General features: G+C 34.3%; 430 protein-coding genes, 8 tRNA genes, 2 riboswitches and 2 other annotated features (1 of these 442 cut by a window edge). Of the genes, 65 read left to right on the forward strand and 373 right to left on the reverse strand.

The features are described from left to right. The 10 genes from BN2390_RS16240 to BN2390_RS16285 form a co-directional block, all read right to left on the reverse strand. Positions 1 to 1086: the 5' portion of an NADH-dependent [FeFe] hydrogenase, group A6 gene (locus tag BN2390_RS16240; RefSeq protein WP_053985357.1), read on the reverse strand. Its footprint begins 669 nt before the window's first position; 1086 of the gene's 1755 nt are visible here — the first part of the coding sequence; the start codon lies at positions 1084 to 1086; its stop codon lies off the left edge, out of view. A gap of 13 nt (positions 1087 to 1099) precedes the next feature. Further along, positions 1100 to 2887, reverse strand: a complete 1788-nt coding sequence (gene nuoF, locus BN2390_RS16245; protein WP_053985358.1) for an NADH-quinone oxidoreductase subunit NuoF — start codon at positions 2885 to 2887, stop codon at positions 1100 to 1102. Between the two features lie 18 nt (positions 2888 to 2905). Further along, on the reverse strand, positions 2906 to 3304 hold the full coding sequence (locus BN2390_RS16250; protein ID WP_053985359.1) for a (2Fe-2S) ferredoxin domain-containing protein: 399 nt from the start codon (positions 3302 to 3304) through the stop codon (positions 2906 to 2908). A gap of 29 nt (positions 3305 to 3333) precedes the next feature. Then, positions 3334 to 3828 (reverse strand): NADH-quinone oxidoreductase subunit NuoE family protein, encoded by a 495-nt coding sequence (locus tag BN2390_RS16255; RefSeq protein WP_053985360.1) that lies wholly within the window; start codon positions 3826 to 3828, stop codon positions 3334 to 3336. A 182-nt stretch (positions 3829 to 4010) separates the two neighbouring features. Beyond that, positions 4011 to 4715, reverse strand: a complete 705-nt coding sequence (locus BN2390_RS16260) for a PHP domain-containing protein (RefSeq protein WP_053985361.1) — start codon at positions 4713 to 4715, stop codon at positions 4011 to 4013. Beyond that, on the reverse strand, positions 4712 to 5056 hold the full coding sequence (locus BN2390_RS16265) for a DRTGG domain-containing protein (protein WP_053985362.1): 345 nt from the start codon (positions 5054 to 5056) through the stop codon (positions 4712 to 4714). Before BN2390_RS16265 ends, BN2390_RS16260 begins: the two co-directional genes overlap by 4 nt. Before the next feature lie 10 nt (positions 5057 to 5066). Next, positions 5067 to 6368 carry a [Fe-Fe] hydrogenase large subunit C-terminal domain-containing protein gene (locus BN2390_RS16270; RefSeq protein ID WP_198524974.1) on the reverse strand — a complete coding sequence of 434 codons (1302 nt, stop codon included), beginning with the start codon at positions 6366 to 6368 and terminating at the stop codon, positions 5067 to 5069. Between the two features lie 19 nt (positions 6369 to 6387). Next, entirely contained in the window at positions 6388 to 6801 is a 414-nt protein-coding gene (locus BN2390_RS16275) for an ATP-binding protein (protein ID WP_053985364.1), read from the reverse strand. A 1-nt stretch (position 6802) separates the two neighbouring features. Beyond that, a complete protein-coding gene (locus tag BN2390_RS16280; protein ID WP_053985365.1) occupies positions 6803 to 7153 on the reverse strand; it encodes a DRTGG domain-containing protein in 351 nt (116 codons plus the stop codon). A 28-nt stretch (positions 7154 to 7181) separates the two neighbouring features. Then, on the reverse strand, positions 7182 to 8300 hold the full coding sequence (locus tag BN2390_RS16285) for an AlbA family DNA-binding domain-containing protein (protein WP_053985366.1): 1119 nt from the start codon (positions 8298 to 8300) through the stop codon (positions 7182 to 7184). A 237-nt stretch (positions 8301 to 8537) separates the two neighbouring features. Here BN2390_RS16285 and BN2390_RS16290 point away from each other — a divergent pair, with 237 nt between their 5' ends. Further along, positions 8538 to 9215 (forward strand): DUF4397 domain-containing protein, encoded by a 678-nt coding sequence (locus tag BN2390_RS16290; protein WP_053985367.1) that lies wholly within the window; start codon positions 8538 to 8540, stop codon positions 9213 to 9215. A gap of 3 nt (positions 9216 to 9218) precedes the next feature. On the opposite strand, the gene BN2390_RS16295 is transcribed toward BN2390_RS16290, so the two are convergent. The 5 genes from BN2390_RS16295 to BN2390_RS16315 form a co-directional block, all read right to left on the reverse strand. Continuing rightward, entirely contained in the window at positions 9219 to 9959 is a 741-nt protein-coding gene (locus tag BN2390_RS16295) for a flavin reductase family protein (RefSeq protein ID WP_082238830.1), read from the reverse strand. A gap of 172 nt (positions 9960 to 10131) precedes the next feature. Further along, on the reverse strand, positions 10132 to 10653 hold the full coding sequence (locus tag BN2390_RS16300; protein ID WP_053985368.1) for a GNAT family N-acetyltransferase: 522 nt from the start codon (positions 10651 to 10653) through the stop codon (positions 10132 to 10134). Between the two features lie 51 nt (positions 10654 to 10704). Next, positions 10705 to 11175 carry a hypothetical protein gene (locus tag BN2390_RS16305; protein ID WP_053985369.1) on the reverse strand — a complete coding sequence of 157 codons (471 nt, stop codon included), beginning with the start codon at positions 11173 to 11175 and terminating at the stop codon, positions 10705 to 10707. Next, positions 11175 to 11924, reverse strand: coding sequence for a Type 1 glutamine amidotransferase-like domain-containing protein (locus BN2390_RS16310; protein WP_053985370.1), 750 nt, complete (start codon positions 11922 to 11924; stop codon positions 11175 to 11177). The genes BN2390_RS16305 and BN2390_RS16310 overlap by 1 nt, the downstream gene beginning before the upstream one ends. An 11-nt stretch (positions 11925 to 11935) precedes the next feature. After that, a complete protein-coding gene (locus BN2390_RS16315; protein ID WP_053985371.1) occupies positions 11936 to 12457 on the reverse strand; it encodes a GNAT family N-acetyltransferase in 522 nt (173 codons plus the stop codon). Between the two features lie 123 nt (positions 12458 to 12580). On the opposite strand from BN2390_RS16315, the gene BN2390_RS21795 reads away from it, so the two are divergent. Then, complete coding sequence (locus BN2390_RS21795; protein ID WP_154668843.1) at positions 12581 to 12724, forward strand: hypothetical protein; 144 nt, start codon at positions 12581 to 12583, stop codon at positions 12722 to 12724. Between the two features lie 36 nt (positions 12725 to 12760). Here BN2390_RS21795 and glsA read toward each other — a convergent pair whose 3' ends face one another. The 3 genes from glsA to BN2390_RS16330 form a co-directional block, all read right to left on the reverse strand. Continuing rightward, complete coding sequence (gene glsA / locus BN2390_RS16320) at positions 12761 to 13678, reverse strand: glutaminase A (protein ID WP_053985372.1); 918 nt, start codon at positions 13676 to 13678, stop codon at positions 12761 to 12763. Positions 13679 to 13815: 137 nt separating this feature from the next. After that, positions 13816 to 14433, reverse strand: a complete 618-nt coding sequence (locus BN2390_RS16325; protein ID WP_053985373.1) for an NUDIX hydrolase N-terminal domain-containing protein — start codon at positions 14431 to 14433, stop codon at positions 13816 to 13818. Between the two features lie 103 nt (positions 14434 to 14536). Continuing rightward, positions 14537 to 15088: a GNAT family N-acetyltransferase gene (locus tag BN2390_RS16330; protein ID WP_053985374.1), complete on the reverse strand. Its 552-nt coding sequence runs from the start codon at positions 15086 to 15088 to the stop codon at positions 14537 to 14539. A 159-nt stretch (positions 15089 to 15247) separates the two neighbouring features. On the opposite strand from BN2390_RS16330, the gene BN2390_RS16335 reads away from it, so the two are divergent. Further along, positions 15248 to 15532, forward strand: a complete 285-nt coding sequence (locus tag BN2390_RS16335; RefSeq protein WP_053985375.1) for a hypothetical protein — start codon at positions 15248 to 15250, stop codon at positions 15530 to 15532. A gap of 144 nt (positions 15533 to 15676) precedes the next feature. Here BN2390_RS16335 and BN2390_RS16340 read toward each other — a convergent pair whose 3' ends face one another. Both BN2390_RS16340 and BN2390_RS16345 read right to left on the reverse strand, forming a co-directional pair. After that, complete coding sequence (locus tag BN2390_RS16340) at positions 15677 to 17005, reverse strand: FtsW/RodA/SpoVE family cell cycle protein (RefSeq protein ID WP_207642820.1); 1329 nt, start codon at positions 17003 to 17005, stop codon at positions 15677 to 15679. Next, positions 16986 to 17339, reverse strand: a complete 354-nt coding sequence (locus BN2390_RS16345) for a PadR family transcriptional regulator (RefSeq protein ID WP_053985377.1) — start codon at positions 17337 to 17339, stop codon at positions 16986 to 16988. Before BN2390_RS16345 ends, BN2390_RS16340 begins: the two co-directional genes overlap by 20 nt. Before the next feature lie 193 nt (positions 17340 to 17532). Here BN2390_RS16345 and BN2390_RS16350 point away from each other — a divergent pair, with 193 nt between their 5' ends. Then, positions 17533 to 18276: a lysophospholipid acyltransferase family protein gene (locus BN2390_RS16350; protein WP_053985378.1), complete on the forward strand. Its 744-nt coding sequence runs from the start codon at positions 17533 to 17535 to the stop codon at positions 18274 to 18276. A 76-nt stretch (positions 18277 to 18352) separates the two neighbouring features. On the opposite strand, the gene BN2390_RS16355 is transcribed toward BN2390_RS16350, so the two are convergent. Beyond that, the gene (locus tag BN2390_RS16355; protein ID WP_053985379.1) at positions 18353 to 20071 is read right to left on the reverse strand and encodes an ABC transporter ATP-binding protein; all 1719 of its coding nucleotides are present in this window, start codon (positions 20069 to 20071) and stop codon (positions 18353 to 18355) included. 186 nt (positions 20072 to 20257) lie between these two features. Here BN2390_RS16355 and BN2390_RS16360 point away from each other — a divergent pair, with 186 nt between their 5' ends. Further along, positions 20258 to 21154: a stalk domain-containing protein gene (locus BN2390_RS16360; RefSeq protein ID WP_053985380.1), complete on the forward strand. Its 897-nt coding sequence runs from the start codon at positions 20258 to 20260 to the stop codon at positions 21152 to 21154. Between the two features lie 69 nt (positions 21155 to 21223). On the opposite strand, the gene BN2390_RS16365 is transcribed toward BN2390_RS16360, so the two are convergent. The 12 genes from BN2390_RS16365 to BN2390_RS16420 form a co-directional block, all read right to left on the reverse strand. Next, on the reverse strand, positions 21224 to 22435 hold the full coding sequence (locus BN2390_RS16365; RefSeq protein ID WP_053985381.1) for a GNAT family N-acetyltransferase: 1212 nt from the start codon (positions 22433 to 22435) through the stop codon (positions 21224 to 21226). A 143-nt stretch (positions 22436 to 22578) separates the two neighbouring features. After that, positions 22579 to 23094 (reverse strand): CarD family transcriptional regulator, encoded by a 516-nt coding sequence (locus BN2390_RS16370; protein WP_082238831.1) that lies wholly within the window; start codon positions 23092 to 23094, stop codon positions 22579 to 22581. A gap of 54 nt (positions 23095 to 23148) precedes the next feature. Further along, on the reverse strand, positions 23149 to 23346 hold the full coding sequence (locus tag BN2390_RS16375; RefSeq protein WP_053985383.1) for a cold-shock protein: 198 nt from the start codon (positions 23344 to 23346) through the stop codon (positions 23149 to 23151). Between the two features lie 255 nt (positions 23347 to 23601). After that, on the reverse strand, positions 23602 to 25161 hold the full coding sequence (locus BN2390_RS16380) for a DEAD/DEAH box helicase (protein WP_242847687.1): 1560 nt from the start codon (positions 25159 to 25161) through the stop codon (positions 23602 to 23604). A gap of 449 nt (positions 25162 to 25610) precedes the next feature. Then, positions 25611 to 25832, reverse strand: coding sequence for a hypothetical protein (locus BN2390_RS16385; protein ID WP_154668844.1), 222 nt, complete (start codon positions 25830 to 25832; stop codon positions 25611 to 25613). A gap of 1149 nt (positions 25833 to 26981) precedes the next feature. Further along, positions 26982 to 27653, reverse strand: a complete 672-nt coding sequence (gene pyrE, locus BN2390_RS16390) for an orotate phosphoribosyltransferase (RefSeq protein WP_053985386.1) — start codon at positions 27651 to 27653, stop codon at positions 26982 to 26984. A gap of 78 nt (positions 27654 to 27731) precedes the next feature. Further along, positions 27732 to 28274: a hypothetical protein gene (locus BN2390_RS16395; RefSeq protein WP_053985387.1), complete on the reverse strand. Its 543-nt coding sequence runs from the start codon at positions 28272 to 28274 to the stop codon at positions 27732 to 27734. A 78-nt stretch (positions 28275 to 28352) separates the two neighbouring features. After that, on the reverse strand, positions 28353 to 29204 hold the full coding sequence (locus BN2390_RS16400) for an amidohydrolase family protein (RefSeq protein ID WP_053985388.1): 852 nt from the start codon (positions 29202 to 29204) through the stop codon (positions 28353 to 28355). Between the two features lie 11 nt (positions 29205 to 29215). Further along, a complete protein-coding gene (locus tag BN2390_RS16405) occupies positions 29216 to 30394 on the reverse strand; it encodes a hypothetical protein (RefSeq protein WP_053985389.1) in 1179 nt (392 codons plus the stop codon). A 13-nt stretch (positions 30395 to 30407) separates the two neighbouring features. Continuing rightward, complete coding sequence (locus tag BN2390_RS16410) at positions 30408 to 31181, reverse strand: hypothetical protein (RefSeq protein WP_053985390.1); 774 nt, start codon at positions 31179 to 31181, stop codon at positions 30408 to 30410. Further along, complete coding sequence (locus BN2390_RS16415; protein ID WP_053985391.1) at positions 31169 to 31879, reverse strand: hypothetical protein; 711 nt, start codon at positions 31877 to 31879, stop codon at positions 31169 to 31171. Before BN2390_RS16415 ends, BN2390_RS16410 begins: the two co-directional genes overlap by 13 nt. Continuing rightward, the gene (locus tag BN2390_RS16420) at positions 31876 to 32547 is read right to left on the reverse strand and encodes an ATP-binding cassette domain-containing protein (protein ID WP_053985392.1); all 672 of its coding nucleotides are present in this window, start codon (positions 32545 to 32547) and stop codon (positions 31876 to 31878) included. The genes BN2390_RS16415 and BN2390_RS16420 overlap by 4 nt, the downstream gene beginning before the upstream one ends. A gap of 282 nt (positions 32548 to 32829) precedes the next feature. On the opposite strand from BN2390_RS16420, the gene BN2390_RS16425 reads away from it, so the two are divergent. After that, positions 32830 to 32902 (forward strand) — tRNA-Pro (locus tag BN2390_RS16425). 102 nt (positions 32903 to 33004) lie between these two features. Here BN2390_RS16425 and BN2390_RS16430 read toward each other — a convergent pair. The 8 genes from BN2390_RS16430 to BN2390_RS16465 form a co-directional block, all read right to left on the reverse strand. Next, positions 33005 to 34339 carry a DUF4340 domain-containing protein gene (locus BN2390_RS16430; RefSeq protein ID WP_053985393.1) on the reverse strand — a complete coding sequence of 445 codons (1335 nt, stop codon included), beginning with the start codon at positions 34337 to 34339 and terminating at the stop codon, positions 33005 to 33007. A 1-nt stretch (position 34340) separates the two neighbouring features. Continuing rightward, positions 34341 to 35765, reverse strand: coding sequence for a GldG family protein (locus BN2390_RS16435; protein ID WP_053985394.1), 1425 nt, complete (start codon positions 35763 to 35765; stop codon positions 34341 to 34343). An 11-nt stretch (positions 35766 to 35776) separates the two neighbouring features. Next, a complete protein-coding gene (locus BN2390_RS16440; RefSeq protein ID WP_053985395.1) occupies positions 35777 to 36481 on the reverse strand; it encodes an ABC transporter permease in 705 nt (234 codons plus the stop codon). Continuing rightward, positions 36465 to 37478 (reverse strand): ABC transporter ATP-binding protein, encoded by a 1014-nt coding sequence (locus BN2390_RS16445; RefSeq protein ID WP_053985396.1) that lies wholly within the window; start codon positions 37476 to 37478, stop codon positions 36465 to 36467. The genes BN2390_RS16440 and BN2390_RS16445 overlap by 17 nt, the downstream gene beginning before the upstream one ends. 180 nt (positions 37479 to 37658) lie before the next feature. Beyond that, positions 37659 to 38351: a response regulator transcription factor gene (locus BN2390_RS16450; RefSeq protein WP_053985397.1), complete on the reverse strand. Its 693-nt coding sequence runs from the start codon at positions 38349 to 38351 to the stop codon at positions 37659 to 37661. Between the two features lie 92 nt (positions 38352 to 38443). Then, positions 38444 to 39793, reverse strand: coding sequence for a [Fe-Fe] hydrogenase large subunit C-terminal domain-containing protein (locus BN2390_RS16455; RefSeq protein WP_053985398.1), 1350 nt, complete (start codon positions 39791 to 39793; stop codon positions 38444 to 38446). An 89-nt stretch (positions 39794 to 39882) separates the two neighbouring features. Further along, a complete protein-coding gene (gene sfsA, locus BN2390_RS16460; RefSeq protein ID WP_330373809.1) occupies positions 39883 to 40584 on the reverse strand; it encodes a DNA/RNA nuclease SfsA in 702 nt (233 codons plus the stop codon). A gap of 178 nt (positions 40585 to 40762) precedes the next feature. Beyond that, positions 40763 to 42127, reverse strand: a complete 1365-nt coding sequence (locus BN2390_RS16465; protein WP_053985400.1) for an MATE family efflux transporter — start codon at positions 42125 to 42127, stop codon at positions 40763 to 40765. A gap of 216 nt (positions 42128 to 42343) precedes the next feature. Between BN2390_RS16465 and BN2390_RS16470 the strand changes: the two genes are divergently transcribed. After that, on the forward strand, positions 42344 to 43519 hold the full coding sequence (locus tag BN2390_RS16470; protein ID WP_053985401.1) for a class I SAM-dependent methyltransferase: 1176 nt from the start codon (positions 42344 to 42346) through the stop codon (positions 43517 to 43519). 93 nt (positions 43520 to 43612) lie between these two features. Here the strand turns inward: BN2390_RS16470 and BN2390_RS16475 are convergent, their stop codons facing one another. From BN2390_RS16475 to BN2390_RS16770, 60 genes are all read right to left on the reverse strand, one after another. Then, complete coding sequence (locus BN2390_RS16475; RefSeq protein WP_198524933.1) at positions 43613 to 44185, reverse strand: TIGR03943 family putative permease subunit; 573 nt, start codon at positions 44183 to 44185, stop codon at positions 43613 to 43615. Continuing rightward, positions 44166 to 44318, reverse strand: a complete 153-nt coding sequence (locus BN2390_RS21800) for a hypothetical protein (RefSeq protein WP_154668845.1) — start codon at positions 44316 to 44318, stop codon at positions 44166 to 44168. Before BN2390_RS21800 ends, BN2390_RS16475 begins: the two co-directional genes overlap by 20 nt. A 202-nt stretch (positions 44319 to 44520) precedes the next feature. After that, complete coding sequence (locus tag BN2390_RS16480) at positions 44521 to 45903, reverse strand: radical SAM/SPASM domain-containing protein (RefSeq protein WP_053985403.1); 1383 nt, start codon at positions 45901 to 45903, stop codon at positions 44521 to 44523. A gap of 24 nt (positions 45904 to 45927) precedes the next feature. After that, positions 45928 to 46500: a manganese efflux pump gene (locus BN2390_RS16485; RefSeq protein ID WP_053985404.1), complete on the reverse strand. Its 573-nt coding sequence runs from the start codon at positions 46498 to 46500 to the stop codon at positions 45928 to 45930. A 184-nt stretch (positions 46501 to 46684) separates the two neighbouring features. Beyond that, positions 46685 to 47248 carry a TetR/AcrR family transcriptional regulator C-terminal domain-containing protein gene (locus BN2390_RS16490; protein ID WP_053985405.1) on the reverse strand — a complete coding sequence of 188 codons (564 nt, stop codon included), beginning with the start codon at positions 47246 to 47248 and terminating at the stop codon, positions 46685 to 46687. 52 nt (positions 47249 to 47300) lie between these two features. Further along, positions 47301 to 48146 (reverse strand): sensor histidine kinase, encoded by an 846-nt coding sequence (locus BN2390_RS16495; RefSeq protein ID WP_053985406.1) that lies wholly within the window; start codon positions 48144 to 48146, stop codon positions 47301 to 47303. Between the two features lie 214 nt (positions 48147 to 48360). Continuing rightward, a complete protein-coding gene (locus tag BN2390_RS16500) occupies positions 48361 to 49266 on the reverse strand; it encodes a hypothetical protein (protein ID WP_053985407.1) in 906 nt (301 codons plus the stop codon). 163 nt (positions 49267 to 49429) lie between these two features. Continuing rightward, positions 49430 to 51028 carry an amidohydrolase gene (locus tag BN2390_RS16505; protein WP_082238833.1) on the reverse strand — a complete coding sequence of 533 codons (1599 nt, stop codon included), beginning with the start codon at positions 51026 to 51028 and terminating at the stop codon, positions 49430 to 49432. 204 nt (positions 51029 to 51232) lie between these two features. After that, positions 51233 to 52099: a sporulation transcription factor Spo0A gene (spo0A, locus tag BN2390_RS16510; protein WP_053985408.1), complete on the reverse strand. Its 867-nt coding sequence runs from the start codon at positions 52097 to 52099 to the stop codon at positions 51233 to 51235. Positions 52100 to 52220: 121 nt separating this feature from the next. Beyond that, on the reverse strand, positions 52221 to 53405 hold the full coding sequence (gene spoIVB / locus BN2390_RS16515) for a SpoIVB peptidase (protein WP_053985409.1): 1185 nt from the start codon (positions 53403 to 53405) through the stop codon (positions 52221 to 52223). Between the two features lie 111 nt (positions 53406 to 53516). Further along, on the reverse strand, positions 53517 to 55211 hold the full coding sequence (gene recN / locus BN2390_RS16520; RefSeq protein WP_053985410.1) for a DNA repair protein RecN: 1695 nt from the start codon (positions 55209 to 55211) through the stop codon (positions 53517 to 53519). A gap of 14 nt (positions 55212 to 55225) precedes the next feature. Next, positions 55226 to 55678, reverse strand: coding sequence for an arginine repressor (gene argR, locus BN2390_RS16525; RefSeq protein ID WP_053986354.1), 453 nt, complete (start codon positions 55676 to 55678; stop codon positions 55226 to 55228). A gap of 9 nt (positions 55679 to 55687) precedes the next feature. Continuing rightward, on the reverse strand, positions 55688 to 56548 hold the full coding sequence (locus tag BN2390_RS16530; protein WP_053985411.1) for an NAD(+)/NADH kinase: 861 nt from the start codon (positions 56546 to 56548) through the stop codon (positions 55688 to 55690). Between the two features lie 13 nt (positions 56549 to 56561). Continuing rightward, positions 56562 to 57368, reverse strand: coding sequence for a TlyA family RNA methyltransferase (locus BN2390_RS16535; RefSeq protein ID WP_053985412.1), 807 nt, complete (start codon positions 57366 to 57368; stop codon positions 56562 to 56564). Then, positions 57368 to 59323 carry a 1-deoxy-D-xylulose-5-phosphate synthase gene (gene dxs, locus BN2390_RS16540; RefSeq protein ID WP_242847688.1) on the reverse strand — a complete coding sequence of 652 codons (1956 nt, stop codon included), beginning with the start codon at positions 59321 to 59323 and terminating at the stop codon, positions 57368 to 57370. Before dxs ends, BN2390_RS16535 begins: the two co-directional genes overlap by 1 nt. After that, entirely contained in the window at positions 59324 to 59770 is a 447-nt protein-coding gene (locus tag BN2390_RS16545; RefSeq protein ID WP_053985413.1) for a divergent PAP2 family protein, read from the reverse strand. A gap of 11 nt (positions 59771 to 59781) precedes the next feature. Next, positions 59782 to 60657 carry a polyprenyl synthetase family protein gene (locus BN2390_RS16550; RefSeq protein WP_082238835.1) on the reverse strand — a complete coding sequence of 292 codons (876 nt, stop codon included), beginning with the start codon at positions 60655 to 60657 and terminating at the stop codon, positions 59782 to 59784. Further along, complete coding sequence (gene xseB / locus BN2390_RS16555) at positions 60647 to 60880, reverse strand: exodeoxyribonuclease VII small subunit (protein WP_053985414.1); 234 nt, start codon at positions 60878 to 60880, stop codon at positions 60647 to 60649. The genes BN2390_RS16550 and xseB overlap by 11 nt, the downstream gene beginning before the upstream one ends. Positions 60881 to 60884: 4 nt before the next feature. After that, on the reverse strand, positions 60885 to 62084 hold the full coding sequence (gene xseA, locus BN2390_RS16560) for an exodeoxyribonuclease VII large subunit (protein ID WP_053985415.1): 1200 nt from the start codon (positions 62082 to 62084) through the stop codon (positions 60885 to 60887). A gap of 2 nt (positions 62085 to 62086) precedes the next feature. Further along, positions 62087 to 62488 (reverse strand): transcription antitermination factor NusB, encoded by a 402-nt coding sequence (nusB, locus tag BN2390_RS16565; protein WP_053985416.1) that lies wholly within the window; start codon positions 62486 to 62488, stop codon positions 62087 to 62089. Positions 62489 to 62539: 51 nt separating this feature from the next. Then, a complete protein-coding gene (locus tag BN2390_RS16570) occupies positions 62540 to 62950 on the reverse strand; it encodes an Asp23/Gls24 family envelope stress response protein (protein WP_053985417.1) in 411 nt (136 codons plus the stop codon). Between the two features lie 183 nt (positions 62951 to 63133). Further along, complete coding sequence (locus tag BN2390_RS16575; protein WP_053985418.1) at positions 63134 to 63844, reverse strand: SpoIIIAH-like family protein; 711 nt, start codon at positions 63842 to 63844, stop codon at positions 63134 to 63136. Between the two features lie 16 nt (positions 63845 to 63860). Further along, entirely contained in the window at positions 63861 to 64574 is a 714-nt protein-coding gene (locus BN2390_RS16580; protein WP_053985419.1) for a hypothetical protein, read from the reverse strand. 18 nt (positions 64575 to 64592) lie between these two features. Beyond that, positions 64593 to 65165, reverse strand: coding sequence for a stage III sporulation protein AF (locus tag BN2390_RS16585; protein ID WP_053985420.1), 573 nt, complete (start codon positions 65163 to 65165; stop codon positions 64593 to 64595). Positions 65166 to 65176: 11 nt separating this feature from the next. Beyond that, complete coding sequence (locus tag BN2390_RS16590; protein WP_053985421.1) at positions 65177 to 66493, reverse strand: stage III sporulation protein AE; 1317 nt, start codon at positions 66491 to 66493, stop codon at positions 65177 to 65179. A gap of 15 nt (positions 66494 to 66508) precedes the next feature. Beyond that, positions 66509 to 66892 carry a stage III sporulation protein AD gene (gene spoIIIAD / locus BN2390_RS16595; protein WP_053985422.1) on the reverse strand — a complete coding sequence of 128 codons (384 nt, stop codon included), beginning with the start codon at positions 66890 to 66892 and terminating at the stop codon, positions 66509 to 66511. A gap of 9 nt (positions 66893 to 66901) precedes the next feature. Continuing rightward, on the reverse strand, positions 66902 to 67099 hold the full coding sequence (locus BN2390_RS16600) for a stage III sporulation AC/AD family protein (RefSeq protein ID WP_053985423.1): 198 nt from the start codon (positions 67097 to 67099) through the stop codon (positions 66902 to 66904). A 13-nt stretch (positions 67100 to 67112) separates the two neighbouring features. Further along, on the reverse strand, positions 67113 to 67631 hold the full coding sequence (locus BN2390_RS16605; RefSeq protein ID WP_082238836.1) for a stage III sporulation protein AB: 519 nt from the start codon (positions 67629 to 67631) through the stop codon (positions 67113 to 67115). After that, positions 67625 to 68569 (reverse strand): stage III sporulation protein AA, encoded by a 945-nt coding sequence (gene spoIIIAA, locus BN2390_RS16610; RefSeq protein WP_053985425.1) that lies wholly within the window; start codon positions 68567 to 68569, stop codon positions 67625 to 67627. Before spoIIIAA ends, BN2390_RS16605 begins: the two co-directional genes overlap by 7 nt. Before the next feature lie 133 nt (positions 68570 to 68702). Continuing rightward, positions 68703 to 69263 carry an elongation factor P gene (gene efp / locus BN2390_RS16615; protein WP_053985426.1) on the reverse strand — a complete coding sequence of 187 codons (561 nt, stop codon included), beginning with the start codon at positions 69261 to 69263 and terminating at the stop codon, positions 68703 to 68705. Positions 69264 to 69336: 73 nt separating this feature from the next. Next, positions 69337 to 70419 (reverse strand): M24 family metallopeptidase, encoded by a 1083-nt coding sequence (locus BN2390_RS16620; protein ID WP_053985427.1) that lies wholly within the window; start codon positions 70417 to 70419, stop codon positions 69337 to 69339. An 86-nt stretch (positions 70420 to 70505) separates the two neighbouring features. Continuing rightward, complete coding sequence (gene aroQ / locus BN2390_RS16625) at positions 70506 to 70946, reverse strand: type II 3-dehydroquinate dehydratase (protein WP_053985428.1); 441 nt, start codon at positions 70944 to 70946, stop codon at positions 70506 to 70508. Between the two features lie 27 nt (positions 70947 to 70973). Beyond that, positions 70974 to 71471 carry a shikimate kinase gene (locus BN2390_RS16630; RefSeq protein WP_053985429.1) on the reverse strand — a complete coding sequence of 166 codons (498 nt, stop codon included), beginning with the start codon at positions 71469 to 71471 and terminating at the stop codon, positions 70974 to 70976. Continuing rightward, positions 71468 to 71950: a prepilin-type N-terminal cleavage/methylation domain-containing protein gene (locus tag BN2390_RS16635; protein ID WP_053985430.1), complete on the reverse strand. Its 483-nt coding sequence runs from the start codon at positions 71948 to 71950 to the stop codon at positions 71468 to 71470. The genes BN2390_RS16630 and BN2390_RS16635 overlap by 4 nt, the downstream gene beginning before the upstream one ends. Before the next feature lie 6 nt (positions 71951 to 71956). Further along, on the reverse strand, positions 71957 to 72811 hold the full coding sequence (gene aroE / locus BN2390_RS16640; protein ID WP_053985431.1) for a shikimate dehydrogenase: 855 nt from the start codon (positions 72809 to 72811) through the stop codon (positions 71957 to 71959). Then, positions 72792 to 73292 (reverse strand): YqeG family HAD IIIA-type phosphatase, encoded by a 501-nt coding sequence (locus BN2390_RS16645; RefSeq protein WP_053985432.1) that lies wholly within the window; start codon positions 73290 to 73292, stop codon positions 72792 to 72794. Before BN2390_RS16645 ends, aroE begins: the two co-directional genes overlap by 20 nt. 105 nt (positions 73293 to 73397) lie before the next feature. Next, positions 73398 to 74195, reverse strand: coding sequence for a hypothetical protein (locus BN2390_RS16650; protein ID WP_053985433.1), 798 nt, complete (start codon positions 74193 to 74195; stop codon positions 73398 to 73400). Further along, positions 74182 to 74742: a PilW family protein gene (locus BN2390_RS16655; protein ID WP_053985434.1), complete on the reverse strand. Its 561-nt coding sequence runs from the start codon at positions 74740 to 74742 to the stop codon at positions 74182 to 74184. The genes BN2390_RS16650 and BN2390_RS16655 overlap by 14 nt, the downstream gene beginning before the upstream one ends. Positions 74743 to 74745: 3 nt before the next feature. Further along, a complete protein-coding gene (locus tag BN2390_RS16660) occupies positions 74746 to 75312 on the reverse strand; it encodes a hypothetical protein (protein ID WP_053985435.1) in 567 nt (188 codons plus the stop codon). Further along, positions 75296 to 75844 carry a hypothetical protein gene (locus tag BN2390_RS16665; RefSeq protein ID WP_053985436.1) on the reverse strand — a complete coding sequence of 183 codons (549 nt, stop codon included), beginning with the start codon at positions 75842 to 75844 and terminating at the stop codon, positions 75296 to 75298. Before BN2390_RS16665 ends, BN2390_RS16660 begins: the two co-directional genes overlap by 17 nt. After that, complete coding sequence (locus tag BN2390_RS16670) at positions 75841 to 76731, reverse strand: hypothetical protein (RefSeq protein ID WP_053985437.1); 891 nt, start codon at positions 76729 to 76731, stop codon at positions 75841 to 75843. Before BN2390_RS16670 ends, BN2390_RS16665 begins: the two co-directional genes overlap by 4 nt. 101 nt (positions 76732 to 76832) lie before the next feature. Further along, complete coding sequence (locus BN2390_RS16675) at positions 76833 to 77381, reverse strand: PulJ/GspJ family protein (RefSeq protein WP_053985438.1); 549 nt, start codon at positions 77379 to 77381, stop codon at positions 76833 to 76835. Next, complete coding sequence (locus BN2390_RS16680) at positions 77357 to 78127, reverse strand: prepilin peptidase (RefSeq protein ID WP_053985439.1); 771 nt, start codon at positions 78125 to 78127, stop codon at positions 77357 to 77359. Before BN2390_RS16680 ends, BN2390_RS16675 begins: the two co-directional genes overlap by 25 nt. Positions 78128 to 78348: 221 nt before the next feature. Continuing rightward, the gene (locus BN2390_RS16685) at positions 78349 to 78822 is read right to left on the reverse strand and encodes a type II secretion system protein (protein WP_053985440.1); all 474 of its coding nucleotides are present in this window, start codon (positions 78820 to 78822) and stop codon (positions 78349 to 78351) included. 103 nt (positions 78823 to 78925) lie between these two features. Continuing rightward, positions 78926 to 79987 carry a type IV pilus twitching motility protein PilT gene (locus BN2390_RS16690; RefSeq protein WP_053985441.1) on the reverse strand — a complete coding sequence of 354 codons (1062 nt, stop codon included), beginning with the start codon at positions 79985 to 79987 and terminating at the stop codon, positions 78926 to 78928. A gap of 10 nt (positions 79988 to 79997) precedes the next feature. Beyond that, positions 79998 to 81689 carry a GspE/PulE family protein gene (locus BN2390_RS16695; protein WP_053985442.1) on the reverse strand — a complete coding sequence of 564 codons (1692 nt, stop codon included), beginning with the start codon at positions 81687 to 81689 and terminating at the stop codon, positions 79998 to 80000. 20 nt (positions 81690 to 81709) lie between these two features. After that, complete coding sequence (locus tag BN2390_RS16700; RefSeq protein WP_053985443.1) at positions 81710 to 82270, reverse strand: prepilin-type N-terminal cleavage/methylation domain-containing protein; 561 nt, start codon at positions 82268 to 82270, stop codon at positions 81710 to 81712. A gap of 18 nt (positions 82271 to 82288) precedes the next feature. Further along, complete coding sequence (locus BN2390_RS16705; RefSeq protein WP_053985444.1) at positions 82289 to 83461, reverse strand: hypothetical protein; 1173 nt, start codon at positions 83459 to 83461, stop codon at positions 82289 to 82291. A 14-nt stretch (positions 83462 to 83475) separates the two neighbouring features. Further along, complete coding sequence (locus tag BN2390_RS16710; RefSeq protein WP_053985445.1) at positions 83476 to 83808, reverse strand: type IV pilus modification PilV family protein; 333 nt, start codon at positions 83806 to 83808, stop codon at positions 83476 to 83478. Between the two features lie 15 nt (positions 83809 to 83823). After that, the gene (gene pilO / locus BN2390_RS16715) at positions 83824 to 84522 is read right to left on the reverse strand and encodes a type 4a pilus biogenesis protein PilO (protein WP_053985446.1); all 699 of its coding nucleotides are present in this window, start codon (positions 84520 to 84522) and stop codon (positions 83824 to 83826) included. Further along, entirely contained in the window at positions 84506 to 85090 is a 585-nt protein-coding gene (locus BN2390_RS16720; RefSeq protein WP_053985447.1) for a PilN domain-containing protein, read from the reverse strand. The genes pilO and BN2390_RS16720 overlap by 17 nt, the downstream gene beginning before the upstream one ends. Before the next feature lie 11 nt (positions 85091 to 85101). Continuing rightward, entirely contained in the window at positions 85102 to 86106 is a 1005-nt protein-coding gene (gene pilM, locus BN2390_RS16725; RefSeq protein ID WP_053985448.1) for a pilus assembly protein PilM, read from the reverse strand. A 27-nt stretch (positions 86107 to 86133) separates the two neighbouring features. Continuing rightward, the gene (locus BN2390_RS16730; protein WP_053985449.1) at positions 86134 to 87327 is read right to left on the reverse strand and encodes a type II secretion system F family protein; all 1194 of its coding nucleotides are present in this window, start codon (positions 87325 to 87327) and stop codon (positions 86134 to 86136) included. 181 nt (positions 87328 to 87508) lie between these two features. Then, positions 87509 to 89518 (reverse strand): methyl-accepting chemotaxis protein, encoded by a 2010-nt coding sequence (locus BN2390_RS16735; protein ID WP_053985450.1) that lies wholly within the window; start codon positions 89516 to 89518, stop codon positions 87509 to 87511. Between the two features lie 1328 nt (positions 89519 to 90846). Continuing rightward, on the reverse strand, positions 90847 to 91848 hold the full coding sequence (locus tag BN2390_RS16745) for a GGGtGRT protein (protein WP_053985452.1): 1002 nt from the start codon (positions 91846 to 91848) through the stop codon (positions 90847 to 90849). A 17-nt stretch (positions 91849 to 91865) separates the two neighbouring features. Beyond that, entirely contained in the window at positions 91866 to 92558 is a 693-nt protein-coding gene (locus tag BN2390_RS16750) for an iron-sulfur cluster assembly scaffold protein (RefSeq protein ID WP_053985453.1), read from the reverse strand. Between the two features lie 94 nt (positions 92559 to 92652). Next, positions 92653 to 93492 (reverse strand): metal ABC transporter permease, encoded by an 840-nt coding sequence (locus tag BN2390_RS16755; protein WP_053985454.1) that lies wholly within the window; start codon positions 93490 to 93492, stop codon positions 92653 to 92655. Continuing rightward, the gene (locus BN2390_RS16760) at positions 93476 to 94225 is read right to left on the reverse strand and encodes a metal ABC transporter ATP-binding protein (protein WP_053985455.1); all 750 of its coding nucleotides are present in this window, start codon (positions 94223 to 94225) and stop codon (positions 93476 to 93478) included. The genes BN2390_RS16755 and BN2390_RS16760 overlap by 17 nt, the downstream gene beginning before the upstream one ends. Then, positions 94218 to 95288, reverse strand: coding sequence for a metal ABC transporter substrate-binding protein (locus tag BN2390_RS16765; RefSeq protein WP_053985456.1), 1071 nt, complete (start codon positions 95286 to 95288; stop codon positions 94218 to 94220). The genes BN2390_RS16760 and BN2390_RS16765 overlap by 8 nt, the downstream gene beginning before the upstream one ends. A 125-nt stretch (positions 95289 to 95413) precedes the next feature. Beyond that, the gene (locus BN2390_RS16770) at positions 95414 to 98200 is read right to left on the reverse strand and encodes an insulinase family protein (protein WP_053985457.1); all 2787 of its coding nucleotides are present in this window, start codon (positions 98198 to 98200) and stop codon (positions 95414 to 95416) included. A 131-nt stretch (positions 98201 to 98331) separates the two neighbouring features. Between BN2390_RS16770 and BN2390_RS16775 the strand changes: the two genes are divergently transcribed. The 4 genes from BN2390_RS16775 to BN2390_RS16790 all read left to right on the forward strand — a co-directional run bounded on the left by BN2390_RS16775 (position 98332) and on the right by BN2390_RS16790 (position 103707). Further along, positions 98332 to 99198 carry an aldose 1-epimerase family protein gene (locus tag BN2390_RS16775; protein ID WP_053985458.1) on the forward strand — a complete coding sequence of 289 codons (867 nt, stop codon included), beginning with the start codon at positions 98332 to 98334 and terminating at the stop codon, positions 99196 to 99198. A gap of 108 nt (positions 99199 to 99306) precedes the next feature. Continuing rightward, positions 99307 to 100623 carry a peptidoglycan-binding domain-containing protein gene (locus BN2390_RS16780; protein WP_053985459.1) on the forward strand — a complete coding sequence of 439 codons (1317 nt, stop codon included), beginning with the start codon at positions 99307 to 99309 and terminating at the stop codon, positions 100621 to 100623. A 111-nt stretch (positions 100624 to 100734) separates the two neighbouring features. Beyond that, the gene (locus BN2390_RS16785; protein WP_053985460.1) at positions 100735 to 102633 is read left to right on the forward strand and encodes an O-antigen ligase family protein; all 1899 of its coding nucleotides are present in this window, start codon (positions 100735 to 100737) and stop codon (positions 102631 to 102633) included. A gap of 96 nt (positions 102634 to 102729) precedes the next feature. After that, positions 102730 to 103707 carry a nucleoid-associated protein gene (locus tag BN2390_RS16790; protein WP_053985461.1) on the forward strand — a complete coding sequence of 326 codons (978 nt, stop codon included), beginning with the start codon at positions 102730 to 102732 and terminating at the stop codon, positions 103705 to 103707. 112 nt (positions 103708 to 103819) lie between these two features. Here the strand turns inward: BN2390_RS16790 and BN2390_RS16795 are convergent, their stop codons facing one another. The 8 genes from BN2390_RS16795 to BN2390_RS16830 all read right to left on the reverse strand — a co-directional run bounded on the left by BN2390_RS16795 (position 103820) and on the right by BN2390_RS16830 (position 115270). Then, positions 103820 to 105151 (reverse strand): ABC transporter permease, encoded by a 1332-nt coding sequence (locus tag BN2390_RS16795; RefSeq protein ID WP_198524937.1) that lies wholly within the window; start codon positions 105149 to 105151, stop codon positions 103820 to 103822. Between the two features lie 10 nt (positions 105152 to 105161). Continuing rightward, positions 105162 to 107516 (reverse strand): COG1361 S-layer family protein, encoded by a 2355-nt coding sequence (locus tag BN2390_RS16800; RefSeq protein ID WP_053985463.1) that lies wholly within the window; start codon positions 107514 to 107516, stop codon positions 105162 to 105164. Continuing rightward, positions 107500 to 108180, reverse strand: a complete 681-nt coding sequence (locus tag BN2390_RS16805) for an ABC transporter ATP-binding protein (protein WP_053986357.1) — start codon at positions 108178 to 108180, stop codon at positions 107500 to 107502. Before BN2390_RS16805 ends, BN2390_RS16800 begins: the two co-directional genes overlap by 17 nt. Positions 108181 to 108395: 215 nt before the next feature. Continuing rightward, positions 108396 to 110132, reverse strand: coding sequence for a S8 family peptidase (locus BN2390_RS22305; RefSeq protein WP_053985464.1), 1737 nt, complete (start codon positions 110130 to 110132; stop codon positions 108396 to 108398). Positions 110133 to 110147: 15 nt separating this feature from the next. Beyond that, positions 110148 to 111929, reverse strand: coding sequence for a S8 family serine peptidase (locus BN2390_RS16815; RefSeq protein ID WP_053985465.1), 1782 nt, complete (start codon positions 111927 to 111929; stop codon positions 110148 to 110150). An 11-nt stretch (positions 111930 to 111940) separates the two neighbouring features. Continuing rightward, a complete protein-coding gene (locus tag BN2390_RS16820; RefSeq protein ID WP_053985466.1) occupies positions 111941 to 113605 on the reverse strand; it encodes a S8 family peptidase in 1665 nt (554 codons plus the stop codon). Between the two features lie 97 nt (positions 113606 to 113702). Next, entirely contained in the window at positions 113703 to 114545 is an 843-nt protein-coding gene (locus BN2390_RS16825) for an alpha/beta hydrolase (RefSeq protein ID WP_198524938.1), read from the reverse strand. A 20-nt stretch (positions 114546 to 114565) separates the two neighbouring features. Continuing rightward, positions 114566 to 115270 carry a 3'-5' exonuclease gene (locus tag BN2390_RS16830; protein ID WP_053985468.1) on the reverse strand — a complete coding sequence of 235 codons (705 nt, stop codon included), beginning with the start codon at positions 115268 to 115270 and terminating at the stop codon, positions 114566 to 114568. A gap of 238 nt (positions 115271 to 115508) precedes the next feature. Here BN2390_RS16830 and nrdD point away from each other — a divergent pair, with 238 nt between their 5' ends. Together nrdD and nrdG are read left to right on the forward strand one after the other, a co-directional pair. Continuing rightward, complete coding sequence (gene nrdD / locus BN2390_RS16835) at positions 115509 to 117626, forward strand: anaerobic ribonucleoside-triphosphate reductase (RefSeq protein ID WP_053985469.1); 2118 nt, start codon at positions 115509 to 115511, stop codon at positions 117624 to 117626. Further along, complete coding sequence (gene nrdG, locus BN2390_RS16840) at positions 117620 to 118132, forward strand: anaerobic ribonucleoside-triphosphate reductase activating protein (RefSeq protein ID WP_053985470.1); 513 nt, start codon at positions 117620 to 117622, stop codon at positions 118130 to 118132. Before nrdD ends, nrdG begins: the two co-directional genes overlap by 7 nt. An 849-nt stretch (positions 118133 to 118981) precedes the next feature. Here the strand turns inward: nrdG and BN2390_RS16845 are convergent. From BN2390_RS16845 to BN2390_RS16855, 3 genes are all read right to left on the reverse strand, one after another. Next, on the reverse strand, positions 118982 to 119410 hold the full coding sequence (locus tag BN2390_RS16845; RefSeq protein WP_278308276.1) for a DMT family transporter: 429 nt from the start codon (positions 119408 to 119410) through the stop codon (positions 118982 to 118984). Between the two features lie 95 nt (positions 119411 to 119505). After that, positions 119506 to 120513: an aspartate--ammonia ligase gene (gene asnA, locus BN2390_RS16850; RefSeq protein ID WP_053985471.1), complete on the reverse strand. Its 1008-nt coding sequence runs from the start codon at positions 120511 to 120513 to the stop codon at positions 119506 to 119508. A gap of 54 nt (positions 120514 to 120567) precedes the next feature. Beyond that, positions 120568 to 120793: a binding site (T-box leader), on the reverse strand. 57 nt (positions 120794 to 120850) lie between these two features. Beyond that, positions 120851 to 121576, reverse strand: coding sequence for a GntR family transcriptional regulator (locus BN2390_RS16855; RefSeq protein WP_053985472.1), 726 nt, complete (start codon positions 121574 to 121576; stop codon positions 120851 to 120853). A gap of 238 nt (positions 121577 to 121814) precedes the next feature. Here BN2390_RS16855 and BN2390_RS16860 point away from each other — a divergent pair, with 238 nt between their 5' ends. Next, the gene (locus BN2390_RS16860; RefSeq protein ID WP_053985473.1) at positions 121815 to 122426 is read left to right on the forward strand and encodes a TetR/AcrR family transcriptional regulator; all 612 of its coding nucleotides are present in this window, start codon (positions 121815 to 121817) and stop codon (positions 122424 to 122426) included. Positions 122427 to 123184: 758 nt separating this feature from the next. On the opposite strand, the gene BN2390_RS16865 is transcribed toward BN2390_RS16860, so the two are convergent. The 3 genes from BN2390_RS16865 to BN2390_RS16875 are packed head-to-tail and all read right to left on the reverse strand — an operon-like array spanning position 123185 to position 124991. Continuing rightward, positions 123185 to 123862, reverse strand: coding sequence for a uracil-DNA glycosylase (locus tag BN2390_RS16865; RefSeq protein WP_053985474.1), 678 nt, complete (start codon positions 123860 to 123862; stop codon positions 123185 to 123187). Positions 123863 to 123874: 12 nt separating this feature from the next. Beyond that, positions 123875 to 124732: a YitT family protein gene (locus tag BN2390_RS16870; RefSeq protein ID WP_053985475.1), complete on the reverse strand. Its 858-nt coding sequence runs from the start codon at positions 124730 to 124732 to the stop codon at positions 123875 to 123877. 10 nt (positions 124733 to 124742) lie between these two features. Next, entirely contained in the window at positions 124743 to 124991 is a 249-nt protein-coding gene (locus BN2390_RS16875; protein WP_053985476.1) for a GIY-YIG nuclease family protein, read from the reverse strand. 73 nt (positions 124992 to 125064) lie between these two features. Between BN2390_RS16875 and BN2390_RS16880 the strand changes: the two genes are divergently transcribed. Continuing rightward, the gene (locus tag BN2390_RS16880; RefSeq protein ID WP_053985477.1) at positions 125065 to 126162 is read left to right on the forward strand and encodes a hypothetical protein; all 1098 of its coding nucleotides are present in this window, start codon (positions 125065 to 125067) and stop codon (positions 126160 to 126162) included. Positions 126163 to 126259: 97 nt separating this feature from the next. On the opposite strand, the gene BN2390_RS16885 is transcribed toward BN2390_RS16880, so the two are convergent. After that, entirely contained in the window at positions 126260 to 127591 is a 1332-nt protein-coding gene (locus BN2390_RS16885; protein ID WP_053985478.1) for a DUF4340 domain-containing protein, read from the reverse strand. Between the two features lie 228 nt (positions 127592 to 127819). Here BN2390_RS16885 and BN2390_RS16890 point away from each other — a divergent pair, with 228 nt between their 5' ends. Next, entirely contained in the window at positions 127820 to 128380 is a 561-nt protein-coding gene (locus tag BN2390_RS16890) for a hypothetical protein (protein WP_053985479.1), read from the forward strand. Positions 128381 to 128446: 66 nt separating this feature from the next. On the opposite strand, the gene BN2390_RS16895 is transcribed toward BN2390_RS16890, so the two are convergent. After that, positions 128447 to 128767: a hypothetical protein gene (locus BN2390_RS16895; protein WP_053985480.1), complete on the reverse strand. Its 321-nt coding sequence runs from the start codon at positions 128765 to 128767 to the stop codon at positions 128447 to 128449. Positions 128768 to 128898: 131 nt separating this feature from the next. On the opposite strand from BN2390_RS16895, the gene BN2390_RS16900 reads away from it, so the two are divergent. Then, the gene (locus BN2390_RS16900) at positions 128899 to 129318 is read left to right on the forward strand and encodes a transcriptional regulator PerR (protein ID WP_053985481.1); all 420 of its coding nucleotides are present in this window, start codon (positions 128899 to 128901) and stop codon (positions 129316 to 129318) included. 59 nt (positions 129319 to 129377) lie between these two features. Here BN2390_RS16900 and BN2390_RS16905 read toward each other — a convergent pair whose 3' ends face one another. Further along, on the reverse strand, positions 129378 to 130544 hold the full coding sequence (locus BN2390_RS16905) for a pyridoxal phosphate-dependent aminotransferase (RefSeq protein ID WP_053985482.1): 1167 nt from the start codon (positions 130542 to 130544) through the stop codon (positions 129378 to 129380). Next, positions 130541 to 131026, reverse strand: coding sequence for an Lrp/AsnC family transcriptional regulator (locus BN2390_RS16910; RefSeq protein WP_053985483.1), 486 nt, complete (start codon positions 131024 to 131026; stop codon positions 130541 to 130543). Before BN2390_RS16910 ends, BN2390_RS16905 begins: the two co-directional genes overlap by 4 nt. 338 nt (positions 131027 to 131364) lie before the next feature. Here BN2390_RS16910 and BN2390_RS16915 point away from each other — a divergent pair, with 338 nt between their 5' ends. After that, a complete protein-coding gene (locus tag BN2390_RS16915) occupies positions 131365 to 132186 on the forward strand; it encodes a pentapeptide repeat-containing protein (RefSeq protein WP_053985484.1) in 822 nt (273 codons plus the stop codon). Positions 132187 to 132384: 198 nt separating this feature from the next. Here the strand turns inward: BN2390_RS16915 and spoVAE are convergent, their stop codons facing one another. The 17 genes from spoVAE to BN2390_RS21965 form a co-directional block, all read right to left on the reverse strand. Next, a complete protein-coding gene (gene spoVAE, locus BN2390_RS16920) occupies positions 132385 to 132750 on the reverse strand; it encodes a stage V sporulation protein AE (protein WP_053985485.1) in 366 nt (121 codons plus the stop codon). A 13-nt stretch (positions 132751 to 132763) separates the two neighbouring features. Beyond that, positions 132764 to 133771 carry a stage V sporulation protein AD gene (gene spoVAD / locus BN2390_RS16925; protein WP_053985486.1) on the reverse strand — a complete coding sequence of 336 codons (1008 nt, stop codon included), beginning with the start codon at positions 133769 to 133771 and terminating at the stop codon, positions 132764 to 132766. A 10-nt stretch (positions 133772 to 133781) separates the two neighbouring features. Beyond that, the gene (spoVAC, locus tag BN2390_RS16930) at positions 133782 to 134225 is read right to left on the reverse strand and encodes a stage V sporulation protein AC (RefSeq protein WP_053985487.1); all 444 of its coding nucleotides are present in this window, start codon (positions 134223 to 134225) and stop codon (positions 133782 to 133784) included. Between the two features lie 18 nt (positions 134226 to 134243). Beyond that, positions 134244 to 134675, reverse strand: coding sequence for a stage V sporulation protein AB (locus BN2390_RS16935; protein WP_053985488.1), 432 nt, complete (start codon positions 134673 to 134675; stop codon positions 134244 to 134246). Continuing rightward, a complete protein-coding gene (locus tag BN2390_RS16940; protein WP_053985489.1) occupies positions 134672 to 135298 on the reverse strand; it encodes a stage V sporulation protein AA in 627 nt (208 codons plus the stop codon). The genes BN2390_RS16935 and BN2390_RS16940 overlap by 4 nt, the downstream gene beginning before the upstream one ends. A 114-nt stretch (positions 135299 to 135412) precedes the next feature. Further along, the gene (gene purD / locus BN2390_RS16945; RefSeq protein ID WP_053985490.1) at positions 135413 to 136669 is read right to left on the reverse strand and encodes a phosphoribosylamine--glycine ligase; all 1257 of its coding nucleotides are present in this window, start codon (positions 136667 to 136669) and stop codon (positions 135413 to 135415) included. 1 nt (position 136670) lies between these two features. Next, positions 136671 to 137249 carry a phosphoribosylglycinamide formyltransferase gene (gene purN, locus BN2390_RS16950; RefSeq protein WP_053985491.1) on the reverse strand — a complete coding sequence of 193 codons (579 nt, stop codon included), beginning with the start codon at positions 137247 to 137249 and terminating at the stop codon, positions 136671 to 136673. Beyond that, positions 137237 to 138265, reverse strand: coding sequence for a phosphoribosylformylglycinamidine cyclo-ligase (purM, locus tag BN2390_RS16955; protein ID WP_334291896.1), 1029 nt, complete (start codon positions 138263 to 138265; stop codon positions 137237 to 137239). The genes purN and purM overlap by 13 nt, the downstream gene beginning before the upstream one ends. Before the next feature lie 23 nt (positions 138266 to 138288). Continuing rightward, positions 138289 to 139689 carry an amidophosphoribosyltransferase gene (purF, locus tag BN2390_RS16960; RefSeq protein ID WP_053985493.1) on the reverse strand — a complete coding sequence of 467 codons (1401 nt, stop codon included), beginning with the start codon at positions 139687 to 139689 and terminating at the stop codon, positions 138289 to 138291. 23 nt (positions 139690 to 139712) lie between these two features. Beyond that, positions 139713 to 140417, reverse strand: a complete 705-nt coding sequence (purC, locus tag BN2390_RS16965) for a phosphoribosylaminoimidazolesuccinocarboxamide synthase (RefSeq protein ID WP_053985494.1) — start codon at positions 140415 to 140417, stop codon at positions 139713 to 139715. 13 nt (positions 140418 to 140430) lie between these two features. Beyond that, positions 140431 to 140919, reverse strand: coding sequence for a 5-(carboxyamino)imidazole ribonucleotide mutase (gene purE / locus BN2390_RS16970; RefSeq protein ID WP_053985495.1), 489 nt, complete (start codon positions 140917 to 140919; stop codon positions 140431 to 140433). 14 nt (positions 140920 to 140933) lie between these two features. Beyond that, positions 140934 to 144659 (reverse strand): phosphoribosylformylglycinamidine synthase, encoded by a 3726-nt coding sequence (locus tag BN2390_RS16975; protein ID WP_053985496.1) that lies wholly within the window; start codon positions 144657 to 144659, stop codon positions 140934 to 140936. Between the two features lie 299 nt (positions 144660 to 144958). Beyond that, complete coding sequence (gene sigF, locus BN2390_RS16980; RefSeq protein WP_053985497.1) at positions 144959 to 145681, reverse strand: RNA polymerase sporulation sigma factor SigF; 723 nt, start codon at positions 145679 to 145681, stop codon at positions 144959 to 144961. A 33-nt stretch (positions 145682 to 145714) separates the two neighbouring features. Beyond that, positions 145715 to 146140: an anti-sigma F factor gene (gene spoIIAB / locus BN2390_RS16985; protein WP_053985498.1), complete on the reverse strand. Its 426-nt coding sequence runs from the start codon at positions 146138 to 146140 to the stop codon at positions 145715 to 145717. 21 nt (positions 146141 to 146161) lie between these two features. Further along, the gene (locus BN2390_RS16990) at positions 146162 to 146500 is read right to left on the reverse strand and encodes an STAS domain-containing protein (RefSeq protein ID WP_242847689.1); all 339 of its coding nucleotides are present in this window, start codon (positions 146498 to 146500) and stop codon (positions 146162 to 146164) included. A 111-nt stretch (positions 146501 to 146611) separates the two neighbouring features. Beyond that, positions 146612 to 148006, reverse strand: coding sequence for a tetratricopeptide repeat protein (locus tag BN2390_RS16995; RefSeq protein WP_053985499.1), 1395 nt, complete (start codon positions 148004 to 148006; stop codon positions 146612 to 146614). Between the two features lie 3 nt (positions 148007 to 148009). Then, positions 148010 to 148153, reverse strand: a complete 144-nt coding sequence (locus tag BN2390_RS21965) for a hypothetical protein (RefSeq protein WP_198524939.1) — start codon at positions 148151 to 148153, stop codon at positions 148010 to 148012. A gap of 179 nt (positions 148154 to 148332) precedes the next feature. Here BN2390_RS21965 and BN2390_RS17000 point away from each other — a divergent pair, with 179 nt between their 5' ends. Beyond that, entirely contained in the window at positions 148333 to 148689 is a 357-nt protein-coding gene (locus tag BN2390_RS17000) for an ArsR/SmtB family transcription factor (RefSeq protein ID WP_053985500.1), read from the forward strand. Positions 148690 to 148716: 27 nt separating this feature from the next. Here BN2390_RS17000 and BN2390_RS17005 read toward each other — a convergent pair whose 3' ends face one another. The 8 genes from BN2390_RS17005 to BN2390_RS17040 form a co-directional block, all read right to left on the reverse strand. Then, positions 148717 to 149580 carry an ATP-grasp domain-containing protein gene (locus BN2390_RS17005; RefSeq protein WP_053985501.1) on the reverse strand — a complete coding sequence of 288 codons (864 nt, stop codon included), beginning with the start codon at positions 149578 to 149580 and terminating at the stop codon, positions 148717 to 148719. After that, a complete protein-coding gene (locus BN2390_RS17010; RefSeq protein ID WP_053985502.1) occupies positions 149558 to 150475 on the reverse strand; it encodes an ATP-grasp domain-containing protein in 918 nt (305 codons plus the stop codon). The genes BN2390_RS17005 and BN2390_RS17010 overlap by 23 nt, the downstream gene beginning before the upstream one ends. Before the next feature lie 67 nt (positions 150476 to 150542). Next, positions 150543 to 150848 carry a hypothetical protein gene (locus tag BN2390_RS17015; RefSeq protein WP_053985503.1) on the reverse strand — a complete coding sequence of 102 codons (306 nt, stop codon included), beginning with the start codon at positions 150846 to 150848 and terminating at the stop codon, positions 150543 to 150545. An 81-nt stretch (positions 150849 to 150929) separates the two neighbouring features. Further along, positions 150930 to 151883 (reverse strand): D-2-hydroxyacid dehydrogenase, encoded by a 954-nt coding sequence (locus tag BN2390_RS17020; protein WP_053985504.1) that lies wholly within the window; start codon positions 151881 to 151883, stop codon positions 150930 to 150932. An 806-nt stretch (positions 151884 to 152689) separates the two neighbouring features. Next, positions 152690 to 153616 (reverse strand): Tim44 domain-containing protein, encoded by a 927-nt coding sequence (locus BN2390_RS17025; protein ID WP_053985505.1) that lies wholly within the window; start codon positions 153614 to 153616, stop codon positions 152690 to 152692. A gap of 18 nt (positions 153617 to 153634) precedes the next feature. Next, positions 153635 to 154759 carry an SPFH domain-containing protein gene (locus BN2390_RS17030; RefSeq protein WP_053985506.1) on the reverse strand — a complete coding sequence of 375 codons (1125 nt, stop codon included), beginning with the start codon at positions 154757 to 154759 and terminating at the stop codon, positions 153635 to 153637. 144 nt (positions 154760 to 154903) lie between these two features. Then, positions 154904 to 156139, reverse strand: coding sequence for an aminopeptidase (locus BN2390_RS17035; protein WP_053985507.1), 1236 nt, complete (start codon positions 156137 to 156139; stop codon positions 154904 to 154906). An 18-nt stretch (positions 156140 to 156157) separates the two neighbouring features. Then, positions 156158 to 156343: a DUF4250 domain-containing protein gene (locus BN2390_RS17040; RefSeq protein ID WP_053985508.1), complete on the reverse strand. Its 186-nt coding sequence runs from the start codon at positions 156341 to 156343 to the stop codon at positions 156158 to 156160. 161 nt (positions 156344 to 156504) lie between these two features. Then, positions 156505 to 156602: riboswitch (THF riboswitch) on the forward strand. Positions 156603 to 156641: 39 nt separating this feature from the next. Between BN2390_RS17040 and BN2390_RS17045 the strand changes: the two genes are divergently transcribed. Continuing rightward, entirely contained in the window at positions 156642 to 157160 is a 519-nt protein-coding gene (locus BN2390_RS17045; protein WP_053985509.1) for a folate family ECF transporter S component, read from the forward strand. A 107-nt stretch (positions 157161 to 157267) separates the two neighbouring features. Here the strand turns inward: BN2390_RS17045 and BN2390_RS17050 are convergent, their stop codons facing one another. Together BN2390_RS17050 and BN2390_RS17055 are read right to left on the reverse strand one after the other, a co-directional pair. Continuing rightward, positions 157268 to 158701 carry a sensor histidine kinase gene (locus tag BN2390_RS17050; protein WP_053985510.1) on the reverse strand — a complete coding sequence of 478 codons (1434 nt, stop codon included), beginning with the start codon at positions 158699 to 158701 and terminating at the stop codon, positions 157268 to 157270. Beyond that, positions 158698 to 159384 carry a response regulator transcription factor gene (locus tag BN2390_RS17055; RefSeq protein ID WP_053985511.1) on the reverse strand — a complete coding sequence of 229 codons (687 nt, stop codon included), beginning with the start codon at positions 159382 to 159384 and terminating at the stop codon, positions 158698 to 158700. The genes BN2390_RS17050 and BN2390_RS17055 overlap by 4 nt, the downstream gene beginning before the upstream one ends. Positions 159385 to 159592: 208 nt before the next feature. Here BN2390_RS17055 and BN2390_RS17060 point away from each other — a divergent pair, with 208 nt between their 5' ends. After that, positions 159593 to 159805: a helix-turn-helix transcriptional regulator gene (locus BN2390_RS17060; RefSeq protein WP_053985512.1), complete on the forward strand. Its 213-nt coding sequence runs from the start codon at positions 159593 to 159595 to the stop codon at positions 159803 to 159805. A gap of 62 nt (positions 159806 to 159867) precedes the next feature. Here BN2390_RS17060 and BN2390_RS17065 read toward each other — a convergent pair whose 3' ends face one another. From BN2390_RS17065 to BN2390_RS17120, 12 genes are all read right to left on the reverse strand, one after another. Continuing rightward, positions 159868 to 161625, reverse strand: a complete 1758-nt coding sequence (locus BN2390_RS17065) for an ATP-dependent metallopeptidase FtsH/Yme1/Tma family protein (RefSeq protein ID WP_053985513.1) — start codon at positions 161623 to 161625, stop codon at positions 159868 to 159870. A 489-nt stretch (positions 161626 to 162114) separates the two neighbouring features. Continuing rightward, a complete protein-coding gene (locus BN2390_RS17070; protein ID WP_242847690.1) occupies positions 162115 to 163356 on the reverse strand; it encodes a 2-hydroxyacyl-CoA dehydratase in 1242 nt (413 codons plus the stop codon). Next, positions 163349 to 166300, reverse strand: coding sequence for an acyl-CoA dehydratase activase-related protein (locus BN2390_RS17075; protein WP_053985515.1), 2952 nt, complete (start codon positions 166298 to 166300; stop codon positions 163349 to 163351). The genes BN2390_RS17070 and BN2390_RS17075 overlap by 8 nt, the downstream gene beginning before the upstream one ends. Positions 166301 to 166457: 157 nt before the next feature. After that, positions 166458 to 166748 (reverse strand): hypothetical protein, encoded by a 291-nt coding sequence (locus tag BN2390_RS17080; RefSeq protein ID WP_053985516.1) that lies wholly within the window; start codon positions 166746 to 166748, stop codon positions 166458 to 166460. Between the two features lie 216 nt (positions 166749 to 166964). After that, entirely contained in the window at positions 166965 to 168968 is a 2004-nt protein-coding gene (locus BN2390_RS17085; RefSeq protein WP_053985517.1) for a CotH kinase family protein, read from the reverse strand. Between the two features lie 15 nt (positions 168969 to 168983). After that, positions 168984 to 169655: a DUF4956 domain-containing protein gene (locus BN2390_RS17090; protein WP_053985518.1), complete on the reverse strand. Its 672-nt coding sequence runs from the start codon at positions 169653 to 169655 to the stop codon at positions 168984 to 168986. Positions 169656 to 169721: 66 nt separating this feature from the next. After that, positions 169722 to 170414 (reverse strand): polyphosphate polymerase domain-containing protein, encoded by a 693-nt coding sequence (locus BN2390_RS17095; protein WP_053985519.1) that lies wholly within the window; start codon positions 170412 to 170414, stop codon positions 169722 to 169724. Positions 170415 to 170593: 179 nt separating this feature from the next. Next, complete coding sequence (locus BN2390_RS17100) at positions 170594 to 172066, reverse strand: sensor histidine kinase (protein ID WP_053985520.1); 1473 nt, start codon at positions 172064 to 172066, stop codon at positions 170594 to 170596. Continuing rightward, complete coding sequence (locus tag BN2390_RS17105; RefSeq protein ID WP_053985521.1) at positions 172056 to 172730, reverse strand: response regulator transcription factor; 675 nt, start codon at positions 172728 to 172730, stop codon at positions 172056 to 172058. Before BN2390_RS17105 ends, BN2390_RS17100 begins: the two co-directional genes overlap by 11 nt. A gap of 229 nt (positions 172731 to 172959) precedes the next feature. After that, on the reverse strand, positions 172960 to 173166 hold the full coding sequence (locus BN2390_RS17110; RefSeq protein WP_053985522.1) for a hypothetical protein: 207 nt from the start codon (positions 173164 to 173166) through the stop codon (positions 172960 to 172962). 48 nt (positions 173167 to 173214) lie between these two features. Continuing rightward, the gene (locus tag BN2390_RS17115) at positions 173215 to 173526 is read right to left on the reverse strand and encodes a hypothetical protein (RefSeq protein WP_053985523.1); all 312 of its coding nucleotides are present in this window, start codon (positions 173524 to 173526) and stop codon (positions 173215 to 173217) included. A 15-nt stretch (positions 173527 to 173541) separates the two neighbouring features. After that, positions 173542 to 174201, reverse strand: coding sequence for a biosynthetic peptidoglycan transglycosylase (locus BN2390_RS17120; RefSeq protein WP_154668847.1), 660 nt, complete (start codon positions 174199 to 174201; stop codon positions 173542 to 173544). Positions 174202 to 174376: 175 nt separating this feature from the next. Here BN2390_RS17120 and hflK point away from each other — a divergent pair, with 175 nt between their 5' ends. The 3 genes from hflK (at position 174377) to BN2390_RS17135 (ending at position 177640) form a co-directional block, all read left to right on the forward strand. Further along, entirely contained in the window at positions 174377 to 175390 is a 1014-nt protein-coding gene (hflK, locus tag BN2390_RS17125; RefSeq protein WP_053985524.1) for an FtsH protease activity modulator HflK, read from the forward strand. Then, a complete protein-coding gene (locus BN2390_RS17130; RefSeq protein WP_053985525.1) occupies positions 175387 to 176322 on the forward strand; it encodes an SPFH domain-containing protein in 936 nt (311 codons plus the stop codon). The genes hflK and BN2390_RS17130 overlap by 4 nt, the downstream gene beginning before the upstream one ends. Positions 176323 to 176461: 139 nt before the next feature. Then, positions 176462 to 177640 (forward strand): glycosyl hydrolase family 8, encoded by a 1179-nt coding sequence (locus tag BN2390_RS17135; protein ID WP_053985526.1) that lies wholly within the window; start codon positions 176462 to 176464, stop codon positions 177638 to 177640. Positions 177641 to 177647: 7 nt separating this feature from the next. Here BN2390_RS17135 and BN2390_RS17140 read toward each other — a convergent pair whose 3' ends face one another. The 23 genes from BN2390_RS17140 to thrC all read right to left on the reverse strand — a co-directional run bounded on the left by BN2390_RS17140 (position 177648) and on the right by thrC (position 202422). Continuing rightward, entirely contained in the window at positions 177648 to 178220 is a 573-nt protein-coding gene (locus tag BN2390_RS17140; RefSeq protein WP_053985527.1) for a hypothetical protein, read from the reverse strand. A gap of 70 nt (positions 178221 to 178290) precedes the next feature. Continuing rightward, positions 178291 to 179190 (reverse strand): PHP domain-containing protein, encoded by a 900-nt coding sequence (locus BN2390_RS17145; RefSeq protein ID WP_053985528.1) that lies wholly within the window; start codon positions 179188 to 179190, stop codon positions 178291 to 178293. Positions 179191 to 179347: 157 nt separating this feature from the next. Then, positions 179348 to 180130 (reverse strand): CshA/CshB family fibrillar adhesin-related protein, encoded by a 783-nt coding sequence (locus tag BN2390_RS17150; RefSeq protein WP_053985529.1) that lies wholly within the window; start codon positions 180128 to 180130, stop codon positions 179348 to 179350. Between the two features lie 91 nt (positions 180131 to 180221). After that, the gene (locus BN2390_RS17155; RefSeq protein ID WP_053985530.1) at positions 180222 to 180419 is read right to left on the reverse strand and encodes a DUF4177 domain-containing protein; all 198 of its coding nucleotides are present in this window, start codon (positions 180417 to 180419) and stop codon (positions 180222 to 180224) included. Between the two features lie 128 nt (positions 180420 to 180547). Next, entirely contained in the window at positions 180548 to 181207 is a 660-nt protein-coding gene (locus BN2390_RS17160; RefSeq protein ID WP_053985531.1) for a response regulator transcription factor, read from the reverse strand. 12 nt (positions 181208 to 181219) lie between these two features. After that, a complete protein-coding gene (locus BN2390_RS17165) occupies positions 181220 to 182503 on the reverse strand; it encodes an urease accessory protein UreH domain-containing protein (RefSeq protein ID WP_053985532.1) in 1284 nt (427 codons plus the stop codon). 83 nt (positions 182504 to 182586) lie between these two features. Next, positions 182587 to 183903 carry a sensor histidine kinase gene (locus BN2390_RS17170; protein ID WP_053985533.1) on the reverse strand — a complete coding sequence of 439 codons (1317 nt, stop codon included), beginning with the start codon at positions 183901 to 183903 and terminating at the stop codon, positions 182587 to 182589. 135 nt (positions 183904 to 184038) lie between these two features. Next, positions 184039 to 184365 carry a hypothetical protein gene (locus tag BN2390_RS17175; RefSeq protein ID WP_053985534.1) on the reverse strand — a complete coding sequence of 109 codons (327 nt, stop codon included), beginning with the start codon at positions 184363 to 184365 and terminating at the stop codon, positions 184039 to 184041. Positions 184366 to 185184: 819 nt separating this feature from the next. Further along, complete coding sequence (locus BN2390_RS17180) at positions 185185 to 187710, reverse strand: SpoIID/LytB domain-containing protein (RefSeq protein ID WP_053985535.1); 2526 nt, start codon at positions 187708 to 187710, stop codon at positions 185185 to 185187. Between the two features lie 129 nt (positions 187711 to 187839). Beyond that, on the reverse strand, positions 187840 to 190014 hold the full coding sequence (locus tag BN2390_RS17185) for a protein translocase subunit SecDF (protein ID WP_053985536.1): 2175 nt from the start codon (positions 190012 to 190014) through the stop codon (positions 187840 to 187842). 34 nt (positions 190015 to 190048) lie between these two features. Next, on the reverse strand, positions 190049 to 190435 hold the full coding sequence (locus BN2390_RS17190; RefSeq protein WP_053985537.1) for a hypothetical protein: 387 nt from the start codon (positions 190433 to 190435) through the stop codon (positions 190049 to 190051). Positions 190436 to 190861: 426 nt separating this feature from the next. Further along, complete coding sequence (locus tag BN2390_RS17195) at positions 190862 to 191467, reverse strand: V-type ATP synthase subunit D (protein ID WP_053985538.1); 606 nt, start codon at positions 191465 to 191467, stop codon at positions 190862 to 190864. Between the two features lie 5 nt (positions 191468 to 191472). Beyond that, positions 191473 to 192858 (reverse strand): V-type ATP synthase subunit B, encoded by a 1386-nt coding sequence (locus BN2390_RS17200; protein ID WP_053985539.1) that lies wholly within the window; start codon positions 192856 to 192858, stop codon positions 191473 to 191475. Positions 192859 to 192875: 17 nt separating this feature from the next. Continuing rightward, positions 192876 to 194645: a V-type ATP synthase subunit A gene (locus BN2390_RS17205; protein WP_053985540.1), complete on the reverse strand. Its 1770-nt coding sequence runs from the start codon at positions 194643 to 194645 to the stop codon at positions 192876 to 192878. Then, entirely contained in the window at positions 194638 to 195279 is a 642-nt protein-coding gene (locus tag BN2390_RS17210) for a V-type ATP synthase subunit E (RefSeq protein ID WP_053985541.1), read from the reverse strand. Before BN2390_RS17210 ends, BN2390_RS17205 begins: the two co-directional genes overlap by 8 nt. A 10-nt stretch (positions 195280 to 195289) precedes the next feature. Further along, positions 195290 to 195598: a V-type ATP synthase subunit F gene (locus BN2390_RS17215; protein ID WP_053985542.1), complete on the reverse strand. Its 309-nt coding sequence runs from the start codon at positions 195596 to 195598 to the stop codon at positions 195290 to 195292. A 27-nt stretch (positions 195599 to 195625) separates the two neighbouring features. Continuing rightward, a complete protein-coding gene (locus BN2390_RS17220) occupies positions 195626 to 196060 on the reverse strand; it encodes an ATP synthase subunit C (RefSeq protein WP_053985543.1) in 435 nt (144 codons plus the stop codon). A 39-nt stretch (positions 196061 to 196099) separates the two neighbouring features. Next, entirely contained in the window at positions 196100 to 198076 is a 1977-nt protein-coding gene (locus BN2390_RS17225) for a V-type ATP synthase subunit I (RefSeq protein WP_053985544.1), read from the reverse strand. Positions 198077 to 198094: 18 nt separating this feature from the next. Further along, on the reverse strand, positions 198095 to 199126 hold the full coding sequence (locus BN2390_RS17230) for a V-type ATPase subunit (protein ID WP_053985545.1): 1032 nt from the start codon (positions 199124 to 199126) through the stop codon (positions 198095 to 198097). A 1-nt stretch (position 199127) separates the two neighbouring features. Further along, positions 199128 to 199445 carry a hypothetical protein gene (locus BN2390_RS17235; RefSeq protein WP_053985546.1) on the reverse strand — a complete coding sequence of 106 codons (318 nt, stop codon included), beginning with the start codon at positions 199443 to 199445 and terminating at the stop codon, positions 199128 to 199130. A gap of 252 nt (positions 199446 to 199697) precedes the next feature. Next, positions 199698 to 200192 carry a hypothetical protein gene (locus BN2390_RS17240; protein ID WP_053985547.1) on the reverse strand — a complete coding sequence of 165 codons (495 nt, stop codon included), beginning with the start codon at positions 200190 to 200192 and terminating at the stop codon, positions 199698 to 199700. Between the two features lie 57 nt (positions 200193 to 200249). Further along, positions 200250 to 200759, reverse strand: a complete 510-nt coding sequence (locus tag BN2390_RS17245; protein ID WP_053985548.1) for an SEC-C metal-binding domain-containing protein — start codon at positions 200757 to 200759, stop codon at positions 200250 to 200252. A gap of 181 nt (positions 200760 to 200940) precedes the next feature. Further along, positions 200941 to 202422, reverse strand: a complete 1482-nt coding sequence (gene thrC / locus BN2390_RS17250) for a threonine synthase (RefSeq protein ID WP_330373811.1) — start codon at positions 202420 to 202422, stop codon at positions 200941 to 200943. A 235-nt stretch (positions 202423 to 202657) separates the two neighbouring features. On the opposite strand from thrC, the gene BN2390_RS17255 reads away from it, so the two are divergent. Both BN2390_RS17255 and BN2390_RS17260 read left to right on the forward strand, forming a co-directional pair. Then, the gene (locus tag BN2390_RS17255) at positions 202658 to 202852 is read left to right on the forward strand and encodes a hypothetical protein (protein WP_053985550.1); all 195 of its coding nucleotides are present in this window, start codon (positions 202658 to 202660) and stop codon (positions 202850 to 202852) included. A gap of 11 nt (positions 202853 to 202863) precedes the next feature. Next, a complete protein-coding gene (locus BN2390_RS17260; RefSeq protein ID WP_053985551.1) occupies positions 202864 to 203640 on the forward strand; it encodes a hypothetical protein in 777 nt (258 codons plus the stop codon). A 237-nt stretch (positions 203641 to 203877) separates the two neighbouring features. Here BN2390_RS17260 and BN2390_RS17265 read toward each other — a convergent pair whose 3' ends face one another. The 8 genes from BN2390_RS17265 to BN2390_RS17300 form a co-directional block, all read right to left on the reverse strand. Beyond that, positions 203878 to 205215 carry an FAD-dependent oxidoreductase gene (locus BN2390_RS17265; RefSeq protein WP_053985552.1) on the reverse strand — a complete coding sequence of 446 codons (1338 nt, stop codon included), beginning with the start codon at positions 205213 to 205215 and terminating at the stop codon, positions 203878 to 203880. A gap of 197 nt (positions 205216 to 205412) precedes the next feature. Continuing rightward, on the reverse strand, positions 205413 to 205955 hold the full coding sequence (gene hpt / locus BN2390_RS17270) for a hypoxanthine phosphoribosyltransferase (protein WP_053985553.1): 543 nt from the start codon (positions 205953 to 205955) through the stop codon (positions 205413 to 205415). Between the two features lie 114 nt (positions 205956 to 206069). Then, positions 206070 to 206873 carry a histidinol-phosphatase HisJ family protein gene (locus tag BN2390_RS17275; RefSeq protein WP_053985554.1) on the reverse strand — a complete coding sequence of 268 codons (804 nt, stop codon included), beginning with the start codon at positions 206871 to 206873 and terminating at the stop codon, positions 206070 to 206072. 66 nt (positions 206874 to 206939) lie between these two features. Continuing rightward, a complete protein-coding gene (locus BN2390_RS17280; RefSeq protein WP_053985555.1) occupies positions 206940 to 208535 on the reverse strand; it encodes an NAD(P)/FAD-dependent oxidoreductase in 1596 nt (531 codons plus the stop codon). Between the two features lie 31 nt (positions 208536 to 208566). Next, positions 208567 to 209793 carry a BaiN/RdsA family NAD(P)/FAD-dependent oxidoreductase gene (locus BN2390_RS17285; protein ID WP_053985556.1) on the reverse strand — a complete coding sequence of 409 codons (1227 nt, stop codon included), beginning with the start codon at positions 209791 to 209793 and terminating at the stop codon, positions 208567 to 208569. A gap of 239 nt (positions 209794 to 210032) precedes the next feature. Beyond that, on the reverse strand, positions 210033 to 210641 hold the full coding sequence (locus tag BN2390_RS17290) for a hypothetical protein (protein WP_053985557.1): 609 nt from the start codon (positions 210639 to 210641) through the stop codon (positions 210033 to 210035). An 86-nt stretch (positions 210642 to 210727) separates the two neighbouring features. Next, the gene (locus BN2390_RS17295; RefSeq protein WP_053985558.1) at positions 210728 to 212395 is read right to left on the reverse strand and encodes a putative polysaccharide biosynthesis protein; all 1668 of its coding nucleotides are present in this window, start codon (positions 212393 to 212395) and stop codon (positions 210728 to 210730) included. Between the two features lie 228 nt (positions 212396 to 212623). Beyond that, positions 212624 to 213073: a metal-dependent transcriptional regulator gene (locus tag BN2390_RS17300; RefSeq protein WP_053985559.1), complete on the reverse strand. Its 450-nt coding sequence runs from the start codon at positions 213071 to 213073 to the stop codon at positions 212624 to 212626. A 147-nt stretch (positions 213074 to 213220) separates the two neighbouring features. On the opposite strand from BN2390_RS17300, the gene BN2390_RS17305 reads away from it, so the two are divergent. Further along, positions 213221 to 214102 carry a DegV family protein gene (locus tag BN2390_RS17305; RefSeq protein WP_053985560.1) on the forward strand — a complete coding sequence of 294 codons (882 nt, stop codon included), beginning with the start codon at positions 213221 to 213223 and terminating at the stop codon, positions 214100 to 214102. Positions 214103 to 214157: 55 nt separating this feature from the next. Here the strand turns inward: BN2390_RS17305 and BN2390_RS17310 are convergent, their stop codons facing one another. From BN2390_RS17310 to BN2390_RS17335, 6 genes are all read right to left on the reverse strand, one after another. Beyond that, positions 214158 to 214835: a hypothetical protein gene (locus BN2390_RS17310; protein WP_053985561.1), complete on the reverse strand. Its 678-nt coding sequence runs from the start codon at positions 214833 to 214835 to the stop codon at positions 214158 to 214160. A gap of 119 nt (positions 214836 to 214954) precedes the next feature. After that, the gene (locus tag BN2390_RS17315; RefSeq protein ID WP_053985562.1) at positions 214955 to 215818 is read right to left on the reverse strand and encodes an NAD(P)/FAD-dependent oxidoreductase; all 864 of its coding nucleotides are present in this window, start codon (positions 215816 to 215818) and stop codon (positions 214955 to 214957) included. 83 nt (positions 215819 to 215901) lie between these two features. Continuing rightward, positions 215902 to 216765 carry an L-serine ammonia-lyase, iron-sulfur-dependent, subunit alpha gene (gene sdaAA / locus BN2390_RS17320; RefSeq protein ID WP_053985563.1) on the reverse strand — a complete coding sequence of 288 codons (864 nt, stop codon included), beginning with the start codon at positions 216763 to 216765 and terminating at the stop codon, positions 215902 to 215904. Positions 216766 to 216801: 36 nt separating this feature from the next. Beyond that, on the reverse strand, positions 216802 to 217464 hold the full coding sequence (sdaAB, locus tag BN2390_RS17325; RefSeq protein ID WP_053985564.1) for an L-serine ammonia-lyase, iron-sulfur-dependent subunit beta: 663 nt from the start codon (positions 217462 to 217464) through the stop codon (positions 216802 to 216804). Positions 217465 to 217560: 96 nt separating this feature from the next. Further along, positions 217561 to 219684, reverse strand: a complete 2124-nt coding sequence (locus tag BN2390_RS17330) for a YhgE/Pip domain-containing protein (protein WP_082238846.1) — start codon at positions 219682 to 219684, stop codon at positions 217561 to 217563. Between the two features lie 148 nt (positions 219685 to 219832). Continuing rightward, positions 219833 to 221083 (reverse strand): hypothetical protein, encoded by a 1251-nt coding sequence (locus BN2390_RS17335; RefSeq protein WP_154668848.1) that lies wholly within the window; start codon positions 221081 to 221083, stop codon positions 219833 to 219835. A 173-nt stretch (positions 221084 to 221256) separates the two neighbouring features. On the opposite strand from BN2390_RS17335, the gene BN2390_RS17340 reads away from it, so the two are divergent. Further along, positions 221257 to 221892, forward strand: a complete 636-nt coding sequence (locus tag BN2390_RS17340) for a lactate utilization protein (protein WP_053985567.1) — start codon at positions 221257 to 221259, stop codon at positions 221890 to 221892. A gap of 99 nt (positions 221893 to 221991) precedes the next feature. Next, positions 221992 to 222064 (forward strand) — tRNA-Thr (locus tag BN2390_RS17345). A gap of 107 nt (positions 222065 to 222171) precedes the next feature. Here the strand turns inward: BN2390_RS17345 and BN2390_RS17350 are convergent. The 12 genes from BN2390_RS17350 to BN2390_RS17405 form a co-directional block, all read right to left on the reverse strand. Beyond that, entirely contained in the window at positions 222172 to 223548 is a 1377-nt protein-coding gene (locus tag BN2390_RS17350) for a sulfatase (RefSeq protein ID WP_053985568.1), read from the reverse strand. Between the two features lie 161 nt (positions 223549 to 223709). Next, positions 223710 to 225182, reverse strand: coding sequence for a methyl-accepting chemotaxis protein (locus BN2390_RS17355; RefSeq protein WP_053985569.1), 1473 nt, complete (start codon positions 225180 to 225182; stop codon positions 223710 to 223712). Positions 225183 to 225382: 200 nt separating this feature from the next. Next, entirely contained in the window at positions 225383 to 226720 is a 1338-nt protein-coding gene (locus BN2390_RS17360; RefSeq protein WP_053985570.1) for a methyl-accepting chemotaxis protein, read from the reverse strand. A 3-nt stretch (positions 226721 to 226723) separates the two neighbouring features. After that, on the reverse strand, positions 226724 to 227620 hold the full coding sequence (locus tag BN2390_RS17365) for a chemotaxis protein (protein ID WP_053985571.1): 897 nt from the start codon (positions 227618 to 227620) through the stop codon (positions 226724 to 226726). A 16-nt stretch (positions 227621 to 227636) separates the two neighbouring features. Beyond that, positions 227637 to 228047, reverse strand: coding sequence for a bacteriohemerythrin (locus BN2390_RS17370; RefSeq protein ID WP_053985572.1), 411 nt, complete (start codon positions 228045 to 228047; stop codon positions 227637 to 227639). Positions 228048 to 228134: 87 nt separating this feature from the next. Then, on the reverse strand, positions 228135 to 230456 hold the full coding sequence (locus BN2390_RS17375) for a PTS transporter subunit EIIC (protein ID WP_053985573.1): 2322 nt from the start codon (positions 230454 to 230456) through the stop codon (positions 228135 to 228137). Between the two features lie 51 nt (positions 230457 to 230507). Continuing rightward, the gene (locus BN2390_RS17380; RefSeq protein WP_053985574.1) at positions 230508 to 231329 is read right to left on the reverse strand and encodes an HD-GYP domain-containing protein; all 822 of its coding nucleotides are present in this window, start codon (positions 231327 to 231329) and stop codon (positions 230508 to 230510) included. A 14-nt stretch (positions 231330 to 231343) separates the two neighbouring features. Further along, the gene (locus BN2390_RS17385) at positions 231344 to 232105 is read right to left on the reverse strand and encodes an EAL domain-containing protein (RefSeq protein ID WP_053985575.1); all 762 of its coding nucleotides are present in this window, start codon (positions 232103 to 232105) and stop codon (positions 231344 to 231346) included. A 225-nt stretch (positions 232106 to 232330) separates the two neighbouring features. Then, the gene (locus BN2390_RS17390; protein ID WP_053985576.1) at positions 232331 to 233662 is read right to left on the reverse strand and encodes a sensor histidine kinase; all 1332 of its coding nucleotides are present in this window, start codon (positions 233660 to 233662) and stop codon (positions 232331 to 232333) included. A 15-nt stretch (positions 233663 to 233677) separates the two neighbouring features. Beyond that, positions 233678 to 234391, reverse strand: coding sequence for a LytR/AlgR family response regulator transcription factor (locus tag BN2390_RS17395; RefSeq protein WP_053985577.1), 714 nt, complete (start codon positions 234389 to 234391; stop codon positions 233678 to 233680). Positions 234392 to 234674: 283 nt separating this feature from the next. Next, on the reverse strand, positions 234675 to 235163 hold the full coding sequence (locus BN2390_RS17400; protein WP_053985578.1) for a hypothetical protein: 489 nt from the start codon (positions 235161 to 235163) through the stop codon (positions 234675 to 234677). Between the two features lie 74 nt (positions 235164 to 235237). Continuing rightward, complete coding sequence (locus BN2390_RS17405; protein WP_053985579.1) at positions 235238 to 236050, reverse strand: MerR family transcriptional regulator; 813 nt, start codon at positions 236048 to 236050, stop codon at positions 235238 to 235240. Between the two features lie 88 nt (positions 236051 to 236138). Between BN2390_RS17405 and BN2390_RS17410 the strand changes: the two genes are divergently transcribed. Further along, complete coding sequence (locus BN2390_RS17410; RefSeq protein ID WP_082238848.1) at positions 236139 to 236900, forward strand: YitT family protein; 762 nt, start codon at positions 236139 to 236141, stop codon at positions 236898 to 236900. 36 nt (positions 236901 to 236936) lie between these two features. On the opposite strand, the gene BN2390_RS17415 is transcribed toward BN2390_RS17410, so the two are convergent. Together BN2390_RS17415 and BN2390_RS17420 are read right to left on the reverse strand one after the other, a co-directional pair. Then, positions 236937 to 238205, reverse strand: a complete 1269-nt coding sequence (locus BN2390_RS17415; RefSeq protein WP_053985580.1) for a DNA polymerase Y family protein — start codon at positions 238203 to 238205, stop codon at positions 236937 to 236939. A gap of 9 nt (positions 238206 to 238214) precedes the next feature. Then, positions 238215 to 238484: a hypothetical protein gene (locus BN2390_RS17420; protein ID WP_053985581.1), complete on the reverse strand. Its 270-nt coding sequence runs from the start codon at positions 238482 to 238484 to the stop codon at positions 238215 to 238217. Positions 238485 to 238714: 230 nt separating this feature from the next. Between BN2390_RS17420 and BN2390_RS17425 the strand changes: the two genes are divergently transcribed. From BN2390_RS17425 to BN2390_RS21805, 3 genes are all read left to right on the forward strand, one after another. Then, positions 238715 to 239065, forward strand: a complete 351-nt coding sequence (locus BN2390_RS17425) for a hypothetical protein (RefSeq protein ID WP_053985582.1) — start codon at positions 238715 to 238717, stop codon at positions 239063 to 239065. 265 nt (positions 239066 to 239330) lie between these two features. Continuing rightward, positions 239331 to 239672: a hypothetical protein gene (locus BN2390_RS17430; RefSeq protein ID WP_053985583.1), complete on the forward strand. Its 342-nt coding sequence runs from the start codon at positions 239331 to 239333 to the stop codon at positions 239670 to 239672. Between the two features lie 52 nt (positions 239673 to 239724). Further along, positions 239725 to 240219, forward strand: coding sequence for a hypothetical protein (locus BN2390_RS21805; protein WP_154668849.1), 495 nt, complete (start codon positions 239725 to 239727; stop codon positions 240217 to 240219). Between the two features lie 97 nt (positions 240220 to 240316). Here BN2390_RS21805 and BN2390_RS17435 read toward each other — a convergent pair whose 3' ends face one another. The 11 genes from BN2390_RS17435 to BN2390_RS17485 all read right to left on the reverse strand — a co-directional run bounded on the left by BN2390_RS17435 (position 240317) and on the right by BN2390_RS17485 (position 246663). Next, a complete protein-coding gene (locus tag BN2390_RS17435; RefSeq protein WP_053985584.1) occupies positions 240317 to 240652 on the reverse strand; it encodes a hypothetical protein in 336 nt (111 codons plus the stop codon). A gap of 34 nt (positions 240653 to 240686) precedes the next feature. Further along, complete coding sequence (locus BN2390_RS17440) at positions 240687 to 241022, reverse strand: hypothetical protein (protein ID WP_053985585.1); 336 nt, start codon at positions 241020 to 241022, stop codon at positions 240687 to 240689. A gap of 11 nt (positions 241023 to 241033) precedes the next feature. Continuing rightward, positions 241034 to 241387 (reverse strand): hypothetical protein, encoded by a 354-nt coding sequence (locus tag BN2390_RS17445; RefSeq protein ID WP_053985586.1) that lies wholly within the window; start codon positions 241385 to 241387, stop codon positions 241034 to 241036. Positions 241388 to 241406: 19 nt separating this feature from the next. Further along, the gene (locus BN2390_RS17450) at positions 241407 to 241976 is read right to left on the reverse strand and encodes a DNRLRE domain-containing protein (protein ID WP_053985587.1); all 570 of its coding nucleotides are present in this window, start codon (positions 241974 to 241976) and stop codon (positions 241407 to 241409) included. Next, positions 241963 to 242301: a hypothetical protein gene (locus BN2390_RS17455; protein ID WP_053985588.1), complete on the reverse strand. Its 339-nt coding sequence runs from the start codon at positions 242299 to 242301 to the stop codon at positions 241963 to 241965. Before BN2390_RS17455 ends, BN2390_RS17450 begins: the two co-directional genes overlap by 14 nt. Before the next feature lie 20 nt (positions 242302 to 242321). Continuing rightward, on the reverse strand, positions 242322 to 242639 hold the full coding sequence (locus BN2390_RS17460) for a hypothetical protein (protein ID WP_053985589.1): 318 nt from the start codon (positions 242637 to 242639) through the stop codon (positions 242322 to 242324). A gap of 15 nt (positions 242640 to 242654) precedes the next feature. Further along, the gene (locus BN2390_RS17465) at positions 242655 to 242969 is read right to left on the reverse strand and encodes a hypothetical protein (RefSeq protein ID WP_053985590.1); all 315 of its coding nucleotides are present in this window, start codon (positions 242967 to 242969) and stop codon (positions 242655 to 242657) included. Positions 242970 to 242983: 14 nt separating this feature from the next. Beyond that, the gene (locus BN2390_RS17470; protein ID WP_053985591.1) at positions 242984 to 243355 is read right to left on the reverse strand and encodes a hypothetical protein; all 372 of its coding nucleotides are present in this window, start codon (positions 243353 to 243355) and stop codon (positions 242984 to 242986) included. 71 nt (positions 243356 to 243426) lie between these two features. Continuing rightward, positions 243427 to 243756: a hypothetical protein gene (locus BN2390_RS17475; RefSeq protein WP_053985592.1), complete on the reverse strand. Its 330-nt coding sequence runs from the start codon at positions 243754 to 243756 to the stop codon at positions 243427 to 243429. A gap of 163 nt (positions 243757 to 243919) precedes the next feature. Next, a complete protein-coding gene (locus BN2390_RS17480) occupies positions 243920 to 245416 on the reverse strand; it encodes a methyltransferase (RefSeq protein WP_053985593.1) in 1497 nt (498 codons plus the stop codon). A 77-nt stretch (positions 245417 to 245493) separates the two neighbouring features. Next, positions 245494 to 246663 (reverse strand): AI-2E family transporter, encoded by a 1170-nt coding sequence (locus BN2390_RS17485; RefSeq protein ID WP_053985594.1) that lies wholly within the window; start codon positions 246661 to 246663, stop codon positions 245494 to 245496. A gap of 278 nt (positions 246664 to 246941) precedes the next feature. On the opposite strand from BN2390_RS17485, the gene BN2390_RS17490 reads away from it, so the two are divergent. After that, complete coding sequence (locus BN2390_RS17490; RefSeq protein ID WP_053985595.1) at positions 246942 to 247511, forward strand: hypothetical protein; 570 nt, start codon at positions 246942 to 246944, stop codon at positions 247509 to 247511. A 204-nt stretch (positions 247512 to 247715) separates the two neighbouring features. Further along, the gene (locus BN2390_RS17495) at positions 247716 to 248324 is read left to right on the forward strand and encodes a glycosyltransferase family 2 protein (RefSeq protein ID WP_053985596.1); all 609 of its coding nucleotides are present in this window, start codon (positions 247716 to 247718) and stop codon (positions 248322 to 248324) included. 163 nt (positions 248325 to 248487) lie between these two features. Here BN2390_RS17495 and BN2390_RS17500 read toward each other — a convergent pair whose 3' ends face one another. The 3 genes from BN2390_RS17500 to BN2390_RS17510 all read right to left on the reverse strand — a co-directional run bounded on the left by BN2390_RS17500 (position 248488) and on the right by BN2390_RS17510 (position 252282). After that, the gene (locus tag BN2390_RS17500) at positions 248488 to 249507 is read right to left on the reverse strand and encodes a hypothetical protein (protein WP_053985597.1); all 1020 of its coding nucleotides are present in this window, start codon (positions 249505 to 249507) and stop codon (positions 248488 to 248490) included. A gap of 2 nt (positions 249508 to 249509) precedes the next feature. Next, on the reverse strand, positions 249510 to 251147 hold the full coding sequence (locus tag BN2390_RS17505; protein ID WP_053985598.1) for a glycosyltransferase: 1638 nt from the start codon (positions 251145 to 251147) through the stop codon (positions 249510 to 249512). Positions 251148 to 251229: 82 nt separating this feature from the next. Further along, positions 251230 to 252282 carry a glycosyltransferase gene (locus BN2390_RS17510; RefSeq protein WP_053985599.1) on the reverse strand — a complete coding sequence of 351 codons (1053 nt, stop codon included), beginning with the start codon at positions 252280 to 252282 and terminating at the stop codon, positions 251230 to 251232. Positions 252283 to 252402: 120 nt separating this feature from the next. Here BN2390_RS17510 and BN2390_RS17515 point away from each other — a divergent pair, with 120 nt between their 5' ends. Next, positions 252403 to 253104, forward strand: a complete 702-nt coding sequence (locus BN2390_RS17515; protein WP_053985600.1) for a hypothetical protein — start codon at positions 252403 to 252405, stop codon at positions 253102 to 253104. Between the two features lie 69 nt (positions 253105 to 253173). On the opposite strand, the gene BN2390_RS17520 is transcribed toward BN2390_RS17515, so the two are convergent. Both BN2390_RS17520 and BN2390_RS17525 read right to left on the reverse strand, forming a co-directional pair. After that, the gene (locus BN2390_RS17520; protein ID WP_053985601.1) at positions 253174 to 254340 is read right to left on the reverse strand and encodes an MFS transporter; all 1167 of its coding nucleotides are present in this window, start codon (positions 254338 to 254340) and stop codon (positions 253174 to 253176) included. Positions 254341 to 254553: 213 nt separating this feature from the next. Further along, positions 254554 to 257241, reverse strand: coding sequence for an alpha-mannosidase (locus BN2390_RS17525; protein ID WP_053985602.1), 2688 nt, complete (start codon positions 257239 to 257241; stop codon positions 254554 to 254556). Between the two features lie 138 nt (positions 257242 to 257379). Between BN2390_RS17525 and BN2390_RS17530 the strand changes: the two genes are divergently transcribed. After that, the gene (locus BN2390_RS17530) at positions 257380 to 258447 is read left to right on the forward strand and encodes a GntR family transcriptional regulator (RefSeq protein WP_053985603.1); all 1068 of its coding nucleotides are present in this window, start codon (positions 257380 to 257382) and stop codon (positions 258445 to 258447) included. 237 nt (positions 258448 to 258684) lie between these two features. On the opposite strand, the gene BN2390_RS17535 is transcribed toward BN2390_RS17530, so the two are convergent. From BN2390_RS17535 to BN2390_RS17555, 5 genes are all read right to left on the reverse strand, one after another. Further along, positions 258685 to 259374, reverse strand: coding sequence for a hypothetical protein (locus BN2390_RS17535; protein ID WP_053985604.1), 690 nt, complete (start codon positions 259372 to 259374; stop codon positions 258685 to 258687). A gap of 114 nt (positions 259375 to 259488) precedes the next feature. Then, on the reverse strand, positions 259489 to 259977 hold the full coding sequence (locus BN2390_RS17540; protein ID WP_053985605.1) for a hypothetical protein: 489 nt from the start codon (positions 259975 to 259977) through the stop codon (positions 259489 to 259491). Positions 259978 to 260110: 133 nt separating this feature from the next. Beyond that, positions 260111 to 260377, reverse strand: coding sequence for a hypothetical protein (locus tag BN2390_RS17545; protein WP_053985606.1), 267 nt, complete (start codon positions 260375 to 260377; stop codon positions 260111 to 260113). 114 nt (positions 260378 to 260491) lie between these two features. After that, on the reverse strand, positions 260492 to 260818 hold the full coding sequence (locus BN2390_RS17550) for a DUF1540 domain-containing protein (protein WP_053985607.1): 327 nt from the start codon (positions 260816 to 260818) through the stop codon (positions 260492 to 260494). Between the two features lie 63 nt (positions 260819 to 260881). Next, complete coding sequence (locus BN2390_RS17555; protein WP_053985608.1) at positions 260882 to 261376, reverse strand: hypothetical protein; 495 nt, start codon at positions 261374 to 261376, stop codon at positions 260882 to 260884. A 231-nt stretch (positions 261377 to 261607) separates the two neighbouring features. Here BN2390_RS17555 and BN2390_RS17560 point away from each other — a divergent pair, with 231 nt between their 5' ends. Further along, a complete protein-coding gene (locus BN2390_RS17560) occupies positions 261608 to 263581 on the forward strand; it encodes a methyl-accepting chemotaxis protein (RefSeq protein WP_053985609.1) in 1974 nt (657 codons plus the stop codon). Positions 263582 to 263901: 320 nt separating this feature from the next. Here the strand turns inward: BN2390_RS17560 and BN2390_RS17565 are convergent, their stop codons facing one another. The 6 genes from BN2390_RS17565 to BN2390_RS17590 form a co-directional block, all read right to left on the reverse strand. Beyond that, the gene (locus tag BN2390_RS17565) at positions 263902 to 265587 is read right to left on the reverse strand and encodes a cache domain-containing protein (RefSeq protein WP_053985610.1); all 1686 of its coding nucleotides are present in this window, start codon (positions 265585 to 265587) and stop codon (positions 263902 to 263904) included. Positions 265588 to 265599: 12 nt separating this feature from the next. Beyond that, complete coding sequence (locus BN2390_RS17570; RefSeq protein ID WP_053985611.1) at positions 265600 to 266307, reverse strand: LytR/AlgR family response regulator transcription factor; 708 nt, start codon at positions 266305 to 266307, stop codon at positions 265600 to 265602. 87 nt (positions 266308 to 266394) lie between these two features. Continuing rightward, entirely contained in the window at positions 266395 to 266787 is a 393-nt protein-coding gene (locus BN2390_RS17575; RefSeq protein ID WP_053985612.1) for a gamma-glutamylcyclotransferase family protein, read from the reverse strand. Positions 266788 to 266952: 165 nt separating this feature from the next. After that, positions 266953 to 267594 (reverse strand): pyroglutamyl-peptidase I, encoded by a 642-nt coding sequence (pcp, locus tag BN2390_RS17580; protein ID WP_053985613.1) that lies wholly within the window; start codon positions 267592 to 267594, stop codon positions 266953 to 266955. A 109-nt stretch (positions 267595 to 267703) separates the two neighbouring features. After that, positions 267704 to 268618: a DUF979 domain-containing protein gene (locus BN2390_RS17585; protein WP_053985614.1), complete on the reverse strand. Its 915-nt coding sequence runs from the start codon at positions 268616 to 268618 to the stop codon at positions 267704 to 267706. Next, positions 268618 to 269295 (reverse strand): DUF969 domain-containing protein, encoded by a 678-nt coding sequence (locus tag BN2390_RS17590; RefSeq protein WP_053985615.1) that lies wholly within the window; start codon positions 269293 to 269295, stop codon positions 268618 to 268620. Before BN2390_RS17590 ends, BN2390_RS17585 begins: the two co-directional genes overlap by 1 nt. A gap of 252 nt (positions 269296 to 269547) precedes the next feature. Here BN2390_RS17590 and BN2390_RS17595 point away from each other — a divergent pair, with 252 nt between their 5' ends. After that, entirely contained in the window at positions 269548 to 270729 is a 1182-nt protein-coding gene (locus tag BN2390_RS17595) for a hypothetical protein (RefSeq protein ID WP_053985616.1), read from the forward strand. Here BN2390_RS17595 and BN2390_RS17600 read toward each other — a convergent pair. Continuing rightward, positions 270726 to 271967 carry an NAD(P)-dependent oxidoreductase gene (locus tag BN2390_RS17600; RefSeq protein ID WP_053985617.1) on the reverse strand — a complete coding sequence of 414 codons (1242 nt, stop codon included), beginning with the start codon at positions 271965 to 271967 and terminating at the stop codon, positions 270726 to 270728. The two genes, BN2390_RS17595 and BN2390_RS17600, sit on opposite strands and share 4 nt — an antisense overlap. A gap of 73 nt (positions 271968 to 272040) precedes the next feature. Then, positions 272041 to 273213 carry a thioredoxin-disulfide reductase gene (gene trxB / locus BN2390_RS17605; protein ID WP_082238852.1) on the reverse strand — a complete coding sequence of 391 codons (1173 nt, stop codon included), beginning with the start codon at positions 273211 to 273213 and terminating at the stop codon, positions 272041 to 272043. Positions 273214 to 273401: 188 nt separating this feature from the next. On the opposite strand from trxB, the gene BN2390_RS17610 reads away from it, so the two are divergent. Next, a complete protein-coding gene (locus BN2390_RS17610; RefSeq protein ID WP_053985618.1) occupies positions 273402 to 273827 on the forward strand; it encodes a hypothetical protein in 426 nt (141 codons plus the stop codon). A gap of 43 nt (positions 273828 to 273870) precedes the next feature. Here the strand turns inward: BN2390_RS17610 and BN2390_RS17615 are convergent, their stop codons facing one another. The 4 genes from BN2390_RS17615 to BN2390_RS17630 form a co-directional block, all read right to left on the reverse strand. Next, positions 273871 to 274224, reverse strand: coding sequence for a zinc ribbon domain-containing protein (locus tag BN2390_RS17615; RefSeq protein ID WP_053985619.1), 354 nt, complete (start codon positions 274222 to 274224; stop codon positions 273871 to 273873). 149 nt (positions 274225 to 274373) lie between these two features. Further along, positions 274374 to 275498 carry a glycerate kinase family protein gene (locus BN2390_RS17620; protein WP_053985620.1) on the reverse strand — a complete coding sequence of 375 codons (1125 nt, stop codon included), beginning with the start codon at positions 275496 to 275498 and terminating at the stop codon, positions 274374 to 274376. Positions 275499 to 275668: 170 nt separating this feature from the next. After that, complete coding sequence (locus tag BN2390_RS17625) at positions 275669 to 277048, reverse strand: GntP family permease (RefSeq protein ID WP_053985621.1); 1380 nt, start codon at positions 277046 to 277048, stop codon at positions 275669 to 275671. Positions 277049 to 277180: 132 nt separating this feature from the next. Further along, positions 277181 to 278332: a CdaR family transcriptional regulator gene (locus BN2390_RS17630; RefSeq protein WP_053985622.1), complete on the reverse strand. Its 1152-nt coding sequence runs from the start codon at positions 278330 to 278332 to the stop codon at positions 277181 to 277183. Between the two features lie 216 nt (positions 278333 to 278548). On the opposite strand from BN2390_RS17630, the gene BN2390_RS17635 reads away from it, so the two are divergent. Continuing rightward, positions 278549 to 280039: a hypothetical protein gene (locus BN2390_RS17635; RefSeq protein WP_154668850.1), complete on the forward strand. Its 1491-nt coding sequence runs from the start codon at positions 278549 to 278551 to the stop codon at positions 280037 to 280039. A gap of 134 nt (positions 280040 to 280173) precedes the next feature. On the opposite strand, the gene BN2390_RS17640 is transcribed toward BN2390_RS17635, so the two are convergent. The 27 genes from BN2390_RS17640 to BN2390_RS17770 form a co-directional block, all read right to left on the reverse strand. Further along, positions 280174 to 281010 (reverse strand): MerR family transcriptional regulator, encoded by an 837-nt coding sequence (locus BN2390_RS17640; protein WP_242847691.1) that lies wholly within the window; start codon positions 281008 to 281010, stop codon positions 280174 to 280176. Between the two features lie 60 nt (positions 281011 to 281070). Then, positions 281071 to 281565, reverse strand: coding sequence for a CarD family transcriptional regulator (locus tag BN2390_RS17645; RefSeq protein WP_053985625.1), 495 nt, complete (start codon positions 281563 to 281565; stop codon positions 281071 to 281073). Between the two features lie 241 nt (positions 281566 to 281806). Continuing rightward, a complete protein-coding gene (locus BN2390_RS17650; RefSeq protein WP_053985626.1) occupies positions 281807 to 282424 on the reverse strand; it encodes a PH domain-containing protein in 618 nt (205 codons plus the stop codon). A 180-nt stretch (positions 282425 to 282604) separates the two neighbouring features. After that, the gene (locus tag BN2390_RS17655; protein WP_053985627.1) at positions 282605 to 283216 is read right to left on the reverse strand and encodes a GH25 family lysozyme; all 612 of its coding nucleotides are present in this window, start codon (positions 283214 to 283216) and stop codon (positions 282605 to 282607) included. Positions 283217 to 283365: 149 nt separating this feature from the next. Continuing rightward, positions 283366 to 284547 (reverse strand): YibE/F family protein, encoded by a 1182-nt coding sequence (locus tag BN2390_RS17660; RefSeq protein WP_053985628.1) that lies wholly within the window; start codon positions 284545 to 284547, stop codon positions 283366 to 283368. Positions 284548 to 284643: 96 nt separating this feature from the next. Further along, positions 284644 to 290628, reverse strand: a complete 5985-nt coding sequence (locus BN2390_RS17665; RefSeq protein WP_053985629.1) for a CehA/McbA family metallohydrolase — start codon at positions 290626 to 290628, stop codon at positions 284644 to 284646. A 341-nt stretch (positions 290629 to 290969) separates the two neighbouring features. Next, the gene (locus BN2390_RS17670) at positions 290970 to 291650 is read right to left on the reverse strand and encodes a D-lyxose/D-mannose family sugar isomerase (protein WP_053985630.1); all 681 of its coding nucleotides are present in this window, start codon (positions 291648 to 291650) and stop codon (positions 290970 to 290972) included. A 41-nt stretch (positions 291651 to 291691) separates the two neighbouring features. Next, on the reverse strand, positions 291692 to 292699 hold the full coding sequence (locus BN2390_RS17675; RefSeq protein WP_053985631.1) for a LacI family DNA-binding transcriptional regulator: 1008 nt from the start codon (positions 292697 to 292699) through the stop codon (positions 291692 to 291694). A 34-nt stretch (positions 292700 to 292733) separates the two neighbouring features. Then, positions 292734 to 293966, reverse strand: coding sequence for a 6-phosphofructokinase (locus tag BN2390_RS17680; protein WP_053985632.1), 1233 nt, complete (start codon positions 293964 to 293966; stop codon positions 292734 to 292736). A gap of 77 nt (positions 293967 to 294043) precedes the next feature. Further along, on the reverse strand, positions 294044 to 294664 hold the full coding sequence (dhaL, locus tag BN2390_RS17685) for a dihydroxyacetone kinase subunit DhaL (RefSeq protein WP_053985633.1): 621 nt from the start codon (positions 294662 to 294664) through the stop codon (positions 294044 to 294046). Between the two features lie 26 nt (positions 294665 to 294690). Then, positions 294691 to 295701 carry a dihydroxyacetone kinase subunit DhaK gene (locus BN2390_RS17690; protein WP_053985634.1) on the reverse strand — a complete coding sequence of 337 codons (1011 nt, stop codon included), beginning with the start codon at positions 295699 to 295701 and terminating at the stop codon, positions 294691 to 294693. 31 nt (positions 295702 to 295732) lie between these two features. Next, complete coding sequence (locus BN2390_RS17695; protein WP_053985635.1) at positions 295733 to 296218, reverse strand: ureidoglycolate lyase; 486 nt, start codon at positions 296216 to 296218, stop codon at positions 295733 to 295735. Positions 296219 to 296229: 11 nt separating this feature from the next. Further along, the gene (locus tag BN2390_RS17700) at positions 296230 to 297204 is read right to left on the reverse strand and encodes an ABC transporter permease (protein WP_053985636.1); all 975 of its coding nucleotides are present in this window, start codon (positions 297202 to 297204) and stop codon (positions 296230 to 296232) included. A gap of 38 nt (positions 297205 to 297242) precedes the next feature. Further along, positions 297243 to 298241, reverse strand: a complete 999-nt coding sequence (locus tag BN2390_RS17705) for an ABC transporter permease (RefSeq protein WP_053985637.1) — start codon at positions 298239 to 298241, stop codon at positions 297243 to 297245. Position 298242: 1 nt separating this feature from the next. After that, the gene (locus BN2390_RS17710; protein ID WP_053985638.1) at positions 298243 to 299748 is read right to left on the reverse strand and encodes a sugar ABC transporter ATP-binding protein; all 1506 of its coding nucleotides are present in this window, start codon (positions 299746 to 299748) and stop codon (positions 298243 to 298245) included. A 124-nt stretch (positions 299749 to 299872) separates the two neighbouring features. Next, entirely contained in the window at positions 299873 to 300958 is a 1086-nt protein-coding gene (locus BN2390_RS17715; RefSeq protein WP_242847692.1) for an autoinducer 2 ABC transporter substrate-binding protein, read from the reverse strand. Between the two features lie 367 nt (positions 300959 to 301325). After that, complete coding sequence (locus tag BN2390_RS17720) at positions 301326 to 302069, reverse strand: alpha/beta hydrolase (RefSeq protein WP_053985639.1); 744 nt, start codon at positions 302067 to 302069, stop codon at positions 301326 to 301328. A 187-nt stretch (positions 302070 to 302256) separates the two neighbouring features. Continuing rightward, a complete protein-coding gene (locus BN2390_RS17725) occupies positions 302257 to 304026 on the reverse strand; it encodes an ABC transporter ATP-binding protein (protein WP_053985640.1) in 1770 nt (589 codons plus the stop codon). Further along, a complete protein-coding gene (locus BN2390_RS17730) occupies positions 304019 to 305839 on the reverse strand; it encodes an ABC transporter ATP-binding protein (RefSeq protein WP_053985641.1) in 1821 nt (606 codons plus the stop codon). The genes BN2390_RS17725 and BN2390_RS17730 overlap by 8 nt, the downstream gene beginning before the upstream one ends. Positions 305840 to 305954: 115 nt before the next feature. Beyond that, complete coding sequence (locus tag BN2390_RS17735; RefSeq protein ID WP_053985642.1) at positions 305955 to 307574, reverse strand: sigma-70 family RNA polymerase sigma factor; 1620 nt, start codon at positions 307572 to 307574, stop codon at positions 305955 to 305957. 147 nt (positions 307575 to 307721) lie between these two features. Continuing rightward, the gene (locus BN2390_RS17740) at positions 307722 to 308684 is read right to left on the reverse strand and encodes an acetylxylan esterase (RefSeq protein ID WP_053985643.1); all 963 of its coding nucleotides are present in this window, start codon (positions 308682 to 308684) and stop codon (positions 307722 to 307724) included. Positions 308685 to 308709: 25 nt separating this feature from the next. Further along, positions 308710 to 310857, reverse strand: a complete 2148-nt coding sequence (locus BN2390_RS17745) for a glycoside hydrolase family 3 N-terminal domain-containing protein (RefSeq protein WP_053985644.1) — start codon at positions 310855 to 310857, stop codon at positions 308710 to 308712. A 100-nt stretch (positions 310858 to 310957) separates the two neighbouring features. After that, positions 310958 to 313108, reverse strand: coding sequence for a glycoside hydrolase family 3 N-terminal domain-containing protein (locus BN2390_RS17750; protein WP_053985645.1), 2151 nt, complete (start codon positions 313106 to 313108; stop codon positions 310958 to 310960). 53 nt (positions 313109 to 313161) lie between these two features. Beyond that, positions 313162 to 314184 carry a LacI family DNA-binding transcriptional regulator gene (locus BN2390_RS17755; RefSeq protein ID WP_053985646.1) on the reverse strand — a complete coding sequence of 341 codons (1023 nt, stop codon included), beginning with the start codon at positions 314182 to 314184 and terminating at the stop codon, positions 313162 to 313164. 83 nt (positions 314185 to 314267) lie between these two features. Further along, a complete protein-coding gene (locus BN2390_RS17760; protein WP_053985647.1) occupies positions 314268 to 315851 on the reverse strand; it encodes an extracellular solute-binding protein in 1584 nt (527 codons plus the stop codon). A 48-nt stretch (positions 315852 to 315899) separates the two neighbouring features. Continuing rightward, positions 315900 to 316796 (reverse strand): carbohydrate ABC transporter permease, encoded by an 897-nt coding sequence (locus tag BN2390_RS17765; RefSeq protein WP_242847693.1) that lies wholly within the window; start codon positions 316794 to 316796, stop codon positions 315900 to 315902. An 18-nt stretch (positions 316797 to 316814) separates the two neighbouring features. Then, the gene (locus BN2390_RS17770) at positions 316815 to 317750 is read right to left on the reverse strand and encodes an ABC transporter permease (RefSeq protein ID WP_053985648.1); all 936 of its coding nucleotides are present in this window, start codon (positions 317748 to 317750) and stop codon (positions 316815 to 316817) included. A 313-nt stretch (positions 317751 to 318063) separates the two neighbouring features. Between BN2390_RS17770 and BN2390_RS17775 the strand changes: the two genes are divergently transcribed. After that, positions 318064 to 320424 (forward strand): beta-galactosidase, encoded by a 2361-nt coding sequence (locus BN2390_RS17775; RefSeq protein ID WP_053985649.1) that lies wholly within the window; start codon positions 318064 to 318066, stop codon positions 320422 to 320424. A 15-nt stretch (positions 320425 to 320439) separates the two neighbouring features. Next, on the forward strand, positions 320440 to 323739 hold the full coding sequence (locus BN2390_RS17780; protein ID WP_053985650.1) for a GH36-type glycosyl hydrolase domain-containing protein: 3300 nt from the start codon (positions 320440 to 320442) through the stop codon (positions 323737 to 323739). A gap of 54 nt (positions 323740 to 323793) precedes the next feature. Here BN2390_RS17780 and BN2390_RS17785 read toward each other — a convergent pair whose 3' ends face one another. The 3 genes from BN2390_RS17785 to kduI form a co-directional block, all read right to left on the reverse strand. Next, on the reverse strand, positions 323794 to 324582 hold the full coding sequence (locus BN2390_RS17785) for a DUF7402 domain-containing protein (protein ID WP_053985651.1): 789 nt from the start codon (positions 324580 to 324582) through the stop codon (positions 323794 to 323796). 188 nt (positions 324583 to 324770) lie between these two features. Then, positions 324771 to 325571, reverse strand: a complete 801-nt coding sequence (locus tag BN2390_RS17790; RefSeq protein ID WP_053985652.1) for a gluconate 5-dehydrogenase — start codon at positions 325569 to 325571, stop codon at positions 324771 to 324773. Between the two features lie 100 nt (positions 325572 to 325671). Next, the gene (gene kduI, locus BN2390_RS17795; RefSeq protein ID WP_053985653.1) at positions 325672 to 326535 is read right to left on the reverse strand and encodes a 5-dehydro-4-deoxy-D-glucuronate isomerase; all 864 of its coding nucleotides are present in this window, start codon (positions 326533 to 326535) and stop codon (positions 325672 to 325674) included. 149 nt (positions 326536 to 326684) lie between these two features. On the opposite strand from kduI, the gene BN2390_RS17800 reads away from it, so the two are divergent. After that, positions 326685 to 327548 (forward strand): AraC family transcriptional regulator, encoded by an 864-nt coding sequence (locus tag BN2390_RS17800; RefSeq protein ID WP_053985654.1) that lies wholly within the window; start codon positions 326685 to 326687, stop codon positions 327546 to 327548. 15 nt (positions 327549 to 327563) lie between these two features. On the opposite strand, the gene BN2390_RS17805 is transcribed toward BN2390_RS17800, so the two are convergent. The 19 genes from BN2390_RS17805 to BN2390_RS17895 form a co-directional block, all read right to left on the reverse strand. Then, positions 327564 to 329579 carry a DUF2264 domain-containing protein gene (locus BN2390_RS17805; protein ID WP_053985655.1) on the reverse strand — a complete coding sequence of 672 codons (2016 nt, stop codon included), beginning with the start codon at positions 329577 to 329579 and terminating at the stop codon, positions 327564 to 327566. 177 nt (positions 329580 to 329756) lie between these two features. Further along, entirely contained in the window at positions 329757 to 331529 is a 1773-nt protein-coding gene (locus BN2390_RS17810) for a heparinase II/III domain-containing protein (protein ID WP_053985656.1), read from the reverse strand. A gap of 8 nt (positions 331530 to 331537) precedes the next feature. Beyond that, positions 331538 to 333154: a response regulator gene (locus tag BN2390_RS17815; protein ID WP_053985657.1), complete on the reverse strand. Its 1617-nt coding sequence runs from the start codon at positions 333152 to 333154 to the stop codon at positions 331538 to 331540. After that, positions 333136 to 334935, reverse strand: a complete 1800-nt coding sequence (locus BN2390_RS17820) for a sensor histidine kinase (protein WP_053985658.1) — start codon at positions 334933 to 334935, stop codon at positions 333136 to 333138. The genes BN2390_RS17815 and BN2390_RS17820 overlap by 19 nt, the downstream gene beginning before the upstream one ends. A gap of 39 nt (positions 334936 to 334974) precedes the next feature. Beyond that, a complete protein-coding gene (locus BN2390_RS17825; protein ID WP_053985659.1) occupies positions 334975 to 336126 on the reverse strand; it encodes a glycoside hydrolase family 88 protein in 1152 nt (383 codons plus the stop codon). 13 nt (positions 336127 to 336139) lie between these two features. Next, entirely contained in the window at positions 336140 to 336970 is an 831-nt protein-coding gene (locus tag BN2390_RS17830) for a carbohydrate ABC transporter permease (protein ID WP_053985660.1), read from the reverse strand. Between the two features lie 11 nt (positions 336971 to 336981). Further along, the gene (locus tag BN2390_RS17835) at positions 336982 to 337887 is read right to left on the reverse strand and encodes a carbohydrate ABC transporter permease (RefSeq protein WP_053985661.1); all 906 of its coding nucleotides are present in this window, start codon (positions 337885 to 337887) and stop codon (positions 336982 to 336984) included. 87 nt (positions 337888 to 337974) lie between these two features. After that, a complete protein-coding gene (locus BN2390_RS17840) occupies positions 337975 to 339315 on the reverse strand; it encodes an ABC transporter substrate-binding protein (RefSeq protein ID WP_053985662.1) in 1341 nt (446 codons plus the stop codon). A gap of 189 nt (positions 339316 to 339504) precedes the next feature. Then, a complete protein-coding gene (locus BN2390_RS17845; RefSeq protein WP_053985663.1) occupies positions 339505 to 340527 on the reverse strand; it encodes a sugar kinase in 1023 nt (340 codons plus the stop codon). Between the two features lie 67 nt (positions 340528 to 340594). Beyond that, positions 340595 to 341254: a bifunctional 4-hydroxy-2-oxoglutarate aldolase/2-dehydro-3-deoxy-phosphogluconate aldolase gene (locus BN2390_RS17850; protein ID WP_242847694.1), complete on the reverse strand. Its 660-nt coding sequence runs from the start codon at positions 341252 to 341254 to the stop codon at positions 340595 to 340597. Positions 341255 to 342015: 761 nt separating this feature from the next. Continuing rightward, the gene (locus BN2390_RS17855; protein ID WP_053985665.1) at positions 342016 to 342402 is read right to left on the reverse strand and encodes a HEPN domain-containing protein; all 387 of its coding nucleotides are present in this window, start codon (positions 342400 to 342402) and stop codon (positions 342016 to 342018) included. Beyond that, complete coding sequence (locus BN2390_RS17860) at positions 342389 to 342748, reverse strand: nucleotidyltransferase family protein (protein ID WP_198524941.1); 360 nt, start codon at positions 342746 to 342748, stop codon at positions 342389 to 342391. The genes BN2390_RS17855 and BN2390_RS17860 overlap by 14 nt, the downstream gene beginning before the upstream one ends. 265 nt (positions 342749 to 343013) lie before the next feature. Further along, positions 343014 to 343676: a hypothetical protein gene (locus BN2390_RS17865; RefSeq protein WP_053985667.1), complete on the reverse strand. Its 663-nt coding sequence runs from the start codon at positions 343674 to 343676 to the stop codon at positions 343014 to 343016. Between the two features lie 809 nt (positions 343677 to 344485). Continuing rightward, positions 344486 to 345355, reverse strand: a complete 870-nt coding sequence (locus BN2390_RS17870; RefSeq protein ID WP_053985668.1) for a copper amine oxidase N-terminal domain-containing protein — start codon at positions 345353 to 345355, stop codon at positions 344486 to 344488. A 108-nt stretch (positions 345356 to 345463) separates the two neighbouring features. Beyond that, a complete protein-coding gene (locus BN2390_RS17875; RefSeq protein WP_053985669.1) occupies positions 345464 to 346063 on the reverse strand; it encodes a class I SAM-dependent methyltransferase in 600 nt (199 codons plus the stop codon). After that, on the reverse strand, positions 346060 to 348570 hold the full coding sequence (locus tag BN2390_RS17880) for a DEAD/DEAH box helicase family protein (protein ID WP_053985670.1): 2511 nt from the start codon (positions 348568 to 348570) through the stop codon (positions 346060 to 346062). Before BN2390_RS17880 ends, BN2390_RS17875 begins: the two co-directional genes overlap by 4 nt. Positions 348571 to 349090: 520 nt before the next feature. After that, complete coding sequence (locus tag BN2390_RS17885) at positions 349091 to 351550, reverse strand: hypothetical protein (protein WP_053985671.1); 2460 nt, start codon at positions 351548 to 351550, stop codon at positions 349091 to 349093. 143 nt (positions 351551 to 351693) lie between these two features. Next, a complete protein-coding gene (locus BN2390_RS17890) occupies positions 351694 to 354114 on the reverse strand; it encodes a S24 family peptidase (protein ID WP_053985672.1) in 2421 nt (806 codons plus the stop codon). A gap of 1508 nt (positions 354115 to 355622) precedes the next feature. Next, the gene (locus tag BN2390_RS17895) at positions 355623 to 356330 is read right to left on the reverse strand and encodes a hypothetical protein (protein ID WP_053985673.1); all 708 of its coding nucleotides are present in this window, start codon (positions 356328 to 356330) and stop codon (positions 355623 to 355625) included. 177 nt (positions 356331 to 356507) lie between these two features. Between BN2390_RS17895 and BN2390_RS17900 the strand changes: the two genes are divergently transcribed. Next, positions 356508 to 357920 (forward strand): MATE family efflux transporter, encoded by a 1413-nt coding sequence (locus BN2390_RS17900; RefSeq protein ID WP_053985674.1) that lies wholly within the window; start codon positions 356508 to 356510, stop codon positions 357918 to 357920. A 147-nt stretch (positions 357921 to 358067) separates the two neighbouring features. Here BN2390_RS17900 and BN2390_RS17905 read toward each other — a convergent pair whose 3' ends face one another. Beyond that, entirely contained in the window at positions 358068 to 359828 is a 1761-nt protein-coding gene (locus BN2390_RS17905) for a methyl-accepting chemotaxis protein (RefSeq protein WP_053985675.1), read from the reverse strand. 518 nt (positions 359829 to 360346) lie between these two features. Here BN2390_RS17905 and BN2390_RS17910 point away from each other — a divergent pair. Beyond that, positions 360347 to 361039, forward strand: coding sequence for a Crp/Fnr family transcriptional regulator (locus BN2390_RS17910; protein ID WP_053985676.1), 693 nt, complete (start codon positions 360347 to 360349; stop codon positions 361037 to 361039). A gap of 100 nt (positions 361040 to 361139) precedes the next feature. Here the strand turns inward: BN2390_RS17910 and BN2390_RS17915 are convergent, their stop codons facing one another. The 17 genes from BN2390_RS17915 to BN2390_RS17995 all read right to left on the reverse strand — a co-directional run bounded on the left by BN2390_RS17915 (position 361140) and on the right by BN2390_RS17995 (position 378754). Continuing rightward, positions 361140 to 362867, reverse strand: a complete 1728-nt coding sequence (locus tag BN2390_RS17915) for an ABC transporter ATP-binding protein (protein WP_053985677.1) — start codon at positions 362865 to 362867, stop codon at positions 361140 to 361142. A 14-nt stretch (positions 362868 to 362881) separates the two neighbouring features. Next, the gene (locus BN2390_RS17920) at positions 362882 to 364651 is read right to left on the reverse strand and encodes an ABC transporter ATP-binding protein (RefSeq protein WP_330373814.1); all 1770 of its coding nucleotides are present in this window, start codon (positions 364649 to 364651) and stop codon (positions 362882 to 362884) included. A 39-nt stretch (positions 364652 to 364690) separates the two neighbouring features. Then, positions 364691 to 366322 (reverse strand): nickel ABC transporter substrate-binding protein, encoded by a 1632-nt coding sequence (locus tag BN2390_RS17925; protein WP_053985679.1) that lies wholly within the window; start codon positions 366320 to 366322, stop codon positions 364691 to 364693. A 3-nt stretch (positions 366323 to 366325) separates the two neighbouring features. After that, complete coding sequence (locus tag BN2390_RS17930; protein WP_242847695.1) at positions 366326 to 367042, reverse strand: ATP-binding cassette domain-containing protein; 717 nt, start codon at positions 367040 to 367042, stop codon at positions 366326 to 366328. Continuing rightward, entirely contained in the window at positions 367030 to 367818 is a 789-nt protein-coding gene (locus tag BN2390_RS17935) for an ATP-binding cassette domain-containing protein (protein ID WP_053985681.1), read from the reverse strand. The genes BN2390_RS17930 and BN2390_RS17935 overlap by 13 nt, the downstream gene beginning before the upstream one ends. After that, complete coding sequence (locus tag BN2390_RS17940; RefSeq protein WP_053985682.1) at positions 367818 to 368618, reverse strand: ABC transporter permease; 801 nt, start codon at positions 368616 to 368618, stop codon at positions 367818 to 367820. The genes BN2390_RS17935 and BN2390_RS17940 overlap by 1 nt, the downstream gene beginning before the upstream one ends. Beyond that, a complete protein-coding gene (locus tag BN2390_RS17945) occupies positions 368615 to 369568 on the reverse strand; it encodes an ABC transporter permease (RefSeq protein WP_053985683.1) in 954 nt (317 codons plus the stop codon). The genes BN2390_RS17940 and BN2390_RS17945 overlap by 4 nt, the downstream gene beginning before the upstream one ends. Before the next feature lie 136 nt (positions 369569 to 369704). Continuing rightward, positions 369705 to 370724 (reverse strand): helix-turn-helix domain-containing protein, encoded by a 1020-nt coding sequence (locus tag BN2390_RS17950; RefSeq protein WP_053985684.1) that lies wholly within the window; start codon positions 370722 to 370724, stop codon positions 369705 to 369707. A 306-nt stretch (positions 370725 to 371030) separates the two neighbouring features. Next, positions 371031 to 371393 (reverse strand): NifB/NifX family molybdenum-iron cluster-binding protein, encoded by a 363-nt coding sequence (locus BN2390_RS21810; protein ID WP_053985685.1) that lies wholly within the window; start codon positions 371391 to 371393, stop codon positions 371031 to 371033. A gap of 9 nt (positions 371394 to 371402) precedes the next feature. Further along, positions 371403 to 372266: an ATP-binding protein gene (locus BN2390_RS17960; RefSeq protein ID WP_053986363.1), complete on the reverse strand. Its 864-nt coding sequence runs from the start codon at positions 372264 to 372266 to the stop codon at positions 371403 to 371405. Beyond that, entirely contained in the window at positions 372263 to 373099 is an 837-nt protein-coding gene (locus BN2390_RS17965; protein WP_053985686.1) for a nucleotide-binding protein, read from the reverse strand. Before BN2390_RS17965 ends, BN2390_RS17960 begins: the two co-directional genes overlap by 4 nt. A 30-nt stretch (positions 373100 to 373129) precedes the next feature. Next, on the reverse strand, positions 373130 to 373495 hold the full coding sequence (locus tag BN2390_RS17970) for a NifB/NifX family molybdenum-iron cluster-binding protein (protein WP_053985687.1): 366 nt from the start codon (positions 373493 to 373495) through the stop codon (positions 373130 to 373132). A 166-nt stretch (positions 373496 to 373661) separates the two neighbouring features. Continuing rightward, positions 373662 to 374126: a DUF134 domain-containing protein gene (locus tag BN2390_RS17975; protein ID WP_053985688.1), complete on the reverse strand. Its 465-nt coding sequence runs from the start codon at positions 374124 to 374126 to the stop codon at positions 373662 to 373664. A gap of 54 nt (positions 374127 to 374180) precedes the next feature. Next, positions 374181 to 374567, reverse strand: coding sequence for an iron-sulfur cluster assembly scaffold protein (locus tag BN2390_RS17980; RefSeq protein WP_053985689.1), 387 nt, complete (start codon positions 374565 to 374567; stop codon positions 374181 to 374183). A 164-nt stretch (positions 374568 to 374731) separates the two neighbouring features. Next, positions 374732 to 375892: an iron-containing alcohol dehydrogenase gene (locus BN2390_RS17985; RefSeq protein WP_053985690.1), complete on the reverse strand. Its 1161-nt coding sequence runs from the start codon at positions 375890 to 375892 to the stop codon at positions 374732 to 374734. 263 nt (positions 375893 to 376155) lie between these two features. After that, positions 376156 to 377178, reverse strand: a complete 1023-nt coding sequence (locus tag BN2390_RS17990; protein ID WP_053985691.1) for a PocR ligand-binding domain-containing protein — start codon at positions 377176 to 377178, stop codon at positions 376156 to 376158. Positions 377179 to 377317: 139 nt separating this feature from the next. Next, complete coding sequence (locus tag BN2390_RS17995) at positions 377318 to 378754, reverse strand: MFS transporter (RefSeq protein ID WP_053985692.1); 1437 nt, start codon at positions 378752 to 378754, stop codon at positions 377318 to 377320. 313 nt (positions 378755 to 379067) lie between these two features. Here BN2390_RS17995 and BN2390_RS18000 point away from each other — a divergent pair, with 313 nt between their 5' ends. Beyond that, on the forward strand, positions 379068 to 380516 hold the full coding sequence (locus tag BN2390_RS18000) for a sulfatase family protein (RefSeq protein ID WP_053985693.1): 1449 nt from the start codon (positions 379068 to 379070) through the stop codon (positions 380514 to 380516). A gap of 78 nt (positions 380517 to 380594) precedes the next feature. On the opposite strand, the gene BN2390_RS18005 is transcribed toward BN2390_RS18000, so the two are convergent. Then, on the reverse strand, positions 380595 to 381782 hold the full coding sequence (locus BN2390_RS18005; protein WP_053985694.1) for an ROK family protein: 1188 nt from the start codon (positions 381780 to 381782) through the stop codon (positions 380595 to 380597). 395 nt (positions 381783 to 382177) lie between these two features. Between BN2390_RS18005 and BN2390_RS18010 the strand changes: the two genes are divergently transcribed. Further along, entirely contained in the window at positions 382178 to 384073 is a 1896-nt protein-coding gene (locus BN2390_RS18010) for a DUF4838 domain-containing protein (RefSeq protein WP_053985695.1), read from the forward strand. Positions 384074 to 384139: 66 nt separating this feature from the next. Here BN2390_RS18010 and BN2390_RS18015 read toward each other — a convergent pair whose 3' ends face one another. Together BN2390_RS18015 and BN2390_RS18020 are read right to left on the reverse strand one after the other, a co-directional pair. Next, a complete protein-coding gene (locus tag BN2390_RS18015) occupies positions 384140 to 385879 on the reverse strand; it encodes a sensor histidine kinase (protein WP_082238856.1) in 1740 nt (579 codons plus the stop codon). Continuing rightward, positions 385879 to 387393: a response regulator transcription factor gene (locus BN2390_RS18020; RefSeq protein ID WP_053985697.1), complete on the reverse strand. Its 1515-nt coding sequence runs from the start codon at positions 387391 to 387393 to the stop codon at positions 385879 to 385881. The genes BN2390_RS18015 and BN2390_RS18020 overlap by 1 nt, the downstream gene beginning before the upstream one ends. A 388-nt stretch (positions 387394 to 387781) precedes the next feature. On the opposite strand from BN2390_RS18020, the gene BN2390_RS18025 reads away from it, so the two are divergent. Genes BN2390_RS18025 through BN2390_RS18035 form a run of 3 tightly spaced genes read left to right on the forward strand, consistent with a single transcriptional unit; the run spans position 387782 to position 390853 of the window. Beyond that, positions 387782 to 389131, forward strand: a complete 1350-nt coding sequence (locus tag BN2390_RS18025) for an ABC transporter substrate-binding protein (protein ID WP_053985698.1) — start codon at positions 387782 to 387784, stop codon at positions 389129 to 389131. 23 nt (positions 389132 to 389154) lie between these two features. Further along, positions 389155 to 390054 carry a carbohydrate ABC transporter permease gene (locus tag BN2390_RS18030; protein WP_053985699.1) on the forward strand — a complete coding sequence of 300 codons (900 nt, stop codon included), beginning with the start codon at positions 389155 to 389157 and terminating at the stop codon, positions 390052 to 390054. After that, a complete protein-coding gene (locus BN2390_RS18035; protein WP_053985700.1) occupies positions 390047 to 390853 on the forward strand; it encodes a carbohydrate ABC transporter permease in 807 nt (268 codons plus the stop codon). The genes BN2390_RS18030 and BN2390_RS18035 overlap by 8 nt, the downstream gene beginning before the upstream one ends. Positions 390854 to 391114: 261 nt before the next feature. Here BN2390_RS18035 and BN2390_RS18040 read toward each other — a convergent pair whose 3' ends face one another. Further along, complete coding sequence (locus BN2390_RS18040; protein ID WP_053985701.1) at positions 391115 to 391849, reverse strand: glycerophosphodiester phosphodiesterase; 735 nt, start codon at positions 391847 to 391849, stop codon at positions 391115 to 391117. A gap of 171 nt (positions 391850 to 392020) precedes the next feature. Further along, on the reverse strand, positions 392021 to 393343 hold the full coding sequence (gene melA, locus BN2390_RS18045; protein WP_053985702.1) for an alpha-glucosidase/alpha-galactosidase: 1323 nt from the start codon (positions 393341 to 393343) through the stop codon (positions 392021 to 392023). Between the two features lie 115 nt (positions 393344 to 393458). On the opposite strand from melA, the gene BN2390_RS18050 reads away from it, so the two are divergent. Continuing rightward, complete coding sequence (locus BN2390_RS18050; RefSeq protein ID WP_053985703.1) at positions 393459 to 394256, forward strand: AraC family transcriptional regulator; 798 nt, start codon at positions 393459 to 393461, stop codon at positions 394254 to 394256. Positions 394257 to 394273: 17 nt separating this feature from the next. Here the strand turns inward: BN2390_RS18050 and BN2390_RS18055 are convergent, their stop codons facing one another. From BN2390_RS18055 to BN2390_RS18135, 18 genes are all read right to left on the reverse strand, one after another. Then, positions 394274 to 395599 (reverse strand): sulfatase family protein, encoded by a 1326-nt coding sequence (locus BN2390_RS18055; protein ID WP_053985704.1) that lies wholly within the window; start codon positions 395597 to 395599, stop codon positions 394274 to 394276. Between the two features lie 202 nt (positions 395600 to 395801). Then, entirely contained in the window at positions 395802 to 397016 is a 1215-nt protein-coding gene (locus BN2390_RS18060; protein ID WP_082238857.1) for an EAL and HDOD domain-containing protein, read from the reverse strand. Positions 397017 to 397474: 458 nt separating this feature from the next. Next, a complete protein-coding gene (locus tag BN2390_RS18065) occupies positions 397475 to 398200 on the reverse strand; it encodes a LytR/AlgR family response regulator transcription factor (protein WP_053985706.1) in 726 nt (241 codons plus the stop codon). Between the two features lie 491 nt (positions 398201 to 398691). Beyond that, positions 398692 to 399453: a PHP domain-containing protein gene (locus tag BN2390_RS18070; protein WP_053985707.1), complete on the reverse strand. Its 762-nt coding sequence runs from the start codon at positions 399451 to 399453 to the stop codon at positions 398692 to 398694. Positions 399454 to 399607: 154 nt separating this feature from the next. After that, complete coding sequence (locus BN2390_RS21815; RefSeq protein ID WP_154668852.1) at positions 399608 to 399772, reverse strand: zinc finger protein; 165 nt, start codon at positions 399770 to 399772, stop codon at positions 399608 to 399610. A gap of 97 nt (positions 399773 to 399869) precedes the next feature. Beyond that, positions 399870 to 401018, reverse strand: coding sequence for a TolB family protein (locus tag BN2390_RS18075; protein ID WP_053985708.1), 1149 nt, complete (start codon positions 401016 to 401018; stop codon positions 399870 to 399872). Between the two features lie 72 nt (positions 401019 to 401090). After that, positions 401091 to 402551 (reverse strand): sensor histidine kinase, encoded by a 1461-nt coding sequence (locus BN2390_RS18080; protein WP_053985709.1) that lies wholly within the window; start codon positions 402549 to 402551, stop codon positions 401091 to 401093. Further along, positions 402541 to 403230: a response regulator transcription factor gene (locus tag BN2390_RS18085; protein WP_053985710.1), complete on the reverse strand. Its 690-nt coding sequence runs from the start codon at positions 403228 to 403230 to the stop codon at positions 402541 to 402543. Before BN2390_RS18085 ends, BN2390_RS18080 begins: the two co-directional genes overlap by 11 nt. A gap of 109 nt (positions 403231 to 403339) precedes the next feature. Further along, positions 403340 to 404692 (reverse strand): ABC transporter permease, encoded by a 1353-nt coding sequence (locus BN2390_RS18090; RefSeq protein ID WP_053985711.1) that lies wholly within the window; start codon positions 404690 to 404692, stop codon positions 403340 to 403342. Then, positions 404682 to 407045, reverse strand: a complete 2364-nt coding sequence (locus BN2390_RS18095) for a COG1361 S-layer family protein (protein ID WP_053985712.1) — start codon at positions 407043 to 407045, stop codon at positions 404682 to 404684. Before BN2390_RS18095 ends, BN2390_RS18090 begins: the two co-directional genes overlap by 11 nt. Further along, complete coding sequence (locus tag BN2390_RS18100; protein ID WP_053985713.1) at positions 407029 to 407751, reverse strand: ABC transporter ATP-binding protein; 723 nt, start codon at positions 407749 to 407751, stop codon at positions 407029 to 407031. Before BN2390_RS18100 ends, BN2390_RS18095 begins: the two co-directional genes overlap by 17 nt. Positions 407752 to 407861: 110 nt before the next feature. Continuing rightward, entirely contained in the window at positions 407862 to 408797 is a 936-nt protein-coding gene (locus BN2390_RS18105; protein ID WP_053985714.1) for a polysaccharide deacetylase family protein, read from the reverse strand. Positions 408798 to 408825: 28 nt separating this feature from the next. Then, a complete protein-coding gene (locus tag BN2390_RS18110) occupies positions 408826 to 409125 on the reverse strand; it encodes a hypothetical protein (protein WP_053985715.1) in 300 nt (99 codons plus the stop codon). Positions 409126 to 409193: 68 nt separating this feature from the next. Further along, a complete protein-coding gene (locus BN2390_RS18115; RefSeq protein WP_053985716.1) occupies positions 409194 to 410780 on the reverse strand; it encodes a HAMP domain-containing sensor histidine kinase in 1587 nt (528 codons plus the stop codon). After that, on the reverse strand, positions 410767 to 411468 hold the full coding sequence (locus BN2390_RS18120) for a response regulator transcription factor (RefSeq protein ID WP_053985717.1): 702 nt from the start codon (positions 411466 to 411468) through the stop codon (positions 410767 to 410769). The genes BN2390_RS18115 and BN2390_RS18120 overlap by 14 nt, the downstream gene beginning before the upstream one ends. Before the next feature lie 118 nt (positions 411469 to 411586). Next, entirely contained in the window at positions 411587 to 412306 is a 720-nt protein-coding gene (locus BN2390_RS18125) for a hypothetical protein (RefSeq protein ID WP_053985718.1), read from the reverse strand. Beyond that, on the reverse strand, positions 412307 to 414814 hold the full coding sequence (locus BN2390_RS18130; protein ID WP_053985719.1) for a UvrD-helicase domain-containing protein: 2508 nt from the start codon (positions 414812 to 414814) through the stop codon (positions 412307 to 412309). A gap of 123 nt (positions 414815 to 414937) precedes the next feature. Then, a complete protein-coding gene (locus tag BN2390_RS18135; protein WP_053985720.1) occupies positions 414938 to 415891 on the reverse strand; it encodes an FHA domain-containing protein in 954 nt (317 codons plus the stop codon). 130 nt (positions 415892 to 416021) lie between these two features. Between BN2390_RS18135 and BN2390_RS18140 the strand changes: the two genes are divergently transcribed. From BN2390_RS18140 to BN2390_RS18155, 4 genes are all read left to right on the forward strand, one after another. Continuing rightward, positions 416022 to 416840, forward strand: a complete 819-nt coding sequence (locus BN2390_RS18140) for an energy-coupling factor transporter transmembrane component T (protein WP_053985721.1) — start codon at positions 416022 to 416024, stop codon at positions 416838 to 416840. Then, positions 416813 to 418450, forward strand: coding sequence for an ABC transporter ATP-binding protein (locus BN2390_RS18145; protein ID WP_053985722.1), 1638 nt, complete (start codon positions 416813 to 416815; stop codon positions 418448 to 418450). Before BN2390_RS18140 ends, BN2390_RS18145 begins: the two co-directional genes overlap by 28 nt. Further along, positions 418437 to 419123 carry an ECF transporter S component gene (locus BN2390_RS18150; protein ID WP_053985723.1) on the forward strand — a complete coding sequence of 229 codons (687 nt, stop codon included), beginning with the start codon at positions 418437 to 418439 and terminating at the stop codon, positions 419121 to 419123. Before BN2390_RS18145 ends, BN2390_RS18150 begins: the two co-directional genes overlap by 14 nt. 71 nt (positions 419124 to 419194) lie before the next feature. Further along, on the forward strand, positions 419195 to 419704 hold the full coding sequence (locus BN2390_RS18155; RefSeq protein WP_053985724.1) for a DUF4430 domain-containing protein: 510 nt from the start codon (positions 419195 to 419197) through the stop codon (positions 419702 to 419704). Between the two features lie 74 nt (positions 419705 to 419778). Here the strand turns inward: BN2390_RS18155 and BN2390_RS18160 are convergent, their stop codons facing one another. From BN2390_RS18160 to BN2390_RS18240, 18 genes are all read right to left on the reverse strand, one after another. Beyond that, on the reverse strand, positions 419779 to 421041 hold the full coding sequence (locus tag BN2390_RS18160; protein WP_053985725.1) for a cytochrome c biogenesis protein/redoxin: 1263 nt from the start codon (positions 421039 to 421041) through the stop codon (positions 419779 to 419781). A gap of 175 nt (positions 421042 to 421216) precedes the next feature. Further along, positions 421217 to 421651 carry a flavodoxin gene (locus tag BN2390_RS18165; protein ID WP_053985726.1) on the reverse strand — a complete coding sequence of 145 codons (435 nt, stop codon included), beginning with the start codon at positions 421649 to 421651 and terminating at the stop codon, positions 421217 to 421219. 25 nt (positions 421652 to 421676) lie between these two features. Then, entirely contained in the window at positions 421677 to 422228 is a 552-nt protein-coding gene (locus BN2390_RS18170) for a DUF3793 family protein (RefSeq protein WP_053985727.1), read from the reverse strand. A gap of 364 nt (positions 422229 to 422592) precedes the next feature. Further along, positions 422593 to 424263, reverse strand: a complete 1671-nt coding sequence (locus BN2390_RS18175; RefSeq protein WP_053985728.1) for an FAD-dependent oxidoreductase — start codon at positions 424261 to 424263, stop codon at positions 422593 to 422595. 121 nt (positions 424264 to 424384) lie between these two features. Next, positions 424385 to 424948, reverse strand: coding sequence for an alkyl hydroperoxide reductase subunit C (ahpC, locus tag BN2390_RS18180; RefSeq protein ID WP_053985729.1), 564 nt, complete (start codon positions 424946 to 424948; stop codon positions 424385 to 424387). Positions 424949 to 425300: 352 nt separating this feature from the next. Continuing rightward, the gene (locus BN2390_RS18185) at positions 425301 to 425660 is read right to left on the reverse strand and encodes a metal-dependent transcriptional regulator (RefSeq protein WP_198524945.1); all 360 of its coding nucleotides are present in this window, start codon (positions 425658 to 425660) and stop codon (positions 425301 to 425303) included. A 13-nt stretch (positions 425661 to 425673) separates the two neighbouring features. Then, positions 425674 to 425832: a FeoB-associated Cys-rich membrane protein gene (locus tag BN2390_RS21820; RefSeq protein WP_207642821.1), complete on the reverse strand. Its 159-nt coding sequence runs from the start codon at positions 425830 to 425832 to the stop codon at positions 425674 to 425676. A gap of 7 nt (positions 425833 to 425839) precedes the next feature. Beyond that, positions 425840 to 426256: a Fur family transcriptional regulator gene (locus BN2390_RS18190; protein ID WP_053985731.1), complete on the reverse strand. Its 417-nt coding sequence runs from the start codon at positions 426254 to 426256 to the stop codon at positions 425840 to 425842. After that, on the reverse strand, positions 426256 to 428457 hold the full coding sequence (gene feoB / locus BN2390_RS18195) for a ferrous iron transport protein B (protein WP_053985732.1): 2202 nt from the start codon (positions 428455 to 428457) through the stop codon (positions 426256 to 426258). Before feoB ends, BN2390_RS18190 begins: the two co-directional genes overlap by 1 nt. 12 nt (positions 428458 to 428469) lie before the next feature. After that, on the reverse strand, positions 428470 to 428688 hold the full coding sequence (locus tag BN2390_RS18200) for a FeoA family protein (protein WP_053985733.1): 219 nt from the start codon (positions 428686 to 428688) through the stop codon (positions 428470 to 428472). Positions 428689 to 428699: 11 nt separating this feature from the next. Further along, positions 428700 to 428912 (reverse strand): FeoA family protein, encoded by a 213-nt coding sequence (locus BN2390_RS18205; RefSeq protein WP_053985734.1) that lies wholly within the window; start codon positions 428910 to 428912, stop codon positions 428700 to 428702. A gap of 231 nt (positions 428913 to 429143) precedes the next feature. After that, positions 429144 to 429662, reverse strand: a complete 519-nt coding sequence (locus BN2390_RS18210) for a rubrerythrin family protein (protein WP_053985735.1) — start codon at positions 429660 to 429662, stop codon at positions 429144 to 429146. A gap of 420 nt (positions 429663 to 430082) precedes the next feature. After that, on the reverse strand, positions 430083 to 430424 hold the full coding sequence (locus tag BN2390_RS18215; protein WP_053985736.1) for a DUF6508 domain-containing protein: 342 nt from the start codon (positions 430422 to 430424) through the stop codon (positions 430083 to 430085). Between the two features lie 214 nt (positions 430425 to 430638). Then, on the reverse strand, positions 430639 to 433116 hold the full coding sequence (locus BN2390_RS18220; RefSeq protein WP_053985737.1) for a hypothetical protein: 2478 nt from the start codon (positions 433114 to 433116) through the stop codon (positions 430639 to 430641). 166 nt (positions 433117 to 433282) lie between these two features. Beyond that, complete coding sequence (locus BN2390_RS18225) at positions 433283 to 434104, reverse strand: MBL fold metallo-hydrolase (protein WP_053985738.1); 822 nt, start codon at positions 434102 to 434104, stop codon at positions 433283 to 433285. Between the two features lie 11 nt (positions 434105 to 434115). After that, positions 434116 to 434319, reverse strand: coding sequence for a helix-turn-helix transcriptional regulator (locus BN2390_RS18230; RefSeq protein ID WP_053985739.1), 204 nt, complete (start codon positions 434317 to 434319; stop codon positions 434116 to 434118). Next, entirely contained in the window at positions 434312 to 434776 is a 465-nt protein-coding gene (locus BN2390_RS18235; protein ID WP_053985740.1) for a DUF3796 domain-containing protein, read from the reverse strand. The genes BN2390_RS18230 and BN2390_RS18235 overlap by 8 nt, the downstream gene beginning before the upstream one ends. 98 nt (positions 434777 to 434874) lie before the next feature. Beyond that, complete coding sequence (locus BN2390_RS18240) at positions 434875 to 435672, reverse strand: MerR family transcriptional regulator (RefSeq protein ID WP_053985741.1); 798 nt, start codon at positions 435670 to 435672, stop codon at positions 434875 to 434877. 100 nt (positions 435673 to 435772) lie between these two features. On the opposite strand from BN2390_RS18240, the gene BN2390_RS18245 reads away from it, so the two are divergent. Continuing rightward, on the forward strand, positions 435773 to 436405 hold the full coding sequence (locus BN2390_RS18245; RefSeq protein WP_053986364.1) for a GNAT family N-acetyltransferase: 633 nt from the start codon (positions 435773 to 435775) through the stop codon (positions 436403 to 436405). Here the strand turns inward: BN2390_RS18245 and BN2390_RS18250 are convergent. Then, positions 436397 to 437392: a Gfo/Idh/MocA family protein gene (locus tag BN2390_RS18250; RefSeq protein ID WP_053985742.1), complete on the reverse strand. Its 996-nt coding sequence runs from the start codon at positions 437390 to 437392 to the stop codon at positions 436397 to 436399. The two genes, BN2390_RS18245 and BN2390_RS18250, sit on opposite strands and share 9 nt — an antisense overlap. 162 nt (positions 437393 to 437554) lie before the next feature. On the opposite strand from BN2390_RS18250, the gene BN2390_RS18255 reads away from it, so the two are divergent. The 6 genes from BN2390_RS18255 to thiD all read left to right on the forward strand — a co-directional run bounded on the left by BN2390_RS18255 (position 437555) and on the right by thiD (position 442128). Then, positions 437555 to 437818 carry a hypothetical protein gene (locus BN2390_RS18255; RefSeq protein WP_053985743.1) on the forward strand — a complete coding sequence of 88 codons (264 nt, stop codon included), beginning with the start codon at positions 437555 to 437557 and terminating at the stop codon, positions 437816 to 437818. A 49-nt stretch (positions 437819 to 437867) separates the two neighbouring features. After that, a riboswitch (TPP riboswitch) is annotated at positions 437868 to 437973 on the forward strand. 79 nt (positions 437974 to 438052) lie between these two features. Then, a complete protein-coding gene (gene thiC, locus BN2390_RS18260; protein ID WP_053985744.1) occupies positions 438053 to 439357 on the forward strand; it encodes a phosphomethylpyrimidine synthase ThiC in 1305 nt (434 codons plus the stop codon). Between the two features lie 51 nt (positions 439358 to 439408). After that, entirely contained in the window at positions 439409 to 439912 is a 504-nt protein-coding gene (gene thiW, locus BN2390_RS18265) for an energy coupling factor transporter S component ThiW (protein ID WP_053985745.1), read from the forward strand. Further along, positions 439894 to 440721, forward strand: coding sequence for a hydroxyethylthiazole kinase (thiM, locus tag BN2390_RS18270; protein ID WP_053985746.1), 828 nt, complete (start codon positions 439894 to 439896; stop codon positions 440719 to 440721). The genes thiW and thiM overlap by 19 nt, the downstream gene beginning before the upstream one ends. Continuing rightward, positions 440705 to 441346, forward strand: coding sequence for a thiamine phosphate synthase (gene thiE / locus BN2390_RS18275; protein ID WP_053985747.1), 642 nt, complete (start codon positions 440705 to 440707; stop codon positions 441344 to 441346). Before thiM ends, thiE begins: the two co-directional genes overlap by 17 nt. Then, on the forward strand, positions 441343 to 442128 hold the full coding sequence (thiD, locus tag BN2390_RS18280; RefSeq protein ID WP_053985748.1) for a bifunctional hydroxymethylpyrimidine kinase/phosphomethylpyrimidine kinase: 786 nt from the start codon (positions 441343 to 441345) through the stop codon (positions 442126 to 442128). The genes thiE and thiD overlap by 4 nt, the downstream gene beginning before the upstream one ends. Before the next feature lie 703 nt (positions 442129 to 442831). On the opposite strand, the gene rbr is transcribed toward thiD, so the two are convergent. The 13 genes from rbr to ispF all read right to left on the reverse strand — a co-directional run bounded on the left by rbr (position 442832) and on the right by ispF (position 456116). Further along, the gene (rbr, locus tag BN2390_RS18285) at positions 442832 to 443434 is read right to left on the reverse strand and encodes a rubrerythrin (RefSeq protein WP_330373817.1); all 603 of its coding nucleotides are present in this window, start codon (positions 443432 to 443434) and stop codon (positions 442832 to 442834) included. A 76-nt stretch (positions 443435 to 443510) separates the two neighbouring features. Continuing rightward, positions 443511 to 444098, reverse strand: coding sequence for a helix-turn-helix domain-containing protein (locus BN2390_RS18290; RefSeq protein ID WP_053985750.1), 588 nt, complete (start codon positions 444096 to 444098; stop codon positions 443511 to 443513). 237 nt (positions 444099 to 444335) lie between these two features. After that, entirely contained in the window at positions 444336 to 444818 is a 483-nt protein-coding gene (locus tag BN2390_RS18295) for a hypothetical protein (RefSeq protein WP_053985751.1), read from the reverse strand. 19 nt (positions 444819 to 444837) lie between these two features. Beyond that, a complete protein-coding gene (locus tag BN2390_RS18300; RefSeq protein WP_330373818.1) occupies positions 444838 to 446166 on the reverse strand; it encodes an ArsB/NhaD family transporter in 1329 nt (442 codons plus the stop codon). A 202-nt stretch (positions 446167 to 446368) separates the two neighbouring features. Beyond that, entirely contained in the window at positions 446369 to 447826 is a 1458-nt protein-coding gene (locus BN2390_RS18305) for a flotillin family protein (protein WP_053985752.1), read from the reverse strand. Between the two features lie 133 nt (positions 447827 to 447959). Continuing rightward, a complete protein-coding gene (gene sigH / locus BN2390_RS18310) occupies positions 447960 to 448568 on the reverse strand; it encodes an RNA polymerase sporulation sigma factor SigH (RefSeq protein ID WP_053985753.1) in 609 nt (202 codons plus the stop codon). Positions 448569 to 448694: 126 nt separating this feature from the next. After that, the gene (rlmB, locus tag BN2390_RS18315) at positions 448695 to 449462 is read right to left on the reverse strand and encodes a 23S rRNA (guanosine(2251)-2'-O)-methyltransferase RlmB (protein WP_053986366.1); all 768 of its coding nucleotides are present in this window, start codon (positions 449460 to 449462) and stop codon (positions 448695 to 448697) included. 407 nt (positions 449463 to 449869) lie between these two features. Then, on the reverse strand, positions 449870 to 451447 hold the full coding sequence (locus BN2390_RS18320) for a putative polysaccharide biosynthesis protein (RefSeq protein WP_053985754.1): 1578 nt from the start codon (positions 451445 to 451447) through the stop codon (positions 449870 to 449872). 20 nt (positions 451448 to 451467) lie between these two features. Then, entirely contained in the window at positions 451468 to 451890 is a 423-nt protein-coding gene (locus tag BN2390_RS18325) for a Mini-ribonuclease 3 (protein ID WP_053985755.1), read from the reverse strand. Positions 451891 to 451901: 11 nt separating this feature from the next. Beyond that, positions 451902 to 453317, reverse strand: a complete 1416-nt coding sequence (gene cysS / locus BN2390_RS18330; protein WP_053986367.1) for a cysteine--tRNA ligase — start codon at positions 453315 to 453317, stop codon at positions 451902 to 451904. Positions 453318 to 453341: 24 nt separating this feature from the next. After that, positions 453342 to 454094 (reverse strand): serine O-acetyltransferase EpsC, encoded by a 753-nt coding sequence (gene epsC / locus BN2390_RS18335; RefSeq protein WP_082238859.1) that lies wholly within the window; start codon positions 454092 to 454094, stop codon positions 453342 to 453344. Between the two features lie 43 nt (positions 454095 to 454137). Continuing rightward, positions 454138 to 454360: a binding site (T-box leader), on the reverse strand. A gap of 269 nt (positions 454361 to 454629) precedes the next feature. Continuing rightward, positions 454630 to 455478, reverse strand: coding sequence for a DUF4300 family protein (locus BN2390_RS18340; protein WP_053985756.1), 849 nt, complete (start codon positions 455476 to 455478; stop codon positions 454630 to 454632). Positions 455479 to 455642: 164 nt separating this feature from the next. Beyond that, positions 455643 to 456116: a 2-C-methyl-D-erythritol 2,4-cyclodiphosphate synthase gene (gene ispF / locus BN2390_RS18345; RefSeq protein ID WP_053985757.1), complete on the reverse strand. Its 474-nt coding sequence runs from the start codon at positions 456114 to 456116 to the stop codon at positions 455643 to 455645. A 173-nt stretch (positions 456117 to 456289) separates the two neighbouring features. On the opposite strand from ispF, the gene BN2390_RS18350 reads away from it, so the two are divergent. Together BN2390_RS18350 and BN2390_RS18355 are read left to right on the forward strand one after the other, a co-directional pair. Beyond that, positions 456290 to 456763 (forward strand): sigma-70 family RNA polymerase sigma factor, encoded by a 474-nt coding sequence (locus BN2390_RS18350; protein WP_053985758.1) that lies wholly within the window; start codon positions 456290 to 456292, stop codon positions 456761 to 456763. Positions 456764 to 456778: 15 nt separating this feature from the next. After that, complete coding sequence (locus BN2390_RS18355; protein WP_330373821.1) at positions 456779 to 457669, forward strand: anti-sigma-V factor RsiV; 891 nt, start codon at positions 456779 to 456781, stop codon at positions 457667 to 457669. Positions 457670 to 457744: 75 nt separating this feature from the next. On the opposite strand, the gene BN2390_RS18360 is transcribed toward BN2390_RS18355, so the two are convergent. The 9 genes from BN2390_RS18360 to BN2390_RS18400 all read right to left on the reverse strand — a co-directional run bounded on the left by BN2390_RS18360 (position 457745) and on the right by BN2390_RS18400 (position 461259). Then, complete coding sequence (locus BN2390_RS18360) at positions 457745 to 458602, reverse strand: DegV family protein (protein ID WP_053985759.1); 858 nt, start codon at positions 458600 to 458602, stop codon at positions 457745 to 457747. Between the two features lie 98 nt (positions 458603 to 458700). Beyond that, a complete protein-coding gene (locus BN2390_RS18365) occupies positions 458701 to 459582 on the reverse strand; it encodes a GNAT family N-acetyltransferase (RefSeq protein ID WP_053985760.1) in 882 nt (293 codons plus the stop codon). Positions 459583 to 459726: 144 nt separating this feature from the next. Further along, positions 459727 to 459800 (reverse strand) — tRNA-Met (locus BN2390_RS18370). A 21-nt stretch (positions 459801 to 459821) separates the two neighbouring features. Further along, positions 459822 to 459894 (reverse strand) — tRNA-Val (locus BN2390_RS18375). Positions 459895 to 459902: 8 nt separating this feature from the next. After that, a tRNA-Asp gene (locus BN2390_RS18380) sits at positions 459903 to 459976 on the reverse strand. Positions 459977 to 460003: 27 nt separating this feature from the next. After that, positions 460004 to 460076: transfer RNA gene (locus BN2390_RS18385), tRNA-Ala, on the reverse strand. A gap of 25 nt (positions 460077 to 460101) precedes the next feature. Continuing rightward, positions 460102 to 460172: transfer RNA gene (locus BN2390_RS18390), tRNA-Trp, on the reverse strand. A gap of 7 nt (positions 460173 to 460179) precedes the next feature. After that, positions 460180 to 460251, reverse strand: a tRNA-Asn gene (locus BN2390_RS18395). 117 nt (positions 460252 to 460368) lie between these two features. Then, on the reverse strand, positions 460369 to 461259 hold the full coding sequence (locus BN2390_RS18400) for a CPBP family intramembrane glutamic endopeptidase (RefSeq protein ID WP_053985761.1): 891 nt from the start codon (positions 461257 to 461259) through the stop codon (positions 460369 to 460371). Positions 461260 to 461373 lie beyond the last annotated feature (114 nt).

Consider the following 461373-nt stretch of genomic DNA (forward strand, 5'->3'; position numbering starts at 1 on the left):
AACCGTCATTTTTTCACGTGGAACTTCAATTTTTTCTGCAAAATAAGATTTTGCAATAGCACCAAATATTTGTTGTGGTGATTTTGCTGTTGAAGGATAATCTAGCATATCACCAAATTGTGTTTCATAGAAGTTTACCCATGCTGGACAACAACTTGTAAGAAGTGGTAACTTCACAGATTCGTCTCCACTCATTACTTTTGTAATACGGTCAATAAGTTCTGAACCTTCTTCCATAATGGTGACATCAGCAGCAAAGTCTGTATCAAATACATAATTAAACCCTAATCTTCTAAGGGCTGCAGCCATTTTACCTGTCACCAAAGTACCTGGCTCCATACCAAACGCTTCACCAAGTGCTGCACGTACTGCTGGTGCTACTTGAACAATCACTGTTTTATTTGGATTTGCAAGCTGTGCTAAAACTTCATTAATTTGCTCATTTTCTACTAATGCACCTGTTGGACAAACAGCTACACATTGACCACATTGTGTACAAACGGTTTCTTCAAGTGGTGCACCAAATGCAGTTCCCACGAATGAAGGAAATCCACGATGTACACCAGAAAGTGCTCCTACAGTTTGAACTTTAGAGCACATCGTTTCACATCTACGGCACATGATACATTTATCCATATCACGGATAATGGATACACCTGCTTGCTTTGGATAAGTAGATTGTGCATAATTGACATCAAATCTAGCTTCTCTTATTCCAAACTTAACAGCCATATCTTGAAGCCCACAATGCCCTGCTTTTTCACAACTTAAGCAATCTTTTGGATGATCTGAAAGTAAAAGTTCAAGTACCATACGACGTGATTGCATAACACGTGGTGTACTTGTTCTTACAACCATTCCATTTGTAACAGGTGTGGCACAAGCTGGTGCTAAATTTTTTCGTCCATCTACTTCCACTACACATACACGACAAGAAGCTGTTTTATTTTCCATATCTGTACCATGAAGGTTTAGGTAGCAAAGTGTAGGAATATCTATCCCTACTTGTCTGGCTGCATCTAAGATTGTTGCGCCTTGGTTTACAACGGTTTCTTTTCCATCTATCGTAATTTTAAGTTCTGACATCTTCAATATCCCCCTACTCTTTTACAATAGCGCCAAAACGACATTTAGTCATACATGCACCACATTTAATACACTTAGCATGATCAATTTCATGTTTTTGTTTTGGACTACCTGAAATAGCGCTTACTGGACAAATTCTAGAACATGCAGTACATCCAATACATTTATCTGTAATGTTGTATTCGAGTAAGGCACTGCATTTACCTGCTGGACATTTATGGTCACGAACATGAGCAAGATACTCATCTTCAAACGCTTCTAATGTAGATAATACTGGATTAGGTGCTGTTTGACCTAATCCACAAAGTGCTGTATCTTTAATTGCTGCACTAAGTTCTTTTAAGGTATCTAAATCTTCCATAGTACCTTTGCCCTCTACAATCTTTGTAAGGATTTCGCAAAGACGTTTTGTTCCCACACGGCAAGGTGTGCATTTACCACAAGATTCTTCTTCGGTAAATTCAAGATAGAATTTTGCTACAGCAGGCATACAGTCTGTTTCATCCATAACAATCATACCACCTGAACCCATCATAGAACCTTTTGCAATTAAGTTATCAAAATCAATAGGTGTATCAAGATCTTTTTCTGTTAAGCATCCACCAGATGGACCACCAGTTTGAACGGCTTTAAATTTCTTACCATCTTTAATACCACCACCAATATCATAGATTACCTCTCTTAATGTAATCCCCATTGGTACTTCTATAAGACCAACATTATTGATTTTACCTGCAAGAGCAAATACTTTTGTTCCTTTTGATTTTTCTGTACCAATCTTACTGAACCAATCTGCACCTTTTAAAAAGATAACTGGAACGTTCGCAAAGGTTTCAACGTTATTTACGTTTGTTGGTTTATTCCAATAACCACTTTCAGCTGGAAATGGAGGTTTTGTTGTAGGTTCACCACGCATACCTTCCATTGAGTGAATAAGTGCTGTCTCTTCACCACATACAAAAGCACCCGCTCCAAACTTAATTTCAATATCAAAACTAAACGCTGTTCCTAAGATATTTTCACCTAATAATCCATAATTACGTGCCTGATCAATAGCAATCTCAAGACGTTTAACAGCTAAAGGATACTCTGCACGAATATATACAAGCCCTTTATTTGCACCAATTGCATAACCACAAATAGCCATCGCTTCTACAATTGAGTTTGGATCCCCTTCAAGAATTGAACGATCCATAAAGGCACCTGGATCCCCTTCGTCTGCATTACATACAACGTATTTTTGATCACTTTGATTTTTGTAAGCAAACTCCCACTTTAGACCTGTAGGGAAACCACCACCCCCACGTCCACGAAGTCCTGCTTTTTTCACTTCATCAATCACTTCTTGTTGTGTCATTGTAAGCACTGTACCAAGTGCTGCATAACCATCTCTCGCTATGTATTCATCAATATTTTCTGGATCAATAAATCCACAGTTACGAAGTGCTACACGCATTTGTTTTTTATAGAATTCCATATGTTTTGAGTCTGATACACAATCTGTTGTCGCTGGATCTACATAAAGTAGTCTTTCAACTTTTCGCCCTTTAACTACATGCTCTGCAACAATTTCTTTTGCATCTTCTGGTTTTACTTGAACATAAAACGTATTGTCTGGAAGAATTTTTACGATTGGCCCTTTCTCACAGAAACCGAAACATCCTGTTGTAAGAACTTGAACAGTATCGCTCATCCCAGCTTCCTTGATATGTAACTTAAGATTTTCTACGATTTCATGAGATCTAGATGAAATACACCCTGTACCTCCACAAACTAAAATATGCATTGTATATTGAGACATTTTAGCACCTTCTTTCCATTACTCATCAAGGGATTTATGGATAGTTGGTATAATGCCATCTACCATTTCGCCACCAAGAATATGTTTTTCTAATATTTCCTTAGCTTTTGCTTTGTCAACGTTTCCATACACAACAGGTTCTTTACCTGGTAATGTGAGTTCAATAGTAGGTTCTGCATAACAGTATCCCATACAGCCACTTTGTGTAATGACAACATTATCTACTTTTTCATCTCTTACAAGCTCTGCAAAGTAATTCATCACTTCTCTTGCCCCAGAAGCTATCCCACAGGTTGCCATTGCTACACGAACTACTACCATATTATCTACATTTTCACCTTTTACACGAAGATCTACTTTATTTTTCACATTATCTCTTAATGTTTTAAGTTGATCGAGTGACATGATTTTCGTCATAGCTTTTACCCTCCTTATTTATCAGAAATCTATTCTTGGTACTCTGCAATAATTTCTTTAACTTGCTCAGCTGTATTAATACGTCCGTATACTTTATCCCCAATCATTACAACAGGAGCAAGCCCACACGCTCCAACACATCTTAATGCATCTAATGAAAACTTACCATCAGATGTTGTTTGACCTACTTCAATGCCTAACTCATTTTTGAAAGCATCTAAAACCCTATCTGCTCCCCTTACATAACAAGCTGTTCCTAAACATACTGAAATAGGATATTTCCCTTTAGGTTCCATTGTAAAAAATGAATAGAAACTTACAACACCATAAACTTGAGCAGTTGGTATATTAAGTTTTTGACCTACGTATTCTTGTACTTCTTTTGGTAAATATCCAAAAATAGCTTGCGCTCTATGAAGCACTGAAATTAATGCACCTCGTTTTTCTGGTAATGCATCGATAAAAGCTCCTAATTCTGCATACATTTCTGTTGCAAGTGGATTGTTACATTTCTCACATGACATCGCTCTTCCTCCTTACGCTTTTGTTACATTTAGCAATAGATGTTTTATTATTTCAAGGTTTCGTTAAAAACTTCACAAGTAGTCTGAAATTTTTTAATTATATTTATGAAAATACCACAATTTTTTAGTATTGTCAACTTATTATGATTTTTATCAACTATTTATTTAATTTTATACAATTTTTATACAATTTTTAACCATTCAAACACACTTTTTTTATCTATTTTTTCCACTTCTAAAAAACTTTCTCCTTCACACAATTGTTCTAAGTAATGCGCATCCGAACTCTTCACACACCTCATACCTGGATATATTCCTTTGTAAAGTTCGTCTTTAGCATTCTTTGAAACTTCAAAAGCATCAAAATATAAATCATCTGGAATAGCACCCAAATTTGATAAGATACTATAAGCATTACGATCTATGTGTGCAGGATAAATACATCCACTCAATCCTTTGACTAATGGCACCAGCTCATAGACGGATAGCTGTGTTGCTGTTAAAAGCATACGTTCTATCTCACCTATGACTTCATCTTCTGTATTCATAATCCACTGATTTCCAAAAATAGAAGCTCTATTTTTGATTTTAGGCATACAGGCTTGTATTTGTTTCTCAGCCTCATAAGCATTTTCAAGATTTGGAAATAGAGCAATGAGATGAAATTCCTCCATACACTCTATTTCCATTCCGGGTATTACTAAAATATCTTTTTCTTTTCCTAACGCCATAATAGGTGCACAGTTACAGCAAGTATTGTGATCTGTAATAGCAATAATCTTTTTCTCCAAAAGCTCACAAAGATTAATAATATTATTAGGAGTCATCAGCTCATCTCCACAAGGCGATGCTGCTGTATGAATATGAAAGTCATAACTGACAATCATCCAACCCCTCCTAACACACCATCTTGACCTAACCTATAAGCTAATTGAAAGCTTGTAAGCGGTGTATTTAGTACTGGGATACCATTTTCTTTTGCTTTTTCTAACATTTCTTCCGTTGGCATGCTCTTTTCTGTTAGAATAATGGCCGATAGACCAATAAGACTTGCTACAGCTACTGTATTAATATGTCCTTGTATGGTTAGCCAAATCATTTCTTCCTTGGCATGAGCCATCACAAAGCTAAGTAGGTCACCTACATAACCTCCTTTGATGTTTTGCTCTATACCTTCATCACATAATACATTTAAATTGTACTGATTTGCCAGCTCTTTGACCGTCATCAAATCCCCCCTAGTCTTTTGTTGTTGGCAATATTTTTTGTGTGAGCTCAAACATGGCTTCAGATAACTCTTTAATACGCTTTCTCAACATAAAGATGCAATCCTCCACATGTGCATGCCCCTTGACTACGTCCTCAGCAAAACATCTACAAGTAGGTGCACCACATGAACCACAGTCTATTTGCGGCAACTTACTATATAGCTGTTCTATTTCTTCCATCATTTCCAAAGCTGTTCCAATATCTTCATCTAGCGAAAAAACAGGTTTAGGTACAATAGATACATTATATTTATATGGAAGAGCTTCTAATAAATGGTTGGCTTTAGTAACCTTTTCTCTCTTTGCTTCTTGTTCTTCATGTTCTATTAATTTTTTGAGTGTATGACGGCTCACAAAAGGATTTTCTATAGTAAGTGCACCACCTAAGCACCCACCTGTACAAGCTAATGCTTCTATATAATGAATTTTTGATAATGTACCATCCTCTACTTTTTCCAAAATATCAATAACACGTTCAATACCATCTACTGCAATATGGTTATCGATACCTATATTACTAATACCTCCATTCCTAGTTGCCCAACTCATCCCCCCCGGGGTTGGTTTACGCTTAATAGGGTGTGGGTGATTTTTAATTTCATGAATTACTTTTAGGTAAATCTCTTGCATTGAAAATGCCCCATCTACATAAGACTTTTCAAGTCCCTTTGGCTTATGGATATCCGTAGCTTTAGCTGGACATGGTGATATAAAGAAAACACCTACCTCTTCTTGTTTAATACCATGGCTCATATAGGCTGACTTAACATATCTAGCTGCAAGTTCCATAGGAGACATAATAGGCAAAATATGATCTATAAGAGCTGGAAAACGTCGCTGGATTAAGCGTACGATGACAGGGCAAGCCGATGAAATAACAGGAAATACCTTAACTTCTTTCATATACTGATTTGTGTACTCTGCAATATATTCTGCAGCTTCACTGACTTCGAAAACATCAGTAAATCCTATGGCATACAAGCTTCCAAGAATCTCCTCTACACTTTCACCTTTTGCAAATTGTGCATAAAAACTAGGTGCAGGCAATGCAACACGATAAGAATAACTATAAATCATATTAAAATTATCCATTACAGCACGCTTAGCACCATTTCTACAAACTGCAATACAGTTTCCACAGTCAATGCATCTCTCAGTAATAATCTTTGCTTTAGAATCTCTTACTCGAATAGCTTCTGTCGGACATCTTTTAATACAATCCGTACATCCTATACACTTCTCGCTCTCTAGTGTTACAGAATGGCTGTACATAATAGGCTTCACCTACTTCCTATTTTAAAAATACGGTTAGCTGTACTTTTGTTCCTTCTCCTACAATCGATGTAATTTTAAGTTCATCACTATACTTTTTCATATTGGGTAGCCCCATACCTGCTCCAAACCCTAACTCTCGAATTTCATGTGTCGCAGTTGAGTACCCTTCCTGCATTGCTAAATCTATATCTGGAATACCTGGTCCCTTATCTTCTAATATAACTTCTATTTTTTCCGGTAAAACATCTACCTGTATAGTACCACCATGAGCATGAATAACCATGTTCATTTCTGCTTCATACATAGCAACCGCAATTTTTCTAATTTTTGTACTATCTATGCCTAACTTTTTAAGAATATTCTTGACTTTCCCAGAAGCTTCACCTGCTAGCAAAAAATCATCTCCGTCAACTTTATAGAATAGATTCATGCTATACTTCGCCTCCACCACCTAGTCCTTTTTCATAAAGCTTCCCACAAGCCGTATAAAGGGGATAATGAGTAGATAAAAGCACAATATTTTTTTCTTTTGCAAGTTCTATCATATCTTCTGTTGGAGATTTACCTCTTACAAATACAATAGCTTTAATATCTAACATTTCAGCTGTACGAATGACTTGTGGATTAATAAGCCCAGTTAAAAGTAGTACTTTTTCTTTGGCAAAAGCTAGAACATCACTCATTAAATCACAACCGCAAGCTGCATATACATTTGAATTTAATTGTTCTTCCCCTACACATACCTTTGCTTCTAGTATTCCCTTAACTTCTTTAATCTCCATTGAGGATCCTCCCTATAAATACATATAATTATTGGTAATAGGCTGTTCCTGGTAATTGTACTTGGAATAGGCCTTCTTCTAAATTCATTTCAAAGTTTTTCACATGCTGTCCACAAAATGCCTCTTGTACCTTTCCTAATCCAATTCCTACATGCAATGCTTCTTTAGGCTGCATGAGTAAAAGTCTAGAGTAGAGCCAAGGATTTGTAGGTACTTTCATATTTTCATCAAAAGCATATTGATACTGCCTAGGATTTACAACACGAATTTGTTCTTCTCCTATTTCTACTCTTGTATATAAATAGACATTCCAATAATCTCTATGAATAATCGCATTTGCTAATACTTCACGTAATGCTTCAAAAGGATAATGAACTGGTAATAAAGGGCGTATTTTATCTTCAAAAAGCTTAAGCATATCTGATATATTCCCTGTAATGCCTATTGTCCCCTCCTTGCAACTTACTTCAAGCAACGCCTGTGGAATAAAGATTTGTGGCATCTTTCCAAATAAAAGTAAGCCTCCATATGTAGGATATAGTTGTTTTTCATCTTCTAAACTACTTATAATCCCTAATGCTTTAAGCATATGAACCTGTTGTATTGAGTGATCTTCAAAATTTTTAAGTGCATAACCAATCTGGCTAAAATCTAAATCTTCTAATGTAGCTTGACGGCATGGTACCTGTTCAAAACTAAGTATACCTTGTGCTTGAAACATTTGTGCAATCTCATGTCTCGTTGCAATATCGGTTGTTGAGCCTCTTCTTAAATAAAAAGCACCATTTTGCCTCATTTGATGTGGTGCCTGCCTACTCTTATAAATGGTTAGAATACCTACTACCTTTTGCTTATACTCTAGTGTCTCAAACTTTACCGGTACAGGTGGTACACTTCTATAAGTAATAACTTGTTGAATACGTTCCTCTATATCTTTAGGTAAATCCTGAAGACCAACAATACGTTTCGTCTTATCTTCTATTCCGAATATAATGTAACCTCTTCCACCTTCTGTATTCGCCATTGCAATAACGTCTTTTACGAATTCCTTTTTATCTGAATCTACTTCTAAGGATAGCTTATATTTAAAATCCAATTTAAAGCCTTCTTCTTCCTTCAACAAGTTTGCGAGTTTAGTCTTATTCATACTATTCACCTAAAATTCAATCTTATTTGTCTTCATTTTAGCATATCCCATTCACAAAAAACAGATAATTCAGCCATATAATATTCAATTTTATAAATTATATTATATATATTACAGAAAATTTAATCTTTTATATTTATTATCATAATCACTTCCTTTCTTTTACCCATTACAAGTTATGCTTTTATCTACTCCTTCATATACATAGTAATAAGATTTTTTACGTGAGGTACTTATATGGCAAATTCTAAAAATAACGCAGTCTGCTATTTTCGTTTATTCAATGCAAGGCCTACTAAAGATGCCTTCGACCTTTATTTAGATGATAAGCAAGTCTATAGCTATTTACTTTATGAAGACTTCACCAAATACTATCCTCTTCCTTCTGGTAAACATATTCTTAAAATTACTTATCATCACCAGATTGAGCCTTTATATGAAAAGAAAATAAATTTACAACGCCATCAAATCTATACAGGTGTTTTAGCGCACAAATACAAAGAACCTGAGAATTTTCATATTTTTTGTTTGGAAGAACCCAACAAAAAGTTAGAAGGACTTCATTTAGGAATACGTCTCTTACACTTTTCACAGCATGAAGGTACGCTGTGTTTATCTACACCTGAAGCTCCTCTTCCTATTCGTCGTATTCGCTACGGTCAGGCATCTTCATATCTTGTACGGGAAGCCAATGCCTATACTTTAAATATAGAACAAAGCCCAGAGGAGCTTACGTCAGATACAGAAACATCCGGCCCCTTGGCAATCTTAAGAAATCAAAAATTCAAACCAGGAAGGCTCTATTCTATCTTCTTTATTGGTGAGGGCACAGCTCAATTTCCCTATAAAGCAATATTAAGTATAGATGGCTATTCGTACCTTAAAATTGACTTCGAATCAAAAAGCACCTCCTAGGAATTATTTTTTCCTAGAAGGTGCTTTTTTGCGTACTGGTTTATTTGTTTTGTCTTTATGAAATTTATCTTTATAAGACTTTGGCTTATTCTCTTTTGAAGCCATTCCTTGTGATTTACTCTTTGTACGAAGCTGTAATTGATCCTCTTGCTTTGGAATTAACTTTGATACTTCCTTAGCTTTTTTAGACTTCATAACTGAATATCCAAAAGTACCCAATGTATCACCTAAAGTTAAATACGTTCCATGAGAATACGCAACTAAATCTGTATCATTTAAATGAAACTTTCCTTTTTCATCCATAAAAGCATCATCCACATAAACTTCTAATACATCTGCAATAAATAAGTCATGTGAACCTAGAGGTTTAATTTCACGGACTTTACACACAATATTGACTGGACTTTCCTCAACCATAGGTACTTTACCCTCATTATCATAATTGGGGGTAAGTTTCATTTCTTTAAACTTATCTACATCACGTCCTGACCTAACACCACAAAAGTCTGTTGCATAAGTTAAGTCACGTGTCGTCAAATTAATGACAAAATAACCACTCTCTGCAATGAGATCATAAGAATAGCGTGAAGGTCTAAGTGAAATATACGTCATCGGTGGATTAGTACAAATTGTACCTGTCCATGCTACCGTTACAATATTGGGTTTTTCTTCTGTTCCACAACTAATCATAACAACTGGTAGTGGATAAACCATATTCCCTGCTTTCCATTTTTGCTTTGCCATTCGTGCACCTCCTTGTAAGTTAGTATTGGCTATACAAATCTCATTTAATCATAAAGGCTACACTTCTAGTTTGCAAGACTTAAATGTTCCTATTTTCTGCATAAATTATAATTTCATTTTTCTAACGTCTTGCAAAATGCTCCTATTCAACCTAAGCATAGCACCTTCAATTCTAATTATTTTCACGCTTAATCGAAAATACAAGATGTGGCATATCCATTCCATAATAATGCTTAGTAAATTGGTTACATATGCTCATTCCATTACGCTTAGCAACATTTTGTGAAGCTATATTATTATCACGGATAATGGAGAATACTTCATTAGCACATAACTTTTCAAATGCATACTGCTTACATGCTCTAGCCGCCTCTGTTGCATAACCTTGATGCCAAAATGCCTTTTGAAAAAGATATCCAATTTCCATTATCTCTTTCCCATTACACATTTGTAAAGTAAGGCCACACTGACCAATCATTTCATCTGTTTCTTTTAATATAACCGCCCATAACCCAAATCCATAATCCTTATACCTCTTAATCTGTCTATCTAACCACTCCTGCACTTCCCCATCATCAAATGCATGCTCATAGGCATACATAACTTCTTTATCTTGCAAGATTTTACATAATGCTGTAAAATCTGTTTGCTGCATTTGCCTTAAATATAATCTTTCGCTTTCTAAAATTCTCATCAAGTCTTTCTCCTTAAACTTCAATCTCTGTTCTAAGTAACTATGTAGTAGTTAAACTTTCGTATTAATTATATCCAGTATTTGATTTAAAATTTTTGTTTTTTCCTCCTCTTCCTCAAAGGTATAAACTTTTCTATTACCATCTGTGTAATCTGTCAACACTCCATGCTTTGTGATACTTATACGATAAATTTCTTCTTCATCTCCTAATGTATAAGCTAAATCAATAGTATAATATTCACCTTCTGAAGTTGTATACGCTTCATTTCCATAAAATCGTACATACTCGCTTTCTGCAAGCACGCTCATTAGCTTCTTCGCTTCTTCCGATGTAAGTTTACCCTCTTTGGTGGTTACGTTATTTTTCCCCCATTGTGTAAGAATTAACTTACAATCTGTAATTGCCTCGTTCTTTGAAATCCTCAATATTTGATGTAAACTTAATGGCCTATACCAAATCGAAGCGCCTGTCAAAAAGATAATAAGTGCAAATATCGGCCAATATGGCATGTATTTCTTCATCATAACTCCCCTTCCGTTATGCCAAGTTCCTCTATACTTTTAAATTGATCAACCTGTTGTATCTCTTCTTGTATGCATTCTCCATCTTGCAAATAAATTTTATAAGCCTTTTTATTTTCTTGAGAAGTTATAATACGATACTTTCCATCTCCAATCACTATTGCACAATTATTTTCTAAAGTAATTCCTACTCTATTGCTTACTTTTATCATCTTACTAAACTCCACACTCCGTCTGCCTTCTTCAAAGTGGGGACAGTGAAAAGCATTTAGTATTCCAAGTCCTTCAAGTTCAATATATTTGTAACCATCTTCAGAGTCTTCATACTCTACTTCACTTTGTCCATAACTAAACCAACAAATAGACCCCGCACTTAATCCACAAAGCAATACGCCTCTTTTATAGGCTTCTTTAAGGAAATAATCTACATGCTTTTCCTTCCATACTTTCAACATATGGTTGGTATCTCCTCCACCTACATAGATAATATCTGCCCACTTAATTTTTTCTTCAATCTCATAAATTGATAATTGGTTATCTAAAAGATAGAGCACCTCTACTACTGCGCCTAATTGGTTTTGATAGAGCTCTTTAAAACGCTCACAATATCCTTCAGGTTCATAACTTGCCGTAGGCACAAATAAAGTTTTTGGCTTATCTTGGTTTGCAAATTCAATGATAAATTGATCTATCTTATAGGTCTCCCCTTTTGACAGTTCACCGCCACCAATTGCTACAATTTTCCCCATATTTTCACCCTTTACACTTCCCGCTGCATAGATATGAGCGTATAGATTTTCCCATCCGTTTCTCTATTTGATCTTCTTATTTCTTTAAACCCCATCTTATTCCAGAATGTAATACCCCTCTCATTACACTCATAACAAGCTAGTTCCATATATTGAAAACCTTCTACTTTGATAACACTAAGTAAATTCTCTAAGATTTTTTTACCTATTCCATGCCTATGTAATGTTTCATCTAACATAAGTAGCCCTAAATATCCTGTCTGCTTATTTGGATAGCCTTCAATAAAATCTACCAACGCTATACATTTATTCTCTTCATAAAATGCTATATAAGTTTTCTTAGAATAATCTATTCCAGGTGGTACCGCTTTGATATCTGTAATACATTCTTCCCTAGTGACATCATGTTGTTGAATTTTTGAATAGTAATAGCCATTGCTCCTCATCACTTTAAAGACATCTTCTATGATATCCTCAGTAATTTCTTTTATGTTATACTGAGGTATTTTCTTTTGTAAGTCCTCTAAAATCATTCTATAACACCTCAATTCATTTTGATAATTGTGACTTATATTAACTTTTCTGTTATAATAACATTATACTTCATTTAAGTCTATTCTTAATATTCATCATTATAAGGTGGTGTTATCTATATAATGGAGCTTCTGCCCCTTGTTGAAGACCTCATACTCATCGGCCTTCTTACAATTACACTTAAAATTATTGGTATTATTGCTGTTATACTTCTTATTCTTCTTGTGATTAGATTTATTCAAAGACATGACCATTATAAAGATTAAAGCCTAGCTAAATACCCTTTTAGCTAGGCTTTAATCTTAAAAAATACTTAAATCTAATACATCTGAAAGATAGGATAAAATTTCTATCCCACCTATGGAATTACCTTTATCATCAAGAGCTGGTCCATATACACCTATACCTATTTTATTCGGCACTGCTGCAAGAATACCACCGCCCACACCTGATTTCGCTGGAATACCTACATTGACTGCAAACTCACCAGATGCATCGTAAAGACCACAAGTCGTCATAATTGCCATAACCGTTCTACAAATAGATTTAGGAATAATCTCTTTACCTGTTTTTAAGCAAATACCATTATTACTATATAATGTACCTATTCTTGCAAGGTCTTGGCAATTCATTTCTATTGAACATTGTTTAAAATAGACTTGAATCAAACTTTCTACATCTTCTTCAATAACACCTGTACTCTTCATAAAATAAGCTAATGAGCGATTTCTATCTCCCGTTTGAACTTCTGAATGGTACACATCTTCATTAATTGAAATATGGGGATTATCTGATACAAGCTTTGCAAAATCTAAAATTCTTTCAATCTGTTCATTTCCACCCTTGCCTAATATAAGAGAAGTTGTGGCAATAGCCCCTGCATTAATCATAGGATTAAGAGGCTTTTGAAGATGTTTAAGCTCTAATCTCACAATTGAGTTAAAAGGATCACCAGTAGCCTCTACCCCTACTTTTCCAAATACTTTATCAAATCCATTATCCATAAGGGCTAATGTTAAGACAAGCACTTTTGATATACTTTGAATAGTAAATTTCTGTTGGTAGGAACCTACACCATATTCCTTTCCATCTAATGTTCTAATATAAACGCCTAAATCTGACGAATTAACTTTTTGTAATTCTGGTATATAACTCGCCGGATTCCCATTGTGGGTATACTTTTGTCCATGTAAAATAGCTTCTTGCAATATTTTTTCCATGTTTCCTCCTAGATGTCCGTTAAAATATATTATTTTTAATCTTCCCTGTATCTTATATTCTAAACTTATTTAATTCATCTTCTTCTCCAATTTATCAGTTCTTCATAAGACTTGATTTTTTAATCTTTTATCTTTCTTCAATCAAATAAAGTTTCAAAATGACAATTTAGATGAGCTTTAAAGCACATTTCCACCTGCTCTTTTGTATTACGGGTTATAGATAAATCAGGCAAATGGTTCTGTTCAAAAAATCTACTTTCTTCTGTTTCAATATTTCTTTCAAACTTACCATTTACAAATTCACACAATACAAATATGGTATAAATACTTTGCATGGAAATAGGCTTATTATAGCGATTTCGATCTAATATGGCAATGATTTTTTTCGGGATAATACTAACCCCTGCTTCCTCTTTTGCTTCTTTTATTATATTTTCAGATACAGATAGGTTAACATCTGCCCATCCACCAGGCATACTCCATAAACCATCCTGACTTTCTTTAACAAGTAAAATCCGATTGTCTTTGATGATCGCCCCTCGTACATCCACTTTAGGCGTTAAATAGCCTGTTTCTTGTGCGAGTAATTCTTCTACTTTTCTAACACCTATCTGGGTATACTCACTTATAATTTCAGCAGCTAGTTTTTCTAACTGATTAAATCTATCCAAATCATACTTATCTTTTGAATAGGTAAGTCCCGCTCTTGCAATAGATTGTATTTCTCTAGCCCATATTAACCATTTAGGTTCCATCAGATACCTCCAATAATGATTATCATGTTCTATTTTATGCATCCTTTTTTCATTTAATAAGAAAAAGCACCTTATCCTACAAGATAAAATGCTTTTTTTATCATTATAATTGTTTTACAAGAACGTATCTTCTAAGCCCGCCATATTTAAGCTTATCAACCTTAATTTCATAACCTAGTTTCAAGAAATTGTTCACACTAAACGTATTGTCAGGTGATGCTGTTGCACATATAATAGGTGTACCTTGCTCTTTCGCCACTTCTTCTAGCAATTCACACATAATATATTGAAGTTTATTCCCTCTATAATCTGCTTGAACAAGTACTGTATCTACTTGTCCAACTTTCAATAAATCATCTCCTTCTAATCCTAAATCATAGCCATAGTTATGCAAATCATAACCTCTCTTAAGGTAAATAGCTACTGCTACTAGTTCATCTTCTGGTGTCATATAACCTAAGTGTATGCCACCCATTGTCATATTACGCTCTATTTCCTCTCTATCAGATGGAACATAAAGATGTTTATCTTCTAGCATCTCTAGTACCTCATTTTGTAAAGCCAAAATTTTATCTATATCATCAAGTACTAAAGTTTTCAAAGTAAGCTCTACTGCTACTCCGTCTTTTCTTATCGCTTTTAGTGTTCTATTCATCCTATTTCTCTCCTGTTTCTTTTCTTATCACTTATTATAGAGGGTAGTTAACAAAAATAGCAAATATAAAATAAAGTACATGTAATTTCTCAACCTTGTCACACTTTTCCCAGCTCAACATAATATAGAATTATAATAATCTTTTAAGGAGGTTTTACTATGGCATGTAACTGCTGTAATAACTGCCGTCATCACTGTTGTCATCATTGTCCTTCTCGACCAACTACTCCTTCTTGTGCAACATTAGCTAAAGACGTAACCAAACTTATTAACAAAATTAATACTAAAGTTGATGAATTAGAGGATGCCTTTGATGCACTTGAAGACAATGGTTGCATTAAATCTGCCAATACAGGCTGCAATGGTTGTGGTTGTAATCACTGTGGTTGCAATAATTGTGGATGCAATAGAAATTCTGACTTTCATTACGGTATCTGTAGATAATTAATTAGTAGAATATAAAAAAGCTCCTTAGTAACATCTACCTACTAAGGAGCTTTATATATCCATGTACAAAAGCTTACTCTACCTTGGTTTATTTAATAAAACCTCTAAAATACCTATTTCATTCATTTACACCCTATAACACTACCCTACTACAGAGTTATCTAATAATACTACATCCTTCTTTCTATAAATATTTAAGAATAATCCCATTAAAACAAAGTTCATAACCATACCTGTTCCTCCATAGGAAACAAATGGAAGTGATATACCAATAAGTGGTAAGTATCCTAAGTTCATCCCTATATTATAAAAGAACTGTATCGTAAATAAGCTTACTATCCCTATACAAAGTAACTTGCCATAACTATCTTGTATTTTCCATGCTACCTTGTACATACGAATAATCATCATTGCAACCATAATAATGAGTATAGCTGCTATAAACCAGCCAAAGCACCCAATAATAACAGTAAGCATATAATCACCAAAAGGATCTGGGACATTAGCTGATACAACTTGGAATCCACTATCTCCTAATAAACTTGCCTGTTCTCTTACATTTTTAAGTTGCATAGGAATGTAACCCATACCTACAGGATCTTGTTCTGGACTCAAAAATACATCTATGCGCGCTTTTCTATAAGGTGCTTGCAAGTACCAAAAAGCTCCGAATATACCAACGCCTCCTGTTAGGCTATATAAAATTGTTAGAAATTGCTTTCTATTCCCATCAAAATCTTTACTTAAGATATGACTTGTTACTATAAGTAAAAAGATTATACCTAAAAGAAAAGCTGATCTAAACTGTTCATCCATGATCAATATAATAGGAAGAATACCTACTATACCTAATACAAAATAATCTTTTGACCTTTCTTTTGCAAAACATTTTATAAGTCCTATATAGCCAACGATCAGTGTAGGTACAACCATAGTATAAACACCTATGGAAAGGCTCCCTATTCTAATCCAACTTCTACTACCATTTACATCTATTCCAAAGAACTTATTATAAACCAATAGTAAAAGTGCTATGCCATAAATCCATACTGACCACTTTTTTAAATATCTATAATCAAAGAAGTATGCACTTATAAAACCTAAAATACCCAATCCAATAAATACAACTTGCCTACCAAAGTAGTAAGCTATCTCACCTTGTGTTGTCTGTATGTTCCAATATACAAAAGCACCAACACCTATTGTGACAATACCAATAAGAAGTGCAAGTACAGACCATTCCATATGATATGCATGTGCTTTATTTAAATCCTTGCCTACTTCAGCGGCACACCCCATTTGTTCTACTGCTTTTTTGTATGCAAGTGTTTCATCCATTCCTTCTTCTATGTAGGATTCTTTGATACATTCAATATGATCTATCAATTCTTCTTCAAGGGCACTATGAATTTTTTTACATTTTACTTTACTTAAAACATTCTTTAGATAGTTAGCAACTGCCAAGTTCACCATATGCACCTCCTCCTATAATACCTGCAACACCTTTTGAATAGGCAAGCCATTCTGTCTTCTTATCTACTAAAAGTTTCTTTCCATTTTTAGTAATACGATAGTATTTACGTTTTCTACTTTTTTCTGTTTCCTCCCAATAAGCCTCAATCATCCTCTCAGCTTCTAAATTGTGAAGAATAGGATACAAAGTCCCTTCTTTTAAAGTAAAAAGAGACTGAGAGCGGTTTTCAAGTTCCTTTACCATTTGATACCCATATTTATCTCCTTCATCCAATAATTGTAAAATCAATAATGTTGTCGTTCCTTTTAATAACTCTTTATTAATTGCCAAGTTTCTATCTCCCTTCATATACCTCGTAAATCTATGCACTTTAAATCTATGTATATTCTATAAAACTATTTTCTTTACGTCAATATCATTTTTCTATCCTTTAAAACTTCCTATATTTGTCTTATTTTCATTTCATGGTATAATAAAATTAAAAATTATACATGCTATGCATCATATGCAAACGGAGGTTTATATGTTTAGAACAATTTATTGGTATGGCTATTTTGCCATCAGCCTTCTCTTCACTTTACCTGCTCTTAGAAAAGCAAAAAAATTAGTTGCAAGCGGAGATACGGAGAATGCTGAAGCTTATATCAACCAAATCACAATGAAATGGGCAATGGCACAAGTAAAAAATAGTGGCGCTAATGTTCAAGTTCATGGACTTGATAATATTCCAAAAGATCAAGCTGTTGTCTTTATTAGCAATCACCAAAGCAACTTTGATACAGCTCTTTTTATGAGTTTTATTGACAAACCAAAAGGTTATATTGCCAAAGTTGAAACAGATAAAATTTATATTGTACGTGACTGGATGCGTCTCATTCACTGTGTCTTTATGGATCGTTCTACACTAAAAGGTGCTGCTTCTGCTATTGTAGAAGGAGTTAAACTCATTAAAGAAGGCCATTCTCTTGTTATCTTCCCTGAAGGTACACGTAGTAAAGGCGGCCCACTTGGTGAATTCAAATCAGGAAGTTTTAAACTTGCAACAAAACCAAAAGCACTTATTGTTCCCGTTACAATGGATGGAACTTATAAACTTATGGAAGCTCAAGGTGGCAAAATCAAACCTGCAACAGTAAATATGTATATTCACCCACCTGTTGAGACTGCTAACCTAACTAAAGAAGAACAAGCAGAACTTCCAGAACGTATCAAAGCAATCATTGCTTCTAAACTCCCAAACAATGGACAAGGTGAACTTAACGCATAAGTTCCTTATAATAAAAATCCCCTCTCACGTAGGTTTTATTAACCTATGTGAGAGGGGATTTTTTAACATCTAAAATTTAACTTACAAGACCTTCAAATTGTGCTTCGTATAAAGTCTTATATAAACCTTCTTTTTCAAGAAGTTTATCATGACTACCTATTTCTTCAATACCTTCCTTACCTAATACAACAATCTCATCTGCATTACGAATTGTAGATAGTCTATGAGCAACTACGATTGTTGTACGATTTTTACATACTTCATCGATTGCTTGTTTAATCATAAACTCTGTTGCATTATCAAGTGCTGAGGTTGCTTCATCCAAAATAAGGATGGATGGATCTTTAAGAAATACTCTTGCAATAGAAAGACGTTGTTTTTGTCCACCAGACAGTTTTACACCACGCTCTCCTATGTAAGTATCATAACCATTTGGTAGCCCACTTACAAATTCATGAATGTAAGCTTTCTTAGCTGCTTCTACTACTTCTTCATCTGTTGCATTTGGATTACCATAAAGAATATTTTCTTTGATTGTTCCTGTAAAGAGGAATACTTCCTGAGATACAATTCCAATATGACTTCTAAGACTCTCTAATTGAAGATCATAGATACTTGTACCATCAATAAAGATATCTCCCCCATCAATTTCATAAAATCTTGGAATCAAGTTACAGAAGGTTGTCTTACCACCACCAGATGGACCTACTAAAGCTACCATCTTTCCTTTTGGAATAATCAAATCCATTTGATTCAAGATATATTCATCTTCATATTTGAAGCTTACATTTTTAAAGCAAATTTCACCTTCTACTTTTTCAAGCGTTTTAGCATCTTGTTTATCTGTTTCTTCTAACTCATCCATTAACTCTGTAAAACGTTTATAACCTGTCATACCACTTTGGTACTGTTCCATAAAGTTTACAAGTTTCTTAATGGGTTGGGTAAACATCTTAATATAGAGAAGGTAAGCCATAAAATCACCAAATGTGATAATCCCTTTAATTGTAAAAAGCCCACCTGCTATCATACATACGTAATCTAGCATATCAATACAAAGTGTAGAACCTGAAAAATACTCAGCCATCACTTTATAAGCTTTTTCTCTAGCATTTTTGAAGTCATTATTACCTGCTTGGAATTTTTCTACTTCTTTGTCCTTGCTACAGAAACTTTTTGAAACACGCATGCCTGCAATGCTATTTTCTAAAATTGCATTAACCTTACCTGTTTCTACACGGCTTGCAGTAAAAGCTTTACTCATTTTGTCACGTTTTTTCCAAGTAAACCAGAAAATAAGTGGAATAAAAGCAAAGATAATCAATGTAAGCGGTACATTAATATTCACTAACACAAGGAAAGAACCAATAATCATAACACCAGAAATAAATAAATCTTCTGGGCCATGGTGCGCAAGTTCTGAAATATCCATCAAATCATTAATAATACGAGACATTACATCTCCCGTCTTCGTACGATCAAAAAAGCTACAAGGTAACTTTTGTAGATGCAAGAAAATGTCTCTACGCATATCTGCTTGCATGCGCACCCCTACTACGTGTCCCCAATATTGCATAAAATAGCTACATACATATTTAATCGCAAAGATTACGAGAAGGGTTACCGCGAAGACACCTATCATTCTCATCTCTTGATTCGGTATACTTTCATTAATCAGTTCTCTTGTCATCATCGGATAAACAAGATCACACATTGCAAAAATAAAGGCTACAAATAAATCTAAGAAGAATAATTTCTTGTAAGGTTTATAGTAGCTCATGAACTTTTTGAACATATCATCACCCTTTCTAGTCAAAAATTCATTCTGTTTTATTGTATCACAGAACATATGTTTCGCCCATATAAAAAAACTTATAAAACTTTTAAAAACCTGGAACCTCTTTTTGTTTATTTACGTCTAAGTTTTATGTATAATTAATAATGCTAATTATTTACTATCAACCTAAAGGAGGCTCTTCCTATGAGCAAAAAATTATTAATGTTATTAACAGCAATGGGAACATTAAGTGTAACGCTTATTGCTGCACCAATCGTAAAAGATGTTACAGCTAAACTTGATCCAACTATTACTTTCAACTTAAATGGTGAACAAGTAATGAAAGACAGCAATGCACTTATGTATAATGATACACTTTATTTACCAGTACGTGCCATTGGTACAGAATTAGGTGCTGAAATTAACTACAAAGATAAAGTCGTTTATATCGATACTGAAGAAACTACTATGAATGAAGCACGTACAAAAGGTAGCGAATCAGTTGAAGCTACAGAAACTACACCAGCTCTTGAAGCAGTACGAATTGAATCCGCTACACTTAAAGATATCGATGCAGATGGTACACAACTCACTATCCTACCAGCAGGCAAAGAAGATATAGCTGCTAATATGATTATCCTTAACTTAAGTGAAGAAACAACAATTACTGTAGATGGTAAAGAAGCTACACTTGCAGACCTTTCTCTTGGTATGGAACTTAGCGTAAGTCACTCACAAATGATGACACGTTCTCTTCCACCACAAACACCAGCCTTCACAGTTGAAGCTAAAACAACTACTGAAGGTGAAACACTTCCTGAATCTATTACTTTAGAAGATGTTCAAGTTGTAGAAGTAAACAAAACAAATTTTGGTTACCAAGTAACTGTAGGAAAAAATGAAAATCCAGAGAATCCTGAAAACCAAACTATCTTAAATGTAAATGATGATACACTTATTCATCATGAAAAAAATAAAATGATTTATAAAGCTGAAGACCTTGAAAAGGGTATGAAAGTGACTGTAAAACATTCACCAATTATGACATTATCTCTTCCAGGTCAAACAACTGCATTCGAAATTACAATCTTAGCACAATAATAAAGTAAAAGTGGATCGACTAGATATCTAGTCGATCCACTTTTTTACTTTATATTTTATTTTTATAATCTAGAAATAATCAGAAAAATAAGCTGTCTGTTGCTCAATGGCATCCTCTAACATATCTAGTGTTTCTGTACTACATAAAAGTCGCCCTATTTTATAAAGATAGTCTGGTCGCTTGTATCCAAGAAGCATGGTCGTCATTGTTTGAATATCTATTTTATCATGATTTTTGCCCGCTATACGCACAATCTTACCCTTACCATCTTTTGATATAGTTAAAGTGAAAGTTCCTTGATTGCAAGCCATAAGTGGATCATCCATTGTAAAAGTCCATTCCCTTTCAACGGTGTCTGGCTTAAATGGATACTGAGCAATAAACTGTTCTAAATCTACAATACGTGCCATAAAGTACGGCGAAATACTTTCTTTAATATCTGCATCCTCTAACAAAAAGGCCAGAGGCTCATCTGTATAAGTATTACCTATGACCTTAGTAATCATGGAAAAATGAGCACTTATAAAATTCCACAAACCACTACGTGCTTCTTCATTGACAAAAATCATATCTTTAATATGAAAAACTTCATCTCTAATCCAGTATAAGACATAACCATCTGGCTCATTGTGCTCATTATAGTAAACAGCAGCCATTAAATCATCTGAATCCCAAAGTAAATATTCATTCCATGCTAAATTATCTCGTAGCAATGCACCATGAGTTTGAATTGCGAATCGATTGTAAGCTTCTCTTACTTCATCACTTTCCACATCGACTCTCTCAACCTCTCCTGCAACTTGCTTTCTCTTTGGCAACTGATAATCATTAATTTCATAGGTAATCTTATCCGATATAATCTCCCAGCCTTTTCTACGATAATAAGGAATAGAATAAGGATATAAATAAGAAATTGTCTGATTTTTTTCTTTCATATTCTTCAAGGCTTGGTCTAGCAACTTATGCATTAGCCCTTGATTTGCATATTCTGGATAAGTCCCAACACCAGTTAGTCCTCCCATATCATAGGTTCTATTAAAGATACGTACCTTCATTGGGTATACAGCTACTTGAGAAACTAGCTTATCTCCATCGAACCAGCCCCATACATCTGCTTGTTGTAATGTAGGCGTCTTTGCCCTAATCATTTCTTTTTCTTCCCAACCAATTTGTTGCAATTCTTGATCGGTTACTTGAAAAACATATCTTAAAAGTTGATTATATTGCTCAAGATGCTCTACACCAACTCTTTTCATTTTCAATTGTTTTCTTCGTGCCATATCAATTCACTTTTATCCTTTCAAACTTACCATTATTACAATCTATCTTAATATTTAGTATAAGCATTATATATGTAGAAAGATTGTATTTTATTCTGTTTATAGGATTTGATTGAGTTTTTCTTTATCTTCTACCAAAATACTTATTCTATCTGAGATAATTCCAAAAGTTTATTTACACTATCTTCAGCTTGTTCTACAGAAATATTCTCTATAATTGATAACTCATCAAATAAAAGTTTTTTCGCTTGCCCTAGCATTGTTTTTTCCATACTATTAAGAGGTTTAATATTGTCTATACACATTAACTCTCTAACCACTTCACTACATCCTATAAAAGAACCTAAAGAAAGCTTTTCTTGATTTTCTTTACTCCTCTTCTTAATATCTGTAGAATAATTAAGTTCTATATCTTTTGTAGATAAAATAGCCTCTACTTTATCTACTTCTTTCCTATCACTTATTTTTCTAAAACGTGAGTTTTCAATTCTGTCAGTAGGAATCATCATAACCATGCTTGGATCTTTCATCTGTATGACTACATGTTCTTTTGATTCATTGAGTATAGTTTTTACTTCTATTGCTTCAATAACTCCACTACCTCTTAAAGGATAAAAAACAACTTCACCAATTTCAAACACCATTTCACCTCTATCCATTTGTCTTTATTATAAAAAAACAGATAGAACTAGCGTCCTATCTGTTTTACTAACTTATGCTCTTGTTACGTTTTCAGCTTGCTCTCCACGAGCACCTTTTACTACATCAAAGTTTACTTTTTGACCTTCTTCAAGAGTTTTGAATCCATCACCTTGAATTGCTGAGAAATGTACGAATACGTCATTTCCGTTTTCTGTTTGAATAAATCCGAAACCTTTTTCTGCGTTAAACCATTTAACTGTACCTGTCATTGTGGTACCTCCTATTATTTATGAATTTTTTGTATATGCATTAAACTAAAAAATCCACATGTAATTACAAATTATATAATTTCTATATAATCTCTAATTACATGTGAAATCTATAAATGTTTACTGTATATATTTATTATTATACATGATGTTTCTCTTATTTGCAAGAGGTATTTTAATTTTTTTACTTTTTAAAAGATATCTGGATAACTGGATATAAAAAAGAGGCTGTCTTAAACAGCCTCCCCTATATACTTATCTACCTTTTCTTGAAGAGCCACCTTTTCTTTGTGCCACTTCTACATTGATCTTACGACCTTTGTATTTTTGTTTTGTAAGTACACCAAGGATTTCATCTTCACAACCATTTGGTACTTCGAAGAATGAGAATTTCTCCATAATGTCTACTCTTCTTACACCATTACGTGGTGTTGAAGTTTCTCTTGTAATCATTTTGATAAGGTCGATATCTTTTAATTTATCTTTTTTACCTAAGTTGATAAATAATCTCACATGATCACCAACTTGACCGGTATTACGGCTAGGTTGCATATCTTCTAATTTAATACGATCATCTGCACTCATTGTTTGGTTTTTCATAACCATTTTGAAAAGTGCTTCAATCATTTGCTCTTGCTCATATCCTTCTTCTACTAAACGATCTAAGCATTCTTTGTAGCGACGTGGCATTTTTGTACCCATCTCATCTTTGATTTGATCAATAAGTTTAGTAGCTTGTTGATCTTTAATTGCTTCGATTGTTGGAATCTCAGCTTGCTCGATCTTTGATTTTGTATAGTTTTGGATAAAACGTAATTTTGAGCGATCTTTTGGTGTACAAAGTGTGTATGAAAGACCTTGTCTCATCGCACGCCCTGTACGACCGATACGGTGTACGTAGTATTCCTCATCTGTTGGAATATCATAGTTGAATACAACATCAATATCATCTACGTCAATCCCTCTAGCCGCTACGTCTGTTGCAACAAGGATGTTTACTAAACCTTTTCTAAATTTAGCCATAACGCTATCTCTTTGAAGTTGTTTCATATCTCCATGAAGTGCTTCTGCTGAGAATCCTCTATGTTGAAGTGCTTCACATACTTCATCTACGCCACGTTTTGTGTTACAGAATACCACACCAAGTTTGAATGCAGTAACTTCCATCATACGGCTAAGAATTTCAATTTTATAACGTTCATTTACATCGATATAATATTGCTTAATGGTGTCTACTGTTACTGTTTTCTTAACAACGCTAATGCGTTCTACGTCTTTTTGGTACTCAGCTGCAATCTCTTGAATTGCTTTTGGTAAAGTTGCTGAGAAAAGGATGAATTGCTTTTCTTCTGGTGCGCTTTGAAGAATTGTATCAATATCTTCTCTAAAGCCCATGTTAAGCATTTCGTCTGCTTCATCTAGTGCAAGCATACGTAAGTCATCTAATTTAAGTGTACGTCTTCTTAAGTGGTCCATCACACGACCTGGTGTACCGATGATGATTTGTGGTTTTTTCTTAAGTGCCATAATTTGTCTGTCCATTGGTTGTCCACCATAAACAGCAAGTGTACGTACATTTTGTTTGTATTTACAAAGTAAACGGAACTCATTTGCAATTTGGTTTGCAAGCTCTCTTGTTGGACATAAGATTAAAGCTTGTACTTTATCACAATTTGCATCAATATTTTCAATGACTGGAATCCCAAAAGCACATGTTTTTCCCGTTCCTGTAGGTGCTTGAGCGATAACGTCTTTACCTGCCATAATTGGATCGATAGATTTCGCCTGAATAGGTGTCATCTCTTCAAATTTCATATCGCTAATTGCACTTTTAATCTCGTCTGATATATCTAGGTCTCTAAAATATTTTGTTTCTATAATCTATACCTCTACAATCTATTAATTTTGTTTTCATATTCGTTGTCTTTTTCTTAGCAAACTTCATGTTATCACAATTCATTTTAAATAACAAGTGTGAACCCAATTAAAAAAGTAGCTTAAAAATACGCTACTTTTCACACTATTTCATAGAGAACGTTTTTCTACCTACTTTTATATGGATTTAGACTCTATTAAAAACCATGTTTTTACCAATATTTTACACGTTATTGAAGTATAATTTTTAAGCTTTTAGGTTCAATTCACTCTTCAATTTAGTATAACATAAAGCACAAACATATTTTTATATGTAGTATACCAATGCATTTTTATAAAAAAAGACATCTACTTTTAAGTAAATGTCTTCCCCCTATGTATACTTGATTTTATACTAAAGAAATATCTTTTCCATCAGCAAATTGTCTTAATGTATCAGTAACAAAATGACTAAACTCACCTTGCATTCTATTTGCTTCTTTAAAATCCTTAATATTAATTGTATTCATCACAACTCCATAACTATAGAAAACCAGTCTTACATCGTTTTCACATATAATACCTGTACAATCATATGCTCCTTTTGCATTGTGCACTTTGACCACTCTCATTCACCTCCCACTTACATAACCGTATCATATTTCAAATATGAAATAAACTATACAGCTATATATTTGGAAGTTACTTACAGATACTCACGAATTAGTAAAATAAATATTTGTTTAAGTGAGGGGGTGCTTATATTTAGTCTACTTACGTGAGTTGGCTAGGTGGATTCTCCTCCACCTGCTACACTCCGCTTTCAGAGAAATGTAACTCATTCAAAAATAATAACGGTGTGAACTCGCTACGCTCAAACAGCACACCTAAAATCATTATTTTTTTATTTCGAACATTTCTTATCTGAAAGCTACGTAGGCAGATTCCGGAGAACGCACCTAGCCAGCTCACTGAATCAAGTTTACGAATATGCCTCCCTCACTTTGTGGACTGCGCCGGCGGAGAGATTACTAAACTGCATGTAGCTTATATTCTAAGTCCATCCTCGAAAAAAGCTCCATGGAGGTCACCCACGCATCACCGCCCTCTTCTACTCAGTTAGGTAAGTTTTCACTTCTAGTGACACGCCCTGGAGAGGAAAGAAGAGAAAACATCTCTTCTTTGGAAAGAAAACTTCCAAGTATTTGATAAGGTTTCTTTCTAGTTTGTTCCTGAGCTCAACCTATCCTAAAAGGTGAGCGTTAGCAAAGCTACTGTGAAGCCTTGCATGTCTCAATATCTTTTGTTACTGAGTTAAGTAAGATACACTTTGTAGAATTAATAGTACTTTTGATCTAAACTCGGAAATGATTAGGCACTTTCACATGAAGGATGTTTAGAAAATGGATTATGTAGTTTAGCTGTCTCTCTACCGGAAGGGTCTATAATGTGATGGGCTGTAAGGTGAGTTATTGTATGGAAACTTTCTCCGCAGACTTTTTAGAGAGGCTTAGAGAATGGAATCAAACTGGTTTTAGGGAAATGTCTGAAGAAAAGTGCACTTCTTTTCTGAGTTTTGACCGTTAGTTTAATGGAATGAACTTAGCCTCTCTTAAAAGGCGAGGACTAGAAGTTGGAATACAATAAGCTTGCTTACATGCCCTCACACTTAACCAAATATTTATTTTAGTTGCTGTTTCTTCCTTACTATAGTATTTCTATAGAACAAAAAAAGACTTTTATAAAAGCTTAGCTTCTATAAAAGTCTTTCAAATCATTAATTATTTTACGCAGTATTCAGCAAGGTATGCTTCCATACGTGCACGCATCTCATCATCAATTACAACTTTTCCATCAATTTCTACGTTGTGAAGTGTTTCAATGATTTCTCTTACTGTTACAATTGGGTATGTTTTAATACCAAATTCTTCTTCAATCTCTTGAATTGCTGTACGATTAGATTGTCCTCTTTCCATACGGTCAACAGAGATGATTAATCCTGCAAGTTCTACATTTGCCGCTGCTTTTAAGATTGGGAAACATTCACGAATAGCTGTCCCTGCTGTAATAACATCTTCAATAATAAGTACTTTGTCACCATCTTGAAGTTTGTACCCTACCATTGTACCACCTTCACCATGGTCTTTTGCTTCTTTACGGTTGAAGCAGTAGTTTACGTCTTTATTATGTTCGTTATTAAGGGCAATTGCTGTTGCTACAGATAATGGAATACCTTTATAAGCTGGTCCAAAAAGTGCATTCACATCTTCTTTAATATTTTCTTGGATACATTTTGCATAAAACTCACCAAGTTTTGCAGCTTGGTAACCTGTTTTATAGTTTCCTGTGTTTACAAAGTAAGGTGTTTTACGTCCACTTTTTGTTGTAAAATCTCCAAAAGTAAGTACTCCAGAACGTACCATAAATTCAATAAATTCTTTTTTGTAACTCATCTATGTTGCCTCCGCTCTTAAATAGGTTTGTCCTACTTATCATAGCATGAAATATTAGCTTTTACTACAAAAAATTCCTTAGCCCATATGATACTGCCATATTTTTTTACAACTATAGGCAGCATAAAGTTCTTGTAAATCTGATATAAAAATTTCTTGTCCTGCTTGCAACAATGTTCCTAACTTTTCAAAAACAATATACATATTCCATTCGGTATAAGGAATTGTATTAAACAGGGTGTGGTATAAAATAGAATGCATAATTGCTTCTTCTACATCATTATAAAAAATATAAGTCAAATAGGCTACTTCATATTCATCTAAAGTCATCTCTAGGTGGGTTTCTATAAAATGAAGTAACGCTTTTAAATGAATGACTTTTTCTTCATCTTCACGCTTAAATGGCATTTTACTATTATTAGTAAAAATCAATGCCTGTCTTTCATATAAGACTTTATCTATCTCCTCTTCCATGTAACTCATTAAATAGCTACTTGCAACCTGTAAAACTTCTTCGTGTTCAAATGCAAAAGGATTATTTTGCGGTGTTGGCTCACTAAAAAATTCTGTCTTCCATTCAATAAACTGCTTTTGCCAAAATCCAAGTACTTCTTTAAGCATATTTGGACGCCCCCCTAAAAAAATATTACACATATATTACATATTAAACGCATGTATAATATTCCACAAGAACTTTTCCTATTTTTTCCATTTTAATATGCCACATTTTTCAAATAATTTTTGTGCATTTTGTCCCATCACCTGTTCTTTCTCTTCTTTTGTCAAATCAGCAAGACTAGGCTCATACCGTGAGATTGGCAAAAGTGGATAATCTGTTCCAAAAAAGACTTTTTCTAATATTCCTATTTCTCTTATGACTTTATAGATAGCTCTGTCATATAAAAATACACCTGCTGCTGTATCATAATACACATTTTTAAAGGCTTCTTTAAGTTCTTTCATGAGTTCATAAAAGATTAAACCACCTCCAAAATGCGCAAGAATAATAGGAATTTCTTGATGATGTCTAATAAAGTTCTCAATACTCTTAAGTGCTATACTTGTTTTGCCTGCATAATCATGTCCTACAAGTTCATTAGCATGTAACAAAATAGGGAGCTGATACGCTATAGCAGCTTCCTTAAGCTCTGTCTTATGGAGATTTTCAAGATCCATATGTTGGCCTTCTGGAAATAGTTCACCAATTCCTCTAAGACCACCTTTGTAACAACGCTCAATTTCCTGAATCATATCCTTATGCCCTGCTCTAAACGTCATAAACCCTATTAATTCTTCTGGATACTTTTTGACCATTTCCATTGTATAATCATTCACATACCTGCAAAGGCCCATATCTTGAAATGAGAACCCAAACACTACTCCTTTATCAAACTGATGACTTTGCAAATGTTCAACTACTTGTTCTGCTGTTGCAAACTTATTATGTGGTGTTTCTGAAAGTAATTTGAAGTAGGGTTCTTTTTCAGCTATTTTTTTCCAATCACGAATAAGTTCAGGCGGAGTAATATGAATATGGGTATCTATTTTCATTAATTTTCTCCTTAATTTTGTGGTACTACTATTTCACTTGATGTTGGACCACTTGTCTCAGATGTACTTGTACTAGGCGTACTTATTTCAGGAATTGGAACTTGTTCTGTCGTTCCATTACCTGCTCCTTCTTGTCCAGTGCCTTCATCCTTTGTTGGTGGTGTATCTGGTATAATAGTCCCACTATTTTGTTCTAATTCTGGCTTTGGAGGTAAGATGCTATAGGGATTCTCTATCACCTTCATAACTTCTTCTGGTGTAATAAGGAAACTTGCATCAATACCTTCAATATAGATTTTATTCGTCTTTTCTTTTAAGGTAAAGCCTTGATTTAAAACTTCTTTAAAACCAGGTAACAGGCTTTCATTCATTTGCTTTAACAAAATAGGCAGTATAAGCGCTTTATTTGTAGTTTCTTCAACCATAGCATATGTATCTTGACCTTTTTGTAAGGTATCAATATAGGTAGTGAAGAAGGCATTCCCGCTTTCATAAATTGCCGTAAATTCTTCTCCCTTTTCGCCTACATTTTTAAAGTTTTCACTAAAGTTTTTAGCCAGTTCTGTTGCCTTTTCACGCATGGTAACAAAGGTCTGTCTATTAAGGCTTTTCAAATCTTTGAGCAACCCAAAACCATCTTGTATACTTGCAATAATTTGATCTTCCATATCACTTGCTAACTTTTTGCGTTCATAACGCGTAGGATCTGTTTCATTTTGGTAATACTCATACCCAAAAAGGAAATAATGCTCCACTAAGTACTCACCAATTATGTTCATATCTTCTACTGTTAGCGTCGCTAATGTAGCCATATCAACTTGACTATTGGTTGCAGCATCTTCTACCTCTTCTTCAGCTACTATCGGCTCTTCTGTTTCAGCTTTAACCTCTTCTTGTACTACTTCTTTTACAGGTTCCTTTTTTTTAGGTTTTTCTTCTTTAGGTGGAAGAGGTGGTTTAATCTTCACTTCCTCTACTTTAATCTCTACTTGAGCTTCTTCTTGTGCTTTGGCAATTTCTTTTTCTGCTTCTTTAAACATTTCTTTGACTTGTTGTGCAATCAATGCATCTGCAATCGTCTTTTCTCTCTTATTGACTTCAATAACCATATCATTAATGATTTCACTTGCAGTATTTAAGGAGCAGGTTGCAACGATACACATAACAATTAATTTAATTAAATTTCTCATTTTGTCCTCCTCCTTAAATTTTACTCTCTAATTTAAAGTCTTTTTGATAAGTATGCCATAGGCCAAGTACACCAATAAATAATGCGCCTACAAACAGCATACCATTACGCCACATAAAAGCTTCAAAGCTTAACTGACTTGTAAGTTTCATACCATATACAAAGGCTACACTAATTAAAATGCCTAAAACAAGAGAAATAAAGAATGCATACGCTTCCTTATTGGTAATCATGGAGAAGAACATACTCATCATTCCTGCAACTACATATAAAAAGAATACTGATATCAATGACATCCCTATTGTTTCAATAGGCCCATAGAAAAAGTTCTTTGCACTTTGTCCAAGCATTACTTGAACATGTAGGAAATCTGAACTCCAGCTTGTACTATATGGGAATACTTGATTACATATTAAAAAGTTCATTCCAAATAAACAGATGAAAAAGACAATCGTATAGAAGAGCAAGGTTAACCATTTACACAAATACCATTTTCCACGACTTTTACACTTAATCACTTCTAACGCCCCAAAGTTATCGTCAAACATCAAGCCACACATTAAAAACAAATACAAAGGTAAGTAGATATACACCACACTCATCGTATCATTAAGAATAAGATAAGTTGTCTCTAATGATGAAAAAGTAATGGCCGTCATATCAGATAACTGAATATACTTTGCCACGCTGACAACAGCTACAAAGCTAAAAGCCACTAAAGTGAGGCACCATCTGACTACATTGAAACTTTCTGAGATATTATAGCGCAACATTTTCACTGTAACCATTTTGCCACACCCTTTCTATATAAGCTTCCAGCTAAAATCACCATACATGATACTGCAAAAGTAATCCCTAATTGCATCATAAGTAACTGTCCCTCTACAACACTTGGCATAATCCATGGAGAGAAAGCAAGTGGTGGGAAATACTTTTCTAAATTTAAATAAGGGAACGCATAAATAAAGAGTAAATATAATACTTGAGGTGTAATCAGTGGAATATAACGTTTTTGATTCACAAAAGTTAAGCTATAAGCAAGTGATCCATAAACTACCCCAAAAACAAAGTTTAATACTACAACCTCGCCAATCATTTTATATGAGTCATAACTTGAAAAACTTCTACACGCTAGCATTAGCAATAAACTTGGAATAAGTAAAGTAATCCCTGATATTAGATTGTTTACCCACCATCTTTTCAAGGTATAATCTCTTCCCTGATTACGTAGCATAAGAAGTTTCTTGTAACCACAATCCTCTTCTAACATGGTCATATTAGAATAGGGTAATGCTGCTAAAAGTGGTGCAATAAAAGGTACGATTAGTGAATGACTTGCTTTAAATGCTTCTGTAGCTGTGTAGGTCTCATTTTGTAAAATATATACCACTAAGCTTCCTAACATTCCTAAACAGCCTAATACTAGTGCAAACAAAAAACTCCGCTCAGCTAATCCTCTCTTAAAATCTGTTAGCATCCATCTCATACAACCACCTCTTCTTGAGATTGTTTGCTACGTTTAACAGTTCCTTTAGAGATTTCAAATAAATCATCACATAGAACTTGAATATCTTCTTTATTGTGGCTTGCTAAAAGAATTGTTACATTCTTTTCTTTCTTCAAATTAGTAAAAAATACTCGCATTTTCTTTACACTCTCTTCATCTAAGCCATTCATAGGCTCGTCCAATATAAGGAGCTCTGGACTATTCATAATGGCTTGAGCTATCCCTAGCTTTTGTCGCATTCCTAAAGAATAAGTGCGTACTGGCTTTTTGTTTTTTGGATCAAGCCCTACAAGTTCCATGCTTTTTTCTAAAGTTTCGATAGATGCCGGTGAGCTAGAAAGTCCATTTAAAATCTTTAAATTTTTCATACCTGAATAATGAGGAATAAAACCTGGTGTTTCAATCAGTACACCAATTGACTTTGGAAATTGCTTCGCATGTGTCATGTTTTGATTTTCTAAGAAGATTTCACCTGATGTAGGACGCATAAGTCCTGATATAAGTTTAAATATAACTGTCTTTCCAGAACCATTACGTCCCACAAATCCATAGATTTTTCCTTTTTCTAGTTCAAAACTTACGTCATTTAAAACTTGTTCTGATTTGAAAGATTTATTTACTTGGTTAAATTTAATATAGTGCGCCATAAATTGCCTCCTTTGGTATACTATGTGCCTCCTTAATTTTACTCTTTACATATGAATATATAATAGAGATTGTATTAATATTTTATAATAGTTTTAATATCATATTTCACAATATTTTTATATTTTTCTTGTTTAATTTATTGCTATTTTTTTAATTAAATCATAATTTCAAACTTCATTATTGAATTATTCTGCCAAATATGTTAATATACATTTCAAAGGGAAAGATGCCTACCCAGTATCTACTCTCATATAAAAATGCCAACCCCCGCACCACTATTCCGGAATGTGGCCCAGGTGGTAGGGCGCCCGTCTGGGGGGCGGGAGGTCGCCAGTTCAAGTCTGGTCATTCCGATTCAAAAAAAGGAAACCGTATCAATAACGGTTTCCTTTTTTATTTACACTCTTATACAAAAAAGGCATTGCTTCTTAAGCAATGCCTTTCATCTTTCTACTTTTAAGACTCTCCACTTTCATTAAGTGCACGACAAGAACTTATAAGCCCAGTCAGACTCCATTCACTGGTTGTATAACTACATTTCCCATCTAATACCATATAAAGTTCACCATCTCCTGTTGGAATAAGTTCTAATTGGCTTTGTGTTCCATCTATATAATCTATTGTGATTGTAGCAACTTTTTGGAATGCAAATGTCTCTACCACTCCAACGGATGTGGGGCTCATTCCTAATACGCTTCCTACAATGCGATCAAAGTTTTCTTGATCTAACTGTTCACCAAGTTCAATCACAAATTTTTCATCTTCTGCTTCTATTTGAAGCTTTTTAACATCTTCTACTTTTGTATCCAAAAATACACTTTGCATTAATGTCTCTGGAGTAATCTCTAACCAATTTAAAGAAGTCTGCATCACTTTATAAATAATATTCGTCTGACCATTCATCATATAGAAATCATCACCTTGTCTTGCTACTGTAAGGGTATCTGACTTTCCTTGTGTTGTTGTGTAAGAGAGCGTAGAAACCGGTCTTTCAAATCCATAACCGGCTTGTTCCTCCTCTGTGGCATCTACAACAGCAATCTCACTTGCTGTAAGCCCCCACAAGCTATCTGCCCAGCTTGTCACATTATATGTGTCTAAGCTTGCTTTAAGAGGTGTTTGCATATCATAAGCCGCTAAAACCGTGATTTCTTCATCTTTTTTTTCTTCTGGTCTATATAAAAGTTCTATCTGCTCCTGCTCTTCATTTTGTAATGTAAGTGTTTCAAACTGCTCACCTGAATCCTGCCCGGGTACAATTTGTTTATCTACAAAATCATAGCGTGTATGTTCTAGATTGTTAGCTACTGCCCTTTCCACAATATAAACCTGATTATTAAAAAGTGCGTAGTATCCTATACTAGAAGGCGCTTCATTACCAATCTTTATCTCATAGATTGTATCATCATTTGTAATCATTTGAAGTTGTAACCATGGATTAGATAATCCATATTGTTCAAGTCCTGCTCCTTCATCTAATTCTAACTTTTGCTTCGCATCTATGTTCATACACTGACTTGTAAATTGACTATATATACTTTCAAGTCGTGGTGCATCTTCTAGTCCTTTTACTTGAAGTACTTCACCACTACGTAAGAATTCAATCTCCTCACCTAAACTTGTTAACTTTATACTTTTTATCTCTTCTTCTGCTACTTCCCACACACTCTCACTTGTTGTTTCAGCTGCTACTTGTTCAGTAGGCTCTATATTCCATACCACAACGCCACCTATAACTAATGCCATAAGTGCTACAAGTGCAATCACTAAACCTTTTATTTGCTTACTCATCTTACTGCCTCCTTTTTCTTCTCACCCATACAGTAAGCCCTACAGCAAGTACTACAACTGGTATAACAATAACAAGTAATACGGTATACATTAATAGACTTCCTTGATTCAATGTAAATGACCCACCACCTAATACTTTTGGTGCAATATTAAAGACATTCTCTCTCTGTGCTAAGGTGTTAAAGCAAGAAAGCATGTATTCCATATTCATTAGTGAACTACTATTTAAGAAATCAGCATAAGTCAACATATCTGACCCAAAAACAATTAATTTAGCCTGGATATCATCTTTAGTATAAACAGACTGTGCTGCTACTGTAATAGGCCCACTTAATACGATGTCTTCTATTTTTTGTACCTTTTCATCTACCAACCCTGATGTCTCAGAATAGCTAAGTACTTCACTTGTTGTATAGCCCATATTTGTACTAAAAAGTAACTCAACCGGACGTGAGAATGGGAAAGCAATTGGTAAATCTGTACGTGCCATATGCTCGGTGTAACTTAAATCTTTAATATCTGCTACGCCATAGAATGCATTATTACTGATGAGTTTATTTGAATTTGTTTCTGCAACTAATCCATTTCCAACACCAATTCCCCATGTGGCAAGCCATTCTTCAAGAACCGGTAAATCTGATTGTTCTGAAGATGCAAAATACATGATAACAGGTGTAGATTCTGTATCTTGTCTCATGAATTGATTTAGTTTAACTATATCTTCTTCCGTATAATCCCTTAACGGTGCTACAGATACAATTATATCTGTATCTTCTGGTACATCTTCTGTTTGTAGCATGATTTGTTTCACTTCAAAGCCGTTCTTTTCAAGAATACTTTCAAAGTTACTATCTTCACTTTCTTCATGCCCTGTTAAGAAAGTAACCACTGGCTTATCCTCTGTTACTACATTCATAATAGCTCCAGTCATAGCATTTTCTGCATTAGAAGAGGTAATACTTGCACCATACCAAGATTGCTGAACGTTAAATATATCATAAACTGTAAGCTTTTCTGTATTTTCTCCACTTGAGACAACAATATCATTTACATCTACATCCAGGTTTCCATATTGAGAAGCCCATGTAGGATTTGTTACTAAGTCTACAAATTTCAAGGTAATGTTACTATTATACTTTTCGTACTGCTCAATAACCGACATTGCTTGTTCAAAATACTCTCCACCACTAGCAAAGCTATTTCGGCTATTCATCACTGTAATTTCTATTTCATTTTCTAATTTAGAGATATAATCAATAGATTCTTGACTAAGTTTAAAGGCTTTATTCGAAGTCAGATCAATTGTTATTGGATATTTTTCTGTTAATACATAGGCAACGATATTCGTTACAACTAAACATAGGATTACAACTATAGTAATCGCTGTACTTACAAGACCTGTCTTTTTTTGTGCTGTTAATTTCATCATCTTTCCCCCTAGCTCCAACGTCTTTTTTCTAATACTCTAATGGTTAAAAAGTTAAAGAAGATTATAATAGATAAGAAGAAAATAACATCTGCAATATTTAACAGACCTGTTGCAAAATCTTGATAGTGCATATAAAAAGATAAATAGTTACAAATTTCTGTAAGTAGGTTTCCACCTAACATATTTCCAACTGAATCAATCAGTAAGAAAAATATCCCAACACCAATGGTCCCAATTGCTGCAATAACTTGACTTTCTGTTAAAACAGACACAAACATGCCAGCTGCGCATAAGCTCGCACCTACTAGAAAGAGTCCAAGGCAGTGTCCTAAAAACACTCCTAGCTCTACTGCACCATTCATCATAACAATTCCTAAATAAACAAAGTTAATGGTTAATGCAAGTATAAAGACTGTTAAAGTCGCAAAATACTTTCCAAGTACTATACCTATTAAACTTACAGGTGCTGTAATTAAAGCCTGGTCTGTCCTATGCCTTTTCTCCTCACTAAACATTTTCATCGTAAGAAGTGGAGATATAAAAATAACAATTGAAAAAAGTACATTAAACAAATAACTAAAATCTGCACTTCCACTATATAATTGATAACCAAAGAAGTAATAACTTGCAATGGCATAAAATATGGCTAAGAAAACATACCCTATCGGTGTGACAAAATATGAACGTATATCCCTCTTATAAATTGCTAGCATCTTCACGACCTCCTACATATTCTTCATCATCTTCTATTATTTCAAAGTCTATTTCCTCCAGCTTTTCGTAGGTTGGTGTTGTATAATACATAAAGACATCTTCTAATGTAGGTTTATTGTGATGAAGTTCTAAAAGTGGAATATGTGCTTCTGCTAAAATGCCACTTACCTTCCTCCTTACCGCATCCTCTTCAGTTTGTATATAGTATTCATAAATATCTTCATCCTCAGTCTTTGCATAGCTTACGTGATCTACACCTTCCATAGAAGCAAGTACATCTTTTATTTTTTCTGCCTCTCCTAAAGCCTGTAGCGTTAAGCGTCTTTCATTTTGTCTCATTTGTACCAGATGACCTGGTGTATCATCTGCCACAATTTTACCTTGATTGATAATGATAATCCGATCACATACTGCTTCAATTTCTTGCAAAATATGTGAAGATAGAATAACCGTTCTTGTCTTAGCTAAATCACTAATTAGCTTTCTAATCTCTATAATTTGTTTAGGGTCCAGTCCTACTGTAGGCTCATCCAAAATAAGAATCGGTGGATTACCTATTAAAGCATTTGCTAGCCCTACACGTTGCTTATAGCCTTTAGATAAATTTTGGATTAATTTATTCTTTACTTCTTTGATTTGCACAAGTTCACAAATCTCTTCTAAATGGGCTTTTTTATTCACTTTAACTTTTTTTAAGTCATATGTAAAATTAAGACTTTCCCATACCGTTAAATCCTGATAAAGGGGTGGAATTTCTGGCAAATAGCCTATTTGCTTTTTTACTTTTTCTGGTTCATGCAGTATATCATGTCCATTAACAGTAATCTTTCCTTCTGTACAAGATAAATAACCCGTAATCATATTCATTGTTGTTGACTTTCCTGCACCATTAGTTCCTAAGAAACCTACAACCTCTCCTTGATTCACAGTAAAACTAATATGATCAACTGCAACTTTTCTTCCATACTGCTTCGTTACCTCTAACACCTCTAGCATTGTGCAAAACCTCCTTCAAATACTTGTGCTTACTCTAGGATAGCTTGTTTATCTCTTTCTTCCTAGCCAATTTAGGTGGCAACTTTGTGGCAATACTGTGGCAAATCATACATAAAAAAGGTGCCTTTACCGTGGTTCTATAGTCTAGAACTTGGCAAAAGCACCTTATCTTTCATTCATTTAATCATTCCATCCAATACGGTATCCAAACCCCCATACCGTTTCAATAGATATTTTCCCTACCTCTTTTAACTTTTTGCGTAATCGCTTTACTAAGTCATCTGCTGCCCTAGTATCTGTATCAAAATCAACTTTCCAAAGTTCTTTGAGCAGCTCTGCCTTACTTACAGCCTGATCTTGTTTACGTACAAGAAAAGCAAGGAAATCAAATTCTGTAGGTGTCAACAAAATAGGTGTATCACCTATTGTAGCTGTACGAAGCTTAGTATTTAGAACAAGTGAACGATAATATAGTGCTTCACTCTTTTGATGTCCTTGTTCAAGAATAAGCTCGTTTCTTCGAAATAATGCTTTAACACGCGCTACCAACTCAAGCGGTGAAAAGGGTTTGACAATATAGTCATCACTTCCTATTGTAATCCCTGTTACACGGTCTAATTCACTTGCCCTAGCTGAAACCATAATAATAGGTACACTACTCGTTTGACGCAAAAGTGCACAAAGACTTAATCCATCTATTCCCGGTAACATAATGTCTAAGATGATTAGGTCACATGGATTAGTCTGAAAGACTTCTAGCAAGCTTTCCCCACTTTCAAAGCATTCTACCACAAAACCTTCCTTTTCAAGGAAGCAACACATAAGCTCTGCGATATTTGGTTCATCATCTGCAATATAAATTTTCTTCTGCATACGCCACCCTCACTTACCGAAAAACTGTTAAGGATAGTGTAGCAATAATTTATTATTAAACTGTTATCAATTTTTAACAAAATTTAACTTTATCATTCAAAACTACGTTCAAATAAGCTAGATTTAGCTTTTAAATCCTCCACACTATGAATGTCTAATTGTTCAAAAAGCCTTACTAATACTTCACTATGAACAGGTATTTTTATAGCTGATTCATAAGCCACTTTATCTACAGCCTCTTTACCTATTTCTTTATTTACAATAGCTTTAGGCCCACCTACACAGCCACCAATACATCCCATACCTTCTACAAAAGTAATATCGTTATTACTTTGTTCAAATTTATTTAAAAACTGTTTACAATTAGCAGCACCATCTATTTGAATCGCTTTAAAAAGTTCTTTCTTTTTAGGGAAAATTTCTTCTACGATTTCATATACAGCTTGTGAAACACCACCTGTATGTGCATAAAGTCTCCCACCTCTTGATGCATAGTCAATGGTTGGTACACCTTCTAAAGTATGAACATCTATTTTAAAGGCGTCAAAGATTACCTCAACTTCTTGGAAAGTTAATACATAATCTACTGCATCTGCTATATCTGGTTCCTTAGCCTCTGATTTCTTTGCAATACAAGGGCCTATAAAGACAACCTTTGCATCTGGATTAAGTTTTTTAATAATTCTTCCCATCGCAACCATTGGAGAAACTGAAGGGCTTACATACTTCACTAAATCTTGATAAACCTTTCTAAGCATTGCTACCCATATTGGACAGCAACAAGAAGTAATCAGTAAATCATCTTTTGTCTTAACATGTTCACTAAATTCTAATGCTTCTTTCAAACTTAGTACATCAGCAGCTACTGCAACCTCCATCATATCCGTAAAACCTATTTTAATAAACGCCTCTCTGAGCTGATCGAGAGACACTTGTTCTCCAAACTGCCCTGCAATGGCTGGTGCTACTATTGCAATCACTTTTTCACCTGTTTTTAATAATTCATAAAGTGGCAAGAATTGTTTCAAATCCATGTAATTACCTTTGTCACAGACGGTTACACAACGTCCACAATTCATACAAAGCTCAGGATCAATCCATTTATCACCACTATCAGGATCTTTCATAATAGCGGAAAAAGGACATACACTTTGGCATTTAGATTGGCCTTCTATACATTCACAATCTTCACCACAATGATGTACCTTTTGAACAATTTTTGTATAAACTTGATTTTTAGTAATAGCATCTGCTATTTCATAAGTAAATGCATCGGGATTTAGCGTATTAATATCTATACCACACAATGCAGCCAAAACTTCTCTTCCTTGTTGATCATCTTCAAACTCTTCTTTAAGCATTTGATCAACTGTTTCCTTAAAATCACCTTCTGCGTAAGCTTCAATTAATCGTTTAAAAAGTGGATAATAATTTTCTTTCATCAGAATAACTCCCTTCCATTATGCATCTATAGCTTACTGGCATTTTGAGTTATTTATAACCTATTTATCACACTTCTATTCATTTCTAACTAAATTTTAACAGGTACAGGCTGACCGAGCACTAAGGTATCTGGCGTTACTTGACAATCGTAAGCCAAAATCTGTACTCCCTTTCTACTTACTTCGGCTACAGCATCTGCAAAAGCCGCATGAGTTATGCGATTAGGTGTAAAGTAAAGTACGCCTTCCATTTGGATCACAAAGACTACATAAGCCTTATAACCTTTTTCGGATGCATCCATCAGCTCATATAAATGCTTTTTCCCACGTTCTGTAGGTGCATCTGGAAAACGCACAATACCATCTTCTTCAAGGGTTACCCCTTTAACTTCTACAAAAGCACGCTCTACCTCCGTTTCAAGGTATACATCAAATCTAGATTCTTTATATGTCTTTTCTGGTCGTATTAAAGTGATTGTTCCCTCAAGACCCGGGAGACATAGTGAACCATTTTGTAATGCTTCATAGACTACTTTATTGGGTGCTTGTGAATCCATATTGATTAAGCGTTCTCCTTTTTGAACTGCGATAAGAGAATAAGCTGTCTTACGATTTGGATTATCACTATGCTCTAGATAAACTGTAACCCCTGGAATAAGTAATTCTTTACAACGTCCTGTATTTTTAACATGGACCTTTACTTCTTGCCCCTCTATTTCACAATAGGCAATAAAACGGTTGGGACGACTTATAAAAGTTGCCTTCATACAATTTAAATATTTCATTTTCATTCTCTAACTTTCTATTTATATTTTACTGATTTTATTTGTTCTTTGTTTGTCTATTAGGCTATTATTTCCTATTAATCTACTTTATTGCCAAAATAGTTCCTATCAACTTTTATCCTCTCTAAAAAGTTGACTTGCCTTGAATATAGCAAAAAGGGGATGTTTTTTCAACATCCCCCTTTTATTTAATTTTTTCTCTATAAAGTTTGTTACGTTTTACTAAATAAATTAAAATCCCTACGATCACAATACCTTTTAGAATACTACTAATCGTAATGCTCCACCATACCCCATCTATTCCTAAAACATCCGGTCTTGATAAAATATAAGCCATAGGAATACGTGCACCCGTTAGTATAATACCCATAATTGATGGAATATACGTTCTACCAAGTCCATTAAATAAACCTGTTGTTGTAATTTCAATGCACATAAACAACTGTGAGTAACCTAATATACGCAAGTATACTTCTCCTCCAGCAATAGCATCAGCTTCTGGAATAAAGATTTTAAATAAGCTTCCTCCAAAGCCTACAAGTAAAATCGTTGCAAAAATACCAAGCACAATAGATAAACCTATTGTAATGCGGTATCCTTTTTCAATTCGATCATACTTATCTGCACCATAATTTTGTCCCGTGAAGGTACCAAGAGCAGTAGATAGCCCACCTGCCGTCATCCAAGAGATGGCTTCAATCTGAGAACCCACTTTTTGAACTGCAATCGGCACAGGTCCAAATACTGCAACAATACGTCCAATAACCATCGCAAATACAGTAAAGAGTCCACTTTGCATTGCTGCTGGGAATCCGATTACACATAATGTTTTAATTGCTTGCCAATCAACTTTTGCAAAAAGATTAATATGTAAGTAACTTTCTTTCCTTCTTGCCAGTACAATGATAAAACCTACTGTTACCACAATTTGTGCAGCAACTGTAGCAAGTGCAGCACCTAATACACCCATTGCTGGAATAGGACCAAATCCTAAAATTAAAAGGGGGTCAAAAATCATATTAAAAACAAGCCCAATCGTATTTAAGATAAATGGTGTCTTACTATCTCCAAGTCCATTAAAAATAGATGTAAAGACTGGATTCATAAAGTAAAATACCATCCCTAATGCCATAACAATTAAATAGGTTTTAGACATTTCAATAATATGTGCATCACCTAAATTAAAGAAACTAATAAGAGGGTCCACCAATATTAATAAAGCAATACCATATAATATAGCAAGTACACAGTTGAGTTGTGTTGCACTTGTAATAAAGGATTTTGTTCCTTCTATATCTTTTTCCCCTATACTTTGAGCAACTTTAATCTCTGCTCCTACTTTTGAAATCATAATAAATGCCATTGCAAGCCAAGTAAAGAAACCTGCTGTTCCTACTGCTGCTACTGCACTACTTCCCACACGACCGATCCAAATCATATCCGTCATGTTATAAGCCATTTGAATAAATGATGTCCCCATAATAGGAAGGGCTAGCTTAATAAGCTTACCAACCATATGGCCTTCGGTTAAGTCAATTCTTCTCTCCATAATCTTCCTCTTTCTCATACTAAGAGGCTGTCGCACATTGATCCTAAATGCGGCAGCCTCTCTCTTTTATTTCATTATATATAAATATACTTCATTAGTAAACTTTTTTATTTTATTACTGCATAACATTATATCTATCTTCAATAACAAGTCTATCTATGTAAGCATGAAATCTCCTATTCTCGGTCATACTTTCTAGATGAAGGAGGAATCAACATGCAAAAAGCACCGATTAAAGAACTTATTTCTAACTTTAAAGGTATTAACTTTACACTACAATTTTGGGATGGTGAATGTGTACAAGTAGGGAATACCCCTTCAGACTTTAAAGTCATTTTAAAAGAACCTATCCATACATTAGACTTTATACGTAGTTATACATTAGCTTTTGGTGAAGCCTATATGAATGGTAACTTAGAAATAGAAGGTAACTTGTATGAGGCTTTAGATGCTATTCTAAAATTCAAAAACCATTTCCATACTCATTTTCATCTTCTACCTGAACTTTTTCATACCTCTACTTCTGCTTCCCATCAAAAGAAACAAGTAAGTAGCCACTATGATTTAGGAAATGACTTTTATAAACTTTGGCTAGATGAGACTATGAGCTATTCTTGTGCCTATTTTAAATCATCAACGGATACACTCTATGAGGCTCAAATGAATAAAATCCATCACATTCTTTCTAAATTGAATCTTCAAAAAGGGCAATCTCTTTTGGATATTGGATGTGGCTGGGGACATTTACTTATTGAAGCAGCCAAACTTTATAAAGTCCATGGTGTAGGTATTACACTCAGTCAAGAGCAATATGATGGTTTCAATGCACGTATTCAAGCAGAGAACTTACAAGATTATCTTGAAGTTAAACTTATGGACTATAGAGAACTTGCAAATTCAGATTTACGCTTTGATCGTATTGTAAGCGTAGGTATGCTAGAACATGTAGGCCGCAATCACTATAAACTTTTCCTGAGTTGTATTGATCATGTATTAAAAGATGGTGGACTTGTGTTACTCCACTACATCAGTAGCCAAATTGAATCCCCTGGTGATGCCTGGATTAAAAAATATATTTTTCCTGGTGGGGTCATTCCTAGCTTACGTGAAATTGTTAGTCTACTCCCTAATTATCACGACTATATCATTGATATAGAAAGTCTACGTCGTCACTATACACAAACGCTCCTTATGTGGGCAGATAACTTTGAAAATGCCCTCCCACAAGTGCATAAAATGTTTGGCGAAAAATTTATTCGCATGTGGCGTATGTATCTTGCCTCATGTGCAGCATGCTTCAATAACGGTGTTGTAGATTTACATCAAATTCTCTTTACTAAAGGTGTCAACAATGAACTTCCAATGACTCGTGACTATCTGTATACTAAGTAAATACGTAACAAAGTAAAAAGCTAACACACTGGGTGTTAGCTTTTTACTTTATATAATTTAAAGATTGTTTCTCCAGTCTATACTATATACGTCCTAGTTATTAACCTTAGCTTGTCCAGCAGAAATCTTAGTTACTTCTGTTACATTTAGAACTGGGAAGGCTTCTTCCTCATCTTCAGTTGGTTCTCCAACGCCAATGGTACCTACAACCCTTACCCACGTATCATCTACTGGCCATTCACCATCATAAGTGGTATCTAATCCTACATAAATTTCATGTGCATGGTCATCGTGTCCCATATCATAGAGACGAATGACCGTATAACGTCCTGGATCCATTTCTTTTACCATGCCTTCATACTGCAATGTAGTACCAACATATTGATCGAGATCCATATAAATTTTATCCATATCATTTACAAAGTTCTCATCACCTATCACATAATCTACACCTTCTGGTGCTTGATTATCATTAAGATATGGTTTTTCACTTGATGTATTTGAAGTGTCTTCATCAGTTGTGCTTTCTACTGTATCTGAAACTTGTCCTTGTTGCTGTATAGGTTTAAGATCTGCTTGATTGTTGCCACACCCTACGAAGAAAACACAGGCAGCTAATCCTATGCCCTTTAACATATGGCTCATTTTAAGCATGATCGTCCTCACTTTTGACTGCTTCTTGTTCACGCTCTTCTTTTCTAGTCTTTTGAATAAAAGCACCTAATTTTTTAAACGCCTCATCGTATGTAATCGGTTCTACTGTCTCCGGTTGAACTGTTTTTTCATTTTCTTGATTCATTTTAATAACTCCTTTCAAAAAGCTTCTCTTATACTATACCTTGTCTCATTCTTTTTGTATAGTAGAACCTCAATATGTCTTCTATTTAATAAGTGGAGAGCTACATAAGAATACTCTCAAAACTTGTTTTAGAAGGTGCGCATGAATATTCTAAAACACTGTCTAGAGAGTAGCCCCACATAGCCCTCCACATTATTCCCATCTATTTTACTTTTTGTTTTGCAGCTTCTCTCGCCGCCTTTTGTTGTATATTTTCCGCCCATAATGGCTCTGCTCGTTGTGCCCATATCTCACCATACTCTTTTGTCTTTGCTGCCAGCTCCTCTACATCTTCTGGCTGAATATACTCTGTGGATTTGGCACCAGCATTTTTAACCATTTCTGCAATTTTTGGTGAGTTATCTAATATAGGACATGGTCTAAATTGGTTACAATTAAACGGTTGATTTTTTTGATATTCCATAAAAAGTGGCTGACCTAAAGCTTCAATAAGTGATACCTCTTTAATATTTGCATTGGAATAATGACAAAATACACATGGTTCTACATCCCCATTAGCATTAATATGACAGTATCTTCTTCCACCCGCTACACAGCCTCCAACATATTCTGCATCATGCCAGAAATCCATATTGAAGATGGCTTTTTCCCCTCTCCACTCACGAATGGTACGATAAAGCTGTTCCCTTTGATCCGGTGTTGCCATTAATGATGTATCTGTACCACATCCAATAGGCATAAAAGTAAAATACCAAGAGAAATAAGCCCCTTTATCAATCATAAGGTCAATAAATGCATCTGATAGTACACTTTCGCTATTCTGATTGGTAAAGCATGTTGAGAATCCAAAAGGTACACGATGCCTCTTCATCACATCCATTGCACGCATAATGTCTTTCCAAGACCCTTCGCCACGTCTACCATCTGTGGCGTCATCAAAACCTTCTACGCTAATCGTTGGCACAATATTCCCAAGCCTACAAAAATCTTCACAAAGTGCATCATCAATTAAAGTTCCATTCGTAAACATCATAAAGACACAGTCATTATGTTTTTCAGCTAAACGTAGTATATCTTTTTTACGTACAAGAGGTTCTCCTCCTGTCATAATATAGAAATAAATACCTAAGTCTTTACCTTGTGTAAATAAATCATCTAATTCATCGTAACTTAAATTCAATGCTTTATTATAATCAGCTGCCCAACATCCAATACACTTCTTATTGCATGCTGTTGTGGGGTCAATAAGTATTGTAAATGGAATATCATGACCATATTTCTTACGATTTTTTTCTAGCTCTTCCCATCCTTTGATTGAACTATTTAATAAAAAATTAGTGAATACAGTTTCTAATATATGTGGATTCACTTCTGTTGCTAGCCTAGACATAAGCTGTATCCAATTATTATCTTCTTCACTAAGGAGTTCCTCTAGTACATCATAGATTTCTGTGTAGTAGGACTTTGTATCCACTTTACGTACAAGCTTTAAAATATTTGACAAGTTTTCTTCTGGATTCTTTCTTAAATAATGAATCATTTGCTTTAAAATTGTCTTTTCTACTTGATATTTTACATTGAGCATAAAATACGCCTCCCAAAAATAGTTTTAAAAACAATTCATCACTAATCTAAATGCAATAATTAATAAGATACATCCACTGCATCCATTCACTACAACATGATATTTCATGCCTAACCTATAGCCCATCCAAAGGCCAAGTGCCACGGATATACTTGTAATACAAAAAGTAAGTACAAGATTTTTAATAATAGCAAGCTGTAATAATGCTAGTAAAATGCCTAGTATTAATGCGTCTACTCCCAGTATGCATGCTGACTTCACTAAAGCCTTATAATTCATCGTTTCTTCTCTTTTTTCCACAAAGGAATGTTCTCTAAAGGTACGTCGAAACATCTTCATGCTTAAAAAAATTAAGATAAGTGCTGCTAAAAAAGGAATAAAAGTGAGTCCGCCTTCTATATGTAGATTTTCCATCGGTAAACTTATTGTAATCATCCCTATGCCTAGCATAATGGTTTGGATTATGGCAAACAAAAGGCTTACTAAGCACAGTGTTACCTTGTTTAAATGCCATTGATTAGCTCCCTTTTTTAAAGCTTCATTGAAAGGTTCTAATGCCAATCCAATAATTACTACAATGACTTCCCATAGTTTCAACGTCTCACTTCCTTTCTCTTGAATTAGTTTAATTATATGCCACCTTTATTACTTCTTAACATATACACTCCACCCTTATTGTCTTCTTGAAAATACAAAAAGCCACTAATGTCGTGGCTTTTAAAATATATCTTATCTATGTTCTATTTTAAGGATAAATAAACTTCTTTGTGACTCATATGTATTACATAATTTGTTCTACAATATCTACTAAGGAATGTGAAATGAGAATTCTATAGTTTTTTGCCATCTCTTCCCCACTTAAGGTTAGACCTTTATGAAACCATTCTTTAATGATAAATGTCAAACCTTGTGCATAGTATTGCGCAATCCCTGCAGCTGTAAAAATACCTGCACCACTTTTACCTTCTCCTGCATAGAGTTCAAAAGCTTCTTGCAACACTCTCTGTGTATTTTCACAGAAAATCTGTTCAAAACCATTCTGACCTTCTGTCTTAATAGCTCTTAAATAAAATTCCCTTTCTTTCTCTAGCTTTGTAAATAAAAATTGCATGGCTGCATCTGGCATTTTATTTTTAAGCAATAAATCTGCTCCATTAAAAAGTTCCTCTCTACATATCCATTCTAGTACTTCATACTTATCTGCAAAGTGATTATAGAATGTCGGACGCATAAGCCCAGCCTTATCTGTAATCATTTTAATTGTAATTTTTTCAAGTGGATACTCTAGCATCAGTGTTCTAAAACCTTCTGCTAGCTGCTCTTTTACTTGTTTTTTTTCACCCATCGGCTAGCCTCCATTCTTTATAAGGGTTCTATTTTAATGTTTTACTTAAACACTATAGATCAGATAGTTCTACCTCTAACAATTGACCTGATGTATGCTTTATTTCACATTCTTTTGTTCCCTCTAACGCCAATGGCTTAATCGGTAATCTGATTGTAAAACTTGTTCCTATCCCTTCTCTACTCTCAACAGTAATCTTACCTTCATGTAATTCAATTAACTTTTTGACAATATAAAGCCCTATTCCTGTACCCTCACCTGGCTTAGTCAATGTGTTATCTATCTGATAAAACTTTAAGAAGATAGCTTCTAGCTTGTCACTTGCAATTCCTAGACCTGAGTCTTTTATTACAATCTTTATATCACCATCTTTTATTGCCATATTAACAGTAATCAGTCCTAATGGAGGTGTAAATTTAATAGCATTCGATAATAAGTTAAGTATCACTCTTTCTATCTTCTCTCTATCAATTGCAGTGATAATCTCTTCTTCTTCTGTATCAAATATAAATTCTAATTCTCTCTGCTTCATATAATCTACTGAACCTAAGCAAATTTCTTCAACAACCTCTACCAAATTAACATTTTCTAATTTCATTTTGTTAAAGTTGTTTTCTTCTAATTTCATCATATCTATTAAATTATTAACTAACCTTAATAAACGATTGGCATTCTGCGTAATTACCGTTAACCTCTGTGAAAGATATTCAGGCTCTACATTATCCTCTAAAGAATGAATCAACTGTACGCTACTTCTAATAATATTAATAGGTGCTTTAAGATCATGACTCATACTTGTAATAAAATCTCCTCGTATTTGTGCATGAAGCTTGGCTTCATCATAAAGCCTCTTATTCTTTTTAGCCGTTTGCTTTTGTCTATAAATATAAAAAATCATGTAACATCCTATAAGTTCTAAACTTATAATGCCTATTTGTACTATAAGTTTTATGCCCTTAGGCAATAATAATTGAAATCTAGATTTATTAGTTATAATACTTTGTCTAGGAATTTTACTAATATTAATATCATTTTTATAAATTTCTTTATAATCAAATTCATACTCACTTGGTATAACCTGTATAGCAGGCGATTCCTCATCTAATAAAACCTTATTTACCAGTTCTGCTTACTATTCCATTTTTCCTTGAGTTACTTATAATACCTCCAATAGCACCTACATTTATATAAGCTTCATCGTATGTATAAATTGCAGCATCTGTGATTTGTCTAATCTGCTGTATTACCTTTTCAGCTGATACCAATCTTTTTGTATGATTACTAAAATACATATTACCTATTATTATTGCATAATTAGAATCTGTTTCTCTTGTAAGATTCTCTAAGATATCTTCTATATAATTTGTATTTATAAATTCAACGTCTGCTTGTTCTAAAAATAACTTTTCTATAAGTTCTTGACGTCCTTTACTTTTAGGTACCTTCTCTAAGTCTGTATTCAGAGATATCACTTTAATTTTATCTATTTCTGTATGAAGTTCTAGAACCAAATGTATCATTTTGGACCAGTATAAATCCTGTAAACTGCCAAAGATGTATTTCATTTCTTCTTCATCTAGCTCTATATATCTTGAATTCCCTGAAAATACTATGGGCACATGATAAAATAAACTTTGTGGATTTAATACCTCTTGCCTTATACTTTCTAATGCATTAGATCCAATTGTTAGTATTAAATCTGTATTAAAATTTTTGTATTTGCTATTTAGCATGTGTACAAAACTTAAATGATACTCTGCGGTGTTATGGTCTATGCTATTTAAATACTCTATTCTTACATTGATTGTAGTACCGCTAATTGCTTCAAGATGTTCAACAAATGCTTGAACTAAATTTTTAGACCATGGATTTGCACTTGAATAAGAATCTAGTATGACTATATTTTTTACGTTTGCTTCTTTTTCATCTATTCCATAGATCTGATTTGGTAATAAGAATATGGCTAATAACAAACATACTATTATACCTTTATAGATAACTATTTTCTTTAAACTCATTGAATCTCCTTAGTACACTTTTTACTCATATTTTACACTATTGTATAACTAAATCCAAGAAATCTTGCTAAAAATATCATTAATTATAGAATTATGTATTTTCCTTTATCCACTTTGTTTAAAATAAAAATAGACATGGCTTCTCACCATATCCATTTTTATTTTAAGCTTTCTTGTATATTGTTTTTCCCTCTTTTATGGTTTCAAGAACTTGTACATCCTTAATCTCCATAGGATCTATTTTTAATATATTTTTGTCTAGAATAACTAAGTCTGCTAGCTTGCCTTCTTTTAATGTACCTTTTATATCTTCTTCAAAATATTGATAAGCTACATTCTTTGTAACTGCCTTTAATGCATCAAGTGGACTTACTTTTTCATCTTCACCTAATAATACTCCTGTTTTAGTTTGCCTATTAACAGCACACCAAATAGTCTCTAACATATTTGGATCTATAACAGGAGAATCTTGATGAAATGTATAAATAATACCTTTTTCTTGTGCAGAATGAGCTATGCTTATTCTACTTGCTCTTTCTATACCATAATTTTTAATATGAATATCCCCCCAATGGTATACATGTGCCACAAAGAAAGATGGAATCATATGGAGTGCTTTTACTTTATCTAATTGGTCACGATCTAATAATTGTGCATGAATAATAACTGGTCTTATATCATTGGTTGCATTTGTTTTTTTTCTTGCTATGCCATATTGAGTTATATATTGTTCACATGCTGCATCACCATTACAGTGTACAATAATTTGCATATTATCTTTTATGGCACGTTCTAACTTTTCTTCTACTTCTTCATCTTTTTGTGTACCATAAGCATAATAATTTTTTGTCTCACCTTCATACGGTGTACGCATCCATGCCGTACGCCCTTGTGGAGAACCATCTAAAAAGGTTTTATATCCACCCATTTTCACATGATTATCGTATTTTTGTAAACAGTTAGCAAACCTTTCTCTTAGTTCATCTGCTTTTGCAATGTTCAAGAAACCTATTAAATCAATTTTAAGCATTTTTGACTGAATAAGGTATTGAAAAATAGGTACTAATTGCTCTACAACAAAACCTTCTTGTACCGTCGTAATGCCATAACTTGCATAAGTATTTTGTGCTTTCATTAAGCTATCCATAAACGCTTCATTAGATACCATAGGCAAACGTTGAATATAATACATATAAGCTGCTTCTTCAATGTACCCTGTAAGCACACCATCTTTCTTTTCAATAACGCCACCATCGGGATTGGGTGTATCTGCTGTTATGCCAAGCTCTTTTAAAGCCATTGTATTGAATACCCCCATATGCCCTGACTTATGTTTTACAACCAGTGGGTTGTTAGGCGCTACTTGGTCTAAAAGTTCAAGTGTAGGATGTACCTTTTCTTCTAAAAAGTTTTGATCATATCCATCTCCTTGTATCCATTTCCCTACAGGAACCTTATTTTTTTCAATAAATTTTTTGATAGCTTCAGCTATTTCTTTAAAATTAACCGTTTCAGCAAGGTCTACTTGGGTAAAAGAACTTGCATATCCAGAAAAATGACTATGGGCATCCATAAAAGAGGGCATTAAAGTCTTGCCTTGTAAATCTATTTGTTCTACATTATTACTTGTTTCTTTAATCAAATCTTCTTTTTTACCTAGTTTATAGATTTTACCATTTTTAATAAGTAAAGCTTCCACATACATCTCTTCTTCTAATGTTAAAATATCACCATTATAATATAGCTTCTCTTTCATATTCATTTTATTACTCCTACTCTAATTATCTGATATACTGCTTAAATATGATTTTTATTAATAATCTTCTAATTTATTAGTAGTTTTATATATTTTAACTTTTTATATGTCTAATATTATATAAAATAAAAATCCTTCTAATTATTGGAATATATTTTCCAACAAATTAGAGGGATTTTTAACGTTTTCAGTCATTATCAATTTAATTATTTAACCTACTTGAAGTTCAAGGCGAAGTCTATCAGCAATTAATGCGATAAATTCACTATTTGTAGGTTTGCCTTTCCCATTGTTTACTGTATAACCAAAGAGTTGATCAATAGTATCCATTTTTCCTCTACTCCATGCTACTTCAATGGCATGACGAATTGCACGTTCTACACGGCTTGGTGTTGTATTATAGTTCTTAGCGATATTTGGATAAAGTTGTTTTGTAATAGAGTTAAGAATATCCATATCGTTAATCGCCATAATAATTGCATCACGTAAGTATTGATACCCTTTGATATGGGCTGGAATTCCAATCTCGTGAATAACATTTGTTACTTCAGTTTCTAAGCTATGTGCAGTCACTACTGGACGTGATTGTTGGGCTTGAGCCTTCACATTAATTCCTGCATTTTGGAAAATAGATGAAGAATGTGCTGAAGTAGCTGTTACTGGTGTAGGTTCACTTGATTGTCTGATGCTACTTGTCATATTTTTAAGTTGTCTAATACGTGTTGTCAATGTATCCATATCAAATGGTTTTACAATATAGTAAGCAGCACCTAATGCCAAGGCACGTTCTGTAATTTTATCTTGCCCTACAGCTGAAAGCATTACTACTAAAGGCTTTTGATCTGGATCCATACTTTGAAGGTTTTCTAATACACCAATACCATCTAAATATGGCATAATTACATCTAGAATTAGTACATCTGGTGCTAAAGCCTTAATTTGTTCACATGCTTCTATTCCATTTGCTGCTACCCCAACAACTTCCATATCTTCTTGTTTGTTTAAAAATTCTTTTAAAATTTGACTAAAGTCTTTATTATCATCAGCTAAGACGATTCTTATTTTTTTCTCTTGCAAAATGACTCCCCCTACTTCGTATAAATACAATATTTTACCAAAATCTAATAATATTATATCTAATTATAAAAATTAAATCAATACCATATTCTTACATACTTGATTTTTTTTACACTAATATCTATTTTACTTCATTATTAATCATATTTTCAATGAAAATTCCATATCCTTTTGTGGGATCTTGAATAAATACATGGGTTACAGCCCCTACAAGTTTGCCATTTTGTATAATTGGGCTTCCACTCATACCTTGTATAATCCCATTAGTCATTTCGAGTAATGCAGGATCTGTAATTTGAATTACCATTCCTTTAGCTGGTTCTGATGTATATCTAGATACCTTTTTGATCATTACTTGATAGCTTCTTACTTCATTACCTAAAATATTACTTAAGATATAGGCTTCACCTTCCACAATTTCATTTTGATAAGCAATAGGAATTGATGCATTTTTAAAGACATCTTCTCCTCTTTTATTAAGGCTTCCAAATATACCAAGAGGTGTGTTATTATCAATATTCCCTAAAATATTTTTAGGTGTATATTCTATAATTCCTTTTAATTCTCCTGGTTCACCTTTTTCACCTTTATGAATTGCTGTAATGGCTGTTCTTGTAACCTCTCCTGACTTAATAGGTAATAACTTTTTAATATCAGAATCATTAATACCATGTCCTAATGCACCAAATACATTTGTCTCTGGGTCATAGTAAGTTAATGTACCAATTCCTTGAGCACTATCTTTAACCCAAATACCAAGTTTGTACACTTCTTCACTACCACAATACTCCGGAATGATGCTTACGTCAACTATTTCTTCTTTTCTGTTTACTTTCATTTGCATTTCTTTACCTTTAGATGTCTCAACCAGTTCTTTTAAATGCTCTTTAGATTCTAGCTCTATCCCATCTACCTCAAGAATCATATCTCCCTTCATAAGCTTATTCTTACAAGGAGATACTTCTATCTCTTTCCCTGTAAATGGACTTGTTCCAAGCACACAAATGCCCTTGGCATCAACTTTAACACCTATAAGTTGGCCACAGGGCACTACTGTTTTTGCTTTAACTACATTCACATTCACAGTCTTAAGTGGTATATAACCTAATAGAGAAATTTCAAGATTATCATTTGTAGCTTGCTTTGCACAAAACGGCCACTCTACTATTTTTTCATAGGAAGAACCTTGCGCAAGTTGAATATGGTTAGGTAATACATGAGAAAGCAAAAACGGGCTACTTAGCACAATACATAAGATTAGTAGTGTAAAACTTACCCATTTTTTATTTTGTCTGTCCATTTTCATTCTATGCCACATCCTGTCTTTGCAATTAAGCTGTCATATCTTTAAATTCTCCCTTTCCAAATACATTTATTCAGTTATTATAAGGTAAGATTTGCATAAAAAAAGCATCGCTTATACGATGCCTTGTTTATAAGTATTTGCAGTCTCTTTTAATTCTTTTGCACTATTTAAGGTACTTTCTGTTATTAATCCACCCATCAATCTACAAAGCTCTTTTTGAAGTACTTCCTGATCAATAGTTGTTAAATGTGTTTTAGTATAATTATCTACTACCGTTTTTTCAATAAGATAATTTTGATCACCCATAGCTGCAATTTGAGGTAAATGGGTAATACAAATAACTTGACGCATTCTTGAAATCACAGCAAGTTTCTCACCTACTTTTTGTGCTGCAAGTCCACTAATACCTGTATCAATTTCATCAAAGATTACTGTCTCAATAGTATCTCCTAACACAAGAACTGTTTTAATTGCAAGCATTACACGAGAGATTTCTCCACCTGATGCAATTTTAGCAAGCCCGTGCATATCTTCTCCTAAATTTGTACGAATCAAGAATTCCACACTATCTTGTCCATTGCGATTAAAGCTAGAAATAGGTTCTATTGCTACCTTAAATTCAGCATGAGGCATTTGAAGATCATGAAGATGCTCATTAATTTGAACTTCTATCGTTCTAGCAATATCATTTCGCTTAGTGGTGAGCTTGCTAGATAATTGGCCTAAGGCTTGCTCTAATCTATCCACTTCCTTTTCAAGTTTTTCCTTATTCTCTGTACTGCCAAGTAGTTCTTCTAACTCTTTCTGACAGCTAGCTTGATAGGATAAAATCTCAGCAATAGAACTTCCATATTTTTGCTTTAAGCGATAAATGGTATCTAATCTTGTTTGTATTTCTTGTAAAAGTTCTGGTGAGTATTCAATTTGGTCTACAAATCGTCTCATTTGATAAGTAATATCTTGCACCTCAGCTTCTGCTGCTAGAAGCCTTGTATGCAAACTGCTCAGTTCTTCATTGATGTTACTTACATCTTGAATATGTTGTGTAGCACGGCCAACAAGTTCTAATGCACCTACTTGATGCCCTTCTGAAGCTTCAAGTGCATCATAAGCTTTTTGACATTGCATTAAAATCTTTTCTGCATGAGACAAAATATCATATTGACTTTTTAAGTTTTCTTCTTCATCCACTTTTAAGTTACATGCTGCAATTTCATTAATTTGAAATTCTAACATATCTTGAAGTTGTAGTTTTTTTCTATCATCTGTGCTAATACGTTCTAACTCTGCTTTAACCTCTACAAGACGCATATATTGGATTTTATATTCTTCCTTTAATGTATGGAAGGATTCATCTCCAAAGCTATCTAACATTTCTATATGTGTAGATACATCTAACAAAGATTGTGGCTCATGCTGTCCATGTACATCAATAAGAAGTGCTGCTAGTTCTTTAACAGCTTGTCTTGTACAGGTTACACCATTAATTTTATATACTGTACGTCCTGAAATATATAGAATACGTTCTAGTTCTATTGTAGTCCCTGTATAAGGATACCCTTCACCTTCTAAATAACTTATTCCAAACCCCTTTTCATCTTCAAAAGTAAGCCTTACATAAGCGCATTGCTCACCTTTACGAATGATTTGTTTAGAGGTTCTATTTCCTATTGCAAATTGAATAGAGTCAATCAACATAGACTTTCCAGCTCCTGTCTCACCTGTAAAAATATTAAGGTGAGGATGAAACTCTAGTGTAATCTCTTCAATAAGTGCAATATTTCTTACGTGTAAACAAGTAAGCATCTTATCTCTCCTTATTAAGAGTTTAAAACTTCCTGGAATTTGTTAATCACGCTTTCCATCTCTTCAATATCACGAATTGCACAAAAGATTGTATCATCACCAGCTAATGTTCCTACAATCTCTTCATGCTTAAAGGCATCAATAGCTGCTGCTACTGCATTGCCCATTCCTGTTAAAGTTCTTATAACTAAAATGTTTTGTGCAATATCCATAGATACAAAACCTGCCTTGAAAACGCGAATCACTTTTTCAGAAATCTGGTTTTCATAGTTTGCAAGTGCTACATATTTTTGTGCATTATTCTTGCCAGCTACTTTTGTTAATCTAAGCTCTCGAATATCACGTGATACAGTCGCTTGAGTAACTTTAAAACCAGCTTTTTCTAGGTTTTCTGCTAATTCTTCTTGTGTTTCTATTTCTTGTTTTTGAATAAGACTTAAAATCTTAGATTGTCTTTGTTCTTTCATTCCCATAGATTATTTACGCCTCTCAACTATTTTTTTTCTTAATATCTCAAAAAAATGCAATTCAGAAAGTTTAATCAACTTTGTTGTGTAAGGTGCCTTTTGTATTTCTATACAATGCATAGGGGTAATGTTCATTTTCATTTGTCCATCTACTACCAGTTCTAAAGTGGTACCATCGTAATTATTCGTTTTAATTTGGATGCGATCTGTATCTGATACAATAACAGCACGTGAATAAATAGAGTGTGGACATATTGGTGTAATCATAATTTGACGTGCATTTGGTGCCACAATAGGCCCTCCTGCTGAAAGATTATAGGCTGTAGAACCTGTTGGTGTTGCAAAAATAATACCATCCGCAGGATAGATATCTAAAAATTGTTCATTCACTTGAATTTCAAATTCCGATATTCTAGAAGAGCTTCCTCGAGCCACATAAATATCATTTAAAGCCTGAAACTTATGAGTTTCTCCTGAGGGGAGTGTCACTTTTACTGTCAGCATCATACGTTCATCAATAGAGTAAGTATCTTGTATTAATTTAGGTAATAACTCTTGTACTTCTGAGATTTCTACATCTGCTAAAAAGCCTAAACGCCCTAAATTGATTCCCATTATGGGTAAATCATATAAGCACGCTTTTTGTGTTACACTTAAAATGGTACCATCACCACCTATTGCAATGATGGCTTCACTTTTTTCATAAATTTGCTCATCTTCTACAAGGTGTACACCTTTACCTAACAAACACCCAATATGATGTGCAATATAAACTTCTGCTTCATGTTCAAGCAGCCATTCTATTACACACTTAGTTGTTTCTAGATCTTTATCTTTTAGGAGATTTGGAACAATCCCTATACGTTTCATTCACCTCACCTACCTATAATGAATCATGTGATGCTTTTACAACCTGTTCTGCTAATCCTTCCATATCTAAGCTACTTTCTGCTTGTGCATCTTTTCTCAAGTAAATTAAATATTCAATATTTCCTTCAGGCCCTTTAATTGGTGAGAAATCAAGACCATGTACACTAAATCCAATACTTAAAGCATATTCCCATACTTTTATAATAACTTGCTTGTGTACTTTTGGATCTTTGACTACGCCATGCTTTTCAACTTGCTCACGACCAGCTTCAAATTGAGGCTTAATAAGTGCCCCTACTTCTCCACCGTCTTTAAGTAAATTATATACAGGAAGTAATATTTTTGTCAAAGAAATAAAAGAAACGTCGATTGAACTAAAATCAATCTCATCTGGTACTTCTTCATGTGTTACATAACGCATATTCGTTTTTTCCATACACACAACACGTGGATCTTCACGAAGCTTCCATGCAAGTTGCCCATATCCTACGTCAATAGAATATACTTTTTGGGCGCCATTTTGAAGCATACAGTCTGTAAATCCACCTGTTGATGCTCCAACGTCCATACAGATTTTATCAGTCAGTGTAATAGGAAACTGAGCCATAGCTTTTTCAAGTTTAAAGCCACCACGGCTTACGTAACGCATTTTTTCACGTACTTCTATTTGCGCAGTCACATCTACTTTTAATCCTGCTTTATCTTCTTTTTGTCCATTAACGTATACAACGCCTGCCATAATATAAGCTTTTGCACGTTCTCTTGATTCCGCAAGTCCACGGTTTGCAATAAGCACATCTAGTCTTTCTTTATCTGCCATTATGCTCTCTCTTTCTTTGTCATTTCTTTAATTTTTGTAATCATATGATGATTTGATAGTTTTTCTTTCTCAAGAAGTGAAGGAATATCACCATGTTCTACAATACCTGTCTCATACGCAAAACTATAGAATACATTATTTTTACCATGTAACATCATCCACTGTGCAATTTGTGCACCAAAGCCATCTTTAAGTACATGGTCTTCCATTGTAAAGATCGTTGGATACTGACTTGTAATACTTTCAAGTCCTTGTTCATCTACTGGAACAATACAAGGTGCTTCTATAACAGCTACATTTATGTCTTCTTCTTCTAATAACTTTTTCATTTCTAAAGCTTGTGCTACCATTTTCCCTGTAGCAAGAAGAGCGATCTTCTCTCCTTCTTCTAAGGTTACCATTTTACCATCTGTATAAGGTAATTGATATTTTTTATCAAGGGTTACTGTACCACGTGGGTAACGAATCGCTACCGGCGAGTTTAAACTAAAAGCATACTTAAGTGCTGATTCCATTTCTTCTGGCATTTTAACCGATAAAATAGTCATATTAGGAATATTACTTAAAAAAGCAATATCAAAAATTCCTTGGTGTGTGGCACCATCTTCTCCAACTAAGCCTGCACGGTCAATTCCAAAAACAACGGGTAAGTTTTGAAGGGCTACATCATGTAACACTTGGTCATAGGCACGTTGTAAAAATGAAGAATACACTGCAAATACTGGTTTATAACCACTTGATGCAAGACCTGCAGCAAACGTTACTGCATGTTGTTCCGCAATCCCTACGTCAAAGAAACGTCTTGGAAATTGTCTTTCAAAGTGACTCAACCCTGTCCCATCTGACATGGCTGCTGTAATTCCTAATATATGGTCATCCTTTTCTCCTAAGCTTACCATGGCATAGCCAAAAGCATCTGAGAAAGTATATGCATTAGATTTTTTAGGTAATTCACCTGATTTAAAGTCAAAAGGCCCTACTCCATGATAAGCACTTGGATTTTCTACTGCTGGTCTATAACCCTTTCCCTTAAGTGTTTTTACATGAATGAGTACTGGTCCTTCCATAGCTTTTGCATTATTAAGAATTTCTATAAGGTCATTCATATTATGTCCATCAATCGGTCCAAGATAAGTGAAGCCCATTTCTTCAAATAAAGTATTCTCAACAAGAACTGTTTTAACACCTTCTTTAGTTTTACGAACTACATCTACAAGTTGGCTACCTACCACTGGCACTTTATTCAGTAGACCTTCAATATCTTCTTTTGCACGCAAATAGTCTTTATTTGAACGGAGGTGATTAAGATGTCTACTCATTCCACCTACATTTTCTGAAATACTCATTTCATTATCATTAAGAATAACAATTAAGTTTGTATGCCCACGCCCTGCATTATTCATTGCTTCATAAGCCATGCCTCCTGTTAAGGCACCATCTCCAATAATAGCAATGACATGACTATCTTCCCCTTTTAAATCCCTTGCAACAGCCATCCCTAGAGCTGCTGAAATAGAAGTTGAGCTATGACCTGTTTCAAAGGCATCGTGCTCACTTTCTTTACGTTTTGGGAATCCACTCATCCCATCTATCTTTCGTAATGTTTTAAACCCTTTTCTTCTACCAGTTAAGATCTTGTGTACATAAGCCTGGTGGCCTACATCCCACACCATCTTATCTTTTGGTGAATCAAAGATGTAATGGAGCGCTAAAGTGAGTTCTACAACACCTAAATTAGAAGCTAAATGTCCTCCTGTACGAGCTAATGATTGAACAAGAAACTGTCTAATCTCTTTTGCTAAGACTTGAAGTTCATCTAGATCTAGCGCTTTCAAATCTTCTACACTTTTAATTTTATCTAATGTTTTCAACATTTTTCCATCCATCCGTTTTTCTAAATTTAATTTTAAATTTAATTTAATAGTGTAAAAGAGTGGCATACGCCACTCTTTCATTTAAGGAATCAAAATTAAGGCCACTACTATTCCCAACACTGCACCAGCTGCCACTTGAAGCGGTGTATGTCCAAGAAGTTCTTTAAGACGTACTTCCATTGTAACATTTGGGTCTTGCATGACATCAATAATACGATTTAAGAGTGCTGCTTGTTTACCTGCTTCAAGGCGTACATTGGCTGCATCATACATTACAATAAAACTGAGTACAGCAGCTATTGCAAACAAAGCACTATCATAACCATAAAGCTGACCTACTCCAATTGCCAAAGAAGTAGATATTGCACTATGTGAACTTGGCATTCCGCCTGAAGAAATCAGCTTATGAAAATCTAAGCGATGCTCATTAACTAGTGTTAAAACAACTTTTAGTACCTGTGCCACAAGCCAACTCAGGAGTGCTGCAAATAAAATTCTGTTGTCCATTATTTCAGTAAATTGTCTCATTTATACCCCCCTTAATTTTTCCTGTGCACTAAACTTGTTGCTAATTCTTCTAGCAACTGTGTATCTCCCTGTACACGTTCAAGACATTTAATTGCTTTAGCTGTTAGTTCTTCAGCAATTTTATAACAAGTCTCTACATCATAAAAAGAAAGATACGTATTTTTGTTGTTTTTCACATCACTTTTAACTGGTTTCCCAAGTTCTTCATCAGTTGATGTTTTGTCTAAAACATCATCTACTATTTGGAATACTTGACCTAGATATTTCCCATAAAACGTAAGTGCCATCACTTCCTCTGGGCTTCCACCTCCAAGGATTGCTCCCATTTTCACAGCTGCTGCAATTAATGCACCTGTCTTATGTATATGGATATTTTGAAGTTCTTCTAAAGTGATTACTTCGTTCTCACTTTGCATATCTAAAATTTGTCCGCCAATCATACCTTCGCTACCGCTTGCCTCTGCTAGTACATGAGCAGCCTGTACTCTACGCATATCATCATGTTCTAGAGCATCTTGTAGCATCCAAGTGAAGGCTTCATTAAGAAGAGCATCACCTGCTAAGATAGCTGTAGCTTCCCCAAATACTTTATGATTAGTTGGTTTGCCACGTCTTAAGTCATCATCATCCATAGCTGGTAAATCATCATGTATTAAAGAATAAGTATGGATCATCTCAATTGCACATAAGTACGGTACAATCTCTCCTTCTCCACCTACAGCTTCAAAGCTCAGTTGCATAAGAGTAGGTCTTATACGCTTTCCCCCAGCGTATAGACTATAACGCATCGCATCATAAAGCACTTGAAAGTTTGCACTTTTTTCTGGAAGTGCTGTTTTCAAATGCTTTTCGATTTGCTCTCTATAAACTTCAAAATTATTTTTCATCTTTTTCTTCCCCATTCATCTTATTCCATTTATTCTGGTCTAAAATATAAACTTCTTGTTCAGCTTGTTGTAACATTTCAGTACAAAAAGCTGCTAAATCTATCCCTTTTTTATAGCTCTTTATACTCTCATCTAATGAAAGCTTCCCTTCTTCCAACGCATAAATGAGCTGTTCAAGTTCTTCCATTGCACTTTCAAAATGCTTGGTTGTTTTTTTAGCCATGCTCTTATCCTTTCTTTTCTACCTTTGCATAAAGTACGCCATCGGTTACCTCAACATGAATAGCATTTCCTATTTCTACTTGTTCAATAGAAGTAAGAACTTTGCCATTTTCAGTTGTTGTAAAACTATAGCCTCTTTTTAAAGTTAAAAGGGGTGAAAGCTTCTCTAATTGTCCAATACGTGTATTTAATGTGGTATTGTATGTTGCTAATTTCTTTTCAAATCCTTTTGTTAATGCTTCTACCTTATAATCTAATGTAATCCTAAGGTCTGCAAAATATTTCTCTTTATTTTTATACACAGGACGAGAAAGTAAGCGTTCAAGCCTTATTTTCTCATCTTGTAAATGTTTTTCAACATGATGTTTAAGCAGCGAACGACTTCTTTCTAACTTCATCAGATAGGCTTCTTTATCTGGGATAACCAACTCTGCTGCTGCAGAGGGCGTTGGTGCCCTTAAGTCACTTACAAAGTCTGATATTGTAAAGTCAATTTCATGTCCAACAGCTGAAACAATAGGAATTTCAGAAGCAAAGATACAGCGTGCTAAACGTTCATCGTTAAAACACCACAAATCTTCTATAGAACCTCCTCCACGCCCTACTATAAGCACATCTACTAGTTTTTCCTTATTGGCTCTTTCAATGGCTGCAATAAGTTCTAAAGTTGCATACTCTCCTTGTACATGTGCTGGATAAATATAAAGTGGAATGGCATTATTTCTTCTTTTGGCAACATTTAAGATATCTTGAATAGCCGCACCTGTTGCTGATGTAATAATACCTACTTTGCTAGGATAAGTTGGAATAGCTTTTTTATAATGTGGGTCGAAAAGTCCTTCATCACTAAGTTTACCTTTGAGTCTTTCAAACTGCTCGTATAGTGTGCCTTGACCTTGCTTTTCAATTTCCCATACATAGCACTGAAACTGTCCTGTCTTCTCGTAGAGCGCAATGCGCCCTCTTACATACACTTTCAAGCCTTCTTTAAGTATAAAATCTAATGTAGCTGCATCCTTAGCGAACATGACCGCATTTAAACTTCCAAATGGATCTTTAATCGTAAAATAAATATGACCTGATTGATGATATTTGCAGTTAGAAACTTCTCCTGAAAGCCATACATCAGATAATAGATAATCTTCTTCTAATAAACGACTTACATAACGGTTAATCTCTGAAACAGCTACAATTTTTCTTTTCATATCTATGCCTCAATTTTTTTTACGATATTACCTAAGATACCATTAATAAATTGTGGTGATTTATCTGTACTATATACTTTTGCAATTTCAATTGCTTCATTGATTGCAACTTTTTCAGGGATATCTTCACCCCATTTAAGTTCATAAGTTGCCATACGAAGAAGCATATGATCTACTTTAGCCATACGATCGATTGACCAGTTTTCAAGACTATTTGTAATCATTTCGTCTAACTCTGTTTGATGTTCTAAAATGCCCTTAAATTCGTCTATGATAAAAGTTTTTATTTTGCCTTTTACATCATTTAAATAATTGTTAAGGATTGTGTCTGTATCCTTTTCTGGTTGAAAGCTCACTTCATAGAGCATTTTCATAATTAGTTCTCTAGCTTCACGTCTTGTCATTATTTATCTCCTTATTAACGAAAGCTAACCTCTTAAGGTTAGCTCACCAAATTAGTGTTCTTCTTGAGGTTTTGTTTGTGAAAAGTCTACCCCAACAACATGCACATCTACTGATTGTACGTTAAGTCCTGTCATTGTTTCAATAGAATTTTTAACTTTTTCTTGTACTTTTAAACAAGTATCTTGAATTTTAATACCATATTTTACAATAATAGCAAGGGCTGCGTGCACTTCATCAGCATTTACTTCAATTTTAATACCTTTAGATGCTTTTTTACCACGAATAGTTTGAACGATATCATTTTTTGCACCTGCAATAGCACATACGCCATCTACTTCTAATGTAGCGATTTCTGTAATAACTGCAATAACATCATCAGCGATTTGTACTTCGCCTGCCTCTTTATATTCTGTATCTCCATCTACATTAATGTCTAAATCAATCACTTTATTTTCTTCCACAGTAATTGCCTCCCATTTTTCTTTATTATAGAAATACCCAACTTACAATCATTTATACATGTTGGCTTTCTAAAAGATACTTACTTTTATCCTTATTATATCAAAATATACCAAAGTTGCAAATTAGATTCTTTAAAAAAAGAAAAACCGGTACACCATTAGTGTACCGGCTCTTTATAACTTTTATTTATTGGCTGTTTGGTTATTTACTTTAAGACAAGAAATTTTGATTTGTCCTACTGTGTAACCCGTTTTTCTTTGAACGATTTCTTCGATTTGAGCAATTTCTGCATCTGTTAAAGCTTCTTCTTTATTTACGACTACATCTACTGTATCTTCATCCATTCTTACAAATACATCTTTGAAGCCTTTTGCACGAAGAAGAGATTCAGCACCTGTTTCTTTTTCAATACGTTCTTGAATTGTTAAAAGATCATTAGCAGCTTTTGATTTTGCATCTTTGTCTAAGTTTGGATCTGCTACGTATTCATTTAAAGCTTCAATTTGTTTTGCTCTTGCTTGTTCTCTAAGCATTTTTTCTTCTGCAAAATAACTTACATCTACATTTTTGCTATCTACTGTTGTTACGTTTTGTTGTTCTGAATCTTTTTTAGCAATTACAACTTCTTTTTGACCTACTGTTGCATCTGGATTAGATACTTCAACAGCAATTAAACCATCTTCTGAATCTGGAGGTAATGTTTCCATTACACCAAATTCATCAAAGAAATCACGGTCAAATTCTGCATCTGCAATATCGATTGTTGCTTCATTTTCAGCTACTTCTGGTACGGTTAAACTGCTTGGTGCTTCTGTCAAACTTAAGTAAGCCGCAATGGCTATCATGAATACTAGAACTGTTACAATAACTTGATTTCTCTTAAACTGGAACATACAATTGACCCCCTAATTAGTTATTAACCATTTTATAAACTGCAATTTTATGTACTGGGACATCTAGAAGTGATGATACAGATTGTATAATAGCATTTTTAATATTCACATCATCAGCTCCTTCTGCTAATACTAAAACCCCTTCAACTTGTGGTTTATTTTCTTTGATGACGAAAGGTGTGTCCCCTTTTTCTTTTACGATTTTCCTTTCAACATCTTGTTTTTCACTTGTTTTTTTATTGCCTGATTGGGTAAGTTCATCTATATCTAGGCTATTTTGTGTAATTTCTTCAGCCAGTACTTTTTCTGTGGAACTAGAAGTTGTAACCATTACTTTTGTTACACCTGCTCCATCAAGACTTGTCAGGATTGTCTCCATTCTCATCTCAAGGAGCTCTTCATAAGTCATCGTACTCGTTGTATTTGCTGTTCGAGTACTTGCTTCTACCACTTCATTCCCTTCACTCATAACAGGCTGTGCATTTGGCTTTTGGGGCAAATAAGTGAGTAGAATGCCACCTACAATAAGTGCAAAAAGTATAGCGGCTACGGGAACCTTAACCTTCTTTCCCACTTGTCCTAGCAGATCCCCCAGTTTCGGATCACTTTTAGGTTCCTGCTTCTTAACTGTTTCTTTTTCTTCAAGCTTATCTCTGATTGTACCTTCGGGTCTGGTTACGTTGTTCACATTGATGGTAAATTGTCTTTTTTCATCTTCATTACCTGACACTGCACTTTCCTCCCAACATTAACTATCTTGTACTATAATATATATATTAGCGTTGTCCACATTATAGAAGTCTTTTATGCATTTTTTTATTTCATTTTCTAAATACTCTTGGTTAAGTACCACACTTTCATTCTTATTTCCAATCGTAATAAAGGATTCTGATGTGTATGGTATGACTTCTATTTTCACTTCTTGTATGCTCATATGGCTGCCTTTTAGTGTCACTTCACTACTTAGAGACTCTACTGATACAGGTAGTTGTGCTTCTAATAATGCTGTGAGTTGTTTTTCTATTTGTTCTTGATAAACTTGCTTTACAGATTCTTCTTGTTTCTTTTTCTCTTCTTGATAAGGAATATACTCTCCATCTTCAAATTGCTTTTGGTAAAAGGTAATATACTCGCTAGGAGGTGTTCCTTGAATCCACTCTTGACTAGATATCAACGTAATCAAAGGACTCGCTATCACCACAAGCACAATAAACCCTAATACCAGTTTCAAATACTTTTTAAGCTCTGATACTGGAAAGATCATCTCAACAATGACAACAAAAAGCATTGTCCAAATAATCGTTAGCAAATAATTTCTCATGGCCTCCTCCTTTAAGTCATACTCATTCCAATACTTGCACAAATAATCATAGACGCAATGGTTAACACCACAACTACGCCTACTGCACTTAGAATAAATTCACACCCTTTAGCAAGCACCCCTGCTATTTCTGTCATCTTCTTATCTCCTAATGGCTGTATTAAAGCCCCTACAACATTATACATAATGACATGTATAAATATTTTCATAAGTGGAATCGCTGCTATTAAAACGACCCAAATAATAACCCCTATAGCAAACGCATTCTTAATTAATGCACTACAAGATAAAATAAACTCTATAGCCCCTTTACTTGCATCACCAATAATGGGCAAAAAGGCTGTAGATACATTAATGGCCCCCTTCTTAAGTGCTACATCTATATAAGGCAAGGTCATTTTGTAAATACCCATAATAGCTACACTGATTACGATAATGCCTCTTAATCCCCATCTAATTCCTTTATAGAATAGATCTATAAACTTATCGACCTTAATCTCTTCACTCATTGTGCTGACTACATGTAAGACAATTACTGCTACAAGCATTGGCAAAACAAGTTTTTGAATAATAAAAGTCATAATGTTAAAGGTTCCTATAATAACAGGTGCAAGGGCACTTGAGGATGTAATATACCCTGATACAGCCATAAAGGCGAGTAAAGTTGGTAATGTGACCTGCATAATCTCATACAGCTGAGTAATGGTCTTCTGAGCCACTTGTACAAGCATCATTAAAGACTGAGATAATGTAAAAATAACTAAAATATAGCATACTAGGTAGGCTGCCTTTGCAGTATTTTGTGACTGAAAAGACTTACTTAAAATTTGTAGAATACTACATAATATAACAATTAAAATAAACCTTATAATGATTTTAAAGTATGTATTAAATTCATTGACGAAAAGTTGTCCTATTTGTGCCAGCACCTCTTGGATTGAAAAACGCTCTTCTCCAGAAATCAGCTTGAGTACTTGGCTACTCAAATCAAAATCCTCTAAATAAGGAACAGATTGTTTTAATTCTTCTTCTAGGCTCTCGATTTCTCCCCAATTTAAAATGTCAAATTGTTGCTTCAGCACACTTTGAATCTGCTCTTCACTAAAAGTTTCTACACTCTCCACGCTACCTTGTGCTGCTTTTTCTTGTCCTTTTTCTTCAACCGCCTCTACTTCCTCTTGTGTAAAAGGATCTTCTATCTTAAATGCTTCCTCTTGCTGACTGATCCAACTCTCTTCATCTACCTCATCTGAGAAAGCTTGTATCGGCATTGTGAAGCAAAAGAACAAGAGAAGTACCAATACCGGTATTCTTATTTTCTTTAGCATCTTTTACCCCACCTTTTAAATTAATTGTGTAATCAGTTCAATGAGTGCCAAAATAATAGGAGATGCAAGAACAAGTATTAATACTTTCCCAGCAAGTTGAACTTTACTTGCAATGGCTGACTCCCCTGCATCTTTACAAAGTTGATAACCAAATTCTGCAATATAGGCAATCCCTACAATTTTAAAAATAATCTTAAGATAAGTATCTTCTAAACTCATCTTAGTTGATAAATCAGTAATAATTGAAAAGATTACACTTAGCTGGGGCAATATTAAAATCAAGAGTAACGTACAAGCAAAAATACGAATCAGATTACCTGCTGTCTTATGGTTCTCCCCTACAAAAAGTGCCAGGATCACTGCCGCTAAGGCAAATCCTGTTAATTTGATAATATCCATAGCCGCCTCCTAAAACATAAACATAGTTTCTACAACTTCAAAGAGTTGTAAGATATAGGATGCTATAATCAAGAGAATAAGCGTAATCCCACCTATAGACACCATGTTCGCATAACTATCCTTACCTGCCTGCTTTAAAATAATGCTCATGAACATTACTGCCATAGAAAGTCCACCTATTTTTAAAAGCTCCATCATTTGATCCATTTCTTATCTCCCCCTAAATAATGAGTATACTGATACACGCACCAATTAAGATGCCCATACCTGTTCTAAGTTTTCCTGATTTCTCTTGCTCTTTTTGTGCCATATTCAATGTCATCTTCAGCTTCTCTTGCATCATTTCAATGTTCCCTTGTTGCATCTGTTTATCTACATGACCAAGACCTCTTCCAAACTCATAAATGAGTTCATAGTCTTCATCATTTAAATGATAACGATGTTTTTCATTTTCTAAAGCTTGTCTCCAAAGTGCACCACCATCTTCTGCATTTCTCGCTTGAAGTAACGTAGAAAAAGTAATAAAAATTTGACCAATTTCGTGTCTACAATCCTTTCCTACTCTAAAACATGCTTCATGAAGTGGTGTTAATCTATAGTTAATTTCCCCCTTCAGATACTCAAAGGCATAAATCAAATACTCCAATTCCTTAATACGTTTACGATATCTCATATCAATGCATATTCCAGTCAAACTACATCCTGTAAAAATCATTAAAATCCCCATTATTTTCAGCATACCTTCACCTGATTTCTTCTTAAGTCTTGTATGGTTTCAATAGTGCAAGGCCCATTACGGTTAGATAAAATAACCATCTTTTCAAACCATCCATTTTCAATCATTGTCTTAAGCTGAGGTTTCTTCATACAATCTTCTAAGTCTTTTCCGTGGGTTGTACAAAGAATACTTACTCCTGCGCCTAATACTTCTTCGATAGCTTCTAGGTCTTCCTTACTTCCAATCTCATCTACTGCAATAATATCTGGTGCCATAGAACGTAATAACATACGCATACCCTCTACTTTTGGGCAACCATCTAATACATCTGTTCGCATGCCCACATCATTTTGTGGAATTCCCATATAGCATCCTGCAATTTCAGATCTTTCATCTACTACACCTACAGTATAGGGCCCATATCCACTGTATCCATTGCTTAAATTTCTAATCAAATCTCTTAGCAAAGTTGTCTTACCACATTTAGGTGGTGATACAATAAGGGTATGATATACTTTGTCCCTAGAAAGCATATAGGGTAATACCTTACTCCCACATCCTAATACTTCATGTGAAAGTCTTATATTAAATCCACTAATATATTTAAGTGTTTTAACCTTCTTGTCTTCTACAACAGCTTTCCCTACAATTCCTATACGATGCCCACCTTCAACCGTCACATAGCCTTGCCTAATCTCATCTTCTAAAGCATAAAGCGAATAGCCACTTAAAAATTGCAAGATAGCTTGTACCTCTTCATAGGTAACGATATGACTTTTAGCAATCTCTTCAAGTCCTCTGTCTGTGAGTCCATACTCCTCGTTATTCATAACAATGATTAAAGGTTTAAATGTCCTTATTCTAATTTCTTGCACAATACCAGCATTAAGTGTAGTTAACCTTGCAAGTGATTCTTTGATGCCTCTTGGCATAATATCAAGAATACTTTTTGGAATCATCGTTTTCCTCCTTTGTACAGTTTGATTACTTAACTATATGCAAGTACTTGTCCCCCTAGAACTTTTTTAGGCATAAAAAAAAGACGTATAAGATTTTCATCTTATACGTCCTAAGTTCACGCTCGAATGAGGATTAGTTTGCACGACCCATGTATTCGCCAGTACGTGTATCAATACGAATAATTTCGCCTTGTTCGATGAATAAAGGTACCATAACTCTTGCACCTGTTTCAACGATAGCTGGTTTTGTAGCACCTTGTGCTGTATCGCCTTTAAGACCTGGTTCTGTTTCAGTAATTTCAAGGTCAACGTTGATTGGTGGTTCTACACCAAATACGTTACCTTCATGAGAAATAACTTTAACCATTTCGTTTTCTTTAACGAATTTTAAAGAATCTCCTACTGAAGATGCATTTACAGCAATTTGATCGTAAGTATCTAAATCCATGAAGTGGAATAACTCACCATCTGCATATAAATATTGCATATCTCTACGGTCGATATGAGCTTTTGGTACTTTTTCAGATGGACGGAATGTTCTTTCAACTACACCACCTGTTTTTATGTTTTTAATTTTACAACGTACAAACGCCGCACCTTTACCTGGTTTTACGTGTTGGAATTCAATAATTTGATATAAGTTACCTTCAAATTCAATGGTAACACCATTTCTAAAATCGCCTGCTTGAATCATGGGTTTTCCTCCTAATATGTTTTTCCTAATATAGTGTAAACTAGATTATTAGTTTTTTCAACGATTTTTTACATCATTCTATAACAATAAGTTCTTTTGGTGAGTGGGTTAAGTTCTTAATTCCTGTCTTAGTTACAACAACCATATCCTCAATACGCACGCCACCAAATCCTGGTACATAAATACCTGGTTCTACTGTAAGCACCATTCCTGGCTCAATAACTTTCTCTTCAGCACTTGAAAAACGTGGATTCTCATGGATATCAAGGCCTACGCTGTGTCCAAGTCCATGTCCAAAGTATTCGCCATAACCTGCATCTTTTATAATATTACGTGCGATTGCATCTACTTCTTTTCCTTTTAATCCTGGTTTAATCGCATCAAGTGCTGCTAGTTGAGCTTTTAGTACAGTTTGATAAATTTCTTGATGTTTTTCGTTTGGTTTGCCAATCACAATGGTTCTTGTCATATCTGAGCAATAGCCTTCATAGCGACATCCAAAGTCCATAACAACAAAATCACCTACATTTAATGTCTCACGACCTGGTACTGCATGGCAAAGAGAAGACTTGGCACCGGCAGCTACAATGGAGCTAAAAGAAGTCCCACTTGCGCCATTCATACGCATGATGCGTTCAAGTTCTAATGCAATATCAGTCTCTGTTAAACCGTTTTTGTACTCCATTGTAATGAGTGAAATAATCTTTGAAAAGGCTAGATCACCAATACGTTCTGCTTCTTCAAGCTTTTTAATTTCTTCTGCATCTTTAATTTGTCTTAAGTTTTCAACAACGTCTTTTGTGGGTACAAATGTGAAATGATTATATTTTTCATACTCTACATACGTACTATAGTTAGTATAATCACTTTCAAAACCAATATTCTTGATTCCGTCATGTTCAACAATTTCCATTGCCTTTCCAAGTGTACCTTTTTGTTCTTGGTTGACAATCTCAAAGTTTGGGCATTGTCCTGTCGCTTGTTCAATATATCTAAAATCAGTGATTAAATATTGTTTTTCGGTTGTTACAAGTAAAAGTGCATTTGACCCTGCAAATCCACTTATATAGCGGATGTTAGTCAAATTGGCTACCATCATACTTTCTAATTTTAACGCTGCCATTTGTGCACGTAACTTTTGTAAACGTTGATCCATGTTCTAGCCTCTCTCTCCGTATTAAGTAATCCTTTAATTATGCCGCCTTATAAAAATTCATAATAGCTTTTATTGACTATTTATAATTATTGCCCAATATGGTTGATTAAACCATCAAGTCCCATCTCATATCCCTTAAAACCAAATCCACCAATAATCCCAATACAGCTTGCAGCTGTTACTGAGTGACTTCTAAAACTTTCTCTTGCATGAATATTAGAGATATGTACTTCTACAACAGGTAATGAAATACTTTTGATTGCATCTGCAAGTGCATAACTATAATGCGTATAGGCACCTGGATTAAATACAATACCTGCTACTTGTTCATGATAACATTTTTGCATAAAGTCTATAAGTTCACCTTCTCCATTTGACTGAAAGAAAATAAGCTCTATATCCTTATATTTTTTTGCCACTTCTGTTAATGAAGTTTCTAAATCTTTTAAAGTGCCACTTCCGTAAATACCTGGTTCACGTATGCCTAAAAAATTTAAATTGGGCCCGTTCATTATTGCAATCTTCATCTTTCGTCCCTCCCTACGCTCTAATCTTTATTTAAGTTTAAGTACATCCACTAAATAATTCGTAAGACTATAAGGTGTATGTCCTTCACATTTTACTTGAAGCGTACAACTTGCTTCATAAAGTGGTCTACGAGCCTCATAAAGTGCCTTAAGCTGTTCATAACTCTTTACAAGAGGTCTAGAAGTGTCTCCATCAATTCTTCTATAGAGTTCTTCAAAAGGCCAATCTAAATAAATACATGTTTCTTGGTTAAGACATGTTCTATTGATTTCCTTTCCTATGATGCCTCCACCTGTCGAAACAACTTTACCCGAAAGTGTAAGTGTTTCTTGAAGTAACCGACTTTCTAACGCTCTAAAATAGACTTCACCTTTTTGTTCGAAAATATGAGGAATAGGCATTTTTTCTTCTCTTACAATCCACTCATCTAAGTCAATCCATTCTCTTTGAATACTTCTTGCTAAAGTGCTTGCAACGGTTGTCTTGCCACATCCCATAAACCCTATAAAATAAATATTTTTCATCTTATTCCCCCTTCATCCTTTTCAAAAGGATAAATTGTCACAAGCCCTGTTACTGGGCGTACTGTCATTTTTAATTTATAAGGAAAAGTTTGATGCCTAATGGTAATTGTACCAGAATTTGAAGGGGACAAATCTTGATTAAAACTTATGACCTTTCCTGATGCAAAAGGATTGCTCTCTGTACCAATATACAGTTTAATGGGACTGGGAATAACATATTCTTTTTCTATTCTGCCCTCTGCTTCTACTAGTAATACATCTTGCGACGCTCGTGCCGTTTTCATAAGTCTACATTGAATGTTACGAAGTGCTGCCTCTTGTTGCATGACCTCCACAATAAGTTGAACTTCTTTCGCTACATCCTCCATTTGCCTCTTATATAAAATCTGGCTACCACTTACAACACCTATACTCATTATCCCAATGATTGCTATCACCACAACCATTTCCATGAGTGTAAAACCTTTTCCTACTTTCACCTATAATCATCCTATCTCTTTCATCAATTCCATGTAAATGGCTTGAATGCTACTTTCATCTATAGTAACATGATGCATCAGTTCATAGGCAATAATCGCTTGATAAAATAACATATCAAATCCATTCATTCTTTTCAAGTCTCTATGCCTAGCTTCTTTTAAAAATACGGTTTCACTAGGATTATAGATCAGATCTACAGCAGCATTTGCCTGTTCTAAAAGTTCACTTGCCCCTTTTGGCATTTGCCCTTTTAAGTTTCCCATACCAACACCTGTTGTTTGAATGACTACATCTATGTTTACTTTTGGCTTTTCTTCCATTTCATAAATTATAATTGGAACTGGGCATGTCTCTTTAAAATGTGCTTGAAGCACTCTCGCATTTTCTTTAGTACGATTAAAAATATGAATACTTCTTGCCTCTTCCATTACACTTACGACCGTGGCATAACTTGCACCACCACTTCCTATGATCGCAACATTTTGCCCCTCAAATGATATCCCCTGATGCTTGAGTGCTCTTCTTAACCCCATTGCATCCGTATTATAACCTTTGTAGCCTTCTGGTGTCCAAACAAGCGTATTCACTGCATCCACTTGCTGAGCTAGTGAATCAATTTCTACACAACAAGGCATAACTGCTTTTTTATGTGGCATCGTCACATTGAGCCCCTTTATCCCTAATGCATGAGCACCTTTTAGAGCATCTTCTACTCTATTTTCTTCAACTAGAAAAGGTACATAAGCTAAATTTTCATGCGTGAATGCTGCAATGGTATGATGAATAAGAGGAGAAAGGGTGTGATCTATAGGTTTCCCTATCACACCACATACTTTCGTTTTACCTGTTATGCTTTTCATAATGTGCAATCACTTTCCTTTCAATCCCTCTTTTCACTTTTGTAATCCATTCATCTTTTTCACTTACTGGCTTTACCAAAATGGTCTTAAGGTTAGCACGATTCCCTCCAAACACATCTGTAAAGATTTGATCCCCTACAATAACTGCTTGATTAGAGGTTAAATGCATCAGTTCTAAAGCGCGTTTGAAGCTTTTTGTACTTGGCTTACCTGATTTATGAATAGCAAATACTTTTAGACCTTTGTTGAAACGTACAACACGATCTTCTGTATTATTAGACGCAAGACAAATTTGAAATCCTTCACTTTTAAGGCGTTCAAAGAAACTTATAATTTCATCTGTTGGATCTAATACATCATAAGGAACAAGTGTATTGTCTATATCAAAAATAATGCCTTTTATGCCTTCTTGTTTTAAGGCTACTGTATCAATCTCATTGATTGAATTTAAATAGAGATTTGGATAAAGTCGTTTTATCATTTGTTTCTTCCTTTCTAGTTCCTAAAATAGTCTTACGTATAGTATACCCCATTCTTCTTTCGACGCAACACTTCTTGCCACTCTTATTTTGAATTTCAAAATTCTTTAATTTACAACAGACATCATTTGATAATCCTCTAATTGCAATGCATACGCCAGCTCATCTTGTGAATTCTCCTGTTCTAAATGATTTTCTACTAACTTTAATCTTACATAAACTTGTTGTTTACTTAGGACTCCCTTGGCTTCATGCACTAATTGCGTTGTTACACCTATTTCATAAAGTGGTCGGCTTATCATTTCTGTTTTTAATGCGTCTATCTTTGTTGCTTGTACTTGAATAGAATCACCCTTTTGTAGTGTTTCTTCTATCTTTGCAATATGTTTTTTCACCTCGTCATAACGTACTAACTGATCTTTTGAAGGATTAGTGGCAAAGTGTACATTACCTGTATATTTTTTACACTTAACCTTCATAAGTGCCTCTGTTTGCATATAAGGCATATGCACTTCCAGACTTTCTTCTACCAAATGAGTACTATATAAATAACCATCACCTGAGTCTTTGTGAAAGAAGGTTTGTGTTGTTAAAAGATAAGCTTGTGCAGCACTTAATATCTTAAAAGCTTCCTTATTAACAGCTACATCTTCAGAATATAAATTGTGATATTGATTATACAATGCCCCTTGTAGTTGCTCGAACATGCGACTGACCTCCATTTGTTCTTGCATGGCCTTATTTTCTGTCATCAGCTTAACAGATGAAGTTTCTTTCCAAATAGCATGATACGCGGAGGTAAAGGTTTGACATTTAAGTAAGCCTGCAATAATCAAGAGACTTAGAGACATCATAAGTAATGTGATACTTAATACATAGCCCTTTTCTGATTTATTGGTAGGCAATGAAATACTCCTCATGTGCTTTATCCCTTTCATTATTTTTATAAGATACAATACCAACAAGCCAATGTGCTTCATCTATATAGGTTACCCCCAGTTCACTTCCCACATTTAACCCTGACTTTTGCTTAGGTGTTTTTAATACAATACTCCCATTATCTATTGCCTCACTTACTCCCCTCCAGTCAAACCGTTCCTCTGTTGAACACTTGATAGCACCTTCTAGCTCAATTTCTTCTACTGTATGTTCACTTTGTGTAAATGGAATCCATACAAAACTATAGGTGTAGTCATTCATTGCCTGTGTCCTTTGACTTAAGTATGCTGTCAATGTTGCTTGTGTAATCTCTTTCCTTTTATTTCTCTCATTCCATACATACTGTATCATCTCTTGCCCATATTTAATGGCTTCTTGTTGCCTTGTTTCACGTATTTGTATCTTTTTTGTACATATGAAAGTCCCCATTAAGATTTCTATCACAATCATCCCTATCATAAAACTGACAAGTACTTCTACAAAACTAAAGCCCTCGTTCCCCTTTTTCTTCAATTGCTATACTTCCTCCTTACACCTTGTTACCACTTCTAGCATCATCTGTATGTCCACTTGACCATTTTCTCCTGTACGCCATTCAAGTTTAGAAATCCTTGTACCTCCCCAAGACCTTATCACATCATAGATCATTTGTTTTGCTGTTGCACTACTGGTTGTATAGGTAAGATTATAGGTTGAATAATAAAAAGGTATCATTTGATCTGTTTTATTAAAGCTGACTTGCAAATTAGAAATAGGGTACGGTTCTATCTTATTTTTCAACTGCTCTAACCCAACATAATCACCTTCATAATAAGGAAAGAGTTGTTCAAATCCCTTTATTCGCTCTTCAAGATTATCTTTCTGTTCCTGCCACTGGCCTTGATCTGCTTGATAGGCTTCTAAGTCTTGCTTTTCCATCAGTAATTGACCTTTTATATCAGTAAGTTGTTTTCTTTCTCTTAAATAACTAGGAAATGTAAAACTTCCATAGATACTCATCATACCTACTAATAAAATGAGTAATACTTGTAAAGTAGATAGTCTTCTCATTTCATCTTTTATTCCTTTAAATAGCTGAATCATCTTCATTTTCTCCCTCTAATGATAATCTTAATGAGAAACACCATATTTTATCTTTAGGCTCAATTTGTAATACAATTTGATTTTCTCCATACTTTTGCTTGAGTAGCTTTTCATATTCAATAAGTACTTTAAGCTCTGAATGGTTACCTATCACATGCCAAACCTTGGTTTCACTCTCAAATGCGATTTCCACTATATTTGAAAAACTAAGTGGAGGCATTAATAAATCACCTAGAATACCTTTAAATATTTCTTTCTCACGTTGCATGTAACTATACTGTTCATCTAATACGTTGGCTTCTTTTTCTATTTGTTCCGTTTCAAATTGCAACTTGTCTCTTTCTTCCATCAATCTAAAAACTTCTGCTTTTTGAATACGCTCAATATCTTGTTCTAAAGCTAGAATTTCAAGAGGCATTAAACATGTTGCACTAATGCCTATAAATCCCATTAAAGTACAACATGCCAGACTATATCCTAGCCATTGCTTATACCTTTGATTCTTTTGATATACTGGAGGAATTAGATTCATCTATTACGCCTCCTCATTTGATGCATATACTGAAACAAACTGATTATACCGCTATAATTTGTTTCATTACTTGGATCCATTTCAAGACTTACAATCTCTATTTCTAGATATTCTTTTAACTCTTGTTCCAATGCTTCATTTGTCCCTACTAGCCCCAATAAATAAAGTTGTTCTACCTGTAATTGGTTATGATTCACGCCATAGAAACTCACTAACTTATTGAGTTCAAAGCCTAACTCTTGGTCAGGATGTTTAGGTATAACTTGTACAAATGTACAGACATTGTCTTGATAAAAACCTACATACCAACTCAGCTTCTTTTCTAAAACAATCATATAATGGTTAGGATGTCCTTTTAATAGTGTATAGGTTGGTAAAGTATCCATAATTGTTGTGACACATTGAGGTGTACAATGTAAATGCTCTAGTAACTGATAAGGCGCCAATACCTTCTCCTTTTTACATGCCATAATACAATATGGTACACTTTCTTTTGGTTCTAATCTTTTATCTTTCTTCTTATTTCTTATTAATTGAATTCCGGTAAAAGTATAAGTACTCCTGTCTTCGTGTGCCCATCCTTCTACTTGTGTTGGTAAATACGTTTCCATATGTTTTTCCATAAAAATAGGCATTTGTATTTCTCTCCTCCATACTTCTCTAGGATGAATACATATGCCTGTCTCATTAGGTCTCGCTTTTGTCTGTTTCATAAATGCTCTTAGCTTGCTCTCTAAGAATGTTCCGTCATCATTCTGTCTCTCTTCTTCAGTATCTAGTAAGTGTATGCATGTACTCGCAAGAATCTTAATGTGCTTCTTGTGCCACTTGGCATATAGAATGAGAATTTGATCCTCCTCAATTTCTAGTCCTAAATACTTAAACACTTTATTCTCCCTTCTCATACGTTCTTATTCAATGTTCTCTTTTATATCCTTCTTCAACGCTCTAATTATTCCTTACACTTTCACTTGATTATTAAGTATACTTACTTATAAACCAAACTAAGAAGTATTTCCTCCGTCAAAGAAGTCCCTATCTTTCCAACTAAAGTACAGGTTATAAAAAGCCATTGTTCCCTCTGTACAATAGCTATATTCTGAATATTCTCCATTAGAGTTTGCCCACCATACGTCATTTTAAACAGCTGTTTATTATTTTTTTGATATTTTAGCCATTTTATTTCGTGTCTCTCTAATTTTTCCTCAAAAATCATAGACTTTAAGACTTTCTCTTCATCAATTATATCGTCTCTTTCTGTAGAAAAAATTATCCTATCCTCTTGATCGTATACTGTCAACTTCTTAGCTTGGTCAAACTGCTCTTCTACAAAAAGTCTAATACGATTCATCTCACGTCTTAAGTTATTTTCCTCTTGAATCTTCTGATTCATCATTATGCCTCTACCCGTTAAATCTAAAATACAACAAAAAAAGAGGCTACTGACTGCAAGTGCCAGTATAACCTCTATTAATGTCATTCCCTTGTTGCCTCGTATTCCTTGGCTCTTCTTTACATCCATAATTCTAAATACCATCCGATCAACTGCTCTCCATAAAATAAACTAATCAGTGCACCAATACTTAAAAAAGGACCAAAGGGAAATTCTAGACTTTCCTTATGCTTCATATAAAGTACTAACCCATAAATAGATCCTACTATAGAACCAATCAGTAAGGTTAAAAAGACTAAGGAAGGCGATGTGAATAGACCGATCATTCCTAGATACCTTACATCCCCATAACCCATCCCTTCCTTCTTCATAGCCCATATAGCTATGTAGAAAACTAGAGCAACAATACCATATCCCAATGCGCCACCTGCCAAACTCTTAATAAGAATAGAGACATCATGATGCAAGAAGCTTAATGCACTTTTCCCAAGTATTGCCACAATACTTCCAAAAATAATCACTCCCGTTGGCAAAATCATATAACGCCAGTCAATTAAGGTAAGAACGATGACCACAGATATAAAAATACAAGCTAATACGGCTTCAATGGTAAAGCCAAAATGATAAAAACTATAAACCCAACCTAATCCATTGAGCAATTCAATACAAGCATATTGAGGACTAATCTTCTCTCCACAATAACGGCACTTACCTCTAAGGCATATGTAACTTAATACTGGTATCAAATCTAACGCACCTAGTCGATGCTTGCAATGTTGACAATGGGATGGTGGGTAATTAATGCTTTCGCCTAATGGGATACGGTAGATGCAGACATTTAGGAAACTGCCAATGATAAGGCCTATCACAAAAATTAACATTAAATACATTTAAGTTTACCTCCTACTTTATTATACTTTAAAAAAACTTTCTCCCCTTCCACACTATATTTCTTATATGAGCTCTTTCATATAAAAAAGCTTCAAAACATATCTCCCATACGCCTTGAAGCTCTTTCATTAATTTTATTCTAACTTTCTATACAAAATAAATTATAAATAAATGATGATATTTATAAATATTTTTTTAAACATAATATCTTAAATATTACTTATTTATTTGGATATATACCTATATCCTTGTTTGATGTACTTGCACTGGTAACAGTAGTGCCTGTCTTTGCATATGTCACTCTACTTAATTTAGGTGTAGTGTCAGGAGTGGTAATCTCTACCTTTATTGTTGCACTTTTTTCATATCCTTCTTTTCCCAACATTTTAATAACTTCTTTTGAAAATGCTGTATCTGGCGTTGCTGTTGTTGGTACTGCCCCTGTATCGGTCATTGTAATTTTAATTTCCTTATCCTCAGATGTTAATTTTGAAAACTTGGGATCTAATAGCAGTGCCTCGACGCCTCTACCGGCACCTGCTGCTGCTGCATTCATATTTGATTCATGTGCTCTGTCCACAAATCCTAATAAAGCCGGTACCATCATTGCAGCAAGTACACCAATGATTGCTATAACAACAATCATTTCAACTAATGTAAAACCCTTTTTGTTCTTCTTCAAACTTTTCTTCATTCGAATCTCCCCCTTTGATTTGATGTTATAAAACAATATGTTTTATTTATACTTATCATACAACTTTTAACGGAATATTTCAACTATTTTTTTAATTTTGTTTTTACAAATATCTTTTTAAATCTTCAAGATTAATACAGCTATTCACAGCTTCTTGTAAGACAATGACGCCTTGCTTAACCAATGAGGCTAAATGTGCATCTAGTGTTTGCATTCCTAGCTTAGCATTAGTCTGAATGGCCGAATTAATCTGGTGCACTTTCTCATCTCGAATCATGTTACGTATGGCATCATTGACGACCATAATTTCCATTGCTAAAGCACGCCCTTTGGCATCTGCACGCAATACTAAGTTCTGTGTAATAACACCTTCTAGTACATTGGATAACTGAATACGTATTTGGCGTTGTTGCTCTGGTGGAAACACATCAATCATACGATCTACTGTGCTGGCTGCCCCTTTCGTATGAAGGGTAGAAAAAACTAAATGACCTGTCTCTGCTGCTGTAATAGCCGCTTGAATGGTTTCAAGATCACGCATCTCTCCTACTAAAATAACATCTGGATCCTCACGCATAGCAGAACGAAGTGCTCTTGAGAAACTACTTGTATCATCTCCCACTTCTCTTTGATTAATAATACAATTCCCATGTTTATAAAGATACTCAATAGGGTCTTCTATTGTAATCACATGGGCATGTCTTGTTTTATTAACAAAGTCAATCATGGAGGCAAGTGTTGTAGATTTACCACTTCCTGTTGGCCCCGTTACCAAAATAAGCCCTCTTGGTTTAGCTGCTAATTCCTTTAGAACAAGTGGCAAGCCTAGTTCATCCATAGTAGGTATACGATTAACAAGTAACCTTATAGCTAAGCAATAACTATTCCTTTGTTTAAAAGCATTTACACGAAATCTTCCGATTCCTTCTAAGATAAAAGAAAAGTCTACATCCCCTTCCTTTTCTAAAGTTTTTGCCCTCTCCTCATTTACAATAGAATACACCAAACTTTTTGCTACTTCCTGGCTCACTCTAGGATAATCTCCTAAGGTTAATACACTGCCATTTACACGTATCATAGGCGGTATCCCTACGGTCAAATGTAAGTCTGAAGCACCTTTCATGGCAGCCTCTCTCAATATATCTTCAACTGTATAACTTAGCATTGTCTTCCCCCTAATCAATACTATATGTAATCTTCACATACTCTTCTGGTGTCGTAATTCCTTCTAAAACCAACTGTCTCATATTATCTTGAAGAAGCATTGTATCATGTGCTTGTGCATATTCACGTATCTCTTCTGCTTTAGCCCCTCTATTAATCATGTGTTTAATCTCTGAGTTTACAACAATAATCTCATGCACTGCTGTTCTGCCTTTATAACCAGTAAAGTTACAATACTGGCATCCCTCACCCCGATAAAAAGTAACGGATTCTCCTAGCTTTAGAAGTTTCATTTCCTCCTGCGTACTTTCATGTGGCTTCTTGCAATATGGGCATACTTTTCTCGCTAGACGCTGTGCAATAACCCCTACTAATGCTGAGGATACCATATAAGGTTCAATTCCCATATCTACGAGACGTACAATAGTACTTGCAGCATCATTGGTATGCAGTGTACTAAACACTAAATGCCCTGTAATTGCCGCACGAATCGCAATGGATGCTGTTTCAGCATCACGTATTTCTCCTAGCATAATCACATCTGGGTCTTGGCGCAAAATGGATCTTAATCCACTTGCAAAGGTTAAACCTGCTTTGTTATTAATCTGTACTTGATTAATTCCTTCAAGCTTCTTTTCCACTGGATCTTCAAGGGTAATAATATTATCTGTAGGTTTATTACGCTCACTTAATACGGCATATAAAGTTGTAGACTTACCACTTCCCGTTGGCCCTGTTACCAGAATAATTCCATTAGGACTTTTAACAATTTTATCAAACAAACTTTTATTATATGCTGTAAGACCAAGTTCTCTAACTGTTGCAACTGCGTTATCTTGAGTATTTAAAATTCTTATAACTACCTTCTCACCATATGTTGTCGGCAATACTGAAACACGCACATCTATTTGATAGCCATTATGTATTAATTCAAAACGACCATCTTGTGGAGCCCTTTTCTCAGCAATGTTCATATTGGACATAATTTTAAGCCTTGTGACAATCGCATCATGAGCTGCACGATTGATTTTCATCTGTTCTTGCAATTCCCCATCTATACGCATACGTACTCTAGTCATTTCACTCCCTGCTTCTATATGTATATCACTTGCCCCTAGCTTAACCCCTTGCTCGACAATAGAATTAACCATTTTAACAACTGGCGCATTTTCAATAACTCCATTACTATCTACAGCAGCACCTACATTAATAATTTCTCTCGTATTAAACTCCTGTTGCAACTGCTTAGCTGCTACAAAGGCTTGTCTCCCACTATAGCAACGTTCTATAACATTATTAATGTCTTCCTTTGTACAAATAACCGCATTGATTTCTAATCGTGTCGCTAAACGTATTTCTTCTATGGCATAGAGATTGAGAGGGTCATTCATACCTATTGTTAATATACTTCCATTTTTTCCAATAGGTATAGCAAGATATTTTCTTGCTATTTTCTCATCCAGTATATTCACGACCTCATTTTGAATGGGATAACTCTTTAAACTAATGAAAGGTACTCTTAGACGCTTAGAAAGAGATTGTGTTAATTGTTCTTCTGTAATATAGTTAAGATTTACTAAAAGGTCACCTATACGCTTATCTGGATAAGTCGTCTTCTGTATACGCAAGACATTTTGCAACTGTTCTTCTGTAATCAAACCTTCTTCTACAAGAATATCTCCTATTTTTAAGTTTTTTCTCATTTTTTCTCCTTATACTTACCCTATGGCATAATATAATTAATTATATTTCCTTCTGTTCCATCAATTCTATCCCCTGTTCTAATTGCAGTATTAATATTTTCAAGCTTAATTTTATTAGGTCCAAGGACATGTATTTTTTCGCCCTCTTTTTTTATTACTACTTCTACGCTTATCGTATTCACATCTACTTTTCTGTATTTTGTTTCGAGGGTCATTCTTTCCATATACTTCTTGTTAAAAATGACTTCTGCACTTCCTACTGCAGACTGATAATACTTAAGTTCCTCCCCTTCTACTATTAAAGTTAGTGCATCTTTATTTGTCGTCGCATCTCCTAATGTTGATTCTAACTTAGGAATCCGTATATCATCTATCAAGATTACATTCGCATACTTGACCTTATTCTCTATGTATTGAAATATATTGTTTGCAATCATTTTAGCATTTGCAGATTGCTCTGTTTTCGCTAGTATTTGGCTACTACTGTGGATTGTTCCAAAAACAGGCCCTATTATAATCCCTATAATCACTATCACAATAAGTACTTCTATTAATGTCATGCCTTTTCTATTTATTATCATTCTCTCCCTCCAGACTATTTAGTCCATATATTGCAAAACTTCAAATTTCTTAAATTCTCCATTTACCACATTCTCACTCGGTTCACAATCAAATATAAGCTTATGATTATTCTTAAGATGAATTTTATTAGCCGTAATGCCCCCCTTGAAAATAGTCTGATTCGGATTACCATTCCACTGCAGTATCACATTTCCTTTAGGATTATAAATCTCTAAATTTTTGGTTACACCCGAAATATTTTGTATAGTTATTGTAATATTGTCTTGATCTGTAAAAATTTTATTTGGCAAGCTACTACTGCTATCATAAATTGTGTCTGTAGTTACTTTTACTATTTCAGCTGTATCACCCCCATACGTTGTTACCCATGAAGGTGCTTCTATTCCATCAACCTGATCTATCGCTTCCGTTACCCAACCTGGCATATTCTGTTGCTTTTCAATAGTATTAGGATCACTCATTCCACTGCTTCCTACTACTTTATAGTCATAATCATCTAATGAAAACTTAATCGTTTTTATTTGACTATATCCTTGCATATGACAGTTATCAATTGTTATATCACCTTCAGAATAAACCTCTTCTACATTAAACTTACATCTAATTCCCTCAACTAAAATACCTCCTAATGAAGCTATTTTATCCATATCAATATCTTGACCCGTTGCAGTATCTTTAATTATAAGCTTATCTTTTGCAAAGATATTACCTTTGGTAAAGCCTGTAAAACTACCAACCGTTTCCACATAATTCCCACTAATCCCACTCACATTACCAGATCGAACCCCTTGAATAATTACCGATTGACTGTCTTCTATTATTTTATTTGAATCATCCAGTTTGACATATGCCGTTATCTTAAATTGATCATTCCCTATTCCTTGGAGCGTTAACTGATTTTCCCATTTCCTATCGCTATTATCCTTTAGTTGAAATTTATCGCTTGTTATAAGTGTAAATGTATCATTAGGTAATAATTCTCTTGCCTGTTTCGGCTGATTTTTAAAATAATGCAAGAGTATCTCTAGCGCCGATTTAGCCATATTACTTGCTTGTTTCTTATCTACATACCTTATAGCATCTCTATGTGTAGCTGTTGTAATCGTCAATAATCCTGTTCCTAATAAAAGGACTACTGCAAATACAGTAATTACAACAAATAAGATATTTCCTTGTTGACTCCTTTTCAAACTATCCCCTCTTTCTATGGTCTAGGCTCTACTTTAGTTGTTTTAAAGTTTTGATATAAATCCGGTACCGTATCTGTCTCTACATTAATTTTTTCATTATAACCTTCAACACTTATTACCTTACCATTGCTAAAAGCAATCAAAAAAGAGGGCACTGATGACGTTGCTGTGTTTCCTTCTAATAAGTCATTTGATATGTTAGTACTATTTTGTACAATATCTAAACTTCTACGGTTCATTAACAAATTAATTTGTAATAAACTTCCAAAAGCTATCAGTACCAACATAAATATCCCCATACTCACTAAAACTTCTACTAATGTGAAGCCTTTTTGGTCTTTATCCATTATTTTCACCTAACTTTAAAATTGATAATTTAACACCCCATCATCTTCTTTATGAATACCATACAATACCATACTCAAGGTCACATCTCGTTCTTCATCTTTGTCAAAATTCTGCAAATCTAATCCTTGTAATACTACATGTTTATCCATACTAGCCATATTGGTAGCAAACTGAATCAACTGACTTTTTGTCCCTTTAACATTAAGTTGAATAGGCATTTGTACTACTGCATCTTTTCCGTCTCCATTCATCCCTTGAACCTGTTCTATACTTGGGTCTTCTGTAGTTGTTGAGTTTACCATGTTGTGATAAAAATCACCTATAGGATAAGACTGATTATTATTTTCTATACTATACGGGCTAACAGCACTGATGTTTTTTCCTCCTATCGCCAGAGATTGTACTTGCAAATTGGCTTGTTGAGCAACTTTTACCGCCCATTTATGCAGATACTCTGTCTCTACAACTGTAAAAAATGGCTCCGTTGCAATCATTGTCTCTTCAAGTACCTTTTCTACTTCTTCATCAATGGTATTAAGCTTACTTAGACGCATTTGTACCTCATGCTGATTTTGTTCTGCTTGTTCTAACTGAACTTTCAAATCACTATTTTTTTCAAGTATCGGAAGTAGAACAAATCTTAAGCAAACAACACATACAGTCACCAATGCTAATACAAACAAAAGATTCTTCTCTTTATTGGATAGCTGCATCTTGCTCACCTCCTGGATTTAAAACGATTTGGATAGAGGTTGTATACTTACTTTCATTTTTTTGATAACCGCTATAATTGACACTAAAAACAGATTTCAAACTTCTCAGGTTATGTACATACGTTGCTAACGTACTTTCTTGATCACTTGTACATTGTAATAGAATGTTCCCCCCACTTATTGAAAAACTGATAATACTTGTCCCATTCGGTAATAGAGATGTCAGATTTGTAATTATCTCTCGATCTGGTTTGATAATTGTTGCAAGTTTTTGATTCGCAGTTTCTATTGCATTAAAGTATTCAACTGCATTATTCAAAATGGCTTCCTTAGCAGCTATCTCTGCACTTTGTCTTGCTACATCTTCCGAAGTAATATAGGTATTAATATGATCTATATTGCTTTGTAAGTCTCCATTTACTACTTGCATAATAGATGCAGTAACAATTGTCCCAATTACAATACTGGACACCGTTAAAATTTGCCCTATAGCCTTTTTTGAAATATTTTTAGCTCTTTTCTTTTCTTCCATATATCGTTCAAAAAAGTTAATATCTTTAATCAGCATGCTTTTTCCCCCTAATCCAGTCTTATTAATGCTCCAACTGCATTGAGATACTGTGGTAATCTATCCATCTTACAAACTCGTGGATCCGCAATATCATCAATTTTTTCTACCGGTATATCCATATAAGACTGAATATATTCTGTAATACCTTTCATATTTGCCATGGCCCCACTTAAATAAATATTACTTACTTGACTTACTTGCCCTTTAGTCCCCATACTCATATGAAACTGCATAACTCTTTGAAGCTGGTCTACAATGTTGGATAAATATAAAGTAATTGTATTCTCTAATACTGGATCTTCACTTAATGTCTTTGGTGATAAATCCAGTAATGAAAAATCGTGATTGAGCGCCCTTAATTTTCCTAATGATACAAGTGTCCGTTCATATTGTTCTGTATTAATCAACATACGCCTTGCAAAAACTCTTGTACGATCTCTGAACAAATAGGTATTCATATAACTATTACCTATGTCTGCAACAATAATATTTTTATAATCAATTTCATTACATGTTAAAACAAATTTATAGACTGCATTCTGATGAATATCTAATGCTTTGGGCCTTAGTTTTAATGCTTTAGCAATATGAAAATATTGTTTAATCGTTTCTTTAGAAAGCGCTACTGTTTCTATACTAAAGGTTCCTTCTTCTGTGCGCTCGACGTCTGTATAATCTACAATATGTGGTTCTGTAAAATTCATTAGCGATTCCATTTCATTTTGCAAAATAGGGATAGTCTCTGTTTTCTTCACATTAGGTATAATAAATTTACGACTCATCATATTCCCTGGATTAACTGTAAACACAACATTCTTACTACTTAATTTATTCTTTTGCAACGTATTACGTAATTTCGTAATTATTTCATTTACATTTACAATTTCACCATCTACTACAGCTCCTTCAGGTGTTAAAGTCGTAACTGTTCGCCCAATTTTAAAACGCTTTGCATGGTACTCACCTTCTACAATATGAATATTTCGGCTTCCTATATCTATTGCTAATAACATGCCTTCCCCCCTCTTTCTACCTTTCTCTTAACCAATATTCCCCATCATTTCATACATCGGTGGTAAAATAGCACCTACAATGAATGCAACCATTATTCCTAAAATAACAATCATAGCTGGTTCTAATAATGACACCATTTTCTGTACTGCAGCATCTGCTTCTTCATGATAAAAAGCTGCTGTTTTATCAAGTATTTCTTCTAAACGTCCCGATTCTTCTCCTATCAGAATCATATTTGAGAGCATTGGCGGAAAAATACCAATTTGCCTCATAGCTTCTGACAAAGCAATTCCTTTACTTACATCTTCCTTTGCTTTGATAAATCCTTCATCTATATATGTATTATGAATAACGCTCTGAGTAATCTCTAAAACATTTATTAAAGACATCCCTGATGCATAAAGGGTTGCTGTTGTCTCGGCAAACCTAGCACTTAATATAATTTTGTTTAGCTTACCCACAACAGGCATCGTGATTTTAACCTTATCAAATCCCTTTTTAAATGCTACTGTTTTAAACAGTAAATATAAGCTAAAACCAATCAGTATTCCAATAAAAATGGTTGCTAACCAATACTGTTGCAATCCCTCACTCATATCAAGCAAAAGTTGCGTTACTGCTGGTAGTTCACCATAATCTGCAAACATCTCTGCAAATGTGGGTACAACAAATAATAATAAAAGCAATACCACCCCAAACGAAACGATTCCTAAAATAATAGGGTAGATCATCGCATTCTTTACCTTATTTTGAAGTTTATTTTCACTTTCATAGTGCGTTGCCATTCTTAAAAGTGTCTGATCCAACGTACCACTCTCTTCTCCACACTCAACCATACTAATAAATAGATTAGGAAAACATTTTCCTTGTGCTTTTAAACTTGTTGACAATGCATTTCCTTTTTGAACATCTTCATATACATTTAATAAGGTATCTTTTAATTTCTTATCTTCTGCTTGCTGATATAAAATATCAATACATTTTATTAAGGAAACGCCTGATGTTAACATTGTTGCAAACTGTCTACACAAAACGACTAATTGCTTCATCGGTATCTTGGAGCCTTTGACAGCCTTTTTTTCACTAAACTCCTTAAAATCTATACAATAAAGCTGTTTTTGTTTAAGTATGCTAAAAAAATCCTCTTTATGCTCCGCTTCCATTTTACCCTTTTGAACATTTCCCTCAATATCTTTCGCGATGTATGTAAAAGTTGCCAAGAATACTCCCCCATTCTCTTTCATAACCTTTATACTTATATATAAAATTCTACTAAATTAAAATAATTATATACATATATATTTTTGGCATTTCATGTTCTTTTCTGGCATTTTGCACTTACTTTGGTGTTGTAAATAATATAAAAGGACACTTTATAATCCAAAAGTGTCCTTTTATAATTTAGCCAATTTTAAATGTCTCAATCGTTTTTTGTAGGTTATGGACATTTCCTGTAAGTGCATCTGCACATTTATTCATTTTATCAGAATCCTCATTTTGTCTTGCACTAGCCTCAAGCAACTCTTCTGTAATGGCCACCACTTCTTGCACTACCGTTTGAATACGTGTAACAGAAGCAACTACTTCATCTTTATCTTGGTCCATTTTGCCAATAGAACTATGCATGGATTCCATTTGACTATAGATCTCATTCATGGCTTTTATAATCTCTGTAAAAGCTAATGTAGTCTTTTGAACTATAGCCCTTTGATGATCAAATACTAATGATGCCTTTCTTGCACCCTCTACTGTCTGTTCTACTTGATTTTCAACATTGCTAATAATGGTTCGAATCTTCTTCGTTGCTTCTTTTGACTGAATAGCCAACTTTCTTACCTCATCTGCTACAACACTAAAACCTTTGCCATAATTTCCTGCGCGTGCGGCTTCAATAGCCGCATTTAAAGAAAGTAAGTTTGTTTGCTCACTTATTCCTTCAATTAGATGAATCACTTCTATAATCTGTTTTGCATCATCATCTAATTGTTCTATATCTTCTTCAATCCCTGTCGTAATCTTTCTTGATCTCTCTGTTTGTTCATTAAGTTCTTTAAGTGTTTCAGTTGTAAGATGACTAATATGAGCTGTTTGTTTTGTCACTTGCGTAATACTATCAATTTTAAGGACAACACCCTCAATAGATCCTGTCAAATTTTGCATGCGTTCCATGGAATATTGTACTTCATCGGCCTGACTATTTGCCCCTGCTGCAATGTCATGAACTGCGTGGGAAACTTTACTTGCACTTTCCTTTGTACTGCTCGCCATAGCCTTAACATCTAAGGCATTTGTATTCACTAGACCAACTACTTGCATTGTCTCTTTAATTAATCCACTAATATGTTGGATCATATTCTTAAAGGAACTTCCAAGATTTCTAATATCTTTATCACCTTCTAGTCTAACTTCAAAATTGAGTTCTCCCTTTTCTGCATGCCTCATATGTCGAACCATGTTATAAATAGGTTTAGCAATGCCACCTGATATAATTACAGCAATGATAATTGCTAAACAAACACTAATAATACATACTGCTACTATACTAAATTGAATAGTATGTGTACCCTTTAAAATACTCTCCACAGAGCTGGTTAAAATTACTTTCCACTTTCCACTATTACATGCTGTATACACTGTAAAGTTTTCGTTACCAAAGTTAGATATATTCGGTGTATTAAATAAGTATCCTTCTGTTGTATCAAAAAGTGTTGGATATGCTTCCTCAGCCTTAATTCCTATGTTTGCTCCATTCTTGTCCACTAATACCGTATGGGCGTTGTCAATAATAAAGATTTGTGTATCATCTCCCTCTTCTTGAATAACGCCTAAATGTTTTTGGAATTCAGCTGTATTAATTTTAAAAATTGCAATACCTAAACTTTTTCCTGTTGAAGGGTCAATAATATGCCTAAACGCAAATAAATCATTTTCACTTTTATATCCTTTTACCCACAATGTATCATTCTCTTCAAGCACTTCACCTAAAATACCTTCTTCTCTCAATGACTCCCAACTAAAGTCATTTAAGTTTTTAAAACTCCCATTTACAATATTTCCTCCCGATGTTGCAAAAATATTGTCTTTGATATAAGGATTACTTTGACATATTTTGACTAATACATTTTTAATAGTTTGTGTAGTTGTGTATTCATTTTGGAAACCAGGCACTCTCCCTGCCTGCAGTACTGTTTGATCACTCATTAACGATACTAGATCCTTCTCCACTTCACCAACCATCATATCAATATTTTTCCCCATTAAAGTAACTGTCTTATTTGAATAAAACCCTACTTCATTTTGGATAGTCTCTATGGACTTCGAAAGTGCAATACTTCCAATGACCAGAATAGGTAACATACTTATAAGCAAAAATACGCTAATAAGTTTAGCCCTCATACCTATTTTCTTCATAATTCTTCCCCCTTGAATTAAGCGAAATTATCACGATATGTAAACTATATTATGATTTTATATTATACTACAATTCACATATAATTTTCTTGTTGTTTTATGCACTTTCTTGGTCATTTCAACAAAAAAAAGAGATCTACACTAGACCTCTTTGTATAATTTTTACTATTTTTACATTACTTTAAATAATAACTACTTATTACCCATATAAATCTATCTTGTACTTTCTTGTAAACTATTGCATCAATTAATTATTTAGTTATCATTTTTTTAGTATATGTGATGTTTTATACATGAATGTATACCCTAAAATAACTTATATATGGTTATTTTCTCAACACTCTAAAGGATATCTTTAAGAAACTTCCACTACAGTAAGACTGGCATTAATAACATTACAGTCATGTGAATTTGCTCTCGCTAGAAGTTGTAAATTAGAAGTCGTTGTAATCGTTGCAATAGCCGTACCAGATACAGAAACTTCGTGTTGCCCTGTGTTAGAAACATCAGAAGCATATAAGACTTGTGTACCAATATACAGACCAGCTGATATCTCACCTATTACGGTCGCTGTAGACGTCGTATTAAATGTAACCTTAAGGCAGAAATTAATAAGATAACTATGTCCACCAGCTAATGAGAGTGTTGTAAAAGGTGTTGATGGAGTATTACTTACTGTATTTGGACCACCTGTAATATCTGTTCCTTCTGCTGAATAAAGATTTGTAAATTCAACTGGGAATTGTTTAGGTGGTGCTTCAACACTAATTTCTTGATTGGTTGTATCTGGCGCTCAACTGAACGAAATTGTTTTGTAGGAATAAGTGGTTCAGCCCCTGTAGCACCGGTCGCTCCTGTGGCTCCATTTTTTCCGGCTACTCCGGTGGCTCCTGTAGCTCCCGTGGCTCCTGTTATGCCCCCCGGACACCTACAAGGTGATTCCCAGTAAGAATAACAGTCACAGCAACAATAAGTATTACAACATGTATCAGAAGATCTATTATACCTATTTCTTATCATCATTTACTCCCCTTTTTTTTATACTGATATATTATATAAAAAAGTCGAAAAAGTGATTGCTTATACAAAATTATCTTAAAAAGTATACTTTATACTTTTCGTACATAAACTCATTTTTTAGTCATAACTCTATCAGTAATTAAACAAGGGAACTATTTTGTTATAAAAAATTAGCCACGTCATAAGCATTTTGCTTAAAATGACGTGGCTAACTCATTTTTGTAATAATTTATGAATTGATTACCTATTTTACATTTAGATTATCAGATAATATAATCTGTAATCATTTAAAATATTAGGTTCAGTTCTTATTTGTGCATTGCTTCTTGGATAGCAACAGCTACTGCTACTGTAGCACCTACCATTGGGTTGTTACCCATACCGATAAGTCCCATCATTTCAACGTGAGCTGGTACTGATGAAGAACCTGCGAATTGTGCATCTGAATGCATTCTTCCCATTGTATCTGTCATACCGTATGAAGCTGGACCTGCACCCATGTTATCTGGGTGAAGTGTACGTCCAGTACCACCGCCTGAAGCTACTGAGAAGTATTTTTTGCCTTGTTCAACACATTCTTTTTTGTATGTTCCAGCTACTGGATGTTGGAAACGTGTTGGATTTGTAGAGTTACCTGTGATAGATACGTCTACGCCTTCCATATGCATGATTGCAACACCTTCACGAACATCGTCAGCACCGTAACAACGAACTTTTGCTCTTTCGCCATTTGAATAAGCGATTTCTTTAACGATGCTTACTTTACCTGTAGCATAGTCAAATTGTGTTTGAACGTATGTAAATCCGTTAATACGAGAGATGATTTGAGCTGCATCTTTTCCAAGACCATTTAAGATAACTCTTAAATCTTCTTTACGAACTTTGTTTGCAGATCTAGCGATACCGATAGCACCTTCAGCAGCAGCGAATGATTCGTGACCTGCTAAGAATGCGAAACATTTAGTTTCTTCTCTAAGAAGCATAGCTCCTAAGTTACCGTGTCCAAGACCTACTTTACGATCGTCAGCTACTGAGCCTGGGATACAGAAAGCTTGAAGACCTTCACCGATTGCTTCAGCTGCATCAGCTGCTAAAGTACAACCTTTTTTGATTGCGATAGCTGCACCTACTGTGTAAGCCCAACATGCATTTTCAAAAGCGATTGGTTGGATTTCTTTTGTAAGGTTGTAAGCGTCTACACCTTTTTCATCACAAATAGCTTTTGCTTCATCTAAGTCTTTAATACCGTATTGATTTAATACAGCATTGATTTGGTTAATTCTTCTATCATAAGATTCAAATAATGGCATATTACTGCACCTCCTTCTTACTCGTGTCTTGGGTCGATTTGACGAGCTGCGTCATCGAATCTTCCGTATTGACCTGTAGCTTTTTGCATTGCTTCTGCTGGTTCCATACCTTTTTTGATCATATCCATCATTTTACCAAAGTGGATGAATTGGTAACCGATAATCTCGTTGTTTTCATCAACACCGATTTTTGTTACATAACCTTCAGCCATTTCAAGGTATCTTGGTCCTTTAGCTACTGTTGCGTACATTGTACCAACTTGGCTACGAAGTCCTTTTCCTAAGTCTTCAAGACCAGCACCAATTGGAAGACCACCTTCTGAGAAAGCAGTTTGAGTTCTTCCGTATACGATTTGAAGGAATAATTCTCTCATTGCTGTATTGATTGCATCACATACTAAGTCAGTATTTAATGCTTCTAAGATTGTTTTACCTGTTAAGATTTCTGCTGCCATCGCTGCAGAGTGTGTCATACCAGAACAACCGATTGTTTCTACTAATGCTTCTTCAATGATACCGTTTTTAACATTTAATGTTAATTTACAAGCACCTTGTTGTGGAGCACACCAGCCTACACCGTGTGTAAGACCGCTTATATCTGTAACTTCTTTAGACTGAACCCATCTTCCTTCTTGTGGAATTGGAGCTGGTCCGTGATTAGGTCCTTTTGCAAGAGGACACATTTGTTCTACTTCATGTGAGTACATCATCGCTATGACTCCTTTCTACTCAAACAATTTAAAGACTATCTTTAAATTAAATTTTTAACAACCATCCCTATTGTATAATTGTAGAAGAAAGATGTCAATATGTTAGTCTTTTTAGAAGAGAAGTCGCAATATAACAACAGGTCATAATTACGACAATGGTTGCACCTGCTGATGTCCCTAAGGTATAGGCAAGCCATAGCCCAAGAACGCCGCTAAAAAGTGCAAAAAATACAGAATAAAAATGATATTGCCGCATATTCCCTGCTATATTTCTACTAATAGCACCTGGCAAAATAAGAAAAGCATTGATCAACATTACCCCAATCCATGGGATACATAATACTACAACTACAGCCACTACACATGTAAAGACCATCTGTAAAAGTAATGTATGAATAGATCTACTATTTGCTAATGATATATTTAAACTTGTTACTACTAAATCATTAAAAATAAAATACCATATGCCAAGTACAATTAAACTTACAATCAGTAATACAGCTAAGTCTTCACCTCTAATACTTAATAAATCTCCTATCAAGTATCTGGTATATTGATTAAAGTTCCCATTTTTAGAAAGTAACATAGTTCCTAATGCCACTGTTCCTGCTGAGAAAATACCAATAATCGTATCGGTGGTCTCTTGATGCTTATAACTAAAGTAGGCAATCAAGAGCCCTAATATGATTGCAAAAATCAGCATGGAAGCCGTCGGACTTAAAAAACCTAAAATAACACCAATCCCAATACCTGTAAGAGCACTATGACCTATTGCATCAGAGAAAAAGGCCATTTTCTGACTTACAACCATTGTACTAAGTAGACCTAACATAGGGGCTGCAATGAGTACGCCTATAAAAGCATTTTTCATAAAAGCCATCTGTAAAAAATCAAAAGGGAATAAAAAATCTACTATACTATAAAGTACTTCCATTTAATCCACCCCCTACTTGAAATTGTTTTTGTCTAACCGCTTCTTGCCTTACTGTAAGAGGGTCCCCCATTGCTAATATCTTTTTATTAAGTAAGATAGCCTTGTCACAAATAAGTTCTAGCTGCCCAATTTCATGGGTAATAAGTACAATTGCCATATGATACTTATGTTTAAGTTCTTGCACAGTTTCATAAAATAATTTCTGTCCATTAACATCTACACCAGATATAGGTTCATCTAGTAAAAGTAAATCTGGTTTAGGTTGCAAAGCTAATGCTAAGAGTACGCGTTGAAGTTCCCCCCCAGATAACATACCAATCTTACGATCAATGGCATAATCTAACTTCACTTCTGCAAGTGCTTTTTCTACTTCTTTACGCAAAGAGGTCCTCATTCTCGTCCAAATTGGACGCTTTTGCATACAAGCTGAAAAGAGATCAAACGTTGTTATAGGCGTTGTCTTATCAAAGTTCAAATGTTGAGGAACATATCCAATAATAGGATTATGCATTCTTTTTTCATACTCATGCATATGATGTTTAATTTCACCTGTATAAGGCATCTCACCTAACAAGGTTCTAAATAATGTTGTCTTCCCCGCCCCATTAGGACCAACAATTGCTGTAATTTCATTACAATGAAAATGTACATTAATGTCTTGTAATAAACTATTACCTTCTTTACTTACTGATACACCTTTCATTTCTGTACAACAAAATTTACACTCACTCATTTTTAAACGCCTCTCTAATTGTTTCAATATTTCTTCTCATTCGTTCTACATATTCAAAGGTCCCTTGTTGTACTATCTCATCTGGTTCTGTAACTAATGCATCTAACACATAAACCCTACATGAGAGTTCACTCTGAATCGTTTTTAGAATCGCTAAATCTTGATTTCTTGCTTCTGTAAAAATAACCTCTACCTCTTCTTCTTTCATGTGGTTAATTAGCTTTTCAATTTGTCTCGCAGAAGCATTCTCATAACTGCCTTCTGGTATATTCTCAACTACTTCTATCTCAAGGTCCTTCGCTAAGTAATAAAATGCATCATGTACAGTTACTGCTTTTTTATCTTTTAGCATTTCCATCTCATGATTAGCGCCCTGACTAAGTGCCTGAATTTCTGCAATATAGTTGTTTGCATTGTTTCTATAAATTTCATTATAAGCTGGATCTAGTTCACAAAGTCTATTAGTGATCTCCTGAACCTGAGCAATAGTCCCTTCTAAACTTAACCAAATATGATCATTCTCATGGTGATGTCCATCCTCTGCTTCGCCTGTTTCATGAGTATGCCCAATTTCCTCATCATGTAAAACATCTTCTTCATGTATAGCGTTTTCATCTTCATGATCGTGGTCTTCATCCTCATGAATATGATTTTCTGCTTCATCTATATTTTCTTCATCTTCATGCAAATATTCTTCTACTAGACGACTAGAATCTATAACTTGTAAGTTTGGATTTTGCTTATAAGCTTTCTCAATAAATGTTTCACTCCCTAATCCATTAATCACAAGAATATCTGCTTCATATAACTTCTTAGTATCTTGAACAGTTAACTGATAATCATGTAAACACCCTACTGTCTGATCTGCCATATTAATCACTTTATGAGGTGTTCCTTGCATAATCGCACTTGTATGTACATACATAGGATAAAAAGAGGTCACAACTTCTAACTGTTCTTTTTCTGCCTGCTCCATTAACATACTACGTTCATTATGTTTATATAAAATAAATCCTATATAAGCAACTACTAACAATAGAATAAGCCATGTTTTCTTCTTCATTTTATCACTTCTTTCTAATTTTTACTCCCTTCTATTATAGCTAATTGAGAACAAAATTCAATATAAAAGTTCAGAATCTTTATCATTCTGAACTTTTATGTCTTGTTATTCTGTCTCTTTTATGTCTATTTCTCTCTATATATATTCATTTGTTTTTGCGCTTGAATTTGTTTATTTCCTGTACAAATCCCTAATTGTCCATTACCTAATAAATATGGTAATAAGCTTAATTTTTCATCTAAATCTTTTTGGCTTGTATCAAGAATTTCTCGTTGAATTTTTAATAAAGATTCAGGTTTTATTCCTCTTAAGATACAACTTTCTATAAAGCTGCCTTTCTCAAATGCATTTCCTACTAGATTCATTTGACGTTGGTACTCTGCTAGTGCATCCAGCTTAGCTACTTCTAAGGCTTCTTTATTTAGATTTTCACGCAAAATACCAGGAGCTGATTGAATACCTTTAATGGATTCTAAAAAATTAGGGTCTCTATAAGTATATACAATTAAGCTACTTGGATATTTCGCAAACATACTACTTCCATATGCCCCATGCTCCGCACGTAACACTGGTCGCAAATACTGATTCGTCATATAAGAAGCCATAACATAATCCGAACCTTCTATGAGGTCTTCCTCTTTATCATAACTAAATACGACATAATCTACAGGAGTATCTTTATAGTATACGTTAATAGAAGCATATTGAGTAAAATCATAAGTTACTTGTTCAGGCCTTGCTATCTTATGTTCTTTGAAATACTCTTGAACATGAGCTAAAGTTGCCTTTTGGAATGCTTGATCACCTTGGATACCTATAAGCATTCCCTCTGAAAGTGGAAGGTTTAGTTGCTTAATTTTATCAATATAAGTTATATCTTTTGAAGTTCTAATTTTTCTAGCATAGGTATACAGCGGATAATGTTGTTCAAATAAATAGCGTTTATACCCCTTTTGCCCCGATGCATTGAGCCACTTCAAAGTTCCTAACATATCTTGTGTAAAGTTATCTTTAAATTGCCCCATAAAGTTTTGTAATTGTTCATCAAACCACTCATTATCTTTTGAAAGCAACTTTTGCCTTGCTTCTTCATAAGTAACTAATGGATCAAAATTTTTATTGCTTAATATAGTAATCTTTAAATAAGGCTCTATCCCCTCATTGCCACTTGCCACAATTTCTGCATTCATAATGGTCTCAAAAGGTGTTTTTTCAGCAGATACCTTTTTTAGAAATTGTCCATATAAGAAAAGATTCGGTAAATCTTCTTGTTTAATATGTCCTGTCGGTATATAAAATGAAGTACATTTTAATGGTCCATCATTTTTAGTCATTACATATTTAATACCATCTTTTTCTTTAATTTGATAGGGTACAGTCTTATGAACCATTAAATCTTTAAAGTTTATGTCTGGAAGTGGCAAATGTTTCGTTTCTTTTTGCCAAACTGCCATTTTCTCTAGACGTTCACTCCATTTACCTTCTAATCTTCCTTGGTCTTGTTGTATAACATCAGCTTTTTTAGGTAACAGTTTGATAGTCATAGAAGGGCTGTTTAGTAGAATTTCTCTACAGCTTTCAGGTACTTGATTTATTCTATTTATATGGGCTTTATCTGTAAAATAGTAGTCTCCAGACTTGTCATGTGCCCATGCATCTAAATAACTTTGTGCAATCTCTATTCCTCTAGTTGATGATAATTCTTCACTACATGCTACAAGTTGGTTTTTAGCAATAATATTGCGTTCTGTCTCAATATCTATTGTTTGACTCTCTAGTTCTTTTAAAACACATTCCAAAATTGCTTTAGTTGATTCTATCTTACTCTTTTCAATTTCACCTACTACAATGGAGTAAGATGGATACTTAACATAACTGTCTTTAATCACTTGTACATGTGGTATACCTTGTCTTTTGAGTTCTTTCATAAAGTAAGAATTTTCATCTACTAAATAAGCACTCACCCAAAGATCCATATCCAGCATTTCATCACTGGTCAAATCTTTTTCAATTACAAAACTTTTAATAAGATAGCTTCCACCACCATTTTGATTGAAATAAAGTGTCTTTTCTTGTTGTTCAAGTATAGGTTTAACATTTACATCTATCTGTTTATCTGATAATGGAATATCTTTAAACGCTTCATCAATCAATTCTAAAACATGATTGATTGGTAAATCTCCATATAAAACAATCATCATATTACTAGGATAATAAAAACCTTTATATGTTTCTATAAATTGTTCATAAGATAAATCTGGTATAAAGCTTGGGTCACCACCACTATCATTAGCATAGTGTGTCCCTTCATAGAGGCCACCTCTTATTGCTCTAAACACTTGTCTATTTTTATCGTTATTTGCACCCTTCATTTCATTATATACTACCCCACCATACTGCTTCGTTGTAGGATTGTAGTGAAAAGATTCCTCATAGAAGCTCGAAGCATCTAATGTCATATTAGGATTTAATATACTATCTAAATAAATTGACATTAAGGTATCAAAACAAGCATTATGAGATGTCGCAAAAGGAAATACCGTCATATCTGAACTTGTCATAGCATTCATAAATAAATTAGGATATTTACTACTTGCATCAAAAAATAAGGTAGAAGATGGATACTTCTTGGACCCTGTAAAAATAGTATGTTCAATAATGTGATTAACCCCTGTATTATCTGTTGTAGGCGTCTTTACACCTAGTGTAAAACTTTTATTAGGATCTTTATTTTCTATCCATACTACACTTAATCCGCTAGATACATGTTTGTATTCATGAAGTGTCTCTTCTCCACATACGATTTCATTTGTAACAATAAATGCACTTGGTTTTGCACTTACTAAAATCGTACTAAACAGATAAATGATAAGTATTACATAGAGCATCCTTCTTGTATTTTTCTTTGGCATGTCATTCATCTCCTTCTAGTATACTTCATAGCTTATGCAACTTTTTGGCATTCATACTCCTCATTTCACACTAGCGAATCCTATAAGAATATACTATAATGCTAATAAAGACTTTTTAAGGATGTGATATCGTGAACTTTCGTATACAAAATGACTATTTAACTGCCATCATCAAAGATGCTGGTGCTGAGCTTACTGAGCTTATTGATCAAGATCATGTACAATATATTTGGACTGCTGATCCTACATATTGGGGCAGACATACCCCTATACTTTTCCCTTTAGTTGGAAAAGTAACTAATAATAAATATACTGTAGAAGGTAATGAATTTACAGTTGGACAACATGGTTTTGCACGTGACCTTGTATTTGACGTAGATCACCAAACTACTTCAGCAATTACTTTTGTTCTTCGTAGTGATGAAAAAACTAAAACACTTTTCCCATTTGATTTCACTTTAAAAGTAACTTATACGCTGGAATATAAAACATTATCTATTGGCTATGAAGTAATTAATGAAGATACTAAAGAAATGTTCTTCAAAATCGGTGCACACCCTGGCTTTAGATGTCCACTTTTTGAAGACGAAACAATGGAAGACTATACCATTACCTTTGACAAAGAAGAAGAAGTCACTTTCATGCCACTTACACCAGAAGGCTATTTCAAAAGAGATGTACAAAAATGTATGACTACACCACTTGAACTTTCTGCAGAACTTTTTGCAAAAGATGCCCTTGTTTATGGGGACTACACAAGTAAATACGTAACTTTAGCAAGTCAAAAACATAATAAACAAATAGAAGTTGGTTTTGATGGTTTCCCATTCTTAGGTATTTGGTCACCTCTTTCACCTTCACCATTTGTATGTATTGAACCATGGTATGGTCATGCAGATTTTGAAGATGAAGCAAGTGAGCTCAGTACAAAATCAGACTTAAATCATCTTATGCCTCATGAAACTTTTACATGTACCCATACAATTACTATCAAATAAGGACAGCTTTTGGCTGTCCTTATTTTTGTCTTTATTCATAGTTTTATAAAATGCTGTCATATATTATAGGTAGTAACCCTTATGCTTTTTATTGAAGGAGGTATAAAGATGAGAAACTTTCGTTACCCCCCCATCATGTCGAGACAATCTACTGGTACTTTAGTTGTAGATGTTACAACTGATCCTACTCTAACTGCTTTACGTCCTATAGCGGATGTGCCAGTTACTATTAAACAACAAACTTCAACAGGTGAGCGTGTTATTGCCCAGCTTAAAACCAATGGAAATGGTCAAACACCTCCATTATCTCTTAGCGCACCTTCTGAAGAGCTTACTCAGTCGCCTCAAACCGTTGAGACACCATTTTCATCTTTTATTGTTGAAGTAAATGCACCAGAGTACATTTCTACAGTCGTAAATGGTACTCAGATTTTCGCTAATACCCGTTCTATTCAACCTATTCAGCTCATTAGTAGTGAACAGCCTATTCTGTTTACAGCAAGCCGTTCAAAAGGTATGAGGCAACAAACTGACGAAATCACCATTGGTCCACCTACTTTATATGGTGACTATCCACCTAAGATTCCAGAATCATCTATAAAAAATGTTTCATCTCCAGGCTTTGTTGTACTCCCTGAAGTTGTTGTACCTGAATTTGTTATTGTTCATACAGGTACACCAAGTAACAATAATGCTCCTAACTACTCTGTCCTCTTTAAAGATTATATTAAAAATGTTGCTTCATCTGAGATTTATCCTACTTGGCCACTAGAAACGATTCGTGCAAATGTTGTTGCAATTATATCCTTTACACTTAATCGTGTTTATACCGAATGGTATAGAAATCAAGGGAAGAATTTTACGATTACAAACTCAACCGCTTTTGACCATGCCTTCTTCTATGGGCGAGATATTTTTGATACCATTTCACTACAAGTTGACCGTATTTTTGATACGTATGTAAAACGTCCAGGTGTAGAGCAACCTCTTCTTACTCAATATTGTGATGGTGCTAAATCCACCTGTCCAAACTGGATGACTCAATGGGGCAGTAAAGCACTTGGTGATGAAGGTAGAAGCTATGAGGAAATCTTGCGTTATTACTATGGCTCAGAGATTACCTTCCCACAAGCACCGGTTGTATCTGGTGTACCTGAATCTTACCCTGGCACACCACTCAGATTAGGCGATAGTGGCCCTGCAGTACGTACAATTCAAGAACAACTCAACCGTATTTCTAACAACTATCCACTTATTCCTAAAGTACGTACAACTGGCAATTTTGATGAAGCAACCCAAGAAGCAGTTAAGACCTTCCAACAAATCTTCCATCTCAATCCTGATGGTATTGTAGGGAAAGATACTTGGTATAAAATCTCTCAAATTTATGTGGCTGTTACAAAAATTGCAGAACTTACACCTTAAACAAAACAAACAAAAAACAACAAGTTGTCACGACTTGTTGTTTTTTGTTTAAAAAGCATACTCCCCATGCTATAATTTATTTATTCAAAATATTTAAATGGGGGTTTAAATATGTTAAAACAACTTAAAAGGGTTAAATGGTACTTAGTACCTATTTCACTATTATTTGGGGTATTACCACTTATGCTTCACTTATCCTATTTTCAGCTAGACCCAATCTATCAAACTGTACTACTTAATGATACTTATCAAGACTTTTTCTTTTTTTACAAGGGCATCTTCTTTATTTTTTTAACTATTGTTATGTTGATTACACTTCTTGTACAACGTGATAAATTTCCTCTATGCCGTAATAGATACTTTAAAATTTATGGACTAGCTGGACTTACTTTTATTATCTTCTCTATTCTTTCTACCTTTTTGTCTCCATATAAGGATTTGGCCATAGTAGGTGGACCTACTAGATATGAAGGTCTCGGTATTATGCTTTGCTACATCATGGTCATGTTCTACTGCTATGCCACAATCCAAGAATTCTCAGATTATAAATATATTCTTTATCCATTTTGCTGTACAGCTATTGTACAAGCCATCACAGGTTTTACTCAACTCATTGGTCGTGACTTTTCTAAGTGGAAATTTATTCGTGATTTATTAGCTCCTGGTGAATTTGAGGCTATGAATTACTTTTCACCTGGTACTGAGCCTTGGTTTCCCCAGACAGCTCCTATTTGGCAAGGGACGCTTGGAAACAGCAACTACTCAGGTAGCTTTATAAGCCTTGCTTTACCACTATTTCTCTTCTTTTTATGTCTTGCAAAATCTACGAAACAGCGTGTGCTTTTAATCTTATCTACGGTCTGTACACTCTTTGTTACTTTTGCTTGTAATTCACGCGCTGGCCTCCTTGGTCTTGGTCTAAGTGGTGTCTTTTTCGTTATCTGTATTAACCCTTCTGTCCCGATCTTGTTTTCAAAAGCAAAAGCATATATTCATGAACATTTTAAACGGACGTTATTGATAGTAAGTGCTATTATCTTACTTCTCATACTCTTTATAGGAACAACAAACGTTAAAACTCGTTTTTCACTTCTATTAAAAGATATGGTTAAGTTTATAAATCCTATTACAGTCGCACAAACTTTCACCCCAGTAGATACTACTAAACTACAATACATTGAAACAACCACTCATTCGATTCAATTACAAACAGTTTCTGGTTCTTTAGATATTTGTTTTTACCAAGGTAAACCACTCTTTACAAATCATCTAGGTCAAAAACTATTTCCTTTAACTGTAGAAGAAAATAGCTCAATCATTTATACACTCTATACGCCACCTTATAACGGTTATACGCTAGAAGTCATTGATACTGGTAACGCGACTTATAACATCAAACTCTACATCGATAAAAATCTATCAAATACAACTTTAGACGGGGCTATATGTGGGTTTGTGCTAGACGAACTACAAACTATGCCACTGTGTAACTACTGGAACTTTGAACCTTTAGAAATTGAGATACCTCGTACCCTTGGTTTTAAAGGAAAAGAGAGCTTAGGTTCAGGGCGTGGTTATATTTGGTCTCGTAGCTTGCCACTTCTTGCAGACACACTTCTCCTTGGTGTGGGACCTGATATGTATATGTTGGCCTTTCCTCAGCATGATTTTTGGGGTAAACTTAATTATTTTAGCGCACCCTATACATGTGTGGATAAACCCCATAATACTTATCTACAGTTCTGGATCAATCAAGGTGCTTTGGCTTGTATTGCTTTCTTGGTCATTTGTATAACTTATATTATCCACTGTTTGCTTCTCTATGCCTTTAAGAAGTACTACACGCCTCATGAATGGATTGGTCTAGGATTTATGACTTCTATCATTGCTTATTTGTGCACTAGTTTTTTCAATGATACAACCCTTTCTGTCACGCCTTTATTCTTTGCTCTTTTAGGTGCTGGCATGGCTTACAATGTTATTTACCAAAAAACTTCAAAATCTGTTTAATGTTTCGAACTCTTCCAGTACGCTGGAAGGGTTTACTTTTATCTCAAAGTTTAGCATAATAGAGTGTATGACAATTTAGAAGGGGTAGTAAAATTTATGAGTATATTATTTGATCAAACGATTATTCATCTTTTAGACCTTGGCCACGGAGTACCTATTATGTCCTCTAAACCGCTTGTACTTAAAGATGAAATTGAAGCTTATATTACAACTTACTTAACAGACTTATTTGATAGCCATAGTGTTTCTCATGCTATTTTTGAAGAAACTTCATCTTGGGCTGAAACTATTCGTGCAGGCATTCCAGACTTCTATACTTTTTCTTGTGAACTGGCAGGACAATTTTATGCCTATATGCAGACTTTAGAAAACATTCCTAATGGAGATTTGATTGTTACAAAGTTTAAACGTGATCAAATTCCTTATATTGCTTTCTTTAAGCTGAATTACAAAGAAGCCTATACTCACGTTGTGGATCAAGATGGGACAGGCCCAGTTAACCAAATTATCAAGCATAAAACCATTTTCCCTGAGACTTCAAGCAAAATCCAAGAAGCTGCTATTATTAATTTAGAAACCTGTGAAATTCTTCTGCTAGACGGACATAAAGAACACTATCTACACAACTTACTTGGTACAACCACTTCTCTTTCTACAAAACAAAAAATTAAGATTGTAGAACAAGTGATTACAGGCGCTATTGAAGAAAACTTTGATAATAAATTAGAGGCCCTTTCTTTTGCTAAGACAAACATTGCAAAAAGTATTGACCATACAAGTACCATTCGTGTTAACGACGTCTTAGATGAAACTTTTGCTGACCATGAACCTATTAAAGAAGCCTGTCGTGCTGTTTTTGAAGAACAAGGGATCACAGAAGAAGCAATTGAAATTCCTCATGCCGAAAAAGTAGGTAAGAAATATACTTCACATAAAATTAAAACTAATACTGGGATTGAACTTAAATTACCAACTGAAATGCTCAACGATCCAGATAAAATCGAATTTATCAACAATGTAGATGGTACACTTTCTATCATTCTCAAAAATATTGGTTCCGTTATTAATAAATAAAACATAAAAGGAGTAGTTACATTTTATTTTGTAACTACTCCTTTTATATATAATAACTTTATCTACCTCTACTTTAAGTCTCTTCTTTTTTAAGAATCATGACCTTAATCAATTATTCTGTACGAATAGCTGATAGTGCTGAAAGTCCCATAGCACGTCTTGCTGGGAAGTATCCTGAAATCAGTCCTATAATCGTTGAGAAGATTAAAGCTGCTAATGCTAACCATGGTGGAATAATAGATACATTCGTTCCTCCACTTCCTAGCATTGAGAACATTTCTCCCGCTATTTGCGGGCCAAACTTATTAAGTAAGTAGGATAATGCATAGGAGAAGGCTACCCCTACTGCACCTCCAATAGCTCCAATTAAAAGGGCTTCTACTAAGAACATTTTCTTAATATCGGTAAGCTTGGCACCAATAACTTTCATAACGCCAATTTCTTTTGTACGTTCATAAATAGACATCATCATTGTATTGGTAATACCAATAGCTGCTACTACTAATGAAATGGCACCAATACCGCCTAACATCACTTGAATACTATTTGAAGCTTTTTTCATCTCTTCTAAGTATTCCATTGGACTATATGCACGATAACCTGCATCATTTAAAGCTTGTTGAACGCTTAAAACATGATCTTCATCAATAACTTTCACACGTACATTACGATATTTATTTCCATCATTATAGCGTCCATTACCTTCTTCGCCATAAAGTTTTTTCTGATACTTTTCTTGTTCTTCTTTCAACTTATCAAATAGTTCTACTGGAATAATACAAGAATAGTTGTTTTCCCAATCTTCATCTGGGAACATTCCCATTACAGTAACTCTGGCTGCCTTTGGCACTTCTATTTGATTACCATCTTGATCACTTGCAGGTTCATTAGTACCCCAAGCATACTCACCAATATCTACTTTAAGTACATCTTCACCTACTTCAAACTCCATTGGAGGTGGCGGATTACGCCAGTTAATCTCTTGACCCTTTTTAACAAATTCTCTGCAAAGTTCTTTCCCAAGTAAGATTGCATTGGCATCAGTAGGTCCAAAGAGTGTACCTTCACCTACTTTATAACCTAAAATCTGCATTTCTTCTGCTGAAAGTCCACGCACTTCAACTTGCCAGCTTGTACGATATTTTCCAAACTCTAGATAGGCATTAATACTTCTAATGGGAATAGCCATTTGTACGCCTTCTATTTTTTCCATAGCTTCTAATGCTTTATCATCTAGCTTAGGAGCATTAGGATCCTCCCAGTTATTTGGAGAAACCTCTATTAAAGTTAACGATTGCATATTTTGCATTTGTTCTTTAAAGTTGCTATCCATTGCAATTCCTAGAGAAAGCATAAGGATAATGGAACTTGCACCAATAACAACACCTAATATGGTGAGGAAGGTACGAAGTTTACGCCGCCATAAACTTCGTACGCTCATCATAATTAAATCATTAATCCTCATCTAAATCCATCTCTTCTAATTTGCGTTGGCGTTTTTTCATCACAAATGCTGTGATACCTGCGGCAATTCCCATACCAAGTATCATACCAAGTATTGTTGGCCATTTTGCTGGCTTTTCATCTTCCATAGGAGGCATCATATCATCTGGCATAGGATTAAAGTCGTCTGGTGGCATCATACTCTCCATAACATCCATTTGGAAATCATGGGTATAGGTTTGAATTTGACCTGTTACATCTTCATATTCAATTTGGATTTGTCCTGTTAAGGCCCCACCTTGAAGTGGAATAATTGTTGGGTTATATGTTTTTGAATTCCCTTTATCAAGTTGTCCAATAATTAAGCTGTTATCTTGTACTTCAAAACCTTCACCAATAGTTTTAATACGTACATTACTAATACTTGTTTTACCTGTATTGTAGATGGTTGCTGTAAGCTCTGCTGGCATACCTACTTCTACTGTTTCCACTTGCACTTCTGCTACTTCAAGTTTTGTCACTTGCTCAACTGGAATACCAAAATGTTCTGTTGCTGTAATGGCTTCGCCATTGGCATCTTCATATTCCATTTCAAGTGTAATATCATAAGTCTTTGGTTTTGCACTTGGAATGGTATAAAGACGAATATTCTTCACATCCATTTGACCTGGAGTAAGTTCACTAATAAAGAATGTATTGCTTGCATTAACAGGTGTGAAAACGCTACCTGTATCATTTTCACCTTGTTCTTTAACAGTTAAGTTAGCTTTTAAATTTTTAACTGTTTTATCTTGGTGTGTATTAAGGAAACCAATTTCAAGTTCGAATTCTTCTCCAGCTTTTACAACCACTGGATTAGAGCTATAGGTTCCAACAATAACTTTTGGTTTACCTTTACCTTTTTCTTCTTCAGTTTCTTCTTGATTGTCAATAGATACTGTCGCATATTGTTTAATCGCTACTTCTTTTCCATTTAAAGTGTATTCTGCAATAATTTCAATTGGATAAGTACCTGTTGTTACACTTTGTGTGGCTACAAAATCTACAATATAGCTTTTTGTTTGACCTTTTGTAAATTTAGGTTCAATAAACATACTTTTTGATTTTGAAACAATGCCGTCTGTACTCTTAACACTGAGTTTAACATTTTTTGCTTCATCAGGTGCTGTTACCTTAAATCCAACTGTAAACACATCACCAATTTGCTTAATACCTTGTGGTTCTGCTGTTGTTGAAAGTTCTAATTCTTTTTGAGCCACACTGCCTTTGGTACTTAAATATACAACTTGACTACTTGTTTGTGTCTCACCTAAATCATCTATGTAACTTAATTTCATTTCCACTGGTAAGTTAAAACTTGTTGTATCCCCTACAATTAAACTTACTGGGATCGTTTGTGTCTTACCACTATCAATGTTTTCTACGTATTTAACGTTACTTCCATCTGCTACAAATACTTTTTCATTTGGAACGATTTCTACTTTAACATTTTTAGCTGTAACATGTCCCACGTTTTTAATAGCTACTTGAATACTCTTAGCTACATTTTGCTCAAATGCAGAAGTATTGCTTACAGATACTTCAAGTGAAGGTGGCATAAAGTTGCTATCGACTTTAAGTTTAACTGTATGCTCTTTACCATCAATATCTACGATCATCTCATGGATACCGCGTGCTACATCTTTATCAATGTCTACTGTAATATAGTAATCTTTTGTAGCACCTTTATCCATTGCTGAAAGTGTCATCTCTTTTTTCTTTAAAGTAATACCTTTAGCTGAAGTTGAGTCCTTAATTTTTAACTTCATTTTACTTTCTTTAACATTAGATTTACTATCATTTTTAACTGTTAAAATGATTTGTTGGCTTTCTCCTGCGACTACATTAATTGTACTTTGAGCTAAAGTAAGCCCATCTGCTCCGCTAATAGCTGAACTCGCATTAGTTAAAGGAATCTCTACTGTTGCGGGACCATTTTTCATTCCTTCATAACCAATCTCTACTTTAACACTCTTCCCATTACCATTGTATACTAAGTCCATGATAATGATTGTACCATCTCCGTTAATCTGAACTGTATTTTTATCTACACTTTGGCTTGTGCTACCTGATAGTTCAATATATTGAATGAATTCTCTAAGTTCTTTGTCTGTATTTCCACTTTTTGCTGTAATAAATAGATTAAACTTATCGCCTTTTTCTAATGTTTTTGTTACCTCATTTGCTGTCACTGTTAAAAATGGGCCTGTTTCTTGATCACCTGGGTTGGCTTCTGTTGCCCATACATTTCCTCCTATTGGATAGACACAGGATGAAGCGATAATCCCTGCCATCAATAAGCTTGCAAATTTACTCTTTCCTTTCATAAATAACTTCCCTCTCATTCTCTTTTTTCAATTCGATTTTATGTATATTACCATCAATTACAGTAATAATACGATGTGCATAATCTGCAATTTCAGGATCATGAGATACAATAATTAAAGTCTGATTATATTTTTTAGCCATATCTCTAATCATATCCATTACTTCAAGTGTTGTATGTGTATCTAAGTTTCCTGTTGGCTCATCGGCAAACAAAATTTTAGGATGATTCACAAAAGCTCTTGCAATACTTACCCTTTGTTGTTGCCCTCCACTCATTTCCTTTGGTTTATGGTGCAAACGTTTTTCTAGCCCAACTGCTTTGAGCATTTCTTTAGCACGCTTGTCCCTCTTAACTTTAGGCATACCTTGAAAAATAAGTGGTAATGATACATTTTCTAATGCTGTCAAAGATGGAATTAAATTATAAGACTGAAAAACAAAACCAATATGCTTTTGTCTAAACGTTGCAAGTTGGGTTTCATTCAGTAAATCTACGCGTCTATTTTTTATTTTTATAGTCCCACGCGTTGGTTTTTCAAGACCTGCTAACATATTTAGCAGTGTAGATTTTCCCGAACCGGATGTGCCAAATAAACAACATATTTCGCCTTCTTCTATTTCAAGATCTACATTATCTAAAGCGATAATTTTCTCTTTCCCCATACGATAGACTTTTCGTAGGCCTTGTACTTCTATGATTTTACTCACTATATCCCTCCTTCTTCATTTATTTCATGGCGTAATTACAGTATAGTACAAATATTACTCATTTTCTACAAAACGCCTTAAATCTTAATCTTTCATTTTCATAAGAAAAGGTCATACCCCTTTATTAGACGTATAACCTTTGCTTTTAGTTTCACTTTCCACTATTTTCTTTATACAAAAGAAGCTCTTCTTGCCATATCTAAACTACTTTTAAGACAAAGCTTTCCATATCCCCAACTAGGATCAGGAAAACTTACACCTTCTACATCCCGGTTAGCCCCTCGCAATAAGTAGGTTCGTATGCTTTCACCATATAAAAAAGGATTATTATTTTTTACAATCCCCCATTCCATCATTAAAGCTACTGCTCCTGTTACATGAGGTGTTGCCATACTCGTTCCTGATAGTGTTTGATAACCTCCTGTATAACTTGCTGCTGTTATATTAACACCTGGTGCTACCAAATCTGGTTTTACTTGAATGGGTGCTCTTGTATAACCTCTTCCTGAAAATGGAGCTATTTGATTTTTTACACTGTCATAGGCACCTACTGTTATGACATAGTTTGCTGTAGAAGGTGTAGTCAATGTACGGTCTGGTGTATTACTTAAAAAGAATGTCTCATTTCCAGAAGAAGCAATTGTTTGCCCCCAAACGCTGAATTCTCCGTCTATAACGTTATCACCAATAATTCTCAACTGCCATATACCTGGCATAATATATCCATCTTCTAATCCCCCCATAAATACTGCAAATTCTATATTACCATTAAGTGGGGATGGCCCTGCAAAGGCTGGATATACTCTACTATTTCCTAGCACATATCTTTTAACTGGTGTTGAATAAGAAATACGTGGTGTACTTTTCCCATCAGGTCCAATAAGTTGAAAAGATAATTGATCTACAGAGTTTTGCCATACAGAAAAATTATAAGTTCTTTTATTGGGACCCATTTGAAAACTAATGGTTTGAATTTCCCCTTGTTGCACTTTTCCACCTACATGATTTCGTGAAAGACCTTCATTTCCTGATCCAACTGCAATATTATTTTTCCATTCTTGTGCCGCATCATTTAAATAGATTTCTATAAGCGAAGTTCCATTATGAGGCCCTTCATTCATGCCAAGGCTTAAATTAATTGCAATAGGTTTATTTAACTGTCTAGCTTTCTCAATCACATAACGAATGCCTAACATAATATCTGCTGTACGTACTAAGTTAGTGACTGATGGATTTCCTAACTTCACAATTACAAACTCAGCTTCTGGTGCTACGCCAACAATACGTCCTCCTGAACTTCTCCCATTACCGCCAGCTATTCCAGCTACATGAGTACCATGCCCTAAACTATCTTGACTAGGAACTATACGCAACCTCTCTGCTTGTGTAGATGCTCTAAGTGCTTCATTGATACGTACTTGACTATATTCACTACCTTCTAAATACCCTATTGGAGGCTCTCCTTCTATTGTTTGATCCCATATACTTACTATTCTTGTTGTTCCATCATCATTACGAAAATCTGGATGGGCATAGTTAATACCCGAATCTACAATTCCAAGTAATACGCCATTCCCCTTTAGCTGATAAGGTAAATTGTTTTGAACTGTTGTTATGCAACTTGCTTTTAAGCTTTGTTCTAAATTATAGACAAAATCTTTTGGTGCTTCCATATATTCAATTTCTGGATAACTTAACAAAATCTTTGCTTTATCTAATGGCAATACAACGATAGCAATTTGCTCATTTATTATCTGTACCAATGCACCTACCTGTGCAGCAACACTTTCAATATCTCCGTGATATTTTACAATAAGTCGCTGGTCTCTATTTGCTAATAACTGGTTTCTATCTTCATCTGACATGGTAAAAAGTATGTTAAGTTCGGCATCGGTTTTCGGTTCCATAACTATCCTCCCTCCTTATTGGTTATAAATCGTTTTAAGTGCCTCTAGTACAGCACTCACACATAATATTCCATAGCCATAAGCTGGGTTGGGGTAGCTATCAAATTGTGTCGGTCTTTTCGCATATTTAATAACAAGTCCCTTTAAAGCCTCCCCATAAAGGTAACTTTCTGGATTAACACGTAATCCATATTGCATAAACAATGCATAGGCTCCGCACACAAATCCACTTGCTACACTACTGCCTGAATAAAAAGTATACTTATCTTCTGTTCCTGCCTCTGGCACCATCACATTTAATCCAGGTGCTGCCACATCTGGTTTAACTCTTCCATCTGCCGTGAATCCTCTACCAGAAGTATTTAAAATTTGTAGTGTCTTACCATTAATGGAGGCTACACTTGTAATAAGTTCTGCTGTTGAAGGAATTGTAAGTGTTGTAAAAGGATCTGGTTCTAAAAAGCGAGCTGTCCTTATAACAGGGTTGGTTACTGTAGACCAAATATTATAACGACCATCAATAATGTTATCTCCTATAATTTGTATCGTCCATATACCTGAATCCACTGTGGCCGTTCCAAAACCTTCTAATAAAAGAACCAACGTTTGTACTTGAGCAGTAAAGGGATCTGTAGATATATTAATAAGTACTGAAGTATTACCAAATACATAGGCTACATTTCCATTCATATCTGGTATAATATCTGTTTTTTCTCCATTTGGAGCAATAATTACAAAGGACATCCCATCTACATAATTTTTATATAAATTAGATGTGTAAAATTTTTGTCCAGCATCAATAGCTATTTGCACATTTTTTATCTCACCTTGGCTAACTCTTCCACTTGTATGTCTTTCTTTATTCGCTTCATTTCCTGTACCAACTGTCATATTACTAGGCCATACTAAACTCATCTGATTCATAAAAACTTCCAAACTACTTGATCCAACATGCCCCCCTTCATTAAGCCCTACACCTGCCACTAAACTTAGTGGCATATTGAGTCTCGTTGCCTCTGAGATAGCAAAAGCAATACCTCTCATAACATCTGCATTGGTTGGCCCTCTAAAATCTTCCAATGTAGTCCCTCTACTATTCATCTTAACAATAAGTAAATCTGCCTCCGGCGCTATACCTATGTTCTGCCCACCTGAAGCTCTCCCATTACCTGATGCTACACCTGCCACAGCTGTTCCATGTCCTAATACATCTACACTGGGCACAATTTCTAACCGCTCTATTATACTATCTTGTTGCAATGCTTCATCAATTTGCTTGTTACTATAATAGGCTCCTATAGAAAAGCCTTGTGGCGGGGTTCCCTCTATACTTTGATCCCATAATGCTAAAATACGTGTCGTTCCATCTGCATTTCTGAAATCTAGATGGCTATAGTCTATCCCCGAATCAATAACTGCAAGAAGTACACCCTTGCCTGTTACATTATAACTTTGAGGCCTATGAATACTATAAGGGGCACAAACTGCATTGGAATTTTCAATAGCAATATATTGCATCACACGTGGCAATTCAATATAAAACACACTATTCTCATTGGATAAAGCATCTATATAGTCTTTATTAATTTTGACAAAAGCAAATCGATCGCTAATTTCATTATAGCTAAAAGGTATCCTGTTATTAACTTCTGAAAGTTGTTCAAAGTACTGAACAATTACTGTCCATTCCTGTTCTAAAATATTTTGTCCTGTCACTTCCTCAAAAGCCTCTACAGAAACATATTGCTCATACAGTAAAACCAGTTGCAAAAGCGGACTAAGCTTATTAAGATTCATATGCTCCTCCTTTATACAAGTATTAAACTATTTTGAAAATCCAATTTACCATACCCCTCTATGTTATTCGGATAAACTTGATTTGGACTACGTCTCGCTCCTCTAATAAGAATGGTCTTTGCAATACGAGTATTCATCGGAAAAAAATTCTTTTTTAAAATAGCCCATTCTAGTAATAAGGCGCATGCTGACGATGTTACGGCTGTAGATACACCTGTACCACTATACCTACTATATCCTCCTGTTAAATTAGGTGCTAAAACATTTACTCCTGGTGCTATTAAAGTAGGCAGTATCACCATATTACGTGTTGGGCCTCTACTTGATCCTGCATAAATACTCTGGTCTGTTCCATTATAAGCACCTACAATCAGACTCTCATAGGCATTCCCTGGTGTTGTAATCGTCATATTGACATCTGGTTGCAAAAATCTCGTATCTTCTCCCACGAATCCTTGCCTAGGAAGCCATACATTATAATCTCCTGCTACTACACTTTCCCCATATACTGTAATAGACCAAATCCCAAGCGTAGGATTTGAGAACCTAAAGCGTATATTTTGATCTCCTGATGTAACATCTGAAACAACATACTCTACCTCTAACCTAGCATTTTCTAATGGAAAGGTATATGCTTGAACTTGAATATTATTAACTGGAATTTTGCCTGTACTTCCTCCTAAAGGCGTGCGAACTGAAACCGTTAGCTTATCTGGAGATGTAGCCCATAAGTACATAACAAATCCTTTCTCATCTGCTCCTACATTCACTTCAAATAGACTACTTCCTCCTTGTGTAACTTTGCCACTATAGTGATGTCCTTGATTGGCTTCATTCCCACCTGATATAGTAAAAATAACATTTTCAAAAGTACTTGCAGTTTGTAAATATCTTTCTGAAACCGTATCACCGTCATGCCCACCTTGATTACTTCCTATTGCAGTGCAAATAGCAATAGGCATATTAAGGTCTTTAGCCAGATTTAATAAGTAATTTACCCCTGTTAAATAATCATCATCTTGATAGGCTACTGCTCCTTCCTTAATGAGGTATATGTCTCTTAAATACTGTTTAGCAGGCTTTAACTTTACTACTGCTAATGAAGCATCTGGGGCTCCACCTACATATCCACCAGGTACACCTCTTTCATTGCCTGCTGCTATAGCTGCAAGCATGGTCCCATGTCCATTTTCATCAGTACTTGGAACAATACTTAATGGATCATTCGATTTTAAAGCTTGATTAATTTGCTCTTCTGTATAAATGGTTCCATAATCATATACGGGACCACCTGTTCCCGGTATACTTTGATCCCAAATACTTACAATACGTGTCGTATTGTCTTCATATGTAAAGAGAGGATTTGTATATTGTATCCCTGTATCTATAAATCCTATTAATACACCCGTTCCTCTTAACTCACCAAACGGATAATTATGGAAAGTTGAAATGTTACTTTGCTCTACAGCATCAATGGCATTTAAACCAAGCAATATGGGTAAATAGATTGAACCTATCTCTTGTTGTAATGCTTCAAATTCATTTTGTGCACTTTCTGGTACACTTAGAATAATAAGACTAGAACTTATGGGCGCAAAAATTAAATTAGGGTAGCGCTGTTTGAAACTTTCAATAGAAATAGGTGTTTCTATTAAATAATCTTTATATTCTTCCATTCATTCACCTCACCTACAAAAAAACTGCCTGCAAGCTTTAATATTAAAACTTTCAGGCAGTCTCAAGTGCTATCTCTTACTATTCATATGACAAGGTTTATTCTTTTATTATTTTTTTCATTAAGTTTTCTAGCCATTCTAACAAATCTTCTTGGATTTTTTTCACTTCATCATCTAAATCATGCAGTAAGTCATGCATACACCCGTCATATTCCTTGATTACTTTATCTTCAAACGGTATGGTCTGTACAATCTCCCTATTTCTACTAATAGGAATCACATGATCTTCCGTTCCTAATAAAAAGAGACAAGGGACATGATATTCCGGTGCATGTGCTTTAGCATAATCCACACCAATACGTAAAAACTGATCCATAAAACGCATCGTTGCAAAGGAGTTACTGATTTTATCATCTTTGAACAATTCTCTATAAATCTCATTTCTTGTTGCTAAGCTTTCTCCTATACGATGAACCTTTAAGTCTCCTGCTACTAACCCAAGACTTTCATAAAAAACACCAGGGAAATTTTTCATCCCAACGGGTACACCTAAGGCTGGAGATGCTAAAATCTGTCCTTCTACTTCTTTCCCATATTTAAGTCCAAAAATAAAAGTTATCAGCCCCCCCATTGAATGTCCATAAGTAATAATAGGTTTATTATAAACGCGCTTCAATGACTTGACTAAATAATGTAGATCTTCTACAAAATCAAAAAAGTCCTCTATATCTCCCTTATCTCCTTCTGAAAAGCCATTCCCTCTATGGTCAATGACACATACACCATAATTATGCTCAATCAAAAATTTCGCAAAATCTATATACCTTCCTGAGTGTTCCATAAAGCCATGTGCAATAATAATAATTGCCTTACAGCTAGAAGGAATATCCTTTCTACAAAAAATCTTTACATCATCTTTTCCATAAATATAACTTTCCATTAGGTTCATCTTTTCACCCTCTACTTACTGTACTCTCTTAATATACAATCGATCATCTTGCTTGCTTCTGATTTAGAAAAAGCTTCAATATCTTTTTCTAATGCTATTTTATGTGTTTTACACAAATTTAATAAGTAGTTTTTTTGTTTTGCTGTAATTGGAGAATGTTTAGGTACTTTCCAATCATTAACTTTCGGTATAAATAAGTGTGGTGCTTGATCTATAAATCCTTCTTGTAAATTTCTAAGAAGTTCATAAGTTGCGTAAGCATCGTCATAAGCTCTATGTGCATTGACTAAATCTATACTATAATGATTGCAAAGATCACCTAATTTTCTACTTGGTAAATCTGCTAAAACCTGTCTGGAAATAATTAATGTATCTACTGTATGATAATTAAATTTTAAGCCTAATCGCTCAGCCTTTACTTTCAACATTCTATAATCAAATAAATCTATATTATGTCCTACTAAAGGTAAATCACGACAAAAGTTAATAAATTCTGGCATGACTTCTTCTATATTTCTAGCATCTTCTACCATTTCATTTGTAATCCCCGTAATAGATGTAATATATTCTGAAATTGTTTCATTAGGTTTTACCAATGTACTAAATTTTTCTTTTGGTTGTCCATTTTCTACATATACAGCACCAATTTCGATAATATCACTTTCTAATGGTTTTGTCCCTGTTGTTTCTATATCTAAAACAATGTAGTTTTTCATCCTCGTTCTCCTTACAGTCATTTCTTAGTCTATTTTACTCTATTTTCATTAGAATGCAAATTGAAAATGACATCCAGTAAATTTGCACCAATTATTTTTGATTATTTTATTGACAAAAATCTTTAAATAGACTTAATTGCATTTTTTTAATATGCAAGATATAGTATATACTGAACATAAAAATCATATATATAGTACTAAACAGGGTATAACTGGAAATAACTTAAGGGGGATTATCATGGAGTATTACGTAATTAAAAGAGATGGAAGAAAGGCAAGTTATTGCCGCGACAAGATTCAAAATGCTATTAGACGTTCTGCATCTGACTCAAACTTAGTCCTAGATGTTGACAAAATTACTGACGAAGTCGAAAAACGTATCTACGATTCAAGTTGCTATGAAATTACTGTAGAACAAATTCAAGACCTTATCGAACAAACTTTAGATGATCTTGAACTTAGTACAGTAAAAAATACATATGCTAACTACCGTAAAGAACGTACACGTATCAGAGATCTGAAATCTGAGCTTATGGATACAGTTCATGCGATAGGAATTGAAACAGATCGCGACAATGCAAATGTAGGTAACAACTTCTCTTCTAAACTCTTACGTATTGCTAGTGAAACAAACAAATGGCATAACCTATCTACTATGCCAAAACATTTAGCAAAGCTACACGAACTGGGGGACTTATATTATCACGATTTAGATAGCTACAACTTAACCACCAACTGCCTTCACATTGATACAGGTACAATGTTTGAACAAGGCTTTAACACTGGATATGGTACTATAAAAAAACCTAAACGTATTGAAACCGCTGCTGAACTGAGTTGCATACTTTTACAGTCTTCACAAAATGACATGTTTGGTGGGCAATCCCATGTTAATTTCGATAATGATATGGCGCCTTATGTAGGCTATACACGTACTGAAATTATTGAAGAATACAAACCATTACTGGATATTATGAATGAAGATGCCTTTAAAAGCTTTGTAGAGAAAAAGCTAAATACACGTGTTCATCAAGCCATGCAAGGTATTGTTTATAACTTAAACACTATGCATTCACGTGCAGGTTCACAAGTACCTTTTAGCAGCTTAAATATTGGTATTCCTGACTCTAGTGATGCAGCACTTGTATGTGAGGCCTTTCTACTCGAATATGAAAAGGGACTAGGCAAAAATGAACAGCCTATTTTCCCAAATATTATCTTCCGTGTTAAAAAAGGTGTGAATAGAGAAGTGAATGATCCTTATTACTATCTCTTCAAGTTGGCTTGCCGCGTAGCAGCATCTCGTATGAATCCAACTTTCATGAACATTGATGCAGACTTTAATCTTCACTATTACGAGAAAGGCATCTTGCCAGCTACAATGGGATGCCGTACTTACGTATGTTCTAATGTGAATGGGCCTGAAGGTCCAAATAGACGTGGTAACAATGCACCGACAACAATCAACCTCCCACGCCTTGGTATATTAGCAAATAAAGACTTAGACCATTTCTGGCAACTCTTAGATGAACGTCTTCACCAAGCACGTGAATCTTTAATGCATCGCTATGAAATCTTAAAACACCTTAAAGTCAAAGACTTACCTTTTGTAGCTGGTCAAGGTCTTATGCTTGGTTCTGAAGGCCTTTCACCTAATGATTCTATCGATCCAATTTTAAAGAACGGTACATGGTCTATTGGCTTTATCGGTCTTGCAGAAACACTTACTGCACTTGTTGGTTCTCATCATGGTGAAAGTGAACAAGCACGTGAGCTAGGTTATCGCATTATTCAGCGTATACGTAACTTTACAGATAAAGCAACACTAGATACACATCTTAACTGGAGTTGTTATGCTACACCTGCCGAGGGGCTAAGCGGACGTTTTATTGCCCAAGACTTAGCACGCTTTGGTAGTATTGAAGGTGTAACTGATAAAGAGTACTATACCAACAGCTTCCATGTACCGGTAAACTATCCTGTATCTATTATTGATAAGATTCAAATCGAGGCACCATTCCATCAAATGTGTAATGCAGGACATATTAGTTATATTGAGGTAGATGGTTATCCAGATGGAGAAACTATTGAACGTATTATCCATTACGCATACTCTGAATCAAATATTAGTTATATCGGTATTAACTTCCACTTACGTTATTGCAAAAACTGTGGTAACACGATTAATGATGGTGTTAAAGCATGTCCGGATTGTGGCAGTACGGATATTCAAGGCATCAGCCGTGTTACGGGCTACTTAAGCTTAGATGAACGTTTTGGCACTGGTAAATCTGCTGAACGTCATGATCGTATTTCTCACGATGGTAGCCAAAGACATACTTATACCGTATGCTAAATTTACTTCAAGAAGCCGGCCCTACTTTACAAGTAGCTGGCTTCTTAGACCATTCTTTTGTTAATGGTGAAGGCTTTAGGAGTGTTGTCTTTCTCTCCGGCTGTAATCACCATTGTCCTGGCTGCCACAACTTAAGTATGCAAAGCTTTAATTATGGAGATACACTTTCCTCCAAAGACGTTTTTGAAAAAATAAAGAAGAATGCCCCACTTATCAATGGGGTAACTTTCTCAGGAGGAGATCCTTTTGAGCAAAGTGAAAGACTGGTTCCTCTTCTAGAAAACATTAAGTCACTTGGACTTACTATTTGGTTTTATACTGGTTACACTTACGACCAACTTCTTGAAAACCAATCTTTTAGTCAGCTACTTCCCTATATAGATGTGTTGGTTGATGGGCGTTTTGAAGAAGCTTATAAAACGGATACAAAAAAATACGTTGGCTCCTCTAATCAACGTATTTTAAAACTTCTAGATGGATCTATTCAAGAAGAACTCTGCTTCTAATATAAATTTTCTTTTATTCTATTAAAGTAGTAGGTTCAAGTGAAATATTAACCAATTTCACTCGAACCTACTACTTTGTTTTTATTATGCATCTTGCTCAATTATACTTTCCATTTTTATTTATCTTATACAAATTTTCTTTTATTTTTCTCATTTCTTAGAAATTCACTTTTTTTATTTCCAGAAGAAAATCGGTCGAAAAATACAGTTTTTTGGCGTACTGAATCGTTTTAATTTTGTAAACTTTTATCTCTATACATTATTTTTATCTTGTTGTATAACTATCTTATAACCAATATAAAAGTGCAGCTTGAATACCCATCCTAGGCAAGTCTTCTCGCTGTACCACTAAAAATAAGTTTTGCAACTTTTACTCCTCCCTCTGATAAAGGTGAATGAATTTATTTTTAGGTACTACCCCTTTAAGTGGTGGCAACTTCCTGGGTTAGTTCATCTATCTTGTAGATACATCATTTTTATAGCCACATTCAATTGGATTATGCCTTTATAGATATCGTCTGCTACGATATGTCTTAATGCAGTCAACCAACTTGGCAACCTGCCGTGATAACTATCTCAATAGCGCTTTCACCTATGGAACCCAATACAGGTATACTGGCCTTAAGCCTAATCTAGGCATACTACATTCTAAAGGATTGCCTTCTGAATGGGACTTTCTCCATGTATCTATACATTTGCCACAATAATGTAAGCTAGCCTAAGTCTACCTATGTTTATTCAGAGGGAAGGGAGATTTAGGCTGGCTTGCATTGCTTTTCCCGGGAAAACTAATGCTTTAAAATAAAAAGGTTATGTAATTGCTTGATTAAGCCACTACATAACCTTTTTCTATTTTTTCCATTTGAATAACACAATACCTACTATAATAATGCCTACAGCAAGTACCTTTGTCCATTGAAAGTCAGTCTTCTCTGTTCCAAACCATCCTAAAAGTTCAATAAGGTATGAACCTACTAATTGAGCTATCAGAATAAGCATGGTTGCTCCGGCTGGGCCCATCTTTGATATGGATAAAATAACGGTGTACACAATACCTGCTCCAAGTACACCCCCTAATAAGTAAAACTTATTCACACTTTTTAATCCACTTAAATCTGCATCTCTTACAAATGCAAGTACGATTAAAGAAGTTAAAAGTCCTATTGCATTTACAATAGCATTAGTAAACCATAATCCAGCCTTTTCATTCACACGTGTATTAAAAACACCTTGAATACTCATTAAAAGACCGGATATTATTGCAACTATACTCGCCACATCTTCGCCTCCACTAACCTTTTATCCGATGACTTGTATTTGTCATTCTGGGTTAGTTTGAGAAAAACATGAACTTTTTATACACTTATCTTCTTCTATAAAAGATGAATACCATGTTTTTCACATGTTTCGATCATTTCATCTGGCCAACTTGATGCCTGTACTTCGCCAACATGGATTTTATGAAGGAAGAACATACAGATACGTGACTGCCCAATACCACCACCAATTGTATAAGGTAACTTTTTATCCAGTAATAAGCTATGGAACTCTAAGGCTTTACGTTCTTTACAATTTGCAAGCTCTAATTGACGTTCTAAGGCTTCTTCATCTACACGTATACCCATTGAAGAAAGTTCGAACCCACTTTCAAGGATTGGATTCCAGAACATAATATCACCATTTAAACTCCAATCATCATAGTCTGGCGCACGTCCATCATGTCTTTCCCCATTTGAAAGGACATCACCAATTTGCATAATGAATACTGCTTTCTTTTCTTTACAAATTGCATTTTCTCTTTCTTTTGGACTTAATTCAGGATACAGTTGTAACAGTTCTTCTGAGGTAATAAAAGTAATTTCTTCAGGTAACCATCTCTCTAACATTGGATACTCATGAATAATATAGTTTTCTGTTTTAGCAAAAGCATTGTAGATTCTTCTAACTGTATCTTTTAAGTAATCTACTGTACGCATTTCTTTTGTAATAACCTTTTCCCAGTCCCATTGATCCACATAGATAGAATGTAAGTTATCTACTTCTTCATCACGTCTTATAGCATTCATATCTGTATAAAGACCTTCACCTACTTCAAAGTGATAACGTGCTAGTGCCATACGTTTCCATTTAGCAAGAGAATGTACAATCTCTACAACTGCTCCATGATCATCTAATACATCAAAGCTTACTGGTCTTTCAGTCCCATTTAAATTATCATTAAGTCCTGTCTCTGGTTTAACAAACAAAGGTGCAGATACACGTGTTAAACAAAGTTCATAAGCTAATGCTGTTTCAAAGTAATCTTTCAGTTTTTTAATTGCTACCTCAGTTTCTCTTAAATCTAGTTGAGAAGTATAACCTTCTTTTAAAAATAAATCCATATTCTTCACCCTTTCTAAAATAATAAAAAAACCTTCATCCCATTCATAAATTATGAAAGGGACGAAGGTTATAATTCGCGCCACCCTATTACATTCATACACGTACGGAATTCTCGATACGCTCTAGATATAACGGTCTACCCCGTCTAAGCCTACTCACTTACGTTTTCGGTTAGCAGCTCCAAGATGTTCTTCAACTAAAACGTGGCCGCTGGCTTTCACCTATCCCAGCTCTCTGTAGACATTGTACTTAGCTTACTCTTCTTATCATTGCTTTTCAAATAATATGTTTTGAATTATATATAACTTTATTCTTATTGTCAATACTATATATTTTTTAATCTTCAACTTTATAAAATGGCAAAAATCTATTCCAATCGAAATCTTCTCTTATGCCTTCTTTATGTAACCAATCTACAAAGGTACTTTCAATAAGGTTAATATGTTCCGTTATAAGTTGTACAAGTTTGTTCTTATCTTCAGCTTGTAAAGCCTCTACTATCTCCTCTTGGTGAGAGTGTCCTTTCATTAACTCAGGAACTAAATGATAGATATACATGAGATATCTTTCTACACGTACAAAACACTCTTCATACATTTTACTTAGTTCCTCATTATGAGCAAAATCACAAAACAATTGATAAAATAAGCGATAATGTCTGCAATAAACTTCTGGTCCTTCATTTTCTGCCATCTTCTCTACAATATATTTTAATTTATGCAAGACCTCTTCGTCTCTGGTATGCTGCATCAATCCGATACAGCCTGTTTCAAAAACCCTGCGTACTTGAAATACCTCTTGCATTTCCTTAAAACTCATATAGGTTACAATAGCACCTTTATTACGTACACATTTCACTAATCCCTTTGTCTCTACTTGAATAAGTGCCTCTCTCGTAGGAATCAAACTTACATCAAATTGTTTAGCAATTTCGTCCTGTTTAAGCTGTATCCCCCCCTTGTACTCACCATGCAATATAGCATCCTTTAAAGCTTCCGCAATAAGATCTGGCATATTTTTGAAATTTTGTATCTTACCTAACGCATATAATTTGCTACTCATAGGAACATTATACCAAATTTTCTAACTAAAATATAATATTTTTTCATATTTTTTATAAATAAATTTCTTTAATGTAATTATTCTGTACCTCTATGCAGGTTATACAAATAGCTACATAAATATTTTGTATCTACCACTATCAACCTATACAACTTATAATATTACATTTACTAATCGTTAGATAACCTTTGTTATACATCTGATATTTGCTATAATAAGAATAGAAAAGGAGGTCCATATGCCTAAAATTATACATGACTTAAATAAACGGATCGAACAAAGTGCTATCGAACTCTTTAACGCTTATGATTATAATCAAGTAGATATGAAAATGATCGCAAAGAAATGTCATATCGCTGTTGGTACACTTTATAACTACTATCCTAATAAAAAGCAACTTTTTATTCATGTTTTAGAGTGTAGTTGGAGTGAAACATCCCATACTTTAGACCGTATCTATGCTATGGATTTAACACCTGAAGAAAAGCTTTCCCAAAGCATCGAAGTGCTTTATGATGATATTGCCCACCGTAAAGGAATGGGAAAACTCATTTATAAAGTTTTAGCACGACAAATGGTGGAAGAAGCTGAAATGATTGACCTATTCCATACGATCTTCTTCCAACTAGAACGTCTATTTGAAAGCTTTGAAAAGAAAAGTTTTTCTTGCAGTACAGAAACACTAGATATTAGACTAGCTAAATCTCTCATTACTCAAATTCAAAATGCAATCGCTTCATATCCTCATGAGCGTGAAGATAACCTACACTTTATTCAAGATTTCTTTTATAACTCCATGCACGTTGATACAACTTTAAAAAAAGTCTATTTAAAAGACCATGCTATGTAGCATGGTCTTTTCTCATTAGAATAAATGTTTGGTTAGGTGTGAGGGCATGTAGGCAAGCTTATTGTCTTCCAACTTCTAGTCCTCGACTTTTAAGACAGGCTAAGCTCATTTCATCAAACTAACGGTCAAAACTCAGAAAAGAAGTGCACTTTTCTTTAAACATTTCCCTAAAACCAGTTTGATTCTACTCACTAAGCCTCTCTAAAAAGTCTGCGGAGAAAGTTTCCATACAATAACTCACCTTACAGCCCATCACATTATAGACCCTTCCGGTAGAGGACTAGCAAAACTACATGACCCATTTTCTAAACATCCTTCATGTAAAAGTGCCTAATCATTTCCGAGTTTAGATCAAAAGTACTATTAATTCTACAAAGCGTATCTTACTTAACTCAGGAACAAACTACGAAGAAGTCTTATCAAATACTTGGAAGTTTTCTTTCCAAAGAAGAGATGTTTGCTCTTCTTTCCTCTCCACGGCGTGTCACTGGAAGTGAAAACTTAACTTTCTCAGTAGAAAAGGGCGGTGATGTGTGGGTGACCTCCATGGAGCTTTTTTCGAGAATGGACTTAGAATGTGTTAACGAATAGGAAGGAATGGGTTTGTGCGAGTGTTTGAGCGATAGCGAGTTTTCGCACATTCTGACTGAGTATGAGTTTACACATTCTTAGTCCATTTGAGCAAAAGCGAAAGGGAGAGCACACACGTAGTGCCGACCGGTCTATCTCAACTACTAAGTTTTCACTCCATAAAATATTTATTTTAAATTCGGAATCTGCCAATCAATAGGTGCCCTACCTTGGCTTTCTAAAATTTCGTTTACCTTTTTGAAGTGACCACATCCAAAGAAGCCACGATATGCTGAAAGTGGACTTGGATGTACAGCTGTTAATACAACATGCTTAGGATTTGTAATTAAGCTTTGCTTTTTCTTAGCTGGTGTACCCCATAATAAAAAGATTACTGTTTCGTCTTTTTCATTGAGTAGCTGTATAATACGGTCTGTAAGCTGTTCCCAACCTTGATTTTGATGAGATTGTGGTGTACCTGCTCTTACTGTTAAAACAGTATTTAAAAGTAAAACACCTTGCTGTGCCCAGTGCATTAAATACCCATTATCTGGTATAAAGCATCCTAAAGACTCTTGTAGTTCTTTGTAGATGTTTTGAAGAGATGGTGGTGTCTGAATACCTGGGTTAACTGAAAACGCCATTCCATGGGCTTGATTTGGCCCATGATAAGGGTCTTGTCCTAAGATAACCACTTTTGTGTCTGTAAATGAAGTCACACGTAGTGCATTAAATAAATCTTCTTTAGGTGGATAAACAGTATAATTATTATATTCTTGTATTAAAAATTGTCTTAATGCTTGATAATAAGGTTTTTCAAATTCTTCCTTTAGTTTTGCATCCCAATCGTTATTTAAGTTTACCATGATGTTTTCTCCTTAACTTTTTACTTTAAAGCCTTCTCCCATTACTTCGTGTAAATTTTGAACTGTAACAAAGGCATTTTCATCAACCTCACTCACATATTCTTTGAGCATGACAAATTGTCTTCGATCTACTACTGTAGTAATGACAGTCTTGCGGTTATTACTATAAGCACCTTCTGCATCGTACTTGGTGGCTCCTCTTTCTAGCTTATCTAGAATATAAGCTGTTATAGGCTGAATAAGCTTTTCTTCACTTGGGATAATCACTACATATTTTTCTACACTGAAACCAGAAATAAAGTAATCAATGAGCGTTGTTGTAATGAGCACCCCTAGTGCAGCATAGAGTCCCTTTTCAATACCAAATTGGCTAATAGCAAGAAGTACTACCACCATATCCGCAATGAGTAAGCTTGTTGCTATATTGATATGTGTATACTTTGAAATAATTTTAGCAATAATATCTGTTCCTCCAGATGAGGCTTCTTGGTTAAAAATAATTGCCTGTCCAAAAGCAATAAATAATGCACCAAAAATAAGGATCACAAGATGATCTTGACTCAGCATAGCTACTTCTGGCACCACATATTCAAATATTCTCATAGTAAGCGCTATAGACAAACTTGAAGTAATACTCTTTACGCCAAACCCTGCTCCTAGCACAACAAACCCAATAATAAACATTAAAATATCTAAACAGAACACTAAAACACTAATAGGCACTTGAGTCAAGATGGATTGAAGTACAATCGCCAAACCACTTATACCACCTGCTGCAAACTGTGCTGGTGCCCAAAAAAAGTAAATTCCCACTGCAACTGCAATAGACCCTAAAATAATTTTCATATAGGATTTAACTTGATGGTTCATCTTAATCACCTCATTTATCTTTTGTTTTAATAAGTATTTCTTTACCCTTCCTCGTCAATTGCTTAATGGCATATTCTCTTTTTAATGCTTCTCTTTTATCTTCATACTCTTCTTGATAAACCAGTGTTACAGGTAACCTTGCACGTGTATATTTTGCACCTTTTCCTTCATTATGTGCTTTTAATCGTTTTTCTATGTTATTGGTATAGCCTGTATAGTAAGTTTCATCACAACATTTTACAATATATACAAAATGCACGTTTGTCCCCTCTCATATTTTTAAATTTGACACATAGAATAAAGAAGTAATTGTTACTAAAGGAGGTCATTCCATGACTCAAACTGGTACTATTAAACATGTTTTCCCTGCAAGTAATACTCCTCATGGTTTTCACTCATTCTTTAACTATATTTTACCACAAACAGAAGCTAAGCAACTATATATTATTAAAGGCGGACCTGGTACTGGTAAATCTTCTTTTATGAAACGTGTTGGTAATTATGCAACCGAACAAGGCTTGGATGTAGAATTCTTCCATTGTTCTTCTGACCCAGGGTCTTTAGATGCCCTTGTTATCCCAAGTCTCAAAATTGCTTTTCTAGATGGTACAGCACCTCATGTTGTAGATCCTATTACTCCAGGTGTAACCGATCAAATTTTAAACTTCGGTAACAACTGGGATCCTGACAAATTAATTCCTTATAAAGAAGATATTATGTCTATCAATTCACGTATTAAAGATCAATTTGCTAAAGCTTATATGTATCTTGCTGCAGCTAAAAACCTTTATGATGCTTATGTGTTTACAGAAAGTAAAGCTATTAATACTTCTCAAAAATTTAAGTTAGAAAAGCAAATCCTGTTTCAACTTTTTGCTAATGTTAAAGATAAAGAAGAGCCTGGTTCCATACGCCACCTATTTAGCACAGCTATCACTGGCGAAGGTATTTTAGATTACATCCATACTATTGTAGGTACAACCAAAAACATTTATTTCTTTAAAGAAACCTTAGGTTGTAATAGTAAAGAATTGATGATAAAGATTGCAGACACTGCTGTTGCAAAAGGTTATCATATAGAATGTTATCATTCTCCTGTAGATACAGATAAAATCGAAGATATTATGATTCCAGAACTGGATCTTGCCATTACAACAAGTCATCTCTTACACAAACCTCGCATTTTCCCAACTTCTATTTTCGATTTTACTGCTCTACTTGACTACTCTATCTTAAAACCTATAGAAATTGATCTTGAGCGTGACAAACGTCGCTTTACAGATTTATTAGATAAAGGATGTAACACTATTGCAACTGCCAAGAAGATTCATGATGAGCTTGAAAAATACTATGTTGGCTCTATTGATTTTAACCGTATAGATACCTTATTTGATACAATGATAGAAACCTTATTTCCACCACAAGAATAAGTAAGAATAATTAATATACCCCTAAATAGGTATTAATTAAAACAAAAAAGCTATTAGACTAAATACCTGAGTATGAGTCTAATAGCTTTTTTACGTTCTAGGAATTACTTGCTTCTTTCACTTGTGCTTTTAAGTAGTCTACTAAAGCTAAAAGTGGTTTTTTCTCTGCTGCAAATTCAATAACACCATCTTCACGTATTAAATCAAAGCTTGGATCATAAGGAACAAATTCAGTACTACCTTCTTCTCCCCCTAAATAACCAATCCTTATAATAAGTTCTGCTGCTCTAGGATTAGTTTCTTCAAACTTGGCATTTTTTAAGTTCTTAGCAATTTGTAATGCCTCTACTTGTTTAAGAATTTCTTCTTTAACGGATGGCTCTATTAATTGTCCATTTAATGTAGGTACTTGCTCTGCTTCTTTAAGTTGTAAACGGTAAACATCCTCTAAGTATTGTACTTCTATATAGCTCACTTGTTTTCTATCAAAACTATATAGTTGCTTATCAATCCATTCAAAAGGTGTAATCGCTTGAAGTGCACTTTCTACACTACCTTGAATTTCAAATACTTCGTCCGAACCATTCATTTTGAAATAGATATTACTTCCAATCTTATTTCCAAAATCAAATATATATTGATCATTTAATATAATCTGAGATTCTGGCACTTGAAGGCCATAATTTTCTAAATTAAGATTTTCATCTTCTACTAATTTCTCTTTTCTTAATGTTTCTAAAACCTGTAGGTAAGTTTCAATTTGCTCAACTTGTTCAGCTTGTACCCTATGAGCCTTACTAAAAGGCGCTTCCATGATCCATGAATCTTGCTTAGTAAGTAATACTTGAGTTTCACCTTTTTGTTTAAGCTCTACTTTCGTAATTTCTTCCACTGAAGGTACTATTACATGAGGTTCTATCATCTCACTTGTGGGTACCATAACACTTGCTAAGTCTATATCTAATACTAATGCTAACTCATCTTTTTCTTCATACCATACAAATGTTGCATTTTCTTCTAACACGCGGTGTCCTAACCAGTAGGTTGCACTTGTACCCGCTTCATCTAAAACACGTACTTTTTTTGAATTTTCATCAATTCCATAAGTAGTTATATCTTTTACGTTCTTAGCCATTTTATAGGAGTCTAAATGACTAATTTGATAGGCAATATTATTTATTAGACCTTGGTTATAAGAAACTGTAGGATGTTTCTCATTTTCCCAATTGTTATCCTTTTTTATAAATGTTTGAGATGTTTCCCCTTCAATCTTAATCTCCTTAATTGCTTCTACTGTTAAGTCACATAATTTTTGTTGCACTAAATCTAACGCTTCTACTTGGCTTAATTGATACCATTTATAAAACCCAAAGCCTGCTCCTAGAATAAGAATTGCTGTGACTACACCTATAATCGTCTTCTTCTTCATATTTTTGTCTCCTTTTATCTGATGGTTACCATCTGTTTATCTGAAGTCCATAATATATTGTTTATCTCAAATGATTACTATAACTTTATATATGATATATAAAATTTCTCATTTTGGCAATTATAATTTGTAATTATAGAATTATTTTCATCATATATTATTGTTACCGGTTATAATCTATAATACAATAAAAATAGAGAATTAAATTTGTTCATAGGGGAGGTATTTATGTATTCTGCTTTATATTCCAGCCATCCACTCGACTTACTTTCTTACCCTCTTACGTATACATACTTTTCAGTTATTGACCACTATATCCGTTTTATTAAAGATCCTACTTCTGTCCCGCACAAATCTTTTGTTCGTACATTACAATCTTTTTTATTTCTTTACGAAGACAATCCTAAAAACATTCAAAAACTTAATAACTTTGCATTTGCTGAACAAGTACCTTACGAATGCATTGCTCCATCACAACTTTATAGACTTGAAACCTCTCTATACCCCGAAGGTGCTCAATATTACTCTACCTGTAAATATAAGTTGACATTTCCTATGCTTTATACTACTTATTCTAAACAATTTATTAAACTAAAAAAAGCACATGCAACCCAAGAGGTATTCCATTTAAATCGTTCTTTCTTACACCTACAAAAAAGGCTTGTTTACTCAAATTTTCATGACGAAACGCTATTGCCTACACTATTTAAAGTAACCAATGCAGAAAGTTTTATTAAAGAAGTGTCTCAGCTTGTTGAATACTTAACCGGTAAATCACAAACAAATTAATAAAAATTTAAAGAGTGAAATTTATAGATAGTCTCTGTCTATAAATCTCACTCTTTTTTCAATCTTTTATCTGCATGCTTTTTTAAGTTTCTGTAAATAAGGGCGTATATTAACATCTTTATCAAAACATCCTTCTAAAGTTTTCGTGCCAATCATCTCACTTACTTCTTTTTTGACACGATCATCCATCTCTTCTAAAGACATTTGAATCAATGCTAAGGCTACATATAGCTCTACGCTCTCCTTTTCATCAAGCATTCCCATATACTGATCAAGGATCTGTGTGGTGGCATCTTCAATGCTATCTCCTTCCTCCATATACATATCCCATTCAGCTTCAACATCTTCTGCAAAACTAAAATTCATGAGTTCACTAATATCTGGCATCTCAATCCCTCCTCCTATCTTAATGTATATCTATTATCTCTCTACATTAAATATACCTTTTATAGTTGCAATTCTTCTGAAAGTATAATAAAATGTAGATGTAATATTTATTATCATTTAGGAGTGATTTTATGCTATTAGCAGCAGGACAATTAAGAGAGCATCGTCTTAAAGTAACACCACAACGATTAGCTATCTTTCATATGTTGTCAAATACAAAGTCTCATCCAAGCGCTGAGATGATCTATAATAGCTTACGAGAAACCCATCCTACTATGAGCCTTGCTACGGTATATAAGACTTTAGATGCACTAGTAAAAGCTTCATTGATTCAACAAATCAATGTAGGGGAGGATGCTTTTAGATATGATGCAAATACAGATTCACACCCACACATCATTTGCACGCACTGTCATCAAGTATATGATTTAGAAACTGATGAACTACCAGATCTTAAAGCACTTGTAGCTGAAAAAACACATTTTAGGCTGTCACATGAACAACTTTATTTTTATGGTACATGTCCAGATTGTCAATCTGAAATACATTAAGATGTGAAAAAGAGGGCTTAAGTAAGATGAAAATTTTACTTAAGCCCTCTTTTATTTTACTAAATATGTTTACTTACAAAAATTTCTATACGTGATAAAGCTTCTTTAATTGCCTCTATAGAATAGGCATAAGATGCACGTACAAATCCTTCTCCACTTTCACCAAAAGCCGTTCCTGGTACAACAACAACACGTTGATCCATAAGTAACTTCTCGCAGAATGCTTCACTAGTCATGCCTGTTGCTGAAATATTAGGAAATACATAAAATGCACCTTCTGGCTCAAAGCAAGAAAGTCCCATACTTCTAAACCCTTCAACCATAACTCTTCTACGTCTATCATAGGCTTCTCGCATCAGACGTACATCTTCGTCCCCATTACGCATGGCTTCAATACCTGCATATTGGCTTGTGGTAGGTGCACACATAAGGGCATATTGATGCACTTTAGTCATCATACTAATAATAGGTTCTGGCCCTAATGCATAGCCTAAGCGCCACCCTGTCATAGAAAAACTCTTTGAAAATCCATTAAGTACAATGGTACGTTCATACATTCCAGGAATATTAGCAATAGAAACATGGTTTTTACCATATGTAAGCTCTGCATAGATTTCATCAGATAAAACAATAATGTTCTTATCCTTTAAAACTTCTGCAATTTTCACTAAATCTTCTCTGTCCATAATAGCGCCAGTCGGATTATTAGGGAAAGGCAACACTAAAATTTTAGTCTTAGGTGTAATCGCTTTTTCTAGTTCCTCTGCTGTCAATTTAAAATTATCTTCTTCTCTTGTTGGAATAGGTACTGCTACCCCTCCTGCAAGTACAACACATGGTTTGTAAGATACAAAGGAAGGCTCAGGAACAAGTACTTCTTCTCCTGGCTCTAATAAGGTACGCATAGCTAAATCGATTCCTTCACTTCCTCCAACGGTTACAAGACATTGCTTGGTTGGTGAATAAATGAGGTCAAATCTTCTTTGTGTATAGCGACAAATCTCCTGTCTAAGCTCTAAAAGTCCTGCATTAGCTGAATAAACTGTTTTGCCTTTTTCAAGAGAATAAATACCTTCTTCTCTAATATGCCATGGTGTATCAAAATCTGGTTCCCCAACCCCTAGAGAAATAGCATCTCCTATTTCATTAGCAACATCAAAAAACTTTCTTATTCCTGAAGGTGGCATGTCGCTAACCTTCTTAGCAATCATCTCTTCTATTCTCATGGCGAAACAATCATCCTCTCATCCTTTTTCATTTCTTCAAAAATAACTCCATGGTCTTTATATTTTTTGAGTACAAAATGAGTGCCTGTACTAAGTACTGCCTCAAGAGGTGCTAATTTTTGACCTACAAAAAGTGCAACTTCTTTCATTGTTCTACCTTCGATGATAACTGTTAAATCAAAGCCACCTGACATAAGATAAACCGCTTTAACTTCACTAAATCGATAAATACGTTCTGCTATTTTATCAAAACCTTCTCCACGCTGAGGTGTTACCTTTACTTCAATTAAAGCTGTTACCATTTCTTTATGATCTACTTTTTCCCAATTAATAAGGGTTTTATATCCACAAATAACTTTTTCATCCTCTAAGGCCTTTATGGTGCTCGCGACTTCCTCTTCAGTTAGACCTAACATAAGGGCCATGTCGGCCACACTGTATCTACTATTTTCCTCTAAAAGTTCAAGAATTTTTGTTCTCATTTCTTTTTCCTCCTTGTATATAGGGATTAAGAGGATGACCTCTTTTCTCACTGAACAACTTAATTACTAGTACAAATTTGAATTTATTAATAAATTTAAATTCATTTATTTTAATATTTTATTATTATACCATATATTTATATAATATCTATCTGTAATCTTTATTTAATGTATCTTTATTCATAAAATAGTCCATTGTAGGTGTACAATAATCTAGTCTCGTCTTATACTTATTAGTAATATGCCGAAATATCTTAACTTCTCAGGCCTTTTTATCGCTTTGAAATTAAGAAATAAACCTAATACACTCATTTCAAAAGAACCAAGGAGAAATAAATATGCCTATTCAAGATAAACAAAATGACTATTTAAATTTACTAAATGATTTAAAGATAGATTGTACAAACTGTAGCGGCCTATGCTGTGTGGCATTATATTGCTCCAAAGTAGATGGATTTCCTGAAAATAAGGAGGCTAGTATCCCTTGTCAGCATCTTCAATCCAATTTTCAATGTGATATGCATCAAGACCTATCTCGAAAAAATATGAAAGGTTGCATGACCTATGAATGTTTTGGTGCTGGCCAAAAAGTTACTCAGATGTATGGCTTAGATCATACTTGGCAAACCCATCCGCAACAACGCCAACATATTTTTGAAACTTTTTTAGTCGTATTCCAATTACATCAAATGCTCTGGTACCTTATTCAAGCTTCCACGCTTGATGCCTGTGCAAAATTCAAGCAAGAAATTGCTAGGCTTATAGAAGAAGCAACTACTTTAACAACCAAAAAGCCTTATACCCTTTTGAGTTATGATATAGATCACTACCGTAATCAAGTAAATAAAATACTTAAATGTATCATTGAACAGATATCTAAATCTTCAAATAATCAAAATAATATGTACCTTGGCAAAAACTTTAAAGGTAAAAATCTAGATCATCAAGATTTTAGTATGTCTTTACTTATTGCCGCAAATTTAGAAAACTGTAGCCTTCGTGGCACAAACTTCTTGAGTGCGGATTTAAGAGATGCCAATTTTAAAAATACTGATCTAAGAGAAAGTCTCTTTTTAACTCAGATGCAAATTAACTCTGCAAAAGGAAATCACAATACTCTACTTCCATCTTACCTTACACAACCATGTACTTGGCTTTAGATCATGTTTTCCTAAACACACTTTTAACTGAACATTTTTCCTACTGCTATGTAATAACCATCTTAGAATGTATTACCCCTTAAAAATTAAATCCTATATCTTCTAGATTTAAAGGTTCTATAAAATGAGTTTAGTATGACTCATTCATAGAACCTTTATTTTTATTGCTACTGACCACTATTTATATAGCAACAACATTTATTTACTTTTAGGACGTGATAATAAGGCTGCTAAATAACCAAAGGTAATAGCGGCTGTAATACCTGCAGCAGTTGCTTTTAACCCACCTGTTAAAATACCCATATAGCCTTCTTTTGCCACTTCATCCATAGCACCTTTTGCTAATGCATAACCAAATCCGATAATAGGAACGGTTGCACCTGCACCTGCAAATTCAACAATTGGCTCATACACACCTATAGCTGTTAAAATAGCACCTGCTACTAAGAATACAACCATAATACGTGCTGTCATAAGCTTTGTTCTATCCATTAATACTTGTCCTATTGCACACAATAAGCCTCCCACTACAAAGGCTTTAATTAGATTTAATAATATTTCCATTTTACCTCCTCCTTTACTCTGCACAAATACTTACAGCATGTGCAATGCCTGTAATATTTTCACCTTGTTGTGTGGAACATAAGCTCATTAATGCTCCCGTTGGAACAAGTAAAACCTTCTTAAGTTTTTTATCCTTTAGCGCTTTATAAAAATGCCCTGCAAACACTGAAGCACTACATCCGCATCCACTACCACCTGAGTGGGTATCTTGTGCCTCATTATCAAAAATAAGAAGCCCACAATCTTGGTGCACTTTAGAGATATCTGTTCCTAATTTAGCTGTTAAATCTAAAAGTATATCTGTACCACATTGGCCTAAGTCACCTGTAATAATGGCATCGTAATCTTCTGGTTTTTGATTAGTTTCTTTTAGATGAGCTAAGATCGTATCTGCTGCAGCTGGTGCCATAACTGCTCCCATATTAAAGACATCTTTGGTTTCAAAATCGACTACTTTACCTGTAGTAATACTATGAATCTTAGGTCCTGCACCTGATTCACCTAAAAGTACATAACCACTTCCTGTTACAGTCCATTGTTGCGTAAGCGGCCTTTGCCCACCATACTCCATTGGATAGCGGAATTGTTTTTCGGCTGTACAGTTATGGCTACTTGCACCTGTAATAACATGCTTTGCATAACCTGAACCAATTAATATAGCACCTAAACTCATAGATTCGCCCATTGTTGAGCATGCACCATATAAGCCAAAGAAAGGAATATTAAAATCCTTAATAGCCATCTGTGTACTATTGATTTGATTTTCTAAGTCACCACATAAAATATAATCCACATCTTCTGGCTTTTTACCAGATTTATTGAGTAACCCTTGTACAGTACGTTTAATCATCATACCTTCAGCTTTTTCCCATGTTTTTTCACCAAGAAGCTCATCTTCTAATACCTCATGGAAACAGCCTCCCATAGGACCTTGTCCTTCTTTTGGTCCTACTGTACTATATGTTTCTAGAATAACTGGTTGTTTTTCAAATATAATTGTTTGTCTACCTACGTGTCCCATAAGTTGCCTCCTACAAGAAGTAATAAAGTATACCTACTACAACGCTCGAAATAGTCCCGAATACAATAACAGGCCCTGCTACAGAAAAGAGTTTTGCACCCATCCCAAAGATGTAGCCTTCTGCTTTAAATTCCATAGCAGCACTTACCATAGAATTGGCAAAACCAGTAATTGGGATAATACTTCCTGCACCTGCATAGTTACCAATTTTGTCATATACGTTAAGCGCTGTAAGTACCGCACTTGCTAAAATAAGAAAAATAGTACAAAGCATACTTGATTCATCTTTCGAAAATCCAATATAGATAAATCCATCGGTTAAAAGTTGCCCGATTGTGCATATGGTTCCACCTACCCAAAAAGCTTTAAAAGAGTTTTGAACAACTTTGTTTTTAGGTGAATGTTCATCGACTATATTTTTATAGTCTTTCTTAAGAGTGTTTACGTCTGCCATTTAATCATCTCCTTATTTTTAAAGAAATCCTGGATATAAGTAATAAAATAGTGTCCCAACCATTTTCCCTATAGAAAAAGCCACTACAAGGATATACATACCTCTTTTTAGTTTCAGTCTACTTTTTGTAATAGGCATAACATCTAGGACTTCTGCTAATGCCATAGCTAAACAGCCAATAAAAATACCATCAGCCAAGCCAAAACCAGCTATAAGTACTTTGGGAAGTCCTATACAAATAAAATCATCCCACAAATAAAAAATGTTTCCTACTACAATTCCTAATGCTGAAGCATTGGCTATAGCAAAATAATGGGTTTTCACTTGTAACTTCATTGCCAATCTTGGAATAACTCCAATGGCAGTAATAAAAGCGAGAATACCTGTTGCAATAATAATGCCACTAGCAAATCCCCATAGGATACTTACACCCAACATAAGTATTTTCATTCCTCATATTGCCCCCTCTTCTCAGCTGTTAGTGTATCAATAATGGTATCTTCCACTTCTTTTTCATATGCATTAATTTCAACTTGTATAGGTGTAGGGTCCTCAGTAATTTTCTTCGTACCAAAGTGATTATAAAATCCGATAACACCTATTGGCATACCTATTGCATAAGGAATAGTAATCCAGGCAGGACTTTCATTGACTTCACCTGTTAAGACCTTATATAAAGTGGTAAAAGTCTTTGCCATGGAAACGTCTGTGTTATAGGCCATGATGGCTACCGTTGCACCTGCAAAGACAATAACGCAAATACCAGCAAGTTTAACCCATTCCCAAACAGGATGTGGCTCAGCCTTTACTGGATTAAATTCGATCATACAGTCTATTTCACCCACATTTTGTATGGAGACATCAGGATATTCTTTTTGAATCGCTTCGATAATCTTCAATGCACTTACAGCAAAATGTGTTACCTTAGTTACTTGAGGTTTGATCAAACAAATATTTTCAATACCATTTTGTAAATTCTTTGGTGCACTTATTCTTGCAATATCTTTAATTAAGATTTGCTTTTTACCTTCCATTTTATTACTTTTATAAGGTTTTATATACACTTCTTGCATGTTCTCACCTCTTTTCATCACACATGGAAAATTTATTGATACATACCCTTATTATGGTTAAGAGATGAAAAATTATTCTTTTCAAACAAATAAAAAAAAGAGGCCTAAGCCTCTTTACATTTTTGCGATATCTGTTCTATATTGCATGCCATCGAATTTGATTTTCTCTACTTCTTTATATGCTGCTAAACGTGCTTCTTCTAATGTTTCACCTATGCGTGTAACTGCAAGCACGCGTCCACCATTTGTTTTGATGATATCGTCTTCTAACTTTGTTCCTGCGTGGTAAAGATATGTATCCACTTCTAATGTATCTAGCCCATAAATCGGCACACCTTTTTCACTTGTTTCTGGATAGCCACGGCTAGCTAGTACAACCGTTACACTTGGTTTTGTACTCCATTTTAAATTAAGCTCTGCAAGTGTACCATTCATACATGCTTCAAATACTTCTACTAAGTCTGTTTCCAAACGAGAAAGAATGCTTTGTGTTTCTGGATCACCAAAACGCACGTTGAATTCTAATACTTTTGCTTTACCCTCTTCAATCATAAGACCAATAAATAAAATCCCATGATAGTCAAGTCCTTCTGTTTTAAATCCTTCTATAATTGGATTTAAGATTTCCGTTTCAATTTGTGCTTTTACTTGTGGTGTAATAATTGGGTTTGGTGAGAAACCGCCCATTCCTCCTGTATTGAGGCCACCATCGTTATCTAAAGCACGTTTATAATCTCTTGCTGTTTCAAGTGGAACAATGGTCTTGCCATCCACTAAGCAAAGAAGTGACGCTTCAATCCCTGTTAAAAACTCTTCAATAACAATTTTTTCTCCTGCCTCTTGGAACTTACCACTAAAGATTTCATGAATCGCATCTTTAGCGTCCCCGTAAGTTTCACAAATAAGTACACCTTTTCCTGCTGCAAGCCCATCTGCTTTAATAACAACAGGTAAACTAAAGCTCTGTACAGCCTCACATGCTGCCATTTCTTCTTCTTTTGTAAAAGTTAAATACTTGGCTGTTGGGACATTGTACTTGGTTAAGAAAATCTTAGTAAAGTCTTTACTACCTTCAAATGTAGCACAGGCTTCGTTTGGTCCAAACATTTTTAAACCTTCTTTTTGGAAGGCATCTACTACACCTAAGACAAGTGGCTCTTCTGGACCTACAACTGTTAAGTCAATGGCATTGTCTTTTGCGAAGCTTACAAGCTTATTGATTTCGTTTACACCGATTTCTACATTTGTATATTTAACAGCTGTTCCACCATTACCTGGTGCTACATAAAGTTTTGCTTCTGGTCTAAAGCGTTTGATTGTATCGCAAATAGCAGATTCACGTCCACCATTTCCTATAACAAGAATATTCATGTTATGCCTCCTCAAGCTTTTTGATTGCTTCTACAAGTATTTTATGTTCTACCTCATGAAGTACACGTTGTTGAAGTAACTGCGGCGTATCTGTTTCATATACAGGTACAGTCTTTTGTAAAATGGCTTTACCAGTATCTACACCTTCATCTACAAAATGAACGGTTGCACCACTTTCACTTTCACCAGCTGCAAGTACTGCTTCATGTACTCGAATGCCATAGTAGCCTTTGCCACCAAACTTAGGTAAAAGAGAGGGGTGAATATTGATAATTCTTCCTCTATAAGCCTTTATAAGATTGGCATCAACAATCTTTAAGTAACCTGCAAGTACAACTAAGTCTACCTGATCTTCTTGTAATCTTGCTAAGAGTTTTTCGTCATATCCTTCTTCTTTTGGATTAATAAAATAGGCTGGAATATGATGTGTTTTTGCACGCTCTAACCCAAAAGCATCCTCTTTATTAGAAATCACACTTACAATTTGACTTGTAAGTGTGTGGTTTTCTACGGCATCTATTATGCTTTGAAGGTTAGAACCTGAACCTGAAACCAATACAGCGATTCTTAGTTCTCGCATAAAATAACTCCTTCATTGCCTTCTACAATTTCACCAATAACGTAAGCTTCTTCACCTGCTTCTTTAAGAGCCGCTACTACTTGTTCTTTTTCTTCCTGACTTACAACCATCATCATCCCAATACCCATGTTGAATGTGTTGTAAAGTTCATTTACTTCTAAGCCACTTAATTCACGAAGCACACTATATACTTTAGGCTCAACGATTGTATTAATGTTAAGTTTAGCACTTACACCTTCTGGTAACATACGTGGTACGTTTTCAATAAATCCACCACCTGTAATATGAGCAATTCCTTTAATATCTCCAGCTTCTTTTGCTGCCATCGCTGCTTTTACATAAAGTTTAGTTGGTTTAAGGAAAGCTTCACCATAAGTTTCACCTAATGTTTCACAATAAGCATCAAGATCTAACCCATAAGTATCAATGATTTTACGCACAAGTGAGTAACCATTGCTATGCACCCCTGATGATGGAAGACCAATAATTGCATCTCCTGCCTTAATTCTTGTACCATCAATCATTTTTGCACGATCTACAATCCCTACTGCAAATCCAGCTACATCGTATTCACCATCTTTGTAGAAACCAGGCATTTCTGCTGTTTCTCCACCTACAAGTGCACACATACTTTCTTTACAGCCTGTAGCGATACCTTTAACGATATCTGCAATTTGCTCTGGAGTGATAAGACCTGTTGCAATATAGTCTAAGAAGAATAAAGGAATGGCACCTACACAAAGGATATCATTAACGCACATAGCTACACAGTCAATCCCAATGGTGTCATGTCTATTCATATCAAAAGCAAGTTTAAGTTTTGTACCTACACCGTCTGTACCTGATACAAGAACTGGTTCTTCCATGCCCATGTATTTACCAATTGAATAAGAACCACCAAAACTACCAATGTCTGTTAATACCCCATCTGTAAAAGTAGACTTAACATGTTCCTTCATTTGTTTAACAGCTTCGTAACCACGGTGTACATCAACACCTGCATCTTTATATGTAATTTTAGTTGACATCTTATTTCCTCCTATTTTTCTTCACTAATCTCATGTAATGGAACTTCCATTGGGTAGTTTCCGTTAAAACAAGCACGGCAGAAATCACTACTTCCACCACAAGCCTCTTTAAGTCCATCTAATGAAAGGTAAGTTAATGAATCTGCACCAATGTAATCGCGAATTTCTTCAACAGACATCATTGCGCCTACTAGCTTTTCACGATCTGGTGTATCTATACCAAAGTAGCAACCGTATTTAACTGGAGGTGATGTAATACATACATGTACTTCACTTGCTCCTGCCTTACGTACTTGTTCTACAATACGCTTACATGTTGTACCACGAACAATTGAGTCATCTGTCATCACAACGCGCTTGCCTTCAATGTTATGTTTAAGTGGATTAAGTTTAATTCTTACTGCATTTTCACGCATCGCTTGCGTTGGTTGGATAAATGTTCTACCGATGTAGCGGTTTTTTGTAAGTCCTTCACGGTAAGGAAGACCTGATGCTTTTGAGTAACCAATAGCTGATGGAATACCTGAATCTGGAACAGCAATAACAACGTCTGCTTCTATACCCGCTTCACGGAACAAGATTTCTCCTGCTTTTTCTCTAAATTGGTAAACACTATTCCCATCAATAATGCTATCTGGACGTGCTAAGTAGATGAGCTCAAATACACAAAGTTTCTTTTGGCACCAGCCTGATGGTTTAATACTTGTTAAGCCATCTTGATTGATTATAACGATTTCACCTGGCATCACGTCTCTAACGAATTCTGCATCCACTACATCTAGTGCACAGCTTTCAGAAGCCAGCACATAACCATCTTTAAGCTTACCAATGCAAAGTGGACGAAGTCCATGTGGATCACGAATCCCTATCATTTGGTCTTGAGTAGTAATAACAATAGCATAAGCCCCTTTTATAAGTTGCATGGTATTGCGAATAGCTGCTTCAATACCTCTATTATAATGTCTTGCAATAAGATTTAAGATAGCTTCTGAGTCTGTTGTACTTTGGAAGATAACCCCTTCATCTTCTAACATTTCCCTTACACCATCACTATTGGTTAAATTACCATTATGAGCAAGTGCAATAGAACCATGTTTGTATTTGGCTACAAGTGGCTGACAGTTACTAATGTCTTTATCACCTGTTGTAGAATAACGTACATGCCCAATTGCAATATTTCCAACAAGGTTTTGAAGATTTCTTTCTTCAAATACATCACTTACAAGGCCCATGCCTTTTGCACTTTCTAATCTACCTTCATTGTTTACTGTAATCCCAGCACTTTCTTGCCCCCTGTGTTGGAGGGCAAAAAGACCATAGTATACATAGTTTGCTGCTTCTTGTTCATTATTTAAATAGACGCCCATTACGCCACATTCTTCATGTAATGTATCCCCGTCAAAGTAGTTCATAACTCACCTCTTTATATAACTTCTTATTCTGTCACACGTTTAAGCATTTCTTGATAAACTTCTTCTACACCACCAAGGTCACGTCTGAAGCGATCTTTATCAAGTTTTTTGTTTGTTTCTTTATCCCAGAATCTACATGTATCTGGTGAAATTTCGTCAGCTAAGATGATACGTCCATCTACACGACCAAGCTCAATTTTAAAGTCAATTAACTTTACACCAATTTTATCAAAATGTGCACGAAGGAGTTCGTTGATTTTGAATGTCATAGCTGTCATTGTTTCAAGTTCTTCTTTTGTTGCAATTCCTAATGCTAAGATGTGGTGGTCATTGATCATTGGATCACCAAGTGCATCATCTTTAAGACAGAATTCGATTGTTGGGTTTTTAAGTTCTGTACCTTCTTCAACACCAAAACGTTTTGAGAATGAGCCAGCTGCTGTGTTACGAATGATCACTTCAAGTGGTACGATTTCTACAGCTTTAACAACTGTTTCACGATCATTAAGTTCTTCTACTAAATGTGTTTCAATTCCGTTTTCTGCAAGCATTCGGCACATAATGTTGCTCATGCGGTTGTTTACAACACCTTTGCCTAAAATTGTACCTTTTTTCTCACCATTGAATGCTGTTGCATCATCTTTGTAAGATACGATGTAATGTTTTGGATCTGCTGTTGTATAAACTCTCTTTGCTTTACCTTCATATAATAAATTTAATTTTTCCATTTTTAATGACCCCCTACATATATTGATTACGAATTTTTTCATCTTTTTGTCTTACTGCTTCTGCCATATCCTCTTTGTAAGCTTTTAATTTTTCTTTAATGACTGGATCACTTACGCCTAAAATTTGAAGTGCAAGTAACCCTGCATTTAAAGCACCATCAATGCCTACTGTTGCAACAGGAATACCTGGTGGCATTTGAACCATTGAAAGTAATGAATCAAGGCCATCTAGTGTACTTGATTTAATAGGTAATGCAACAACTGGTAACGTTGTGTAAGCAGCAAGCACACCACCTAAGTGTGCCGCTTTACCTGCTGCTGCTACAATAACACCAATCCCATTTGCTTCAGCATTTCTAGCAAATTCTTCAGCTTCCGCTGGTGTACGATGAGCAGAAATAATACGTACTTCTACTGGTACTCCAAAACTTTTAACAACTTCAACGCCCTTTTCTACAACTGGAAGATCTGAATCACTTCCCATAACGAATGCTATTTTCATACAAAGCCTCTCTTCTATTTAAAGTACTCTACGCCTGATTTGAATAATTGCTGATCTTTATTTCCTGGAATATTAATGTGTACACATTCACCTACACGTTCGCTATGTCCCATCTTACCGATGATACGACCATCTTTTGATACAATACCTTCAATGTTATATAAGCTACCATTTACATTAACTGAACCAGCTTTTGATGGGAAACCACTTGCATCTACGTATTGGCTAAAGATTTGACCATTTTTAACAAGTTCATCAAGTACTACTTGTGGTGCTACAAAACGTCCTTCTCCGTGTGAAAGTGGAATTTCATATTGCTCGCCTACATTCACATGACTAAGCCATGGAGACTGTACACTTGTAATCTTTGTTTTTGCCATAAGTGAAATATGTTTACCGATTGTGTTATAAGTTAATGTTGGTTTGTTTTCATCCATTTCACAGATTTCTCCGTATGGAAGTAATCCGAGTTTTACAAGAACTTGGAATCCATTACAAATACCAAGTGCAAGACCATCTTGTTCATAAAGATGCTTCATAACAGCTTCTTGTAAGCGTTCATTTCTAAAGGCTGCTGCAATGAATTTTGCACTACCATCTGGCTCATCTCCTGCAGAGAATCCACCTGGGAATGCTAAAATTTGTGCCTTATCAATAGCATTTACCATACGATTTAATGAATCTTCAATAGCTTCTGGTGTTCTATTTAAGAAGAGTACTTGTTCAACCTCAGCCCCTGCTGCCATGAAAGCTCGTTTGGTGTCATCTTCACAGTTTGTTCCTGGGAATACTGGAATAACAACTTTAGGTACTGCAATCTTATTTTTAGCTGTATAAATTCTTGGTGCTTCGCCATAAGTTGCATCTTTTCCATCTACTTCATTTTCTACTTCTGTTTTGAAAACATCTGCAAGTGGTGCTTCTAAGGTTGCTTTAACTTCATTAAGTGCTACTGTCACATCATCTATTGTTAAATTTGATTCTTTTATTGTTTCACCTATTACTACAAAGTTTTCAGGTAATGTTGCTGCTACTTCAGGTGTTACTTCTATTACTAAATCCCCATAAGCTGCTTCAAAAGCACCTACTTGTAAGCTTTCTAAACTTACTTTAGCACCTAAATCATTACCAATTGCCATTTGGCTAAGTGCTGCTACAAGACCACCTTTGCCAATGGCATAGCTACTTGCAATCTGTTTTGCTGTAGCAAGGCTATGAACACTGTCATATACCTCTTTCATCACATCAAAGTTTGGCACTTTATCTTCCCCTACTGGTATATGGATATAAACCACTTTGTTGCCAGCTGCTTTAAAGCTACCGCTTACACAGTTTCTTGCATCCCCAATATTACATGTGAATGAGATGAGTGTTGGTGGTACGTTTAAGTTTTCAAATGTACCTGACATACTGTCTTTTCCACCAATTGCGGCTACACCCAGTGCACGTTGTGCTACAAGTGTTCCAAGAAGGGCTGCTACTGGTTTACCCCATTTTGTTTTATCTTCTCCTAATCTTTCAAAGTATTCTTGGAAAGAAAGGTATGTATCTTTATAATTGGCACCAAGTGCTACAAGTTTTGCTATACTTTCAACGACTGCATATAAGCTTCCATGGAATGGAGATTGTTCTGCAAGATATGGATCAAATCCATGTGTCATATAAGTTGCTGCTGTTGTTTCCCCAGAAATTACAGGAATCTTAGCAACCATCCCTACTTCTTTTGTAAGTTGATTTTTACCACCATAAGGCATAAGTACGCTTCTTGCTCCAATTGTAGAGTCGAATTGTAAGCCTAAACCTTTTTGACTTGCTACATTAAGGTCAGAAAGGGTATTCATTACATTTTCTTTTGTAAGACTTCTTTTATCTTCACACCAGTTTGGTGCTGTAACATGTGCTTCTCTTTGCTGTGTAACACCTGCGCTATCTAAGAATACACGGTTAATATTAACGATTTCTTTACCTCTCCATTTCATAATGAGGCGTTTTTCTTCGGTTACTGTTCCTACTTGAACAGCATTTAAGTTTTCTGCTTCACAAAGGGCAATTACTTTTTCTACGTCACAAGCTTCTATTGCAATCGCCATACGTTCTTGTGATTCTGAAATAGCAAGTTCTGTTCCATCAAGCCCCATGTATTTAACAGGCACTTGATCAAGATCTATAATAAGACCTTCTGCAATCTCACCAATAGCTACACATACACCACCTGCACCAAAGTCATTACAACGTTTGATTGTTTTTGAGAACTCTGGATTTCTAAAGATTCTTTGAAGTTTACGTTCTTCAACTGGATTACCTTTTTGAACTTCACTTCCACATTGCATGAGAGAATCTTCTGTATGTTCTTTAGATGAACCTGTTGCACCACCACAACCATCACGGCCTGTTGCACCACCTAAAAGAATAATTACATCACCTGCTACTGGCTCTTCACGTCTTACTGCATCTGACTTCACTGCACCTACTACTGCACCAACTTCAAGACGCTTTGCCACATATCCTGGATGGTAGTACTCTTTAACTTCACCTGTTGCAAGCCCAATTTGGTTACCATATGAGCTATAACCATTTGTTGCTGTTTGAGAAATTTTTCTTTGAGGAAGTTTACCTGGAATGGTTTCATCCATAGGTGCTGTAACATCACCAGCGCCTGTTACACGCATTGCTTGATAAACATAACTACGTCCTGAAAGCGGATCACGAATGGCACCACCAAGACAAGTTGCAGCGCCTCCAAAAGGTTCAATTTCTGTTGGATGGTTATGTGTTTCATTTTTGAAAAGAACTAAGTAATCTTCCATGTTACCATCTACTTCAATAGCCTTTTCTAGAGTACATGCATTAATTTCATCTGACTCTACCATCTCTTTAAGGCCACCTTCTGCTTTAAGGTCCTTAACGATAATTGTTGCCATATCCATTAAACTTACTTTTTTAGATTTTTGAGTATAAAGCTTATCTCTCATATTTTGATAAAGAGTATAGGCTTCTTGAACGGGTTTGCTAAGTGCGCCCTCTTCAATTGTAATATCTGTAAGCTCTGTCATAAATGTTGTATGTCTACAGTGATCTGACCAATATGTATCAACTACTTTTAATTCTGTAAAACTTGGATTGCGTTTTTCTGATTGGAAATAAGATTGGAAATAAGCAAGATCTTCTAAGCTCATTGCAAGACCATTTGCTTTTCTAAAAGTTTCAAGTTCTTCTTTGGTGTAGTTATTAAATCCTTCAAGAACTTTAACATCTTCTGGAATAGGATAAGTTGCATCTAATAAGTGTGTAGCATCTAACGCAACTTCTTCACTTTCGATTGGATTAATGAGATGATTTTTAATACGCTCTTTATCTTTTTCTTCTAATTGTCCTTCAATCATATAAACCTTTGAAGCTTTAACAACTGGTATTGCATGTGAATCAATTGTTTTGATACATTGTACACATGAATCAGCTCTTTGATCATATTGACCTCTTAAAAAGCTTGTCATAAAGATAAAACCTTGAGCTTGTGGTAGTACTTCTTCGTATACCCTATCACATTGAGGCTCGCTAAAAACAGTTTTAAGTGCTTTTTTATAAACTTCTTGACTCATACCGCTTGCATCATAACGATTTAAAACACGAACATTTTCTATATTTTTAAGACCTAAGAAGTTTACAAGTTCTCCTTGAACACGTTTAGCTTCTACATCAAAACCAGGTCGTTTTTCTACGTAAACAATAAAGTTTTCCATAAGGTTCCCCCTCATTTAAAGTCTGTATTTTTTATTATAGTCTATATTTGTTAAGTTAAGGTTATCATACAGCCATAGACTTCGTCAATAACTTTTTCGAACAATTTTTATTTTTATTTTTTTATAGTTCGATATTTTTGCTTTTTATATTCTAATCCACAAAAATCTCCTAATTTATAGTAGATTAACCCCCCAAAACCCGAACATTATATTGTACTTTCTATAATCCTCATTATTTTCATTCGAACTTTATTACATATAAAAAAGGAGTTGCACTAATGTTTTAGCGCAACTCCTTTTCAAGTTGTATTGAGTAATCCCCTCATTTTTTTCAAAATACGTTTTTCAATACGCGAAACTTGAACTTGAGAAATATTTAAAAGTTCTGCAATTTCTGTTTGCGTACGATCTTCGTAATATCGATAGACAATGATTTCTTTTTCTAGAGGTTCTAACTCTTCAATTACTTGATTGACTACAATATGGTCTATCATATTATTTTGTTCTTGCGGTGCTTGGTCAATCTTATCTTCAAGTGTAATAGGTTTGCCATCACCTTGATGAATAACGGCACTTAACGATTCAATTTCAAGGTTTGCTTCTAAAGCGACTAATATATCATCTACTGGTATATCTAGTGCTGCTGCAATCTCATTCATTGTAGGTTCACGATCAAGTGATCTACAAAGTTCATCTTTCGTAAGTCTTGCCTTATAAGCAATTTCTTTAAGAGATCTACTTACTTTGATCATACCATCATCTCTTAAAAATCGCTTAATTTCCCCTACAATCATAGGCACTGCATATGTGGAGAACTTAACATTGTAATTTAAGTCAAATTTTTCTATACTCTTTAGAAGTCCGATACTTCCAATCTGAAATAAATCTTCTAGTTCATAACCTCGTCCAGCAAATCTTTTAACTAAGCTCCAAACAAGTCCAATATTTTCTTCAACTAAAACTTCTCTAGCTGCTTCATCACCTTGCTGAGCCTTCATAATGAGTTTGATTGTATGATCCATATACTCCCACCTTTCTACCAAATGTGTGGGCCATCAATAGAAAGTCTTTGTCATAGTAACACATGTGCCTTTTCCCTCTTCAGAATCTACTTGAACTTGATCCATCATAGACTGCATCACAGTAAAACCAAGTCCTGCTCTCTCGTCATCTTCTGAAGTGGTATAAAGTGCTTTCATCGCTTCATCAACATCTTTAATGCCTTTCCCCTTGTCGATAACTTGAATCGTGACCATACGACCTTCGTAGGTACATTTAATCCAAATGAGTTGATTAGGGTCTGCATTATAACCATGAATAATACTATTTGTTACAGCTTCTGAAACAGCCATCTTTACATCATAGAGCTCGTCCACAGTTGGGTCAAGTTGTGATAAGAAAGCTGATACTGCAACACGTGCAAATGCTTCATTTAATGAATTGCTTGCAAACTCAACCTTCATTTCATTGGAATTTTGCATTTTCTTTCCCCCTATTACACTTTATGCCAAACATTTAAAAGCTTGTTCTCTGCTTTCATAAAGCCTCGTTAACTTATAAATTCCGGATATACTTAGTATTCGGTCAACCTTTGATGAAACATTATAAAGTCCTACATATCCCCCACATATGGATACTGTTCTATAACGCCCCATAAGTAACCCAATTCCTGAACTATCCATAAAAACTACTCTTTCAAAATCGAACAAAATATTTCTTGCACGTCTTTTATGATATTCTCTATCTACAGACTCTCGTATTTCTACAGAAGTATGATGGTCGATTTCCCCCGCTAAAGTAACAATTAATGTTGTATCTTGCATACAAAACTCTATATTCACAAGGCACCTCTTTTCTATATCCTGTACTCCTATAGAATAGTATATTTTACAAATATTGTCAATGAATTTCTAATTTTTTACATTTGTTACGTTCCTTGTGAATTATCTTGCTTACTTTAGCTTTTCTGCACGATCTTTTGCTTTATAATAGGCATTTGTATCCTTATAATCTTCTAAAATAATATTATAAAACTGTAATGCTTTGGTTTTATTATTATTTTTTTCTTCAATTTGCCCCATATTATAAAGGGCTTGTGCTGCGGTTCTTGTCCCTGGTGCAAAGATAAGTACCTTCTCGAAGTTCAACATAGCCTCTACATTGTTACCTTGTTTGAACAAATTGTTACCTAAATCATACAATCTATCACCAGCCTTTGGATATACCGTTTCTTTCAAAGACTGATACACCTTTTGATTTTCTTCTGACAAATCTTGAACAGCAATATTATTAAGTATTTCAGCTGACTCTATCCATTTACTTTCTTCTTTATAAGCCTTTGCTTTTGCAAGTTTATTTTCTTGACTCACCTTATTATGCTGCTGCTTCAACAGCTCATTTTCTTCTGCTAACTTTTGATTATTACTTTCTAAAGCAAGTGCCTTTTGTGTTGCTTCTTCTACAAAGGTATCAAATTCTACTTTTAAGCTGGTATTTTCTGAGGTCATATCATAAACCTTTTTTTCTAATGAAGCGGTTTTACTTGGTACAATAAGCCCTATGCCTATTCCAAACATACATACTGCTCCAAATACAAAGTACATAGCATATCGTGAAAACAGCCCACCTCTATTAATAAACTTTTGTGGCACCACATCTGTTGAAATATCTATATCATTAATATGAGGTGCTGAAATAGTTTTTCTGCTTTCTTCATCTTCTATAACTACATTTTTACTTTCTATTTCTCTTAAATAACCTAATGCTTTTTTGTTACTTCTATCTTTTTTAAGAACATATAGTACTTGTGCTAACGCCTTATTCTCTTGCTTTTGTAACAAATAACAAAAAGCAAGTAAATTACGTGCTTCTAGAAAACTTGGATTCAGATTAATTGCTTTTTTCAATCTTATAACAGCTACATCATCATCCTTTTTATGTACATAATGCAATGCTCTATTATAAAGCATTAAACTATCTTTATAAGCTTCTAATTGTTTAGGTTCTTTTTGTAGCTTCTCCATATATTCTACTGCGATATTATCTTCTTTACATAAGGCATCACTTAGAATCCACAACTTTAATGCGGATGCCACTTCTCCCATTTCTAGATAAATGAGTCCTAATAAATTTTTTGCTTGGATATTATATTTATTAAAATATATGGCTTTTTTTAGATATTCTACTGCCTCTGATAAATAACGCCCCTCGGCACATTCATAGGCTTTTATATAATAAAGCTCACTTTTTTCATAGATTTTTTCTACCCATCTTATATTTTCTCCACAGGTCTCACATATAATAGCGCTATTTACCGAATGATTACAATACGGACATTTTACTTGCATACTTTAATTCCCCTGTTCACTTACTTGTTTCGTCATCTTAATTAAATCAATAATATCCTTAATCTCCTCATTTCCAATGTTCTGCTCTATATTTGCTACCTCTAAAATAGGCTTAAATTTTTCCAGTTCCTTTTCAAATTGAATCATGCTATACCCCTCTTCTCACTATATGATAATTTTCTCCTATTTTCATAGTACAACTAACTTTTATCTTAATCAACAATTATCTTAATGTGATTATAATTTTTAGTAAACTTGACTTTTCTTCTCAATATGACTAACCTATAAATAAGGAATTACGGTTTACTAAAGGAGGTTTATCCAACATGAAAGAAATTGAAACCTGTACTTGCTCTATTATACATGATGACATCGTTCAAAAAGTTATACCTTCCATCTTAAATGATGATAAAGCCTCTGATTTAGCAAGCTTTTTTAAAGTTTTTTCAGATCCTACACGCATTAAGATTTTAAGTGCACTTTTTATCTCTGAAATGTGCGTATGTGATTTAGCTGCCTCACTGAATATGACCCACTCAGCTATTTCACATCAATTACGTACCTTTAAAGCTGCTAAGTTAGTTAAATCACGTAAAGAAGGCAAAGTTGTCTATTACGCATTAGCAGATACTCATATTCAACAAATCTTCCACCAAGGCTATGAACATATATGTGAAGACTAAAATAAAAGCTTGCTTAATCCCTATGGTTTAAGCAAGCTTTTTCATTTCTTTTGCAATATATAAAATATATAACTTAGCTGTATCAATTTTGTTAAGATTATAAAGACTTCTGCTTCCTACTGCATCTTCTAATTCATTAAAAATAAATTTTCCCTCTTCATCCACAATAAAATCTATTCCTACATAATCACATTGTAAATGCACCAATATATGATTTACTAACCCTTTTTGCTCTTCCTTTAAAGTATAACTTTCAATTTGTCCTCCTAAGCAATAATTTGCTCTAAAATCAACATTTGAATAACGTCTTATAGCACCTATAATCTGATTGCCAATAACAAAAACTCGAACATCTTCACCTACATGCTTACACATTTCTTGTAAGAGCCATTGTTCTTTAGGATACGTTTCCAACAACTTTTTTAATTCATATTCACCCTCTACTTTAAAAACTTCCTCTCCTCCATGTCCATCTGGACTTTTAAGTACAAAAGGATACACAAACGGTATATTGGAAATGCTCATAAACTTAGGATAAAAAAACATGGTTTTTAAAGCTGGAAGTCCGAGTCCACTTACAAATTGATGGGTGCGTCCTTTATGATTGGCAATATAGGTCACTTCACTTGAGTTAAATACTCTGATTCCCATCTGCTCAAACTGTTTGCCTAAGATACTTTCTCTCGTACGATTGATTACAAATTCTATATTATGCACCTTTTGCATATTGGCATTTATCCATAATCCCTCTTGATTTACACCCATTTGAATATCTTCATAACAAATACACTCTATTTCTAAACCTTCCTGTTTTCCATAATTCATTAACATATTGGCATAATTTGTGTTCTTGAGATAATCTTCTCTTTTATAAATCAATAATCCTTTCATCCTTTGTTACTTCCTTTCCGATATAAGCCATAATTTTTTCTGCTATGTTAATACCTGTTAAGTCTAAAATATTTTTAATGTGTGCATTAGAGTTCACCTCACATAAAACAGGTTCATCTCCTTCTCCAAACATCAAATCTACACCTGCAAAATCTAGACCTAACTTATCGCAAACTTGAACTGCCATATCTTGAAAAGCTTGATTTGGCTCATAGTGATGCATTGTACCTCCATTTGTAATATTGGCTCTAAAGTCACCTTGGTTGCAACGTAGCATACTTGCAACCACTTCTCCGCCTACAACATGAATGCGCACATCACGCCCTATACTTGTACGTACAAAGGATTGATATAAATGTGGTATATCACCTATTTCTCCCCTAATCTCTCTTAACTCTTTTCGGTTATGTACTAAATGAACTTGCATTCCAAAAGATCCATAGCATTCTTTAACAACCATCGGGTAACCTAGTCTCTCTTCTAAATGGACCATATAACTATCTTTTTTAGTTTCATCGTACATCCCACGAAAAACTAGTGGCGCCAATATGGTTTGTGGACATTTAATGCCACTATAAGCTAAATTTTCTATTGTCATCCCTTTATGATCACATATTTCAATAGCTCTTGCTGAATTAAATACTCTTAATCCAAGTCTTTCTAGTTGCCTTGCAAGCATTACATCTTTATCTAAAAACAGGACAAATTGTTTATCCTTTATTTCCTCATTGATAAAAGGTGTATGGTCTCCTTCAAAACCATAACAAAGCTGGTCAGTATACCATACCTCTAACTCTATTCCCTGTGTTTTTGCAGCCTCTTCATAAAGCTCAGTTATCTCTTCAAATTTTGCGGTACGCATATATCCATTTACTACAATTGCACCCTTTATCATGTCAAATCACTCCTTCACAGTGCCTATTGTACACAAAAAGAGGCTGTTCTTGCAACAGCCTCTTCTTCTATTTCTTTTCTTCAACTTCTTGAATTTCTTTGTCTACCTCATCTTCTTCTATGAAGTCTACCAACGGAATATTGAGTTCCACGTACTCTGGATCTTGAATAAATATATCTTCTTCTAGTTCTTCGTTATCTTCATTGTCTTCAACATTATCTTCTTCATCTTGTTCTTCATAATCCTCTTCATACATAAATTCGTCCTCATCATCAGGTAGTATAGGTGGGAACGTATGTGATTGCTGTTCTGAAAGAATAAAAATAATAATAATGCAAATTGCCAGCAAAACAATAAGAACTATAGGACTCATAACAGCCCCCCTCGAAGATGCTTACTTATTATCAAGATATGATAATTTCATTCTAAACATACCTATTGACAAGCCCATAATTTAAACAAGGCGATTACGCATCTCTCCCCTTGTAAATGCTTCTATATTCCCCACTACTTCACGCACCAATGTTTGCCTAGCCTCTACACTTGCCCATGCAATATGAGGTGTTACAAACCATTTAGATTCATCAACTTCATATAAAGGATGTGTTGCATGAATAGGTTCCTCAGCTAATACGTCAAGGGCCACACCACGAATCCTATCCTCTTTTAAGGCTTTTGCTAAATCTACTTCATCAATAATCTTACCGCGCCCTACATTAATCAAAATAGATGATGCTTTCATCTTACATAACGCTTCATACCCTATTAGATTTTCTGTCTTATTATTTAAAGGTGCATGAATAGAAATAACATCACTGCTAGTCAGTAAAGTCTCTAAATCTACACATTCATAACCTGTATTTTGATTATGTCCTGATGTTGAATAATAGATTACTTTTGTACCAAATGCTTCTGCAAGGCGAGCCACCTCTTTTCCAATAGCCCCCATGCCAATAATTCCCCACGTTTTATCTGTAAGCTCATAAAATGGCTTAGCGATATACGCAAATGTATCACTCTGCGTATACGCTTTCGACTTTACATAGGAATCATAAAAACTTAATTGTTCCAATAAGTGGAATAACATGGCGAAAGTATGTTGAGCTACACTCTTACTTGAATAACCTGCAACATTAGCTACTCCAATTTCTCTTTTCTTGGCATATTCTAAATCAATATTATTAAACCCTGTAGCAAATAATGCAATAAGTTTAAGGTTCTTTGCACCTTCTAAATTAGATTGATTTAAAACCACTTTATTTACAATAACTACATCTACATCTTCTATACGATCATAGACCTCTTCTGGTGCTGTAAGGTCATAAATAGCCACTTCTCCTAACGCTTCAATTGGACTTAAATCAATATCAGCCCCTAACGTCTTAGCATCTAAAATAGCAATTTTCATTTTGTATCCTCCCTTTATTTTCATATCATTATTAAACACTGTTGGATGGTCTAAAGAATAAATATTGGGTTAGGTGTGAGGGCATGTAGGCAAGCTTATTGTATTCCAACTTCTAGCCCTCGCCTTTTAAGACAGGCTAAGTTCATTCTATCAAACTAACGGTCAAAACTCAGAAAAGAAGTTCACTTTTCTTCAAACATTTCCCTAAAACCAGTTTGATTCCATTCACTAAGCCTCTCTAAAAAGTCTGCGGTGAAAGTTTCCATACAATAACTCACCTTACAGCCCATCATATCATAGCCCTTCAGGTAGAGAGATAGCAAAAGACATTGAAATCTGCAAGTTTTTGCCTTCCAAAGAAGAGACGTTTGCTCTTCTTTCCTCTCAACGGCGTGTCACTGGAAGTGAAAACTTAACTTTCTGAGTAGAAAAGGGCAGTGATGCGTGGGTGACCTCCATGTAGCTTTTTTCGAGGATGGGCTTAGAAGGTGTTAGCGATTATAAAGAAAGGATTTTGTGCGAGTGTTTGAGCGCTAGCGAGTTTTCGCACATTCTGACTGAATAAGAGCTTACACCTTCTTAGTCCATTTGAGCAAAAGCGAAAAGGAGAACACACACGTAGTGCCGGCCGGACTACCTCACATAGTAAAAGTTTTCACTCCATAAAATATTTATTTATTGCCTTAAGCATATCATATTTCCCCTTAAATATCTTTAATACAATTAGCCCAATCAATAATTAAAGGGGCTGTTACCTACAACAGCCCCTTACGTTCTATTTATTTGATGCTTAGCATCTTCAAAATCTATTTATGTTGAGAAATCACTTCTATTTCTGATAATACCCAGTCAAAGTCTCCTTTAGTAACAATACTATCACAGTATTCACAACGTCCTGCTTGATTAATGGATAAATTAGCACCACAATTTGGGCAAGCTGTTGCTTCTACATGGGCATCATTTGTAGGTACACCTTGTTTTCTTACAAGCTTCCATATGTACTGCATATGAACGGGGTGGAAACGATCTCCTTTTACAAGTTGACCTTTCTCATCTTCTACGACATAATCTACAAAACGTGCTTTAATAGCTACATCTAGATATTCAAAGTCTCCTCTTGTATAGTACTTTAAAATATCGGTATTTAAAATTGCAATATCCTCGATACGATTGGTACGTTTATTAGCTATATATTGATCAAGTTGCATTTTATGAGTAGCAAAAAGTGCATCTGTTTCAAATGGTCTTGCTTCTTCCCATTTTTTATTCATCCATGCTAACTGTAAACGCATAAACATATTGTTCACTTTGCTCACTAGCATCTGTTCTGAGAAGTTTGGATCTGCCTCAAATAAATGGTTAAGACTACCTTTTTGTGCTTGTGGCATGGCATCATAACTTCTATAATCCGGACGTGGTGCTTGTTGATACTGTCCACCTCTTGTACCACGATTAGAACGTACAACAAAGAATATTACAATGACTATAGGAATGAGTAACCATGGTTCACGTGCGATCCATCTAAACAATAGCATCATCGTATAAGGATCTACACTATAACTATAAGAACTACTTCCACCACTGCTACTTCCACCGCCACCTGAACTATAATCTACATTATTTCCTACATCTGCCAAAATAGGTTGCGTAACTAATAATACACATCCTATAAGCATACCTATTTTCATGACATTCCTCAATGTTTGTTCATGCCTGAGGATCCATTCCTTCATGCTAAGTCCCCCAATAATTTATAATTTTGTACCACACTCATTACAGAATTTAGCTCCATCCTCAGCTAATGTCCCACATTCAGGGCAGAATCTTTTCTTTGGAGTAGCTACTTCTACTTTTGTGCCACATTCTGTACAAAACTTAGCCTGCTCACCAAGTATCTGACCGCAGTTAGTACAACGTCTACCCCCATCTATATTTTGTGGTTGTGTTGGCTGTTGTTGGCTAGTAGGTGCTGTTGCCCCACTTGATGCTTGTTGATTAAGGGTATTCATATTTTGCATGTTTTGGTTAAAAGCTTGCCCCATTTGCATACCCATAGTCAGCCCCATACCACTTTGCATCATACCATTAAGGCCTTTATTCTCTGTAGACTTCTCCATAATATCCATTTGTCTAATAGATTGAATGCGTGCAAGACGATCTGTATCTACACTTCCACGAATATTCATATCTGTAAGTTCTTGAAGTGACTTTTGAAGTTCTTCTGGGAGTGAAATATTATTAACTGTAAATGTATTAAGTTGTAGACCAAACATTTTAAACGCTTCACCTACATCTTGAATCATTTGTTTGCTAATTTCATTATATTGAGAAGCAATCTGTGCTACTGTAACATTTAGACTGCCAATTGCATCGCTAAAATGATTAATAATATAATCTTTTAACTGGGCATTAATAGACTCTTTTGTATACTTGTTATTTGTACTTGAAACCATTTCAATAAATTGCTTAGGATCACAAATACTAAAAGTATAAGTACCAAATGCACGTACTTGCACTTGACCAAACTGAGGATCTGGAATCCAAATTGGTCCTGGTGTTCCCCACTTATTATTCATCATTTCTTTTGTACTTACAAAGAATATATCTGACTTAAATGGAGATTTGAAGCCGTAAGCCCATCCTTTTAAGTCTCCTAAAAACGGTAAGTTATCTGTTTCTAACTTGTATGTTCCTGGCCCAAATATATCTGCTATTTGTCCTTTATCTACAAATACAGCCATTTGCCCTGGTCTAACGATAAGCTGTGCACCATATTGAATTTCTTGGTCTTCCATTGGGTACATATAAACTAATGTATCATGGCTATTGTCAAGCCACTGAATAATGTCCAAAAGTTGTTTTTTAAAAAAGCCCATCTTTTTCACTCCCTCGCTTCATAATAATTCTATCCTACCATAAGCAGATTAATTTTTCTATGTTCTATTTTTTATCTAATAAACAAAGTTCAGATAGAGTAAAACTCCACCTGAACTCAATATTTTATTTACATACACCTTTTATTAAATTGCCCAATTACCATCTTTAAGAATAGTTAATGCTTCACCATCTTCTGTTACACCTTCTATCGTTAGGTTTTTACCCCCTACCATAAAGTCTACATGTGTTAATGATGTGTTGGCACCTGCTGCTTCTAATTCCTCTTTTGTCATTTTAGTGCCTCCTTCAATCGTATCTGGATAAGCACTTCCAATAGCAAAGTGACAAGATGCATTTTCATCAAATAAGGTATTGAAGAAAATAGTATTTGTATTAGAAACTGGTGAATTATCTGGTACAATCGCTACTTCTCCTAAATAATGAGAACCTTCATCTGTTTCCACTAGCCCTTTAAGTGTTTCATAACCTTCTTCAGCACTGAAATCAACAATACGTCCTTTGTCAAAATGAAGTACAAAGCGATCAATTAAATTTCCACCATAACTTAAAGGTTTTGTAGAAGATAGTTTACCATCTACACCATATTTAGAAGGCATTGTAAAGATTTCTTCTGTTGGCATATTGGCAACATAGTAAGTACCTGCTTTATTATAACTTCCACCACCTTGCCATATATGACCTTTTGGTAATTCTACATAAAGATCTGTACCAGGTGCAATATAGTGAAGCTTAGTAAATTTCTTAGCTGTTAAGAAATCTGTTTTTTCTTTAAGATTTTCTGTATGTGCTTTCCAGCTTGCTACTGGATCTTCCTCATAAATACGTGTAGCAATAAAGATTTTGTCCCATAATTTATCTACTGCATCCTTATCATCTGTTGCCTCTGGGAATACTTTATGTGCCCATTCTACCGTTGGAATAGATGCAACACACCATGCTACATCACCATTTTGTGTATATCTTCTAAAAGCTTCAAGTGCCATCCCCGCTGTTTTTTGCATGGTTGCAATACGCTTTGGATCTACATCTTTAAGCAAATCTGGATTAGAAGCAGAAATACTAATAAATGCGCAATTCTTCTCAGCTAACTTCTTCTTTCCTTCTGCTACCCATTCTGGATACTCTAAGAAAGCTTCATCTGGTGCATGCATATACTGAACTTTATTCAGTTCTTCATCTACATAATCTACATATACTTTTTTTGCGCCTACTTCATAAGCACATTTTGTAAGTGCTCTTGCAAAATAAGCTGTTTGGATTGGAGCGGTAATCATTAAGTATTGGTCTTTTTGGATATTTACACCTACCTCAACGATTAGTCTTGCGTATTGTTCAATATTATTTTCTTTTGTTCTCATATAAAACTTCCTTTCTTCTTAAGAAATGAATTGATTAATAGATGCCTTATAAGTATACCCAATCGCATCCATTCTACCTAAAAGTTCTTCCATATCCATATCATAGGTTTGACAAAGGTCCTCTAACGAACCACATTCATCACGTAATTTCATATTCACAATACTAAGCATCATATAAGGGTCTTTTCTGTTTAAACTTTCCATTATTATTTCCTTTCTTCTGTCAATTTAGGACATTTTCTAATAATTAAAGTCATTATATCCCCTCCTTTTTAGAGTGTCAACCAAACATGTCCTTTATAGCATGTCTTGTATTGTATCTTCGTAATTATCTGATATAATACTATTTATCACTATAGACAGTTGGCAGAGTAGATGTAAGTGCGTTAAGTGCTAGTTGGACGGGAAGTTGCCACTAGACGAAAAGCCTATGCTTGCGGTACTTACGTCGCATTCCGCTGCCAAGTCAGCGCTTTCTAAATTTATTGGAGGTGCTTTAAAAATGAATAATAATAAAACGACTAAAATGGTGCTTCTTGCACTACTTATTGCACTCAATATCGTCTTAGTTCGATTTGGTGCAATCTATCTTGGTCCATCACTTCGTGTAACCTTTGGTTTTATTCCAATTGTTATGATGGGAATTTTATTTGGACCAATTTCTGCTGCCGTAGGAGCAGGTATTGCCGACTTTATCGGTGTGATCCTTTTCCCAACAGGCGGTGCATTTTTCCCTGGATTTACCCTTAGTGCTATGGTAACAGGATTTATCTATGGGAAGATACTTTATGGTCATAAGCTGTCTATCAAAAGAATTGTTATAAGCAATCTGCTTGTTATTATGATTGTTCAGCTTCTAATGAACTCCTTATGGCTTACAATGCTTTATGATAAAGCATTCTTTGTACTTATTAGCACAAAAATCATCAAATCACTTGCTATGTTACCTATAGAAAGTTTTATGATTTTCCTTACTTATAAGTACATTTCGCCAGTGTTCGTTAAATACGCTGAACATTAACACATATATATTATCTTGATATCATAAACATATGCTTAGTCAATTGTTTATAGTGAATGAAAGGGGACTGTTCAAACAAACAGCCCCCTTTTTATAGTTTTAATCCATTAAAATTTAAGTGAAATAGATTTAAGTGTTTTAGATTTTGTATAATGCATAAGCGGTAATTTAATTGTAAACTTAGCCCCTTTATTTTCTTCACTTTCTACTTCAATCTTGCCACCATGTTCTGTTACAAGCTTCTTCACCATTGTAAGACCTATACCACTACCTTCATATTTTTCACGGCTTTTATCACCTCGATACATCCGTTCAAATATATAAGGAATATCTTCTTTTGCAACGCCGATCCCTGTATCTTCTATGGTCATATAGACCATCTTATCTTCTATTCTAGTAGCTACTGCAATACTTCCAGACTCTGTAAATTTAAAAGCATTTGAAAAGAGATTCATTAATATTTGTTTAATAGCATTGTAATCTGCCAAGACAGTTACACCATCTGTATCTTTTAAGTTAATACTAAAATGAATTTGTTTTTCTTTCGCTACAATTTTAAATACATTATAAACTTCTTTAATACAACTATTAATATAAAGTTCTTGCTTATGGAGTTCGGTTGTACAGTCTTCTACATTTTTAAGTTTATCTAAATTATTAAGCATACTTCCAAAACGTACGACCTCTTGATAAAGCACTTGCATTTGATCCTCATCTATAGGATAAATACCATCAATCATAGCTTCTAAATTACTTTGCAAAATATGAAGGGGTGTACGAATCTCATGAGATAAATCTGAGACAAGTTTTTTTCTTAATGTATCTTGCTCATCTAACTTTTGTGCTAAATAGTTCATACTATGACGCAAATTCTCAAGTTCTTTAATCTCACTTTTTTTGGTATATCTGGTTTGATATTTACCTTCCGCTAAGTCTACTGAGGTCCTTGCAATAGCATAAATAGGTTTGGTAAATAAGCGGGTAATATATGCCCCAATGGATGCAAAACAAAATAGTGCAATTAAGCCGCTCCAAATAATACTTCTACTAATACATCTTTGAAAAACTAAATCTGATGTAGATAAAATACTTGATGGAAAATATCCGATCCTAGCATATCCTACTAGCCCATGCCCATCCGCTTCAATAGGAATATCTTGAACTGTATAAACCTTTTCTTTGTTTGGAAGTAACTTAGATAAATAAAAAGGATCTTCCATCCCTTCTACTTCTTCTTCAAGTTGTTCTTTGGTCTTTCCCCATATAAGATTTTTATTTGTATCTAAAAGTGCTAATGAAAATTTCCCACTATGGGTTGTAATAAGGAATTCCTCTTGAAACGTATTACTCCAACTACCTTCTTGCTCATAGGTATCCTCTAATTGTTGTACAATAATAGTAGTAGTTCTTTCAATATTATCCTTAATATAGGCTTTAAATTCTTTATCAATAGTAATATTAACAAAACAAGCTGTTAGTAAAATTGTAAAAGTCCCTACACTTAGTAACAGTGCAAAGAGCTGTTTACGCATAGAAATCATACAAGCATCCCTTCAAACTTATAACCAATTCCTGTTACAGTCTTGATATATTTTGGATTTTTAGTATCTTCTTCTATTTTCTTACGTAAGTTTTTAATATGCACATCAATCGTACGGTCAAAACCATCAAAATCTATTCCCATAACTGCCTCAATTAATTGTTCACGTGTAAAGACACGGCTAGGAGATGATGCAAGTTCATAAAGTAAGTCAAACTCATTTGGTGTAAGACCTACAATTTCATTATTTACTTTTACCATACGTTCTTGTAGATAAATTTTAAGATGCCCTTTATCAAATACTAAGGTATCTTTATTTTCTTCTCTTTCTTTACGTACTTCTAATGCTTTCACACGTGCAACTAATTCTCTTGGGCTTACCGGCTTCACTAAGTATTCATCTGCTCCTATTTGGAATCCTTCAACTTTGTTATCTAAAGTACCTTTAGCTGTAATCATAAAGATGTAAGCATTAGATACACCACGCATTTCTTTACAGATATCTTCTCCTTGAATATCTGGAAGCATTAAATCTAATAATACAACATCTATCTTTTCTTTATAAAATAGATCTAAGCCATCTTTTCCTGTATAGGCACAAAACACCCTATAATTCTCTTTTTCTAGATATTTTGTCATAATATCTGCTACGCGTACTTCATCCTCGATAATTAAAATATTCATAGCTTGTAACCTCCACGTCTGTTTCCTTATTTTTCTTGAATTATAACCAATCTATGTGAAGAAAGATTGAAAAGCTTAATTACAATTATATTACATTATTTTTATATCTTTTATAAACAATTGCCAAATTGAATAATATCATTTAAAATAGTCTTAAAGAGTTTATTTCTTCGTGGATTTGTCTTTCTACAGAGAGAGGGGTGCAAATATGGAATTTAATTTTAATAGCAAAGAACATTTAATTACTTTTATTCAGTCCGAAATCATTACCACCGCCGAAGCAACAACGTTGCTAAATTGCTCCAGACAATATCTTGATGAATTAGTTAGCAAGGGCAAAATTACTCCCGTAAAAACAATTAATAGGGTACGCTTATATTGGAGAGATGATATCTCTGCCTTACATAAATCAAAATGTTAAAAAAGGTTGCTAGTCTATACTAGCAACCTTTTTTATTATATCCGTTTTATTTAAGTTGTAATCTATGCACTTCTTAAAATTTCTTCAACATCACTATTTTCTAATGTTTCTCTTTCAAGTAAAGAATGAGCTAAACATTCAAGACTTGCCCATTGCTCTTCAATTAATCTTAAAGTTTCTAAATAGAACACATTCATTTTTTCTTTGCATGCTTTGAGTAATTCAGGATTTGCACCACCCGCTTCTCCAAACAGTACATTTAAGTTAATAAGTCCATACTGCTCATCCATTCCATAACGTGTCATATAGTCTCTTAGGTAAGCAGTTGCTTTCTCAATATCATTACTTGCACCTGTCGTAATATTTTCTTTCCCTAATAATATTTCTTCCGCAGCTCTACCTGCTAAGAGAATTTGGATTTGGCTAATAAAATCTTGTTTAGACATATACATTTTATCTTTTGGAATACTTAGGTTAAAGCCACCTGCCCCTTTTGTTGTAGGTGCAATCGTAACTTTCATAATACGTTGTTCTGGTGCTACTAAACGTGTAATAAGTGCGTGACCAGCTTCATGATAAGCTGTAATTTTACGTTCTTCATCACTAATATAGCTTGTATCTTTTTTCTTTGCTCCTGCAATAACTGTTGTAAAGGCTTGGCTTAAATGCGCTTTTGTAATTTGATTCCCGCCCTCTTTAGCCGCAATAATAGCAGCTTCATTCATTAAGTTTTCAAGCATTGCCCCTGTAAAGCGAACGGTTTGTCTGGCAAGTTCTTTCATATCTACATCATCAGATAATGGTTTAGATTGAAGGTGTAAGCGTATCATCATTTCTCTCGCATTTTGATCTGGATAGCCTATTTCTACATGTCTATCAAAACGTCCTGGACGAAGTAAGGCATCATCTAATAATTCCAATCTATTTGTTGCTGCAATAACGACAATGCTTTCACTGTCTTTAAATCCTGACATTTCTGTAAGTAACGCATTAAGTGTTTGATCTTTTTCTTCATTGCTTCCATTTGTATTATTACTACGTTTCTTGCCTATAGCATCAATCTCATCTATAAAAATAACAGCCTTTTCATGTGCTCTTGCTGCTTTAAATAACTCTCTAATACGACTTGCCCCTACACCTACATACATTTGGACAAAGTCTGACCCACTCATTGAGAAAAAGGGTACACCAGCTTCTTTAGCTATAGCCTTTGCCATAAGTGTTTTCCCTGTTCCTGGAGGTCCATAGAAAATAATCCCTTTTGGCATTCTTGCCCCTAACTTCACAAACTGCTCAGGATCTTTAATAAAGTTCACAATATCTGCAACTTGTTCTTTGGCTTCTACATTCCCAGCAATTTGGCTAAATCCTACTTTTAGCTGTTCTGCCTCAATAGGTTTTACACCTAATGCCATTGCACCTGTACTATTCGTTCCTTTTATATTTCTAAATACAATAAAGAATACACCTAAAAATACACTTCCACCTACTAGTGTTTGTAATAAATATAAGGTAGTATCTGGTCCACCTTCAGTCACTTTGATATTATTCGTTAAAAGTTGTTCTTTAAAATTATCTTTTCTAGGATTGGCAGTCTCATAAAGTGTCTGATCGCCTAAAAGTGTAAATGTTACTGTATCCCCTTGGCCTATTGTGACCTCTTTAACTTGTTTATTATTTACTGCTTCCATAAAAACATTATAATTCATATATTGAGCTAAATGATTCTTATTATAAGAAATCCCTAATACCAACACAATTAAAATACCTATAACTATACTCGGTACAATCCATTTTTTCTCTTTGATTTGTTGTTTCATGTGTCCCCTCCTTGTGTTAGGTTTACTATCACTATTATAAAGTAATCTGCCCCTAAGAACATTAGTATGTCTTTGGAAAATATATAACCTCAAAAAGGAAGGTAAACCTCATCCCCCTTCTTTATTTTCAAATAAATCAGACTTTTTTAGATATGAAAAAAGGAAAAGACAACGGGTCTTTTCCTTTGAGAGAAGGTATTTTATTCTAGGGGTAGCAAATAATATTCTTATTTGCTGTAACATCTGGGGGAAGTTACAAGATTATTATAGCAACACCTTATGAAAAAGTGTGCCCTAACATTTATTTATTCTTAAAGCTTTTTTGGTGATTTTGCTATTTCCGTCTTATTTAATCGTCAAAGTGTTAAAAGACTTCTTGTTCCTCCTACCTTATACTTATAAAAACTGCTTATCTTCTTATGTATTTTATTAAACTAAAATTTAAACTTCGTCATTATTATCAGTTTTTACTTTATATTTACTCTCTCTCTATGCATTTTTTAAGTGAATGCTTTCTAATCCATTAGCCAACATGAGCTTAATACGATTTTCTTGATTGACTTTTGCGCTCGATGGATCATAATCAATAGCTACAATATTAGAATTTGGATAAACTTCCTTTATTTTGCGCATCATCCCTTTTCCTACTATATGATTAGGTAAACACCCAAAAGGCTGTGCACAAATTACGTTTTCTACACCGCTCTCTACAAGTTCTAGCATTTCTGCTGTAAGGAGCCACCCTTCTCCCATTTTCACTCCAACGCCTATAAACTTTTGTACCAATGCTTTTACTTTTTCAAAATCAGTTGGTACACGAAAACTGCTATAGTTCTTAATACACTTAATCATTTTCTTTTGCATGTAATGTATATACTTATAGCCCACTTGGCTACCAATTAGTCCCCAACCGTTATGTCCATAAAGATCATGATCAATCTTTTTATTAGAAAAACAGTACATCATAAAATCACTTAACCCTGCCATCACCACTTCTGCACCTTCTTGAATAAGAAAATCTTCTAAATGATTGTTACCCATCGGTGCATATTTCACATAAATTTCTCCAACAATACCCACTTTTACACGCTCGACTACTTTCTTAGGTATTGCATCAAATTCTTGTAAAATTTGCTTAGCCATTTTCGTCATACCAAGGAACTTAGGTGTACTAGATACTTCAGCCAAATAATCTACCCAATGATCAATAACAGCTTGTGTCGTTCCCTTAATCTTCTCATAGGGTCTGCACTGATTGCTCACCCACATAATGAGGTCACCATACCACATTGCTAGAACACATTTTCCAATTAAGCCAGGTGTTAATTTAAATCCTGGATGTTTTTCTAGTCCACTCATGTTCACAGAGATAACAGGTACTTGATCATAGCCACTATTTTTAAGCGCTTTTCTCAAAAGGTGAATATAGTTAGACGCTCGACATCCGCCACCTGTTTGTGTAATCATTAAAGCTGTTTTATTAGGATCATATTTGCCACTTTTTAATGCCGCCATCAATTGCCCTATAACGATAATGGCAGGATAACACAAATCATTATGAACATTCTTTAATCCTTCTGTTATCATTTCTTTTGTATCACCTTCATAAAACTCTAGATGGTAGCCATACTGAGCTAATACCTTCTTTATCATACCAAAATGGATTGGCAACATGGTTGGTGCAATAATGGTATAATCTTTTTTCATTTCCTCGGTGAATAGTTTAGGCATTGACATTCTCCTCCTTGCTAGACTCTGCAATAGACTTAGCAAACATACTACGTATTCTAATCTTTGCAGCACCTAAATTGCTTGTTTCATCTATTTTTAGCTGGGTATAAAGTTTACCTGCTTTTGCAAGAATTTGACTCACTTCATCAGAAGTAATAGCATCTGTTCCACATCCAAAGGAAACGAGTTGTATAATATCTATATCCCTTTCTTTGATTGCTTCATAAGTTGCACTATAAAGTCTTGCTTGGTAAGTCCATTGATTAAGTACTTCTACCTCCGGTTTGTAAGATGTACTATAGAGTGCATCTTCACTTATTACTACTGCGTCTAAATGCCCCAATAAACTATCTATACCGTGATTAATCTCTGGATCAATATGATAAGGTCTTCCCAGCAAAGCAACAATGCGTTTCCCATGTGCTCTTGCATAATCTATTGCCCTCTTTCCTTCTTCTCTAATAACCCCTTTATAACTTTCTAATGCACTATACCCTGCTTCTACTGCCTTTTTGACTTCCTTTTTATTTATGCCATCAAAGCGTTCTTTAAGTGCTTCATAGAGTGTTTTAGTAAGTTTTTTCTCATAGTTTAGATCTACGTACGGACTTATAAACGACGTTGTTTTAAGACCTTCCACATTCGCTTTTAACACTTCTGGATAGTAAGCTACTATTGGGCAATTAAAGCAGTTATCAGATATACCTTCATTGATGTTATAACTCATACAAGGATAGAATATTGCATCTACATGACGTAATAATAAGCTTTCAATATGACCATGTGCCAACTTTGCAGGATAACATACTGTATCTGATGGAATCGAGTATTCTCCCATACGGTATAACTTTTTGTTAGATGGGTCAGAAAGTACTACATTAAAACCTAAATACTCAAAGAACTTACTCCAAAAAGGTAAAAGTTCATATAAGTTTAAAATCATGGGTAAGCCAATCGTTTCGTTTCTGGTTCCATTTTTTACATCCATTTGACGCAATCTATCATATTTAAATGCATATAAATTAGGAAGCTTTTCTTTTAATTTACCTATAGGACGTTCGCAACGATTACCTGATATGTATTTTTCTTTATCATTAAAATAATTCACAATCAAATTACAATGATTCGTACATAAATTACATCGTGTCATTTTAGACATATGCCTAAAATTGGTGAGTTGTTCCCTAGTAATGAGCTGAGATTCTGCTTTCTTATTTTGTTTAGCATAGAGTGCTACACCAAAGGCACCCATTAAACCTGCTATATTCGGTCTAACCGTTTCTTTTTGTAATTCTATTTCAAGACTCCTTAATATAGCATCATTTAATAAGGTTCCCCCCTGTACAACAATATGTTCTCCAAGTTCCTCAACGTTATTAGTACGTATCACTTTATATAAAGCATTTTTTACAACACTTATTGCAAGTCCTGCTGAAACATCTTCCATGGTAGCCCCTTCTTTTTGTGCTTCCTTTACGGAAGAATTCATAAAGACTGTACACCTAGACCCTAAGTCTACTGGACTTTTTGCAAAAAGAGCCATTTTAGCAAATGCTTTAACATCATATCCCATTTGCAAAGCAAAGGTTTCAATAAAAGAACCGCATCCAGACGAACAGGCTTCATTAAGCATAATACTTTGTATACGCCCGCTAGCTACTTTAAAGCATTTAATATCCTGCCCCCCTATATCTAAAATAAAACTGACTTCTGGATCAAAATAGTGAGCAGCTGTAAAATGAGCAACTGTCTCAACAATACCATAATCTAGTTTGAAAGCATTTTTAATAAGTTCTTCCCCATATCCTGTTACCCCACTTGCTTGTATATGTATTCTGTCACCACAGGCTTCGTATACCTTTATAAGCTGTTCTTTCACAATTTCTACAGGATTCCCTTGATTAGAAGCGTAATACTCAAACAGTATCTCTTGATTCTTACCAATCAATACGATTTTAGTCGTTGTACTACCTGCATCAATTCCTAAGTAAGCCTCTCCTATATATGTACTCATATCTATCTTCTTAAGTTCATGAGTGGCATGTCTCTTTCTAAAACATTCATACTCATCTTCTGTCTTAAAGAGTGGTTCAAGACGGTTAACGACTTCATGAGTTGCTTCACTTTCTAGAAGTATTTGGCTTAGTGCTTCTAGTGTATAACACATTTTAGTTGTTTGACTAAACTTAGCACATCCTGTTGCAACAAAAAGTTGGCCATTTGCTGGGAAGATAGCATCTTCATCCTTAAGTCCTATCGTCTCTTGGAAACATTTTTTAAGTCCTTCATAAAAATATAGAGGACCTCCTAAAAACATAACCTTTCCTTGTATTTTTCGTCCTTGTGCTAAACCTATAATGGTCTGATCAACAACAGCTTGAAAAATACTTGCACTTATATCTTCTTTTGAAGCCCCTTGATTTAAGAGAGGTTGAATATCTGACTTTGCAAATACACCACATCTAGAAGCTATTGGGTAAATAGATTCATGCTTCAAGCTGAGTTTATCCAATGTTAAAGTATCAATATTCATTAAAGATGCCATTTGATCAATAAATGCGCCTGTTCCTCCTGCACAAGTAGAATTCATACGTTCTTCGAGTCCACCTGTTAAAAAAATAATTTTAGCATCTTCTCCTCCAAGTTCAATGACTACATCTATATTTAGTGCTTCTTCCTTAACAAGATAAGCTGTAGCAAAAACCTCTTGTACAAACTGTATCCCTGTCTTTTTTGCTAGGCCATAGCCCGCTGAACCTGTAATAGCAATATGGATTTCTTCATCTTGAATAAGAGGTTTTATCTTGTCAATTTCTTCGAGCAGTTTCTCTAAAATTTTGGAATAATGTCTTTCATAACTTGAATAAATAACACTTTCCTGATTATCTATAACAACTACCTTTAAAGTTGTAGAACCTGCATCGATCCCCATTTTAAAAGCCATAATGTCCTCTCCAATCTTGTAATATCTCTTCTTATTTTATTACAACCTTATATTTTTTTCTATATTAATTAAATTATTTAATATAATATATCAATGTATATAAAAAGAACTACTTTCATTCTAAGAAAGTAGTTCTTTTTATATGTATGTAAAATTATTATATGCGAATAAGTGTGTGACTATCTGCTAAAATTTCATCTAATTCTGCCATCTTAGCTACATCCCAGTAAGCATCTCTATGAAATGTCATATAAAGTGCTTTAAGTACAACAAGTACTTTTTTCTCTGGATGTACTTCATAAACTAATTCATCATCTGCTTTAATCTTAATTAATTTACCTCTTTTCTCTTTTGAAAAGATTTGTTCATTGTATGCAATGCTGTCTCTGCTATCTGTCAAAAATGTTGCAAAATCGCTTCTACTTGTAACTTGCTGTACAGATCTCATTTTCTATTACCTACCTTTTATAAGCTAATCGTGTATACAATATACAGTATACTGTATTCCTTAGATTATTATAGAATGATTTTTAGATAATTTCAAGATGGTATATCAATTTTTTATTTTTTTTTATTTTTTTTTATAGCCTTATTTAAAAAATAAATAAATGCCAGTAATCAACTGCTTTTTGGTACGTTGACTACTGACACTTTAATCTTTTATCTATCTTTTTCGCTTTTTAAATGCCCAAACATACACTAATGCACCTAATAAAGCTGTCATAGCTACTACATTTATCATTAAACTACTCGCATCAGATTTAGCAGGTATTTGATTTGGCATAGGTCCACCCTTTTGTTGATCTACTGGACTTTGATTGATTTTGTTACTTATACTACCATCTGTAGGCATTCCCATTAAGCGTCCACCACCATCTTTATCCATTCCACCACCTTGTGTTCCCATCACCTCTAGGTTAATTAAACTTGCATCTACAAGTAAATGGTTCTTTTCTTTTTGTGTTTCTGTAGTAGATGGAATGGTTCCGTTTAGTTGTCCTTTAACGCTTTCTGCTCTTAAAATGCCAAATTGTTTTAGTCTAGCAACTGCTTCCACATATTCATCATAAGTATAAAATGCTGTAGGATCTTCCTTTACATACGGACTTATAAGGTTTTGAACCTGCTTAATCGTTTGAGCATATAGTCCACTGCCTATATATTCTTCTACAATCTGTTGCAAATAGGTATGATACTGTTCTTTATAAGCTTCTACCTCTAATAGCTTTCCTATAATAGGACGTTCTGATAAGTCTACCCCTGAAACGGGTGTATCTATTGGGAAGTTAACAGCTGAAGATGCTGTACCTGCTTGGAAACCGCCAAAAGCCAAATTATAATCCCAAGGTAACATACTTAACTGCCCATTGTCTTCATAAAGATAATAATTATGTTTCATACTGCTTACATAACTATCTAAATTGACAACAAAAGTATTTGCTGCAAAATACTTTAAAACACTTTCTACATTTATATATTGTTCTAAATCTGTTCCATCATTAAGATTTCTAAGAGCTGTAATCACGCGCTCTTCATCTTCTGATGTAGTTTTAAATACTGCACTTTCAAAGATACTGCTATAGGTTTCAACTTGGTCATCGCTATAGACTAAGTCACTTCCACCACCATTTCCACCAAAACCGCCATTCCCTTGTGGCCTTCCCTCAAAGTCAGATGGCATCATTTGACCTTGGCTACCTTCTGGCATCGTTGGCCTATTATTCATTTGACCTTCACCACCTGCTGGTATTGTTGGTGTATTTCCCATTTGGCCTTCACTATCTTCTGGTATCGTTGGTGCGTTACTCTCTTGGCCTTCACCACCTGCTGGTATCGTTGGTCCGTTGCCCATTTGGCCTTCACTATCTTCTGGTATCGTTGGTCCGTTACTCATTTGGCCTTCACCACCTGCTGGTATCGTTGGTCCGTTGCCCATTTGGCCTTGACTGCCTTCTGGCATCTCCTGAACACCAGGTATTGGTTCCTGCCCATCAGGGCGTTCCATTTTACCCCCACCCTCTTTGCCTCCACCGCCCATTCCTACTGTTTCTGGCTTATAAAGCTGTCCGTAATCACTACCAAAATTACGTTCTGCAAAAGATTGTTCTAGTGCCTCAACTGCTAAATAAAGCCCCCAAGGTTCACCATTTACTGTAATTTGTGTATATGCATGTAATGGATTAACAACACCTATGTAATCCATAATCTCATAGGATAAATACTCTTTCATACTTGTGGCATCCATAAAGTTGTTATTTAAAACAAATTTATCAAGTCCATAATAGTTTTGTCCTTTGACATATTTATCAAACTTAATCTTGAAACTTACTCGATCTGTATCTGGATCACTCGCTACTTGAGATAAACTGCTATTTCCTTTTGCTCGAATCCCTACATTATAGTATGTCTCACCATTTATAACTAAATTACATTTTACATAATTCTCCTCAAGTGCACTTTCTATCATCTCATCCCATTCAGATTGTTCAATTTGGACATCGATTATACTCACTTGATTTTGGTTAAATAGTTTAGTTTCATATAGAGGTACTTCTAAACTTGTACTTACCTCTATACTTGGTTGATACAATATAGCTAACAATAGACAAAAGCATATAATGCATAGCCCTATTCCAATCCATCTATTTAAGTTTCGGTTGGTTATCACACTTATCCCCACCTATCATCCCATGTAGTCGCCGTTATAACTTACAAGAACTGCGCTTTTTACACCTGCGATTTCTGAAATTCTATTCACAAATTGTGTCGTAGCATCTTTTAAGCGTACTTCAATTGTAAGCTCGATTTGATGTGCGGTAACTGTTTTTGATTTAACCATATGTTTTTTAACACTCTCGGTAATTGCTTTTTGTACACATTCTTCTACTTGTTCATCATTACAATTTACAACTAAAATATAGGGGTTATCAGAAGTCTTTTTATTCACAAATAAAATCATAATGATACCGATAAAAATCGACCCAAATACTGCAAGTGGAATAAGCCCTGCACCTAATACAATTCCTACAGTAATTGACCAAAATAAAAATGCTATATCTAAAGGCTCTTTGATCGCTGTTCTAAAACGCACAATAGAAAGCGCACCTACCATTCCTAATGACAGTACAACATTTGATGTAACCGCTAGAATAATTAATGTGGTAATCATAGTCATCGCCATCAGTGATACCCCAAAGCTTGCTGAATACATTACACCATTAAAACTCTTCTTATAAACCATAAAAATAAATAATCCTAGTACAAAAGCAAGACTTAGTGCTAGCACCATATCCATCATTGAAAAAGATGATACCTTGTCTAAAAAGCTTGATTTAAAAACATCGTTAAATGTCATTCTATTTCCCTCCTACATCCTATCTTTTTTATTCTCTAGCTCTTTACTTAACTCTTTTTTGTTTAATCATCCATACATTCTACAGACTGCATATTTTGAAAAAGCGCCACTTCTTCTACTTTCTAGTTGTACAATATCTGTGATGATTTCTGGAATAAAATCATCATATTTGACTTCTAGAATAATCGTATCTTGTGTATCAGTATGAATCATAGGTGTTTCTAAATTGAATAGATCATTTGCATAAAGGCCTGTACGAATATCTTGATCAATAGTAATACGTACATTGCCTGGCTTATATATAAAAGGCTCTCTTTTATAATCTACTAATGTTTTAGGTTTAAGCTGTTGATAATGCATTTTGGTATAAAGCTCTAACATAAGTGGATTTTGTGTATACTTCATCCATTCGATCTCTCCATCTAACAAATATTCACACTGTATCTTGGTAATAGATGTAGCTTGCTTATTACAAAGTCCATTTAACTTACTCTTTTTTTCTAGTTTAATATAGGAAAAATCGTCATTATAATAACGGATACGAAACTTCTCTCTATTATTCACGCCATCAATTTTTTCTCTTAAGGCTTTGTCATGAATATTATCAAAATAGAGGCTTCGAATCTTATAGCTACCATTCACATCTACATTGGCATCTGGTTTCGTCACAGCTCTTAGTCTACTTATAAGGGTATAATAGTCTACTCTATTAATTGTAAATTTTAATTCATGTCTAAATTTTAGCTTGTCTTGTTGCATACTCTCACCACCTTTCCTTGCTAGAAATATTCTAACCTCCTTATGTGATGGTTGGCTGAACATATGCTGAAAATTACTTGTGTTACATATAGAACATCTTCTATCTTTATATAAAAAGTAAAAGACGCTTTCAAATCATATAAAAGGAGCTGTTGCATTGATCACAACAGCTCCCTATCTTATCTTATTCGATTGAGTTCAAACCAAAATGTACTGCCTTCTCCAACATGACTTATGACACCATACCTTGCATCATGGGCTTCTAAGATATTTTTAACAATAGATAAGCCTAGTCCTGTACCAATAGCCGCACGTTTGTGTGTTTTATCTACCTTGTAATAGCGTTCCCATATATAAGGCAATTGACTTTCTTCTATTCCTTCTCCTGTATCAATAACTTCTATTCTCACCCTCTCCTCACTAATTATTTGTCTAACTTGAATCTTTTTATCTTTTCCTGTATAAGTAATGGCATTGTTAATCAGATTATAAATAACCTGGGTCAGTTTGATTTCATCCCCTTCTATATCAATAGCTCCATCATAATCAAACTGAATATCGTATCCTTCTTGTTCTGTTAACTTTTCATATCTTTTCATAATATGTTTGATGCTTTCTGTTAAATTAAATGGTTCCATTGTCAATTGCATGGTTCCAGCTTGTAACTTAGAAAGATCCAAAATATCATTGACTAAAATGTTTAGTCTAGTTGCTTCATCAATAATAATTTGTACATTCTCAGGTGTATTTTCTCCTGGTAAGTCACGCATCATTTCACCATAACCTATAATCATTGTAAGAGGTGTCTTCAAGTCATGAGATACATTGGCAATGAGTTCTCTTCTTAATCCTTCTACTTTTGATAACTCCGTCGCTGCATAGTTGAGCGTATTGCTAAGCTCTTGTATCTCTAAATAGCCGTTACCTTCAAAACGGGTTTCATATTTCCCTGCTGCTAAATCATGAGCTGATTCATTAATCTGTATAATAGGTTTAGAAATTTTCTTTGAAATCCATAGTGCTAACCCAACAGCTATAAAGAGTAAGATTATCGTAATATAAATAAGTTGAATGCGTAATGTATCTACTGTTGCATCGATAGGTGTAATATTGGTATTAAGCAAGGCGACAACTTGGCTTCCATCCTTTCTTGTAATCAATTGTGAATATAAAATGCTCTCAAACATTTGCTGCTTTTTAGGAGGAGGAAAATTTTGTATAGTTCCTTTCTTTTCATCTATAAATACCCCATGATTTTTCATAAAGTCTTCTTTTGTAAAATATTTAAGATTACTTCCCCCATCATTTTCGAGCGCTTGGTAATACTCATATAACTCCGCTCTTGACATATGAGTCAGTATAGAATCTGGGCTTCCATCTGCTCCGTAGAGTACATTACCACTTTTATCAACAATTTTGATGACTATATCATTTTGCCTTGCTAATTGCCTAATTAAGGTTTCTAAATCTTCATGTTCAATATTTTTTGAGATAGTGTCTGCTGATTTCTTAATGCTTTGTATTTTTATCATTTTATAAAAGCGTTCTAGAGAAACCACTTGGAACATCCATAAGATGCCAATCATAACAGCTACAAATCCTACTAAATAGCCATAAAGTTTCCATTTAATACTGTGTTGTTTATGCTTCAAAACGATATCCCACTCCTCTAAGGGTTACTATATAATGACTATATGTACCCAAGCTTTTGCGTAAAAGTTTAATATGTGTATCTAATGTTCTATCATCCCCATAGAAGTCATACCCCCATACTTGATTGATGAGTTGCTCTCTTTTTAAGGCAATTCCTCTATTTCTTACTAAGTAAAAAAATAACTCATACTCTTTAGGAGACATTTCTATTTTCTCTCCATCTATATAGACTAGACGCCCAGTAAAGTCTACGGTTAGACCTTCAAACTTAATGATTTCTTTTTGTGTATCTACTTGTGTAGCCTGACTACGTTTAATAATGGCTTGCACACGCATCATTAATTCTTTTGGGGAAAAAGGTTTCACTACATAGTCATCTATCCCTATTTCGAAACCATGAATTTTATCATATTCTTCGCCACGTGCAGAAAGCATCAGAACTGGTGTATTTGAAAACTTACGAATCGCCTTACATGCAGAAAAACCATCTAATTCAGGCATCATAATATCCATAACAATAAGATCAAAGGTTTCTTGCTTACATTTTTCAACAGCTTCCATCCCATCACTTGCTTCTATAACATCATAACCTTCAAAAATAGCATATTTTTTTATAATCTCACGAATTTTCATCTCATCATCTACTACTAATAACTTATACATCACACTTTCCTCTTTCTTCAAATCTCTTTTCTTTATTATACAATAAGAAAAAAAGTTTATGTGATGATTGTGTGAAGCTTTGTCGAACGCTTCTAGAAGTTTTCTTATTTCTCAAATCCACTTATCAAGCTAAGCATTCTATAAAAGCATCTATACAACACATCATTCTCTATCTTCTTAATATATAGCAAAGGGACGCTACCAGAAGGTAACGTCCCTTTGCTATATATTATTGAAAACGGTCTTTAAATTCTTGTTTCACTTCTTCTTTAAGTTCATGATAAGCTTCTTGAACATTATCCATTTTATTTTGAATACGTTCTTTGTTAAGCTCATGTTTTACTTCATAGCTTAAGTTTTCAGCTGTAAGTTTAGTTGCATCTACAGCATCTTTTAAGCCTTTTTTTGCGGTTTTTTTCATATCATCAAATGTCATAGCAATCATCCTTTGAGTAGAGTTTTAGATGACACTATTATACACATTCTATCGCTTTTTTATACTCATTTGAATATAACCTTCTTCTTTTTGCAAAGATAATTGATGGTCTTTTAATTCTAACTCGAAATTTGCAAAGCTCGAACGCAAATCTACGTCTCTCATAATATGCACCGTTACTTTACTACTATAAGGTGATGTACGTATCAAAACAGCACGTGACATGGGAAACTGAATTCTAGAAGTGAGTGCATGATCCATTTCAAGATTTAATGGATAAGAAAAGGTTTCTATAAAATAATCTGTATCCTCACCTCTTTTAATCGGTCTTGCTTCTAGATTCGTCTCAAATACTTTCATCTATTTTATTCTCCTTTATAATCCATAATCACTTAAACACGCAATTACTTGACTTTGTCTCTTTTTAGCTTCTGTATAATTGGTACTTAAAGCATAACGGCTAGGTGCTTGTGGAAGCCCTGCAAGTAAAGTAGCTTCATCAAAACTTAACTCTTTTGGCATTTTCTGAAAATACCCTTCACAAGCTTCTTTGATACCTGTATAACCATCCCCATAGTAAATAATATTGACATACATTTCAAGTATTTCTTTTTTACTATAGTCTCTTTCTAAATTAAAAGCCATAAAAAGTTCTTCTATTTTACGCATCACTGTCTTATCACTTGAAAAATACATATTCTTTGCAAGTTGTTGCGTAATCGTACTGCCACCTTGTACAAATTTACCTTCTACTAAATTGGTCAGTACTGCACGCGTCAGTGAAATGACATCCATTGCACCATGGTTATAAAAACGTCTATCTTCAGTTGCCACTATGGCATTCAAAAATTGCTCATCTATCTGGTCAAGTGTTACATAGTCTGGGTCTTGTTGGATCGTTTTAACTTTTTCTTGTAAGGGTATTTCTTCTATTTTATCTGTATAGCCTACATAGCCTGCACTCATTAATAAAAAGATAAGACTAAGTCCTAAAATCATGCTCATTTTAAATAAACGTCCTATTATTTTTCTCACGTAACCCCTCCTCATTTTTAGGATAAATTTATTATATCAATTAATTCTTAAAAATCAGCCTTATTTATCTAACAAAAACCTTACATTTTCTTAAGATTAGTTTACTGAAATTAATAAATACTTTATAATCTTACCCTATAATTTATATTATTAAACAATTAAAGGAGATGATTCTATGCAAGAGGAAGATAATATCATCATTGATATTCCAAATCCTAAACCGCCTAAAGATTTTATGAAGCCTATTACTCACATTGCAATGATTTTAGCCACTGTATTTATAGGTGCTATTCTTATTCTTGGTTCTGTTTATCGACTTTCAACAGGTACAGTAGCCGTTATTACACGCTTTGGTGCCATTACTGGTGTAAATGAACAAGCCGGTATTCACTTTAAGGTACCTTTCATTGATAAAGTCCAAAAAGTCGATGTACAGAGCATACATAAAATGGAATATGGCTATCGTACAGCTCAACCTGGCACGCCCCTGCAAGATCCTACTTATGCAGATGAAAACGCTGAGGAACAAGTTATTATAGAAGCTAAAAGCAACAATGCTTCTATTATTTTACTTAATCTGATTGTACGTTACCAAGTAAATGATCCCATCAACTATCTCTACGAAGTAGATGATATTGAAGGAACCATGCGTCTTGCTTTAGAGGATGTCATTCGTAATACCCTTCCAAGCTTCTCTATTAATGAAGCACTTCAAAACAAAGAATTGATTGATGAAGCCATTCTACCTAAATTCCAAAGAAAATTGGATAAATACAACACTGGGATCAAGATTGTCCAAGTAACCACTCAAAACGTTTCTCTTCTTCCCGCTGTAGAAGAAACACGTCAAAAAGTCGAAGAATCTAATCAGTACAAACAAGGTCGTGAAGAAGAGGCGCAAAAATATGCAAACACAGTCCTTCCGACAGCCAAAGCCGAAGCTACTAAATTATATGAAGATGCTAAAGGGTATAGTGCTGAAGTGATTGCTAATGCCAATGCAGATGTAGCAGAATTTGAAGCCCTTTATAGCCAATATGTAAAAAATCCAGAGATTGTTAAAGAAAAATACTATCTGGATGCCATGCAAGAAATTCTAAAAAATAATAAACTTGTTATTGACCAAACACAAGATAATAATCTACTCAAATTCTACAATATCCCAACAGAGGGAGGTGAGGGACAATGAAAACTAAACTCAAAGTAACACTTGGTATAATTGGCGCTGTTTTACTCATTGGACTCGCTAATAGCATCTATATCATAGAACCTGATGAAGTTGCAACTATTGAATGCTTTGGTGCCCTTAAAGCAACTGTTATTCGTACAGAAAAGCAAGATGTTGTTTCAAAAGGACTTAATACCTATGAATCCTTAAAAGATGTAAAAATGATTACCGAACGTGGCCTACTTTTCAAATTACCTTTTATTGATGAAGTAGAAAAATATATTGCCAAATACCTCACTTATACTTCTACGCCTGAAACCATCAATACAAGCGATAGTAGAAAATTAGACATTCAAATGTATGCTCAATACCGTATTGAAAACCCTGCTGTATACAAAATGAAAGTTGGCTCTTTGAATAAGCTTAATCAGCTTATGGACGATAATGTCTATCCTGTTGTTATTCAATCTGCTAATAAACTCACTTTTGACCAATTCTTTGATGACGAGATTATGTCTAAGATGATGGAAGAACGCCGTCAGGAATTAAATAAAACACTCGTTGTTCAATATGGTATAGAAGTTGCTGATATCGGAATCTACCGCAAAAACTTCCCTCAATCCAATATTGCAAGTATAGAAGACAAAATGAGTAAAGAAATTCAAAAAGAAAGCGAACGCCTACGTGCTGAAGGGGATGCCTACTATACTAAATCCACTTCTGAAACCAATCGTATTGAAAAAGAAATCATTGCAAAAGCTGTAGAAGAAAGTGCGGTTATCCGTGCTGAAGCTGAAAAGCAAGCCCTTGAAATCTACCAAGCTTCTTTAACAAAAGATCTAGACTTCTATCGCTTTATCCAACGTATGAATGCATATAAAGATTTAAAAAATCAAACAATCTTCATTGGTCAAGAGAATGAATTCTTAGATTATATCAACGGCTATCGCTAAATGTTAAATATAAAAAGAATGCTCCAATGAGTCTCATGTACTCATTGGAGCATTCTTTTTATATAGTATATCTTCTTTAAAGTTATCTTAGTGAACAGCTTGCATATATTTAAATATATTGATTTAAAGGAGTTTACATATGCTTTATAACAACATTCTATTACAAACATACTCTCCTGAGGGGCTAAATGCCTCTCTTATCTCTTTTTATTCTGAGTGGAAAGAACGTTACCTTCGTACAGTGTCTAATACTTATCCAACTCAACAATATCTCTTTTACACCTTGGATCAACCTAATCTTCTACCTGCTGTCACTTGTTCAGAAGCTATGGGATATGGCATGTTCATTTTCCCTATGATGAGTATCTTTGATCCTAATGCAAAACATCATTTTCATGCCCTATATCGTTATATTCAACACTATCCTAGCTTCTACAATCCTCATCTTATGGCCTGGCAACAGATTATGACACCTGATGGCCATATTATCAATGCAACTTCAGATACTTCATCCGCCACTGATGGAGATATGGATATCAGTTACGGACTCCTCTTAGCACATAGACTCTGGGAACAAGATAAGGACATAGATTACCTCCAGGAAGCACGTCTTCATATCCAGGCCTTGATGACAAGTTGTGTCAGTCCAAAGGATTCTATTCTCTACCTTGGTGATTGGGTCTCTGGTCTCCAAGAAAATGACTTTAAATATGTTACAAGAAGTTCTGACTTTATGGGTTACCTTATTAAAATTTTTGCTCAAGTAGACCGCAAAAATAAACGTCGCTGGCTACAGGTCCTTTCTTGTATAAACCATATTATCGACAGTCAACTTACAAGACAAAGTAAAACAAATGGTCTTATGCCTGACTTCTTTAAAAAGGAAGGAAAAAGTTATATGGCTCCTACATCACAAGTCCTCGAATCTCTTCATGACGGTGATTACTTCTATAATAGTTGTCGTACGCCTTGGCGGTATGCTATGAACTCTATCCTCTTCCACTCGCCTACCTCTTACGAAGTTCATCTACTTAATCAATGGATAAAAAAGAAAACCAAAGGCATGCCTTCACAAATTGTATCAGGTTATTACATTGCAAATGGTATACCAGGTGAGGGCTTTGGTGAACCAAATAACCTTGCCTTTATTGCACCTTTTTTAGTCAGTGCTATCGCTGAAAAAGGTAATGATGCGTGGATTTTGTCTCTCTGGAATACTCTTCTAGCTAAACCTATAGATGAATGTACTTTTTATGAAAATACCCTTAAACTTATTGCCATGATTATTGCAACAGGGAATTGGTTATCTCCTATATAAATACCTTTTATCCCTTATTCAAAAATTTAAATTTTCCTTTTAAAAAGGTGATGTAGTCTTGTCTATCTTGATGCTGCATAAAATCCTCCTGTATCACCTTTTCTATCCACTCTAACTTTTCTTTAGAATGGGCTTCATACCTTTTGATGATTATCTCACCCAATTGTTCTAGCCTTAGCATTTCTTCATAGACATCAGATATGTATTCAAAACTTGTAACAGCTACCGGCTGTTCACTTATAAAGGCAAAAGGAATGTCTTCTTGTTTACTATAATTTTGAACTGAATCTACGCAATAAATAAATCCTTCTTCACCTTTATACGTTTCTTCAGTAGCCTGTGGGTAGTATTCTTCTATAACTAAAATACCTTCTTTATTAAATCCATAACTTGCCCATGTATAAAATTTCCCTTTATGCTCTATTTTCTGCTCTATATGGAACTTTTCAACTGCATTGCTCAAATAGACAAGTGTATTGGCTCTTCTACTAGTCAAGTACACCCATGGCTTGCCATGATTTGAAATACTTGGTTTGAGTACCTCAATGTCTGGAACCTTAGATCCATGGTAAAATCTCATATGCTCTCTCCTAACTTTCATGTATCTTATCATACTAAGTACCACAAAATTACTTAATATACTGTTACTTTTAGTATTTTTTTATCAATCCTATTTGCTTCAATTGTTGCTCTATTTCATATTCATTAATTGTGCAACGTGTTTCACCTAACTCAATAGCTGACTTTGTCTTACCATGATAATCACTGCCACATGTTATCAACAAATGAGATGATTTCCCTTTATCTAAGAAAAATCTAATAGTCTCTTCATCATGATAGTTACTAAATACTTCTACGCCTTGTATCCCCTTTGTAACTAGCTCATCAAACACTTCATAGTGTCCTTTTAAGTTTTGTCCAGGATGAGCAAGTACAGCAACACCACCATTCTTTTTAATAAGTCCCAAAGTTTCTTCTAATGTAGGATAAATAATTTCTTTATAGCAAGGTTTGTCTTTAGCATAATAATCCCAGTAAAAATTCACATAAGGGTTATCGCTTCTTATACCTTCTCTACGATAAGGCTTTAATAACTCATTTTCTCTATATCTCACATCATTGAGTAAAACTTCTGCAAACATTTCTCCTGTATAAATACCGTTGCTACTTAACTTATCTAAGTCTTCTTGATGAATATTAAACCCTAACTGATTGGTTAATTCAAGCTTCTTCCTAGAACTTTTTAATTCTTGCTGTATTACATTTTCTTCTATTTTAATAAAGTCCTCACCAGTCGTATCTATACCATATCCTAAAATATGTAGATTGATTGCTTTGTAAGTACAATCTATCTCTATTCCTGTAATATATTGAATCCCATGAGTCTTTGCTACCTCTTTTGCCTCATGTACACCCCTTACGCTATTATGGTCTGCAATAGCCATAATACGTATGCCCTTATCCTTACATTTTCTCACTAATTCACTGGGTGAAAATTCACCATCATCACTATAAAGGCTATGCATATGTAAATCAATAAATTTATTCATCTTCCAATCTCCTTACTTTTCGTTTGCACATCATACTCTATCTTATCTACTTCATGCTATAATAATAACCTAGGTTTATTCAAATAAATATAAATAAATAAACTAAAGGCAAGGAAACTTCTTAAGCTTCCTTGCCTCTTTATTGCTTATATATTTTCTAGTAACAGCACTTACAGCAACAACATTTACCACAACAATTATTATAGCAGTCATTGCATACATTTTCCTGACTTATGTCATTATCTAATACTATAACACCAAAAGCAAAACCTTCTCTTCCACCTTCTGTAGTTGTATTTGCAACAATAGTAGTTGGATTTTGCGTCATAAAAATATTAGAAGAAGTTGTGCTGGCATTGGTTGGTTGCCCTGTTTCTAATACCGTCTTAGTAGACTGCCCTGTTACCTTTGGTCCCGCTGTTATATTACCATTTTCTGAGGGAATGATCTGAATCCATGACCATACCGTTCCATTAGTCGTTACACTCCATGTTTCTGCTATACTTTTAGCACCTTTATTTGTTGTTTCAGCATCTGCTGCAAAAAATAAAAAGTTGTTAACTCCATTTCCACACCTATCACTCAAAATAATATTACTTAATACTATTTTGATAGCCACTGGTACTGTTATTGGCTCATTGATAGCTGTGTATAATGCCACATTTCCCCTAATCCCCGTATATGCTTTTGTTCCAAATGGAGCTGCACTAAAAGTAGGTACTGGGAATCCAGAATATACAACTTCTGATGCATAAGGCTCTTCTGCTGTTACTGCAATAGAAGCATCAAAACTAATTCTATATCCTCCAGGGATTATGTTTGTTATTGTAGCATGGGGGTGTGCATTACTAAGTTGTAAGTTAGTACCATAGTTAATCCAGCCTATAGATTGAGCAAGTACACCTGCGCTAGTCTTACTCGCATATTGAACAGATAACATATCAAACCACCTCTATAACTATTTATATAGTATATAAAGGTGCATTATTTTGTTCCCTATTTGTCCATCTTTTATCTTTATTTTAATATTACTACTTTCTAGGTCTTTTAAATACCATAAAACTTTCATCCAATTTGTTAGGTTGCCCATAAGCTTGCATTTTAGGTTCATGCATATTGACAAGTTCCCATTCTTCTTTTCCGTATGCATTTAAATGCTCTTCAATACTTAACTCATTCTTCTCGTTCACAAATTGATCAAAGGCTATTGTTTTGTATTCCCATTCCATTTTGATTGCTCCTTCCTTTTATTTAGGGACACTATACTACTTAATCTCTCATACTTCATATTTTAGTGTCAGCAATCTAGAATCTATTTATACCTTAATCTATCTTATATATTGTATACAACTTTAATTTATTTATCTTCCATTCTATAGCCATATCTATAGATTGTCTCTACCTGAAGCCTTGGCATTTTCTTTCTTAACCTTCTCATCAAATCATCAACTACGCGGTCACTTCCAAAGTAGTCTCTTTCCCAAATGTTATTCAAAATTTCGTCGCGCGTAAAAGGTCTTCCTATATTATTGTACATCAACACGAGTAACTTATACTCTCTACTAGATAAATCTAAGAGTGCCTCTTGGTCATATACTTTATGGGTATTAAAGTCTATTTTGTATCCAGCAATAATTCCTGTATCTTCTGACTTATAGCATCGATCGATAATTTTTTTGACACGTAGTACAAGCTCTTTAGGCGAAAAAGGTTTGGCAATATAGTCTTCTGCACCTTTTTCTAACCCTAGTATTTTGTCAAAATCTTGGTCTCTCGCTGAAATCAGTATAATGGGTAATTTAGGATCTATTTGCTTGAGTTCATCCATCAATTCAAAACCACTTTTACCTGGTAACATAATATCTAAGATCCATATATGCATGTCCTCTTCTATTACTTCACTAACGGCTTCTGCACTATTAAAAGCAAAAACTTTATAATTTTCTTTTTCTAAATAACTCTTGATAATATCATTTAGATTTTTTTCATCTTCCACTAATCCAATACGAATTTCCATCAGAACTTCCTCCTACTCCACAACTGTAATGGTATTTCTAATCATTCCCATCCAACATGAATACATAAAGGTCCCTTCTTCTGTTGGCATAAACTCAAATACATTTTCTCCTTCTTGAAGTGAAGCAAATATTTCGTACTCTGGAATATTAACTGCATAGTTACAGCCTGTTAAATTTCCAGGTTTTACATTCATTTTAAGTCTTACAGGGATATCCTTTTGTACCACAATATCCTCATACCTTCTAGGACCTACATCAACATTTACAACCTGATAACCATCTTCCATGATAACATTACGATTAGCTAAACTATTTCCACTAGCTAGGGCTGTATTAATACCTGCTGTTGTTAATCCATTTAACATCATACTTATACCTAAGACTACAACTAAATAGCCTCCCATTTTAAAGACCAATGCTTTTGCTCCAACAGATAACTTGTTAATAAATACACCCAATCCTAACATAAGTGGCACTGTACCTAAACTAAAAGCTAACATCGCTAATGCACCTTGTATAAAACTTCCTATACCAAGGGCATAAATCTGCATCATCTGAAGAGGCCCACAAGGCATAAGCCCGTTTACAATCCCTAATATAAATGGCCCTCTATCATGACTGAGCTGATACTTTATCTTTGACAATTTTAAGTTCAAGTGTTGCATCAACTTAAGATTTGTTAACGCTACAACTCCTGCATTATTTAACCCTATTATAACCATAAGGCAACCAAGTACAATGGGTACGACTGCAAAAAAAGTATTCCCTAAAGTTATCCCTGCCCCAACGGCTCCTACTATACCTCCTAGAAGTGTATAAGAAATAATTCTTCCTATATTATATAAGATATTTCTTTTAATATTGTCCTTTTCGTTTGTTACTTGAGATAATGCAATCCCCCCACACATGGATATACAATGAAAAGAGGTTGTCATACCTATAATAAATAACATGATCAGACTTAGGCTATTACCTCCTGTTAAAAGTGTAGAAAAATCAGGAACAATGCTACTTATGATTAAGAACAGGAGTATTGCTATTCCCGCTAACATCCATACCTTTTTAGGCTTTTTCTCCTGACTTTCTAGCTCTTCCACAAGTTCATAACCAAGTACTTCTAAAATCTTTTTGATTTCTTGTAACCGAATTTGACGTGGGGCATAATCTATCTCTAAACTTTTAGTTTTCAAATGCACTTGTGCCTTTTGAATCCCTTTTTTATTACTTAAATTTTTTTCTATCTTTTCTTTGCACTGGCTACACGTTATGCCACATACTTTATACACCTTATTCATTGTTTCACCTCAACTATTATTGGATTGAATAGAGCTATTCTAACAAAATAGTTTGGTGTAATTACTAAGTAAATATGGAATAATTATGTGATTTGCTTAGTAATCTTAAATGTTACCCCACCTCGTTCATTGACAAAGGTAATCTCATATTGATAGAGTTCTACAGTCTTTTTCACAATGGAAAGCCCAAGACCTGTTACGCCACCTTTGCCTACCTCAAAGGGATTAAATAAACTTCCATTCATACTCGCTTCAATAGGTGGACCATCATTATACATAGAAAAAACACCTTCTCTAACCATAATCCTAATTTGGCTCTTCGCATAGCGTTTGGCATTATCTAACAAATTTTCTATGACAATGCGCCACTTTTCTGTATCTCCAAGGAAATAGGACTCATCTAAATCACTTTCAATACATAAAGGCTCCTCTCGGTCTTGCATATACCCTACAACTTCAAGGACCAAGTCTTTCATTTTTAAAGTATCAGGAATCTCCTTTTGACTTTTAATATATTCTAAGCGATTTAAATAGAGAAGACTTTGGACTCTTCTTTGCAAGCGGTCTGCTTGATCATAGATAACATGAGCTGTTTCTTCTACTGTACCATAAGGATAAACTGCATCAATAATCCCTTCTGCATAGTTTTTGATCACCGATAATGGCGTCTTTAAATCATGAGATATATTGTGAATCATATCTTGCTTTACTTGGTCATTCTCATAAAGTTTTTGACGCATCGTTTCTAGTGAGGTCATCACTTCTTGAAACTCAGCAGTATAATGATCTGTTTTTATAGGATTATTTAAATTTCCCTCACCAATTTCATCTAGCTTAAATTGAATATCTTTAAGATTATTAATCAGTCTAGCATTCCATTTGTAAAAGATCACCAAGATAATACCTATAGTGATACCAATAATCATAAGTACATTCATAAAGAGCTGATTAGATAGCATGGAATAATTAGTCTCTATTTTATATGAAATAAGGATATCTCCTTTATATTGGGTATTAATCACATAATAAATCACTTCATGCCCTTGTACATACTTATACATTCCAAGTGGTTTCTGCTCGGCAACTGCTTTTTCATCCATCTGTAAAAAGAATTCTTTATACATCAATCTTTGATGCAATAAATCTTCTGTTATATCTTCATCAATATTTGTTTCTAATTGACTATATAAAATATGATAGATGCCATCATATCCATTATACTTTTCAAGTCCTTCTTGACCTAGCTGACTTTGGACTTCTACTATATGATTAAATATTCTATTATCAAAAAAGTATCGCATTGTGCTTGGTAAGATGGTACAAAAGACAACAATACTTCCTATAATAATTACACAAACCGTCAAAAACAACTGATAGTTTAATCTTGTTATCTTTTTCATTTATTTAGCTTCCTTTTACTTATTATTATTGGGGATATGGCTTAGTATACCAATCATGGCTATTATAACACCTTTTAACACATACAAAAAATCAGTTAATGCCTCTCTATGACATTAACTGATTCTACCTACTTTTTAATGGCAACCGAAGCCATTTCTACCTCTATTAGAACCATTGTTACTCATACGCTCTATACAGTAGTTGAACATCTCTTTTACTTGTTCTTCTGTAAGGTTACCTAACTCAATTTGTTGCTCCATCATATCTCTCATTTCATCATAGATGTTGCTATAAGTATCCTCACCTGCTGATAGCGTTACTGCTTGATTATTTACTGTAGCTGTAAGTTCTACCGGTACTGTACCTGTGTTATTTATAGTGGTTGGTCCTTTTGCAAATAATGAAAAACTTCCTACTGCCATTATCCCAACAACTAATACACCTAAATATTTTGCTTTCATATTGTCCCTCCATCTATTCACTAAATTTGCTAGTGCATAATAGGATTATATAAGACGGCTATCTGAGAATGATGGAATAATTACGGAAGAATTATGTGTTTTTACTTCTGTCTTAAAATAACTACTTGCATTAGTACAACAAAAGCCAACCTAAGTTGCCCTCCCCTCCAAAATCACGGGCAGACTTAAGCTGGCTTTATAGGTGACATATTTATTCGGATTCTTAGTCTAATTTCATCAATAGGGTTTTGTGTAAGTCGTTGTTAGGTCCCTTCCTAGCCGATTCTCGTCCTTACGAAAGCGCCTGGTAACCCTGCCGGTGAAAGAGGTCGCAGTCACTTTACACCATTAATCGTCTGGCCACTTGTAACACATAAGAGGTACTATACGGTTCCACTTAACGTTTTACACAGTATGTATTATTGACTCCATTATAAGATTTGAATCCTCATTTATGCTTTCATCCTCCACCCTAGTGTCACCGCTAAAGTGGGAATGCCTAAGAAAAAAGTGTTCTTTTGGGAAGGGAGGCAAAAGTTAACTTGCTTCTTTCTTAGTGGTATAAGATCCTGAGTATCTAGAATATCAATCTCCTATACTTTTATATTAAGTGTTACTTGATACTGCATGTCTTTTGATACATTTAGTATACTCCTTTGAAACTTTTCTTTCAATTGACAGAATTAACAAAATATTAATTTTCAATTTTTATCTTTTATAAGGGTTTGTAAAATAACTCTTCTTCATTCGTACTAGAATTTGTATACTTTTATAAAAATAGGGTATAGAATAATGAACCCATTATTCTATACCCTATTTTTATATTTTTTCTATACTAATCCCACTATAATAATGTCTTAAAATTTCCTTGTAAGTATAGCCTCTTTCTGCCATACCTTGTGCACCGTTTTGGCTCATGCCCACACCATGTCCATATCCACCACCATATAGATCTATTTCACTAATCAACTCTGAGTCATCATAGTGGATATCCATGCTGAAGAAAGCACTTGGTAATAAAGACATATTTTTGATTTCGCTGCCATCTGCACGGGTAACGACAATAGCTTCTTTAGTCGCATCCTTTTGTGTCGGTGCAAAGAGTGAGCGTACAAGATATTCGGTTCCTACACGTATGGTTGCTTCTTCACCTTCTATAACCATCTCCATAATATTGCCGCCTTCTCCGCGTTTTGTTACTTGAATTTGCTTGATTGCACCAATATTATTGAGCTCGCCAACGACCCAGTCATTGCCCTTTTTCACCTTGACCATGTTTGGATAATTGGTGGAAAGGTTATAAATGTTGCTATTAACTATATGTTCTAACTGCTTCGCATCCATATGTACTTGCCATCTAAACCAAGGTGCATCTTGGTCAAAGGCATCTAATTCTTTAGCTGATTTAGTAAAGAAGCTATAAGCATTCTTTTCACTAGATAAGTCTTCAACAGCTCTTTCACCTATATATTGTTGTCTTGCTACAAGGTAGCTTGGTGTATTACTAGGGAAAATCTCACCAATAGCCCACGTCTCACCGTAGTTTGCAGTATATCCTGCTGACGTTGAGAAGAAGTTACCATTTACAATGCGGTCGTTATACATCATGACCTCACCTTTAGTTTCATTCACTGCGTTATAAGCAGCTTCATCTGCTGGCACTTGGTTATACACTTGACTTGCTACTGTGTCATCTAATTGGGCACCATATTTTAGGTACTTATTACTTTTTTGTTGTGATCTTGTAAAGCTTCTTGCGGCAATAGCTTGTGCCTTTAGTGCTTCTTTATCATAGCTTGTTGGCATTTCACTTGGAATTACCCCTGCAATATAGTCTTCTATGTTGACTTCATTAACAAGTGTATAGCCTTCTTCTTCCTTATAGACTTCTAAAGCACCTTTATAAGAGGGATTAGTATCTTTTCTCTTCATAGATACAACCTTCAAAATCCCCTCTCCTTTGGGTGTTAAAGTTACTTTATTTTTTCCAATTTCCCAAGTCATCTCCTTAGCATCCCAAGTCTTGTCTGCTTCAAAATGAGTCTGCTTATCCCCATAGGTGACTGTAAAACCTGTTTCACAGCTTATCTGTACATTTTCTTGATTATAGCCCGATGTACCATCTGTTGATAACAAAATACGTACATCTTGTGACAAGGTGTCGTCAATAACCTTAAGGGTTTGTATGCAATCATTTTCCATTGTATAGGTTACCTTAATACCTGAAAAAAGTTGACCTGGTTGCTTATAGACCTCATTACCTGTGCCATCATAAATGGTTAACTTTTGAAAAGGTAGCCTCCCCGCTTTTGCAAGCTCAACATATTCATCTGTCATTCTCACCACCGTATCGCCTACATCTTCTTTAACTTGTTGATAATTAGTAATCGTATTATTTTGTATATTTACAGAACAAATCTTACCTACTTCTTCTGCTGGGATGATTTGATTGTTATAGGTAAGTTCATATTCTCCTACACGAAGTGTTGCCTTTCCATCTTCTACAGATACAACATAGCATTCATTAATACTACTTGTTGCACTCATTGTATCTACAATACCTAGTATTTCATTGTTTTTTACAATGGCTTGCAACGTATAGCCTACGCATGGGTCTAAGATTAAACCTTCAAATCCATAAACCCCTTTATCAGTAAGTACTTGCCATGCACCAAGCTTACTATCTGTAAGAGAAGTTGCCAAAATACTTAACTCTTCGTATTGTAAAATTTCCTTTTTCCCTGCATGTTCTAAGGCTTGTTCAAAACCTTTTAAAAACTGTTTAAGGGTCAAGTCTTTCTCTGATACATCTTGTGTACCATTAACATTCACTGAATATCCATCACCTAATATATCTGCAAAGAACTGACTTGCTTCTTGATAAGTCATAACTTCCATCGCTTCTTCTTCATTAAAAAAACTAAACTTAGCATCTTCCTTTAAACGTGTGTAGTATTTACTGTACCACACCTCACCATTAGCTCCTTGTTTTAAATCTGCATCATCCATTAAGGTATAAGCAACAATTTTAGCAATATTTGCTTTGGTACAAGGTGTCATATTTGAAGGTAATGTTGTTTCTTCTTCACTTGGCACAACACCCTTACTAATAGCTTGCTGTGCTTTATTCATCCACTCTCCTAAATACCCCTTGCCTTTTTCTAGAAATTCTTTCCCTGATTGTCCACTTGCCAAGTACATTCCAATAGCAATTACAAAGAGGAGAACTAATATTGTCACACCTTGACCTCCACTTTCTTCATATCTTCCTCTTCTACTATGTCTTGTATTTCTGCTGCTTCTGTAATCTCTACTACTCCTGTACCCTCTATCGTATCTACTCATAGTCCTCCTCCTTATTTATTCTCACCTTTTGTATGGCACTACTTTAGCTTGTACTATATATATTCTCCCTTGTCCCTAAAAATACCAAAAGTAAGTAATATTTGATTTAAAAATAAAAAAGCCTTGAGATTACTCAAGACTTTTCTTCTTACTTTTTCTATTTTCCCAACTTACCCAAAGTTGACCTGCAATAAATATAGTTGAATAACATCCACTGATTACACCAACCATCATAGGTAATGCAAAAATTTCTATAGCATGAATGCCGTAGTACATTGCAAAGACATACATAATAAGGACACTAATAAATGTGGTTAAACTTGTATTAATTGATCTTGTAAGAGACTGAGTAATACTTAAATTCACTACATCTTGTAGTGGCCATTTAGCTTTATCTTTAATCTCTTCTCTAATACGGTCATAGATAACAATGGTATCGTTAATGGAATAACCAATAATGGTTAATGTAATGGCCACAAATGTATCATTGAGAGGATTCCCTAGTACGACAAAGGCAAAAAAGACAATACACACATCATGTATTAAGGCAACCATAGCCATCATCCCTGCTGATAGGCCTCCAATATGTTTAAATCTTATCCATACATAGACAACGATCATCAAAAATGAAAGTGCAATGGCTATAGCTGAATTGATCATAGCCTTTTGACCAATGTATGGTTCTACCATATAAGACTCTGCAAGTTGAATATTTGCCTCTTTAAAATGTGTCTGTAAGGTATTGCCGAGCTGCTCTTGTTCTTCTGGAAGTAACCCCTGATTACCTGCTAAGGTCACATTTAATTTTTTCTCTTTACTTCCTAAGTCACTTGTTATCTGAACTGTTACAGGTCTCTCTAGAACAGGTGCCAGTATCTTTTCTACTTCTTTTGCATTAATTTCTCCTATGTAGGTATACTTTAATACTGCTCCACCTTTAAATTGGATATCTAGTTGCACCCCTTTAGTCAAGCAAGTGATCATTCCTCCAGCTAAGAGCATAATAGATAATGCAAACGCAATCCATCTTTTCTCATAGAAAGGTACCATCTTATAAGATTTTCCTCTACTAAAAAGACAAGGTGCTTGCATCTTTTTAAATCTAACAAGAGATAAAAGCATAATTTTAGAAGAGAAAATTCCTGCTACAAAGTTTAGAACCATCCCTACTAGTAACGTATACCCAAAGGAAAGCATGGTTCCTGAGCCGAAAATCATTAAAATCACAGCTACTATTGCACTGGTTACATTCCCATCAAATACTGCTGAAAAAGCTCTGTGATATCCATTACGAATAGCCTTTTCTAAACGCATGTCTTTCCTTAACTCTTCTCCTATACGCTCACCAATAATAACATTTGCATCTACACTCATACCTAATGATAAAATAATCCCTGCTATCCCCGGTAAAGTTAAGGTGATTTGTGGAATAGACAAGGCTAAGAGTTCTGCTGCTAACTGCATGGCTAATACAATGGAACTAATAACCCCTACAAGTCTATATCTGATAATCATAAAGAGACAAATAAGAACAAATGCTACAGCACCTGCTACAACCATCACATCCAGTGCACCATTGCCAAGTGTAGGACTGATTGTACTATGATTTTTTGTTGCCATTGAGAAAGGTAATGCCCCTGCATTGATTTGATCTGCCAATGCACTGGCTTCTTGATCCGTAAAATTGCCTGAAATCATGGCATTGCCATCTGTTATAGCTTCATGGACATTTGCTGCTGAAATCAAATTCTCATCCATAAAAATATAAATAGGCTGACCAATCAACCTTTGTGTCGCCTCTCCAAAGAGCTTTGTGCCTTCTGTATCAAAGCTTAATTGTACAACATATTGACCATGTTCTAGATCAGCTTGAGGTGCGCTTTGTTTAACATGTTTACCTTCCACTAAGATATTATTATTTGCATCTCTAAAGGTAAGTTTTGCTGTTTGACCAAGTTCTGCTATAGCCTTCTCTGGGTTAAAATCCTTTTCATCAGATTTCCAGGGAAATCTGACAAGTACCCTGCCATTTTGTGCATCTATCGTCACTTCTCGGTCTAGAATTTTCTTTGCATCTAGCCTTGCTTCTATAATAGACCTTGCTGCATTCATTTCCTCTACAGTTGGCTGACGCTCTAAGTCTACAGGCTCATAAATTGCCTCTACACCCCCACGAATATCTATACCATAGCGCATTTGATTGGCACCTTTTATACTACCTATTCCAAAAAACGCTACATAACTTAATAGAATAATTCCTATTAAGAAAATAAAAAATGCACTCTTTTTAACATGTCTCTCCACGTTTCATTCCTCCAAATTTTTAAAATATATTAATTTAAATTGGAGAAATAAACCCTTTTGGTCCATCCTTATGATGTATGTAAGAAATAATTCTAATAAAACTACTGATTACAAATCCTATCAATATTACTCTCATATATAATAAATAGCACAGTTGCACTTGAATACTTTGTAATAGTATCCGTAAGATCTCAATGCGGTCTATTTTCACCTCTTGCCTCATCATTGTAAGTCTCATACTACTTATAACAGGTACACTCATAGACTCCCACTCTACTACATTTGAGACTTGATGCCTGAAATCTTGCTTTTCTATTTTTAAGCTTTGTAACTGCTTTATGCCAAGTCCTAAAGAGAATAGCATACATAAAATCATGCACAAACTTATAGTTTTTTTGAAATAATACTTTTGGTGATCCACTGCTATTTCTCCCCCTTCTTATCTAGTTTCATCATAGTCAGTTTAAGAGGTTACGTCAATATTTATTTTAAATATTTTAGTATATTATAAACACTAAAATGAAACACTTATTCTAGGTACGCAAAAAAGCACTAACCGTTTGGTTAGTGCTTGATTTTCAACTTTGTCCCAAAATGCCGTTCCTGGTATTTTGACGCCCTAGCTTAGCTAGGTGGGAAACTAGCTATTGAAGTCCTGTTGTCCGCTGCCCAAAGGGAATTAGCTTGCGGCCTAACATTTGCTTCATAGCGCGATATCGTCTCCCGAACGTAAATTGTAGGTTCAAAATAACAGGGTCTCGAACATTACAGGAGTCATTTAAGTTATCTTTATTATATCACTTCTCTCCTCTTTTGCAAGGGAAAAATTAAAGTAATATTTTTCTTATTATTTCTTAATTTTTTTAAGTCTAAAGAAATCTTCACGTTCCTTTTCTTCAAGAACTTCTTGAATATATTTCACTTGTTCTTTGTATTTAGGAATCTGAATATGTTGAAGTGCATTGGTACGTTTTTGAGTTTTCTCAATTTCTTTAGCAAGCTTAAAAATGGAGTTTTCAATTTCTGCTACTTCATACATTAAATATTTCACTTCTCTAAACTGTTCACATGCTCTATCTAATGCTGGATTAGTGTTATGAAACCCATAAGTAGGAAATATAGGTGCTTTATCATATTTAACAGTAGGAATATCTACACCCATAACGCTTTTTAAAAGGATCTCAAAGTTTTCGTCCTTTGGAATACTTCTTGCGATATCTTCTACTTGAGCAATCCCCATTGTAATATTCACTGTTTGGAGTGCTGCATAAGCTTCATCTAATATATCATAAATCTTATTTTGAATATCTCTTGCCTTATCTACAAGAAGCATCATCTCACGAATGAGTACATTACGCTTCTTATCTAAAAGTTCAAAACCCTTTTGTGAAAGTTCAAGTGAGGACTTTGCTTTAATCAAATTGGATTTGGTTGGTGCTACAAGTAGTGCCATAACATCTACTCCTTACGAGCTTTATAGTATTTTTTAATCATATCTTGTGGAATACGATCAAGTTCATTCGCTGGTAAGATAGATAAAATTTCCCAACCTAAATCTAATGTCTCTGTCATTGAACGATTTTCATTTGGTCGTTGTGCCACAAAGCTTTCTTCAAATTCACGACCAAATTGTAAATAAAGTTTGTCTATATCACTTAAGTCATCTTCACCTATAATTTGTGAAAGGGCACGAATATCTTGAACTTTTGAATAGGCAGAGAAGATTTGGTTTGAAAGATCCGCATGATCTTCTCTTGTATATTCTTCCCCAATACCATCTTTCATCAAACGTGAAAGTGATGGTAAAACAGCAATTGGTGGATAAATATTTTTTTGGTTGAGTTCACGGCTTAGAACGATTTGTCCTTCGGTGATGAACCCTGTAAGGTCAGGAATTGGATGTGTAATATCATCATTTGGCATAGTAAGGATAGGAATAAGTGTAATAGAACCATCCCTATCTTCTAACATGCCTGCACGTTCATAAATGGTAGAAAGGTCACTATAAAGGTATCCTGGATAACCTTTACGTGAAGGTACTTCCTCACGTGTAGAAGAAATTTCACGGAGTGCTTCTGCGTAACTTGTCATATCTGTCAAGATAACGAGTACATGCATATTATGTTCAAAAGCTAAATACTCTGCCGCTGTTAAAGCACAACGTGGTGTAGAAATCCTTTCTACAATAGGGTCATCTGCCATATTAAGGTACATAACAACGTGATCAAGTACACCTGCTGCTTCAAAGCTACGAATGAAATAGCTTGCATCATCATGACGCACACCCATCGCACCAAAGATAACAGCAAAGTTATCTGCATTGGCCCCTTCAATTTTAGCTTGCTTTACAATTTGTACAGCAAGTTCATTATGTGCAATACCGTTTCCTGAGAAAATTGGAAGCTTTTGACCACGAATAAGTGTCATTAAACTATCTATTGCTGAAATACCTGTTTGAATAAAGTTTCTTGGGTATTTACGTGCTACTGGATTAATAGGTCGCCCATTTGTATTGGCTCTTACATTTGAAACAATTTGATACGCACCATCAATTGGTTCGCCTACCCCATTAAAAGTTCTTCCTAAAATTTCTTTTGAAAGAGGAATTTCAAGAGGTTTTCCTGTAAATTGTACAGAAGTATTATCGGTAGAGATACCTGCAGTTCCTTCAAAGACTTGGATAATTACTTTATCCCCTTCTATTTTGATGACTTTCCCTTTACGAGTTTCTTGGCCTCCATCTACTTTGATGTTGACAATCTCACCATAGGAAACATCTTGAATATCTGAAAGAACAATAAGAGGGCCGTCTACGCGCTCTAATTTTAAGTATTCTTTTCTCATTTTGACCATCCTAACTGTTATTCATATTTTTCCCTTAAGCTTCTATAAGTGTCCACAATTTTCTTCTCAAGCTCATCAAGAAGATAAACTTGATCATTAGGCACATCATATTTCATCTTCACAACATCATCAAAGACTCTTTCTTTCCTAATTGTAGATAAAGGTATACCTTTCTTTACACAAGCAAGTGCACTTGTATAAAGAGTGTCAATAACGCGCAACATTTTATATTGCTTTTCTAATGACACATAGGTGTCGTCTTTATGGAGCGCATTTTGTTGTAGGAAACCTTTCTTGATTGTTCTTGCAATCTCAAGTACAAGATGTTGGTCATTTGGAAGAACATCTTCCCCTACTAATTGTACAATTTCATTTAACTTTTCTTCTTCTTGAAGTAAACGAATCATCTTTGCACGAAGTGGAAGCATTTCTGGTGATACATTTTCACGATACCATTCATCTAGCATGGTTACATAACCGCTATAACTTGTTAGATAGTTGATAGCAGGATAGTGTCTTGCATAAGCAAGTTTTTTATCAAGGGCTAAGAACGCACTTACGAAACGTTTTGTATTTTCTGTAACAGGCTCAGAGAAGTCACCACCAGCTGGGGATACCGCTCCGATAATTGTAACCGATGCTTCTTTATTATTAAGTGTTGTTACACACCCCGCACGTTCATAGAACTGAGCAAGTCTTGATGGTAAATAAGCTGGATAACCTTCTTCTGCTGGCATCTCTTCAAGACGACCTGAGATTTCACGAAGTGCCTCCGCCCATCTAGATGTGGAGTCAGCCATGATTGCAACGTCATAACCCATATCTCTAAAGTATTCAGCCATTGTAATACCTGTATAAATACTTGCTTCACGGGCTGCTACTGGCATGTTAGAAGTATTAGCAATCAAGATCGTACGTTCCATCAGTGGTCTATTGGTACGTGGGTCAATAAGTGCTGGGAACTCTTCAAGTACGTTAGTCATCTCATTACCACGCTCACCACAACCAATGTAAACAATAATATCTGCATCAGACCATTTTGCAAGCTGATGCTGTGTGACTGTTTTTCCTGTACCAAATCCTCCTGGAAGACCAACTGTTCCTCCTTTTGCAACTGGGAAGAAACTATCAATAACACGTTGTCCTGTAATCAGTGGTTTGTAAATTGGAATACGTTTTTGGATAGGTCTTGGGCGTCTAACTGGCCATTTTTGTGCCAATGTTAGCTCATGTACCTCTCCAGCTTCTGTCTCTATTTTTACAACTGTATCATTTAAAGTATAAATACCATTAGGTTTGACTTCGATAACTTTACCTGAAAGATTTGGTGGTACCATTAAACGATGTTCAATACTAAGTGTTTCTTGAACTGTTGCATAAATCCCACCCGGTGTAAGCACATCACCTACTTGGGCAACAACTTTAACTTCCCAAGGTGCTGTTGGATCAATAGAAAGAAGACCTATACCTTCTGGGATAAAGTTTTTAGAGATTTTTTCGATTTGTTTAAGTGGTCTTTGAATACCATCAAACATATTTCCAAGCATCCCAGGTCCTAAGGTCAGTGAGAGAGGTGCACCTGTTGGGTACACTTCCTCTCCTGCTCTAAGTCCTTCTGTTTCTTCATAAACTTGGATAGTTGCCGCATCTCCTTCAAGAGATACAACTTCACCAATCAATTGTTGTCTACCTACTGTTACCATTTCATTAACTTTAAAACTTGCCATTTTGCTTCCTTCAACAACAGGGCCGTTGACAAGCTCTACAATTCCTACTGCCTTACTCATCTAGTCCACCAACCTCTCCAATAGCTTGAAAGAGCATCTCTACGATTTCATCACGGTGGTCATCGATTAATGTAGCAATAGATAAATCAATTCTAAGATTTTTTAGCGGACTATCTAAAATAATCCCACCGATCATACTGTCCTCTTTAACAGCTGGTGTAAATTTATCTCTACTTATACCAGTTGCTTCAAGTTGAGTTAATACATATTCACCATATTGTGCTTGGTCTTCCTTTGTCATATAAAGAACAAAGTCTGTATCATAACTTCTTAAATCATCTAATTTACTCATGCTATTTTCTAAAAACTTCTTGTACTCAGGTGTTGCCTTAAATGCCACAACACGTGCTTTAAGGTGTTCCATAAATACACCAATATATTTTTCCTTAGTAAGCATTGTTTGCTTTTTAGTTTGCATTTTTGCTTTACTGATTAATTCTAATCTTTTAATTTCACCTTTTTTTCTAGCATTTTCTATTATATCATCTGCATCTTTGTCAACTTTGCGCTTGTGCTCAGACATAATCTCTGCATATTCTTTTTCCATGCCTTCGATTTTTTCACCGATTTCTGCTTTGATATCTTGTTGGAGCAGCTTAGAAAATAAGGATAATTTTTGCTCTATAGTTACCATTGTTTTCACCTCATATACGAATACCGACTGATTCTCTTATATAATTGGTAATGGCATTTTCACTGCGCATCGTTCCATGTCTATCTGGAATTTCCATTATAAGAGGTCTTGCTACTTTTAATTTCATATCCATAATCTCTTCTTTTGCTAAATCCATTGTACGTTCTGTGACAATGACAAGACCAATTTCTTCATCTTTCATTGCAGTCTGTAGCGCTTCAAGGAGTTCTTCTTTCTCATGTACAATGACTCCTCCTATACCTGCTAAGCGCATACCTACCCAGGTATCTCTATTATCGCTAATTAAAAAAGATTTCATAGCTTCTACTCTTTTCTAAAAAGATTTTTATACAAAAAGAATTAAGATAGAAATAATCATACCGTAGATTGCGATACCTTCTGCCATACCTACGAAGATTAATGTTTTACCTAAGATAGATGAATCTTCTGATACTGCTCCAATTGCTGAAGAACCTACTGCACCTACCGCACGACCTGTACCCATTGTTGCAAGACCTGTACTTAAAGCTGCTGCAACATATTTAAGACCATCACCAAATGAAGCACCTACTGTAGCTGCCGCTGTTCCTGCTTCTGCAGCAAATACTGGGCTACTCATTAACATAAATACAAATGCACCTGCAAGAACAAATGAGAAAGCTGAAAGTGAAGTTGTTGTTGCATGTTTTAAATTTACTCTTTTATTTTGACGCATAATACGAACTCCATAACCAATTGTACTTACTGCAATTACTGCTGCTAAAATAACCATAATTTCCATTTTAAATGTCTCCTTTTCGTGTTTCCTTATATTGATTTATTAATCTTCTATTTTAATTGGTGCGTACATTTCGCCGTCACCTGTAAAATACTTACTAAACATTTCGTAGTATTGAAGTCTTAGACCTTGTATAAATACAACTAAGCCCTCAAGGGTTAAAATCAAGATATTACCAATAATTAAAATAATAAATTTTAATATAAAACTACTTGTCATCTCTGACATTACTAAGAATGCCATAAATAATCCAGCATGGTTAAGTGCAAAAGCACCTACACGGATGAATGAAATCCCATTACTCAAAGCACCTAAGATAGTTTCAACACCTTCAAAAATACTTTCAATAAAGTAAGATCCTACTTCACCATGAATATATGGTTTTTCTCTTTTGATCATGTTGGTAAGTGGCTCTTTTAATATCATAATAATGAGCATAAGTGCCATAATACCTAGCGGTACAAAAGGTGATACTGGGATAAGTTTAAAGATTGCAACCAATGTTCCTACAAATCCCATAAAGAAAATATATCCTGCGATACCATTCTTACCAAATATACCATCCTCAATGTCACCTCTTCTAAGTGAATTGATAATTCCAATGATATATGAAACTGAAAGTACTACTACCCCAAATACAACACCTGAAATAAGAACAGGCATAATATTAACTTTTGAAAGTGGGCTACCTACAATATGTGGCAACCAAGGGAGTTGTTCATGTTCAAGTCCAAATAAACTACCATAGACAAAACCAAAGGTAATAGAACTTAGTCCAAGTCTTGTTAAAATACCTCCAGCCACTTTGCTCTTCTTAGCAATCAAAATTCCTGCTAGGAAGTAGATAAATCCTTGACCAATATCTCCAAACATAATCCCAAACATAAGCATAAATGTAATAGCTAAAAATGGTGTTGGATCTATTTCATGATAAGATGGTAGGCCATATAGCTCTACAATCATTTCAAACGGCTTAAACAGCCAGTTATTTTTTAATTTTGTTGGTGGAATCACTTTCTTATCTAATTCATTTGCATCTTTGGCTATAACAACAAATTTATCTGTGATATCTCCAATTTTTTCTTCAATATGAAGCTGGTCTTTTTTACTCACCCAGACATTCATCACAAACAAGTTATTACCATGAACAATTTCTTCTTTTATTTTAAGTATCTTTTCTTCAATCTTAATTCTTGTATAAATCTTATTTAATGCTAAGGTTTTGATTTGTAGATTGTTAAGAAGTACTTTTTCAATTTGTGCTACTTCATTCTGAATTTCATTAATTTTTTCTGTTGTTGACTCAACTAAAGTACCAGGCATTGTAATAATATCATCTGGTATTCTAAGTGGTGTCCAGTTTAAAGATTTAAGCAATCTTTTAGTTTCTTTCTTAAATTGCTTTGGATAAAGAACCAAGTAGATATCTTCTCTTGAATCTTCTATATCCCCAATCTTTAGTACAATTGCACTGATATTTTCATAGTTTTTCTTAATTTGGATTTTATTATCGTACGATAACATCCCTACTTGGAAATCAAAATAATTAAGATCATGTAAATCATTAAAATTACACCATTGATCTTTAATACAACTTACTTTTTGCTTGAAGTTTTGAAGCTCTTTAAGACGTGCTTTTTTATTATTGACAGCCTCTATATTCTCCCATAGTTCTGTCTTTAAGTTTACTAAATCACTCTTTGCTTCAGCTAACTGGTACTTGCGCCCCACATTGACTTTATCTAGTTTTAATGTAAGTCCCATACCACTTGCGATGGTTTTAACCTCTTCAAGCATCTCACCATAATCTGCTTCCATATGTGCATAATTTTCAATAACAGGTAGTGCATCTTGCGGCATCATTGCTTCATATTGATGAACCATATAATTATTGTCATATACATCATTATGTTCTAAGTTTAGGTGAATACTTTCACTGAGTACTAACTCTTCTAATATTGCATGCTCATCTTCGAGTGAGCCTACCAGATTGAGCAAGACCATTTTTTCAATAGCCATCTACTGTTCCTCCACTCATCATAATGTATAAACAAGGTATTTTTTAATCTCTTCTTTATCAAGACCATAACGGATGCCTTCTGTAACAGCTATAAGGTCTTGAGTCTCAATTTCTAAGACAAAAATATATCTAAGAGCGAGTGCAATAGAATCTTCATCATTTATTTTATGAATCGTCTCATAAATGACGTTATCCATATTTCTCTCTAACAGGATATCCCCTCTTCTGCTGAATACATCAGCCTTTAAATGTTTTTCTGCTAAGCTTTCGAATTCGCTTAATGACTTAGCATAAACTAGTTTTTTGAGGCCATTATAAGAAATGTTTCCTCCTGGCAAACTATAAACCATAATTTCTTCTCTCGAAATGTCATAATACTTCATTCCACGATAAATCCATTGAATATTTAAGCAGTCGATCTTAAGTCCTATAATTTGTTTAACCACCTTGTAGTCATTTGGACTAAGTTTTTCAGCTTTTTTCATCAATAGCCTATAGTACAGGAGATAAAGTTTCATTTCCATATGGAATTCGCGTGTCACTACATCTTCTTGTGTCATTGTTTTTAAGTCTTCATAAAAAACCGTACCTTTAAGTGCTTCAACGAATCCTGCAACGGATTGACATGCGATCAGCTTATCATAGGATAATTTAGTATGTGCTTCTGAATGTACAAAGTGTCTTTGAAAATCATTAATACTTTCATTTCTTGCAATCGCCCGTAATATAAGTTGTAAGTCACTGATGTCATATTGCAAAAGTAATGCTTTTACAAAGTCTTTGTATGGTCCTGAAAAATAATGAAGCATCTTTTCTATTTCACCTACTACATAACGCTCTAAGATCATTTCAAGTTCACCACGATGAATATCTTCTGGCTTGTTATTGTCTAGGTGAACACTATATCCATAGCGTTTTTTAAGGAACTCAGTAAACTGTGCAACAGATGTATAATCTAGCACCTTGTTCCAATCTTCTCGTGTCAATAAATTTTTCTTTCTTGTATGCAACTTGCTATTAATTGCATTATAAGATGCATAAGCATTCATATTACGCCTCCACTAGAAAAAGTTTGTTAAACACCTGTTCAAGTAGGGGACCTTCCACTTGTAAATATTTATTTTCAATAAGAAGAACCTGTTTCTTAGCTTTCTCTTCTTCAAATTTGTATTGCTCATCGGCAGCTTTTATGACACTCTGATATGTTTCTTCCGCCTTCTCTTTCGCACTCGCCAGTCGTTCCTTTTCATATGCTTCCATCTGGGCTTCATAGTAGGCTTTACGTTCATTAATCCGACTTTCCTGTTGCTTCTTGTTTTCAAGTGCATTGGAATCGATTTTAATGATCTCTTTTATAATATCTTCCATGCCTTTCACTCCTTACTGTCCATTTATTCTTTTTATGAATCACCATTCATTATATATCACATTCTTTATTCTATCACCATATAAAAAAAAAGAAAGTGGTATTTTTGTTAATTAGACATTTTTAACAAAAACTACTAATTTATCTTCGCATTTTCTAATTAGTCTATTATTATTATACAGTTATATATTCCATTTTTTCCCTATTAATAAATAAAAACAAAAAAAAGAGAAACCTTTTCTAAGGTTTCTCTTTTAAATTTGTTCTATTTGCTCAATGAAAAGTTGTCTATTCTTACCGAATAAATAAAATTCCATTCCTTGATAACCATTCATCTCTTCATTAAAAAGTATGGTACAAGTTACTTTTCTTTTACCTTCTTTAATTTTAATATCTTTAATATTAGATTCTTCTAATTCATATCCAGAAATATTAAAATGTTTGTCTTCATTTAAAGCGACAAAGCTCATGCCACTTAATAAGCACATTGTAATAAGTAGAATTGTCATCACAATACTTGAAACATTTAAACGGCTATGACCATATACGGTCATAACATTAATAATAATTGTACATATGGTTGCAATTTTAGCTACAGTAAAGAAAAAGTCTTTCTTAAAGATTACATATTTCTTACCACTTGGATACTCTTCCATAAAATTTTTCAAGATCTTATTATTAATAAGTCTGATGATAACAAGTACCAGTGTAATAATTGCTACTAAGCAATATGACCAAATGATATCCATTCTACTCTCTCCTTATCTAAAAACCATTTTAAAAAAATAACTGCCCAGAGGCAGTTATTATTTATTCATGCAGCATTGTTTGTACTTTTTGCCACTACCGCATGGGCATGCGTCATTACGTCCAACTTTTTTACCAATAACAACTGTTTTTGATTTTTTGAAGTCTCTTTTAACTTCTTGACGTTCTTCTTTTGTAAGAAGGTTTTCCCATTGTGGTAAGTTATATAACCAATCAGCTTGAGCATCAAGCATATTCCAGTATAATTTTTTAAGATCAAATTCTAATCTTACTGTTGATTCTGCTGTTAAAGTATCTAAATCGTATGTGCCAGCTTTAAGACTTTCATTGATTCCATCTACGAAACCTACGAATTCTACTTCTGTCATATTGAAACGTTTAGCAAGGTCAGCTACTGTACCTTCAACGATTGTTTCTATATCTGAAAGAATTTCAGCATATACGTTTCTTTCCATTGTTAAATATCTTTCAACTACTTTTTTGTATTCTTCTGTTGAGCGTGCTTTCGCATCTTCACCATAATTGTCCCATTGTTGATATAATGTCATAATCAATAACTCTCCTTTTTCTTTTAACGTATGTTAGTACTATTTTCTATAGCATAAACGTCTTGATTAAGCATATCTATTATACATTATTTTCGACATTTTTACTACACCTATTTTTTATAACCTATCCTTAATACAATAGCACATTTTTATGGTATTTTACAAGCCCTCACACAAAAGCTCAGTCTAAGAACGCTCTTACAACTTGCTTCATTTCATCTACTTCACATATGGTTTTATGCTTAATTTCCATAGTTTCTAGATCCCGAATAGTCGATGGCATTTTTTCATTTAAAAGTTTTTCCATCTCTTTTAATAAGATGAAATCATCTTGTGCTTTATACTGGTTGTCTATTGCTCCCATAACACTTCCTGTAAATTTATAAGGACTTGCTGTAGATGCAATCACGGTTGGTGTCATATCTTGTGTACGATTTTTGTAATCCTCATAGACTGCATAAGCAACAGCTGTATGTGTATCCATTAAATAATTTTCTTCATCGTAAACTTTTCTAATTGTCTTTGCTGTTACTTCATCATCTGCATAACCTGCTGCAAATAATCCCATATTTTGCTTCATATCTTTTGGAATTTCATACATGCCTTGATCTTTAAGTGCACCCATTAATTCATTTACAAGTTCAGCATTCTCATTACTCATATGGTACAGGAAGCGTTCTAAGTTACTAGAAATTAAAATATCCATTGAAGGTGAGTTGGTAATATGGAAGTCACGTCTTCTATCATAGATCCCCTTTTCAAAGAAATCTGTCAGTACTTTATTCTTGTTGGATGCACAGATAAATTTATGTATTGGAAGACCCATTTCTTTTGCATAGTAGGCTGCTAAAATATTACCAAAGTTACCTGTTGGTACAACTACATTCATTGGCTCCCCAACCTTAATACTACCTTCTTTTACAAGTTGACCATATGCATAGAAGTAGTAGACTACTTGAGGTACAAGACGTCCAATATTGATAGAGTTAGCTGAAGAGAACACATAACCCTTTTCTGCTAATTCTTTTTCAAGTTCTGCATCTGCAAAAATCTGTTTAACCCCTGTTTGCGCATCATCAAAATTCCCTTTAATTCCCACAACAAAAGTATTGTCACCTTTTTGTGTAGTCATTTGACGCTTTTGTACATCACTTACACCATCTTCTGGGAAGAATACAATAATTCTTGTACCTACAACATCTGCAAATCCTTCTAAAGCAGCTTTACCCGTATCTCCTGATGTTGCGGTTAAAATAACAATTTCTTTATCTTCTTGCTGATAAGTTTTACTTGTGGTCATAAGATAAGGTAAAATAGAAAGAGCCATATCTTTAAAAGCTAATGTTGGACCATGGAATAACTCTAAAAAGTGCGCTGATGGAATAGTTTTTAATGGTACAATTACTGATGTATCAAATTTTTCATCATAAGCTTTATTAATACATTCCTTTAAATCTTCTACTTTAAAATCATCAAAGAATAAACGCATCACACGATAAGCTAATGTTTGATAGTCAAATTCTAATATGTTTTCTAAAGTAAAGTCCATTTTAGGTAATGCCTTTGGCACAAATAATCCACCTTCTTTAGAAATCCCCTGCAAAATTGCTTCTGTACATGTAATATTTATATCCCTGTTTCTTGTGCTTTGGTATTCACTCACATTCATCACTCCTTCACATACGTTATAAATAAATCCCTGTATAAATCTATACCTAGGATTATACCATACTTAAACTTAAAACATATGCAAAATATTATTCCCATTCCCTTCATTTTTTTGAATAAATTATACAACACTTCTGTCACATTCTGTCGCAATAGGGCATAGCCTATAGTAGGGAATTTATAGAAAGAGATAAAAAATTTCCCTATTATGTTTTATGGGAGGAATGTTTATGTCATTTTGTTATTCAGATAGTCTATGCCATCTTGTTGGTCAAAAAGCTATTATCCATAGTGGCAACTGCCGCTACAAGGTTTTCATATGCAATATTACACCTAGCTATGTAAAAGCTATAGAGATTTGTTCTGGGAACATTAAAATCTTCAATATGTGTCATATTGACTTTATTGAACCTTGTTGTTGTTAGGAGGATTGAAAATGAGTGCATATCGTAGAGATTATGATGCATATGATGAATCTTTCTTTGGTAGACCTGCTCCATGCCCACCATCAAGACCTATTCCTTGCTATGAGGAATCTTGGGAATGCCAACCATCTTGTAGTAGACCTTGTCCACGCCCAAGACCTAATCCTTGCTGTGAGGAACCTTGTGGATGCGAACCTTGCTTTGGCAGGCCTAATCCTTGCCCACCTCCAAGACCTGTTCCTTGTTGCGAGGAACCTTGTGGATGCGAACCTTGCTTTGGTAGGCCTAATCCTTGCCCACCTCCAAGACCTATTCCTTGTTGTGAAGAACCTTGTGGATGTGAACCTTGCTTTGGCAGGCCTAATCCTTGCCCACCTTCAAGGCCTATGCCTTGTTGTGAGGAACCTTGTGGATGTGAACCCTGTCATTGTACACCACCTTGTGGAAGGCCTCATAGACCTTGCTGTGATCCTGAAAATGTATATTCACCCTGCAGGCCAGTACCACCACTTAATCCTTGCCCATGTGAATGTCCTTGTAATAAAGGACCTGAAAATTTATATGGACCATGTGATAGAAGACCATGTCATCACCCATGTGAATGTTCTATGGCCTCTGAGCTCCGTAGGTTAATTGGTAAAAAGGTTATGTTATGTCTTACTCACAAACGAGGTCCTGCATGTATTTTGGATGTAGATGAAAAATGTGTAAAGGCCATGGCAATAGGATCTGGTAAAATCATTTATATCAATATAGATAGCATTGTAAGCTTTAAAGAGATTTGTTGATGAGAGAATATATAGATTGGAGCTGTTGCAGTTAGCAACAGCTCCTTTTTTATATGTAATAAGGCCTTACCCAATTCTTTAAGCACATGAGTGGAACGACTGCATGAGATAAGAATATTGGATAAGGCCTTCATAAAAGCACTTTTTGATATTTAAAATTTGGAATGGTTTATATATCTATAAGTTTAGGAATTATATGTTAGGTTGAGTATAAGGTTATTGACATTATTTTTACGTTTATTTTTCAAGTGCTTTTAATGCTACTAAGTTTAATAGACTCCATGGTTTATTGAAGTGTGGTTGGAAGAAGAAGTCTGTCATTGCTAACTCTTCTACCGTCATGTTATTTTGAACCACTACTGAAAGTGTATTCATAAGTTGTGTTAAGTCATATTTAGAAAGAATTTGACCACCAAGTACACGGTGTGTTCCTTCTTCATATACAAGTTTGATCATTGCTTCTTCATGAGTAGGCATGAATTCTGGTCTATAAGCATCTGTAATTGTTACAGATTGTACTTTTAAATCAGTTGTTGCTTTTGCAGCTTCTTCTGTAAGACCTGTTGAAGCAATATTATAATCATAAATCTTAATACCTGATGTACCTTGTGTACCCATGTATTTTAAAGTTGGTTGAACTAAATTCATTGCAACAAGAGTTCCCATACGTACAGCATTTGTTGCAAGTGGGATATAACGGCTTTCACCTGCTGGATTGTAGTTAACTACACAGCAATCCCCTGCTGCAAATACATCTTCTACACTTGTGTGCATATATTCATCAATGATGATTGCACCGTTTGGTAACATATCTACTTGACCTTGTAATAATGTAGTGTTTGGTTTGAATCCAATACAAAGTACTACTAAATCTGCTTCATAAGTACCTTTATCTGTTACAACAGCATTTACTTTGCCATCTGTTCCTTCAAAACGTACAACTTTTTCGCCAGTTGCAAGTTTTACACCATGCTCTGTAAAAGCTTCTTCTGCTTTATCTGTGAATGGTGCATCTAAATATTTACTCATGATACGTGTTTCAGCATCAATAAGTACTGTTTCTTTCCCAAGAATTTCAAAAGCTTCTGCTAATTCTACACCAATGTATCCCGCACCGATTACGACGATACGATTTACTTGTTTAGCTTTCTCAATAATTGCTTGAGAATGGTTATAGTTTTTAGAAAGTACAATATTTTCAAGTTCAATGCCAGGGATTGGAGGAACGATTGGCCAAGAACCTAATGTAACGATAAGTTTATCGTATGTGTCTTCAAATGTTTCACCTGTGTTTAAGTCTTTTACTTCTACACATTTATTTTTCACGTCTACTTTAATAACGTCATGTTCCATCTTTGTTACAACGCCAAGTTCACTTAATCCTTCTGGTGAATTATAGAAAAGTCCTTTTGGATCTTTTACTACATCAGCAACGTGAAGGGCAATACCACAAGATAAGAAAGAAATGTTGTTATTTCTTTCATAAACTGTTACCTCAGCATCTGGATAGAGTTTTTTAGTATTTACAATAGCTGCAGTCCCTGCATGGGTGCATCCAATTACAATAACTTTCATAGTTTAAACCTCCCTTAGAAGTTCTTTTTTGCTCACCATTATTATATTACATCTCTTATAGATAATCAACTAATAATTATTATTTGTTGTTAAAAATTTATTTTGATAGATTTTTAATGATAAAACAAAAAGAATCTTAATGTTTAATCCTAACTAGAGTTAGTTTGACATCAAGATTCTTTTCTTATACTTATTTATTATTTGTTTTCATAGACTTCTGGTTTTAAGATTCCTACGAAAGGTAAGTTACGATAATACTCAGCATAATCAATACCATAACCTACAATAAATTCATCTGGCATTTCAAAACCAATGTAATCTACATCTACATTTTCTTTACGTCTTGCTGGTTTATCTAAAAGTGTACAAAGTTTAATGCTAGCTGGCTTTCTTGTGTTAAGCATTTCTGTTAAATACTTAAGTGTTAAGCCACTATCAATAATATCTTCAACAATAAGTACATGTTTGTCACTAATACTTTGTTCAATATCTTTCATAATTTTAACTACACCTGTAGATTCTGTAGCATTACCATAACTTGAAACAATCATAAAATCTATGTTTAAAGGCATATTTATTTGTCTAATTAAATCACTCATAAAAACATTAGACCCTTTTAAAATTCCAACTACAAGTAGTTCTTTTCCTTTGTAATCAGCCGTAATGGCTTCACCTAATGCTTTTACTCTTTCATGAAGTTCTTCTTCTGTTAGTAAAACACGTGCGATATCGTTTTGCATCTTCGTCCACCTCATATTTGTCTATTCATGATTATATTATAACAAATACACATCTCAAACTCAAACAAAATTTAATTTACACGTTAAAATGTTCGAGTTTTAAAGATATTCCTTTTATAACTGTCTAAAAATCGGTTTACGTTTTTCAAAAGTTGTATAGTGTGTAAAACCTATATTTTTAAGCATTTTAGCTGCTTCTTCCCACAAAAAAGCTACGTGCTCATTTTGGTGACTATCTGAACCAATTGTGATTATCTTACCGCCTAATTCTAAATAACGCCTTAATATAGGGATTTGTGGATTGAAATGCCCTAGTCCATAGCGTATACCTGAAGTATTAATCTCTAACCCCTTTTCCTTCTTAATAAGGTATTTTAAGATTTTATCAATTTGTTCCCTATAAAGTTGTGTATCTAGATACTTCACTTCATATTCACCATAGCGACTAATATAATCTAAATGCCCGTAAACATCAAAGTTATCAAAATGCTCTAATGTATCGATTATATGATTAAAGTATCCTCTATAAGCTTCCTCTGAAGTTTTCCCTATAAAATATTCGCCATAAAAAAGTTCTGTATCTTCACATGTATGCGTTGAACAAATAATAAAGTCAAAGGGTTTATCCTGAAGAAGTGCTTCAATTTCTTTTTTATAGCGAGTTTCAAAGCCTACTTCCACACCTATACGTATAGAAATTTGATCTTTATACTTTTCTCTATAGCCTTGTAGTGTTTGGATGTATTCGTCTACATGAGGTGATAGATTCCATTTGCCTTCTACCAAATCCATTTCAAAATGGTCTGTTATTGCTATTTCATCCATTCCTTTTTGTATTGCTGTTTCTATTTGACTTTCAATACTTGTGTTGCAGTCTGTAGACATCGCTGTATGCATATGATAGTCTGCTTTATACATCTTTTTCCTCCCATCCTCATCCTATTCTACGTTTATAGCTTATCACCCTTATGCTCTATTTATAACCTATGCCTTGCTAAAAGGCTTATACACTTGAATAATAGCTTCAGCTACTTCTATACCATCTACGCCTGCTGATGTAATACCACCAGCATAGCCTGCACCTTCACCTGCTGGATAAATTCCTTTAATATTACATTCATAAGCTTCATCACGTCTTATACGAATAGGTGAAGAGCTTCTTGTTTCAAATCCTGTTAATATAGCATCTGGATGGTCAAAGTTCTTGATTTTCTTACCAAATACACCGAGTGCCTCTACAATAGCTTCTCCCATAAATGTAGGAATTGCTTCTCGTAAATTGCTAAAAACTACACCTGGTTCATAAGTTGGCTTCACAATGCCAAGTTCTGTCGTTATTTTACCTTCTATAAAATCACCTACGCGTTGAAGAGGTGCTTTGTAAGTTTTATTTCCTAGCTCATAAGCTAATACTTCTAATTTTCTTTGAAGCTCTACCCCTGCTAATGGATGCTCTGAGCCAAAATCTTCTGGACTAATATTAACAAGGACTGCACTATTAGCATTTACAGCATCACGTGCATATTCACTCATGCCGTTTGTAACAACCATACCTTCTTCTGAAGCCGAAGCAACAACATAGCCGCCTGGACACATACAAAATGTATATACTGCACGTCCATTACTTGCATGATGTACAAGCTTGTATTCTGCTGCACCTAGCTTTGGATCATCCTTATGGGTGTCACCATACTGAGAGCTATTGATCCAATCTTGTAAATGTTCAATACGCATCCCCATAGCAAAAGGTTTTTGAACCATATTCACACTGTGTTCATAAAGCATTTTAAATGTGTCTCTTGCACTATGTCCTAATGCAAGTACACAAACCTCTGTTTCAATCCACTCATTATCATTGACTTGTACTGCCTTCAACTCACCTTCTTCAATACGAAGTGCTGTAAGTTTAGTTTCAAAACGGTAACTTCCACCAAGCCTTTCAATTTCATGACGAATATTCTTAACAACATCCCTTAATACATCCGTTCCAATGTGTGGTTTGTTTTTGTAGCGAATTTCTTCTGGTCCACCGAACCTAGCTAATTCTTCAAGTACTTTATGACAACGAACATTTTTAATTTGTGTAGTAAGCTTTCCATCTGAAAAGGTTCCTGCCCCACCTTCTCCAAATTGAACATTAGAGATTGGACTAAACTTGCCTTCTTTCCAAAAAGCTTCTATATCTTGCACACGTGCATCAACTGCTTTTCCACGTTCAATGACGATAGGCTTATATCCCATCTGAGCAAGTATAAGTGCCGCAAACATACCACAAGGTCCACTACCAACTATAACTGGACGATGCTTAAGTACTTTATCTCCTACTTCTGGATAATAATAATTAAGATCTGGTGTTTTTAAATTAGAAAACTTCTTAAGAAGTTCTTTTTCTTTTTTTGTTTCTACATCTACTGTATAAACAATTTTTATATCTTGCTTTTTACGTGCATCTATCGCTTTTTTAAAAATACGATACTGTTGAATATCTGCTTCTCCTATACGAAGCTTTTTTGCTATTTTATTTTTTAATACACTTTCATCTTCTTTTAAAGTGAGAGAAAGGTCTTGTACTCGAATCATATTTGTTTCCTCAAGCTTTCTAATTTTTGTTCTAATTTTGTACGACAGATTCGCCCGCTACAAGGCCTGTAGACCATGCCCATTGTAAGTTATACCCACCACAATCACCATCTACATCTAGTACTTCTCCTGTTATATAAAGGCCTGGTGCCTTTAAAGATTCCATCGTTTCTAAATTCACTTCATCTAAAGTAATACCACCAACTGTAGCTTGTGCAAACTTAAATCCTCTTGTGCCTTTAACTTCAAACACTAATTTTTTCATGGTCTCAGCTAATGCTTCTACCATTTCATAGTCTAAATTTTCACATGGTGCAACTGGGCTTCCTACATCAGCTTGTTTAATAATTGCCATAACGGCACGCTTATTTAACCAACCTATAAAAAGTTCCTCTATTGTTTTATGTGCCCCATTACCTATACGTTCGTAAATCGTTGCTACTAAATCTTCCTTAGTTGCCTCTGGCATAAAGTCCATATGAATCTCACATGCTTGCTTCTTCGCGAAACTATCTGCTGCAATACGACTTAATTGAAAAATCGGTGGTCCAGATAAACCATCTTCAGTAAAGAGCACTTCTCCTCTTTCTGTACGAACCTTTGTGCCCTCTACCAAAATACTGACTTCACTTTTAAAACGCATGCCTTGCATCATCTTACAGTATTTTGTTGGTGATACAATATGAACAAGTGTTGGAAGTGTTGGGACTTGATGGTGTCCTAAAGCTTTTAATAAACCATAACCTGTTTCATCACAACCGAGCTGTGGTGCTGCAAGTCCTCCCGTTGCTACGATGATGCGTTCAAAAGTATACTTGTCATTAGCTTCTGTTAAGACATTCCACTTTACGCCTTCTGGTTTAAGTTTCGTCACTTTAGTATCTACTAAAACCTCTATACCTAGTCGTTCTACTTCCATACGTAGAACATCTACTACACTACTTGCTTGCTCTGAAGCTGGGTAGACTTTTGTCTTTTCTATAAGTCTTTCAATGCCAAGTGTTTTAAAGAATGCAAGTGTAGTCTCTACATTTTTACTCACAACAGGCTGATAGCAGTCTTTCTTGCTTGCTGTGTGGAAACGCTCTGCTCCCATATCTATATTGGTTATATTACATCTACCGTTACCGGTTACTAATATCTTCTTACCTATTCTGTTTTGTCTTTCAAAAATAGTGACTTTAGCGCCTAACCTTGCTGCAGTGATTGCTGCTACAAGACCAGATGCACCGCCACCAATAATGGCTATATCCCTCATGTTAGTTAGTCATCCTTTCTTTGTCTTTTATTGTAGGGGTATTTAATGACCTTTGCAAGTACAAAGGGGGTATTTCAAATTTTACAAAAAGGCAGTTGAACTGTACACCTTTTGTTTCTGCTCCTAAGACCTAAAAATACTTCACTATTTTTAAGTTCTCCCTAAAGAAACTTTCAGAGTACAACTCCCCTGCCTTTTCATAAATAAAAGGGGTACACTTATATTGTCCCCCTTCTAGATTACTCACTATAATTTTGTAAAATTTCTTCTATATAATAAGCATCTTTTTCTAGTTTACGTTTTTGTTCTATTGTTAGCTGAATACTTTGATTAGAAATAAGATCTACTGTACGCATTGAAAAATCTCTTGTACTTAAACCCAAATTAATAAATGAAGGGTTTTTTCCTTCTACCACAATACCTATTTGATCATTTTCTATACCAAGAGCAAAAGAAGGTGCTTCTTTGATAATGTAAGTTTGCCTTGTAAGAATCACCTCTTCTGGTGTAAACTTCTCAATTTGATAATCTCTAAAAAGAGCTTGTACTTCTTCCATCGTCTTACTGAGTAAGCTTAATGTATTCAAAGTTTGCTCTTCTACAATGTATCCTTCTTGATCAAGTAACTTTGCCGTAATCTTAGTTGTAGGTAAGATCCTACTACTTTCTTCTGTTTCTACTTCTACAATAGGCTCTTCTGGGTCAAAAGTCTCAATGACCGCATCAGGATTAACTATAGGGTCACTAATCCCTTTGCGATATGCCACTTGAAAACAGACAGTAGCTATTATAATAAAAACGAATGCAGCAACAGTAAGTAAGGTAATAAATTGCTTCTTCGTAAACATGTATATCCTCCTAAACGTCCTTGTTCATTACGTTTGGGAGTATAACCATCTTTTTACACCTTTATACACCTCTAGCCCTTATTCTATCAAGCTTCTTTAAAAAGTTTATTAATAAGCTTACGACCACCAGGTACATTTTCTAAATCTTTAGCAGTAATAGTACGTGTTAAAAGTCCTAATACACCATAGACTACCATAGCTATTGGTATAACAATAAGCATCATAAGTGTTGCATGACCAAATACCTTTACAAGTAAATTAAACAATACATAGCTTACAATCCCCATAACTGCTGCTACTAAAATAGGTTTAATAATAAGCTTTTTGATATTAATTTTAATATGAATAGTACGTACTAAGTAAACTACATTTAATATGGCATAGATTAAATAACAAATCGATGTACTATGAACAACACCATAAATATGCATACTTGGCATAGATAAAAGAATTAAGTTAGCAATAACCTTAACACCACAAGCAATCGCTGCATGGATTGTTGGAATACTTTGTTTTCCCATTCCCTGTAATACACCTGTTGTAATCTGAGCAACGGTAATAAAGATAATACTAACGCTACCATAGACTAAAAGCTCTCCACCATCTGGTGCCATAGAATAAAGCATACGAATCACTTGATCGCCAAATACCATAAGCCCTACAGCCGATGGTGCAGCAAAAAGCATACCGATTTTAAGAACCATATTCGTCTTACGGCGTACATCTTTAAAGTCTTGTTTTGCCACTGCAGCTGAAATAGCTGGAATAACCGCCATTCCTAGTGTAAGAATTAAATTAACTGGTAAGTTAATCAATGTGGTGTACTTGGTTGAAAATTGTCCTGCCAAACTATTTACAATAGCAGTCTGACTTGTGAGAACTTCTGGATCTGAAATAGGTAGATTTACAAGTTGTCCTGCTAGTGACATCTTTTCTATTGTATTTGGAAGTATTTTATAAATCATAGAGTAATCAATGAGTCCCATAATAGAAAAAATTGAGGAACTAATCATAATTGGAATACTCATAATAAGTATTTTCTTTAAGAGCTCTCTATTTGTTTCATCTGTTGTGGTACGTGACTTACGTCTACGCTTATTAATACTTGGCTTGATTAAATAATAGACAAATACTAAAACCAAAAGTGCAAAAAGTGCACCCACTGAAGTTCCAAATGAAGCACCTGTAACCGCTGCCTCTAGGCTTTTTTCCAATAGCATATAAGCCAATACCACACTAACAATAGCATGTACAAATTGTTCAACGACTTGAGATATAGCTGTTGGCGTCATAGAACTCATACCTTGGAAATAGCCTCTCATAACAGCCATAATAGCTACTAAGAAAATAGCTGGCACTAATGCTTTCATTGGCAGTGCAGCTTCTGGCATATTAAAGAATATCGTAGAGATACTATCTGCTCCAAACCATAAAACAACAGATAATATAGCCCCAATTAATACTGAATAAATCATTGCCACTTTGTAAACACGGTGTGCATCTTCATAAGCCCCAATAGCTCTTCGTTCTGATACCATCTTAGAAATTGCTGTTGGAAGGGCAACCGATGACAGTGTAAGCATTACCATATAAACTTGATAAGAGGGTGCAAAAATACCATTTCCACTATCTCCAATAGCTCCCGTTAGTGGAATGCGATATAAAATACCTATTAGTTTACTGATAAATACAGCAATCGATAAAATCATAGCACCTTTTAAAATATGTGCGCCTGTTTGCTTATTATTTTCCATAGTCTTTTCCTTTAACCTTATCATTCTTCATTGCTTATCCGCTGGCTAGTATTATGCAGTACTAACCCCTGGATAACGTCATCTAAAATTCAGCTAATCTAAATAATTATCTGAACTAAGAACGCTGTTTATCCGATGCACTATTATAGCACAAAACTTTGAAGAAAATATAGTCTTAATTCATATAAATAAGAAAGAATACATAAAAATAGTGTGCTCTATAGCACACTATTCTTCTTCTGGTAAGGGCTCAAGTATTTTTATACGCATTTTGCGTTTACTATATAAACGATAACGATTAATGATTTCTGGGTACTGTCTCACAAAGCATACAAAGCGTTCAACACTTTCAAGTGCTTCATAAGATAAGAACTGCTTCATGCCTTCTCTCTCTTCTTCACGATTATTCGTAAGCTGTAGAATGTCCAAAAATTCATCAATAAGTTCATCCCGAGAAATCAAGTACTTTGCCATTTCTTTTCCTTTATCTGTAATCGTAATGGGTTGATAAGCAAGGTAAACGATATACTTTTGAAAATGCATACGTTGAAGGGCCTGGATGGTTTTTTTGAGTGGCATGTTTAGCTCTGTACTTAATTCACTACTTTTAATTTCTTGACCTTGCTCACTCAACTTATAAATATGAATGAGATATTGTTCTAAACTTGAAGAGAGCACATCCATTCCTCCTTTTACTATAACAGTACAGTATATGCGAGGCTAGCTTATCCTAATGCTAAACTTATCTTGCAAACTTCTTTCTATTCCCATATAATATAATCGGAATGTTGTACAAATAAAATTCCTATTAAGGAGGTGAATGTAATGAGTGAAATCGTACTTATAACAGATACATCAAGTGATTTAAGTGACACTATAGTTAAAGAATTTGGAATTACACGTATTCCTTTTTATGTTTCATTTAATCAAGTCGATTATTTTAAAGAAATCGTAGAAATGCCTATTAAAGATTTCTATACAAAAATGCGTGAAAGTAAAGTCTTCCCTAAAACATCACTTCCATCAATCAATGATTATCTTGAAGTGTTTACACCACTTGCAGAGGCTGGTAAATCCATTATCTGTGTTTGTTTATCCGGGTATTTTAGCGGTTCATATAGTTCTGCTGTTAATGCCAAAGAAATTATTTTAGAAAATTATCCTAATACGCAAATTGCAATTATTAATTCATTAAATGCCACAGGTGGTCAAGGACTTTTAGTAACAGAGATTGGTCGTATGATTCAAGATGGACTTGAATTTGACCAAATTATTAATCTTACAGATAAACTTATTGAAAAAGCTAGAATTTTCTTCTTTGTTGATACACTTGATTATTTAGAAAATGGCGGTCGTATCGGAAAAGCATCTGCTCTTCTTGGTACAATGCTCAATGTTAAGCCTATTCTCTTTTTAGAGAAAGGACAACTTTATCCACTTGCTAAAGTACGTGGTAAGAAAAAAGCTATTGCTAAAATTATCGAATCCACTGTGGAATATATTGGTGATCGTCCTTGTGACTACAACTACATAGTTGGTCATGCTGACAACTTAGAAGATGCCAATACTATTTTAGCAGGTGCTAGAGCAAGTATTGCTGCTCCTATTCCTGATGAATTCTTCTTCATCGGAGTAACTATTGGTGTAAATACAGGTCCTGATGCATGCGGAATCTGTGTTATTCCAAAGTATCAAACATTAATGTAACTAAAAAGGAAGGTAGGATAATTATTTATCCTACCTTCCTTTTTCACTTTTCAACTTATCTTCTCTTAACTGGCTTAATATAAAACGCATAGGCAATGGCCATAAACGCGAAAATTTCTGTTGCCGTAAATGGTGGTATGATATTAAGTAGATTAACAAAATACCCTATTCCATCCAATGTCAATAAAATACATGCTGCAATAATAAGTGCATAACTACTTCTTAAATATTCATTCTTATACTTAAGAAAGCCAATCACACAAAGTATAATCATGATAGCTACAAAAGTACCTTGTACAACACTTAAATACAGAGGAAACTGACCTGTAAGTTCTAGTCTATAGCCAAATGTTGCTGTCACAATCTTGGTAGGTTGAGTGATAATAACATATATGTAGAATAAAATCCAAGGTGTAAATAAAACTAAATAAGTTAAATAATTTAATTTTTCCCTTATGTAAGGTGTAATGCACCATACTGCTGAAGCCATTGTCATAGTAATTCCAATGCTTGTTGCTAAATAGAAGTAACGTAGGATTTCAAGTTGTCCAAGCGTTGGATGGTCTCCATATACAATTAGTGTTAAATACCTCATCATAGAAAATGCAAATAGAAATGTACAAATCCATTTCAAAGTTACATTTTCTTTCTTTTGTACAATACCTATATTCACCATTAGGACTATCAGTGCTAAAACGCACAAAACAATGAGTAAAAAATAGCTCGTTGACATGGACATCCTCCCCCTTTTTTATTATTTTTATGGACAAGGAAGTTATTTTAGAACTAGATTCTCTAAATTTCTTTGTATAAGAATACAAAAGAGGCCACCTAAGTGACCTCTTTATTCTACTATTTAGATACTTTATCTTTTGTATGAAGATAACTTACTGCTTGAAGTGCAGCTGTAGCACCTTCTCCTACTGCTTTTGCCACTTGGTAAGGACGACCTGTACAGTCTCCAGCAGCATATACACCTGGCATATTAGTTTCCATAAAGCGATTAACTTTAATCGCTTTTTCATCAATTTCAAGACCTTTAAGAAGTTGTGTTGTTGGAATACTTTCTTTAATGATGAATACACCACTTACATTAAGTTCCCCATCTTTTAGCACAAGCTTATTAACAACACCTTCACCTTCTACAGCTTTAGGTTTCCCACTTACAACTTCAACACGTTCTCCAAGAGAACCTACATTTTTGTAAAGTGGAATATAATAAACTTTTTCACATACTTCATTTAAATAGTTTACATCTTCTTCTGCATGGGCACTATCACCAATAAGGGCTACTGTTTTCCCCCTATATAAAGGACCATCACAAGTTGCACAGTAACTTACACCACGACCTAGAAAAGCTTCTTCACCTTCTACAGAACTTGCTTTTGTAATCCCATTTGCTAAAATAACTGTTTTAGCTTCAATAAATTCATTTTCTGCATTAAGCATATAGAAATCACCCATATTGAAGATCTCTAAAACTTTTTTATTTTCTATCTCAACATTCATCTCTTTTGCATGGCCTAAGAAAGATTCCATCATTTCTTGACCTGTGGCACCCATCATCCCAATATAATTATCTATTTTTTCAGCTTTATATAAATAGCTGGTTGTAATATCATTTCCAAAGATTTTTACTTTCTTATTACGAATAACACCATTTATAGCAGCAGATAGACCTGCTGGTCCTCCGCCGATGATTGCGATATCTAACATAATAGTTCCTCACCTTCTGTCTTTTTATTGCTCACTTATATTATATGTGATTTTTTTCTTATTGAGTAAATTATTTTGGTAACCTAGTCACACTTACCACATCTTTGGCAAGCTGTTTTTGTCGCTGCAAGACCACCAAGTGCTGTTTCACGTAGTTCAAATGGAATACTACGTCCTACTTTATACATTGCTTCTACAGTTTCATCAAATGGAACCAGATGCTTAATACCCGCTAATGTAATCTCTGCACTAATTAAGGCATTAGAAGCCCCCATGCCGTTTCTATTTTGACAAGGTGCTTCTACTAATCCACCTACTGGGTCACATACAAGTCCTAAAATATTTGCTAGCGCTGTAGATGCTGCATCTAAACATTGTGCAGGTGTACCACCAAGAAGTTCTACTACTGCTGAAGCTGCCATTGCAGAAGCTGAACCAATCTCTGCTTGGCATCCACCTTCTGCACCAGATACTGTAGCATTACGTGTAATCAAATACCCTACTGCACCTGCATTTAAAAGGGCTTCAAGCATTTTATCATCACTAAACCCGCGTTCTTCCTGAATAGCTATAAATACACCTGGAATAACTCCCGATGAGCCTGCTGTTGGTGCTGCTACAATAAGTCCCATAGACGTATTGACTTCTAATACACCCATTGCATAGCTAATAGCTTTAGATACTAAACTGCCACAAGCTGAATCTTCTTTTCTTTTATAGATCTTTTTAGCTTCTCCACCAATAAGTCCTCCCATTGAGGTAAGGTCTTCTGTAAGCGAGCTTTTAATTGCATTTTTCATGATATCATAAGAATGCATTAATGCTTTTAAAATATCCTCTTCACTCATATGTCCTATTGTTTTTTCACGTTCTAGCATAACCTTTGAAATAGGAAGTCCATGTTCCTTACAAAGGTTAAGTAACTCTTCGGCTGTTTGAAAGTTCATAGTTAGTGTCTCCTATCTTTACCTAAAAAAGCTTGTCTATATAATGGTTACCTTTAAGATAGATGAATGGTTTCTGATCTTATCTACTACACCTTCATCTATATTTTCGTCTGTTTCAATAATAGTGTAGGCCATTGTTCCTTTACTTTCACGATAAAGACGCATAAATGCAATATTAATGTTGTAATCACTAAGGGCTTCTGTAATATGAGCTACAACCCCTGGTGTATCTTGTTGTTTAATAATCATTGTACAGTATTCACCTGTAAACTCTACATCAATGCCATTGATTTGATCAATACGAATGTTGCCTCCCCCAATAGAAACACCAACAACTGTTGTAATATCTCCAGTTTCATCTTTGGCAATAACTTCTACTGTATTAGGATGATCTGTATGTTTTACTTCATTTGGCTCAAATGTATATTTAAGACCAGCTTCTTTTGCATGGTAAAAAGCATCTTTAATGCGTTCATCTTCTGTGTCCATGCCTAAAATACCTGCTACAAGAGCTTTATCTGTCCCATGCCCTCTATAAGTTTGTGCAAAAGAACCATATAAAATAAACTTCACTTCACAAATTGGTTTTTGAACGAGCTTGCGTACCATAAGTGCAATACGTACCGCTCCTGCTGTATGTGAACTGGAAGGTCCAATCATATTTGGTCCAATTACGTCAAAAATACTTATTTCTTTCATGTCTTTTTACCTCGTCTCTTTTTGACATTTCCTTTTATATTATACATAGATGTGGTTTATAAGCCAAATCTATTTTTCAACCTACATCTAAAACGTCTATTCGCCTAATCCTGAAAGCTTAAACTTTTCATTAAAAAGTTCATGTACAATTTTTAATGATTTCTTAAAGAGTAAACCTACTAATAAAAATACAATAGCAAATATAGCTAAATGAATAAGTTGATTATATAAGTTTGGATAGAATATTCCCCCTTGAGCTTCTCTTAAAGTACCTATAGCATAGGTAAAAGGCACAAATCTACTTATAATTCTAAAGAAAGATGGAATAACTTCGATTGGGAAGGTCCCACCTGCCGAAGAAATTTGTAGTACTAATAAAATAATTACAATCCCTTTTCCTAAGTTACCAAATAAAGCAACCAATGTATAAATAACACAGGTGAATACAAAAGCACTCACCAGGCTTAAGAGAATGAAAGCTAGTTTATTAGATACATAAACTTTTACAATGAAAAGGTCTCCTAATGCAATAATTAAACTTTGGATTAAAGATAGAAAAAGATAAGTCATGCCCTTACCTATATATTCTTCTCTTGGTGTGACATCTTCTAAGGCAGATTCTGTTGTAAGCATAGCTGATAAAATAACAATACCTACCCATATTGCCAAAACAGTATAAAAAGGTGTCATCGCTGAACCATAGTTAGGAATAGGATAAAGTGCCTCTTCCTCTAGCACAACTGGTGAAGCAATATATTTGGCTATAAGTTCTGGATTGGTTTCTAAAAGTTCTATGAGACTATCTAGCTCTTCTCCATTTTGAAAGAAACTTAATTTCTCTGCAAATCTATGAAGTTCATCTTGAACCGTTGGTAACTGCTCTTGCACTTTGTTAAGAACCTTTTCCCCCTTTTGAAGCGCATCAATCCCTAACCCTTCTACATTTTCAAGTTTTGGAAACAGTAAGGTCACATCTTCACCAAGTGTACTTACTTGCCCTGCTATTTGAGTGGTCTGGTTAATCATTCGATTAATCTGTGGTCTTAATTCATTTTGGAAGAAAGTTAAACTTTCTGTAATCGTACTCTTTATATTAATGGTTTCTATATTAATAGTTTCTAAACCACTTAAAGCTTCTTCCTTACCTTGTACAAGCATATCACTTGCTGTATTAAGTTCTGCTTCTAATGTCTTTATACTTATATTGAGATTCTTTAAGGAATCATGAGGTAGCTTAAGTACACTTAAAAGCCCCATGACATTTTGATTCATCTTTTTTAAACTCCCTACTGCCCCTTGTATATCTTGTAAAGTATCATAAACTGCTTCGGAGTTACTTAATTCAGTTTTTACCTGCTCTACAAAGTCTATCACACCACCTGCAATGTTTTCCATTTCATTCAATGTATTTTCTGTTGTATCTCCAATATCTCTGAGTACTTCAGAGGTCCCTTCTAATGCCTCTTGTGCATTGGCTGCTACCTGCCCTATTTGAATAACTGTATCTTCTGCTAAAGGAAGCTTATCACCTACTGTTTCTAATACTTCTTCTGCTTGTACAATACCTTCATAGTAACGTGTAATATCTTTAGCAATTTGTTCTCTATTCTCATCTAACTCCATCATAGCTAGGGCAAGGTCTTTAAGCTGTGGCATATTTTCTTCTAAGGAAAAACCTACTTGATTAAATGCTTCAAAGATTACTTCATTAGCTGTAGTAATAATATTTTCTGAAACCGTTGCCTTAAGTGAATTGGCACCACTTGAAGTTATTTTAGGTGCTATGGCATTGCTCTTCTCATTAATGACATACACCAATGTAGGCTTTTGCTGATTTTGAGTTGTAATACTTTTTAGATCTTCAGTAAAAGTAGAAGGAATCTTAATGTATGCATAATACTTCCCACTGCGTACACCATATTCTGCATCTTCTAATCCTACAAATTCCCATCCCAATTTCGTATTCTTTTGCAGTTCTTCAATGACCTGATTACCAATATTTAATGGTTCATCTAAAAGTATCGTCCCTTGATCCTCATTAACAACAGCTACTTTTATTCCTCCTGTTGCACCATAAGGATCCCAATTGGCTTTGATGTTAAACCAAGCATATAACGAAGGTAAAATAAGTAACCCACACACAATAATAAATGTAGGAATATTAGTGGTCATACGTTTTAAATCTTGTTTAAAAATTGTCCCTATTTTTCTCATATTCATATCCTTTGCCTACATATTTTCTTATCTTTATAGTTTGGTTTTGAAAGTTAAAATATACTTTTACATGAAAAAAGGAAGATAAAATGAAAAACTCTTTTAATGAGTTTTCCATTTATCTTCCTTTTTTCATGTATCTATTTAGAAATTTTTAGTAGATTGCAATTGAACCAACTGCTTTCTCTACTGTATAGCCTAATTTTTGAAGTTCTTCTACACTAATGTATGAAGTACTATTGTCTGTAATAGTATTAAGTGCTACAAATGTACCATCTACTTCAATACCAGCTTTTTTAGCTACTTCGTCATATTTAACTTCTTGACCAAGGTAACCTAATGTTAGTTTTGCTGGTACATAAACTTTATCTGCTTTAACAAGCACTTTACAAGTTTCTTCTTTTCCCATACCATCCATGATGATATTTGTGTTTGTGTTAATGATAGCCATTTTAGGCATCATTGCTTCCATTAATTCTGTTTGTGTCATTTCTAACACTTTTTCTGGTGCTTTGATTTCTTTTACTTCTGCTTTTGCAGTATCAGCATCCATACTCATATTCATAGTCATATTAAGCATAGGAATTGCAAAATTCATTACTAATTTTTGATTCACTACATCTTTACCAAAAGTATAATCCATTTTAAATGTACCTTTTACCATAGCTTCTGCCATTGGTATAAGTTGATCAAGTTGTACTTTGACTTCATCCATTTGACCTTTTAATTCTGCAATTTTGTCAGCTGGAATGTTTAATTTGTATTTTGTATTTAAGCTTTCAATATTCTCTGTTGTTGTTAAAATAATTTGTTTTACAAGAGCTAATACTTCTTTTTCATTTAATTCGATTGTATATGTATTATCTTTTTTAGTTACTGCTACATCAAATCCTAAATCTGCAGCAACATCTTTCATCATTTCATAGTATTTTGCTGGATCTTCTAACATACTTTGTTTTACAAGAGCCATCATCATAGCTGTTTGTTCATTACTATCTGTAAATGTGATAAAATCTGTATCAGCGTTTGTTAAGATTTCTGGTACAGTCATACCATCTACTGCAAAGCATTGTGCTAAGTAGTTTTTACTGATATAAGTTTTATCATCTTTCATAATGATTTTTGCATCATTCACTTTAATTACTTGACCTGTAGCTGTAGCATTCATATTCATAGTAAGTTCACTACTCATATCTGCTGTATTAGCATGTCCATCCATATCCATTGTCATTTTCATAGTTTCATCAGCTACTGTCATATCCATTGCCATTTTAGCTTTAATTGTACTTGCTTCCCACTTGCTAGACTCTTGGCATTTGTTCCAAAATTCTACTTGAGTTGTACTACAACCTGTGAAAACAAGTGCAAGCACAAGTAAAAGAACGGGTAATAATCTCTTCTTCATAATAATCCTCCCTAAAAGTTTTTTCATAGACAATTATACTCCTTTGTTTAAATTTTACAAGTATTGTAACTATATTTTAATATTAAGATTTGTTAAGGTTTAATATTATTCACTCCTTAACTTTACATTATGCTATAATAAGAGTACATTAAATTCTATTGTGAGGTGTTTTCATGTCTATTCAAAAAGAGTTCTTTGCTAAACAAGCTGATGTTATTATGAAACAACTTCAAAAACGTCATATGAATGGTTATTACTGTGAAACAAAAGAAGATGCGCTTAAATTAGCCCTTTCTATGATGCCAGAAGGCTCTAGTATTTCTTGGGGTGGCTCTGAAAGTATTAAAGAAATCGGTCTCTTAGATACACTTTATGAAAAAGGTACATATACACTCTATGATAGAGCCCGTGCTCTTCCTAATGAGATAGACGATATGCTTCGTCGTAGCTATTTTGCTGACTTCTATTTAATGAGTAGCAATGCAATTACATTAGGTGGAGAACTGATCAATATTGATGGTAACGGTAACCGTGTTTCTGCTATGATTTATGGTCCTAAAAAAGTTGTTATGATTGTTGGGATGAATAAAGTGACTACTAATGTTGAAGAAGGTATTGCACGTATTAAAGCAACTGCTTGTCCACAAAATGGCATTCGTCTTAATCGTAATACGCCTTGTGGTACTGTCGGCGTTTGCGGCAATTGCTTAAATCCTGATTGCATGTGTATGCACACTGTTATTACACGCAATAGTCGGGAAGCTGATCGTATTCACATTATCTTAGTTGGTGAAAGCTTAGGGTATTAAATCCTTAAGCTTTCCCAATTAACTTTATTCTTAATTTTGATTTACCAATATTGACAAATGTACAGTAATATGATATTCTAATTGAGCATTCAGTCATGCGCTGTTATAGCACAGTCGGTAGTGCACTACATTGGTAGTGTAGAGGTCGCGGGTTCGATTCCCGCTAACAGCTCTAAAAGCAACCTTCATTGTGAGGTTGCTTTTTGTTTGCCTAGAATTAAATTTGACCAATTAAAGATAGCATCTATGAAATTCTATTGAATTTCATAGATGCTATTTTTATTGGTAGTCAGGATTCTTAACAGGAATTTCTCCTTTTACATCTGCTAACCATTCTTTTAACTTAGCTAGTAATTCCTCTGCTATCGTTGGATATTCTTCTGCTAAGTCTGTTGTTTCACCTATATCACTTACTACATCAAATAACTCATAACTTTCACTCTCATAAAAATAAATTAATTTATATTTCCCATGTCTAACAGCAGAATATGGTCTTCCTCCTTGATTTCCATAATGTGGATAATGCCAAAAAATAGGTTTTTCTCTCTGCTTCTCTACACCTATTAATGTCTCATAAAAACTTTCTCCATCTACGTGCTGTTCTGGCATACTTTGCCCCCCTGCTACTTCCATGAGAGTTGGATAAAAGTCTGGACTACTTACTAATCTATGACTCACACTACTAGGAGACACTCTACCTTTCCAGCAGACAATAAGAGGTTCTCTGACACCTCCATCATACATCCACCCTTTCCCTTCACTTAAAGGTGCATTGCAAGTTGGTGATCCTTCTGCGCTTGATAACCCACCATTATCTGAGGTAAAAATAACTATCGTATCTTGTAAAATGCCTTCTTCCTCAAGTGTCTTCATAATTCTTCCAATATTCCAATCTAAGTTATAAATCATAGCTGCATAAACAGGGTCAGATTGAAGAATCCTTCTGGTTACTTTTTCATTTTTCTTATGTTCACAAGGAAAATGTTCGCCTTCTATTAATGCTGGTTGATTATCTAGGCCTAATTTTTTAGCTTTATTCTTAAAATACTCAATATCATCATCTTTTGCTTGAATCGGTGTATGTACTGTATAATGCCACAAGTTAAGGAAAAATGGCTTGGTCTTATCTCTATTTCGGATTAAGTTAATACTTTCTTCTGTCAAACGATCTGTTAAGTATTCTCCTTCTGGCCCCTCTTCTAAGTTTTCTAATTGATATGGACTAAAATACCCATTATGTGGATGACCTTTATGGTTTCCTCCTATATTCACATCAAATCCATGCTTATCTGGATAGTAATCACTCGTCCCTAAATGCCATTTTCCTACATGCCAAGTTGCATATCCATGTTCTCTTAAGCTTGTTGCCAAACTTTTTTCTTCTAATGGTAAATGATCTACATAAGGAGCATCTATTAATTTCCCTTTTGCACTTGCTCCAATCCAATCTGTTACTTTTACCCTTGCTGGATATTTTCCACTCATAATACTAGCTCTTGTTGGTGAACACACAGGACAAGCCGCATAAGCATTATCAAATAACATACCTTGTTTAGCAAGTTCATCTATATAAGGTGTTTCGTAATATGTACTTCCGTAACAGGCTAAGTCCCTCCATCCCATATCATCAATCAATATATATACGATATTGGTCATTGCTTCTCCTCCATATAAATATAGTAATATTTTATACACTTTTATATTTTAAATTATATTATTCTATTTATAAAGTACCATTATAATAAATTTTATTATAATTTTCTATTAAAAATAGCACTTCCTAAATGTCTTATACTTAGGAAGTGCTCTCTATGACCTTAGACTACTTTTAACTCAAAAATTCTTTCATCCTGTTGACTTAATTGATAGGATTTCTCTTTTATTTCCTTTAAGCGATTGACAATAATATAAGATTCTTCTTTAGTCTTTTCAAAAAGTTCTTTGGCTTTATCTATATTATGTTGTTCAATACATTCCATAATACTATGTCCGTGTTTATGAAGTGATTGGTGAACAGCATCAATACTTTCCCATTCTTTTTTAATAAGTGGATGCTCTACTTCTATTCCATGATAGAAGTGTCCAAATGCACATTTCATTCCATCGGTTTGAATAGCTTTTGTTTGTCCATTTATAACCATTTGTTCTAGCTTTTTAATCCAGCCTTGATGGGCAATAATGGCTTTATCAATATTCTCAATAAAGCTTTCATTTGTAATTGGATGGGTTCCATTATTCATGATAAGCAGGAATTCCCTAATCGTCTCAAATAAGCTATCATCTATGTTTCTAATTTGCTTTGCATAAGTACTTGCATCTTCAGCCTCCTTAGATACCACTTGAGACATGCTTGTAATATGCTCCGTTTCTGTTGCTACCGTTCCCATCGCTTCTACAATCTCTTGACTTGCACTATTAATCTCTTGCATTGTACTTGAAAGGCCTTGTATACTGTCAACAGCTTTTACAAGATCGCCTACACTTACTTCAAAACTTTCATTAACTACATCTATCTTTTTCCCAATATCCTCAATTGAAGTAATAGTTGTATGGACACTTTTAATGCCCTCTTGTGTAGCATCTTTCATATGATTGGTGAAGTTTTCCATATTACTTAGCTTAGTTTTTGTATCTTCTGCTAGCTTTCTAATCTCTTCTGCTACCACTGCAAAGCCTCTTCCCTGTTCTCCTGCTCTTGCAGCTTCTATACTTGCATTAAGCGCTAGCAAGTTGGTTTGCTCTGCAACACCTCTTACTCCTTCTACGATATTTTGCACATTTTTAGTCATCTCTTCTAGCGTGCTAATTTTATCTTCCATAATCGTAGCATTGTCAGAAACAATATCTTTTAATTTTGCTATTTCCTCTAACTGTTTTACACTTTCTTCATTTACATTTTTTAAATTTACTGCTTTAGCAGTAATTTCTTCTAATACCCCCGTACTTTGGTCAAGTGCCATAGATGCTTCATTGACACTCGCTGTAGTTTCCTCCACTACTCCCATGTAAAAAGTACTTGACCCTGCTAATTCATTTGCAACTTTTTTAAGATTATCTGAAGTAAACCCCATATTTACATCAAATTCACTTAACTTGGCAGCCTGTTCAATAAGCCCTAGTATCTTTTCTTGATTAATATGATTATTACTAAGAAGTACTTCTAGTAATTCCATAATCAATTTATTCTTGGGATACTTAAGTTTAGGTTGTTCTATCTGTTCACCTTCTAAAGTTTTTTTCACATAATCATATACTTTATCTACTTCTTCATGTCTTCTTATAGCCAGCATTATTCGTCTCCTTTTTTCTATCTCTCTTAATCGACATAGAAATTTTATATTATATTTATAATACTACACTATATATTTAAATATAAGTATATTTAAATAAACTCTTTTTATATTATCAGTAATTATTTAATATGTATTCTTAAAATTATTTGTTTATAAACCTTTACTCTAATATTCTTTATGCCTTTTCATTAAGTCCTTTATTTTCTTAGATTAAAATACTTAAGAATGTCTTGAAGATGCTTCGCCTCTTCCGTTAACATTTCACTAATAGCCGCTCCTTCTTGCGCAGCCCCACTATTTCTTTCCGTAATATTTGTTAACTGCTTTGTTCCTTCCACAAGTTCATTCATAGTCTTTCTTTCTTGCTTACTACTTTCTATTTGACTATTAATAACTATTTCTACTTCACCTATGACTTGTAATATTTCATCAAAAGATATCGCTGTATACTCTGCTGTTTTTTTATTATCATATACCTTCTCTACATTGCTTTGAACGATTTTTTCTACTTCACTTACTATTTCTATGGTTCTATTCGCAAGCTCTCTTATCTCACTCGCTACTACAGCAAATCCTCTTCCTGACTCTCCCGCTCTTGCCGCTTCAATAGCTGCATTTAAAGCTAACAAATTCGTCTGGCTTGCTATTTCATCAATACTCTTAACAACTGAAACAATAGCTTGACTTGAATGTGTTACTGCCTCAGTGGATTCCTTCATATTATTAATTAAATGTTTTCCTTGATTCGCCTTTAATCCTACTTGTTCTATAACGCCTATCTCTTTTTGAACACATGCAACATTTTGAGTAATCATTTGCATCATTTCTTCTATGGATGAAGCAAACTCTTGTATAATACTTGTTTGCTCTGTAGCTGCCTCAGCAACCTCTCCAGCTCCACTTGCTACGGTCTCTGAACTAATCGTTAATTGTGTTGCCATTTCTTCTATAGGTTTGATATTAATGGATATGTTTTCTATAAACTTCTCTATAGATATTTTTATACTTCTAAAATCTCCTGTAAAAGTATCTGAAACCATTATATTAAAGTTTCCTTTTGCCATCTCTCCCATTAACATGTCTATTTCTTTGATTTGGCACCCTAATATTTTAATTACTTGTCTTAAGTGAGTTGCTAATTCTCCTAATTCATCTTTCCCATCATACTCAATGGTTGTATTAAGATTCCCTTCTGAAAGCCCTTTTAAATCATCCTTTATTTGTTGAATGGGTCTTAAAATACTTTTTCTCATTTTTCTTGATAAAACCCACACAATACCTACAGCAGTACAAAACATTAACGCCGCTATAACCACTGTTAAATTGGCAATAGAAATTTCTTGTTCCATACTGCTTCGAATGGCTTCAATTTGTATTGGGCTTAAACCCACTTCTAGTATCTCTATAATTTTTAATAAATCACTCTTTAACAAATTAATTCCTAATACTAAAGTAAGTACACATAAAAGTGATAATCCACCTATTGATAAAATAACAGTAATCCACTTCTTTGATATTGACATATTATTAAACATATTTTATCTCCCCATTAATCTATTGATTTCTTCTACCAATACCTTTATTGAAGGTTTACTAATTTGAGAATCGGCGCCTACCTCCATCCCTTTATGTTTTAATTCCTCTGTAATTAAAGAAGAAAAGAGAATGACCTTTAGCCTTTGGAGCGTCTCATCACTTTTTATCCATTTTGTTAAACTATATCCATCTAAAACAGGCATCTCTATATCTGAAATAAGCAAATCTATCTTTTTATAAAACTCTTGTCCATATTGATTCTTTAATTCGTAAATATAGTCTTTAGCTTCTTGCCCATTATTGAAAATTTTTATATTTCTAAAACCAGCCTCTTCAAGCGTACATCTTAACATCTCACATATAGCTTTAGAGTCTTCTGCCAAAACAATTTTTATATTTTTTAACCTATGATTTTTCTGTACTTTTTGCCCTTGTGCCTCATAGCCTTTTCCAATCTTTGCGCCTATTGCAATACTCTCAAAATCCAACATCACAGTAACATGTCCATCACTTAAAATTGTACCTATAGTTAAATTTTTTTCTGAGATTTGTTCTATTGGATTGATATCTTTCCATGATATTCTTTTAATTTGCTCCACATAATCTACTAAAAATATAACTTGGGTTCCATTAAATTCACATAATAATCCTAGTGCATGTTGATATTGTTCCCTTGGCTTACTACATAAAAGTTGCTGGAGGTCAATCACTACACTTACTTTCCCCCTTACATGAGCTAAACCGGCTATTTCCTCCGAAGCTTTAGGTACTTTTATAACTTCATTTATAGGAATGATTTCTCTTACTTTCAAAACATTTATGCCATAAAACTGTCCATTTATCATAAACTCTATAATTTCAAGTTCACCATTTCCTACCTTTAATAAAATTTCACTCATAGCACTTCCTCCATATTTAGTTAAAACCTTTCATAACTTTCATATCTTCAATAAGTATATGATTAAGTACCCATTCTTGAAGAATAATATTTAAATATTTAATGCCTTCTTGTTGATCTTCTACTAATTTTATACAGTTAATCTTATTTATTTTTTCTATCAAGTCATCATGTAATGCTTTATGCTCTTTTAGAGCTTCTTTGTTGATTTGCTCAATAACCGCTTCCTCTGTATGAAAATGATAGGTAATATACTCTCTCACCTCACATAGATACTTCAATACTTCCTGCTCACTTATTTGCCCTGTCCTCGTTAAAATAAGTTGTTCTAGATCTCTTCCTATTCTAAATAATTCTTTATGCTGCTCATCTATTTCATTTATCCCTACACTAATACGATTGTCCCAATTAAATTTAAAATCTAGCATAACATTACTTCCTTTTATAGTTTAATAATTAAGAAATTAGATAACAAAGTGCATATTGCACCTTATTATCTAATTCTCATAAGCATTTTACAATTTATAACTACTAATAAAACTTTCTAATTGATCTGTATCAATCTTAATACTATTTGATGTTACATCCATTATTTCTGCTACTTGCTTAATATTTTCTGCATTCTTTGTGATATTTTCTGCATACTCTAGTTGTTTTTTAGAAATTTCATATATTTCTTCGATATTTATTTCTACTGAGGTATTTTTTTCTTGAATACTATAACCTGTATCATAAACACTGTTTGCATTATCACTTACAATTTTTATTAATTCTTTTATCTTTTTAAATAACTCAATCATTATTTTACTGTTATATTCTTGTAGCTCTATTTGAGTACCTAAGTTCTCTTTTGTTCTACTGATTACTTCAATATTTTCAGTAATTAAGTCTGTCTTTTCCACGATTTCACTTAATATAGTTTCCGTCGCACTAGCCAATTTGCTTATTTCTTTTGCCAGTACAACAAAACCTTTCCCACTTTCTCCTGCTCTTGCAGCTTCAATGGTTGTATTAAGCGCTAGGATATTCGTTGTAGCTGCTATATTTTTTATTGCTCCAACTAATTCGCCTACTTTTTCTACATTATAATTAGTGGTTATAACGGATTCTTCTAAATCTCTAAAGGAACTAGAAGTTTCTTGCATAATCTCTTCAAGCTTCGTTAATTCTCTTTCTCCAACCAAAGTCATTTCTGTTACTTGATCTGTACTTTGTGTTACTTCTTTCACGTTATCTTTAATATGTAGTAAATGCATCTTAAACTCATTTAAGTTACCTATGATGCTCTGAATATTCCTTACTTGATTATTTGCTCCCTCTAAAGAATCAACAAGTTCTTTATCAATATCTTGGATATTTACATTAAGCTCTTGTGAGTACTTTGTAAGCACTAACGCTTGATTAATACGTTCTTTCATTTGATATCTTATATCACGTATTACTTTGACTAATCCTTTTTGAGTATGTGTAATTGCTCTTGCCATTACCCCAACATCATCTGTTCGCTTTAAGTAGCGATCATCTATCTCATCTGATAAATCCCCATTTATAATCTTATCTGAGAACTCTGCAATCTGATTATTTCTTTTATATTTTGTGGCTTCATGTAGCTTTACGAAAGGCGCATAAATTATTACTCCAACTATGATATTAATAAACTGTAAAATAGCTCCTGCAAACGAACCTGTAATCACTACACCACTAATAAATACAGGTGATGTCCAGTGGCTATTCGCCGTAACAATTGGAACTAACTCCATACTTGTTGCTAGATAAGAAATAATATTTAATACAATAGGTACACCTATAAATGGAATTAAAAAGATAGGATTAAGCACAATAGGCAGCCCTAACACAAGTAATTCATTTACATTAAATAGCCCCATAATAATCGCTAGTGTAGCTATACGACGCGTATGCTTTTTCTTGCTAAAAATTAGCATAGCAATTGCTAGACATAAAGTTGCTCCCGATCCTCCTAAATACACAAAGAAATCAAAAAACGGTTGATTAAAGATTTCTGTTGCAATACCCCCATTAGCTATAGCCATTACATTCGCTTCAATATTAGGAACAAATATATTATTATTAAGTCCCTCTGTAACAGCTGATCCATGGATTCCAAAGAACCATGCCACTTGGTTAAGTAATATGTATATGATGGATGTTAATAGCCCGTTTCCTAGGTTATTAAATGGCATTTGTATCATACTATAGAAGAAATTATAAATGTCTCGAGTATTAAATATTAACATAAAAATTTGACGTGTTGTCGCTACAATAATAATAGTAAGCAACGCTGGTACAATAACTTCAAATGCTTTTCTACTGTTATCACTTACCTCACCTACTGGAATACGTATTCTTAATTTTTCTTTTCTATAGAAATAAGCAAATAGATTGGTTATAACAATAGCTATCAAGATAGCCATACACATCCCTTTTGTACCTAAATCCTTATAATCTGCGCCCCCCTCTATTGTTGGCTCTAGCAAAATAAACAAGGTAACAATGGCTATTAGAATAGCTGTAGATTGGGGTACCCCTTTATGATCTGCTACTTTGTTCGTTAAACTAATCAATAACAGAATGGATAATATGCCAAATGTCCCTTGCCATATCATGCCACCATAACTCTTCCATCCTTCTCCAAATAGTTCTATCATTAAATTCTGATACGCATCTATAGGTAAATTGTTCATTATAGTAAAAAATGAACCTATAAGTACCAATGGAATTAATTCAATGAAAGCTTCTTTGATCATCATAAGATATTTCTTTTCACTAATTTTATTTTGTATATTTAGAACGTGCATTTTTACAACTTGTTTATTCATTTGTTTCTCCCTATATTTAGATTCCATTTACTTATCAGTTATTTTGTTGTATCAACATTCAAAAAGGTCTGCTAAATATTCTACATATTTTATCTCATATTTATTAGATTGACTTCTCATGTACTCTAGAATATCTTCTAGCTTATTCCTTTTATCTGAATATGTCTGATATTCGAAGCAATCTGCTACAGCAACTATTTTGGATTGTTCTATCATTTTCTCTCCTCTTAATTTGTGTGGATACCCACTACCATCTAAACATTCATGATGTTGAAGAATAATATTTTTACTGACCTCTGGAAATTTTATATTTTGAATCACGCCTACTCCTAGCTCACAATGCTTCTCAAATATTACATGCTCCTCTTGGGAAAAAGTGTTCCTATTTTCATAATGTAGATTATTAGGAATAAGCATCATCCCTATATCATGAAAGAATGCTCCTAATACTATTTCTTGTATTTCCTCTTCAGTATACTTGCATTGTTTCGCTATTAAAGCTGCAATAATAGCCACATTCATAGAATGAGAGTAATACCATGGAAGTGTATTAATATATGTATTTAAATGAATATACCATCCTTCAGCTTTCTTTTTATAAATGATATCTTGTATAAGAGGAATGGTAGCGTAGTATTTCTCATAAAACACTTCATACTTTTCTCCTATATTATGAGTTGGAATAACAATTTTACCCCATTCATCCCTATATAAATTATTCTTTTGAATATTTATTAACTCTTGTATATCTATGCCATAGCACTTTAACTTTTTCAACAAATGCCTATTATGATCTACACGTGTTCCCTTTGAAAGAATAAGTACACCTTGCTCATTAAAAATGTCTTCTTGTATCACTAATTCTTTATCCATTCTAACTCCTTTTCTTAAATTTTATAAAATTCACTTAAACAACTTGGTTTTCCTATATAGTAACCTTGTATGATATGACATGGCGTATGATATCTAATATATTCATACTCTTCTCTACTTTCTATTCCTTCTGCTATTATCGACAGCTCTAATACATTGGCCATTTGTATAATAAAGTCTAACAATGCTTGGCTTATCTCATTTTTATGTATATCTCTTATTAAATCTTTATCAATTTTTAAAATATCAAAATTTAATTTTCTTAGGCATTCAATATTTGCAAAGCCTTTCCCAAAATCATCTATTGCTATTTTCATTCCATATTGTCTTAGCTTTTCTATATTACTTTGGGCATGCCTAAAATCTAGAATTCTTATTTCTTCAGTAAGTTCTATTTCTAGCTTATTAAACCATTCTGGCTTATTTATAAAAAGTGACTCTACTTCTTGCATAAATCTTACACTGCAAAGACTCTTAGCTGATAAGTTAATAGCTACTGGATAACTATATAACTTATCTTCTTCCATCTTCCATATATTTTCTATTGCTTTATGTAAGACCCATATATCAAGATCTATTATTTTTCCTAATTTAAAAACATCTTCAAAAAAATCATTTGGACCTATTTCTCCTAGATAAGGATGCTGCCATCTTATTAAAGCCTCTAGTCCAATAATCTTCTCTTCTTCTAGATCATATTTAGGCTGGTAATATAATATAAATTGATTTTTTAAAAAAGCTTCTTCTAATGCTTGAGGTGTTATACTTTTCTTCATATTATTTATCCTCCTTTTCTCTTAATATTTTTATATTTCAACCTACTTCCTAGTTTATTTATCTACAAAATATTTTTCTCAAATACTATTAATTATAATCTAGTTTCTCTTAGACAACTTTTTTCTGTTCCATAATGCAGATTTTTTGTCTCAAAATGCATTAATCTTTTAAATAAAAAATATCCTATAGTACTTAAGTACTATAGGATATTTCATTTCCCCTTACTAATCTAATGTATGTGGTAAATATATTTGTAATATAAATTTTTTATTTTTTTGATCTGTCTTTATGTTTAATAATCCTTTATGTTTCTCTATTATTTCCTGTATATTTTTTATACCTAAGCCATGTTCAAAGGGATCATCTTTTGTAGTGATAAAATGATTATTTCTTATGATGAGTCTTTCATTTAAAGTATTTTCTACTTTAATCACTACCCCCTCTTTTGTATTAATTGTTTTTATATTAATAAATCTTCTTTCTATATCAGGGGCCTTTTCACAAGCCTCTATACAGTTCTCAATGATATTTAAAAATACTCTACATACTTCTAGATCTGTTAATTGAGCACCTTTAGGAATATATATGTACGCATCAAACTGAATCTCTAATTTCTTAATTCTTTCCTGAGCATCCCATAAAATAGCTTGGAGCAATGAATGATTAGAATACTCTTTATAGTCGTCTATAATCGCTCTCATCTCTACATCCATTTCTTCTACAAAGCGCTTCAATCCCTTTATATCTTCCTTAATAATAAGATAGCTTATGCCTTCTATCATATGTTTATAGTCATGTTTGAATTTCCTTAATTTATTTATATGTTCTTTTTGTATTTCATAATAGCTTACTTGTTTACTTATTTGGTTTTCCAATAATATATTTTTAACTTGAGTATCTATATAAAAATCATAAGTCTTTGTATATTGAATGGTTATATAATAAATAAATAACATCAATATAATGATCATTCCCCACTCATATCGCTCTGTTTCAATAGCAAGGCTGTAGTAGGCTCCATATACAATAATTAAGATATTTAGTAATGTTTGTATTTTATATATGATATTAATTGAAAACTTACTTAACCAAATATCTTGCAACTTTTTATATCTAATGATAAAAATAACAGCTATAACTATAGAAATACCCAATTTCATTATGACATATAAATAATTAAAAATTGTATTTTTTAATATTTCTCCTACTTCAATTCTTAAACATCCTGCCATAAAGCAAAATGCTATAAGTCCTATACCACATAAATGTAATACTATATTGCCTGAGGCAAATAAAATATCTTTTTTTCTTCCATCAAACAATAAAGCAAAAAATATAATCATATGAATATAAGTAATGATATAAACTATATAACCTGGAATATATGTATTATTAACTGACACAAAAATAATACTTGATATAAGAATAACGATACTTGTTATATACTTATTAGTTCTTTTTTTTAATATCAGAGATGTTGCATTTATCATAATCACAAAATAAATTATACACGTAACAAATGTTATAACTTTTAATATGATCTCTAATGTATTCACCTATTCTCTCCTTATCTATTCTGCAAATAAATAGTCTTTAAACTTTTCTTTCACATCATTTAAGTATTTTCTCCCTATTTTTAAAGTTTCATTATCTACAAGAACTACCATATCTTTCTCTATATATTTTATAAATTTTAGATGTACTACATAAGACCTATGTATTCTTATAAACGTTTTATCATTTATTTCTTCTATTAAATTCTCTAAACTATTATAGTATTCAAATTTTTCATTTCTATAATAAACTACTATTTTTCTTTTAATTACTTCAAAGTATACAATTTCATCGAGAATTATTTTATATATTTTAGCATTCTTCTTAAAATATAAATATCTTTTTTCTTTCGATTGTACTATTTCAACGGCTTTAAAAAATACCTTTTCGAACTGATCTGTATTCATATTGGCTTTTATTAGATAATTTAAAGGTTGGACTTCAAAAGAATCAAATACATAATCTTTATTGACTGTTAAATATATAATTTGTGCAGTACACCCTAGCTCCCTTAATTTTAGTCCTGTTTCTATTCCATTTATTTCATCCATTTCTATATCTAAATAAATGATATCTGCATCTACATCTTCCATATTAAATATTAATTCTTTTCCATTATTATAAAATTTAATATGTACGTTTAATGCATGTTTTTCTGCTACTTCTATTATTCGTTCTTTAAGCTGCTCTAAAAATTTAGAATTATCATCACATAAATAAATATTAATCATTTGTAACTCCTTCCTTCTCTCTATCCCCAGAATAAGCTTAAGTATTATACCATAATTTATTATTTCGTTAATTACAAATTTAGTTTTTCATCACTTAGTGTCACATCATTATTAATTCACTTATTTTCATAAGACAATCTATCTTAGAATCTGTACTCTAGACTACTATTTTTTACTACTTTTACTATTTTTTTATTTTTAAATTTTATTTTAGTAGTCAATCTCTCTATTATATTTCTTTTGCGCAAACAAAAAGAACATCTAAAAAGATGTTCTTTTTCTATTATTCGCCGATTAAATTCTTAGTAAATTTGAGTGTATTCCCTGCATAAATCTTAAAGTTAAAATAACGTTCCAATGTTATTATTTTTTCCGCTCCACTTGTTTGATTAACTAAATAACTTAACTCTGATAATGCACTTTTCATATAGTTGATTGTATTATCTAACATAAGCAAATCTCTATTCATATACAAGCTATTCTCTATGGAAGAGTCTTTAATCAAATCACTATCTATTTTTCCTCTTAGAGTATCTAAATACTTATTTAGATTTTTTACAGTATCCTTTACATAACTCATATTTACTTCCTGTTCGAAAACAACCTTCTGAGCAAGAGAAAAAATTTGATTCTGTAAAATATTTAATTCTTCTATATAAGCCTGTACATTCTCTTTATGAGCATTATTCATGGTAGCCATACTCTGAACAGGATTACTTATACAGCAAATGATTGCTATCGTCAAAAATATCTTTTGTATAGTTGATTTCATTAAGTATACCTCTATCTTATAATATATATTTTAGAGTGTACCAAATAAAAATAAAATATACCTTTTATTTTCCATTAAACTTTTTCTACCCGTATTTGAATCTCTGTTACAAACTCTTTCTCTTGTCCTGTTTCATGGATATCTATTTTATAAATTTCTAGTGGATCACCTATAATCGTATACTCTTTTTTTCTTATATACTCTAGTATTTGCTTCATACAATTCTTATTATTTTTATAAGCCCCTGTATAATGGCAACTCATATAAGTCCCGGCCTCTAATTTAAAATTAAAGATCTCAGCATCTTCTCCTAATAAACAAAAAACTGACTTAAAGACATTACAAATGCCTTGTTGCACTTTTTCATAATCAAATACAGCGCCAATATTATGATTGCCTAGTATATAAAATTGATCCTCATAGTCCTTTTGAAGTTTTTGAATTAAAATATCTACTTCTTCATCTCTTGTAATATTTGCATTTAAAATTAATGCTTTCCTTTTAGGCATTTCTTTTACTTGAATATGATAAGGTTCTATCCCCTCTACAACTTCTTCTATATCTTTTAGTCTTTCTTTAATATTTTCTTTATGAGCTAAGAGTTCTTCTATCTTTTGGTCAATTAAAGCTACTTCTGTATTTAAAATGCTCTGTGTAGAGGCTATCGTTCTATCGTCTAAGTAATCTTTAATCTTCTTCATAGAGAAGTCTAGGGCTCTCAATTCCTTTATTAGATTTAAACGCCATATATCATGAAGGCTATAAAAGCGATACCCATTTTCTCCTCTCACTGGTTTTAAAATACCTAATTCTTCGTAATACATCAAAGAATCTTTACCAATTCCATAAATTTTAGAGATCTCCCCTATTTTATAATAAGGTTTCATTTTATCATTCCTTTTTAACTTTTTTCAAAAAACCTTTGACTCTAGTATTATGCCATAGTTTATACTTATGATAAAGGAGTTGATATTTATGTATACTCGTCTAAAAAAAATACCTTATAAATCTATTCTTCTGGTTATGGCGGGTGCAACCATTCTTTCGTTCGGAACTTTTAACTTTAACTATCAAAATAGCGTTACTGAAGGTGGTATTCTAGGATTGCTCTTACTCTTTAAAAATCTTTTTAATATTTCTCCTTCTCTTACAAGTGTTGTCTTAGACTTTTCCCTATTTCTTTTTGGTACTAGGTACTTTGGTAAAAGTTTCTTAATGTATTCTTTCTTGTCTACGGCAACTTTCTCCACTACATATGGTATATGGGAACATATAGGACCTATTGTTCCAAGCTTATCTAATCATATGTTAGCAGCTAGCTTACTTGCTGGATTATTCGTAGGTGTAGGTGTAGGACTTGTTGTACTCGGTGGTGGTGCATCTTGCGGTGATGATGTGATTGCACTTGTTGTAAGCAAATTAACCCCACTTAAAATTAACTGGGTTTATATGATTACAGACTTCATTGTACTTGCATTATCTTTAACCTACTTAAGCTTCTATCAAATTTTCTGGTCTTTAATCGCTGTTACTGTAAGCGGTAAGGTTATTGGTATAATCCACGAATTTGGTGAAAAACGAAAAGCAGCTCAAGAAACTGATCATACACTTCTTGAGTCACCTACAGAAGAAGAAGATACTATACTTACTGTTGATCATTCTTCTACAACAGAAGCTGATGAGATGAATATAGATAATGAAGAAACACTTACACTTGATAGTGAAACTGCATCTTAATAAAAAGGCTGTTGCCCAAATGCAACAGCCTTTTTATTATTCTTCTGTAACCTCACAATGTGTAATTCCTGTTTTCTTTTCTTTAGCAATGCCACCTGCCATATGGTCAAGCTTACTTCCTACAAAAGTTGAACGCATAATCGCATCTTCTCCAAATTTTTGTCGTATTTGATCAACGGCTTGGTCTAGCCTCCCATACTTGGTAGTCTCTGGTGTATCGAATAAGGTACACTGCTCTTCCTTCTCATACGTAATATGACTTGTGTGTACCCCTAACTGTCTAATAGGCATTTTATAATCCCAAGATTCTCTTAAAAGTTTACAAACACATGTATAAAGTTGATGCGTCACATCTGTTGGCGATATAAGCATCATTTGATGTGAACGCCTTTCAAAGAAGGTATCAACCATACTCACAGCAATGCAGCTTGCACGCGCTCCATCTTTTCTTAGCCGCATTCCTACTGTTTCACAAAGGGAAAGCAAAATCTTCTGGGCATCTTCCTTACAGCTTACATCATAAGGAATGGTTGTAGCATTACCATAGCCTTTATTAGGTATTTTTTTTGTTGCAACTTCTAATCTATCAATACCATTTGCATAATGATAAATCACTTCCCCCTGCTTTCCTAAGTACGTCCTAAGCATTTTCATATCTGCCTTTGCAAGATCACCTATTGTCCGTATTCCTAACCTTTTTAGTTTTTCTTCTGCTGCACGTCCTACAAAGAAAAGTTCACGTACTGGCATGGGCCACATTTTATCTTCTATTTCATAAGGAAATAACGTATGGATAAGATTGGGCTTTTTTAAGTCACTTGCCATTTTTGCTAATAGCTTATTAGAAGAAATACCTATATTAACCGTAAAGCCTAGTTCCTGTTCTATTCTATCTTTAATTACCTGGGCAATACTTAACGGGCTACCGTATAAGCCTTCTGTCCCTGTCATATCCATAAAGGCTTCATCTATAGAATATTGTTCAACTACAGGAGTGTATGTTCTTAGGAGAGTAATAAACTCTCTAGAACAAGCCTCATAAAGTTCATGATTAGGCTTTACAATAACTAAATCCGGACATTTCATCAATGCTGAAGTAATGGGTTCTCCTGTTTGAACTCCATAGGCTTTTGCAGCTATAGATTTTGCTAAAATAACACCTTTTCGCTGCTCCCTATCACCACCTACTGCTGAAGGTAATGTACGTAAATCCACGCAGTCACCTAAAACTTGAACTCTATAGGCTGCTTCCCAGCTCAAAAAGGCTGAGTTCACATCTATATGAAATATAATACGCTCTACCATAAATACCTCCTAACAAATCACACGCCTAATGGTCCATTTATGGCTCACAATATGATAACGTAATTCTAGCATCTTCTCACTTGCTTCAAACTGTACTTTACAACCATAATCTAATGTTTTAGTGCCTGCAAATTGATTCTCATTGGTATAAATAATATTCACAACTTTTGCCGTTTGCAAATGATGATTTTCATCTTCTAAACGTAACTTTAATGGTACAATTTCCCCTAGTGCATTAAACTTAGAAATGATTTCAATAGGTAGATTGATCCATTCCATAAACCCACTCCTTATATCGAACATATGTTTGTTTTAAGTGTATCAGAACAGATATATTTTGTAAATCATTTTCTGTAACTTTCTTAATATTAAATATTATTAATCTACATTTTTCTATTTTCCAATTGTCACTCTTCTATATAATTGGACATATGATATACAAGATAGATTAAATAAAAATATTTAATACTATCTTAAAATCTATTTCATCTAATTAGGGAGGTTTTTTTATGGCCATGAATGAAAATGTAAACTTCACTCCAGAAGAAAAAATTACACCTGAAGCACCAGTTGCTGCACCACCTTCTCCTACTCCAAAAGGTTTTTGCGAAAATCTTAGCGATGTACTCACAAGTATTGGTGACACTGAAACAAAACTTGGCACTAGCTTAAACAATCTTTCTTATGCTATTCAAACTGCTGTAGCTACTCAACACTTATCTGAAGCTATCACCTTACTTGCTGAATTCCCAGATGCTGTTTACTCACTTGTATTATTAGAATATGCAACTGCTACAAAACTTACAAGGGTATGCAATTGCCAGGCTTGTCAAGGTTGTGGATGCTCTACTCGTCCATAATAGTCTACTATTTTTCATATAAAACTATTTCATATTATTTTACTAGTGCTTTATATCCTATCAAAAGAGTAGATCTTAATCTAGATCCGCTCTTTTTGTTCATCCTTAAATATATTTTTCTTTTTTACAGGATTTTTCACCTTTATACATATTCCAACATATTATATGGTAGATAGACCAAATATATCCTATTTAGTTTATTAGTAGGACAGAGTAATGCTCTTTCTTACAGTGATCTTTATTAATTTATTAGGAGGTTTTTTTTATGGAGAATTCTAACCCTGAACTCCTACAAGAAAAAGGCTATACAACTAAACAATCTGGCCCTATATGTCACCCATCAGCAACTAGCTTTTGTAGTGAACTTGCAGAAATTCTTTCTAGCATTGCTTCTGTAGAGGAAGATCTTGGTGATACTTTAAAAAGCTTAGCATGTTCCTTAGATAAAGTAACTACTGCTGAAGATGTCATAAAAATCCTTAACACTTTACCAGATACTATTTATGCCCTTATACTTCTTGAACAAGCAACAATCAGAAAACTCAATATAGTTTGTGAATGCCCTACTTGTAAAGCTTGTGCCTGCAAACATCATAAAGAATTTTAGAACATTTTAATGTTCTAAAATTCTCCCATAAACTACACAAGGAGGTGTAACTATGTCAATGATTCAAAATCAAGATTGTCCAAAAAAGGGGAGATTTATTGAATTAATAAATTCTACCTATTATCAAATGGATATGCTAGACTATCTCATGTGCAAAGGAAATGAAAAGGTTTGTAATAGTCTTGAAACGCTCTGCCACTCTTGTTACAACTGCTGCAATACAGAAAATGATTTAAAGAATGCATTGAATAATTTAAACATGGCTATTAATTTGTATTATTTCCACTTAAACGCAAAACTTGACCTACTTTGTAACCATCCTATCCTTTTAGATTGTGTGTGTACTCCTTTAGGTTCTAGACATAATACTTCTAGTACTAAATGCTGCCATTGTAAAGTATGTGGAAGATCTAGGCAACACAAGCACCACACAAGTTGTCACTGTCCTTGTTGCCAACAGTGTTTACAAAACACTTGTTGTGAGCAGCCTACTCATAGACATAAAAATACTCATACTAATTCTGCTTTCTATACGACAAATAAGTGAAGTTACTGAGTTTGAAATTAAAATATATTATAAAGGAGTAGCCACTCACTTGAGTGGCTACTCCTTTATAATATATTTTTTGATTTATAATAAATATTTATACCATCGTATTGATATAAATACTTCCACTTAGCTTCGTGGGTATACTTTGAAACATAATAAAATCTGCAACTGTATAAGTAACTCCGGATTGAGTTGCAATAATTGCTGGTCCCAATATCTTCCAGCTTAACTGGGTATATGTTTGTGTACCAATGGTATAGTTTACAGGTATATAGAAATAAGCTTCCTGATTAGCTGTAATGCTTAAATCATTGCCTGATACCTGTGCTATAATTGTACTAAAACTTCCTGGTTCCTTTCCTGCATTGTCTCCAGTAATCTCTGCATCAGACAAAATCATTTTGAAAACAACATTGTTTATTACAGCCATAATTCATTCCTCCTTTGCTTAAATCTGTTATGACTTATACAGTATCATAGAATTGTACAGTTACTTCCCCTTGTAATTGTATGTGCGCTTGAGTCTGATTTACCATTCCAGGGCATTCCATCATTACTCCACTTAATATATAATTGGTATTTGCTATTTGATTTGTTTTATAAATAAACTGTTTTTTTATTTCAATAATAGAATTTTGTTGATTAATACTTACTGGAACTTGTAAACTAACGATGAGCCATGCATCTGTATAGTTCTGTATCATATCCTTTAATGCACTAAAATCTATCGTTATATTAAACGTATTCAAATCACCTATAGTTTCTAATGTAATTTGGTTAGGCTGTATACTTATTTGCATAATATCCCCCCTTATAGCTGCTTTATATTATAGACGATGAGTTGTACCTGCGCTTGCGGACTTCTAGTACTATCTATTTCTATAAGTCCTGAATAAAGCGTCGTTAAAGTTACTTTTTGTTTTATAATCTGCGCTACTTCAAATCTATTTGCAATTCCAATAGTCGTTATTGTCTGTATAGAGTTCCCTTGACTCTTTTTTTGTATAGTTGGTAATTCTAAGATCCCCGTTACATAAATCCACATGTATTTAGCAATACTTTGCCATACTACGCTTAAGTCCACTACAACTGTTGCTTCTTCTTCTTGTACATTCACTACAGTAACAGAACCTAATGGAATCAATACATTTTGTGCCAATGTCATCACATCTCCTTTGCAAATCTTATAAGATACTTACTTGAGTAGGTAATTCAATAATATTATGATGTATTGGATATAACCCTTGTTCACAACTTTCATACTGTACCCTCAAAAAGGGATGCATATGCTTGACTTCAAATAGATTTCCTGCAAATCCTACACACGAATATTCACTGTGTCCCTTGATGCACACACCTTTATTTTCTAACTCATTACTCATCCATTTTTCCACAATAGTTGTTACGTCTACTTCTATATAACTCTGCTTCTTGTCTATTTCAAAAACTATTTCATTTGTATCATCTATTTTAGGCCATGTATAACATTCATCATACACATTTATAAAGTCTAATAACGGTGCAATACTATATTCCATTTTATCGTAAAGTTTATATCTATTATTCAGAGGAACTGTAAACAGTATTAGCTTAGCATTTATAATATGTGTAATACCCTTTAATCCCGATAAGTCAATATAAAGTGTACTACTTACGCCTCTTCCTATATATAACAGTTCCCCTGCTTCTTCAATGTTTGTACAGCGTTCATTTAGTATGAAACTATCTATATCCCTCAAATCAATTTGACTCATTTTCCCACTTCCTTTTGCATACTAAACTTGCTTGTGTTCTACATTGTATACTATTAATATCTATAATTTCTCCATATACCAGAGCTTCAAATTCTATTTTATTGTCTTTGCATTCACTATAAATATTACTATAGTCATAGATCCTTACATAAGATGCCTGTGTCGTTTGATCTAGGGTAGCTACTGAGATACTTGTCTTAAGCATTACATCATATCTTGCTAAAAATTGTTGTATAGATAAGCAATCTACAGTCACCAATAAACGTGTTACAAGCCCCCCATTGCCACTTACTAAGTAAGGCTGTATCATTACCTGAATTGACATATACTTTTGCCTCCTTACTTTTAGTTTTGTCCAATATACCAAATTTCCCCTGTTGCATTTATAATTTGATCCGATGTAACTTCTCCAATCGCCATATACATTCCCTCTAATTGTAGGATTCCCTTACCATTTTGATACTGTATTGCAGATGCAGGTAAAGTTTGTGAAATAACTATATGTTGAGAGAGTAGGTCGAAATTTACACTTACAATCAAGTTGCTATCTATTTGAGTTGGAATCGTTCCATCAAAAGATAATGTCATTCCTATTTGACTTACAGGGACTTGATTCCCTGTAATTTGATAAAGAATATTAAATGTTGTATTGATTGTATACATTTTTTATCCCCTCTTTTAATTAGCAGAGTCACTTACATAGGTTATGGTGACCTGCTCATTTTGTAAATCACTAGGTCCTGTATATAATCCTAATAGTGTAAATGCGCCTAGCTGTAATAACTTCTCTTGGCTGATATCACTTAATTTATATATATTCACAAAATAATAGGTCCTATTCTGAAAAGAAAATTGAAATCTTAGAATGAACTGATTACTTAAAGGTGTTTTTACATACTCTGACCAATCCAGTTCCATAGTGACTATAGAGATAGGTACGCCTAATCCAGTTAATTGTTGTTGAATGACTACATTTGTTATACTATATTGCATACTGACTCCCTCCTTTATCCATTTCCTTGTACATGCTGATAAATCCAAATAGTAGCTTGTGCACATTCCTTTACTGTACTTTGGTTATTATATGTACCATTATAGGCTGCATATAACGTTACTATTTTGTCTGTTGGTATAGATGAGACTAACATCTCTTGTGATATACCACTGTTTATAATAGCAGCCTGACCTTGTGAATCTATAATAGGTATACTAAATTGAACTTGTATATAAATATACACTTCACCAGTATATCTATTCGCTTCTTCTAAAATAGTATTCCATATTGAATCTAATTGTACTAAAAGTATTAAATTAGAAGGTTTAACCCCTTTATCTACCGTTGTATTTGATGATATTAATTTAATACAGACATCTGCCATAGTGCCTCCTCATTTCTGCTGAATTATTCAGAGAAGAAGCTATTAGCCAATGGCTAGTAGCTTCTTGCTTCTTAGAAGTTCCAGATTGCTCCGTCGTATACTTTACCATCTGTAAATACTGTAGAAGCTGTTAAAAGAAGTAATGGGTTAACTGTAAATGCTACACCAGCAGTTGCAAAGTCATCTGCTGCTTGCACTTTGTAAGTCCAGCTAAGTGGAACTATTGCACTTGTACCATTTTTAGAATCTACATAAAATTTCAAATTATCATTAGTTGCTACTGTACTTCCTGTAATTTTAACTAAGATGGTATCTAATGTTGGTTCTGTTCCTGCGTTGTCTCCTGTAACTTGTGCATTTGTTGCTTGATAAGTGAAGCTTACTCCTTGAAGTTGTGCCATATTAAAAAACCTCCTTTTATTTTGCAGCTTCTGTTTTTATTCTTAACTAAAGCTGTACTATATACTATTAGGCATCTTTTTAAAGTGTGATTGCTTGTATAAATTATTTTTCAAATTTTAATCTAAAGCACAAAAAAGGCGAGACCTTTTAGGCCTCACCTTTCTAATCTACCTGATTCACAGTAATGATAAACACATAGCTTTCTTCCTTTTTAGAAATAGTCCATGTCTTTTCTAATTGATAATAATGAGGATAGTTTGCTAATCCCCTCTCTACAAGGTCTTTATCTCTAGAATAAAGGATCATTACACTATTTGCTTCCATCATAGTATGTGCCTTTTGGAAGAATAGAGCATATAGTTCTACAATCTCTCCTTGTGTTTTACGTCCTATAGCTGTTGGCATATTGGTAATGAGTTCATCGAACAAGTACTTATGAGTAAAGTCAAAGAAATCTCTATTGATGAGATAGATATCTGTACTTGCCCAATTAGCATTTTCTATTGCATGATCTATCGCCTCACCATAGATGTCTACACCATATAGAACCTTTGCTTTTTCTACTTTTTGTCTTTCAATAAGTATTGTCCCTACACCACAGAATGGATCAAGTACCTGAGCCTCTTCTTTTAAATAGGGTTTCGCAAGCTGCATAGTAAGTGCTGCTGTACTTGGTGCAATACTTACAGCCAAAGTTTTCTTTCTATAACTAAAACGTTTATCTTCTATTGTAAAAAGTTTAAGTAGTACATTAAAACGCCCTTCTTTATTTTCAATAAGACGGATTTCAAATTCATAGTGAGATGTAGAATTGATGAGCTGACGATTTGATATACGCTCAAGCTCACTTGCTAATCGCTTTGTAAAAGTACTACGTTTATCAAGAGCCATTTTACTTTTCACTTCTATTCTAAAATAAAAAGGTGGATAACCTTTGTGACGTGTCAGTAAGAAGTTTAAAAGTCCGCCTTCAAATAAGGTTTGAGCTGCTTCTTCTGGATGAGCTTCTACTGTACTTACCTCTGGAAGTTTAAACAATAAATCGGAATAAGTACGAATACGTAAAATTTCCTTTAAGTCTTCCGTACGTACCATAATTCCTGCACCAAAAGCTTTGGCTTTTCCCTTTGTAATCTGATCTAAAGTAACTTGCTGGTGGTCACGATTGGTGAGTAAAATCATATCTGATAGCACTTTATAGCCATTAAACTCATGTTTTTGAGGTTCTTCTAATTTTAATGTAAGCTGTGTTAATAGACGCAGTTCTTCATTAATATGTTTCTTATTGTTTTCTTCTACTGGTTTACTACTTAATTGAAAGAGGCGCGTCTTTAACACCTCTTGTAAGTCACTACAATCGAAGCAACTTAAGGCTGTTAAATAATCACTTCTTATAAAAAGCTTCTCTTCATTTTCATAAGCCTTCAATAATAATGGTTTAAAATCTTCTATTTTTAAATCGCCCATAATAAGCACTACATTTTTACGTACTTTAGCATCTTCATCTTGTAACAAACTTTCAAGTACACTAAAATCGCCATCTAATTCATAATAAAAAGCACGTTTATTATTAGCGTCTTTAATAAGCTGGCGTAACTCAATAAGACTTTTTCTTACATTTTGTCCTGCACAAATATTACTATATAATGTCTGTATCATATATTCTCCTGACTATTTCAATCTTTTTGTTAGAGTCTGTCTCTTACTCTAACATTATTCACTTTAAAGTACAACCTCTAAGTCTGTTTCTTTATATACGCTTCTGTCTCTATAGGTTTATTCTTTTTTTCAAGTTTGTTTTCAGTATATATTTTAAAAATTTTAAACACTACAGAAAGTGTAGGCACACCCAGTAGTACACCTAAAAATCCAAAAAGTCCTCCTCCAAGCATAATAGCAACCAATACCCAGAAGCCTGATACACCTATAGAATCTCCAATAATCTTAGGGACTAAAATATTGCCATCTATTTGTTGAAGTATAAAGATCATAATACCAAACCCAAGTGCTTGCATGGGGCCACCTGCCATTAAAATAATAAAGACACCTGGTACAGCACCGATAAATGGGCCTAAATAAGGAATAACATTTGTACAGGTTACAATTACACTTATAAGGAGAGAAAACTCAAAGCCACATAGATTCATAGCAATAAAACATAATGTTCCTACAATCAAGGCATCTGTCATTTGCCCTACAAAATAACGCCCAAAGGTATCATCAAAAATCTCTATTATCAAACTAATACGGCTTATAATTTTATCTGAAAGTACTGCGTGCATTAGCTTACAATTACGCGCAAAAAATTGTTCTTTATCTACCAATAAATAAATGGATACAACCGTTGCTAAAAACGTATTCAAAACAGCACCTGTCAGTTTAAAAGAAACGTCTACTAACATAGGAATTACTTTACCTGTAATTTGCAAAATCATCCCAGACACATCTCCTACAAATTCCGATATCACTTGATAAGCATTGCCCTCTACACCATTTTGCAAGAGTAATGTATTTAATGAAGCTTCCAAACTCTTAAAAAACTCTGGTATCTTCTGATAGAGTATATTTAAACTCTGTATTATTTGAGGGAGTACAAAAGAAAAAAGTGAAACCAAAACAAGTAATACAATAAGATATAGAACAATTACACCTACAACACGAATAAAATGCTTAGCAACCTTTTGCCTAAAAACATATTTATCAAGATAATGCTCAATCCATCTTAAGGGGCGCCAAAATAAGTAGGCCATTGCTATTCCTAATATAAACGGATTTAAAATCCCTATAATCTTATGCACTCCACTTGTTACAATATTAAAATTAAGAAGTATAAAGTAAAAACTTATTGAAGTGAGTGTAATCATTAAATAGGTCAATATTTTATTTTTATCAACGTTAAAATGCACCTTTATTCCTACTTTCTTCATTAGTCTCGTTATGTACTAGTATAGCATGTTTACTTCATTACTACCATCTGTAATACACCCTTCTCTATATCCATTACTTTTGTGGTCACTATGCGTATTACACATGATTTATGCTTTTTAAAAAGTATAATTGTATCTATAAATTTATATTTATTTTAAATATTTTTGGCAAGTATACATTCTTTACCTTTACGCATAAAATGCTATAATAAGGCTAAGCTATTCTTAGCTTTAAAAAATATTTTGGAGGGATTTTTATGGAATCAGAGGATGCAGATAGTGATACTGATACCGATAAGTTGATTGGATTAAGTGAAAAGGTATATTCTTGGAGCCCTGATAAACAAGAGCTTTCTATCACCATCACTTATGAGAATCAACGAGTAGGCTATCTAAATGCGGTAATTATGGATGTGGGGTCTTTAAAATCAGGTGGTTTTAGAGATGATAAGCTGAAGTGCCAAGATAAGGAAATCGAAGAGGAGCTCTTAACCTTCTACAAAAGTCTAAGTGACGTGTTAGAAACTCGTGTAGTCTTCTACATTACAGACTTCTTCTTAGAAAAAGTTTATCGTGGCATGGGGATTGGAGGTGACATACTAAACCTTCTTCCTGAGTGGCTAGACACCCATTTCCCAGAGGTCAATGATTTATACCTTTTTCCGTATCCTCTTGAAAAAAGTAATGGAAAAGTAGAATGTGTTAAAAATGTAGACGATAAAAAGTTATTGGAGATGAGAACAAAGCTCATACGCTTTTATTTAAGCCATGGGCTAAGAAGAACACAGACACAGTTTTTATATAGGCCAATTAAGCCAGCTGCATAGATAAAATAAAAACAGGTTGCTGTATAAAAGAGCAACCTGTTTTTATTTTATCTATTATTTTAAATTTTTATTTTACTTTATTTTTATTTTCTATGCTTTAAAAAATTCAATCTAGACTCTCCTATGTACACTTTCCTTTCATTTAACATAAAATATACTAGCAGTGTTATGTATAATTTTCATCTAATGAAAGTGGGTGCTTTTATGAAAAAAGTAAGTGTTTTAATTCCTGTCTTTAATCAAGAAGTTCTTATCAGAAAAGCTATTACAAGTATTCCCCAGAGAGACGATCTAGAAATTATAGTTTGCGATGATGCTTCTACAGATAAGACGGTTCAAGTAATAGAAAGCTTTTCTAATATAAAACTACTAAAGAATTCTATAAATAAAGGTATAGGTCACACAGTGAATAAACTGCTTGACTCCGCTACTGGAGAGTATATTGTTCTTTTAGGAAGTGATGATTATTTTTATACAGAAGTCTTCAATCATGTTATAAATACATTCCTCTATAGCGACATTAACTATGATATTGTCTATTTTAATCTAGAAATAAACAATGGTACTGTTTGGTGCCTTACAGAATCTACTAAATATTACTACTGCGGATCTGTAAAGTTTATTAGACGTTGCTTTATTGGTACTATACGATGTCCTGAAATAAGATATGCTGAAGACTATCCCTTTTTTATAGAATTGATGAAAAAATCCCCTAAAGAAATTTTTACTAATCAGATTGTTAAACATTATAATTTTCCTCGTATAAATAGTCTTGTTGATGAAGTTTTACAAGGATCAACTGTTCAACCCTAACTTCTACAACTTAATTATAATGTTTCTATACTAACATCTTTCGAATCACTTCTAATCACTATCCCCCCTATTTGAGCAATAACATAAGCCAAACTAAAATTTTCTATATTTCACAAAAGAAAAAGTTATTTTAGTTTGGCTTATATTAATGTAACATTGAAATTTATATTTGTTTCAAACTCTCTATGACTTGTCTCTCATTATCTTCATACCACTCTTCATATAAGTTTAAAATTTCATCTCTATGCTCTAAAGCTTTTACTGCTTTCTTATAAATAGCTGGTGCACTATCCACTTCTTCTATCACTAACCAATTTCTAAGCGGGTGCTCTTCAAAATAATGATGATTATTTCCAGTCAAACAAATTACTCCTTGATTGAGACTTTCAAGCGGTAATAATGGGGCACATTCTGTAAAGGTAACATAAAAATTAATCATATTCTTGGCAAGCTCTTCTTGAAATGCCTTACGACTTAGCTGCATTGTATGTTTCACAACAGTAATACCCAGCTGGTTAGCAAAGCATATCATTCTGTCATTAGCGGGGATAAGACTAATTTGAGCTTGATGAAATAAGCTTGCAGCAGCAATTTGAGTATATGCATTTTTAGCCCATGTTTCTCCTGAAGCATAAATACCTATTGAAGTAGGATATGCTAGATTAAAAGACCACCTCTTCTGATATTTATCTACTACTTCTTTCTTTTTTACATGATTTTTTAAATGAATAACTGAAATACCTAGCTTTTTATATACCTCACACATGTTTTGTTTGGCTAAGGCAAGTTGGTCAATATGGTGGTCTTTGGCTAATTGTAGAATTTCATAGTGCCTCACCCAAGAATACTCTTCGTACATATGCGTTGTATTGCCGTGCCAAAAAATAGTAATTTGAAGTTTTGCATCCTGTTGTTTTAAATAACTGCAAAGTGTATTCCATCCTGCTGCAAATCCACTTATTACAATTTTTTTCACATGGGACTCCAAGATCTTCATGCCTATTGCTACAACTTGTTCATAGCTATTTAAGTCCTCTATCTCTATTACGAATTCAAATAATTCCTGCGTAGCATGCTTTACACCTAACCAATGACGATGTGTAATGGCTAAAATTTCTATATCGTGCTTTTTAATATTTTCCATTTGCACTTGAAATGCCTGTACAATCCTATCTTCATCCATTACTAAATCACCTCAACCTTATCCTCATACCCCTGCCCTAACGCTTCCAAGTACGTCTGTTGAATCTTTTCTGATGGGCAAATAACTTTATCTATTTGTCTATAAAGCTTTCTTGTATAATCTAGAGTATACCCTATATGACTACTTGCATAGTCTTCTTGCACCCAACTTATTTTAGCTATAGGCTCTTTTAATTCACTTATAAGCCATACCGTCAAAATTCCACCACATGCCACGATACATTCATAGTCCTCTGTCTCTAATTGTATTATTTCTGGATGTTCTACTTGTTTCCACAATTCATTAATGTTCTTATATATAGTACCTTGAAAACCTTGGATCTCTACCAATGAACTTCCTTGTACAACTGCCTTTACCCCTATCCTAAAGCCTTTCTCTTCTATTTGTTGTAAAAATTTCATAAGCTGTATATCAATTGTACCTACATCATATATAAGGAATAAAATCTTTTTGTACTTCTTGAATAATTCTATCAATCTTTTATGCTCTTCTTTAGAAGGTAAGATATTAAAAAGTGTATCTAAAGAAGGTTCTGTTATATACTCTGCCTTAGTTCGAATATTTTCACGGCTATAAGGATTATGGATAACCTTGAGCTTAGAGCGGTATCTTTCTCCTAAATACTCTATAACAGTTTCTTGCAGCCTTTTTGAAACACATACAATTACATCTATGGTATCATATAATGCTTGCATTGTCTCTTTAGCGTAGCCCCAAAAAGAGTATTTAAACTCACCATGTACCCAATTAACTTTGACTGCATGAGGATTACCATAATTTTTAAAAAGTAAAGGTCCTATAATTCCTAAAAAGCCCACTTCATAGTCATAATCAGAGTCTAATCTTAGCTCTAACGAATCTGCTTCATATGCTGTCCAAAAAGCTTCTTCCGTTGGATAAATAAATCTTATTTTGGCTCTATCATCTAAATGAATAGCTTCTGATTTACTATCAGCAAGAACTAGTAACTCAATCTCATATTTATTATAATCCATAATTTCTAGTATATGTGCAAGAATAGTCTCTGCACCACCTAGTAACATATTCATCATTACAAAAAGTATTTTTGTCTTACGATTACTATCTGGTGGTATAAATAATGCTTCTAATTGTTTTAATATCAATGTTTCATCAAAGGGGAATATTGGACTATTTTCCAACCTATACGTATAGTACGCTCTAAGCTCTTCATCTTGTAACATACGTTTAATCCCCTCATATAATCCCTCCTCCGTATTGTCGACAAGTAAACCATATGCACCTTCTTGAAGTAGTTCACTCGGCCCCATACTTCTTGTTGCAACAATAGGCTTATTTAAATACATACTCTCTACAACAACTCCAGATAATCCTTCACTTAACGAACTACAAACAAATAAATCTGCCTGCTTCATATATGGAAGAGGATTTGATTTGGCACCTAGTAACTTACAAGATTGCTCGACCTCCAGTTTCTGAATCAACTTTTCCAACTCTGAGTGCAATACTCCTTCTCCTATTATAGTTAGTGTATGCTTAATACCTTCTCTAATTAGCCTAGCATGTATATGAATTAGACGTTCATATCCCTTTTCCCAAACTAAACGTCCAACCGTAACAACATGTAATGTCCGTTGCATTTATATGCCTCCCTTTTTATACAAATTACTCTATTAATATATTCTATTTCTAAGCTATTTGTTCTTTTTTCTATATTTCTATCTATTCAAAAGGATAATCCCTTGTCTCTTTAAGCCTTTTAGTATAGTAAGCTCTTAAACTACTTTCGGTTAACATACGCTTAATACCTAAATACAATCCCTTTTGGCTATTTTCTACCAACAAGCCTAAGTCATCTTTTAGAAGTTCATGGTTACCCATAACATCTGTCGCTACTATAGGTCTATATAAAAGCATAGCTTCTATCAATACGAGTGGTAAGCCTTCTCCATATGATGCAGACACTATACAGGTAGCTTGTTGCATCATGATATAGGGATTACTTTGATACCCCATAAGTATACAGCTTTCTTCTATATGCATTATTTGTATCAAATCTTCTAGCGCCTCTTTTTCCTCACCTTCTCCTAGTATAAGTAACCTATGTCTATAACCTTCTTGCTGTAATTGGTTATGTACATGAATTAAACGCTCAAAGCCTTTTTCCGTAGATAATCTACCAACTGATACAACAGTAGGTAACCTCTCTTTCTCATTTCTCTGTTCCCCACTCATCCTTTGTATGACTTCTCTATTAACTATAGGATAAATAACCTTTAAACGTGTTTCAAATGAATCTCCTAAAAAGCGTCTATAATCCTCTTTCACTTGATGAGATACACAGACAAGAAAATTCATCTTTTCATATAACATTTTAGTATAATTAAGTTGAAATCCTTTATGGCTCACTTCATAGCCTGCATGTAGCCAAGTCATTTTTTTCTTACATCCTTGTACTTGACCTACTCCCCAACTTGTGAGTATACCATCATAAGCAATAAGTACATCTACTTTCTCTAGAAAAGGTAGCGCTATACTCCCTTGTTCAATCGCCTTCCATAGTTCATGCTCAGATGCATAAATACCATAGGATTTTATAAAATCCATTTCTTCCTGTTTCAACAAAGTTACTACTTCAACTCTATATCCACCTTTTTTCAATGCCTCCATTAACCCTATGAGACTTTTGGTTACTCCATCATATTTTAGGGTATACATTAGAATCAATATACTTTTATCGTCTTGGAATAATCGGTATAATCCCTCTAAATTCAATCTTACATCTCTCCTTAATTAAATTTCATACTTTTTTTAACAACATAGGACATAATCTTTCATATAATAGAGTGTAAGCCGTTACATTCTATCTTTTTAACAAAGGAGGTTCTATTATTTATGATTATGCGTAATCGTTGTAATTATTACTCTCAACATGTATCATGCGATTGTCCATGTGATTGTTCATGTAATAACTCATGTGACCACTCTTATACTTGTCCATATGATTGCCCTTATCAAGGTTGTCCTTTTTCTTTGCAAGATTTTCAACCTTCATCTACTTCTACTTTTACTTCACGTGCTTCAATGTTTGTGGATACACTTCAGCTCGTTATGAATTCTACTTTAGCTGACTTTCTTAATCCTTCTACCTTTACACTTTACTCAGATAATCTCACTACACCACAAGATATGACTGAAATTCTAAAAATTGGTGATCATAAGTCTCCGTACCTTCAGTTTACAAGTATATCTCCTTACGATACACTTCCTCTAAATAACTTGTATGCTTTTTCTATACAAATTAAAAATCCACCAACTAATCTTCCTATCTTAAGATCTTTACTTAGAACTTATTTCCCTGACTATTCCTGTACAGAACAAAGTTCTCTCCGAAATTCTCTAACTTGTCATGATGGATTTCTTAATGTCAATATTCAAGGAGAAGACTTTACAAACCTTGAGCTTGTTGGTCTATCCGACTTATTAGCTTGCTTCACACAATCTAGTGTAACTACTACAAGCCCTCCCGTTCCCTATTCACGTTTGATTATCACTTATATTAATGATATTTCTGCTGTGGGCCACCCTACCTTCTAAAAAATTAGGGCTATTGCATTGATAATCATAATTTCAACGCAATAGCCCTTTTATATTTACATTAACTATTCACTTTTTTAATCTTATTGTACCTATTACTAAAAGAATTGGAAAAATTGCCGCAGCTAGTAACCCTGCCTTTAATCCTAAGCCTACTACATCTGATACTACACCTGCCATCCAAGGTCCTACTGCTGCACCAATATCTCCAAATACAGCTAATATTCCAAACATGGCTGTTCCACCTCTTGGATAGGTACTTGCCGTAAGGCTAAATGTTCCCGGCCACATTAAACTTACTGATAGACCACATACTGCACATCCTAAAAGGGATACAAAAGGATTCGTTGCAAATACTGTAACAACGTAGCAAAGAATACAAAGAATACCACTTCCCAATAAGGCTCGGTTCAAATTAATCTTACTCCCCCATATGCCATAAATCATACGTCCCGCCCCCATTAAAACAGCAAAAAGACAGGGTCCAAGTAAATCTCCCATCACTTTAGGAACTTGTAAACCTTGTTCTGCGAAAAGTGAAGACCACTGTGACATAGTCAGCTCAGAAGCACCTGCCGCTAACATAAGAAGAAGGGCAATAACAAAACCTTTAGTGGATAAAAGTTCTTTGACTGACATACTCTTTTCTTCCTCGTGAGGTTCAATAATAGGTACCTTTAAAAATCTAGTCACATTATAAAGTGGAATAAGTGCCCATAATATAGGTAGTACGAACCATAAATCACCACCTATTAGTTTTAATAAAAGGGTACTTATAAGTACAACACCTACTTGCCCCCAGCAATAAAACGAATGAAGTAAACTCATGGCTGAAGCCTTTTCATCTCCTGGTAAGAATTCTACAATTGGGCTTACTAAAACTTCTATAATTCCGCCTCCAATTGCGTAGAGCACAACCGCTATCATGAGTCCTATATAAGGATAAGGTAATACTTTTGGCAGTACCCCTAAACTAATCAGCCCTAATGCACAACATATATGTGCTATAACTGTAGCCTTTCTATAACCCATACGATCTACATATTTTACTGTAAGTATATCCACTACAATCTGAGTAGCAAAGTTAATTAAAATCAGTCGTCCTAACATTTCTAATGAAATTTGAAATTGATTTTGAAAAATAATAAAAAGAATTGGTGCTAAGTTATTAACAATGGCTTGAGTAATATAGCCAAAGTAACACGCCTTAAGCGTATGTTTATATGTATATTTCATTTTATTCCCCTCACTTCTTGGGTATTTTTTCCAGACATAATATCTGCAACCCTTCTTCTTCCAGCTTAAGCAAGTATATGCTCTTTGACTCAGCTACATTAGCATTTCATCTAAAATTAGAATTCTATATAATTACTGATTACCTTTTGTAATTTTACAGAAAAATAACGCCTTTGGTCAAACCCATAAGGCGTTATTTTTGTTTATCTTAAATTATTTATCAAAGCCAAGTGTAATGATTTGATATGGATTTACTGTTACTGTATGTTCTACTGCACCATGGTTTTCTTCAAGTAAGTTACTCATGAACATATTCATATCTGCATCTAATGTAAGATTCGCTTCTTTGTCTGATACAGAATACCAACGTGTTACAACATTACCTTCATGGTTAAGTTTAAGTGATGAGTAAATGATTCCGTCTCCTGCTGTTGGTACAATAATTGGTGCGTATTCTTTTACTTCACCAACTTGTACTACTGTTTGCATTGCTGCAAATGGAATTTGGAATTGGTATGCTTCGATGTATGAAGCATACACATCTTTTCCATGAGGAATGATTTCAAACTCAACTTCTTGGTAACCTAAGCATTGTGCTTCTGGTGTTGGGAATACACCCCAGTCCCCAAGTTCACGTGTACCTCTATGAATTGTAAGAGCAATTGTATTTTCTCCATCACGAAGAAGTTCATATTCGTTAAGACCAATGTTTGCAACTGTTAAACCAACATTTTCATCATGTACGTTGATAAATACTTGTTGATGTTGTGCATTACATGGGTTTTTCCATTCTTTAGATGGTACTGTATCACGTTTTGCAACTTCGAAGATAGAGTCTGCATAGTGGAATGGTGTATCAAGTTTTGTAGTAAATAATGCACGTACTCTATGATCGATTGCTTCATTTACAAAGCTTGTTTTAACTTTGATTCCTTTTCCAAGTCTTTCTAATGTGTATACTGTTGTAATTTCCATTGGAATTGTTTCTTCTACACGTTGTGCTTTTCTTCCATTGAACCAAACAAGCTCTCTCATTTCTTTATCAAGTTGTTCATTTGCTGATTTTGGAATATTGATTGTTACTTTTGTTTCAATCTCCGCTACGTGAGGAAGATTTTTCACAACACGCACTTGGGCTTTTGCATCTTTTGATGTAATTGGTTTCTCACCAAGTGGCATGAAGTAGATGTATTCATTACCAAGATCACCATGGTCTTCGTAAATACATTGTTCTTCAAATGTATGACCTGTTGTTTTATCTGTAATAGTGATAGAACCATTGTCTTCTACTTTTGCACTGATAAATGCATTTTCTAAGATACGTCTTTCTTTTACAAGGCTACCTTCTGCTTCTACTTTTGTATCAACAGGGATAAGTGCAAGTCTTCTAATGCCAAATGCTTCTAATGCATCTACTTCAACAGTTACTTTAAGTTGTTGACACATATATGGTTGACGGAATTTGTCTTTTGGAAGGTCATAACCAAAGTGAAGACCAAGTTCTACGATTTCACCATTTACTTCATTTCCATTTTCATCAACGATTTTGTAGGCTGGTACAGCTGCATGGTTAGCATCATCAATTGCGCCTTGTACATAGTTTGGTGCGAAGTATTTTTTAGCTACTTCTACGTTAAGTTCTACTAAACCAGTTTTTGTATGACCTGTTGGATTGATTACAAAGAATGGTTCTGCTTCTTCACTAATATTTTTGAATTTCATTGTATCAAGTTTAGCTTTGATAAATTTCATTGCTTCATCAATAATGTGAAGTGCAACTTGTTCTGCTTTTTCGAAACGAGATACCATTTCTCTGTGTACCTCATCTACGCTACAACCACAAATACTATCATGTGGATGGTTTTGCATTAATACTTTCCAACCATATGTGAAAAGATGGTGTGGGTAGTCCATACCCATTTTATGTGCAAGTGTTGCTACTGGTTCTGCTACTTTTTCAAATAATGTTTGGCATTTCGCATTCATTTGTTTTAAGTAAATACGAGCTGAAGCTGTATTTGCAAGTGTACACCAACCATCTGTTTGTTGGCTTCTAAGTTCTCCGTGGATTGTTACTAAGTTATCTGGAAGCTCAGCTTTAATCGCTTCGATGTACTCTGGGAAGTTTGAGTGAATGAATTCTACATCTTTGAAGAACTCTCCTGCATTTCTTAATGCTTCACTTAAATCTGTTTGAACCGGTTGATGATCACAACCATTCATAAATAACATGTGGTCTGTTGAAGCAAAGTGTGCTGCACCTTCAAGTTTTGAATTCCAGTATTCTACTAACTTTTCTTTATCTGTTGGTGCTTCCATACCATTACAGTACCAGTTTGCAAAAAGTACACCAAGTACTTTTGATCCATCTGGACTTTCCCAGTACATTTCTGAGTATGGAGATTCAAAAGCTTCTCCGCTTACTTCGTTATTGAAACCTGTAGGTTTAACCCCACGACCAAATACTGCTGTTTCGATACCAGCTTGTTGTAACATTTGAGGTGCTTGACCCATGTTACCAAATGAATCTGGGAAGTAACCTACTTTACATACATCTCCGTACATTTTGGCATCATCGTGACCTACTTGAAGGTTACGTACATTTGCTTCACTACTTGTTAGCCATTCATCTTGAAGGATGTACCATGGACCAATGTGAATACGACCATCTTTGATCATTTTTGTTAAAAGTTCACGTTTTTCTGGTCTTACTTGAAGGTAATCTTCTAAAATAATTGTTTGTCCATCTAAATGGAAACTTTTGTATTCAGGATCTTTTTCTAATGTATCAAGTAAAGTATCCATAAACTCGATTAAGAGCATGTGATGTTTTTCGTAAGGTAAATACCATTCTCTGTCCCAATGTGTATGTGAAATAACATGTGCTTTTTTGTTAGCCATTTTTTCGTCCTCCTAGAATGTGGTGGTTCTTGTTTATAAGTAGATTTTAAAAGATAGATAGTCTATAATCAATGGAAGTGATATAAAAAGATGATAAAGTTGGTATACTTGATATATCGTAGAAAGGACTTTTATATTATGCAAAATGAACCATTATATATTAGTATGCGTAAATATTTATTAGAAATTATTGAACAAAACAAGCATACGCCTGACTTTAAACTACCTTCTGAAAATCAATTAGCACTTCGATTTAATGCCAGCCGTATTAGTGCTAAAAATGCTATTTTATCTTTAGAAAAAGATGGGCTTATTTATCGTAAACAAGGTAAGGGAACTTTCATTGCTCCTAAGGCCAGTGAATTCGAGCTTTTAAAAGCTGATAAGCAAAATCCTATGATCTGCTTCATTGTACCGGGTGTAGGTGGAAAATTTATAGGTAAAATTTTAGAAGGACTTCAAACCTTCACTTTAGAACATCATTTAAACTTAAGTATTATGGTTACAGGCGGTGATCAGAAGATTGAAGAAGAAATGATTCGTGTTGCTACTCAAAATAACTGTAAGGGACTTATTATTTATCCTGTTGATAATAATGTCTATAATAAGGAAATTTTAAAACTTAGTTTAAATAACTTCCCTGTTGTTCTAGTAGACCGTTACTTAACAGGATTAGATTTAAGTTATGTTGCTTGTGACCATTTCACTGCAGCTTATAATGGAACTAAGTATCTTATTGATAACGGTCACACCCATATCGGTTTTTTAAGCCAAGATCCTCACTCTGTAAGTTCTGTTTTAGAACGTAGTAATGGTTATCAAAAGGCTCTTCTTGATCATATTGGTTCTTTTGATACCAATCTTCAATTAACTATTGATCATACCGACCCAGATTTTCTAGAAACAGTCTATACTTATTTACAAGATAATCCTAGTCTTACTGCCCTTATCACAACAAGCATTGGCTATGGTCTCAACCTTGTACCCTATTTGCAACAAAAAGGGATTCATATACCTGAAGATCTAACTTTAATGCTTTTTGATAATGAATTTGAAGGCTACTTACCTCTCCTTTCCTTTAAACCAATTATTATTGATCAAAATCCTTATGAAATAGGACTAAAGGTAGGTGAGGTTTTATATCGTCTTCTTTATAGAAACCCAAAACCAAAAAAAATTTTATTAAAAGAATCTATTCTGTATTAAATTTTATAGTTGATATAATCTTATCTTTTTATATTATTATTCTAAGTATTTTTATTACAACTATAAGTATATGCTTTTATAAATGTGAGGTCGTTCAGATAATTTTTGCATCTCTGTATCTAAAAATAATGAATTTACTAATGACGAATCTAATATATAGATTGTAGATAACATTTTCTATTCCTTTCTAAAAAAGCTGGTACACAAATAATATGTACCAGCTTTTAAGATAACTACTTATGCTTGATTGATAATAATTGTTACATTCACAAGATTCAGAGTAAAACTTGTATCAGCTGGTGTCAAGAGACTACCTACTCGTATTGTATCTCCAGCTGCTACATTTACTAATGTTGTTCTTGTAATAGGAATTTGTGTACCCACTGCCGGAAAAGCTGGTGTAGCAGGTTGACTAGAACTTGTACCCGCTGCTACTGGACCTCTTAAAGTAAGAGAGGTTGCTGAACCATTTGCTGCATTACCATTTTGATACAATTGAATTGTATAGTTACCTGTTTTAGGAGGTGTACCATACGTAACTGCTGATGGTACACCTGTAAAATTAGCTACTACTTGATAGGTGATAAGATATGAGCCAGCTTTATTAAATGTAATAGTATTTGTGCCCGGTATAAAGGCAATAAGAGGGTTCCTAATTGGCAAATTAATATCCCCACTACCACTTGCAAATGTTACATATATCGGCGTTATACCTGCAACAATAGCTGGTTGTGGTACACTTCCAATTAACTGGGCTGTCAATGGCATATAGGGCACTGGATATGGGCATGGTGGCATTGGACCTGGGCATGGTCTATGACATGGACACTCACATCCACAGTTACACCTATTTTCACAGCATGTATTTCTGTTACAATTACAGCAAGAATTATTGTTTTGATAATCCATATTACGGTATTGTGACATTAAACGACACTCCTTTTTTTTCAGACTAGAAGCATAATTTTTCTACTTCTGCTATTATAATATGTGATTATAAGCTATAAGGTGAATACTGTGTCATAATAGTAAAGATTTAGTCTATTTATCTTTTGGTATCCCAATTAAAAAACCTATACTTCCACTTACAAAACTTCTAAACTGGGAGATAGTTGCAAGGGCATCATCAGGTAACTGAACTAAATCTCTTGCTATAATTAATACAAGCAGAGAACTAATACCTATAACTGTTGCAATAATTACTTGTATATTATTGGTCTCTTCTTTAATTGGTTCATCTTCGTTTTCATTTTCTTCTTCTAGCTCTTTACATATACATTCAATCTTAGCTTGTTTCTTAGAACGTTGTTTTTTTGTGGTAGGCTTTTTAATCATAAAATTACTTCCCAATAAATAGCCAAATATAGAAGCCATTGTTGTTCTTACTACTATATCAATAGCAGCAGAATGTTTTCCCCCTATTGGCGTAAATAGAGAATATGCTGAATCTATAATTAAAATAATCATAAATAGCATAACGCATTTATCCCTTAAACTAATGTCTCCGATAAATTTCCTTATCTTTTTCACACACTCTCTCTCCTTTTCAACTTGTACTATATTTTATGCTACTCTTAAATGAAATGAGAAAGTTAATTATAAATTATTTAGCGTATAAAAAAAGCAACCTCATGAGCATTTATACTCCTGAAGCCACTCTTTTTTAAAGACATAATTTATTTTGTAAACAATGTAAAATATCACTTCTAGAAATCATCTCTATCATTCTTTCTGTATCTTCATTAAATAACTGATAAAGCCTTGCAACACATTCTAAAAGTTCATCATAACATTCAAAACATAATGTAGGATTAACGCCATCAGAGGTTACTAACATTTGAAATCTTTGATCTTCTGGTAATGTTGAATCATATAAAGTATGATTTTCATCTATTTTACCACAAGCAATACATTTCACTGGTTTTTTCATCATATTTCCTCCCAAGATTGTTTTTATTTTATTATACCCCTTTATAAAATTATAAAAAACAACCTATGTTACGTATAGTCAATAGATTATTAAAAGACAAAAAAAGAAGAAGCCTTAGCTTCTTCCACATCTAAATGTTCCACATTGTGTATCATGACTACAAGTACAAGTAGATGCACCTGCTACACCTACTTCTTCAGCATGACATTCTGTATGATGATTAAAAATACAGTTGTCTGCTGTACATTTAATATCTACTACTGCTTGAGCCATATGTTCTTGATTACTTAATGTATACTCAGTAGAATCAAAATTTGCACAACATGTATCTTCTACATTTGTTGCTTGTTTTCCATTTCCATCAATTTCAATATAGTTCAAACTGCAGTAGTCTTCCTTATTATAAGAACAGTTTGTTACTGTACAACGTAATTTAGGCATACATATCCTCCTCTAAAATCGACTTGTAAAATTAGTATGCCTCATTTATTATATTTTATTGTTTTAAATTTTTGTATTTTCAAGGGTTTTAATGGTAATTTTAAGCTCTTGAATACGCTCATCTATCACACAATATAGACTTTCGTCTAATACCAATGTAAATTTATAAGTATTAAACTTTTCAATAAAACTACCTGTTGTATAAGTCTTAGTATCTTCTTCTGTCTTACCTATATAAAATAATTCATTTGCATTGACATAAATTACTTCTATATCATCAAATGTAAGAAACTTATATCCCCCTACACTAATTCCATACTTCAAAAATAACTTATTCATTTCTTTAATTTGTTTCAATACTTCTTTACCACTTTTATAATGAGACCCGTCTAATTTGCTTATTTCATCTTTAATTTGCTCAAGTCCTAAGCTACTTTCCTTATAAGTCCCTATTAATAAATTCATTGTATTTTTAAGTTGCAATTCCGCCTCTGATTTAATAGGCTTAGGTTTTTGTTCTCCCTTACCTTTACTAGGAAATTGATAAACTTTTGCCATCCTACTTACCTACTTTCTTTTATTTCTAATAGGTATTATATCATACCCTAATACGAGATTTAATCTTATCTTTTGTGTAATTTCTACTATATTTATACTATTTTTACTATATTTTAAAACTTTCACACAAAATATTTGTTGATTCAAAAACATATGTTATACTTATTTTACACATTTATCTACACTCAATTCTATATATTCATCTATATTTTATACTAAGGTGGGGAAAACATGAAAAACTCAATCCAATTTAAACTCTTAGCAAATATTTTAGTGATTACTTTAGCAATTATTTTAGTGATGTATTTTTCACTTAGCTCTATCCTTAAAACAGTTCTAAAAGAAAGTAATTTAGAACATATTCAAACCCTTTCTACTTGCGCAAGAGATCAGATTGAACTTTATACAACAAACAATCTTAATATTGTCGATGCCATTGCTAATAACTCTATCTTAGTTGACTTACAAACTACAATGAATGAAAAGCAAAACTTTTTAAGAAATAGTGCTTCGAAATATGGTGCCACCCAAATAGGTTTAGTTAATTCTTCAGGATTATTATCTTTTCCTGACCAAACTACACAAGATATAAAAGATACAACCTATTATCAAAACTTAATGCACGGTAAATCTGAGGTATTTGGCCCTTATTATACAGATGACCAAAGTGAATTTTTAATTGGTTTTACTGCCCCTGTGATACAAAATGGTAGAGTAACTGGTGGTGTTATTCTCTATAAAAATGGTCTTGACCTGTCTCAATTTATAAGCCAATTTAACTTTGGTCAAAACGGACATGCTTATATCTTAAATACAGAAGGCACGCTCATTGCTTCCTCTAAAAATACACTAGATGAACAAGAAGTATCCATTGAAGATCGTACGCTCCTTCATCAAGAAATCTTAGATAATAAATTAGGTACAACCACTTATTCATCTTCTGACGGAGAGCTTTGTCTTTCTTATCTAAATGTTCCTTCTACTGGCTGGAGCATCGTTTTAGAATCCTTAGAAAGTGATCTATTTGCTAATATGTATCGTATTTTAAATACATTACTTATAATTAGTATTATAGCTATTCTTTTAGCCGTCTTAGGAAGTAGCTTTATTGCACGTAGTCTTTCTAAAAGGCTCTCTACTTTTAAACAAACTTTTGAACAACTAGCTACTGGTGATTTTTGTATAGAGCTTAATCAAAAAGAACTTCAACAAAAAGATGAGATCGGAGCTTTATATCAAGCTTTAAATCAATTCATGCACTCTATGCAAGATATGCTTTTAGCTGTTAAAGAAAGTAGTGCTACACTTTCTTCACATTCTGATGATCTTCTTATGACTTCTTCTGCTCTCCTTCACTCTTCTGAGTATATTAATGATACTTCTCAAGACATTGCTCATGGGACTACACTTCAAAATAATGATCTAGTGATTGTGAATCAACTAGTTGAAAATGTAAATGAGCATATTCAAGAAGTACGTCTAAGTCTCGATAACATCACAACATTTATCCAAGAAGTAAATCATTCTACTTCTATTAGTACTGCAGATATGGAAAAACTTTCTACTTCTTTGATAAACTTTAATGCTATTTTCTCTAATCTATCTGAAAGCATTATGTCTATGAATACTAAAATGTACGCCATTACAGACATTACACATATTATCAATGGAATCTCTGAGCAAACCAACTTACTTGCTCTCAATGCTGCCATTGAAGCTGCCAGAGCTGGTGAAAGTGGACGTGGTTTTTCCATTGTTGCCACTGAAATCCGTAAACTGGCTGAACAAAGTAAACTGGCTGCTCAAAATATTAATCATGTTATTAAAGATGTCATTGGAGAAAATCAAAATATTATCTCATCCAACGAAGACCTAGCCCATGAACTTAATGCCCAAAAAGAACATGTTTATAATACACTCGCATCATTTCAAACTATTATTAGTGGTGTAGAAGAAATTACACCTAAAATCACGGTTATTTCAGGAAAAACTACAACGCTTAATAATGAAAAAGAAAAACTCTACCACAATATTAAGAATATCACTACCACTTCTATTAAAATTGCTTCAAAAGCTGATGACGCCTATACAGAAACTACTTGTCTTCAAGATGCAAGCCAACAAATTAATGAGACAGCCTCTCACCTAACTTATTTAACCGAGCACCTCGGCAATAAGATGAAGCAATTTAAGCTTAATCATTAGGTTTATCTATCATATTATGTCAAACTATGTCGTAAATTTTATCGAATTTGCACTTAAATGATGCATTATTACAAAATTACTTGTTTAAATCAGTTTTTGTGATAATCTATTGTCAAGGGAAAGCCCCTTACTTTCCCTCTCTTATGCACAAAGTCTTTTGATCGGCTCCCCTATTTTCGATCAACTCTACATATATAGCATAAACCCCTAAAACGTTAATATAATACTAACTATAAATGATTTTGTTGCATAAGCTATCCCTTACCAAAATAAAAGAACCTACCTACATTTCCCTTATCTACATGTAGTTAGGTTCTTTTTTAACATTTAGGCTTTGGTAACATCACCATTAAGCTAAATTCACTTATTTCCTCATTATAGCTCCATTTTACATTTCCACCATAATACTCTGTAACCTTGTAAATAATTTGCATTCCATAGCCATGGCCTTCTTTTTCTAATTTACGAGTTAAAAATCTTTTTTCTCGTATCTTAGGTTGCTGATCACAAGTATTAATAAGCTTTAACACCATCCAACTCTCATTAAATGTATAAGTAATAAATTTAATTTGTTTAATTTCCTTATGACTAATATGCTGTATTGCATTATCTAACATATTGCTCAATAGACTTACTTGATCTTTTAATTTTATAAAAGATAAATCTATAGGTTCAATATCTAATTCACATTCAATACGGTTTTGATCCATTATTCCAAGTTTCTCACTTAAAATAACATCTAATATTTCATTACCTGTTATAACAGTATGCCTATATTTTTCAATTTCTACGTTCATACTTTCTATGTATTCTATCACTTTATCATCTGAAGCATTTTTAGCTAGAGAATGTACACATATCAAATGATTCTTTATATCATGAATAATTGTATTTCCACTATTATATTTTTCTTCTAATAGCTTATAGTGTGCTTTACTTATTTTTTCTCTCTCCTCTATAAGCTGCTTCTCTTTTTTCATATGATAAATCCAAATAATACTTCCAGCTGTTCCACTAAATAGCATGACCCCTAAAATATTAATAAAACTTATATCTATTTGTCTTTTTATACCTTCTGCAAGATAATTACTATTTTCTTCTACATAAGCTGTTATATCATCAATATAAATTCCTGCCGAAATAATCCAATTATAAGGTTTATAAAGCTTAGTATAGCTAATTTTCAAGGCAACATCATTACTGTCTTTCTTTTTATAGTGATAAGTATTCCATGATTCACCTGTTCTTTTTATATCTTCAAGCTCTTTTTGATATGGAAAATTCCCTGTTTTATCAATACGATATGTAGATAACAAGTGCCCTTCTCGCTCTGGCATCGTATGGTCCACAATACATCTAGCGTAGTCTGTACCACCGTTATAGTCTAAAATTTCGCTAACCCATATATAAATATCCTTCCCCATTCCCATATTACGGATATCATTTAAGGCTAATTCCTTAGCTCTTTCTTCTATAGCTTCTTTTGTAAGACCGAAAATAATTACTGTATCCTTAGATTGTATATATCTTATAGCATGTTTCGCAAAACCTTGGGTATATTTTGCAAGTTCAGCTTGACTCATTTGTATGCCTTCTAATGCACGATTACTGCTATATCTCACACTATTATTTTTACTATCCCATATAATCATATCTGCTTGAAGCTGATCACATGATTGCTGTAAACCCAACTGTTCCTCAAAGTCTTCTCTTATTATCTCATCTTTAATTTCTATATTTTCAAATACATTACCAAATGTTTGTAAATAATAGTCAATATCCTTTTCCAAACGTGCTTTTTCTATTTCTATTTGACTATAAACAATGTCAACAACCTCTTCTATGCGTCGTTTTTGTTTGTCAATTAACATTTGATGAAAATTATCACTTACAACCTTATATGTATTTTCTGTATCCATTCTATAAATAATAGCTAAACATATTCCTACTATGAAGATCAGTAAAATAATAATGCTAACTACGCTTGCTTTTCTTGCCCACTTCAATACCTATTCCCCCTATTTAATATTATCTATGTAGTTAACAAACTCTTCCTTAAACTTTTTATATTTTCTTTGTGAAACATAGATGATTTCATTGTCTGTCAAAATAATTTTTTCTCTATCTAAGTGTTTGACATATTTTAAATTTACCAAATAACTTGTATGTGGATTTGAAAATCCAAAGCCTTTTAACTTTTCATTCCACTCACTTAAGGAAATAGTAGTCTTATAAGTCTCATCCCAGGTATGAATAATAACTTTTCTTGCTTCTATAGCCAAGTATTTAATTTGAGCTATCTGAATACGTTTTATTTCTCCTTCACTCTTTATAATAATACAATTTTTATTTTTTTTAATTGCTTCTATAAGCCCTATCATTGTTTCATGAAATTCTTCTATCTGAATTGGCTTAAGAAGATAACGATAAGCTTTCACTGCATATCCTTCAGCCCAAGAACTTTCTAAAGCTGTCAAAAATACAATTTGTATATTTTCATTAACTTTCCTTATACTTTTTGCTATTTCTACACCACTTACCCCCTTCATTTGTATATCTAATAAAAGAATATCATATTGATTAAAATCCTTTTTCAGTAGTTCTTCCCCTGAAGTATACGTATCTATTTTTAGAGAGATTTTAATCTTTTGTTGTAGGTCATTTAGCATTTCTTTAATCTTATCTTGCCATATTATTTCATCTTCACAAATAGCAATCGTATACATTGTACACCTCACTTTATGTCTATTTTATGCCAATTTTATTATACGAACCTTTAAAGTGAAATGCAAGAAATGCCTAATAATTCCCTACTATTTCACAAATTTCTTCCAATCTCCCGATGAGATGTATTTCCCTTTATTTTTTGCTTCCTCTTCATTAGCATAAGTATATACCCAACACCATTCTTCTGTTCCATCATCTAATATCGTTTTATGCTTTGTTCGAATGTATAAATTATCCTCTCCTTCTCCAAAATAGCCTTCTAAAAAGTCTAAGCTCCTAAGTAATTTATCTTGGTTTATAGTCATCACTTCACCATGTACTTCATCTGTTCCTCTAATAACAGCCGGATACCCTGCAGGTAAATGATAAAGTTTTCCTTTTATTGTTCCATTTTGAATATGACGTACTCTATTTTTAAGCACTTTGTCATGATTCCAAAAATCTTGACGAAGTGAACCGTAAACAAATATTTTTTCCATGTGTTGTCCTCCTTGATGTCAAACTAAAAAGAAAAGGTCTGTAACCCGCGCCTTGGGTTACAAACCTTTTCTTTGGTAAGTGAATCATAATAATAGACTTTTAACGTTGATAATCTTATTATAAGATTGTTACTTTAAAAAATATAGATGTAATATTTGGTTACACTAGCAGATTGTTCCTGCTGCTACTTTAAGATCTTCCTCTACTTCACTGATTGTACGTAAACAAATTTCAAGACCTTTTGTAATATCTTTTACTGACATAGATGGCATGTTTGGTTTGGCTACAACTTGTCCTGGGATATATGGTACGTGGATAAAGCCACCTTTCATATGAGGATAGCGTTTGTTAATCATATAAAGTACACCATACATAACATGGTTACATACAAATGTCCCTGCAGTATTAGAAAGTGAAGCTGGGATACCTGCTTTTACCATTTCAGCAACCATTGCTTTTACTGGTAAATTGGTAAAGTAGGCATTCTCACCATCAGCAAATACGGGTGTATCTACTGGTTGTTTGCCTTCATTATCTTCAATACGTGCATCATCCACATTGATTGCTACACGCTCTGGTGTAATTCCAAAGCGTCCACCTGCTTGACCAATAGATACAACCACGTCTGGATTGTATTGTTTGATGGCCTCTTCAATTTTTTCTAAACTTTTATTAAATACGGTTGGAATCTCTAGTTTGATAATTTCTGCTTTTCCAACTGTATCAGGTAATTTTTTTACTGCTTCTAATGCTGGATTGATTGCTTCTCCACCAAATGGATCAAATCCTGTAATAAGTATTTTCATACTAGCATACCTCTCTTTCCTTACTTAAACTCTTATCTTATACTTAAATTCCTAGCTTATCTATATAGCTGACTAATAGATTTTTTATAACTTGCTCCTATAGCTTCTACTAGAATGCCCAGAAGTACATCAGTGCAATATGAATGATAAGAAGTGGAATAGCTAGCATTACTTGATGCTTGATCACCGCATTCTTATCTTTTGTCTGTAAGAGTACTGCTGGAAGTACATTAAAGTTAGCTGCCATAGGTGTTAAAAGTGTTCCACAGTATCCTGCTGTTAATGCCAGCGTGGAAGCAATAATCACATTTCCTCCTTGGGCGAAAACAAATGGTACACCAATCCCTACTGTAATAACAGAGAATGCTGCAAAGGCATTTCCCATAATCATTGTAAAGAGCGCCATACCTACACAGTATGCTATAACACCAAGTAAAATATTGCCCTCTGGAATAACAACAGCTATCCCCCTTGAGATTACATCACCTACGCCTGCTTCTGTAAAGAGTGTACCAAGTGATGCTAAAAGTTGAGGCAAAATACACATTGCTCCAATAGCTTGAAGCATACGATTTCCATCTTGACCAACTGTTTTTATTGGTGCTTTTGTTAAAAGCAGTGTAAATACAAGGGTAATACAGGCTGCTATTCCAATAGCTACTGTACCACTTAAGCTTGTAAACTTAGCTACACATACAACAATAATTACAATTGCTAGAGATGGCAAGAAAATCTTATTGCCTAAGCGTTTAGCTTGCTCTATTGTAAAGCCTTGCTCTGGCATATTTACTTTTCCCATATTTACTTGCTTGGTAGCTGTGAGCACTCCAATTATAACTAAAAGTGCACCAACTACTGTACCTGGTAAGTAACTTCCAAAAATAAAAATACTTCCTAAGATGACCCAAAAAGTCATTGTACCTATTCTCGTTTTGTGTGTTGTATCTTTGAAGATGTTAAAGGCAACTAAGTACATTAAACAGCCTACTAATACATAAAAAAGTTCTAATAAGAAGTCTCCCATTACTTAATCCCCCTTTTCTTTTCAATCATTTTACGAATACTACGATCTAAATGTATATTTTGTATTACACCAAGTACTAGCGCAATAATTGCCACTGGTATAGCAATCTGTGCAATCTGAACGGTATCAGCTATATAGCCTAGCTCTTCTAATGTTCCTGCAATTAAAAGAACACCTGAGTTTGCAATAAAGATATTTTGTGCAAAGAAGTTTCCATAGTTATCCGATGCAGCAGATGCAGCTTTAATTTTCTCTTCAATCTCTTCATCTAATTCACCATATTGGCTTACTGCTGCACCATTTGCCATTGGCTCAATGAGTGGGCGTACAAACTCAGCATGTCCACCTAAACGTAAGCCCATAGCAATAGCAATCTCCCGAATAAGTAAGTATATAGATAAGATTTTTCCTGTTGACATATTTTTTAGACTTTTAATAAGTTCTATAGCACGTTGTTTAAGTCCATAGCGTTCTGATATACCTATAATTGGTAAAATTAATAAATACAACGCCATATGCCTTTGTTTAATAAATGTATCGCCAATTGTACCTAAAATTTCAAAGATACCCATATCTGCTACAAGCCCTGTAACAATACCCGCTGTTAAGACAACAGCAATTGTATCAAATTTTAGAATAAAACCTACGATAACAATTACAATTCCTATTAGTTCCATGTTGTCCTCCTTATAAGTTCATTATTTCTATTATACGCACTTTCCCTCCTAATAACTACCTTTTTTGTCGTTTTATAGCTTTTTATATTTTTTAATCTATTAATATACATTCTAGGGCTCAAAATATAAAATCCCAACGACACTATAGTCCACCCATATAAAATATTAGAAAACTCTAGACTAGCTACATAAAAAATATTAAAATAATACTACTGTCTAAATTTATTTTATAATGACTACAAGGGGAGAAATATGCAGTCAACAGTTGAAATTACTAAGGGGAACTACAAAGGGAAAATCAAAAATAACTTAAAGAGTCATGATCGTTTTATGTGGAAAGCAACTTTCAAAGATTTGAAGTATTTTTCAAACTATAGAGCATCTGATTTTTATATTACCGATTGCTACCATATGCGCCTTGACTGTCAGGTTGAAATTGATCCTGAACAAGCAATGGTACGTGTTATACCTACATATAACTATGACAAAAACAAATATTATTATCTTACTATTAAGTATACCTTACGTAAGGAGCCACTCTACGTAGCTTTTCGTATTACAGATGCTCATTTTGAAACCATTTCTTTTGCTAATAAGGCAGAATATGCAGATTTTATGAAAGAAGACCGACTTTCTACTAAAGAATCTTTTCAGACTAAAAACAACTCTAATGAAAAATCTTTAGAAGATACCTTTGTTGTACCTCCTCGTGAGTACTTAGGTCCTCTACCTTTTAAATTTAACCTATTCTTTATGTGGCTTAATATTTTAGTTGTACTTATAGAAATTATACTTGAAATGACCATGATGGATACAGGTGTTACCAATGCAACCATGCCACTTGTCATTTTTCTCGTCCCACTAACTACTATTTTGCAACTTTTTGTTTATCTTAAACAAAAAAAGTCACCAGCTTATCAAGCTATAACGACATATAATAATGGCGTTACAGCTTTTAATGCCAGTGACTATCCTTTAGCACGAGATTATTTCCAAGAAGCCCTTACCTTCAATCCACATAATCTTGCTATTGAAAAAGGGCTTGAACTCTGTCAAAAATATACTACATCAATGAGTTTGTTAGATAAGGAAACCGTTTATTTTGAAAAGGCACATTTTAATTATAATCATACCTTTATTATTGTGTCAGGTATTTTAAATTTTCTTCAAATTTTGATTGTCCATATTCTAGAACTTCAATGGCGTTTTAGTCAGTATATCTATGATTTTTTTATTATTACATTTATACTTCAGCTTATTGTTCTAATCATTCAATATACAAGTAAGAAGCAAAAATCTATTGCTACTTATAATGCGGGGATTTCATCGCTTCTAGCAAAAGACTTCACCTTATCAAAAGAACTGCTACTTAAAAGTCATTCTCTTGATGGTAACAATCTACACACAATAAAAGCTTTAGAATATCTTACTTAAAGTTGTTTTAAGTAGTCTTCCATAGTGAGGGCTACTTTTTTTGCATTAGCTACTGCCTCAACTACTGTACGTGCGCCAGTAACCACATCACCAGAAGCAAATACACCTTGTTTGGTTGTATGACCTGATTCATCTGTTACAATAAGGCCATATTTATTAACTTCTAGTCCTTTAGAAGTGCTCACAACGTTACTATTAGGCACTTGACTTACAGCAATGATAATACTATCTGCTTGTATGAGTTCATTTGAATCTTCCACACCTATAACACTCATGCGTCCCTCTTCATCTTCTACTCTTTGCGTAGCTTGAACAATAAGTCCTTCATCTGTAATTTCTATAGGCGCTTTATAAGTTGCAAATAAGACCTCATCCTCCAATGCTTCTTTAATTTCTACTTTTGTAGCTGGCATATCAGGGAAATCTTTTCTATAAACAATGGTTACTTCTTTAGCACCTTGGCGTTTGGCAGTACGGGCAGCATCCATGGCTACATTCCCCGCACCAATAACAAGAACTTTGTCACCTAAATGATAAGCTTCTGGAGACTTGAGATAGTTTACAGCATAGTGAACATGACCTAAAGTCTCTCCTTTTATATTTAACGTTTTAGGATCCCATACACCTGTTCCAATAAATATAGCTTTATAACCATCTGCCATAAGTCTATCTAAGGTAATAACAGGACCTATTAAAGTGTTGTAACGAATTTTCACATTAAGTGCTAATAAACGCTTTTGAATTTGTTCTAATAATGCACTTGGTAATCTAAATTTAGGAATACCATAGCGTATCATACCCCCAATTTCATCATTCATTTCAAATAACGTTACTTCATAGCCTTTTTCTGCAAGCATACAAGCCACTGTAATCCCAGCTGGACCTGCTCCAACTACTGCTACCTTTTCACCATTAGATGGTACACTCTCCCATTTATCTTTGGCTAAGTAAAGACCTGATAAATAGCGCTCTAATTCATAGAACTGAATAGGTTCACCTTTAATCCCTTTAATACAATTACCATAACACTGCTTCTCATGTGGGCATACAATGGCACAGATCGCTGATAATGGATTGTTAGCAAAAAGTATTTCACCTGCTTTTTCTATTTCTCCGGCTTGGAAAAGTCTTATAATATCTGGAATAGGCGTGCTAATTGGGCAATGCTTTTGGCATCTTGCATTTTTACAGCCTAAACATCTATTCATTTCTTGTTGTATATCTTGATTCATTTGCATAATTTCCTCCTTGCTTAAATTGTCACAAAAAGATACAAAGATGGGAGTGTTTTACAACACCCCCTTCTATACTTTATAAGTTTTTTAATGCTTCGTCAATTTGATGTTTGTCAAATCCAATAATTACTTTATCATTAATTGTTGTCACTGGTACTGATCTTTGACCTGAAACTTGTAATACAACGTCACGTTCTTCTTTAGCATCAGCTACAGTTACCACTTCATAAGGGATACCTTTTGAATCTAAATATTTTTTAACTTTTTGACAAGGACCACACCATTGTACAGAATAAACTTTTACCATTACGCATTTCTCCTTTTTCGCTACAATATATTTTTCAGCTTTAAGTGCTGCTATCGTTCCATCGGCTACAGCTGTTGAAACCTGTCTAAATTCTTTTTGACGTACGTCTCCAGCTGCATAAACACCTTTTACATTGGTCTGCATACTTTCATCTGTAATAATATAACCCGATTGATCTAAACTAATATTTCCTTTAAAGAGATCCGTCTTCGGTTCTGTTCCTATATATCCAAAAACTGCTTTAATAGGTAATGTACTTTCTTTGCCTGTTTGTGTATTTCTTATGATAGCACGTTCTACAAATTCATCACCTTCTACATTTACCAAATCATGATTATAAAGAATCTCTATATTGGCTACTTGCTCTACTTCATTGATAACTTTTGCTTCAGCATGGAAGCTGTCATATCTTCTAATGATTATCACTTTCTTTGCTAGTCTAGCGAGATACATGGCTTCTTCTAAAGCTGCGCTCCCACCACCTACAACAGCTATTTCTTCATCTGCATAGTTGGCACCATCACAGACCGCACAGTAATGAACCCCTTTACCTAAATACTTACTTTCATTAGAAATAGGTAATTTCTTAGGACTTGCCCCTGTTGCGATAATAACTGCTTTAGGTTTATAAATATAGTCGCCTGTTTCAATAATTTTCTCTTGGTCAGAGAAAGAAACACTTTCGATAAAATCAAATTCATCAATAATGGCACCTTCACCTGTTGCTTGAGCTTCCATTTTATCTGCCAGTTCCATTCCTGTAATATTATCAAATCCAGGATAGTTTTCTATTGTATAGCTGGATCTCATTTGTCCACCAATAATATCATTTTCTAATATTAATGTCTCTACATTGGCACGTGTAGCATAAATTCCTGCTGTTAATCCTGCGGGTCCTGCTCCAATAACAATGAGGTCTATTTGTTTTTCTTCTTTATTCATTACTATACTCCTTCCATCGTATGAAGGTTGTTTTTACTCCCTATGTAATTATTATATACTAATAATTATTAATTAGGAAGCTATAAATAAAAAAATAATATTTTCACCTCACGTTCACTTAGATATCACATTACTACATTATTATATTGGAGTATTAATTATACTATTTTATTTGAAAGGAGCTAAAAATGAGTTTAACTATTCAAGCATCAACTGTTTCTATCAATCAAACAACCGGTGACTTAGCAAAATCTATGCAAGCTACAAGTCAGTCCACTTCTTCCTCTAGCTCTGGCACCCTCAATCTAAAAAATACAAATGCTGCTACTGTACAAATTAGTGATGCAGCAAAACTATTAGCCCAGCAAGCGCTAGAAGAAGCTGCTACAACCTCAGATACTGAAGCTTTATCTGACACTACTAAACTCCTTGTAGAATCTGCTGAAACAGAAGAAGATGACGACACTACATCTTCCTCATCTATACAAAATCTCGCTTCCCTAACAGCACAACAGTTACAGCAACTAGCTAGTGAAGGTACCATTTCAGCATCTGAACTTGCAACAGAACTTGCAAAACGTGAACTCGGCTCCGAAATTGACTTACTAGCATGACAAAATAGAAAAACACTTTCAGGCCCCTCCTGAAAGTGTTTTTCTATTTTCTATTATTCCCACAATAAGGACAACAAATAAAATCCTCTTCTAAAATTCTACCACATGTTGCACAACGTACCGGTCCTTTTTCCATGACTTCAACTTGTACTTGATCTGGCATAATCCCCGCATGTAACATGGCAATAGCATCTTCTTCTGATACAGCCATCATAGCTCCACAACTATGTCGCAAGAAATATCTTGTATGCCACTTAAATACAGGGATGAAGAAAAGCCTTAGACACTGATAGGTCTTAATCAGTTCTAGGTCACCATTATGATGGCAACTTCTACAAGTACCAACTAAAAGCTTTAACACTTTAAGACCAGGCATTATGTCAATAATAAAAAACATAGTTTTATGCCTCCTATTTTCTCTGCTTTTTTTATTATAGCATACTTCTATTTTTTATAGTGTCTATACTTTATTAGATCCCTCATTACTTTTTTATTAAAGATAAAAGAAAAAGTTCAATACCCTATACGAGCATTGAACTTTTTCTTTTATCTTTCTATCACTTTCATAACATTCTTCATCATAAAATAGAGATTCTCTACAGACTGATACCTTGCTTCTTCAAAAGGAATGGGTGCACGATTAATACTAAATATGGCTGTTACACCTTCATCATAAATAGGTTCAATCCCTTCTCCTATAGCCCCTACTAATACCATTACAGGAACACCTTTTGATTTGGCACGTTTGGCTACACCCATAACTACTTTACCACTTAAACTTTGAGCATCTATCTTACCTTCTCCTGTGAAGACAAGATCAGTGCCTTCTAGCAATTCTTCAAATCCAACTACATCTAGTACAGTCTCTATTCCCATTTGAAGTTTACTGCCTAGGAAAGCCACCATGCCTGCTCCCATACCACCAGCTGCACCTGCACCTTTTAATACAGATACGTCTATTTTCAAAGCGTTTTGAATTACTTCTTGTAAGTGACGTAATCCGTTGTCTAATACCTCTACCATCTTTTCGTCCGCACCTTTTTGAGGACCAAAGATATAAGCTGCACCTTGCTTTCCATAGAGCGGATTATCAATATCACACATGGTAATGATTTCTATACCTTTAAGTTTTTCTCTACACGTTTCTATATCTATTCGTACAATGTCTTTTAATGTACCTCCTGTAGGGATAAATGTCTCCCCTTCAGTATTATAAAACCTTGCGCCTAATGCAGCTGCAGCGCCTACTCCACCATCATTAGTGCAGCTTCCACCAAGCCCTACAATGAGCTTTTTCGCACCCTTTTCTATAGCATCAAGCATTAATTCACCCACACCATAAGTAGTCGTTAGCATAGGATCCTCTCTGCCTTCTACTAATGGCAATCCACTACAAGCTGCCATTTCAACAACCGCAGTATCCTGTTCTAACCTTCCGTAAAAAGCCTCCATCTCTTCAAAAAAAGGCCCTGTGACTTTACAATATACCTTTTCTCCTCGAAGTGCCTTCAAGAAAGCCTCAACACTTCCTTCTCCACCATCTGCCACTGGAATGGTTATGACTTCAATAGCCGAATTGATTTCATGTATCGCCGACTCCATTGTTCTACACACTTCACTGGAGCTCATAGTCCCTTTAAAGGAATCTGGTATCACGATCACTCTCTTCATAGGTCTCACCTTCTTTTAGTCAAAATTTTGTCTTTTCATTTTCAAATTATTCTCATCATACCTAAACTTCACTCATTATTTTATTAGAATCTCTTTGTTACCTTCTCTAAACCTTGTTGCCAATCTTATCCTAATGAATATACAAAGCACCTATTCATTAGCTGATCACTTTAAACTAAAAATAGAGATAGGATAAAGATAAAAATCATAGATACAATACCCATAATCAATGTGGTGATTGTATGTGTTTTGTACCCCTCTTGTGGTTTCATACCACCAAAGTTAGTAACTACCCAGAAGTAACTATCATTTGCATGGGATACAGTCATAGCACCTGCTCCTATTGCCATAACAGTAAGTGCTGCTGCAACTGGTGTTGTAAGTCCAAGTGCTGCCATCATTGTACCTGATTCTGCAAAAGAACCCATAATGGCCGCTGTCGTTGTTATAGACACAGTAGAAGAACCTTGTGCTGTCTTTAGAATGGCTGCAATTAAAAATGGGAAGAAAATACCTACTGAAGATAAGAAGGCTGCATTTTCTGTGATATAATCCACAAATCCTGCTGTTGTAATGACTTTACCAAGTACACCACCTGCTGCTGTTACAAACAAAATAGGTCCTACTACTTTAAGTGTTTCATTGGTCAAACCATTAAATTCGCTCATTTGCTTACGGCTTGCAAGTAAACCAATTGCAAATAAAAGCCCTGCGGTTAAAGCAATAAGTGGATTCCCAAGGAAGGTACAAAGACTCATAGCCATCCCTTCAAATTTAAGTACAGATGCAACTGAGCCTAATGCCATAAGTAAGATAGGAACAAGGATAGGTGCAAGTGCCATAAAGCCACTTGGCAGTTTGCCGTATTCTGCTACTAATTGTTCATAAGTTTTAGCAAGTTGTTGGTCCGCTTCACGGTCTTCATCTGAACGCACCTTTTTACCAATGAATTTAGCATAGAAATATGCTGCTACAAGTGCCGGGATAGATACAAGTACACCAAGTCCAATAACAAGTAATAAGTTATCGCCTACACCTACAGAACCTGCCGCTGCAATAGGTCCTGGTGTAGGTGGAATGAACACGTGAGAAACATATAATCCTGCTGCAAGTGCCACCGTCATAGCTACGCTAGAAGCTTGTGTACGTTTTCTCATTGCTTTACGAATAGGGTCTAAAATAACAAATCCACTATCACAAAATACTGGAATAGATACAACCCATCCCATAATGAGAATGGCCAGTTCTGGACGCTTCTTACCTACTACTTTTACGACCATATCTGCAAGTTTCACAGCTGCTCCGGTCTTTTCTAAAACAATACCAATTAATGCTCCTAAAATAATAACAATACCAATACTGGTAAATATGCCACTAAATCCAGATCCAATGGTCTTTGGCAGCTCTTCTAGCGGAATACCTACTACTATTCCAAGTAAAAGAGCTACACCCATAATTGCTAAAAATGGATGTACCTTAAACTTAGAAATAGCCAAAATCATAATAATAACTGCAACTACAAACGTAATAATAAGTGGTATACCTGTCATACTACTTCCCCCTTTATTTGTATATTGTGTTGTTATTATTATAGAACATACATCATTATTCGTATATGTTACACAAAACATAAACTATCATTCATTTTTGTGTCCTATAACATTATATAATAGTCATATTTTTTATTTCTTTATTTGTCTAAAAAATACATTAGCCATATAAAGAGTAGGAATATCTTTCAAGTCTCTTGGATTGTGTCCTGTTTTTTCAAAAATACGATTAAGTTTATACTGTAACGTGTTTTTATGCATAAAAAGTCTTTCCGAGGCTAATGTAATAGATCCATTACAGTTAATCAACATTTCAACAAGCTCAAGCATCTCCTTTACTTCACTATCTGATATACCTTTAAAAACTTTATTAATATATTCTTCTTTTAGGACTTTGGGAATTTCTCCTGTAAAAAGTTCTACTGTCATTTCTTCATAGAGTTTAATAGGATTTTGGCTATCTAATTTAGCTGCACCTAATGCTTTTTTGGCACAGGTATAGGCTAAGTACATACTTGTCCAATCTCCTTGTATTTTATCAATACCTATGGCTAATCTAACTTCGTATGTAGTCTTAATCCAATTTTCTAATGCTTTTGCAAAGTTTACCATCTCTTCATCAGACCTTGTTACGACAAACCCAATCAACTTATTTCTTGATCTTAAAAACAAATTGCCCTGCCTTTCTTCTTCTACCCAACTTTTCATTTTTTTCTCTAAATGATTTAAAAAGATTTGGTCTTTTGCTCCATGTCCTTTTTCACTATCTAATAAAGGTGTCATAATGAGGATACGTCTTGGAATGATAATATCAATACCTATCGCTTCTCCCCTATCTATAAATGCCTTATCATAGGCCACATTTCCATCAAAAAGCCATTCCTCTAAATAACGAGAGCGAATTTTCTCATTTTCTTCTTTGATTTGTTTTCTTTGGGCTTCTACTACTAAAATCTCCGTCATCTTTTTAATAATTTGCCCATATATTTCGACCTGTTCTCGGTCTCCTGTTATACCAATAACACCTATTATTTCATCCTCTACTACAATAGGTAAATTAATCCCCTTCTTAGCACCTCTATAATCATCATCTTCTTCTATAATCAGGCAATTTAATTTCTCATGAATAATCACTTGAGCCCCTTCATGAAAATTCCCTATACGTTCTTCATCTGTACTAGCAACAATATAACCTAAATGATCCATTACATTAACATGTTGATGAATGAGTTCACTAATCTCCTTTGCAATGTGCATAGCAATATGTTTAGATAGCTTGATCATCTACTTTCCCCCTACACCTTGAAATATTTTATAAACGAAAACACTTTCATATGCCATGAAAGTGCTCTAATCAAAATGTATCAAAATCTCATCAATCTGTATTATTTTACTTAAGTATAACTTAAGTTTTAAACTTTTAAAAGATAACACTAGATTTATGTCCATAAAATTTGTATAAATAAATTATACTACTTATTTTAGAGAGCGAGAATGACTATGCACACTTTAAACTACAAAATCAGCCACTACGATATACTTAAGCAAACCTTAAAAATAGAAGCTATTTTTTCATCTGTTACAGATCCTGCCCTTAACCTTTTTAAAGGGAAGGTTAAACTCCTTAACTTTGAATGTAATTGCAAAGCACAAGATGCAGGGCCTTATATAGAAATACAAGTTACTCAAAATCCTATTGTCTTTTCTTATACTGTACAAATAGGCACCCCTGCTAAACACGGATTTTACGGCATGGTCTCACATGATTTAACAGCCTTTGCCGGTGAGCAAGCCTTTTTATTCCCAACGACACTGCTTACCTCTAGTAGTTTCACACCTTCAACTGTTATTAAGGAAATTGAAATCAACTATAATTTAAAACAGCCCATCTGTACCGTTGTTCCTTTTAAAAAAGCAGAAACAACTTCTGTCTGTGAAAGTCCTAAATGGTGTCATGCCTATGAACTGATGAAAAGTAGCTATATCTTTGGACACCTAAATGTCTTTGAAGCTACTGTAGGCTCAAATACGCTTCATATTTATTATGAGGATACGCTTAAAACACTAGATGAACACATCTTAAACAACATGGTAAATCTTTTTAAATACTACGCTGAACACTTTAAAATGTCTCATCATCATTTAAGTCTTGTTCTACTTGATATTCATCCTGAGCCAATACTTGGCGGCTGTGGTTCTCATATCATTTGTGCTAGCTTCACTCCTGAGAACCTTAGAGACTGGCAACTTTTAGCCCATCGTATGTTCCATAGTTTTATGGATGTGAAGTTACCACTTAGTGACTTCCATATGCCTCCTCAACTTTGGCTTACAGAAGGACTTGCTACTTACTACGAAAATATGGCATTAAATGCTTTAGATAAATCACTTCAAGAGAAGCTAAACCTTAATATTGCTAAAGAGTTTCATAGACTCTACACAAGATATCTCTATGCTAAATTCAAAGATCCATCTCGTTTTTCTTTCCCACCTATGGCAGAAAAACAAATTCGTAGTGCAGGTCAACTAGAGTTTCTTCACTATACCCACGCCCCTCTTGTAGTCAAATATATAGAAGATACTTTTGGAATGTCTGAACCTCATATCATGCTACGTACACTCTTAAATTTTAGCCTATGTGAACCTTTCTCACTTCAAGTCTTCTTTACAAAGATTTTAGGACAGCAAGTCCATACTTTCGCAAGGCATTTTCTCTTTGGAGATGATACATTACCATTATGGTATTTAAAAACACCTGAACACTTCACGTCTCAAGAACTTATAGATGATCTCAATTACTTTGAATATATGCTCTATAGTTGGTTTATCCTAGAAGATCCCGATTATAAACCAGCCGTACTTTCTCTAGATCACTTAGAAGAAAGGGTTACTTTATCTAAACATGCTGCTTTTAACTTTGCATCTCCTCATATAGAGAATGAAGTCAAAACCTATTCTCTTCCTTTATATTATCTGTTAAAGACACTTTAATTTACTTTTTCAGAAGCATTCATTTTACCACACTACAAATTACTAGACTACAAAAAGGTCAATGAAACACATTCTAAACTACGTGTTTCATTGACCTTTTATATATAACCCTATAGGCTATCCTATTATGTTTGCTATTTTCTCATAATAGGAATTTGTAATTCCGTTAACCACTCTGTCTCATCTTCTTTATTCCAAATACCATCTATATAACTTTCTCTCGGACTATCTAATACAGCATAGCCGTTATCCTCTATCCATTTAAAAGCATAGGCGTATGCTTGATTAAGGCCAGCATAAGGCCCTCTGTGCATAACAGAAACAGCATTCACAGCTTCCATTTTCTTAAAGACAATATCTTCAAAGTCCTCTTTCAGTTCAGTAATCGCTTCGCAGAATTCTACTTTAAAATTCGTTTCTTTGTATTCACCATCAAGATATACAATAAAGCAATAGGCTGGCATAGCACATTTTAAATCTGTATATTTTGTTGTAACCTTCTCACCTATAGCTGGAATAAGTTGAAAATAGTCCTTATAACTTGGTACTGTCATCTTCTTTGAATAAACAATACACTGTGGTAATTCTTTGATAATTGCTTGATAATGCATAAATGTTTCCTCCTCTTGACCGGACAAAATAAATTCAATTCGGGAGAGCTGCTGGGTAGCATTTTCAATTTCTGCTATTAATTCCATTTTGCGTTTTTCTAATACTATTTGTTTATTCGCATTTGACAAAATCATTTTAATTTCATCTGGTACTAATCCAATTTGTCTTAAAGCTTGAATATGATGTAACTTAAACAATTGATTTGTAGTATAAAAACGATAGTTAGTAAATGGATCAATATATTCTGGCTTAAGTAAATCAATTTCATCATAGTAACGTAATGTCTTGATTGTAGCTTTACTCATCTTTGAAAACTCACCAATACGATACATCGCCTCACTCCTTCCTTGTGAATTCACTTTACTATCTCCAGTGACGGGAGAGTCAATGCCTATTTATAAAATCATTCATTGTTCTGACTAAATTCTAGCAAGAATCACATCTTCCACTTCATCTCTTGCTATATCTAGTACAATTGCAAGTTCTTTGTGAAGTTCTTCCTTTGCTATATTGAAATACTTCTCATCACTTGCTGTTGCCTTCTTACCTTTAGCTTGCCTTTCTTCTCTAATAAGATATACCGTTTTAATTATTTTTGCCCATTCTCTACAGTCACAGCTTTTAAGTGCTTCCTTGTAGATCTCTTCTTTTCTTCTAAAATCAAAAATTTCTAGAGGTTCAATCACTTTAAGTTCATCAATTAATGCCCATGCTTCTTCCTTTGTCAAAATAGGACGCATCATCACTTTGTTGTTGTCAACGGGTGTGAATACTTTACTGCCTGGCGCATAGACAGGTACTAGATAATAGTACTCTTTATCTTGCGGTGTTCCTTGAATATCAAATTTTCCAATCTCTTCAACTCTACATACATTATTATAACCGTAAATAATATAGTCACCTACTTGAAACATATTTTTCCTCCCTTATATAGGCTAAGCCTTATATTTTCTCATTCTGTTACATTAAGTTTATCAAATGAGGATTTTTTTCGTAAGGAAATTTTAGCTTCAAACAATAAGATTGGTGACTTTTACGCATAGTATAAAAAAATATTTTGTGCATTTTTACAATAACAAAACCTTTATTTTAGGTACCTATTCTATGGAGGTATCTATAATAAAGGTTATCTGTTATATCTCATATACCTATTACTTAGTTATTAATATAAAGTTTAAAGACATCTGCATAGTCTTCTCTAACATACTCTTTTCTAGATGCCATCAACCACTCAAAAGCTTTCTCATTAACTTGACCAAACGCATCTGCTAGATTAACTTCTTGCATATGTTTTGTTCCTGTTAGTACTTTTGCTGCAACTTCTAAACTTTGATGTGCATGATTTAATGCAGTTTGATTTTTTTTCATAATCATAGATATTTTATGAAGGGCTTTATATAAATCTTTAAGGGCTTCAATTTGCTTCTTATCTACATCTATAGAAAAAGCTATTTCACCAATAGTAAACTTAATCTCTGCATCTAAATCAACTGTTCCTGCTGTTTCTATTTTGACATTAGAGATCATATGATGGCAGTACTCATATCTATGTAATTGTCTCTTAGAACTTACTGCTGATGTCCCATCCAAATGTATAAAAGCTAAATTTGTAAAGCAGTATTCATCTGTCTTTGATTTGATTAAAAAGAAAATTTGTTCTCCATCTTCATGAAAAATATAATCATCTGAACTTACCTTATCAAAATCCTTTGGGTCAATAATTGATCCTATATCACTTAATCCAAATGCATCTGCGGCTAAACGTTTAAGCATATGTATGCCTCCTTATAGTAGCTTTAATTTTATACACTATAACATATAAATTTTAATAATACTATTAATTTTATTTTACACAACGTTTACAAAATAAAATATTATATTATATCTCCCATTTACACAAAAAGAAAAGGAAATACACGCCTATCTCCTTTTCTTTGATCTTTTTATATTAGGTTAAGCTAGAATAATATCTTCTGTGAATTTATTTAAATCGCACGCTCCACTCACGCCTTGGACCTTACCTTTTTCAGAGTACTGAAAGCCTATCCAGTTTGGCCAAATTCCATTATCCCCTGGCTCGTTAACACCATAATGAGCAATCCATAAGCGATAGTCTTTTATATCTTGAATGAGATTTTCCTTAGCATAACCTGTGTAGGTATACACTACTGTTCCATGCCCTGTCAATTGTTTTATACGATTTAAAAAGAGAATGGCTAATTTAGTAATTGTAGCCTTTGAAAGTTTTGCATCATTTGTCTCTATATCTAGAGCCAGACGACAATGATACGTTTTACCTTTTATCGTCTTTACAAAATGTTCTGCTTGTAAAAGTGTATCTTGCTCATTAAGTGGGGTAAAGAAATGATAAAAACCAATTTTTAGATTTTGTGCACTAGCTCCCTTGTAGTTCTCCTCAAACATGGGATCTACACCCTTTGTACCTTGAGAAGCTTTGATATAAACAACACTTATGCCACTCGCCTTAACTTTGGCATAATCCACTTTTCCATCCCAATGACTCACATCTATACCTTTTAAATTTGCAGTACCACGACTTTGCATATCTATCACCTCTTGTTTTGTTCTAATATAGGATATGCTATTTATTGCAAAATCGAGCTTATAATGTGTACAAAATTTCATATACAAAAAGTCTTATAGAGGATGCCTTTGCACCTTCTATAAGACCTTTCTCTAATACTTAATATGTACTATGACTTTTTTGCTTTCTTAGCTAAGCTTGCAGCGATCCAAGCCGTAATTGGAATGGTCAGGATCAATCCAATACTTCCTGCTATTCCTTGAAGAATCTCCATACCTAGTAAATCAATATTAATCAAACGATAGTACGTAAATTGATACATGTAGAAAAGCATCAATGTACTTAATGAACTTCCTGCATAAGCTAGAATAAGTGTATTTGTCATCGTCCCCATTACATCTCGCCCTACGTTCATTCCACTTTTATACAAAGCATATACATTCATTTTAGGACTTACTGTGTGAACCTCAAATACAGAAGAAGCAATAGACATTCCTACATCCATAATTGCTCCTAAAGATGCGATGATGATTCCAGCAAATAGGATTTCCTTTACCTGTAATCTTCCTTCCCCAGCAAGTCGCATCATCTCTTCTGCATGCTCCATATTAATTCCTGATAAGTCCATCAACTTTCCAAAAAGCATACCTACAAGAGTTGCTACTACTAGTCCAGATACTATGCCTAATATAGCCGCCCATGACTTCTTATTTGATCCACTTACCAAAATAATATTAAATACAGTTGTGAGCCCTGCTATAATTAATGCAATTAATATAGGACTATACCCTTTAAGCACCATAGGAATCATAAAATAACAGATTAAAATCATAACAAACATTAATGACAGTAAAGCAAAGAAACCTTTTCTACGCCCTATTACAAGTAATACGAGTATAAAACTTGCCAGCAAAACATAGATCATGGTGTCTCTAGAATAGGAGAAAATTTGTACATTCAATAGTTCTCCTTCTCTAGAGGCAACTTGAACAACCATACTTCTACCTTCTCTTGCATAATAGTTATACTTACGATTCACTGTATTTTCAAGCTCTATTATTTCCCCAGAAAACTCACCTGTTAAAATTTCAAGTTGTAAGTTTTGTCTTCCTATATATATTCCCTCTACATAAGGATCTTCATCTATATCGTAATCATCTGCTTCTAGTATTCTACACTTTTCATAAGCATACTGTGTATCAAACTGCACACCTGTATCTGTATCTCTTCTAGCAGCTGGCATAAGCATAACACCTATAGCAATAACTACCATCAAAATCAATACGACAAGGCGTCCTTCTCCAAAGCTTTCGGCTAATCTCTTTTTAATCCAACCCAATCCTTTGTTCATTTTTATTTTTCACCTTTTCTAGAATAGAAAAATTATAAATAGACTGCTGTAAAACTCAACTCAGCAGTCCATTTATATTACTTATTTAATTTCTTGCTATTTTAATAGATCATCTAAGCGTACAAGTACAGTCATAAGTTCTGCACGTGTTACATCTTTTCCTGGCACCATAATTCCATCACCTACACCATTTAATACACCTGTTTCTACACAGTAAATAAGTGCTTCTTCATATGGTGATTGTGCCATATCACTAAACTTCATATCCATTTCTGTTCTTTCTAACTTACCATCTGTTATTTCATAAATAACTTGCGCAAGTAATTCTCTTGAAACAGCTTGATCGCCAAGCCCTGCAACTGCTTCAAGTGTGGCTTCACTAAGTTTTGAACCAATAGATGCCATACTATAAAATGCCCAGTGTTCTTGATTTGTCATATACTTTTCAACTGTACTTCTTGAAAGTTTCATATCTGTTACACCATGAAGAAGTAAGAGACGATCTAAGAAAGTGAACGTATCTGATACTTTTAATACTTCACTTGGTCCAAAACTACCATCTGGATTACCAACTACTAAACCAAGTTTTGCAGCTTCTTTAATACTTTCATTTGCCCAGTGTGCTGATGTTACATCCGTAAATGTTGCATCTTCTATAGCATTTAATGTAATACTAGTATTTAATGTATCAATATCAATATCTAATGCTTTAAGAATTTCTGGTTTTGCTACCATTTCTTTAAGCTGCTCTTTAGTAAATTTACCACCTGTAAGTTGATCAAGTTGTTCAATTGTTAATCCACCTAAACTTGTGTAAGGTGCTTCTTCTTCAAATTTATGAAGGATTTCTTCTTTTTGTGTAGTTGTTAACTTCTCAATAGCTTGAGCTGCTGGTACTTCTACAGGCTTTGTTGTATTAGATGAACTACTGCTATCTGATGAGCCTCCATCTGATGATTCACTAGCTGCTCTTGTTACTTTTACTGTATAGGTTTGAACTGTTGTACCATCTTCTGCTGTAACTACAATTTCAAACGTATTGTTACCTACTACAAGAGCTTTTGTTCCTGTACCTACTACAGTTGCTTTTGCATCCGCAGCTACTGCATCAATAACGATTTCCTTTGTACTATTACCTACTGATACTGTGTAATTAAATACATCTTGTGTAAATGTTGGTTTAAGTGTACCTTTATTCACTTTAAGTGCACTTAGTAATGCATTATTTGATACTTCTACAAGCTTAATCTCACCTCTGTCACGTACACGAATACGTGGTAAGAATTCTGTCTCTGAAGAGTAGTTTTCCCCTACAGATGCAAGACCTACTGCTGAAATAGTCTTACCTACTTCTACAAAGTCTAAGTTTACATTCTTTGTGATATAACCATTGATGAAGATACGTGCTGCACCACTACCATCATTAATCATGATCTGGTTCACAACACCTTGATCTACAATGACTTCTTCCACTACACCTGTTACTTCAACAAGTCTACCTGTATGTTTACTTGCCATAGCTTCACCTGTTGAAAGCTTAGTTGGTTGTACTGGATTCATTGTTTCATCAATCATTTCTACTTTGCTTACTGCAAGTTGAACTTCATCTTGATAACCACTTACGACACCTGTTACACGGATTTTTTGTCCTGCTTCTACACCTTCTGAAACAGGGAATAAATTGATACCACCTGTAGCATCTTCTACGTAGATACAATCAAAGAACCCTTTATTGCTATCTGACCCATCATTTACACTTGAAGTTGCAATCCCTTCAATTGTAAATCTTGTACCTGGTTGTGCCGCTTTTACTTCTTTAATTGGTGTAATCTCTTGTGGATTAACCATCTTAATAATGTTTTCTAAAATGTTGTAGTTACTATAATTCTTAGAATCATTATTATCAATTTCTGCTTGAATTTCGAAGTTAGACATAAATGCAGCACCTGCTACAATAACTTCTGAAGTCATGCCATTTTCATGAGTAAGTGTTTCTGATGCCATCAATAACACACGATTATTGTAACGTGGTATTGTTGTGCCACCTAAACCATCATTATCTTGATCTTTTGAATAAGTTGTTTCGTGTCCACTAATAATTGGAAGAACATTTGCTGGTAATGTACTTACTGGTTCTCCCTGTGCATCTACTGCATGAATAGTTGCACCACCATAGTGACTAAATACTTGACCATCTACAATACCCTTTGTAAGTGGGTTGATAAAATCATTATGATCCGTTAAATAAAGTCTTGGTGATTGACCACCGTTGTTTACATCATCTAATGAACCATCATCTGAGATACGTAGTGACGCACCCATTGCTTCAAGTAATTGATTTTGTTGAGCTGCCATATGCTCATCTTTTGGCATATTTGCTAAGTTACTATAGTTTTCATAGTAATCTGACCACCCCGCTATAATGACTGTTTTGCCTTCAGCAGCAAACTTAGCAATAGCTTTTATTTCTTCTTGTGAATATACATCATAAGGGTCACGACCTGCTGTACCATTTCTACGACTTGGTGCTGTGAATACCATCATTTCGTATTTTGGATTTTCTAATGCTGCAAGTAATGCTTCTGTTGTATAAAGCTCTACTGTACGTACATCGTATTCTTCAGCTAACTTACCAAAGTTACCCATAGAATCTTTGTAATTACCATTTACATATTCATTTTGGTGTGAAGCATCAATACCTACATAAATTAACTTATCTGCATCTTTTACATCTAATTTAATTTCTGCTTTAAAGGTTGTTGGTTCACCTACTACTTCAATAACTGCTGTTACAACAACGGTTTGTTCACCTATTACGGTTGGTGTAAGATTTTGTTTATGTTGGAAGCTTGTATTGCTACCCATTACTTCATTGAAAGTATGGCTTCCAATACGTTCACCATCTTTGTAGTCATATGCAATAGATTTTAAAACAACTGATTCTACTTCATTATTGAAAAGTTCTGTTGTTAAAGTAAGTGCTTCACCTGTTACAGGCATAGAAACACTTGATTCTACTTTTGAAATCCCTACAACAATATCTTGACCAAGCCAGATCGGTGCTGTTACAGCAATATGTCCATCTGCTTGCACTACTTTGATATAGTAATAACCTGCTCTAGGATCATCTAAAGTATAGTTAAAATCTACATTTTGATGATTATAAGTTTGCTTATGCACAACTTTACCACCATTTGTAATAATCTCAACACTCTTAATAGAGTCTGATGTATCTGGATCTTGAATATTTACTTTAAATTCAGCTACTTCTGGTACTTCACCTACGATTGTTCCTAATACTTCATCATTTAAAGTATAAACAATATCTAAGTTGTTATCTTCACTTGCATAAACACGTCTTTCTCTTAATGCACTATATACACCATCTACAGAAAGGTCATCTGTATAAATAACTGTACGTGCTGTATTGGATGTTCCCCATCCCTTTTTGTGATTATCTTGGTTATTTGTAGGGGCTAAATGCCATCCTTTATCAAGTGCTGCTGTATACTCACCATATGATGGGAAGTAAGAGTTACTACCTACTGCACCTTCACCATTTCCTACCTCAATAAGTGAGATACGTTCATCAATAATTGGATCATAGTAAGCATATCCACTAAACGTACCAAATGTTTTACCTGGATGGTTAAACTGTGAAATAGATTCTGGTGTCTGTTTTAATAAATCATAATATGCACGCATACCCGCATCATTTGTTTTGTTGTTAAGCTCTTTATTGTTACGGCTTACAAAACCTTGTGTTCCAAAGGTATTGATATGGCCTGGTCCACCTGACCATGTCATTTCATAACCATAAATACTGATGTATTCATCTGTACGAGCAGCTTCTGCTTCTCTTTGACCATTTTGCCATTTTTCGTTACTTGCATTGTAAGAACCTAAGTTATAAGTACCTGCCTTATCACCTGTAGGTGCTTTGTCAAAACTATTTGAGTGGTCTGTAATTGCAAAGAAATCAAGGTTTGCATTATCTCTTGCCCATTCAAAACCTTCTTTTAAAGTTCCTTGACCATCTGAGTTCTCTGCTGTATGAGAGTGAAGTTGGCCAAAGTAGTTTTGCATTTCGCCTTGTGTACCTTTTAGGCGATAATTAAGCTCAATTTTTTCGCTATCTAGGTAATTATCTGCTGTTGCCCATGCTTCAATCTTCACTGGAAAGAGCTCTGGTGTTAAAGCAATTTTATCTGTATAAAGTGTTTCTTCACTTACATTCTGGTTCTCAAGATCTACATTAGTCGTCAAGATATATGTAATCGTTGCGTCATGTGTTGTTGTTGTTAAACCAATTTGTGAATTTCCATCAATTGCACCTACTGGTACAGATGGTGTAACTTTTTCTACTTTTGCTTGTGAGTAGATAAAGTCTACTTCTGGAGTTGTATAGTTACCATTTGTTGCTTTAGCACGAATAGTTGCTTTACCTTCACTATCAAATTTTTCAATTTTTACTTTTTCTGTATTTGTAGCACTTACTAATTCTTCTCCACCATTTACAGTGTAAAGAATAGTTGCACCTTCTGTTTTAGTTGAAAGTGTTACCTCTGCATTTAATGGAATTTGACTTCCTGTCTCTGGTGTTGCTGTTACAACTGCTACTTCTGGTTCTTTACCAGCAGTAATATCTACAAACTTACTTACTAATAATTGAGGTTTACCATTATTATTAGCTGCAATACCTGTGGCATTAATAGCCATACCTTCTTCAAATTCAGTTGGTAAACCATCTGCCTCTGTACAGCGCATTGTAAGGGAATCATTTGTAACACTGTCTTTAATTGTATGATTTACTTTAGAATCTTTACTCTCTAAAGTTACATCTTCAACCTTAACTAGTCTACCTTCATACGCTTTAGTTGCTAATTGAGCAAGAGTAATTACCTCAGCTTCTCTTGGTGTAGTTGTATCACCTAATACTTCAATAGCCTCTAAATTAGCTGGTTTAATCTGTAATACTCCATAATTCTCTGAGGTCTTCCCAGTCATCCTAACTTGTGCACCTATAGGATATTTATCCAATGTAATGCCACTTACATAAACAGCAATACCCGCCGTATCATCTTGTACATATACTGTACAATTCGTTTCATTACCTGAACTTGATTTAATCGCACGTGTAACCGTACCTTCAATCACTACATCTTTGCCTATACCGCCTTTACGTACATCTGCAATAGATATAATCTCTGAAGGTGTTTCTACCTTTTTGAAGTATTCAAAAGTAGATGTTTTACTTTGTTCTAATCCCTCTTTTGTTGCATACGCACTTACTACAGCCTTTGCAGGTTCACCTTTAAAGTCATTTTCTGTAAGGGTAAGGGTATTGGTTGATCTTTGTCCATTTCCATTTACATCTAAGTAAATGGCACAACCTGTTGTTTGGGTTGAAAAGTCAATTTCTGTACCTACTTCAACTGTGCTACCACTTGGGATACTTGCTGTAACTGGGCTAACTTGTGTTTCTGGTGTACCACCTGATTCACCTTGTGTTCCTGTTACTTGTACATAGTAAAGTCGTGAAGTTCCACCTATACCTGTTGCACTACCATTAATAGCTATTTTTGCTGTATGAGCTAATCTGATATAAACTACATCTGCCTCATTTACACCTGATACATTGCTTAGATCTGCACTTATATTTTTTTGCTTTGTTTCAACCTCATACTTCATTACTTGTTCAAAATTGCTGCCATCTGTACTAACTTCTAATTCAAAGTCTTTAGGTCCAGTTTTTGAACCATAGCAATCAAAAGAAATAGCTAAATTACTGTAGCCCTCTTTAGGAATTGTAATTAGCCAATATTCTTCTCCTGTATTCCAACCATCTACTGAAATATAGTCAGGTTTTTCTGTAATCTTTTCACTACCTTTAGAGTAGACAAGTTCAGCCTCTCCCTTTTTGTCCCCTCCTGTTGCTTTTGCTTGATACGTTCCATTCCATACCCATTCTGCAATGGTTATGGGAGCTGCTTTCAATGATGTAACTGGTAGCACTGTGATCATCATCACAATCGCCATCATAAAACTTAGAAAGCGCTTATTCAATTTAATCTCCGACATTCTTTCCCCTCCTACTAATTTATAAAATACTAAAACAATTTTATATAATCATAAAACTATTTAATACAGTTTAATATTACATAAAATCTATGTTAAATTCAACCGATAAAATAGTTCCATTTATGTAAATATACACACATAACGTCCAAATAATTCCTATTTTATATACAAGTTTTAAATTATTTTTTGAACATTTTATACAAAAATACTACACTATAAAAAAACTCTTATGAAATAGCCATTCTATCATACTATTTCATAAGAGCCCTCATCTTTATTAATTCATTTTTGTCACTCAGCCTTTATCTATACAAAAACCCTAAGCCTACATTCGCCTTATACTAAGCTCTCGGATATTCATTACATAAATAGCGATAGGGTGCTTCATCTTCTTCTATTTCTGGAAATCTTCCTACCGAATGATCATAGAAATAATTATCTGTTTGATCATCATTACACATAGATACTTCCCCTAATAATACAGGTCCTGTTCCCTTTTCTACCTCAAAATCATGGTACATACCTTGGGTAATCGTAATACTTTCTCCTGGAGTTAATCTAATCTGTGTACCTGGTTCTACCTCATAGCTTCTACCATCACATGTCACTTTAACTGGAGTATCTGCAAAAGATCCATCCTTCATAGAATTATAAATACGGATAAGTATATTTCCTCCGCCTTTATTTATAATGTCCTCCATTTTGTAAGCATGATAGTGCATTTGTGCTGTTTGACCTTCTTGCATGAACAATAACTTTTCTGCATAAGGTTTTACATACTTTGTATTTTTTACATTTCCATTACGTAGGGTAATAAGTGAAAATCCAATCTTTTCAAATTGTCCGAGTCCAAAATCAGTAATGTCCCACCCTAGCATATTATCCCTTACTTCATCATATTCGCTCCCCTTGCTTTTCCAGTCATCAGGTGTAAAGTTACAAAAAGGTGGTAGTGCTACCTGGTAAGCTTGAATCATTTTTTCCATTTCTTGTAGCGCATGATTAATTTCTGATCTTTTCATTATAGTTCCCCCTATAATTTTATTACCAACTTTATAATTATTTAACTTAAAACACTTTCACGAATAATCTTTTCACCACCTACATACGTTTTGATGCTACTTATAGTTGGATCTTCCATAACTTCTAGCAAAACTTTTAAAGCAAGCTTACCCATAAGTTTTTTAGGTATACTCATTGTAGATAAAGACGGTGAGTGGATTGCTGAAAACTGAATATCATCAACCCCTATGATAGAAACATCTTCTGGCACACGTATACCATATTCTTGAAGGGCTTTCATAACGCCTATTGCAATGATATCATTGTCTGCAAAAGCACATGGTGCTATTTTTATACCCTGTTGCAAATAAGTTTTCATGCTTTCATAGGCCCCTAGTAAAGTAGGTGTAATCAAAAATTCATTTTCTTTTTTACAACTTATATTAAAGTGCTCTGCAGCTTCTTTGAATGCTTGACTACGCTCTTCAAAGTTATGGATGGCGTTATTGCTTTTAAAATAGGCAACTTCCCTAAACCCTAGGTCCGCAAAATGTTCTATCGCCTCATAAACTAAAGCCCTGTTATCCATAACTACACTATGACACTTAAAGTTAGTCATACTATTATCTAATATCACATAAGGAATAGGAATCTGATTAAGATATTCATAGTCCCCTGAGTCTAGTTCTGTTCCTAACACAATTACGCCGCTGAAATTGTCATATTCTATTTCTCTTAGTGTTTCATCTAGCTGATTAATAGAATGTAAAATATTTAAATGATAGCCTTCTTTTCTACAGTTTACCTCAATAGATTCCATAATACTTGAAATAAACCCTGTATTTTCTTCTACAACCATTCCATCTTGCATGTATTTTAAAAACAAAATATTATTATTAACAGGTACACTTTTAGGCGTACCACGTTGTGGTATTGGATAATTGTGTTCAGCAATTAATTCTAAAACTCTTTTTCTTGTCTCTTCTGCTACCCCTTTTTTGTTGTTTAATACAAGTGAAACTGTAGCAGGCGAAACTTGCGCAAGCTCTGCTAATTCTCTAATTGTCATTCCCTTACTTCCTTCCTCATTCTTATGTATCCTACTACTTATTATGATATAAAATGAGATGTTTTGGAATGCCCTTTTCATATTTTGTATAGACTTCACCTTGGATAAGGGGCGTTAAATAGCTTAACATTTCCTTTGTTACATCATTTCCTTCATCATTTATCCAGTTTAAAGGCACTGTTCTTTCAATATTAGCTACCTTACTCACAGGTACAGCTACATATTCTATTTGATAAGGTGTATCTTTTATTCTTCTAATCGCTACCATATGTCCACTTAATCCCTCTACTACACAATTTAACGCCTTCATCCCTATCATTTTTGACTCTTCTAGGTCTACTTTACTTGCAATATGTGCAGCAGATCTTTGCATTAAATTCAGCTCTATGGCACGCACCTTACACCCTAATGTTTCTCTTAGCATTTGGGCAAGAACTTGCCCTACCCCTGCTATGTATTTGTGCCCAAACTCATCTTGCACTTTGCTTTGTACCTTCTCGGAAATATAAGTACCTTCCTTGTCTTTGACCCCTTCACTTACTACTACCAAAATAGCTTTTCTTTCTACAAGTTTTGTCTGTACATCTTTTACAAATTGTTCTACATCAAATGCTCTTTCACATATATAAATCAAACTGGGCCCTATACCTTCGCCAAGTCTAGATAATGCCGATGCTGCAGTTAACCATCCTGCATTGCGTCCCATGACTTCTACAATAGTTACAGCAGGCGTATCATATACGGAAATATCTCGTTCTAGTTCTTGGCAGGTGACTGCTACATATTTAGCTGCCGATCCAAAGCCTGGACAATGGTCAGTACCTACTAAATCATTATCAATTGTTTTAGGAGCACCTACAACACAAATACTTGTGTCACCAATAGCATTTAGATATTCAGAAAGTTTACATACAGTATCCATTGAATCATTTCCACCGATATATATAAAATAACCTATATCATAAGCCTTTAATATGCCAACTATTGTTTCGTATAACTTTGCATCTTTTCGCCAATCATCTAACTTAAATCTACAAGATCCTAGTGCTGCTGCCGGAGTCTGTGCTAAGCAATCTAAAGTACTTGTATCTTGCATAATATCATTGAGTATAATGAATTCTTCATTCACCACTCCTTGTATGCCATGAATAGCACCATAAATCGTTTTAATATGTGAACTGGTTAAAGCTGCTTGTAAAATACCTACTAAAGTCGCATTAATAGCTACAGTAGGTCCTCCAGATTGGGCAATAAGTAAATTCTTCATATTCCCTCCTATATCTACTGACTTTTAGCCGATATTGAAATAGCCCTTCACAATGAAGGGCTATTTCAACAAACTATCTAGAAGAGATTACAAAATCCCTTCATCATTAGCATAGCTACTGCTGCACCAGGGTCTTGTAGCGTTCTAGAAGCTTCCCCTCTTGTAGCTGCACGTCCATGTACAGCTATCATCGTTGTTGTATTCTCAAAGCCTTTACATGCTGCCTCGTATGCTTTCTTAGCAGCTGACTCTAATGATTCATCAGTATCAATAGCTTCCTCTAGAGCTTCTACTGCTGGATATAAACCGTCTAAAAATGTTTTTTCTCCAACTTTAGCTTTACCTCTATTTGCTACACCTTCTAAATATCCTTTAAAGAGGAGTGTAATGTCTTGATTACTCAACTCTTCTTTTCCTTTAAGCCTTTTTCCAGCTTCCATAAGACCTGATGCCATAAGAGTACCCATTGTAGAAGGTACTGCTGTAGACATAGCTTTACCTGCTGTGTAAAGTACTTTACCTGTATCCTTTTCTTCTATTCCCATCACCTTTTCATAGGCTGCTTTAAATCCATCACTCATAGTAAGACCAAGATCACCATCTCCAACTACACTATCAAGTTCAATAAGATAATCTCTATTATCACACATAATCTTTTGAATCTCATCTAATAGTTTTACAACAAATGCTGTACTCATATGAATCCCTCCCTAAAATGTATCTACTATAGTTGTACAAAGAATGGTGTTTGTGCTGGAGCATCTAATAATTCTTTTAGCTCATCATCTAATTTCAGTAATGAAATAGAGAATCCTGCCATTTCAAGAGATGTAGCATATTCACCAACATAATAACGATGTACACTGATTCCTTTTTCTTTTAGAAATGCATCAATACGTCTTGTCACAATGTATTGTTCATCTAAAGATGTTGCACCAAGTCCATTTACAAGTACAGCAACTTCATCTCCTGATACATATGGAATATCTGCTACAACCTTTTCTAACATTTCATCCACTATGGCATCAGCTGGCTCAAGTTTTGCACGACGAATGCCAGTTTCACCGTGAATACCCATACCAATTTCCATTTCGTCTTCACCAATTGTAAACCCAGGTTTACCTACTCTAGGTACAATACATGGTGTAAGCGCAACACCCATCGTTCTTACATTTGCAGCGGCTTTTTCAGCTACACGTTTCACCTCATCTAAATTCATCATTTTATCTGCAGCTGCTCCTGCACACTTGTAGACAAATACAATTCCTGCTACACCACGTCTTGTATTTTTCTCTCCTTCTTTTGATGGTCCAGCAGATGCTACATCTTCACCTGCTACTACACTTTCTACTCGAATATTTTCTTCAAAGTCTGCCATTTCTGCTGCCATATCAAAGTTAAAGATATCCCCGTTATAGTTACCATAGATATAGAGTACGCCTGCACCTGAATCAATAGCTTTGGTTACTTCAAGCATTTGCTCTGCACTTGGTGATTGGAATACATCCCCTACAGAACATCCATCAAGCATGCCCTTTCCTACATAGCCTAAGAAAAGTGGTAAGTGACCAGATCCACCACCTGTTGCTATACCTACTTTACCTGGCTTTTTATTCACACTAACTAAACAATGTACATCTTCTCCTGTATAAGTAATAAGATCTGGATGTGCAATATATAAACCTTCTAACATTTCTTTTACATAATTTTCTGGTTGGTTAATAATTTTTTTCATTTTTAATTCCCCCTATTTAAATTTAATTTGTTTAAGCTAATGTTATTTCAAAGTACTCTTCTTCCTTATAGTCCACAACTGTACAATCATTAAAGTAAATACGTTCTGGTAAGGTAATAAGCACATGTACAACCTCATTATGAATAGGCAACGGTGCAAGATGCCATACGCCCGTCTTAAGAACTACCATCGTACCACGTGGTACAATAAAAGCTTCAGTTAAATGTGGTACAGGTGTTGTAGAAGGTGGCGCTACATGTAATACAATGTCATCATCTAATGCCAATATGCCTTCAGGCGTTGTATTATGATATTCTGCTGCTGTAATAATCATTTTCTCAGGTTTAGCTGAAGCAAGAGCAGAAAATCCAATAGGCATCTGCCCACTTACTGGCATTAGAACATGATCGGGATAAAATGCTCCTAAATGATTACCTTCTGGATGTACCATATCAAAATAATTTCCATAAGCTTTAAAGCCTTCTGCACTTAATTCCTTTGCTTTTATACTTCTCATTTAAATCCCCCCTATCTTGTCACTTTTTTGCGTTCAATTAAATGTGTTGCAACCATAACAACAATTAGAATAAGCCCCCATACACATGTTTTGATAAAGGCATTAACACGTAAAATGTTAAAGGCACTAGATACAAGTTGGAGTACAATAATAGCTAGTGTGACACCTATTACTTTTCCTTTTCCTCCGTCTGGATGTGTTCCACCTAGCACAGCAATAAGCAATGTAAGTAATGTATAACTTGAACCATAATCTGATTTAGCTGAATTATAGTGAGAAACCATCAAAATTCCACTAATTGCTCCTAATACGCCTGATGTCATATAAGTAATCATAGTAACTTTTAAATTATTAATCCCCGCATACCTTGAAGCAATGTGATTACTACCCATAAAGCATAATTCTTTGCCATATGTTGTTGACTTCATTAAAAAACACATCATCACAACAACAATTGCAAAAATGACTACTGGAACTGGAATGCCAAGCACTGTACCATTCGTTAATAAAGTAAAGGATTGTGGCAATCCTGTAATAGCTGGTCCCTTTGTGATAATAAGTCCTATACCTGTATAAAGTTGTAAGCCACATAAGGTAACAAGCATAGCTGGTATTCGTAAATAACCGATAAAAAATCCATTAAAGGCACCGCAGATAGCGCCTACCACTAAAGCACATAAGATCCCTATAAGCATAGCTGGCAAGGTTCCACCCATTGCTACCATTACAACAGCTCCTACAATACCTGATAGATTGGCAATTCCTACTAGAGATAAGTCAATCCCTCCCGAAATCATAGCAAGCATCATTCCAAAAGCTAATATTCCGAACTCTGGAAACTGGCTTCCCATACCCTGGAAGTTCTTAACACTTAAAAATGCCTTGGGTTGTAAAATCCCCATAACGAGTGTAATCAAAACTGCTATAATGATTAAACCCATTATGTTTTTATCTATTTTCTTTATTTGGGTTTTCATTTTCTCCATATTCCTTCTCACTCCCTTAGCTACTTTCTTCTTATCTATTAAATTTTAGCTTTTGCTTCAATGTGCCTTACTCTTATAGATGTAATTACAGTTCCAATAACAATAATTAGACCTACTATAAAAGTTTGGAAATGTGTTGGAATACCTAGCATAATTAAGTTATTTTGAACAAGTGCAATAAGGGTTACACCAAGAATCGTACCAAACACTGTTCCATGTCCTCCTGTGATACGTGTACCACCTATAACCACTGCTGCAATAACCATCATCTCACTACCCATTAATACCTGTGGACTTGCTTGTCGCATTAAGATTGTATATGTCATACCACCAATTCCTGCTAATAAACCTGCTGTCATATACACAATAAATTGGATTTTTGTAATACTAAAACCAGCTATTCTCGCTGCATTTTTATCTCCACCTATTGCGTAAATGCCTCTTCCAAGCATGGTATGTTTTAATATAAAATAGCCTAAAATATAAAGCACTATAGGAATCAAAACAAGTATTGTCAAAGAATATTTAATCCCATCTTGGTTGATATAAGTATAAATAAATTGTTGTGAAAGACGATCCACATTAGGAGGAATTTTAGAAATATCTTTAGCACCTAAAAAAGCCAATGTTGCGCCATTAACCAAGCTACTTACTCCTAAGGTTGCAATAAGTGGTGGTATTTTTACTTTGGATATAAGTACTGCATTAATGAATCCAAAGCCTAATCCAATCCCCCCTGCCATTGCAAATGCAAAAAGTGCACTATCAATTTCAAAGGCATTCATAAACTTAATCGTTGCATAGAGTGACATACATGCTACTGCCGGAAAGGATACATCTATGCCACCTGACACAATGACAAGCATTTCAGCTATAGCAAAAATCAAAGTTACAAGCATTGCTCTTACTAAACTAATTCCTGTTTGAGGTCCAAAGAATATAGGATTAACAATCCCAATAATCAAGCTAAGCCCTATGATCATATAGGCTACAATCATCTCATTTGAGCTTACAATTTGTTTCACTTTCTTATGCATTCTAGTGGCCCCCTCTCTTATTAATCTCACTACTTAATAACGCTGATAGCTTCGCTTCATCTAAATCTTTACTGCTTTCCTTAGCCACTATACGACCATTTTGTAAAACAATTACCTTATTACAATTATGGATAATTTCAGATAGATCATCTGAGATAATGATGACACCCACTCCTTGTGAAGCAAGTTCATGGAGAATCTTATGAATATCCGCTTTAGCACCAATATCTACACCAACTGTTGGGCCATTCAAAATGATTAAATCTGGTTCTGTGTTTAACCATTTTGCTATAACAACCTTTTGTGCATTTCCACCTGACAAAGTATTAATAGGTGCTTGTGGTGAAGACGCTACGCAGCCAATCTTTTGAATCCACATCTTTGTTGTTTCTAACATGGCCGCATGATCTAATTTAAACTGATTGAAATACTTCTTAACTGAAGCAGCTATTGTATTATCTTCTATAGAACGTTCTAAGAATAAACCTTGCGTCAACCTGTCTTCTGGCACATATGCAATCTTATGTTTAACTGCATCTTGCACTGATTTAATCATAATTTTCTTTTCATTTAATAAAACTGTACCTGACTCAGCAGGTGCTAGCCCAAAAAGGGCATCTCCTATTTCTCCACGTCCTGACCCAAGTAAACCTGTTATGCCAAGTACATCCCCTTTATGTAAGTTAAAGCTAATATCCTCAAAAGCTCCTTTTTTGGTATAATGCTCTACTCTTAAAATTTCTTCTTTTGATTCTTCTGGTCTATAAAGGGCTTCTTCAATTTCTCTACCTGTTAAGCATTTAATAAAACGTTGCCTATCAAATTCCTCAATAAGACCATGTGCTACATTTTTTCCATTTCTTAGTACAGTCAGCTTTTCTGCGATTTGATAAATTTCATCTAACTTATGATTCACAATCACAACCGCAATATTTTTATTTTTAAGATTAATAATGATTTCATTTAAACGCTCTACCTCTTTAGCTGTTAAAGCTGTTGTTGGCTCATCCAAAATAACCAATTTTGCATCATTCATAATGGCACGACAAATGGCTACAATTTGTTTATTAGCTACAGAAAGCCTTTCTACAAGAACATCCGGGTCAATATTCACCCCAATACGCTCCATTGCTTCTTTGGCAAGTATACGCGCCTTTTTCCAATCCATTCTTTTTGCACCCGTCATAAGTGCTTGGTTCATAGCAATATTTTCTGCTACTGTTAAGTTAGGAAAAATTGCAAAATCTTGATAAATAACTTGAATACCCATTTTGATAGCATCAATTGGTGTGAGCTTGTTAATCTTTTTTCCTTCAATGATAATCGTGCCCTCTGTTGCATCATGTACTCCTGAAATCACTTTAATTAAAGTAGATTTACCACATCCATTTTCCCCAGCAAGACAATGTACTTCTCCTAGTCTTACTTCTAAATCCACACCTTTTAGTGCATGGACACCACCAAAAGATTTTTTAATTCCCTCCAACTGTAAAAATACGTCTCCCATAACTCGCCTCCATCCATGCTACCATCTATTAATTGAAATACTTGATAGGTGATAGCATGAATTTTTCGGCGTATACCTTATTTTCATGCTATCATCTTATTTCTAGCTTACTCGCTCTTTATTCTTAGAAATCATACGCTGGATCATTAACGTTATCTTTTGTAACATCAATCCAAGCTTGACCTGTTAACACTTTATCTGTAAGGGTTAAATTGTCATATCCTTCTATACCAAGGTTTAAACCTGTTGTTACGTCTTCTTCATTTAACACTTTAAGCGCAAGTTCAATCATCGCTTTACCTGCAAGTGCTGGATCCCAGAAAGAAATCATATCAATGGTTCCATTTTCTACATATTTACCTGATACAGATACTAATGATGTGCCTGCGATCTTCACTTTACCTGCAAGCCCTAACTCTTCAACTGCTAATGCTGCACCTGCTACGTCTGCCATAGCTGAACCTTGAATAGCAGCAATACTTGGATTTGCTGTTAATACTTCTTTAACTTTGTTATATGAAGTAGATTGGTCATCTGCTGTTTCAATTTTATCTCCATATACTTTCATATTAGGGAATTTTTCTTCTTGTAAAGCACGACTTGCATCTACCCATTGATTATGTGATTGAGAAGTTAATGCACCTACTTCAAGGATGTATTCACCTTCACCACCTGTAATTTCACCTAATTTCTCCATAAAGTGTCTACCATACTCATCATTATCAAATGCTTCAATATCGTAGTCTATATTTTCCATACCACTTGCTTCATGAGCAATAACAACAATACCTGCATCTCTTGCTTTCTTTAAAACAGGTTCAAGTGATTCTGTAGAAAATGGTACAACACAAATTGCGTCCACATCTTGTGCAATTAAATCTTCAATAACTTGAGCTTGAAGTGCACCATCACCTTCTGATGGACCTGTATAGAAGGCATCTACTCCTGTTTCTTTTGCATATTCTTTAACTCCAACTTCCATTCTTTGGAACCAAGCAATACTTGTTAGCTTAGGTACCACTGCAATCTTATAATCTTTTTCCTCTCCCTTACTATCACCACCATCTGTACTTGGCGCTGAACTGTTAGAAGAAGTATTTGAGTCACTTGATGTCCCTTGACTAGATTCAACTGTTCCACAACCTGCTAGAGAAAATACCATTGTTGCACATGATAATAAAGCCAAAAACTTTTTTGTCACTCTTTTCATTTTATTTCCCCCTATTTGTTTAACTGTTTTTAATTACTTTTATTAAACTTTTTACGCTGTTTAATAAAATGTTTAATAAATTTAAATTAATTCTAGTATAATTTTTTATAATTGTCAATAAAATTATATATTTATTTTAGTTATTTTAAATATTTTAATGCTAAATTTTAAATATTTTATAGTAAATATTGACTACTATTTTTACTTTTTACATATATATACATTTGTTTATTATTAAACAAACTAAACATTTTATTTTTGTTTAATCATGTTTTTTCTTTATGAATATCAATACATTTTTTTAATAAATAAAACCGTATAGAAATTACTTGGCATTAAGTAACTTCTATACGGTTTATAACTCACTTTATAACTGCTCAAAAAACTTCATCACTTTCTGGATTCCCTCATCCCAGAAATTCCAATCATGTACACCTTCCCATTCTTCAAAGGTAAAATTAAATTCAAGTTTTTCTAGATGTGCTTTAAAAGCTTTGTTTTCCTTATATAAGAAATCTTCTGTACCACAGGCAATCATTAGTCTAGGTCTTGCTTCTTGTGGTAAATCCATAAGTTTTTCACTTAAATGATAAAGATCATAGCTAGGGTCTATTAGTTTATCTCCTATAATTGCTTTGATTAGTTTATCTTCCCTGCCTCTTTCTGTGATTCTTGCCTTAATATCACAAACAGCTGAAAGAGCACCACAAGCTTTATATTGATCAGGCTTGCTTAAAGCACATAACATGCTTCCATATCCCCCCATAGAAAGTCCTGCTATATAAGTCTTTTCCCTATCAGGTTGGATACCAAACATCTTCTCACAAAGCATAGGTAATTCTTCTGTTATATAAGTATAATAATTCCCACCATACTCCATATTGGTATAAAAACTAATATGGACTTCTGGCATAATCACAATATAGCCATATTGATTGGCGTAATGCTCAATGCGTGTCCATCTTGACCAAGCCCCGCATCCGTCAGACATACCATGAAGTAAATAAAGTACTTTAAGCTCCTTATCACATGTATCATAAGGTAAGATCACATTAAGACCTACATTCATTCCTAAAGATTTTGCAAATATTTCTCCTTTAAAAAAAGCCATTTTATGCCTCCTCTATTTTCTTTTTAAAACGTATACGCCTATTAATTTTTATATTATCAGAATATTATTCATCTATCAACTTTTATATCTTCCCCCTGTGTCATAACACTATAACAAAGCCACCTTAATTTAACCTTTATACTCTGTCTACACAGAAAAAGGCTTTTAAGGTGGCTCTTAAACCTTATTACGCTACATACCATGCTTCTTGTGTTTTATACATTTCAGCATAGATACCCTCTTGCTCTATAAGTTGGGCATGACTACCTTGTTCTACTATCTTTCCATCATGGAATACAATGATACGGTCTGTACGTTTGGCAAATCCTAAACGGTGAGAAATAAAGAGCACAATACGTTCACCTGCTAACTTATAAATCAAATCATAAATTTCAATTTCTGAGATAGGGTCAAGATAAGCTGTAGGTTCATCTAATACCCATATTTTTGCCTCCGGGTTAGCTAATAGCCTTGCTATAGCTATACGTTGCCATTGTCCTTTTGAAAGATCTACACCTTCTTGAAGCTGCCCAAGCATGGTATCTATACCTTGTGGCAATTTAGTTACCATCTCTTTTAATCCTACTTGTTCTAAGCATTTCCAGATCTCTACATCTGTAAACTTCTTCCCGATATAGCCTAATTCAATATTCTCACGAATAGTCAATTGATACTGGGCAAAGTCTTGTAAAATACAAGAAGACAAACTGGATAGTGGAATCTTTTCTTCTCCACTTCCTTCTATATTAATAGTGCCTTCAAAGCGATCTGTAAGGTCTAATAGAATATTGGTAAAAGTCGTCTTCCCACTTCCATTGTGTCCTACTATAGCAATTTTTTCCCCTAACTTAATATTGAGTTCTACGCCTTTAAGACTTTTATTTTGTGCTTGTGGATAGGCGTAGGCGAGTTGATCAAAGTGAATCCCTTTAAAATCTTGGCTAGACACATTACTTGACTTTTCCACTTCTTCTAACTTAAGTAAGTTGAAGAAGCTTTCTACAAAACCATATTGCGTACGGGCATCATTGACACTATATTGAATGCCCGTCACTAAGTCTAGTACGTAGTTAAAAAGTTGATTACAGAGCATTAAAAAACCAATTTCATGCTTACCTACAGCTATCTCATAGCCTACAAAAATCAACATAGCGATATAGGGTAAATTAATCAGGAATCTTGCCGTTTGAAAAGTAATTTCATATTTCCCAAAGATTTTCATCTGTACCTTATATTCTGCATGATAGAGTTGCTCCCACCTATCGGCTACAAATCCAAAGAGCCTATTGAACTGATACTCTTGATGAGTCACTTTATCTCCACTTAAACTGAAGAAATAATTTTGTTTTTGTTTATAAGGTTGGAGTTCATCCCACGCATCCTTCACTTGCTTATAGACTTTTTCAAAGGCTTTATTCATAAACAAGAGTAATACCAAGTATGCAACTACTGCAACGAGATTAATCTGTGCCAGTAAGGTTAGGAATATCACGCCACCTAATACAAAGTAAACCCCTTGCATCATCAGTCCTACAAAGTTTTTCATCTGTTCTAAAGACTTTTCTCTTACCTTATGAATTTCTACTGCTGTCTCATGATTTTCGTAATACTCCCAATTGACCTTCCCAAGTTTCCGTCCTAAGGCATATTCAAAGTCATAACTCATATGAAGCATCAGCTTGTTATCTAGGAGATCTTTTGCTATACCCAACAAATAAAAAATCAAGGAACCAAGAGCAAATAAACTTACACCTACTATAACCTCATTGATATGCGCTTGCCCTTCAAACAAACGATAGGCACTATTTGTTGTATACTCGACAGACTTCATACTCAGTAGAGCACCAAATACGCCAATAATTTCTGTAAGCACGCGTCCAATATAAGCCCCTTTATGACTTTTGTAAGCAAACTGATTGGCTTCTATAAGCGCCTTAAGTGCTGGCATCTTATGCATAACATACCTCCTCCTCTTCATAAAGAGCCTGTTGAGCTGTAAATAAAGTATAATAATAACCTTTACGTGCCATAAGCATCTCATGGGTTCCATCTTCTACGATTTTGCCCTCTTCCATCATACAAATACGATCCGCCATCCTTGCAAATCCAATGCGATGGGAGATAATAAGCGCTGTCTTATCTTCTATAATTTCACCAAACTGCCCAAGCATTCTCATTTCTTCTAACGGATCAATAGATGCAGTAGGTTCATCTAATATGAGTACATCTGGCTCACCCATATAAGCACGAGAAAGGATAATGCGCTGCCACTGTCCACCACTTAGATCTTGCCCCTCCTTGCTATATTCCTTGCCTAGAATAGTGTCTATCCCCTTTGGCAACTTTCTTATCACCTCTTCTAGATTTCCTTTAGATATGGCTTTTTGAATAGCATACTCCTCTTCAAAAGCTTCAATCATCCCTACCGCTACATTTTCCTTCAAGCTCATGCTATAGCGACTAAACTCTTGAAAACCAATACCAAAATAACGATATAATATTTCTTTAGGTACTTTTCTAAGCTCTACACCATTAAAGAGAATCTCTCCTTCATAGTCTTCTAAAAGCCCACACATCAACTTAGATAAAGTCGTTTTCCCACTCCCATTATACCCAAGTAAACTCACTACCTCTCCACGTCTTAGGGTTAAGTTAACACCCTTAACCGCATAGTTTTCACTCCCTGGATATTTATAAGAAACATTTAGGAACTCAAGGGTCTCAAAATCTCCTAATTTTCCTTCTGCCTCACTGAGTAACTGATAATCATCTATGGCTTTAAGTTGATGAAGGCTGGTTCTACCTGTAAATCCTTCATACTTTTCAACATATTTATCGTTTTCTGCTAGATCCTTGGTCAGTACATTAATTACACTAGATATGGCACTGGTTAAGGTCATCATCATCCCATTAAGAAAGACAAAATCGCCTACAGCAAGACTGCCATTTGCCACTAACATCAGAAAATAAACGCTAAGTCCATAGGTCATGGCCATCTGTGCAATGCCTGCCACTTTGCCTAACCCTATCGCCTTCACTTCAAATTGGTACTTTCCTTTCATATAGCCGCTGTAAGTAGACGCCCATTTTTTAAGAAATCTTTCTTGAAGTCCAAATAGACGTAGTTCCTTAGCATGGGTTCTTGAAGAAAGAAGTTCCATATAATACTTAGCTTGACGTTCATCATTAATATAAGTTTCTTGTAAGGCAACACGCTTTTTGACCACATACTGATTAATACCAATCAATATAAAAGCTAAGAGGCTCATATAAACAACAATCAATGGATTGAAATAAGAAATGGCCCCAACTGCCAAAATCACACGGTAAATGGATAAAGTCAGTTTATTAAATACCGTTACAGCAATATTCGCTGTATGATCGATATTATTTTTTACAAAAGCATATTGATCATAAAACTTACTCTCATAAAAAGCATCTTGCTTAGTCCTATAGCTCTTATGTAAAAAATATTTAGCAAATATACGCTTGGCTTTATGACTGTAAGCTGTAATCATCATCTTTTCAAAGTTACCTGTATTCCCACCAATACAAATCAAAAGAAAAAAAAGTAAAATAGGAAAAGCAATTTTAACAGATACTTGCCCACTAGCCTGGGCATCCATCAATACATCTGTTGCTAACTTAAAACTATACCCTATACCTAATTGGCTAAGGGCAATAATAAATAGCGCAATCATATTCAAACTAAAAAATATCGGTGAAGCACTTACTGTAATCTTACAAAAATGCATCAATCGTCTAAACATTTCTACCTCCTTATTTTTAGAGCTATTCTTTTTTAATAACTCTAATAACCTAGTTCCTATCTTCTAACCAACTAATACCAATACCTCCTCTTACCCTAAGAACATCTTTCAAAATCTACTTCTCAGATTGGGTATATAAAAGGGTAGCTATTGCTTTTTGTTGTGATGCAGTTGGTTCTTGAAGTACACCTTGATTTAGCATTTCTTCAAACACATAAGGCCACAGATGTTGCATACGTCCCTGAGCTAAATAACGTAACGTTTTATGCATATGAGCTGGATGCCCTACCTTGGTCATCTTGTAGCATTTCTCATCATATTCAAGGAGTTTCTTACGAAGGGTATCTGAAGGCTTTGGAAAAAGGTTTTTAAGTTTTTCCATTTGCTCCTTTCCTGCTACATGAACCACATTGAGCTTATACCCCTCTGGTGTTCTTACAAGATATTCTTTTTCCAAAAGTCTGCTATAAATCTCTTGTGTCACTTCACTTTCGATCAGTTGCCCTGTTACAAAATACATCATTCCCACATAATCACTATATTTATTATCACGCCAATCTAGCTCTCTGTGGCTCCAGTAAGTACCCACTTGCCAACCATAGACTTTATTGTCTTCCCCATCATCCCTTGTCATCACCATAGCACCATATTTCTCTTGGTCATAAGAAAGTTCTATCGGCCTATCTAGTAGTGCAATGGCAATATACTTACCACCATCCTTGCGATAAACCATAACCTCATCCGATTCAATCTGATAAGCTTCTGGAATATCAAAGAATTGTATCGCATAAGGAATCAACGTCCAAAGTAGACAATTAAAATCTTGGTCAGGATAATAAATTCCTATCTCCTTAATTGCTGGCTCTAGAGCTAAAAACTGTTTGTAATATTCCTCGTATAAGATTTTCCCATATTCCTTTGCTAGCTTATGAAAAGCTTCTTCTTCACTTGCAGAAGGCTCTCTAATAATCATCTGTGTTTGATATCTTCCTCCTGGCAAGCACTCCATAAACCCATACTCCTCCAAAATCTTAACCTCATCTTCTATAAACACAGGTGAGATACCAAGTTCCTCAGACAGTTCACGTATGGTTCTTGGCTCATGGTAAGCCGCATAGACAATATTTTGTGTAATTACCTTAGCAAGAAAATCACGAGTATCCCCCTTTGTTCCTGGTTGACCTGTATGCCCCATATCTAGAAACTTTATAGGATTGATTCCTAAGTTCCCTATCGTCCGTATTGCTTTCATCCCTGTTTTCAACTCCTTTTTGGCATCAAATAAATTCCACTTTACTGTTCCTTCTGAAAGTTCTAGTTCTTCAGCAATCTCTTTGATTTTCTTCTGTTTATAATAATAAGACACCACAATCTCTCTTTGTTGCTTAGAAAGATAAGCTATTTCTCGCCTCAAGGTCCCTTCTGTTTCTTGGTCTATATAGCTTTTATCTGGACCATCCTCATGACCACTACTACTCGCCTCATCTAACTGTAACTCACATTTTTTCTTAGTCTTTTCTGAAATATATCTTGCCCATACATTGTGGGCAACCTTAAACACGTAACTATTCATATCTACAAAGTCATCCTTGTGACAAAGCACATGATAAACTTCTAGGATAATACGTGAAGCAAGCTCCTCGGCTTCTTCTGAATTACCCATTTTATTAAGAGCAAACCCATACATAGGTCGTGTATAATATTCAATAATCTGATCCGCGCGTTTCTTCTCCATGGCCCCTCCTTAAAAAGCTTTCATCTATATAGTGTAGCAAAAAACAAAAAGGTTGGAAAAAAATTTAAAAATATTTATATAAAGTAAAACCACCTTAAGAGTGACTTAAAGTGGTTTATTTTGTATCTTTTATTTATTATATAAATCCTATAGTTCTATTACCTTCAACACTTTATTTAGATATTCTAGCTTGATTGTTGTATGTTTACGTCCGCCACCTTCATGTCCATTAAAGGGATATATATATACTTGCTTTTCTGATTTTATTCTATTATAAGTAGCAAAATATAATTCTGCAGGACATACAGAATCTTTAAGTCCTACTGAAGCCAGCACTCTACATCTAATTAAATCCGCCATATTCATAGTATCAAAATAACTCAACGTCTCAAAAACTTTATCTATATACTCTGGATATTCTCTTAAATATTCTGCCACACACTTAAATGCTCCATTTTCATTTTCTACTCGTTTGTCAATATTACTATTACTCGGAACATCTGCCAGAGCAATTATAGGTCTAGGATCCAGGGCAGCTACTGCCATCACCAATCCTCCACCTTGACTTCCCCCTTCTATTATTATCCGATCCTCATCTACTTCAGGTTGATTGATCGCAAAATCAATAGCCTTTATACAGTCTATATAAAGTGCCCTTAAATAATATTCTTCTTTATTTAGTATCCCTTTGCATATTACAGATTGTGTATTTCCACTATTAATCTTGGCATGATTTCCAGTTGCACCTAGTTGTTCACGACAATCTATAGCTAATACAGCCATCCCAGACATTACCCAATGCATATACTCCCATGGTTCACCTGAACTATTTCCAAATCCATGATAATGTATAAGACAAGGGTATTTCTCCTTTTTCTTTTGGGGTACAATGAACCATCCATGTATATCCGTTGTATCAAATCCATTATATACAATTTTATAAACTGTAATATCCGGTATAGGATAATCCACCTTTTCTCTCCTTATATTAAGTGGACTATCTTTCGCATGCTCTAATGTCTGCTTCCAAAACATTTCAAAATCATCTTGTTTAGTAAGTGGTGGTACATAATCATATAACTTTTTACTTATTTGTTCTATATAGCTCATCGTCTCTCTCCTTTATCCTTATCTACTAACTTATATATTTTCTTACCATTTGAGTATCAGCTGAATTTTTGCCTATCATAATATCGAATTCACCTTCCTCAAAAACATACTCATAATCATATCTATAAAATTTCAACATTTCTTTTGTAATTTCAAATTCTACCCTTTGTTTTTCATAACCTTTTAATACAATTTGTCTAAACCCTTTAAGTTCTTTGATCGGCCTCACAACTGTAGCATAAACATCTCTAATATATAGCTGCACTGTCTCCTTTATTTCTACATTAGATTTGTTAATTACTATTACACTTGCTATCATTTTATTTTTTACAGTTTCTACTTTAAATTCTGTATATTCTGTTTCTCCATAGCTTAATCCATATCCAAAAGGATATAACGGTTCATTTGAGCAGTCCAAGTATCTTGATATATATCTCTCATCTTTCCCACTATAAGGTCTTCCTGTATTATAGCAATTATAATGAACAGGTATCTGTCCTACTGTCTGTGGAAAGCTCATAGCTAGCCTACCCGATGGGTTATATACTCCCGTTATAACATCTGCAAGTGCTCCACTTGATTCTGTACCCAAAAACCAAGCTTCAATTATTGCATCACATACAGGAACAATAGGCTTAATTTCTAGAGGTCTTCCACTAAAAATAATTGCAATTAAAGGCTTATTTAATTGCTTTAGCCTATAAATTAATTTTTCTTGATTATAGGATAATCTTATATTTGTTTTACTCGCTCCTTCTCCTGTATCTTGTGCATTTTCTCCTACTCCTACTATAATTACATCGCAATGCTCTAATTTCTTTATTTCTTCTTCTACCCAATCTTCTATATCAAAACACCCATCTTGCATTGCTCCTAATCCTTTTGTTACTGATGTTATCACATCAAACCCTTTTTCTCTTATGGCTTCCTCTAGTGTAAAGGAATTTTTATCATCTCCTAGTACCCATCCTCCCATCGTACTATCTACAGCCACAAACGGACCAGCCATTCCAATACTCCCGTTTTCTTCTAATGGTAAGATTTGATTATTTTTTAATAGTACAATTGATTCCCTTGCAATTTCCCTCGCCCTTTTTAGATGTTCCTTACACTTATGTAACTTTTGCTCCTCTTTTGCATCTGCGTATCTATAAGGATTATCAAATAACCCTAATTCCTCTTTTAGCATTAATATATTTCTTGTAGCTTGGTTAATTAAATCAATAGATAATCTACCTTCCTCTACTAACTTCTTTCCATATTGAACGTAATGTGTAGACATCATCTCAATATCTATCCCCGCTTCAATACAAGCTTTTGCTGCTCCATATCCATCTTTCACTAATCCGTTAATAACGGTTTCATCAATAGCTCCATAATCAGATATCGTCACACCTTTAAATCCCCATTTATCCCTCAATATATCTCTAAACAAACTTTTATTAGCACTTGTTGGTATACCATCAATTACATTAAATGCAGTCATTACCATTTTTACTCCCGCATCCACTGCTGCCTTATATGATGGTAAATAGTACTGCCAAAGACTATGTTTTGAGAGCTCTACCCAATTGTAGTCACGTCCTCCCTGTGAAGCTCCATATCCAGCAAAGTGTTTTACACAAGCTGCTATTGTTCCTTTATCATTAAGACTGTCTCCTTGAAACCCCCTAACAGCCGCCTCTGTCATCATAGCATTCAAATAAGGGTCTTCACCTGGAGATTCCATAACACGCCCCCACCTTGGGTCTCTAACTAAGTCCGACATAGGTGCAAATGTAAGATGTATCCCTGATGCTGCACTTTCTTTTGCAACAATCTGAGTAGCATCATGATAGTTTTGCGGATTAAAGCTACAGCTTAATGCCAATGGTATAGGAAATACAGTTTTATAACCATAAATAACGTCTGCCATAAACAACATTGGTATCTTAAGCCTACTTTTCTCTAGATAATCATCCTGTAACTTCTTCAACTTATCTGCACCAAAATAATTCAACGTACTTCCTAATCTACTTACTACTGAATTATCTATGCTTAGCGCTTCTAGAGGCCCTGTTATATCCACACCATCTTCTACTCCCCAAAAAAAGGGGGATAACTGGGTCATCTGCCCCAATTTTTCTTCAATCGTCATTTTAGTAATAAGTGCTTCTATTCTTTCACTGCTCATAACACACCCCTTATCGATTACTCTATATGAGTACAATTTGATAAAAAGGAACCGAGATTGTATGATTTTGATCTCGATTCCTTAAAAGTTTGCAATATTCCTATTTAATTAATTCAAATGTTTTCTCTAATCCTTCTTGGCTATTAGGCCCTATTATTATACTAAATTTACCTGACTCTGAATCAAATCCATTTTTTAAAGTATTGTATTTTAACATTTCTTCTGTAATATCAAATTCTACTCTAATTTCCTCATCCGGATTTAAGTATATTTGCTTAAATCCTTTAAGTTCTTTTACAGGTCTCACTGTACTTCCTACCCAGTCTCTTATATAAAGTTGTACAGTTTCTTTTCCTGCTACCTTCCCAACATTCTTTATTTTTACACTTGCCTTTATGCATTCACCTTCAACTAGCTTTTCCTTATCTATATTCATCTCTTCATATGTATAATGAGTGTAACTTAACCCATATCCAAAAGAATACAATGGTGCATTCGGACTATCTATGTACTCTGAGCAATACCCCATTCTACCCTCATCTTTTGGTTTAGGTCTTCCTGTATTGTAATGATTATAATATATTGGAGCTTGGCCTACTGTATATGGAAAGCTCATTGTCAATCTAGCTGATGGATTATAATCTCCATATAAGATATCCGCTAGTGCATTACCAGCTTCTGATCCTGGATACCATGCACTTAAAAGTGCATGAGAGTTTTCACTTACTTCCTTGATTTCTAGTGGTCTTCCACTAAACATAACTGTAACAACCGGTTTGCCTGCTTGTTTTACCAATTTAACTAAAGCTTCTTGAACGCCTGGCAACTTAATAACTGTTCGACTTCCAGCCTCACCAGCCATATCTTCTGATTCACCTACAGCAAGAATGATTACATCACTTTCATCTATAACCTTTAAAACTTCTTCTTCATTAATCGTATCGTCTATAACGTCGCAACCTTTAGCATATTGAACAGCACCTACTTTAGCTTTTATTCCCTCTAATACACTAACTGTAGCTTTTCTATCACCTTGCCAAGACCACGCCCCTAGCAATTCACCTGTATTTCCTAAAGGTCCTATAATTCCTACTTTTTTATTTTTGCTCAATGGTAATACATCTTCATTTTTCAAAAGCACAATAGACTCCCTCGCTACTTCTCTAGCAACTTCTCTATGCTCATCAGAAAATAACAGCTTTGCTTCCTCTCCAACATTGGCCATTTTATACGGATTCTCAAATAATCCTAAATCTTCTTTTAACTTAAGAATTCTATAGACTGCATCATTAACTTGTTGCTCATCTACTCTACCTTCTTGTATAAGTTCTTCTAGATAATGTACATAGTGACTTGTCATCATCTCCATATCAAGTGTAGCATGCATAGCACTTTCAGCTGCTTGCTTACCATCTTCTGCAACACCATGTGTAATCAGTTCTCCCACTGCTGCCCAGTCAGAAATAATAACACCATCGAAGTTCCATTCATCTCTTAAAATATCTTTTAATAAATACTTATTTCCTGTGCTTGGAACACCATGTACAGTATTAAAAGAAGTCATCACAAGTTTTGCACCTGCTTCAACAGCAGCTTTATAAGAAGGTAAATAATACTCTCTCAATGTCCTATCTGATAAGTCTACTGTGTTATACTCACGTCCTGCTTCTGCTGCCCCATATGCAGCAAAGTGCTTCACACACGCACCAATATTATATGGATCATCAAAATTCCCTTGATAGCCTTCTACCATTGCTTTTGCCATACAACTATTTAAGTAAGCATCTTCACCAGTTGATTCTAACACTCTTCCCCATCTTGCATCACGTACTAAATCCACCATTGGAGCAAAGGTAACATGGATGCCTGAAACAGCTGCTTCTATTGCTGATACTCTTGCCATTTTATATGCCGCTTCTATATTCCATGTTGCCCCAATCGCCAGTGGAATAGGGAAAATCGTCTTATAGCCATGTATAATATCTGCCATAAATACCAAGGGAATCCCTAATCTATTATGCTCTAAATATTTTTTTTGAATCTCTATTGCATCTTTCGCATTACCTGTCCCTAATACAGAACCATTAATCCATAGATTTTCTTCTCCTATTCCTAACTCTTCCAAAGGACCTGTAATATCTCCCTGTGTATTAGACTTATATAAAAACGCAATTAATTGGCCTAATTGTCCTATTTTTTCTTTTAAGGTCATTTGGTCTATTAAAGCATAAATATCCACTTTTTTATTCATAATGATCCTCCTTTCATTAAATCTATCTATTTTCTATAAATTATTTTCTCATCTTAAATCGCTCTACATGAGCCCCTTTTCAAGAGTACTGCATCATAAACCAAATGCTTAGATTCTCCTCCTTGAATCATATCAAATAATGTTTCTATAGAAGAAAGAGCCATTTGGTCTGCTGGTTGATAAATTGTATCAATAGACGGATTATAGAACTCCGCTACGTCTATTCCATCAAATCCAACCACAGAAATATCATTTGGAACTGAAAGACCCATTGAAAAAATAGCTTTTGCTGCACCAACTGCAACGACATCTGCAAATGCGAATACAGCTGTCATATCCTTATTTCGCATTATAAGTTGTTTCATCATATTAAATCCATAATTATATCCAGATAATGTAGAATACTCTGATGCCACTAAATCTTCATCCAAAGGTATATTATATTCTTGCAGTGCTTTAACATATCCATTATATCTTAATGAATTTGGCGTAATTATATCTAAGGGTTTGTTGTTAATAAATCCTATTCTTTTATGTCCCAGTTTAATTAAATATTCTGTCGCCTTAAATGCTTCTTTTTCATCATCTATCGTAACACTTGAGTACATACCTAAATCTACCTCACTATTTGCAGCAATGGTTACTAAAACACAAGGTATACCAAGTCTTTCAAACTCTATCTTCGAATGATTAAAAGTTCCTCCCATAATAATTGCACCACATAAATTCCTGTCTTTCGCTTCTCTAATAGCAATTTCTAATTCATCTTCTATACCTGTAACATTCTGAATAATTAATTGATAACCTCTAAGTGCTATCTTTTCTTCTATTACATGAATCATTTTTTGAAAAAATGGATTTTCAATACTTCTAACAAATAGTGCTATATTCTTTGAACTTCCACTCTTCAAATTACGTGCACTTGTATTGGGCATATAATTGTATTCTTTGATAACTTGCATTACACGTTGTTTGGTCTTATCACTTATTGATCCAGTATTATTCATAACACGGGATACTGTAGAAATACTTACCCCTGCCTTTTCTGCTATTGTTTTAATTGTTATTTCTTCCATAATATTGTTCCTACTTCTATTATTTTATTCTTTAGAAAGTGAATCTAAAGAAATATACTTCTTTTAGATTCACTTTCTAATTTTTATTTACTAAATTCAGCTAACTGTGATTTTACCTCTTCAATAACTGTATCAACTCCTGCTTTTTGAAGTTGATTTCTATATTCTGCAACTGCTTCTTTCGGATCCATAGTTGTCTTTCCTAATAGAATTTGTATACCTAACTGAGCATTTACATTAGAAATAGCTGCTAATTCTGTAGTTACTTTGCTATTATCAAAATTAAATCCTACATATGGATTATCAATAGCATTTTTATTCCACTCTTCATTTAGTTCATAGCGTCTTGGGTCTTCTGATGCATATGGAATATTAAATTTATCACTACGTAATGACCAAACTGAGAACCCTCCTCCATCAACAGCAGAATCAAATGTTGCAGGCTTTTCTACTACTCCATCTATAACTTCATATTGTCTACCTTCAATACCATATTGGATTAAATTATAGTATGATTCATCTGTCATAAACTTCTCTATCGCCATTAATGCTCTCTCTGGATTTTTAGAAGTCATACTAATAACAGTTGAATTTTCTACACCCATCTTTCTCTTAATTTTTCCACCTTTTTCAGCAAAACACCAGAAATCTGATTCAATACCAGGTAGTTTTTCTTTCATTGCACCATATTGACCCGTCCAGTCTGCCATATGAGTAATATAAGCAGCAGATAAACCATTCATAAAGTTATCTTTTGCAGATTGTTGAGATGACAATACATCCTTTGTCCAATATCCTTTATCAGCCCACTCTCTCATACGTACTGCAAAATCTTCAAATTCATCTGTGAATGCTGGATGAAATACTTCTTGGTATTCTTCAGCACTTTTAGCCACTAATCCCATTTCAGAAGTCGGAATACCTGGTGCTTCACAAATCCATGTACCTGTAGTATCAATCAATAATTTATATAAATCCATCGCTAAAGAGGAGTTTCCATTTAGAGGTACAAACTCCCCCTCTACAAGTGCTTTGTCCAAATATTCTTCCATTGTTTCAATAGAGTTAACCACCTCTATACCATACTTCTCTCTTAAATCACGTCTTGTTACAAAACCAGCCGGAGTAAACTCACTATATAAACTAGGTACACCATAAATTCTACCATTAACTTTACTCGTTTCCCAAACACTATCTGGAATTTCTGCCTTTAATTTTGGAGCTGCTATCTCTAACATATCTGTAATATCAACAATCGCTCCTTGAGTTGCTAATGTTCCGTATGGTATAGCACTTCCTGTTGAAGCATGTGACATATCAAAATTTTCACCTGATGCAAATAATAATGGATATTTAGTAGATGTATCGCCCCAGTCTATGTATTTAACTTCAATAGTTGCATTAATATCTTCTTTTAACTTTTTATTAATTTCTGATAAAATATCTTTATTTGCAACACCTTCACTTCCCCATAAATAGTACACTAATTTTACTTCTTTAGAAGTATCTACTCCTTGAGCTACTGATTGATTACCTGATCCACTCCCTGTTGATGTTGATCCAGCATTTGAGGTTTTTACTTGTTCAGTTTTTCCACATCCTGTCATTACCCCAACTGTACATGTGATAACTAATGCCATTGAAAAAAACTTTTTAAACTTTTTCATGATATTACCTCCATTTTATTAGTGTTTTTATTTAAATATAAAAAATATCTACTCTTTTACAGCACCTATTGTTAATCCCGTTATAAAATACTTTTGTATAAAGGGATAAAGTAAAATAATTGGTCCTATAGAGACTACGGCTGTCGCCATCTTAATTGACTCTGATGGCAATTCTGACGTATTAATAACCGCTCCTTGTTGCACTAACATTTGTACATTAGCTTGATTTACTACCTTTTGAAGGAAAAATTGAAGTGGAAATTTATCTTGAGATTGTATATATAACATCGCATTATACCATTCATTCCAAAATCCTAATGCTAAGAATAACCCTACTGTTGCTAATGACGGTATAGAAAGTGGCATAAATATCTGCCAATAAATTCTAAAATCTCCAGCTCCGTCAATAGCAGCTGATTCATATAATGAATCAGGTATTGCCTTCATAAAGTTTCTCATTAAAAAGATAGACCACGGACTCATTATCCCAGGTAAAATCATTGCCCATACACTATCTTTTAGATTTAGTACAGATACCATCAATATATAGCTTGCAACCAGTCCACCACTAAATAGTGTTGTAAAATATATAAAAAATGAAATTTGATTTCTGTATTTAAAATCTTTTCTACTTAAAACATATCCTGCCATAGACATGCAAAATAGTTCTAAAACAGTTCCGACTACTGTTATAAAAATTGTTATGCCATATGCATCTACTAGTTTTTTTGCATTTTGAAACAAGAAAGTATAGGCACTAAAATCAAGCTCTTTAGGAATGAGTTTAAAACCTTCTGTAATAATCTCTTTTTCATTCATAAATGATGAAATAACCATTAATACAAATGGGAATAAACAGATTAAAGCAAATACCGTTATTACTATATAAGAAATAATTTTAATTACTAATCCATCTGTATTTTTTTGTTTTAATATCGTATTCACATGCTCTCCTCCCTCTTATTAAAATAATGCACAATCTGGTTCTATTTTTTTAACAATAAAGTTTATGACTAATACAAATATTAAGCCAAATATAGATTGATAAAATCCTACTGCTGCTCCTAATGAGAAGTTAAACTGTCCAACCAAGCTTCTAAAAACATATGTATCAATAATATCTGTTTGAGGGAAGAGAACTGAGTTATTCCCTATTAAGTTATAGAATAAATCAAAAGAACCTTTTAAAATACCACCTAGACCAAATAAGAATAGCAATATGAATGTTGGCTTTAATAATGGGAGCGTGATGTATCTAATACGTTGCCACACACTTGACCCATCTAAATAGGCTGCTTCATATATTTCCGAACTAATTCCTGTAATTGCAGCTAAATATACTATCATCCCATATCCTGTTCCAGACCAAATCTTAAAGGCTACAATAATGTATTTCCATATACCTTGATCTGAATAGAATTCATGACTCTCAAGGCCCAAAGAATTTAATATAGAATTGACGAATCCATAATTGTAATTGAATAGATTGTATGCAAAAAATCCTACAATAACCATTGATATAAAATGAGGTAATAGAATTACAGATTGTGAAATTTTCTTAAACCACTTGCTGCTTACCTCAGAAATCATAATTGCAAATGTTATTTGAAAGATATTACCTAAACCTAAAAATGCCAAATTATAAAGTAATGTATTTTTTGTAATATTCCACAAATCTCCATTCTTAATTAAAAATTCAAAATTTCTTAATCCAATAAATTCACTGCCAAAAATCCCTTTATTAATATTGTAGTCAACAAATGCTACATATGCACCAGGCATAGGTAAGTAACAAAATACTATAAAGAAAATAATTGTTGGTAAAAGCATTAAAAATAATATCTTATTCTTTTTTAACTCTTTGCCAAAATTCTTAAACCGTAAAGTTATCGCCGCCATGTACCTTCCTCCCTTAAATTCTTTGGCCTTTGCTTAGGAAAACGTTTTCTTTCTCTTTTCCTATGCAATTTGCACATTATTTCTTAATTTTATTTTATTGTTATGTAACTTATGTCTCTAATTATATATTTATTTTACAAATTGTCAATAAAAATAAATATATTTTATAAAAATAAAATGATTCAAATAACATTTTCTTGACTTTACTTCTACTAACATCTAAAATTAATTTATATTTTTCATATTTTAAAGAAAACGTTTTCCTATTAATTTCCTTATTGTTTCATTATTAAAAGAAAGGAGCTTTAATTTTATGGTTAGCTTTGAAAAACAACAAATTTTCATTGATGGTCAACCTATTTTTCTATTATCTGGAGAATTACATTATTTCCGACAACCTAGAGAAAATTGGCAACATTTGATAGATGAAGCTAAATCAATGGGCTTAAATTGTATTGCATCATATGTCCCTTGGATTCTTCATGAAGAATCTGAAAATCATTATAATTTCATTGATAATTTAGACCTCGCCGCTTTTATTGATCTATGTAAGGAAAATAATCTTTACTTTTTTGTTCGCCCAGGCCCTTTTGTTATGGCAGAAATTAAAAATGAAGGACTCCCTTATTGGATAGCTCAAAAGTATCCAGATGCCCTTCCTACCTCTTTTGATCATATTAATAAACCTTCAACTACCCTAGATTATTTGCATCCTGGTTATTTAAAAGAATGTGCAAAATGGTATAAAAAAATCATGTCCATTATACAGCCACGCCTACATTGTAACGGTGGAAACATTATTGGCCTGCAACTTGATAACGAAGTTGGTATGCTCAATTGGGTAACAAATACACCTCTTTTAAATGATCACGTACTTGAAAGATTTATCTACTATTTAAAGTCTACTTATACACCAGAACACTTTACTAATCGCTATGGCTTTACATTGGAAGCTATCAATTATAATATCCTTCGTTCTCCACATGAACATTATAGTGTTGCTTTTCATTTTGATTTCGGAAAATTTATGCGTCATTATTATGCAGAATACATACTTATACTTAAGAGATATGCTTTAGATAACGGCATTAAGGGTATACCTTTCTTCATCAATATCCATGGAACAGGTGAAGGCCGCATCTTTGATTTCCCTTTAGGTATTAGCCAACTTTATGAAGCTTATAACTCAGATGAAGGTATGATTAGTGGGACGGACGTCTATTTAGGTGAACCAACAGAAGGAACTTATCAAGACCTCTATGTTATTAACGCTCTTACTTCCTGTATGAACAAAAAAGGAAATCCATTAACCTCTATTGAATTTGAGTGTAGCGATGGTCCTTATTGTTCTTTAAGTGGTAGACGTTATCATCCTAGTGCTACTTCACACAAAATGCTTATGTGCCTATCTCAAAATGCACGTATGCTCAGCTTTTATGTTTTTAGTGGCGGTGAAAATTACTTATTGGCTCATCCTCATAATGATGCCAATGGTCGTATGGCCTTTACTGGTGAAAAACATGGTTATAATGCACCTATCCAACCTGACGGTTCTCACAACTTCTCTTTTTCTCATATTGCATCTACTGCTCAGAGCATTCATACATTAAATCATTTAATTGCTACGTCATATCAGGTTACCGACCCAGTATCTTTAGCCTTTATACCTGATTACTTCTTAACTGAGTTACAATATAATCACTCAGAAAGTATCTCTAAGATTCATAGTAACTTGAAAAGGTTCCGCTGTTCACCAAGTATAGATCATATTGGGCGCGCTTTACTAGATCACCATGTCGCATTTGATGCAGTTGATATTCAACATGAAGATATTCCTACAAGCAAAGCACTCGTCCTATTATCTGCACGCTATATGAACACACAAATTCAAACTAAACTTATTGAATATATTTCATCTGGAGGCAACCTTTTATTATATGGAGAACTACCTGAATTTGATCTCGAAGGCAATCCTTGCGACCTTCTTATCAAGGCACTTAATCTCCCCTCACCTACTTATCAGAAAGATAATCCTCCAACTACATTTCTTACTGCAAGTAGTTCCTCTAATCATCCAGATTTACGCATAACCTCCGCTCAGTGCTTTCCTAATGACGGCACAGAAATTATTACTCTTTATGGTACTGACCAGATGTGTGGCATGATTAAAACACTTGGTAACGGAAAAATATGCGCTATTACATGTGATTATCCAAATGATTTAGCATTCTTCAAAATGGTTTTCAAAGAACTTTCTATTACTGCTTCTATAGAAGTAGATTACTATAGACAAGGTATTTATATTTCACGCACGCGCTCTCAAGATAACCAAGAACTTCTTTATATTCTTAATCTAGATGCTGAAGAAAAATCTATAGATATTCATGTTAATAAAAAATTAATTTTTGAAAACTTTTATCTCAAAGAAAAGGCATGCTATATACTTCCATTAAAAGTTAAAATCAATGATATGGAAATTATTAATACTACATCTGAACTTATTAACATTTCTCCAAACACTATTACTTTACGTCCAACACAAAAAACTCATTCCATTATTCTTCGAGGTACACGTACTGTACTTCCAGACCCTAGCTACCAAATATCTATTAAAGGAGAATACACAATTATAACTACTTTACATTCTCAAACAATTACTATTAAAATACTTTAAAGAAAGGGCAATACTATGAAAACACTTAATACTTTTTTTGAATTCAGCGCTCAAAATACTCTTTATCGTTTTCTTCCAACAGGCGATATTTTTTCCTTCACTTCTCACAATATCATGTTAAATCAATTTCGTGGGAATCCATTAGACGGCTCTATTAATAATATTTATCTACGCATTTATAACTCAGATAAAATCGAATTTTATCCTTTGCTAGGAATCAAATCACATAGTACATTATCAAAAGGAGAAAATACCTTAGTTTATCAAGGAACTATCGATTCAATTCGTTATATCTTAACCTTTTACGGAACAGATGAACTATGGTTTTGGGATATTGCCCTTACCGGCACTGGCCAAACTGTAGATTTAGTATACGGCCAAGATATTGCTATTGCTTCTGCTGGGGCTGTTTTGACCAACGAACTTTATGTTTCTCAATATATTGATCACAAAATCTTCAATTCAAATCATGGATATATTGTATGTTCGCGTCAAAACCAACCTCAAGGTACTACATTCCCTTATCTTCAGCAGGGTAGCCTTGGTATTAAAACAACTCACTATTCTACAGATGGTATGCAATTCTTCGGTCTTTCTTATAAATCTACACAGACTCCAAGTGCATTAACTGGCAATTTACAAGACTTTAACTATCAATATGAGTTTGCCTATACCGCTTTGCAGACAGAAAAATTTCAGCTAGACCACCCTAGGACATTTGCCTTTTATGGCTTATTTAAAGAAAATCACCCTACACCTATTGAAACACTAGAATTCACTGACTATATTGAGACTACATATCATACTATTAAACAGCCTGAAGCAATCAATACCTGTCCATCTATAGTACTTAAACCTTGCTTTAGCACCCCCTATGTCTCTCCTAAGTTTTCTGAGAAAGAAATTTTCAATCTTTTCCCTGATCACAAATTAGAAGAATACAAAAATGAACAACTACTTTCTTTTTTCACTAGCGAAGCTTCACATATCGTAACTCAAGACAAAGAACTTATAAGTGAACGCCCTCATGGCACCATTATTACAACTCAGATTGATTTACATCGTATTAATAACGAATTAATTACATCAACTAATTATATGTATGGGCAATTTAATGGCCAGACAGTTGTAGGCAATACCTCTTTCCACAAATTCTTGTCTACTCCTCGCGGACTGCTTAACATTCAAAAAACTTGTGGACAACATATATATATCAAACTTGATGAAAATTACCATTTACTGACCTTACCTGCTCTTTACGAAATGGGTATGAATTATTCTAAATGGTTCTATATATTACCAAATGACTTACTTATCATCACTTCATTTGCCGCTGCTGATGAAGCTGATATTGTATTAGAAGTACATTCGCAAAAGGGTAAAAACTACGACTTCATCATAACTAATCAATTAGTTTTAGGAGAAAACGAATTTACCCACGATATTACCTACTCTACAATTACTAACGGACTCCGTTTTGAATTAAACTCTAATACCTACTCAGGTATCCATTATGACTTACAGCTCTCAACATCAGATTTTGAGATAAGTGATGATCGTATTTTCTTCACAAATGACTGCACTTATAACGGCACTTTACTAACCATAACGACCAAAAATCAAAGTCATTTTCAATGTATTATTAGAGGAAGATTAAACAGCGCATTACCTCTTCCTATCCCAAACTATACATTTAATGAAGAAGCTTCTAAATATCAGCTATTTTTCCAACATTTAATGGGCGGGTTCAAACTAGAAAGTACTTCTTCTCATTACTCAAAACAACTTGATATTTTGAATACTACACTTTGGTGGTATAGCCATAATGCACTTGTTCACTTTGCTGTTCCTCACGGACTGGAGCAACCTGGAGGTGCAGCATGGGGGACTCGAGATATCTGCCAAGGACCTCTAGAATATTTCCTTGCAACTCAGCATTTTGATCTAGTTAAAGAGATTCTATTTAATATCTTTTCACACCAAGACTGCTGTACAGGAGAATGGCCACAATGGTTTATGTTTGATCGCTATCCTTATAATGCAGGCGAATGCCATGGAGACGTAGTTTTCTGGCCTTTAAAAGCTGTTACTGATTATATTCATCAAACCGGTGACCTAGAAATTCTAAATCAAGTTCTTCCATATGCTAATGATGCAGATATACCAGAGACTCTATTCAAACATATTCAGCACGCTGTTACTGCTATTCAATCTCGTTTTATTGATGATACAGGACTTATTACTTATGCCGGTGGAGATTGGGATGATACACTTCAACCTGTCAATGACACACTAAAAAAACAACTAGTAAGTTCTTGGACTGTAGCATTAGGTTATCAAACCTTATCACATCTAAGCACCGTCATTAGCAAAGTAGATCTAGAGTATGCTCACCTAGTTAAAGCAAGTGCTGATAAAATTCACTATGCCTTTAATCATTTGCTCATCAAAGACAATGTTATCTCTGGTTTTGTTCGCTGCAACAACGGCTATCAATATATGCTTCATCCATCTGATGACACTACCGGCATCCACTATAGATTGCTCCCTATGACTCGCAGTATTATCGCAGAGTTAGTCTCTCCCGAGCAAGCAGAGCATAATTATAATGTGATTGAAGAAAACTTAAAATGTCCAGATGGTATCCGTTTAATGGACCATCCTGCTGCATATGCAGGAGGCGTGAGCAAACTCTTTAAACGCGCAGAACAAGCTTCTAACGTAGGTCGCGAAATTAGTCTTCAATATACTCATGCACACATTAGATATATAGAAGCTATGGCCAAGCTCGGTAAGTGCAATGATGCTTGGGATGGACTCTTTACTATTAACCCTATACTCATTCAAGAAAGTGTACCTAATGCTTGTATTAGACAAAGCAATTTATACTTTAGTAGTTCAGAAGGTGCCTACAACGACCGTTATGAATATGCAAAATCCTTCAATAAATTAAAGGAGGGCTCTATTGATGTTAAAGGAGGTTGGAGGCTATACTCTAGCGGCCCAGGAATCTATATTAATCAGCTTATTACAAATCTCTTAGGCATCAAGTCTTGTCCTGAAGGTCTGATAATTGACCCTGTCCTTCCTTCATCTCTAGATGGTTTAAAATGCTCTTTTAGATGTAAAGGTTATGACTTCACCTTCTATTATCACTTTACTTCAACTAACCATCTCTACATCACCGATGGTTCTAAAAAATTAACCACTATCAGTATAGAAAACATCTATCGACCTAGCGGTGTAATGCTTAGCAATAATACGCTCTCTGATTGTGATAATATATTGCATATCTTTATCCCTCTTAATGCTTAAACAAATACAAAATGCCACCTTCATCTTACTGAAAGTGGCATTTTATATATTCTTCTATTTAGCTTCTACACCATAGACTTCTATTTGAGAAAGCGCAGGGAATGGAGATGGATCATCCGCTTTAATTAACTTCCCTAGCTCTAACCATTCAACTTCTTTTTTATCAAAGATTATTTCCTGTGCCTTATCTGTTTTTTCTAGATTAAATACAACTTCACTGCCATCTGAGAATGCAACGGTTGCTTGTTCCCACCATGCATCATGAGGGAAATCGGCTCTTGTATAAAGACATATTTTATCTACTGCAACTTTTCTCCCAAACTCTATTTTCATCACAGCATCAGGATTTTGATTAATCCCCCATGATTCATAAGGCCATGCACCGTGAGAATGATTTTCACAGTTCCCATTGATGGCATTTTTTGCTGCAAATACAGACTCTCCTCTTGTTTCTACGTTAGCTGAAGCATGTGGGAAACAATTTGGTTCACCGTGTTGGTCATATTTATTAAGGGCAAGATTTTTATAGGCACTTATTTCTTCATGTGTTGCATAGCGAACTTTTAATAAGTGTTTGTCATAAGCAAAGCTTTTAGGTGAGTAACAAATCTTCTTTTCTCCAAAAGGAATGGTATAAGATAAAGCCCCTCCTTTTAATAAAACAAAACTTTCCCCTATAGCATCATCTAATTGAAGTATTAAAAAAGCTTCTTCATCGCTACTTTTTACAAGGATTATATCCCCTTCTTCGTAGGTATTGGCATGGACTAAAGAAACTTCTTTTTCACCTTTTGCAGTATTTAATAGCGTATGATCTTTATTTAAAATGGCTAACTCTAACATTTTTATCCTCCCTCTATATAACAAGAACTATTACACCCTTTCTTTCATCCTCTAATCTCTTTAGATAAGATTTTCTAAAATTTAGTGTTCATAAAAATACATTCTAAATTTTATTTGTGGTGTAATAGTTCTATATTTATTTAAACTATCATTATTATTTATTCTATCTTTTTTATTATTTCTTTTTATTATTTAGGTTGCTTACCGATGTAGGCTAAAATACCACCATCTACATAAAGAATATGTCCATTTACAAAGTTAGAAGCATCTGATGCTAAGAATACTGCTGGACCACTTAAATCTTCTGCTTCTCCCCAACGTGCCGCTGGTGTTTTAGCAATAATAAATTGATCAAATGGGTGTTTGCTTCCATCTGCTTGCACTTCTCTAAGAGGTGCAGTTTGAGGTGTTGCAATATAACCTGGTCCAATACCATTACATTGGATGTTGAACTCGCCGTATTCTGAAGCGATGTTCTTAGTAAGCATTTTTAAGCCACCTTTTGCAGCAGCATATGCAGATACTGTTTCACGACCAAGTTCACTCATCATTGAGCAAATATTAATAATCTTGCCATGACCTTTTTTAATCATTGAAGGTATAACGGCTTTAGACACAATAAATGGCGCATTTAAGTCTACATCAATGACTTGTCTAAATTCCTCTGCACTCATTTCACACATTGGTACACGTTTGATAATCCCAGCATTATTTACAAGAATGTCAATAACACCTACTTCTTTTTCAATTTGTGCAACCATTTCATTCACTGCTTTTTCATCGGTTACATTACATACATAACCATGAGCTTCAATGCCCTCTTCTTTGTAAGCCGCAACGCCCATATCTACTTTTTCTTGTGTGATATCGTTAAAACAAACAGTAGCACCTGCCTTGGCATAAGCTTTTGCCATTGCAAAACCAATACCATATGATGCACCTGTTACCAATGCAATTTTGCCTTCTAATGAAAATAGATTTTTCTCCATATGTAATCCTCCCTATATTAAATACTTATTTTACTTAAATACATACTATTTAAATTCTTACTCTATTTAAACATGTATTCTAAACGGTTCTCATAGGTCTCTATCTTAAATCTTTATTATCCACGCCATCCATATCTGTAAATACTTGGTTTTCTCCAACCATTCCCCAGATAAAGGTATAAGCTCTTGAACCACTTCCTGCATGAATAGACCAACTTGGAGAAATAACCGCTTCTTCATTTCTCATGACAATATGTCTTGTTTGGGTAGGCTCACCCATATAATGCATCACGAATGCATCTTCTGGCATTTCAAAGTAAAGGTATACTTCCATTCTTCTGTCATGTGTATGGCATGGCATTGTATTCCATACGCTACCTGGTTTTAATGCAGTCATTCCCATTACTAATTGGCAACTTTCTACTTGACCTGGAAGAATGTATTTATTGATTACACGGTGATTAGATTCTTCTAATGTACCAAGTTCTACTTTGTTTTCATCTTTAATGATGACTACGCCTTCTTCTTTTTCACCATCCATTTTGATTAAAACTGTAGGATAAGTTGTATGTGCTGGTGCGCTGTTTAAGTAGAATTTAGCTGGATTTGTAGCATCTTCACTTGCAAAAGAAATGTCTTTTTGGCCCATTCCAATGTACATACCATCTTTATAATCTAATGTATAAGCTCTACCATCAACTGTAATAGTACCTTTGCCACCAACATTGATAATGCCCATTTCTCTTCTTTGTAAGAAGTAATCTGCACGAAGTTCTTCTCCAGCTGTTAAAACAAGTGGTTTATCTGTTGGAACTGCTGCACCTGTAATAATACGGTCAATATGACTGTATACTAGTTTAATTTCTCCACCTACAAAAAGATTTTGAATTAAAAATTCTTCTCTTAAACGCTCTGTTGTATAATGTTTTACATCTCTTGGTGAGGATGCTGTTCTAATTTCCATGTTAATGACCCCTTTTCTTAATCTTTAATCGTTATAGTATTAGTTTATCATGCATTTTTTTCTATTTCTTGGCTTATATTCACTCAAATATGGCTTTTTTTGAACTCATTTTATATAATAGAATTATCTTATTTTTAAAAGGAGGTTCTATGCAAAAACTATCTTCCTGCAAAGAAGCTATGACTAACTGTATACAACAAAAATACTTTTCCATTGCCCATCTCTATAAAGAAGAAAAGGCTATGGCTATGCATATTCATGATTGTTATGAAATTTATTATTCCATTTCTGGTGGCAAGCAATTTTTGATTGACAATAAGTTTTATACCATTTCCCCTGGTGATCTCTTTGTTATTAATCAATATGAAAGTCATTATTTAGCTCAGATTGATACTCAGGTTCATGAGCGCATTGTGCTAGCTGTGTCTCCTGAATTTATTAAACATCTTTCTTCTTCTAAGACGGATTTATCCCTTTGTTTTAATAATCGTCAAGACTCTTTTAGCCATAAACTTTCTTTGAACAAAGAGCAGCAACAGCGCTTCTTATACTTCATCAATAAGATTACTTCCACTACAGGGTATGGCCAAGATTTAGCCGAACAAGCTACCTTTATAGAACTCATGCTCTTTCTCAATGCAGCTTATTTAGAAAATACCCAAGTGCTTTCCCTAGAAGAAATCACTCCTAAATATAACGAGCAAGTGGATGACATTTTGACCTATATCAACCTACATATCCATGAACGTATTACTCTTGAAACGCTCTCACAGGCATTCTTTTTAAGTGATTCCTATATTTGTCGTGTCTTTAAAAATACAACAGGTACTACTATTAACAAATACATTACCGCAAGGCGTATCAGTATTGCAAAATCACTGCTGGCTGATGGTTTAAGTATCAACGAAGTCTGTGAACAATGCGGCTATAATGACTATAGTAACTTTGTAAAAACGTTTACAAAAATAGTAGGCATATCTCCTAAGAAATATGCCCAACTATGTGTGTGTTAAAAATACGCTATTTATTTATACTCTAAGATGTCCTTCTAGTCCTTCATAATCTACAGTGTAGCTTTCACCATTTTTCAATCTGATTTCTATAGGTCCATAACCACCACATTGTTCTTTGTCTGTAAACGTCACCTTTGCAACGGGGAAGAGTTCTTCATCGGTCCATTCTTCCTCGTTGTTTTTAGTTAAGATAGCTGAGATGAGTACATAATCTTTATACGCATAATGTACCTTTCTTGTTGTCTCCGCATAGATCAGCATACTTTCATCTGAGACTGGACTCACATCTTTCCTTCTTTTAGTTGCCATGTTGTCAAAGCCTGTATAGGTAACAAGTGCAATTTGACCACGAGAAGTCTTTAGGATGATTGCTTTGCCCTTTGCACCTCCTATTTCCTTTCGTTCTTGTACAGTAACCTCTCTGTCTAAAGGCATTCCATAAGAACCAAAAGTGAGTCGATAAGGTTTGTCTGGAATACGCATTTTATCTACTCTTAAGTGACCATAAGGAATGGTGAAGTCCGCTAGGTCAATAGATGCTTGGCTTTGGAAGGTATCTACATAGTCAAAATACTGCTTACGATAAAGTACACCTTCTTTTTCCCTTCCGTATAAAATCAAATTAGGTATGCTGCTACTTTCTACTCCTTCATATTGAAGGCTATACTGCATCGTCTCTTCCCCTTCATAACTAAAGTCTTCCCACATAAATCCACTGTGGAACGCCACTCTGCTATAACTGTTTAAAGATGTATTCCCTACTCTCATAGAAATCTTACCTGTTCTAAACTCTGTGAAACCGTTTTCCAAATGATTATCTATTACAATCCCTGGGGCATCCAAAACAGTATGGGTATCGTTAAGTTCCTCCCATACACCATTCTCCTCTTTGGCTGTCCAGAAGGGGTGATCTTCTGGAAGATAGAGACATACAAACGTATTAGCAAGCCAAAATGGGCTGGCTGCACAGCTATAACTTTGTACTAAAGGCGAGAAAGGTTTGTAGAAACCAAGGCTTGGTACACCTTCATAGAAACATTCCTCCTTGGTTGCAAACTGTAGTAAACTTCCAGATGCAATTCTTCTTGCTAACCCAGCATTGGCTGTAGCCTTTTTGAGCAAAAAGTTAGCTGCTAGTGGAGCTGCTGCTGCACTTCGATAAATACTACTCCTTCCCCACATGGTTACATGTGCATCTTGGTCAAAGAATCTGGGATAAGTTTCCACAAACGTATTAGAGTATGCTTCTATCTTACTTGCAATGTACGGTTCTTTTTCATACCCATACCAGACATTCCAAAGTGGTCCATACACATGGAATGCCCACGGGCAATAATAGTCAAATAAGTGACCATCTCTATACCACCCATCACCTGCATAATAAGATAAAATTGTGGCAGCATGATCTCTCATCGTTTCTTCATTAATCGTGTAGCCTTCCATTGAAAGAAAGGCTAAAATCAACATATTAAATAAACGCCAATTATGATGCCCTGTATAAGAATGTCCAAACTCAGATAGATAAGCTGCTATTGTATCTTTTTCTGCTTGGGTATAGGTATCCCAAATCACAGACTTACACATATATAAACCAATAGTTAAAGAAGCACATTCACAAGTATGTTGAAAGGCACGTTCTCCATTTTCTGCGGTCTCCATAATTTGTTCTAAACTGAGTAAGTAAGATGGATGTCCTGGTGTTGCTCCATTTAAAATTGCTTGCTTATAGTACGTCTTTAAGGCATATCCACCTACAACTGCTTCAGGCTCATTATGTAAAAGAGGTGCTGCAATCAGAAAGCTTCTTGCTAACCCTTCAAAACGTTCTGCTGCTAAACGCCAAGCTGGGCTTGTAGGATTTGGATAGCCTACTTCATCACTATGTTTAGGCACAATGATTGGGCTATCTATACTTTTTACATGTTTAAAAATCCCTTCTAAATAAAAATGGCTGACTTCTAACCAATGGCTTCTTCCCATTCCTGTATAAGGGTTTTTCTCATAATCAGGTTCTGTTATTTTAAATTTCATTTTTAAGTCCTCCTAATCTTTATACCTTTACATGTTAGCGATCATCTGCAGTGCTCTATCTTCTACATACTGGCATGAATGGCTCCACACCATTACACGCCTGTCTAAATACAACCTTTATCTATTAAAAGTTATTGAATAAACTCTATTGGCTTAAAGCTCTCAACTAAAATCCACTTACCTTATTCGTATTTCACAACCTATATGTTGTGCCTTATCTTTTCTACAAGCTTGTAAGATATAAGCTGTGCACATTTTCATTTTATGATTTTCATAGTTTTCTTCTAATACTTCTAAAGCATATGTCTCATCAAATGAAAGGGTTAGGACTTCTTCCCCATTTTTGATGTATGCACACGTTCCTTCTATTGTAATCGGTGAATGACTGACAAAACGTTCTGCTACTGTACCTGCCTTCTGGAAGTCAAAAACATCTTCAAGTAAGATACATTCTTTCTCTTTATCATGCTTCAAAGTACGCCTAAAGGATTCCAGCTGCATGACTGGATAGCACGATTTCAATTCTGTTTGAAATACATCCAACTTTCCATCTACATCCCCTAATCTTACTTCAATCACTTCTGCCCTATAAGCCTCACCTGAGCATTGTTCCATGTCTTCTATAAGTGGTACATTATGACTTTTAGAGCGGTTCACAAAAATTTCATATCGCTTATCTGAGAAATACTCAGCTGTATAGACGCCTGCACCTAAATCCTCTAGCATAGGCACACCATTTTTATAAAGGATAAAGGAACCGCAATCATTGTGATTGTGACTTTCTCCATTGTGTCCACCTTTTGCTACAAGGATAAAAGGATCCCCATAAGATAAGAACCATTGTGCCCCAGGCAACCAAAGTGACTGTTTCTTCTCTTCCTGCCATACAAAATCACGGTCATACCAGATGATATCTCGTAGTGCCAAGCAAAACCGGTAACATGAATCTTCTAGAACATCTTGAGCATAAGCTATAGGTGGAAGCTGCACTTCTTGATAGCACTTTTTAAGATACATGGATAATCCCAGTCGGTATCTTCCTTCATCCCTACCATCAGCAAAACTAATGGTATGATTCTCTACGAGATAATAAGCTTGTTGGTTCAGTGCTATCTGCTTTACCTTCTCATCTTGGAACAGGTCAATGACGCCACCTGTTCTTTCTTTCAAATAGTCTGCACAACATACAAAGAATCCAAAACCATAAGTCCAGTAGTCTACCCCTTCTACACATACGCCATCTTCTCCAAAGGATTGTAAGTAGACTTCTAAACAGGAAAGTACTCTATGTAAGAAGTTCGTAAGCTGCTCTTCATCTTCAAGCATCAAAATCCCTATACATCCTATGGCACCGCCACATACAGATGCCCAGTTATTCTCCATCACTTCAAAGCGATAAAAATTGTTGCCATCTAGGAAAGGTGCTATCATACGTTTATGTAGTTGTACTCTTACATACTCTGCACATTTCTTATCCAAATAGGGCTCACACATACGCAAAGCTTCTACAAGTGCAAAGCCTGTTTCAGTTGCAAACAAATCAATCAGTTCATCGTATGTCTCCATAGGTACATCATTACCTGCTCGATCCATAAAATGTGCAGGTAATGCCCACATAGGCTCACAGCAAATACTCCACAAAATATTTTGTAGCTTTTCTTTATAATGAGTATTTTCTGGCTCTCTCCATAGCAACAAACTATATATTAAAAGCTTTTTACGCTTAGCATAATACACTTCTTGATAGGTATTTCTATCACCTGTTTCCCAGTAGAGCTTGAATTTGTCATAACTTAATTCTTGAATACCCTCAACTTTATCTGCCTCTACTTCTAAAAGTCTAAATTGCTCTTTAATATAGGGGATTTGGTCATAGGCATGATTGTATGTCACGTAAAAAGATAATGGCTTTCCAGATGCTATGCCTTTTAAAAGTGTGCTTTTATTCATAACTTCTTCTACCTACCTCTTACTTTATTTTGATATTCCTTAGGTGTTCTACCAATATAACGTTTGAATACTTTTGTAAAATAGTACGCATTTTCAAAACTTAACAAATAAGAAATCTCATAAATCTTGTAATTGCCTTCACGAATGAGTTCACAGGCTTTATGCATCTTCACTTCATTAATATAATCTACTAAATTTTGATTGCAGTGCTTCTTAAACAAGGCTGATAAATAGCTAGGTGACATATTCACATAATCTGCAAGATCTTGTAACATTAATTTTTCTGTAGCATGGGCTACAACATAGTTCTTAACTCTTTCCATAACCTCAAAGTGACTGCCTGTCAGTTGCTCTAATTGCCAAATCACTTGTTCTGCAAACCCCCTTACCCACTTTTGTAGCTGACTAAAGGTAAGCATTTCACTAATGGTTTGTATCATCTTCGATAAGTCTACAAAATAGGCATTCATCCCATCTTCTGGTAAGAGTGGTACAAGGACTGCATAAACCGTACTATATAAGTCAATACAACTTCTAATTTCAACAACTGGATTATGGGGAGTGCTTCCAAACTTCTCCTCTATCTTTGCAAAAGTCGCCTTGCACGCTGCCACATCCTTTAATCTAATAGCTATAACCAATTTATTAATCTCTGGCGTAAGACTGATATCTTTGTATACCGTTTCACCTATTTGCTTATAATAGACAAGCTCAGGCTCATGGCAATAATAATATTCAAGTAATTGGTCTATTTGACGCAAACCATGAAAAATATCTTTTTCTTTCAATACATCACTTACTAGCAAAGAAATTTTGGTTGCTGTTGCATTAGAAGATGCAAGAAGGAATTTATTATAAAAGGTCTCTATATGCTCTTTAAATGTCACTTCATCTACATCCCAAACGAAGATTTGAAACTTTTGATAGGCGCTATCTGATGCCACTAAAAAATAATGATTAAAAAGCTTAGGCAAAATTGTTTCTAATAGTTCCTGCTCCCATCCAAAGATACGCTCTCTATCAAAGGCTGATGTATTTTGAGCCTTAGGGAGAATAGAATAATCAAGCACTACTTCTAATAATGCAAACCTATCTAAAATATGATGGGCTTCTAGAAGCTTATAGCCTTCACTATTTCTATTTCTTATTTTTCTTTCTAAGAGTTTTTTGAGACACCCTTGTATGATTTTATGATTATCTTCTTCTATGACTTCATTGGCTAAGTCTATCTTGGCCATCTTGTTTCTTTTATCACATTCTAGAATGGCACTTTGGATTGCCTTTTCTAAGACTTCTGGTTCTAATTGTGTCTTTAATAAATAATCCACAGCTTTATAACGGAGAGATTCACGGGCCATATCAAACTCTTGATGATTGGTCAACATTACAAATACTGGTTGATGTTGCCTGTGGGTGACTTCTTTAAGTACTTCTAGCCCTGAAAGGATAGGCATATTAATGTCACATAAAACAATATCAGGTTTTTCAACCTCTATGATTTCAAGGGCTTGCTTGCCATTTCTTGCTGTATTTTGAATATCACAATCAAGCTTATGCCAATCTAGCAAAAACTTGATGCCTGAAAGTACTAGAGGTTCATCATCTACTAATAAGACTTTATACATTCATCTCTCTCCTTTCTTATCTTAACCGTTATTTTTGTATAGTGATCTACTTCACTTTCTACAAATAAGCCGCATGCCTTACCATAGATAAGCTTAAGACGTCTATTCACATTGGAAACGCCTATGCCACTCATTGTATTTCTACCTACTTGTTTTTTGTCTGCAAGTAAGTGTTGTACCTGCTCCTCATTCATTCCAACTCCATTATCTTCTACATCTATATAAAGGTACGTTTCATCTTCACGGGCACTGATGCGGATTGTACCTATCCTTCCCGAAGGCTCTATGCCATGGAAAATAGCATTTTCTACAACAGGTTGCAACGTCATTTTAACAATACGATACTGCAAAAATGCCTCTTCAATATCATTCTTATATTCAAAGGTCTCTGCATAGCGAATACTTTGTATGGTAATATAGTCCTTGAGTAAACTTAGTTCATCTTCTAGAAGAATTTTATCCGATACACCTTTTGCCATATTTTTAAGTAGATTTGATAAACTCCTTGTAATATTACTAATCCCTGGTGCTTTTTGTATAACAGCCATCCAATGAATGGAATCTAATGTATTGTATAAGAAATGTGGATTGACTTGGGCTTGCAATAAGGCCATCTCGATTTTATTTTGCTCCTCATTTTTACGTATAATTTCATTCATTAAGTTCGATACACTTTGAACCATTTCATTGACTAATCGCCCTATTTCCCCTATTTCATCTTGAGTTCTCTCAATTTCTGGATCATAAGAAAAATCATTTTCAGCTATTTTTTGAATACGTCTACTTAGCCTACTAATAGGTCTTGTAACCCATCTACTTACCATAATGATAATGGCACATGTAATCACCGCACTTAATACAAGTACAACAATCAATGTATAAAGCATCTCATTCTCTTTCATGGAAAGCTCTGTAATATCAATAAAATTGTAGAGTGATACATTGGTTCCATCTATTGCTTTTTTATGTACTTTATATCTTGCTTTATCAAAGACTATTGCTTCTTTGTCCGATTCTTCCATAAGCTTGATCAAAAGGGACTCATTCATATTGTCTGTTATCCAATTATCTTGGTCTTTCTCATTGCGCACTACTGTATAATTAAGAGGACTATGTGCCACTAAGATGTCTTTTATAATACTGCTATCCACTTCCATATAAAGATAGCCATTTTCCTTCCTATCTGAAAAAGAACTTACTTTAAATAGTACCGAGAAACTATCCTTTGCATAAGGTGTAATAGACTCCCCTAGTGTGAACACCCCAAATTTATTTGTCTCTTCTTGATTCCTATCAAGCTTTTTCTCAACAATCTGCTCCACATCTTCTAAGTAAGCCATATGATTGCCTACTGCCTGCACTACAACCCCTTGCTGATTAAAAACAAGTATTTTATTGACATACTTCTTCATCTTTGTTGTCGACAGTAAATCATTCATTACATTTTGAGCTTGTAAAAGGACCTTTTTATCTTCCACCGTTTTTACTTCTTGAATTTTCATCGCTTTCATTACATCATAGTGATTGGCACAATTAATTCCTGTATTAAAAAGTGCTTGAAAAGGTTCTTCTAGTTGAACGGTCAAATTTTCCATATAAATGTTATTAATTTTGTCCGCCTTCTCAACAATAATCCCATTTAAATAAGAGAATAGATAGAGATAGCCACATGTACTCACGCTAATCACACATAACATTGAGTAAAATACCATTTTGAAGCGAATGCTTCTAGGATTCCATATGCCCATTATTTTTCTCCGATCTACTCTCTTCTTTTTCATAATTTTCCCCCTTATTCGTCTTTTCTTTATGGTAACATATTACCAATAAGGGTTCCATCGTTTTGTCATACGAATAAGGGCTTCTAGGTAAAAATAATCGCCCCATGTATTGCATTCATCTACGCCCCTATCTTTTGGAATAGGATTGTAAGGACTATTCTTTGCATAAACACCATGTAAAAGTAAGCCATTGCTTTCCTTCACATCTTTGACCGCATAGCTTTCAATGAGGCTCTTTAACATATACCAAGCGGCTTCTTGGTAATATTCTCGCTTTGTCTCCTCTAAATTAGGTAACATTTCCAAAATGCCACATACTGCAATAGCTGCTGCAGAGGAATCTTTCGGTTCACCTGAGCCTTCTTCAAACTCCAAATCCCAGTAAGGCACATGATCTCTAGGTAACTTTTCAATGAAGAACCTTGTAATCTTCTCAAAGAGTTCAATACATACAGGATCTTGTGTATAACGATAAGCAAGTGCTGTACCGTATACCCCCCACGCTTGCCCCCTTGCCCATGCCGAACCATCTCTATAACCTTGGTGTGTCACACCTCTTACAGGCTCTCCTGTATTTTTATCAAAGAAGTACGTATGATAGGTTGAGCAATCCAGCCTAATGAGATTTTGCAAGCTTGTTGTCGTATGCTTCCTAGCAATTTGGGCATACTTATCATCCCCTGTGACTTCACTTGCCCAATAGAGTAGAGGTAAATTCAGTAGACAGTCAATAATCAAGCGGTAATTATTTTCTACCCCTAACGCTCCCCATGCTTGAAGGAACTGTCCCTTTTCTTGGAATCTTGCAATCAGATTGTCTGCTGCTAATAATGCAGCCTCTTTACCTGTTTCATCCCCAATAAGTTTGTAGGCTGCTACACAACTGGGTGTATATAAAAAGCCCATATCATGATGGTTCACATCTATCTTTTTTTGTATTCTTTCCAAAAAGCTTTCTACTTGAATCAGTGCCGCTTCTTTAAAGGCTTCATCTTGTGTGTATTCATACGCAAGCCAATATTCTCCTGTGCAAAAACCTGTTGTCCATTCAACATTTGCTGCCTGCTTATAAAATTGGTTTACACTATTTGAATCTTGAAAAGAATACGTAAAGTCTTTCAGGTTCGTTTTCAAACACCTTACTGCACACTCTAATGCTTGTTCTAACAATTCTTTATGTAATGTCTCCATCCCCTCATCCTCTCTATCCCTTTAATCCACTTGTTGCAATACCCTCTACAAAGAATCTTTGGAAGGCCAGATAAATAACAAATACTGGAACCAGCGCAACAACACTGGCTGCCATAATCAAGTTATACTCTGCTGAGTATTGGCTAATAAACATACGAATCCCTAGTTGTATGGTTTTTACCTTTGTTGAGTTAAAGTAGATCATAGGCCCCATAAAGTCATTCCATACAGTTACAAAACTAAAAATGGTTAAACTTGCAAGGGCTGGTTTGGATAAAGGTAAGATGATACGTGTATAAATACCATATTCTGAAAGTCCATCAATACGGGCAGCTTCTAGAAGATCCTCTGGGATACTTTGATAAAATTGACGTAATAAGAACACACCAAATGCAGTAAAGCTTTGTAACAAAATAATGGACCAGTGTGTATCTACGAGATGTAGCTTATTCATCATAATATATTGAGGCAACATATACACTTGCCATGGGATAGCAATGGTAATAATGTAGCATAAGAATAAGGTATCTCTTCCCCTAAATTTACACTTAGAAAAACCATAAGCTGCAAAACTAGAAGTTGCTAACTGAATAAGGGTAACAATGACCGTAATTTTTACACTATTAAATGTAAAAAGCGCTAACGGTATCTTCTCCCATATTTTTGCATAGTTACTCCATTGTGGGTCTTGTGGAATCCATTGAATCGGTACACTAAACACTTGGCTTTCTAACTTTAAAGAAGCAGAAAGCATCCATATCAATGGTAACAAAGTTACAAATGCTATAATGCTCAGCAACATATAAAGCGCTACTTTTCCAAATTTATCTTTTACTATAGACATGTGGCTTCCTCCTACATAAAGTCATTAAATTTTTTCTCAAAACGGAATTGTATAATCGTAATGGTTCCTACTATTAAGAATAAAACCATTGAAGCCGCACTGGCTGTTCCGTAGTTCCAAGATACAAAGGACTGATCATAAATAAAGTTTGCAAGCATCTTCGTTGCAATCCCTGGTCCTCCGTCTGTTAAGACAAAGATCAAATCAAATACTTTAAAACTGTTGATGGTGAGCATCATAAATACAAAGAAATGTGAAGGTGTAAGCATTGGGAAGGTTATACGCCAAAACTGTTGCCATTTGTTAGCCCCATCAATTTGCGCTGCTTCATATAAAGAAGATGGTACATCTTGTAAGGCTGCTAAATAAATAATCATAAAGTAGCCCATGTTCTTCCACACACTTACAATAATAACCCCAACCATAGCCCATTCTACAGAAGCGAACCATCCAGGTGGATTAGCAACCCCTACAAATTGTAAGAAGGCATTAACAGGCCCTGAATCTTTCATAAACATAGCATTCCATACAGCCCCTACTGCTACGATGGATGCGACATAAGGAAAGAATACGGCACTTCTAAAAAAATTAATTCCTTTTATTTTTCTATTTAATAAAAGTGCTAAACCTAAAGCTGTTACCATACTAAAGAACACAGTAAAGACAGTATAAACAATAGTATGCTGTAAAGCTGGAAGGAAAACTCGATTTTTGAAAATCGCTACAAAATTACTTAGACCAGCAAACTTGATTGCATTAAAACCATCCCACTCAGCAAAACTTAAAATAAACGAAAAAATAACTGGAATTAATATAAAACATAAAAATCCTAAAAAGTTCGGTAAGATGAAGGACATGCCAACAAGGGTATTACGTGTATTCATTTTCATCTGCTTTTTATGACGTGATGTTTGCATCAGATAGCCTCCTTTTATCTAAAATTAAAGGCAGGCTTAGATTTTTAAGCCTTTCATTCTCCTAAGCCTGCCTGACTGTCTTATTGGTTATTTTCCTTGAATTTCTTTAGAACGTTCTGCCATTGTGGCAAGCCCTTCATCTACACTTGCTTCTCCAAGCATAATCATAGAATGCTCTTCACCCATCATGCCATTGACTTCTGCAACTTTATCAGCCATTGGTCTATCAAAACTAATATTTTTCACTGCAAGTGCTTCTAATACACCCTCTGGCATTCCTTCTAAGTTTGCAATGGCTTGTAAAGCTTCTTGATTTGAACGTCCAGGGATTGCACCTGCTTCAGCATAAAGTTTGGCACATTCTTCACCAGTCATAAATTTAATAAATTCCCATGTTGCATCTTGCTTATCGGTTGCAGCATTCATAACAAGTGGTGTTGCTGAACCTACTGTATAGCCTGCTTCTACGTCATTGGCGTGTGGTAATGTGGCTACGCCCCAGTTTACACTACTTTCTCCAGCTTGAATTTTACTAATAATTGTTGTCATAAACCATGAACCCATAGGCATCATCCCTACATTACCTGTTAAGAATGGACTAGAGTAATGGATATTACCTGTTTTTAAAGTAGCATAATCCATAATGGTTTTATCATCATTTTGCATACGTAAAACCATTTCATAGTAAGGTTTTAAGAAGGTATAATCTGTATCCATAATGGTATGTTTGCCATCTTGTACGCCCCAGTTTGCAACACATGCTTGCCATGTATGAATGAGTGCACCATATTTCTTATCGGCACCTTCTCCTGTTGTAATCTTCTTAGCTGTTTCTTCAAATTCTTCCCAAGTCATATCATTTGAAGGGTAGCTAACACCCGCTGCGTCAAAGATATCTTTATTATAATAAAGAACATAGTAATCTGTACGTGCTGGTAAACCTACAATTTCACCACTTGGCATAGTAAAGTTATTGGCAAGTCCGTTGTAAGCCTCTAAATCGATACTATCCTTTTCGATGTAAGCTTTAAGATCTGCTATTTGCCCTTTGTCAAATAAGCTCTTTGTTGTGTCGGCATCTTTAATCCAGAAAGCATCCAGTTCACTGCCACCATTTAACATAACACTTAATTTTTGTGTATAGTCTGCACTTGCAATATCAATAATTTCTACCTTAATATTTGGATTTTGTTCTTCAAAAGCTTTAACTGAGCTTGTAATCCCTGGGTTGGCTGCTAAGTCCCATGTAGAGACTTTAAGGGTTACATTTTCTTGTGCTTTTGGTTCTTCCTTCTTATCTGCTGTTTGTGTTTGATTAGCAGTTTCCACATTGCCTGTTTGGGCTGTTTGTGTGCTCGCACATCCTGTAAACATCCCCATAGCCATTGTTGCAGCAAGTGATAACACTGTAAACTTTCTTAATTTCATATTATCCGCCCCTTCTCTTTGTTCCATAATTTTTTAAATTTACTACACTTGTTTGTGTTTTTATTGTACGTTATTTTGTACTTATAAAAAATAAACTTTTTTTATGGAATCTATTACTTTTTTATACTCATATAAAAAAAGTAATACTTTTTTTATGAAGTATTACTTTTTTACGAAAAAAGGTACGATTTATCGTTTCATTTCACTATGGTAACCTGTATTTTCATGATCTTTAATAATATCTTCAATTTCCTCTAAATTGAGAGAAGGCATATCTCCTGGGATGGTATTTTTGACTGCACTATAGGCATTTCCATATTTTAAAGCTTTTTGGCAATTACCCTTTTCAGATAATAGACCATATAATGCTCCTGCAACATATGCATCTCCACTACCAATACGATCAATCACTTCAATATTGTGATAGCCTTCCTCCTCATAATAAACATCTGCTTTAGCATCATAGATTACTGAAGAGAAACTGTGCTTTTTAGGACTATGTACCACGCGCTTAGTCGATGCCATAACAGAAATTGGATAATCCTTAGCAAAGCTCTTCATCATTGCTCTCATATCACCTTCCTTGCCAAAGGTAAGTCTAGCCGTATCCTCAGAACAGAAGAAAATATCTACATAAGGTAAGATTTGTTCAATGTATTTTTTTGCTTCTTCACCTGTCCATAAGTTGCCTCTAAAGTTTACATCAAAAGAAATAAGAGCACCTTGTGCTTTAAAGCGCTTGATAAGTTCAATCGTTGTGTTTCTACTTACTTCGCCTAGTGCTAGAGTAATCCCTGATGTGTGGAAGCATCTTGTACTTTTATAAATTGCTGGATCAAAATCGCTACATTCCACTCTAGTCATAGAAGTATGCTTTCTATCGTAGACAACCCCTGGTTTTCTAGGATAAGCACCCTTTTCATAATAATAAATACCAAGTCTTGCCTCTTCGCTCTTGTCATAGGCTAAGTAGGTGTCACTCACCCCACAAAAGCGCATACTATTTCGGGCAAATAATCCGATACTAGTCTCTGGAATTTTGGAGAGCATCCCTGTTTGTAAGCCTAAAAGGGAAACACCTGATGCTACGTTTAACTCTGCACCCCCTATTTGTTTTTCTAATAGATTGCCGCGTACAAGTCTTTCTTCTCCTGGTGGTGATAATCTTAATAAGATTTCTCCTAACGCTAATAAATCAAATGGTTTTTCCATTGTTACTTCCCCCTGCATATGCTTAATATGATTGATATAATCGAGAGCATTCACTGACTAAAACAATCTATGCTCTAACACTTTGCACAAGTGCACTGACTGCTTTACACTTCTTGGTAATGTCTTCAAAGTTCCCATCGCAGATGTCTTGCTCCTTCACCATCCAGCTTCCACCACACGCTAAGATTTTGTCCGATTTCAAATATGCCTCTACATTTTGCAGATTAATCCCACCTGTTGGCATAAATTTAAGCTTCGTATACGCAGCACCCATTGCCTGGATCATTGGTAGCCCACCTGAAGGCTCGGCAGGGAAGAATTTAACCACTTCAAGCCCTAGTTCTAGTGCTTGCTCAATTTCACTTGGAGTGACAACACCTGGTATAATAGGGATCCCCTTTTCTTGACAGTAGCGCACCACCTTAGAGTTTAAGCCAGGGCTTACAATAAACTTCGCCCCCGCATCCACTGCACGGTCTACTTGCTCTGTTGTGAGTACGGTACCTGCACCCACTAATAATTCTTTATAAGCCTCACTCATCTGGCGAATGGTTCCTTCTGCCGCATCCGTTCTAAAAGTCACTTCTACTGCCAATAGTCCTCCATCACAAAGCGCCTTTGCTAATGGCATTGCATCCTTTTCATCATGTATAACGACTACAGGTATAATCCCTATATTTTCTAATTTCTTCATCATCAAATCCATCACACATTTCCTACTTTCCATATGTATTTATCAACACTATAAAATAAATCAGAGTTCTTTATATTCTTAGTCTAGCATGCATTTTTTTCTATTTCTTGGCGTATATTCTATAAAATATGGTTTTTCTTGAAGTGTCTTATTAAGGTCATGCTATCTTATCTAACCTATATACAATCTTTTTTATTTTTTTATGAAAAATGCGACGAATTTTAACCTTCTGCGGTGTATGTATATATATAAGGCAAAACAAATTGCCTTATACGGTATCTGATGGGGCAAGTCCTAGGCTCCTTGAATCTAAGATACCTCTCTAAGATGAGCAAGTAACTTAAGTTCCCCTCCTCCCTAGACTTAATGGTACATCTCCTCTTAGAATCCCAGCTCTGTCGGTGGTGGCAACCCCAGAATGCTGGTCAATCTTTATAACTAAATAGTGGCTTCCGCCTTTCAAATCCTTTGTTCAACTACTAAGTTACACTAGCTCTTAGGAACGTATGAGGTAAATCTAGCGTACAGACAGCTGGCCTTGGACACCTGGCATGATACATCCAATTGGGGATCCCTTTCACTGCAGGCACACCAACCCAAGCTCCCTGTAGCCTGGTAAATCCAAGAGGACTTCGCTAATGCTAGCTTTACTTAGAACCTACGCAAAGGACCACTCTAGGAAGTCACTTACACGTTATAAGCTTTGCCACAAAATAATAAGCCACCTTAAGCTCAGTCTTTGTGCAACGCACAGGGAGGAAAAGACTGTTCTTAGGGTGGCTTATTGTGTTTATTTACTTTATAATTTGATCAATTTCTTTTTTGACTTCATACATAATACGCTTACATTCTTCAAAATCCTCTTTATCTACAAGATGATAATCAGGTCCTGGATATCTTGTATCAAAATAGTAGTTGGTTAAGTAGGCTAAATCTTTCAAGTTAAGATGTAAACTCGGTAATGCCCCTTGTAATGCTCGGCCTAATGTTTTGAGCGAATGAGATCTTAAAACTTCTGTAATATTATCTTCCATATATACTTGTTCAATAACACTTTTTAGAAGTTTCTCTACAATCTGTTGGCAAAGTGCTGATGGCTGATTGTAATAGCCTGTATCTCCAATGGCTTCTAGATACGCTAGATCATTACAAGCTATTGCATAGTAACTATTGGCTTTCATTATTCTTCTCCTGTCTCCATAATATCTTTCTGTCTCTCATAATATTTTTACAAAATACACTATCTGTCTTATAAAAGTTTTCTTCACTCGCTATTAATAAATCTATACCCATCTCATAGGCTAACTCATAGAGTTCCCCTTTTTGTATACGCTGGGGCACTTTCTCATAAAGTACATACATATCAACATCACTGGTTGCTTTATATGTTTCTCTTGCGTAACTCCCATATATCCCAATTTCAATAGGATTCGTTGCAATTAATTCAGGTAATAGCTCTTTTATTTTTTTCTCTTGCTTCTCTCTAAGTTTCTCTTTAATATAGTCCATTTCATGTACTACTTGCATCCACCCCATCCTCTCATACACCTAGTAAAACTATAGTAATCTACCTTTTACTTTTAGTATACACAAAAAATCTTTCAAGTTACAAGGTTCTTTTAAATTCTTTGTTCAGCTACTGAGTTACACTAGCTTTACTTAGAACCTACGCAAAGGACCACTCTAGAAAGTCACTTATACGTTATAATCTTTGCCACAAAATAATAAGCCACCTTAAGCGCAGTCTTTGTGCAATGCACAGGGAGGAAAAGACTGTTCTTGGGGTGGCTTGTTATTGAATTTTTTTCCTTATCTCTAGCAACTCTTCTTTTATGCTTTCGTCTGTCACTTGTTTTTCTAATCCTTCAACAAGTTCACTTGCAAGGGCAACTTCATTCTTTTCTAATGCAACGAATATCTCCAATAGCATTATATTTTCTGTATATTTCCCCATACGCTTAAACTTCTCACATGTATTTTTGTTTTGTAAATACAGTGCTATTGCTTTATCATTTTGTTGTACATAGAAATAGCTTAGACATAGATTAAGCAACCATACAATTCGTATTTCATCTCTTAATTTCACTTTTGCTAAAGGTTCAAGGATTCCTATTGCCTTATCATACTGCTTTAAATCATAGTATCCTGCACTAAGATTAACATCAAGCACACTTCTAAGGGTCTTTCCTTTTGCTTTTTCTTTTATTTGTTCTATTTGTTCAATATACGCCTTACATTTCCCCTCTTTCAAAAGCCCAATTGCTTTTTGGATTTTCCTGCTATAGGACAGATTATAAAGTACATTAAATAGTACTGCCCCCACGATAACAAAAATCCCTATTATCCAATACCCTTTTCGAAAAATATCATCTGGAATAGAAAGGGTTTTTTGTATAATCAACATGAGTATTCCCAATACAAATCCTATACCTACTATTTTCATGATTCTTTTCATCACTTTCACTCCTTGCTGTATATATACTTTATATCATTATACAACAAGTTATAATTAAACTAAATTACATATATAACTATACCAAGCAATCACTAAGCTACCTTAAGCCACTCTCTGTATATTTAAAGTTTTTCAACTTCTTAAGATCCAAGACAAACTTCTACGAGAAACTTGTTTTAAAATTTTTTAACTTTTTTATAAAAATTGGGAGACTTTTAAAAAAATCCGTGTATAAGTATATATAGGGTAAAACAAATCGCCTTATACGGTATCCGATGGGACAAGTCCTAGGCCCCTTGAATCTAAGATACCTCTCTAAGATGAGCAAGTAACTTAAGTTCCTCTCCTCCCTAGACTTAATGGTACACCTCTTCTTAGAATCCCAGCTCTGTCGGTGGTGGCAACCCCAGAATGCTGGTCAATCTTTATAACTAAATAGTGGCTTTCGCCTTTCAAATCCTTTGTTCAACTACTAAGTTATACTAGCTCTTAGGAACGTATGAGGTAAATCCAGCGTACAGGCAGCTGGCCTTGGACACCTGGCATGATACATCCAATTGGGGATCCCTTTCACTGCAGGCACACCAACGCAGTTCGCTGTAGCCTGGTAAATCCAAGAGGACTTCGCTAATGCTAGCTTTACTTAGAACCTACCCAAAGGACTACTCTAGGAAGTCACTTACACGTTATAATCTTTGCCACAAAACAATAAGCCACCTTAAGTTCAGTCTTTGTGCAGTGCACAGGGAGGAAAAGACTGTTCTTAGGGTGGCTTATTGCGTTTTATAACGATTTATGCGTTCTAAAACTTATTGCTCATGTATCACTAATGCTTTAATATACTTTCTATCCTTACTGCCATCAAACGTTATGCTTAGGCTAGAAGATTCGTCTTTTGCTACTAATCCTACCTGATAGCCATCTGACTCAATAATTGTTAAAGGAATAATCGATTGAGTAGAAATAATATGATAGATTTCAGCTGCTTTAGTAGGTACTAAACTATTTAAAATTAAGTTTGCAAAGGCAAGGTTCTCTGGATTATTTTCATGTAGAGATAAGGTGACTAATTGCATTTCGGGCAACACTTGTGATAATGAAATTTGATAACGTTCCCCTTCATTGTTAATGGCACGTCTCAGATAAGTCATATTACCTGGCCCAAACTTTTCATAACCATTGCTCAACAATAAAGTAGAGACTTCTGATAAGGATATTTGTTTGCTCACAGTAGGTAATTGGATAGGCTCACTTGTTGTTGAGATATAAGCTGTTCTATTGGCATAGCCAATTTGTAATCCCAGTGCTTCAGCTACCACTTTAAGAGGAACATAAACTGTATTATGCTTCATTTCTGGCACACTTGATAATTGAATATAGCCTGTATTTGATTTTGCGTTGTGATAACCAACCTCAAGTTCAATATACTGGTCCCCTTTTGTAATTATCGCCTTTTCATGCACACCATCCCAGCTCACACTATACTTAAGCTTTCCTGATAAGATTCTTAGTGGAATCATAGTATTACCATTTTCACTGATATAGCCCTGCCCAATGATAGCCTGGTCAAGAGATACCTCTATAGGATTCTTTAAAGGCACCGCTTGCGTTTGAATAGGTATTAATACTAACATCAGTATTATGGTTAGATTAATCATATATTTTATTTGCTTCTTCATTCGAGTAAACTCCTTTGTCTTTTGTACATCGTTCCTATTTTACACTTCATATTGCTGAATAGATACTTTATAAGCAATCTACCTTTTTATGGTATGGCATTATACCCCTTAAATCGCTTCTTCTGTTTTACGCACTATGACATTCAGCCACTTTTCCTCACGATCAGGACGCTTATCTACAGTAATCCCTTGCTCTACTATCACTAACTCTGGGAAATGAGCTAATAACTTGGTAAAACGCTCTTCCGTATAGTCACTAAAGTAACGTCCATTGCGCTCCCCTTCAAATTCACCATATTTAAAAGAAGCATACAAAATGCCTTCATTCTTTAAGGCTCTAGATAAACGTCTAAAGACATCCACCATATCTTCTTCTGGTACATGAAGCAATGTAGCACAAGCCCATATGCCATCATAAAGATTTACATCTTCTATCTCTTGAAAAATCATCTGGCGAACTGGTTGTCCTATAAGCTCTGCTGTTTGGTTACACATAGCTTCCGAACCATCGATAGCACTTACTTTGTAGCCTGCTTCCTTGAAGGCAAGGCTATCACGACCTGAGCCACACCCTGCATCTAGGATGTGAGCTGCTTGTGGTAAGTAACTCAGGAACTTACTGCGTAGTTCTGACATATCTACGTTAAGTGTGCCTTCTATGAAGTCTTTGGCATTGGTATTGTAATAGTTTAAGGTTAATTCTTTCATTTTTGGAGCCCCCTTTTATTTTTATCTTCAAATTGTCTACGATAGTAATCTGCTACTCTATAGTCTATAATTTCTTTAAAATGTTTCTTGAAGTATGGATTCTTTAAATAAGGCTCGAGTATCTCATCTAAAGAAAGTAAATAATCTTCTTTAGCTTTAAAGAAGCCTCCTCCATTTTTTAAAAATGCATTAATAGGTTGATTAAGTACCTCTGTCTTCCATTCTTTTGACGTCCAAGTGCTATAGTGAGTCTTTTTATCCCCTTGTAAGAGATCACGATCATTAGACCCTTTTTTATAGAATGTTTTACATACTTCACTGGCTTCTTCTAATGTAATATCAAGGCGTATATCTCCGTTATTATAGAACGCAAGCAAAAGCGGCATCTTGTATGTCCGCTGCATGCCTGTAATACTCATTTGCTGTAAAAAGTCTCCTGCTCGTGTATCTATCAAAGCTATTTCTTCTTCACATAGTTCATCTTGTATCTTTAAAAAGGCCAAATAGTCTTTAAGAACTTTACTTCCCATCTTCTTGGTTAGCTCCGATGGGGTATGGATGAAAACTTCTTTTCTTGTAGGTCTTCCTCCCACTACACTTTTAATACGCTCATACTCCTCTATACATTTTTCTAGATCGTTTTGACTTTTCTTACCCATTTCTTTGAACAAGTCGATCAATCTAAAATCAAAATCCAAGATGCAATCTTCTGGTAGCTCTATGGTCTGAGGATTCATCTTTTTGATTTCGCTTTCCGTATAAGGGCGATTTCCTAATAAAAACGGGAAAATATTTGCCTTCTTATAATTACCAATAAAGTCTAAAACATTTAAGTACTCTTTACCTTTACACTTTCTTAATCCCCTTCCCAATTGTTGTAAGAATATTGTAGTCGATTGAGTCGGTCGTAAGAAAAGCACCATATCCACTTCTGGCACATCTACCCCTTCATTGAACATATCTACAGAGAAAATAATTTGAATTTCACCTCTTCTTAACTGTCCAATTGCCTCACTTCGTTCTGCTGTCTGTTCACCTTGTTCACCACTATAGACAGCTACAGCTTTTATACCCTGTTTATTGAAATAGTGCGCCATATATTCTGCATGAGATTTAGAGCTACAAAAGCCCATGGCACGTTTAGAACTATACTTTTGATAGTGTTTTAATATAAGTTCTGCACGCCTACTAATCATCAGTCCCGCATCCAATTGTTGCTTATCATACTTACTATTTTTATACTCTATTTCATCATAGTTTACTGTCTCATCATAAATTGCATAATATCTAAAAGGTACTAGCCAGCCCTTGTTAATAGCTTCTTGCAAACGTACCTCATAAACTAAATTGTCACCTGCAATTTCAAAAACATCTCCATTATCCATACGTTCCGGTGTAGCCGTTAAAAATAGCCAAAAAACTGGTGTAAAGTAATCTAATACACTAGTATATTGACGTGCTATTGCATGATGACATTCGTCAATAATAACATAATCAAACGCATCTGCTGCAAAGAACTCTTGATTTAAGTATTCATTCTTCCCTAAAGTCTGAACTAAAGCAAAAGTTACTTCTTTATCTACATCTTTCTTATTGCCATAAAAGAATCCTGTACTTTCTGTCTGTCGTACTTTTCTAAAGCTTTCTTCTGCCTGCTTTAAAATTTCTTCTCGATGTGCTACAAATAAAACACGTTTATAAGGCTTTGAATCAAATGCAGCAAGATAAGTCTTTCCTATACCCGTTGCCGCTACAACAAGTCCACGTTCCCAGCCTTCTTCTCTTGTATTCTTTAACGCATACAATGCTTCAATTTGTGCACCCCGTGGTTCATACAAGTCAATTACACTACGTTCACCTATCTCTTCCAATGCTTCTTGTGCAAGTTGCTGAGACTTTGAAAACAATTTAGGCTTTGTCCAACTTTTTGAATATGCCTCTAGTACCTCATCTGTTACAACTGTAGAGTGGCATTCAAAGAGATTTACGAATTCATTATAAAAATACTGAAAATCCTCTGGACTTTGTGACTTAGCAAAACGATAATTCCATTCTACAGAATTTGTTAATGCACCACGCGATATATTTGAAGAACCTACATAGATTTCACTATCTACTTGTCCATGAAAAAGATATGCCTTTGGATGAAATGATTTATTTTGTACATTGTACAATCTAAGATCCAACCGCTCTCCCAGAGCCTCACGAATTAAATATAATGCCGAAGGTTCTGTAATATGTAAATAGTTCCCTGTTAACAGACGAATCTTCACCCCACGGTTTATTGCTTCCTTTAAGTCTCCAAGAAGTAGCTTAACCCCTGATTCCATAAGAAAAGATACAATAATATCTATTGATTGCGCATTTTTCATACTCGTTTTAAGACGGTTATATAAGTGATCTGATTCTCCCGTAATGGCATTCACAAGACGGATAGAATCATCAATATGTTTACTTGTTTTATAAAGTAAGTCATGTTTAAGTTGTTCTGTATTGATAATGTTCACCCCTAAAAATTTGTGTATAGAGATAGTTTAACATAGAGTATTTAGAATTGGAAATTCCTAATGCCCATACATAAATATAAGAGTTACTAAATCTATATCATGCAATAACTCTTATATTTATATGTTACCTTTATTTTTTCTTTGCAGTTTTGTCAAGTTCCCTAACTATTTTAATATACATTCCGTTCTGCATTTATTTTATATCTTCTTGTTCCATCTATTAATTTATTAATCTACTGTTGCTCCATGCAATATAAGTCTTTATAAACTGAATCATTATATGATATAAACTTTTCTTTTGACTTTTCTACTATAATTTTTCCAAATATTTAGGTAAAATCCCAATACAGGAATAGAGTAGATTAAACATATGGTATTAGGATAAATAAACATAGGGTTTACTGATACCAAATCAGTAAGCCCTATTGTTATTACCACATTTATCCTACAAAATATAATTACTAGAACAATACATGCTATAATAAATTTATTAATAATAATTAGTAATATCTTTCATCTTCTAGATTAGCTTTCCTAACCTCTTTTTCAAATCATCCATCAGTTTTTCCCCAACGAACATAAACTTAGCATATTCTCTCGTAACAACATTAATCTCATCTTCCACACTCATTGCTTTTTCATCTTGATCTACGTCCTTAGGCTTTTTGTTATTGTGGCGCATACCAATCGCCATGAAAAGCATCATGTAAGTGTACATTTGTTTGTACAGGTCTTTCTCTACTTCGTCTGTGAGCGAGTCAATTTTCACTTTAAGCGCTGTATTATCTATATTAATATAATATGTTTCTGTTCCTAGGTCATTAACAAGCATGACTGCACTTTCTGCCTTCATACCTGATAGCCAGTTTTCCTCAGTTACTTCTCGATAATTTGGTAGGCCTATCTCATTTTTATTATTTCCTTTATCTTTTATCTTTCCTTGTACATCATCTTTCACATCAAGCAGGATAGTATATTCAAATGTCAATCCACCTTTGCAAGTAATTCTAAACTCAAGTGTCTTTTGCATAATCTTTTTGCCTGCCAGCTTATCATTAAAAATGAAAGTTGCCTTGCCGTTTTTAATGACTTTACTAAACTCACTGGTTTCTTTTCCATCTACCACAATAGTTACTTGGCCTTGATGATTCATTCTAGTGAAAAAATCTTCTTCTACATCCGTGACAAATCTTATACGAAAGCTTTTGTTGATCGCAGTTGGTTTAAGGTATTCATCATTTTCATTTTTTCTAAGCATAGGTTTGAAATACGTTGGCATATATTGAGTTTGAATAGACTCACGCTTACTGTTTTTGCGTGGTTCTCCACCTTGTACTGGATGTGGTACAGAAACTTCACCTTCTTCTCCCTCTTCTTGCTCCTCTTTTTTTACCTTATTGTTAAAAATATTATTGCCTAGCAGTAACTCACTGATAGTTGGGTCTTTTTCTACCCACTCCTTCATAATCTCTTTGATAGCTTCACTATCTTGTGGTTTAGTAGCATCTGCTTTTAAGATGTACTTTCTAAATTCACGTAGTTCTTCACTTTTAGAAATGAAATCCTTTAACTTTTGTTCTATGATCTTCTTAGGTTTTTTATCATAAAGACGCTCTCTATCTGTCGCAAAAAGATCACTTCTAAAACGTGTTGAAATGTTAGGAAACTCAATAATCATAATAATTAGATCTTGTATTGCTCCTAACCCCGCACCATTTAAGAAACGTCCTGTTAATCCCCCTTGGAACTGTTGACCTAAGCAAAATTTAACAGGCTTAGCGCCTTCCATAAGTTTTCCGGCATTAAGGTCAGAACTAGCTTTTTTATTACAGCAGTAAACCGTTACAACTACTTGCTGATCCTCTGCTTTAAAGTCAAAATTGAATTTGCTATGTACAAGTCCTTTTTCCTCTTCTTCATTATTTCTTAAATCTGCTTGAATAACCTTTTTAAATCCCCTGAAATAGAGGCTGTTACTACCTTTATTCTTTCTGCAATCTATAAATCGAATAGGTAAATAGGTATCATTAATATAAGCTGCTAAATCATATTTTACATTTCCATTTAAAGGTCCCTTTTTAGCCAATTTGTAATTATAAAGTTTTATTGCTGTTCCACTTTGAACTTGTTCTTCATATGGAATAAATCCTTTACAAGAGCCTTCATATTGTAAATACGTTTTGGAATCCTTATTACTTAATTCTTTTGGAAGTAAAGGAAGTGTTTCCTCTTCGATCATTAATATTTTTCCATTAGGTGCATAGTAAGTATATACAGGATCTTTAGCATTTTCTCTAATTTCTTTTCTAATTAGTGTCCATCCCCATTTATCTACTGTTTTTATATCTGTTGCTTGTTCTTTGGGTATATACCCGTTACGTTTACTAATCACCAAACAATAACCATTTTCACCACAATACATAAGTGCTCCACTTCCACCTTGATTATAATTTCCTTGTGTGAAAGGAATAGCACTTTTATTGCCTTTAAGTAACGATAAAATTGTATCTTCTAAACGAGACGGTTCCTGACCCTCTCCTCTATCAAAAATAATGAGGTTAGGATTATTACGACTTTGCTTTTCAGTTGGTTTACAATCTTTACTTGTTGCCATGAGTAATATATTTTGGCTTAATTCTCTTTCCTGCTCTTTTTCAATATTAGAAGTTTCGCCTTCTTTTATACCAAAAAATACCTCAAGCGCTTGCCTAGAACTTGAAGGTGCGTCTTTTCCTTTTGGATCAATGCCTTTTTCATAGCATTTTCTCATTAATACTGCATCTACTGAATTGGTAAACTTTTCAATTAATGCTCTTTCAGCATTTGAAGCTTGATTTCCTATGACACTAAAATTACTTTCATTCTCACCATATGGTTTCCAATCTTGTTCCTCATTCATATTTAATAACTCAATAAGCTTTGTTACTTCCTTCTCAGTTTCTGCTTGGTAAAATTTTATAAATAAATCTTTCGAGTTCATAATAATCCCATCCTTAAACTACTCTTTATTAAAATTATATTCTTCACTATGTAGAGCTATTCTCTTTATGATAGCTCTACCGAAGTCTATATCCCACATTACTGCCATACTTTAACATTTTAGGCGTAACTCTTTTTCTCCTCTTATACTTTCTTAATAACCCCCACCAATTTTCCCATTACCTTAAAGTCTCCTTCTGAGATCTGTATCGGTTCATACTCTGGATTTTCACTCATAAGTAGTATGCTATCTCCCATAGGTACCACTCTCTTAAGGGTTGTTGCACCATTATAGTACACTGCGCCTATATCGTTTGTATTAACCACTTGAGCATCATCTATAACAACCATATCTCCACTTTCTATTCCTGCACCAAGCATACTATCCCCTCGTACATTAAGAATGTAGAGCCCTGGTCTTTCTTTTGTCCATTCTTTTGGTAGTCTAAAGTTACCTTTGATCTCATCTACAATCTCTATAGGCATGCCTGCTGCAATATCTGAATAAATCTTAATATTCTGAAGTGTATCACCTGAAAATACACCATTTTCTGTTATAATCTCTGCTACATTAATATCTCTTTCAAATGGATAGTTCCTGTAAGTTCCTTTATCTACATAAATATAACGTTCCATCGTTGTTGGTAATAGTGTAATATCGCATACAGGAATATCCTTAATCTCATTAAATTGTTGGTCTAGGAATATAATTTCTTTCCCATTAGTCGCTATACCGTATGTGACATTGGATACGTTCATATAGGATTTGAGCTGAGCAACTGCTTCTTCTATAGCTACATTACGTTGTTTCACTTCTACAAATAAATGGGGCATCTGATTGTTACTATTGATAACAGCTATGTCCACTAAACCTACTTGTGAGAAGCTTCTAACAGGATACTCTACTTGTAACAATTCCTTTGGATAACCATAGTTATTGATTAGCTCTGCTAGCACCCATTGTCTAATACTTTCTTCTTGTTCATGCTTATTTTTAATCTTCTCTATAAATAAGTATTGCTCATAAGGCAGTTGATAAAAGGCATTCATACGGCTTCCATTTTGCATGGTCAAAAACTTTTTATCTATATCTTTAATAAACTTGGAAGCCTCCCCATATGAACATAAATATAGACTTTCTTGTGCTCTTGTCATCCCTACATAAAGCAATTTGCGATCCATTTTCTCTTCTTCTTTGGCTTCTTCCTCCGTTAATCCACTTTGAGTATATGGAATAATATTTTTATTAAGCTCTATTAAAATTACAATTTTAAACTCTAATCCTTTTACAGAGTGCATGGTTAGAAGTTTGATTTCTTCTTTTCCAAAATCTACTTCTTTGTTGTTTTTAAATAAGAGTGATGGCATATGCGCCTCGTCTAATACTTCTTGCAAAAGTTCTAATGCCTTATTCGTGCGACTCACAATAGCAATATCTTTTAAATTATAACTTTTCTTTAAGGCATTGATTAAACGAATGACATAGTTTGTTTGCTCTTTGCTTGATTCAAAATGTCTATAAACAGGGTATTCTCCATGTCTTTCTATAAGAGTTGGCTTTACAAAATTCTCATCTTCTACAATTTCTAGTTCTTTTGATAACAAGCTATATGCACATTGAGAAATCTCTGTTGTTGTACGATAATTTTTATTAAGTTTATAACCTTTTCCTGTCATATCATAGCCAATACTTTTAAAGGTGCGTCCTTTTGTCAGCCATGCATGAGGATAGATACTTTGAGCAACATCCATTAAAAACAAAATGGAGCTTTCTTCTTGCTCTGCCTTTAACGCACTAATAAGCTCTAGCTGAACCTTTGTTAAGTCTTGGGCTTCATCAATGATAATATGCTGATACCTTTCTTCCGCACCATGCTTCACAATGTATTTGAGTGCCATAATATTCGCTGTTAATCCATCCACTTGATTATTTTCAAAAAGCCTTCTATCTATTTCTTTTAGCAAGCTATAGATTGCCTCTCTGTTGGTAGATTGCTTATAAAGTTTGCTAGGTCCTTCTTCTTCACTCCCTAGAGAACGTCCTATTCTATCTGCATTTTGATAAGCTTCTAGCGTTGTATAACCACATCCTTTAATCCATGCAATTTCATCTTTCAAAAATTTAAAATGCTGGTTATTCAAAAACTTACAATTTGGATAGGCTTCCTTTACTGTAGCAATTGCTTCTTGTACCAAACTATTTGGTATTTGCCAAGCTATTGTTGCATTCTTTTGACTCAGTACATTGTACTTACTAAAATATTTTAAAGCTAATGCATCGATTGTTTTTACCTCTACATTTGGATCCTTACTTTCTTCTGTATCAAAAAGACTTATATTAACAGCTGTTTCCATCTTTTTATAAAGATACTCAATATATTTACTCAGTGAACGGTTATATGTAATAAACAAAATTTTATCTGATTCATAACAATAATTTTCAAGTAAATAAGTAATTCTTCTAACCCCTACAGTTGTTTTGCCTGATCCTGCAATGCCTCTAATAAGTGCATGTCCCATTGCTCCATTTTCGGCTAGCTTAAGCTGTTCTCTATTTAAGTGCACCCCTGATCTCCCCTTTTTAGACTAGTATTTAATATAATCATAATTATACCAAATATTTCGTCATTTATATATAAAACTATTTACTAAAAAGCACGTATTTTGCTTCTCTTAAATTTCTCTCTTATCTATTACTTGTAACCATTTCTACAATTTTTCACATTCACTCTTATTAACCTTCCACAAACTTAACTTTTCTTTCATTTTCTCCGACGGATTTCCCTCTCTAATTTGTATATATAGAGTGTAAGGGTTAAGCCTCACAGGTAACTTTGGTGGCCACCGACTTGTGCCTTAATCCTTACTTCTAAGAAAAGTTTAGATACGCTGTAGGATTCCTCCCTCTTGCCTATTGTTCGTCTTCTTTTCTTAGTAACCTTATCTATAGTGTCTGTGGCAAGCCTATTGATAAGATGCAACACCCTTAGTTTCAAACTTTGTATCACTTACTTTGTTTAATTACATATTTAGATTTCTATACTCTACTATGAGCTTTAAAGCAATCTCACGCTGCTATAACCTGTATGCATACGCTACAGTGATACGTATATCAAATACCTCTATCACCTAAGATTACCCATACGTCTTATAGAGATAAAGATCGCACACCAGCTCATGTAACCCTTTTAGATTTCTATCTATTTCCGAACGCCTTGTGTTACTGAACTTATAGAAACACTTTTGCCACACAGACAACAAGCTCACCTTGATCTACCTTATTTTAAGAGGGAGGGTAGACTCTAGGTGAGCTTGTTGTGTTGTTATAAAATTCATCTTGACATTTGTCCTATCATTCTTATTTTTCTCTGTATGACACCTACCTATTCCATCTCTTATTTGCACAATTTCCACTTACTTTAACTACTCATTTCCTATATGTTTTGCACAAAGATATTTTTATTTCTTATTTTTTTGAGGAAAATGGTGCCCTATTCCGTATATATATAAGTGAAAGGCAAAACAAAGCAAGTAACAAATGGGTGGCCACCTACTTGCTGTTTCCCTTTCCCTAAGAAAAGTTGGACAAGCTTTAGGGTTCCCTCCCTCTTACCTTTAGCACCTCCCTTTTCTTAATCAACTAAATCTACTTCATGGTGGTGGCAAGCCAGGTAGATTTGGGGCAATACCGCTTTGCATTGGCTTCGTGGTATCTTGTGTTACTTCCATTTAATCTTTGTACTTTCCTATGTATTTATTTCTAGCCACCCCCTGCATACTACAGGTTAATAACAATCTAACGTGTTATGTATATAAAGATACCTCTATCACTAAAGAAACCTTATTCACCTTATACCTATCAGGATTACACTAGAAGTTCATACCTATCTCAGTTACAAGCTTTAAGTTGAAGTAGATAAGTGCTGTGGACCTTGGAGTGCCTTGCCACTATGCAACAAGCCTACTTAAGTGCATCTCATGTTCAAGAGGGAGAGATACCTTAGGTAGGCTTGTTGTGTTCTATATTCACAATTAATGCACGGATTTCTATCACAAAACTATTTAGCTTGATGCTAGGCTGCCTTTTGCTCTTCTTCTATACTCAACGCTTTATAGCTTGCTTTAATTTCTTTGATCAATAGCTTTCTTTCTATTTTATTGAGTATTCCTTTTTTGTGCGCTAAGCTTGCAAGAAGGTTAATCATCAACCAATATCTAATCACATTTGGTGTCACTTCTAACTTATTGATAAACCACTGATACGTCCATAGGCATTCTAAGTATTCATTGCCTAAATGCTCCTCTAAGCATTCGAAAGATGTTTGTCTAAATATAATGTTTTCATCCTCCTCATAGAATGCTATTCCCCAATGATTTGTTCCTACGGCTGGAATGTCAAAGTATCTAAGACATTGGCCTACCCCAATTTGTTGTTTGATTAGTGTATAAAGCCCCATTATCGCCATACCTACGCCACCTAATGCCATGAGACTTGTAGGAATGAGCATCAATGATTCCATCATTTCTAGTCTATTGTAGACTTCTTGAGTTGGGAGGGCTGCTACTATCATTCGCTCTTTTAGCGACATTATAGGCCCTATTCCCTCATAGATCCACTGGTAGATGATTTGTCTATATAAAATAGCACACATCACCCCACCTAGCCCTTGTAATAGCATCTCTAGCTGCATCAAGAACAACTTCTTCCTTGGTTCTTCTTCTATTGCTTCAAATAACATATCCGTTAGATAGTGTACATTTTCTTCATAAGTGTGCTGCATGCTTACTCCCCTTTACTTACTTTTTGTCTTACCCATTAGTCGTTTCTATTTCGACATAAATATCCATTTTATTTATACAACTCTATTATTTTATATTTTCAGTCTATTAGTCAATACTTATGTTATAATAAATTTAATCTATAATACAAATTATAAAAAATTGAAAGAGAGGAAAATATGAAAAGTTTATTGCAAAAGCTTAAAGAACCAACAGATATGACCGTTGGTGATCCTTTAAAGCAAATTATTATCTTCATGATTCCCATGCTTATTGGGAACATTGCGCAACAACTTTATAATACAGTTGATAGTATTATTGTAGGGAAGTTCGTAGGGGATAATGCACTTGCTGCTGTTGGGAGTGCAGGACCTATTATCAACTTACTATTAGTTTTATTTATCGGTATTTCCGTAGGGGCTGGGATCATGGTATCTCAGTACTTTGGTTCTAAAGACCGTGAAAATCTATCTGGAGCCATTGAATGCTGTATTTTGCTTACTGCTATTGTATCCATAGGACTGATGATTATCACACCATTTGTTATACGGCCAATGCTTAATTTACTGAATACACCCGAAAGCATTATTGATTGGTGCTATAGTTACCTACTCATCTTATTCATGGGTATAAGTGGGATGGCCTATTATAATATTTTAGGTGGAATCTTAAGGGGACTTGGTGATTCTATCTCTCCTTTAATCTATTTATTAGTGTCAACCATCTTAAATATTTTATTAGATTTACTCTTTGTCGCTGTATTTGATATGGGTGTAGCTGGTGTTGCCCTTGCAACCATCATTGCCCAAATTGTATCGGCTATACTGTCTTTCATCAAGTTATCCAAAATGCATGATGTCTTTGACTTTAGCTTACGCCATTTAAAATGGAATAAAAAACATGTGGCAACGACTATTCGTTTAGGCCTACCATCCGGCCTAACACAGATGATCCTTTCATTTGCTATGATTATTGTTCAGTCGCTTACAAATAGTTATGGAGAAGCCTTTATTGCAGCCAATGTTATCGTTATGAGAGTGGATGGTTTTGCTATGATGCCTAACTTCTCCTTTGGTACGGCCATGACAACTTTTGCTGGTCAAAATGTAGGTGCGAAACAATATGACCGTGTTAAAAAAGGTGCTAAAGAAGGAACACTCTTTGCCCTTGCTACTGCAATCATTATTACTGTACTTATTCTCATCTTTGGTAGAAATCTTATGTCCATCTTTACCGATACACCGGAGCTTGTGGATTTAAGTATGCGTATGATGACCATTCTTGCTGTAGGCTATGTAGCTATGGCCGTGACTCAATGCTTATCAGGTATTATGAGGGGCGCCGGAGATACTATGACACCTATGTGGATTTCTCTGATTACTACTGTTATCATCCGAGTACCTGTAGCTTATTCACTGGCTTTCTTTACAAGAACGCCAGAACTTCCAAATGGTAGATGTGAAAGCGTATTTATTTCCTTACTCCTCTCATGGATTATTGGTGCACTACTCACTATTTTCTTCTACAAGAGAGGTAAATGGCAAAATAAGGCTATTGAAACCCACGCAAAAAAAGACGATCTATCTGCATAGATAGATCATCTTTTTATATTTATAGTTTTTTCTTAATTTATTGTATTGGCTCTTCTGTAAGTTTTATACTAAGAAGGTTAATTACTGGTTCTACCTGCATTAACTCCTCTAAAATCTCTTTTGAAATATCTTTGTAATTTCTCATCTTTATACTGTAAATTTAGCTGACTTTTGACTTAACATCTTTGCACTATTATCTAAGTCTTTTATCATATTATCTACTTCTAATATATTTTTATTTACCTCTATTATTGAAGATGCTATTTCTTCTGTAGCTGCTGATATCTCTTGTGTTAAACCTAATACTGAACTCATCGCTTTATTTACCAAATCCTTTTTGTTATAGGTTTCTTCTATTTTATCAACATTATTCTTTATATGATTTGGAATCTCTTCCATAAATCTTACAACTTCTTTTACTATATTTTGTGTTTCATTTATGGTATTTCTTTGAAGCTCTGAAGATTGTTTGGTTTTTATAACGCTTTCTCCTGAATACTTAATCGCCTCTATAAGCTCATTTATATATTCATTTATTTGAGCTGTAGCTTCTTCTGTTTGTGATGATAAATTTTTTATTCCCTGAGCTACAACTACAAATCCCCTACCAGCTTCTCCGGCTCTTGATGCTTCAATAGATGCATTTAATGCCAACAAATTAATTTGCTTGGATATATTTTCTATAGTATTTATTATCTTTACTATTGTATTTGATTTTTCTGTTAATAAATTCATATTATTAACCGTTTCTTCTGCTAAATTAAAATTTTCTGAACTTTTTTCTTCTAAATCTTTTAGTATATTTAGCACATCAAAGTTCAGTTTTCCTGCATTAATAGCTTCATTTTGTAGATGTAAACTTGTATCTTTGATAGAGACAATATTGTTAGTTAAATCTGCTACTACACCAACACTTATTTCCATATCTCGTGTTGTATTCCCTGCTGCACAAGCAATTTCTTCTATAGCTTCTGTTATATGATTAGATACTTCCAAAGTACTTTCACTAGCTTCATTTACGTATTCAACCTTCTCATTTATTTTATCTAATATACTTTTAAAACTTATTATCATGGATCTTATTTCATATAAGGTAGTATTTAATATATTAGCCATATACCCTAATTCGTCCTTTGAATCAACATCTATCTTGGAACTTAAATCTCCATCACCTATCTTTTTTATTAATTCAATTAATTTATTTAATGGTTCAACTTTCTTTGATATTATAAATCTTATTAAAAGTATACTTAACAATAATACAACTATAGTTACTATTAATATTTTAAGAAATGTGGGAATTAAGTTTCCATAAAAATCTCTATAATAGCAACCTACATTTAAATACCATTCCCAAGGTTCATAATACGCTACTACATTTACCTTATCCATTGCTTTCTTGTCTTCAGGATTTTTCCAAGAAAATGTTATTATTCCGTCATTTTTAGGATTTTTTCCTTCATCAATAATAAGTTTAGTAATATTTCTCCCTTTATTGTCAACTACATCTGAGATGTTCTCTCCTTCCTTAAAAGGATGCATCTTTTCATTTCCATTACTATCTATAGCATACATATATGCTTGAACATTAAGTTCTAACTTTTTATTTAACCCTCGAGTCTTACCATCACTGCCTCTTTCATTTAACATTTTAGTTTTAAATATTTCCTGGGCTTCTTCTCTTGTTATTTTAGAATTTTCAACTTGTGTCTCTAACATGTCCATCATGGCAACACCCATATTAATTCTATTTTTTAAAGCTTCTTCTCCTAGTTTAGTTAATATTTCTTTTGCACCTATAAACGAAACAAAAGTAACCCCTATAATTGAAATAAAAAATAAGATAAATATCCCAAGGTACGACTTAAATAGTCTTTTCTTTATTTTATTATTAGATCTTTTGACCATATTACTGCTCCTTTATCACTTTTTTAGTTTAATTCCTTTATAATGAAATATTTTATTCTATTACTTTTTCCTATTTTATCGCCATAATTAATACCAATAAACTGGTTTTCTGAACTACTTATGATAATACACTCAACAATTTTAATAACTTTTTGCTTTATATTTTAATCTACTTTTTATCTTTAATCTCTTTCTACTTTTTATTTTTATTGTCAAAAGTAAGTATCCTATGTACGCCTCTAAAAAATGTAGATTCCCTCTCTAATATCAATAAAAGTAAAAAATATCTATGCTTAAATATATATTTTTAAAAATAAACTTTTTTATTTTCTAATTATTTTCTTTCATAAATTCTCTCCTTCATTTATTAATTTTTTAATTTTATACTCTTACTAAAATATCCTCTATATTTTATACATAATTATCAATAAAAAAAATGATATCTATCATGTTTTTTACCACTTAATTATTATGTTATAATAATTAATATTAACTTTCTAATAAGAATGAGGTAATCTATGAATTTAATAGAATTAAGACATAACTTAGTAAAAGAGTTTAAACCTTTTATTGAAAGCACAATCACATTAAAAAGAAAAACACCTATATGGGAACAGGAAGATCAACGGAATAAATTAATCATTGTTTTAAATGGAACAATAAAAGTATCCCATATGCTACCAAATTATAATGAACTTCTACTCGGAATTTACAACTCTGAGATCATTATATTTCCAGCAATTTTAAATATGGAGAATAACTTTTCATCTTTATTCAGAATAAGTACTTTAACAGAGTGTACATTAGGTACTATATCTGCGCCTACTTTTAAGTCTATAATTGAAAACGATTTTATACTTCTTAGAAATTTGTATTTATATCATGATTATCTATGCCAAAAAGTTTTTTTACAGATGAGAGATATTGGTATTCATGATAAAAAACATGCTTTGCTTTCTATACTAATACGCCTATATAATACTTATGGATTAAAAACACAAGAGGGTTTTAAAATAAATATAAAACTTTCTAATATAATTTTATCTGAATACCTAGGGACCTCACCAGAAACTATAAGTAGGTTATTAACCAAATTAAAACATGATAATCTGATAACATTTAATCATGGCTTTTTAATTCTTAAAGATTTAGAGCACATAAAAAATACTTTAGGGTGTTCTAAATGTAATGAAAACTTATGTGTACTTTAGTTTTTTCTGTATGACCTTTTGAGATATCTATATTAATTATTCTATTGTAGAATAAAAAAGCAGTGGTATTGATTATTTCAAAACCACCGCACAAGACTATTTAAACTAGTTTCCACCCACTTGCTTCTTTTATCATACTAATAAACTCTGCATAAAGTCCTTTTTGTTGAAGTAATGTTTCATGAGTACCTTGTTGCATAATGCTTCCCTCGTTCAACACGATAATTTGATCTGCTTGGCGAACCGTTTTTAAGCGGTGAGCTATCATAACAATTGTTTTATTATGCATAAGTGCATTTATAGCTACCTGAAGTTCAGCTTCATTTTCTGGATCCACACTTGCCGTTGCTTCATCTAGAATAATAATAGGAGCATTTTTTAGCATAGCACGTGCAATAGAGATACGTTGTTTTTCTCCACCAGAAAGCGTTCCGCCTCCTTCACCTAAAATGGTATTATATCCTTGCGGCAATGCAGAAATAAAATCATGGCAACGTGCTGCCTGAGCTACATCTACTACTTGTTCATGTGTAGCTTCTGGACGGCCAAATTTAATATTATTTTCAATTGTATCTTGAAATAAATAGACATTTTGAAAAACCATAGAAATATTATTCATCAAGCTATCCAGTTTATAATCTTTTACATTATATCCTCCAACAAAAATAGCCCCGCCTTGTACATCCCAAAATCTTGCAATTAAATTGCATAGCGTAGTCTTTCCACTCCCTGAAGGACCTACAATAGCAGTTGTAGTTCCAGCAGGAATAGTTAAATTCACATGATCAAGAATCATCTGACTCCCATAGGCAAAGCTAACATCTTTAAAAGAAATGGAGGAATCTATAGGGATCAGTTCCTCTCCATCTATATCCATAGTTGGTGTATTATCAATAGCATTGGCTTGCTCCATAGATGCACCCAAGAGTTGCAGATTGTTTGACATATTCCCAGCACTTTCTAAGTCCTGATAGATCATAAAAGATGCTATAAGAAGTAATAGGCAACGAGAAAGAGGTAATGTTCCCGCAGAATAAAGAAATAGTATTCTTAAAACAATACTTATACTAAAAATCCGAATAATAAGCTGTCGAATTGCCATCCATGGAACTAAACTATATTCCAACGAAAGGGCTTTTTTGCTGCTATCATCTACTGCTCTGCTTACAGTTTGACCATTATCCTTTTCTAATCCATATGACTTAACCACACTCATTCCTTGAATATACTCTAAAACTGCCTCTACTAAGTTTTCCTGGGCATGCTGACGTGCATAAGCCGTTTTATAAGCTGCTCTTTGAGATAATTCTGTAGCTAAAAGATAGGCAAAAATCCCAATAACGGAAAGTAGAGAAATTCTCCACTCTACAAATACTAACATAAGGCATAATGCTAATGTATTTAAAAATCCTCCCAAAACCAAAACGAGGCAACGAGCTGCCGTATTTTCAACATCAGCCAGTGTTGTGGTAACCACTGCCGTAATATTCCCTAGACTATTATCATTAAAATATCCCATAGGAATATAACGAAGCCGATTACCAATATGGATACGTTTTTCTGCTACCATACAGTATCCTGTTTCCGTCTCTAAGTTGATAGAATGGTACGAGCAAAATGCATGACCTGCGATAGATATAAGCATAATCAATAGAATAAGCCAAATTGAATCCACTTTTCCTAACAGAATGCAATCTAGTGTAAGTACTATGGCAACGACTTGCAAAGCTGAAAACAGAGCGCCTAAAAAAGCAATGATCATTGCTTTTATCAATAACTTTTTACGGCTTCCTGCAAATGCAAATATCTTCTTCAATACTCCAAACATCGACTTTCCTCCTTTCACCGACTATCCTGTGTTCCCAAATGAGCTTTCCACATTTGAGCATAAAGTGGACAATTTTCTATCAACTCTTCTTGTTTTCCCTGATCCACAATTTTTCCTCGCTCAATCACAACAATATTATCTGCATCCACAATCGTAGATAACCGATGAGCAATCACAATAAGTGTTTTCCCTTTTGTCAGGGCGGAAATAGCTCGTTGAATCACAGCTTCATTTTCAGGATCAATACTCGCTGTTGCCTCATCTAAAATTACAATAGGGGCATTTTTCAACATGGCCCTCGCAATAGAAATTCTTTGTTTTTCACCACCAGATAAATGACCTCCACCACCTCCACAGACAGTATCATATCCTTGCGACAAAACTTGAATAAAACTATCGCAACCTGTTACCTTTGCAACAAATTCCACTTCCTCATCAGTAGCATCTAGTCGCCCCATTCGAATATTTTCTCTTACCGTACGATCAAAGAGGTAGTTATCTTGTGATACATAAGCAATCTGTTGATTTAACTGATCTAGAGGAATTTTTTTTAAGTCCACTCCTCCTAGTGTAATTTTCCCACCTGTTATATCCCAAAAACCCGCTATCAACTTAGCTATTGTCGATTTCCCAGAACCTGAAGGTCCTACAAGGGCTGTAACTGTGCCCGGTGTTATTCTCAAATTAATATCATGTAGCACCTCTTCATCCTTACTATTATAAAAGAAAGTTACATGTTCTAGAATAATCTCTTGATTTTGAAAGGAAACTGGCTGATCTGGTCGAATTAGTTCTGGAGCATCCATAATACTAGAAATTTCTCTAACATTTATACCTATAACTGCCAAATCATCTACAAAAGACATGGCGGATACAACAGGACCCGTCAGTCCTAAAGATAGTACTACGATGGTCAGAAAATCAACAGATAAAAGGCTTCCATTTGACCAAAGAATAAGTCCGATTGGGAGGACGACCACTAACACAGAGGGGATAATTGATTGCCACATACACATATACTTCTGACTATCTCTCATCCAATCTACATAGTAATTAGCATTATCCTCTACAGCATCTGCATATCTTTTATAGGATCCTGCTGATTGACTAAATGCCTTAACCACTTGAATTCCTCCGATATATTCCACAATAGCATTTGCCATACTATGACCTATTTCCACCGCACCTTCCCATCGTATAGCATAGGTTTTGGTACTCTTAGATATAATGGCAAGCCCTATGACAGTAGTCACAAATGAAGCTATACCCATGCGCCAGTCTAATACAAAAATATAGATCGCAATAATGATAGGCACTAATAAGTTAGATGTCATTTCAGGAATCAGATGCGCTAAAGTAGGCTCCATTCCCTCCACTCGGTCAATAATAGTAGTTTTGTATTGTCCTGAGGGCGTATCTAATATGGTTCCCATTGGAACCCGTGATAATTTTCTCAAAAGTGCTTTTCGTATATCTCGTAATGTATGGAATGTTGCAGCATGTGAAACAGCCGTAGAAAGAGTAGAAAAAATTATTTTTCCAATATATCCTGCAAAGGCTAAAGTACACCATGTCAAGCAATATTGTATGCCTTCACCATTTAATAACAACCGAATTATAGATCCAATGCAAAAGTAAGGTACCATACCACAGGTAACTCCTAATATCGCAAAAATTACCGCACTCAGAAAACCACTGTGATATGCTTCGGCCCACCTCCACAATATAGCAAAAGAAGATAAAGTCTTTTTCCCCTTCATAATTGCCACCTCCTTAGAAAACATCTATCTATATAACAGAACAAAATCCGGTTCTTACATCCCTTATTCTATAGGTCGAATCTTACGCACATCAAAAAACGTTGGAGTACTGGTAAAATCATAGCCATCAATTTTCTCTGAATTATAGACAATCATATCTTTTGCAAACAGAATAGGTAAATCCAAAACATTGTCATTATCAAAATTAAGTAGTTGATTGAATATCCCTTGAATTTGTATAGGATCATCATTCACCTGAAACGCATTAATTAACGCTATAAATTCATCACTATCTTCAATATTCTTCAGACTTGGAACATGAGGGGAACGAGATAGCATTGGGATAAAGTAATTGTGAGGAGCCGTATAGGGCTGTTCCGTATTCCACATAATCAGGTCATAGTTACCTGCCACACCTTCTTGCCACCAGATCATCATCTCTTGTCCTTCTGTCTGCACATCAATACCAATAATTGCTAGTTGACTTTTTATTGCGGTTGCCAGCGGTTTGTTCAGCGCATCTGCGGAATGATATGTATATTTCAGTATTAAAGGCTGCCCATCTTTTTCACGTATACCAGTAGATTCATTCATAATCCATCCTTCTTGCTCTAAAAGCGCGTTGGCTTTATCTAAATTGTATGTACGCACAACATTCAACTCAACATCTGTATAAGGAACGTCATCTGGGAACAAGTGATCCGCTGGAGTTTCTTTGCCATAAGTCAAACCGTTAGATAACGTCTTTTTATCAATCCCATAAGCAACAGCTGATCTCATATTCACATTGGAGAGTACTCCAGAAGCGTTAACAACCAGATTGCGAGCTTTGGAGTCACTTTTAGCTACTGCTCCTTCAATATTAGATAGAGTGATTGCCTGATCATAATCATCCCAAGATAGTAGTGCGCTTCCATATATCAAGTCAATTTCTCCATTCTGTAGAGCCTGTAGACGAGCAGAAGCTTCAGGAATATATTTAACAATTACTTCATCATAGTATGGCTGTTCACCCCAGTAATTTTCATTACGTATGAAACGAACATATTCTCCATCCACAATCTCATCATAAATATATGGACCAGTACCTACAACGTCTTTCATCAACTGATAATTTCCTTCCTCTAGAACTTTTGGAGAAACAAGGACCATTGTTTCAGGGTAGCAAAAATCCATTAAATACGCAAAATAGGCATTAGGATAATGGAATGTAAGGGTATATTCATCTACGATTTCAACACTTTCCAAATTAGCGACAGCAGAAATATTACTGAAATTAGGGTTAGAATGTGCAAACTCAAAATCTGCTTTTACAGCTTCTCCATTAAAGGGCGTGCCATCATGGAAGGTAACTCCTTCCTTCAGATGAAAGGTCAATGCCTTCCCTTCATTAGAGAATTCCCAGCTTTCTGCTAATCCTGGAACAACCTTGCCATCTTCATAATTAACAAGACCTTCATAGCAAAGTTTAGTACCTATATTATTTTGAACATCCATGTTCAATGGATAGAGCGTATTTAATTCAGCTCCTACTGCAGTAGTCAATATTTTAGGTTCAGTAATTGTAGCCTCCGATTTCTTAGAAGCAGATGTAGTATTTGTACTTGACTCCCCATTACCATTGCTGCAACCAGCAAAAGTGCCACAAAGTAATGCCCCACACAGAGCAAGAGAGATTAACTTTCTTTTTTTCATATATTAACTTCCTTTCTTTGTATTTTTTATACCAACACGAATAATTTGCCCACATTGTATTGTGAGAATTGTATCAGATAGCCGGTAAGCACTATCTATATCATGAGTAATTAATAAAAATGCACACTCAAACTCTTTATGATATTGCTCCAAGACAGTCATTACAGCCTCTGCAGATATAAAATCAAGGCCACTTAATACCTCATCTAGCACTAAATAACGAGGATAGATTGACATGGCACGAATCAGAGAAAGACGTCTTTGTTCACCTCCCGAAAGCTGTCTTGCCGGAACATTTAGTAGCCGAGAATCCATATGTGTTAATTCCATTAATTCACCGATTCGTTCACGTCGTTGTTTTCTTGTCATATCTGTTAAATTAATCATGGCTTCTTCAACATTTCGTCGGACAGATAACATAGGATTTAATGTGCCACCCGTGTCTTGAAATACTGCTTGGATTTTTCTTCTATGTTTTCGCCAGTCTTCGGCATTCCAGTTAGTTGTATCTTCTCCATCTAAGAATATTTTTCCAGTATCTGGATGTTCTAACCCAACTAAAAGGCGAGCAAGAGTACTTTTCCCTGATCCAGACTCTCCTACAAGGCAAGTAAATGAACCAGGCTCTAACTTAATAGATATGTTTTTTAATGCCTCAAAGGATAATCCATGAGATTCCAAATAAGTTTTACTAATATGTTCAGCAATTAGTCCTTCCATGTCCACCCCTCCTTACTGACTGACCTATTGGCAGTCACATACTCCTTTGTCCATTCACACGTTGGATTAGAGAGAAGTTCTTCCATAGTACCTGTTTCTGTCAGCTGACCCCATTCCATTACATAAACCCTATCACACTGCTGACTTAATGCAGCTATATCATGAGAGATAAATAAAATACCTGCCCTTTCTTTTTGTTGGGCTAATAGTTTCAACAATAACGTCCTGTTTTCTGAATCTAATGCAGAGGTCGGTTCATCAGCCAAAATGTATTTGGGGCTCATTGCCAGCAAGAGCGCAGCGGCTGAGCGTTGAAGCATCCCTCCTGAAAGCTGCCCAGGAAAGCTGTTAAGTACTCGTTTGGGTTGAGAAAAACCTAAATCAACCAGTAATTCTTTTGCTTGGTCTATAGCTTGTTGTCGAGACATGCCCATTTTTAAGTGAAGTGTTTCAACAATCTGTTTTTCCATCTTAATTTGTGGATCAAATGCAGTCATGGGATTCTGGGGAATAAAACCTAACGTCGTTCCACATAAACACCGATGTTTTTTTAAAGATAATGTACCAAGGGCAATATCATCTACAAATATTTCTCCGCTACTTATACTGCATCCCCTACTTAAAGTCCCCAATAAAGCCTTTAATAAAGTGGATTTACCTGCCCCACTTTGCCCAGTCAATCCAACAACTTCTCCTACTTCTAAGTGCAAAGAAATTTGATGTAAAAGTTTATAACCATCTTGAGTTATTACAGATAAATTTTGGACATCAACCATTAGTTCCCCCCTCTTTTTTCAATTTCTCTACCTAACATGTGAAATGCCATCGTGCAAAGAACAATCATAGTAATGGGATATAGTGTCAGCCTTGAATGGGCAAGGAGATAATGATGTGCTTCAGATACCATACTTCCCCAATCGATTACATTGTCACCCATTCCAAGTCCAATAAATGAAAATCCCACAATTGACAAAATCATATCCGCACAAGATAAGCAAATAAAATGTAGGACGTCCCATATAAGATTCGGAAGAATATGCCCAAATAGCACTCGCATTTTTTTCGCTCCAGAAGCCATAGCACACATGATATATGCCTTGTTTTGTTCTATAGTGGTGCGCGTTTGTACCAACTTAACCAACCGTAACAAAAGAGAAACTGTAACTGCAACTAACATAGTAATGACACTATTTCCCCAAGCCGCAATAAAAATAATTAAATAAGCAATAGGTGGCATTGCGGTTACTGCATTTAAAATGCCTTCTAATACTACATTTTTTCCTCCTTCGCTCCCACCTATAAAGAGCCCTACCAAAGTTCCAAAAACACTTACTATCAATGCCCCTACTAAAACAATCATCAAAGTAGTACGCCCTCCATACAATAAGCGAGATAATACGCACCGCCCCATATTATCAGTCCCCAATGGATACTCTATACAAGGAGACTGAAAACGAATTTCCATATTCACCAGGCCAGGATTATGTGGAGCAAATAAAAAACCAAAGGTACATATTAGAATAATTATTAGAGGAAAAATTAATTCTAATTTTCTTTTTAATTGAGATTGTTTCATCCTCTGCCTCCCTTTGCTCTCATATCACTACGCAATATGTACTGTAATAATTCCGTGAAACTGTCTAGAACAACTAACACAAGTGCAAGAATCAATACAGCCCCATGGATTATTGGTGAGTCCCTTTTAACTACAGCATCAACAATAAGATACCCAAAGCCGGGCAGTGAAAACACTCGCTCTACAATAGCTGCATTTGCTAAGCACAAACTCAGCATTTGTGCAAAACTGGGTAGTAAATCTACTATTGCATGAGGTAATCCATGAAAAATCAAGATATATCCTTCACTCAATCCTCTACACCTAGCATACATGGCATAATCTTGCTCCATCTCTCTTTCTAAAGAGGACGCAAGCATTTGTCCATAAAAGCATATTCCACATACCGATAGACAAAGTGCCACCGGAAAATATTTTGCTATCCCAGTATTACCCAATACACTCAACCAACCAAGTTTTAACGCAAAAATATCGATAAAAGCTGTTCCTAAGTAGAATCCCGGTACAGAAATACCTACCATGGTTAATAGAGAGAGTAATGTTCCCCAAATCCTATTTCTCCCTAAGTATCCAAGTGTCCCCACTGCTAGTGCACCTATAGACATCATTATGCCGGAGAGTGCCACAACCTTTAATGTGACTGAAACTGTTTTTGCCAATTCGTTCGCGACAGGGTTACCAGTACCTAACGAAATACCAAAATCCATGCAAACGGCATTTCTAACCCAATCAAAATATTGTAGCAGTAGAGGCTTATCTAACCCCAACATTACTCTGGCTTTGTCAATTTGTTCTTGAGTCACAATAGCTGAATTCCGCTTTACATAGGCAGTAGCTGGATCAATGGGAGACAAACGCATAAGCAGGAAGGATAACAGTGTTACTACAAATACTGTTAAGATGACGATGGCTATTTTACGGATGATATATCGCTTGGTTTCACGCCTCATAATATCCCCTCCTTTAAGTTGGTTGCTAATCATCGTGTTTCAAAAAAAACGCATCGGAATCGATGCGTTTTCTCGGCTTATGATCCCTCTTGCTTACAGAAACCATAATACTGAATATTCTATTTCGTTGCCACTCCTATAAGACACTACGCCCTCCTTTTAGACAAAAACTTTTTCGATACTCTGTGGGAGTCTGCCCTATGAACTGTTTAAAAACTTCTGAGAACTTACTAGCATTTTGATAACCAACTTGATAAGAAATATTTGTTATTCCATCATTTGATTCGCGTAAAAGTTGAGCGGCAAACTGTACACGATAAGCCTGCATATAAGTATTGATTGAAGAACCATACACTTCTTTGAAGCAGAGCTTCATTGAAGTTAATGGATAATTGAATGTATGAGAAAGTTCTTTCAAGGTAACATGACGATGAAGGTTTTGAATAAGGTATTGTCTAATTGCTTTAATCGACTCTATCTGTATTTTATTAAAATATTGACGTTCTTCTCGTTTCGCAGTAATTTCTGGTGAGTTTAAAAATAAGAATAATTCCATTACTTTTATTTTGAAATATCCACTTTTCAAATCTTCAGGTGTTTTATATAGTTCTGAAAAAATGTGTTGAATAGAATCAGTTGCTCTCATGATAAAGCAAGAGTTACCCTGGCACAAACTTTCCTTCATAGAGAACAAATCAAAAGATAGCCCCCTTCCTAAAGCATTTGATACCTGTTTTAATACCTGTGTTGCTAGAGATATATCTACTGCAATAGTTATACCATGATAATGAGATAAGGGAAACCAGCTCTCACGTGCAACATTCGTCATCACATTAACTGCTAAATCACCTTCTCCTAAATAAGCTGTTTCTCCATTAGAAAACTCACATTCAAATCGTCCTATACGACAATGATTAATCTCTATAATATCTGCTCGTGGAGTTGCATTATGCCTAACACCATTTGTCATATGGATATCATTATAGAGAATTTCTATTCCCGGGAACACTGAATACCTAATAATAATACCTTCTCCAGTATTATTTTCCATTTTATAAATAGAACATTCTTCTCCATGAATAATCGTTTGCGTATCAGATTCATTTAAAACATGCGTTTTTATTAGTTCTTCCGTTTCAGTAAATAGTTTTTTCATTATACACCTCAACTTTGGATAAGGTAGTTAGTTCCAACTAACTCTATACTTACATTTTATCAGTATTTGATAACCTTAGTCAATTTTCAATGTATTTATAAATACCTTACACCCAAATAAAAATAGACATTATTATAATTTACACCGATTATTGACCCACTGCTCACTATTTTCTTCTATAAAGAGTCTGATAGCAACGTAAGTCTATTAAAACGCAATCCAAAAAAGAAGGTCTATCTTTATAGATAGACCTTCTTTTTACACATTTATCATGAAAACTAAAATTTTCTTAAAACTAATATTAAATTAATGATTTCCGCATTCACCTGCATGTTGATGTTCATGACAAATAGAACCTGTTGATACTAAGTTTCCTTCAAGATAAGCTAGAACATTTGCTTTTGCTTCTCCTGCTGCACCAACGATAACTTCAATACCTCTTTCATTAAAGATATCGATAGCACCGCCTCCCATACCACCTGATATAATCACATTCACGCCTAATTGATGTAAGTAATTTGGTAAAAAGCCTGGTTTATGTCCTGGATTTGGTACAGAGTCTTCTTTTACAATTGTTTTACCTTCTACATCATAAATATTGAAGTTCTCACAATGTCCAAAATGTCCTGCTGTCATTTTTCCTTCACTTGCAACTGCTATTTTCATCATTCATTCCTCCTAGATTGTTTTATTTAATATATTTAAGGTGTGTTCTAAAATGTGCCGAAGGGCTCTACCTGCACAACTATCCATCTCAACAATATTTTTCCCTTCATTAATTGCTTTAGAAGCCATTTTATCAAAGGGGATCATACCTACAACCTCTATTTTGTGTTGATTGCAGTAATGCTTAATTGCCTCTGTATTGTCTCGATTAATATCATATTTATTAATGCACACAGCACATTTTACTTTAAAATAATTAGCCGTTTCTAAAATTCTTTGTAGGTCACTTATACCTGAAACGGTAGGTTCTGTAACAACTAAAACCATATCTATACCTGTCATAGAAGCAATCACCGGACATCCTATACCTGGCGAACCATCTATGATTGCAATATTATCCTTAGCATACTTATCCATATTTTTCTTTACTTCTGATACCAATTTACCTGACGCACCTGCGCCCATTTTCAACTTAGCCGTTGAAAACACAATCTCATCATGATAGATATAAGTTTGACCACTTACACTTTCCTCCATAGTTATAGATTGGGTAGGACAAACAAATTTACACGTTCCACATCCTTCGCAAGCATATGGATCAATCGTTATCCTATCTTGATAAGATATTGCATCAAATTTACAATGCTCTAGACATTTTTTACATTCTATACATTTACTTAAGTCTATTTTAGCTTTAGGAAGTCCATAAAAGTTTTGTATTTCTGGCTTACCATGAGGCGTTGCTGTAATATGCAAATTAGGTGCATCAACATCACAATCTGCATAAGTTTTTGTTTTAAGTAAATGTATAAAACTAGAGGCAACAGTTGTTTTACCTGTGCCACCTTTTCCACTTAAAATTAATAACTTTTTCAACATCTCACCTTCTTCTCAAGCCTCTTCCTTATAGCATCAAAGGCTGCAATTGCTGTTTCATTCGAATAAACAGCAATCTCACCTTCAGAATTTTTCTTTCCTATTTCTCTATCAAAAGGAATTCTTCCTATGATCTCAATATGTTCTTCATGACAAAATCGCTCCGATGGATTGTCACTCTCTGTACATTTATTAAGTACAACACCAAATTTCTTATGAAATACTTTGACTAATTCATAGACCATTTCTAGGTTGTGTCGCCCAAACTCAGTAGGTTCCGCAACAAGAATACAGTAGTCCACATCTTTTATCGATTCCATAACCATACATCCACTTCCTGGCGGACAATCTATAATGACATTTTTTTCATTTTTAATCTGACTAAGAATGGCTTTGATGATGGGTACACCAGATACTTGTCCTACATCCATCTTCCCAGATACAAACGCTGTTGTACCAGAAATACCTTTCATGACACTTCCTACCCTTTTTTCTTCTTCATCTATGGCATTATATGGACAAACGACTTTGCACCCACCACATGAATGGCATACTTCTGGGAAAAGTAAAGGTTGTTGCTTTACAAAAGCTAATGCATGGAATGCACAAAATGCAACACACTGTTTACATCCTGTACATTGTTCTAGTTGAAAAGTTGGAATTGCAACAGTTACTTCCTTACTCTCTAGCATCTTAGGTTTAAAAAACAATGTGCCATTGGGTGCCTCCACATCACAATCTACATAGATACAATGTTTGATACTTGCTGCTAGATTGACTGACACAAATGTCTTTCCCGTTCCTCCTTTTCCACTCAAAACAGCTATTTTCATTTGAATGCATCCTTTCTCAACATCTAAAAACTATTTATCAAATCCATGATTATGAAATCCTGCATGAATCTTACTTAAGGGTTCTAATTTGCCTTCGGTAAATTTATCTATTTCTTCATCAACTTGCTCTGTCGTTGTCTGATACATTTTTACATTGGCTGCTTGTAATACCTTTGCTGCATTTTCCCCACATCTAGGAGTTAATAAGATATCTGCACCTGTATCAACGATAAACTGAGCAGCCTGTATACCTGCTCCCCCTGGTGCATTTACAGCTTCATTCTCCACATATTCTTTGTGATTGGTTGCTGTATCAATAAATAAAAAGCTTGGTGTTCTACCAAATGATACACAAATTGTTTTTTTGTCTTCGTTAACTGGTACAACTATTTTCATCCTTTTATCTCCTTTTCATTTAAGTTTTTACACGTTAAGTTATGAGCATATGCTAACTATATTTTCATTATATTCCTTTTTGAGCATATGTCAATAATGTTTTTTACTAAATCTGAATAAATAAAAAAAGATGATTTTGATTATTATCAAAATCATCTTTTCATATCTAGCACTGTTTCCAGCAATTTTTAGTACAGAATTTACCCTTGCACTTTTTAACACAATTTATTTTAGTAGACCCACATGTTGGGCACATATATGTTCCTTCTTTAATTTGCTGCAAATTCTCAAAGCTTTCTTTCCAATTTTCATTACATTCTTCACACATTACACTACAAATATTTCTCGTGTAATTGCCTCCAGCAATATGTATTGCTTTGCCGTTAATCATTCCATCTGCTATTTTTTCTCTAGCAGATAGTAATATTCTTTGAAAAGTTGGACGAGACACTTCCATTCGCTCTGCACACTCTGCCTGCTCAAGCCCTTCTAAATCTTTTAATCGAATCGCTTCTACTTCTTCAAGCAAAAGTACATTTACTTCAACACCTTCGATTTCGTGATCTGCAGGTATAAAGTAAGGTACCATAGGTATATGTTCAATTTTACGCCATTTGATTGGTCTTGCCATAAAAGTACCTCCTCATACTCATTCTTATAAGAAGTATAGCTTAAAATATTTGACTTAGCAAGGAAGTTGTCTTTTTCTATAATTATCTATAGCATTTTTTAACGCACCTTCACCTAGTACAGAACAGTGAAGCTTATATTCTGGCAGTCCACCTAAAGCATCTGAAATATCTTTGTCTGTGATTTGATAAGCTTCATCTAATGACTTTCCTTTTGCAAGTACTGTTGTCATACTACTACTAGCAATTGCTGCAACACATCCAAATGCTAAAAACGTAATATCCTCTATAATATTATCCCTCACCTTTATATATATGGTTAAGGCATCTCCACACTCGGCTTCTCCATATCGCCCCTCTGCATCAGCATCTGGCATAGTCCCTGAATTATAAGGTGCCATAAAATGTTCAAATACTATTTCTGTATAATCACTATATCCCATTGCTCTACTCCTTTTTATTTATGGTCATATGCTTATTATATTTTAATAACATTATGAACATATGTCAATAATCATTCCCCTATCTATCATTCCACATAAAAAAACACCCAGAGTCACCTTCTATTCAAAGAAGTTGTAAACTCTAGGTGTTTTATACTTTTTAATTAATAAGCTGCTTTAAAGATATTGATAATATCTTCTTTATTACCTTTACGTGGATTACTAAAAGCATTGCCATCTTTCAATGCCATTTCTGCCATATATTCAAAATCTGTTTCTTTAATTCCCATTTCTTTTAATGATGTTGGGATACCGATTTCTCTAGATAATCTAAACATAGCATCGATTGCTTTTTCAGCTGCTTCATGCACTGATAAGCCATCAATTTTTTCACCCATAAACTCTGCAATATCAGCAAACTTTTGTGGATTAGAAATAACATTGTATTTACAAACATGTGGTAATAACATTGCATTGGCTACACCATGTGGCATATCGTATAACCCACCTAATTGATGTGCCATTGCATGTACGTAGCCTAAGTTACCATTATTAAATGCCATACCTGCAAGGAGTGAAGCATAAGCCATATTTGTTCTTGCTTCTAAGTTGTCTCCCATAGCTACTGCTTGTCTTAAATTATTTGCTATTAATTTAATAGATTGTATTGCAGATGCATCTGTTACAGGATTTGCATCTTTTGAAACATAAGCTTCTACGGCATGAGTTAAAGCATCCATTCCTGTTGCAGCTGTAAGTCCTGCTGGTTTGCCAATCATAAGTTCTGGATCATTGAAAGATACGAGTGGTAAGTTTCTCCAGCTTACGATAACATATTTAACTTTTGTTTTTGTATTTGTAATAACACAATGTCTTGTTACTTCACTTGCTGTACCAGCTGTTGTATTGACTGCTAGGATTGGTGGTAGTGGGTTAGTCAAAGTCTCAATACCTGCATACTCATATAAGTCACCTTCATGTGTTGCAGCAATTCCAATCCCTTTACCACAGTCATGAGGAGATCCACCACCTACTGTTACGATCATATCACAATTTTCTTCTTTAAATATTTTTAATCCCTCTGCTACGTTTGTATCTTTAGGATTTGGTTCTGTTCCATCATATATAGCAACTTCAAGCCCGGCTTGGGTTAAATAGTTTATTGTTTGCTCAACTGCGCCATTTGCTTGATTTCTTAAGAATTTATCTGTAACAACAAGTACTTTTTTCCCACCTAACATCTTCGCACGTTCACCAATCACCTTTAAACATCCTGGTCCCATGAAATTCACACTTGGTAGTAAATAGTCATACATTCTACTCATTTGATATCCTCCAAATTTAAGCATAGTTTATTTTTCAATACTCTTGTTTGAGAGCTTCTTATATTTTAAAAGTGGTCAGCTCTAATTTTATATTTAATATTATAGTATTATTTACACAAATATGCATGAGACAGATATGTCATAAAATTACATTTATTAATGGTAATTTTATGTTCTTTTTAAATTTAATTGTAATTTTTATACTTTGTTTCAAAATAAAATAAGATGCTACAGCAATTCTTTTGATTGCGTAGCATCTTATTTTATTTTTTATAATATTTTCTATAGAGATGTGGCGTAACCCCTTCATACTTTTTAAAGATTTTTATAAAGTATCCAGGTTCGTTAAAGCCTAGCTCCTCACTCATTTCACTAATGGGAATATCTGTTTCTTCTAGTATACTTTTCGCCCACTCTATTTTAAGTTTGGATACATAGAGACTGAACTTTTCTCCTGTTTCCTTTACAAATAGTCTACTAAAATAACTTGGACTTACATGGCAAAGTTCTGCCATTTCTTTTACGGATACATGTTCATTCTTGTGAGTATAAATATAGTCTATTGCAGGCTTCAAGACCTTACTTACACTAATTTTTTCTTGTTCACGCTCTATATAAGAACTTATAATCCTATTAGACATCTCTTTTTTTATATTTTCTATACTCTTTGTTTGATAACCTAACAAAATATCCTGGCTTATATGATGTTCTTTCAAGCCAATAGCTTCATTTAGCTCGAGAGCTAAACTTTTATCTAATGCTTCTTCAACAAGATAATTACTCAAGTTAAAAATCATCTCTGAGAGATTAACTACCTCTTCATAACTCAAAACTGGCAAGGCTTCATAGTGTTCTTTAAGATGATTGATTGTTCCTTCAATCCATTCTTTATTAGGTAGTGCTACGATTTGTTCAAGGGTATTATGCATATGATGATCAGATAACTTAACTTGCCCAACCATAATGGCCCCAATGTACTTATCATCTACTATAATGGGCACTGCAATATCTACTATGCCAAAGTGGCATAAATATATGTAAGGTTTATTGGTGCGAACGGCTTCTAAGCCGCCTCTTGAATCACATTTTTGACAATACATTGCCATTTTCTTATCCGCTCTTACTATAGAACAAAACTTCTGACATCCACTATGCTTGGTCATAGGATTCCCTTTATAATCTATAATAATCATAGCTGCTTTTGTAATTAAAACCATTGAATCTTGTAGCTTATCCCACTTTTTAAAATCAATAATCTGGTCTACTTTTAATGTACTTTTCTTCAAAGTAAGCAACTCCTCAATAAGATATCTACTTTTATTATACTATAAATCCTCTTCTAGTCCCAGTTTTGCCCTTAAACAAAAAAAACACAGCCATTCAAGAGGGCGAATGGCTGCGATTTTTGAGTTCTATTTTGTCATATTAACACATTTCAAATTCTACACTTTCTATTTCTGCCTCTGTCTCTATCCCTTCAAATTCCTTTGCACGTTTTGTAGAAATAAAAGCCTCCATCTCACTTTCAGTTTTCTTACTAATTGGATAGAACTTCATTGCGACGATAGAACATATAAAGGCAGCAATTGGAATAAGTGTCTTCATATATAAAATAGCATTAAGTGTTTGTGGTGTTTGTTGTGCAAGCCCAGGTGCATAACCTACAAAATCAAGTACATATCCCATAATAAATGCACCAAAAGCTTGGGAAAGCTTATTAACAAAAGTAAAAGTTGAAGAAACGAGGGCTGAACCATTAATCCCTGTCTTCCATTCTGCATAATTGGCAGAGTCTAATACTGCTGAACGACTCAGCATATTATTAACCGCTCCAATAAGTGGCGTTGCAACAATAAAGACCATCACAAGAAAAGTATTATTTGCTGGTGTAAAGAGTAATCCAAGAGCTGCAATAATGGCAATGGCTTCTATAACAATAATACCATTTTTCTTTCCTAATTTTGCTACATACCACCCTACAATACCAATAAGCATAAATGAAAAGATTGTTGTCGCCCATCCTATGATTCCCATAAGGTGTGTTTTTTCACCCATATTGTATTTAAAGAAATACATATTTAGCCCATTACCTATTTGAATGGCTAAACTATCGGTTCCAAAACTAATAAGTACCATCAAAAGTGCTGTATTTGATGTGATGACTTTCATTCTTTGTTTAAAGGATATTTTCTCGCCTTTTTGAGCTTGCTTTGCTTGTGCTGGATTATAAATATCAAGTTTTCTTACAGACATCGCAGAAATAATAAACATAATGGTGCTAAATACTGCAAAGATTGCAGCAACCATCAACCAAGCTTCCTCACTTGAATCCCCTCCAAACCAATTTAACATAGGGATAGCAAGCGCTGTAACCGCTAACGAACCAATATTCCCAACTGCTTGGAAAATTGCCTGTACTTTGGCACGACGCGCTGTACTATGACTCAAAATAATAGGTAGTGCAAGCTGAGGAATTTGTACACATGTCCATGCTAAACTATATAAAATATAACTTGTATAAGCATAAATAATTTTCCCACCCATGCTTAATTCCGGTGCCATAAACATAACAACAAAAATCACACCAAGTAAAGGGGATCCAAATAAGATATAAGGTCTATACTTACCAAATTTCTTAGAATTTGTCTTATCAATAATCATCCCCATAAGTGGATCTGTAAATGCATCTACAAGCCTTGCAACCATAAAGATTGTTCCTGCAACAGTTGCTGAAATGCCCAAGATATTGGTGTAATAGAACATAATATACGTTCCTACAAACATAAAAATCGCTGTATTTGCAATGTTCCCTATACTGTATAAGTATATATCCTTTTCTGATGCCTCAACTGAATACTTCATTATACCGCCTCCCTGACTTTATCTTTTTAATCACTTACTTTATTTTTTATAAAAAATAATTAGTAATCCTCCCCTCTTCACTTTTTGGCTTTAAAATGTGACTTTTCTGTATATATTTTTATTTAATTAATTATAATTTAAAATTATATATTTATGCAATATGTATTTTTTAAACATATTATACTCATTTTTTAGTGCATTTTTTATAGTTTTATTATTATTTTCATTATCTATTGTATTTTAAAATACTAAATGATATATTAAAAATTATAATTTATAATTAATATCCTATCACAGAAAGGAATCAACCGTTATGTCTAAAAGAAAAAATATCCTCCTCATCTTATCCGACCAACAACGCTACGATACAGTTAGCGCCTACGGCCTAAATGCAGTATGCAAAACACCTCATATCGATACCCTAGCATCCGAAGGTATGAAATTTACCAATGCCTTTACTTCTTCCGCCATATGTGCACCAGCCAGAGCTAGTGTTATGACAGGGCTCTTCCCTCATAATCATGGCGTTATCGATAATTTTACAGATATCAAAGATGGCATACCTGTTCTTGGCCATTGCATGAAAGAACAAGGCTATTTCTGTGGACTTGCAGGGAAATGGCATGTATCTGCAACTAAGACACCTGAAGATTGTGGTTTTGACGGCAAAGCTTTTATGGGATATGGTTTCCCTGGTAGTGGTGTCTTTTCCAGCTTAAAATTTAATCAGCCACCAGATAACGCACCTAATTATTATGAAGAATATCTTAAAGAAAATGGATTTGATAAACCTGATGTATCTCATGGTTTTTTAGGCAATAATCCTGCCCTTCAAATCCAAGAAATGTATGCTAAGCATGAAGGCCCACTAGAAAGCACCATCGAATACTTTGTTGCACATGAGGCAAACCGTCTTATAGACAAGGCTGTTTCACAAGATCAACCATTTCTTCTCTGGGCTAACTTCTGGGGTCCACATTCTCCAAGTATCGTTCCTGAGCCTTACTTCTCCATGTATGACCCTAAAGATATTAAAGAGCACCCAAGTTACAAAGAAACTTTCGAAAACAAACCTTATGGACATTATCTGTCCGAAAAAATGTGGGGGCTTGGCGACTACGGCTGGGATGGCTTTGCTGATATTGCAGCCAAATACTATGGCCACTGTACTTTAATTGATGATATGGTAGGTATGATTATTCAAAAACTTAAAGATCTTGGTATTTACGAAGATACAATCATTATTTATAGCGCCGACCATGGTGATTGCCTTGGTGCTCATAAATTAATCGAAAAAGGTGCATTTACATATGATGAAATTTATAGAATCCCTATGATTGTTAAGGGACTTGGCACTAAAGATAACGATAGTTTTGTCTATCTTCAAGAGTTAATGCCTACACTTTTAGACATTGCAGGCACCTCTCCAGCTAAGCCTGTAGACGGCGAGAGTCTTCTACCACTCATGGAAGGTAGACAAGAAAGTAATGGACGAACAGAAATCTACGGCGAGTACCATAACCACTTCTATGTATCACGTCAACGTATGGTTCGAGATAATCACTACCAATTTACTTTTAATGAAAATGAAAAAGGTGAACTTTATGACTTTGACAAAGATCCTTACCAACTCAATAATGTTTGCTACGACCCAGCCTACTCCCAAATCAAAAAAGCATATATAGAAAAAATGTCTCATTATATGAAAACAACTAACGATCCAGCTGGTGTTTGGTTCCATAGAATCAAAGAATTTTATTAAAGCTACGTCTATTAATTAAAAAAGAGTTATAAAACGCATGCAAGCTGCACGTTTTATAACTCTTTTAAATTTTCCTGCTTATTCATTTATAAAATAGGCATCAATGGCACGAGCACTTGCTCCAATCGCTCCGTTAATAGGACTATAAGGCAAAATTTCAATATTAGAACCATAATGATTCCCCATAAAGTTCAAGTCCTTATCTATATACAATTGAAGCTGCCTACCCACTTCTAAATCATCAAATAGTCGCCCATGTAAAAATATTTTGGTAGGATTAATAAGAATAGATAAATTAGATATAGTCATACTCAAGTATTTAAGCCCTTCTAAAATATAACCTCTTATGATCTCATCCCCCAAATTATAAGCTGTGATAATATGCTCAATGCTTATTTCTTCCGGCGACTCTACTAAACTATTTAAGATGATAGAACCTTTATTCTCTACTAATAATTTAGCCGCTTTAATCAGCCATCTTTCACTTGCATAAGTCTGCAAGCAACCGCTTTTACCACATTCACAACACTTACCATCTACCTTTACAATGGTATGCCCAATTTCACCTGCAATATAATTATCTGCTTTAAATAACTCTCCATCAATCATATTTGCACAATACATGCCTATTCCCACATGGAAAAATGCAAAGTTCTCAGGTGTTGTCTGTGGTTCAAACAAGTATCTCCCAAAAGCCATGCATCTTACATTATTATCCATAATAATAGGCAAGCAAAATCTTTCTTTTATCTTTTGGGGTTGGAAGGATTTCCACACTTTTGAATCTGTTACAAGCTCTGTCTGATTACTACTTAATTTCCCTGGTAAGGCAATGCCTATGCCCACTAACTTAGGCACAATTTCCTTATTTCTCTCTATAAGTGTATCTACATTTTGCACAATAAATCCCGTAATATTTGTAACTGCTTTATAAGTGGTTGAAAACATAATTTCATCTATCACTTTACCACTTAAATTAGTAATACAAAAAGCAATATACTTTTCATTAAACTCTATCCCTATACCATATACATAATCTCTATTTAGATCAATCAACACCCTCTTCCTCCCAAGAGTATTGTCGCCCATCTGCTCTGCTTCACCTAAATTAACAATAATCCCTTCATTAATTAATGCTGCTGTGGTAGTTGTCACTGTAGCAGGTGTAATCTCAGTACTTTCTGCAATGGTAGCTCTAGATACAGGTGCATTTCTAAAAATATATTCTAAAATTTTTGTTCGATTGGACTTTTTTACATTATTCATCGTCTCTCACCTTTTATCTCATTCTATTACTTAATTTTTATAATTAATTATATCATATCTACGTCATTCCTCAATTTTTTTCTACTACACATGCCTCTATATTATTTTAAATAAATAATTTTTTTAATTTTATCTATATCAAATCTAGATTCTTTCATTTTATAATTAATTCGTTTTCCTTAGAATCTTTCTTTTATCAACAACTCTTTTACGTATTCCCTCCATCACACTTATCAAACTTGCATATATATTTCTATTTAATTTATTTACATTTCACAATTTACTATTTTATTATTTTACTTTAAACTCAATTATAGTAGCTATTTTATACTTTTAAATCTAGTCATATTAATTATATTTATTAATTAATATGACATTAAGAAAGGATGAGCCCTTTGGAAATCAATCTTATTTTTACTTCTGACGATTCTACTTTACGCTTTTGTGCCACAGAACTTAATTATTATCTAAAAAAAATAGACTTCACCACCTCTATTTCTTTTAATGCTAACACACAAAATGCATTTCCTATTTATTTAAGTACACAAGATGCTTGCGTACATACTTTAGATGATTCTTATCAAATTCATTGCACTACCAAATCCATCCACTTACTTGGCAGCAACAAACGCTCTGTTTTACTTGCAACATACAAATTACTTTATCTTCTAGGATGTAGATTTTTACAACCAGGTAAGCAATACGAGTATATCCCTCAAAAAGATTTGAGCTCCTTTTTACCATGCTATATACATAACCAAACCTATACAGCTTCCCTTAGACACCGAGGCGTATGTATCGAAGGGGCAAACGCTCTTGAAAACGTACTAGACTTTATTGATTGGCTTCCTAAGCTAGGTTACAATAGCTTTTTCATGCAATTTAAGCTTCCCTATGCCTTCTTCGAGAGATGGTATAAACACACTTTTAACCCTTTACTATCTCCCCAAGACCTTACCGAAAAACAATTAGAATCCTTTTTAGAAACTATCGAAAGTGAACTTAAAAAAAGAGACTTACTTTATCACAAAGTTGGGCACGGGTGGACATGTGAACCTCTTGGTTTAAAAGATTTTGGATGGCAAAAAGTTGATGTCACCTTAGAAGATAATAAAAAAGATTGGCTAGCCCTTATCAAAGGTAAACGAGCATTCTGGCGTGGTATTCCTACTAATACCAACTTATGCTACTCAAATAGTAATGTACAACAAGCCTTCATCAATAATATTGTCGACTATGCAGCCAAGAATCCTTCCATTGACTATCTCCATGTATGGTTAGCTGATGAATACAATAATGTCTGTGAATGTGCTAAATGCCAAGACACACTCTTAAGTGACCAATATATAGCTATGCTAAATACTTTAGATGAGGCCCTTACAGAAGCCGGCTTGTCTACAAAAATAGTTTTCCTGCTTTACCAAGAACTTCTTTGGCCACCTCTTCATGAAGTATTCCATAATCACGATCGTTTCACACTTATGTTTGCCCCTATTAGCAGAACCTTTGAAAAGAGTTACGAAGACTGCAGCATTCCTGATACTATACCAGCTTACAAGCGCAACCAGATTACACTTCCACAGTCGTTAGAAGAAAACTTAGCCTTCCTTCAAAAATGGCAAACTAAATGGGATAGTGACAGCTTTGTCTATGATTATCCTCTCGGACGTGCACACTATGGTGATTTAGGGTATATAAACATTTCAAAAATCATTAGTCAAGATATCAAGGCATTAAAAACGCTTCACTTAAATGGTTATATCAGTTGCCAAGAACTAAGAGTAGCAATGCCTCATAGCCTTCCTAACTACATTATGGGCTTAACACTTTTTGATACACATACCGATTTCGATACTATTGCAGCCGATTACTTCTACCACCTTTATGGCAAAGACGGTGCCTACTACCAAGACTATTTCACAACGATCTCTAATTTATTTAGTTGTGATTATTTCAACGGAAAAGGTCCAAGAATCTCTACCACTATCGCTGCTAATTGCCTTAAAGCTATAGAATATACCAAGGCCTTTACAATACATACAGCAGAAGAAACTCACCCTTATTGCACCAACAAATTACGTTTCCATATTAACTATGTCCATTTATTAGCAACCGCACTTTACCATCTATCTCTTGGAGAGGCTGAAAAAGCACAGACTGCATACACTCACTTTATCACCTATATCCAGACCAATGAACCCTTTTTCCAAGATGCTCTAGATGTCTACCGAGTGATCGAAGTTTCTAGTAAATATACCGGATTCACATTACCAAATAATTATTCTATTTAATATATAAAAAGCTCACTTAAATGCTCCTATAAAAGAACATTTAGGTGAGCTTCTATACTTATACAATTAAATTACCTCTATTGGTAATTTAATACTAATGCTGGTTCCTAGCCCTGGTTCACTTTGAACTTCTACACCATAATCTATGCCATAGATCAGTTTAATTCGTTCATCCACATTGTGAATACCTATGCCACTGAAATGATATTTCTTTTTGTGTCCCCCTTCATCCAAGCTTCTAATCCCAGTTCCATTATCCAATATTTCTATTAAAAGTAGGCCACTATTTTGATTAATAAATACAGTGATATTCCCACTCTTTCTACCTGTGAACGCATGGAAAAAGGCATTTTCTATAAAAGGTTGAATGATGAGCTTAGGAATCTGCAAATCTAAGCATGAAGGATCCACTTGATAGTCTACCTTAATGTAGTCTCCATAACGCATTTGATTGATATACACATAGAAACCCAAGTTTTTAATTTCATCAGCTATGGTGGTCATTTCATCTGTTGTTCCTATCGTGTTTTGTAAAATCGAAATGAGACAATCTATTGTTTCATCTACTTGATCAATCTTTTGATGTTGAGCCAAATATTTAATAGAACTTAAAGTATTATAAAGAAAATGTGGGTTAATCTGCATCTGTAAAGCATTTAACTCAGCCTTACGCCTTTCTTCTTGCTCACTCATCAAGCTTTTTACATGATAGTTAATATCTTTTAGCATCATATTATAAGCCTCTGTCATCATCTGCATTTCTTGACTACCTTTATGTTGTGTCATAGGCTCTTTAAAGTCGTGGGTTGCTGCAAAGGACATGGTTTGTGCCAACTTATAAAGCGGCTTAGTAATATGTCTAGAGATAACAAAAACAAAACTAAAGGTAATACCTATAACCGCTAGCATAATCAGTTGCATATTTTTTTCAAGCCTATAGAGGGGTGCAAAAATCACTTTTTGATCAATCTCTCCTACCAAATAACCATCATAAAAAGGTAAATATAAACCAATCATAGTCTTTTCATGATCTATATTAATATAACCTGTTTCACTATCTACAGCCTGCTTGGCTTGTTCTAAAATTTCAAGTTCCTTGGTTCCTATACGTCTTTTATCATCACTAGATAGAACTGTTCCATCACTTTCTATAATGGCAAGTTTCATCCCTTCAGTTTTGTAATCACTATATTTAGAATAGATATAGCTTTCATCGATTATAACAACTACATAGCCATACATCTTGTGTGTTCCATCTAATAGCGGCTTAGTTACAAAGATCCCATTCTTATAAGGTGCTTTACTAAATACACCTTGCTTACCATGATAAATCATCTGATTGGCCACTTCACCATCTTTTGCGATATAGTTTTTCACAAAATCTTCAGGCACTTCATCCCATGCCCATGGATTACTGGTATAGTAGCGTCCTGTCTCACCGTTGGTACCTACTACCATAAAGTAAGTATTGACAGGTGTTAAGTATTGTCTATAAGTATCCATATACTTTCCTATGTCCAGTACTAAATTCAGCTGTTCCTGAGGTGTGCCTTCTGGTGCGGTAATATAGTTTTTGAAGGCTTTACTTCCGCTAATTTTACTAATCAAAGTGGCTACTTCTTCATTATAAGCTAAAAGTTCCTTTTGCCCCTTGGCCAAATTGACATAGGCGTTATGGGTTACTTCTTTGAGCAAAAGCGACTTTGCCATCCCTATACAAGTTAGGCAAATAATCAACGAAACGATTAATATTGTAGGCAACGTAAGTCCCATTATTCGAGTAAAAATCGTGTTGTATTTCTTCATTATTTACCCCATCCTACCTGTTTTCTTCTGTAACTAGTGGGTGTCATAGTTGCATACTTTTTAAAGACTTTAGAAAAATAATTATGCTCTGAAAAGCCTACTAATCCACTTACTTCAGCTATTGAGAGTTTTTCATCTTTTAGAAGAAGTTTAGCTTTTTCTACCCGTACTTTATTGATATAGGCCGTTAAATTTTCACTGGTTTGATTTTTGAAATAAGCAGATAAATAATAGTAATTAATATGCAAATCATTTGCTATATCAGATAATGTAAAGTCTTCACTATAGTGCTTTTCTACATATTGAATGACCTTACTTAAAATAACTGAGTTCTTCTGCTCCACTTGTTCATTCATAAGTGTTGTCAATTTTTCAAAGACTTGTTTCATCACTTCTACAAGTTCTTCAAAATAGGTTGCCTTATCTATATCCCTAAATATACGAATCTTATCTTTACTCAAAAGGCTTATATCAAAACCTAGATGACTTGTGGTATTGATTAAATTATAAATGACATTTTGGCAAAAACGTTTAAGACTATACTCATCATAACCTTGTTCTTTTTTCACTTCTTCATAGTAGTCAAGCAGTTGCTTTTTGCAAGACTCCATATCTAGTCCATTGAGTGTGGAATTAAAAAGGGCAATATCAAATTCCTTCTTCTCGCCCTCTTTCTTCATCTCACTTTGTAATATAAATGTTTTTTCTTTAAAGTAAAAAGCCTTGCCAAGCAGTTGACTAAGTTCATTACTTATTTGTATTAAACTTGACGGATTAATAAATATTGAGCTTACTATGAAATTTACTTTATCTAACGCAAGATAAGACACCGCTTCTCGTAAAGTATGTAAAAATATTCTTTCATCATAATGTTTTAGATTGGCAAGTACAATGTACTCCTCTTGTATAATTGTTTCAATAAAATTAATATTTTTTAAAGCATGATGTACCCAGCTTACTAACTCTTCTTTATAAGAATCACAAATCTTACATTTCATCAAAATAAAGTTAGGTTCGGACATGACTTCTTCTAGAGGACTACTGATGCAGACCTCTTGATGAAAAGGATTGAGGAGTTGCTTTAATAAGGAAGATGTATTATCTTTCTTAGCCACTTGCTTACTACTTAAATCCATCTCTCCTTTTACTTTTTCAATTAAAGCAAGAAGATCTTCTACCTTTAATTTAGGCTTTAATAAATAATCAGATACACCATACTTGAAAGCCTCTCTTACATAGTCAAATTCACTAAAGCTACTCAGTACAATCATCCTCACTTGAGGATGTTTCTCTTGCATGATCTTGGCAAATTCTACGCCATTCATCATAGGCATAACAATATCTACTAGCACAATATGGGGCTGTAGCTCTTCTACAAGCTCTAGCGCTTCCTCTCCATTTGCCGCTTCTCCTACAATTTGAATATCTTGCGCCTCCCAGTTACACAAATATCTCAGACCATTACGTAAGATCAATTCATCATCAACAATTAACAACCTACATAATTTATCCATAAAATTTCCCCTTCATCTGATAACTATTGCCTATATGTTCCCCCACTCTAGATAGAACAAATAAACAACTTCGAAATACCTCCTAAGCCAAGCCCCCTCTCTTCTATAGTGCATATTAACATTTTTGCTTATTAACTTATTCCTAATTTTATCATATCTCACAACAAACTAGCAATTATTTAAGTTTGATTTACGTTAATTAACCTAAAAATTATAAAATTATCAAATTATTACTATTTCTTTTTGCTAAATTAATATTTACCAATTTAAAATCAAATTTATACTAAATCTTGTTAATTTTTTACTATAGATTCTTTTTTTATTTTGTTAAAATGTCAATATGAAACACAGGTATTCTATTCAATATTCTCTAAGGGGGTTTATTCAGATGAATAAAAAAATAATTATGGTCGCTTTAACTTTACTTGCTACAACAATGACAGGTTGTAGTAGTGGTTCTTCAAACGCTACACCAACACCTGCTACAGACAACACTTCAACACCTGTCACTGCACCAGCAGATTCTACAGATACTAATACAACAAATACCGAACAAAAAGTTGTTGCTTGGTGTTGGGATCAAGCCTTCAATGGGCAAGCTTTAAAAATTGCTGAAGAACTTTATCAAAAAGAGCACCCTGGATTCACACTAGAAATCATTGATTTATCAAAAACAGACTTAGAGCAAAAGCTTACAACAAACTTAGCTTCTGGTATTACAGATTCTCTCCCAGATATCATCCTTGTTAATGACAGCAATGCTGCAAAATACATTACTTCTTATCCAAATACATTTGCCGATCTTACAAACGCTGTAGACTATTCTAACTTTGCTTCTTATAAGGTAGAAAGTGTTACTGAAGATAGTAAAATTTATGGTATTCCTTTTGATGTAGGTGTGACAGGTATGTTCTACCGTACAGATTATTTAGAAGAAGCTGGTTTCACACCAAGTGATCTAGAAAATATTACTTGGGATCGTTACATCGAAATTGGTCAACAAATTAAAGAAAAAACAGGCAAATATATGTGTACAGTTAACCCTAATGATGAAGCTATCACTTCTATCATGCTTCAATCAGCTGGTTCTTGGTACATCACACCTGATAACAAGAGTAACTTTATAGATAACCCTGCTATGACAGAAACCATGCGTGTTTATAGAGAGCTTGCAAGTTCTGGTGTTGCTAAACCTGTTACAGGTTGGAGCGAATTTGTAAATAGCTTCAATAACGGTGACGTGGCAACCGTTGTATCTGGCGTATGGCAAATTGCAACGATTATGGATGGTGAAGGACAAAGTGGTAAATGGGGTGTAGCACCTATTCCTCGCTTAGATATTGAAGGTGGTACAAACGCTTCTAACGAAGGTGGTTCTAGTTGGTTCGTACTTGATCAAGCTGCTAACAAAGATGTTGCTACTGACTTCCTTGCTTCTACATTCGGTAATAGTACAGCATTCTATGAGTCATTCTTAGCACAATGTGGTGGTGTATGTTCTTACCTTCCTGCTTATGAAAGTGATGTCTTTGCAGAAGAAGCTGAGTTCTTTGGTGGCCAACCAATCTATTCACTCTTTGCGAAATGGCTTCCTGAAGTACCAAGTATTTCTTTAGGTATGTATACTCAAGAAGCAAAAGATGCACTTAAAAACGAACTTCCAAACATCTTAAATGGTGCAGATATTGATAAGTCATTAGAAACCGTTCAATCTCTCTTCTCACTACAAGTTCAATAACTCAAAAAATATGGGGTGATTATATGCATAAACAAAAAGTGCATGGGCTAGAACGAAAACAACAAATTATAGGATGGGGCTTTGTCCTCATCCCTTCTTTACTCATTTTTGTTTTTTCTTTTTATCCTATGATTCAATCGTTTTTCCTTTCTCTACAATCCGGTAAAGGGATTGTCTATGAATTCGTAGGCTTCAAAAACTATATCAGACTCTTTTCTGATCCTATGTTTAAGCAAGCTGTTGCAAATACTTTTCTTTACCTTATTATTCAAGTACCTATTATGCTCCTTCTAGGACTTATCATTGCTGCCCTTCTTAATGCACCTTCTCTAAAATTCCGTGGTTTTTATCGTACAGCGATTTTCCTCCCTTGTGTAACTTCTCTTGTGGCTTACTCTGTACTTTTTAAAAGTATTTTCGCTTATGATGGTATCGTTAACCGCTTTTTTATGGCAATTCACGTTTTAGAGGAGCCCATCTCATGGCTTTTAGATCCTTTCTGGGCAAAAGTCGTCATTATTATCGCTATTACTTGGAGATGGACGGGATACAATATGATTTTCTATCTTGCTGGGATGCAAAACATCGATACAAGTATTTATGAAGCTGCTGATATTGATGGTGCAAGCAAGTTCCAACAGTTTAAGCTCATTACAATTCCTTTACTTAAACCTATCATCTTACTTACTACTATCATGTCTACTAATGGTACACTCCAACTCTTTGATGAAGCTATGAATATTACAAATGGTGGACCAGGTAACTCAACCATGACCATTTCCCAGTATATCTATAATCAATCCTTTGTATATACACCAAACTTTGGTTATGCCGCAACCATATCCTACGCTATTTTATTCATGGTAGCTGTTCTTGCAATCATTCAATTTAAAGTCTCAAAGGTAGGTGATCAAAATGACTAAATTTAAAACATACTGCACCCATCTATTTTTAGGTCTTGCAGCATTCCTTTCCATCTTCCCTTTCATTTGGATGATTATAGGAACCACTAATACCTCTTCTGATGTCATTCGTGGGAAGATGAGTTTTGGAAATGCTTTAGGTACAAATATAGAAGGCTTTTTAGCCTCTACAGATGTAAGTTCCATCTTATGGATGTCTTTTAAAGTAGCAATTATAGGTACACTTTGCACCTTACTTCTGTGTTCTATGGCAGGTTATGGTTTTGAAGTGTATCGCTCTAAAGGCAAAGACCGTTTAATGAGTCTTTTGATGCTATCAATGATGATGCCTTTTGCCAGCATTATGGTACCTCTCTTTAAGCTTTTTAGTCAGATGAAACTAATGAATACTGCTACTGCTATTATTCTTCCTTCTATGTCTACAGCCTTTATGATTTTCTTCTTCTTACAAAATACTAAGTCTTATCCTAAAGAAATCTTACAAGCTGCACGTATAGATGGGCTTTCTGAAATTCAAGCATTCTTTTATATGTATGTTCCAACTATGAAATCAACCTATGCTGCTGCAACGATTATTACTTTTATGAGTTACTGGAATAGCTACTTATGGCCACTTATCGTTTTACAAAGTCAAGACAAAAAGACAATGCCTTTAGTTATTTCTTCTCTCGCTTCTGCTTATAGTCCTGATTACGGGATCATCATGGTAGCGATTGTCATTACAACACTTCCTACTGTACTTATCTTCTTCTTAATGCAAAAGCATTTCGTAGCAGGTATGGTGGGTTCCGTTAAATAATGAATGGAAGGTGAATAGCATGTATTTTTTACACGGTGCGGATTATAATCCTGATCACTGGTGGGGCGAGACCTCACTAGCTTGCAAGTGAATATCCAGAAGCGCTACGTGTAGAAGCCATTCATAAGGCGTTTCATTTAGAAGCGTATGAGGTACTTATACTTAAGGTCCCCGTCTAAGTATCAGCACCTTGCTAACCTAAATATCATTATACAAAAAGCGTCCTTCGACTTCTCTATATCTGAGAAGTCGAAGGACGCTTTAATCTTTTACATTAAGCAGATTCTCTTTTAATTTATTTAATCGATTTGGATAATTAGTAATGATACCATCCACACCCATTTCAATCATTTCTAACATATCCTTTTCTTCGTTGACAGTCCATACATTTATCCCAAGTCCATAACTTTCAACTTCATCTACCCTACGTAGTGTCATCATATGGTAATAAGGATGAAGGTATTGCATTCCTAACGATACAGTATAATCACCTATATTATCACTCCAATGATCTACTAAAAGTGCAGCTTTCAAGGTCGGATTGATCTTTTTCATTCTTTCCATACTATAAGGATTAAAAGAACATATAATTACCCATTCTTGAAGTCCATACTCTACAATCAATGTATTTACTTTTTCTTCAATACCTTCATACTCAAGGTGGTTTGTCTTTAACTCAATAATACTGATAATTGATTGATCTTTCACCCACTCAAAGTATTCACGTAAATTAGGTACATGCTGATAACGTCCATTATATAGATGAGCTGCATTTAAACCTCTAATCTCTTTATAGTCATAATCTTTTATAAATCCATTTCCATCCGTTGTACGATTTAATCTCTCATCATGCATGATGACAAGCTCGCCATCTTTTGATAAATGGACATCTAGTTCAATCCCATCACATCCAGCCTCTACTGCCTTTCGAAATGCTAGCATTGTATTTTCTGGATACGCTCCACTAAACCCACGATGTGCATAATTTTTGACCATTTCCTCGCCTCCTGATGCTAAGTACATTTTATTACTTATGTATATTCTTCACCCTATAGTTCATTACACATTCAAATAAAAAAGATGCCACCCATGTAGGCGGCATCTTTTTGTTGGGTGAGAAATATAGAGATTATCCTCAAGGTATCGTAATGAATTTAATCTACTAACTTATTTGTACTCTGGTAACCATTCTTTCTCTGCTTCAATTAACTCATCTACCATTTTCATAATATCTGGAATAGAGAGTTCACTTGCTGTATGTGGGTCTAGCATAGCTGCATGGTAGATATGCTCTTTTTTCTTAGTTCTGGCTGCTTCTATTGTTAGAAGTTGTACATTGACATTAGTCATATTCATAGCTGCAAGCTGTACTGGAAGTTTACCTACATAACATGGATGAATGCCTGTTCCATCTACAAGGCAAGGCACTTCCACACATGCATCTTGTGGCAAGTTTTCAATAAGATGGCCACTGTTAAGTACATTCCCCCCAATCTTGTAAGGTGTATTAGTTACAATAGCCTCCATAATATAGGAAGCGTATTCTTGACTACGGTTATGTTCTAGGATTGGATGTGCAAGAAGATCATCACGTTGCTTTGCCCAACCTTCAATTTGACTTACACAACGACGTGGGTATTCATCTAAAGGAATATTAAACTGTTCAATAAGTTCTGGGTATTTATTCTTTATGTAGAACATGTTGTATTCTGCATTATGCTCACTTGATTCTGTACAGTAATAACCCAATTTATCAATATAGTCGAAACGTACCATATCATGGTGCTTTTCTGAGGCATTTTTAGCTTTTGCCCGCTTTTTAATTTCTGGATAAAGATCATTCCCCTCTTTATCTTTGATTTCTAAAAGCCAGCCCATATGGTTAATCCCCGCAATCAGTTCCTTGCGTCCTTCTACCTTATCTTCCATTCCTAGAGATTTAAGTAATTCACGACTACATGTTTGTACGCTATGACAAAGCCCTACTGTTTTCACCTTAGTATAGCGTTGTAAGTATCCTGTCAACATAGACATAGGATTCGTATAGTTAAGCAACCAAGCATTTGGACATACTTCTTCAATTGCCTCGGCAAACGTTTCTAAGACAGGTATGGTACGCAACGTACGCATAATCCCCCCAATCCCTAATGTATCTGCTATAGTTTGATGAATACCATATTTCTTTGGAATCTCAAAGTCTAAGATGGTACAAGGATCGTATCCTCCTACTTGAATAGCATTCACAACAAATGTGGCATCTTTTAAAGCATCTCTAAGTTGATCTAAGCCTAAATAGGATTTGATCGTAGCAAACTCACCCTTTCCTTTATTAATTGCATTTAGTATCATGTGACTTTCTTTTAGTCTTTGGGCATCTATATCATAAAGTGCAATCTCACATTCACGTAGCACAGAGCTACACATACAATCTCCTAAAACATTTCTTGCAAATACAGTACTTCCAGCACCTAAAAAAGTAATTTTCATCATATTTACACTTCCCTTCTTTAACCTTATTATAAGAAAATAAAGTTAAAGATGTAATTGTATCATGTGAGATAAATTTGTTATAATGTGTGCATCTATATTATAAAGGAGTAAATCTATGCTCAAAGAAATTTTACTAAGAGACTATCCCTTTAACGATCTAAAACCTCTTATTTGTGGTGAGGAAACTTGCCAAGCAGGTCATGCCTACGGACCTGCTACAAGACCTTATTATCTTATCCATTATGTACTATCTGGTACTGGTACGTTCAAAAGCCCTAGAGGTACATACCAAGTCTCTTCTGGAGAACTTTTTATTATTCATCCATTTGAAATCACCTATTACCAAGCAGATTTAAAAAAGCCTTGGCACTACTGTTGGATTGGTTTTGAAATGCATTTACCTGCTCACTTCTACCTAGAAGATGATGTTCTAAGTGCACCTCATTTAGAACATATTTTTAGAGACATCAAAAATTGTGAAACCATTGATGCTGGTAGAGAATTTTATGTATGTAGTAAGCTCTATGAGCTTCTTGTACAGCTCACTCTAGTTCATACCCAAAACAAAGATTCTTCTAAATCTTATATTGATAAAGCAAAAAACTATATCATGGCTAATTATATGAAACCTATTACCATAGATGGCCTTGCTCAAAAGTTAGGACTTGAACGTAGTTACTTTAGTAATCTTTTCAAAAAGCAAGTAGGCCAATCTCCACAGGCTTATCTAGTAGACTTCCGCTTAACCAAGGCCGCCGAACTTATTACTCTACATGATTATAAGCCTAGTGAAGCAGCACTGTGTGTTGGCTATAATGATCTTTTTAACTTTTCAAAAATGTTCAAAAAGAAATTCGGTGTCCCCCCTACTCAAATCAAAACACATATAGAAAGTAAAAAATGCACCTATTAAGGTGCATTTTTTATTTTCTATTCAGCTGGTAAAATAGTTACTTCTTCTTCACCAGCTTGTTCCATCCTTGCTACAAGACGTTTTGCAAGCTCTTTTCTTACTTCTACATAACGCTCATCTTTAACTAAGTTACAAAGTTCATGTGGATCTTCTTGTAAATCATATAAGAAGGCTTCGTAATATGTATCTGCTCCTGCTTCTTTCCAAGCATCACCTTTTGCCATCACAGAATATTTATAGCGATTTGTACGAATTGCTCTACCTATATGACTTTCACTAATTTGTAGAAATACTTCTTGTTGCCAGTCTTCTTTATTTCCTTGTAGTAACTGACAAATTGAATGACCATGATAGTTTTTGGGTACTTCAATTCCTGCACAGTCTAACATCGTTGCTGGTAAGTCAATCAAGCTTACAAGTTCTTCAACGACGCCACCTTTTTCAAATCCAGGCCCATGTACAATAAGTGGGATATGTGTACATCCATCATGGCAAGAACGTTTATATTCACCATTACGTGTTTTAAAGTGTGAACCATGGTCTGAAGTATAAATAATAATGGTATTCTCATAAATACCTTTTTCTTTTAAAGTTTCCACCAATCTTCCTACATTGTAGTCTAGGCTATGACAACATCCAAGATAATTTGGATATTGTGCTTCCCAATCCCCTTGTCCTAATGGTAAATCACCCGGGTGTTCGAAGTCTTTAAAACGTTCAAGACTTCCATCTGGTCCCTCATATCGATCTCTATCATTTTGATGATGTGGTTCGATTTGTGATACAAATAGGAAGAATGGTTTATCACTCTCTTTATTACGAATATAGTCTAAGGCATAGTTATTGATACAATCAGCACGATACCCTATAAACTCTACTTTTTTATCATCTTTATCAAACACATATCCGTTGTAACCATGTGAAGTAAATTCTAGTACATCTGATGCCATCCAATAATCTTTATATCCACCTCTTCTATCTTCTGGAATAGCTGTTGTTTCAAAATGTAAATCTGCCTTATTGTCACTTGCTAAATGCCATTTACCTACATAAGCTGTTTCATACCCTGCCTCATTAAAATAATCTGCAAGCATTTTTTTAGAGAAATCTGGTGCTATGGCATTAGTAAAGCATCCTGTAGATGTTGCATATTGTCCAAGTTGTAAACAAGATCTAGCCGGACCACATACTGGCTGACATGTAAATGCATTATTAAATCGAGTTCCCTCTGCTGCTAACTTATCTAAGTTAGGGGTTACATCTAACTTCTGTCCGTAGCATCCTAAAGTATCCCATCTTTGTTGGTCTGAAAAATAAAAAATAATGTTCGGCTGTTTGTTCATTTCTAACTCCTATTTTTATGTTAAATTTAAAAGTAAACTACTTTATAATTATATAGTAAATTTTAGTATATAAACAAGTAAAAGTTATACTTTTTTATAAAATATAATCAATTTACATCTTATTTCTATCCTTATCTCATCTCATATATTTTTCCTTGTATAATAAAAAACAAGGAATAGCCTGTATTTTATAAGCTACTCCTCATTCAATTCTAAATACATTATTTGCATAGTCAATTGCTTCTAAATAAAACTTCAATATTAATTCTTTAGGTACTTTGTACTGTTTAGCAAATAGATCAACTTCATCCCACTTTGCCTCTTCGTAATATTTTGTCACATTAATAATATTTTTTAATACTTCTTCTATTTCAACTGCATCAATTCGATTTTCAATAGTTTGATCAACCTTTTTAATAAAAGTCAAAATCTCTTCTTTATCTTTTTGTTCCATAACAGAAAACATACCTCTTATATAGGCTTCTTCCTTATATTTACCTAAACCTACTTGTGCACATATTTGCTCTGCAAGTATGCCTCTTATTAAAGCAACTTGTATATGATGATCTTGATTTTTCATAGTAACATCTTGCATAAGAAGAAGAATAATCCACCTGCTAGTTTCTGTCATCCCTAATCTTACAAGTGCTTCTTTTATAGAATAAATCACTTTGCCCCTATAATAATTTACTGTATTTACCTTTTGCAACAGTCTTAAGATTAAATTCACATCTTTATTAATAATAGATACTAAGTTATCATATGAAGGATTTTCTTTTTTTATTTCCTTCCATAAATTAATATAGCTATTTTCTGCTATATCTAACGTCTTCTTAGACAGCATTAAAGGTTTTGAAAAATAATAACCTTGAAAAAGGCTATAGCCATCTCGCTTAGCTTGTTCATACTCTTCTTCCGTTTCTACCTTTTCTGCCAATAACACTTTATTTTTATATTTAATTGCGATTTCTCTACGTATCTTCTCCGTAGTCATTTTAAAATCAACCTTAATGATATCTACAAGTTTTATTAATGAATCGTATCCTGATTTTCCTATATAATCATCCATTGCTAAAAGATAATTTTTCTCTTTAAGCCTTTTTAATCGCTCTAAAAGTTCTTCATCAATTTCTACATCTTCTAATATTTCTATAATCATCTCATTAGGATTGAGCAAAAAAGGTATGTCACTCATAATTACGTCTCTATCAAAATTAATAAATGCATATTTTCCTTTTGCAATATTACTTATTCCAAATGTAAGCATAGCATTTGATATCAATTCACATGTATAATTTTTATTAGGACTGTTGGGGATAAAATAATTCTGCTCATTCTCTCTATGTAATAATTCATATCCAAATATTCTATTATGTTTATTAAAAATGGATTGTCTTGCCATATATATACATCTCATACGTTTCCCTACCTATATATAAATTGCTAAGTTACACAATTTCTACCTTTCTTTCTAGAATTATATTTTATCTACATTTAAATTTCAACATTATATACTATTATTATATATTTTTTATAACATTTCAGTTATTACATCTATTTTAATTAATATTCCATTAAGCTATCATATTCATTTGTCTTATATGATCTTAATGCATTTTTAGCATACAAAAAAGGTAACTTTCAAGTTACCTTTCTATCTATACTATATCATTTAGGGGAGAGCTTAATAAATACACAGGGGAGATTTTTAATATTATTTATCAATTTTCAATTAATTTTATGTTGTAAGGGTTTGAGGTTTTTATAGTGTGTACTTATTAAGCATATTATAATTTTATCATTTATGCTTATATATACTAAATAAAATGTTGTAAATAATAATTTTTATGTTGTAAATAATTTATTACTATCTATTTACTGATGCTCTAATAGATAGGTAGTATACTCCTCTTTTAAGCTTTTAGTATAACTTGCACCTACTGGTATCCTGATATTATTTCTGCATACGATTTCTTTACTTTCTATCTTTTCTATATAGGAAACATTTACCAAAAATGATCTATGAACCCGTATAAATTGTCCTTTGCTTATTTGCTTCTCAATAGTGTCTAAAGTAGAGTAAAATCTATCTTCTTCCCCTTTTAAACTTTGAATACTAATCACACGGTTCATAACCTCAAAATAGACTATATCCTCTATACTAATTACCCTTAATTCTCTACCTACTTTGTAATGAAATTTTTTGACTTTAAAATGTTTAACGATATCTCTTGCCTTAAGTAATATTTCTTCAATTTTTTGATTCTGTACCTCTTCTTTTATAAGATAATGGAGGGGCATAACTTCTAAAGCATCAAATACATGCTCTTTACTTGATGTCAAAAAAACAATGGGTACTTCTGTACCTTGTTTTCGCAAACAATCAGCTATCTCTACTCCCGTCATCTTATCTATAAGTACGTCTAAAAAGAAAAGATCTACATTCATACACAACTCTTCTATGTCAAACATTAACTGTTGACTGGTCATATATGTTTGTATACAAATGTTTATATCATATTTTTGAGCTATTCTATGTAACTTATCACTTAATTCTTGCAAAAAAAACTTACTATCATCACATATACAAATATTAAACATCCTATCACCTATACTTTTACTCTATTATTTATAATTACGATTATTAGCTTAACTATAAAATGATTATACAATTTTATAGTTATGTCAAGATTTTTTCCCAAAATAATGCATTTTCCTTCATAATTTTTCAAAATGAGTAAAATAAAACCGCCAACATATATTTTGCCAGCAGTTTTTAATAGATATTTTCATAATCGTCTTTTTAGCTTGCCCTTACAATTTTTAATAAATACATTCTAATATATTAGCATTTTATCTTATATTTTATAATTTTAATATTTGTAGTTTATCATTTATATATGTCATAATTTTAATATTTTAAATTTGTCATCTATATATTTCATAATTTTAATATTTATAGTTCGTCATTTATATCATTTAGGATTTTTATTACAATGTATTTATTAAATTCATTATTATCATATCAGCTTTTATACTTTTATTTCAGCAAAATGTCATAAACAATCACTTTTATGTTGTGAATTGCATTTTCAGTCATTATCTCTCATTATTGTTGCCGGTTTATAGCACTGCTCTTGTCTAATTCCAAGTACCTCTATCATTTTTTCTACATAGCCTAATTCACATACTTCCTCTAACTTATGCCCATCGCACCCAAAAGATAGTTTCACCCCTTGCCTTAGTGCCTTTTGAACTAACTGCATATTGGGTTCATGCCATAACCCAGATACTTCTAGTGCAACCTGATACTTTTTACATAGTCCAATCATCTCATCTTCCCATTCTACTAAAAATCTCGTTCTCCCCAAATCCTCATAAAATGGGAGTACTGTTGGATGTCCATAAATATCTACACGTTGTGTCTTAAATGTTTCTTCCACCATTTTTAAGATTTGTTCCATATAGTGTTCACATAAACCTTTATTATAGTTTGGGACATAGTTATTATGATGCTTTGCACGATTTCCAAAATAGCTACTTAACCATTCCTTTTCTCTATGTTCATTGAAGTAATAGTGTACACTTGCAATACAATAATCCAACTTATAGGCTAATCTATCTGGTAATCTAAAATCTTCACCTATATTAGCTTCTGCTCCTCTTAATACTTCATAACGTCCTAACGTATCTAAATAGCGTTCTACAGCCTCTAGTGTATTAATACCTCCACAAAAGATATGATCTGATATTCCTAACTTATAGCCCTTTTCTTTTGCCTTTTGTATAACATACTCAATAGATGCTGAACCATCTGACAATGTAGTATGTGTATGTAAATTATAAATTTGCATTTTCTCATCCCCTAATCTCTATGTTTTTAAGTCATGTTATTAAATAGCTATATTCTACTTCTATAATAATTTATTTCAAAATATCATACAATTCTTCCTGTTAAATAATTTAGAAACAAAATAAAAGGAGTGTTTCCACACTCCTTTTACACACTTACTTAAATGTCCCACACATTCTACAAGTAAGAGATTCTCTTTTGTTTTCGGTTTTACATTTTGGACAAACCCATATCTTACCATTAGCAGTAGTTGTATCGTTTGTAGTATTTACCCCTTGATTTGCTTTTTCTTTTTCTGCTTTTTGACGTTTGCCAAACATAAAATTCCCCTTTCAAAATCAGTTGTTCAAGTTTTCCCTACATCTTTATTATATTAGCAGAACTTGTACTTTATTTATCAAATTCCTTTAATCTTTTCTACTTTAAAGAAATAATATATGTTACATCCATTTCATCAAATGGATTTTCTCCTTTTTTAGCTACTTTGCCATGAGCCATAATCTTATCTCCTTCCGGACTCCATGCCATAGGAATATAGTATTCTCCTGAAGAAACTAATGATTTTTTATTTGTTTCTACTTCTATTAAATAAATTCCTTTATCTCCTTCTTCATTAGATATATAGGCAATATTTTTACCATCCTTAGACCACCTTGCACCGTATATACCTCCTTCAGCTAAAACTTGTCTATTTTGTCCCTCTAAATCTATAAGTATGAGTTCATTTAAATATGTCTCTGAATTAAATGTAGTCATCAATATTTGCTGTTGATTGGGAGAAACTTTAAATTCTAATACTTCATCTGTTACTAATGTTTTCTTATCTTTTTTCTCTATATCATATACTCTTAATTTATTATTTTCTTCTGACCCACTCTTAATGGTTGTATAATATATCTTATCTCCCACCTTCATTGGTTGTGGCATACTTAATCCATTTAATAAATCCTGCGTCCCCATTACACCACTTTCTACATCCTTAATCTTTGTAATAGTTCCATTAATATTAATTACAGCAAAACCTCTAATACTACTACAAGGCATGATAATTTCTTCATCATTAATCCATTGTGCCTCACTTAAATCATAGGGATCCATATCAGCATCTAAAATTTCAAATGTTAGATTGCCATTCTCATCTATAATATATCCTGCGCCTTGTTCCTGATATTGATTTCTATAAAATATATGTTTACGATCTGGTGAAAAAATACCTCCATCTTGGAACTTTGATTGATCATGAATGCCTATTGATCCTTTTGTACGTAAATCATATAGAAACATATTTTTGACTTTAAAATTTCCAACAGCCGTTTCAACTTCTTCTAACTTTTCATTTTCCTTGGTCATAAGTATTTTATCTTCATTTAGCCAATCATATCCTGTTATTCCTTCATAAATATCTACTTTAGAAGCTATAATATGAGGTGGCGTAATGGCCTTTGTATCTTTTATCACTTTAATAGGGGTTTGCTCTTTCTTTGCAGATGTATATTGTACACATCCTATTGTAGCAACTGAAGTTGCAGCTAATAAACTTATTACTAAAAATTTTCTTTTTAACATTTTATATTTCCTCCATACTTTTTATAACTCTACTATACCTTAATCATTTTTCAAAAGTATCTCTAGTTGTTTCTAAACTGTAAACTTTTCTACTTTTGGAAAAGTAATTAAAAATGTTGTCTCTAGCTCATCTAATAAAGCAATTGTTCCTTGTTGTTTTCTCACTAACTCCTGTACAAGGGCAAGCCCTAGTCCTGTCCCACCATACTCTTTAGAACGATCTTTATTCACTGTATAAAATGGCTCAAAGATTTTATCTTTTTCTTCTTTAGCAATACCAATGCCTGTATCTCTTATTTCTATATAAACCCGTTGATCCTTTGTATAAGAAGTAATAAATATTTTACCATCTATTCGATTATACTTAATCGCATTATCTATCAAATTAATGAATATATGTATCAGGTTTTGTTGATCTCCAAGCATCCATCCATGCTCTAAGGATCTTATCAAACTTATATTAAACTTTTTAGCTTTCCCCTCCATCCTACTACACACGTCTTCTAATACCTCTTTTACGTCTATATGCTCAAAATGACATTCAAAATCGTATTGCTGCATTGAAGATAAATACAATATTTTTTCTACCATTTCATATAATCGCTGTGTTTCTTTTCCTATATTAACCTTTGCATCCTCAAGCAGCTTATGATCATCTGTATATATATTTAATAAGTCTATATAGGTTTTTATTACGGTAAGAGGTGTTTTAAATTCATGTGTTATATTTCCAATAAATGTTTTTTGTTGCTGTTCTAACATCTTAAGCTTATCTATAACATGTTTAAGCTGTTCCTTATCTTCTTGTATGTTTTTTATATTACGCTCAATTTCGTTGCTCATATAATAGATACCTTCACTTAATTCTCCTATTTCATCATTTCTTTTCAGAGGTACAGCATTATCATATTGACCTCTTTTAATTTTTAAGACCTCTTTTTTAATCTTAATAATATCTTTAGAAAATGTGTTAAAATAGGCATACGCGCTTATAAAACTTAATAGAAACACAACTGCTCCTACCTGAATAAACAGAGCTTTTATAGATTCATAGAATTCTATATAGCCTTTAAGTGAATAGTGAAATTGAATAACTCCTATTTGCCCATCTCCGTAGAGAGGCGCCATATAATTTATATAGCCTCCTACCATTTGATAAGCAATTTCATTGTTTAATGCATGAACAAGTAAAGATTCATTTTCCATTTCTACAGGATAAGAAACAGAGTGAGTTATTACATTGCCTTGCATATCATATATTGCCATTTCAATTCCACTTAATGAATGTAGATTTAAGATTATATTTTGTCCATTTTGTTGCAAAAATTCTTGTTGATCTTCTAAGGGATTGAGAAGATTCATTTGTCTAATGTAGCTATTTGCCATTTTAGCTTGACTTGCCAAATAGACTTCATACTCTTTTACTTGATTAGTATGTATACCTTTTAAAATAAGTACATCCAAAATCCCCATAGTAAATATTAAAAGTGTTAATAAAAAAATGCTAAACTTCACTTTTATACTAATCTTCATCAATTTCACCTACAAATTTATAGCCTATTCTGTATACTGTTTGTATAAGATTCTCATACTCTTCACCTAATTTTTTTCTTATTCTTTGTATATGAATATCTACTGTTCTTGTCCCTCCTATATACTCCATCCCCCAAACTCGGTCTAATAGTTCATCCCTTGTATACACACGTTCTCTATTCGACATCAAAAGAACTAAAAGCTCAAATTCCTTAGGTGTAAATTCTAATTCGTCTTCTTTTAAGATAACCTTCCTTTGATTAAGCCTAACTTGTAAATGCTTAACTCGCATCTCTTCTTGTTTATCCGTTGCCTTATAAAGTCTTCTAATTAATGATTTTGTACGTGCTATAAGTTCTAAAATATCAAAAGGCTTTGTTATATAGTCATCTGCTCCTAGCTCTAAACCTTGTATTTTATCTACTACATCACTCTTTGCAGTTAGCATCATAATTCCTAGTTTTTCTTTATGCTCTATTTGCTTGCAGACCTCAAACCCATTCATAATAGGCATCATAATATCTATTATGACTATATGAGGTACAAAGCTTCTGACTTTATCTAATCCATCCTTTCCGTTATAAGCCACTTCTACTTTGTAGCCTTCTCGTTTGAAAGCATACGCTATAAGATCAGCAATATTTTTTTCATCTTCTACAATTAAAATCTTTTCCTCCATTGTAACATCCTCTTTTCTAGTATTTTAAATAATACTTAAAGCCTTATTCGGTACTATCCGAATAAGGCTTTTTATGCTAATCACTGTATATTGTCTAAAAATTTAATTTTTACTCTGTGCGAATCGCTGTAAGCGCAGATAAACTCATTGCACGTTTAGCCGGGAAGTAACCTGCTACTAACCCTATAACTGTTGAAAAAGTAAGGGCAGCTAGTGCTAGCCACGGAGGTATAATAGATATGGCACCTCCACCTTCACTTCCCATCATGGACATCATGCCACCTGCTACTTGTGCTCCAAATTTATTGATGAGAAAAGAGGTTATATAAGATACGGTTACACCAACGCCACCTCCAAGCGCTCCAATTAAAAGCGCCTCTACAAGAAATAGTTTTTTTATGTCCGTAAGCTTGGCACCAATAACTTTCATAACACCAATTTCTTTTGTTCTTTCATAAATAGACATCATCATGGTATTAGTAATTCCAATCGCTGCAACAAGAAGGGAAATACCGCCTATGCCCCCGAGCATTACTTGAATACCACCAGAAATCTTTTTCATTTCATTTAAATATTCCATAGGACTAGATGTTCTAAATCCTAAATCTTTAATGACTTGTTGTACCGTTTCAACTTGACTTTCACTAGCTACTTTCACACGTACACTTTGGTACTTATTTTTATCCTTATTATTTTCTTCCTGACCATTGTTAACTTTTTTATTATATCTTTCTTGCTCTTCTTTTAACTTTTCAAATAGATTGAGGGGTACTAGGGCTATATAACTATTTTCCCAATCTTCCTCTTTAAAAAGTCCTAATACGGTTACACGTTCTTGTCTTGGTACTTCAATCTGATTACCATCCTGGTCTGACACGGGCTCGTTGGTATCATAACTATATTGCCCTAAATCAATTTTAACCTGGTCTTCCCCTAACTCAAATTCCTTTGCATCAGGCGGTTTATTCCAATTAATCTGTTGACCTGGTTTTACAAACTGGCGTGTAATTTCTCTTCCTAATACAATAGCCTTAGTATCTATTTTATCAAAAAGTTTTCCTTCTCCAACTTTATACCCTAGTATTTCCATTTCTTCTGCTGATAAGCCACGTATTTCTATCTGGCTACTAGTACGGTACTTTCCAAACTTTAAGTAAGCATTGATACTTCTTGATGGTACTACCTTTTGTACACCTGGTATTGCTTCCATACTTTTTAGAGCCTTATCATCTAACTTAGGCGCTTTGGGGTCTGACCACGTATTAGGGGAAACCTCAATAACTGTAAGTGACTGCATTTCTTGCATTTGCTTTTTAAAATTTTCATCCATGGCAATACCTAATGATAACATCAAAATAATAGAAGTTGCTCCAATCACTACACCTAAGATGGTGAGAAAAGTACGGAGTTTACGCCGCCATAAACTCCTAATACTCATCATTAATAAATCATTAATCCTCATCTTCTTCACTCTCTAAGCGTTGTTTACGTTTTTTCATAACAATACCTGTTATTCCCGCGGCACTTCCTATCCCTACCACTATTCCAAGTATAATAGGCCATTTAGCTTGTTTTTCTTCTTCTAAAGGTGGTAACATTTCATCCATTCCTCCTTCAGTATCAGTCATACTTGCTGTTACATCCATTTGGAATTCATATTCATAGTTTTGTACTTGTCCTGCTACATCTTCATACTCTATTTGAATCTTACCTGTTAAGTTTCCCTCTTGAAGTGGTGTAATGGTTGGCATGTAAGTTTTAGAGTTACCCTTTTCTAAAGAACCAATAATAAGCGTATTATCTTGTACCTCAAAGCCTTCTCCAACAGTTTTTACTCTTACATTACTAATATCTGTCTTTCCTGTATTATAAATTGTTGCAGAAACTTCTGTTGGTCTCCCTACTTCTGTAGACTCTACTCTCACCTCAGCTACTTCTAGCTTAGTTACTTGTTCTACAGGTATACCAAACCTTTCTGTTGCTGTGATTGCTTCACCTTTATCATCTTCATATTCCATCTCTAGAGTAATTTCATAAGTTTTAGGTTTAGCGCTTGGAAGTGTATATAGTCTAATTTTTTTCGTATCCATTTCTCCTGGAGAAAGCTGACTAATAAAGAATGTATTACTTGCACCTACTGGTGTGAATACACTTCCTGTATCTTTTTCTCCCTGTTCTTTAACTGTTAAATTAGCTTTTAAGTTTTGTACTTTTTTATCACTGCTTGTATTTAAGAAACCAATCTCTAAATCAAACTCCTCACCTGCTCTTACAACAACTGGACTAGAACTATAATTGCCTACAATAACTTTAGGCTTACCTTTCCCTTTATTCCCCTCAGTTGTATCCTTTTCATTTTGAACAGATACTGTAGCATATTGCTTAATGCTTACTTCTTTTCCATTAAGTGTATAATCAGCAGAAATTTCAACGGGATAAGTCCCTGTTGTTACACTTTGTGTAGCGACAAAATCTACAAGGTAGCTTTTTGACTGTCCTTTTGTTAATTTGGGTTCAATAAAAATACTTTTAGATTTTGATACGATACCTTCTCCGCTTTTAACTTCGATTTTAACATTCTTTGCCTCATCTGGTGCTGTGACTTTAAAGCCAACATTAAAGGCCTCTCCTACCTTTTTAAGCCCATTGGGCTCTTTAGTTGTTAAAATTTCAATGGCTTTTTGTGATACACTACCTTTAGTACTTAAATAAATATATTGGCTATTGGTTTTTGTCTCTCCTAAATCATCTATGTAGCTTAACTTCATTTCTACAGGCAAATTAAAACTGGTTGTATCGTTAACAATTAAACTCACCGGTATAGATTGTGTTTTATTACTCCCTATGTTTTCGATATATTTAACATTGCTTCCATCTGCTACAAATACCTTTTCATTTGGAACAATCTCTAATTTTACATTTTTAGCTTCTACTTGCCCAACATTTTTAATATTTACTTGCACTGTTTTGGCTACATTAGCTTCAAATGCTGTACCATTATTCACAGAAACCTCTAGAGAAGGGGGTATAAAGTTACTATCTACTTTTAACTTAACTGTATGTACAGTCTCTCCTATTTTGACTTCCATCTCATGTATGCCTCTTGTAACCTTTTCATCAATATCTAATGTGATATAGTAATCTTTCTTGCTGCCCGGGTCCATAGCTGATAAATCAATTTTTTTCTTTTTTAAGGTAATTCCCTTGGCACTATTAGAATCCTTAATTTTAAGGTCCATAGACCCTGCTTCTACGTAAGACTTAGAATCATTCTTTATCGTTAATGTAATCTGTTGTGTTTGCCCTGCTACTACATTGAGCGTACTAGTAGAAAGACTTATGCCTTCCGATGCTTGTAGTGCTGCCTCTGCATTTTCAAGTACAATACTTGTTGTAGCCGTATCTGCTTTACCTTCAGCACTTGTATAGCCTACTTCTACCTCAACACTTTTGCCTTTTCCGTTATAAGTAAGGTCCATGACAACAATCGTCTTGCTACCTCCTTCATTTTCCATAATCTGTACACCTTGTACGTCTACGCTGGATTTAGTGCTTCCTTCTAACTCTATGTAACGTATTGCTTTTCTAAGTTCATCTACATTTTGATCTGTATCCACATTAATAAAAACATTAAAACGGTCACCCTTTTTCAATGACTTACTTACAGGTTTAGCTGACAAACTCATGCCACCTACTGCCCTAGCTCCTACATTTTCTATGGTTGCCGCCATTACTTGATAACTTGGTATACATCCACTTGCACAGACCACTAGACCTGCTAAGAATAAACTTGTAAATTTACGCTTGCTTTTCATAAATGATTTCCCTCTCATTCTCTTTTTTTATCTCTATTTTCCTTATTTCTCCATCAATCAAAGTAATAATACGGTCTGCATAGTCTGCTATTTCTGGGTCATGAGAAACAATGATTAATGTTTGATTATACTTTCTTGCCATATCTTTGATCATTTCCATAACTTCTATGGTTGTATGCGTATCTAAGTTTCCTGTTGGCTCATCCGCAAACAAGATAGTGGGGCGGTTTACAAAGGCGCGTGCAATACTTACACGTTGTTGTTGACCACCACTCATTTCTTTCGGTTTATGATGTAACCTTTTATTTAGTCCTACAGCTTTTAGCATTGCTTCTGCCTGCTTATCCCTTTTTGCTTTTGGCATCCCTTGAAAAATAAGAGGCAAAGATACATTTTCTAGAGCTGTTAAAGAAGGTATTAAGTTATAAGACTGAAATACAAATCCAATGTACTTTTGTCTAAAAGTAGCAAGCTCTACTTCACTGAGTTTTTCTACTCTTGTTTTCTTAACTTTGATGGTACCGCTTGTAGGTTTCTCAAGTCCTGCTAGCATATTGAGAAGTGTTGACTTACCAGAACCAGATGTTCCAAACAAGCAGCATATTTCCCCTTCCTCTATTGTTAGATCAACAGACTTAAGGGCCACAATTTTTTCTTTTCCCATACGGTAGACTTTGCGTAAGCCTTCCACTTCTATAATGGCCATCTATCGTTCTCCTTCCTATTTCTTTTCATACCTCTAGCATACAAAAAGAACCTTAAGGCATGCTTTAGGCAACCTTAAGGTTTCTTAAGATAAGTTGTGATTACTTACTTTTATTTAAATTGTACAGGTGTTGTTTCCTGTGTTATTGCTTTAAAACTAAATCCTTGCTCCCTCAGCCCTTTAACAATTTCAGGTAATGCTTCTACCGTTGTTCCTTTACCTGCTGCATCATGCATAAGAATATTAGCTTCTTTTTGATACTTTGCTTGAGATAATACAGAATCTACAATAACATTTTTATCCTGTCTTGCCCGACTTGCATCTGTTGAATCCACATTCCAGTCGTAATAAATATAGCCCTTTTCCTTCACTTGACTGATAATTTTATCCATAAGGCCTACGCCTCCATAACGATTGCTCACTGTATTATTTGACCCACCAGGAAAACGAATGATTTTTGATTCAATACCTGTTAGAGATTTTACATAGTCTGATACAGTCATTAAATCTTCAAAAAATGAATCCACACTCCTATATACTTGTGCATAATCATGAGTGGTGGTATGTAGTGCTAAAGTGTGCCCTTCATCTACTATTCTTTTATATACTTCTTCATAATCCGTTTTTTTAGTTACAAAAAAAGTTGCTGAAATATTATTTAACTTTAAGAAATCTAATATTTTTATAGTATTTTGGCTTGGACCATCATCAAAAGTTAAATAAGCATATTTTTTATCACTCTCATCTTCATTCAGTAAACGTTCTACATCAATGCCTTGACTCTTGAGCAATGTAACTTCTGCATTCAACTCTTGCATTTGTTTTGTAAGCTGTTGATTTTTTTCTTTAGCCTCTTCTAACTGAATACCTAGCATCTCTTTAGATGCTTCTAATATAGATGCTTTTTCTTGTATGCTTTTTAATACTTCATTTTGCTCCTTGTTCTTTACATGAACCCATCCTGCTGTACTAAACAGCCCTATGGCACTGATTAAAAAGATTATTGCTATAAAAATTTCTCTTCTCCTTCTTTTCCTACGTTTCATTTTTCACCTCATTTTTCTATATTCTTATTTATTTCATACTGTCCGGAATAATGATCGGTTGATAATTCCATAAGATAGCTGTTAATTCATCTATTTTCTTTTCAAGAACTTTGCCATCTTCTTGTACTAACTTGATTTCCTGTTCTACCGTCATCTTATCCTTTTGTTTTTGTTCAATATTAGATTCTATCTTATCCATCTTTTTTGCTATCAAATAGCCATTGGTCATACTTACAATCATACAAACAGTGGCGATTATAACTAAAACGCCACTAATTCCTTTATAGTTCAATCTTTTTTTCATTGATGCTTTTTTACGTCTAGTCATAATTAATTCCCTCACTTTCTAGCAACTTAAGCATATAAAAATAACCTTAAGGCATGCTTTACGCAACCTTAAGGTTTCTTAAGATAAGGCATTTGTATTCTAAATTCTGTATGGTAAGGTACTGTAGGTTTTGTAGCCAGTTGAATACTTCCATTATGAGCCTCTATAATACGTTTACTAATAGCAAGTCCCAGTCCTGAACCTTGCTTATTATTTCTTGAATCATCTCCTACTATAAATGGCTCAAATAAAGTACTTACCAAATGAGTCGGTATGCCTATTCCATCATCTGCTAAAATAATTTGAATATCTTTATCTTGCTTTTTAATGGTTACATATAGTGTTGTACCTATAGGATTATGCTTCATTGCATTAACCATTATATTTTCAAATACTCGCCTTAACTGAAGTGGATCAATTTCACACATTAGTGGTTCATCTGGTATATCAATATCTAGCATAAAACCGGAAAGTTCTACTTCATCGTACTTTTCAGCTAAGTAAGCACGCATATATTCACAGACATCCCATTTTTCTAGATTTAACTTAAACTCTGGATGCTCCAATTTACTATATTCATAGAAATTATTAATGAGCTGCGTCAAACCTGTAGCCTTATGATAAATAGTTGTTAAATACTGTTCAAGTTGCTCTTCTTTGACAAGACCATCACAAATAGCTTTAGAATATCCTTGAATCACTGTAATAGGTGTCTTTAAATCATGAGATATATCTGCTAACATTTTCTGCTTTTCTTGTTCTAACTCTTGTCTTCTTGCTTCACTTTCACTAAGCTGTATAGACATTTCATTGAAGTTTTCACAGATTTCAACGAATTCATTAGGCCCTTGATAATCAATAATAACTTCTTTCTGACCATTAGAAAAACTTCCTATTGCTGTATTCAATAAATTAAGTGGTTTTTTTACTTTACGATTGAGCCAATATACAAACAAAATCACCATCAAAATATAAAATATAATAAAAATATAATTAACGCCTCTTATAATCGTATAATAGCGATCAATATCTTCATCTCTTATACTTGGAGAAAAAATAAGTAGGGTATGTCCATCTTGATACGGATGCTTCCATACATCATACTCACTTGAAAAAGTACCTGTTAAATACTCTAACTCTCGCTCAGTATACTTTGTTTTACTCTGAGGTTTACTACTTGTTATTACATTTAAATCTTCATCTAATAATACATAGCCTTTACTATCTTCATCATAAGCACTCTCATATGTCATTAGCAGTTTTTGTTTTCCTGATGTTGTTACATATTCATCTATCAGTACATAATCATTCCCCATATAAGTTGGGATACAATCTATTTCCCCCTGTGTATATACGCCCATTGGCTTACTCTTATCACTTTGATAAACTGTTTTAAGATTTTGGTTTAAAATTTCAATATATCCACCTTTACCTAGAAACTTTTCAACTGTAACCTGACTGTAATCACCTTCTAAAACAGCTTGTTTATGAGTAATTAAATCGTCTACTTGTGGATATTTAAAAATCTCATCTGCTTTCATATAGGCAATACTATACAAACTCCCTAGTACAAATGCAACAGTAAGTGAAAAGAATATATAATGCCAAATAAGCATAGTAAATAGACTGGATCGTTTTCTTTTATTTGCTTTCAAATTTATAACCTAACCCCCTAACTGTTTTTATATACTTAGGGTTTTTAGAGTCTTGTTCTATTTTTTCTCTCAGCCTTGAAATATGTACCATCATTGTGTTGTCATCGTTTTCAAAGTATTCCCCATTAATTTTTTCATAAAGTTGTACCTTTGTATAAATACGCCCTGGTGATTTCATCAACAACTGAAGAATCTTATATTCTGTCGGTGTCAGAATGACTTCTTCACCTGATTTATAAAGTGTAAAGGTCTCTAAGTCTAAAGTTAATTCTCCTTGAACTAATGTATTTTCTTCTTGTTTAACTGCTTTTTCTGTATTTAAATCATAGAAACGACGTAAATTAGAACGCACCCTTGCAATGATTTCTAATGGATTGAAAGGTTTAGTTAGATAATCATCCGCCCCAATATTAAGCCCTAAGATTTTATCACTATCTTGATTTTTGGCCGTTAAAATGATAATAGGAATATTACTCATTTCTCGTATTTTTTTAGTTAATTCATAACCATTCATTCTAGGCATCATCAGATCTAAAAGAGCTAAATCTACAGCCTCTTTCTCTAATATCTCCATAGCCTCTACACCATCTTTGGCTGTAAGCACGCTAAAACCTTCATTTTCTAAATAAAGCTTTAAAAGCTGTATAATGTCCTCATCATCTTCTGCCACTAAAATTTTATAATGCATAGGCTTCTCCTTCTTTCTTTTTGTATATCTATTATACCCATTGTACCTAAATAAAGCCTATATGTAACCTTAAAATTTCTTAAGGTTGCATATAGGTTTATAATCTATCAGTTTATATCTAATGCATTTCGCCAAGAGGATATTGTGCTTCTAGGCCATCTTGATTAAAGGTTCCTAGATAGCATGTACCTGCTTTAATATATATGAGTTGTTCTTCTCCTATATAGTCAAATCGGTCTACATTCTCTGCTAAGACATGAAGGTGCCTTAACGTTGTATAGTACACAAGCCTTCCTATCTGATCTAAGCCTACAACTCCTTCAGGTACTACTTTAAAACTTGTAAGGTTAGGCATAGAAAGCCATTCTCCATGTAATGTACAAATTCTCCCTGTTTTCACAAAGCAATGGACTTCTTCTTTATAAATAAAAAGTTGTTCGATTATATCCTCTACACCATAAAAGCAACAAGCCTGTTTACTTCTAAGATTATACGCTTTTACTTCTTTCCTATCCTCACTTACCACAAACAATTGTCCATGATGGACAAGAGCATTTGTTGATGCAAGAGGGGGCATTGCCTTTGCGCTCACTTGTAGCTTCTCCATCTGAGTAAGCATACTTGTCATCTTTCCATCATAATCACTTACTTTATCTACAAGCACTTCAGCCTGTTTACCGGTTTGTCCTAGCTTCTCTATGTTTAAAGTTGTTTGTAAACTATCTATTAATCTTTCAAATTGGTCTGTAAAAGCTTCTAGGGCTTCACCTAAATCATTACTTTCTTTTTTATTTTGGCTTATTTGCAATAATACCTTTTCTATTTGTGAAGATTCCATCTAGCATCTCCTTTCTTTTTCACTCACTAATCCCTGCGTTAATACCTCTAAAGCTTCACTTATTTCCCATATAGCAAGAGTCTGATCCACTTGTTGCTCTCTTTGCTCCATAAGCTCTTGCTCACAGTAGTCAAGACATAATCTTTCTACCTTCTCTTTTAATGCACCATGCAAGTAAGGTTTTAAATCTCTATGGTAGCTAAAACTTGGCTGCTTTAAAACTTGACTTACAAAATATTCATTTCCTTGTTCTAAGAGACAATGATAATACGCTTGTTTATTTCCTGCTAGCTTATAGCACCTTGTGGCTTCTTCAAAATACTCTTCACCTCTAAAAATTGCTCCTGCTTCTTCATAGCATCCTGCTTCTTCATGTTGCTTAGCCTTACAAATTTTAATACGATGTGCTACACCTGGTACTTTCAAATGCTCATAGGCAATTATTGCACGATCATACTTACCTGCTTGTTCTAACTTTAATGCTGCTTCAAAGAACTCCATCAACGTAGATTCTTCTAACAAATTAAAGATATTTGCATCAAAGCGTGTAGCATTTTGTGGAATGACACCCAATACAGTTTGGTATTGTCCCTGGCTCATCCCTTGATCAAGAAAACATATGTTTTCTTGAGAACGTGTAAGCGCTACATACAACATATTAAATAAGTAGCGATATAACTGGCTTTCTCCTAATGATTTTCTATCCTTAAGGTGTTCACCTATAACCTCCCACTTCTCTTTATAAGTACTTAAGAGATTTACACAAATAATATAACGATTTTCCAACCCCTTAATCTCACTGATAGTAAAGATATGCGTATAATTATTAAGTCGTCGCTGTAAATACTGTTTTTGCACCTCATTAGGAACAACAATATACGTATAAGCTTTTTTAATAGCCTCTTGTAAAAGCTTGATTTGTTCTTCCTCATCGCCTATTAATGTATAGACATTGCCTTTCTCTTCTATCATGGCTTCTTCTTGTTCGCCATCATTACGCTTATCATAACCTAATAACTGCTGACGCACTAACCCAATATGGTTGCCCATCTTCACAATTTCCTGCGGATTACGATAATTACGTCTTAAGCATACTTGGTTCTCATCTTCTTTATAACGTAAGTTATGTCTTTCTAAAAAATTTACTACTCTCCTTGTATCAAAATAAGTAGGGGTAATGGTTTGATGGTAATCTCCACTCATCAAGAAATTCTGAGTATAGCGTACTAAGTTTAAGAGCATATAGAATTCTAGTTCTGTTAAGTCTTGGACCTCATCAATAACAAGCCAATCAAAAGAAGCAAATTGTTTTCCATTTTTAATTACCTCACGTGCTAAGTCATTTTCATCACATAAATTGTTTGCCTTAAGCCACTTTGTATAATCGCCCGCTAATTTATAAAGGAATTTTTTCTCCTCTATAGAATAGGGGGAATACTTTTCATCTAATTTTAAATAACTTGCTTCCTTGATAAGACCATCAGAAGTTTTTAACACTTCTAAGTCCCAAGTTATTCCTCCAAATCCTTTTAAAAGACCTCTGATTTCTTTCCATACATCATAAGCTTCTTTACCTCTACATACATTTTTATAACCAGGATTTTGCATATAATTGGCATAAGCATTACGGTAAAAGTCTTGGGTGAATTTTTCAAAGTCTACAAGTTCTCTCTCTCCTATGTATTGTCTTAAAAAGACTTTAATAGGATAAAATGCTATAGCATCTTCTTGAAGTTCTTGCTCAATTTCATCTAATTCATTACGTTTAACATTATTATAAATTCTCTTAGCTGTATCTAAGAGCTGAGAAGAATAAGTGAAATAGCCTACCTTCAAATCTGAATCTCCCTTTAAAAGTTGAATCAATTTATAGATACCAATGGTTGTTTTGCCACTTCCTGCACTTCCAAAAAGTAAAAAAGGTGCAAAAGGTTGATTGACACAGTGTCTTTGTTCTTCATTTAAGTAGAAAATTCCCTGTAGATTGTCTACATCAATTAATTCTTCCACATTCATATATTTAAAAGGTCTTGTTATACTTTTCCCTAATTGATAATCCAATCGTTTTACTTGCCTTTTTACCACTTGTTCAACATTTTCTTCCAATTTAGCTTCAAGCTTACTACGTAATGTTTCTTCACTTTCCATCACTTCTTCTTCGTCAAGAGTAACTGTACTCTTAGCTCGGGCACTTAAAATCTGCTTGTCATGGGTACAAAATTCAAGAAGGACAAGGGCATCTTGCTCATCTTCTGGTAATCCTACTACATCCTTACCTTTCATAAAAAGTACACGATTCCCTGCTGACACCTTAAACTTCCACACCTCAGCAAGTTTAGTAGGTGCTTTTACCTTTTTTACACTATATTTATTTCCTACTAAATTTTTATCTTTGGTTGTATGCCATTCCCATACAAACTGCCCAATCTTATTCAGTATAGCTGCCTTATTCGTTTCTGGCAGGCTACGTTCAAATCGAACATCCATCAATAACTTTTGTTTATCCACCCTCTTCCCCCTTTCTATCTCATTTTATCATTAGCTTTATTATACTACATCTCTTTTAAAGACATACTACCAAAATGTAAAGAAGCTGTTACACTTTGGTGTAACAGCTTCTTTACATTTATACTATTCAATTCTGATCCTATAAGAGCCTTGCCCAATACCAATCTTATCATGATTTTCTAACTTCATTTGACCTCGTACACGTTGATCATTTACGTAAGTCCCATTTGTCGAATTTAAATCTAGTATGTAAACTTGCCCATCCTTTTGATAAATCTTACAATGATTTCCTGATACTGTTAGATCATCTACAATAGTCCAGTGATGATACCCAGGATTACGCCCTATAGTTAAACTGTCTTCTAACCTAAAAGAATAATTTTCAAAAAGTTGACTGGTTTGCATCTTATAGAATTTAATAGTAAATACTCTATCATTTTCTATATGAGCCGTCTCAAACCTTGGAATTTGTACGCCTACTGCTGCCACCGTAGCTCCTACCACCTGTGCTTTTGCTGCTGCTTCTGCTCTGGCTACTTCCTCGGCTCTTACTGCAGCTTCCGCTCTGGCTGCTTCCTCGGCTCTTACTGCAGCTTCCGCTCTGGCTGCTTCCTCGGCTCTTACTGCCGCTTCCGCTCTGGCTACTTCCTCGACTTTTGCTGCCGCTTCCGCTCTGGCTACTTCCTCGGCCCTTACTGCAGCTTCCGCTCTGGCTATTTCCTCGGCTCTGGCTGCCGCTTCCGCTCTGGCTACTTCCTCGGCTCTTACTGCAGCTTCCGCTCTGGCTGCTTCCTCGGCTCTTACTGCAGCTTCCTCTCTGGCTATTTCCTCGGCTCTGGCCTCCTCCTCCTGTACTGTTGGTTTTAGCTGTTGACCGGATTTTTGAGTTTTTGCTTGCTGCTTGGCTTCTAGTTTTTGTTGTTTTTTCTCGGCTTTTTTTTTATTTTTTAGTTCCTTTTTTGCATCACGTTTAGCTAACCCTTTCCACCAGATGGCTAAAAAACCAACGGCTACTAGGATAAATAAACTTGCACCTACAAGTGCATACTGCATTAAATCAACTGAAATATCTTTCACTTCTGTCACCTTCTTTTATGTTGTGTTGTTCATTATATCATAATTTACTTCAACTGTGTATAATTCTCCATTTTTACCTCATACTAAATTTGTTATATGAGTTTACTGTTTATGAAAGGGGGCTAGGCGTATGAAAAGTGGCTTTACAAGTATCCATCCCCTACTTTCTTTTTGCTATTTTTTCATATTTCTTGTTCTAAGTATGGTTGTCAAAAAACCATTATTTCTTTTTCTTTTGCTTATTCTCTGTACTATTCTTCTCTATTTTTTAGATGGTTTAGTAACTCTAAAGCAAAATCTAAAATTTTATCTATTTATGGCAGGCGTTATTCTAATTTTAAATCCTCTTTTCTCTACAGAAGGAACAACTGTCTTATTTTATCTTAAAAATCGTAGTATTACTTTAGAAGGTGTTCTTGGTGGTATTACTTTTGCACTATCTTTGCTCAACATCTTATTTATGTTTCTTGCTTATAACTTAATCATTACACCAAAAAAATTCTTATATTTATTTGGCAATATCATTCCTAAAACAGCCTTTATACTTACTATTATCATGGGATTCATCCCACTTTTTACAAGACGTCTTCAGGAAATTATAGATGTTAGACAGATTCAAAAAACTACATGTCCCAATCGCTCAAAGCTTTCTTTAAAAGAACGTCTTATAGAAGCTATGACCACACTTAACACTCTTGTAAGTTGGACACTGGAAGAATCTTTGGATAATGCTGTTTCTATGCGTGCAAGAGGTTATGGCACGACTAAGCGTACCTCATCTACTATCTACCACTTGGATTCTCGTGATAGATACCTTATAGCTATAAGCCTCTTCATAGGATGTTTAAGCTTGATTTATTTTTCAAGTTGGCTTATATTTGCCAGCTTACCAATTTTAATAGAAATGAGGGAACGACTCAGATGGCACTTTATGAAATCCAACACTTAAACTTCACCTATCCTAATCATAATGCTCCCACTCTAAAGGATGTAAATTTCTCTATTAATCATGGGGACTTTGTTCTTCTCTTTGGGCCCTCAGGATCAGGCAAAAGTACTTTACTCAGACACCTTAAGCAAGAAGTCAAACCTGTTGGTACTGAAGAGGGACACATCTTATTTGAAGGCCATCCTCTTTCTTCACTTTCTCCTCATGATGCAGCTAGTCGTATTGGCATGGTCTTTCAAAATCCTGACCAACAAATCGTCCTTTCTAGTGTCTATGAAGAACTTGCTTTTGGTATGGAGAATTTAGGTCTCTCCCCAAGCGAAATGCAACGTCGTATTGGTGAAATTAGTACCTTTTTAGGGATTAACCATTGGCTCTATAAAAATACTCATGAACTTTCTGGTGGGCAAAAACAACTTTTAAACTTAGCAAGTATTATGACCCTCTATCCAGATGTACTCCTTCTAGATGAGCCTACTTCACAACTTGACCCCATTACGACACAAAATTTTCTTCATATTTTAAAGCGCCTTAATGAAGAATTTTCTATTACCATTATTATGACTGAACACCACTTAGAGGACGTATTCCCTCTTGTAAATAAGGTTTTTCTCTTAAAACAAGGTACGATTACTTATACAGGTACCCCAAAAGCTTCCCTTATACGCCTCTATGAAGAAAAATCACCTGAACTGTTAGAATATATTCCAGCTATAAGTAAACTTTATCTGGACTTGGTACAAGACCCTTTAGAAACAAGTATCCCTCTAACACCTAAAGATGCTAGAGCATGGTTTAACCATTTTGACTATCTTATAATGCCACCCTCTCTACAATCTAATGGGGTGCATTATAAGGAATATCCTTCTAGCCAAGAAGTTATTCTTAGCTGCAAAGACTTGTATTTTCAATATACCAAGACAAGTCCTTTAGTTTTAGAACGTATCGATTTAGCTGTTCCTCGTGGGTGTTTCTTAGCGTTACTAGGAGGAAATGGCTCTGGTAAATCTACATTTTTGAAAGTATTAGCAGGAATTTATAAGCCCCTAAAAGGTAAGATTAAAACTTCTGCTCGGATAGGTTATTTACCGCAAAATCCTATAACTTTATTCCATGAGCCCACTGTCAAACAGCAGCTCTTATCCACCTTGCAGTCCTCTTCCTCTAAGGAGGAAGAAGCCGAACTTGATAATCTTATTCACTTTCTTCAGCTAGAAACACTTCTAGAGCATCATCCTTATGATCTGAGTGGAGGACAGATGCAAAAGCTTGCACTAGCAACCGTACTGCTTACAAAGCCTAATCTTTTACTACTAGATGAGCCTACTAAAGGATTGGACCCTGCAACTAAAGCTCAATTTGCTCAGTTACTTCAAACACTCCTAGCTCAAAATACTACACTGATTATGGTGAGTCATGATTTAGAATTTGTTGCAAAATATGCTACCCTTACAACTTTAATGTTCAGCGGACACCTACTTTCTTTAACTACTACTCATGACTTCTTTACAAACAATGTATTTTACACGACAGCTATTCATCGTTCTGTAAAGGGTAGGCTACCTGATGCTATTACTTTAGAGGAGGTACAAACACTTGTCCATTCGTAAAATATTTATTTTCTTAGGTATCGTACTTGGTGATGCGCTCTTACTCACCTTATCTATACGCTATCCTAAGTACTTTTTCTTGCTTAGTAGTGCTATGATTTTACTAAGTATGTATCCTATTTTTCATCGTTTTGAAAAACGGTCTTTACAAGCAGAAGAGGTTATTTTAATTGCTGTCTTAAGTGCTCTAGGGGCAGTTGCTAGGATACCTTTTTCAGCTTTACCAAGTGTACAACCTACATCCTTTATTATTATTTTAACTGGTGTCATCTTTGGTGGTGAAACTGGCTTTTTAGTAGGTGCTCTAAGTGCCCTTGCCTCTAACTTAGTACTTGGACAAGGTCCTTGGACTTTGTGGCAAATGTTTGCTTGGAGTATGATGGGGTTAAGCAGTGGACTCTTTCATACCAGGCACTATACAAAAGCTTCTGTTAGTTTATATATTTTTGGCTTTATATGGGGATTCTTATTTGGTTGGATTATGAATATTTGGTCTGTTGTTTCCTTCTTTGATTGTCTAACCTTACCACTTCTTCTAACCTCCATGGCAACTTCCCTTTATTTTGACTTAGCGCATGCATTAAGTAATGTTATCTTCTTGCTACTGTTTTCAAAATCTTGGTTTCAAATTCTTGGGCGTGTTCAAGTCAAATATGGACTACTCAAGTTGTAACCTCCTGTCATTTTTTGCATAAAATGTAAGTGTAATCTTATATGATATTTTATAGCAAAGGATGATATTTGATGGATACAAAATCTTTAGCTCCTCTTGCAGTGGCTGCTGCTTATCTATTTATGAATCAAAATCCTTCTAGCTTAGTTAGAAGTTCTGATGATACATCACGTGCTGCTGACCCAAGTCAGTCTATCACCTTTGAAGTACTTGGTCCTGGTGGTAAGACAGTCATGGCACCCCCTACTAAAGTTACTGTTACCAATACATCTACAGCTCTAACCGCTTCTGTGGATGGACTAAAAGCTAATAAGCTTGCTTTCCAAACAAGTGGAAGTGGCGCCGGCACATATGTTACTTCTATCGGTGGCCTTGCTCAACAAGCTAATGGTCCTTTAAGCGGTTGGCTCTACAAGGTAAATAATGTTTTTCCAAATGAAGGTCCTGCTACTTATAAAGTTAAACCTGGTGATACTATTACTTGGGTTTATACAAACGATTTAGGTAAAGATGTAGGTGCACCTTCTGTTATGTTTGAAAATCGTGCTCACAAAATGCCAATGAATAACATCAACTTTTAAATAAAAGAGAGGCAACCCATTTTATTATTTTAAAAATGAGTTGCCTCTCTTTATTCTATCCTCTTAATATTTTACTATTGAACATCTTTATGATTCTCTTGTGTCTGCTTAATAACATTATCCATACTTTCTCTTGTCATCATCCCCTGTACATAGCCCTCTACTGATCCATCTGGATTAATTAAGAACGTAGTTGGGAAAGCCGAGATACTATAATAATAAGCAAGTGCACCTTCTTCATCCATTACTACTGGGAATGTATACCCATCTTTCTCTAAAAACTCAATGACTTCCTCTTTAGATTTTTCATTACCCATATTAGGAAAAGCTACTCCCAGTACAATAACCTCTTCTTCGTTTAAACCATAATCTTTATAAATCTGCTCAATATCTGGCATTTCTGCTCTACATGGTGGACACCATGTTGCCCAGAAGTTCATAAAGACTGTTTTGCCTTTATAGTCACTTAAAGTATGCGTATTTCCATATTGGTCTACTAATGTAAAGTCTGGTGCTTGAGGACGTTCCTCTTCTTGAGCAGGCTCCTCTGTTTGTACTTCATCTTTACTATTAGCTTGGTTTTGTTGCACTTTATTTTGCTCTGATACGGTACTATTTGCATTTGGTGCAACAAACTTAGGTGTTCTAATACCATTTACAAACAGTATAAATCCTACTATTAAAAGTAAGTAACCTCCTATTTTTTGAATCATACTCATTTTTAGCTTTACTCGATCTAATAATTTCAACATCTTTTCTGAAAAAATTGCTAAAAGCATAAATGGAATGATAAACCCTAGAGTATACACACCTATTAGCATAAATCCTGTTCCTTGACTACTACTTGTTGAAGCCATTACCAGCACTGATGCTAAAAGTGGCCCTATACAAGGCGTCCAACCAAAACTAAAAGTAAATCCTAGTAAATAAGCTGCTAGTGGATTCATTTCTTTAACTTGCATACGGAATTTACGTTCTTTTTGAAGAAATGGAATGTTTAGATCTCCTATATAAAAGAATCCCATTACAATGATGAATAAGCCACCACCAATTAAAAAGTAACGTTTATATTCATTTAAGAAACTTTTAAAAGCTCCAATCCCTACTCCAAGTATAAAGAAAGTCGTTGCAATACCTAGGACAAATAAGAGTGTATTACGTAAAAGTACTCTTTTTTGCGCTTTATGTGCCTCCTCATCTTCCAATATATTTATTTCACCATTTCCTGCACTTCTGGCAAGTACAGCTAAGTAGACAGGTAAAATGGGTAATACACATGGTGATAAGAAGGATAATATACCTTCTAAAAATACAACAACTACATTTAAGTTTTCCATGAATCCCTTCCTTTCTCTTCATTAATCTTTGATTTATTCTAAAATGAGTATAAGATATTTACATTAGACAAGCAATTAGGTACTTTTTTGTAACCGCCTTCTTACTACAAATAAATAAGCCTAAAACTTACTAAGTAAGTCTAGGCTTTTTCTTATCACATTCTCTTATTTAAAACTATATAGTATTGTAGGCAATTCTTCTACCCATTTCTAAACATGCTTCTTTACCTTCATCATCTGGTTCACCATTAATAATAAGGCTATCTACTACTAAGTGAGCCCCTATTGTATCGCATGCTTCCTCCCAAGTTTGCATCCATTCACCATCTCCCCAACCATAGGAACCAAATAATGCAATTTTTTTATCCACTAGACTGTCTTTGCAATGCTCAAATAGAGGTGCAAATTCAATTTCTTCAAGTTCCTCTGCACCCATAGCTGGACATCCAAAAGCAACTACATCATATTCTTTAATAAGCTCTGCACCAAATTCCATTGGTTCATATAAGGTTACTTGAGATCCCTCACTAACAGCACCTTCTGCTATTAATTTTGCCATTTCCTTTGTATTACCTGTTCCACTCCAATAAACGATTGCAATTTTATTCATACTTTCCAACCTTTCTATAACATTCTCAAGCACTTACAGTAAGCCGCTCTACTGAACGTCCTTCTTGTAATTTTCTCCGATAAATCTTCGTACATCTTCTATATTTTTCAAAAGTTCTTTGTGCTTCTTGTTCATCAAAATAAACTTTCCAGTATCCTACACATTTACAATTCTTACCTTTGTTTTCAATGAAGCCTTTTACATCCTCTATTGGATACCCAAGAAACAATCCTATTTCATGTGGAAATTCCTCACAACTACAGAGTCTAGTTGCTAAATGCTTGATACACTCATCTGTGCAATGATTTTGATAACCTTGATCTCTTAAAAAGCACTGTGCCTCTTCTCTTTTCATATCTAACTCCAATCTTTTAGGGCGATATACATATACCAAAGCACGGTCTTTCATCGTACGTAGTAATGTCATACTTACCCCTTTAGGGTTTAATACTTTATTCCATTGTTCAATTTGCTCTTTAACTTCACATTCCGAATCACATTTACAATTAAATAAGTTTCCTGTTTTCATGTCCGCAAGTGTTGGCGAACAATGTGTTACAAGTATTTCTTCTGACATTTTACCACCTCTTAATTTTGATAACTATTTTCATTTATATTAAATATGATAATTCATCTCAATTAAAATGTCAATCATTTTGATATTTTTTCTCATTTAATAAAATAGAGTTTATGTTTTTATTCACAAAAAAGGAACAGTAGTCTATATCCACTCATATAGACTACTGTTCCTTTTTACAACTTGCTTTAATTATTTGCACAAATTTCTTGGATAAGAAAGAGGGCAATCTTCCTCATCCTAACTTAGCGTTATTAATACTGGAGGTATTAATAATCTCAATATATTTTGCATATGTTTGTACACCCTTAGAATAGCATAATTGATAATAACTTTCAATATATTTATTGATATTATTTCTCACTTAATCCTTTAATAGACTAAGAATCTCATCTAACTTCTTAGCACCAAAATATACTTTTTCATCATTAATAATGATTGCTGGTACACTCATAATCTTATATTCATCTTTGATTGCTTTAAAGTTAGCTAGATCAATCATCTCTGCCTCTACATATTCATTCTCTATTGCAATACGTTGTGCACTTACTACTACATCTGGACACAAGTGGCAAGATAACGATACACAAATCTTAATATTAGTTGGCTTATCTAATGTTTTTATTACCTCTAATTGCTCTGATGTTATTGCCTGACCTTGTCCACCTAAATTATACAATGCTAGGATAAATGAATTGAGTTCATGTCCACCAGGTACTCCGTGGAACTTGACACCACTGTACTGGCCTTTTTCATTTAATAAGGCAACAATCGGATATTTATCTGCCTGGATAGCTTGCTCTACTTCACTATTTTCTCCACGTGCATATACTTTACATTCAATTTTTTCACCGAGCTCAGCTAAATCTAGTAAAAGATCTCTTAGCTCAATAGACTTTTGATTTTGCTCATCTACAATGGTTATGAGTGTTACTTGTTTTTCCACACGTTTTAAAATCTCTTTTATTTGCTCACATAAGGCATCTGTTAATAACTGGCTTCTACGTTTAGATATTTTTTCTATAGCATTAGAGTGATTGGCTCCATTTACCTGTACTTGATTTCCCTCTACCTCCTCTGTAACGATTCCTAGCTTTTCTTTGAGGCTGCTGATATACTTCTCGGCAGATGTAGCAGCTATTGCACCATCTGCAACAGCTGTTACTATCTGACGTAATTGTTTTGGTCTTAAATCACCTGCAACATATACACCTGATATTCTTGTTTTCATATGCTCATTCGTTTTTAAATAACCGTACTCATCTGTCTCTAACACGTCTTTAAACAAACCACTTTGAGGTGCATATCCAACAAAGACAAAGACTCCAAATGTACCATCCGTTTCATTTGCTTTATACATAAATCTTTCCTGCGTCTGGTTATTAATAAAATGTGCATAGTTTAAAAGCTCATCTCCACCAACTTCTGTAAGTTCTGTATTAAACATCACTTCTACTTTTGGATGTGCAAGTACTTTATCTGCTATAGACTTGGCACAAGTAAATTCTGGTTCTCTGGCAATGACCATAACCTTTTTTGCATACTTTGTTAAAAATATGGCTTCTTCTGCTGCTGCAAATCCTGCACCGATAACAAAAACCTCAAGCCCTTCAAATAATTGACCATCACAGGTTGAACAATAGGCTACACCTCTACCTGTAAACTCAAATTCCCCTTTAAATCCCAATTTTCTAGGGCTGGCACCTGTAGCAATAATGAGTGCATAAGCTTTAAGTTCTCCCTTGTCTGTAAGAATTACTTTCATATCACTATCAAGTTGAGTCTTAATTACTTCTGCATGCATGAAATGAACCTTGAAGTCCTGTGCTTGCTTACGCATCTCTTCCATCATATGTGGTCCTTTCCCACCTCTAATACCTGGATAATTAGCAACCTCATAAGTTTTATTTACTTGTCCACCCCATTCATCTTTTTCAATAATAAGTGTCTTTAATTTTGCTCTCCCCGCATAGATTGCTGCACTAAGTCCTGCTGGTCCACCTCCAACAATAATCAAATCATAATTTGTTTCCATTTTCCTATCCTCCTTTTATCTATGTAATACTCTATATAACTTAATAGCATCTTTTATCTTATAGTGAAATAAGGGGGCTGTTTCATCTAACAGCCCCTCATCTATTTCTCATATTCTATTCTTATAGTTTACCTACTAAGTCTAAACTTGGTGTTAAAGTTTCAGCACCTGGTTGCCATTTAGCTGGACAAACTTGATCTCCATGTTCTGCAACAAATTGAGCTGCTTGTACTTTTCTTAATAATTCTTCTGCTTTTCTACCAATCCCTTTGTCATGGATTTCATAAGCTTTGATTTGTCCTTCTGGATTAATTACAAATGAACCTCTTAAAGCTAATCCTTCTTCTTCAATAAGTACGCCAAATGCTCTTGCAAGTTTTGCTGTTGGGTCTGCTAACATTGGATATTGGATTTTTCCAATTGTTTCTGAAGCATCCGCCCATGCTTTATGCACAAAATGTGTATCTGTTGAAATAGAGTAAACTTCACATCCAATTTTTTTGAACTCTTCATAGTGATCTGCTAAATCCCCTAATTCTGTTGGACAAACAAATGTAAAATCTGCTGGGTAAAATACAAATACTGACCATTGTCCTTTAATAGATTCTGATGTTACCTCTACGAACGCTCCATTGTGATAAGCTTGTACCTTAAAATCTTCAACCCTTGTATTAATTAATGACATATCTATTCTCCTTTATATTATAAATCTTGATATTTATTTCTTTTTGATATTAGTTATCATTTATATAACTAATAATAATTCTTATTTACTGTTTTGTCAAGTATATTTTTATATTTTTCATTCACTTTATTTCTATTAGCATGCAGATAGAGTATAATACTTTTCCTGCTATGTTTTAGATCATTGAAAACATAACTTTCTTACAAAAAAAGGCGCTAGTTATAGCTAGCGCCTTTGATTACTAACAATGGAGGTTATTAGTAATGCGTATATAATGTATGTCATATGCGATATAATCATTATACTATTTTTGAAAACAGTTATCAATAACTTTATTGATATTATTTCTCACTTACCAGTCTAATAAAAACTTTTGTATATTTAAACAAACCTCATCACTTATATAATGTTTGATACCCTCTGCATCTTTTTGGGCAACTTCTTCTGATACATTAATAACCTTAGCAAAAAAATGTTCAAGTAATACTTGCTTATAATAAACCTTACGTGCTTTTTCTAAGCCTATCTTCGTTAGAGTAATACTTTTATTTTCTACGCAAATAAGCTTTTGTTCTTCTAATCTTTTTATCGCACGACTTACACTGGCTCTTGTTACTTTAACTTTCTTAGCAATATCAACCGCTCGAATATGTTCATGTCTCATACTGATGATGTAAATAGCCTCTAAATACCTTTTATCTGCTTGATTCATCATCTCTACTCCTTCATACTTTTCTCTTGGTATTACATGTTTTTCCCACTGGGCACTCCCTACATCCACAGCCACATCCTGTAGGTGCTCCTTTTTTATGTCTATTAATAAGTTTTACAACTATAACACATACAAGGCTAAATACACCTATTCCTATTATATAATCAATCATACTCATTTCACTTCTTTCTAGATTCTTTTTTTATAACGATAGATATACATTCATCTTTTAGGTAACCTCTATACTTAAGTGAATCTAAAAGCATCCAATACCACTCTGCTTTATCTAATTGTATAATTTGTTTTTCATCTACTAAGACAATTTGTGGACATATGTCTTCTTCTAAAGATTCTATAGAAACATGATATAAGTTTTTTCTATCAATAGCACCCAATTCCTCAAGAGTATTAACCATTCTATAAACTGTTGCAATACCAATAGTTGGATCTTTTTTAATTACTTTATAATGAATTTCTTTACATGAACAACATTCATCTTCTAAAATGACATCTAATATAAACTTTCTTTGTGAAGTTAAACGATGTCCTTTCTCGCGTAATGCCTCTATGATACATTCTCGCTTTTCTTGTTTCATTAGATCATAACACTTCCTATTACATTAACTAAAAGTGCAACAACATAAGCTGTTAGCATTTGTACGCCTATCGCTGCACCTGTAGCACGCCAAGTTTTAAGTTCACGCTTCATTGCTCCTACAGCTGCAAAACAAGGCATACATAATAAGTTGAAGATCATATAGGCATATGCTCCTGCTTTAGTTGGAATATCCTTTTTTAACGTTGCCAATGCATTTTCATCATTACCTTCAAATAAAATTACTTCAGCATATAAGTCTGCTGCTCTCTCTGCATTGTAGATACCTTCTTCAAACCCTATTTCTTCCAACTTCTCTGGACTATACTGACCAAAGTAGCTTTCTAAATATTCTGGTGTGACATCTTCGTCATAAAGTTGAGACAGTGTCACAACAACCATCTCTTTTGCTATCCATCCTGTTGCAATTCCAACGGCCGGACGCCACTCACCAAATCCTAACGGCTTGAATATTGGAGCTACTGCGCTTCCTACTGAAGCTAAAAAACTTTCATCCATTTCACACATAATACTTTGATCTTCATTCTGAGCCTTATTTACACCGTTAAAAGAGTTAATATTAAAGTTTGATAATAACCAAATAAGAATAGTAGAAAGAAGAATAATGGTTCCTGCCTTTATTGCAAAGCCTTTAACCTTCTCCCATCCATGAATTCCAATACTTTTTAAAGTTGGGATACGATATTGAGGAAGCTCCATTACAAAATTAGATGTACCTGATTTATATACAAACTTATTCAGTAATAGTGAAACTACAATAGCAACGATAATACTTAGCATATAGATTGAATACGTTACTAATGTTTTATTTTGGTCTGAAAAGAAAATAGAAACAAACATTGCAAAGATAGGAAGCTTTGCACCACATGGCATAAAACCAGTAATCATTGTTGTAATCTTACGATCTTTTTCTGAGTCTAACGTCCTTGTTGCCATGATCGCAGGTACTCCACATCCAAACCCCATAAGAAGAGGTATAAAAGACCTTCCAGATAATCCAAATTTACGAAAAAGTCGATCCATCACAAAGGCAACTCTGGCCATATATCCACTGTCTTCTAAGAAAGAAATTAATATGTAAAGTACAAGTACAAGTGGAATAAAGCCTATAACTGCTCCAATCCCTCCCATAATGCCATCCATTACAAGAGAACTTGCCCATGGGGATGCACTGACTACTAACCCCTCTACAACACCACTAATTGTCTCCCATATACTTTCGGCTAAACCAGCAAGCCATACACCCGGACTAGGTAAGCCTTCTATAAATAAGAAGTTTTCACTAAAAGTACAAGCGAATAATAAGTACATTACTCCAGCGAAAATAGGCAGTGCTAATATACGATTGGTAAGTATTTTATCTAATTTATCTGACTTTGTTTCTACGTGCCCAATAGACTTTCTTTTAACAGTTTGATGAACTACTTTTCCAATCCATTGATATCTAAGATCTGCGATTTTAGATTCTAAATCTAACGTTTCTTCTTGTTCAAGATCTTTGATAACAGCCTCTATTTGTGCTTTGTAAGCCTTATCTAGAGTCTGCGTTACAATCTCATCTCCTTCAAGGAGCTTGATTGCTGTCCATTCCCTTTCCCTCTCATCTAAATGGCTTAACAACATTTCTATATTATCAAGACCATGTGTTATTACTTCATCAAAAACATCTAACCGTTTTATTAGCTGTGTCTGTTTTGCTACTTGCTTAGCAGCCTCTACAAGCTCATGAATACCTTTTCCACTTCTTGCTACAATGGGTATAATCGGTATACCTCCCCAAAGTTCACTAAGCTTCTTAAAGTCTATTTTGTCCCCCTTAGCTTCTACTTCGTCCATCATATTAATGGCCATTACCATTGGGATCTTTGTTTCTGCAATTTGTAAGCTTAAATATAAATTCCTTTCAACACTTGTTCCATCTACAATATTAATGACTACATCTGGCTTCTCCTTAACAATGTAGTCTCTCGCAATAATTTCTTCAGCTGAATATGGTGACAAAGAATATGTCCCTGGTAAATCTAAAATTGTAATACCTTTATCCTTCTTATATGTTCCTTGCTTTTTATCTACTGTAACACCAGGCCAATTCCCAACATGTTGTTTAGCCCCCGTTAATTCATTAAAAAGTGTGGTCTTACCACAGTTTGGATTGCCTGCTAATGCAATTGTTATTGCCATCTCCCTATCCCCCTATTGAATTTCTATTTGTCTTGCTTCTTCTTTTCTTATACTCAGTTCATATCCACGTATGTTAACTTCTATTGGGTCACCTAGTGGTGCAACCTTAATAATCTTTATTGCTACTCCCGGTGTTACACCCATATCCATAAGTCTTCTTCTTATAGGTCCCTTTGTACCTAGCCCTATAACTACACCTTCTTCTCCAGGCTTAAGCTCTTTTAATGTCATTTTTCTTCCTCCTATTCAACCATAATTTTTGACATAAGTCCTTTATTTAAAGCCACTCTTACATCTTTGACTAATACTATCATTCCACTTTGATTTTCTCCTAGAATTTGTACCTGCTCACCCTTTATAAATCCTAGATTATTTAAATGTTTCCTTATTTCATCCTTTCCTATGAACCCTACTATGGTTCTAATCTCTCCCAAACTAGCTAATGCCAAGGGCATAACACCACCTCTTTTTGATATTAATTTTCAATTTCTTACTTTTATAGTAAGTCTAGACTAACCCGAAGTCAATATACTAATTGATAAATTTTATCATTTATACTATTTTTATATTTTTTCAAACTTTAACACGTTAATACAAAAAGGAGAGATGAACTACTTAAGTAGTTCATCTCTCCTTTTTATAAGTATATCTTTTTATTAATCATTTTTATATGTAGGTGTATAGTATTATAGCCCTATAATCGTATGCTTGCATAATGGACACGCTTCAAGCCTATCACTCGATTCAATTGAAAATCCACAATGACCGCATACCCATAAGTTAGACTCAACTTCTTTTTTCTTTTCTTCTCCACTTTGAATACGTTGCATGATTTTTATATTTTCTCTTTCATGATTACGTTCAATACGCTTAACCTCTGTAAATAATTTTGCTATTTCATGAAAACCTTCTTCTCTTGCTTGATCTGCAAATCTTACATACATATCTGTCCATTCTTCATGCTCACCTTGTGCCGCTATTTTCATGTTTTCCATTGTATCTAAAGCTTCTCCATATAGCAATTTGAACCATAGCCTAGCATGTTCTTTTTCATTTTTTGCTAAACGCTCGAAAAATTCAGCAGCCTCATCAATACCTTCTTCTCTTGCACGTTCTGCAAAAAAGGTATAGCGATTTCTAGCCATTGATTCTCCTGCTAATGCAGCCTTTAAATTTTTTTCTGTTTGTGTACCTTTTAAATTCATAATACTTTCCTCCTATTTTATATTAACTAATATTTATTATCACTAGTCTAACACCATATAAAAGTCTAGTCAATTTTATTCAAAACAATCTATTTAGTATATAAATCATTATTTTTTAGCAATATATGCTGAAAATAGTACACTTGACGCACTATACAATGTATGCTATTCTGACGTTGTAAGACATTCCCCTGTCTTACCTACTTTTAACTAGAGGCTTATTCACATCTTACATATACTAATTACTTCCCTAATGCGTAGAGTACTCCCCAAACAAATACTCTATAGCTTTCAAATATAAACATAGATGTGTATAAGCCTAAAAAAGCAGATTAGTCCCTCACTAATCTGCTTTTTTAATACCTTTTTGGTGCATATTAAAAGGATAGAGTCGTTGAATCTCCATCCTTTTATTTTTCTTTATTCCCCTAATACTGTACGTAATCGATATAATATACGTAAAAAAGTCTTATCTTTGATTGGTGTTTCCCAAAGTGTTGAAGCAAAATTTCTTTGACATACATAGAAACTTATAAGTACACGTAGTGTTTCATAATCAGCTTCAAAGATTAATTTTTCGTATTCCCCCGTTGGGTCTACTTCTTGTAAAATCTTTAAATAATCTTTGTTCAATATACCACATTGATACACTTCGTCAACAAAAGATGTAATTTCATCATCTTGTTGTCTGTAACCTAAACTAATTACAGTTGAATCTTCAAAATACGGAATAAATTTAAATAGCACTTTACAGTTGTTCATAAATTAGTCCCCCTGATGGTTTTAAGATTTTTTAGCATGTTTACTAAAATTACACCTTTATAAATCAAAATATAAAATAATAATATAGATTATATCAGATAATTTTATAATTTTCATTATAAAATTATAATATTTTTTCATCACTGTTTATGGTATTATTATCTAATTTTTTAATACTTTTAAGAATTTTATTTTCGTACAATTTGTACAATATTTATTCACTTATTTCTACAACATAGTATACTTGTGCTATTTCTCCACCTATATTTGTTACTGTAAAGGTATATTCATATACACCAACCTCTAATGTGTAGGGCTGCAAATATAATGTATTCCCTATTCCAACTTCTTTTCCCTTATAGTCTCTCCAAACCATTTCTTCCTTATCTAAATGACCTTCTTGTATGTCATACACTTCCACACTTATCTCAACAGGATCAGATCGTTTAAATTTATAGGTATCTTCTGGAACCGTTAATATCTCTGGTGCTTTATAAGCTACTTGAAAATGGGCGCTATACCCTATGCTCTCTCCCATACCATCTGATACCTTTACTGTTATATAAGAATACCAACTTCCAGGCATAGTATCTAAGTCTATTGTTAAACTTTCTTTAGTTGTATCTTCTATTAACAAGCGATGTTCGTATTCACTATCATACCAAACAGTATAATGAAGTGTATCTTGATCTAAGTCTTTTCCTCTCCAACTTATCATCTGTTCTCCTGATAATGTTTGCCCTGGTTCTATACTCCAAACGTCTACAGTAGGCTCATTTTCTGAGACTTCTCTTTCATAGAATACTTTATCTCTATCTAGTAGCCTCACTTTATGAGTTACAGGCGGGTATATTATATCTACTTCTACTTTTCCATTCTTTACATCAAAATCTCTCTTTTGTAAACATACTCCCGACTTATCTAATATCTGTACTTGATAATTTCCGTTTTTTTGTGCCTCTAGCTCATTTAAAGCCTCTTGTTTGCTCCACCAGCATTCAGTGATAAACTCATTATTCTTATTTAAGTTACCTCTTATTTGTAAAACATTATAAGTTGGTTCTATCTTTCTTCCTTCTTCTATACCCGTAGCCCATTTCAATATCTGTGACAATGTATTCAAAGTATGACAATTAGGACATTCTAAGTAGACATTGTCTTCATTTGCTAACTCTTTTTGTTTACACTTACTACATCTATAATCTTCTTCAGTCTCTTCTATATTAAACTTTGTATAGTTATCTTCCTTACTACAATAAGCTAGCCATTTATAATCTTGTAAATCAACTTCTCTATAGCAGCCTTCACAAGTCACCGCTAATTCTCCTATGGAACTTTCTAATATTTCATCTTCAGTAAACACATGGTAAAGTTGCTCCCATACTGCTGAAGTAATCCAGTAATCTTTTAGATCACTACTTCCTGTCCCCATAAAGCTTGTAACAACTTCATTGAGATATGACATTTCTAAATTTTTATAGCTTAAATCTATAGGCCTTTGTCCTTGTTCAATAACTGTTCCTGTTGCTAGACTCCCTCTATCATTTCCACTAGTTATAAAACTTTTATAACTTGTAACACATATCTCTTCATCATGCCAATCATACCCATTCATTTCATAGGGTGGTGGATTGACTTCCATATTAAAGCTGCCCTCCCAGTACTCATCACCTATTTCAAAGCAATGTGCCATTTCATGTGCCACAATCATTTCTATTTCTGGATTTTCCTCCATGGCAATGACTGCTGGTGCTCCCATTGTATAACCCTTATACTGTTGTTCTGGCCCTTGAGGGCTCCTTACAAAACCGATAATAACATCATATTCTTTTTCTTTTGTTTGAAGTTTATTTAATATATTCCATACATGATATAGCCCACTATCTGTGTATAGATCATAGCGTTTGTCTGAAAGATCTAATTCTTCTCTTATCTCATAAATTAAATCCTCTTCTCCTAGTGGATATACTTTCTTGGTAAAGTTCAAAGCCTCCTGCCATGTACCTTCTAACACCCTAATTTCATCCCCAAATCGCCCTTTTATGGGTACTAATAATACCTTAAGCTTATTAGCCTCCTTAAAAAGAGTTTGCCTTATTGCAAAACTATCTCCAACGTGCACTTCAAAAGTATAATATCCTGCCTGCCACTTCCCCACTTCTTCCAATGTTTCTGGCATGAATTTTAATGTACTTTGTAAACCTTCTCCTTTAGGCGTTAGCCTTGTAATCTCTTCACCATCTCGTGCAATAATCATATATTGACTTTTTCCTGTTGGATCTATCTCTACTTCTTGTAGAAGTGGTACAAAGAACGCAGTTATTTTTCCTGCTACAAAAGAATCCATTAGATAAGCTCTGCCATTTTTTATACTTCTACCATAGCTTAGCCCTTGATTTATCTCTATATTATAAATAAGTCCATCAGCACTTACTTCATAATAGTGTTGTTTACCTTCTACCACCTGCTGCAAATTCTTCTTAACCTCTTTAAGAGTTTTATAATCTGCTTCATAACCACTTATATCTACTTCTTCTGCCTCTTCCTCTTCAACTTGTAAATCAGCTACTGCCTCATCATTAAAATGTGTTATTACATAACCCATTCCACCTATGTATGTGAATAATTCAGCAACTACCAATACACTGGCTAATATAATAGCTATAATCCATCTCGCTACTCGTTTGTCCATATTGATTCCCTCCTATCTCACTACACTCACACCCTCTTATCTTTTTTATTTATAATTTACATTTCCTCTTTTTATAATTTATGCTTTGCTTCTAAAGAATAGCCTTATAAGACCTCATAAAACCACAAAAGGATGCTACAAAAAAAGTAGCAGCCTTTTGTTTATTTTATAAAATTAAATCTGTTCCTGTATGAATATACCCTATTTGTTCTCGCATTACTTGTCTTAGAATCTCATATCCTGTCTCACCTGTACAGTGACAAGTATAATACTGGTATCCTGTCTCCTTAAGTACTTTGCCTACTGCTTCTATTTGCTCGGTTGGCATGCCTTTAAAACTTGTAGGATTAATAAAGTGAAATCCTCCTATCACATCATCTAATGCATCTTGAATTTGCTTTTCTGCTTCTCCAATAATATTAATGATTCCACGGTGTGCACAACCTGCCACAAGTATATGTTGCTCTCCTAAGGATAAAATGAGATTTTGCTCATGAGTAAATGTATCTTGTGTATAACCTTTCTTAGCCTTAGACAGAAGTTTCTTATTACCTTCAGGTAAGTATCTACTCAACTTTGGGTCTGTAAATAAGAATAGCTCTTCATCTATACGTGTATTACCTTTTAATAACTTAACTTGGGGATGATATTTAAGACGTACATCTAGACCAATATTTTTCTTAAATCCAAGTATATTTAAGAAATAAGGCTCAAAAGCACTTTCTTGTATATAAACTTTAGCTTGTTTATTCACTTCAAACAATGCCTCTAGTCCTCCCCCATGATCATTATGTCCATGTGAAATAATAACTGTATCTACTGCTTCAATTTTAATATTTAGTGCCTTAGCATTTTCTATAAAAGTTGCATCTGGCCCTACATCAAATAAAATATGATGGTTAGGTGTCTCTATATATAAGCATAAACCATGCTTACTCTCAAAACTTTCATCCAACGTTGTATTCTCTAACAATCCTACAACTCTCATCTCTTTCCCCCCTATTCATCAAATATAAATAGTGCTTCAATCGGTGTCTCAACAACCCTTGAAATATCTATGGCTAATTTCAAAGAAGGATTATACTTACCTGCTTCTAATCGCATAATGGTTTCTCTTCTTACGCCTACTTGATCTGCCAATTGCTCTTGAGTTAGCTCTTTGATTAGACGGTATTTCTTGAGCTCACAGCGAAACTCATTCATTGCTATTCTCCTTCTTATCCCAATAGTATAATAGTCCATAGGATAAATTTAATATTACTGCCCAATCCAAAGCTATTATTGTAATCAAAAAAGTATAAGCTGCTTTATACCCATATGGCTCTATCCAATTAATACATCCAATTAAAGCTAAGAATATAATCATAATACCTATACGATAGGCTATACGTTCTGCTCGACGTTCATTTTCAATAAAACGTTCATCTCTTAATGTATTAGACATCTTTCCTTCAAAATAAAAGGCAAAGAAGCCAAAAAATACTAAAAATGCTAAGCTTCCACTCCAACCTATAAAAGAATATATGATAGGTCCCATAAATCCGAGAAATCCTAACCATCCAAAATGTTTAGATATTGTACGTGTTTTTGCAATACTCCCTGTCTCATTTAAGCCAAATTTAACTTGTAAGCCTTCTTTCAAATTCTCTATGAATCTCATATCCACCTCCAAAAGTGATATATTTGTCTCTTTATGTGACAATTATATCACCTTGATAGAATATTACAATAATTTTCTAGACTTTTATTTTAATTTATTTATTCAATAAGCATTTGGAGTTGACAATTATAAGCCTCTGTATTAAAGAAATCACTGAATAATTCTATTTCTAGTAAACGCTTAACTTGTATATCATTTTTAATAACATATTCAAATAATTTCTTAGTCTGTTCTGCCTCATTGTCTTTACTATAAGTTAAAGTTAGATATTTACCTCCAGGTATACATTTAATTTTTTCTGTAACCTTTACATTCTTTTGATCCTCTAATTCATTAAATACATACTTTGGTACAGCTTCTCCCTGCTCATTCATCTCATATAATATACCTCTTTCCATAGCAACCTCTATTTGTAATTCTTGAACTACCTTTTCTAATTCTGAGTAATAAAGGAGTTCTTTTAGACTTCCTACTTCTTTACAAGGTGCTACAACCACATAACGGGGTTCCATTTTTTGAATGCAAATCTCATCTTGTTTAAGTAGTCCTCTCGAATAGCGTACTGTTTCATTAAGTTCATCAATATATCCAATGATTTCATTCATCTTATCAATGGTCGTTTCTGCTTCTTGCTTTTTAACCTGTAAAAAGTCAAGAAGTTTATCTGTATTACAGTCTTTAAAAATCTCTTGTAGCTCAGCTATACTTGTTCCTAAAGCTCTCCCCCCTTTAATCACATCTATATAAATCAATTGATCAATTGAATAATAACGATAGCCTGTTTGTTCATCTATAAAGCGAGGCTCTAATATTCCCATTTTATGATAATAACGTAACGCCTTTATGGTAATGTCCTTTAATTTTGCAACTTCTCCTATTGAAAATAAATTTTGCATCTGAATTCCTTTCCTTATTGACTCTCCCTTTAGGGGATACTTTATGCTCATTATACACAATATTAACAAATTCTATATGAATTTTGAAAGGATGATTAAAATGGCAAACATAATCTATAGAGAATTAAGACCAACTGATTATGAACGTATCAAATCCCTCATTAATGAAGCTTTTGGCTTTGATGACTTTATAAAAGATAAGAAATTCTTAAACCAAGTTTTAAATATCTACTTACAAGATTGTATTATGGCAAGTACCTTTAGTAAGGTTGCTGTAAAAGACCATCAAGTTATTGGACTTATTTTGGGGCAAGCAAAAAGAGAGAAAAAACGTCTTATAAAATCTCATAACATTTTCTCTCTCTTATCTAGTATAGGAAAACTTCTTCTGACTAATAAAACAAATCGTCAGGCACTCAAACAGTTTGCCCATATTCAAACAGTCTATAAAGAACTTATAAAAGGCAAAGAAGATACCTTTGGTGGATGTATTCAACTTTTCATTGTAGCCAAAGAATCTAGAGGCCTTGGTATTGGTAAAACACTAATTGCCTATCTTCTTGGCTATATGAAACAAAAGCAAGTTTCTTCTCTTTATCTCTATACCGATACAAGATGTAATTATGGTTTTTATGATAGTCATAAATTCGTACGTCTTGCGCAAAAGAATATAACCTTCAAAGGTTTCAAGGATATTTTAGGTGTTTATCTCTATGGGTATACATTACACTAGTTCATCAGCTGGGTAATGTATACCCATCTGTTTTCTTGCTTCCTCCATAATCTCTACAACAATACGTGATTCTTCTAACCATTTATCTTGTTGCTGAATATTATTTGTTCTAATCATATCTACAAAATCCTGTATTTCATCATAAAGATTATCTATAGTATCTTGCTGACTCAAACCTACTTTTTCACCTTTTCTTGGGTACAAACTCACCTTTTGACACTGGCTAATCTTTTCAATACAAATAGTTCCCTCTTCTCCTTGAATTTCAGAAGGTAAATTAGAATTACTTATTTTAGAATATTGAATAGTTGCACTCATCGTTGGATAAGTAAAATTAATATTTCCTTCTCCATCTACGCCTGATTCTAATTTAAAACCAGTAGCTTGAATATATTCTGGTTTTCCAAAGAGCCGCACCATAGGTGCAATGCAGTATACACCAATATCCACTAATGCGCCATTAGATAACTCTGGTCTAAAGGCATTTAATACATCTCCACTTCTATAAGCATCATAGCGAGATGAATACTGGCAAAAGCTTGCAACATATTTACGAACAGTACCTATCTTTTTTAAATTCTCTTCTATAATTTTAAAATTAGGTACATGAACATTTTTTATGGCTTCCATCAAAAATACTTGATTTTTCTTAGCTGCTTGTATCATTGCATCTACTTCTTTTACATTAGATGCAAATGCTTTTTCACATATTACATGTTTACCATGATCCATCAACAAAATAGCTTGCTTAGCATGTAACGCATTAGGTGATGCAATATATACTGCATCAATTAAAGGACTTTGTGCCATTTCTTCTAAGTCTGTAAAAACATGTGGAATCTGATACATAGTGGCAAAATCAGTTCCTCTATCTACTGTCCTTGAGTACACAGCAACAAGCTCTGTGCCTTCTACCTTTTTTAATCCTTCAATAAAGCGATCCGTAATAATATTAGTACCAACAATTGCAAAACGTATTTTCTTCATAAGTACCTCCTCAAACTTTTTATTCTTTCTTCTATTATACCTAACTTTTTATCTTTCGTCTGTGACAAGTCTAGGTAATTTCTAGACCTAAGTATTAGAAATATATTTTTTGCAAATATTATTAGTGTTTGATTCTATAAATCTATATTAAGGAGCCTAACTATGACTAAATTAACTGATGAACTCAAAAAAGATATTCAAGGTATGAAAGCTCACCACGAACAAAAGAAAGAAGAACATCATGAACATCATGAAGAAAAAGTTTTAGAACATGAACTTAAACATCAAATGCACAAAGAAGAACTTCATAAAGATCTTGAAGGCATGAAAGTAATTCACGAAGAACATAAGCTTGAAAGAGAAGAAAAACATGAAGCCAAAGAACTAGCTAAGGATTTAAAACATCAAATGAAACATGAAAAATAAAAAATAATAGTTTTATTTCCATCAAATTGTATGTTAGAATTAAAAAAATAGCAAAAACCTGGGGAGCTCGTATGCGGGCTGAGAGGAAGTCATCAACTTCGACCCTTTAACCTGATTTGGATAATGCCAACGTAGGGAATACAAGGTGAGTATAGAATATACAACGCGCAACTTGTCTACGGGGAGGTTGCGCTATTTTTATTTCCAAAAATTCTAATAACTCAGGAGGTAAAAATGTTATACACAACTCAAATGGATGCTGCAAGACGTGGCATAATCACAAAACAAATGGAGCATGTTGCTACATACGAACAAATGGATGTAGAAATCCTTCGCGACCTTGTTGCTCGTGGACAAGTCGCTATCCCAGCTAACAAAAATCATCATGCACTCACACCTTATGGAATCGGAAATAAGCTTAAAACCAAAATTAATGTTAACCTTGGTACTTCTCGTGATTGCCTAGACTTAAATGTAGAGATGGAAAAAGTCATGACGGCTGTTCACCTCGGTGCTGAGTCTATTATGGATTTAAGCTCTTATGGTGACACTGCTACTTTTAGAAAAAAACTTACTGCAGAATGTCCTGCTATTATTGGAACTGTTCCTATCTACGATGCTGTTGTCTACTACAATAAACCACTTAAAAACATTACCTCTGATGAGTGGATGAATATTGTGCGTATGCATGCCGAAGATGGTGTTGACTTTATGACTATTCACTGCGGTATTAACCGTGCAACTGCTCATAGTTTTAAACAAACTCATCGTCATACAAATATTGTTTCTCGTGGCGGTTCTATGATTTTTGCTTGGATGGAACTTACAGGATGTGAAAATCCTTTTTATGAAAGATACGATGAACTTCTAGAGATCTGTGCTGAATACGATGTTACCTTAAGCCTTGGTGATGCTTGTAGACCTGGTAGTATTCATGATGCTGGAGATATTTCTCAAATCAAAGAACTCGTAACTCTCGGTGAACTTACTGAACGTGCATGGGCAAAAAATGTTCAAGTCATCATTGAAGGGCCTGGGCATATGCCACTTAATCAAATCCAAGCTAATATGGAGATTCAACAAACCATTTGTAAAGGTGCACCTTTTTATGTATTAGGTCCTCTTGTTACAGATGTTGCACCTGGTTATGATCACATTACTGCTGCTATTGGTGGTGCCATTGCCGCAACCCATGGTGCTTCTTTCTTATGCTATGTAACCCCTGCCGAACACTTACGTCTCCCAACCTTAGAAGATGTACGTGAAGGTATTATTGCCTCTAAGATTGCTGCTCATGCTGCTGACGTTGCAAAAGGTATTCCTGGTGCTACTAACTGGGATTATGAAATGAGTGAAGCGCGTCGTAACTTAGACTGGGAAAAACAATTTGACCTTGCCATTGATCCAGAAAAAGCCCGCCGTTATCGAGAAGAAAGTACACCTGAAAAAGAAGATACTTGCACAATGTGTGGCAAAATGTGCGCTATGCGTAATATTAATAAAATTCTCCGCGGTGAAGACGTAGATATCATGGAATAATAGAATAAAAGATATGTCTAAAATTTATTTGTAAAAAAGGATAACAATAAAATGAAAACTAAAAAACTAACTCTTGCAGGATTATTAATTGCCCTTGGTGTAATCTGTGCCACATTTTCTATCCCCATTGGTGCTGCAAAATGTTTCCCTGTTCAACATATGGTTAATGTTATTGCAGGTGTATTGCTCGGGCCTGTCTATAGCGTTGCAGTAGCCTTCTGTATTTCTCTAATTCGTGTACTATCAGGAACAGGTACCCTTCTAGCCTTCCCTGGTAGTATGTTAGGTGCCTTTTTATGTGGTATGCTCTTTAAAATGTATCCAAAACTATCTGTCGCCTACATTGGTGAAATCTTTGGAACAGGTGTTTTAGGTGCACTTGTTGCTTTTCCTGTGGCTACACTTATTATGGGAAAAGAAGCTGCCATGTTTGCTTATATTATGCCTTTCATGATTAGCTCTATGGTAGGTGCTACCATTTCTATTATGATACTAAAAGTTTTGACGAGAACAAAAGTTTGGCAGGAGTGGTTTGTATGTTTACATCACTCCTAGAAAATGTGGTACAAACTCGTCCCCTTGTACATTGTATCACTAATTATGTTTCCGCTAATGACTGCGCTAATCTACTCCTTGCTTTAGGTGCATCTCCTATTATGGCTGATGCACCTTCTGAAGTAGAAGAAATTACAAGCCATGCTAAAGCCCTTGTTCTCAATATGGGGACTTTAAGCGAAACCAAGCTTACAAGTATGCTCCTGGCAGGGCAAAAAGCCAATCAATTAGGTATACCTGTTATTTTAGATCCTGTTGGTGTAGGCGCCTCTCATTTTAGGAAACAAGCTGCTCATCAACTTTTGAGTACAATCCACTTCAGTGTTATCCGTGGAAATGCTTCTGAAATAGAAACACTCCTTACAGACAAATCTATCTCTATAGGGATTGATGTTGCTTCACCCAAAACTGTAACGCCTTATACCATACAAGGCATTTTGCAACTCGCTACTGCTTTAAGCCACAAAACACGCTCTATTATTGCAGTAAGTGGAAAAACAGATTTAGTTACAAATGGCTATATGACTTATGCAGTGTTTAATGGCCATTCTGATCTTACCCGTATTACAGGAACGGGATGTATGCTTACTAGTCTTATAGGAGCCTACTGTGGTGCTAATCCTTCTCAACTTTTAGAGGCTACTGTAGCTGCTGTAGGTACCGTAGGGATTTCTAGTGAATTTGCTCATCAAAAATGTGAACTGTTACAAGGTGGCACAGGTACATTTCGTACTCTACTCTTAGATGCAGTAAGCTTAATTACACCAATCCAACTTCAAGGAGGTTTACACTATGAAATTTACACCTAAATGTCTCACACTCTACGCCGTTACAGATCGTAGTTGGCTAAATGGTCAAACACTTCTTTCACAAGTAGAACAAGCCCTAAAGGGTGGCGTAACTATGGTGCAACTTCGTGAGAAAACTTTATCCCAAGATGCATTTTTAGCTGAGGCACGTCTTATGCGTAAACTCACTCGTAAATATAATGTCCCACTCATTATTAATGATAATATTGAAGTCGCCTTACTAAGTGAGGCTGACGGCGTACATATTGGTCAAAAAGATTGTAGCATCCAAGAAGCTCGTAAGTATCTTGGCATAGATAAAATTATAGGTGTAACAGCCAAAACACCCAAGCAAGCTCGCCTTGCTACCGAAGCTGGTGCTACTTACCTTGGCTCTGGTGCTGTCTTCGGAAGTGGTACTAAGTTAGATGCTACGCCTTTAAGCTACAAGGCATTACAAGAAATTTGTCATTCAACTTCTTTACCTGTTGTAGCTATCGGTGGCATCACAGATGAAAATATTCTAAAACTTAAAGGTAGTGATATTGCAGGTGCTGCCGTTGTTTCTGGCCTTTTTAAACAACCAGATATTTATCAATCTGCAAGACATCTTAAAGAACTTATAGAAAAGGAGATTGTCCGATGAAAACAGTACTGACAATTGCAGGCTCTGATTGTAGTGGTGGTGCAGGTATACAGGCAGATTTAAAAACGATGACTGCTCATAAAGTTTATGGTATGAGTGCGATTACAGCACTTACTGCTCAAAACACTCAAGGTGTAAGTGGCATTATGTCTGTATCTCCTGAGTTTCTAACTGAACAACTTAAACGTATCTTCGAAGATATTCCTCCTGTTGCAGTCAAAATTGGAATGATTGGTGATGCTTGCCTTACATATGCTATTGTAGATATTTTAAAAAAATATAAACCTGCCTATATCGTAGTAGACCCTGTTATGGTTGCTACAAGTGGTGCAACTCTAAGTTCAAATGAAACAAGAGATGCTATGCTACATCATCTACTTCCCCTTGCAACCCTTATTACACCTAACTTATATGAACTTGCTAATCTTACTGAAACAACTACTATTAGAGATAAAGAAACCATGCTGGAAATTGCACGTACTTTAGCTCATCAAACAGGTACACATGTTCTTGCAAAAGGAGGTCACCTCACAGAAACTGCAAGTGACCTCCTCTATCTAGCAGATGATACTTTTACATGGTTCGATGGCAAACGCTATCAATCTACTAATACACACGGTACAGGATGTACCCTTTCCTCCGCTATTGCTTCTAACTTAGCACTTGGCTATAGCCTTTCAGATAGTGTTAAGTTAGGCAAAGAATATGTAGCTGGTGCTATTGCAGATGGACTTAGCTTAGGACATGGTAATGGACCTTTAAACCACTGCTATCGACTGTAAGTAATGAAGACAAATAAATATTGGTTAAGTGTGAGGGGGGTGCTTATATTTAGTCTACTTACATGAGTTGGCTAGGTAGATTCTCCTTCACTTTGTGGACTGCACCGGCGGAGAGATTACTAAACTGCATGTAGCTTATATTCTAAGTCCATCCTCGAAAAAAGCTACATGGATGTCACCCACGCATCACCGCCCTTTTCTACTCAGAGAAGTAAGTTTTCACTTCCAGTGACACAACGCGTGGAACAAAAAAGAGGAAACATATCTTCATTAGAGAGAATACTTCCAAGTGCTTGATAATACTCCTTCGTAGTTTACTCTTTATCTCAACTTAGGAATAATTAGGCACTTTCATATGAAGGATGTTTAGAAAATAGATCATGTAGTTTAGCAACCGCTTTACCGGAAGCGTCTATGATGTGATGGGCTGTAAGGTAAGTTATTGTATGGAAACTTTTCCGCAGGCTTTTTAGAGAGGTTTAGCGAATGGAATCAAACTGGTTTTAGAAAAATGTTTGAAGAAAAGTGAACTTCTTTTCTGAGTTTTGACCGTTAGTTTGATGGAATGAACTTAGCCTGTCTTAAAAGTCGAGGACTAGAAGTTGGAATACAATAAGCTTGCCTACATGCTTCACACTTAACCAAATATTTATTCTATTCATTATAAAAGGGCACTTCTATAGAAGCGCCCTTTTATTTAAATTTATTTCACACCTAAAATGCAATAAGGTGACATTTCATATCTTACAAAGTAGCCTTGTGGATGATCACATACTGGACATTTTACTGGTGCTGTAAATCCTTTATGAATATGTCCACAGTTAAGGCACATCCATTCAACTTCTTGATCTTCTTTAAAGAGTTTGCCTTGTTCCATCCAATCTGCAAATTTTAAGAATCTGCTTCCATGAATATTTTCTATAGCTGCAATCTGAGTAAAAGATGCTGCTACTTTTGGAAATCCTTCTTCTGTTGCAATACGTGCAAACTCTGGATACACATTACTGTGTTCTTCTTGTTCATTATGTGCAGATGCACGTAAGATTTCGATCATACTTGCTGTTGGGTCAACTGGATAAGCCCCATCAATTGTAATATTTTCTCCAGCAAAATCTTTTAAATGATCCATAAATACCTTTGCATGGGCAAGTTCTTGGTCTGCTGTATACTCAAAGAGTGCCTTAACAACATGTAATTGTGCTTTGTGTGCTTGTAGTGCTGCAAAAATATAACGATTACGTGCTTGTGATTCTCCTGCAAAAGCACGCATTAAATTGATTTTAGTGGTACTTTGTTGTAATTCCATCATAGACCTCCATAAACACTTTTTTAATAGTATTTTCTTTTACCTATGATTTTATCCTATTATTTTGATATTGCTTTTAAATTTGCTTTTGCCATAAACCATGTTGGCTACAGTAAGTATATAAAGTACCTCTTCCTTTTTTAAAGAACCTTACCTCTGGATTTTGTTCAGGATAAAGTTTCATAAGAAGTACTTTATCATAAGTTACATAGGCTACAAAAGAAAGGTAATGCTCTTTTGTCATCTCATGTTTAAAAGTTACATATAAGTCATCTTCTATCATTTCTATTTCTGGTGTATGTGCCTCATCACTTTCTTTTGCTGCTTGTAAAGGTTCTAATCTTTGCCCACAGCAATTAATAAGTACTTCGTTCGTACTTGTTATGACATTGCCACAAGTCGGACATGCATAAAATTTTATACGTTTCATATTGCCTCCCATATTGGTGTTTTCTATTATTTCTCCAGATAGTATCTCTGTTACATTCACCTCAAGAATACTGGCTAAATCTTTAATATATGCAATATCAGGACATCCTTGTCCACGTTCCCATTTAGAAATGGTTTTATCACTTACATTAAGCTTATTTGCCAGTTCCAACTGAGTCATTTGCTTTTCTTTTCTACGTTTCATTATTAGTTGTCCTGTTTTGATACTATCCATCTCAATCACCTCTCTCACATTGTATGATGTTTATCATCTCTTCGCAATCTACGCTTCGTAGAGTATGTTTTATCCAGCAATAGTTTTCTTTCGGGCTCATCTCATCATGAAGTTGCTAGCTAGATACATATTATAAACTTTAAATTCTCATAATAAAAATCCTAGGACCTAAATTTAAAACCTTATGTCCTAGGATTTTTATTATCTTTGATGTTTACTTAAATTAATAGCTTATTCTTACTCTTGTATTTCTACATTAGTTAATACAACATGTGTACTATGTTCTTTACTTTCTTTAATGGTTTTTTGAACTTCTGTAAATTCACTAATTAATCTTTCTAGGTCTACTTTATCTACATTATAATTTAAGAAAAGGCTTTCCATATCTCTAGAAACACCATTCATGATTCTTACAAGTTCTACGAAATTCATAAAATTTGTACTACGTTGTGCATTCTTAAACTTCTCTATATCACGTCTAATAAATTCTACAACTTGTTCCTCATCAGAGAAAAGTCCCTCTGGTATTGGATAAGGTTTTATACGTTGTAAGAAGTACTTATCTTTTGCATTCACGTTATAAGCATAAGAAACCTCTAAATGATTATCTAACTCAAACTTTACAAAATATAAAACACCACTTACTTTTTCAATTTTAGTTGCCCCCAGTAATCTTAAGCGTGTCTCTATCATATTACCATTAGCCGCTGTTACATTCATATTTAATACCCCCTCTGCATTATGCAAATCTTATAAGTAAATATATAGTTGAAATCACTACAGATAGAATCATAAGTGGAAATCCAACTTTCATATATTGACCGAAGCCAATAGGATGACCATTTTTCTTACCTATATTAGCAAGTACAACATTGGCTGATGCACCTATAAGTGTTCCATTACCACCAAAACATGCACCTAATGAAACTGCCCACCATAATGGTGTAATATCTACACCTTGTTGTCCCATTGTTAAAATAAGTGGAATAAGTGTTGCAACAAAAGGTATGTTATCAAGGAATGATGAAACTATAGCTGATAACCATAATAGTAAAATCATCATCATTACTGGTTTACCTGCTGTAATACTAATAAGTGAATTTGCCAATGCGTGAATTAGTCCAACTTCTTCAAGTCCACCTACTAAAACGAATAGACCTGCAAAGAAAATAATGGTTGGCCACTCAATATGGCATATAACTTCTTCTACATCTTGTTTACCTATAAGAAGCATTAATGCTGCTCCTGATAAAGCTACAATGGCTGAACTTACACCAAGTTGATCATGAGTAATAAAACCAATTAAAACCAAAGCCATACCTACTAAGCTTTTAATAAGCAATGCTTTATCTTTAATAGCTTTTTTCTCATCAAGTTCCATTACTTCTTTTTTAAATTGTTCTTCTACACAAAGTTTTTTGCAATATACAAAATAAAGAATTGCTACTGTCACAATGAGTACAACAAAAGCTGCTGGTGCTACATTCATAATGAAATCATTAAAACCAAGTCCTGCTGCACTACCAATCATAATGTTAGGTGGGTCTCCAATAAGTGTTGCTGTTCCCCCTATATTAGAAGCTAAAATCTCAGTAATTAAAAATGGTATTGGATTAAGCTGTAAAATTTGAGTAATGATTAGTGTCATAGGCCCAATTAAAAGTACAGTTGTTACATTATCAAGTAATCCTGATAGTACTGCGGTAATCACTGCAAAGCTTATAAGAATTTTCCATGCATCACCTTTTGCTTTCTTAGCTGTAAAAATTGCTAAGTACTCAAAAAGTCCTGAATTCTTAATAACCCCTACAAAGAGCATCATACCTATTAATACACCTATTGTATTAAAATCTATATAGCCTACTACTTTATCTGATGGAATTACCTTGAAAAGAACCATCAACATGGCACCACCTATAGCCGCCACTGTTCTATCTATTTTTTCTGTCATAATAAGCGCCATAACTACTAAGAAAATAATAAGCGCCATTATTTGTGTCATATTCATCGCTAGTCCCTCTTTCTGTCCACGTGCTGTCTTTTCTCTCTTTTCTGAACCGACATTCATAATACTCCTTTTATAAAAACTTTGCAACACTTTTTTTATATTTCTTTATGTTAACTTTTTATCTAAGTTATTTCATTCATCTTTTCCCCAATTATATTTCCCTGGAAAACTTTATCGTTTGATATCTATTTAAAAATAAAAAAGTCCTATATAACTAGAGCTTATACTCTAGTCAATAGGACTTCTACATCGTTTAAAACATTTATTCTTCTTTACTTTCGTCTGTAGCTACTTCTTTAACTGCTTCTTTAATCGTTTCTATAACTGTCTCATAGTCTACTTTATCATCTTTTTTATTCGTAAAGTTAGCTATAAGTTCTGGGATATTGATACCAGTCATTGCATTTAATGTCTCAAATCCACTCCCTGTAATATCAGTTACCCATTTTGCAACTTTAGAAGTTCCTTCACTACCACCATTGTCAATGATTGTCACTTTATCAATTTGTTCCATTGGTTTCGCTACTTCACTCATAATTTGTGGTAATTTTTCAACTAACATTTGTACAACTGCAGCTTCTCCATACTTAGCCATTGCTTCTGCCAATCTTTCTTTTGCTTCTGCATCAGCAATACCTTTAGCTTTAATAATTTCAGCTTCTGCCTCTCCGGCTACTTTAATTGCATCCGCTTCTGCTTGTGCAATAAGACGTTTTGCATCTGCCTCAGCTTCTGCTTTAATTTTGATTGCTTCTGCTTGTGCTTGTGCTTCTTGAATAGCTTTCTCTTTAGCTGCTTGTGCCTCAATAATCTTTTTACGTTTTTCAGCTTCAGCTGGTTTATCCACTGTAGCAACAAGTTCTTTTTCAACACGCTTTGCTTCTTCTTCTGCTAATTTAGCTTTTTGTTGTTCTACCAATGATTTATTTTCAATTTCTTTTAAGGAGTAAGCAACGTCAGCATCAGCTTTTGCTTTATCTTGTTCTGCACGATAAGCCTCTGTTCTAAGCCTTTTATTTCTCTCAAATTCAGCAATTTCTGTATCTGCTGCAAGTTTTGCTTTTTGTCCCTCTCGCACAGATTCTGCTGTTCTAATTTCCGTATCTCTTTTTCTTTCTGCTTCAGCAATATCTGCATCTGCTTGTGCCTGAGCAATTTGTGGTTTTGCTCTATTTTCTAGGTAACCACCTTGTGTAGAAATTTTGAGGATTGAATAAGAAATAAGTTCTAATCCCATAGAATTTAATTCTTCTCTTATATTATCCTCAATACTTTGTTCAAATGAAGCTCTATCTTCATTAATCTGTTCTACTGTTAGTGTAGAAACAATGCCTCTTAACTTACCTTCTAAAATTTTCTCTACAATATTTTGGATATTTCCTACAGTATCATTAACTTTACCTGTACAAAAACGTTCTACCGCTTTTATAATAGCTTCTTTTTCATTACGTACTTTAACTACAGCTGTCCCAACAATATCTACAAAAATCCCTTGTTTAGATGGTGCTTCTGCTACATCTGTTGTCATTGAAATAGCTTCTAATGAAATGGTACAGCTCGTTTCGAAGAAAGGTATAACTAAACCACCTTTTCCGCTTAATACCCTTTGTTTAAAACCTGTAATAACCATAGCCTTATCAGCCTTTACTTTTCTCCACATTAAGCAAATAAGCACTATCATAGTTGCTACTACAATTAAAACAATTAATCCTATTCCCATATTATTGCCCCCTTTTACAATTTGTAGTTCTTCCCTTTTACTACATTCTGAATCATTTAAAATCTACAAACTATGTTATAATTTTAACCTATAATTAAAGTATACAAAAAAGAGTTTGCAAAAGCAAACTCTTTTAATTAAAATTTTCACTTAATTTTCTTTTAATACGTTGTAAGGCATTATCAATAGATTTAACAGATTTACCCATACGTTCTGCTATCTCATGATAATTTTGCCCCTGTGTGTGTGCATTCAGTACTTCCCATTCAAAATCACTGAGACTTTCTTTCATATACCTTCTAAGACGTTTCAAATCTTCTTCGTGAATCATCATGTCTTCAGGATTATGACTAATATTATCCTTAAGTATATCCATTAAAGTAATACCATCATCATCCTCACCAGCAACAGGTAAATTAAGAGAAATACTTGTATTTAGTGGCATATGCTTTTGCCTTGTAGCAGTTTTGAAGGCTGTACTAATCTGTCTTGTAATACATAAGGTCGCAAAAGATTTAAAGCTTGCATCCTTGTCTGGATTATAGTCGCATATTGCTTTAAACAAGCCAATCATACCTTCTTGGATAAGATCTTCAACATCTGCACCTACAAAGTAATTGGACTTAATCTTCTTCCTTACAAATGTTTTGTAACGTTGTACAAGTATTTCTATGCATCCCCTATCCCCTCTTTGATAGGCTGCAATGAGTTCTTCATCCGTTAAAACTTCGGCTGTTTTCACGAGTAAATCCTCCTTAGTCTATCTCCCCTACGCATTATTCTGCTGTATACTGATTGATCACCTAGCTATCTATCCTGATAACTGAATAACACGCTATTGGGTCTATATATATTTATTCTATTTGGCTTAGAAATGACGTTGTCTAACAACTTCATAAGCTAAAATACTAGCTGCAACTGAAGCATTAAGTGATGTTACTTTTCCATACATTGGAATACGTACAACAAAGTCACATTTATTTTTAACATTTCTAGAAACACCTTCACCTTCGCTACCAATAACAATACCGATAGGCCCTCTTAAGTTATCTGTATAGATAATTTCTCCATCCATATCTGCACATGCAACCCAGATACCTTTTGCTTTAAGATCTTCAATTGTCTGAGCAATATTTGCTACTTTTGCTACTTTTGTATATTCGATAGCACCTGCTGATGCTTTAGATACTGTAGATGTAAGACCTACTGCACGACGTTTTGAAATAATAATACCGTGTACACCTGCATTATGTGCTGAACGAATAATAGCACCTAAATTATGTGGGTCTTGAATATTTTCTAAGATTAAAATAAATGGATCTTCACCTTTTGCCTTTGCATCATTTAAGATTTCATCAATTTCAACATATTTATGCGCACTTGCATAAGCTACAACACCTTGATGTCTTTCACCATTTGATAATTCATCAAGTCTTGATTTTTCAACTTCTTGAATCACAATGCCGCGTGCTTTAGCATCACCAATAATCTTTTTGATTGAACCTTCAACTTGACCACTTTGGATAAGGATTTTCTCAATATCACGACCTGATTTAAGTACTTCAATCACAGAGTTTCTACCAAATAAGATATTTTCATCTACTGATGTTTCAAATTGTTCGCCTTCTACTGGCATAGGTTTACGATTTGTAAATTTTTTATTATAAGGTTTTTTACCTTGTGGCGCATCACTTGGTTTTCTATTTGGTTTTGGGTTAGTACCTTGTGGTGCATCACTTGGTTTTCTATTTGGCTTTGGATTATTACCTTGTAGTGCATCATTTGGTTTTCTATTTGGTTTTGGGTTAGTACCTTGTGGTGTATCACTTGGTTTTCTATTTGGTTTTGGATTATTGCCTTGTGGTGCATCGTTTGGTTTTCTATTTGGTTTTGGATTATTGCCTTGTGGTGCATCGTTTGGTTTTCTATTTGGTTTTGGATTATTACCTTGTGGCTTATTAGTTTTTTTGTAATAAGGCTTTTTATTTTCTCTTGGAGCTTCATTCGTTCTGTCTGTTTGATTTTGGTCTAAATTCATTCTATTTAATTCTCCTTTTTCTTTTTGAGTTCTTGTAAGTCTTGTTTTGAAATTCCGCCTGTAAGGAAGATAACAATTACATAAATAATTGCACCTACACCTACCGCACCTAATGTCATAATAGCATTTTGAATTTTTGATGTGGCATCTAAAATATTGCCAAGTAATGCATAACTAAAGTATGCTGCAATACCCATTACAGCTGCTGCTATAAGTGGTTTTACAATAACTAACATTGTATTTAATTTAAATCCAGTCAATTTCTTAACCGCTAAAAAGTTATAAAGTGTAAATGTTGCATAGCCTGCAATTGAAGAAAGTGGTGCACCTAATATACCTAAACTTCCTACTAAAACAATATTAAGAACTGCTTTTACAACTGCTGCTACACCTAAGGCTTGTACAGGAATCCATACCTTCCCAAGCCCTTGTAATACACCTGTCATTGCTTGCCCTAGCATAATAAATGGGATACTAAAAGCTGAAAGACGTAAGATTGGACCACCTTGAATAGATTCAGGGAATAAGAATCCCATTACTGGTTCTGCAAGGACCGCTAAACCTATAGCTGCTGGTAAAGAAATAAGTAAACCGAATCTTGATCCAAGTTCCATTTTATCTTGCATTTCTTTATGATCTTTTCTTGCCACCGCTTCTGCAATAGCTGGAACTACACTTGTTACTAATGCCATACCAAAGGCAAGTGGTAAATTAACAAGAGTTAATGTATTTGTAAGCTGTCCAAATAAATCAGCTGCAATAGTCTGATCCATTCCTCCACTTACAAGTCTTGCTGTTACAATTGCAGAATCTAAGAAATTCATTACAGAGTTAACTGCTGCACCAATAGAAATTGGAATAGCAAGTACAAGTACAACTTTTGCTACACTTTTAAAAGTTGTTGAAACTGCCGCTTGTTTTTGTGTAGCCATTTCTTCATAAATGGCTTTTTTATGTTTTAGATAGAAGAGTGCTAAAACAAGTGCACCACATACGCCACCTACAACTGAACCAAATGACGCACCACCTGCTGCATACCCCACATTTGGCATGAAGAAATACGCAAGCCCAAGTCCTGCAACTACACGACCAAAGTTTTCTAATACTTGTGAAATAGCTGTTGGAGCCATATTTTGCATACCTTGGAAATATCCACGATATACACCCATAATACAAACAAAGATCGGACTTAATGCTAAGCCCCATAATGAATAAATTGTTTGTTCTTCCCATTTAAAAGCACCAATTAAAAGAGGTGCTCCTAAGAAGAATAATGCAGATAAAGTAAGCCCTAAAATAATCATAAAACTCATAGTATGTTTAAAGATTAAATGTGCTTCTTTATATTGTCCCATTACTCTTTTCTCGGCAACTAGCTTTGAAAGCGTCGCTGGAATAGCCACAATAGCAATAGATGTTAGGAATGTATAAATTGGATATCCATAACCATAGTAACCCATTCCTACGTTTCCAATAAGTGAACCGAGTGGTATTCTGAAAAAGGCACTTAATACTTTTGCAATGAGTGCTGCAACAGATAAGATAAGTGCTCCTTTTACAAACTTTCCTGTACCTTTTGACATAATTTTCTCCTTCGTATCATTTAGAGGGATTGAAACCCATATTCTATGATTTCTTGTATACGATCTATTTTACCTTCAATATATAAATAACCTATGAGCGCTTCTAAGCCTGTAGCATGGCGATACTCTGTAATATCAGCATTTTTAGGCGCTGATATACTTTTCGCGTTACGTCCACGCTTTAAGACTTGTAATTCTTCCTCTGTAAGTTTATCTTCTACAAGATGATATAGCTTTGCTTGGGCGCCTGCTCTTACAAGTTCCCTTGACGCTTTATGCATTTTATTAACAGGCATATTCCCCTTCGCTAATACATGTGTACGAACAAAAAGTTCGTACACACCATCTCCTATATAAGCTAAGGCAAGTGGTGAATAGGTATTTGCTTTATGCGCATTCATTTTTGTGACACTATTCAAAACTTCATTAATGTTAGTATTCATATTCTTGTGCTTTATATACGTTTAAAACGTACTCCTTCTCTAGTATCTTCAATAAGCACACCTTGCTCTTTGAGCCAGTCACGAATACGGTCTGCCTCAGCAAAGTCTCTTGCTTTTTTAGCTGCTTTACGATCTTCAATATATTGTTGAATGTCTTCATCTGATAAAGCATGTTCTTTTTGTTCTTCTGCTTCATAAAGAAGGCCTAAGATGTTATTGAGTTTCATAAACTCATCGTATACTCCTTGTGTAAAGGCTTGTGTTGCACCTTCTTTTGCATAAGTGTTTGCAAATTTAACAAGCTCAAAGATAATACTGATTGCATCGGCTGTATTAAAGTCATCTTCCATTGCTGCATGGAATTTTTCTTCAAATGTAGCCAGTTCTTTTAAAAGTTCTTGTTCTTTTACTGTTAGTGTTTCCTCTTTTGCGTGACTTAAAGCAAATTCTAAGTTATCTTTACAATTTTTTATACGAGTCAAGCCATTTTGAGCAGCTTCCATAAGTTCATTGCTATAGTTAAGGGGACTTCTATAGTGTGCACTTAGCATAAAGAAACGTACTGTATCATAGCCATAAGCTTCCCCTACATCTCTTAAAACTTTAAAATTCCCAAGAGATTTACTCATTTTATGATTATCGATATTAAGGAAGCTATTATGCATCCAATAGTTAGCAAAAGTTGCTCCATTTGCTGCTTCACTTTGTGCAACTTCATTTTCATGGTGCGGGAAAACAAGATCTTCTCCACCTGCATGAATATCAATTGTATCTCCTAAGAACTTTTTGCACATGGCAGAACACTCAATATGCCATCCTGGACGTCCTTCGCTCCATGGACTCTCCCAATAAGGTTCTCCATCTTTTTTAGGTTTCCAAAGTACAAAGTCCATATGGTTTTTCTTTTCGTCGCCTAGAGTTACACGTTCACTTGCACCTGCTTCTAAGTCATCTAACACTTTTTTAGAAAGCTTTCCATATCCATCAAAAGCTTTGGTATCAAAGTATACACTTCCATTTACCTCATATGCAAAACCTTTTTCAATAAGTGTTTCGATCATTTTAATGATCCCATCCATCTCTTCTGTTACACGTGGATGATGTGTTGCTGGTTTAACATTTAAATTTTTAGCATCTTTTAGTGTCTCACTAATATACTCTTCAACTAACTCTGTTGTTGTACGACCTTCTTCATTTGCTTTTTTGATAATTTTATCATCTACATCAGTAAAGTTTTGAATGAAATTCACATCATAGCCTACTGCTTCAAAATATCTTCTAACTGTATCAAAAACGATATATGGTCTTGCATTACCTATATGGATTAAATTATATACTGTTGGACCACACACGTACATACGCACTTTTCCTGATTCTATTGGATTAAAGATTTCTTTTTGTTTAGTAAGTGTGTTATAAATTTTAATCATATTTACCTCTCCTTAGTGTATTTATTGTCTATATGTTTCACAAGCTTCTTTGTTTGGACAATTTGGCTCGGTACACTGGTGTGTTTTTAGGGCAGCCTCTTTGCATTTTTCATCCTTGAGTTTATGAAGTTCTACTATCGTATCTTCTAACACTTGTATTTTATCTTGTAAAGCATCAACATTTTGACGCATTTTACACATTTCCATTTGAATTGGGTCTGGCATCTTCACTTGATCTAGTTGTGAACAAGGATTTACCCGTTGTCCCGCAATTCTTACAATCTTACCTGGAATCCCTACTACAGTACAATCCTCTGGAATTTCTTGCAAAACAACAGCATTTGCTGCTATACGAGAATTATCCCCAACTTTAAAAGGTCCTAATACTTTGGCCCCTGTACTAATCATCACATTATTTCCAATGGTTGGATGACGCTTACCATGGTCCTTACCAGTCCCACCTAAAGTAACACCATGATAGATTGTTACATTATCTCCAATTTCACAAGTTTCGCCAATTACAACACCCATACCATGATCAATAAAAAGCCCTTTACCAATGGTTGCCCCTGGATGAATTTCTATTCCTGTCAAACCTCTTGCTAACTGAGATAACAATCTAGCTAAAAAGTACCATTTCTTTTTGTATAAATAGTGCCCTACCTTATGAAATAGCAATGCATAAAAACTTGGATATAAAAAAACCTCTGCTGTGCTTTTGATGGCGGGGTCACGTTCTTTAATCACTTGAATTTGTTCTCTGATATAACCCATATGATTCCTCCTCAAAAAATACAATAAAAAAACTCACCTCTATTTCAGAGGCGAGTTATCGCGGTTCCACTCTGATTAAAGCTCTTCTTCTATATAGAAAAGCTCTATCTTAATTGCCTTAACGCGGCCTCTACGACCTATGCTACTCTTATTCACATAGATAGCTCCAGAATGCACTTCATTCAATTTCTTAGAACTCACTTCCAGCCTATGGCGAGTCTCTCTTGGCTAATCCATTAAATTACTCTTTCTTTCATTGCTTATTTCTCTATTCCATCTAAAATTGCACATTATTCCTTATTATAATCTATTAGTCACGTAGTTTCAACTGCTATCTTTATTTATTATATTAGACGATACGATTTATGTGCTTATTTTTCTATTCAAATATGTGTATTAGAATTATATTTAGTATGCTCAAAATATACTTAACTAACTTGTCTTTTTTCTTCTTTTGTAATTGGATACTCCTATATTTTGTCCATACTATTTATCTATTCTATCGACATCTATAAGAATTATCTTAAATTCATATCTAGTAAGATGTAAGTACTTGATTATTTTCCATTACAATTGGTGGCAACTCACTACCATCTCCATAAAGATCAGGTCTAGCAAGTAAATATTCTACTACTTCTTTTCTTGTTTTACATACAGTGGCTTGATAAGGTGCTGGTGGACCATATTTTTCAATCAGTACTAATTCATTTCCTGTATCAATAAGTACAGCAGCATGTCCTACTAATCTTTTATTTTCATATGGGTCATGTAAGTATAATGTAATTAAGGAAATATTACTCTTATCATCAAAAACAAGTTCTCTTTCTATATAAGCTTCCTGAATTTTAGCAACATGCATATCTAGAGTACTATCTTCTTCTAACTGAACAGGATTAAATAATGTAACAAATTCCTTTCTTTCCTCTTTAGACATTGCAAATTGGTCCATTGTATCAATAGCATCTAAATCAAACATTAGATAAGCATCTTCTTCTATTTGCTTTTGGGTATTAACGAAGTCTTTATATAATAAATAAGCAGATAATCTACAGTTTGCTTCCCAATAATCTCTTCCATCCTCTGTTTGCTTTGTTGTCACTAAAATATTATTATAATCAACTACACCTTCCTTCATAGGTTGATACCCTTCAGTCAAAGCCCCTGGATTTTCTACTCGACTATTAAAATCATTAACCCACTCCATATAAGTTTTTACATTTTCTTGGTCTATTTTTGATTGTATTAAAAGTTTTTCTATTTGTTGCTTGGTTTCTTCATCTTTAAGATTTGTATATAAAAGTCCTTCTTGTATATTAGGTTTAGCACATCCTACAAGTAGCCCTCCTAACAGAACCATACAACTTAGCCTTTTTAAACATTTCATATTCGCGTCTCATCCTCTCTCTATAAGTTATATCTTATTAGACATTTAAATGTTGCAAAGAGTTTCATGATTGTACATGAACTTTTTTCCATAATAATTAAAACCTCTAAACTCAATCCTTATATTAAAGGGTATAGTTTAGAGGTTTCTTCTTATACATTCTATTATTTATCTAGTAAGACAATCGCTTGACTGGCAATACCTTGTTCTGTTCCTGTAAAACCTAAACCTTCTTCCGTTGTAGCCTTTACATTAATTTGGTCTATATTAATTTGAAGTGCTGATGCAATATTTTCTCTCATAGTCATGATATGTGGTGCCATTTTAGGTTTTTGTGCAATAATTGTCGCATCAATATTATGAATCACTGCGCCTTCCTTATCTAGAAGCCCCTTAACATGTTCTAATAATTTAATGCTTGATATTCCTTTATATTTTGGGTCTGTATCCGGAAAATGTTTTCCAATATCTCCACCGGCGATGGCTCCTAATAACCCATCCATAATAGCATGTACAAGTACATCTGCATCAGAATGACCAAGGAGCCCTAATGTATGCGGTATCTCTACTCCTCCTAAAATCAACTTACGCTCTTCTACTAATTTGTGTACATCATATCCCATTCCGATTCTTAACATGTTTATTCCTCTTTTCTTTCAAATTTTATCTTATATACGCTGTAGTATAAACTATTTTTAGGTTCATTATAGCATATTTAAAATCTCCTATAAATTATTGAAACTTTTGCTACACTATAAGGGTCTAATCCATGTAGCAAACAAATAGAAATCCAGCGCTGGAAGGTAACACTATGGAAACAGAAATTGTGAATTACATTCTCTCTAATAAAGAGAAACATTATCGTATTGCATATAGCTACGTCAAAAATAAAGACGATGCTCTAGATATCGTTCAAGATGCTATTTTAAAAGCTCTCAAATATCAACATACATTACGAGAACCTCATTATCTAAATACTTGGTTTATTAAAATACTTATTAATACTTGTAAAACCCATCTCAAAAAGCAGCAACGCTACATAGATGTGGAAGATGACATTTTAGAAATTTTAGATGAACCCTATTTAGATACCTATAGGTCTTTTGAACTTGAAGATGCTCTAGACCATCTTTCTTATAATGAAAAAACAATTATCCTTCTCCGTTACTTTGAACAATTTGAACTCAAAGAAGTCTCAACGGTTATGGATCAAAATCTTAGTACAGTTAAATCAACCTTATATCGAGCATTAAAAAAATTAAAAGTTCTATTAGAAAAAGTATAAAGAAGGTGAATGCATATGATTAAGAAAATGATACATGAAAATCTTGAAAAAATTGAAATTCCAGAAGAGTTAGATCAAGTTGTATATAAAGCAATTCAAAGAGGCTCTGCCTCAAATGAAAGGGTGATTAAAATGAGAAAATGGAGTCGAAATCTACTCACATCAGTAGCCGCACTCACTATTGGTTTTGTTGGCATATGTAATATCAGTCCTACTTTTGCAGATACCATCAGCACAATCCCTGGTTTAGGTGTATTAGTAAAAGTTATAACATTTGATCAAATCAAATACCAAGAAGATACTTATGAAGCTACTTTAAATACACCTATTGTAGAAGGCTTAAATAACGGTGCATTACAAGAGGCCCTTAATAATAAATATATTGAAGAAAATAAGGCGCTCTTTGAACAATTTGAAAAAGATGTTGCCCATATGAAAACCTATCCTGAAGGTGGACACCTGGGTATAGATACAGGCTATCAAATTAAAACAGATAATGAACAAATTCTTTCTATTGGCCGTTATGTAGTAAACACTGCAGCTTCTTCTTCAACTACAATGACCTATGACACTATCGATAAACAAAACGAAATACTCATTACACTTCCTAGTCTCTTTAAAGATTCTAGCTATATAGAGCTTATTAGTGAAAATATTAAAGAACAAATGCGTACACGTATGGCACAAGATAATAGTCTCATCTATTGGATAGAAGGTGATCTTGATGCAATTGATGGTTTTAATAAAATTAGTGCGAATCAAAACTTCTACATTACAACTGAAGGCAAACTTATGATTTCCTTTGATAAATACGAAGTTGGACCAGGGGCCATGGGTATTCAAGAGTTTGAGATTCCAACAACAGTTCTCCAAAATATTTTAGTAAGTAACACTTATATTAAATAGGCAAGTAGTCATTACACTTCTCCTTACAGTATAATAGAAGGGTGTCACCTAGGTGACACCCTTCTATTATATTTATTACTCTAAAATTTGAACGGCAACACCGACAAGCCCTGGTCCTGTATGTACGCCTAAAGCTGGACTAATCTGCCCTTCTACATAAGTTTCTATATTGGAAAGTGCCTCTGTTAAAGCCTTTCTTACACCTGCTGCTTCTTCTGGTGCGCCACCGTGGCAAACAGCTACATTGAGCTTCTTACCTTCTGCTGCAAATTCTTTTGCTAAATCTACTATTTTATCAAGTGATTTCTTTCTTCCTCTTACTTTAGCAATATTATAGTAAATGCCTTCTGGATTACAAGAAATAATAGGTTTTAAATTTAATGCATTTCCAAGAAGAGAAGCTACTAACCCAATGCGTCCTCCTTTTTGAAGATACTCAAGTGTATCTACACAGAAAAATACTTTTATTTTAGGTACATTATTCTGTACCGTTTCTACTAATTCTTCAAACTCCATACCTTCTTCAATATACTTAGCTGCTTGAATTGCACTAAATCCCGCTGCAATCCCAATATTAAGTGTATCGATTACTTTAATATCTAATCCATCATATTCTTTAGCAAGCATTGTAACTAAATTATGTGTCCCACTAAGACCACTTGATAACGTTACTGCAAGCACTTTTTCATAACCATCTGTTTTGATTTGGTCCAGCTTTTCCATAACCTCTATACTACTTGGTAAAGATGTTTTAGGGATTTCTACTTTCAGTCTATTATAAACTTCATCGGCTGTAATATTTACACCATCTGAGTATTCACCATCGCTGTAAATAATTTTAAGAGGGATTGTATACATCTTATATTGTTCAACAAGTGCTGCAGGTACATCAATGCATGTATCCACTAATAAAGCAATTTTTTGTTTATTCATCATTTTACCCTCACTTTTTACTACGTATTATTTAAAATTCTATTAATTACAATAATATATCATTTCTTTAATCATTTCAAGTAGTTTTTAAAACTATATCAAGTGTGCGACGTCATAGGAAATAATACATCTTGAGATTCTGTTAACGTTAATCCCCTAATAAATAGCGTATCATCTTCCCTCTTTATACGTGTACTTATTGGAATATATCTCACAAGCTCTGGTATGAAGTGAAATTCAATTTCTTCATCCTCTTGTATAACTATCCTTTCTAATAAATCATCTAATACAAAAGGTTTACTACTAATCACATCATATAGATGTAATACCTTTGCCTCTCTTATAGCTATTATCATGATATCTTCATCTTTTATATAGTATAAATTGTCTTTAAATCCATCTTTACAATAAACCTCTAAAGGCCAATTATCTTGTACAATACCCCACTTATTTGAAATAGGTGTACGATTATTAATTAACCGCTCTATCAGTCTATCTGTAAAGTGTGTCCCTGATTGAAGCTCTATAATCATACTTTCTTGCTTTCTTATATCTTCTGCTTTCAATCTATAACTTTTCTCCATAATAGGCTTCAATCCAAACTTGGGATAAAATTCTAATGCTGTCTTATTAGCAAATAAATAGATAAAATCACATTGATCCTCATATATGTTAATTACATGATTCATTAATCTTGTCGCTAAACCATTTCCTCTACAATCTTCCCTTGTCATAACTGTACCTATTTGAATAGCTCTCTTCTCTTCTCCATTAATAACCACGTGCATCTCATTTGCTGATACATTTGCAATGATTTCTTCATCAATTGCATAAGCATAGCTTTTATATTTACCTTTAAAATATCTCTTTTGATACCATACTTCAAAATCTAATCCGAAAGTTGCCTGAGCTAAATCATTAAAGCTTTTTCGGTATGTTTTGTTCCAAAAGTAATTTTCAATAAGTTGCAATGTCCCCATAGTAATCCCCTCATACTTAAGATTATAATAATAAAATATTCTAACTATATTATAAACCATTTTACTCATTTATGAGAAGTAGCTATTAAATCTAATTTTATACACAAAAAAGCAGATACGATATATCGTATCTGCTTTACTAAGTAGCGGAAGACGGATTTGAACCGCCGACACCATGGGTATGAACCATGTGCTCTAGCCAACTGAGCTATTCCGCCATATCATGTTTTAAATAAACATGGTCGCTATAGGGCTCGAACCTATGACCCCCTGCTTGTAAGGCAGGTGCTCTCCCAGCTGAGCTAAGCGACCATATTAAACGACCCAGAAGGGACTCGAACCCTCGACCTCCGCCGTGACAGGGCGGCGTGCTAACCAACTGTACCACTGGGCCAATCGTTTTATTATCCTATTTGGATAGTGGAGACGAAGGGGTTCGAACCCTTGACCCCCTGCGTGCAAGGCAGGTGCTCTCCCAGCTGAGCTACGCCCCCAAAAGGAATGTCAGCTCAGCCATAACAGGGGCAGAAGGAATCGAACCCTCCTCTGGAGTTTTGGAGACTCTTATTCTACCGATGAACTATGCCCCTATATAAGCTCCCCGAGTAGGGTTCGAACCTACGACCCTTCGGTTAACAGCCGAATGCTCTGCCGCTGAGCTATCGAGGAATGTTTGCCTCACTGACAAGATTTATTCTACATCATCCATTGACACTTGTCAACGCTAAAATATATTTTTTTACAAAAAATTTTTAAGCTAGTTTAAGTTTCTATTAAAACCCTTGATTACTCAAAGGTTTTAGTCATTTCCACTCCTACTTTATTCTTAATTTCTACCCTATTTATACTATATATTCCTATACCAATACATCCTACACCTAATATCATAAGTATTACAATAACAGAATAAAAAATACCATTCTCCCCCATATTCATATAGGTATATAAACACGAAATACAATTATTTACAATATGAATGATCACACCACTCCATATAGAGCCTGTACGATATACCACATAGCCACACACAATACCTATTAGTGTAGCATATACAACTTGAATACCATTCATATGAACTAAACCAAAAATTAATCCTTGAACTACAATTGCGATTGCTATATCAAAGTTCTTTTTTAAAGCTTGAAAAATAATCCCTCTAAATAGAACTTCTTCTATAAAAGGTGCTATAATCCCTACAATCATTATTCCTATCGCAAAAGGCATTTCTTTTATTATACTTGAAACATCTTGAAGGGCTGCATAACTTAACCTAAATAACTCTATATTCCCTAAAATTTCTACTACTCCTATATTAAAAGCATATACTCCTATCCCAATAAGCACACTTAGTCCAACAATCTTAGTATTTATTTTTTTAATCCATATTTTATCTCTTAACTTTTGCTTACGGCATTTAGCTACTAGCCATATGATTCCTAGCACCATAAGATCACAAATTAAAACAACATAAAACGTATAGGGTTTTACCATTTCTAATACTATTTGGCTAAATGCTTCTCCACTATTCATGAGTTCATAATAGGCACTTTCTTCCATACCTATTGCTACATTTACAACTGCAACTACCTGAATAACAAAATTAATACCCAATTGAATACCTAAGTAGACCATCAAATATCCAAAAACTGTACCAATGCTTTTTGCTTTTTCCTTCACTATTTCCCCCCTACTTTCTTTATTACACTTATACTCGCATTAACTCCATATAATCCTTTTGCCCGTCCAACTACCATTATATACCAATATTATTTTTAAGACTATTTCAAATTA

The sequence above is a fragment of the Niameybacter massiliensis genome (genome assembly GCF_001282685.1).
GTDB classification, from domain to species: Bacteria; Bacillota; Clostridia; order Lachnospirales; family Cellulosilyticaceae; genus Holtiella; species Holtiella tumoricola.

Coding starts and splice junctions, on each gene's coding strand:
- nuoF (WP_053985358.1), bottom strand. CDS start 2,887: ATGTCTCAATATACAATGCATATTTTAGTTTGTGGAGGTACAGGGTGT.
- BN2390_RS16250 (WP_053985359.1), bottom strand. CDS start 3,304: ATGACGAAAATCATGTCACTCGATCAACTTAAAACATTAAGAGATAAT.
- BN2390_RS16255 (WP_053985360.1), bottom strand. CDS start 3,828: ATGTCATGTGAGAAATGTAACAATCCACTTGCAACAGAAATGTATGCA.
- BN2390_RS16260 (WP_053985361.1), bottom strand. CDS start 4,715: ATGATTGTCAGTTATGACTTTCATATTCATACAGCAGCATCGCCTTGT.
- BN2390_RS16265 (WP_053985362.1), bottom strand. CDS start 5,056: ATGACGGTCAAAGAGCTGGCAAATCAGTACAATTTAAATGTATTATGT.
- BN2390_RS16270 (WP_198524974.1), bottom strand. CDS start 6,368: ATGTACAGCCATTCTGTAACACTAGAGAGCGAGAAGTGTATAGGATGT.
- BN2390_RS16275 (WP_053985364.1), bottom strand. CDS start 6,801: ATGAATCTATTCTATAAAGTTGACGGAGATGATTTTTTGCTAGCAGGT.
- BN2390_RS16280 (WP_053985365.1), bottom strand. CDS start 7,153: ATGGAGATTAAAGAAGTTAAGGGAATACTAGAAGCAAAGGTATGTGTA.
- BN2390_RS16285 (WP_053985366.1), bottom strand. CDS start 8,300: ATGAATAAGACTAAACTCGCAAACTTGTTGAAGGAAGAAGAAGGCTTT.
- BN2390_RS16290 (WP_053985367.1), top strand. CDS start 8,538: ATGGCAAATTCTAAAAATAACGCAGTCTGCTATTTTCGTTTATTCAAT.
- BN2390_RS16295 (WP_082238830.1), bottom strand. CDS start 9,959: ATGGCAAAGCAAAAATGGAAAGCAGGGAATATGGTTTATCCACTACCA.
- BN2390_RS16300 (WP_053985368.1), bottom strand. CDS start 10,653: ATGAGAATTTTAGAAAGCGAAAGATTATATTTAAGGCAAATGCAGCAA.
- BN2390_RS16305 (WP_053985369.1), bottom strand. CDS start 11,175: ATGAAGAAATACATGCCATATTGGCCGATATTTGCACTTATTATCTTT.
- BN2390_RS16310 (WP_053985370.1), bottom strand. CDS start 11,924: ATGGGGAAAATTGTAGCAATTGGTGGCGGTGAACTGTCAAAAGGGGAG.
- BN2390_RS16315 (WP_053985371.1), bottom strand. CDS start 12,457: ATGATTTTAGAGGACTTACAAAAGAAAATACCTCAGTATAACATAAAA.
- BN2390_RS21795 (WP_154668843.1), top strand. CDS start 12,581: ATGGAGCTTCTGCCCCTTGTTGAAGACCTCATACTCATCGGCCTTCTT.
- glsA (WP_053985372.1), bottom strand. CDS start 13,678: ATGGAAAAAATATTGCAAGAAGCTATTTTACATGGACAAAAGTATACC.
- BN2390_RS16325 (WP_053985373.1), bottom strand. CDS start 14,433: ATGGAACCTAAATGGTTAATATGGGCTAGAGAAATACAATCTATTGCA.
- BN2390_RS16330 (WP_053985374.1), bottom strand. CDS start 15,088: ATGAATAGAACACTAAAAGCGATAAGAAAAGACGGAGTAGCAGTAGAG.
- BN2390_RS16335 (WP_053985375.1), top strand. CDS start 15,248: ATGGCATGTAACTGCTGTAATAACTGCCGTCATCACTGTTGTCATCAT.
- BN2390_RS16350 (WP_053985378.1), top strand. CDS start 17,533: ATGTTTAGAACAATTTATTGGTATGGCTATTTTGCCATCAGCCTTCTC.
- BN2390_RS16355 (WP_053985379.1), bottom strand. CDS start 20,071: ATGTTCAAAAAGTTCATGAGCTACTATAAACCTTACAAGAAATTATTC.
- BN2390_RS16360 (WP_053985380.1), top strand. CDS start 20,258: ATGAGCAAAAAATTATTAATGTTATTAACAGCAATGGGAACATTAAGT.
- BN2390_RS16365 (WP_053985381.1), bottom strand. CDS start 22,435: ATGGCACGAAGAAAACAATTGAAAATGAAAAGAGTTGGTGTAGAGCAT.
- BN2390_RS16370 (WP_082238831.1), bottom strand. CDS start 23,094: ATGGATAGAGGTGAAATGGTGTTTGAAATTGGTGAAGTTGTTTTTTAT.
- BN2390_RS16375 (WP_053985383.1), bottom strand. CDS start 23,346: ATGACAGGTACAGTTAAATGGTTTAACGCAGAAAAAGGTTTCGGATTT.
- BN2390_RS16380 (WP_242847687.1), bottom strand. CDS start 25,161: ATGAAATTTGAAGAGATGACACCTATTCAGGCGAAATCTATCGATCCA.
- BN2390_RS16385 (WP_154668844.1), bottom strand. CDS start 25,832: ATGAGAGTGGTCAAAGTGCACAATGCAAAAGGAGCATATGATTGTACA.
- pyrE (WP_053985386.1), bottom strand. CDS start 27,653: ATGAGTTACAAAAAAGAATTTATTGAATTTATGGTACGTTCTGGAGTA.
- BN2390_RS16395 (WP_053985387.1), bottom strand. CDS start 28,274: ATGCTTAAAGAAGTACTTGGATTTTGGCAAAAGCAGTTTATTGAATGG.
- BN2390_RS16400 (WP_053985388.1), bottom strand. CDS start 29,204: ATGAAAATAGATACCCATATTCATATTACTCCGCCTGAACTTATTCGT.
- BN2390_RS16405 (WP_053985389.1), bottom strand. CDS start 30,394: ATGAGAAATTTAATTAAATTAATTGTTATGTGTATCGTTGCAACCTGC.
- BN2390_RS16410 (WP_053985390.1), bottom strand. CDS start 31,181: ATGGTTACAGTGAAAATGTTGCGCTATAATATCTCAGAAAGTTTCAAT.
- BN2390_RS16415 (WP_053985391.1), bottom strand. CDS start 31,879: ATGAGATGGATGCTAACAGATTTTAAGAGAGGATTAGCTGAGCGGAGT.
- BN2390_RS16420 (WP_053985392.1), bottom strand. CDS start 32,547: ATGGCGCACTATATTAAATTTAACCAAGTAAATAAATCTTTCAAATCA.
- BN2390_RS16430 (WP_053985393.1), bottom strand. CDS start 34,339: ATGAGTAAGCAAATAAAAGGTTTAGTGATTGCACTTGTAGCACTTATG.
- BN2390_RS16435 (WP_053985394.1), bottom strand. CDS start 35,765: ATGAAATTAACAGCACAAAAAAAGACAGGTCTTGTAAGTACAGCGATT.
- BN2390_RS16440 (WP_053985395.1), bottom strand. CDS start 36,481: ATGCTAGCAATTTATAAGAGGGATATACGTTCATATTTTGTCACACCG.
- BN2390_RS16445 (WP_053985396.1), bottom strand. CDS start 37,478: ATGCTAGAGGTGTTAGAGGTAACGAAGCAGTATGGAAGAAAAGTTGCA.
- BN2390_RS16450 (WP_053985397.1), bottom strand. CDS start 38,351: ATGCAGAAGAAAATTTATATTGCAGATGATGAACCAAATATCGCAGAG.
- BN2390_RS16455 (WP_053985398.1), bottom strand. CDS start 39,793: ATGAAAGAAAATTATTATCCACTTTTTAAACGATTAATTGAAGCTTAC.
- sfsA (WP_330373809.1), bottom strand. CDS start 40,584: ATGAAAATGAAATATTTAAATTGTATGAAGGCAACTTTTATAAGTCGT.
- BN2390_RS16465 (WP_053985400.1), bottom strand. CDS start 42,127: ATGGAGAGAAGAATTGACTTAACCGAAGGCCATATGGTTGGTAAGCTT.
- BN2390_RS16470 (WP_053985401.1), top strand. CDS start 42,344: ATGCAAAAAGCACCGATTAAAGAACTTATTTCTAACTTTAAAGGTATT.
- BN2390_RS21800 (WP_154668845.1), bottom strand. CDS start 44,318: ATGAATCAAGAAAATGAAAAAACAGTTCAACCGGAGACAGTAGAACCG.
- BN2390_RS16480 (WP_053985403.1), bottom strand. CDS start 45,903: ATGCTCAATGTAAAATATCAAGTAGAAAAGACAATTTTAAAGCAAATG.
- BN2390_RS16490 (WP_053985405.1), bottom strand. CDS start 47,248: ATGGGTGAAAAAAAACAAGTAAAAGAGCAGCTAGCAGAAGGTTTTAGA.
- BN2390_RS16495 (WP_053985406.1), bottom strand. CDS start 48,146: ATGATTTTTTATATTTATAGACAAAAGCAAACGGCTAAAAAGAATAAG.
- BN2390_RS16500 (WP_053985407.1), bottom strand. CDS start 49,266: ATGAGTTTAAAGAAAATAGTTATCTATAAAGGTATAATAGTATGTTTG.
- BN2390_RS16505 (WP_082238833.1), bottom strand. CDS start 51,028: ATGAATATGAAAGAGAAGCTATATTATAATGGTGATATTTTAACATTA.
- spoIVB (WP_053985409.1), bottom strand. CDS start 53,405: ATGAAAATGGACAGACAAAATAAAAAATGGGTAAGTTTTACACTACTA.
- recN (WP_053985410.1), bottom strand. CDS start 55,211: ATGCTTACTTGTTTACACGTAAGAAATATTGCACTTATTGAAGAGATT.
- argR (WP_053986354.1), bottom strand. CDS start 55,678: ATGAAAGAACAAAGACAATCTAAGATTTTAAGTCTTATTCAAAAACAA.
- BN2390_RS16530 (WP_053985411.1), bottom strand. CDS start 56,548: ATGAAACGTATAGGGATTGTTCCAAATCTCCTAAAAGATAAAGATCTA.
- BN2390_RS16535 (WP_053985412.1), bottom strand. CDS start 57,368: ATGGCAGATAAAGAAAGACTAGATGTGCTTATTGCAAACCGTGGACTT.
- dxs (WP_242847688.1), bottom strand. CDS start 59,323: ATGAAAGAGTGGCGTATGCCACTCTTTTACACTATTAAATTAAATTTA.
- BN2390_RS16545 (WP_053985413.1), bottom strand. CDS start 59,770: ATGAGACAATTTACTGAAATAATGGACAACAGAATTTTATTTGCAGCA.
- BN2390_RS16550 (WP_082238835.1), bottom strand. CDS start 60,657: ATGAAAAATAATTTTGAAGTTTATAGAGAGCAAATCGAAAAGCATTTG.
- xseB (WP_053985414.1), bottom strand. CDS start 60,880: ATGGCTAAAAAAACAACCAAGCATTTTGAAAGTGCAATGGAAGAACTT.
- xseA (WP_053985415.1), bottom strand. CDS start 62,084: ATGAAAAGAAAAATTGTAGCTGTTTCAGAGATTAACCGTTATGTAAGT.
- nusB (WP_053985416.1), bottom strand. CDS start 62,488: ATGACAAGACGTGAAGCTAGAGAACTAATTATGAAAATGCTCTATGAA.
- BN2390_RS16575 (WP_053985418.1), bottom strand. CDS start 63,844: ATGTTCCAGTTTAAGAGAAATCAAGTTATTGTAACAGTTCTAGTATTC.
- BN2390_RS16585 (WP_053985420.1), bottom strand. CDS start 65,165: ATGAGAAATTATTTGCTAACGATTATTTGGACAATGCTTTTTGTTGTC.
- BN2390_RS16590 (WP_053985421.1), bottom strand. CDS start 66,493: ATGCTAAAGAAAATAAGAATACCGGTATTGGTACTTCTCTTGTTCTTT.
- spoIIIAD (WP_053985422.1), bottom strand. CDS start 66,892: ATGGATATTATCAAATTAACAGGATTTGCCTTAGCGGCAGTGATCCTG.
- BN2390_RS16600 (WP_053985423.1), bottom strand. CDS start 67,099: ATGGATCAAATGATGGAGCTTTTAAAAATAGGTGGACTTTCTATGGCA.
- BN2390_RS16605 (WP_082238836.1), bottom strand. CDS start 67,631: ATGCTGAAAATAATGGGGATTTTAATGATTTTTACAGGATGTAGTTTG.
- spoIIIAA (WP_053985425.1), bottom strand. CDS start 68,569: ATGATTCCAAAAAGTATTCTTGATATTATGCCAAGAGGCATCAAAGAA.
- efp (WP_053985426.1), bottom strand. CDS start 69,263: ATGATTCAAGCAGGCGATTTTAGAAATGGTGTTACCATTGAATTTGAA.
- BN2390_RS16620 (WP_053985427.1), bottom strand. CDS start 70,419: ATGGATCAACGTTTACAAAAGTTACGTGCACAAATGGCAGCGTTAAAA.
- aroQ (WP_053985428.1), bottom strand. CDS start 70,946: ATGAAGATTGCAATAATGAACGGGCCCAATTTAAATTTTTTAGGCATA.
- BN2390_RS16630 (WP_053985429.1), bottom strand. CDS start 71,471: ATGAAAAATATTTATTTTATAGGGTTTATGGGATGTGGCAAGACAACC.
- aroE (WP_053985431.1), bottom strand. CDS start 72,811: ATGAAAAGCATAACAGGTAAAACGAAAGTATGTGGTGTGATAGGGAAA.
- BN2390_RS16645 (WP_053985432.1), bottom strand. CDS start 73,292: ATGATAAAACGACTTTATCCAAATCTCTATTTAAATTCAATCAATGAG.
- BN2390_RS16660 (WP_053985435.1), bottom strand. CDS start 75,312: ATGATTCAGCTATTTAAAGGAATAAAAGATGAAATGAGAAGACTATCT.
- BN2390_RS16665 (WP_053985436.1), bottom strand. CDS start 75,844: ATGAATCTAATTCCTCCAGTATATCAAAAGAATCAAAGGTATAAGCAA.
- BN2390_RS16675 (WP_053985438.1), bottom strand. CDS start 77,381: ATGGTATTTAGAATTATGGATGTAAAGAAGAGCCAAGGAATACGAGGC.
- BN2390_RS16680 (WP_053985439.1), bottom strand. CDS start 78,127: ATGTATTTAATGTTAATTTTTGTGATAGGCCTTATCATTGGCAGTTTC.
- BN2390_RS16685 (WP_053985440.1), bottom strand. CDS start 78,822: ATGAAGAAAAGTTTGAAGAAGAACAAAAAGGGTTTTACATTAGTTGAA.
- BN2390_RS16690 (WP_053985441.1), bottom strand. CDS start 79,987: ATGCTAAGTTATACAGTTGAAGATATATTGAGAGAGGCTGCCATGAAA.
- BN2390_RS16695 (WP_053985442.1), bottom strand. CDS start 81,689: ATGAGAAAAAACTTAAAAATAGGAGATATTCTTGTAGAAGAAGGTTTG.
- BN2390_RS16700 (WP_053985443.1), bottom strand. CDS start 82,270: ATGATAATAAATAGAAAAGGCATGACATTAATAGAAGTACTTATTGTG.
- BN2390_RS16710 (WP_053985445.1), bottom strand. CDS start 83,808: ATGGATAAAGACCAAAAAGGCTTCACATTAGTAGAAGTTTTAGTGAGT.
- pilO (WP_053985446.1), bottom strand. CDS start 84,522: ATGCAGCTATCCAATAAAGAGAAGAATCTTTTGTTTGTATTAGCATTG.
- BN2390_RS16720 (WP_053985447.1), bottom strand. CDS start 85,090: ATGCTGATTAAAGATATTAACTTTTTTGAACGATATATGGAAGAAAAG.
- pilM (WP_053985448.1), bottom strand. CDS start 86,106: ATGTTATTAGCAATAGATATAGGAAGCCGAAATATTCATATTGTAGAA.
- BN2390_RS16735 (WP_053985450.1), bottom strand. CDS start 89,518: ATGAAGAAAATAGGTATGAGGGCTAAACTTATTAGCGTATTTTTGCTT.
- BN2390_RS16745 (WP_053985452.1), bottom strand. CDS start 91,848: ATGCCATTATTTGAATCTTATGATAGAAGAATTAACCAAATCAATGCT.
- BN2390_RS16750 (WP_053985453.1), bottom strand. CDS start 92,558: ATGATGTACTCACATGAAGTAGAACAAATGTGTCCTCTTGCAAAAGGA.
- BN2390_RS16755 (WP_053985454.1), bottom strand. CDS start 93,492: ATGGAAGTACTTTATAGTATAGTAGATTTTTTATTCCCTTTTGATTTT.
- BN2390_RS16760 (WP_053985455.1), bottom strand. CDS start 94,225: ATGAGTGAGTGTAAATTTTGTTGTACAGAAATGAAAGGTGTATCAGTA.
- BN2390_RS16765 (WP_053985456.1), bottom strand. CDS start 95,288: ATGAAGAAGAAAACATGGCTTATTCTATTGTTAGTAGTTGCTTATATA.
- BN2390_RS16770 (WP_053985457.1), bottom strand. CDS start 98,200: ATGCCAAAGAAAAATACAAGAAGGATGCTCTATGTAATACTTATCATT.
- BN2390_RS16780 (WP_053985459.1), top strand. CDS start 99,307: ATGAGAAACTTTCGTTACCCCCCCATCATGTCGAGACAATCTACTGGT.
- BN2390_RS16785 (WP_053985460.1), top strand. CDS start 100,735: ATGTTAAAACAACTTAAAAGGGTTAAATGGTACTTAGTACCTATTTCA.
- BN2390_RS16790 (WP_053985461.1), top strand. CDS start 102,730: ATGAGTATATTATTTGATCAAACGATTATTCATCTTTTAGACCTTGGC.
- BN2390_RS16795 (WP_198524937.1), bottom strand. CDS start 105,151: ATGATGAGCGTACGAAGTTTATGGCGGCGTAAACTTCGTACCTTCCTC.
- BN2390_RS16800 (WP_053985463.1), bottom strand. CDS start 107,516: ATGAAAGGAAAGAGTAAATTTGCAAGCTTATTGATGGCAGGGATTATC.
- BN2390_RS16805 (WP_053986357.1), bottom strand. CDS start 108,180: ATGGGGAAAGAGAAAATTATCGCTTTAGATAATGTAGATCTTGAAATA.
- BN2390_RS22305 (WP_053985464.1), bottom strand. CDS start 110,132: ATGGAACCGAAAACCGATGCCGAACTTAACATACTTTTTACCATGTCA.
- BN2390_RS16815 (WP_053985465.1), bottom strand. CDS start 111,929: ATGAATCTTAATAAGCTTAGTCCGCTTTTGCAACTGGTTTTACTGTAT.
- BN2390_RS16820 (WP_053985466.1), bottom strand. CDS start 113,605: ATGGAAGAATATAAAGATTATTTAATAGAAACACCTATTTCTATTGAA.
- BN2390_RS16825 (WP_198524938.1), bottom strand. CDS start 114,545: ATGGAAAGTTATATTTATGGAAAAGATGATGTAAAGATTTTTTGTAGA.
- BN2390_RS16830 (WP_053985468.1), bottom strand. CDS start 115,270: ATGAAAAACTACATTGTTTTAGATATAGAAACAACAGGGACAAAACCA.
- nrdD (WP_053985469.1), top strand. CDS start 115,509: ATGGAGTATTACGTAATTAAAAGAGATGGAAGAAAGGCAAGTTATTGC.
- nrdG (WP_053985470.1), top strand. CDS start 117,620: ATGCTAAATTTACTTCAAGAAGCCGGCCCTACTTTACAAGTAGCTGGC.
- asnA (WP_053985471.1), bottom strand. CDS start 120,513: ATGGATTTATTTTTAAAAGAAGGTTATACTTCTCAACTAGATTTAAGA.
- BN2390_RS16855 (WP_053985472.1), bottom strand. CDS start 121,576: ATGAGTAGCAAATTATATGCGTTAGGTAAGATACAAAATTTCAAAAAT.
- BN2390_RS16860 (WP_053985473.1), top strand. CDS start 121,815: ATGCCTAAAATTATACATGACTTAAATAAACGGATCGAACAAAGTGCT.
- BN2390_RS16865 (WP_053985474.1), bottom strand. CDS start 123,862: ATGGTAAACTTAAATAACGATTGGGATGCAAAACTAAAGGAAGAATTT.
- BN2390_RS16870 (WP_053985475.1), bottom strand. CDS start 124,732: ATGAACCATCAAGTTAAATCCTATATGAAAATTATTTTAGGGTCTATT.
- BN2390_RS16880 (WP_053985477.1), top strand. CDS start 125,065: ATGACTCAAACTGGTACTATTAAACATGTTTTCCCTGCAAGTAATACT.
- BN2390_RS16885 (WP_053985478.1), bottom strand. CDS start 127,591: ATGAAGAAGAAGACGATTATAGGTGTAGTCACAGCAATTCTTATTCTA.
- BN2390_RS16890 (WP_053985479.1), top strand. CDS start 127,820: ATGTATTCTGCTTTATATTCCAGCCATCCACTCGACTTACTTTCTTAC.
- BN2390_RS16895 (WP_053985480.1), bottom strand. CDS start 128,767: ATGCCAGATATTAGTGAACTCATGAATTTTAGTTTTGCAGAAGATGTT.
- BN2390_RS16900 (WP_053985481.1), top strand. CDS start 128,899: ATGCTATTAGCAGCAGGACAATTAAGAGAGCATCGTCTTAAAGTAACA.
- BN2390_RS16905 (WP_053985482.1), bottom strand. CDS start 130,544: ATGAGAATAGAAGAGATGATTGCTAAGAAGGTTAGCGACATGCCACCT.
- BN2390_RS16910 (WP_053985483.1), bottom strand. CDS start 131,026: ATGAGAACAAAAATTCTTGAACTTTTAGAGGAAAATAGTAGATACAGT.
- BN2390_RS16915 (WP_053985484.1), top strand. CDS start 131,365: ATGCCTATTCAAGATAAACAAAATGACTATTTAAATTTACTAAATGAT.
- spoVAE (WP_053985485.1), bottom strand. CDS start 132,750: ATGGAAATATTATTAAATCTAATTAAAGCCTTTGTAGTGGGAGGCTTA.
- spoVAD (WP_053985486.1), bottom strand. CDS start 133,771: ATGGGACACGTAGGTAGACAAACAATTATATTTGAAAAACAACCAGTT.
- spoVAC (WP_053985487.1), bottom strand. CDS start 134,225: ATGGCAGACGTAAACACTCTTAAGAAAGACTATAAAAATATAGTCGAT.
- BN2390_RS16935 (WP_053985488.1), bottom strand. CDS start 134,675: ATGAAAATACTTATGTTGGGTGTAAGTATCCTATGGGGATTTGCTAGT.
- BN2390_RS16940 (WP_053985489.1), bottom strand. CDS start 135,298: ATGCAAGAAGTGTATATAAAACCTTATAAAAGTAATAAAATGGAAGGT.
- purD (WP_053985490.1), bottom strand. CDS start 136,669: ATGAATATTCTTGTTATAGGAAATGGTGGACGTGAATCTGCTATTTGC.
- purN (WP_053985491.1), bottom strand. CDS start 137,249: ATGCGAGAACTAAGAATCGCTGTATTGGTTTCAGGTTCAGGTTCTAAC.
- purF (WP_053985493.1), bottom strand. CDS start 139,689: ATGAACTACTTTGACGGGGATACATTACATGAAGAATGTGGCGTAATG.
- purC (WP_053985494.1), bottom strand. CDS start 140,417: ATGGAAAAATTAAATTTATTATATGAAGGTAAAGCAAAGAGAGTTTAT.
- purE (WP_053985495.1), bottom strand. CDS start 140,919: ATGAAAATAGCATTCGTTATGGGAAGTGATTCAGATCTTCCAGTTGTA.
- BN2390_RS16975 (WP_053985496.1), bottom strand. CDS start 144,659: ATGGAAAACTTTATTGTTTACGTAGAAAAACGACCTGGTTTTGATGTA.
- sigF (WP_053985497.1), bottom strand. CDS start 145,681: ATGGATCATACAATCAAACTCATTATGAAGGCTCAGCAAGGTGATGAA.
- spoIIAB (WP_053985498.1), bottom strand. CDS start 146,140: ATGCAAAATTCCAATGAAATGAAGGTTGAGTTTGCAAGCAATTCATTA.
- BN2390_RS16995 (WP_053985499.1), bottom strand. CDS start 148,006: ATGCAAGTAAAATGTCCGTATTGTAATCATTCGGTAAATAGCGCTATT.
- BN2390_RS21965 (WP_198524939.1), bottom strand. CDS start 148,153: ATGATTCAATTTGAAAAGGAACTGGAAAAATTTAAGCCTATTTTAGAG.
- BN2390_RS17000 (WP_053985500.1), top strand. CDS start 148,333: ATGAAAGAAATTGAAACCTGTACTTGCTCTATTATACATGATGACATC.
- BN2390_RS17005 (WP_053985501.1), bottom strand. CDS start 149,580: ATGAAAGGATTATTGATTTATAAAAGAGAAGATTATCTCAAGAACACA.
- BN2390_RS17010 (WP_053985502.1), bottom strand. CDS start 150,475: ATGATAAAGGGTGCAATTGTAGTAAATGGATATATGCGTACCGCAAAA.
- BN2390_RS17015 (WP_053985503.1), bottom strand. CDS start 150,848: ATGAGTCCTATAGTTCTTATTGTTTTGCTGGCAATTTGCATTATTATT.
- BN2390_RS17020 (WP_053985504.1), bottom strand. CDS start 151,883: ATGAAAATTGCTATTTTAGATGCTAAGACGTTAGGGGCTGATATTGAT.
- BN2390_RS17025 (WP_053985505.1), bottom strand. CDS start 153,616: ATGAAGGAATGGATCCTCAGGCATGAACAAACATTGAGGAATGTCATG.
- BN2390_RS17030 (WP_053985506.1), bottom strand. CDS start 154,759: ATGGGCTTTTTTAAAAAACAACTTTTGGACATTATTCAGTGGCTTGAC.
- BN2390_RS17035 (WP_053985507.1), bottom strand. CDS start 156,139: ATGAGAACAAAAGAAAATAATATTGAACAATACGCAAGACTAATCGTT.
- BN2390_RS17040 (WP_053985508.1), bottom strand. CDS start 156,343: ATGGAAAGTTTAAACAGAAAAGACCCTTATATGATGCTTAGTATTGTG.
- BN2390_RS17045 (WP_053985509.1), top strand. CDS start 156,642: ATGAATAATAATAAAACGACTAAAATGGTGCTTCTTGCACTACTTATT.
- BN2390_RS17050 (WP_053985510.1), bottom strand. CDS start 158,701: ATGATTTCTATGCGTAAACAGCTCTTTGCACTGTTACTAAGTGTAGGG.
- BN2390_RS17055 (WP_053985511.1), bottom strand. CDS start 159,384: ATGAATATTTTAATTATCGAGGATGAAGTACGCGTAGCAGATATTATG.
- BN2390_RS17060 (WP_053985512.1), top strand. CDS start 159,593: ATGGAATTTAATTTTAATAGCAAAGAACATTTAATTACTTTTATTCAG.
- BN2390_RS17065 (WP_053985513.1), bottom strand. CDS start 161,625: ATGAAACAACAAATCAAAGAGAAAAAATGGATTGTACCGAGTATAGTT.
- BN2390_RS17070 (WP_242847690.1), bottom strand. CDS start 163,356: ATGCCTAAACTATTCACCGAGGAAATGAAAAAAGATTATACCATTATT.
- BN2390_RS17075 (WP_053985515.1), bottom strand. CDS start 166,300: ATGGCTTTTAAAATGGGGATCGATGCAGGTTCTACAACTTTAAAGGTA.
- BN2390_RS17080 (WP_053985516.1), bottom strand. CDS start 166,748: ATGAGATCTGTACAGCAAGTTACAAGTAGAAGCGATTTTGCAACATTT.
- BN2390_RS17090 (WP_053985518.1), bottom strand. CDS start 169,655: ATGACATTTAACGATGTTTTTAAATCAAGCTTTTTAGACAAGGTATCA.
- BN2390_RS17095 (WP_053985519.1), bottom strand. CDS start 170,414: ATGCAACAAGACAAGCTAAAATTTAGACATGAATTAAAATTTACAATT.
- BN2390_RS17105 (WP_053985521.1), bottom strand. CDS start 172,730: ATGTATAAGTTATTAGTAGTAGATGATGAGATGAAAATTCGTGAGATT.
- BN2390_RS17110 (WP_053985522.1), bottom strand. CDS start 173,166: ATGACATTTGATGATATGAAAAAAACCGCAAAAAAAGGCTTAAAAGAT.
- BN2390_RS17115 (WP_053985523.1), bottom strand. CDS start 173,526: ATGAAAGTATTTGAGACGAATCTAGAAGCAAGACCGATTAAAAGAGGT.
- hflK (WP_053985524.1), top strand. CDS start 174,377: ATGCAAGAGGAAGATAATATCATCATTGATATTCCAAATCCTAAACCG.
- BN2390_RS17130 (WP_053985525.1), top strand. CDS start 175,387: ATGAAAACTAAACTCAAAGTAACACTTGGTATAATTGGCGCTGTTTTA.
- BN2390_RS17135 (WP_053985526.1), top strand. CDS start 176,462: ATGCTTTATAACAACATTCTATTACAAACATACTCTCCTGAGGGGCTA.
- BN2390_RS17140 (WP_053985527.1), bottom strand. CDS start 178,220: ATGAGATTTTACCATGGATCTAAGGTTCCAGACATTGAGGTACTCAAA.
- BN2390_RS17145 (WP_053985528.1), bottom strand. CDS start 179,190: ATGAATAAATTTATTGATTTACATATGCATAGCCTTTATAGTGATGAT.
- BN2390_RS17150 (WP_053985529.1), bottom strand. CDS start 180,130: ATGTTATCTGTTCAATATGCGAGTAAGACTAGCGCAGGTGTACTTGCT.
- BN2390_RS17155 (WP_053985530.1), bottom strand. CDS start 180,419: ATGGAATGGGAATACAAAACAATAGCCTTTGATCAATTTGTGAACGAG.
- BN2390_RS17160 (WP_053985531.1), bottom strand. CDS start 181,207: ATGGAAATTCGTATTGGATTAGTGGAAGATGAAAAAAATCTAAATGAT.
- BN2390_RS17165 (WP_053985532.1), bottom strand. CDS start 182,503: ATGAATAAGGTGTATAAAGTATGTGGCATAACGTGTAGCCAGTGCAAA.
- BN2390_RS17170 (WP_053985533.1), bottom strand. CDS start 183,903: ATGAAAAAGATAACAAGATTAAACTATCAGTTGTTTTTGACGGTTTGT.
- BN2390_RS17175 (WP_053985534.1), bottom strand. CDS start 184,365: ATGAAAGCAAAATATTTAGGTGTATTAGTTGTTGGGATAATGGCAGTA.
- BN2390_RS17180 (WP_053985535.1), bottom strand. CDS start 187,710: ATGAGTAGATACGATAGAGGGTACAGGAGTAGTAGAGATTACAGAAGC.
- BN2390_RS17195 (WP_053985538.1), bottom strand. CDS start 191,467: ATGGCACTACTTGTAGCACCAACCAAATCCAATTTGATTAAAGCAAAG.
- BN2390_RS17200 (WP_053985539.1), bottom strand. CDS start 192,858: ATGAGAAAAGAATACTTAAAATTAGAGCGCGTAGACGGCCCTCTTATT.
- BN2390_RS17205 (WP_053985540.1), bottom strand. CDS start 194,645: ATGAGTAAGGCAGTAGGAATTGTAGAGCTTGTCAACGGCCCTGTTGTT.
- BN2390_RS17210 (WP_053985541.1), bottom strand. CDS start 195,279: ATGGTAACTATAGAGCAAAAATTATCCTTATTTTCTAAGCTGCTCCAA.
- BN2390_RS17215 (WP_053985542.1), bottom strand. CDS start 195,598: ATGAAATCTTTTTTAATTAGCGATAATAGAGATACCTGGGTAGGTATG.
- BN2390_RS17220 (WP_053985543.1), bottom strand. CDS start 196,060: ATGGAAATTATGGTTATTTTAGCAGCAGTAATTGCAGTAAGTACAATT.
- BN2390_RS17225 (WP_053985544.1), bottom strand. CDS start 198,076: ATGGCTATTGAAAAAATGGTCTTGCTCAATCTGGTAGGCTCACTCGAA.
- BN2390_RS17230 (WP_053985545.1), bottom strand. CDS start 199,126: ATGAATGCTTATGCATCTTATAATGCAATTAATAGCAAGTTGCATACA.
- BN2390_RS17235 (WP_053985546.1), bottom strand. CDS start 199,445: ATGGAAGATATTATAAAAGAGATCATTAAAATCGATTCCAATGCACTT.
- BN2390_RS17240 (WP_053985547.1), bottom strand. CDS start 200,192: ATGGATATCATTTGGTCATATTGCTTAGTAGCAATTATTACACTGGTA.
- BN2390_RS17245 (WP_053985548.1), bottom strand. CDS start 200,759: ATGACATTATATCAACAATGGGACAATTATGGTGAAGATGCGAAAGCA.
- BN2390_RS17255 (WP_053985550.1), top strand. CDS start 202,658: ATGTCATTTTGTTATTCAGATAGTCTATGCCATCTTGTTGGTCAAAAA.
- BN2390_RS17260 (WP_053985551.1), top strand. CDS start 202,864: ATGAGTGCATATCGTAGAGATTATGATGCATATGATGAATCTTTCTTT.
- BN2390_RS17265 (WP_053985552.1), bottom strand. CDS start 205,215: ATGAAAGTTATTGTAATTGGATGCACCCATGCAGGGACTGCAGCTATT.
- hpt (WP_053985553.1), bottom strand. CDS start 205,955: ATGCAAAACGATATCGCACGTGTTTTACTAACAGAAGAAGAACTTCAT.
- BN2390_RS17275 (WP_053985554.1), bottom strand. CDS start 206,873: ATGTATAAAGCAGACTATCATATGCATACAGCGATGTCTACAGACTGC.
- BN2390_RS17280 (WP_053985555.1), bottom strand. CDS start 208,535: ATGATTCGAGTACAAGACCTTTCTCTCACTTTAAAAGAAGATGAAAGT.
- BN2390_RS17285 (WP_053985556.1), bottom strand. CDS start 209,793: ATGAGGGATATAGCCATTATTGGTGGCGGTGCATCTGGTCTTGTAGCA.
- BN2390_RS17290 (WP_053985557.1), bottom strand. CDS start 210,641: ATGTTTACGAAGAAGCAATTTATTACCTTACTTACTGTTGCTGCATTC.
- BN2390_RS17295 (WP_053985558.1), bottom strand. CDS start 212,395: ATGGAAAATAATAAGCAAACAGGCGCACATATTTTAAAAGGTGCTATG.
- BN2390_RS17305 (WP_053985560.1), top strand. CDS start 213,221: ATGAGTGAAATCGTACTTATAACAGATACATCAAGTGATTTAAGTGAC.
- BN2390_RS17310 (WP_053985561.1), bottom strand. CDS start 214,835: ATGTCAACGAGCTATTTTTTACTCATTGTTTTGTGCGTTTTAGCACTG.
- BN2390_RS17315 (WP_053985562.1), bottom strand. CDS start 215,818: ATGTTAGATATCGCAATCATCGGCGGAGGACCAGCAGGTCTATCTGCT.
- sdaAA (WP_053985563.1), bottom strand. CDS start 216,765: ATGAACTTTCAAACAGCCGAAGAGTTACTTAACCTTTGTAAGGAACAT.
- sdaAB (WP_053985564.1), bottom strand. CDS start 217,464: ATGAAAGAAATAAGTATTTTTGACGTAATTGGACCAAATATGATTGGA.
- BN2390_RS17330 (WP_082238846.1), bottom strand. CDS start 219,684: ATGAATATGAGAAAAATAGGGACAATTTTTAAACAAGATTTAAAACGT.
- BN2390_RS17335 (WP_154668848.1), bottom strand. CDS start 221,083: ATGAAGAAGAGATTATTACCCGTTCTTTTACTTGTGCTTGCACTTGTT.
- BN2390_RS17340 (WP_053985567.1), top strand. CDS start 221,257: ATGTCTATTCAAAAAGAGTTCTTTGCTAAACAAGCTGATGTTATTATG.
- BN2390_RS17350 (WP_053985568.1), bottom strand. CDS start 223,548: ATGACCAATATCGTATATATATTGATTGATGATATGGGATGGAGGGAC.
- BN2390_RS17355 (WP_053985569.1), bottom strand. CDS start 225,182: ATGCTGGCTATAAGAAGACATGAAGAAGTAGATAAAGTATATGATTAT.
- BN2390_RS17360 (WP_053985570.1), bottom strand. CDS start 226,720: ATGTTTAATAATATGTCAATATCAAAGAAGTGGATTACTGTTATTTTA.
- BN2390_RS17365 (WP_053985571.1), bottom strand. CDS start 227,620: ATGAGTGAAATTTTATTAAAGGTAGGAAATGGTGAACTTGAAATTATA.
- BN2390_RS17370 (WP_053985572.1), bottom strand. CDS start 228,047: ATGCTAGATTTTAAATTTAATTGGGACAATCGTATTAGTGTAGGGATA.
- BN2390_RS17375 (WP_053985573.1), bottom strand. CDS start 230,456: ATGAATAAACAAGTTGTAAAAATGCACGTTCTAAATATACAAAATAAA.
- BN2390_RS17380 (WP_053985574.1), bottom strand. CDS start 231,329: ATGGATAAAGAATTAGTGATACAAGAAGACATTTTTAATGAGCAAGGT.
- BN2390_RS17385 (WP_053985575.1), bottom strand. CDS start 232,105: ATGAAGAAAAGTATAACACCTCAAGCATTAGAAGAAGCTTTTTTAAAA.
- BN2390_RS17395 (WP_053985577.1), bottom strand. CDS start 234,391: ATGATTAATATTTATTTATGTGATGATAATTCTAAATTTTTAGAGCAG.
- BN2390_RS17400 (WP_053985578.1), bottom strand. CDS start 235,163: ATGAAATCAACTATACAAAAGATATTTTTGACGATAGCAATCATTTGC.
- BN2390_RS17405 (WP_053985579.1), bottom strand. CDS start 236,050: ATGAAACCTTATTATAAAATAGGGGAGATCTCTAAAATTTATGGAATT.
- BN2390_RS17410 (WP_082238848.1), top strand. CDS start 236,139: ATGTATACTCGTCTAAAAAAAATACCTTATAAATCTATTCTTCTGGTT.
- BN2390_RS17415 (WP_053985580.1), bottom strand. CDS start 238,205: ATGGTAGAGCGTATTATATTTCATATAGATGTGAACTCAGCCTTTTTG.
- BN2390_RS17420 (WP_053985581.1), bottom strand. CDS start 238,484: ATGGAATGGATCAATCTACCTATTGAAATCATTTCTAAGTTTAATGCA.
- BN2390_RS17425 (WP_053985582.1), top strand. CDS start 238,715: ATGGCCATGAATGAAAATGTAAACTTCACTCCAGAAGAAAAAATTACA.
- BN2390_RS17430 (WP_053985583.1), top strand. CDS start 239,331: ATGGAGAATTCTAACCCTGAACTCCTACAAGAAAAAGGCTATACAACT.
- BN2390_RS21805 (WP_154668849.1), top strand. CDS start 239,725: ATGTCAATGATTCAAAATCAAGATTGTCCAAAAAAGGGGAGATTTATT.
- BN2390_RS17435 (WP_053985584.1), bottom strand. CDS start 240,652: ATGGCTGTAATAAACAATGTTGTTTTCAAAATGATTTTGTCTGATGCA.
- BN2390_RS17440 (WP_053985585.1), bottom strand. CDS start 241,022: ATGCAAATAAGTATACAGCCTAACCAAATTACATTAGAAACTATAGGT.
- BN2390_RS17445 (WP_053985586.1), bottom strand. CDS start 241,387: ATGACATTGGCACAAAATGTATTGATTCCATTAGGTTCTGTTACTGTA.
- BN2390_RS17450 (WP_053985587.1), bottom strand. CDS start 241,976: ATGAGTCAAATTGATTTGAGGGATATAGATAGTTTCATACTAAATGAA.
- BN2390_RS17455 (WP_053985588.1), bottom strand. CDS start 242,301: ATGTCAATTCAGGTAATGATACAGCCTTACTTAGTAAGTGGCAATGGG.
- BN2390_RS17460 (WP_053985589.1), bottom strand. CDS start 242,639: ATGTATACAATCAATACAACATTTAATATTCTTTATCAAATTACAGGG.
- BN2390_RS17465 (WP_053985590.1), bottom strand. CDS start 242,969: ATGCAATATAGTATAACAAATGTAGTCATTCAACAACAATTAACTGGA.
- BN2390_RS17470 (WP_053985591.1), bottom strand. CDS start 243,355: ATGGCAGATGTCTGTATTAAATTAATATCATCAAATACAACGGTAGAT.
- BN2390_RS17475 (WP_053985592.1), bottom strand. CDS start 243,756: ATGGCACAACTTCAAGGAGTAAGCTTCACTTATCAAGCAACAAATGCA.
- BN2390_RS17480 (WP_053985593.1), bottom strand. CDS start 245,416: ATGATACAGACATTATATAGTAATATTTGTGCAGGACAAAATGTAAGA.
- BN2390_RS17490 (WP_053985595.1), top strand. CDS start 246,942: ATGGAATCAGAGGATGCAGATAGTGATACTGATACCGATAAGTTGATT.
- BN2390_RS17495 (WP_053985596.1), top strand. CDS start 247,716: ATGAAAAAAGTAAGTGTTTTAATTCCTGTCTTTAATCAAGAAGTTCTT.
- BN2390_RS17500 (WP_053985597.1), bottom strand. CDS start 249,507: ATGGATGAAGATAGGATTGTACAGGCATTTCAAGTGCAAATGGAAAAT.
- BN2390_RS17505 (WP_053985598.1), bottom strand. CDS start 251,147: ATGCAACGGACATTACATGTTGTTACGGTTGGACGTTTAGTTTGGGAA.
- BN2390_RS17515 (WP_053985600.1), top strand. CDS start 252,403: ATGATTATGCGTAATCGTTGTAATTATTACTCTCAACATGTATCATGC.
- BN2390_RS17520 (WP_053985601.1), bottom strand. CDS start 254,340: ATGAAATATACATATAAACATACGCTTAAGGCGTGTTACTTTGGCTAT.
- BN2390_RS17525 (WP_053985602.1), bottom strand. CDS start 257,241: ATGGCTAACAAAAAAGCACATGTTATTTCACATACACATTGGGACAGA.
- BN2390_RS17530 (WP_053985603.1), top strand. CDS start 257,380: ATGCAAAATGAACCATTATATATTAGTATGCGTAAATATTTATTAGAA.
- BN2390_RS17535 (WP_053985604.1), bottom strand. CDS start 259,374: ATGTCACAATACCGTAATATGGATTATCAAAACAATAATTCTTGCTGT.
- BN2390_RS17545 (WP_053985606.1), bottom strand. CDS start 260,377: ATGAAAAAACCAGTGAAATGTATTGCTTGTGGTAAAATAGATGAAAAT.
- BN2390_RS17550 (WP_053985607.1), bottom strand. CDS start 260,818: ATGCCTAAATTACGTTGTACAGTAACAAACTGTTCTTATAATAAGGAA.
- BN2390_RS17555 (WP_053985608.1), bottom strand. CDS start 261,376: ATGGCAAAAGTTTATCAATTTCCTAGTAAAGGTAAGGGAGAACAAAAA.
- BN2390_RS17560 (WP_053985609.1), top strand. CDS start 261,608: ATGAAAAACTCAATCCAATTTAAACTCTTAGCAAATATTTTAGTGATT.
- BN2390_RS17570 (WP_053985611.1), bottom strand. CDS start 266,307: ATGTATACGATTGCTATTTGTGAAGATGAAATAATATGGCAAGATAAG.
- BN2390_RS17575 (WP_053985612.1), bottom strand. CDS start 266,787: ATGGAAAAAATATTTGTTTACGGTTCACTTCGTCAAGATTTTTGGAAT.
- pcp (WP_053985613.1), bottom strand. CDS start 267,594: ATGAAAATACTTATTACAGGATTTGATCCATTTGGTGGAGAAGCAATC.
- BN2390_RS17585 (WP_053985614.1), bottom strand. CDS start 268,618: ATGGGAGACTTCTTATTAGAACTTTTTTATGTATTAGTAGGCTGTTTA.
- BN2390_RS17590 (WP_053985615.1), bottom strand. CDS start 269,295: ATGGAACTAATAGGAATTGTAATTGTTATCGTAGGTTTTATTCTAAAA.
- BN2390_RS17595 (WP_053985616.1), top strand. CDS start 269,548: ATGCAGTCAACAGTTGAAATTACTAAGGGGAACTACAAAGGGAAAATC.
- BN2390_RS17600 (WP_053985617.1), bottom strand. CDS start 271,967: ATGCAAATGAATCAAGATATACAACAAGAAATGAATAGATGTTTAGGC.
- trxB (WP_082238852.1), bottom strand. CDS start 273,213: ATGAATAAAGAAGAAAAACAAATAGACCTCATTGTTATTGGAGCAGGA.
- BN2390_RS17610 (WP_053985618.1), top strand. CDS start 273,402: ATGAGTTTAACTATTCAAGCATCAACTGTTTCTATCAATCAAACAACC.
- BN2390_RS17615 (WP_053985619.1), bottom strand. CDS start 274,224: ATGTTTTTTATTATTGACATAATGCCTGGTCTTAAAGTGTTAAAGCTT.
- BN2390_RS17620 (WP_053985620.1), bottom strand. CDS start 275,498: ATGAAGAGAGTGATCGTGATACCAGATTCCTTTAAAGGGACTATGAGC.
- BN2390_RS17625 (WP_053985621.1), bottom strand. CDS start 277,048: ATGACAGGTATACCACTTATTATTACGTTTGTAGTTGCAGTTATTATT.
- BN2390_RS17630 (WP_053985622.1), bottom strand. CDS start 278,332: ATGATCAAGCTATCTAAACATATTGCTATGCACATTGCAAAGGAGATT.
- BN2390_RS17635 (WP_154668850.1), top strand. CDS start 278,549: ATGCACACTTTAAACTACAAAATCAGCCACTACGATATACTTAAGCAA.
- BN2390_RS17645 (WP_053985625.1), bottom strand. CDS start 281,565: ATGTTTCAAGTAGGTGACTATATTATTTACGGTTATAATAATGTATGT.
- BN2390_RS17650 (WP_053985626.1), bottom strand. CDS start 282,424: ATGCTTAAACGTTTAGCCGCAGATGCATTTGGATTAAGTGATATAGGA.
- BN2390_RS17655 (WP_053985627.1), bottom strand. CDS start 283,216: ATGCAAAGTCGTGGTACTGCAAATTTAAAAGGTATAGATGTGAGTCAT.
- BN2390_RS17660 (WP_053985628.1), bottom strand. CDS start 284,547: ATGAACAAAGGATTGGGTTGGATTAAAAAGAGATTAGCCGAAAGCTTT.
- BN2390_RS17665 (WP_053985629.1), bottom strand. CDS start 290,628: ATGTCGGAGATTAAATTGAATAAGCGCTTTCTAAGTTTTATGATGGCG.
- BN2390_RS17670 (WP_053985630.1), bottom strand. CDS start 291,650: ATGAAAAGATCAGAAATTAATCATGCGCTACAAGAAATGGAAAAAATG.
- BN2390_RS17675 (WP_053985631.1), bottom strand. CDS start 292,699: ATGACAATTAGAGAATTAGCAGAGCTTGCGCAAGTTTCGCCTGCTACA.
- BN2390_RS17680 (WP_053985632.1), bottom strand. CDS start 293,966: ATGAAGAATTTACTTATTGCCCAATCTGGAGGACCTACTGTAGCTATT.
- dhaL (WP_053985633.1), bottom strand. CDS start 294,664: ATGAGTACAGCATTTGTTGTAAAACTATTAGATGAGATTCAAAAGATT.
- BN2390_RS17690 (WP_053985634.1), bottom strand. CDS start 295,701: ATGAAAAAAATTATTAACCAACCAGAAAATTATGTAAAAGAAATGTTA.
- BN2390_RS17695 (WP_053985635.1), bottom strand. CDS start 296,218: ATGAGAAGTATAAAAGCAAAGGAATTAAGTGCAGAAGGCTTTAAAGCT.
- BN2390_RS17700 (WP_053985636.1), bottom strand. CDS start 297,204: ATGGAGAAAATGAAAACCCAAATAAAGAAAATAGATAAAAACATAATG.
- BN2390_RS17705 (WP_053985637.1), bottom strand. CDS start 298,241: ATGCATAAGAAAGTGAAACAAATTGTAAGCTCAAATGAGATGATTGTA.
- BN2390_RS17710 (WP_053985638.1), bottom strand. CDS start 299,748: ATGGGAGACGTATTTTTACAGTTGGAGGGAATTAAAAAATCTTTTGGT.
- BN2390_RS17715 (WP_242847692.1), bottom strand. CDS start 300,958: ATGAAAAGAGTGACAAAAAAGTTTTTGGCTTTATTATCATGTGCAACA.
- BN2390_RS17720 (WP_053985639.1), bottom strand. CDS start 302,069: ATGGCTTTTTTTAAAGGAGAAATATTTGCAAAATCTTTAGGAATGAAT.
- BN2390_RS17725 (WP_053985640.1), bottom strand. CDS start 304,026: ATGCATAAGATGCCAGCACTTAAGGCGCTTATAGAAGCCAATCAGTTT.
- BN2390_RS17730 (WP_053985641.1), bottom strand. CDS start 305,839: ATGTTTAGACGATTGATGCATTTTTGTAAGATTACAGTAAGTGCTTCA.
- BN2390_RS17735 (WP_053985642.1), bottom strand. CDS start 307,574: ATGGAGAAGAAACGCGCGGATCAGATTATTGAATATTATACACGACCT.
- BN2390_RS17740 (WP_053985643.1), bottom strand. CDS start 308,684: ATGAGCTATATAGAACAAATAAGTAAAAAGTTATATGATTATGTACCA.
- BN2390_RS17745 (WP_053985644.1), bottom strand. CDS start 310,857: ATGAGCAGTGAAAGAATAGAAGCACTTATTACTAAAATGACGATTGAA.
- BN2390_RS17750 (WP_053985645.1), bottom strand. CDS start 313,108: ATGAATAAAAAAGTGGATATTTATGCTTTAATAGACCAAATGACCTTA.
- BN2390_RS17755 (WP_053985646.1), bottom strand. CDS start 314,184: ATGGAAGAAATAACAATTAAAACAATAGCAGAAAAGGCAGGGGTAAGT.
- BN2390_RS17760 (WP_053985647.1), bottom strand. CDS start 315,851: ATGAAAAAGTTTAAAAAGTTTTTTTCAATGGCATTAGTTATCACATGT.
- BN2390_RS17770 (WP_053985648.1), bottom strand. CDS start 317,750: ATGGCGGCGATAACTTTACGGTTTAAGAATTTTGGCAAAGAGTTAAAA.
- BN2390_RS17775 (WP_053985649.1), top strand. CDS start 318,064: ATGGTTAGCTTTGAAAAACAACAAATTTTCATTGATGGTCAACCTATT.
- BN2390_RS17780 (WP_053985650.1), top strand. CDS start 320,440: ATGAAAACACTTAATACTTTTTTTGAATTCAGCGCTCAAAATACTCTT.
- BN2390_RS17785 (WP_053985651.1), bottom strand. CDS start 324,582: ATGTTAGAGTTAGCCATTTTAAATAAAGATCATACGCTATTAAATACT.
- BN2390_RS17790 (WP_053985652.1), bottom strand. CDS start 325,571: ATGGAGAAAAATCTATTTTCATTAGAAGGCAAAATTGCATTGGTAACA.
- kduI (WP_053985653.1), bottom strand. CDS start 326,535: ATGGAAATTAGAACAGCATCCTCACCAAGAGATGTAAAACATTATACA.
- BN2390_RS17800 (WP_053985654.1), top strand. CDS start 326,685: ATGCAAAAACTATCTTCCTGCAAAGAAGCTATGACTAACTGTATACAA.
- BN2390_RS17805 (WP_053985655.1), bottom strand. CDS start 329,579: ATGAAATTTAAAATAACAGAACCTGATTATGAGAAAAACCCTTATACA.
- BN2390_RS17810 (WP_053985656.1), bottom strand. CDS start 331,529: ATGAATAAAAGCACACTTTTAAAAGGCATAGCATCTGGAAAGCCATTA.
- BN2390_RS17815 (WP_053985657.1), bottom strand. CDS start 333,154: ATGTATAAAGTCTTATTAGTAGATGATGAACCTCTAGTACTTTCAGGC.
- BN2390_RS17820 (WP_053985658.1), bottom strand. CDS start 334,935: ATGAAAAAGAAGAGAGTAGATCGGAGAAAAATAATGGGCATATGGAAT.
- BN2390_RS17825 (WP_053985659.1), bottom strand. CDS start 336,126: ATGGAGACATTACATAAAGAATTGTTAGAACAAGCATTAGAGTGTGCA.
- BN2390_RS17830 (WP_053985660.1), bottom strand. CDS start 336,970: ATGTCTATAGTAAAAGATAAATTTGGAAAAGTAGCGCTTTATATGTTG.
- BN2390_RS17835 (WP_053985661.1), bottom strand. CDS start 337,887: ATGCAAACATCACGTCATAAAAAGCAGATGAAAATGAATACACGTAAT.
- BN2390_RS17840 (WP_053985662.1), bottom strand. CDS start 339,315: ATGAAATTAAGAAAGTTTACAGTGTTATCACTTGCTGCAACAATGGCT.
- BN2390_RS17845 (WP_053985663.1), bottom strand. CDS start 340,527: ATGGAAAAACCATTTGATTTATTAGCGTTAGGAGAAATCTTATTAAGA.
- BN2390_RS17850 (WP_242847694.1), bottom strand. CDS start 341,254: ATGGAAAGTAGGAAATGTGTGATGGATTTGATGATGAAGAAATTAGAA.
- BN2390_RS17855 (WP_053985665.1), bottom strand. CDS start 342,402: ATGAAAGCCAATAGTTACTATGCAATAGCTTGTAATGATCTAGCGTAT.
- BN2390_RS17860 (WP_198524941.1), bottom strand. CDS start 342,748: ATGCAAGTAGTACATGAAATGGACTATATTAAAGAGAAACTTAGAGAG.
- BN2390_RS17865 (WP_053985667.1), bottom strand. CDS start 343,676: ATGAAAAGAATCATGAAAATAGTAGGTATAGGATTTGTATTGGGAATA.
- BN2390_RS17870 (WP_053985668.1), bottom strand. CDS start 345,355: ATGAAGAAGCAAATAAAATATATGATTAATCTAACCATAATACTGATG.
- BN2390_RS17875 (WP_053985669.1), bottom strand. CDS start 346,063: ATGAAAGAATTAACCTTAAACTATTACAATACCAATGCCAAAGACTTC.
- BN2390_RS17885 (WP_053985671.1), bottom strand. CDS start 351,550: ATGAACTCGAAAGATTTATTTATAAAATTTTACCAAGCAGAAACTGAG.
- BN2390_RS17895 (WP_053985673.1), bottom strand. CDS start 356,330: ATGCAGCACACTTATGAAGAAAATGTACACTATCTAACGGATATGTTA.
- BN2390_RS17900 (WP_053985674.1), top strand. CDS start 356,508: ATGAAAAGTTTATTGCAAAAGCTTAAAGAACCAACAGATATGACCGTT.
- BN2390_RS17905 (WP_053985675.1), bottom strand. CDS start 359,828: ATGGTCAAAAGATCTAATAATAAAATAAAGAAAAGACTATTTAAGTCG.
- BN2390_RS17910 (WP_053985676.1), top strand. CDS start 360,347: ATGAATTTAATAGAATTAAGACATAACTTAGTAAAAGAGTTTAAACCT.
- BN2390_RS17915 (WP_053985677.1), bottom strand. CDS start 362,867: ATGTTTGGAGTATTGAAGAAGATATTTGCATTTGCAGGAAGCCGTAAA.
- BN2390_RS17920 (WP_330373814.1), bottom strand. CDS start 364,651: ATGTTTTCTAAGGAGGTGGCAATTATGAAGGGGAAAAAGACTTTATCT.
- BN2390_RS17925 (WP_053985679.1), bottom strand. CDS start 366,322: ATGAAAAAAAGAAAGTTAATCTCTCTTGCTCTGTGTGGGGCATTACTT.
- BN2390_RS17930 (WP_242847695.1), bottom strand. CDS start 367,042: ATGGAAGGACTAATTGCTGAACATATTAGTAAAACTTATTTGGAATCT.
- BN2390_RS17935 (WP_053985681.1), bottom strand. CDS start 367,818: ATGGTTGATGTCCAAAATTTATCTGTAATAACTCAAGATGGTTATAAA.
- BN2390_RS17940 (WP_053985682.1), bottom strand. CDS start 368,618: ATGAAACAATCTCAATTAAAAAGAAAATTAGAATTAATTTTTCCTCTA.
- BN2390_RS17945 (WP_053985683.1), bottom strand. CDS start 369,568: ATGAGGCGTGAAACCAAGCGATATATCATCCGTAAAATAGCCATCGTC.
- BN2390_RS17950 (WP_053985684.1), bottom strand. CDS start 370,724: ATGAAAAAACTATTTACTGAAACGGAAGAACTAATAAAAACGCATGTT.
- BN2390_RS21810 (WP_053985685.1), bottom strand. CDS start 371,393: ATGATGAAAATAGCAGTTGCAAGTGAAGGAAAAATGACAGCAGGACAT.
- BN2390_RS17965 (WP_053985686.1), bottom strand. CDS start 373,099: ATGAAAATAGCTGTTTTGAGTGGAAAAGGAGGAACGGGAAAGACATTT.
- BN2390_RS17970 (WP_053985687.1), bottom strand. CDS start 373,495: ATGAAAATAGTTGTACCAGTTAACGAAGACAAAAAAACAATTTGTGTA.
- BN2390_RS17975 (WP_053985688.1), bottom strand. CDS start 374,126: ATGGCAAGACCAATCAAATGGCGTAAAATTGAACATATACCTATGGTA.
- BN2390_RS17980 (WP_053985689.1), bottom strand. CDS start 374,567: ATGGGATATAGTGATTATACAGAAATAGTATTTGAACATTTTATGGCA.
- BN2390_RS17985 (WP_053985690.1), bottom strand. CDS start 375,892: ATGAGTAGAATGTATGACTATTTACTACCAAGTGTGAATTTCATGGGA.
- BN2390_RS17995 (WP_053985692.1), bottom strand. CDS start 378,754: ATGAAGTATTCAGTTGAGGCATCAGAAAAGGATATATACTTATACAGT.
- BN2390_RS18000 (WP_053985693.1), top strand. CDS start 379,068: ATGTCTAAAAGAAAAAATATCCTCCTCATCTTATCCGACCAACAACGC.
- BN2390_RS18005 (WP_053985694.1), bottom strand. CDS start 381,782: ATGAATAATGTAAAAAAGTCCAATCGAACAAAAATTTTAGAATATATT.
- BN2390_RS18015 (WP_082238856.1), bottom strand. CDS start 385,879: ATGAAGAAATACAACACGATTTTTACTCGAATAATGGGACTTACGTTG.
- BN2390_RS18020 (WP_053985697.1), bottom strand. CDS start 387,393: ATGGATAAATTATGTAGGTTGTTAATTGTTGATGATGAATTGATCTTA.
- BN2390_RS18025 (WP_053985698.1), top strand. CDS start 387,782: ATGAATAAAAAAATAATTATGGTCGCTTTAACTTTACTTGCTACAACA.
- BN2390_RS18030 (WP_053985699.1), top strand. CDS start 389,155: ATGCATAAACAAAAAGTGCATGGGCTAGAACGAAAACAACAAATTATA.
- BN2390_RS18035 (WP_053985700.1), top strand. CDS start 390,047: ATGACTAAATTTAAAACATACTGCACCCATCTATTTTTAGGTCTTGCA.
- BN2390_RS18040 (WP_053985701.1), bottom strand. CDS start 391,849: ATGGTCAAAAATTATGCACATCGTGGGTTTAGTGGAGCGTATCCAGAA.
- melA (WP_053985702.1), bottom strand. CDS start 393,343: ATGATGAAAATTACTTTTTTAGGTGCTGGAAGTACTGTATTTGCAAGA.
- BN2390_RS18050 (WP_053985703.1), top strand. CDS start 393,459: ATGCTCAAAGAAATTTTACTAAGAGACTATCCCTTTAACGATCTAAAA.
- BN2390_RS18055 (WP_053985704.1), bottom strand. CDS start 395,599: ATGAACAAACAGCCGAACATTATTTTTTATTTTTCAGACCAACAAAGA.
- BN2390_RS18060 (WP_082238857.1), bottom strand. CDS start 397,016: ATGAGATGTATATATATGGCAAGACAATCCATTTTTAATAAACATAAT.
- BN2390_RS18065 (WP_053985706.1), bottom strand. CDS start 398,200: ATGTTTAATATTTGTATATGTGATGATAGTAAGTTTTTTTTGCAAGAA.
- BN2390_RS18070 (WP_053985707.1), bottom strand. CDS start 399,453: ATGCAAATTTATAATTTACATACACATACTACATTGTCAGATGGTTCA.
- BN2390_RS21815 (WP_154668852.1), bottom strand. CDS start 399,772: ATGTTTGGCAAACGTCAAAAAGCAGAAAAAGAAAAAGCAAATCAAGGG.
- BN2390_RS18075 (WP_053985708.1), bottom strand. CDS start 401,018: ATGTTAAAAAGAAAATTTTTAGTAATAAGTTTATTAGCTGCAACTTCA.
- BN2390_RS18080 (WP_053985709.1), bottom strand. CDS start 402,551: ATGAAGATTAGTATAAAAGTGAAGTTTAGCATTTTTTTATTAACACTT.
- BN2390_RS18085 (WP_053985710.1), bottom strand. CDS start 403,230: ATGGAGGAAAAGATTTTAATTGTAGAAGATGAAAAAAATATTGCTGAT.
- BN2390_RS18090 (WP_053985711.1), bottom strand. CDS start 404,692: ATGAGGATTAATGATTTATTAATGATGAGTATTAGGAGTTTATGGCGG.
- BN2390_RS18095 (WP_053985712.1), bottom strand. CDS start 407,045: ATGAAAAGCAAGCGTAAATTTACAAGTTTATTCTTAGCAGGTCTAGTG.
- BN2390_RS18100 (WP_053985713.1), bottom strand. CDS start 407,751: ATGGCCATTATAGAAGTGGAAGGCTTACGCAAAGTCTACCGTATGGGA.
- BN2390_RS18105 (WP_053985714.1), bottom strand. CDS start 408,797: ATGAAACGTAGGAAAAGAAGGAGAAGAGAAATTTTTATAGCAATAATC.
- BN2390_RS18110 (WP_053985715.1), bottom strand. CDS start 409,125: ATGACTAGACGTAAAAAAGCATCAATGAAAAAAAGATTGAACTATAAA.
- BN2390_RS18120 (WP_053985717.1), bottom strand. CDS start 411,468: ATGCATTATAAAATTTTAGTGGCAGAAGATGATGAGGACATTATACAG.
- BN2390_RS18125 (WP_053985718.1), bottom strand. CDS start 412,306: ATGGAATCTTCACAAATAGAAAAGGTATTATTGCAAATAAGCCAAAAT.
- BN2390_RS18140 (WP_053985721.1), top strand. CDS start 416,022: ATGAAAAGTGGCTTTACAAGTATCCATCCCCTACTTTCTTTTTGCTAT.
- BN2390_RS18145 (WP_053985722.1), top strand. CDS start 416,813: ATGGCACTTTATGAAATCCAACACTTAAACTTCACCTATCCTAATCAT.
- BN2390_RS18155 (WP_053985724.1), top strand. CDS start 419,195: ATGGATACAAAATCTTTAGCTCCTCTTGCAGTGGCTGCTGCTTATCTA.
- BN2390_RS18160 (WP_053985725.1), bottom strand. CDS start 421,041: ATGGAAAACTTAAATGTAGTTGTTGTATTTTTAGAAGGTATATTATCC.
- BN2390_RS18165 (WP_053985726.1), bottom strand. CDS start 421,651: ATGAATAAAATTGCAATCGTTTATTGGAGTGGAACAGGTAATACAAAG.
- BN2390_RS18170 (WP_053985727.1), bottom strand. CDS start 422,228: ATGTCAGAAGAAATACTTGTAACACATTGTTCGCCAACACTTGCGGAC.
- BN2390_RS18175 (WP_053985728.1), bottom strand. CDS start 424,263: ATGGAAACAAATTATGATTTGATTATTGTTGGAGGTGGACCAGCAGGA.
- ahpC (WP_053985729.1), bottom strand. CDS start 424,948: ATGTCATTAATTAATACAAGGGTTGAAGATTTTAAGGTACAAGCTTAT.
- BN2390_RS18185 (WP_198524945.1), bottom strand. CDS start 425,660: ATGAATCAAGCAGATAAAAGGTATTTAGAGGCTATTTACATCATCAGT.
- BN2390_RS21820 (WP_207642821.1), bottom strand. CDS start 425,832: ATGATTGATTATATAATAGGAATAGGTGTATTTAGCCTTGTATGTGTT.
- BN2390_RS18190 (WP_053985731.1), bottom strand. CDS start 426,256: ATGAAACAAGAAAAGCGAGAATGTATCATAGAGGCATTACGCGAGAAA.
- feoB (WP_053985732.1), bottom strand. CDS start 428,457: ATGGCAATAACAATTGCATTAGCAGGCAATCCAAACTGTGGTAAGACC.
- BN2390_RS18200 (WP_053985733.1), bottom strand. CDS start 428,688: ATGACATTAAAAGAGCTTAAGCCTGGAGAAGAAGGTGTAGTTATAGGG.
- BN2390_RS18205 (WP_053985734.1), bottom strand. CDS start 428,912: ATGCCCTTGGCATTAGCTAGTTTGGGAGAGATTAGAACCATAGTAGGG.
- BN2390_RS18210 (WP_053985735.1), bottom strand. CDS start 429,662: ATGAATTTAAAAGGTACACAAACAGAAAAAAATTTAAAGGCTGCATTA.
- BN2390_RS18215 (WP_053985736.1), bottom strand. CDS start 430,424: ATGAACAACTGTAAAGTGCTATTTAAATTTATTCCGTATTTTGAAGAT.
- BN2390_RS18220 (WP_053985737.1), bottom strand. CDS start 433,116: ATGGACAAACGAGTAGCGAGATGGATTATAGCTATTATATTAGCCAGT.
- BN2390_RS18225 (WP_053985738.1), bottom strand. CDS start 434,104: ATGAGAGTTGTAGGATTGTTAGAGAATACAACGTTGGATGAAAGTTTT.
- BN2390_RS18230 (WP_053985739.1), bottom strand. CDS start 434,319: ATGAATGAGTTTCGCTGTGAGCTCAAGAAATACCGTCTAATCAAAGAG.
- BN2390_RS18235 (WP_053985740.1), bottom strand. CDS start 434,776: ATGAGATTCATAGAGAATTTGAAAGAAGGCTTACAAGTTAAATTTGGC.
- BN2390_RS18240 (WP_053985741.1), bottom strand. CDS start 435,672: ATGCAAAATTTATTTTCAATAGGAGAAGTTGCAAAATTAAAGGACATT.
- BN2390_RS18245 (WP_053986364.1), top strand. CDS start 435,773: ATGGCAAACATAATCTATAGAGAATTAAGACCAACTGATTATGAACGT.
- BN2390_RS18250 (WP_053985742.1), bottom strand. CDS start 437,392: ATGAAGAAAATACGTTTTGCAATTGTTGGTACTAATATTATTACGGAT.
- BN2390_RS18255 (WP_053985743.1), top strand. CDS start 437,555: ATGACTAAATTAACTGATGAACTCAAAAAAGATATTCAAGGTATGAAA.
- thiC (WP_053985744.1), top strand. CDS start 438,053: ATGTTATACACAACTCAAATGGATGCTGCAAGACGTGGCATAATCACA.
- thiW (WP_053985745.1), top strand. CDS start 439,409: ATGAAAACTAAAAAACTAACTCTTGCAGGATTATTAATTGCCCTTGGT.
- thiM (WP_053985746.1), top strand. CDS start 439,894: ATGTTTACATCACTCCTAGAAAATGTGGTACAAACTCGTCCCCTTGTA.
- thiE (WP_053985747.1), top strand. CDS start 440,705: ATGAAATTTACACCTAAATGTCTCACACTCTACGCCGTTACAGATCGT.
- thiD (WP_053985748.1), top strand. CDS start 441,343: ATGAAAACAGTACTGACAATTGCAGGCTCTGATTGTAGTGGTGGTGCA.
- rbr (WP_330373817.1), bottom strand. CDS start 443,434: ATGGAATTACAACAAAGTACCACTAAAATCAATTTAATGCGTGCTTTT.
- BN2390_RS18290 (WP_053985750.1), bottom strand. CDS start 444,098: ATGGATAGTATCAAAACAGGACAACTAATAATGAAACGTAGAAAAGAA.
- BN2390_RS18295 (WP_053985751.1), bottom strand. CDS start 444,818: ATGAATGTAACAGCGGCTAATGGTAATATGATAGAGACACGCTTAAGA.
- BN2390_RS18300 (WP_330373818.1), bottom strand. CDS start 446,166: ATGAATGTCGGTTCAGAAAAGAGAGAAAAGACAGCACGTGGACAGAAA.
- BN2390_RS18305 (WP_053985752.1), bottom strand. CDS start 447,826: ATGGGAATAGGATTAATTGTTTTAATTGTAGTAGCAACTATGATAGTG.
- rlmB (WP_053986366.1), bottom strand. CDS start 449,462: ATGCCAGTAGAAGGCGAACAATTTGAAACATCAGTAGATGAAAATATC.
- BN2390_RS18320 (WP_053985754.1), bottom strand. CDS start 451,447: ATGTCAAAAGGTACAGGAAAGTTTGTAAAAGGAGCACTTATCTTATCT.
- BN2390_RS18325 (WP_053985755.1), bottom strand. CDS start 451,890: ATGAATACTAACATTAATGAAGTTTTGAATAGTGTCACAAAAATGAAT.
- epsC (WP_082238859.1), bottom strand. CDS start 454,094: ATGGGTTATATCAGAGAACAAATTCAAGTGATTAAAGAACGTGACCCC.
- BN2390_RS18340 (WP_053985756.1), bottom strand. CDS start 455,478: ATGAAATGTTTAAAAAGGCTAAGTTGTATGGTTCTGTTAGGAGGGCTA.
- ispF (WP_053985757.1), bottom strand. CDS start 456,116: ATGTTAAGAATCGGAATGGGATATGATGTACACAAATTAGTAGAAGAG.
- BN2390_RS18350 (WP_053985758.1), top strand. CDS start 456,290: ATGGAAACAGAAATTGTGAATTACATTCTCTCTAATAAAGAGAAACAT.
- BN2390_RS18355 (WP_330373821.1), top strand. CDS start 456,779: ATGATTAAGAAAATGATACATGAAAATCTTGAAAAAATTGAAATTCCA.
- BN2390_RS18360 (WP_053985759.1), bottom strand. CDS start 458,602: ATGAATAAACAAAAAATTGCTTTATTAGTGGATACATGCATTGATGTA.
- BN2390_RS18365 (WP_053985760.1), bottom strand. CDS start 459,582: ATGGGGACATTGCAACTTATTGAAAATTACTTTTGGAACAAAACATAC.